This window comes from Bradyrhizobium sp. RDM12, assembly GCF_051917485.1.
Classification (GTDB): domain Bacteria; phylum Pseudomonadota; class Alphaproteobacteria; order Rhizobiales; family Xanthobacteraceae; genus Bradyrhizobium.
The window spans coordinates 7,675,689-8,137,061 of sequence record NZ_CM133064.1; the positions used below are offsets into that span (position 1 = coordinate 7,675,689).

The following is a 461,373-nucleotide window of genomic DNA, read 5'->3' on the forward strand; positions in this document are numbered from 1 at the left end:
CGATGCCCGCGTTGATGAGCGGCGGCCAGATCGTGCCGGCCACATAATTGCCGCTCGCGACGATGGTCACGGCCAGGCCGCGATAGCGCTCGAACCAGTGCGAAGCCTCCGCCATCAGCGGCGCGAAGGTCGCCGACGTGCCGAGCCCGATCAGGAAATAGGCGGCGACGAACTGCCAGAGCTGGGTCGACAGCCCCGCCAGCGTATTGGCGACGCCCAGGAACGCGATGCTGATCGCCATCGCCGGTACGATGCCGAACTTGTCGGTGATCTTGCCCGCGATGACGCCGCCGAGCCCGAAGCCGAACATCATCAGCGTGAAGGCCAGCGACACCGCGCCCCGCGTGGCGGCGAATTCGGCCTGCACGACCGGAATCACCACGACGACCGCCCACATGCCGACGCCGCCGATCGAGCCGATCAGCAGTGCGAGCAAAAGCCGCACCCAGGCCTGACGGGGTCAGGGGTGAATGAGGCTGGTTTTTGTCCCGGGTGATTTGGTGCGTGCACGACCGGAACCTCTCCGCTGCGAGGCCCGCGGTCAAGCAGCATGGCGCGATAATAGGCATGCGCGGTGCGCTGCAATAGAAGGCCCTTCCCCGTTTCTTCCGACGCCGGCTGTTAACCCTTTGCTAACCATACACCCGGCAAGAATTGCCCAGTGGAGTCGAGTGTCGTCAGCCGCGTAGAACGGGAGCTCCCGTGGACGCCAGTGCGGTGCCTCACTTTCGGAACGGCGGCCCATCGGCCGCCGCGCAGACGTTTGGGGCGCGCGGACGGCAGTCGCGCGGGGGAGCAGCTACCATGGTCGACGTCACCGCCGGACAGGGCGTAGGCAACGCAAAGCCCGGCATCCCCTCCCTTTCCGAAATCGTCACCATCCTCAAGCGCGGCGACATCGCGCTCGCGCTCGGCATCCTCACCATTCTTGTGGTGCTGATCCTGCCGCTGCCCGCGATCGTGCTGGATCTGTTCCTGGCGATCTCGATCACGCTGTCGATCCTGATCCTGATGACCTCGCTGTTCATCCAGGCGCCGCTGGAATTCTCGGCCTTCCCGACCATCCTGCTGATCTCGACCATGCTGCGGCTGTCGCTCAACATGGCCTCGACCCGCCTGATCCTGTCGCACGGGCACGAGGGCACGGATGCCGCCGGTCACGTCATCGAAGCCTTCGGCAGCTTCGTGATGGGCGGCAATTTCGTCATCGGCATCATCGTTTTCGCCATCCTGATTATCGTCAACTTCGTCGTCATCACCAAGGGTTCGGGCCGTATCGCCGAGGTCGCCGCCCGCTTCCACCTCGACGCCATGCCCGGCAAGCAGATGGCGATCGACGCCGACCTGTCCGCCGGACTGATCGACGAGAAGGTCGCCAAGGAGCGCCGCAAGGCGCTGGAGGATGAGAGCGGGTTCTTCGGCGCCATGGACGGTGCCTCGAAGTTCGTCCGCGGCGACGCCATCGCCGGCCTCCTGATCGTCTTCATCAATGTCGTCGGCGGCATGATCATCGGCGTGGCGCAGCAGGGCCTGTCCTTTGCGGACGCCGGCCGCAGCTACACGCTGCTGACCGTCGGTGACGGCCTCGTCACCCAGGTGCCGGCGCTGATCGTCTCGACCGCGGCGGGTCTGCTCGTCTCCAAGGCCGGCGTCTCGGGGGCTGCCGATAAGGCGCTGATGAAACAGTTCTCCGGCTATCCGCAGGCGCTGGCGATGTCCTCGGCGGTCATGCTGGTGCTGGCCGCCCTGCCGGGCATCCCGACCATCCCCTTCTTCCTGCTCGGCGCCGGCGCCGGCGCGCTGGCCTGGCAGGCGCGTAACCGCAACCGTGCGAGCGCCAACGCCGAGGCAGCCGCAAGGGCTGCGCCCGCGGCCGGGACGCCCGGTGCCCCCGGCGCCGCGGCGGCCGAGGAGCCGATCTCGGCTGCGCTCAAGATCGACGACCTCAAGATCGAGCTCGGCTATGCGCTCTTGCCGCTGGTCAACGGTCCCGACGGTACCGACCGCCTCACCGAGCAGATCAAGGCGCTGCGCCGCTCGCTCGCGATCGAGATGGGTTTTGTGATGCCGGCCGTGCAGATCCTCGACAACGTCCAGCTCGAAGCCAACACCTACATCATCAAGATCAAGGAGGTTGACGCCGGCACCGGCAAGATCTGGCCGAACCAGTTCATGGTCATGGATCCCGGTGGCAGCCAGGTACAGGTGCCCGGCATCCACACCACGGAGCCGACCTTCGGCCTGCCCGCGACCTGGGTCGATGCCAGCCTGAAGGAAGAGGCCTCGCTCAAGGGCTACACCGTTGTCGACGCCGCGACCGTGCTCTCGACCCATCTCACCGAGCTGCTCAAGGCCAACATGTCGGACCTGCTCTCCTACGGCGAGGTGCAGAAGCTGCTCAAGGAGCTGCCGAAGGAGCAGAGCGAGCTGGTCAAGGACATCGTGCCCGGACAGGTCACGGTCTCCGGCATCCAGCGCGTGCTCCAGCTGCTGCTCGCCGAGCGCATCTCGATCCGCGATCTCTCGACCATCCTCGAAGGCATCGCCGACTCGCTCGCCTTCTCGCGCAATCCCGCGACCATGGTCGAGCATGTCCGCGCCCGGCTCGCGCGGCAAATCTGCGCGCAGAATACGTCCTACAACGGCTATTTGCCGCTGATCGCGCTATCGGCACGGTGGGAGCAGGCCTTCGCCGAATCCATCGTCGGCCAGGGCGAAGAGCGCAGCCTCGCGATGCAGCCCTCGAAGCTGTCGGAGTTCATGACCGGCGTGCGCGAGGCTTTCGAGCGTGCCGCCCGCGAAGGCGAGGCGCCGGTGCTGGTGACCTCTGCGGCAATTCGTCCCTTCGTCCGCTCCCTGGTCGAGCGGTTCCGGGCCCAGACGACCGTGTTGTCGCAGGCCGAAATCCACCCGAGAGCGAGGCTGAAGACGGTCGGAAGCATCTGATTTGCCTTAAGAAGCCGTGTGTTTTTCAGTCACATGCAAATGGTTTTTGAGTTTCTGGCACCTTGTCGACCAACTGCTGATAAAGGGCCTTTCGAGCACATTACATCGTTGAAATAATTGCCAAATCGAGCGATCAAGGACCCGTTCTTGATCGCGCTCGTTCACGTCCTGTCACGCTCTTGTGATCGCCCCTTGGGAACGGATCCGCCCAATACTAGGTTGTTGGGCACCGGAAGCGTGAACCTGTCTAACAAGGGCGGCGACTACTTCGGGTAAAAGGCGGCAGGAGCCTTCCATGAACCACTCGATTTACAGCGCAGACCGTTCGACGCATCTGAAGATCGTGGTCGTGGCCCTCGTCGCAGGGATCGCGGTGGCAGGGTTTGGCATCACTGCGCGCACCGGTTCGGACGGCGGATTGACGCAGACTGCCCGTGTCATCAAGGCTGGCAAGCCGGTTGTGATCACCAGCTCGAACGAGTCGCTCGTTCGCTAAGGAGATTTGAGTTTCAGGAATTCACGCGGCTCCTTTACCAGCCCCCAAAGTCGCCACGTGGATATGTAGACGACCCCAACCCCAAGTCGACTACAGAAAGCGCCCGCCCCCCACGGGCGCTTTCTCATGTCTGGGGGTACCTCGTCATTGCGAATGCACTCGCTCCTCTCTTGTCCCGGACGCGCTGCAACGCTCTTGGCGTTGCTGCGCAGAGCCGGGACCCAGAAAGCCACGCGGTACGCTGATGCATGGGCCCCGGCTCTGCAGCGCACCGCTGAAGGAGCGCTGCGCTGGGTCCGGGGCACGCCGACCTTTGCGCAACGATAAACACACACTCGCATCCTCACGGCGCATTCGCCCGAGCTTTGCTCTCTCGCCTCACCCTCATTTGAAAGAGGGCGCAGGGAAGGCCGGGAGCCGGCTGGCGCCCATTGACCGCTATGCCATGAGTAGATTGCGCTACACTGCACAGCGGGTAACAGGGCAGCCGGAGGCATCCCGGCCTTCCTGCGCGGATGGTTGGAACGGCTTATGTCGTGCTCTCCCCGGGGAGCGATGCACTATTGCCCCCTCGCCTCGCGGATGATCGATGCGCGAACCCGGTCGGGCCACGCATCACTGCGAGACTTGACGCACAGACCCCGGGCGCCAGGACCACACGATTTGGCCGTACGCAGATCACAGCGGTCGTGTGCGCGACGCTTTTGCTCACGGTTGCCCGCCCTGCAAAACCCTTCGCGCCGATGTGGCCTGCGTCCACCGCCGCCCGGCCCGCGTTCGTGACGATCGCGATACGCCCCTCTTCCTTGGGCCGGAGGAACAACTTCTAACAAAATTCCGAATTCTAATAAAGAGAAATATTTTGTTGCTGCATTGTTGACCCAGGGCTTCGGTGTTTTGCCCGTCGGCAACGCAAGGACTTGTAGATGCGCCCAAGATGTCTTGACAGCGAATGGCTTTACTCGGCTAGCTCCACAACCTGATGAAGCGGAGTACTCCATGGAGCAGCGCTTTACATTCAATCAGATTGCGGAGGCATATAGGGCCTCACGCCCCGACTACCCCGAAGCTCTCGTGGATGACGTGGTTTCGTACGGCAACTTGAGGCGTGACGATTCCGTTCTCGAAGTTGGCTGCGGCACGGGGCAGGCAACGAGGAGCTTCGCGAAACGAGATTTTCGGATCGTTGCAATCGACCCTGGCCCCGAAATGGTCCGCGCTGCGCGTGAGAGCCTGGCCGGTTTTGATAAAGTCGAGTTGGTCGAGACGACACTCGAGGCGTGGCCACAAGACAAAGGGCCGTTCCGACTCATCATCGCTGCGCAGTCGTGGCACTGGGTTTCGCCGGACTTGCGGTTCGTGAAGGCCGCGAAGTTGCTTTCATCGGACGGATCATTGGCCGTCTTCGGGCATGTTCCGACGGGATGGCGCATCCCGTTGCTCGAACGGTTCAAGGACATATACCTGCGTCATACGGGCCGCTGGGGGCCCCCGCCGGAAGCCTGGTACCTGCCCAGCGGTCCATTCAAAGGCTGGTTTGACGAGTCGGGATTGTTTGGATCGGTGGAGCACCGCTGCTATCCGTGGAAGTGGCAGCACACAACATCAAGCTATGCCAATTTCCTGGGGACGCGCTCGGATATTCGGATGCTCTCGCAAGCGGTGCGCGAAGGGCTGCTCAATGACGTTTCCCGAGCGATCGATCGTCACGGAGGAGAATTCGAAGCGGACTACGAAACTCACCTCTACATGGCCCGCCGCATTGGTGGCGATAAGCAGCTCTGAGTTCGTTAAGTATCTGGAATTGTGAAGGTTTGCGGATGGCGGCCCCATGATGGTGGCGCGGCGCATGCCGGGGGCCGGCGTACGCAAACCTCAAGGGAAGAAACCGCGGGAGGTTTGGTGGGCCGCGCGTCAGACGCTATGGGGATTTGGCGCTGGTGGTCTTTCGCCGGGGAGCGTCGAGCAATTGTTTGGGGAGTGATCGCAGTGGCGACGAACCTGGCCGGCCGATAGGGATAGGCAGAACTGGTATCGCGCAGTGGCGATCGAAACGAGAAAACGGCATTGCCCTGGCACGTGGGCGAGACCGTTGATTACCGGTCGAGGGCCGGCGAACCTGACACGCAGGTTTTTGAGTTTGAGGCGCGCCGAGCATGATCATGAAGTGTCGATCCTGATCACGGCGGTGGATGCTGCCGGCCGGTAGCCCGGGGTGCCGCGTTGGAACGTCTCGATAATGATCATGCGACCGCCGCAGCACGGACACTGGTGCTCGGGCGGCTTGGGATCGTCGGCCTCGGCGCAACCGCTATCCGCGGCCTCGGGCTGTACCGCCGGCATATCGAGCAGGCGGCGCGCTCGGGCGATATTGTCGGCGCGCCTGCCGCTGGCGAGAAGGCCATAGTGGCGGATGCGGTGGAGGCCGTGCGGAAGGACGTGGATGAGGAAGCGGCGGATAAACTCGCCGGTTGAGAGCGTCATGAGCTTCTGGCGATCGCGACCATCGGCACGATAGTCTTTCCACCGGAAGGTGACACCGGTGCGGTCACAGGCGATCAGTCGGCTGTTGGCAATGGCGACGCGGTGGGTATAGCGCGACAGATAGGCCAGCACCGCCTCAGGTCCACCGAACGGACGCTTTGCGTAGACGACCCATTCGGCTCGCCGCAGCGGAGCCAGATAGGCCGCGAACGCCTGCGGGTCGACGAGTGCAGCGTAGTTGCCGAAGAACTTCAGCTGGCCGGTCTGATGTGCAGCGAGCAGCCTCTCCAGCAACAGCCGTCGGAACAGGCGCGAGAGGACGCGCACCGGCAGGAAGAAGCCGGGCCGGCACGCCACCCAGCGCTCGCCGTCGAGCGAGATGCCGCCGCCCGGCACGATCATATGCACGTGCGGGTGATGGGTCATAGCCGAGCCCCAGGTATGGAGAACCGAGGTGATGCCGACGCGGGCGCCGAGGTGCTGGATCGGCCGCGATGGTGATCAGGGTCTCGGCCGATGCCTTGAACAGCAGGTCGTAAATGACGGCCTTGTTCTGGTAGGCGATATCGGCGATGGCCGCCGGCAGCGTGAACACCACATGATAGTACGGCACCGGCAGCAGATCGGCTTCGCGGTCGGCGAGCCATTCCTTCGCCGCGGCGCCTTGGCACTTCGGGCAGTGCCGGTTGCGGCAGGAGTTGTAGGCGATGGTGGTATAGGCGCAGTCCGCACAGCGCGCGACATGGCCGCCAAGGGCCGCCGTGCGGCAGCGCTCGATCGCCGACATCACTTTCAACTGATCGAGGCTGACATGGCCGGCATGGGCCTGACGCCAGGCCGGGCCATGGCGGCGGAAGATATCCGCAACCTCCAGCGCCGGGCGCGACACGGGAGTCGCGCGTCAGGCAGGCGGCTCGGCCTTGGGCTCGTTCTTCTTTGGAAGCAGCGGCGCGAGACGGTCCAACGGGCTCATGACATCGCGGATCGTCTTGGTCGCAACCCGGGTGTAGAGCGCCGTGGTCTCGAGTTTGCCGTGGCCGAGCAGGACCTGGATCACCCGAATGTCGATGTTCTGTTCGAGCAGGTGAGTGGCAAAGCTGTGGCGCAAGGTGTGCGGCGTCACCCGCTTCGCAATCTCCGCGATCTCGGCCGCGGCATGGCAGGCGCGCGTGAGCTGGCGCGTCGTCATCGGGTTGGCCGGGTTCTGGCCCGGAAATAGCCAACCCTGCGGCCGTGCGATGCGATACCACTCGCGCAGAAGATCGAGCAGCACCGGAGAAAGCATGGCATGGCGATCTTTGCGGCCCTTGCCCTGCTCGACGCGCAACATCATGCGCTGGGAGTCGACATCGGACACCTTCAGCGAGATCACCTCCGAAACGCGCAGCCCGGCGCCGTAGGCGACGCTCAGCGCCGCCTTGTACTTGATGCTCGGCGCAGCCTCGAGAAAGCGCGCAACCTCCTCGGGGCTCAAAACAACCGGCACCTTGCGCGGCTCGTGCATGAACGCCAGCTGCTTGGCAAGGTCGGGACGATCAAGCGTCACATTGAACAAGAACCGCAGCGCCGAGACGGTGGCGTTGATCTTCGGCGTGCCCGCGTCACATGATGCCAGATGCAGCCGGAAGCCGCGCACGTCCTCTGCTCTGGCCGCATCGGGTGATCGCCCGAGAAACGCGGCGAACTCCTTGACCCTTGCACGTAGTCATGTTGGGTCTTTGGCGCGAACTTGCGGATCGACATGTCTTCGATCATGCGCCGGCGCAACGGGCTCATTGCCTCGTCGGTCATGGAGGTGCTCCTGCCTTGAGTGAGGTTTGCAGTTCCTCGATCTCAAGACAGGACGCTTCCGCACGCTACGCCCTCGATAGTCGCTAGATGCCCGCCCCAAGCGCCCTACCGCGCGAGCGGTTTAGTCCAATGGATCGGAGCCGACAGTCGGCAGGAGGCACGGCAAGGTCAGCTATGGGTCAACGGACTAAACCGCTCGCGCGGTAGGGCACGACGGCCGGCAGCACGGCTGAGGGATAGCGCAACGAGGCGTCCTGTCTTGAGATGAGGGGTTGCAACAACCTCACTCAAGACAGGAGCATCCCCATGACCGACGAGGCAATGAGCCCGTTGCGCCGGCGCATGATCGAAGACATGACGACCCGCAGGCTGGCCCCGAAGACCCAACATGACTACGTGCAAAGGGTCAAGAACTTCGCCGCATTTCTCGAGCGCTCGCCGGATACGGCGAGCTTCGAAGACGTGCGCCGCTATCAGCTGCACCTGGCCGCGAGCGGCGTTGGTGTGCCGACCATCAATCAGACGGTTTCGACACTGCGGTTCTTCTTCCGGGTCACGCTGAGGCGCCACGAGATCGTTGAGCATACGCATGTCATTCACGAGCCTCGCAAGCTGCCGGTGGTGCTGAGCCCCGAGGAAGTGGCGCGGCTGCTCGATGCCGCACCCGGGCTCAAATACAAGGCGGCGCTGAGCGTGGCCTACGGCGCCGGCCTGCGCGCCACCGAGGTCATCTCGCTCAAGGTCGCCGACATCGACAGCAAGCAAATGATCATTCGCGTCGAGCAGGGCAAAGGCGGCAAGGACCGTAACGTCATGCTCTCACCACTGCTGCTCGATCTGCTGCGCACCTGGTGGCGGGCGGCGCGGCCCCGGGGTTGGCTATTTCCAGGCCGCGATCCGGCCCAGCCGATGACGACACGGCAGCTCAATCGCGCCTGTCATGCCGCCGCCCAAATGGCCGAGATCCACAAGCGCGTGTCGCTGCATACCCTGAGGCACAGCTTCGCCACCCACCTCTTGGAGCAGAACATCGACGTCCGCGTGATCCAGGTGCTGCTCGGTCACGCCAAGCTCGACACCACGGCGCTCTATACCCGCGTCGCCACCAAGACGATCAGCGAGGTCATGAGCCCGCTGGAGCACATCGCGATCAAACTGAAGGAGGACCGGCCGCCCGGCTGACCTGGCGCGCATGTCGCGCCCGGCCTTGGAGGTTGCGGATATCTTCCGCGACCATGGCCCGGCATGGCGCAAAGCCCATGCCGGTCATGTCGGCCTCCAGCAATTGAAGGTGATGTCAGCAATCGAGCGCTGCCGCACGGCCGCTCTCGGCGGCCATGTCGCGCGCTGTGCGGACTGCGCCTATACCACCATCGCCTACAACTCCTGTCGCAACCGCCATTGCCCAAAGTGCCAGGGCGCCGCCGCGAAGGACTGGCTCACCGACCGCGAGGCGGAGCTGTTGCCGGTGCCGTACTATCACGTGGTGTTCACGCTCCCGGCGTCGATCGCCGACATCGCCTATCACAACAAGGCCGCCATCTACGACCTGCTGTTCAAAGCCTCGGCCGAGACCTTGACCACGATCGCGGCCGACCCAAAACACCTCGGCGCCCGCATCGGCGTCACCTCGGTTCTCCATACCTGGGGCTCGGCCATGACCCATCACCCGCACGTCCACATGATCGTGCCGGGCGGCGGCATCTCGCTCGACGGCGAGCGTTGGGTGGCGTGCCGGGTGGGCTTCTTCCTCCCCGTGCGCGTGCTCTCGCGCCTGTTCCGCCGGTTGTTGCTGGAGAAGCTGATCGCCGCCCACAACGCCGGCCGCCTCCAATTCTTCGGCAACCATGCTGCTCTCGCCGACCCGCAGGCGTTCGCAGCCTATCTGGCGCCGCTGCGCCGAGCCGAATGGGTGGTCTATGCCAAGCGCCCGTTCGGCGGGCCACAGGCTGTGCTGGCCTATCTATCGCGCTATACCCACCGCGTCGCCATCGCAAACAGCCGGCTGATCGCCTGCGACCGCACCGGCGTCACCTTCCGATGGAAGGACTATCGCGCCGAGGGTCGCGACCGCCAGAAGCTCATGACACTCTCAAGCAGCGAGTTCATCCGCCGCTTCCTCATCCACGTCCTGCCGCAAGGCTTCCACCGCATCCGTCACTACGGCCTGCTCGCCAGTGGCACCCGCGCCGATAACATCGCTCGCGCGCGTGAGCTGCTCGCCGCTGCAAATTCTGAAGGTCAGCCCATCACTGCCGCCGCCGATCAAACCAAGCCGAGCTGCCCTGCTGCGGCGGTCGCATGGTCGTCATCGAGGTCTTCGAGCGCGGTGCTACGCCACGACATCGGCCAACAGCTCCAACGAACCGCATCAGGATCGACACCTCATGACCGCGTCACAATCCCGCAAAACGGCTTATCGCGCGCGCTGCCTCTCGACCGGCCATGGCAGAGCGCGCCCAGATATCCGCCAGCCGCCGCAAATCGTCCGCCAATCCACCCCGTTCAACGCGGCAGGCCCCTCATTCATGAGCTGCTCCGCCCTCGGCCAGCTCGCCGAACCGGCTCAATTCCAATCAAACACATCATCCGCGGCACGCAAATCCCCATAGCCCACGCCGCGCCACCCACATGCCTCACCCGCGGTTTCCTCCCTTGGAGGCTTTCGGACGCCGGCCCTCGTGTGCGCGGCAACACCGTCATGGGGCCGGCATCCGAAAACCTTCACACAAGCAGACATCGGCACCTGATCGATCGCCTCGCTAGCACGCAGCAGGAACGACCCGAGCGCGTCGTTGACGACGTAAAGTGCATCCGCGCAACCGGCGGCGGTGAGACACCGCTCGGCCCGCGGGTGCGGCAACTCCTGCTAACCACTCAACGGAAATTTACTGGTGCGCCCGCTCGGCATCGGCGGTGGCGGTGGTCATGTATTTCGAATAGAAATGAGCTACTCGCTCGCGCCACATTCCGACGAACGCCTCCGACGTCAGCTTCTCCACCGATTTCCACGCCTCTTTGACGGCCGGAAGCGTATTGCCCCAGATCGCGCGCCTGCACCATTTTTCGCCCTTCTCCCTGCCTTCACTGGTGGCGCACATCGATTTCCAGGCGATGCGATTGGGTTGGCTGAGGTGCTCCGCGACGCCCTCCCAGCCCTGCTGATGGATTAGGTAGAGATCGTTCAAGTCCGGCCCCCTGTGCGTCACCCACTGAAACAGAATGCCTTCGGTGATGACCTTGTAGGCTGCCGCAACGGCATTATCGCGCGGATTGAGAATGTCTCCCGAGCCGAATTTGCCGAATTCGTATTTGCTCAGCTGGAACAGCCCGATATACGACCCGGTGCGTTGCTTGGGATTGAAACCGGACTCGACCTTAGCCACCGCCTTCATGAAAGCGAAATCCAGACCGAAAGCGTCGGACGCGCGCTTGATCTCATCCACCGGCGTTCCGACCGGGATGTGCTTGAACGAACGCAAGACGATCGCAGCCGGCTTCTCGGCAGGCGGCAGTTCGGACCAGACATAACAAATGAGATACCGGAAATCCTGCGGCCCCGAGTTGGAGAAACCGCCGGATGCACCGCACGTGGTCGGCGCCGGTTGGGCGGCATCGCGGTGGCCCAAGTCCACCGATTCCTGCACAGGCAGTAAATCGGCCGACAGCATTCGCGACGGATCGGGCAACGCGACGATCGATTCCGGCTTATCTGATGCCGCCGTCGTGTCGTTGGTCGTCCCTGCCGCGGGTTCGGCGCGCGTCGCCACTTCGGCGCTAGCGAAAGTGGCGTTCGCGACAACGGTGTTGGCCATTGCGAATGCCTGCGGTCCATCCGCGGGCCTAGCGGTGGCGGCGAGAGATGCTGCGCGGTCCTCGATTGGCCCTGCGCGGGCGTTCTCGGTGCCGGCTGAAGTGAAGCCAGCCAGCCAGCCAACCATCCCTCCCGCGAGAACGACCGTTCCGCAACACGTTAGCGCCACTATCGCAAATCGCCGCGGTTTCATGATGCCGTCGCCTCCACAGGCTCCGCCGGAGCCGTTCAGAAAAGCCAAGCATGCAAAGAGGCTCATTCTTGGGATCAATGAGGGTCGCGCAATGGCGCAAACGGCCGCTCGTCAATATTTCCAAAGCATGTTGCCCGATTGCAACGCGTCGATCGCATGCAATTGCGCCCGCCTCAACGGCAACTCGCACCGTAATTGCGAGTACGGTCCAATTTTCGACCCACTGCGACCAGATTTGGAGGAGAGGCTTGGTGCGCTGCCCGGATGACGCATCAGGCGTCGGCTTCGCGCATCGTCTCGCAACGAGGGAATCGCGCCTATGGGACCGGGCGATGTTCGTTAAGGAATTACCAGCAATGCAGCGCGCGATAACAACCGCTGTATTCGCCATTTTCATGCTCCCTGCGGGGATCGCGCACGCTCAATTTCTGTTTGGACCCCAACACGCGTTCTGGCGAAGCCAATACGCTCCGTACAAACACAAGCACGACCACCGGCAGACAAACTCTGAAACGGCGAAGAGCGCTCGGCCCGAGCCCGTTCCGAAGGGCCCGCTCCAGATCATCATCTCGATAGCAGACCAACGGGTCTCGCTTTTTGACAACGGGGCCCTGATTGCACGCTCTTCGGTGTCCACAGGAATGGAGGGGCATCCTACGCCCCTCGGCGTGTTCAGCGTCATCAGCAAACAACGATGGCACCGTTCAAATATTTATAGCGCCGCCCCCATGCCCTACATGCAACGCATCACCTGGTCAGGGATAGCGTTGCACGCCGGTGTCGTGCCTGGGCATCCGGCGTCACACGGCTGCATCCGTTTGCAAAATAATTTTGCCGTTCGACTCTGGCATCTCACGAAGCGCGGCACGCGCGTGATCATTGCGCATGGTGATGTCCAGCCGGTCGAGATAACCAATCCGCATCTTTTTCAACCGAAAGCCGCGTCCGGTTCGTCCGAATTCCAAAGTGCCACCGTCGCAACCGAGAGCATCGGTGCAGCCACGGCAACGCAGGGAACACTGGTGTCAAACGCCGAGACTTCAGAAGCCGCCAATCTCCAGGTGCCGGGCTCGGCTCCCGCCGCAAGAGCGCCTAAAAAGATTGTCCCGATCTCCATCTTCGTCAGTCGTAGGTTGAGCAAGCTGTTCGTGCGTCAGGGCTTCACGCCGTTGTTTGATGTCCCGGTCAAGATCGAAAATCCGGAGGAACCGCTGGGAACGCACGTGTTTACCGCAATGGAATTCCAGAACGAGGGAACGGCTATTCGCTGGAGCGTCGTGTCGATTCCAGAGGAATTGCCCCGCATGTCCAAGGCTGCCACGAAAGGGCGAGAAGCGCCCGCGAAGCAAACCGTGCCGGGACCGTTACCCGACAAAGCCAACGCGACGCTCAACCGTATCGAAATGCCCCAGGATGCGGTCGAGAAGATCTCTGAACTCCTGACGCCGGCGTCTTCGTTGATTGTTTCCGACAGCGGAATTAGCCAGGAGACGGGAAAAGACACGGATTTCATCGTGGTAACGCATTGATGCGGCGACGCACCCCGCCAACAAACGGCGCCGCTACGCAACCCGCTGGAATTGTTCGACCGCAATTCTTGTGCAACTTGATGTCCGCACCCAAGCCAAAGCGGCGCGAGGTCCGCTAAGGGTCGATTTTGTTGCAAAAGTCGGCTGTGAGCGAAGGGATCGTTCGGCGATTTCGCTAAGGACGACCGGCTTTGATCCGCCGGCCCTGACGCTCTCTACGCAACTGGAACGCTACGCAGTGCACAGAGCCCGAGCAGGTGGCGGACGAGCGCCCAGCGACGCGAGCCGTCGCAGGTTCTGGGCGATGGCAGCAAGAACAAACTCGTCCTGGGCGCCTTTTGGTCCCCGCAGCCGGAGCCGACCGAGCTTCAGGATGCGCTTCAAATGTGCGAACCGCATCTCGATCTTCTTGCGCTCACGCCGTGACTTCTCAAAGTCGTCGGTATCAGCAATCGACCGGGCAACGTCTCGGGCGTATTCATGAATGTCGCGCGGGATCTTGCGCGACGGTTCTTTGGACAGCACTGCGGTTTAAGCGGGCATACATCGCAGTCGAGCTTGCTTGCTCGATACAGCAGCGTCTTGCCTTCATGCACGGTGCCGCTTGTCCCAAGCCGCTTACCACCCGGGCAGTGATAGACGTCGCCGGTCGGATCATATCGAAAATCGCTACGCGAGAAGGTGCCGTCATCCCGCTTCGACTTGTCGAACACGGGGATATGTGGCGCGATGCCCTTCTCCTCGACCAGCCAGTTCAGCATTGGAGCGGCCCCGTAAGCGGTATCCCCGATAAGCCGCTCCGGCTTGAGACCAAAGCGCTCCTCCGTTCGCTCAATCATGGTCCTCGCTGCTCTGACCTCGGCCTGGCGAATGGAGCGGGAGGCCTCGACATCGACAATGACGCCGAACTTCACGTCGATGAGATAATTGTCGGAGTACGCGAAGAATGCCGGTCCCTTGTGAGCTCCGGTCCACTGCGCTGCCGGATCGGATGGGGAGACGAACTTCGGCACAACGTCGCTGGCGGCACCCCACGCTGTATCGTCAAGGGTCGCCAGATACTCCTTCACCGCGCGGCTGGACCTTTGCGGGTCGCGGTCCTTGCGCCAATCCTGACCTGCGATCGAGCGTCGCCTGTTGGCATCAGCCTGGATCAAGCTCGCATCGACTGCAAAGCCATCGCCGCCAACCAGACCTGCCGCAATGCACGCCTCCACGACCCGCTCGAACATGTGGCGAAATACATCTCCCTCGCGGAAGCGTTCGTTGCGGGCGCGCGAGAACGCCGAATGATCCGGGATAGCATCTTCGATCCCGAGCTTGCAGAACCAGCGATAAGCAAGGTTCACCTGCACTTCACGGCAGATCAGTCGCTCCGAACGGATCGCAAAGACATATCCCACGACCAGCATCCGGACCATCAGTTCCGGGTCGATCGACGGGCGACCCATGGACGAATAATGAGGTGCTAGTTCACTGCGAAGCCAGGACAGATCGAGAGCAGCATCGATCTTCCGTACGAGATGATCTTCAGGAACCGCGTCGCCAAGCTGAAACTCGTAGAACAATTGACCTTGGTCACTCTTCGCACGGCCCATCATGGATCGACCTCGCCGAGATTCGCGTCATCACAACGGAATCACGGTTCGCGGCTCGCCTCAACCGACTTTTGCAACAAAATCGGTCATTTGGCGACATCGCGGGAACGGCGCCCAAGTCGGCTCAGAGGCCCGGAGCGGATGCACGGCCCGCTCAACGACGCGGCGCCCCATAAGTCGGCGGCGGGCGCCTGCACCGTCGGCGCGGCGGCAGCAAAAAGATCTTCCTTCGTGCCGGTGAGCGGGGGATAGATGCGTTTGCGATTGATGGTCTGCTTGGTTGCCTTGGCAGCCTGGCCGGTCGTCCGCACCTCGCGGTCCCAGCCTTCCGTGTAGAGCGCGCCCCAGTTGCCCAGGTCGAGCACGGTGACGTACCAGTCGATCCGCAGCGGCAGCATCGGCTGGCCGACAAGATCGGCCACCACATTGTGACCCGCGAACCGGCCCATGGGGCGGGCGAACTGGCAGGACATCACGGTGGGATGCAAGCCATCGATCACGCTGGAGGCGACGTCGCCGGCGGCGAAGACGCCGGGCAGATCCGCGACCCGCATGAAGGGATCGACCAGAAGGCGCCCGAGGCGGTCGCGCGCCCGGAACGTTTTCGGCGAGCCGGCTCGCACGCAGGCCCGCGCACCAGATCACCGTCTGCGTTGCGATGAACTCGCCTGAGCTCAAGCGAACACCGGCCGCCTCGACCGAGGCGACGCGCACGCCGAGCCGCGTTTCGACGTCGAGCGACGATAGCGCCGCCTCGATGACGGGACGCGCCTGCGCGCCGATCGTGGCACCGACCGCGGGATTGGGATCGACCAGGATGATGCGGCGACTGCCGGTGATGCCCGCACGCGTCAGCCGGTCAGGCAATTCGGCGGCAACCTCGATGCCGGTGAAGCCGGCACCCACCACCACGATTGTCGATCGCGCCGGCGACGGCGCGCCGTGCCCGAGCGAGATGAGGTGCCCCTCGAGGCGAAGCGCCGCAGCATAGGTATCGACATCGAACGCATGCTCGGCCAGGCCCGGAATATCCGGTCGCATCACTTCGCTGCCGAGTGCAAGCACGAGGCGATCACAGCTCAGCTTGTCCTCGCCGCTGCTGGTGACCAGCGAGATCTGGCGCCGCGCCGGGTCGACCGCCTTGACCTCGCCGATGTCGTACGTGACGCCGATCGGATCGAGCAGTTGCGGAAGCGGCAGCGCGACCTCGCTGAGGTCGACCTCGTAATTGCGCACGCGGATGTTGTGGTAGGGATTGCGGTCGATGACGCGGATCTCGATGTCACGGCCGGCGGCACCAATCTCGTCGCGCATGCGCGCGGCACCGATGGCCGCCCACAGGCCCGCAAATCCGGCGCCGAGCACCACGATACGCGCCATGTCCCTTGACTTCGCTGTTCCAGGGGAATCCGACGATCTGCCCCACGCAGACAGGTATAGCTCATTCGTCCGGACCGACCAACTGCGGCCGCGGCGGGCCGCTGTGCCAAGCCAAGCCTCAGGCCTCGCGCAGTTCCGACGGCGTCGCGCCAAAACGCTTGCGGAAGGCGCGGTTGAAATAGGAGAGATCCGAGAAGCCCGACGAATGCGCGATGTCGCTGATCTTGCGCGCCCGCGCGCGGGGATCGCCGAGCAATTTGCGCGCGAGCAGCAAACGTTGCTCCAGCACGAATTCGGTGAAGGTGGTGCCGGCCTGCTCGAACAGCCGCTGCGCCTGGCGCGGGCTGAGCCCTGAGCGGGTGGCAACCTCGGACAGGCAGAGATCGTTACGGCCGAGTGCGGCCATCACGTCGGCGCGCATGAGATCGAGGCGCGCCGCCGCATGGCCCCGACCGCGCGCGAGCGCCGCGTGCTCGGCATCAGTGCCAAGCAGGAGGCCGACGAGATCGACCAAGTGCTGCGCGGTCAGGCGCTGGCCGATCGCGTCGAGATGCGGCGCGTGATGGGCGGCGAGCGCATGATAGCGGAAGATGGTCTCGGCGACCGCACCGTCCGAGAGCACCTGCGACAGCTTCTCCTCGGCGCGCGGATTGATGTCGAGAAGCGCGCGGCGCGGCATGCGGATGGTGGTGAAGCGGTTCTCGTCGGTGTGACCGACGCTGCCGGTGATGCCCATGTCGGCAAGCGTCATCTGCGCCGGCGCGAGCTCGACGGTATGGCCGTTCTGCCGGACGCTGACGAGGCCGGCATGCGCGGCGATCAGCACGAGATCGTCACTGCCGTCGGCGAGACCGCTCTGCGTGCGCGAATAGTGTGCGGAGGAACCTTCGGGAATGGCGAGCGCGACATTGTCGACCACGCTGATCTGCAGCCGGCAATCGATGCTGTCGCCCTGGCTCGGTCCGATCTCGAGGCCACAAGACCCCAGGGCCCTGTCGCGCCAATGTTCGAACGCCGGCCCCTGCGGCAGGCCAGCATATTGGTGAATAAAGACGCCCGGCGGCTTGGCTGCATCCATCTGATTTCTAGCCCCTCTCCGGCACCATGATCGGCGATGCCGACTGCAAATTCCGGGCATTTGACGCCGCGAAATGCGTGGAGGTTCAAATTACAGGCGGATTCAGCGAGACTTGTCGGATTGCGACGGCGAAATGGACCGCAGCGACAATTATACGTCCTTGCGGCGACTACTTCTTCGCCGGAACCTGCGGCTGGGACGGCGGCACGGTCTCGATCAGCTTGCCGGAGAACACCGGCGCCGAGGTCGGCTGGCCGTTGGGCGAGCCGCCCGGCTGCTCGACCGTGACGGCATAGGTTGCGCCATTGACGACATCGGCATCGTAGCCGGCGAGCACCGGACGTGCCGTGAAGTCGCCGCTGCCGATCACGCCCAGCGAGCGCGGACGCGCCAACCTGTCGGAGATCAGCCAGAGCTCAAAGCTCTTGCCCGGCTCCGGCGTCGCGCCGACCTTGCGCACCGTGAAGTTCTTGGTCGCCCCGTCAATGGTGAGGATGAAGGCGGGGCCGCCGCTCTGGCCTTGCAACAGCGCGACATATTGCGCGGGCGAAGACAGCGGCGCGGCCGGTGTCTTGAGCTCGACCGTCTGGATACGCGGTGCGGGCCGCAGCGCGCCCGGCAGCGCATCGGGCAGCAAGATCTGAAGCGACAGCGTCACCAGCAATGCGGCCGCAAGTGCACCCACGGCGGAGGCGATCGTACGCCAGCGCTTCACGCGGCCCTCGAGATGGATCACGTTGCTGTCGTCGACGACCGGCGCCTGCGTCACCGGTGCAACGCTCGGATCGGGCGCGTGGGTCTGCGGCACGAAGTGCGGCGGGAAAATCGGAACGGCATCGGAATTGGATTCGGGCGACGGCACGTCGAGCGACGGAGGCTCTGGCGACAACGGGCCTGTCGTTGAAGACTCGGTCGCTGAAGACTCTGTCGTAGAAGATTCGGGTGATGACGGCTCCGGTGAATAGAACTCCGGCAGGGGCGGCGCCGCGGGCGAATCCTGCGACGATATCGTCGCCGCGATCTCGCGCCGGATGTTCTCCCACACGATTGGCCGCGGCTGGATCGTGCCGACCATCTGGTTGAGGACGCCGAGCCGGAATTCCCACGACTGCACCACGGCGGCGAACTCCTGGTCCACAGCCATCATGCTCGCGACCTGCGCGCGCTCGTCGGCATCGAGTGTGCCGAGCGCATATTCCGCGGCAAGCGCGATATGGTCCTCGCTGTAGGCCATCACTTTCCTTCACCTCTGCCGAAGGGAGAGGTCGATTTGCACCTCGCGATGCGTAGCATCGTCGAGACTAAATCGGGTGAGGGGTTCAGGTCCCACGAGAGAGCGCAGCCCCTCACCCGGATTGCATCGTGCGATGCAATCCGACTTCTCCCTACGGGAGAGGTGAAGCAAGAACGCTGCGCCAGCATATGCACTCTCATCATCGACTAAAGCCCGAGGCACTCCCGGATATCCAACATACTGCGCCGGAGCCACGTCTTCACCGTGTTGACGGGCGCGGCGAATTTCTCGGCCAATTGCTCGCGGCTCCAGCCGTTATAATAGGCGAGAAGCACGAGCCGCTGACGGTCCGGCTCGAGGCGGCCAATGCATTCCAAGAGCCGCTTCAACTCCTCGGACATCTCCCGGCGCGCCAGGGGATCGGGACTGTCGGCGGCGACGTCCATCGCCTGCGGCTCCTCCTCGATGGAGGCCTCCGTCTTCTTGCGGACGACATCGATGGCGCGGTTGCGCGCGATCGAGGCCATCCACGTGATCGGCGATGACAGCGTCGGATTGAACCGGCCGGCGCTGTTCCAGATCTTGACGTAGGTCTCTTGAACGACCTCCTCTGCGAGATCCTGCCGGCGCAAGATACGGAGGACGACGCCATAGAGTTTCGCGCGCGTGGCGCCATAGAGGCGCTCGAACGCGGCCTGGTCGCGCGTCGCCACCGCCTCGATCAGCCCAACCAGCTCTGCTGGCGTCAGCATTCAGCCCCCCAACACTCAAGGCCCCGTCGCATCGGCGCGCACCCTGGCACTCCGCTACCATAGCGCGCGGCCAAGCCCGTCACCAAGAGCCGGCGCGCCACGCTGTGGACAGCACACGCAAAAACCCGGACCTTGCGGGTCCGGGTTCGCAAATTCTTTGGCGATTTTGACGGCTGCCGGCGTCTTCAGGCAACGGCGCCGATGCGGGAGCGCATCAGGCCGATGCTGTCGAGATCGGCCTGCTCGCGGGCGTTTTCTTCGGCGCGCTCGCGGGCCTGGTCGCGCTCGTCCAGGAGTTCGACCTTCTTCAGCTCCTCGAAAGCCTCGCCGAGCGCGGCCTTGGCCTCCTCGAGCTGGCCCTTCAACTCGTCGGCCGAGCGGGTCAGGTTCTCGCGGCGCTGGATGGCGGCCTTGGCATAGGTCGGATAGGCGAAATGCGCGGGATCGTTGATCCCGGCGCGGTCCTGCTCGGTCTGGATCTCGCGATCCAGATCGGTCGACATCCGCTGGAAGTCGGCGATCATGGACTCGATCTGGGCGACCCGGCGGCGCTTCTCGTCGACCTGAAACTTCTTCAGGCGGATGAGGGTATCACGTGACTTCATCGACTCGTACTCCCCAGAAGTCCCTTAGCTGCACGTGGAACGACACCAGTCTCCCCACAGGCCCGATTGGGGCCAAGACCGGCTCTGCTACTCTGTGGGATCGGATGATGACGGGACAAAGTTAGCGTTCCGTTTCCAAATTGCCGAGGATTTGCGCCAACTGGCGGTAGCCCTCGGCCAGCGAGGCATTTTCGTCCTTGCGCTGGCGCAGGAAGGCCTCCAGCGGCTCGTGCAGCTGGATCGCCTCGTCAACCTCGGGGCTGGAGCCGGCCCGGTAGGCGCCGAGCCGGATCAGTTCCTCCATGTCGGCATAGGTGGCCATCACCGCCCGCGCCTTCTGGATGGTCGGCCAGAACTGCGGATCGGCCGATTTCGGCATGGTGCGCGACACCGATTTGAGGATGTTGATGGCGGGGTAGCGGCCGCGCTCCGCGATCGAGCGCTGCATCACGATGTGGCCGTCGAGGATGCCGCGGACGGCGTCGGCGATCGGCTCGTTGTGATCGTCGCCGTCAACCAGCACCGTGAAGATCGCGGTGATCGCGCCCTCCCCGAGCCCCGGCCCGGCGCGCTCCAGAAGCTTCGGCAACTCGGTGAAGACGGTCGGTGTGTAGCCCTTGGCGGTCGGCGGCTCGCCGGCGGAGAGCCCGATCTCGCGCTGGGCCATGGCGAAACGCGTCACCGAGTCCATCAGGCAGAGAACGTCCTGGCCCTCGTCGCGAAAATATTCGGCGACGGCAAGCGTCAGATAAGCGGCCTGCCGCCGCATCAGCGCCGGTTCGTCGGAAGTCGCGACCACCACGACGGAGCGCGCCAGGCCGTCCTCGCCGAGGTCGTCCTGCAGGAATTCCTGCACCTCGCGGCCGCGTTCGCCGATCAGCCCGATGACGCTGACCGCGGCATCGACGTTGCGCGCGAGCATCGAGAGCAGCACGGATTTGCCGACGCCGGAACCCGCGAAGATGCCCATGCGCTGGCCGCGGCAGCAGGTGAGGAAGGTGTTCATCGCGCGCACGCCGAGATCGAGCGGCGCGCCGACGCGCTTGCGCGAATGCGCCGGCGGCGGCGAATTGCGATACGGCATCGGGGAAGCGCCTTGAGGCAATGGCCCCTTGCCGTCGATCGGTTCGCCCAGCGCATTGACGACGCGGCCGAGCCAGGCCGACGACGGGCGCACCTGATTGGCGGCATTGGCGATCACGGCCTTGCAGCCGCGACGCACGCCGTCGAGGCCGGCGAACGGCATCACGACAGCGTTGTTGCCGGAGAAGCCGATCACCTCGCAGGGGATGGAACGGTTGGCGCCGGTCTCGATCACGAGCCGCGCACCGACCGACATCGCGTGGATCGGGCCGGCGACCTCGACCATGAGACCGCGCACGCCGACCACACGGCCGTAGATATTGACGCCGTCGATGTCGCCGATCTGTTCGGCAAGAGCTTTCATGGAGAAGCTTTCATAAGAGGCTCTTCACAGGTGATGCACCTTCATGATTGCGGCCTTCGTGGTGAAACCCTTAAATTTCGCCATATTTCTGAACGGCGCTTAACTTCGTGTTTACCCGCATCGTTAATCATTGCGTCACTGTCTTTGTGACTGAGCGTGACTCCCCTTCAGAAGAAGGTTGAGTCGCGGGAGTCGGTTAGGCCCGGCTCTTAAAGTGGAACTTGAACGGAGCCGGATAACGAAAGCTGCTTCACGCGCAAGACCTTAGGGCGATTCGACAAAAATTGCACCGGGGGGACTTGCGTTCCAGAATCAGGATTTGTTAACCATCTGTTGTCAGGATCCGAATCAGTTGTTCAAAGGCGTTTTGTTGAGTGCCGCGAATGCGGCCGACCTGACGCCCAGGAGCGGCGACTATGGGGAACTGGCATGCGCGTTTTGCTGATTGAAGATGACAGCGCCGTCGCGCAGTCGATCGAGCTGATGCTGAAGTCTGAGAGCTTCAACGTCTACACGACCGATTTGGGGGAAGAAGGCGTCGATCTCGGTAAATTATACGATTATGACATTATCCTTCTCGACCTCAACCTGCCCGACATGTCCGGCTACGACGTGCTCAAGCAGCTTCGGGTCTCCAAGATCAAGACACCGATCCTGATCCTCTCCGGCCTTGCCGGCATCGAGGACAAGGTCAAGGGTCTCGGCGTCGGCGCCGACGACTACATGACCAAACCCTTCCATAAAGACGAGCTGGTGGCCCGCATCCACGCGATCGTGCGCCGCTCCAAGGGCCATGCCCAGTCGGTCATCCAGACCGGCGACCTCGTCGTCAACCTCGACACCAAGACGGTGGAAGTCGGCGGCCAGCGCGTGCATCTGACGGGTAAAGAATACCAGATGCTGGAGCTGCTCTCCTTGCGCAAGGGCACGACCCTCACCAAGGAAATGTTCCTGAACCACCTCTATGGCGGCATGGACGAGCCGGAGCTGAAGATCATCGACGTCTTCATCTGCAAGCTCCGCAAGAAGCTCGCAAATGCTTCGGAAGGCCGCAATTTCATCGAGACCGTGTGGGGCCGCGGCTACGTGCTGCGCGAGCCGCACGAGGTCGAAGAGCGCATTCCGGCCTGATCCTGGAGTTTACGTCGCGAGCCCTCGGGGCTTGCTCCTCCCAGCCTGGACCCCGCCGCAAATGGCGGGGTTTTGTTTTTTGGGGCCTCGCCAAAAAATCCAGTCAGGCGTTCATCAGCGCCGGGCTGGTCAGAACCGCGTTTCTGACCGGGCAGCGTGCGGCCGCCTCGCGAAGCCGGCCGATCATCCCGCAGCCGATAATAAACCCGAACGCGAAGGTCGGCAGCACGAAGAACAGCAAGAACATCGATCCGGACAGGTGGTCGACGATTCCCATCACCGGCATGGGGGCGAACTGGTGGATGGCCAGCAGGACCCATAACATCAGCGTCATACCGCCACCAAAGACGAGACCATCCCTCATCCGCCTCGTCTGTTGCGACCGTCTGTCCCAGGTTGAATCCTGCACCAGCAGGGCCGCCATCGCCCCGATGCCCCAGGGAAAGATCAGGAGCGGCAGCTCGTGGAGCACGACATCCGGATAGGGGTCTCGCGGAAACTGAGAATGATCGAACCACATCTGGACCGGCAGCGTGAGCAGCGCGCCCAAAACCCCGACCGAGAGAATAAACCCGACCGGAAGTCGACCGAAGATGTTCTCGTTCGCGAAAGCGAATTGCCGCTTGAAATAATACACCAATGAGAAGTTCACGATGAAGTAGAGCGGCGTCAGGATCAGCGTTCGCATTGCGCCGGCGGACTGGTCTCCCGGAATCTCGACGATCTTGCCCGATGCGAGCAGCCACAGCAGGCACCAGGCAAACGTGAAGGCCGTTACCTTCGCGACAAACTTCATGATGCCGGGTGATGCCGGTTCCAGCGTGAATCCGATCTCGCCCAGCCTTCGCTTGCTGCGGTCAAGACTCCACTCCCCGGCCAGGGCAGCGCGCACCGCGAACAACATGAGATTGTTGAGAAGGAGTCCATGTCCTTGCGCAAATCCTCCAGCATGGCCCCTGCGGCCGTTTGGGCCGCCAGCTGAAGCTGGCTGACCGCACTGTGCCGTGTCGAAAGAGAATCGAGAGCCTGCCAGTCGTCCGGCTCGACCTGGCTTTCCTCCATGATCGCGCCATAGATATCCCGACTGTGCTTGAGCACGCGCACGGTCCGGAAGCACAACACGTCGAACCCGGCCAGAAGCTCCGCGTACTGCTCGGCGTTGCGCTCCATGAAGCTTTCGCGGTCCGCAGCCCAGCGTTCGAGATGAAACATGATTGCCGAGATCTTCATGAAACGGGATTGGATGGCAGTCGACTGCACCGCGCGAAAATCGTCGATCCGGTAACCGATCCGTGCGAGCCTGCGCTGCAAGACGGGTTCGTCGCTCGGCGGCACCTGGAACGGGGATGCCGCCAGCTCATCGCGCAAGGCGAGCGCGCCTGCGGGAATGCCGGCGAGGCCCTGACACAAATTGCGCCATGCCGCGGGAAGGATTGGGACGAGCCAAGCAAGGATCAGGAGCCAGATCGATGCAAGGGGCGGCAGCGCGTACGAGAGCCCCTCATAGACGAGGACGAAGGGAATCATGAAGGCGACCACGCCAAACGCAAACAGAAGCTTCGTCGTGTATGATCGCGTACCCTTGAGGTGTGAAACCTGAACCAGTAGAACAAGGCAACGAGCGCCGGGCCGGCGAGCGTATCGAACGCGACTTTCAACAATTCAAAGAGCTTATCAAGCGACACGGCGAACTCCCATGGCTATGGTTCGCATGCCGGACATCGCGGCCCAGCCGTCTCCGTTCAGTCCAGCTCACGTGGCCAGGCTTTCGATCCTGGTCCTCTGCCCCGCAAAATCGGCGTTGTCCGGCGCCAGCGCAATTGCACTATCCATGTCGTTCAGCGCCTTCGCCACATCCTTTGACTGCGCGTACGCGTTGGCACGGGACGCCAGATATTTGGGCTCGTTCTCGTTCCTCGCGATGGCAACGCCGAATGCCTTGATCGCTTCCTCGAGATAACCGCCCTTGTCGTCGGTCCCTGCCGCCATCATGCTGATGATGCCTTTGATCCAGTAGAATTCGGGATTCTCCGGTTGGAGCTTGATGGCCTCGTTGATGTCGGTCAGCGCATTTTCGTAAAGACCCATGGTCGCGTTGAAATTGGCGCGACGCACGCGGTACTCCGCTTTGGCGGGGTCCAGCTCCAGCATATAGGCGAAGCTCGCGGCAGCTTCCTTGATCAGCTTTTGCCTGTGTTGCAGCGTCCCAAGATCAAAGTACACCTTGGCCAGGCGAGCCGAGAGTTCGCCATCGTCTTTCAGCAGCGTGTGCAGTTCGGTACCGCGCCGGGTCAATTCCTCCAGGGCGGCGACCGTGCGCGGCGAGGCAGCGAGCGCAATCATGAACTCATCGCGCCGCTTCTGAAGCTCCTCCCGCGAGAATCGCGCCTTGTCGGCGCGGCCGGCGGCGGTTGGGGACTTTCGACATCGAATATCCTGCCGTCGGACGATCGCATGTAGAGAACCGGAATTCCCCACTCGACCCGCGACTTCTGCTGGATGAACTTGCGCGCGAGCGTCACCGCATCGTCGATCGGCTGGTTCTTGGACAGCGCCTCATAAAATCCTTCCGACATCGAGATCGCGGCGCCGTCGGTAACGGGAAATTGCATCGCGATCACCGCGGGCAGCCATCCCGTCTTCATCAACCCGATCGCCGGATTTCCGAACCGGTCGCCGACATTGATCCTGGCGCTCTCGCAGCAATTGAGAACGATCAGCCGAAGGCTCTTGCGCGCGCCGGTCAGCATCGTCGCCAGATCCGAGGCGAACCGTTTGACCGGCTTGCCGTCCTCGTCGACCATGACGATGAAGCCGCGCTCATTGAAGCCGTCAGCGTCGCCGCCCGGAATCTCGTCCTCGACCCCGCCGTGCCCAATGAAATGGAAGACGTGCCAGGCTCCTTCCATGAGCTTCTTCATCAGGTCCTTTCCCGACCCACCGGGGACCCACTGGAAATCCACCCGACCTGCGTGCTGAAGGGCGTCGATGCCCCTGTTGATGCGTTCGCGTTCCTTGGCCACGTTGAGCTTGGGCCACTCACCGCTCGAAGGGTCGGAGATCATGCCGAGAATACGCAGCGGACCCTTGACGCCCATTCGTGCCACGGCGCCCACCGTGTCGAGATGTCGTACGATTGGCCGCGAGAGACTCACGAAGCCGGGCTGGTCATTTTCGTCGAAGAGATATTCCCATGGCAGCCCCGCAAGCTCCGCGGCCTCGATGCGCAGCTTGATCCGGAAGTCGTCGGACTTGCCCTTGCTCTGCTGGTAGATATTCAGAATCGAGGGAACTTCGGTGAAGACGCTCCGGAAAACGCCACGCCCGAAGTCCCGCAACACCTGCTCACCGCGCGTCGCGAGCCCCGAATGACCTTTGTCGTCGATTTCCAGAACCGCGTTTTCGAGCTCTCCGCGGAGTTTTGCCAGCACGCCGGGGTCGCTGAACCAGAACTTCAACCGGCTCTTCGGCGCTTCGCCGACCGGTGACTTGACCACCTTGCCGTAATACTGCTGCGGGCCGCCCCTACCGGAAGATCTGAGCCAATCTCGAGTTCCAGATATTCGGCACCGGGCATGACAGCCTCACTCGGCCAAGACTATTTGAGCAACACGTGTTTAAAATTCGGGGGCGACCCGCCTCGCAATCCAACGGGTATCTCCACGCGCATCGAAATCATCTAAACCAGTGCATGAGCCGGAGACCTGGTCTTGTCGAGGGCGCACCTCGTGCGCTCCTCCAGGACGACGGCAACATCAATGCAAGACTATCGCATGCAACCTTGAGACGCATTTGTGAACCATGTCTCATCCGGCCCGACATATTGTGCAGTGCCGGGACGCACCGCAGAGCAGGCTTGTTTCTGGGATCGAACCTGTTCGGCCGATACGGCGACTAAGCGATCGTGCCAGAATTCGCGGCGCCAACGTTGGACCTCCCCATGATCCTGCAATCGCTCGCCGGCCTGCCCGCCTTCCTGGTCTATTTCGGCACCGGGCTGATCGCGATAGTGGCATATCTCTTCGCCTACACGCGGATCACGCCGCATAACGAGTTTCAGCTGATCCGCGACAACGATCCAGCGGCTGCGATTGCGCTCGGCCTCAGCCTGCTCGGCTTCGTGGCGCCACTGTTCAGCGCGATCGCGCATTCGGCCAACGTGCTGGACTGCCTGATCTGGTCTGCGATCGCGCTGATCGTGCAGGTCGCCGTGTTTTACATCGTGAAAATCCCGGTGCCGAACCTGTCGGGGCGGATCGCCGCCGGCGAGCTGGCGCCTGCAATCTGGCTCGGCCTGTCCTCGCTCGCCGCGGGCCTCCTGAACGCCGCCTGCATGATCTATTGACATGGCAACGAAGCCCCCTATCAAGGATTTCGGCAAGCGCGGGCCCGTGCCGCCGGCGCCGCGCGAGCCGGTGAAACGCTCGGGCCACGTCGCGCTGCTGGTAATGGGGACGATCGCGGTCGGCACCACGGCTTACACGCTGATGCCGCACCGAAGCTGCAACCCCTCTCCTCCCGGGGCGACAGTCCCCGGGGCGGCCGCGGTGCAGACGACGAACTGCAGCAGCAGCTCGTCAGGCGGCACCTCCCATTGGTCCTCGCGTTCGGGTTTCTACAGCAGCGATTCCTCAAGCCATTCCTCGTCGGGGACGTCGTCCGATTCCGGCTCCGGTGGCGTCACGCGAGGCGGCTTCGGCTCGTTTGCGCATGGCTTCTCGGCGGCGGCTGACACATGCAACGCTCCTTTGTCCCGAGCGCGACGACTGGCAACAGACCGCCGAGCAATGCGGCTTCGCGCTCCACACCATCGACGGGCGAGCGCTATTGGGACGAGCGCGCCTATTATGCGTTTACGCTCGACGAGATCGAGCGTTGTATCGAAACGCCGACCGGCGAGATCGATGCGATGTGCCTGGAGCTCGCCGGTCGCGTGATCGGCGACGAACGGCATTTGCGGCGGCTCAAAATTCCGGAGGCGTTTTGGGATCTGATCGCGCAAAGCTGGGAGCGAGACAACCGCAGCCTCTACGGCCGGCTCGACCTGAAATTCGACGGCGACGGTCCGGCAAAGCTGCTCGAATACAATGCAGACACGCCGACCTCGATTTTCGAGGCTGCGGTGTTTCAGTGGACCTGGCTTGAGCAGGGGATCGAGCGCATCATCCCTGCGCGCGCCGACCAATTCAACTCCATTCACGAGCGGCTTATCGAGGCGTGGAAAGCGATCGGCGCGGGCGGTCATCTGCATCTCGCAGGCGCGAGTGGCAGCGAAGAAGACGCGGGCACGCTCGCTTATCTCGAAGATACCGCGCGCTAGGCGGGCCTCTCGACCACGCGGCTCGACATCGAGGAGATCGGCTGGCGCGACGAGGCCGGCGGCTTCGTCGATCTCGACGAGCGCGACATCGAGCTTGTCTTCAAGCTCTACCCCTGGGAATGGATGTTCCACGACGCCTTCGGTGCAAAGCTCGCCGGCGCTCCGACGCGCTGGATCGAGCCGCCATGGAAGGCGGTGCTCTCCAACAAGGGCATCCTGCCGCTACTCTGGGCGATGTTTCCGAACCATCCCAATCTGCTGCCGGCCTTCTTCGAGGACGATCCGTGCGCGGCCGGGCTCGGCAGCTCCTACATCCGCAAGCCGCTGCTGTCGCGCGAAGGCGCCAATGTCACGCTGGTAGCGGGCGGGATATCACGCGATGAGCACGCCGGCCCTACGGCGCCGAAGGCTTCGTGCGCCAGGCGCTCTCAGCTCTGCCGAACTTTTCAGGCGTCTATCCGGTGGTGGGAAGCTGGCTGGTCAACCACGAGCCCTGCGGGCTTTCGATCCGCGAAGACGAGAGCCCGATCACGGGCAACAGCTCGCGGTTTCTGCCGCATGCGATCTTGTGAAATGCGCTCGCGACCTCGTCGGAAAGGACGCGAGCGTGGAGGTTCGTGCGCTAGACTTAGGGTGTCTTGACGATGAACCTGCCGTCGTACAGGGCTGCGCCCTTGAACCCGCTTTGCACACTTTCGAAGCCGCCTGTGCCCGTCGCGTTGGCGTACGCCCCGGCGCCCGACAGGATGGTATATTCGCCCTTTGCCTTGCCGTCCTTGACCGCACCGACGTAGCGCGCCGTGATCGAGGACCCGTCGTCGAACGTGTAGGTACTGTAGCCGAAGATGGGTCCTGAACCCTTGAGCAAGTCGGAGGAATTGACGAAGTCCTTCACGGCAATGCGACCGTCCTTGAAAAAGGCAACGCCGAACATCTTGCCGGACATAACCGTCTGACCTTCGACGTTCGCGACCTCACTGACCTTGACGTCTACCGGTTTGGTGACGAGTTTGAATTCAAGCACCTGTTCGCCGGCGAGAGCCGTCGCGGGCAACGAAAGCGCCGCCACCAGGAAATAAGAGGCGTAAGACATTCGCATGGTATGTCCTCCTCAAAACAGTTCATGATGGAATGAAATCCCGTCTCAGTCCGGCGGGACCAGCGGCAGCATAGCACGCCGCTCCGGTGCTGGTGAGGCTCACGATCGCATTGCATCGCGGCGCGAGCTCACCTCGCGCGCGGTAGCTGAGTAGTCCGCAGTGGTGAAACGTCACGTCCATTGACGGAGAAGGAATGCCGTCAGGTGCTGCCCCTCATCCGCAACAACAATGCTCTCTCAGATCGAAGATCGCTCGGCTGTTCACCTTGCGGCGGCGACCTTCAGCGGCGGCGGCATCAGTCCGCCCATCCCCCGGCCGGAGCGCGCCGGATTGAGCTGGTAGAGGCCGCGACGGTCGGATATCGGACGGAACGCGTCGGTGATGCCGACGACGGATTCGGCGGCGCCGAGCAACAGCGTGCCGTCCGCTTCCAGGACCTTGGCCATCCGCTCGAAGATCACGGCCTTGGTGTCCTGGTCGAAATAGATCAGCACGTTGCGGCAGAAGATCACGTCGAAGGTGCCGAGATGGGAGAAGTCCTGCAACAGATTGAGCTGGCGGAACTGCACCATCGCGCGAACATCGGCATTGAGCTGCCAGACTTCATTGGACTGGGTGAAGTATTTCATCAGGAGCTGGATCGGCAGGCCGCGCTGCACCTCGAACTGGCTGTAGATGCCGGCCCTGGATTTCTCCAGCACCTCCTGTGACAGATCGGTGGCGACGATCTCGATGCGCCAGCCCGCGAGCGCACCGCCCATCTCCTTCAGGCACATCGCGATCGAATAGGGCTCCTGCCCCGTCGACGAAGCCGCCGACCAGATGCGCAGCGACTTGCGCGCGGCACGCCCCTGGATCAGCCCAGGCATGATGCCGTCGCGCAGATGATCGAACGGGATCTTGTCGCGGAAGAAGAACGTCTCGTTGGTGGTCATGGCCTCGACCACATCGGTCGCAAGCCGGCCATCGCCGCTCCTGATCTTGAGCACGAGATCGGGGATGCCTGACAGGCTCGCCTTGCGGGCCAGCGGCAGCAGCCGGCTCTCGACCAGATACTGCTTGTCGGGCGAGAGATCGAGACCGGAGCGCTCTTTCAGGAACTTGCGCAGATATTCATAGTCGGCAGGCGTCACGAGCGGTCTCCCGCGAACAGGCGGTTGACCTTGGCTCCGATCTGGTTGAGCGGCAGGATCGCCGCGCAGATACCGGCATGGGCAGCTGCACCGGGCATGCCCCACACCACGCTGGAGGCTTCATCCTGCGCGATCACGCTGCCGCCGGCGGCGATGATGTCCTTGCCGCCGCGCATGCCGTCCGAGCCCATGCCCGTCAGGATCACGGACAGGATGTTGCCGTGCCAGATGTCGATGGCGGAAGTGAAGAGCGGATCGACCGCGGGCTTGCAGAAATTGACCGCGGGACCGTCATCGAGCGCGATCGCAGCTTCAGCGCCGCTGCGCACCACGCGCATGTGCTTGCCGCCGGGCGCGAGATAGATGCGCCCCGGCTTCACCGGCTCGCCATCGACCGCCTCCGCTGCCGGCCGGCGGCTGGAGCGCGCGAGGTGCTCGGCGAGAATCGTGGTGAAGGTTGGCGGCATGTGCTGGGTGATCAGCACCGGAACGCGGTCGATCACCGGGCCGAGTTCGGTGACCAGCGCCATCAGCGCCTGCGGTCCGCCGGTCGAAGAGCCGATCAGCAGCACCTTCGGCGCCTGGGTCGAGAACGGACGCGTGGTGATCGAGCCTGACGGCGGCGCATGCACGGCCGGAGCCAGTGCGGCCGCCGCGGGTCGCGCGACAGCCGGTGCACGTGCAGCCGGGGCAGCAGGGCTCGCGGGAGCCAACGGCGGACTCGCGACCGCAGGTTTCCGGCGCAGCCGCGCGCCAAGGTGACGGATCTTCTGGATCAGATCGTGATGGAAGATGTCCGCGGCGGAGGTCTCGCGCGTTGATTCCGGCTTCGGAATGTAGTCGGCCGCGCCGAGCGACAGCGCCTTGAAGCTGATCTCCGCGTTGCGGCGGGTCAGCGTCGAGGCCATGATAATGACCAGATCGCGCTTCTTGGCCAGCAGTTGCGGCAGCGCCGAGATGCCGTCGAGCTCGGGCATTTCGATGTCGAGCACCGCGACGTCGGGATTGATGCGTTCGAGCTGGTTGACCGCCTCGAGTCCGGTGCGCAGCGAAGCCGCGACCTCCATGTCGTGCTCGGCGCCGATCCAGCGCGAGATCAGACCGCGAATGACAACGGAGTCGTCGACGATCATCACCCGCAGTGGTCCCGCTTCGCGCGACGTGCCCGTGGCCGAATTACCTGCGAACGCAACACTCATTACTCACCAACTCAGACTGAAACGGTTTAGTTGAAAACAAACGCCGAAGGAGCCGTTCAGCCTCCGATGTCCGCTCAGATCAAGCCGACTTCCTGGAACTTCGCCGTCACGATGTCCTTGTCGAATGGCTTCATGATGTACTCGTTGGCACCAGCGTGCAGCGCGCGCGCAATATGGGCCACGTCGTTCTCGGTGGTGCAGAACACCACCTTGGGCTGGTCGCCGCCCGGCATGCGGCGCAGATGGCCGAGGAATTCGTAGCCATCCATGACCGGCATGTTCCAGTCGAGCAGCACGGCGTCGGGCAGCCCGCGCTTGCAGGCCTCGAGCGCCTTCTCACCGTCCTCGGCTTCGAGAATCTGGAAGTCGAGGCCTTCAAGGATCCGGCGCGCAACCTTGCGGATGACGCTGGAATCATCAACGACGAGACAAGTTCGCATCTGAACCTCTGCTTCTGTTCCCCTTTGCGGGGATACTTCCAATTGCAGGTACGTCGGCGGTGATGCCGCCGTATCAGGCCGCCATCATCTCGGGCGCGAGCTCGAGGACGCGGTCGACGTCGAGGACGACCATGAGCTGGCCGTCGAGACGGTGGACGCCGCCGGCGAGCTTGGCCATGCGGGGGTCGAGGTTGACCGGGTTGTCTTCCTTGCCGTCCTCAGGCAGGCGCAGCACCTCGCCGATCTGGTCGATCAGCAGGCCGTAGGATTCACCGCGCAAATCGACCCCGACCGCCATCGCGGTCTTGCCGTCCTCGGGCTTGGGCAGGCCGAGGCGGGCGCGCATGTCGACCACGGTGACGATGCGGCCGCGCAGGTTCAGCACGCCCGCGATCTCGCGCGAGGACAACGGAACGCGGGTGACGCGCTCGGGCATGAACACGTCCTGGACGCGGGAGATCGGCAGCCCGAACAACTGGCCGCCGATCATCGCGGTGACGTATTCGACCATGGCGCCTTCGCCCGTTTGCGTCTTCTTGCTCATCTCGGTCTCTCCTGATCCCTGGTCCTTACGCCGCTGCCCGGCTCAGCTCGGAGGCGCCGGCGGCGCCCGCGGTCTGTTCCTTCAGCGCCGCGATCAGACCGGGACGGTCGAACTTGGCGACATAGTCGTGGAAGCCGGCCTGACGGCCGCGCTCGATCGCCGCCGGCGACACCAGGGCGGAGAGGCCGATGATCGGCATCGCGCCGAGATTGCTGTCGGAGCGGATGGTTTCGGCGAACTCGAACCCGTTCATGTCGGGCATCTCGATGTCGGTCAGCACCACGTCGAAGCTCTGCGCGCGGAGCGCCGCCAGGCCCTCCTGCGCGGTCGGCGCGGTGCGGACGCGGTAGCCGGCCGCCTTCAGCACCGGCGCCAGCATGTTGCGGAAGAACGCACTGTCGTCGACCAGCAGCACCGACTGCGAGTGCATCGACGGCTTCATCTCCTTGCGGGTGAACCAGTCGGCGAATGCCATCGGCAGGAAGTGACCGACGTCGATCACCTCGGTGGCCTGGCCCTTGATCACGGCCGAGCCCAGGATGCCGGAGGCGGAGCCGCCGACCTCGATGTTGAGCCGTTCCTCGACGATGTCGATGATCTCGTCGACGACGAGGCCCATGGAGCGGCCGTCGTCGGAGAACACCAGGATCGGCTGCGCGCCCTGGCTGGCAATAGTGACGCTCTCCATGGCGATGAGCGGCATCAGCTGCTCGCGGTACTGCACCATGTAGCGGCCGTTACTGAACTCGATCTTGTCGGCCGGGAGCTCCTCCAGGCGGGTGACGAGCCCGAGCGGGACCGCCTTGGGCTGGGACGAGCCGGCGCGGAACACCAAAAGCGAGGTGGTCTGCTCGCCGCTTCCGATGTGGTGCGCGCCATTGTCATCGGCCATGTCATGGGCCGAGGAGCCGGCGGCGCCGAGCGCCTTGGCAATGCCGTTGGGGTCGATGATCATGATGACGGCGCCATCGCCCAGGATCGTGTTGCCCGAGAACATGTCGATGTGACGCAGCTTGGTCGACATCGGCTTCACCACGATCTCTTCGGTGTGGAACACGCCGTCGACGACGATGCCGAAGGTCTGGCTGCCGACCTGCGTGACCACGATGAAGCCGTTCTCAGGATCGCTGGCGGCACCATCGTCGATCTTGAGCAGCTTCTTCAGATGGATCAGCGGCAACAGCTTGTTGCGCAGGCGCAGGACCGCGGTGTCCTTGATGCGCTCGATGCGGTGCTCCGAGTTGGCGCGGGCGCGGACCAGCTCGACCACCGAGAGCTGCGGGATCGCAAAGCGGTCGCCGGCGGCCTCCACGATCAGCGCCGAGACGATCGCAAGCGTCAGCGGGATCTTGATGGTGACGGAGGAGCCTTCGCCCGCGACCGACTTGATGTCGATGGTGCCGCCGATCTGGTCGATATTGGTGCGGACCACGTCCATGCCGACGCCGCGGCCGGAGACCGAGGTGATGGCGGCCGCGGTCGAGAAGCCCGGGGCGAAGATGAACTTGTGGATCTGGGCTTCCGACATCTTCTCCAGCTCGGCCTCGGTGACGAGACCTGAGGAGACGGCCTTGGCCTTGATCCTCTCGGTGTTGAGGCCGCGGCCGTTGTCGGCGATGCAGATGATGATGTGGCCGCCCTCGTGATAGGCGGAGAGCCGGATGGTGCCCTGCTCGCCCTTGCCGGAGGCGAGCCGCTCGGCGGGGGTCTCCAGGCCATGGTCGGCGGAGTTGCGCACCATGTGGGTGAGCGGGTCCTTGATCAGGTCGAGCACCTGGCGGTCGAGCTCGGTGTCGGCGCCGTGCATCTCCAGCTCGATCTGCTTGCCGAGTTCGCTCGAGAGGTCGCGGACGATGCGGGGCAGCTTCTGCCAGGCATTGCCGATCGGCTGCATGCGCGTCTTCATGACGCCTTCCTGCAGCTCGGCGGTGACGTTGGAGAGGCGCTGCAGCGGCACCTTGAACTCGGTGTCCTCGTTGCGCCTTGAGATCTCCAGCAGCTGGTTGCGGGTCAGCACCAGCTCGGAGACCATGGTCATCAGATGCTCCAGCGTATCCACGTTGACGCGGATCGACTGGTTGGCGATGCGGTCGCCTTCGCCAGCGCCCTCCTCGGCCATCGACTTCTTCGGCGCGGCCTTCTCCTTGGCGGGCTTCGCAGCTTCCTTGACGGCGTCCTTGACAGTTTCCTTGGCGGCAACAGGGGCGGGCGCTTCGGCCGGCGCGGGCGCGGCCTTGACCGCGATAACAGGCGCCGGCGCTTCGATCGCGGTCTCGCGGAAGGCGCGCTCGAGCTCGTCGAGCGAGACTTCACCCGGACGCAGCGGACGCTCCAGGGTCTGGTCGATCAGCGCGCCTGTGGTCATCTCTTTTACGGGAGCAGGCGCAGCGGCAGCCGGGACGTCCGGCACCAGCGGCGGCGCTTCAGCAACGGGAGCCGCAGCGCCGGCGGCCATGGCCGCCATGCCCTGCTCGACCATCGCTTCCAGCTTGTCGATGAGATCGCGGTCGGTGCCCTCGGGCTCGGCTTCGGTTGCCTCCAGGCCGGCCAGGATCTCCTTGATGCGGTCGATCGAGGACAGGATCAGCGTCACGGCCGGTCCCGTCACCGGCATGCCGTCGCGGAACTTGCCCATCAGCGTCTCGCCGGCATGCGCCAGCGCTTCGAGCCGCGGCAGTCCGAGGAAGCCGCACGTACCCTTGATGGTGTGGACCAGGCGGAAGATGTTATCCAGGATCTTGGCGTTGTTCGGCTCCTGCTCGAACTTCACCAGCTGATTGTCCACGGTGTCCAGGCTCTCGCCGGTCTCCGTCAGAAACTCCCGCAACAGATCATCCATGAAAACAGGCCTTCATACAGGGAGGGCACGCACGAATTGTGATGCGCCACTTCAGAATGGGGCCAGCTTCACCGCAAAGCGTTTAATATTGGTTGAGTATGTGCAAAAGAACGGAACCAACAAAGAGATAAGGCGCTCCGGACAAGCCAAAGCGCCTCGTAAAGATTCGATTAACGTCTGAGCGCGACGAGTGCGTTTACGAAGCAGCAATGATGATGGCTTCGCCCTCAAGCTTGAGCGTCACGGTGAGCCCGCAGGCCTGCGCCAACAGCCGCGTATAGTAAGGCTGGATCGCGTGCGCATCCGCAGACGGCTCGCGTTCTCCGCTCAGAAGCTCGGAGATGTTCTGCGGCAGGCGTGCATTGTGTCCGGCCGCGGTGATGCGGAAGCTCATGGTCTCGCCCTCGCCGATCGGATCGATTGTCAGCGTGCCACCGCGCGGGATCGTGTGCTGCGACACGACAAGCATATTGAGCAGGAGCTTGACGCGATTCTTCGGCAGCAGCAGCCGCGGCAGATTCCACGTGATCGTGCACTTGCCGTCCTCGATGTGACCGCGCGCCATGGTCTGGGCATCGCCGAGGTCGATCTGCGCGCCGGAGGAGCCTGCCGCACCGAAAGCGAGGCGGCAGAATTGCAGGCGGGCGGAGGCCGTCTTCGCACTCTTGCGAATCAGGTCGAGCGCGAATTCGCGGTCCTCGGGCTTGGGATCGTCGTCGAGCACCTCGAGCCCATTGACGATGGCGCCGACCGGGCTGATGAGATCATGACAGACCCGCGAGCACAGCAGGGCCGCGAGTTCGAGCATATCGGGAGCAGAAGCGGTACCGGATGACGGAGCGTCAGACATAAAGGGTTCCTGGAATTGCACGGCGCGGACGCGGCGAATCACGCATGCTTGACGGATCCTGCGGGTTCTAACATTCGCCAGCCCGTGGCAGCTAGCTTGCGATAGGTTCGAAGCGGCCATAAAGGACGCAGGCGAATCAAGTGAAGAGAGGCGAGACTAGCCAATGCGAGACTTGCCAATGCGAGATTTGCCAATGAATGAGGCATGCAGGTGAGGATCATCGACGGCGAGGCCGCATCCCGGCTGATGAAGTCCCTGACCGCGCTGGTGGTTCAGGCCGGCGAGGCGATCCTCGCGGTCAACCGCACGGCGATGCGGGTGGACGGCAAGCAGGACGGCTCGCCGGTGACCGAGGCCGACCTCGCCGCCGACCTGGTCATTGCGGAGGGGCTGGTCAGGCTTGCGAGCGATGTGCCGTCGCTCTCGGAGGAGCGATGCCAGCTCGCCTCGCCGCCGTTTCGCGGCAGCTTCTTCCTGATCGACCCGCTCGACGGCACCAAGGAGTTCGTCGCCGGGCGCGACGAGTTCACCGTCAACCTCGCCCTCGTGACCGAGGGCGTGCCGCTGCTCGGCATCGTAGCCGCGCCCGCGCTCGGGCTGCTCTGGCGCGGCATCGTCGGCCGAGGCGCCGAGCGCGTGACGTTCGACGGCACCAGGATCGGCACCGCCGAGCCGATCCGGACCCGCAAACTGCCCGGGCACGGCGAGCCCTGGGTCGCGGCGGTGAGTCGCTCGCACGGTGACCCTACAAGCGAAGCCTTCATCGACAGCCGGCCCAACGCCATCAGGAAGACGTGTGGCTCGGCGGTCAAATTCGGCCGGATCGCCGAGGGCAGTGCCGACATCTATCCCCGCTTCGGGCCGACCTCGGAATGGGACGTCGGGGCGGGCTGCGCCGTGGTTACCGCCGCCGGCGGCAAGGTGACCGACGGCAAAGGCGGCGAGATCCGGTTCGGCGAGCGTGGCGACAGCGGCTTTATCATCCCGGCGTTCGTCGCCTGGGGCGATGCCGGGGCGGTCATGCCTATTGACTGAGCTTGTCCTGGAGCTCCGGCCAGCGCTTGCCGACTTCGTACAGGAAGCGTTCCGGATCGGCGGCGAAGGCGTCGCGGTTGGCTTCGCGGCTGAACAGGTAGAGCCGTTGCGCCGAGATCACGAAGAAGCGGGGATTGCCGGCGATGGTCACGCCGCGCGCAATATCGGCCGGATCGTAGCCGCCGAACTGCGGGCCGTAGATTTCGGGATGAGCCAGGAAGGAGGCCCGGTTGCCCTCGTTCCGGAAGCGCCAGACCGCGCCCCATAGGTTGGCCTCGAATTCCACCGTGCCCCGCTCGGGGCGGCCATCGACGAAATAGGCCACGGGATCGAAGCCTTCGATGGCGACGCCCGAGAAACGATTGACGACGATCCGCTCGGTGGTGGCGGCCTGCACCGGCACACCGGAGCAGGCGAGCCATATGCCCGCCAGCAGGCAGACCAGACGGCCGATCAAGGCAATTCCGGGGCGCAAAGGGCTATCTTCCTGCCGTTGTGCCGTCATAGTTGCTGCCGATAACATCCGAGTCGAGGGGACATCCGCCGCAACCTAGAACAGTGCCTGTTGGCGTCAGGTTAAGGGAAGCGGACCGGAATCGATACCAGGGGTTCTTTTATGATTTTCGCATCACGCCTTGCCGCAGCGGCGCTCGTAGCGCTGGCTGGCTGGATCGTGCCGGCCTCCGCGCAGACGGCCGCGCCGCCGCCGGACATGCCGCCGCCGCAGCGGACCCCGACGCCCAACACCTATGGGCCGGACGAACTCGTCAACGCCGGCCACCGCTTCTTCGGCAACGTCTCGCGCGGCCTCGCCTCGATTATCGAGAAGGCGGTCAGCCAATGGGGCCTGCCGAACGGCTACATCCTGGGCGAGGAAGGCTCCGGCGCGTTCGTCGCCGGCCTGCGCTACGGCGAAGGCACGCTCTACACCAAGAACGCCGGCGACCTGCGCGTCTACTGGCAGGGTCCGTCGCTCGGCTTCGACTGGGGCGGCGACGGCGCGCGCACCATGACGCTGGTCTATAATCTGCCCGCCACCAACGCGATCTACCAGCGCTTCGGCGGCATCGATGGCTCGGCCTACATCATCGGCGGCTTCGGCATGACGGCGCTCACCGCCAACAACATCGTGCTGGTGCCGATCCGCTCCGGCCTCGGGCTACGCCTGGGCGCCAATATCGGCTACCTCAAATACACGCCGCGGGCGACCTGGAACCCATTCTAGGTCCCTCCTCGCCTCCGTTTCCGGATTCACGTTAACAACAGGGCGGGGCTGGCTTTTTGCCGGGCCGCCATGCATTGTCTTTGGTAAATTTTTCCTTGTTTCCGGGAGTTGTGCCCCATGGTCGAACCGATCATGTATCTGGCGATCGGTTTCCTGCTGTCGATGCTGTGCGGGCTTGCCATCGTGCCGCTGGTGCATAACCGCGCGGTGCGCCTGACCACGCGCCGGCTCGAGGCCGCCACGCCGCTGTCGATGGCGGAGATCCAGGCCGACAAGGACCAGCTCCGCGCCGAGTTCGCGATGTCGGCGCGCCGGCTGGAGATGAGCGTCGATCAGCTCAAGAGCAAGACCACGAGCCAGCTCGCCGAGCTCGGCAAGAAGAGCGACGCCATCAACCGTATGAAGATTGAGCTCGGCGAGAAGAACGCCACGATCTTCGCGCTGGAAGCGCGCGGAAAAGCGGTCAAGGAGCAGCTCCGCGCGACCGAGGAAGAGTTCAAGGCCAAGACCGAAGCGCTGCGCGAGGCCGAGATTGCGCTGAGCAACAAGCAGGGCGAGCTCGCCAGGATCAACTCGGAGCTCACCGACCGCTCGATGATGGCGGAGAGCCGCCAGGTCGAGCTGGTCGTGGTACGCGCCCAGATCGAGGAATTGAAGAACCGCGTCGGCGATGCCGAGAAGGAATTCACCGCCACGCAGGCGCGGCTGGCGCAGGAGCGCGCCGAGTCGGAGACCGCCTCGCACGAGCTCGGCGATGCGCGCGGCCGCGTCGAGAATCTGAGCCAGCGCGTCACCGAGCTCGATCGTCAGCTGATCGTGCAGGTGAAGGAGGCCGAGATGCTGTCCGCCCGCGTCGCCGATCTCGAAGCTCGCCTCGCTACGCAAGGCAAGCTCCTTGCCGAGCGCGACTACGAGAACAACCAGCTCCGCCAGAGCAATGAGGGCTCCGAGCGCACCATCAAGGAATTGCGCGCCGAGATCGCCGCGTTGAGCGGTGGCAAGTCGTCGGCTGCGTTCGAGGCGATGCGCGCGGAAAAAGCCACGCTGGAAGAGCAGCTCGGCACCGCCCGCGACGAGCGCGCCAAGCTTCAGCGCGACCTCAATACGATCCACCAGCAGGCGGAGAGCTCCTGGGCGACCGAGCGCATGGAGAACGCGCTGCTGCGCGAGCGCATCAACGACATCGCCGCCGAGGTGGCAAACCTCGCGATGCAGCTCGAGGGCCCGAACTCGCCGATCGAGGCGCTGCTGGCGGCCGAGGCCGGCCAGCCGCCGAAGCCGGCGCCGCGACCGGCCAATGGCGTCGCGACCAATGGCGCGGCCGCAGTCGCCCCCGAGGGTGGCGGAACGCTCGCCGAGCGCATCCGCGCGCTGCAGGCCCACGCCTCCCGCGCCCGCCAGCAGGGCGCCTGAGCGGCCCGAAATCCGGCCTCGCCGCCGAATTGCGACACGGCGGAAGGTTTTCAGGCCGCAAGCCGCCTGAAAACTTGACACTTCTAGCCCGCACTTCTAAATCGCGGGCTCCGATGCGCCGGCCGGCCGACAAGGTCCGGCCGTATGCATGATGGTCCCGGGCGCATAGCTCAGCGGGAGAGCGTTCCCTTCACACGGGAGAGGTCCAAGGTTCGATCCCTTGTGCGCCCACCATTCTCCCTTAAGATTCAATGACTTAGAATGCCAATTCCTTTACTGTGTGCCCCAGAAAAGTTGGGGCACAACTGGGGCACATCGTTTGGGCGCGGTCAGTTCCGATCGTTCGAATTTGACTGCTTCGACGCGGATTACGCCGATGGTGTCGATGGAGCGATTGAGGTCGCGTTCAACGAAGGTGGGACGAAGCCCTTCGCGATCATTCGCATCGTAACCACGCCCGATCGCTTCGAGAGGCTGCCGGCGCTCCGGGCTTCCGGGCAATTGGTTCGCGTTAGACATTGACAAGACAGGATCGGCCACATCGATACCGAGTTGGCACGCGCGGCTTCAACCGAATGGCTTTCCCGCCCATTCCCGCGGCGTCACGACTAACATCACCTATCTCGGATCGGATCGGGACGGAGGCCCCAGTGGGCCTATACAGCAAAGCTTGGTGCGGCCGTCACCAAGCAGGCTATGCGCGATCACATCTACGATCTCGAGGGCTCGCGCGCTACCTGCTTCGACGATTTCGCGTATCAAGCCCGCCTCCATCGCAGTATGGACCGAAATAGATTGAGCGGCTCGAAATCGTCATGCTCGCCCACTTGAGGGGACTGCGTCTCACGTAAGCTTGAGCGCGAATGTGTCCGTGGCACGATGACCACAGTCAGAGCTTGACTCTTGTCGTACTAACGCGTCGCGCTTCAGACAACGAGTCGGGAATCGGACGACGCCAGATCATCTAGCAAACCAAATGGCTGATTTTTTTGATTCCGTCGTTCTGACGGCGCGAGCCGGTTCATCTAAGGACTGGTATGGCGCTTGCTTAATGAGAGGCGGGACCACGTCTTCCCGTCCTGGCGGTTAAATACGTTCGCCTGGGATGGACCGGTGACATCGGTTCTTCGAACAAGAGGGGCTCATAGCATGTCCGGTGTTGCTGCTGCGTTTCTATGCTCTTCAAGCAATTCGCAGGCGACGGTTTATGATCGGCTGAAGCACATGCTTCCGAAACTTGCACTTCGTTGGCAGCGGGCGTTGCAGCTTTCATGAACAAGGAAGGTATTCAATATGCGAGAGCTTCAGCCATCATGCGATTCCGTGCGCATTGAGTAGGATGAGCACGATCCGAAGTTTAGGCCCCATGTTGCAACTGCCCACATTCCGTAGTGTCGTTTTGCCCGGCAGCCAAGACGGCGTCGATCGGTCACCGCTTACATTCGAGATGCCAACCCCTGCGGGGCAGAAGCGTGCGAATAGGAACTTGCGCGAATTAGTGGCAGATCTTTCCTATTCGGAATCAATCCATGCTTGAGGTCAGATCATGAAACCCGTTCTCGTCTTCGATTGGAATGGAACGCTGCTCGACGATGCGTACGCAGTGCTCGAAACGACCAATGCCATACTAGACCGCTTTGGTCGTGCAGCGATCGACATGAAGACCTTTCGGGAACACTGCGACATTCCGCTATCTCTTCTTTACCGCAGTCTGGGACTGTCGCAAGACGAGCTAGCGACGATGGATCGCGATGGGAGTGCAATCTTTCACGACGCATATGAGACTCTTGCGGACAAAGCCGATCTGCGCGAGGGAGCGCGCAGAGTCTTGGAGTTGGCGCGTCGAGAAGCGGCTTCGTCCATTATCGTGAGCAACCATATAGTCGACCCTCTGCGCTCCCAATTGAGAAGACTTGGAATCAGTGACTACATCGACGATGTGCTCGCCTTTGAAAGCCGCGACACGCAATACAAATCGATGAGCAAAGGAGAGCGGCTTCGTCTATACATGCAGAAGAACAACTTGGAGCCGGCGTCAACCTTCATTATCGGCGATATGCCGGTCGAAACGGATATTGCACGGAATCTCGGACTCATAAGTATATCTATTACCGGAGGATTTGTTTCTGAGTTGCGCTTGCGGGCGGCGCATCCCGATTACACAATTAACAACCATCATGAACTGCTGCCACTCCTACGAAGCCATGGTTTTTTCGGAACTCATAAATCATGATTGGCTAGGAATGATCACACAATGTCGCTCCTAAGACGGCGAGGCAGAGAATAGGCCTTATCGAGCTTGGAGACATGGGAACCGGTATGGGCATCAGCATGTTGCGTCAGCAACTCGAGTTGCATATCAAAGCCAACAAAATCGCTTCGGCGCCGATCGCTTGACTGGTGCGGGCGCCCATGATCATCCTTCAATCGCTGAGTTGGTGCGGCATGTAAGTGCCGTTCTGTTATCCTTGCCCTCCAGCCGCGAGGTTGAACGCTGGAAAAGGGAAGCGCGATGTCGCCGGATGACGCTTGAACGCAGCCGCGACAGGCCACTCCGCGCGGCTCAGGCAACTTGCTTTTCAACATGCCGCTAGACGAGTTCCAGGCTTGCCAGCGTCTCGAAAATCCTCTTTTCGGCGTCGGCCGACAACGGCAGGATCGGACGCGGAGGTTCTGCCGCGCAGAGCCCCTTGAGCTTGGCAATCGCGTAAATCACGCGCAGGCTTGAGAACGCCTTAAAGAGATGCCAAATGGGCTGCAGGCTGTCGTTCAACCGTCGCGCCTCTGCGGTGTCACCGCTTTGCACCGAACGAACGAGCGCCAGACAGGTGTTCGGAAAAATTCCTCCTAAAACGCTGTACCAGGTCTCCCCGCCCGCCAGCAGCGCGTCCAGGCAATTCCAATCTCCGCTGTAGCCCAGCGAAAATCCGCTCGGGACGACCTCCTGCAGAGCCTTCAGATGACAAGCGACGGCGGAAGCGTCCGGAGCGGGGCTCTTCAGCGCGACGATTCTTCCACTCGGCTCAACCGACCTATCAAATTGGGCGTAAAGCTGAAGTGCGTCGTGCCGGGATTATCGTAGATGCAAATCGAAAGCCCGCTCTCCCGAACCACCGTGACGAAATGCTCGAAAACTTCGTCGTCAGTCAGCGGAGTGTAGGAGACTGGAGCCAAAAGTCCCGCGGCCGCGCCGGCGGCTCTAGCATCCCGGGCGAGTGTCACGGCGTCGTCCGTGCGCAACGCCCAACACCGACCAAGATCGGTGTGCGCCCCGCAGCTTGGTCAACTACCGTTTCAACAGCGCGGCGCCGCTCTTCACGCGTGAAATAAGGGTACGAGCCGGTGCTGCCAAGGAGACCGACGGAGTCAACGCCGGCGGCAAGCAAAGGCGACACCAAAGCCCTTAATGCGCCAACGTCGACCCGACCGCTGCGATCCGATGGCGTGATGGGAAAAGCGGAAAGTCCCTTGAGATCAATCATCGACTTATCCTCTGGATTTGAGGTCGCTCGAATCAGTCCGAGCGACTCAAACGTTCCGTCCCGGGCTCAAACTAGCCCGAGATTGTGGCGCTATTCGATGGGGAGGACCGTTGGTAAATGCGGCCCTCGGACCGGCATCACTGTTGAAACTGTCACACGTGCATTGCCCGCCAGGGCATTCACCCCCTGCAGACCTGCCCCAGAGGTTCCGAACGTGACGGCCTATAGGCTACGGTAGGTCCGGCCGGCGAGCGATGGAGCGATCCTTGAAGGACGGGACCATGGGTGGAGGGGACGCCAGCAGCCAGCGCTGCGGCGCCCTCGCTCAGCCCGATTGTCTGTTAAGGTATTTTGTCCTGCCTCAGCCGGTTGGATCAATTGCTCGGCGATGTACTTCCGGCACTTATGATCGCCACCGTGCGGAAGCTCGGCACAGACTTGCTCTAGGACACACGTCCATCTCTGCCTTGCCTGCGGTGAGACCATGAGCTTCCGAAAATCGATCTACGAACCATTGCATCAACGGCTGTTGAGCGAGTGTGGACAAATCGTTCGACTGACCTTCTCCGAAATGGAAGAGATACTTAGGAGAAAGCTTCCGGCATCGGCACACAAATTCACGGCGTGGTGGAGCAACGAAAGCTCCATGAAGGCCGGGCACACCCAAGCAAGAGCGTGGACGAACGCGGGATTTCGTGCGCATGCTTCCATCAAGAACCGCGCCGTCGAATTCCGCCGAGCTTGATCGATCTGTTTTGCCTAGCGCTTGCCGAAGGTCTTCGCACGCTGGAACAACACGGATTGAAGCCCGGTGATGATCAGTCTGTTTAACGTCTGGCAATCGTTCGGCGAGAGGTAAGGAAACTGCCGCGCCGTTTTCCATTGCTCGATCGCGGCAGAGACCGCGACACGCTATTCGTCATCGGTCGACCTCAATGCAATCGCTTACAGCTTGGCGCCTTTTGAAACGGATGCAATTGAACCTTCGATGTTCGGGTGGAGGGCTGCTTCAGCGCCGGCGAACGGAGGATGCGATCTTGCTCGCCTACCTGCCGCGGATGTGATCTTGCGACTTTAGAGATCCATCGCCCTTCGCTCGATCACTCTGGCACCTGAGAAAAGAACTTCACGCTCATCCTACTCGCTCGCCCCGCTATTTTGAAAGCGCTGCAAGAGAGCGAAAAAACCACTTGGCGGTCGCGGCGTAGCCGTTCGCTGAGCCCTGCGGCTCAGGCGCGCGGCGGCGCAGGCCGCGGCGGTTTCAGGAATTCGGGCGGGCCGTTCGAACCGCGGCGGTGCCGGCAAGCAGCTGGACTCAGACGATCGATTATCGCGCACCATCCACGCCGGTAGAGAGCATAGCCTTCCATGAACCATTTAGAAAAGATTGCCGGCAGTTCCCGATCCGTAACCGATCGTAAACGGTGCGATGGCAACAAACGGCCATAGAAACCGAACGCCCGCTTGAAACGATACTTCAAGACATCCGTCGGCAGGAAAAGCGCAGGCCGATTTTTAATCAGTATCACCGGCAATTGCTCGATCCTCTTCGTCACCGCGTTGGGTATCTTCTTCGGAGCTTCCCGACCACCCCGGAACAACGCTCGCTCTTTTACGAAACGGATGGATGGAGCGACGCTCGACGGACGAAGGTGTCGAATATCGTATGACCGAGGCCGGTCTGACAGAACTTAGCCGACCCCGATAACCCGCAAACCGGTGGGAAACGACGAGCGTGTCAAAGGCCATGGAATTGATCGTCGCTGGCTACGTGAAGGTGCGGGACCGACGCGCTCTAGCCGACTTGCTGGCGCATCGGCGCAAGGTGCTCGCCCAGCTGGAAGCCGTGTCGGGCATCAACCCAGAAAACGCGGCCAAAGCAATCCCAAGAGGAATTGGCGGTGATCGAAGCCGGCCTTGAAGAACTTAAACCTCCGCCTGGTTCGCTGCCTGAGAACGAGTGGAGCTAGCGATGCGCGTTAACAAGATCAATTGGGACAAAATCGGCCGGGTAACGGAGCCGGGTCGATACAAGTGCTTCTTCGGATATCTAACCGTTACTTCAGAGGACATTGAGGTGTGGACGCGCTACCCCGACGCGACATTCACCTTGATCGCCCGGCCGACAACTGGCCAATCGTTGGGCGAAGATTACCGTCTAGGCGCGTTCGACATCGGCAATCCTCAACAGTAGGACGGTCGGCCGTCGTCGCCTGCGGCACAGCCTCGACGGGCGGTCTCCAAGAGGATCGCGATCGGCGCTATCTCGCGGGTCGTGAACGGAACCCGTAGCGGTCAAGAACCCGAAGCATTTGGCGAGGCTCGCACAGTCACAGCTCACGATGCATCTCGAAGTTTCGCAGCTGTTGCTTAGTCAGGAATTCCGACGCAGGCCTAGACGCTCCTTCTTGGGCATTCACTGGCAAGTACATTCGGGTGCGGCTTCCCGGTTCCCGAATTAACTTCCTGCGAGGAGATCAAGCTTAACTTGAAGATTTGATTGCAGCGGCGCATCGGAGGGTTAGCCTTGTGCACCGGACATTGCCCCCGTCCGGGTCCGCCCAAGCGAAGCCGTCACGCCATCATATTCGGCGTGGCGGCTTCGTTTGCTCGGCCACGCGCGCGAGTGTGATTTTGAAGAGGCCGTCAAAACACGAAACGCTCGACCTCGTCGAGATGCGTCGACAGATTATCGCTCTGCGAACCCTGCACTCTGACAACGCCCGCGTCACATATCTGTTGAACCGGTTGCTGATCAAGACTGCATATCCCACCGAGGCAGAGAGCGCGGCTCAGGCGAACCGGCTGTGGGACGCGTTCACTGAAACGATGGCAGATGTCGAGAAGATCATCACAAAAGGCGACCATACGCCATCGAGTAAGGCTATCAAGTAGATCCGATTGCGTAAAGCGAGCGCGGCGTTGATGCTACCCGTCGTCGCGGAGGTGGCTATGTCTCGCGTAACCGCCGCCTTCGCGGCAAGGGGCCGCCGCCGTCACAAGCGGCGGCCCCGCCCGTGAGCGGCCTAGTAAGCACGCCGCACTACTCGGGGCAAGGAGGGCAGTCTCGGAGAAAACCGGTGGGCAAGCGCGAGCACTGCGGCTTCGTCGGTTTCGAGCGCGATCTTCTGGGCGAGCATCACGTCGCCAGCTGCCAGAGCCCGTTCGGGAACGAAACACCACCCGATCTTAGGCTGTCTTTCTTCATCAAGCTCCAAAACATTGCTCATGGCGCCCTGATGAATTCGATATCGTCGACCGGTGTGAGAGCCCGTGACTTCGAAACAACCCTCGGCATCAAACTGCGCACGCTGATCTGGAGAAAGCCAATCGCGCAAAAGACGCCGCGCACGCGCTTCCGGCCCATTTTGCTCGATGAAGCTCCAATACAGCGAACGCAGCGCGCGCAAACGCGCACCACTGCCGACGCCGCTGCGTTTGAACAAAAACATTTGCTGTGCCGCGAGGGTGGCTAGCCGCCGACGAGGCGCGGGTAGAACAGCGTCTCGTCCGCAGTCAGATCAAATGTCCGTACCGCCTTGAGATCGCCGGCCGGCGTCCGAATAGCAGCGGTAAATCCTTGGTCTGTCAACTTCTTAAAGCGACGCTCAGCCTTGGCCAGCCCCTCGGGGTCGGTCGGGTCAAAAAAATGTCTGCTGTCGCCTGTGTAGTCGATCACGATCTGGGTAGCCATGGAGGAGAACTCCGTAAGTCCTGGCCCTAGCGTGGAACAACCTCGCGGCGCCGGCTGGTGTTCCTAGTCCGGGAAAATTTGCTGTGTTTCCCACTAGGCGCCCTGACCGGCATCGAGGAATACCTGATCCGCCGCGACCTGCCCCCAGCGCAGCGCACGCGCGAAGCGGAAGGCGGCATGTAAAGCCGTGCATCCGGATGACGAAGCACGGTGCGACCGGGCGAGCGTGGCGTCTTTTACTTCCGATACCGCCGCTAAGACAGGAAAACCCCAACGGACAATCCAGCGCGACGCGACCCGCGCCAGGCGCTAGGCCCGGATCTGGGCCGTGTTTCAAGACGTCGCGTACCAACCGACAGGAAAGTCGTCGTCGCCGCGATCCTGCTCTATTTGATCTTCAGCCCTGGCTAATCCGGCGCCCCTTAAATGGGGCGAGGCGCCTAACCGTCGTGATTGCGCAGCCGTGTCCACGGGACTGCCGGGCGGACCTTGACAAAAAGAGGACGTACAAGCGCTCCGGCGAATTGGAAAAGCCGGCGGAGGAGAAATCGTTGTCTGCCGGAGCCTTGAAAGGACACGCCTAACGTGAGGTGATGCCAGCCGCAGTGACTACGCGACGTGTTCTCACACCACCAAACCAGGATGAGTCCTGCCGGCGGCTACCCTGTGCGTTTCCTGATCGGAACGGTAGCGCCAACATTCGTACGAACCGCGGACCCAGGTCCAAGAGCCGCACGTCGTCGGGCGGGCCATCAAGCCGGCTGTCAATCTAGATCGACCAAATATACTGACAGACCAGCATCCGCAGATCGCGCGGAGGACTGCTCTCGGTAGCGGTTCTTTTCGTCTGGATTGGCTAATCGAACGCGCAAGGTTGCCAGTTCGTCGCAAAGAGGCTTGCCGCCCGATCGCGCCGAACTGAGTTTGTCGCGTATTCTTTCGTCAGCACAGATCGCCTCGGCTTCGGAATATTTCCTGGCGGCGAATGCAACGACCGGCTTTCGATCGACCTCAATCGTAAAGACAGAGAGGGAAAGCTCCTCCGCCATCATCGCATGCCCCTCGTCCTTTTGTCGGTGCGCGGTTGAACCTTCGCGTAGTCGATTCAGACTAATCCACACCGGGATCTTAGCCATTCCACCCGGGGCTGGAACGCCGCCGTCCGCGAAGGATTTAAGCGGCGGCGTTTTGCTTCTGCAATAGGCCCACTCCGCCGGCACGAGCTTTTCTTCCCCTTGTCCTTCAGCCCGATCTCGGCGGACGGCCTATGCGTCTCGGCTCATTCGCTGGCTTCTGGAGTTCGGACGGTCCCGCTTAGCGCCTGACCGCCCGGAGCGTAGCGTCCAACGGCCAGCCTGCGGGTCGCCCGATCTGCGGCCACAGGGCGACTGCTTCCGGCTGGGGTTGCCGAGCATCAGGACCTTCCGGCTGACAAGGGCAATCGTCGCACCTGAAGAGCCAGCATTCGGCCTGTTCACCCAAAAACCTCATGGGCTGTTAGCAAAATCGCAGCCCGGACCGGTCTGGTGCAGGTAGCGAAACTGAAAATTAGCTTCTGCCTACCCCTGCGCCTCAAATCATAGGAATCTGATCTGCGTCGGAGATAAAGAGGTCGGCTCCCTATAAGGCGCATTCATTCAGTCAGCGGCTTGTCAGTGCTTTTGACGATCCATCTCTCTAAGGAGCGCATGGAGAAAGTCGCTGGCGTGATCATAGCGTGCGCTGCCGTTGGTGACCTGCCGGGTGCGTGGGGCGAGGATCTCACCCACAATTTCCGGCCCGAGAACGTCGGTGCGATCCGACCAAAGCTCAAGCAGATTGTCCGGAATGTCTTGGCTCGATCCGAACAGCTTCAACAGAGAACGTTCTCCATCTGGCTTTTTGTCGTGGTGAGCCTTCGCGGCATAAAAAGCGAACAAGCCGCGGAACGCATCGCGAGTAACAGTTGCCATGCCAATTCCCCCGAAAAAATTGATTTCTTAATGCCACGAAGTTTGTAGCCGGGGTTCGGGAAAAGCCAGCAAAAAGTCGGTTGCTGTGCTCAAGAAAAGAGACAGCAAAACTAACCGAATTATGGCCGCGCTGACGCAGCCCCAGTCAGAAAGCATCGCAGGGCAGTTTGTTATCGCCTGAGAGAGTGAGCCGAAGTACGCGAAAAGGTCGCAAAACACCAAGGAGCCCGCTCTGCTCGCCCCGCTTGGTGATTTCCCTCTCTGCCTCCAGCCGAAACCCGAGTCCCTCCCGACCGGCATCTAGTCTCCTCCCACAGCACATACGCACAGTTATCCGGCGGCGCGGGGAAGCGGATAACATTTTTGCCGCAACTGTTCCGCGAACGGGGGCGGTTCGAGGTGCCATCGTCGGCCGTGTAGGCGGCTGCCCGCGTGCAGTGCGATGCAAAAGGCCCCTGGCGACAATTCGATCGCTGCCAGTTCCGGTCGCACCCGTGAGTTTATTTGGGGACAAAGCCGGCTCTTAACCTCGTGGCGAGCCTGCGCTGTACCCACCGCAAAGGCGGACTTAACCTAGTCGCGTTTTCCCTCGAAGGAGAGAAGTGGCGTGAGCGACTTTCCGGAACGACTTCAAGCGAACATGGACGTGGTCTTGGATCAGGTCTGCGCCGAATTGCCCCAATGGCGGTGATCACAAAAGCCGCCGGTATGTCGCCGAGCAATTGATCGAAGCCGCCCGGGCGGAAAAGACCACGCTGAGCGATCTGACGTCTGTCGGCCGGCGCGCTCGGCAAGGCGATCAGGCTTGCCGGGCTTTAGTGCTGCTCGCATGACGCAAGTCCCAAGCCTCGGGGGCAGCCGGGCGGGCTAGGAACCAAAAGCGGCGGGCGCCAATTGCCGATTTGAGCACTTAACCGTCCGCGACGCAGCGTAAATGTCGAAGCACGAAATAGTCCTGAAACAATGGGCCGGCAGAATTAGCGTTTTTCTGAAGGAATTTGTTACCATCCCGTTTCATTGCGATCTGTCTCTTTGCGAGGCGCAATCATGGATTTGAGAATAGAGAGGATTGTGGTCGGCGCGCGTTTCAAGCTCAGCGAAGTCGGAAAAATTCGTTGCCCTGAGCTGGCGAACAAGGTTGGCATCGTTGTCGCCATAAGTGCGCGCACGACCGGCATCACCGTTCTGTTCGATGGTGCCGAACGACCAACCGTTTTGCATCGGGATTACATCAGCCCCAAGCGCTTATGAGGATTAACGATCGTTCCGCCATTGCTGGGTTGCCTATGAGGTACCCAGATGAGGTAAGAAAAGGTCGTCAGGCGAGCTGGCGCGTCTTGATTTGCCCCGTGTACAGTCGCGAATTGGTCGCAACTTCGTACCCAGTTCTTCCATTTTCCCCACTTCAGTAGGTTTGTAAATCTCCACTAGGTCACCTCGGATGGGGCGAGACTCATGGAAATATTTCGCGCTGAGAAGATTTGCGTTGTCGAGGACAACTCAAGCAGAACCTGCCGTATCTGCGGTAAGAAAATGAAGCTTGTACGAACGGTGGTGGACGCTGAGAGCGGAGGCATCACTCACATGTTCGAATGCGCGTGCGGCAAGCGGCTCTGGGACGACTGAGGCGCACCTCCGGAACCGGCAGCCAGCAGCCGCACAGGGTCCCGCGCTTTCGTGCAGTTCGAGTCACCTTGCTCGATCGCGTATGGGATGCCGGCGCCGAACTCCGGCCCGCTTCCTTGCGCGTTCAGAGGAAGGGATAGTTGATCTTCTCAATCTGTATTCGGCCGTCCCTGTACCGGCTCGATGCGGGCGGCGAGCTGGACGATCTGGCGGCAGCCGTTTCCAGCTCGGCATAGGGCGTTCTTCGGTATGTCTCATTAAGGCGCCTCGGTCAGGATTCAGCCTGCCAGGCCCGGTCGGGCGCGCTCCACCGTCGAGGGCGGATATTGCACCGGACGGCACAAGGTTCGTCGCTGCCACCTTCACCAACGCGGCGGGAAGCCGGACCTACAGGCTGCTCATCCCGAGCCGCGCTGATCGAGGACCGCGTCTTTATCGTCATGCTTCACGGCTGCACCTAGTTTCCGAACGATTTCGCCGCCGGCACCCGTTGAACTTTTTGGCGGAAGAGCAGAATCGTTTCGACGTGTATCCCGAACAATCGAGCGGAGCCAATCAGGCGAAATGCTGGAACTGGTTTGGCACCGGCAACCCCCAGCGGGACGGCGGCCAGCCTTCGCTGATCGCCTATGATCATACCAGCGACTTTCGCCACGCGCTCTGGCAAAAAGTGAAATGACGAATCCCACGCTAGATGACGCTCACCAATGCCAAACTCGACTTACCACCCCCTCCATGAGAGGCTGCAAACGGAAAACCGTCAAAGCCTTCGGATAACCTTTTCAGAGGTCGAATCCCGCGGGCTTTCGTGACTGCGTATCACTGAAGCACCGCGTCGTCGAATTCTATCGTTGTAACTGGAATACCAATGACTGCTAAGGAGCACTTCGGCCTCACTCCACTGGCTGGGTTGTAGTTCGCACATTTGAATTCCAAATTACTTGATTGTAGCCATGGCAATTCATTTCGGCGCGTCCGCATACGAGGACCCGGCTCGGAAGCTACGGCGGATCTCTGCAAATCGGAATCCGAGAATGCTCCCGCCCGCGCGTTGACAGGCTCGCATATCAGTTGTGAAATGACCGCGGTTTCACCCAACATGCGTTAGGAGGGTGCAGATGAGCGAACATGAGAACCGACAGCTCGTTGAGCAGGCTTACGCCAACTTCAAAGCTGGTGACATCCCGACGCTGTTGCAAGCTATGTCAGAGGACGTCACGTGGCAGTTGCCAGAGATTGAGAACGTGCCCTTTGCCGGCAAGCGACAGGGGCGTGGTGCGGTCGGCGAGTTCTTTTCGACCCTCGTCACTGTACAGGATTCGCGTTCATTCGAGCCACGCGAATTCATCGCCCAGGGCGACAACGTCGTCGTGCTCGGTCACTTCGTCTGGCAGGTCAAAGCCAATGGGCGCACCTACGAGAGCGACTTCGCGCACGTCTTCACCGTCCGCGGCGGTCAAATCGTAGCCTTCCACGAGTACACGGATTCAGCTGCGGCCGCCAAAGCGTTTTGTTAAGGTTGAGCACCAAGTAAGGCGAGCCGCACTCGGCGAGCAACAGCAGCAGGGGGCACAATCATCGTGGGGCCTCCGAAAAGAGCGGTTCGCCGGTATTGTTGTCGATGACGAGGAGCTTCGTGTTCGGGAGCAACGCGCGCAACTATAAAATTGGTCGTCCACGTTGTATCTCCTCAGAACGCAATCGAGAATCGCCGTCCCGCGGTGTTTATGACGCACGGCGGCGGCTCGGCACACAGCCCCGCCGAAACAATGTGCCGAGCCTACCCGGTCTTGCTTGTCAAATTACTGACCGGATGAAGGCCATCATGAAGGCAGAAGGTGCTGTTTGATATTGCTAGGCTGCAACACACGCTAGATTTTCAACGGGCCACAGGCGCCATGCATCGGCCCCCATGAGGATCGAGATCGGTTTTCATGATCCCGCTTTTTGCTGAATTTTCTGACAGTCTTTTTCATCATTGCAGGCTTGGTGCGCTTTGGATGAACCTGCGAGCATCGCGGCGAAAGAGAATTAACCTCACCCCGCAGGAGCATCGTGAGCAGGCTAAACCTGACCAGTTCCAGAATTAACCCGCAGCGCGGACATCAATCTTAATTTGAGGCTTTGATTGCGGCGGCGCATTGGAGGGTTAGCTTTTGCGCGCCGGACATTGCCCCGTCCGGCCGCTACCCAGGCGAAGCCCTCGCGCCATCATACTCGGCGCGTCGGCTTCGTTTGCTGGCCACATGCGAGTTTCATTTTGAAGAGGCCTTCGAAACACGAAACGCTCGATCTCGCCGAGATGCGCCGGCAGATCACGGCCCTGCGATCCCAGCACTCGGAAAATTTACAGATCACACATTTGTTGAACAGGCTGCTGATTAAGATTGCATATCTCAGTGAACCGGAGAGTGCAGCTCACGCGCAGCAGCTGCGCGAGGCGTTCGCCAGAACGATGGCGGATATCGAGGAACGCGTCAAAAAAAACGTCCGTGGGCCGTCCGGCAGGGCTAACAAGTAGATCAAACCAGCCGACCAAAGCTCCCGCCGTTCTTACGTCGGCTGTTGGCGGTAGACCGGATGCGGCGTCGCACTCGCGTTGATCGCCGCTTCTGATCCGAAGCAGAGGAAGCCTTGGGAAGGTATACGACAGCCGAACCCGTTGAACTGGGCCAGGCACTGACGGGAGCGCAACGACGTTCGTGGTGAGTTCTTAGCCAGTATTTCTGACCGCCTCAGCCAGCATGGAGTAGAGCTGCTGCTTGCTAAATTCCTTGGGCTGGTGCCTCTCCGCTGTGTTCCGCGACACCTTCCGTGCGACTGGACGGACGCTGGCTGCCGGGGACGAGCGGGCTCAGCTTTCGGGGCGGCCTTATCTTGGGCGTTGCTGTCGGCTGCTTGTGGCCGCGCTTCAGGTCCAGACGGGTCAGCATACCGCAGACCGCGTTACGACTGCACCCGAGACGACGTGCTATCTGCGCCGCGCTCTGTCCTGCGGACCAGAGCCTATTGAGGAGCGCTATGTCTTTCGCATTCCAGCCCATGGGAGATATTATAGCGCCGACTGCCGAACACGCTAGCCTAGTCTTCGTCCGGCTCGCGCACGACCGGCGGTTCTTCAGTGTCATCTTCCTCTTCGTCGTCTTCGTCCTCCTCGTCTTCATCGGGATCTCTTGGCGGCATCGCAGTGCCCATCAGCACGAGCGGTGTCGAGTAGATCGCTGTGGTGGAAAAAGCTTCGGAGGTATGTTGCTTCATGTTGCTGCTAATCCTCGAAAACCACGAGCAAGGGGTAGCATCCGCCACGCAAATGGCAGCGTTTCGGCTACTTTATGCCCGAGGACTCATTCGGCTCTATGTTCACCAAAACCTCGCCGGTGGTGATTTCGGGAACCCCAAGATCGAGGTCAAGTAGACTTGCTTGAACAAACGCCAGTATCTTGGCGTTCGCGGCATTCGCGCTTTCGCGGTTGTCAAATATCATCACAGCGATACGAACACCGTCGCCCGCATCCAACACATAGTAAGATCTGAATCCGTGCGATTGCCTTAGGATCTGGCCGACGCCGCTCTTGGCGCGGCGAGCGGCGTCCGCTACCGAACGAACCTCGGTGTACTTGCGAATGACCATGTACATGAGGCCACCACGCGCCACACGCCCCGACGCATCAAAGCATATCGGTCCCAATCGCACTAGGGCCAACTTCCGAGATGGGCCACAGTGTCCGGTTGGGCGGATCGCGCAACGCGCCTTTTCCAATGAGTCCTCCTCGCCCTGCAAGCGGGGGCGAGGAGCTGAGGCTCAGGAGCCCTCGAACTTGAACGATACGTTGAGCTTGGCGCGATAGGCCTCGACTTTTCCCTTGTCATCCAGCTGCATATCCAGCTTGACGACCTCTGCAATGCGAAGATCTCGAAGAGATTTTGCAGCTTGCTCGACCGCATTCGCGGCCGCCTTCTCCCATGAGGCGTTGCCGGTACCGACCAGTTCAATGACCTTGTAGACGCTATCCGGCATGTCGTCCTCCTGTCCGGTATGACCCAGGAAATCTAGCATCAGGATCTCGACGCGATACGTCTCGGGGATGCCGCCCGGAGCCGGGAAGGGATAAAACTGCATTTGGCGGAGGGCGGCTTTTGGCTCGAGCTAACCTGCTGGACTAGCACCATCATGTCCGCTCATAGCGGCAGACGGAAAGGGCCGATTGGCTGTCACTTTCCTGTTTGACCCAACACGGACATTCTGAGTTGATGAACGCTTTCCCGGGTTTCCGCAATTGTCCCACAGACCGGCCGCGGGGTGCTAGGTTCTCTTTCCCACAAACGTGTTCCTTTGAGGGGCACATGCAACGGCGGGAATTCATCGAGAGCCTCGCGCTTCTAGCCGTTTCCCGCAGATCACGCACGCGCAACAGAGCGCCAAAAGGGTAAGAATAGGCGTGCTTTGGCATGCGGCTAACGCTAAAGAAGAGAAAGTTTATCTGGATATCCTGACCACGACCTTTCATGATCTTGGTTACATCGAAGAGAAGAACACGCGGTTCTTGCATCGCTTTCCTGCCGAACAGCCGAGCGGTTCAGGAGCTTTGCTAGAGAACTGGTCGAAAGCAATGTCGACGTTATCGTCGCCATAACGGTGCCAGGAGCCGCGGCCGATAGAGCTGAACCGCCTCCTTGACGGTTTCGACCAGTTGGTCCGGCTGCCAGGGCTTGGTGATGTATTGATAGATACCGGCCTCGTTCAGTCCTGCGATGATGTCCTCGGACTCCGAATAGCCGGAAATGATCATCCGCACCGGATCCGGCCAGAGCTCGCGGACGCGCTTCAGGAAGCTCACGCCGGATTCGTGCGGCATCCGCTTGCCGCAGAGGATCGCGTGGACGATCTCGCCCTCCAGCAGCTTCTCCGCATCGGTCGCATTGCCGACACAGAGCACCTCGAAATCCTCCCTGAGCGCGCGCCGCAGCGCTTCCTGCGAGCGGACCTCGTCGTCGACGACGAGAATGGTTTCCTGAAATGCTCGATGGCACCGTCATGCCGACAGGCCGATCTGGCGCACGCCGGGACCGGTGACCAGCGATGGTCAGCGGCGTGCGCGACTTCGGCACCTTGTGGATGAAATTGTACCGCGCGACGTGGTAGCTCGGATCGAAGCCGTAGAAATTCAGCTTCATCCGCCGCAGCTCCTCGTCGCGGTAGGATTGCAGGGGCTTCTCGGCCTCATCGGCGGCGCGCCGCTGCCGCTTGGCGACGAGGCGCATGGCAAAGCCGGCATCCGACGCCATGGCGGCGCCGCGCTGTACGAGGCTTATATCGGCAAGCTCCTCGCCCGATAGCACGCGATCGACGATGCCGAGGCGCCGCGCCTCCGCCACGCCCATCGGGAGCCGGCATTGCGTGATCCGGGTTGCGTTCGCGGCGCCCGCACGGCGCGGCAGCAGATAGGTCCAGTATTCCGAGCCGTAAAGATTGCCCATGTCCTTGTAATGCGGATTGAGGACGATCAGGTCGCTTGCCCAGACCTCGTCGGCGGCAAGACTCAGGAAGACGCCACCCGCACCCGCATTGCCGCGAATGACCGAGACGACCAGGCGGTCGGTGGTCTCGATGATCGCGCGGGCAAGATCGTCGATCGCATTGATGTTGCGCCAGGACTCATCCGCGGGGCTGTCGGCCGCCTCGATTTCTGCAAGATGAATGCCGTTCGACCAATAATCCCGGCCGCTGGTCAGGAGCAGCACCCTGGTCGGGCGCGCCAGCGCCGCGCGATAGGCCTCGAGCAGGGCCTCACAGTCGCCGGTCGCCATGGCGCCGTTGTAGAAGGAGAACGCGAGCTCGCCGACCTCGCCATGCTCGCGATACCGGATGGGGGCGTAGCCGCAGCCAAGCCGGTGCGGCAGATGCGCCGCCTCGGCGGCGAAGAGTTTCGCCGTCGGCAGCTTCAGGCTCTTCGGCGCGAGCTTTCTGACATGCCCGATCCAGACCGCACCATCGACCGTGGCGCGCGCCAGCGCGCCGTCGCATTGCGCGACGACGGTGCCGGGCACGCCGGAGATGCCGTGCGCCTGATGCGCATCGAACAGCCTGACCTCCTGGAAGGACAGGCTGTCGACCAGGCCCGGCATGCCGTCCGCGCTGTCGATCTTGCGCAGCACGGTCGCGGTGGTGTCGTGCTGCCAGTCGATCGCCCGGCCCGCCTGGCGGCAAGGTCCGCGCACGCGAATGCGCGGGTCGTCCGTATCCATCGGCTGCGGGGCAGGCCGTCCGGATTCGATCGCCGCGACGGCTTCGAGCACCGCCTCAACCGCGCAGGACGTCACCTCATTGCGGTAGATGCTGGACTTAGGCGCGCGCCGCATCGGGAAGCTGCGGAACGCCCAGACCGGACCGGCGTCGAACTCACCATCCGCCTGCAAGATCGTGACGCCCCACTCGCTTGCACCGTCCAGAATCGCCCGATCGAGCGCCGCCGGACCGCGATCGCCGGGCGGACCGGGATGGATGACCAAGCACCGCAGGCTGCGCCAGACGTCGTTGGGAATCGCCTGCTTCAGGAACGGCGCGATCACAAGGTCCGGCCGATGCAGCGCCACGCTCTCGCTCGTGACCTCGGCATGGATGTCGAGCTCGACCGCGACATCGTGGCCTCGATCCCTGAGCTCGACATGCAGCCGCTGCGTCAGGCTGTTGAAGGAATGCGACAGGAGCAGGATGCGCATGATTTGCCTCAACAGATTCTCGGCAATTGCGCGCCCGACAGCCAGTCGACGATCCGCCCGCCGCCGAAGCTCGTGGCCATCTGCACGAAATGATGATCGTCGGCCACGGCCTCGCCGATGTCGGCGGCGTCGCGGCCAAGCGGATGCGCCCGCATCGCGGCCAGCACTGCAGCAGCATATTCGGCCGCCATGATCGCGACCAGCTTGCCCTCATTGGCGACATGGAGCGGATCGAGCCCGAGCAGCTCGCACGCTGCCGCGACGCCCCGCTTGACCGGGATCGCCTCCTCGCGAAGATGGAAGCCGAGGTCGGACCGCTGGGCGATCTCGTTCAGCGTGGCGGCAAGCCCGCCGCGGGTGGGATCGCGCATCAGGCGGATGCCGCGGCCGCCGGCTTCGATCATCTTCGCGACGAGATCGTTCAGCGCCGCCGAATCCGAGACGATCTCGGTCTCGAAGGCGAGATTCTGCCGCCTCGACATGATCGCCACGCCGTGATCGCCGAGCGTGCCCGAGATCAGGACGCGATCGCCGACGCGGGCATTCTCCGCCGAGAGATCGAGCCCGTGGGGCACGACCCCGACGCCGGCGGTCGAGATGAACAGGCCGTCGGCCTTGCCGCGCTCGACCACCTTGGTGTCGCCGGTGACGATGTGAACGCCGGCCGTGCGCGCAGCCTCGCCCATCGATTCCGCGATCATCTTGAGGTCGGCGAAGCGGAAGCCTTCCTCGATGATAAAGCTTGCAGAGAGGTAGAGCGGGCGTGCACCGGCCATGGCGATATCGTTGACGGTGCCGTGCACTGCAAGCGAGCCGATATTGCCGCCGGGGAAAAACAGCGGCGAGACCACATAGCCGTCGGTCGTCATCACCATGCGCCCGGCACCAACGTCGAATGCCGACTGGTCGTTGCCGCGCGCCAGCCATTCATTGCCGAAGGCCTCGTGGAACAGACCCGAGATCAACTGCGCCATGGCCCGGCCGCCCGAGCCGTGGGACAGGTCGACGCAGCCGTTCCTGATGTCGAGCTTGCGCTGGTAGGCCTTCATGACACGCGCCTTTGCTGGTGGTAGCGAAAGCGGCCATAGGTCCAGTGTGCGGCGCAGGCGCCTTCGGAGGAGACCATGCAGGAGCCCATGGGCGTCTCCGGCGTGCAGACGGTGCCGAACAGCTTGCAGTCAACCGGCTTCTTCACGCCGCGCAGGATGGCGCCGCATTCGCAGGCGGGATTGTCGTCGACGCGCAGCTCGTGCATGTCGAAGCGCACCTCGGCGTCGTATATGGCGTAAGCGCGCTTCAGCTTCAGCCCGCTATAGGGAACCTGTCCGAGCCCCCGCCATTCGAACTGATCGCGCAGCTCGAAGATGTCTGAGACCTCCTCCTTGGCGCGCAGATTGCCGTCGCGGTTCACCGCGCGGCTGTATTGGTTCTCGACCTCGTGCCTATCCTCGTTGACCTGCCGCACCAGCATCAGGATCGCCTGCATCATGTCGAGCGGCTCGAAGCCCGCGATCACCACGGGCTTGCCGAACTCCTCGGCAAAGAACTCGTAAGGGGCCGTGCCGATGATCGTCGAGACATGGGCCGGCCCGACGAAACCGTCGATCTCGACCCGGCCGATGTTGCGGATGTCGGGACTTTCCAGGATGTTCTGCATTGCCGGCGGCGTCAGCACGTGGTTGCAGAACACGGTGAAGTTTTCGAGCTGCTTCTTCTCCGCCAGCCGGATCATGACTGCAGTTGGCGGAGTCGTGGTCTCGAAGCCGATGGCGAAGAACACGACCTCGCGTCCGGGATTGTCCTCGGCGATCCGGATCGCGTCGATGGTGGAATAGACCATGCGGATGTCGGCGCCGCGCGCCTTCGCCTTCAACAGCGATGCGCCCTGCGAGCCGGGAACGCGCATCAGGTCGCCATAGATGCACAGGATGACGTCCGGCCGCTCGGCGAGCCGGATCGCCATGTCGATGCGTCCGGCCGGCAGCACGCACACCGGACAGCCGGGGCCGTGGATCATCCGCGCGTTCTTCGGCAGCATGTCCTCGAGGCCGTAACGCGAGATCGCGTGGGTATGGCCGCCGCAAAATTCCATGAAGCGATAGAGCTTTTGCGGATCGGCTTCCGCGCGGATCGCTTTCGCAAGCCCGAGCGCGATCTCCTTGTCGCGAAACTCGTCGGCATATTTCATGACGCGGCTCCCTGCCCCTCGGCGCTAAGCTCGCGCAGCAGCTCGAGCGTCCGCATTGCCTCCTCCGGATCGATCTTCGTCAGGGCATAGCCGACATGGATGATCACATAGTCGCCGACGGCGAGATTCTCGATCAAGGCGACCGATATCTCCTTGCTGACGCCGTCGATAGAGACGATCGCCATCTCGTCGGGCAGGAGCTTCCTGACCTCAGCAGGTATCGCGAGACACATCAGGCGGTTCCTTCCAGGCCGTACTGTTCGAGTTGGAGCGCGGCGATCCAGGCCTGGCCGAGGCTGAGACCGCCGTCATTGGGCGGCACTTGCCGCGGCAGCAGCGGCAAGAGACCGGCGGCGATACAGCCGCGCTCGATCTCGCAACTGAGGATCGCGTTGAGAAAGCAGCCGCCGCTCAGGGCGACGGTCGTGACGCCGGTCTCGCGCGCCGCACGGGCGATCCAGTCGACACAGGCAGCGGCGAGCGTGCCATGGAACAGCCCGGCCCCCTCGACCGGATCGATGCCCTCGGTCGCAAGGCGCGCAAGCAGCGGAAATAGGGACAGCACCCCATCCTCGATCGTCCAGCCGTCTTTCATGGAGCGCGGCGCGCGAACCCGCGCCTCCAGTTTCATCGCGGCTTCGCCCTCATAGCTCTGCACCTGGCAAAGACCGAGCAGCCCCGCCGCCGCGTCGAACAGCCGGCCGGCGCTGGTCGTCACCGGCACGCCCGGCTGGTCGAGCAAGGCATGGAGACGCGCAGCCTGCGGCTGCGTCGCAAACCGGGTCGCGATCGCGTTGCCGCGGGCCAGGCCATGCAATGCACTTGCAGCGATGCGCCACGGCTCGCGCGCGGCGCGATCGCCGCCCGCCATCTTCATCGGCGCCAGATGGCCGAGCCGCCGGAACTGCGCGCGCTCGCACAGCAGGAGCTCGCCCCCCCAATTGCCGCCGTCGCTGCCCTGGCCGAAGCCGTCGAGCACCAGCGCCAACGCAGATCCCGCGAGGCCATGCTCCGCCATCACGGAGGCGGCATGGGCATGATGGTGCTGGACTGCGATCAGCCGCCGCCCGCTCGCTTCGGCGAAGCGGGTCGAGGCTATGTTCGGGTGCAGATCATGGGCGATAACCGCCGGCTCGACGTCCAGCGTCGACAGCAGGTGGCCGATGGTTTCCTCGAAGACACGGACGCCTTCGGCGGTGTCGAGGTCGCCGACGTGCTGGGAAACGAAGGCCTCGCTGCCGCGCGTGACCGTCACGGTCGACTTCAACGCGCCGCCGACGGCAAGGATCGGCGGCACGGGTCGCGCCAGCCGAACCGGCTCCGGCACGTAGCCGCGGGCACGGCGGATGAACTGCGTCCGGCCGGCGACGACGGCCGCCACGGAATCGTCGGCGTGGGTGACGATGTCGCGATCATGGCTGACGATGAGGTCGGCGATGCCGGCAAGCCGCAGCTCGGCCTCGCGATTGTCGATCAGAAGCGGCTCGCCGCCTGGATTGGCGCTGGTGGCGACGATCGCCCAGCTCTCGCCGGCGAGCGGATGCGCCGCATCCAGCGCCTCGAAGATCAAATGAAGGAGCGGAGTGACCGGCAGCGCGATGCCGATCCGCGCCAGCTCCGGCGCGATCGCCGGCGAGAGCCGATGGCGCGATGTCATCAGCACGATCGGCCGGGGCGACGTCTCGAGCAAGGCGAGCTCGGCAGCATCGGCGTCGGCGATGCCGGCGACCGCATCCACCGAGCCGACCATGACGGCAAACGGCTTCTGGTCGCGCTGCTTGCACTGGCGCAGGCGCTGCACGGCCGCCTCGTCCCGGGCGTCGCAGACGAGCTGATAACCGCCGAGCCCCTTGACTGCGACGATCTTGCCTGCGGCGATCGCGGCAGCGATGTCCTCGATACCGTGGCTGAGCCGCGGGCCGCATTGCGGGCAGGCGATCGCTTCGGCATGGAAGCGGCGGCTGTCGGGATCGGCATAGTCGCCCGCACAGGCCTTGCCCCTCGCTCGCCACCGCCCCGACCGGCTGCACCGAGATCTCGTCGATCCGGGCGAGCGGCGGCTTTTCCAGCGGCAGTGCCCTGACGAAGTCCGACGCGCGCTCGCCCTCGACCTCGATGACGACGCCATGGGAATCGTTGGCGACGAAGCCGCCGAGGCGGTAGCGCGTGGCGAGGCCGTAGACATAGGGGCGAAAGCCGACGCCCTGTACCGCGCCGCGCACGTGCAGGCGCAGCCGCCGTCCGTCCCGCGCCGTGGCCTCGCCGTCCATCGTCACTCCGCCGCCGTCATCGCGGCAGGCGTCGTCGCCGCCATCCGCTTGCGGATCCAGGCAAAGAACGCCGCAAAGCCTTCGCCGGTGCGCGCCGACACCGTCAGCACCTCGATCTTCGGATTGATCCGGCGCGCATAGTCGATGGTCTTCGCCAGATCGAAATCGAGCACGGGCGCGAGATCGATCTTGTTGATCAGCATCAGCGACGCGGCTGCGAACATGTCGGGGTATTTCAGCGGCTTGTCCTCGCCCTCGGTGGTCGACAACACCACGATCTTGCAGGCCTCGCCGAGATCGAACGCAGCCGGGCAAACCAGGTTGCCGACATTCTCGATGAAGAGCAGGCCGCCGTTCAGCCAGGGCAGCCGGTCATAGGCCTCGCCGACCATGGCGGCGTCGAGGTGACAGCCCTTGCCGGTATTGACCTGGATCGCCGGCACGCCGGTCGCGCGAATGCGCTCGGCATCGTTGGAGGTCTGCTGGTCGCCTTCGATCACGCCGATCGCAAAGCTTGCCTTCAGCTCGGACACGGCGCGGACAAGCAGCGAGGTCTTGCCGGCGCCGGGGCTGGAGACCAGGTTGAAGGCGAGCACGCCGTCGGCCGCGAAGCGGGCACGGTTGTCGGCCGCAAGCCGGTCGTTCTTGCCGAGGATGTCGCGCTCGACCTGGATGATGCGGTCGCTGCTCTTGCCGGCGATCTTCTGGCCCGCGGGATTGGCGCCGCAGTCGAGCAGCCCGGCCTCATCGGGGGCGTGGCCGTGGGCACCACCGTGGTGATGGTGGTGACCGTGGTCGTGGCCATCACCGCGGTGATGATGATGGTGCCCGCCGTGCTCATGGCCATCGCCGTGATCATGATGATGACCATGCGCATCTTCGATCGATGCCTTGCCGTCGCTGCAGCCGCAGACCGTACACATCAGTCGACCTCCAATTCCCTTACGCGCATCTCTTCGCCGCCCGTCACCTGCAATTTGTAGCCGCCGCAGGACGGGCACGGCTCGTAACGCTGCCCGATCTCAACGGTTTTGGAACAGGCCATGCACCAAGCCGTGCCGGGCGTCTCGACGATCTCGAGCCGCGCGCCTTGCGCGATGGTCCGCGCGGCCACGGCCTCGAAGCAGAATTTCAGCGCCTCCGGCGCGACATGGCTCAGCGCACCGATCTCCAGACAGACGACGTTCACCTTGGTGAAAGCGCGCTTGCGCGCTTCCTCCTCGACGATACCGACGATGCCTTCGCACAGCGCCATCTCATGCATGGCCGGCCTCGCGAAATTGCAGGCTGAAGCCGACGCAGGGATCGAAGGAGCCGACCAGCGCACGAACCGCGTCCTGTCCCTGCCGGCCGGTCGCGAGCGTCGCGCCCTTGAGGCTCCTGACCAGCGGTCCGCGGGCGTGAAAATTCCACTCGGTCGGTGCCAGGAACTCGAAGTTGACGACGCGATCCTCGTCGTCCAGTGCGACGGCGTGATGGAGACGCCCGCGTGCGCATTCGACCGCGGCTGCCCCCTTGCCCGCGCCGAGCCGGTAGCTCGCGACGACGCCTTCATCGAGATCCGCATCGCCACGATCGAGCCAGGCGCAGAGCCGCGCGACCTCGGCAATCCGCGCCTTCAGACGCGCGGCGGAGCCCGCTTCCGCCGCCGAGACCTCTTCACGGCGTGCCCTGCGCGCCCAGACGCCGGTTTCCGGGATCCGGCCGCAGAGGTCCGGCGCATCGGAATAGGCCGCACCGTCCGCCAGCAGACGCGTGACGATGTCTAAATCGTCCGCCACCGTCAGGAAGGATGGATCGGCCTCCGGCTCTGACACCAGCTTGCCGTGGCATCCCGCGACGGAGGCGGCGAGCGGGCTGCCCGGCGCGAGCGTCTCGTCTTCTTCGCCGGCGATCCCCATCGCGCCGAGCGCGGCCTTGATCTGCACCACCGCGTCGCGATGCAAGGCCGGCGGGACGGCCTCGTCCGCACCCCCAAGCAGCGCGCTTGCCTGCATTACGGCGCGCACCGCCGGAGCGTTTGTGCCGTCGAGCGCGAGCCGTCCGACGAACAGGCCGCGCAGCAGTTCGGTCAGCCGCTCGACGACGACTGCGGTGACGCGGCGCCGCACCGTTGCGGGAGCCGCCTCCCGCCCTTGCGCGGCTTCCACCGCCGACTGGAACGCCACGTGATGGGCGATCGAGCACAGCGAGAACAGACGCGGCAGCACCGGAAGCAGCGAAGCTGCGGGCTTTCCCGCAAACAGCCGCGTCAGCGGCGGCCGGTTGCGCGGCTTGATCGCGATGTCGGCGATCGTGGCGCCGGACAACAGCACCGTAATATCGATCTCGTTGCGGAACGAGAGACTCATCCATGCCGCTCCGTCAAGACACCCCGCAGGAAGTTACGCCGATCGATCGGGCTTGCCGCGGGCTCGCGGCGGCGAACCGCGTCCTCGCTGTTCGCCGGCAGCATCAATTCGGTAAGCGCGGCTTCGGCCGTCGCTCGCGCGGCATCCATGTCGGCAAATTGGAACATCGCCGAGAACAGCGAGCAGCTCGCGATCCGGCCGATCCGGGCGACCTCGCTGAGGGTGAATTCGATATCGCCCGCGGGAAAACGCATTCGCACGGTCGCGCCCGAGGTGGCTGGCGTCACCGCGCCCGCCGGCATCGCCACGTTCATGAACCACGGCGTGACCATGATGCCGACGATCGTGCCGTTGAAGGGACGGAAACCGACCGCCTCGACGCCGAGCGCATTGTTGTAGATGGGTAGATCGCGCATCGCGCGCTCGCCGATCTCCCGGTAGCTTGCGGCCAGAAGCTCGCCCCACGCCGCGGCGTCGGCGTCGCCGGCAGGACCTGACGCACTCGCTGGCGCGCTGCCTGTCATGTTTCGATCGCCATGAACTTGGATTTTGGCGCGTCGCAATTCGGGCAGTGCCACTCCTCCGACAGCGCCGCGAACGGCGTGCCCGGCGCGATCTGCGCTACCTCATCGCCATCCGCCGGATCGTAGACGGTCCAGCAGATGCCGCATTCCAGCCGCGTGACGTCGGCGACGTCCCGGCGCACGCCAAAATTCTCGAAGGCGCTCATTTGAAGTAGGCCTCGATGATTTCCTGCAGCCGCTCGGCGGAATCCTCGAAATCCTCGTCCGCTGCCGGCGCAACCGTCGGCACGCCGCCGACTTCGAGCGTATCGAGGTTGATAGTGTCCATGGCGTTGAAGAACTGCACCGACCAGACATTGCGGATGCCGGTGGAGAGCACCCGGCAGGTGCCGTAACCACGCGACACCAGCTGAATCGGTCCGTTCCGGATCGTGTCCTGCAGAAAGCTCATGTCGACCGGGCTCATCGGCAGCAGCGTGAAATTGATGATCTGCGAGCGAATGCCGGGCCGCTAGGCCTGTGCCCGCTCGCGGATTTCGGCGAGCACCGGCAGCACGTTCATGGCGCCCTCCGGCACCTGCCCGATCTCGAAATCGGCGGATGTCAGGTCGGCAGCCGCACGCTTGACGATCTCGGGAACCGCGCCGATCTCGAGATATTCGGAAGTGGCGTCGGTCTCGAGCCGCACACGCCAAATTCCCGCCAGCACCGATTCCTGGATCTGCGCCAGCGATCCGTCCGGCAGCGCGACGACGCCGGCGACCTCGCCTTCGCCGAGCACGTCGGCCACCAGGTTGCTCTCGAGATCGTTGAGATTGGCCAGCCGAAACAATCTTGTCGGCGCGTTCGCCTTTTGATCCGCGATGGCATCCGCGATCCTCGAGAGCAGCGCGACCGCGTTCGGGCAGCTCTTTGCAAGCTCCGCACTGTCGAGCGTTGCAAGCTTTGCGAGAGCGCCGGCCGCCGTCAGGCTGCCCTTCGCTGCATTGAGACTCTCGTCGCCGATCGGAAACACGTTGACTGGTTGCTCGGCGCCTTCGGGCGCATCCCAGAAGCCGGCCTTCATAGCCCGACCGCTTGTGCGCGATGCTGGGGAACGATGGTGACGGCGACTGCGGCGCCTTGCCCGCGCGGCCGGTCGATCAGCTTGGTGATGCGGTCGGCATAAACCGACCAGTCCTGGATCTTGGCGATCAACCCCAGCGTCTTGCCGTTGGCGACGAAGATCAGCGTCGGCTGCACCCGCACCTCGAAGCGCTCGCCAAGCACACGCTCAGCGTCGCGTGCGATAATCGCACCGCGCAGCCGATTGCCGAACGCTGCGATAAGCTCGGGCAGCACCACGGCGACATCCATTGCCTCCGGAAAGCGGTTGGGATCGCCCGCCGACAGCAGCACCGCGACCGCACCGGCCTCGTTCGCTCCGCCAAGAAAATGATCGACCGTCGCAGCATCGACCTCGGGCAGACCACTCCGCGCCAGGTCATGCTTTTCCACCTGGAATTCCATCGAACCTCTCCTGACAAGCTTGTGTTTTTGCCGAACTAGAGGTTAGCAAGCCACGTGCCAGGATCGGTTATCACATCTCCGGATTTATCCCATTGATCCAGATCACGTATTTCTTGGCGCCGACTGTAAGCCAAGCTTCAATGGAAAGATACTTGCCATATCTGGTGAGAGCTACCTTTGCAGGTAGAAATCGACCTTCCAGGCGCACAGCGGCCGCCGAGGCCGGCCGGTCACTGATGTCGTCAACGCATCAAACGGGAGAAGCAGCGGCGATCCTAGTCGGACCGCAGGTGCTCGGGTAGTTGCGGCTCGCGGTCGATGAGGTCGGCGAAGAAGCGGTCGCAATTCTCGCCGTCGAGCGCCGCGCTGAGACCTTCGATCGCATTCGCGATCAGGCGTGCCTCGTCCTCGTCCAGCAGCCGGATCGCGGTGTCGATATAGACCAGCACCTTGGCGCCGACCGGAGGATTCGAGAGCAGCAGCACAGAGACGGGGCGCTGCTCGCCGCGATACGCGCACAGCGCCGAGATCCCGTCGGTCTCGACAATCGTCATGGGCAGGCCGAGGCACATGGGCAAATCTCCGGCAGTGTGGCCGATCAGGCCGGCCGCGTCTCGTAATGGAGATGATCGATGTCATTGGCGAGCAGCCGCTCGATATCTGCCAATGGCTCGGCGCGTGGGCTCACCGTGAGGCCCCATTCGGCCAGGATGGCGCAAGCGAGATTGATCGCCGGCGCGATCTGGTCGCGCACCGGCGGCGTCAGCGGCCCGCCCCAGTCTTCGAGATCGAGCGGCTGGCAGCCGATCAGCACCAGATGTTTCGGGCAACGGCCGAGCAGGTCAGCCGCGCTGATGACTTCCTGGAAGCCGGTCTGGTGCAGGCTCATCTTCTTGGCGCCGGTGAAACGCGGCACCTCGTCGTCACGCACAAGCTTCAACTGGCCGGCCTCGAGGCCATAGTCGATCGCGTCGAACACGATCAGGCGGTCCGCCTCTTCCAGATAGTTGACGAGATAGAGTCCCTGCGTGCCGCCATCGAGGATGGTGACGTTGTCGGGCACGGCGTAGCGGCGGTGAAACTCCTCCACCGCGCGCACGCCAAACCCTTCGTCGGCCCACAGGATATTGCCGATGCCGAGCACCAGGATGCGATCGTCTTGCGAGAATGTCGGCTTCACTTGGCGTTCCCGTCTCAGTCGCGGAATTGCCGTTCGCCCGAGATCATCGAGGAGATGATGCTCTGGCGCGACATGATGTCTTCGCGGATCGCGGCGTAGATGTGCACCATCACGAACACGACCAGCGCCCACATCCCGAGATGATGCCAGGTGTGGACGTCCTGGCTGTTCGGCCAGATCGCAAACACCCAGCCGAACAGCTTGTGCTGCCAGCTGTCGATGCCCTGACCTTCCGAATATAGTGCAAAGCCGGTGACGATCATGAAGGCCGCGAACAGCGTGAAGCCCGTGAACATCGCGGTCTGCGCCAGCGGATTGTGGCCGACATGCATCTTCGGCTCGCGCTCCAGGAACGCGTACCCGCGGATTTCGTGCTGCACTTCCTTCCAGAACTGCTTGCGGTGAACCGGGATGTAGAAGATCTGCCGAGAGTGGTGGTTGCCTACGAAAGCCCACAGGATGCGCGTGAGGAAGAATACCGCAAGCACCTGCCCCGCGGCGAAATGGGCGAAGCGGATGTAGCCCATCACGAAATTGTCGGACGCCTCGCCCGCGACCGTCGGCAACGGCGTCCCGATCAGATAGCCGGTCACCATAAGCACGATAATCGAGAACGCGTTCATCCAGTGACAGATCCGTACCGGCGCTTCGTAGACATAGACACTGGGACGACCCACCGCACGTTCTCCGGAAGCATCGGCTGCGATCGCCGCGAGGTCGGGCTTGGCGTCCGAGGCGGGAGCAACTGCATCCATCATGATCCTCTCCTACCTGACCTTGACCTTGGCGAGCTCCTGGCCGTCCGGGCTCATGACGTGCGTCGAACAGGCTAGGCACGGATCGAAGGAATGGATGGTGCGCAGGATCTCCAGCGGCTGCTCGGGATTGACCATCGGCGTGTTCATCAGCGACGCCTCGAAGGCGCCAATATTTCCCTTCGGGTCGCGCGGCGAGCCGTTCCAGGTCGTCGGCACCACGCACTGGTAGTTGTCGATCTTGGTGTCCTTGATCTTGACCCAGTGCGCGAGCGCGCCGCGCGGCGCCTCGGTGAAGCCGACTCCCTTGGCCTCCTTCGGCCAGCTCTCCGGCTTCCACTTCTCGACATTGGCGGTCGAGCTGTCGCCGGCCTTGATGTTGGCGACGAGCTTGTCCTGGAAGTAGCGCATCTGGCGTCCGGCCCAGACGGATTCGAGCGCACGCGCCGCCGTGCGGCCGAGCGTCGAGAACAGCGCCGACATCGGCAGGTTCAGATCCCGAAGGAACTTGTCGACGGGATCCTTGAACTCCGCCTTGTTCTGCGCGTAGCCGACGACCCAGCGCGCCAGCGGGCCGACCTCCATGGCGTGACCGCGCCAGCGCGGCGCCTTGATCCAGGAGTACTTGCCGCCTTCGTCGATCTGCTCGATCGCCGTCTTGGTGCCCTTCGCGTTGGGTCCCAGCACGTAATTCGGCTCAGTGACGCCGTCCCAGGGATGAAGTCCCTTGGTCTCGTCGGGATATTTGTACCAGGAGTGCACCACGAACTCCTGGATCTCGTCGGGATTGGCGTGGTCGACCGGAAGCACCTCGGACAGGTTGCCGTTGATAATGGCGCCGCGCGGCAGCTTCAGGCTCTTGGCGGAATAGTCGTTGGCATGTTCTGGCACATCGCCATACGAGAGCACGCTCTGGCTCGAAAGGCCGCCGCCATAGAGCCAATCCTTGTAGAATGAGCCGATCGCCGCCACGTCGGGCAGATAGACCATCTCGTTGAACTCGATCAGACGGTCGATGATCGAGGAGATCAGGTTCAGCCGTTCCATGTTGATGGCGCCGACAGCGCCGGTGCCGTCGACATTGATCGGACAGGGCACGCCGCCGACGAGCCAGTTAGGATGCGGGTTCTTGCCGCCGAAAATGGTGTGAATCTTGACGATCTCCTTCTGGAAATCGAGCGCCTCCAGATAATGCGCCACCGCCATCAGATTGGCTTCGGGCGGCAGCCTGTAGGCCTTGCTGCCCCAATAGCCATTCTTGAACGGACCGAGCTGTCCGGACTCGACGAACTTCTTCAGCCGGGTCTGCAGATCCTTGAAGTAGCCGGGCGACGACAGCGGCCAGCTCGAGATCGACTGCGCTAGCGTCGAGGTCGCCCGCGGATCGGCCGAGAGCGCGGAAACAATGTCGACCCAGTCCAGCGCGTGAAGGTGATAGAAATGGACGACGTGGTCGTGCACCTGCAGGGCAAGCTGCATCAGGTTGCGGATCGAATTGGCGTTCTCCGGGATGGTGATCCCGAGCGCGTTCTCGACCGCGCGCACCGAGGTCAGCGCGTGCGTGCCGGTGCAGACGCCGCAGATCCGTTCGGTGAACGCCCAGGCGTCGCGCGGATCGCGGTTCTTCAGGATCACCTCGATGCCGCGCCACATCGTGCCAGTGGAGACCGCGTTGCGGATAACGTTGTCGGCGTCGACATTGACCTCGACCCGCATGTGACCTTCGATACGTGTCACGGGGTCCACGATGATGCGCTTGCCGGAATTGTCGAGATTGAAGCCGTTGGGAGTCTGGATACCCATGATTGTCCTGCCCTGCTGTGTCTTTTCGATCAGCTATTGTGGTCGGCGTCTTCGCGCTTGGTCGCGAGCCGCTTGACAGCGGTCACAGCCGCATGCGCAGCCACCGCGGCGCCGACGGCGCCGGCCGCCACCATGCCGATCTGATCGGCGTTCTTCTCGATGCCGAACTGCTTAATGTTGGTGAGACGGTCGTAGAACGAGCCCTTGTCCCAGAAGCCGTCCTCCGAGCAGCCGATGCAGCCGTGACCCGACTGGATCGGGAAGGACACGCCGCCGTTCCAGCGCACGGTCGAGCAGGCGTTGTAGGTAGTCGGCCCCTTGCAGCCCATCTTGTAGAGGCAATAGCCCTTGCGCGCGGCCTCGTCGTCCCACTCCTCGACGAACTGCCCCGCGTCGAAATGCGGGCGCCGGTAGCACTTGTCATGAATGCGCTGCGAGTAGAACATCTTCGGTCGGCCCTGGCGATCGAGCTCGGGCAGCTTGCCGAAGGTGGTGATGAAGGTGACGACGCCGGTCATCACCTCGGCGATCGGGGGGCATCCCGGCACCTTGATGATAGGCTTGTTGGTGATCACCTTGTCGATCGGAGTTCCCTGTGTCGGATTGGGCTTTGCCGCCTGCACGCAGCCCCAGGAGGCGCAGGCGCCCCAGGCGATGATTGCCATCGCGTCCTCGGCCATCATCTTCAGCTTCTCGACGAACGGCTTGCCGCCGTCAATGCAGAACATCCCGCCTTCGTTCAGCGGCGGATTGCCTTCCACCGCGAGGATATACTGGCCTTTGTGCTTGACGCGGGTCTCCTCGAGGATGGCTTCGGCCTGGTGGCCCGCAGCCGCCATGATGGTGTCGTCGTAGTCGAGCGAGATCATCGACAGCACCGCATCCTTGACCAGCGGATGCGCGGAGCGGATGAAGCTCTCCGAACAGCAGGTGCATTCGAGGCCGTGCATCCAGATCACGGGCACGCGCGGCTTAGTCTCGAGCGCGTTCGCGATGCGGCTCGCCGCCAGCGGTCCGAGGCCGAGGCTTGTCGCCGTCAGGCTGCAGAATTTATGAAAGCTCCGACGCGTGATGCCTTGCCGCCTGATCACGGCGTAAAACGTTTCCGTCGCCGCACCCATGAATCCTCCCGCCTTCGGCTTTCTTTTCGATGACGCAAAGGGTAGCAAGAAGCAGGCCAACAGCCTGGAGAGATTCAAAAGTGGAGAGATTCCATAACGTTGCGAATTTGAACCACTTTCATGAACGGTACGCGAGCCGGCAACGAAGTTTCCGGTCAATGCGCGGTGCACACCGTGCAGGGATCGAACGAGCGCACGATGTACTGGATCGCAACCGCACGCGGGCCGGCGTCGCCGGCATCAGTGCCGGCCAGCGCCTGCTCCAGCTGGCCGCCGACGTCGAAGGAATCGCGCGGCGAGAAATTCCAGGTGGTCGGCGCGATGATCTGGTAGCGCTCGATCTTGCCGTCGCGCACCGCCATCCAGTGCCCGAGACTGCCGCGGGCCGCCTCGACCAACCCGACATAGCTTCTGTCGGGGAGCTCGCGCGATTTGTCGCAGAACGGCTCCGACAGCCGCAGCGCGCGCGTCCACTGCTCCATGGCAAGCGCGATGGGCGCGGTCTCGATCAGCCGTGCGATCACGCGGCTGCGCACGTTGGTGCCGTCCCGCGACCAGATCCGCGATCGGTGCCTGGCCCGCCACCGTCTGGCGCGCGATCGCACCGACCTCGATCGGCCGGCCCGACAGCCGTGGCGCCTTACACGAGCTATAGGCCGCCGTCTTGTCGGGATCTGCGACTGTGCTGCTATGGGCGGGATCCGCAAAGGGATCCCGCGTCCAGGCATGCGAGACGTCCTCGGTGATCTGCGGCAGCGGCAGCGGTTCGACGATCGCGCGCTGGCTGAACAGGCCGCGCGGAAACAACTCGCCATCGACACCATGATAGGCGCCGTAGCTCATCATCAGCCCCGTGCCCCGACCGAGCCCAGTCAATGCCAGACTGTCCGCAAGCCGCAGGAAATGCGCGAAGTCGCCGCCACGGCCATCGCGCCAGCCGTCCAGCTCGTCGGCGGTTGCGATCGCCAGCACGTTCTCCAGCGAATCCGCGAAGACGATACGCGCGAGGAAACCTCGAAACGCCGTCGTCGTCGACAAGAGCCGGATCCGGTCGCCGAGATCGATGGCGCGCGTGGTGCCGCCGGGCCGGAACGCCAGGTTGTGGGGCCATTTTCCGGCAATGATCCCATGGTCTCGAGCAGCCGCGCCCGCGCCGGCAAGGCACCGCGCTGCCGCGGGTGGCGGCAAAGCGCTCGCGCGCCTCCTCGTGCCAGCCATGGGCGGCATAGGCCTCGCGGGCAAAGTCCGGCATAAAGAAGACGTAGAAATGGGTCAGATGGTCGGCTGCGTTCTCCGCGGCATGGACGATGTTGGTGGCGAGCAACCCGTTGGGCGCCGCCTCGATCGACATGACGGCGCGCAGGGCGGCCGCAGCCGCGACCGATTGCGAGACCGAACAGATGCCGCAGATCCGCGGTGCTAGCACCAGCGCATCGTGCGGCGGCCGACCTTCCAGGATCTGCTCGAAACCTCGGTAGAGCGGCGCCGTCACCTCGGCGCGCATGACGCGGCCACTCTCGACATCGAGGCGGACTTCGAGATCGCCCTCGACGCGGTTGACCGGGCTGATCGTGATCCGCGTCATGGCTTGCCCTTCGTCGTCGCGCGACCCGGCGGCACGACCACATGGTCGGCGGTCGGGTTAAGCCGCACGCGGCGCGGCATCGCGGACTTCGACAACGCGGCGAGCGCGACGAACCACGCCTTCGGTATGTCGGTCGGAAGCCCGACCGGAATGCCCGCGAGCTTGGCGGTCTCCAGAAAGTTCTGCGCCCCTTCGAAGCCCGGCGACGTGCAGGCGATGCAGGCATAGCTGCCCTTGGTGCATGAGCCGCCGCCGTTCCAGGAGCGCTGGTTGCAGTCGCCGACCGCCTGCGTCGCCTTGCAGCCCAGATGCTCCATCAGGCAGCCGCGCTCCGACATGGTCTCGGCGCTGGCCTTGAACTCGTAGAACTCGTTGCGCGAGCAGCCGTGATGGGCAAGGTGATTGGCGACGAATTTGGGCCGTCCGTAGGAATCGAGGTCGGTGGCGGCAAGGTCCTTGGTGGTCAGTGCCAGGATGGTTTCCATCATCCAGCCCGGATGCGGCACGCAACCCGCGACGTTGATGACGGGAAGACCGAGCCGCGAGCGGAAGTCCGCGCCCAGCGCACCGCCGCTGTCGGCCCCTTCGAATTGCAAGCCGACCGCATCGGTCGGGTTCGATCCGGCGGCCGGCACGCCGCCATAGGCCGCACAGCTTCCGACCGCGATCACATAGTCGGCGCGCGGTGCAGGATCGAGCATCCAGCGATAGACCGAACGGTTGGTGCCCGCGAGCATGTTGAAGCGGCCGGTGTCGTTCGGCCCCCACGCCACTGATCCTTCCAGCAGGAGCAGGTCGAGTCGCACCTTGCCGTCGAGCACGGACTGCAGCACTTCGACCACCTCCTCGCCGGTCGGCGTCGTCGATACGGTGGGTGATGAAGACGATCGTCTTGCCGGTCGCGCGCCAGATCCGCAGCAACTCACCCTGCAGCGTCTCGCGCGTCTGGGCGTCGAGCGCGGCGAAGGCTCGTCCATCAGTAGCACCTCGGGATGATAGGCGAGGCTTCGCGCGATCGCGACACGCTGCTTCATGCCGCCGGAGAGCTCATGCGGATATCGGTCGGTAAAGCCGGACAACCCGACCAGGTCGAGGAAATGCCGCGCGATGTCGCGCCGCTGCTTGGGCTTGAGCCCGGCGATATCGAGACCGAACTCGACATTCTGTTCGGCGGTGCGCCAAGGAAACAGCGCATACTGCTGGAACACGATGCCGCGGTCGCGACCGGTCCTGCAATCGGCCGGCCATCGAGCAGAATCCGGCCGCTGGTCGGCAGCGTGAGCCCGCCCAGCAGATCGAGCAAGGTGGATTTCCCGCAGCCGCTTGGGCGTGTCCGCGGGAATGCGGGGCGGATAGACAAGATGCAAGGCTGGTCGACCTCAAAAGGAAGATCTGCTTCCACGTGTCGTGCGGAGGTACCTAGAAGCGAAACGAGCCATCACGAATCGGAGATTGAAGGGGCGTTCGCCTGAAGAAATAGGCCTGCGCGCGATCCAGCGCTCGCTCGAGTGACGCTGCTGCTAGTCGGACCACCATCCAGCAGTTTGGATAGCGGCGCTGCCGTATGGCAAGCCGATAAATCTGCAATAATCGATGAAGAAGCCGGAGCCGAAGCCGATGCTGGGCCGGGGTGAAATATCGATGGCGATCCGGCTCAATCGATACGTGAATTACGTTTGGGCGGTACGTCAGCGTTCGATGACATTCGATGATGTTATCGAACGCTGACATTTGCGGATTGTCAACGAACGCCGACTTATGCTAAAGTAAGCGAACGCTGACATTTGGAAATCCCATGCTCGTACGCACCCCGGCCGAACTCGGCGCCATCCTTCGCGACCGGCGCAAGAAGCTCAAACTGGATCAATCGACGTTTGCCAAACGCATTGGCGTCAGCCGCCAATGGGTGATCGAGGTTGAGCACGGTCACGCGCGCGCCGAGCTCGGGCTGATCCTTCGCGCCCTTGACGCCTTGGACATCCGCCTGGATGCGGGCACTGAACAAGCGCCCGCCCGCGGGGGTGCCAGGCCAGCCGTCGATATCAATGCCATCGTGGCCAAGGCCAGGAAGAAAAAGGCATGACGAGCGAACTTGTTGCTCTGCTGGATGGTCGGGAAATCGGCCGCGTGCGCAATGACGCCCGCGGCCGGCTCACCCTTGTCTATGACAAGGACTGGCGCCAGGCCGAGGGAGCCTATCCGCTGTCGCTGTCCATGCCGCTCGCGGCCGAAGAGCACGGACCTTCCGCCGTGCAGGCTTTCCTCTGGGGACTCCTGCCCGACAACGAACGCGTGCTCGACCGGTGGGCTCGAAGATTTCAGGTGTCCGCGCGCAACGTGTTTGCCCTTATTTCCCATGTCGGCGAGGACTGCGCGGGTGCCGTTCAGTTCGTCACGCCCGATCGGCTCGAGGCCTTGCGCAGCGGTACTGAGGACAAGGTCGAATGGCTTGACGAAACGGCGATCGCCAAACGCCTGCAGACCTTACGCGAGGATCACGCCGCATGGCGGTTGCTGCGCGATACCGGACAATTCAGCCTTGCGGGTGCCCAACCCAAAACCGCCTTGCTTCTGCAAAAGGGCAAGTGGGGAATTCCCTCTGGGCGGATTCCGACGACGCATGTCCTCAAACCGCCGACCGGCCATTTCGATGGACACGCGGAAAATGAACATATCTGCCTCATACTTGCGCGCAATCTCGGTCTGCCCGTCGCCGACACCCAGGTAAGGCATTTCGGAAAGGAAATCGCCATCGTCATCGAGCGCTACGACCGGCAGTTCAGTGGGAACGAGATCGTCCGTGTCCACCAGGAGGATATCTGCCAGGCGCTCGGGATCCTGCCGACCAGAAAGTATCAAAACGATGGCGGACCAAGCTCTGCCGATGTGATCGAGCTTTTGCGCACCTACTCCACGGATCGCGTCGCGGACGTTGACACGTTTGTCGAGGCGCTAGGCTTCAATTGGCTGATTGCGGGTACGGATGCTCATGCCAAGAATTATTCGCTGCTGCTGGCCGGAGGCCCTCACGTACGACTCGCCCCGCTCTACGACATCGCCAGCATTCTTCCCTACGATGACATCGATCTGCAGAAGATCAAGCTCGCGATGAAAATCGGCGGTGATTACAAGCTCAGCCAGATTGGTTTACGCGATTGGCAGAAGTTCGCGCGCGAAACGCGCCTCGATCCTGACAAGGTGATCGCCGGACTGATTTCCATGGCCGAGCAGCTTCCGGACCTTGTAGCCGCCGTTCGGGAGCAAGCACAGAAAGACGGATTGGACAATGCCATCATCGGGCGTCTCGCGGAACACTTGATTGCCAGAGCCAAGCAATGCCGTCGACTGCTCGGAGGGATATAGTTCCGACTAGCCGCCAGCAGGATGATGATGGTCAGCAGCAAGGCGCCGATCATCGTGGTCGACCTGTCGTTGTCGACGCCAACGGCAGCACCAGCATCAACATCAACACCCCCGCGATAGGCATGTCGACGTCGATGTCTGTTGTGCGACTCATAAGAGTGTCACGTTTTTTGGCGGGCCTGAGCTCGAAAGATAGCGAAATATGCCAAATTTTGGCGTAATCACCGATGATTCGCACGATCGCAGCACGCGGCTTCCCGCGCAGGCTTCCCGGCGCCGCGGCGAACGCCGGCCCTATCCTTAATGCGCAGGCTTCGTTGCGTTCCATGACAATCGAGCGCACGACTGCCTGATGCACGCCCATCATTGACCGTTTGTCGAGACCCGGACGCCCTATCAAGGCTCCGCGTCTCGCCCTCCAGGACAGCCGCAGCGCTGCGCCTGCACTCCGCAGCTAACTCAACAATCAAGCGGATGCGAGTCGACGCAGGGCTGCCGCCACACCGGCCCCATATTCGGGATCGGCCTTGCCGCAATTGGCGATGTGGCGATCCTGAATGTGCGCCGCAGACGCGCCGATGCCGAGAGCGGTGTTGTCGAACAATGTCTGCCGCTGACTTGCATCCATTTTCCGAAATAGCTCACCCGGCTGCTGATAATGGTCATCGTCGCCCCGATGGTCCCAATGAGCCGCGGCACCGTCAATTTCAAGCGGAGGCTCGTTCAACTCCGGTCGATCCGCCCACGCCCCACGACTGTTCGGGAAGTAAGTCGGTGTGCGGCCCAGGTTGCCGTCCGTGCGCATTGCGCCATCACGGTGATAACTGTGGACCGAGCATTTCGGCGCGTTGACCGGGATATGGTTGAAATTGACGCCTAGACGGTATCGCTGGGCATCGCCGTAGGAGAATAGCCGCGCCTGCAACATTTTGTCCGGCGAGAAGCTGATGCCGGGCACCACGTTCGCCGGTGAGAACGCGGCTTGCTCGACCTCCGCAAAGACATTCTCGGGATTGCGATTCAGCTCGAAGAAGCCAACCTCGATGAGTGGAAAATCCGCCTTCGGCCAGACTTTGGTCAAGCGAACGGATTGAAGGGGAATGCCTTCGCTTGAGCGTCCGTCATGACCTGAACGAACAGCGTCCACTGTGGAAAGTCGCCGCGTTCAATGCTCTAAAAAAGATCGCGATGATGGTGCATTTCACGGTCCTTTCCAACCAAAGACTCAGCTTCCGGGTCGGTGAGGTTCGCAATGCCCTGCTGCGTCCGAAAGTGAAACTTGACCCAGGTCCGCTCGTTCGCGGCATTGATGAAGCTGTATGTGTGGCTGCCGAAACCGTGCATATGGCGATAGCTGCGCGGAATGCCCCGTTCGCTCATAGGTCACCCGGTTTTGCGCCCTTCAGGATTCTATCGACATACCCCGCCGTTTTGACCAGAGCTTCGGATACATCTTGCCCATACGACATCAACAGTCCGAAATGCACCTTTTCAGCCTAAATTCGACGGAAAGCCCGATACACGCCGTGATCGCCTCGGCAGGCGCGCCGCCGACTACGATATCTCGGTTCTGATCACCGGAGAATCCGGCACCGGCAAGGAGCTTCTGGCTCGCGCGATCCATTACGGCTCGGCGCGGGCCAACAAGGCGTTCGTGGTCGAGAACTGCGGCGCGCTGCCCGACGAGCTCTTGGAAAGCGAGCTGTTCGGTTGCAAGAAGGGCGCCTTCACCGGCGCCTACCAGGATCGCATCGGCCTGTTCGAGGTCGCCGATGGCGGCACGATCTTCCTCGACGAGATCGGCGAGACCTCCCCGGCGTTCCAGGTCAAGCTGCTGCGTGTGCTGCAGGAGAGCGAGATCCGGCCGCTCGGCGCGCAGCGCGTGCGCAAGGTCGACGTTCGCGTGGTGGCGGCGACCAACCGCGATCTGGAGGCTGAGGTCGAGGCCGGTCGCTTCCGGCGCGACCTGTACTACCGCCTCGCCGCATTCCCGGTGCACATGCCGGCGCTACGCGAGCGCCCGATGGACATCCCGCTGATTGCGGAGGGCGTGCTGTCGGCGATCAAGAGCTCCTTCAACCGGCCGAATCTGCGCTTTGCGCGTTCAGTGTCATCTCCACCTTCCCGAAGACAAGTCGTCTCCGGCCAAGGCGCATCATGTTTCATCATGGCCAAGGCGGCAATGCCGACAATGGCGCCGCGCCCTGCGACGAAATGACGAGATGGAGGGAGCCCCTGACGGGCTTTGATCCGGACCGCCGCCTGAGAGACCCAGGCGGCGATCCGGTGCGAACTAAGCGAACTTGGGGAAGTTCTAAGGCCGCGCGAAACGCTAACCCGGCCGGTGCGGGCACATCAAGTTTCGTAGTGTTGCTCCGGCCGGAGATTCATTGCAGCCACCAGGAAATTGCCACACATCGTCAACGGAGGTTCCAACGCATCACGGCCCATTCGCAAGCCTCAGCGCCGCCCGCCTCGACCGCGTCCGCCAGGATCTCCTCCGACAATTGCCGATTGCTCACCGCGCGCGACAAGCCCGCATTACAAACTTCGTCGCGGGTCAACCGGGCGCCGGCAAATCGACGCTCACGCAAATCTCGAAGACGAATCCGGAATACAGCGGCCTAACGCGCGTTGCCGCCGAGGATCTAACCGCGATCTCCCCGCAGCATTACCTTTCGCACGTTGACTAGCTAAGCCGTGTAACGGCAACTTGAGGCGTGGGCCGATCTCTGCAAAACCGGCCTTCAAGTACAATGCTGAGTTGGGACTACGGCTCCACATGGGTTGCCTCGGCGCCCCCACTTCAAGCTGGACCCAGTCCTTTAGCGTACCCAGGCCCACCGCAGCCTCAATGAGACGCATCGCGACCCCAGACGATCGGTGATCCGGCACCACGTAGAGTTCGGTGATAATACCGTAGGTTCCGCCCGCACAAAGGGCGGCGCTTTCCGACAACATAATGAGGCCGACCGGGCGTTCCTCCGTGAAAGCCAGAAACCCATAGACGCGCTCTTTCATGGCCAATAGGTCGACAGCAAGCTGGGTATCTAGTCCGCCCTGCTTTTGTCCGCCCTCAAGTTCGGCAAGTAGGGCAGCAACCATGTGGGTCACCGTTGTGGCGTCATCGATAGACACTTCACGCGTGGTCACCATGTCATATCCTCTTCTAAGGTTTAACCAACATACGACCTGATCCAGCGGCGGCCTAGGGGCAGGAGGCTGCCGCCGACCCCGATTAAAAACAGATACGCCGCGCGGTTGAAGGTCAGATGACGCCTTAGCTCACACTGAGGTGATAGTGTCTTCGTGTCGCTCCTAGCTAAAAACATCTCAGAAAATCGAACGATAACTTGTTGAACTCCGTAATGGTCGCACGGAGCGCTCTCTTGTTCTTTGGACCTGCGTGTCGCCCCACATCGTGTTCATGCTCGGACGTTACAGGAGGGCGGCTGACCGCTTGCGAACACGGATGGATCTACTTTCCTCCTTGTAGAGCAGCTCGAGCAGCAGGCCGACCAGCGATTTTCCGGATCCGATTCCGAGCAATGGCGTTCAGCAGCCCCATTACGATGACTGCGCGCGAGCATCATGGGCGTCCCTGACCAACAGCATTGCCTGAGATCAATGCTCTCAGAAACTTGTCGAACGCGCGAGTCCAAGACATACTGTTTTTCTTGTGTTTAGATAATCAGTCTTCTTTAATCTCTCATCGGACGCGCCATTTTTTGCCGCGCGAGGCAGAACACCGCGGACGTCCGACGACGGGTGCAATTTAGTCGTTGAGCTCGCGATTGAGGCCAGCTTCTCTCGTGTTCTTCGAATTGACAATGTCCCGTCCCGATGAGCCGGGTTCACGGCGAACCACCGCATTGCGGTTCAATGTTTTCTGAGAGTATCGTCAGGCCGTGTCGTGCGAGATCGTTTCTATCGTTCCCTTGGATCACTTTACGGATCTGCCTGTTGGAGACTGTTCTAATGCTTGCGGACACGCGCTACAGCGTAAGACGGTCGCGGCATTCAGCAGAAGAAAGCTGCGGTCACCGATAACGCGATGGCTACTGCCATTCCAGAATCAGGTGGTGCTGCACGATGGAGATACCGGGCTATGCGCGCCTAGCACTCCTGCCAGCGCGCAAACGGCAAGGATGAGGCAGACGTCCGAGGTAACCTACTAAGTCACTTTGCGGTTTGTAGCGCTCCCATGACCGAGCGGGCCCGAAACGGCTAAGGCACGATCTCGGCCTCCATCATTGCGCCGGCTAGCATGAACGAAGGCTTAGTTGATTTGGGGTTCTTCCATTCTACGCCCGCCGTGACATTTCGCCATCAATGTGTATCGGCATTCCTCTGCATCGGTGCCGTCGGAACGGTGTGAACGACGTGATAGCCGTTGTCGTGCAGGTACCGTAGGAAGGCGGGCATCATCGCGGCGGTATGTGCCTTGGCGTCGCGAAATAGAATGATGCCCTTCCCCTCAGCATTCAGTCGGCTGGTGATGAGCTTCAGCTCCTGGTCTGGTGTCATTTCCTCCCAGTCGCTGGCCCACAGGTCCGCTCCAAACACGACGATGCCCCGATCCTGAAGCAGATCGAGCGTCTTAGGCTTCGAGTCGAAATTGGGCAAACTCAGTCGTCGGAGCGAATTCGTCCGGATAGCTCACCAGGATCTTCAGGACTGAGACCTGGAAATGTCATTTGAGGGACTACCTCCACATGCTCGGTCTTTGGGAAAGGGCTTCGCGGCCGATTTGTTTGAGGCGGTCGGGCGTCGTCTCACCTCTGATAGCGGCCTCCAGGATCTTCGAGGCGACGTAGGTGCGGGCACCGGTATCGTACGGGGAAAGGCTCTCGCAGACCTCGTCGAGGATCGCGCGCAGAAGCGCGGTGGTAGCGGCATCCAACATTTGGAGATCTCCCCATCCCTAGTGAGGATGATAATGCATACTTCGCGTTTCGCGATTCAAGTGTGTTTGATCGGATGAGAACTCTGCGACTCCACCGCCTCGCGACAGAGCGCTCTCTAGCTTCTCCTGACGCCTAAATTCTGCGTTCGAGCGGCTTGTTTCGATGGAGTTCAGCGCATCGATGGCGCGCTTGTGCTGGCCGACAAATCGCCTTTGGTCGCGATCGCCAGGTCGCCAGATAATTAGTGTTGGCATACGCGACGTACCTTTGGGAGGCCGACTCGCCGACCCCAGCACCGGAATTCACAATTCCATCTGTACGATCTCAATCGGCTCGCCGCCGAGACCGTGGGAGAAGTCGCCTCTGCCCAGGCTCCTGAACCCGAGCTTTTGATAAAATCTTTCAGCGTTGCAATAATCGTCGCCTCGAGCCTTATTGGCCCACTATGGCCCAACCTTGCCTGCTCGTTTCCAATCTCCAACAGGCGGCGCCCGAGTCCGAGACCAGCGACGTCAGGCAAGGTGAATATCCGAGTTACTTCACCAGGCTGGGCGTCAACAAATCCAACCACAACACCGTCGCCCAGACACGCGGTCAATCGTGCCTTGGCGATCATTTCTTCATAAAAGGCCGGCCTGGGCTTACCATCCAATTCTCGATTTGATTCCGATAGGTCGCCCTGCAAGGCTGGCGATTGACGCCTTCATGATGCAGTAAGTCGCCTCCGCATCTTCGGAGCGCCCTTCTCGTAAAGAAAATTCGCCGTCGGCTGTCATAAGAAGGAATTCCGGATTGCCGCTCAAAGTCCAGCAGTCTCATTGTGACGAAGGGGTCTGCCTGGCGAATAATCCGAGCCCGGCTCCCTCAAAAACTGTTCGTCCACGAAAACACCCATTCCCTGAACACTTCAGTATCTCATTTCTGAGCTCATTTCGTCGTTTGGTTGCGAGCCGCACTAAGGGGTCAACAACGGCAGTATCACGTTGTCGATCAACCGTGTCGAACCGATGTAGGCTGCGGCGCATAGTGCAGCTGTACGCCGCAGAGGACTCTCGGCGCGCTTGAGCGTATCAGCGTCGACAAGCTCAAGGTACTGCAGTCGATCGACTGTATTCAAATGCTCCTTTGCGATCGCAATCAGCTGTTCCACGTCGCGCTCTCCTGAGCGAAACTTATCCGCCGCGGCGAACAGCCCACGGCTGATGGCAAGAGCGCGCCGGCGCTCTTCCTCGCTTAGATGGCGGTTGCGACTGCTCATCGCGAGTCCGTCCGGCTCCCGCACGGTTTGTACGGTGACGATCTCAATTGGAAGATTGAGGTCAATTGCCATGCGGCGCACCACCGCGCATTGCTGAAAATCCTTTTGCCCAAGAAAGGCGACATCCGGCTGCACCATGTTGAACAGCTTGCCGACGACAGTCGCCACCCCACGAAAATGATCAGGCCTGAAAGCTCCGCACATTGGTTTTGCGAGCTCGCCCGGTTCGACGAAGGTCTCAAATTGAGTCGGATAGATCTCCTGTACATCCGGCGCAAAGACGATCGCAACGCCCGCTTCGCGACACAGCTCTTGATCGCGCAAGAAGTCGCGCGGATACGTGCTGAGATCCTCTTTTGGTCCGAACTGAGCGGGGTTGACGAAGATGCTCACTACCGTGACGTCGGTTTGAGCCCTGCTCGCCTCGACCAGTGTCAGGTGGCCCTCGTGCAGGTAACCCATGGTCGGAACGAACCCGATGCGCTTGTCGGGCTTGCGAGCTCTCGCGAGAACGCGACGCAGCTCAGCTACGGTCGTTATTGTTTGCATGTTGTGCCTTCGATCACGTTGGATTAGAGGGGGTCCAGTTCGCGAATCTACCGCGAAAGCCTTCAGGAAGCCGATAGGACTCTTGTGGTGCCGGGAATGCACCGTTACGAACATCCGCAGCCTAGCGCAACAACGCCTCTTGCAACAACCGAAAGCCATCTACATAGGCCCGAACGAATTTGGGACGATGACCTTCGGTCAATCCCAGCACATCGTGAAGTACCGGCACCTGTCCCGAGCAATTGGGTCCGACGCCGATTCCGATCGTCGGTATCGTCATGGATTCGGTCACTCGCGCTGCGAGCTCAGCCGGAATACCCTCCAGGACGAGAGCGAAGCAGCCGCCCCCTGTAGACGGTGGCGTCATCGAGCAAACGTAACGTGTCATCGACCTTCCGACCCTGCACCTTGAACGCACCCATGACATTGACGCCTTGAGGCGTGAGGCCGAGGAGGCCCATCACAGAATTTTCGCAATCGACCAAGGCGCGCACCATTTCGACGCGCTTGACTAAGCGGTCCTGCATGAATGTATCCAGCTCTTGATTGGAGCATCGAATAAGAACCTTGCCGTTCTTTCCTCACGCGGAGCGGCTTTGGGTCACGCTGGCGCACACCGCACGACTCAGGTCAGCTTCAGCCGAGGGAGGTCCCTTAGCCCGGTTCGCCGGCACGGCTCCGCCGTGCTGATCTATTGACCTCGATCGAGGCCGCCCAAAGCACGAAGCCGCACTCAGCAAGGCTGCGAGCCCAAGAGAACGAGATCTTTCGTGTCGGACTTAGAATCGGCACGCGCTGTAAGGCACGGGAAGGCGATGTCCGTTAAGAGTCAGCATCGATAGCAACCGTAAGTCGCAATATCCTCTCCGCGTTAGCACATCTCGCATGTACCTGAACCTGCGGACCGAGAACATCGGCGCAGGTTTTGTCGCCGCGCGGGGTTCTTTGAATTCACGAGTATAAATTTCATAGCGGGGCATGTATCAAACCGCTCGCAACCAGCGAAACCATTGTTGGTCGGCCTCCCGCCGCGCCTTGAAGCGGTCGACGCATTTCTTGGAGCAAAGGGCCGTTCGCCAGCAGTAGTAACGGATCAGCCCGAACCTTCCACCGCATATCGCGCAGCACCTTACTGAACCGTGGTGCGAACTATGAGAGCTGTTGCGCATTCCTCGCCTCCTGTCGGCATTACGTGGATAGCCCCTTTCCTTCGCTGCAACACCATGGCCGCCCGGGAAGTGCGACGCTGGCGATGCCTAGTACGCGGTTCGCGGCATGTACGGACACTGGGCGCAAGCGTTTGAGCTCTGAATTGCGCCTCCTTGGCGAAGCGGCGCGATCCATCGGGGTGCTTCGCCGGACAAGTCTTAATTGTTAACTGTAGCGATATTTCAATCTTGATTAATGCAATGAGTCGCGCGTGGACGCTTAAATCCCGCGCGCGGACGACTTTCGTCGACGGAATTCAACTGCCGCCGACGGTGCGTACAGCAAGTCGTCTCGAGTTATCAGCGCCACCCTCTTTGCCCTTACGCGGTCAAAGGGCGGCAATCCGAAACCCGACGGTCGAACCTTGGGTTCCCCAGGTCGGCACAAGAACGGCTGCCCTGAAAATGGAATTGTCTGCTGCCTAATCAGAGCCCCGCAGTGCGCAATGACCGGCCGCCGCCCACCCATCGGACGGTTACTTTAGAAGACCACCGTCCCTCCATCAAGGATAGCCCCCGGTCAATAATTGAAAATGACCCTGAACCTGGCTTCCGAGGATTTTCTGCGCCGTGAAGCCATTTCGCGGTGAAATTCACCTCAAGGTTGGGGTGATTATGCGGTATGATCGGATAGATGCCCGCATCCTAGAGATCGTGCAAAGAAACAACCGCATAACTTCCGAAGCAGTCGGCGAACTCGCCGGGCTTTCTGCTACCGCGTGTCAGCGGCGACTGAAGAGGCTCCGTTCTGAAGGCTTCATCGAGGCCGACATCTCGATCGTTTCGCCGAAGGCGGTAGGCAGACCTATTCAAATGCTTGTGCTTGTGAGTCTGGAGCGGGAGCGTGCCGATATAATCGACAAATTCAAGAAGGCCGTTAGATCGTCAGGTGAAGTCGTTAACGGCTTCTACGTCACCGGCGATGCGGACTTTGTCCTATACGTTACCGCCCGCACCATGGAGGAGTATGAGGAGTTCACCCGGAAGTTTTTCTATGTGAACCCTGACATAAAGGGCTTTAAGACGATGGTCGTGTTGGATCGCATAAAAGCGGGCTTTGCCGTACCAGTCGAGGCTCCCCCGGAGGATTGACCGCTGATTCAGGCTGTTCACACCGCGGATCGCTGCGTTTACCTTGCTTCGCGAACGCTAACGACGCGCAAGACCATCAACCGAGCCACTGTCGAGGCCTTGCAAGGCCGAGCGAGACAACCTGAAAAGGCGGCCACGACAAAGCCATCGCTTGTATCAACGCTGGTCGGAGTCTGGCTCGAGGGTCAGCGGCGCGCCCCCGACCGAGACTGGCCCTTCTGGTTTAGAGGGCTGGATCATTCTCTTTGCTGGCCGCAAAACGGGATGGGGTGCCGGCGCAGAAGGAGCCGGGGGCAAGACCTAGCGACGGGTAGATTTCTGCAAAGACACAATATTGGCAGTCAGCGCCTCGATCTGATCCGCCATCCATTTCAAATCGGCTTGCTGCGCACCGATGTTGTGATTGAGCTCTGCAATTTCAACAATTGCCCGCCGCTGCCCCAATCGAATCTCCGAGAGAGCTTCCCCAACTTAAGGGGATAAGCCTAGCATAGGGACAGGTTCACGCGCCGATGGCGTCGCAAAGCCTGTCAGTCCAATAATTGGCTGCCCCGGCGCACAGACTGATGGAGACGGCCACGAGCGCGAGAATCCGATAAAAACGTCTTGGGGATTTGTGCAAGACGGGTACAGCTCCGAGGCGTTCGCTTCGTCAATCACATCCATCATCCCCAGCTTGCCATTCCTATTGGCTTTTCTTGTTGACCTGATAGCCGGCAAGGTCAAGAGCGCGGGCGCCGCTCAGCCTCACTTCAATGCGTCGAGAGCCAGCGCAGCGAGGCTGCTGGTCAGCCGTTCGGAAACTTTGGAGCAAGGACTTGGGACCACCCTGCGCTCGCTAACCTCGCCTATGCTCGAGAACAATGGCTTGATATTGAGCCTTGGTGGCAGGAGAGTCGAACCATGTTACTTCTCAACCGCTATCCCCATTACCGAGCTATCCTGGATGTCGCCGATACGGACACCGTGAGTGTCGAGGCCACTCGCGAAGTCGAGCGCTTTCTCAGATATCGCGAAGGTCACAAGGAAACGCCGCTCCTTTCATTAGCTGGCCTTGCTCGTGAGATCGGCGTGGGCTCGATTCATCTCAAGGATGAGGGTCATCGACTCGGTCTTGGCAGCTTCAAGGCTTTGGGCGGCTCCTATGCAGTAATCCGGCTGGTGCTGGAGGAAGCAACGCGGCGGCTCGGCCGAGACGTTGATGTGTCAGAGCTGCAAACTCCTGAAGTGAAAGCCGTAGCTGGGGAGATGACGGTATCGTGCGCCACAGACGGCAATCATGGCAGATCAGTGGCCCAAGGTGCTCAGCTCGTTGGAGCAAAGTGCGCCATCTTCGTTCATTCAGGCGTCAGCGACGAGCGCATCACCGCGATCGCTCGCTTTGGTGCCCAGATGATCCGAGTCAATGGCAACTACGACGACTCCGTCGACGACGCCTCGCGAGTTGCCGAGGAAAACGGCTGGATCACGGTGTCAGATACATCTTGGCCGGGCTACGAGCGCATCCCCAGCTTAGTGATGCAAGGATATACTGCCCTTGTAAGCGAAGCAATGCGCCAGTTGCCCCGAGCCCCGACCCATGTGTTCGTCCAAGCGGGGGTCGGGGGTATTGCTGCAGCCGTCGCTGGGCATTTTTCAGTTCTGCTCGGCAAGAGCCGCCCGTTTTTCACGGTTGTCGACCCCGCCCGCGCGGCGTGTCTCTTTGAAAGCGCTCGGGCTGGGCGCGCTGTGAAGGTCGATCATGGGCAGTCGACCGTAATGGCGATGCTCGAATGCTACGAACCCTCGCTCGTCGCCTGGCGCATGCTTTCGCGCACAGCGGATGCCTTTATGACTGTCGACGACGAGGACGCGATCAGCGTCATGAGGCGGCTTGCGAATCCCAGAGATGACGACCCTGCTGTCGTTTCAGGCGAAAGTGGTGGTGTTGGTCTCGCCGGCTTACTGAAGGTCGCCTCCGACCAGACCCTGCGGGACAAGGTCGGTCTTGGACGAGATGCTCGGGTCTTCCTGATCAACACCGAGGGCGCGACCGATGCTCGCCGCTACGAGGAACTCGTCGGTATGTCCCCAGCGCAGGTGTCGCTGACGAGCACTCCGCCGGACTTGGGGAAGCGTGCGCGATACACGGTCAATTCATCCGGCTCGCCAAGCAGCTTCGGTTCCGGACCACGTCGAGAAATGGATTAGCTCACGCAGTTGAAAGCTATCAGTGGCCCACTCTGTGGAAGAACGCGCTGGTCCCCTTGAACGTCTAGTCTAGTGTGAGAGATACATCGAGGGACCTCGTAGGGGCAGTGTGATCGCCTTTAAGGCAAACCGCATACTTTCGATATCGTGCGCCACTGAGACAGGCTCAGTCTTGTCGTCTCACCCATGACAGGATCAGATCGAGCGGCCTGCGATAGACTTCAGTGTTTTGAGCGCTGGTAACTCGAACCGAACAGCCTTAGTCTTCAGCTCCGGATGTACAATGGACAGTTTGGCCGCGAGCTGGTCCGCTCGATCGGCGGCAAGCTCAACATTCTCGAGGATAAGGCCGCAGCCCACGTGTCCGGCTGTCAGCCGAACGCTTTCCTGATCTCGCAGCGCCATGGAGTTGCTCGCCTCCAACGAGAAGGCGCGCAATTCCTGCACGCAAAACCGCAAAGATGAGCGAAAGGAACGCCATACAGGCTTTCGGCCTTTGCGCGCGCGATCACTGCGAACGGACTGGCTGTAGCCGCCCGCCTTCGCTCCCATTTGTACCCAACTTTCATGAGTCTCGCTTCTGCACCGGTTCCAGACCATAGATATTCGGAATAGTTATCGATACTTTCGGATCTGATTGATGCCGGTAGAGTCTTCGAGGAACAGCCTTTGGCGAATGTGCCGCCCAATGTCTTGGTTCGGCACGCCGTGAGCTAAGGCTCGCGCCACCCTAAAGGCTAGTGCGACGCGAAAAAGACCGCGAAAAGCCGGGCGACATTGCAGAAATCCTGCGCGACCCAGCGTTTCTCGTCCTTCCGGCGCGGCGCTGCCACATGATAGATAATCTCGGTGAACGGTGAGAATACGACAATCGCTGAGCGCATCGCCAACGCGATCGGAGAGCGGATCATAAGCGGGGCACTGCGGCCCGACGCACCGCTTCGACAGGATCATATTGCGCGGGAATTCAATTCAATCCTTACCGCGCGCGAGGCATTTCGACAACTCGAAGGCAAACATCTTGTTGTCACTATCCCACGCCGGGACGTGCGAGTGGCTCCACTGCATACCCAGTCCGTGAAGCGCCGAGATGCGGGCAGCGCTCGAGATGGTCGCCCTGCGCAACTCAGCCTCAAGGCTCACATCTTGCGGCTTTGGAGTGATCGAGCTGGCTCTGATGAATGGAGACAACGCTCGGACCATCGGGAGTGCGAGAGGGCCAACCCTGCATTTCACCACGCGCTGATCGCTCCTTGCGGGGTGCCGCGACGGCTTGCGAGTCTTGGATCTGCGATTGATGTTTGCGAGGGCCCGCAGTGGCGGCTGGCGACTACGATCAAATCAGGATCACCGCCTGATTTTACAAGCGCTGAGCACGTACAACGTCGATCGGGCCTGCGATCAGCTCGCCCGCCATATTCAGACGATCGAACGGCTTTCCCTTTTCGCGTCTGCGCGCGGACGGCGATGTGGCACGCCCATAGCAGACGCACAGGAACGATCTGTTGAGCAGCGAGTACTGCGACGGCCATAGCAGCCCTCTAAGATCGTCATCTGATCTTCTTGCGACATCAACCCAGGTCTCCATGATTCGTCACATCGTCCTGTTCAGCACCAAAGATGACGCCGCTATAGACCAACTCATCGCGGGCCTCTCTGTTCTCACTCTAATCCCCCATGCACGCCGGCTCGAGATTGCTCGCAATCGCAAGAGCGACCAACTCGGCAACGATATCGATGTCGTCGTCTATGGAGAGTTTGATAACGAGACGGAACTCGCAGCGTATAAAGCCCATGATCTATACAGGGAATCGATCAGGCGCGTACGGCCGCTGAGAGAGATGCGGTTTGCAGCCGACTATGACGAATCAACTGATGCCTATGTCGGTCCGATGGCGGCGGCCGGGCCGCTCGTGTCGCGCAGTGATCCATAAGGCTATGCTGGAGATCAGTGTGAGGAGCTTGATGAACCCCGGACACGCGGTCATCGCGTCTGCATGGGTATCACGATTGAGCTACACTGTGCGCCGGCGTCTGATTTGACTGACAAGCGATGCATATTCGCGAATTGCAGTGGATCGAGCCTATCCAAGCGATGCGACGGCTGGCAGATCGGGCTAATCTTACCTTTCTAGACAGCGCCGCTGGGCACGAGGCGCTTGGGCGCTACTCCTATCTGAGCTGCGACCCATTCAGCACATATATGGTTGCGGATGCACAGGCGAGCTGGAATGGCGATGTTGTTAAGGGCGATTCGTGGAACGTTCTGCGCGACCTGCTGGCCAGCTATCCGCAGGAGCATCGTCCCGAACTCCCGCCCTTCCAAGGCGGCGCGGCCGGGTTCTTTGGTTATGATTTGAGCAGAACTCTGGAGCGATTGGCGACGCCCGCGATTTCTGGGCAGCGCTTGCCGCAGGCGATCTTGCATTTTTATGACGTGGTCGTCAGCTTCGACCATCCATTTCAGAGATGTTTTATCGTGTCTACGGGCTGGCCTGAGCAAGATCCTGCAGCTCGCGCCAAGCGAGCGCGCTCCAGAGCCGATGAGGTTGCAGCGCTGCTTGCCGCCCGAACGCCGCTGCAGGCTCCCCTCCCCAGCGCAGCGGTCGCATGGGAGTCCAATTTTTCGCGCGGGGACTACATTGCGGCAGTGGAGCGCGTGATCGAATTGATCTTGGCAGGCGACCTCTTCCAAGCGAATATCGCGCAGCGGTTCACGGCGCGCCTAACGGCCTCCTTCGATCCGCTCGCCCTCTACCACCGCCTCCGGTCCCTGAACCCTGCTCCTTTTGCGGCGCTCTTGCGCTACGGCAAGCTCACCATTGCGTCGAGCTCACCGGAGCGTTTTCTGAAGCTTGACGGACGGAATGTCGAAACTCGGCCCATCAAAGGCACGATCGCGCGTTCCGTTGACGCCAAGGAAGACCAGCGCCGGGCCGAGCTCCTCTGTGCGTCCGAAAAGGAACGCGCCGAGAACATCATGATCGTCGACCTTTTGCGTAACGATCTGTCGCGCGTTTGCACCGCGCATTCGGTTGAAGTCCCGGTGCTATGTGGTCTTGAGTCCTACGCCTCGGTACACCATCTCACCTCGGTCATTACTGGTGAGCTTACACCGCGGGAAGACGCTGTGACGCTCCTTAAGGCCTGCTTTCCTGGGGGATCCATTACCGGGGCGCCAAAGATCCGATCGATGGAGATCATCAACGAAATCGAACGGGTGGCGCGAGAGGTCTATTGCGGCTCGATTGGCTTTATTGGCTTCAGCGGCTGCATGGACACGAACATTGCAATCCGCACCGTCACCGTCAGCGACGATCTGGCGACGTTTCACGCAGGGAGCGGCATAACGGCGATGTCAGACCCCAGGGCCGAATACGACGAGACGATCGCCAAGGCGCAACGCATCTTCGATGCATTCGACGACGACGGTCATGGTGCATCGTGATCCTCATCATCGATAACTACGACTCATTCGTGTTCAATATTGCCCGATACTTCCACAAGCTTGGCGAAGCAACCGAGGTGATCCGAAACGACGCCATCGGCGTCCGCGATCTTGTTCAACTCAAACCACGCGCCGTTGTCATATCGCCGGGCCCGTGCACACCAACGGAGGCCGGAATATCGAGTGCCGTCGTCCGGGAGCTTTCAGGTTTCGTCCCAATTCTTGGGATTTGCCTCGGACATCAGTGTATCGGGAGTGCTTTCGGCGGAAGTGTGAGACGTGCCCGCCATCCAATGCACGGCCGCTCCTCATCCATCGCGCACGACGGTCGAGAGTTGTTCGATGGACTCCCCTCTCCACTTCGCGTCGGCCGCTACCATTCCCTCATTGTCGAGCTGGAGGGTTCGTGTGCTCCCGATCTCACGGTGACGGCGCGCTCCGAAGAGGGCGAGATCATGGCTCTCGCCCATCGCGAGCAACAAACCTACGGCGTGCAGTTTCATCCCGAATCAATACTGACCCAACATGGCCATCTGCTGCTGGCGAACTTCTTGCGGGTCGGATCCAGGCCAAGACCTTCGAGAACGCGTCCTACCTGGTCCGCTCACGCTCCGGGTTCGCGAAGCGCGCCATGAGTGCTCGGCCTCGGCCGCCAACCCGTGACGTAGATGGCGATTAGCCAAAGCACCGAAGCATGGGAAAGAGCGTCTTGAGTTCTTCTCCACCGGCCGTGGCGCCGTCTCTGGTTGCAAATTCGCGCTTGAGTCGCCCGTCCACCTCAAGCGCGTAACCAGAGGCCGGCGATTCACGGGTGGCAGCAACCATTTCATCCCCATTGGACGCTAGGATGATTGGGAATGATAGGTACCGGTGAGTTGCCCAAAGCACGGTAGTGCCATCTGCCTAACTGCGAGCATCATCCATCGCACGTTGTGGATTTCGGTGAGACAGTCCGTCACCTGAACGTAGATGCGAAACACATGTCTTGCCCCTTTTCGACCGCCAGAAGCAGTTCGGCGCAGCCGCATTCAATATGAGTCCCCCTGAATGTTCCGCTCTTCGGAGAGCCCACGTGTCCTAGGTGAAAGGGCGGAAGATCCCTGGCCTCAAGTGGTGCCGCCGAGCGCGCAAGGAAGATTCAGCGAGCTTACCTCGTTTACGATTTCGTGATCGGCCTGATCCGACGCAGCAGGGAATTGGCATACTCTTCACGCTCGCGCATGAAGCGCTCTTGCTGCGCTTTGAAGCTCTCGACCCGTTTTCTGATCTCATCGCGTTCGCTGTCGCCATAGTCGGGAAAGCTGAGGCAACTCGGCTCGACGACTTTTTTCGGCACAGAGCGGGGCCGCTCGATCTTCACCTCCAGCGACCTGGCGAAGGCCATCGTTTCAGCGACGAGCGCGTCAAGTTCCTTCTTCCAATCATGCATTAGCGCCCCCGTGCGTCACAAGCAGAGCTGCGACCACCGATGCCGATCATGTATAGGGTTGGCCCAATCTTCATTCGCCTATCCCTAAAAAGGGCCGCCGAGAATATCGCCAGCGGCCTTCCGAGTTTAATTTAAAATGCGTATCGTGAATGAATGCAGTCCAGCCCCGGCAGCAAAGATCCTAGACCAAAACTGCATCGTTTTCTAGTTTTGCCGTTCAGGAAGCTTAACGCAGGTCGAAGGGTTTCCACTGGAAACAGAATGCGGGGTCCGGAACAGATTACGGCCGCCCTATTTCAAATCGTGCAATCGGCCCGGACATATATATTCGGATGGCTTGCGTCAAAGCGCGTAACGATGTCGGCGGCTACTGCTAGCTAATCTATTGGCTTCACCAATGATAGCAGGCAGCGAAATGAACGTTCAAAGAAAGACCTCGATCCGTAGTGTCGCGCGCCGGCGCGACACTACATCAAGTTGCACTCCGGTCCCCGGTCGCGATCTGATTCCAGAGATAGCATCTAAAGAAGATGCCCGCCGCAACGCGGCGAACTGTCGCTTGATCTTGCTGGAAAACTGCATCCCCATGGCGAGACCAGCAGGAATTGTGCGCGTCATTTGAATAATAATCTCAAGATTGGCTGGAAAGGGAACGAAGCGGCGACTGCCGATCTCTATTCCTCGCCCCAGAGGTCGTTCATGGGCAGTCATGATCTTGTCTCCAGCAGCTTTCTAGGGCTGACCGCAGCCGGAATTGCGCTACTCTGCTCGAGCCTGCTTGTCTTCGTCTTCACATGAAGTGAGCCGTCGCTCGTGCAGCCCCTCTCCGCTCATCCAGTTCGTCGGCTGGATAGACTGCTCCACTCCACTGGAATTGCACGCAGTCACCAGCGATCGCCGATCGAGCTGCGTGACCATGCAGCAGGTTGATCACGTTACCACCATGAAGCGTGTTGCCGAGGATCTTGGTGAAGATGAAGACTGGCTGCTAAGAGACGTCGCCAATGAAATGGAGATCGAAGATGGTGCCATCTGGGTCGATGGCGTCGGAGAACATGGCATCCAGGCCTTACTGACTCGGATGAAGAACCTGAATCGGACTCGTCCGGATGTACGAGGAAGCCCGTAGCCGCGTAAGCGGTGGCCGCCAGAACAATCCAATGAGCGCGCCGTCGAGCTGGAGGGTGTTACGCGAGCCGCACACCAAGCTCTCCAGTAGCAACGATGCGACAATCGGCGGCGTGATGAGTATCGCAACGGCCTGGCCAACATCTTCGGGATAACGACGTTGTGGCCCTGTCCGCAAACTTCGAAAGAACCACAAGCCCGTAACGCGACGCCGGTGAACTTACCCAGCCAACTGGTCTCCACAGGGCCGTGGTCCTAACCGCCGGTTCTGCACGACCAGCGTTGAATGTCGCTCGCAACCGAGACTAACCGGGAATCTGCACCGGCAGTGCCGAATAACCGTGCACAAAATTAGATTCAACTCGCTCCGGTTCGCCCACCACCTTTACCTCCAGAGATCGGTTCAACATCTCCTCCCACAGGATTTTCAGCTGCAGCTCTGCAAGATGCCTACCCACGCAACGATGAATTCCAAATCCAAAAGAGAGATGTTGCCGTACATTTTCTCGATCAATGATGAAGCTGTTGGGGCTCGCAATGACTTCGTCGTCTCGGTTGCCAGAGATATACCACATCACAACTTTATCGCCTCGCCTGATTTGCTTGTGGCCTATCGTGAAATCGTCCACAGCGGTCCGGCGCATGTGCGCGATAGGCGTTTGGTATCGTATAATCTCGGATACCGCCCCGGGCACTAGCGAAGCATCATCGCGGAGTTTTCGCAGTTCGGACGGATTTTGACTCATGAACAAGACGCCACCGGTAATTGAGTTGCGCGTAGTATCGTTACCTCCAACAATCAGCAGAATGAGGTTGCCCAGGAACTCGCGCGGCTCCATGTTTCGGGTAGCGGGCGAATGCGCCATCATCGAGATCAGGTCAGCGCGGGGCTCGGAATTCACCCGTTCGCTCCAAAGCCGTGTGAAATAGTCCAGGCACTCGGACAGCACTACCTTTCGCTTCTCCCAGCTGTCGATCTGGTGGCCCATTTGTGGAGTCAAGGCGGCTACGTCCGACCAGTAGGTCAGCAGCCGTCGATCCTGAAATGGAAAATCGAACAGCGTGGCCAGCATTTGGGTCGTCAACTCGATCGAGACTCTGTCGACCCAGTTGAAGGTATCATTGCGCGGCAGACCGTCCAAGATCTGCTGAACCCGCGAGCGGATCAAGCCTTCAAGCTTCGCCAGGTTCTCCGATGCCGTTATCGGACTGACAGTCTTACGCTGCTGAGCATGGACAGGAGGACTCATCTTAATAAAACTGGGTGTCCAAAACTTCTCCGGCGGGTCGACAATTGTGACGCTTCGCTCTGACGAGAATACTGTGTGATTTGAGTCCACGGCTATGATGTCGCGATATTTTGTTATCGACCAATATGGACCGTATGGGCTGTCCTCGCAATAATGGACGGGATCTTCCCTTCGCAGCCGTTCGAAACAAGGCCAAACGGTATCATCCTGAAAGCGCTTGGGCTCGCTTACATCAAGGCGGCTCAGCGGAACATCAGCTTCCTCGCAAGCGTGCTCTGTCGATAAGGCTGTCATGATTGTCTCGCGGACATTGGCGTGCAATTTTGCTTGCTCAGCTGGGTGCGCTGTTTGGGGTTCGCATGCAAGCTCGGTCGAAAAACAACGAGCTCGGGCCGTACAGTAAAGCTGTGTGACGCATGTCCATGGCTTGGGCTCGCGAGAGCTCGCACGATCGTCAGAAATGCGGAATCATCTTACGGGCGATGTGAGGGGGGACTTTGCCACGGCCCCTGTCCATGTAGAATAGCGGAAACACGAGCGAAGCTGCCCTATCAGGATTGGGAGGCGCGCGAACTCGCTTTTGTGGTAACAGACGCAAGTACTCGCGAAGGCACCCCAGTCGCTTATCCTCATTTTCTCGGGCCGGTACGCCCCATTGCCACCCGACCACTTACGTTGCGCGAGCAGATGGAACCCTTACCACAGTAGCGACTGAGAAGAGATCGCGGTCCGGCAAGGGCTCGTTTTTCGTCTGCCCGCGATGATGGGTTTTCGTAGAATGAATGAACAGGAGGAGGAGAAACAGGAGCACGAGACCAAACCGGCGGTGGTGCGCGACCCGGAGGAAGGGTAAACTAGCCTGAGGCGCATCTGGCATTAGAGTAGCTTCAATGCGCTGGATTAGAAGAGAATTGGCAGAGCTCGAAAAGCTCTGGGCCGCGGGACTGAGTGCCGCGCAGATCGCGGTCATCTCGAGTGGGGTCGCAACGCAGTTTGCGGCAGGCTAACACGGTTGGGCCTGACTCGAGGTCACAAGCCACCAACAGCAAAACCCAAGATTAGACCCGCGCCCAAGCGAGGGCCGACATTGATCGCGGCCGGTCGCCATTGCGTTGGAAAGAAGTTGTCGCAAAAGGCACTAGATAGGCAGCAGCCTCAGGAAATGAGCAAGCGGCAGCTTTACGCGATGCTAGCTGAGGCGATCAGGAATACCACGTAGAGCTATCAGGCACCGGATGTCCCGGGCCTAGGCGCCGCGCTTGGTCCACTCGGTTGCTTGTTGGTTTGCGCGCTTTGCGGCTATCCATGAACAGTGACGTCGAGAACTATCGCGGCAGGAAGTCTCATCGTAGGTCAAGTCATCTAATCTCAAGAGGCTGGATGCACCGAACCAGAAGAAGTCAAAGGCGTTCTGGTTATTGAGCCTCGTTTTTACTCTGCGTTTTCGGGGAAGCGCCCGGTATCCTGATTTGCGCCAGTGTTTGGAATATTCGGCACACGCCGGGCCGACGAACTACACGAGCTCAGACGAAGCCGCTTGACCGTCAGCCAGCTTCAATATTTGCTGGCGCCGTGTGGAGAGCTGGACTGGCACTGAGCACGTGGGAAATCATCGAGCTTCGTCCGTGCCCGGGGGTGAGACCAGTGGCGCACCTCCGACGGAGATCGGTCCTTGTGGCTTAGACGGAGGCGCGAGTTTCCTCGCCGGCTTCGGATCGGCTTGAGCTGACGGCGGGGAGGGAACGGAAGGAGGTGAACCGGTGAGTACCAAGTTTGGCAATGCGTCGATTCGTGAGGTCAGCGCTGCAATTTGATCGGAAATTCGTTTTAATTTAGCCTGCTGCGTGGTGATGCTGTAATTAAGCTCCGCTATTTCATCGCTCGCCTTCTGTTGTGCCGATAGAATCTCCGATAGGACCGTCCTGTCATCGGGCGACAAGCTCAGCGTTGGAGCGCCTTCACGGGCCGTCGAACTCTCGAGATATTGTATGACGTCGGTCAAAAAGTAGATTCTTGAGGTGCACAAACACACGAAAACGACCACCACCCACCCTAGGCGTCTTGACGATCTGTGCAAAACCGGCGGCAACTCTGAAGCGGCCGATCGTTCAATAGCATCCATCCCCTGTCGCTCGCCCACCCGGCTCATACCTTTTCAATTCCAACTCGAGAACACACTGACGCCAACAGCCGTGGTGCCGCCCGACGATCGACAATATGCTGTCCGCCACTCCTACAGATCGTATTGGTCTTACCTCCGATGCGGCTGAGCGAGCCACGCGACGCGAGACTCGTTGCACGCGGGCGCTCCTACATCATAGCGCGCGCACAAAGCAATAGTTGTCGTGTTGATCGGCGACCTTTTGGCGCCATTTACGACGAACATTTCCACAAGCATTTTATTCGCCTCCTGCCCGAATGCGAGCCAGCTGCAATTTCTTGGATCTCACCTTGATCCTGATGCGAAGAAGACCAACTGTTCGACGCCATTGGGTCAGGGGTGGGGATCATTTTGCAATACAAACACTTCGCCACTCGACATAATCTTGTGATTTCTATCTCAATTGTTGCGGCTTACGTCCTCCGCATCCTGATCAGGATCTGATAATTGTCACCCAAATCGCGAACTCGTTCACGGCTCCCTGAGCCTATCCTCAGACTGGTAGCGCTCGCGGGACCCCGTGAACGAGACCCTCCGACGATCCTCGCATTGGTAGAGTTCGACTACGTACCGGGGCGCCCCCGAGCCGGCGCAGGATACCGGGGTCGATGGGCAACACGCCACGCGGAAGTCAACTACCAACCTTATCAGTTGATGGAGATTGCGGGGTACGTATCAATCTTGGTCAATGAACCTCGCACGAGTCAGGTCGTGAGGAAGTTCGAGCTCCAGCAGCGTCAACGGCCCTGGTGGATGTCTCGGTGGCGAACATTGGAGATTACCGACCGGAGTTGAATCTGGGGTCTCGTCGTGACCGTGTTGATCTGAGTATCTCGCCTGCAGCAACTTCTCTGTCTTCGAGAGGAACGCCTTGCTATCCGACAGCGTGTTTCGTCAGCAGATCGGCCGTCACGCAAGCTCCCAATTGCCTAGCGACACTCCGGATTACTGTCGGCAAACAAAGGAATGCAAAAGAATTCGTTCGCGACCACAAACTTCGTAAACGTGGGATAACAATCGTTGCAGACCTCGATTCTAGAAAAGTATTGCGACACTCGCCTTCCTTGGTACACCATCTATCCAACGGTAGCCCAGTTCTCCACAGCGGTCGGCGCCGAAGCCTCTGAGAAATGGCTACAGCGCCTGCCGGTTAATGACTCGGTGTCGCTCTATTTCCACATTCCGTTCTGTCGATCGATTTGCTGGTATTGCGGCTTCGCTCGAAGCATCACTCACCGGGATTCACCCATCCTAGAATTTTTGGCGGTTCTTCGTAAGGAGATCGATTTGGTCGCGGCGCAGGTGCCGCAACCGCTGCCTGTGAGCGACGTGCACTTCGGCGGTGGAACGCCGACCCTTATCGAGGCAGCGGAGTTCCGGCGGCTGATGGAATTTTTGCGCCGCCGCTTTGCGCTTTCGAAAACGGCCGCCATCGCTGTTGAGATCGACCCGCGCACGTTCACGCTCGCCACATCCGAAGGGTTAGCAGCTGCCGGCGTGAACCGCGCAAGCATCGGCGTCCAGAGCTTCGATCCAATTGTTCAAAAGGCCATCAACCGCGTTCAGAGTGAGGCACAAACAAAGCGCGCTGTCGAAACGCTGCGACAGCATGGAATAATCCGCATCAACTTCGACCTCATCTACGGTCTGCCAAATCAGACGGTGCAGTCCTGCGTTCAGACCGCGACCACGGCGGTGGCCATGCGACCCGACCGGCTTGCGGTATTCGGCTACGCGCACGTTCCTTCCTTTAAGAAGAATCAGCGCCTGATCGACGAGGCAGCGCTGCCAGACAGCCCTGCCTGTGCAGAACAGGCCGCAGCAATGGCCAATACACTGATTGCAGCGGGCTACCGCCAAATCGGGCTCGACCATTTCGCCTTGCCGGACGATGAGCTCGCGCAGGCGCAGAAAGCCGGTCGCCTGCGGCGGAACTCACTGGGTTACTCGGCCGACACCTGCAATAAAGTGATCGGCTTCGGCCCGTCGGCCATCGGTCGGCTTGGCGACGGTTACGTCCAGAACGAAGTTACAGCAGGTTCCTACAGCGGCCAAATCAAAGCCAGCCGTCTGGCGACGTCAAAGGGCTACTGTCTTAGCCTCGAAGACCGCGTCCGGGCCGCGATCATTGAGCGGCTAATGTGCGATTTCGAGGTCGACGTGCCGGAAATTTGCGTTACTCATGGATTTGACTCGGTCCCTTTGCTCGGTTCAGGCGAACGCTTGGCAATGCTCGCTGAGGATGGGATCGTGGAAATGGAAAAGGGCTTCATCCGCGTGAGGCCGGAGCATCGTTTTCTAACCCGGGCTGTGGCAGCCGCATTCGATGCTTATCTTGGCACGCCGCTCTGTTAAGACCAGCCAAGGAGCGATGATCGGATGAAATGCATTACTTTCGCTGTAAGCGCCAGGAAGCCCGGGGAACGAGTTTCGCTCGCCTGGTGCAGTCACAAACGGGCCCAAATCGGTAAAAGACGTCGTGGGCAGCCGTGCGACGAGAACCGCCGGCCCTAGCCGCGAAGACAGCTGGACGCGTTGCTGCCGGGAATTTGACGCCTCCGACTGCAACGCGGCATGACCACGCACCTAGACAAGGTTCATCCCATCACCACCATTGCCCGTGTGACCGCGGATCTCGACCAGGAGGACGACTGGCTGCGGGACGTCCCCAACGAAATGGAGATTGAGGACGGCTCATCTCGGCCTATGGTCGGGGACGATGGCATCTCGGCGTTCAGCGACTTCGGTATCGAAAACCTGAACGAGCTCGTCCGGATGCACAAAGATCCCTGACCTGACTCAAGCGCTAGCAGCTGGAATACTCCATCAGCGCGCTGTCTACGCTGGATGCTACTCTCAGTAAACCGCAGCGATGCGTGGTGATGACCACGACGGCCCCCTATCGATGTGCATGATCGCCGCCCGAGCGGATCGCTACGGGATGCGGCGTGCAATCCAGAGCAGCAACTCGTCCACGCCATGAGCTAGACCACGGGTACAAAACGACCGGCGCCGGCGCGACACGGTGCGAACGATGGTCGAGCAGCAGTTAGGACCAGATCCGGCGGGATCACGGCCTGCGAAAAGATCGTTCCCCGTAAGAGCTTCGCGCAATCTGGATCGAAGCGACGATTTCCCGAATTGCACCCGTCGACATTGCCAACGCCGGGACGGCCTCGCGCCGAGCGGCACAATACCTGCGATTCGCGTAGCGACAGCGACCTCCCGCCCCGGTCAACTACCAAACCTAGCAATTGATGGAGATGCCGGACGCATGCCAGTCAGTGCCGGTGAAACTCGCTCGGGCGACATCAGGCAAGAAGTCGCGACGCGATATAGATCTCGTAGATCCAATGGAGCTGATGGATGTTCTGTCTCGTCGTCCGCAGGTATCAAAACGTCCCCAATCGCGCTCTCCATCTTCCGATGAGAGCCAATCAAGTGGCGGTGGCGGCGTCAGCGAGCTTGCGGGCCTCAAACGAGGTTAGCCCCTTCTGCCTGCCTGTGCTTCATCCCATCGACCGAGCTGCGCGCGGCGTTTCCGGGACCGGGCGTGTTGTTATGCGAGCTGCGCTCCTGGCGCCGCTCTCCGTCCAAGAACATTGCCGTTCCTTTTGGCAGCGGATTTGTCGCAAGGTCCCCTGGGCTCCGTGCGTCGGCCGCCAATCTCTTGCTAGCGAACGCTCACACCAAGCAGGCCACTCTCGATGTCGACGCGGTGGAGGACATGCCTGCATTCGATTAGCGATCGAGCGGCTGGGCTGGGTAGCGCTGGGCACCCTCCAGGTTGGCCAACCTGCGCCAGCAGTGGTGATAGCGCGGCAGGCTGAGCGGGTCTTGTTCGCATAAAGACGCCCGCCCGGTGTCCAGCGTCACCCAGACCGCCTTGAGAGCCAAGGATTCGAGATCCGCTCTACGCGTTTAGGTGGAAATGAACTTTATTCGAATCGACGGACGCGGAAACCACCCATGCATCGTTGCGTTATGGCGCCAGTATCCATGCGGGCATACCCGGGTGGCGTAGTCGCTTTCATCTCTGGACCTGCGAAGCCGAGAGGGCGTATTCTCTTGTCCCTGATAGCTAGCCTCGTCGGGAGTTCGGCGGCAGCAACTGGCGAGATCTCTGGCCCAAGAAGCCACAGCCCCGATGAGCTCGCCGAGGCAAAAAGCCGAACAGTTTCGGATCCGGCCATGACATTCCGAAGCGGCCGGCCCAAAGGAGCAGCGCGGCTTTCTCTGAGCTCGCCCTCAAAAACAGCTACGTCTACCACAAAGCGCGACACTGCCATGGAGACTGCCAAGAGCAGGATTCAAAGCCGGATCGACCCACTCGCAAAATTCGAGAACCTCCGCGAAAAAGGTGCCGCGTTCAGTGCTCCTGGTCCTGCGGACACGATAGATCGGGATCCAGCTTCCGTCAGATCCGAGCTTTCGGATCTTGGGATTGGATTTGCTGGCTGGACCCTAAACACGTTTATCGACAATGAACTCGGTCATGCCGCCAGAAGCACCATCGCCAATCAGCAATATGTCGGCCAGAATCCGACATTTAGTACGGTCAACTCTATGATCGTCACATATGACCTCACTCGGTTTGGAATTCCCGACGGTCAGATCGTGGTCGGAGCCGAGCATCAATACTGGACATGGAAGAGCGCCGGGCCAGACCGACTGGGACTCAATGCATTTTCTTACTATCAAACGTTCTTCGACAGGAAGATCGAACTCAAAGTGGGTTACCTCAGGAACCAACATGAGTTTGCGGGCGCCGGAGAAAAGGTTTTTGGACCCTCGTCGAAGATCCTGTTCCAAGCAGGCATGAGCAGCAACTGGGCGCCAACGCCGGCTCTTAATCTGAAGTACAATTTTGACGATCGCTTATATAACAAGCTCTCAATCCAGCGGTCTCTCAGTCCAGCCGGTCAATATACGCATGTAAGCGAAAATCCCGCTGGGTTGAACTGGAGCACGCGCGACGCAGGCATTCTTCTGCTTGATGAAATTTGCTATAAGAACAAGGCTGCTTCCGGGGTACCCGAGACTTGGCTGCGGGCTGGCGCGGGGTTTAATAACAGCAGCTACACGGACCTACAGCATCCGACGCAACCGACAGCCAAGGCGAACAGCGTCTACTATGTAGCTGCGGACAGGCAATTCTGGCAGTCTGCCGTCCACGGCTCGGCAACTCGCGGAATCTATGGCGGTTTCTCCGCAATGTACGCTCCGCCTGACCTAAATAGAGCCAGCCAGTACTACGAGATTCGGCTTTATGCGAAGGGGCTATTTGAGAGCCGGCCCACTGATCAGATGAGTCTTGTTGTCAACAACACCATCTGGAGCCATTTCGCGGTGGACGCTGCACTGGCGAAAGGGCAGCTGGCGCACCGCGACAGCACAGCAATTTCGGGACTGTATACGGCCCATCTGGCCCCCGGAATATATACTACTGTAGGACTGACGTACATCAATCACCCGACAAGCATTACCTACACTCCGCAAACGGGACACGCCCTGAATGTATTGGTATCTACGTCGGTATTTTTCTAAGGCTTCAAGACTGCGCGCGAATTCACCGCCATGTAAGTCAATATCACGGTCGTCATTTTCAACGACTTGGGCCCACTCATCACGGCGATTTTGGTATCGCTGTGCTCCTGACGCGAAGCTGGGTACCGCGTAAATAGCCGTGCTGTCCAAGGTAGTATGCTGCTGGGAATAGTAGGTTAGAGCCTTTGCTGCTTCGTCTACGAGCGATAGGCCGACGTCGTATTGCGCAAGATCTATATCCTCCGGCCGCGGAATGATCGAATGATCTCCGGTGCTCATTTGTTCAATCGAGTGCTGATCTTGCCGCAGCGACATTACTTTTCGATGCCTCAGACCCGCGTCCGAGCTCTAAACTCTGCCATGACAACACCCACAGTCGTGCCCTCAGAGCTTAGTTCACCTCGCGCAGAGGCGTGGTAAGCGGAACCGCGATACAGATGCCAAGCCTAACCAACTAAGGGAATCGCGCTATTTCTGTCGACGGCTGTGGCGCTGGCCGAAAGGCGATGCGCAAGGTCGGCGTACAAGTAACCCCCTTCCGCGGCAAATCAACCAGCCGCGGCCGGATGACTTGTGCCACTTGAATGCTGAATCATCTTCCGCTGGGTCGAAGATGAGCTTCGGCATCTCACTTCAGCAAGGAGGTCGCCTCCCGAGCCCGCGGCGCGCCTTAACCCCTCCCATCCAATTGCGTGTAGCGTTTTGCTCGGTGAACTTCCCTTCGCAAAGATCTATTCGCGCAAACATGCGATAAGAGCAGTGCATTATCGGTGAATTTGCCGAGCTGCTAGGCAACCTTCGTGGACGGGTGCTTCGTCGTCTTGAGGCGCGTTACACTGCATCGACCGTCAACGCTGACGGGCGCGTCACCATCGATTGTGGCACGATGAACGACGCGATGCTGGTCACCGTAATCGTTGACTGCATAATGCTGCGTTGCGCGGTTATCCCAAATCGCGACATCGCCTTCTTTCCAGCTCCAGCGCACGGTGTTTTCGGGCGCCGTGATATGGGACTGGAATAGATCGAACAGCCACTGACCGTCGCGCTTTGGGATATCAATAAACCTTAGCACCACATCGCCGAGCACGAGCGCGCGCTCGCCGGTCTCGGGATGTACACGGACCACCGGATGCTCGGTCTCATAAATTGTTTTGGTAAAGACCTCATCAAAGTGCTTCTGGTCGATTTCGCGAACACGGCAGGTCCCGGCGTAGTCGAAGGCGTTGCTGTGAACGGTCCAGAGTTCGTCGGCAAGCCGTTGGAGCGGCTGCGGCAGATCCAGATAGGCGGCCACAGCGTTCGACCAAATCGTATCGCCACCGGACGATGGAATCACAACGGCTCGCAGCACCGCAAGTTTGGGATAGGCCGCGAGAAACGTTCCATCGGCGTGCCATACATCAGCCCGACTACCTCCGCGCGCGGAATCAAGCTCGATGATAGAGGTCGTTCCATTGATGGTACCGAGCGTCGGATGCGGCACCAGCCTTCCCAAACAAGCAGCAAAGCGCTCCTGCTCCGCGTCATCAAGATGCCCCTGATCACGGAAGAAGATCACCTTGTGTTCGAGCAGCAAGCTGTTGATCGCAGCGATGGTTCGGCTCGGTAAATCACCCGAGAGCTTGATATTTCTGATTTCAACACCGATGCGCGCTGCGCGCTTGAAGACGTCGGTCGGTGGAATGACACTATCGGTCGAAGCCGTTTCTTTCATTGCGAACTCTTCCAAGCTTTGCGGATTCTTCAAGAATACGGGGGACGCATGGCAGTTAGGGTCACTCGGTTACGAAAGGCGGACATCGCGTTACGGATGCTCTCCCGAGCAAGCACCGTGCCAGTAGGAAACAGAGCCGGGAAGGGCCGTCAGGTAGCGGATCGGATGATAATTCGAACAGTTTTGCCAGGGAAGTCGATGCCGCCTCCCACCCTCTTGCAATCCCGAACCCACACAAAACAGAGATAAAACTCTGAGACGAGCGCCGGGTTGGCGGCGAAAGGCATAGGGCGCATAGACGACAGGAATTGTGCCGCTCGGCACCCGAACAGAAAGGCCATACGGTCCTCGTGCAACGTCGGGCAGCCAGCCGGCGTGCCGTTCTGGTCCGGTATGCGCCTTCCGCTCGCCTGTTTGCGGCAAACGGCCCGGTCTCGAGCCGCGTCTGCGAACGAGCCATCACTGGCTCTCGACGTGTCCGGGACCTGCCCTGGCCGTGATCACTGCCGGAACATCATCCGCTGGAAATGGAAGAGGAATAGATGGCTTTGGAAGAGCGCCAAACGATTGAACTACGGTTTCGTCCAGACGAAAGCCATTGATGCGCGGCACTGGGGTCGCGATGTTTTCGATGCAGCGGCGTCCGAGCACGGTGAGGCAGATGTTCTGCGCGGTCCGGTTGGCTTTGCCTAAGGAGCCAAATATATGTCCACTACCAGCCTTTATAGGTGTTCCAATGTTGTCAAAGTAATTGCCCTCGATCAGTGCTTGCACAGATGATCCAGCATCCACTGCATGGAAGACTCCACCGCTCTGTTGCGCATTCGTGTTGTGGAAGTAATTGTTAACGAGATGAATAATGGCCTGCGCACCGTCAATGTGCGGCGCCCGCCCCGAGATCTCATGGAAATAGTTATTTGCGATGGTGATCGTCTGTGGGACACCAAGAAACAGGAGATTCCAATAGTGCTCGCCGTTACAATAGGACGAAAAGGTATCGCTGCCATCGAAGTCGTTCCAGGAAATCATAATATTCGTCGTAGGACCAAAGCCGCCGGCAATCATCTGCCGCCCGATGTTATGAAATTGGTTGTGATCGATCCAAACCAGGTCGGCTCGCTCAATTGCAATAGCATCGCCGGCAAATATCACGCCTTCATTGATATCACTGATGGTCAGGTTCCGAATAACGACGTTGCTGACCCCATTCAGACGCAGCCCCTTTCCTTTGATTGTAGCGCCCGGGCCAATGCCGATCACTGTTTTGTTTGAGCCAATTTCCAGTGGACGCTTGCCGGCCCGGTCGAAGCCGACCATCGTCTTCTCCTTGCCATCGCAATGCGCGTCGTTGCCATCCATAAGAAGAAGGGATTCACGCTTGTAAGGCGCCGAACAAGCACGGCCATATTGGCAACCCTGCCCCTCACCGCGCCCTTCCGTACCGGTAAAGTCTATGGTTCCGATTACCTGGATCTCGCGCGGACTATTGTCATTGCAGTACCCAAAGCTGTACGAACGACACAACTCATAATTCAGAGCTTTGGTTGATCTGACCTGAACCACCTCGCCTCCAAGGCCGCCTGTCGTTGCAGAGCCAAAGCCCTTGAGGGCTTCCGATCGCACATTGTTCGATCCGAGCACGGAAGTGACGCCGAGGACGACAGCAAGCCCGCCGAGCACGCGCGACGAACGCTTGATGTGCTTCATCGTGTCCGTCATAGGCATATGCTCTCTCTTACCCGGACAATCCGCACGAGACTTGAACTCTCGAACTCAAATGCCGAACTGGAATAGGCCATCAGCATGCGGCGTTAACGCGATCAGATCGTCCTCAATAAGGCAGGATCGGAATCGGAACCATCCGACACGACAGCCGAAGTGTGCAGCCACAGGCTCCGTACCAGCTGTCATGGATCTGGGTCGCCATTGAGCCAATCACAGCCGATGAAAGCAGCGGTCGACGCTTCGAGAGCCCCGTCAGAATGAAAGCGGGATGTTATCCCACGGCTCACCGTAACGTGCAGTCAACATCACGGCAGGTGCACGACCGATCAAACGCTGGTACGGAGCGACAAACGTCCAAGCATCGCGCCTCAGCGAGAGATCTCCTATCGAACGTTGTCATAGTGCCGGCGAGATGGATCGTTGGCCGACACGGCGGCCATTCCGAAGCGATTTTCCCGCAGCTCGAAACAGATTCCGCCTGACATTGGGATTCGGAGTCCTGGACGAAAGAACGTATCAAATGCTGGAGGCCCTGACTTTCTCGAGAACGACCGTTCGATAGAGATAAGCTTGGCGATTCTGGAATACTGAAGGCGTGCAACACGTTGCGCTGGGTGAATGGGCCGTCGCTCGTTAAGTTCACTGAACCAGCGGGAAGCGCTTCAACTCTTCGGCATTTCCGACCAGCACCAGAAGGTGTTGTGCATGATAGTCGGATCGCGCGGGAAATAGATAGGCCGGGCAATTCTGGTCGTGCCACTCATGGCCCTGAGGTGAAGCTGCTCATGTGCTGCTGTCAGCGCCACGAAGAGCCGAATTCCTCTGCAAGCGGCGCGTGGAAGGCAACGATTGGCCCAGCTTGCAAACGCGCTCTCCGATCTGCACCTTTGACGCATCTAGATTTGCTGCCCGCAGAGGGTCCTAGCGCGCGCGGAGGAATGACACTACCCACCAAACCTGGGTGTTCCTGTGATCGAGCATGAGGCGTACCCGAGTTCAAATCATGAGTCGCCCGGCTTTCCGTCGGGCTGCTGGGGAGCTTCGCCGATGTACACGCCGCCCTCCTTCCAAGCTGTCGATATCGCCGACCTCCACCGGACGATGCACGAGGCACGCTCGGCGACACTGATCACCGCTACGCACGAAGGGCTTGTTGGAACGATGCTGCCCGTAGTGCTCGACGAGAGGGAGGGCTCCAAAGGCACGATTTACGCGCACGTGGCGCGTGCGAATCCGCAGTGGAAGCTGACACCGACTGGTGAGGCGATGGCCATTTTCGCTGGGGCGCAGGCCTATATCAGCCCGTCTTGGTACGTGACCAAGCACGAGAGAGGCGAGGCCGTACCGACGTGGAACTATGTCGCTGTGCATGCCTACGGGCCGGTTGAATTCTTCGATGATGCCGATCGGCTGCGGGAGGTGGTCACGCGGCTGACCGATGTGCATGAGCGCTCGGGCAAAGACCGCTGGGCGGTCTCGGACGCTCCTGCCGATTTCATCAAAGCGGAGCTTAAGGGGATCGTCGGTCTGCGATTGCAAATTAGACGGCTCGATGGCACGCGGAAGATGAGCCAGAACCGCAACGCGGCGGATCGCGCAGGCGTCATCGAGGGCTTATCGAAGAGCGACCGTGACGAAGACCGTCGTGTGGCTCACCTTATCCCGAAAGGATGACGATGGCGATTGCCGTCATTCTTGCGAACACTGCGTCTGCAGCTTTCGTCAGATTCCGCCTGACGCCCTGCAAGTCTCAAGAAATTTGCAAAGAGCCCTCAAAGCGTCCTGAATCTGACGTTGCGGTCAGATGCAGATTTTCTGACAATTCGCGACAACACTCCAGATGGGCAGCAAGAAACGCGAATGTCTCAAATTCCAAAGGTCACGCAGCTCGCTTCTATCACGATGATCGGGGTTCGCGGAGCTCTGCTCGACATCAAAATCGAGCCTAAGACGTTCGAGAGACCTATTCCGCCCGATCCACGCCCTCCGGCGCAATGGGTATGCTGAACTGAAAGACGGCGCCGCGAGGATCATTGGCGCCCGCCCACATCCGGCCCCCGTGCGCCTCAATAATAGAATGGCAAATGGCAAGCCCCATGCCCATGCCATCGGATTTGGTGGTGTAAAAAGCCTCGAACACGCGGTCTGCGCTGTTTGGATCGAGTCCCGGCCCCGTATCCCGAAAAGTGACCAATACGTTATTCGAGCTATCTGTCCGCGCAGTGATCAGTAGTTCGCGGTCGCCTTCCTTGAGATCGCTCATGGCCTCAATGGCGTTCGTGATCAAATTGAGAATCACCTGCCGGACCTGAACGCGGTCTGCTCGAACACGCGGCAACGCCTCAGACCGTCGGGTTCGCACCCAGACATCATTTGTTGCGAGCTCCGCGCGAACTAGGGCCAGCACCTCAAATATCAATTCGTCAAGTGCGAGAAGCTCCGTTTGCATCGGAGCCTTATTCATAAGAGCGCGGATCCGACGGATCACGTTCCCCGCGCGCATACTGTCACGGACAATCAAACCGAAGGTCTGCCGAACCTCTTCCAGATTTGGCGGTTGAGCACCGAGCCAATTTAGCCCTGCCCCCGCATTACTGCTAATCGCGGCAATCGGCTGGTTGACCTCATGAGCGATCGAGGCGGCCAGCTGTCCCATTGTCGTGATCCGATTGGCGTGTGCAAGGCTCATCAGAGTCTCGCGATACCGCCGTTCGCTTTCACGGGCTTCCGCTTCCGCTCTCTTTCGCTCTGTCAGGTCCAGGACGAAGCCAACACCTTGGTCGTGTTGCGCATCGAACACGGCGAGGCCAATTAGCACCGGCACCCTGCTACCATCCTTGCGGACATACTCTTTCTCGAACTGCTGAACAGCTCCGGTCCTTTTTGCTTTTGTCTGAGCATCCATCGTGCGCTCGTGCCATTCTGGAGGCGTCAGGTCGAGACCGTTCACTCGGCCTGCGCGGAGATCTTCTTGGTCGTATCCAACCATCGTGAGGAAGGCTTGATTTGCTTCGATGATCTCGCCCCCTTCGTGAATGATAAAGATTCCGATGATGTTAGCGTCGAGTAAGCGCCGGATTTTCGCCTCGCGTTGCTGAACCTCGCTGTACAACCGGCTGTTTTCCAGCGCTGTTGCACCTTGAGAGGCCAGCATTTTCTGCATTGATGTTCGGGCAGCCGAGAATATGCGCGGGGCGAGATTATTCTCCAGATAAAGTACGCCGATCAGCTTGCCCTGCGTGATCAGTGGCAGGCAAAGAATAGAACGCGCTTTGCGCTCGCGGATATACGGATCTTCGGCAAATGAAGGCTGGGCGACAGCATCTTCGAGAACCACGTTTTCGCGGACACGTAGGACGAAATGCAGCACGGATTCGGGAAGAGCCATCGGAGTTACGGGCTGTTCATCCACCTTTACAACGAGGGCATCTGCTACCGTTTTGCCTTCCGCTTCGATCCGTGGCTCGCCGCCATGCAGCAGAATCAACAAACCTCGTTCGGCGCCGGCCTGCTCAATGGTAGTCCGCATAAGCTTGTCGATTAGCTTCTGAAGCACAATCTCGCCGGAAATTGCCTGCGACACTTTGATCACCGTCGCCAGATCAAGATGCTCAACCGGAGCTCCGATCGTCATGCCATTCACGGCAAGAGGGGTCTCCTGATGCATGAGATGCGGATGCAGCTCCTCGAGTTGACGCACCTTACCATCCGCTCCCCAACGAAGGTAGCCGCGCCGCGCGTCCTGCAGGTAAACCCGGGAGATTCTGTCAAAACCGCGCGCAGCATAAAAGCGCGCTGCAAGTTCGCAGGCGATTGCCTCGTGGTGGACGAAGCCGTTACGTGCTGCGGTCTGGATTGAATGTTCGTACAGTCGCATTGCGTCTGTATCCCGGCATTCGCGCCTTGCAATTTCAGCGCCGACCAAGGCAGCTCGATTCTCAAAGTTTTCGGGGCAATTCGTCGCCAATATCTGCAGCTGTGTGTAATGGGCATCAATGATATCACGATGTTGCTGCTGTTGGCTTTCGCCTAGCTTGTCGCAATAACATGAGTGAGACAGCGCACCATAGAAGTGAAACTCCGCGATCAAGGGCTCTGTCGGCATGGTCCATAATTGGGGCTCCGCCTTCGAGCGAGCACCAACAGCCGCAGCGTAATCGCCAGCCAGAAACCGCGCCTGAAGCTTGCGGATCCAGTAGACAGTTTGGCTAGGCGACCGCTCCGGACTTCCGGCCAACGATCGTTCAACGTCCAGCTCGTTAAATTGTTGGTCATCGAAGCATCCGAATGAGCGCGTGAGGCCGCGCATCGTTCTAATGATTGCGAGCTGAGCATCTATGGTATCAGCAGCGAACTGCACCTTTCTGTTCCGTGTCGTGGCAATGCTCTTCTCTATCTCATTCTGCACCTCTCTCAGAGGATCTCCGGCCATGATCATGTTTGACGTTAGATGAACCAAACTGTACGCCTCATAGATGAGGTCGCCGCTAATGACCGCAGCTTCGTGCGCTCGCCGAATCAACACTCGGCCATCTCTTAAGGGCTTCGTCCACGGGATCACGTTGCATCCAACGGCCAAGTAGACCGGAGCCCGAAAACGAGAGAACTCGCTGCGATCAACCAGGTCGCAAGCAAGACGACCAAATTTATCAGCCGCTTGGTAGTCACCGAAGCGACCGGCCGAGATTCGGCCTAGCCATGCGTAATGGGTGCAAGAAGCATCAGTATTGCCGTATTCGAGGCTCATGGTCACGGCTCTGCAGATAACCAAAGCGGATAAATTGGCGTCCGTGAAACTTGCGGGCGGAAGAATCCGCGTCAAGACGGCAAGCGTCGCAAGCGTGGTCTGATCTGTCATTCCAGGCAAATCAGCAAGCTCCTCGATTGCGTCGGGCAGCTGTGACCACATCCGCTGATATTCGACTAGCGTTTCCTGGTCCGTCGGATGCTGCGACCACTCGATCCCGACGTCGTGAAGATATTCGAGACCTATGCGCACCGCCCGCCCGTGCTGACCGAGCGTCAAGTAAAGATCGACCCGCAAACATGCGACCGTTGCTCGCTGGGGCGCGTTCAAAGCTCGCTTCGACAGTGCGGACAGGAGGCTCTCTGCAATCTCCAGCTTGCCTATTAAGAATTCGCATTCGGCCCGACTTGTCTCCAGCGCGAACGCGAGCTCGTGGCGCCTTTGCCGAGAGTGCTCCGCGAGCAGCGCAGCACCGACGGTGAAGTATGTTAGTGCCGAGGCGTAGGCCGCCGATGCCCTGGCACGCTGCCCGGCGATTAAATTCAACTCCGCGAGCTGCTCTCGCTCCTGATCGGAAGCGATTAGCGCGACACCTCGATTGAGTTGACTGACAACATCGAAGATAGCCTCTTCACGTTTGTGCGCAGGGACATGTGCCGCAAGCATCCGACCGATCCGCAAATGGGCGGGAGCGCGCGAGGATTCCGGCATCAGCAAGTAAGCCGCCTCTTGAACGCGATCGTGGACAAAGCGGTAGAGCGTTCCCTGGCGCGCGATCAGTTCCTGCCGGATCGCCGGCCATAGCCTCGCATGCACCTGTTCCCGTGACGTTTCGAGCACGATCGCAAGCTCTGCCGTCTCGGCCATGTTGCCGAAACAGGCCAGCTGTTGCAGCGCGTCCTGGGTTTCCTCGGGCAGCCGGACGAGCTTGCCGAGCATCAGATCGACGACGTTCTCGGTGTACGCTTTTGCGTGAATGCGCTCGAGATCCCAACGCCAGCACGCCGGCTCGTGATCAAACGTCAACAGCTGCTCTTCGGCCAGTTCAGACAAGAATTGAATGGCGAAGAACGGATTGCCCATCGTCTTCTGATGCACCAACTTTGCAAGCGGGGCAGCGCGTTTTGATCCGCAGCGAAGGGTATCCGCGACCAACTGCGCGACATCGTCTGCAGTGAGCGGCGACAGCGTGATCTCCTCTAGATTTACGTCGGCTCTCCTGATGGACTCGAGCTTGCGTTTGAGTGGATGGCCTGCATCAACTTCGTTGCTGCGGTAAGCTCCAATGAGCAGCAGGTGCAGGTCCGACTGAGTCAGAAGATCCTCGATCAGGTCGAGTGTCGCGGCGTCATGCCACTGCAAATCGTCGAGGAAGAGCACCAGTGGATGGGTTCGCCGGGCGAACACACCAATAAAGCGGCGAAGCACCAGCTGGAAACGATTTTGCGCTTGCCGGGCTGGAAGCTCAGCAGGCGCGGGCTGCTCGCCAATGATCAGACTCAAATCGGGGATCAATTCGACCATCAGCCGCCCATTCGCGCCGAGCGCCTCCCGGAGCGCTTGCCGCCAGGTCGCAAGTTCACCCTCACTTTTGCTGAGAAGAGGACGGACAAGGCTCTGAAAGGTCTGCACTAATGTCGCATAGGGAACATCGCGCTTCAGTTGGTCGAATTTGCCTGATGCCAACAGTCCGTGCGAGGGCACGAGTACTTTGTGTAGCTCCTGGACAAGCGAGGACTTACCGATGCCGGAGTAGCCGGCAACCAGCACCAACCTCGGCACGCCGCTCTTCACCGCGCGATCGAAAGAGCCAAGCAAGGTCTCGATCTCGCGGGCTCTGCCATAGAGCCTCTCGGGGATGAGCAACCGATCAGGTGTGTCGTCTGCGCCGAGCTCAAATGTGTCGATGCGACCGTGGTTGGCACATGCTGCCAGACAGTGTTGCAGATCGTGCTCAAGGCCAGCGGCCGTCTGATAGCGTTCCTCGGCGGTTTTCGCGAGGAGTTTCATCACAATCTGGGAGATTGGCTCCGGGAGGTTTTGCGATTTCTCGACAGGCGGTGTTGCTTTTCTTGCAATATGACAATGGATCCACTCCAAGGGATCTGCACCCGTGAACGGCAGCGCACCGGTCAGCATCTGATAGAATGTCACGCCAAGTGAATAGAGGTCGCTGCGACAGTCGACTGAGCGATTCATTCGTCCGGTCTGTTCGGGCGCCATGTAGGGCAGCGAGCCGGCGATGAACTCGGCAGGCTCAGGCGGCACGCGCTCGCGGGAAAGACGGGAAGCCAGACCAAACCCAGTGAGTCGCACCTGTTCGTCAGGACAATTGACCAGAATGTGAGCGGGTTTCAGGTCCTTGTGGACCAAGCCGTGCCGGTGAAGCTTGCCCACGGCGCTCGTGATACCAACAGCGAGGAGCAGGAAGCGCTTGGGCTCCATACGCATCCCGAGTAAATTTAGCAGTGGCTCGCCGCCTGGATCCTCCAGAACCAGCATAGTCCGACCAGCTTCGCGGATGAGTTCCAACGGCCGCACCGCCCATGCCTCGTCTAGCTCCTCCCTCAGCTCACACTCATGGGCGAGGCGGTCGAGCGTCGGGGGGTGTTCCACGATGGGCCGCACCACAAGCACGACAGCCCTGCTGCCTTGGATTTGCCGGCGCCACGCGCGGCAGAACGCGCGATCGCCGTCCTCCCACAGGGGCTGGATGTCACTGTCGACATTTGAGCCGAACAGAGTTCGGCTGAGGGGGTCCCGCGGCATTTGCCCGCCCAGTCAATAAGGATTGAGCCAAAATCTGACACATATGGGGCGAGCTTGTGAAGGGACTTCGCAAACCGGCGCGAGTACCGATCAAGGCCGCCAAAGACTGGATCGCGGCAACCAAGATGCGACTTACACACCCAATACGTCACAGCCCGATCGTGTCAATCCAGCCCAATCCTGCGCGCAGGCCGGGCCTGCAGCATCGGCGCCCAGCGCTCCCGACTAGCGCAGTGGTGGCCGAAGGATTCTTTTTGATAGAGCGGCTCGTGGCCGTTACCCGACCACCAGCGGCCCGCTGCCCGACGTTCAGCAGGGCCTCAGATCGCTGCTACTGCTCATGCAGGCAATGACGTGTGAAAGCTGAACGGTTTGCCCATGATCGGCGCAACGCGCCAGGCCATTGGACGCCGGCTTCTGAGGGCTGCATCGGCCTGAGCGTCCGGGGCGCGATCAATGCCATCCCCATGAGCTATCGCGAGATCTCCTGGCGCAAACTGAAGTCCCGAGCGCCACAACTTGCTTCGCACAACGTCGTTCGAGTAAGTCTTCCGAGCAAGCGACCATACCGTCGACGCACACAGTCTTGAGCACCGAACTAACATGGCATTGGGCCGAGAAACGTGTCTTCACAACCTTTGAGCCGTCCCGGCGCGCGCTGTCACCGCCTTGGCGTGCGCCCGGTCCGTCCCGGCGTCACCTGTGAAATCTTGATCATGCTGTCCCCGTGAAGCAAGCGCGACGACACTGAGATCGCCGTACCGAGCTAAGGAAGCACAGAGCCTGAGCATGCATGCATGCATGCATGCAACACGATATTGAAGGAGTTCGCCGTACGCAAGGAAGATCGCCCCTTCGACAACGCCTCTCAGATACTTGGCACGAGCTTGATTCACAGATCGCAGGAGAGATTTAGCTCGAACGAGACGAATCCAATGATGCGACGGCGCGTATGGACATTGACGATCAACAAACCACAAGGCCTGATCGAGTGATTTGAGCCAAAGAGCTGAGCTAGATTCTTGGTAAGCTCGAGCCCTCGAAATCGGTTATCCCAAGCTCAGAGCGCTCGGTCTTTTGCGCCAAATCGGACAGCTGGACCTTTTCGCCACCTCGACGGCTATCTCGGGGACATAAGCGCGACCGATATTGCTTTTTCGAGCTGAAACCGCACTGGCGCAGTTCTCAGCTCAGCCTCTTCCCCTCGAGGGCTGCACCAAGCTGTCGATCTCCGGGCGGTCCCTAGCCCATCTTATTCGCCAGAGGGCGCCTGAGAGGCTGGCGAGCGTGGTGTAAAGAGCTGATGCGGCGTAGGATTCGGTTGCGAAGCCAACCCCATCACCTTCAACCGCGAACGCCACGCCCGCCATGACTGATGATACGATTCTGCCGTTCTCGTTTCCAGCCGTTCAGGCCAAGAAAGTCACAGCAGCCTTCGATGGCGGGCGCCTGACCTCGAATGGGGGCGTGATGCTTCTGGCGATCGCCGAGCGGCGTCTCGGCTTGGCCGAAAATTTGGCCCGGGCGGTCCCTGATCGGCGCGATCCGACGCGGGTCGTGCACAGCGTTGTCGACATGTTCCGCGCTCGCATGTTCGCGATCTGCTGCGGCTACGAGGACGCCGACGACCTCGATCATCTGCGGTCCGATCCGGCATTCAAGCTGGCCTGCGGACGGCTGCCGGACACGGGTCGGGATCTGTGTTCCCAACCGCCCCTGTCGCGCCTGGAGAATGCGCCGCGCCTGCGCGACGTGATCCGCCTGACCTACACTTTGGTCGACGCATGGATGGATAGCTACCCGCGCGAGCCGGCATCAGTCACGCTCGACATCGATGACACCTGCGATGTCGTCCACGGCCATCAGCAGCTCTCGCTGTTCAACGCCCATTATGACGAACGCTGCTTCCTGCCGATCCACGTCTATGACACGGAGAAGAGCCGGCCCGTGGCGGTCGTGCTGCGGCCCGGCAAGACGCCGGGCGGCATCGAGGTGCGTGCCCATCTTCGACGCCTGGTACGGCACATCCGCACGCGATGGCACAAGACGCGAATTACGTTCCGTGGCGACGGGCACTATGCTCGGCCGGAGGCGATGAATTGGTGCGAGAACAATGGCATCGACTACATCTTCGGTCTGTCCGGTACCAAGCCGCTCGCCAGAAAAGTCGACGAGGTCGCCGACGACATCCGCACCCGACGCGCCATCGAGAACCTGCCTGTTCTGCGCGGCTATACCGAGACGCGCCACAACGCAAAGTCCTGGGATCGCGAACGGCGCACCGTCGCCCGTATTGAGGCGACGATGCTCGGCCTCGACATCCGCTTCGTCGTCACCAGCCTCGATGTCGGCTCGGCCGAGTGGATCTACGACAGCCTGTATTGCGCGCGCGGCCAGGCCGAGAATATGATCAAGCTGCATAAGACGCAGCTTGCCTCCGATCGCACCAGTTGCCGTTCGGCGCTCGCCAACCAGGTCCGTCTCGTCCTCCATACCGCCGCTTATTGGCTGATGCTGACCGTGCGCGACGCCATTCCCAAAGTCCGGGAATTGGCCACTGCCGAGTTCGCGACGCTGCGTCTTCGTCTCCTGAAAATCGCCGCCCGGGTCGTCGAGACCGCGAGCCGCATTCGCCTCGCGTTCGCCGCGGCATGCCGGGAAGCCGACCTGATCCGCTGCTTGCCCAGCGCGCTGCTGCCGCTCGGTCCTTGACCGGCGGGGCCTCCGCCCCCGTTCGCCCAACCCATCCCTCAAGCGCGTTGCAAAGTACGGGTCGTCAGGCGGTGAAAAGCCGAAGGCAATCCTGTGCGCCTCGTCAAAGGAGGTGTGCAGCCGCATCAATCGGACCAAAAAACCGCACTCTCACGAATAGGACGGGCTAGATCTGAGGTCGATGCCGGCCGAGGAATACCGGACGGCAGGGCGCGGTGCCTCTTTACGCTGACCGGCGGAAATGTCGCTTCCCTGGTTGACTATGGTGCGAACCGCTCTGAATGCGATCAGACGATCCGTGAGCTCGGCGATCGCCTCGCTGATATCTGGCATGTCGAACTACCGTTTCTCACAGAAGCCGGTCCCGAGAATTCGCCCATGCTTAACAGCACTGCCGCCAAAGAAGTCTGCTCCACAATCGGCCACTAAGGTGCGCTTCTAAGGCCCGAGGAGAAGCAAGATGCTCGGTCGAGTCGCTGAATATAAACGCCGCAAGGACGCTCGGGCTAGAAATCCCGCAGGCACACGCGTTGATGTCTTCGAGATCGACGTTCACTCCTGGTCCGTTCTTGGAAGGCGCCACGCAGTCATCGACTCTGAACCACAGCACCAAGGGCAGATCTGAGAGCCATCGTGAGCGAAACCGCGCCCATGACTATTCTCTTCATTTCTGCTCCCATTGATGGGACAACTGACCCGCGACAAAGGCACTCCTGATGCTCACAAAGCGCCCGTACAGGCCCTCACTGATCGGAATGCCGCTCGCTGCGGTTCGCAGGAGGGCGATTGTCGGCCATACGAAGTCGATAGAGCCGAGAGAGTTCTCGCTGCTTAAATCGCTGTTCAAGCAAGACGCAAGCTACCCCATAACCGGTGAAGAGAATTGCAATTGAAATGAAGAACAGCGGAACGCCTTCTCGCCACGCGCACTGTGACAACATTTATCCAACCTTTGCCAACGAGAACTTTGCCGGATCGGACTTTGCCAATTCGAGATATCTACACCGGCATCGTACAACGTGACGCTACGAACGATTCAAGCCCTTCCTGACCGGTACGAAGTCGCAGGATGTCACGACCTACTCTGCCTTGCTGGGCGAGCCTCAGTTTTGCCACGCTGGTTGCTTCATTGGAGGCAGCATCACCACGGATGTACTGGCGATGTGGGGCGAACCCGACGCACGTTCTTCTTCACGGGGTGCCTCGGGCCGCCTTTGATGACCCTGCCTGGGCCTTAGGCCCTTTGCGGATCGAAGCTACTGGCAGGTCTAACAACGGCTTCAGGTTGAATGCTGGGGGCGCGTTTTGTTGTTCCTCTGCAAGTCAACGAGCGGAGCTTCAACTCCAAGCTGCCCGGCACGGACCCGTGATGTCCGCCAACTCTGGTAGGAGAATGGTTCTTTGGCTGGATCAGCGGTTGTTCGGCTGATGCAGCAGAGCAAGTGCAGCTGCTTCTTGCCGAACGGGTCCGCAGCCGGACACCGAATGCAGTGTATCCCGCCTCTCCATTCAGATTACGCCGCCCTGATCTTCGGGTGCGAGCCTGGTGAAGGAAGCAACGAGACGAACGAACGTGAGCGTCCCTGCAGCAGCTCGAGTTCGAGCATCTTTCCTACAAACATGACGGAAAGGGCTTGAATCGCACCTTGCGTCAGGTTGTACGAAGTCGATGCAAGGGTGCTTTCCCCAAGCTCGCAAAGACGCAACTCACAGGCGCTCTGACGACGGAAAAGAAGAGTTCATGTGTTGATGCCGCTGCTACTTGTTCTGATTTCTATTCTCCTTAGTACGGCTGCCATAGTCTACGCCGCTTGCCGATCGCAACGCCGGTGTGATCGGCGCATGCACAATCGCGCCAATTCGTTCAGCGCGCGCCCCCGCGTTCAACTACCAAGGCGGCGGGCATTCTGACCCTTCATCCGCAAAATGAGTCGTCCGCTGCAGCCCCACTCGCGAAGGCCTGGCGACACGCGCCGCCGTTCTAAAGCGAGCATCTCAAGTCCTAGATTCGGTGCTTCTCGACCGACGGTTGATCGATGCCGCCGGGCCGATCCAACGCGACGGCGGACAGACGCGAAAGGCAGTTCTCGACCACTCAGGCGGTTTTTGCTAGACTTTGCTGCAATGGGTCACGCTGGCGCGAATGGCTGACCAGTCACATACCTGGAAAATCTCAAAGATCTGCACTGCGTGAAAGCCTGCGTATCAATCAACGGTTGTCGTGACGCGACAATTCTACTGTAAATTGTACAAATGAGGCTCTTATCGTGACCAAGCGCTCTGAACCGCGGAGGGAAGCCGCAAATGTCGTAGGGCCGGAGGCGAGGCCGAGCGTCCTCGTCGTCGACGATGACATCTCGATGCGCGACTCGCTGGTCAACCTATTTCGTTCGATCGGTCTAGATGTCGTTGCTTACGGATCGGCCCAGGAACTGCTCCAAAGCGAGCTTCCTGATGTTCCTAGCTGCCTCGTGCTTGACATCAGGCTGCCAGGATCGAGCGGCCTGGAGCTCCAGAGCGAGTTAGCCAAACTGAAGATTCACATTCCCATCATTTTCATCACCGCTCATGGCGATATTCCAATGACCGTCAAAGCCATGAAGAGTGGAGCAATCGATTTTCTCAGCAAACCGTTTCGCGATCAGGAACTGCTCGACGGCGTAGTCGCAGCTATCGAACAGGATCGGAACAGGCGGGGTGTAGACAAGGTGGTCAGGAGACTGCAGTCCTTGTTTGAGGCCCTAAGTCCTCGCGAGCAGGATGTCTTGAAACTGGTCGCCGCCGGCCTATTAAACAAACAGGTAGCCGCTGAACTCGGGCTCGCCGAGATTACAGTTAAAATCTATCGCGGGCACATGATGAAGAAGATGGGCGCTCGATCGCTAGCCGATTTGATCAGGATGGCTGAGAGGCTGGGAATTGGGACCGACCGTTTCAGGGTACAAACCTAAGTATGATTTTACAATTTCATCGTACACGCGCACCCTTCAGCTGGCCGTCATGCTTCGGCCACCGCCTTCACCCAACTAGAATGGGTCGTCTTGTCCAGGTATTCAACTGTTTCCGTTGTCGACGACGATCCTTCGATTCGTGCCGCACTCAACAACCTTTTGAAATCGCAGGGGCACGTCGTTCATACGTTTGCATCGGCTGAGGACTTCTTGCGGTCGTCTCAATTGAACGACACGTCCTGTGTCATTGCAGACGTGCAGATGCCCACGATGAGCGGTTTTGAACTATTGGAACAGATGCGGGCCCAGGGTCACGCTGCGCCATTCATCCTGATTACTGCCTTCGCGGATGATCGCACGCGAGCCCGCGCGTTGAGCGCCGGCGTAACTGGCTTTTTCGCCAAACCATTTGTCAATCTGGAGTTGATAGCCTGCCTCGATGCTGCGCTGCGCGAGCATCGTGGCGGAACGGACGCGTGAAAGATGGGGATGCAGTCTGGACCAAACCGTGCCTGCGCGGCGCTTACGATATCGATCAATGCGCCGCTGCCAGTGCTTACCTCGTGCCGGTGGCGACCATCGCCTTTCCACCTTGCCGCATTCCTGTCGCTGTTGTTGTGCTTTCGGCATCTCATCGAAGCACTTGCACCGTGGGGCTCCTGACAAAAAACGCCTCTGGAATGACCGCGTCGCCCTAACGAAGGTGCACGCCTACGGCGATGCTGAGCTTAAACCGAAAGTACCGCCGCAGCGGCTTGCCAGGCAGGACCTCGCCAAAACCCGACACTTTGCGAGTGCTCCAGCGAAGTCCGGCGCCGGAGCGCGTGGGAGGATGACGCGCCGATCACAGCGAAATCACGCAACCTTTCAAGACGATCGCTGCATTCAAAAAAGGCTGCAAGCGATGTTGGAATTCCGAACGATCCACAGTTTGCACCGCGAGATTCGTGCGTTCGATCCGAGCATCCTTCGGGCCGAAGCACCCGAAACTTACGCATCCGTTGCAGCGGCAACACTAATGCGGCCGGTCGGATGCGATCTCAAGCCATGCCTTTGCTACCGACGGGATCCCATCGGACCCTTTTGGGTCACGATGAAAGTTATTCCATTCTTTCTCCTTTACAGAATTTATCCTAACCCAAGCTAACCGCACGGCATGCGCAAATTCTCCGCGCGGCTAAGCAAGCCTGTCCGCGAGAGACGACTTTAGCCAGTGGCGTTCGCTGGATGTGGGCGGCACTACTAGACATAGTAGCTATGTTCCGCGCGGTTCTCAGGTAAATCGCTGGAGCTGTTTTTCAGACGCGCTGCGCGCAACCCAAAGGACGTCGAGAGACGCGGAGCCGCGCGTTCACCGCTTGCCTCTCTTGTACGACGTTGGCCGCGCGCATGTTCGTCGGGCAGATTTTCATGTCGAGGAGACGACCACATGGTTGGAGTACACGGGCCGCGCCGAATGAAGGCAATCGAGACGCTAGAGTCCAATGTGCGCTCGTACTCACGCTCCTTTCCTGCTGTCTTCGGTAGGGCGCGCGGCTCGATTATGTTCGCAGAGGGTGACCGAAAGGTCATTGACTTTTTGTCCGGTGCCGGAGCGCTAAACTATGGCCACAACAATCGGGAGATCAAAGCGGCAATCAGCGAGTATCTGGAGTCAGACGGCGTCGTCCACGGCTTGGACATGGCCACTCCAGCAAAGGTCGAATTCATGGAGACCTTTAGCTCTGTCATCCTTCGTGAACGGAATCTTTCCTACCGCTTTCAATTTACGGGGCCTACGGGGGCTAACGCTGTTGAAGCAGCTCTAAAGCTCTCGCGTAAGATCACAGGGCGTCACAACGTCATTTCTTTCACGAATGGATATCACGGCCAAAGCCTGGGAGCCATAGCTGCGAGCGGTAACCGCTTTTACCGCAAAGCCAGCAGCATTCCCTTATCCGGCACAACTTTCATGCCGTATGATGGGTATCTTGGCTCCGCTGACAGTCCGGCGGATTACGTGCGAAAGGTATTAATGGACGAGAGCAGTGGTATTGACCTTCCCGCCGCCATTCTCGTCGAAACCGTGCAAGGAGAGGGAGGCATTAACGTCGCCGGTAAGGAATGGTTGCAGTCAATTCAGGCTTTGGCAAAAGAGGTCGGAGCTATTTTCATAGTTGACGATATCCAGATGGGCTGTGGTCGTACAGGCGAGTTCTTCAGTTTCGAGTTCGCTGCCTTGTCGCCAGACATTGTTGTAATGTCGAAATCGCTGAGTGGGTACGGCTTGCCGTTGTCGATGCTCTTGATCAAAGAAGCGATCGACGCATGGGAACCAGGCGAGCACACGGGAACGTTTCGGGGAAACAACCTTGCACTCGTTTCTGGCAAAGCGGCTTTGACCCTGTATTGGCGCAACCAGACGTTCTCGCAACAGGTCCAACGCTTGGGCGCATTTATGCGAGGTCGACTCGATGCTATCGCGCATCAGCACGGAAACAAGTTTGCTGTTCGTGGACGGGGCATGGTATGCGGCTTCGATTGCAAAACGACCGAGATCGCGGAGGTGACGGCACATAAGGCGTTTGAGAAGGGATTGATTATCGAGCGATGCGGACCGACGGATCAAGTTGTGAAGTTCTTGCCCGCACTTACGATCGACCAAGAGACGTTGGGACGAGGCCTGGACATATTCGAGGAGTCATTGACCGAAACGTTGAATTCAGCCCGAGGAAGCTAGTTTGTAGGCACACGAGAGAAATTGTAGCTGGCGACACCATCACCGCACAAGTCACTGGCGCGAGTCCTCGCTTGCCGCCGAAACGTTCGGGATTTTTGAAGCCATGATTATGGCGGTGACGCCTGAACGCCAATGCTGTCTGTGATCCGCCGAGTCGGCTGATGCGCGAAGAACGCCTGCTGCTCTTCTTGGTCCACAACACTGAGTGCGAGCAGCACCTTTGACCAAAGAACCTCGCAATCGCGAGCGACTCTGGTCGAGCTGGTTCGCTATCAGTCATCGTGCGAGTACGATCCAACTAAGGCCTTCGCGGATGCACACCAAGCCACGAGCTCCACTAAGAGATAGCTCGACGACAATCGTCAAGGCACGCGCGGTTGACGGCGTCAGTTGCACGAAACCGAATAAGCGTCTCAATCAGAAAGGTCAGTCCTCGGCTTTTGCTCCAGAACTGCAGAGCACCGCTATCGGCGTGCGCGCGTAGCACGCTGCCGTACCCCAATGTTGGCGTGCTCGAGTTCAGCTATCAGAAGCCCATATGGGCGTGAACACCTCGGCGTCAAGCGAAGGCGACGGACCAAATGTCGACTATGCTGGGCCAACCGGGGAAGCCCGACGCATCTGCCGGGTCTGAGATGCGTCGGGCCGAGTGGAAGACTGAGCGTGACAGTCTTCCTCCCACAAACGGGTCTGCAAGTAGTATGCCGTGCCCGCGCTGCTACAGCCGTGTCTCAAATTAGATATCTTGTCTTTGCCACAAAGTTCCCAGGCATTCAGAGACGCTCGGCGCACAGCTAGTTCTTGGAAGGCGCTGAGCCTATTCCCCTTCCAAAAACTCCCGCTATGACCTTTCGTTTGGATCAAAAATGAGGCAGAAGAAGCGGACAACAGGCCGCCGGCTCGTCAACAACAGATGTCTAGATGTTTGATACATTACTACCCGTGACTGGAACGATCGTCCCCAGTTCGCGCACGACAGAGGCAAACGATCGAGATCTAAGTTTAGATTTCGCGAAAGGTGCACTCATTGTTTTGGTGATTGTTGGGCACCTGATCCAGTATGTCATCTACCGAGACGACGGGTTTTGGTATTCGCCGTACTACAAATCGATCTATATGTTTCACATGCCACTCTTTATGGCGATAAGCGGATATCTTTCTTCTCGATCGCTGCTGCAAAAGTCGTTCACGCGAGCCGCCAGCGACCGTGCGAAGCAGCTCTTGCTGCCGATGCTGTTTTGGTGGACGTTCATGGAGACAGCGAAGTTAGCGGCATTGTGGCGCGCGACCAGCCTAACGAGCGGACTTTTGGAGTTTGTAGACGATCTCGCTGGCACATACTGGTTCATCTGGGCCACGTTTGTTTCCTACCTTCTCATCAAGATTTCTACCAGGCTCAACCACCGATCGTGGGTCATATCTTGCTCAGCCATACTGGTCGCACTCGCGCCTCTGACATTCTCCATATCACCCCTGATCAGATTCACTTACCCGTTCTTCTGCTTCGGCTTCTTGCTTGCTCAGTCGCGAGACCGATGGACGAGTACATTGCGACATCACAAGCCGCTCCTGATTTTAGTACTCTCGATAGTGACTTGCGTATGCTTTCTAGCTTGGGGCAAGAACACCTATGTCTACAATAATCTTGGGGTAATTCACGATTTTCGGTCGGCTAAAGACGTGCTTCTGATGTTTGCTGGCTCCGCAGCTGCTTCAGCAATCGCTATCGAACTCCTGCTGCAATGCTGGAGCTTTGGCCATTCAAATCGAATGGCCCGCTTTATCGCTGTGGAGTTGGGCCAGACCACGCTGCTGCTCTACCTGGTCCAGGGTACCGTGTTCCGTCTCATGGATTTCATGCAGTTCGGAGAACTTTGGGATCTCACGACCCGGTTAATCATCGCGGGTATGCTCGGCGCCGCGATTATTGCGATCGCGCTAACGATCCGCTCGATTGTTCGCGGCGTTCCATATCTGTCTCAGCTCGTCCTAGGAATGCCGCCACGCTCAGGTCTCTCGCAAGCCAAACCTGCAGTGAACTAGCTGTATGCATTTGATCGTTCGAGTATGGCAGCGTGCCGATAGCATCGACTTGTGACGCCGCTGGAATAGCGTTCGAACCCAGATCCGGCGGCGACGGCGGTGAGCCGGTGATCGGCATAGGAGCAACCCCATCGAAGGGTGTATTGCTCAGGGATTGTATGGCACCGGCGAACTCAGCCCACTGCCGTCCATCCAAATACGGTCGAGTGTGGTGAGATTCGCTTCGCTGTACCAGTCGTCTAGCTAGCCGCCAGTTTTCGACCCAGATCTCCAGATCTGGCGATCGAACCCAATCCAACCACACTCGGCGAGATGGTTCTTTGAGTGCCGTACTGAACCCGAGACGTCCCAGTCGTTCGAATCTCCGTCTCGACCCGCAGCTGCCCGAAGTAAAAGACCCTCGGCAACCAACAAGCCGTTCTTGTTCGATGAGACGGCGGTCCAATTGCTCATCGCGAGCCTGTCGGCTTCTCACCGTCTCGAAACGGTGCCGATCTCGATCGGAAGATTTAGATTCACGACCATGCGGCGCACGACCGCGCGTTGTTGAACCCTTTTGTCCAATGCACGCGACAATGGGCTGCACGATCATGAACAGCTTGCACACGTACTTCGCAACGCCGCGAAAATGCAAGCGTGCAGAGACCTGGCGAGTTCGCCGGTTCGACGAGGTCTCAATAAAGCCGGACAAGTCTCCCGGGATCTGGCGCAGAGACGATACCAACCGCTTCGCAGCGCGGCTTCTCACCCTTTGGGAAGTCACGAGGCTATCTGCCGATATCCTCATTTGGCCTCAACCGGGCGGGTGCGAGCAAGGCGCTCACGACCGGTGATATCGGAGGTCATCGAGCTTTCGTGCGGGCAACCTATTGTCGCAGCGGGCCCGCCTCGCTATCGGACTGGCGCTCCTCTGCAAGGACGCCGCGCAGTCCCCCGACCGTACTTGCTAGTTTGCATGTTGGACCTTGCACTAGCTTGACTTGGAAGGCGTCCAGTTTACGACCGCCTCGCGCAATCCGTCCGGAATCCGATATGACTCCTGCGGCGCAGGGAATGCTCCGCTACGGACATCAGCTGCCCAGCGCGAGAGGCCCTCCTGCAGCAACTGATGGCCCTCTACATAGACGCGCACGAATTTGGGATAATGGCTTCCTGCGAGCCCCAACACGTCGTGGAATACTAGAACTTGGCCGGAACAACTTGGACCCGCTCCGATCCCAATCGTTGGTATGGTCAGAGATTCGGTCGCTCGGGCAGCGAGCTCGGCCGGGATGCCTTCGAGAACAAGAGCAAAGCATCCGGCCTGCTGTAGCTGGTGCGCATCGTCAAGCAGACGTAGGGCATCGTCCGCGTTCCGACCTTGTACCTTGAAGCCACCCATCGCGTTGACGCTTTGTGGCGTGAGACCAAGATGGCCCATCACGGGAATTTCGCAATTCACCAAGGCTCGGATCATCTCGACACGCTTACTCCCTCCCTCAAGCTTGACGGCGTCGGCGCCACGCTGCAGGAAGCCTCCAGCGTTGCGTATCGTGTCGTCGGGACTGAGATGAAAGCTGAGAAACGGCATGTCAGCTACAAGCATGGCGCGAGGCCTTGTTCGCGCGACCGCCTCCAGGTGGTGATTCATCATCGCCATGCTGACCGGTAAAGTGTCGTCAAACCCAAGGCATACGTTGCCGACGCTATCGCCAACAAGAATGACGTCGACGACAGGATCGGCGATACGTGCCGTTACCGCATCATAAGCCGTGGTCATGACGATGGCGCGCCTTTCCTCCTTGCATCGTTGCAGAACTGGAATCGTGACGCGCTCAACTGACAGCTGCGAAATGTGGCTCATGTTCGATCTGACCCGGCTCCGCATGTCTCTGGACATGGGCTTTCCCTTGGAAGAGCAAAAGACATCTGTCAATAGGGAGGCCGAACAGGCGCGTCACTGAGAAGTTGGAAGGCACAAAGTTTCCAATGATTGCGCAATCAGCAAACAAGATCTTTCAAGATGTTCCTCCGCGCCGTGGTTCTGGGACTCACCATCCAAGCATTGTGCGAGTCAAAACGGCGGCCTGGGGACGACGCACGCGAGCGGCGACAGTGGATGTCCTTATGAGGCTTCGATCTACGTCTCAAAGCCCACGTCAAGGCGGCATGTCGATTTCGCATCGCGGCTGATTGGCTTATGGCGCTCAAAGGGCGGCTTCGGCGCATTCCGAAGCCCGGGCGAGGGAAATAGGAAGATGCACCAAGGCTCGCGCGGCTGCCGCAAACTCCAGAATGCGGATGACGTGTCCACCATCCTCGCGCCATAGCCGCTTTATAAAACCTGCCGTCCAGGCAATCTCCTCTAATCGAAATAACGGAAGAACTTCCGCAACAGGCCGCCACCAATGGGCGCATAACTTCATCACCTTGTGCCGCATTCGCGCGGGTCATCCACACAGATGAACGGGTACCCAATCGCGATGACGCGATCGGATTGAAACCGCACGCACAGTGACACTGTGGACCGGCCCGGCTAAGCCTGCGGTCGCCCGGCCGGCGGCACCCACATTGCAGGACGCGAGGCGACAATCGTCCATTTCGTAGGCAGTCTATGGCAAGGTTCTCTCAAGTCGTTCGAGAAGCGGACGACAGCTCAGAATCCTTGACCTTGCGCCCCCGCGCGCGTCTTCAGACCAGCGCATCGGCAGCGTCACAGATGCCGGCATATATTTCGCCCAGGTCTCCTGCTGTTACGCAATACGGCGGCATCACGTAAATCGTATTACCGAGTGGGCGCAGCAAGAGATTGCGGTCTTTAAAGAAGGCGTGAAGCTTCGGACCGACGCCTGCGAGATAGCCGGTATCTCTCGTCTTCAGATCGAGTGCTGTGATTGTGCCGCAACGGCGAACGTTTGCAAAGCGCGGATTGGCGCGGAATGCTTCAATTGCCTGCTCTTGCATGGTTGCGACCGCAGCGATGCGCCGGTGACATTCCTGATCTTTCCACAGATCCAGGTTAGCCTTGGCGGCGGCACAGGCGACCGGATTTGCCGTATACGAACTCGAGTGAAAGAATGTGCGCGTACGGTCTTTTGAATAATGAGCATCGAAAATCTCTGCCCGGCAGAGTGTCACGGCGAGCGGGAGCGCCCCTCCCGTGAGACCCTTCGAATAGCACGCTATATCTGGCACGACATTGGCCTGCTCACAGGCGAAGATCGTTCCGGTGCGGCCCCAGCCTGTCATGACCTCATCGGCAATGAACAGGACGTCCGACGCCTCGCAGATCCGCTTCATCTCTCTTAGCACCCAAGCTGGGTACATCAGCATTCCGCCTGCTCCTAACACCAGAGGCTCGACAATAAAGGCCGCGGGATTTTCGTTCCGACATGCTGACTCAAGCGCATCAAGCGTCGCCTGCTCACGACCGCTCGCAGGGAACGGGATTGAGGTCACGTCGAACAGGAGGGGTCCGTACGCCGCGTTGAAGACACCGCGGGCACCAACTGACATCGCGCCGAACGTGTCGCCGTGATAGGAGTTCTGCATGACAACGATGCGCGTTCGCTGTTCGCCTATATTGTGCCAATAGCCGAGCGCCATCTTCAAGGCGACTTCTACGCTGGCTGAGCCGCTATCCGAGTAAAACACATGGTCGACGCCTCGGGGTGCGAGTTTCAAAAGGAGCCGAGCGACCTCTTCAGCCGGATCGTGCGTGTAGCCGGCGAAAATGATTTGGTTTAGCTTGCCGGCCTGTTCCTGAATCGCGCTCACGATCTGCGGATGGCAATGACCGTGAGTGACGACCCACCAGGATGAGATTGCATCTATGATTCGATGATCATCCGCAGTATAGAGATAAGCACCGTCGCCACGCACAACCTTGGTCATTTCGTTGTCAAGAGCATGCTGCGTGAATGGATGCCAAATTGGCCACCTCTTGTTTGGCATCATCGCTTGAAATCGCCGGGGATAAACGAGCCCTTGAAGACAGCCTGTAGGCTGTCTGCCGTCAGAGGAGAAATCCAGGGCAGCCGTCCTAACCAACGCACCCGCGTTATGTCACAAATTGCGCTCTCAGTTTCAGCATTTCTTTCCCCGATGAATGCGATCCCAATAATGTCGATCTGGCGCTTTCTCAAGGCCTCTATCGATAGCAGGGAGTGATTGATGGTCCCGAGTAGCGTGCGGGCGCAAAGCACGACGGGAAGCCGCCACCGCTCGAAGACGTCGATGTAGAGTGCGCTAGAACTCAGCGGCACCATCAGCCCGCCGGCACCTTCGATGACGAGCGGTCGCTCCCCGGTATCCGGCACAACGAGCGAATCCGGATCGATGCGAATTGAGTTCATTTCGGCGGAATGATGCGGGGAAGCGGGCGTTCTAAGGCGGTAACGCTCCGGAACGATCCGATCGGCCGAGAGACCGCCCAGTCGAGCGACCAGCTGGCTATCGGTCTCATCTTCAAGACCGGCCTGAATTGGTTTCCAATAATTCGCGCCGAGAAGCTGGGCAAGGCCTGCCGAAAACACAGTCTTGCCGATCCCTGTATCTGTGCCGGTCACCACGATCCGCTGACTCATCGAGATCCACCCCTCGTCTCCTCAGCGAGCGCATCGAGCATCGCACGCACCTCATCCTCTCCGACGTTGAGCGTCAGTGAAATTCGTAAACGGGCCGTGCCGGCCGGCACCGTTGGCGGTCTGACTCCTCGGATGTCAAATCCGCGAGCCTGTAGGGCGGAGGCTAGCCTCATGGCGCAGGCATTCTCGCCAACGATGTAGGGCAGGATCTGCGAGTTCGAAGGACTTCTCTCGCCTCGCGCAACCATCTCCCGATGCGTGAACGCGACAAGCATCGCCAACCGCTGTTGGCGCTCCGGCTCCTCCTGCAGGATCAACAGAGCCTCCCGTACGGCCACCGCCATTAACGGCGAAGGGGCAGTCGCGAAAATAAACGGACGACAGCGATTGATTATGAAGTCGCGCAGCACGCCAGAGGCGGTGACAAGCGCGCCGGCAGCTCCCAGCGCCTTGCCGCAGGTATGAACAACAAGGAGATTTTCGCGTCCTTCATAGGGCGCAGTGAGCCCTCGTCCCTGCTCGCCGTAGACGCCGGTGGCATGAGCCTCGTCCACAACCAAGAACGCATCGTGCTGGTCCGCGATCGCGAGCAGGTCTTCAAGCGGTGCGAAATCGCCGTCCATGCTGTAGAGGCTCTCGACTACGATCCAGACCTGCCCCGCTCCGCCCGCGGTCCGCCAGTCGCAAATTGCGCTTTCGACAGCCTGGGGGTCGTTATGGGCACTGATTCGAAACCCGGCTCGGCCAGCTCGCGCGCCTTCGTGAATACTGGCGTGAACCAGGGAATCAAGGACGAGCAGGTCGTGCCGTTGCGGCAGCGTTGTCAGCACCGCAAAATTTGCGACATAGCCACCGCCGAAGAAGAGCGCGGTCTGCGCGCCGAAGAACCGCGCCGCTTCTGCTTCGAGGCATTCGTGCTCCTCGCAGTTGCCGCGCAGAAGCCGTGACCCGCCGGCTCCGATCGGAGTACCGGCTTCGAGCGCAGTCACGATGGCCTTTTTCATGCGCGGCGCGCTCGCCAGGGCCAGATAATCGTTTGATGAAAAGTCGGTCCCGGTGCGCGGCCTGAGACTGCGCAGGCGGTCGTCCTCTTTAAGCGCATCCAAGCCTGCCACATACCTGGCGAATTTCGCGGCAATGATGGAATTCATTCTTCACTCGCTGAGCAACGATGGAGGCCGCAAAACTCCAACTGGCGGCGAAGAACAGGGTCTTCCCGCGCTGGCTGTTTGGATTCAAACCGGCAGGATGCGATTTTCTCGATCAACCAGCACAATGCGCGGCCTGAAGATTCTTGCATCCTCCTCGTCAAATGACGCGTATGCGACGATACTTATCTTATCTCCGGGCATCGCCAGTCGCGCCGCCGCACCGTTCACGTCTACGGTGCCGGATCCTTGTGGCGCTTCTGTCACAAACGTTGCAAAGCGTGCCCCCGTCTCGAGATTGTAGAGTTCGACGCGTTCGTTGATCAGGATATCGGCCGCGTCCAGCAGTGCGCGATCAATCGAGATCGAGCCTTCATAGTGCAGGTCGGATTCAGTTACCGAGGCGCAATGAATCGTTCCCTTCATCAAGACAATCTGCATTTCTCACCTATGCTGATCGGTTGCGCGCAGCACCTCTATTGTTCTGACAATCTAAGCGAGTCCAGACGTAATGCCGAGCCGGGCGAGCAAACTTGCGTCACGGTCAAGTTGCGGGTTTTTGGTAGTCAGCAAGACATCGCCGACAAAGATGGAATTCGCCCCCGCCAAGAAGGATAGCCCGTGGAGTTCATCAGTCATGTACTGGCGCCCGGCAGCCAACCGTATGACGCTCTCGGGCATCATGATCCGCGCGGTCGCGACCAGGCGCACCAGGGCAATCGGATCGGGACGCTCCGCCGTGACCTTCACCGGCACGCCATTCACCTCGTTCCAGAGGTTGATCGGTATGCTTTCCGGATGGTTGGGAAGATTGGCGAGCAGCACCAGCATGCCGAGACGGTCCTCGACCTGCTCACCCATGCCAATAATGCCGCCGCAGCAGACTTTGATGCCCACCTCGCGCACGTGTGTAAGAGTGTCGATCCGATCCTGCAAGGTCCGGGTAGTGATGATGCTGCGGTAGAACTCCGGCGACGAGTCAACGTTGTGATTGTAGAAGTCGAGGCCGGCGTCGGCGAGCCGCGCGGCTTGCTTCGGCGTGAGCATGCCGAGCGTTACGCACGTCTCCATGCCAACACGTTTAATGGCGGCAATCGTGTCGCAGACCTGATCGAGATCGCGGTCCTTTGGACTGCGCCAGGCCGCGGCCATGCAGAAGCGAGTCGCCCCGGCCGCCTTGGCGCGCTGCGCCGCGGCGACCACATCAGCGCGATCCATCAAGCGAGTCGCCTTCAGGCCAGTGTCGTAATGCACGCTCTGGGCGCAGTAAGCGCAGTCTTCAGGACAACCGCCGGTCTTGATGCTGAGCAGGCTTGCGGTTTCGACGTGGTTTGGGTCGAAATTGCCACGATGAACGGTCTGGGCCCGAAATAGGAGGTCGGCAAATGGCAGCGCGTAAAGCCCTTCCGCCTCGGCACGTTCCCAGTCGCGGCGGACCGGCGCGCCGTTGCGGCCGCTATTGCCTTCGACTTCCACAGCATCCCCCAAGACTTTCGCTCGATCATACAGACGAAGCCGTCGTGCGCAGCTCCGCAAAGCAACATTCTTGCCCTGTATTAAAAGAGAATTATCGCCGAGTTGCGCCGGGATGGCGCTCATATCAGGCTAATTAGCCGCCTCTCATGCAGGATTTCCTCGCAACATCGAGGCACGCGCAACAACATTCCTCGACGCGCCTCACTCAGGCAACTGGCCAATGCGTACGGTGGTTGCGCTTTCTTGATACTAATGTGGTTTGGCCGCGCCACATGTATAACGGACCGCCGGATCCGCTCTAATTCGTCACCCAGCCGATTTCTCGCTGGCGTGGTTATGCACGTCACATTCCGCACAGTAAATGGTGGTCCGGACGAGCCGCCTCTGCGAGCATTGCCTCCCGCCGCCTTCAGCAGCGCAGCGGGTCGTGCTTTGGGGCCCAGAGTGGTGGCCCGCACGCCCTTGGCGGGTCTGTCCATCATTAGGTGAGCTGGGCTCCACCAACGGTGTGCTCGTCGCCCATGACTGTGGAGAGCAAATCCGTCTGGGGTCTCGAAGATGATCTGCGGGAACAGCACAGTACTTTGCCGCCACTCGACTTAACACCGACGCGGCGAGATCCACTATGACACCGAACTCATCTGCGCAAACAGAATTGCCGCTTCAGACGGCCCGAGCCCGACGATGCCCACGAAGGCTGCCGGAGGCATCGGAATGACCTGACGTGTCGGCCTCCAGAGATGCAGGCAATAGCGACTATTGTTCACATACTGCGAACGAGGAGGATGCAGCTGCATCACGCATTCCTCCTGATCCCAAAACAGATCTTTGACGAGGCACATTTCATCCCAGTTTGGAGAACGCCTTGGCGTCGACACAGAGACATGCTCCCATCCCGGACGGACGAAGCCGATGATCTTGAGTTGACAGCCGCAAGGCCCCTGCACGTAGAAGAGACCGGAAGGACCAGATCCCGGTGCGGTGGCGAATCGGCCATCGCGGACGCGCCCCGCCTCGAGTCTTTCTACAATTTGGTTCCTCACGCGTTCTCCTTCTTTTGGCCGACAGAGTAGACTCCGGCGCCACTCGTGTCGTCCGACTGATACATCGAGCGGCTGCCACCCCGGCATGGGCGGTCCCAACTACTCCGGATCATCTGCACCGAACTTATCTGGATGAAGAACATCGGTTCTGCCCGGAATCGTCCACCGGAGAGGTCTCTTGCGGTCGGTCTTTCGACTATGATTTCTACTCGTATTTTCTCGTCATGCGTGACTTCGTTGCGAACTTGCCTCATGCAGACGATCCGTGCAGACATCTACGATGGTTTGGCTACGCAAGTCGTGTCAGCAGGAGCTTCTGCTCGCCTCTTCGCCTAAACAGGTCCGCAACGTTATGGCGTTGAGCTAACCGTGTTTGGGCAAGATGCCATAATTCGACTAAAACGCCTCACAGCCAAAACGATGGCGGAAGCCAATTCGCCTGGCATGATCCGGCGAACCTACTTTGGCGCCCAAAGACACGTCGCCGGCTTCAGCAGATGATGCAAAGCAACGCCAATGCTTCGCCAATTCGTCGAACGAGAGACTTGCAATTTCGCTCTTGCGACGATCTGACGGTGGGCTTTCATCTTATTCCTTCTCATGCCTGACGGTTAGCCGGCTTGCCGCCTGAGACACCGTCAATGCGTCATCTATGTGGCCGGCGAGACTGATTTACAATTCATTCACGGCCAGAGGCTCGGAGGCGCGGACCGCACGCATTCAGCAGCCTCCTCATTGGCGTTACCGCATGAGGAGCGTTTCGCAGTTCAGCCCTGGAGCCGTCCAACGAAGAGGCTTTCGCGCCGCGATCACAACGCCTTGACCTTCGATGCAACCGTCCGCTCCGGCGGGATCAGAACTGGCCGTCAACCTCATTTCTTTGCCGCCCCTCGGCGAGGCGAGCCAGCTTATCATATTCCTCAGCGACCTTGAGGAGCCTGCATCTGGATGTGTCGTCCTTGAGCGACTCCGCTTTTATTCGCGTCGCTTCCGCACGGCCTCGCCAATGTTTGGCGTCGGAGAATGGCTTTTTCTGCTTCATGCGAAAGACGATGCAATTTTAAGATCAAGAAAATGCGACACACGCCCTACGTAGGATCCCGTAGGCTGGCTTTCGCAAAACCACCTCATTTGCCGTTATTTGCCGCCTGCTCTGTCAATGTCTGAGATGCGACAAGCCGCTCGCAACAAACGCAAGTGCGGGAGTAAGCTTCACTGCGGCCTTCTCCGTTAAGAACGCCCGATTGGAAACGCCACGCGAACCGAGCATGATAGGCGATGTTGGGCTTCACTGGTAGTTTGCGTCAAATTCCGCGCAACATGCGCGGCTCTCGACATAAGGGGCTTGAATCGTACGTGGCGTCAGATTGTAGAGTCTTCTTGTAGCTGGTGACGGTGCCTGGTCGCACAACAGATTCCGGGCGACAAAATTGGGAGTGTGCCATTTTTGGAGCTCAGATTGCAGAACGCCCGCGTTGCCCAAACGCCGCAGGCCGCCTCCACGGTGTGTGTCGCGATGAGACCAGGGCTGCAGCAGAACGGATGCTAAGATCGGAGCAGCATCGTCGCGTGGCGATTGCTCGATTTGAGGGATTGCGCGCGACGAGGTCGCCGTCCGGAGATCGGCGCCTCGCAGCCCAGAGTGGAATGGAAATGATCCCCGCCGCGAACCTGCAAATGGCTTTCCCACGCCGAAACGGCGCGGCTGTAGGCATACGCTACGCCTCCTCCTATCGCGACGTTTCGCCATGCCTTGCTGGAACGATTGGGCCATCCCACGAAAGCTCCTTGCTCACTCAAGCTGGCTGCAGCGATGGCGTCCTCACGCGGTCTGCGACAGAGGCGAAGCGCGTCCGGCGTGCAAGCCTGTCGCTCCCAAGCCATCGGCAGGCGATTTGTCGGGACGCGTAGTGAGAGCGCGGTCCTTGGGGCAGCCGGCTCTATGTCGAACGATCCATTGGACGGCCCCGCGGCATATCGATGTGCAGATGCTCGCCATGATCCGCTTAACGCCAGTTCGAGAAGCGCACTGAGGCGGTGCCATCGAAGGCGCATTGTCGCCAGAGATGCGTCAACTGGTCGCTCACGCCGGAACCCCGCTTGGGTGCCTGGATCGCCCCCGTGCCCGTCTCGATCGTGGCTTTCGTTTCCGGGACGGGCGACACGGCCTTCGGAGTATCAATGGCTTCTGCAGCTTTGGCTACCAAGTAGACGTTCAACTGATGACCACGTAGTGCGCGAGCTCAGACATCAAGGAACACTGAATCTATGCTCTGCCCGAAATGTCACACAGAAAGCTGGTGCGAGATCGCAATGCACGATCCTTGGACTGGCCGACCTGTGATCACCTGCAATACCTGCGGCGAGTATGCCGAGTACGATTACCTCCAGCGCAAAACGGCGCACGCGATCATCGCCGCTGCGTTGGCCTGTAACGTGAGCATAGAGAACCAGCGCGATCCGCGGGCGGTTGCTAATAGCATTTTGGATGCGCTGGAGAATGCCGGCCTAACGATCGCTCGCGCCCGAAGATGATGGGAGGAACGCGAACCGGCGCCGCTACGACGCCCTGGCGGCCCATCAGCGAGCAGGGCCAACTGCGCCGCTCGTTCCATCAGCCGTCCGATTGCCTCCAGAACCGCCGTCTTTCCCCTCGGCCGATCTGGAGTGCAGGCTCCAATAGCAACTCTTTGGTGCCAACCACGATTGTAGCAAACACGCCAATCTGGACCCAAGCCGCGATACTCAACGGGACCAGGGCTGAGCACCGCTTGGGCGGCCTTTCCAACGTATGACGGGCAGGCAAATCTTCGCACAAGTATCGAACCCGCATTGATCGTTGACCTGACCTGGCCTGGACCTGACGGCGCCTTTCGAGGTCGATAGTTCAAAGTTGTCGAGAACGGCGAAGTCACTGTTGGTGCCTCGGAATTGGGCTCATTACTGCCGTTTGATCTCGTTTCCTATTCTACCCGGCCGCCGCGGCCCGACAAATCCCGGGAAGCAGGCTCATTAAGATGGGGACAGCGGATAGCTCGGCTGGAGAGGCGAAGCCAATTCGCACAGACGCGAGAGAGCATTCTAGCTATGGACGATTGAATCCGGCGGCGAGGCAGCTCCTATCCCATAGACGTTCCAAAAACTTCATTGACTCGCGTGGTCACTCGTTGCCGGTGACGAGCAGCCTCACCCGGGGTGCGTCGCTAAGCGTGCACATCTGAGCGGACCTGAGCTGCGCGGTTCCGCAGACGACGAATACCGAAAGCCAACTGCTTTTGGTGAAGCGCCTCCCGCCCTCCTCGCTTTGCGATTGGCTCCTGGCGAACGAATACGAGTTTGACATATTCACGCGATAGGGCCGCAGGGGGATTGAACCGCACGTAGCGTCAGATTGTAGAGTGCGCAGCCAGGTAGTACCAATCTTCGGTCGCTTCGGAATTCCTGTGGACAAAAGCGGAGCAGGCCGATCGCGTGCGATGAGAGGTCTTCTGCCAAAGCGGCCGAGGATCGCGCTCTGTGCGAAGGACGCTGTCTCTGTTCTATCCACGCAGATCGCCGAGCCGTATGAAGACACGATCGCCCACATGTAAGAAGGACCAATCCAGCTTTGGAGGCTTCGAAATACGTTTGCGGGCGCCGAGTGCCCAACGAGCCGCCGCGCGATTGATGCGCTATCCCGGAGCGGTGATGTGAGAAGACCCGATGGATCCAACAAGGTCCTGCTCGTCGATCACTGTGAGGGCCAATGCCGGGCCATTGTTGGTTTCAAGAATGGCGATCCTGGAACCGCGTATATGTGCGGCGAGCCCGTTGTGACGGGACCGCGCCAGAAGCCGTCATCATGGTGCGATTATCACTATGCCCGAATGCACGTCGTGCCATGGTCGGACGGACGCCGCGTCCTTGAAGGAAAGCAGACTAGATAACCAACAGTAATCCGAGACGACAGGCGCAATTGCTGGGCGTGGGTAACGGTCATCGCGCAGCTAAGAGAGCTACCGATAGGTCCGCGAGCTGGATCTGCTCGACATCCCGGCCTGACGGTTGCCCCGGGCGGCACGCCCATCAGGCAATGAGGCACAATCAAAACCTGACGAACGCGTATCGAGAGGCTCATGTGAGTGTCTCGGAAAAGAAATGATGTGGAAGACTAGACCCGCGAGCGACTGAAGATTTGATCTCGGCACCTTGATTGAGCGCAACGCGACATTCGAACCCGATAAGCCGGCGATCCATTTCGAGGGCGCGCCTCTAAGCTTACGCTGCTTGTGACGCATTCAAGCAGGCGGGCGTGGTTAAAAGGCCCGGGTCGACTCCCTCCGCGAGTAGCTCATCCCAACTCTTTCTGCCGAGCGGCTGCAGATCAAGTGCGATAATTGAGGTAGAACGCAGTTGATCCGTCAGTTCAGGCTGGCGTCCCCCGAAAGCTTGCTCAAGAACCGGGAGTTTGCCGTCGGCATCAATAACAGAATGGGCGCTCGGGATCTGCAAGCCGCCAGTTTCAATGACACATGTGCTCAAGGCGGCTTGTTCACGCACATGCGGGCTTTGCCTGGTCATAGTACCGCCGGTCCAATGACATGCTTGCGAGCGTGGAAACGACCCCTGGCACATGATCGCCGAGCCGAGCACTGGCTTTCCGAGCCATATCGTCCGCTAGACGCACCATTATCGTTGATTCCCTGCCGCACGCGCGAGCAATGAACCGCCAGATTGTTTCCGCTACTGAATTCGTGGTTAGGGGCACCGAGCACACTGCTCGTCGCGGTAATCTCCTTTGATGTCTGGTGTAGCAGGTGGCTGGCCTCAATCATGCAGCGTGTTGGCTGTGAACTCAAACAGCACAGAGTCAATATGCGCGCCTTCACTTTTGCTTGCCCGATTACCGACATGTTTGTCCAGAAATGGATCGATGATGATAAGGACTGCGCGACAGAGAGCGAATTTCAAGGCTTTGTTTGCCCGGCTTGCTCGCAGTTGCATTGGATGGACAGCAAGAGTGGAAAACTCTTAAGCAAGGAGAAGAGATGAGACGAAACTCCCTGGCGCGAAGCGCGAGTTGAGCACGCAGAGACCGGGAAACGCTTCTCGGCCCGACGGGTCTGCTCATGTCCTATCCGCGCCGCATTTCCATTGGTCGCACCAAACCAATAGAGAAACGCCTTTGCCTAGGACGAAGGCCGAACGAAATTCGCCGGACTGCAAACGTTCGTATAGTCCTTCAAAACCCTTTCGATGTGGAAGGTTTACCAGTTGAGCGATAGATGCAATGCCTATACACGGTTCAGGATTCGGTGCCGCGAGAGCGTGACGCTGCCGTATTCGAAGAGTCCAGACGCGATTGAAGGTCATCGATCGTGGAACGACATTAGCCTGCGTAGAGAAACGATTTGTCAAACCAAGAGAGCAAACGGCGGGTCGCTCTGATCACCGGCGTGACCGGCCAGGACGGCGCCTATCTCGCCGAATATCTGCTGTCGCTCGGCTATGTTGTGCACGGCGTCAAGCGGCGCTCGTCCTCGTTCAACACCGCGCGGGTCGATCATCTCTACCAGGACCCGCATGTCGGCGACGTGCCGTTCCTGATGCATTACGGCGACATGACGGATTCGACCAATCTGATCCGCCTGGTGCAGCAGATCCGGCCGACCGAGATCTACAATCTCGCCGCCCAAAGCCACGTCGCCGTCAGCTTCGAAAGCCCCGAATACACCGCCAACGCCGACGCCATCGGCGTGCTGCGCCTCCTGGAAGCGATCCGCATCCTCGGCATGGAGAAGGAGACGCGGTTCTACCAGGCCTCGACCTCCGAGCTCTACGGCCTGGTGCAGGAGATCCCGCAGAAGGAGACCACGCCATTCTATCCGCGCTCGCCTTACGGCGTCGCAAAGCTCTATGGCTACTGGATCACGGTGAACTACCGCGAAGCCTACGGCATGTTTGCCTCCAACGGCATCCTGTTCAACCACGAGAGCCCGATCCGCGGCGAGACCTTCGTCACCCGCAAGATCACGCGCGGCGTGGCCCGCATCGAGGTCGGGCTCGAGGAGACGCTCTATCTCGGCAATCTCACGGCCAAGCGCGACTGGGGCCACGCCAGGGATTACATCGAGGGCATGCACATGATCCTGCAGGCCGACAAGCCCGACGATTTCGTGCTCGCCACCGGCGAGACCCGCTCGGTGCGCGAGCTGGTCGAGCTCGCTTTGCGCAAGTCGGCCGCCGCATCGAATGGCGCGGCGCAGGCGCCGACGAGACCGGCATCGACGCCAGGAGCGGCAAGACCGTGGTGAAGATCGACCCCACCTATTTCCGCCCCACCGAGGTCGATCTGCTCGTCGGCGACGCCAGCAAGGCGCGCGCAGTGCTCGGCTGGACGCCGAAGCGGACCTTTGCGGAACTCGTCGCGGAAATGATGGCGAGCGACCTGGCGGATGCAAAACGGGATGCGGTCGGTGGCAAGCGCACCATTTGAGCTGAAGGGCAGAAGCGTCTACGTCGCCGGCCACCGCGGCATGGTCGGAGCCGCGCTGGTGCGCCGGCTGGCGCGCGAGGATGTGAATCTCGTGACGGTGGACCGGCGCGAGGTCGATCTCTGCAACCAGGCCGCCGTGTTCGACTGGTTCGCGAAAGTGCGGCCGCAGGTGATCTTCCTCGCCGCAGCAAAAGTCGGCGGCATCGTCGCCAACGCCACGCTGCGCGCCGAGTTCATCTACCACAACATCGCGATCGCCGCCAACGTCATCCACGCCGCGCATCAAAACGGCGCCGAGAAGCTGATGTTCCTCGGCTCGTCCTGCATCTATCCAAAGCTCGCACCGCAGCCCTTGCGCGAGAATACCGTGCTGACCGGCCCGCTGGAGCCGACCAACGAGCCATACGCCATTGCCAAGATCGCCGGCATCAAGATGGTCGAGGCGTATCGCAGCCAGTATGGTAGCGACTTCATCAGCGTGATGCCGACCAATCTCTACGGTCCCGGCGACAATTATCATCCCGAATACAGCCACGTCGTCGCCGCCCTGATCCGGCGCTTCCATGAGGCAAAGGTTTCGGGCGCAAGAAGCGTCGTGGTCTGGGGCACCGGCACGCCGCGGCGCGAGTTCCTCTATGTCGACGATATGGCGGATGCCTGCGTGCACCTGATGAAGACCTATTCGGGTGCGGAGCTGATTAACATCGGCACCGGCGAGGATATCACCATTGCCGAGTTTGCCCGCATCGTCGCCGAGGTCGTCGGCTACATCGGCGAGATCACGTTCGACACTTCACGCCCCGATGGCACGCCGCGCAAGCTGCTCGACGTCAGCCGTCTCGCGAGCCTCGGCTGGCGCGCGAGGACATGGCTCGCACATGGAATGCGGCAGGCCTACCAGGCCTTCTTGGCGGCATCGGCTACATCGGACAAAAGGAGCGAATCATGCAGCTGCTGGCTGCTGACGGCGTTCATTATTCGGTTGCCAGAAAGTTGCTTGGCTCGCGCACCGCCGGGTGACGCGTGCCCGATGGAGCGGCACGGCCAGACTGGCCGATAGCTAGAGCGAGCGAATTGGCCAGGCGCGCCTTGCGGCAAGCTCTGTTTTGAACTTGAGGTAAACTGATTAGCATGTGCGGAATTGTCGGCATCTTGGGGCGCGGTCCGGTCGCGGATCGGCTCATCGATTCACTTAAGCGACTGGAATATCGCGGCTACGACTCAGCAGGCATCGGAACGCTCAAAGGAAATCATATCGAGCTTCGGCGCGCCGAGGGCAAGCTGCGGAACCTTGAGACACGAGTTCGCTGCCATCCGCTCTCAGGCCATGTCGGGATTGGGCATACGCGCTGGGCTACTCATGGCAAGCCGACCGAGCACAATGCTCATCCGCATGCAACGGACAATGTTGCAGTCGTCCATAACGGCATTATCGAGAATTTCCGCGAGCTGCGCGCGGAGCTGAAACAGCATGGCGCCTGTTTCGCCTCTGAAACAGACACCGAGGTGGTGGCGCATCTCATCGACTCTTATCTGAAAAATGGCTGCTCGCCGCAGGACGCAGTAAAAGCGTCGCTGCCGCGGCTAGCGGGCGCGTTTGCGCTTGCAATCCTGTTTAAGGGTCAACACGACCTCATGATCGGCGCGCGCAAGGGCTCACCGCTCGTGATCGGCCATGGCGAAGGCGAAATGTATCTCGGATCGGATGCTATTGCGCTCGCGCCCCTTACCGACTTGATCACCTACCTTGAGGACGGCGATTGGGCTGTGCTCAACCGCAACTTCAGCGTGGTCTACGACGCACAAGGCACAGTCGCCCGCCGCGAGGTGGTGAAATCTGGCGCGTCGTCGGTTCTCGTCGACAAAGCAAACTACCGCCACTTCATGGCAAAGGAAATCCACGAACAGCCAGAGGTGATCGGGCAGACACTGGCGCATTACGTTGATATCGCCACCGAGAGCGTGGCACTGCCGCAGGAGCTTCCGTTCAATTTCAACGATATCGGACAAATCTCGATCACGGCTTGCGGTACGGCAGGCTATGCCGGCCATATCGCCAAATACTGGTTCGAGCGGCTGGCCCGTATTCCGGTCGAACTCGATGTCGCCTCCGAATTTCGCTATCGTGAGGCACCGATACGCAAGGGAGATCTTGCTATCTTCATCTCGCAGTCCGGCGAGACGGCCGATACGCTGGCTGCGCTCCGCTATGCCAAATCGCAAGGCCTGCATACGCTCTCGATCGTGAATGTCCTAAGTTCGACCATTGCGCGCGAAAGCGCGACAGCGTTGCAGACATTCGCCGGACCGGAAATCGGCGTTGCCTCAACCAAGGCGTTCACATGCCAGTTGGTCGTCCTGGCGGCGCTTGCGGTCGCTGCTGGCAATGCGCGCCGTGAATTGTCGGAGGGCGACGGCATCGATCTGGTGCGAGCGCTGATTGAAATTCCTCGGCTAGTTGCAGCGGCGCTTGCCAGCGAGCCGCAGATCGAGAAGCTCGCACGCGACATCGCCAAATCGCGTGACGTGCTATATCTTGGTCGCGGCACGTCGTTTCCACTGGCCCTGGAAGGGGCGCTGAAGCTGAAGGAGATCTCCTATATTCACGCCGAGGGCTATGCGGCCGGAGAGCTCAAGCACGGCCCGATCGCCTTGGTCGACGAGAGCGTTCCCGTAATCGTCATTGCTCCTTCCGACCGGGTGTTCGAAAAGACCATCTCGAACATGCAGGAGGTCGCCGCACGCGGCGGCAAAATTATCTTGATAACGGACGCTCAGGGAGCCGCAGAGGTGTCCACGGATTCACTCGCGACGATTGTGCTGCCGGAGATGGGTGCGACATTTACATCGATTGTCTATGCGATTCCGGTGCAGCTTCTGGCCTATCACACGGCCATCCTGATGGGCACGGACGTCGACCAACCGCGAAATCTCGCGAAATCGGTAACCGTCGAATAAGGTGACGCCACCTGGACTTATCGTGGATCAGATACCGGATGCGCGCAAGCCCCGGTCAAGATCCCGTCACGATGTGGCGCCCAGCTCCAGGCCCGATGCCACCGCATGGTTGTGCCGGTTCATGGCCCTTGTTTACGGAGGCTGAGACTCATGTGCAAAATCTGCGGCGAATCAGGTTGCGAGGCTGGCGTGGCGTTGCCTCCGCCAAGCAAGGAGCCGCATATGACGTATCGCGGCATTCCGATTGCTTCGACCTGGCGAGCTGCTCTAGCGCGATCTATCTCACGAAGCTCTCCCTGCCGCGCAGCGTATTCCACGCATCTCGTGGCCCCCTTTCATTCCAGGTCGGTGCGACCGATGAGAAATTCCGCCACGCCGCAAGCAACAACACCGAGAATCGCCCGAGGTTTCAGTAGCTTGAGAATCAGTCCTGCTGCGCGAGCGGAATAAGGCCGGAAAATCCAACCGACATTGCGGCAATTGCCGAAAATAAGCCGGAAACGTCAGGCGCTTACGGGTTGGTCGATAGTGCCCTGATGGCAGATTCGCGGCCATGAAACTGCAATCGGCTGGCGTGAGATTTTCTCCGGAACCGGCCATTTCAAACCGAGAGGAACCTTGCCATGTCACCAGCGTCCATTGCGCACGGGTCAAATGCCAAATCCCGCATTGGCGCCATCTTACGTGCGACGAGCGGCAACTTCCTCGAGCAGTTCGACTTCTTCTTGTTCGGGTTCTACGCCAGTGCCATCGGAAATGCGTTCTTTCCATCAGGAAGTGAAACGGCTTCACTGCTTAACACGTTCGGTGTGTTTTGGCTCGGTGCCTTGATGCGACCTGTTGGCGCGATCGTGCTTGGAGCCTATATTGACCAGATTGGCCGTCGGCAAGGCTTGATCATCACGCTTTCGATCATGGCCATTGGCACCATCATCATCGCCTTTTGTCCCGGCTATGCGACGATCGGCATTGCCGCACCCGTGATCGTGCTGTTCGGACGGCTGTTGCAGGGCTTTTCTGCCGGCGTTGAGGTTGGTGGCGTTTCCGTCTACCTCTCCGAGATTGCCACTCCGGGCAACCGCGGTTTTTACACATCGTTTCAGTCCTCGAGCCAGCAGGTTGCGATCTTTGTCGCGGCTCTTATCGGATATTTTTTGAGCGAAGCACTTCCAGCCGAAATGGTTGCCGCCTGGGGCTGGCGGATCCCGTTCTTCCTTGGCTGCCTGATCGTTCCGCTTATCTTCTTCCTGCGCCGGACGCTGGAGGAAACTCCGGAGTTTCTGGTCATGAAGAACCACCCAACGGCCCGCGAGGTCTTCGCCTCCACAGTTGCAAACTGGCGCATTGTCATTCTCGGCATGATGATCGCGATGCTGACGACCACGACCTTCTATTTCGTCACGGTGTACACGCCTACGTTTGGCAAGCACGTATTGCAGCTGTCCTCGCAGAACACGCTCTTGGTGACGCTTTTGGTCGCCGTAACGAACTTCATCTGGAACCCAATTGGCGGCGCGATTTCAGACAAAATCGGCCGTAAGCCGGTCCTGCTGACGATTGCCGGGCTCGCCTTGGTGACCGTATATCCGGCGTTGTCTTGGCTTGTGACCGACCCAAGCTTTGGCAAGATGCTGGCAGTGGAGATGATGTTCTCGTTCTACTTTGGCACCTATAGCGGCGCCATGTTGGGCGCTCTGGTCGAAATCGTGCCGAAGCACGTTCGCACAACCTGCTTTTCTTTAGCCTTCGCACTCGCAGCAGCTCTCTTTGGCACGTTTACGCCGCTCGCATCAACTTGGCTGATCGAACGGACCAATGATAAGGCATCCCCCGGTTTCTGGTTGATGTTTGCAGCTTTGCTCGGCATCATCGCCGCACTCACGATCTATCCAGGAAACACCAAGAGAGCTGCGAAGCCGTCGCGACTCGAGCGGTCTAACAGGGCCCTAACCGCGCAATTTCTCAAGTATTAGCATGCGCGCCCACCGGGACGTTGACGACCCAAGACTGAATTGAACTTGGTGCGTGGGGGTCCTTCGGATGATCTCACGGTGGTGCGTGGGCCACTCTGCCGATCACGGTTCTTCCTATGCGATCCGGGGCAGTATCGGGACGAGCTGGCGATGATGTTGACCGGGTATGGCTGAGCATGACTAACCTCGATTCCGTCCTGTGGTTGAACGGCGCGATGATAATGCCCACACTTGCATGCACGTGAAACATGCACGTGAAATACGGCGGATCTCGTGCGAGGGGATAGATCCCTCGCGCGAGCTCCACGCGGTGAATTCAGCGGGCGCTCTGTGCGGCTGCCACACAAACTGAACGGGCACGTCTTCAGGCCCCATGAATTCTCCGGCGAACTGGTGTCTCGCAAGTCGCCAAACCTTGCGAGAGGTCTGGTATATTGATCCGAGACCTGCCTCTCGGCGCTCAGATACGCAAGTGGAATGCTCACCCTTCTCATCGTATTTGGAGAGGAGCGGCCGACACGATCGATGCGGCCTCGCGCAATCAAGCGACGGGCCAACACATGACCACGACTCGGGCCATCGCTGGCTCTGCTCGATCAGCCGCGACTTCACGCGCCAGTCGCGTGTGCGGATGAGGTACCGCGCGCGAGCTGTGCGAGCTCCGCCTCGAGCATAGGGTTGCGCTTGAACATGGCGTCGATCAATGCTTGCGCCGGCTGCTCGGCCGCGTCCACCCACGTCGCCTTCTCCGCTCGCGCGGAGGGCGCGAAAACACGTTTGACCACGGTCGGCGACCCCCTCAGACCGCATTTGGCCATGTCGTCCACGCCAGCATTTTGGGCGCTCCATCTTACGATTGTGGCACGGGCCGCGCGCAACGCCTCTATCATTGCGCCGCGGCGAATTTGATTTGTTGCCTCTAACATGCTGACGAGACACGGCAGCTTGGAACGCAACACCTGGACGCCGCCTTCGCAGCGCCGTTCCGCCTCGATTGTGCGTAGTTTGAAGTCCAACGCTTTGATTGTGGAAACATAAGTAAGCTGCTGGACCCCGAGCCTCTTTGCAATGCCAGGTCCCACCTGCGCCGTATCGCCGTCGATGGTCTGCTTGCCAGTGAATATGATGTCCGGTGGGCCATATTCCCTCCCGATATTGCGAATCGCGCACGCCAGCGCGTAACTCGTCGCCAGCGTATCGGAGCCCGCGAAGCTACGATCGGTGAGCAGGACAGCGCGATCGGCACCAAATGTCAGCGCCTTTCGGAGAGATTCTTCGGCCGACGACGGCCCCATTGTGAGGACAGTGATTTCGCCGCCGAACTTGTCTCGTAGCTCGAGCGCAGCTTCCAGCGCGAAGAGATCATATGGGTTGATGATTGTCGGCACGCCCTGGCGCATGATTGTATTCGTAACAGGGTGCACGCGAATTTGAGCGGAGTCGGGCACCTGTTTGATGCAGACGATGCTGTGCATATGCTTCTCCTAAGATGTTGAGCAGGCTCCCCACGAATAGCAAGTGTCATACCACCCAGGCATTTCGCCGATGAGGAACGCATGCAATGACTGACGGCAGACGCGAGCCGGTTGTCGCGACTGCGACGGGCTGCGGAGCGGGCGTGATCTCAAATTGGGAAGGCCAGCAACGTAGCCGCAGCGATCACGCGCCGGTTCGACGCCACGCCATTTTTCAGGCGAATACGTTGCAAGCAGATGATGACACGACCGGCCGACGCGAAGAGGCCCTTACGCTTCGCGGGCGAGTGAATCCCAACCAGGCATAAGGCTAGCATCCGTATCACGCGCCTGAGCTGGCAACCGCCTCTTGCCACGCTCCCCTATCTCATCAGCCGAGGCACGGGAGAGAAGCGAGCCCGACGCTTTGTTCAGAAGCGCTTGATCTCGATACCGTGTCTTCTCAAGGCATAGCCAATCTGGCGCGGGGTCAGTCCGAGCAGGCGCGCCGCCTTCGCCTGCACCCACCCGGATCTTTCCATGGCCGCGATGACGCGCTCGCGATCAGTGACTTTCGCAGCACCCACTACGAGTCGGCCGGGTGGCCCTAGCGGTGTCAGCTCGCTATTGACCGGTTGAACGGGTGTCACAGCTTCTGTTGGCGGCATGCTCAACCTCGCGGGCAGTGAGATTGTCGGGCTCGGCTGCCGCGCTATTTCCTCCGGTCCACACTTCCATAGCATGGCCGACAGGCATTGCCCGTGGCAGCACGCAAAATCATGTCTTGTGATCGACGATCCTTGCGCGAGCGTCGCGGTCCGCTGCACGCAGTTCTCGAGCTCGCGGACATTGCCGGGAAATCCGCAGCTCATGAGGACCTCAATCGCACTTGAATCGAACACCAGAGCACGGCCGTTCTCATTGTTGAAGTTCTTCAAGAACCGAGCGGCGAGAAGCGGAATATCAGTGCGTCTTTCGCGCAGGGGCGGTAGTAGCAGAGGAACCACGCTAATGCGATAATAGAGATCGGCACGAAACTCTTTCCTTGCCACCGCTTCTTCAAGATTCTTATTCGTGGCCGCGATCACGCGGACGTCGACTTTGACCGTCTGATTGCCGCCCACGCGTTCGAATTCCTGCTCCTGAAGTACGCGCAGGAGCTTCGCCTGGAACGACGCCGAGATCTCTCCAATCTCATCCAGAAACAACGTTCCCTTGTCGGCGAGCTCGAAGCGCCCCTTGCGCGCGTTGAATGCGCCCGTAAACGCCCCCTTCTCGTGACCGAACAATTCGGATTCCAGCACCGTCTCGGTGAGGGCCGCGCAATTCAGCTTGATAAAGGGGCGTTTGGCACGCGCTGAACGCTCGTGAATCGCCTTCGCGACCAGCTCTTTGCCGGTACCTGATTCGCCACGCAACAGAACCGTGCTGTTCGATTTTGCGATCACCTCGATCTTCTCAAGTAGCGCGCGCAGCGCCGGGCTGTCGCCTATGATTCCGTCGACTTGAACCTTCTTGCGCTCCCGCCCATGAGGCTTGAGCTCCGAGAGCTGCTTCTGCAGGCGGAACTCCTCGTCCATAAGGCGCCCGCGATCGCGGACAAAACGGCAATGCAGCTTCGCCGTCTGGCCCAGGAGGCTAGCGACCATCGTCAGCAGGCGGAGGTCGTCCTCGAGCTGCGCGCGCGTTCCGTTGTCCGCTATGCGGTCGATGCTCAGCGTACCCATAACTTTTTCGTCAATGTCTATGGGAACGCCGATGAACGCAACACGCGTATTACCCGCAGCATCTAGCATCTCGACGTCCGAAGGACTGAAGGCCGAATGCAGCGCTATGTCCTCGACGATGAGCGGCCGCCCCGTCGTCACAATTTGATCAACTGCTCCTTGCGGCAAGCGCACCCCGCAGCGCGCATCGCGACCTTCGCTCCCGCCGTCGTCTACGATGATCTCCGGCCCGCCGTCATGATCGAACAGACATACGATGCCACGCCGCATCTGCACGAGCGATGGCAGACGCTCGATGACGCTCGCCAGCTTGGCTTCAAGCCGGCATAGGCCGGAGAGCGTGTGTGCTATTTCAAAGATCGTGTTTAGCGATTTCTCGTGCGACGGCACAGTATAACCGGAAGGGACTACCTCGGAGGTTGAGTTTGGTTTTTCGCGCAGGGAAACGCTGTCCAGCATAACGACTTCTCCGTTCCTTTCTTGATTCTCCCCGTCACCTTGATCGGACTTGTTGGACGCGTGTTGCATGCCCCCCTCGATCTGACATCCAGTTCTCAAGGCGGAGCGAGAGATGACGCCTCTTCATGGCACGTCGGCAGCACCCATAGTGACTAGAAACGAATAGGTTTGCTGCTTTATTCTTTCCAACTCCCTGCGCGGATTTGCCCCGGCCAACATGAGTTCTTTCGATGAAGCTCAGATTAGCCGGGGTTCGCCAAGGGCGGATTCACTCGCAAGTGTTGTCCGCCATTGATCGGCACTTCCGCGCCAGTGACATAACTTGCCGCATCTGAACATAGGAAGAAAATGACCTTCGCGACCTTCTTGGGTGTACCACCCGCCAAAGTGGGATCTTTCGCACAAAATGCGCCTCCGTGTCAGGCGACATAATGTCCATCTTGATTTCGCCGGGCGCGATCGCATTCGTGCGCCCCTTTGGCGCGTAATACAAGCGAGCGCAGCTTTCGAACTCGCATATGCCGTGCCTGCAAATGGATGCACCCGCGGGCCGGTGATCGAGAACACATTGACGATCGAGCCTGAAGCCGCTTTTAGCTCTTCGAGCAGACCTTGAGCGAGCTGGATCGGCGCCACCAGATTGAGGTGGAACACGCTCATCCAGCTATCGACTGAGGTCGCCAGCGACATCAGCTGGGTACCGTTCGGCGTTTTTGGTGAGTTTCCGGCATTGTTTATCGGTCCGTGCAGCGGTGCGCCGGCTAGGCACCTTGATCTCACCAATCACGCGCGGCAGCGTCCGATGGTCGCTCAGGTCGACGCTGATATAGCTGTCGTCCTCTGAGTCCCAAGGGCAGCTCACCGCGTCGAATGGCCGGCGCACGTAAGAAATGACGCGCCAACCAGCTTCCAAAACACTTTTCCGGTGGCCCGACCGATACCGCGCGATGCCCCGGTCAAAACCAGCGTCTTCGGCGCACGCAGCGGGCGGCCCGTTCGATCAGCGTGAATTGGACCGCCAAGGTCCGTTTCCGACGATCGAGCTGCGGCCGCGTTGTCATCTGGTAGACCTAGACTCACACGCGGCTTCCTTCCGCTCCCCTCGCCTGCGCACCTGCTGCAGGATCCAGGCCAGAACGATGCAGGGCACAAGGGGCACACTTTGCGACCCAAATGGCAGGTTCCGAACATCTGGCCTGTTTGGTTTTCGACAGCAGCAACGCTGCAGCAATGGCGTCGAGCTCCTGGGAGCTGCCGAATGCGCGCGCTACGTTTTCGTAGCCGAGAGGCTGGTGATTCCAGGGCGAGCTGACTACCTCGCACTCCATGGGTGGTCTGTGGCTCATTCGGTTTGGCGGAGATAGATCAGATATCTTTGGCGGAGATCAGGATCGATGACCAGTCCGTGCAATTGTTCTTAGCCGTCGTACGCGCGGCCGCACATGCGACTCTTGAGCCATATCGATGGCCGCCAGCCCCGCGGTTCATCACACGTCCGTCCGAAAGGGCTCCGCGAGCGGCGCATGAACAAGGGGACATCAAGAAACGAGCTGACCGCAAGGCAAAAGGATTGCCCACCAAAGGCGATCCATCTACCGGACGCGCCTGCTTTCCGCTGTGACATTCTGACGTGACTGTCTGCTACGTCAGATTTCTCGGCGGCCCGGAGCACCATTGCCGTGCTCTTCACCGTCTGGCCAGACGATGACAAGGACACCATAACCTTGCCGCGCGAGTCGACTTACACTTGACGACACGAAGCATTGCGTCGGGCAAGGCCGCCGGCGCCCGCCAGCATTGGCCTACGCTTCGCAGGCGTTCGCCTTACCACCCGCACCGGATCCCTGGTCGTGCGCCGGTCAGGCCTCGCCTGCCGCCGAAGGTCGCCATCCAGCGTTTCTGCGATACGTTGCGAAACTCGATGGAGTCGAAGCCTGCATCAGGCTGATGATCTAGCCGACCATTGCTCAGGCTTGAGCAGATTCGTGACATTTCATGAAGCCGCGAAATGTTCGTACGGGTTATCGATCATGGTCAGATGCCCCGGATTGCTCAGATCGAATTCGATAATGCGTGGCACGAGCAGACGGGCATAGCGCGTGAAAGCGCTGGTGGGGGAAAACGGATCACGGTAGCGCATCGCGCAAGAAGATACATGTCAATGAGAGCGGAAGCTCCACCTTCAATTCCCATTTCCGCACTATGCAACGGCCCTGCCCGATCGGCCTGAAACGTTTTGGGACGGCGAAGACGTCCGGAAACAGACCCGATACCTGATCGAGCACCTGCGCACTATCCGTGCACAGGAAGACCTTTACAGGCTTCGGATAGGGCAAAGCCTTGGCTTTACGGATTGCCATGCACACCTGATGAAGGGCGAACTCCGAATCGGCCCAATACGGCGCATGCTCCATGATATCTTCGCCATTGCCGTGCCGAACATGAACGCCGATGATGCTATGGCCGCTAAAGTGTTCCTCATATAGTGCGTCGATCCGTGTTCGAATCTCAGACCTGAGCTTGATGTTGCGAAAGATCAGCCGTTCGGCTTCTTCGCTACAACGCCACATCAGGCAAGCGTCACAGACAATGGTGTTGGCTTCGCTATCTTCTCCTGCCTGGAACAGCTCGGTTAGTTCGTCACGTTCCCGGAAGATCTGCTCGTCCGGACGATTGATGCAGTCGATCGATGGCCTATTCCACCAGCGCGGAAAGAACGGTCCGGGAAACGAGAGCTGGTTGACCCGGTCATCGCAAATCACCGGCACGCCAGCGATGTCCTCAACGGGCTCGAAGAACGCCGGAAAGGCATTGCTGAACGGTTGGTCGACATAACAGGAACCGCGCCAGTCAATAACGAGCGTTCGCCCGGTCCGCTGCGCGTACGACCAGGCTGACGCCAACGACCAGAGGCAATCACCAAAGCCGGTGCGCCTCCGAGAAATAACAAAGCGTTCCTTCGTCAAGTTATCAAACCCTTCTCGTTGCGCGAGTTCAGCTTGTGTGGCGCACCACTTATCTGCGATACCGATCCACGCCGGACGGCTGGTCACCTGGTCGCAAGGCGCTCAACCCGCAAGCGCACCTTGCACGGCACCGCGATTGGCAGGTCATGCAGAGAGGTGTCACATTGTGCACCTTTTACGACCGCGCAGTCTGTGACGGATGCAGCCGAATACGGCGCTGATCCCAGAGCCCGCGCAGTTCGTTCACGAGAGCTTCGCGCCTCGTCCTGTCAGAGGTGACCCTGGCGAGAAGATCGGCAAGAACAGCTTCCTTCTCAATTTGCATCAGCATGTCGAACAGGTCATGCGAGACGCGCACGCTGTCATGGCTGGAGTGACCCATACGGATCTCGCAGACTGTCTCCTGGTGTTCTCGGTCCGCATGAGCGCGAACCCGGTACAGAGATACATGGGGCGGCAGTGATACAGTGAGTGCGGTCCAGCTCTCGAGCGTTGTTGCCCGCTTCTTGACGAGGAATGACCCGACCACAAGGCCATCCAGTTCGGTCGACAAAAATGCCGTAATCGCATCGGCAACGGAATCTACGATCGGTTCGGCATTGTTGTTGAATGACGTATTTAGCAGAATCGGGACGCCGGTTCGGCTCTTGAACGCATTGATGAGTTCCCAATAGGCGGCATTGTTCGTGCGGGAAACCGTTTGCAGCCGGGCCGTACCATCGATATGCGTGATCGCGCCCAGCAAAGCACGCTTGGATTCGCGCACGCGAACGACGAAATTCATGAAGGGATATTCTGCGCGACCATCCGGCAACTCAAAGAACGCGCCCGCATCCTCCTCCAGAACCGATGGCGCAAATGGTCGATAACTCTCGCGCTTCTTGACCATCGCGTTGATCCGCTCCTTGTTTACGGCCGGCCTTGGGTCCGCAAGAATACTGCGGTTGCCGAGCGCACGAGGGCCGAACTCGGACCGGCCCTGTACCCACCCGATCACGGCGCCATCAGTGATCCACTCGGCTGCTCTGGTTGCGACGTCAGTGGTCCGTTCAATCTCCAGGTGTCCGGCCCATCCCTTCAGTTCCTGTTCGATGCTGTCGTCGCTGCCGACATCTGGCCCCCAATAAACCGCCTGGAGTCGCTCGCGGGGCGCCGGCTGCCCGGCCTCGTTCGACACCATCAGTGCCGCGCCCAATGCGCAACCGGCATCATGCGCAGCGGGCTGCACGAAGATGTCTTCGAACAGGCCTGAATACAGAAGTTTACCGTTCAGAGTGCAGTTGTGGGCCACCCCGCCAGCCAGGCACAACCGTTTCATTCCGGTCGACTCACGGTAATGCCGAAGTACGTGAAACACGATCCGCTCCAGCGCCTCCTGCAACGATGCGCTCACATCTTGATGCTGTTGCGTGAACGGCATTCCCTTTCGCCGGACCTCGATATTGCGCAGCAATGCCGGGCCGATCCGGTCGAGGTGAACGCGGTAGCCACCGTTTGCGGAGAGCTCATAGAATTGGGCAAAGAGCTCGCGATAGCGTGCGGGATCTCCGTAAGGAGCCAGTCCCATAACCTTATACTCGTCGAACAGGCCGTAGCCGAGATATCGGATCGTCTCCAAATAGAACAGCCCGAGAGAGTTATTCTCTGGAAACGTCATAAGCTCGGTCATTTCGGTGCCCGATCCGACCCCCAAGAGACCCGAGAGGAAGTCGCCACAACCGTCGATCGCGAGAATCAGGCTTTCTTCAAAACCTGACATCGCCAGAGCGCTCACGGCATGGGCCTGATGGTGGCCTACGAATGACACCCTCGAGGGATCAATTTCGGTGCCGAACTCCGCCGCCAGAAGGTGCCGTAATAGCAGATTGGCATTTAGCGGAATTGAGATCTCAGGTTGTGAGATGAACAGCCGTTCGAGCATCGCGTTGCAATAGGGTTCGGTGGCGTAGAACGCAATACGATCGACGTCGCGAAGCTCAACACCCGCAGCTGCAAGACAGTATTCAATCGCACTGCTCGGGAGCTTGTTTGAGTGTTTGATCCGGTTGAGGCGCTCCTCTTCAACGGCAGCGATCACGCGCCCGTCCTTGACAAGTACTGCGGCGCCGTCGTGCAGAAACGTGTTCGGTAGTTCAAGCGGATTTTCATAGACCCTGTCGAGCCCGCCACTCAATCCTAGACACAGCATCTTGTTCTCCATTCATCCTGAGAGGCCTGTTGGCCTAGTTCGTATCGCTTGCCTTGCGAGTAGACCGCACGTCGCCACGGGCAGATCAGGCATCGCTAGCGTAACGAGGCTCACATAAGCGTCGCACGCGAATCGCGTTACGCCCGATATCTGATCTCGCACACGCGATGCTTCGCTTGAGGTCTTGTTCCTCTCACCGCATCAGCCGTTGCCGAAGCAGCGCGGCCGAGACGAGGAAGGGAAACGCTGCGTAAATGCAAAGTGCGCCCACATGCAAGCCGACGCTGTCGACCGGCCGGCCGAGCATTGCCGGACGAATGAGATCGACCGAATGAGCGAGCGGCAAGAAGGCGGCTATGCGTTGAAATGGCCCTGGCAACTGGCTCATTGGGAAGATCGTCCCGCTCAAATACATCATGGGCGTGAGAATGAGTGACTGGTAGAAGATGAAATAGTCGTGGCTCGGTGCGAGTGCTGAAACGACCATTGCGAGGCTCGCGAACGTAACGCCAGTGAGGGCGATGGCTGGCAACGCATAGGGAATGGATGACCACTCCGCATAACCCAGCGCGACTGCAACAATCGTGATAGCCGTCCCGGCGAGCAAGGCCTTGCTTGCTGCCCATGCCACTTCACCGAGAACGATGTCGCCGAGCGTAAGGGGCGTACACAGTACTGCCTCCCACGTGCAATTTGTCTGCATGCGGGCGTAGGCCGCATAGATCGTTTCGAAGGTTGCGGAGACCATCGCGCTTGTGGCGACCATGCCGGCGGCCAGAAATGAGATGTATGAGGTCCCCTCAACGCCACCTATGATCATTCCAAGGCCAAAACCGAGACCGAACAGAGAGCTCATCGGCTCGGCCAGGTTTCCAAGAATCGATGCCAGAGCGACTTTCCGCCAGACAAGGAAATTGCGGCGCCATACCGCGATCCAGTTCCATGGATTGGCAGGGAGCGCCGGCGCAAAACGGTGCCACATCGTTCAGTCCTTCATCTCTCGTCCGGTCAGCCGCAAGAAGACATCCTCCAGATTTGGAGGACGCTGCAGAAGGCGGAGATCCGTGCGGTTGGCAAGCCGGAGGCGCACCTGCTCTGGATCCGCGACATAGCAGAACAGCGTCTCCCCGCTCACCTCAGCGCGCTGTACGTCGGCTCTGACCAGCGGCAGCAGTTCATGCGGATTACCACCGTATATCTCCATTACTTGGCAGCCGATCTGCTGCTCGATCAGCGCGTGAGGCCGGCCTTCGGCGATCTTGCGGCCGTGCTCAAGCACGCACAGGCGATCGCACAATCGCTCCGCCTCTTCCATGAAATGGGTGGTGAGAAGAATCGTTTTGCCGCGCGCCAATAACGAGCGCAAGCGTTCCCAGATCAGGTGACGGCCGTGTGGATCGAGGCCGGTCGTCGGCTCATCAAGCACCAAGAGGTGCGGGTCGTTAATGAGAGCACGAGCCAGCGTCAGGCGCCGCTTCATGCCGCCGGACAGTTGGCCCACGCGGGCATCCGCCTTGTTCTCCAGACGGGCGAATTCGAGCAGTGCCGGCGTGACCGCTTTGACCTCGGCCGCGCTCATCGCGAAGTAGCGCCCAAAAACGAGCAAGTTTTCGCGCACCGTGAGCTGAAGATCAAGGTTGTCGAATTGTGGGACAACCCCGATGCCCCTGCGTGCCAAGCGCGCACGCGCCGGCACCGGCTCGCCAAGCACACGGATCTTACCCGCGTCGGGCGATGCAACGCCCAGGATCAAACGCGCAAGCGTACTTTTACCCGCGCCGTTTGGTCCCAGCAGACCGAAGCACTCTCCCGGCGAGACCGTAAACGAAAGAGCGTCCACGACGACCCTGTCGTTGTAGGACTTGCTTACCTCGAATAGGTCGACTGCCGCGGTTGACATTTGCTTACGCCATCGCGACGGAGTTTGTTCGCGCCGCTTCCCCGCTCGCGCGCTGTTTTGTCCAAAGCAGGCCGTCACACCAGACGTGGTCGACGCGTCCCCACTGGCACGCGGCGGCAGCATCCGGGAAGAAGCCGCGTCCATGCAGATTGGCGCTGGTATTGCAAAGCAGCGGAATGCCTGTGAGCTTCTCGTACTCGACGAGAAGTTCGGCCACTTTATGCTGAGAGGTTCTGGAAATCGTCTGTAGGCGAGCAGATCCATCGAGATGCACGACAGCGGGAATTTTGTCCCGCCATTCCGGTCGCGTCTGGTGATCGAACAGCATGTACGGATCGGGTATTCCAGGGCTAAAAATCTCCGCCGCGCGATCCTCCAGGCATATCGGCGCTACCGGCCTGAAATGCTCGCGCAGTTTGATGTCGTTGAGATGATCTTTCATTCCTTCCCAGCTCGCAGCCGCGAGAATGCTTCTGCCACCCAAGGCTCGTGGTCCGAGCTCGGCACGCCCGGCAAGGAAGACCACGGGCTTGTCGCTCGCGAGGATTGCCGCAAGTTCGCCCATAGTGCAGGGCGCGCACTCCCATTCGGGCGGGACTTCGCTCGGACGAACGGCCGGACCACTGTAGACCGACCATTCGAGAGCTTTAAAGCCTTGCTGTGCCGCCAGTGCAGAGCAAGCAGCACCGATGGCTGAGCCGCTGTCGTTCGGAAAGGGCGGCACCCACACGACATCGAACAGGCCGGTCGCACGAAATGCGCTATTCCACTTAATATTCAGACCACAACCGCCGGTTATGCAGAGGTTACGCGCCCCCGCAAGATCCGAATGCCGCCGCACAACATCAGCAATTGTGCGGACCAGCAGACGCTCTAGAAAGACGTGAAATGATGCAAGGACGTCTTCGGCTTGCTTGGCCTTCAATCGCGGTGCGCACGCATCGAAGAAGTCGTGTAGAGCTTCGAGTGGCGATTGTGAGCTGTTGCCCTCTGCAAGCTCAGGACAAGCGCCGTCAGCATCCGTGGCAAAGTGCGCCTCGTAAAGTTCCTGAAACGTCTTAATAATGTCCTCGTCGGGCGATCCCAGCGCGATATAGGCCATCAGCTTGCCGGCAATACCGAGATCCCAGCTGGTCCGGTCTGCCCGCCTGTAAGGTCCAAAGTGATGTCCTGCCGTCGCATAGGCGTGACCTATCATCGGAAACAGGCACTCGATGAACCGGATGCCGTCGGGCTCTACATAATAGAGGCGTGGAAACATGCAGCCGTCCCACACCAAGCAGAAAGCAGGTTGTGCGAGTTGGGCAAACGAGCTGGAGCAGTACGCGGATGCTATGTGCCCGGTGACGTGGGGATAGCTTTGATAGGGATATAGCTTGCCAGCAAGCATGAGGCCGATGCGATCACGGGACGTCAGGGGGCTGTCGCCTTGCCGTTCGACATACGGCGCGCCCTTGAGCTTGATGGTCGTCGTCCCACTAAGGACTTCAAACTGCGATTCGAACTCTCCATCCCAGCCATCAATGACGAACTGATCAACATCGCTCGGATCCAGCCCGTGCTCCGCCAAGGCGTTAACGACGGCATCCAGGTTGTCTATGGTTTGATAACGCGGATTGTTGTTCAGCTTCTCCTGTTCGACGCAAAACACCACCCGGCCGTCCTCGATCAGAGCGACTGCCCCGTCATGCGTCAGCTTGATACCGCAGATACGCATAGTCACTCCTTTCAAGCTCGTCCGTCGGGGCGGATCGAAGATCGCTCCGGATTGCGAAAACGGGCCAACAAGCAGTCTTCGTCAGCCGACTGCCCCTGGCACTGCACGCGCTCGACCTCAGTGAGCGCTTCAGTCAAAATCGTAATGACCGTCTCGGCGCCAGCGACATGCCCCCATCGCCTGCAGGTGGCATCACGTGCAGATCCGAAGACCAGATGCCCACCTGGTGCAAGCATCTTCACCATGTTGTCGATTGCGGTACGCATCTGTGTCATGTCTTCGAGATAGTAGAGGACTTCGGCGACTACGATCAGATCGAACAGCTCCGCGGTCGAGAACTGCAGAATGTCAGTCGCGGCCCAGCTGATATGCGACCACCTCTTGGTCCGCTGGCACGCGCGACCGATCGCTCGCGGCATAACATCGATGACCGTGAGCCGTTTGCAGTGAGGAGCAAGCTTCTCTGTGAATGCACCGGCCGCGCACCCGATCTCGAGGCCGTTTGACACAGCACCGCTCGACAGCGATAGCCGCAGCAATTGGGTGTGACGCTCACGTTCAAACGGATTGTCGTCAAGCCGCCACGGGTCGTCGTTAGCCAGCTCCCGTTCCAACGATTGATATGTGTTGTCTACGCTCACGAGTTGATTCCCCTACAAAACTGCTTAGTCAGTCTCGGCCGCAATGCCACCCGACGCGATCAGCCGCGACGAGGCGTGCGACAGGCCCGCCCTGCGAATTGAGCCAGGCGTTTCCGATGCCGGGTTAAGGCTTGGTCCAGTTGTCGCGTGTTCGACCGAGGGCTTCGATTCATCAACGTCTGATGGTTTGGCTATTGTGCGCGAGAGCCAGTCGCTGTTGCTCAAGGTACAGAGCGCATAGACTTTCATCGGGAGCAGGAGAAAAATGTTGATCGGGGTGTGCAGCGAGAAGCCGAGAAATCGAAGCTCGCCGGCACGAAGGGCCGCTACGCTGCATCGAATCATGGTCATCGCGACGATGGTCAGACCGGTCCACCACGGCACGCTGTCCGTGAGCGCGAGCTGTGCGAGCGCGGCAATCGATGAGATGGCGAGCAGCAGCGGCCCGAGGTTCTGTCCGAGCACATCGAGCGTGAGGTACCGATCGAGGCCGGGCAGCAGGTGCAAACCAAGCAGCGTGTCACGGTAGGTGCTCCGCGCCCAGCGGAGCTGTTGGCGCAGATAGGGCAAGAGCCTATCCGGGACCACCGTTGCGGCGATGGCGTCCGGAACGTACTCGGTTCGAAACCCTGCCTTGAGCATGAGGATCGTCAGATGACGGTCCTCACCGAAGTCGCTCGGCTTTCCCCGGAAGAACTGCGTCTCGTATTGGTCGAGCAGCAACATGAGCGCAGAACGGCGGTACATCGCACATGGGCCGCAGCAGCACATGACGGCACCAAAGCGCGTCTGGGCTGCGCGCTCCTCGTTGCAAGCCAACCAGTACTCCATGTCGATCAGGCGGGTCAGCCAGCTGTCGTTCCGGTTGCTGGCCGTCAATTGGCCCATGGCCGCGCCGACGGCTGGATCCTGCATCTTGCATACGAGCTTGCTGACCACGTCGGGGGCGATTTCCGTGTCGGAATCGACATTGAGCACGAGATCGCCGAAGGACCGGCGTATCGCGGCGATCTGTGCCTTGCGTTTTCCCACGTTGCTTGGCAGCAGAATGACACTGAACCTCGGGTCATATGCGTAGCTCGCGTGCACGGGTGCCACTGCACCGACATTTGCAGAGCCGTCATCGACCACATAGACCTGTAATCGCCCTGGATAGTCCTGGCTCGCGATCGACTTTAGGCAGGCCGCCAGCGTGCGCGGGTCTTCGTTGAAGCAGGGCACGATGACATCCACGCTGGGCAGAGCACCGGTGTCGACCGCGTCGTATCTCGGCAGTGAAGTGTCGCTTCGCAGCGCATAAAGCGCCTGCGCGCTCTTATGGACGCTGGAGAGCAACGCGTAGGAGGCAACAGCAGCGGTGCTGATGGTGGCAAGCAGGCTCATGGGAATTGATCTATTTCAGTGAGGTTGAGGAAGCGACCGGATGGCAAAGCCACGGTCATGCAGTGCTGGAATGAGCCGGGCGAGCGCCGTCACAGTCTGGTCGCGCTGACCAGCATGAGGGCAGCGTCCCAACTCGTCGGGAGGGCACCCGTCGTGCAGGAGCACGATTGCCCCCGGCCGGACCGAGGCCAGCACCGTGGCAACGATCGCCTCGACGCCGGGACGAGACCAGTCTTGCGGGTCGACTGACCAGTGCAGGGCTGCCAGTTCGGCCTTCGCCGACGCGGCGAGGGCCTCCTTGGTCCATATCCCATACGGCGCACGCATGTGCCGCACGGACGCTCCGGGGCAGGCCATACCGATGACCTTGTTCGTCGTGAGGATCTCGTATTCCACCTCATCCGGCATGCATTTGGACAAGTCCGGATGCGTCATTGTGTGGTTTGCGATCTCGTGCCCTTCTGCAACGATCCGCTGAATCAGCTGCGGCTGGGCCGCTGCGTACGCACCGATCACGCAGAAGGTGGCGGGCGTCCGATGCTGCGCCAGCACATCCAGGATAGCCGGCGTGCAAAGCGGGTTGGGACCATCATCAAAGCTCAGATAGATGCAGGGCTCTCCGCCGGCCTCGGCGTAGTCGCTCCGCGCTTCAGTCGCGTCGTTTGTGGATGTCACAGTTCTGGCCCGTTCCGTTCGATCATTTCACCGTCCGGCCATTCACTCATTGGCCTCGCAATCGGCAGAACGAGGACGACCACATCCTCCACGCGCGTCGGAGGCACAGTGAGATAGATATCCGGGCGAGCGGACCGCACGCGAAATCCTGGCAGAACGGTCGCCAATCCCTGTCGCCCGAGCAGCCTGGTAATATGTTTCTGCAGGGCGGATCGGACCGTGCCAAAGCCGAATGGTACGCCAAGATCTCGCAATACGGGGTACATCACGCGGATGGAGTGGGTGATGCCGAGCCCCTCCAGATCCGGGCGTACCCCGTACAATCCGAGTTCAGCCACGAGCAGATCGATCTCACCGACTTTTATGAATCGGCGCAGTGCCCCGATATGGATCGCGACGCCACGATCATCGTAGCCGATTGCCCGAATCTCAGGCCTTGCGCCGGCCCAGCTTCGATGACCTTCAAAGGGCTTCGCATTGAATTCCCCGGTCGGACCATAGGTTTTTCGGAAGAAGTCCGACAATTCAATATGGTCGGCAAGTTGAAGCTCATTCTCCCAGCACAGCCTCCAACGAACTGGAGGGCGCGCCGAAACACCTCGTGTGGATACGGGCGCGCTCATGTTCATAGAGAGTAATTCCTGTTCGTTATCTGGCTCCTGACGCAGGCCAGCAGTTCGCTACGTTCGAAAGGCTTGCTCAAGAACTGGAGTCCAGCTTGCAGGGCTCGCCTCACATCGCCTTCGGAGTGATTTGTGAGCAGAACGGTGGGAATCGCGCCTCCGGATGCGACCAGATGATGGAAAAGCTCAAGCCCACTCATCACGCTCGACTGCATGTCCGCGATCAAGCACGACGTGATCAAACGACGGCCTGATTTCAAGAACGCATCTGCGCTCTCGAATGGTTCGGGCACGTAACCCGCGGAAAACACCACATCGGTAAGAGCCTCACGCACTGACTGATCTCCATTCACAATCGCGACCACATCGAGGGTGTGCGCAACTCGCATCAGATTCGCCAAGGACGACTTCGCTTGCATGATCCGCACGATTTCACCCCAACAAGCACGCAATCCAATTGGATGCGGCCACGACACATTCGGCACCCGCAACCGGAGGGGGCCGACTGGCGGGAAATCTACGGCCAAGTTGAGCGCTCGCTCAATTCTACGGCGGTAGACGGCCGATATAGAATGGGTTGGCAAAGCCAAACGATGGTTTGCTCGTCGTATTCGCCCACGCAAGTTTGCAGACGCCCACCGTCCTAGATCGAGATATGGCTTGCGCAACATGCGCGAAACTGCGACCGCACACTCGATACGTCTTGATCGATCCCTTGCGCTGGGCTGAGACGCGCAACGATTTGTAACCATTCTGGTCGATCTGACTTCTCGCTAAACTATCGTTTGCTATCCTCATTCGGTACAAATGGTAAAATCGATTGTATCGATAGAACACATTCACAGCGTGGATCACTCAGGATTATGCGTTTCAAGGGCCTCGATCTGAATCTCCTCGTCGCGTTCGACGCCCTGGCGACGCAAGGCAATCTCACTGCGGCGGCGAGAAGTATCAACCTCAGTCAACCTGCCATGAGTGCCGCCGTCGCGCGGCTTCGCACTTACTTTCGCGATGAGCTATTCACGATGAAGGGCCGGAAGCTTGTCCCGACTCCGCGGGCTGAAGCGCTCGCAGCCCCGATTCGCGAGGCTCTCGCTCACATTCAGCTCTCCATTATTTCTCCAGACGGCTTCGATCCGTCTCAGTCGAATCGGCGATTCAGGATCATCCTGTCCGACTTCATGACTGTCGTGTTTCTTCGACGAATCGTGGACCGCGTCGCGCGGGAAGCGCCAACGATCAGTTTCGAGTTGCTGCCGCCCGCAGATGAACCCGATGAGCTTCTCCGGCGCGGTGAAGTCGATTTCCTCATGTATCCGCAGATGTTCATGTCGAGCGCGCATCCCAAGGCGGCTCTGTTCGAGGACACTTTCGTTTGCGTGGGCTGCCCCATGAACAAGCAGCTGGCATCGCGACTCACGTTCGAGAAATACATCTCGATCGGGCACGTGGAAGCCCAGTTCGGGCGCTCTCTGAGGCCCTCCTTCCACGAATGGCTCTTGCTCGAACACGGTTTCAGGGTACGCACCGAGGTCGCTGTGCAGGGTTTTGGTATGATTCCGCCTATGCTATTGGGCACCAACCGTATAGCGAGCATGCCCTCAAGACTCGTCAGCCATTTCGCAAAAACGATGCCGCTGCGAGTCATCGAACCGCCGCTGCGACTTCTCACATTCACCGAGGCCGTCCAATGGCCCGCCATTCATAATACTGATCCTGCAAGCATTTGGATGCGCAACATATTCTTGCAGCAGGCATCCACGATGGTCTCTCCGTCGGAGACCAGCTAGCGTCACGACCCGTCGCTGGATTGTTCGGGCCGGTTGCGACCTGCTCTCGGTTGACCAGATCTGCGCTAGGCTCGAAGCTCCGGTCCTCTGACTGACGTTGGGTATGGTCGACATTGGCGCGCTTGAGCGCAGTTTGATCGGGTCGCAGGCGCTATTGATCTCGCGCTGCCGTGACGATCTTGCACATCATACAGCTCGCTCGGCGGCGCTCCGCGATGATTTTGCGCTGATCCGGCGGGCTGCATCGCACCGGTCCATGAGCCGAGCTCAGAGTTCGCGAACTGATCCGGCGAGTCAGGTGAACAATATCCGGCCTCAGCACTAAAATTCCCTTGAATCGCACGCCGCGTCAGGTTGTAGACCAGCACCTGCGATCGAGGCTGCAAGGTGGACGCTGGTAGCGCACCCGCATCGCTCTTCGCCTGACTATGGGCAATCTCCTTACCGTCAACTGCCCCGCCGATCGAAGTAATGCCGAAGCGCCCAGTAGGTAGACGTCTTTGTGGCGGGCGACCTACAGGGGCGATGCCCGCTCGTTCGCGTCGAACCAACTTGTTCTGCCGAACGCCAATGCCGTCCACGGTCGCGCCCGCATTGCCCAACGCGAGCTGACGCCAACTCGGGAGAGCGGAACCTGCAGGTGAGAGGCATTGCGCAAGGCTGGAATGGAGGTTGGGACACGTCATCTCAACGGCGCTTATCTTGCTCTTATTGCACTCTATCCGGCATGATCGAGCGCAACCGCAAAGTCGCTCACCGCAGGCTCGACCCGGATCCACCGGCTATGAGCTCGCGGCATTGTCCCGCTGCGCGCGTGTTTCGGTGACGAGCGTTTATGATGAGAGTACGGCCACTGTGCCAATGTCCGCGCATGAAACGGAAGGGCTCGCCGCCCCATTCGCCAAGCCCTGCTCCACCTACAGCTTTTGATCATTTCGGCCGACATGTTCACCCAAACCAAATCGGATCATGCGTGCGGGGTCCTTTCAGATCTCGCGACGGTCGTGTTCTTTCGAAACTGTCGTGGCGTGACGCGCGCGACGCCGCCGCCGTCGGTCTCGAGTTGCTGCCCTCACCGCTGAGCCGAAGGGCTCCTTCGGCGCGGCAAACGATGATTTGCCTATGTCACCCGAAGCATCTATGTCCAGCACACGCACGCCAAACCGATACCGATCGAGGATGGAATTGAGTCAGCGAGCTGCCGGACGAGCAAGCCAATACCGCGACAGGAGAAGTTCGAGCCTTATGTTCGATATGATACTTGCGACGAATTCGCCAGACACTGGCCCCCCAGATTCGAGGGGTAGCTTTGGGTTGAGCATGGCCTTAAGATGCGCATTAAGATCCTCGTCCAAGCTATCGCGTTATCCTCCTTTGCTATTGCGGACCCGTATAGCGCGGCTGCCAGCAAGGGTGCCAAGCTTTGTGCAAAGACTGTGCCGCTACGGATCCTTGCACTTCTAGTGCATTGCATCTGGCGAGGCCGTCCGACTGTGCTCCGCGACTCTGATCCGGCATACGGCCGGATATGCGAGTTATTGCTGTAGGAGCCATGACACGTCGGCGCTTGCCGGGCGTGACCGCGCGGTGGCGGGGCACCCGTAGACCCGTTTTGAGGGCCTCCACGTCCAGCGGATGCCGGAGCGATCCTTCGAGACTCGGGCCTCAATCGCGAACAGCTTTTCGCCGGCCGCGAGAGGCGCTTGCGTCAACATGCATGCGAAGAATGATTTTGAGGCCCGCCTTCGCTCATTCTCCCGACGCCTCGCTTCCGCAGACTTGCCATTGAAGAGCAAGCATCATCTTGTGGCATTTCAAAACCCGATGCCGCCATGCGCGAGCAATGCCTTCGCGTCCACACTCACATCTCAACGGCACTAGCGGACCCTCGAAGAAGCTGCTAGGCGCCGAGCCGGTATCCCCGCCACGACGTGGTGGTAGAACTGAACTGCGATCATTGACCAAGCAACGCCCGGCTCGACGATAGACATCACAGCAAGGATTGCGATCGAAAGAGGCTAGTCTGATCAGGTCAGTACTGTGTCTGGGGCCGCCGTTTCGTGAAGCAGTATCTTAAGATTAAGCGGAGCTGCGTGCACCTGCTTTCGCTTCTCGTGGCGATCAGACAGCAGATGACCACCGCTGCGGCAGCATCCAGGAGACATTGCACAGTTTCAGTTAGCGCAGCTTTGGACAACAGGAAGCACACGCCGTGTTGCACAACGGCATCACGCGACCCCTCCCTGTCACATTCTTTCGCGCACGTCTTCGGTCCGTCTCGTTTTTGCCGCACCACAGCCAAACGGCTTCGTCACGTGCGGCGGGAGTGCGACAATGAAAGGAGCCTACTCTTGGATGAGTCGAGTGGAGTCTACGATCCGGAGGATCTCGCGAAGCTGGGACACCTTTTTGATCAAGCAATCACATGTTTACCGACATGCATGCGAACCAGCGAGAATCGCGTGGCGATCGCCAGACTTATTATGCAACGCGCGGCGAGGGATGAATTGGAGTCGCTGGCGAACTTGATGCTTGCACTTGTCTCGGCCGCTTGATCCACAGCACGCTCTCAATCCTTCTGCGGTTCGCAGCAAGAGACACATCATCTAGATCATTGAAATAACTTGATTCTCACGTGACGTCAGGTTGTAGGCTTGAAAATTGAGGACCATGACAAACGCCACACCACGACGGCGCCGATGGCGCATTGGAGAGCTTGCAGAGGCGACCGGCGTAACGGTACGCACTCTGCATCACTATGAACATACCGGATTGTTGACGGTCTCGGAGCGTACCGATGGCGGTCATCGCATGTACGATCGTGAAAGCCTGCAACGCGTCTCTCAGATTCGCGCGCTGCGTGAGCTCGGCTTCTCACTTCCTGAAATCCGCAAAGCGATCGAGGGGCGGACCTCACTCACGGATCTGTTGCGCAACCATCTGGAACGTATTGAACTTCAAGTCGCACGAACGACATTATTAAGGGACCGATTGCGCAATATGACGACGCAAGGTGAGACAAAAGTCAGTGTCGACGAACTGCCGGCCACGTTAGACGCAATGTCACGGATTGAGAAGCGTACCCCCTTGGCGATCTGCACATGCGCCTCTAACGCTACCCGCGAAGATCGGTGGCGCAAGATTCGCGACGAGCTACGAAGCTGCATGGATCAGGGCGAGCCTGCATGCAGTGAGCGGGCAAATGCAGTCGCGCGTCAGGCCCGCTCGCTCCTGACTGAGATCGCAGGAGTTGATTCGACTGTCTCAATGATACTCAAGGTGCTGACGCGATTGACCGAACCACACAATCTCGCCGGCTGGGATGCGAGCCTCATGCGATACCTCGATCTCGCCCTCGCCGCACTGGAGAACCAGCTCGGAAAGAGTTGACGCACCCGGTTGCGTACGCCCTCGGTTGCCGGAATGTCTCTAATCCAACCGGGTTAATGGTGATCCTTCAAGTCTGACTGAAGATCGTTAGCCCATAGCAGTTCGCCTCCGAATCTGCATTGTCGAGGACTCTTTGGGTCTTTCGCTCTGTGAATTTTGGCAATCAACCTCGACGAGCACGCTTCGAAGTACTTGATTCGTACGTAGCGTCAAATTGTACCCTCTAAAAGCATCAACACTGCGGGCGACGGACAGAGCGCCTGCTAGACCGAGGAGACTCCCAATGAGCTGCATCACTTTCGGAACGACCCGGTGAGAAGCCTCGGCGAGAGCAAATCGGTGGCTGATCGTTCGGGCCTTTCAAGCGCCTCGTTGGCACACATCTACCGAGCGCAGGAGATTGGCGAGTGTACCGGATGCCGGCAGGATGTTCGCGGGTCCTGTCAACGCCTAGAGGACGGATTCTCCTGACCTGTCACGGAACGTCCGTTCGTCCGTCCGCGCCCGATACTTATGGCTGAACCTGCCGACAACCTGCGCCTATTCGTACCAATCTGAGTTCGATTCAAACATCATTGCGCCGGACCGCTGGTCGCCGCGTCATACGAGGATGGCGAGTAGACCAAGACGTGGCGCGATTCGGGAGCTCCACATGTCGATTCTTCGCGTTCATAGGCTTGCAACCGCTGCGCTCCTTTCCTTGATCCTGAGTTCGAGTGCCTGGGCGAAAGATGTTTATATTGCGGTAGCGGGCCCAATGACGGGAAGCACTGCGGCGCTGGGCGCGCAGATACGCGACGGAGCGGCTGCGGCCGTGGATTCGATCAATGCATCGGGTCTGCTGCCTGACACAAAGCTCATATTGAGGATTGCCGACGACGCATGCGATCCCAAGCAGGCCGTCGCGGTTGCCAATCGCTTAACAACTGACGGGATCAAGCTTGTCGTTGGGCACTTCTGTTCATCCTCGTCGATCCCGGCTTCAGATATATACGCCGAAGCGGAGGTGATTCAGATTTCACCCGGCTCGACGAATCCCCGACTGACAGAGCGTGGCCTAACCACGCTGTTTCGGATTTGCGGCCGCGATGACCAACAAGGCGGGGTTGCGGCCGACTACATCGTGCGGCACCACCAAGGCGCAAAGCTCGCGGTCCTCGACGATAAGAGTACGGCAGGCAAAGGCATCGCCGATATCGTTGAATCGCGGCTTCGTGCAGCTGGCGAGCACACTGTTCGACAAAGCTATGTTGCCGGCGAGAAGGATTACACCGCTCTGGTTTCGCGACTGAAGAGAGAGGGAATCCAGATCGTCTATATCGGCGGCTATTACAACGAGATCGGCCTAATCGTGCGGCAAGCTGCGGAGGCGAGCGCACGTCTGACCGTCATCGCCAACGACCCGCTGATGACAAGCGACTTTTTGGCCATTGCCGGCGAAGCCGCGAACGGCACGCTGTTCACCTTTATGCCGGACCCGACGAAGAATGCTGCAGGGGCAGCCGCTGTCGCCAGGCTCATGGGTTCGAGCCTGTCTGCCGCGGGTTACACGCTCTACGCTTATGCCGCGGTTCAAGCATGGGCAGACTCCGTCAAACGGGCCGGCACCTTCGATGCCATCCGGGTCGCTGCGGCCCTACGCTCGGGCTCAATCGAAACGGCCATTGGCACGGTTCGATTCGACTCTAAGGGAGACAATGCCGCTCCTGGCTTCGTCGTTTACCGCTGGCGCGACAATACCGTCGAAGCGGTCGAGCAGAACTGATCGCCCGATGAACCATCCTCGATATAGCGATTACGCGCTGCTCACGTGCCTCGCGGTCGCCGCAGTCGCAGCATTTCTCGCCCTCGCGGCAGTGCTATCACAGCTGTCATGCGCGCCCGAACCGCCGCCCGAAGAGTACGTTCCCATTCGCCTGGTGCCACTGCAGTGAGCATCGCTTGCAGATTCATAAGGCCGACGAACATCGGCACCTTCTTCCCGCTAGTCAAACTGATGCGCGCCGAGCTCTCGGGAGTGAATTGTCACGGCTCTTTCAGACGGAACGTACCTGATGGGCAAGATGTCAGTCGCGCACAGTCGCTCTGCGATTTGCGCGAGTTCGAGCCAATCGTTAGCAGCGCTGTTCGGCGGAGTGGAAGTGGCGTCCCTTCCCTCCGTGAAAACAGGTATCCGCTTGGATGACGCTGTGCGGCGCCTCTTCCGTGCTGATCGCTGCCGGACTTCGAGGTGGCGCTCTGATGCGGGGCGCTTAGATCTAAGTCGGCCTATGCCTTCAGCACTCGCATTCGGTCATGCCTTGCGCTTTCCGGCCCCGAACATAGCGCCCGTATCGACTAGGCTCGATGAGCGCCCTCAACTGCTCTCGTCGACATAAAGGGAGAACACCAAGTTGGATACGAAATTGCGAACTCTGCTTTCCTCCCTCTCGCCGGTTGCTCGCGAATTGGGTGCTCTGCCGTCCGGCCGGCCTACCACGGACAACGGTTGCGTGAAACTGAACACAAATGAGAACCCATTTCCTTTGCCGGCCGTCGTGATGCGAAGCGCGGTTCAAGCTCTTGAGCTGCAATACCTTTATCCAGAGGACGACAATATCAGCTTGAGAGAAGCGGCCGCAGCTGCCTTTGGCATCGCAACCGATCGCGTGATCGCTGGCAATGGATCGTCTGAACTCCTCAGTCTGATCTACAGAGCCTTCCTTGCCCCCGGCGAGGGCATCGCAATGATGTCGCCCGGCTTCTCATTCAATCGCAAGCTTGCCATGTTGCAAGGGGCCCGCTTCATTGAAATTCCCTGGTCTGAACCTGACCGCTTGCCGATGGACGAGCTGCTTTTCGGTGCGGCTAAAGATGCCAAATTCATTCTGCTGGCCAATCCGAACAATCCGACCGGAACCTTTGTTCCGCTCGCTGAGATCGAGCGCCTCGCTATACGATCTGACCGACTGATCGTATTGGACGAAGCCTATGTCGATTTCGCACCTGAGGACGGCCTACGCCTTGTTGAGCGCCATTCGAATCTTCTGGTCCTGCGCACGTTTTCCAAGAGTTATTCCGCCGCTGGCATTCGCATCGGCTTCGGTTTCGGCCATCCCGAGCTGATTGGGCGGCTTCGCAACATCCAGAATGTTTTCAACATGAATGTGGTCGCTCAAGCGGTGGGCATAAGCGTCCTTGCGCATCGCGACGCCTACGAGGAGAACCATCGCCACGTCAGGCTTGAGCGGCAGCGCGTAGCGGCCGCCCTTTCAGACTTTGGGTTCTCTGTAACGCCTTCACAAGCGAATTTCCTCCTCGCCCGTGTGCCGGTAGGCCAGGGTGGCAGATGGTGGCAGGCGGCGTTGGAAGACCAGAAAGTCCTTGTTGCGTTCTTTCCGGATGCCGGCCTGGAAGAGTGCATTCGGGTTAGCATCGGTACAAAGCGTCAGATGGATGCTTTTCTGGCGGCCGTCGGCAGCATTCTTAGGAAAGTGGGATGCCGTGGCTAGTGGCGCCTTCCACGCATGTCACAGATCCCCGCACGTAATCGATCCGGACGAACACCTGATGCAGCTTCGCGACGCAGCCGGAGTCCGTTTTTATCCAGTCGGCGCATTGAGAGCTGTTGAGAACGGCTTTGCAGCCTATGCAGCGCATTGCCGGCGAGCACCTCTTGCACCCCCGAAACCCGGCGGACTCCGGTCCTCTCTATATAGGAGATAACTGAGTGAGAAACGTTCTTCCCTCAAACCTGACCTGCGGGATCTTTGATCATCTTGACGAGGACGGGCGCGATATCGCACGGCAATACGCGGACCGCCTCACCCTCGCGGAGGCCTACGACCGGCTCGGTTTCTATGCCTATCATCTGGCGGAGCATCATTGCACTCCCCATGGACGGGGTCCATCTCCGAACTTGTTTCTGTCGAGCGTCATACAACGCACACGGCGACTTCGCGTTGGTCCCTTGGTCATGCTGCTCAACCTCTATCACCCGCTGCGTGCATTCGAGGAGATCTGCATGTTGGATCACCTGAGCAGCGGCAGAGTTGAGGTCGGCCTTGGTCGCGGCTCCCTACCGATCGAACTGAGCTACTTTGGGGTTGGAGCCGATGTTGCCTCGAGCCGTTACGAGGAAGCTTCCCAAATCTTCGTTGGCGCGATGAATGGCGGTCCGCTCTCATACCAAGGGCAACATTTTGCGCTGAGCGACGTTCCCTTGACACTATCACCTCACCAGCATCCTTGTCCCCCGACATGGATTGCAACAAATCGGCCAGACTCAGCCCGGTGGGCGGCGGCAAATGGCGCCAATCTCGCGTGCATGGGCCCCTCTTCTGCCGTTCGCAAGATAACCGATGTCTATCGCGCTAATCGAAACGCCAAGCGTGACGCCAACGGTGCAGCACCATTTCTGGCATTGCTCCGCATGGTTGTAATTGCCAGCTCTGATGCAGCGGCTCGCTCCCTCGCGGCGCCAGCCTACGAAACATGGCTCAAGAGCTTTAAGTTCCTGTACGAGCTCAATGACATCCCGCCTCCATCCAACCTGCCCCTGACCTTGGATGCCGCAATTGAGAGTGAACTGTGCGTTGTCGGAACCCGCGCTTCGGTGCGCCAAACTCTTCTCGATCACTTGGAAGAGGCAGGGGCCAACTATCTCCTTTGCCAACTCGCCTTCGGATCCCTGTCACTGGATGCCTGCCTCAACACCGCAACTGCGATTCACTCCGAACTCATAGCGGCAGAGCGCTGACAGTGACCCAACAGCGACTCCAAACAGTTCGCCCTTGACCCGGCAAACAAATGGCAACACCGAGGCCAATGAGTACAGCAGCCAAATGCATCGATCAGGCCGCTCTCAGGGTTCAAATGGCTTTTACGCGCATGCGGCCTTCTCGACTACATCACCAAACAGGAGGCTTGCCGGCAATAAATGGCATGGCCCTCATTTTACGTGCGTTGAGATTGCCGGAGCAGTGGTTTGCTTGGACAGGTGAGCTGGCTCACGCTCATCCCGCTTTGGCGCGCCAGTTCCTCGATCTCATTCCACACGAATCCAACGTGTGGCTTATCGCCCGAGCGGCCCTGTCGTGACGCGGTCCCGGCAGCGCTCCGCCCAGACGGAGGAGATCGCGCGTAAGCTCGAGATCGTGCTGGCGGAGTTGGCTTCGCTGCGCATTCTGCTGGCCGCGCACGGCATTAGCACCCCGCGACCTCTCGATGAGGACTGCCTCACTGTTCAGCGGTTCGCAGTGATGAACCACATAAGCCCCGAAGCCGTGCTCTCTCGGATCCGCCGCGGGAAGTTGCGCGCGGAGAAACGCGGTGGCCGCTGGTGGGTGAAATGCACGGTTTGCACAGCATAGCCGTGCAGTGACGAGAACAGTAAGAGAGACGGGATGAATCAATCCGAGATACGGAATCCGGCACATGGAAATGATCTGTGCGTGTTAAGTTGGTATCTCTGCTGGGCTCGACCGGACGGCCGATGAAGACTCTAGAGATCGATCGAGGTCAACGTAGCGCACGACCAACACACCGTCGACAGATCGGGAGGCTCGATCTCGATGCACCCATGCAATCACAAACCGCGCCGGGCCCGCGCACCGGGATATCGAATGACCACCTTTGCGTGACCGGGATCACTCAGTGGATATCGACTGGTTAACAGAGCGATCCGAGTGAACAACCGGAAGAGCGCGGTCGCGCGGCAGTAGACGTCCAAGTCCGATTCGCTGGCAATGTTGTGGCAACATAAAACGGCGCACACCCTCGGTCTTGAAGGTGAGCCACCGCACGTGCCCAGCTTACGGCCTCGAGCACAGGAGAGATAGATGCTTTGCTCGCAATCGCACTCTTTGCGAGTTCCCCTGAGGCATATCTTGAAGGTCCGGCTCACGCCCTCTGTGGCGTCGGAGGAAATTAGCCCAGTCATTCGCCTGTACGCGGTCGCCTGGCGCGCCGGTGTCAAACAGGGACAGATCTGATTTCGCTGGGATCGTCGCCAGAATCTGGCTGGAGAAGGAGATGGCCAATGATGTCACCAAGACTGATGTCAGTCCTCGGGTCGATGGTAGCAGTCGAGCGTATGTTTTGGAAATTTCGAGAATTGATCGATGGCGACAGCTCGATCTCACCTGACATGCGAGATACGCTTCATGTAATATTGGACGCAAAGCTTCTTTCCGCAAAAGATAACATTGTGACCGACGCGCGCGCCGCGATCGACGCGACTCCTGATTTGCCGCAGGCAGTCCGCGACCGAGCATACAGGTCGCTCGATTTTGCGATGAAAATGTTTATGACCAGCGAACGGCGCCGCACTCAGGATCCGCTTAGCCGAGTCGGTATCTGCAGCGCTAATCCCAAGATGCATTGATCCATGCCCGCTCATCCCTCGCCCGCCGCAACACTTGGCTGTGCACTGTTGATGTTAGCCGAGGCGCTTCGATTGAGCTCCTGAGGAGCTTTGAAGCTGGTGGAATCGAGCGACCGCGACCTCGCTAGCTGATGAATCTAATGTCTCCCCGGGGCCGGCACGCTTGGTTGGAGCCTGCCGAAATGCTGCAGGCTCGGGTTTGTCTCAAGCATCCGGAAGCAGGCTCTCTCTGGCTATCTTTAACGTCCTCTGCTTCGAGACAATACGCGAGTCCCCTCAGCTCTGTAGCTTATTCATCGAAAGGTGCCGGCCACTCGTCGTTATCGGGCAGTGGCGCGGGCTCGACTCTGTTCGTGGGAAGCAGCGCTCGAGTTGATTTAACTCAAGCATCATGGTTCGAGTCTTCGTGCGATGGCTTCGATGTCTGGCGACGACCTTCACCGAACCGAAGGTCGCATGCTGAGCCATTCTTCGGTATGCGCCCGATCGATTAGATCAAGCCGATCTGGTCACGCACCCGACGTTGATGGATCCCTCTTGGCCCATCCGCAGCATGGATACCTCTCATCAAAACAATAGATTTTACCAATATTCTCCGAATCCACATAGCTAGCCGCCGGCTACAGCAAGGATGAATCAGGATAAGGCGCGTGACGACGTATTCGCGATTTTCAACGCAATGTGCGAATGACGAGCGAGCGCCAGCACATGATCACCCCTTGCGTCCAGATAGAGGCAAGTTTTGGTCTCGTTATCGTGGCACGCGCGAGCTGCTTGCATGCATTGATCTGGCTCCAATACCAGCCATGATGTCAATCGGCGTTCGAGTGGGACCCCTTATCGGCATCCAAAAGGCCATGCCGAAACACACCATGAGGCAGCATGGGCAGCTCGCCTTCAGATCTCTAGCCAGCCTTAGCAGGAGCGACGCAGCGCAAGCCGATCGCGACAAGGGCCGTCTAGCGCCGTTTGGTGCAGCGCTCTGGCAGCCTGATCCCGGATGGCTGCGCTTGACGCGCACCGGTCCAGCGTCGCGCCGATCGAAAGTGCTTTGCGAGGCAACAAGGAACTGGAGTGTCTTTGATGCGGGCTCGCGGCCGCGGCACATGCGTGGTCCGTATGGGATATGGACCAAGGAGGCCCTCGGCGCATCGGCGAAGGCCGAACTGGCAGCCCTGCACTGGTCAGTCGACCCGCAAGACTGGTCTCGTCCTGGCGGCGAGGCGATTGTTGCCGCGGTGCTGGCCTCGGTCCGGCCGGGGGCAATCGTCCTCCTACACGACGGATGCCCACCCAACGAGTTGGGACGCCGCCCTCATGCTGGTCAGCGCGACCAGACTGTGACGGCGCTCGCCCGGCTCATTCCAGCACTGCATGACCGTGGCTTTGCCATCCGGTCGCTTCCTCAACCTCACTGAAATAGATCAATTCCCATGAGCCTGCTTGCCACCATCAGCACCGCTGCTGTTGCCTCCTACGCGTTGCTCTCCAGCGTCCATAAGAGCGCGCAGGCGCTTTATGCGCTGCGAAGCGACACTTCACTGCCGAGATACGACGCGGTCGACACCGGTGCTCTGCCCAGCGTGGATGTCATCGTGCCCTGCTTCAACGAAGACCCGCGCACGCTGGCGGCCTGCCTAAAGTCGATCGCGAGCCAGGACTATCCAGGGCGATTACAGGTCTATGTGGTCGATGACGGCTCTGCAAATGTCGGTGCAGTGGCACCCGTGCACGCGAGCTACGCATATGACCCGAGGTTCAGTGTCATTCTGCTGCCAAGCAACGTGGGAAAACGCAAGGCACAGATCGCCGCGATACGCCGGTCCTTCGGCGATCTCGTGCTCAATGTCGATTCCGACACGGAAATCGCCCCCGACGTGGTCAGCAAGCTTGTATGCAAGATGCAGGATCCAGCCGTCGGCGCGGCCATGGGCCAATTGACGGCCAGCAACCGGAACGACAGCTGGCTGACCCGCCTGATCGATATGGAGTACTGGTTGGCTTGCAACGAGGAGCGCGCAGCCCAGACGCGCTTTGGTGCCGTCATGTGCTGCTGCGGCCCATGTGCGATGTACCGCCGTTCTGCGCTCATGTTGCTGCTCGACCAATACGAGACGCAGTTCTTCCGGGGAAAGCCGAGCGACTTCGGTGAGGACCGTCATCTGACGATCCTCATGCTCAAGGCAGGGTTTCGAACCGAGTACGTTCCGGACGCCATCGCCGCAACGGTGGTCCCGGATAGGCTCTTGCCCTATCTGCGCCAACAGCTCCGCTGGGCGCGGAGCACCTACCGTGACACGTTGCTTGGTTTGCACCTGCTGCCCGGCCTCGATCGGTACCTCACGCTCGATGTGCTCGGACAGAACCTCGGGCCGCTGCTGCTCGCCATCTCATCGATTGCCGCGCTCGCACAGCTCGCGCTCACGGACAGCGTGCCGTGGTGGACCGGTCTGACCATCGTCGCGATGACCATGATTCGATGCAGCGTAGCGGCCCTTCGTGCCGGCGAGCTTCGATTTCTCGGCTTCTCGCTGCACACCCCGATCAACATTTTCCACCTGCTCCCGATGAAAGCCTATGCGCTCTGTACTTTGAACAACAGAGACTGGCTCTCGCACAGACCGCCAGATTTGCCCGACGAAAATGGAAGGCATGTCAAGTTTTTGTACCCGGCCCCCAGAACCGATAAACCGAAGGAGATTGTTTGCATGTCGCGCATTCAGCACCTTGAGCACCGCATTGCTCTACAATTGGAGATCGTGGCTCAACTGATCTGCCAGGACAAATTCGCGCTCGGAGCGGTCAAGCTGCTCGACGAACTCACAAGCGAACTGGTCGCGGCAAAACTGGAACTTGGCGCCGTAGGCGAGGCGAGCGCCAGCAGGCGAACAGTCCCAGCGGAAAAATACGGTGACCTGTTCTATCCAGAAGACCTCCGCATCCTAGCTAAACTTTTCGACGAGGCAGTCGCGGCTTTACCGCCAGATTGCCGTACTATCGCCAATCGTACGCAAATCGCAAAACTTGTTCTAGCTAGGGGAACGACAAGTGAACTCAAATCCGACCCAAATCATGGCGCCTGCATCCTTGGCGATTTGATTGATCACACGTTCAACGCTTCCTCTTCTAATCAAATCGAGGTTCCACCTAGCACTTGGCGGAATTCTGCTTAAGGACCTACGTCAAAGCACTCGAACCGTAATAAACTCGAACCGTAATAAGACATCGCCTTCCTTTGAGAACCCGGGGGTTCTTTCGAGATCGCCAAGCGCTGTGTATACAGGCAGCCCCCTTTTCCTAACAGATTCGTCCCGTCAGCAAGCAGGCCGCGGGGGCGGTGGTAGGACCACTTCTTCGGCATCCTCAAGGCAGAATCCTGCAATTCAGACCGTCGGGCTCAGAGGATGAGTGCGGCCCGCCTTGCACTGCAGTGCGACCGCCTGCCGGCCGCCCCGACGCGCAAATAGTCCAGGCGTCCTAACAGCACGCCGACTGCGCAGTGAGATGGCTGGTCTCTCGTCCACGTTTCGGCTGCGACCGAAAGTCTTCTCTGTTGCTCCCCGGGCGCTGGGGCAATGCCGCCGAGAGAAACCCACCACTCTGACCAAACCACGGGTATCAGCCATAAGGAATGTCGTTTCGTGCAACGATCACGGCGTGGGCCGCTCCGCGGATCTGCAGACTATGCCTGCCACGCACAATTCTGCTGCTGGCCACCTCGAGTTAGAATACATTTTGGCTGGGAGTAGCCGAATGGACTTGAATCGTACGTGGCGTCACGTTGTAGGAAGCAGGCATCCGCCGCCTCGCGCCGACCAACTAGTTAACCACCGATGGCGAGAGTGTGACGTAACACATCAAAGCAATCCTCTGGTTTAGACATCGAGATGACGACAGCACTCCTTTTTCTCACCATGATCTTCTTCGGCGGCTTTGGATTGGGCTACGGTGTGCGCAGCTGGCGTTCCCGCAAGCGACGTGAGCGCGCCCGGCTCTATGGTGCTCTATTTCATTCCGGCACTTCTGCTCCGCCGCCGCTCCGAGGCCCCGCACGCCGTGGTTCCTAACGCTGCATTCGGCCCTGTTCAAAGAAGGAACTTGCCGATCCGCCACGCGATGGCGAACGCCCTTCACCGCCAGCTCGTCGAGCACAGATTCACAAGGCGGAGTGCAGGCCACGCGCGTGGTCGCGTTGAGTCGGTCCCAACAGCACGGTGTAACGTGTGACTGATCGCCGATCTGACCCGAGATACTGAGGGACGAAGACTGCGAGTCGACCGTTCACGAATCATCGGATCGGCGGGCGGTGGATTCGCAACCGGCCCGGCCTGACAAAGTACTTCTGTGTGATCTTGGCATGTGCGGAAGCGATTGCCGGACCGAATTCCAATCAGCGCTGGTGGGAAGCGCGGAGGAGACATGTCTGAGACGCGGGCGAGCGGTTGAAACTGAGTGCAACGGCGAGCACGATTGCGGCAGCGTCGACAAGGAGCCCCTTTTCCCCCTCCTTCGGCATCTACAGCGTTTCGATGCCCGTCGCGTGTTCTGCACTGGACGAGAAGAGAGATCCAGAGCCCTCGCACGACTTCGAATTTCATCTCGCGACAGAATCAACGCCGCGTTGACCGTGACCAATGCTTCCTGGCCGAGTTCGATTCGTGAACTAGCCTACCTAAACTGGGAGGTTTCGAAGGTGAGGCTTCCCTCGTAGAACTCGATCCGCGATAGTCAGTACAGCGGATGCATCATGAAGCCTGACGAGCGCCTCGCCGAAGTCCTTGAGAGTAGCGCCTGTTTTGATGATGAGGCATGGGAGGTGTGGGCACAGTGCCTCTCACCCACTGAGCGGCTGGAGTATATTCGTAAGCATCGCTCTCACTTCCGATTCGCAGATTATGATGAAGTGATAGCTGTCGTACGGGGCCGGCGCTTCACCGGTTGCTCATCGCAGCTCCTACGATGGCGCCGCAAGATAAGAGCAAGGACGTTGCAAAGCGCTCTGCTCTTCTCGGTTGCGGTGTGGCTAGGTATCATCTGGCTTGCGGTGCGCTTAATCCGCTGAGATCAGCAGCCCGCTTTTCGTCAACACCTAAGCTACCTTTGTTAACACGCGACTGAGCATTGCGACGCGATTGGAGATGATCTGCAATGCCGCAACCTGACGCAGCGTTCGGTTCGAATTCTGTGGGCGCGAATGTTGCGATGCAGTACAGCAATTCGCGCGGACGTTGTTAGGGCGCACGAGGCTCGGGGCACTCAAGACATGAGAGTAGAAATGAAGAACTTGTTGCTTGCGACTGTGAGCATTGTGGCGCTTGGCGCCGCGGCGCCCGCATTCGGCGCGGATCTGGCTGCGCAGCCCGTCCTGCCTCTCTACACCAAGGCTCCGTAGCCTGTCGCAGCTGCAATTTACGACTGGAGCGGCTACTATATCGGTATGAACGGTGGCTTGGGCTCAAGCTCCAGTTGCTGGGACTTCAATGGCGGAACGCCTGAGGGCTGCCATGATGCGACCGGTGGCACCGTGGGCGGCCAGATTGGCTTTCGATGGCAGGTGGGCCAGATCGTGCTTGGTATTGAAGGCCAGGGGAACTGGGCTGATTTGACCGGCTCGAATGTCAGCGTCGCGTTTGCGGATCTCAGCCAGACCAAGGTCAATGCGTTCGGCCTGGTAGCGGGGCAGATCGGCTATACCTTCGACAACGTACTACTTTATGCCAAAGGCGGCGCCGCAGTCACGAGCAACACCTATCAGATCAGCTCGACCCTCACGGGCGCGCAGCTTGGAAACAGCGAGCACGTTCTTTGGGGCGGCACGTTGGACGCCGGGATCGAGTACGGCTTCGCACCGAACTGGTCGGTTGGCTTCGAGTACGATCACCTATTCATGCAGCCCGCCACGGTGAACTTCGCCGCGCCCGCTGGTGGGGCCGATCGCATCCTCCAGGATTTCGATCTTCTGACTGCACGGCTAAACTATAAGTTCGGCGGTCCGATTCTTCTCAAATATTGATCTGTCGTTCAACGGCGGATCGAAAGCCCCGGCCCATCGGCCGGGGTTTTTTGACCCGTTGGTCTGCTGTACAGGAGCCATACACGATCTTATGCATCCCAGTAGGCCGCGCTTTCTGCATCCAGCAAGACCGTTCTCCGGGGCTAGACGACCGATTCCGTGAAGTTGGCAGTGATGGAACGGGACGTTTGTTTGTGGATTCCTCGTTTAGGATTGACTGAACGAGGAGTTTCATCATGGCAGGATGGCGGCAAGCGGTCGAGCTGGCGATGACCGATGAGGAGATCGAAACGTTGACGGCTCTTTCGCGGTCGAGGACCGAACCGGCGCGCCGGGTGTCGCGGGCCGCGATGCTGCTTGCCTACCGCGAGACCCCGTCGTTCTTTGCGGTGGGACGAAGACTTGGCGCCCATCATCAGACGGTCCAGCGCTGCGTCGAGCGGGCGGCGGCCAATGGCGCGCTGGCGGCGCTCGACGAGCGCCCGCGACCGGGCAAGGAGCCGGTGATCACGCCGGCGGCCAAGGCCTGGCTGGTGTCTCTGGCGTGCGACAAGGCCAGGGAGCATGGCTATCCGCACGAGTTGTGGACGACGCGGCTGTTGGCCCGCCATGCCCGCGAGCACGGACCAGAGGCCGGACATCAATGTCTCGCCCGTCTGGTTCAGGGCACGGTGTGCAAGCTTCTCGGTCAGGAGGACATCAAGCCGCACAAGGTGCGCTACTATCTTGAAAACCGCGACGCCGAGTTCGAGCAGAAGATGGCGGAGGTTCTGTATGTCTATCGCGAGGTCCAGATCCTGAAAAAGCCGCCGCTCGGTCGAAGAAATCGGACAAACCGGTCGCGATCGTTTCCTGCGACGAGAAGCCGGGGATCCAGGCCATCGCGACGACAGCGCCGGATCTGCCGCCAGTACCCGGCGTGCATGCGACCTTTGCGCGCGATCATGAGTACAAACGTCACGGCACGCTCAGCCTGTTGGCGGGGATTGACCTGCTCACCGGGAAGGTCCACGCGGTCGTCAAAGACCGCCACCGCAGCCGAGAGTTCATAGAATTCCTCAAACTCCTCGATGCCGCCTATCCGGCCAGGACCGCGATCAAGTTGATCCTCGACAATCATTCCGCACACATCTCGAGAGAAACCAGAGCCTGGCTCGACACACGACCGGCTGGACGCTTCGAGCTTACCTTCACTCCCAAGCACGGCTCGTGGCTCAACCTCATCGAGGGATTCTTCTCCAAGTTCGCCCGTTCAGTCCTGCGCCACATCCGGGTTACATCAAAGCACGAACTCAAAGAGCGCATCATGGCCGGAATCGACGACGTCAATCGCCATCCCGTCATCCATACTTGGTCCTACAAACTCGCCGACGTCGCCTGATATGATTCGAACCAAGAAAACGCTGACCTAGTATGTCGTCGCAATCCCAGCCCCAAAGAGCTCCCATGCGCGAGGATGTCACAAACTGAGACGAAGCGGCCAGATGAGGCCGTATTCTGTGAAGCCGCTGTTCGACTAGGCGCCGTGGCGCTGAACGGGCCTTTCACTCTCGGTGCCCAGTCGAACTCACATTCACAGGTAATATGCGGCAGCGGGGCCAAGAGTTTAGATAACACCAAGGCGGATCGCTTTGACAACGCAGTGGGTGCGGCTGTTCGTCCCTAGCTTTCGCATCGCGTTCTTGAGATGAAAGTTGACGGTGTTCTCGCTGACTTTCAGGATGACTCCGATTTCCCAAGATCATTTTCCCTCTTCGACCCACCGGAGGCAGTCCTTTTCTCGCTCGGCAAGGGCATCTTGCATACCGGATCTGCCGTTCCCTAAAGGCGCGATCTCTGCAAACGCATGATGACTGCCAGGTCAGTGCGTTGAGATGACTGAGACGATACTCAGGGTCGGCATCGTCAGATCTGGACGCAAACGATACGACAGACAGTCGTCCAAATGGTCCAAACAGAGGTACGCTTACGCCATGCTGCAGGCCGGCCTCTCTGGCCTCGTTCAACACACGTCTTTCGCCTGGTTGCAATTGATATTAGTCGGCGAGTTGATCCCATAGAACGGCCGATAGCATCGTCGTCCTCCGAACAACCGAATCGATGGCATTGTACCTCTGTTCAGAATAGCGCTGGCACCAATCGGGAAGGAAAGTTCACTGTCACCGCGGCTTGGAGGTACTCCGGGCAGGCGAGTCGGCCTTGCGTCGGTCAGTGCCTTGTAAGCGGCTTGACGGAATCCCTCTTCGCTCGAACAGCTCACAAGGATCTGGCTCGGATCGGATACTTGCTTACCGGAGGGAAACCTGTGCATCGCTTCTCCGGAGCGGACGGACCTGAACCGATCCAGCAGACGTTGTACCGTAAGCGTCGTTCTCAGGCCACGGCTTTGGTGTCGTGACGGCAATAGGCCCACGGAAGCAGCTGATCGATGTCGCTGTTTGGATGGCCGTTGACGATCCTGGTGAAGGCATCGGTCAGATAGGCGAGCGGATCGACGTCGTTCAGCTTACAGGTTTATGCCGCCCGCCGAACTATGCCGAGTCGGGTCGTTTTCCCCAGATTTCTAGCTGACCGGCGTTTGGTCGGTTCGGCATAGTTCGTTCTGTGCCTCCGCTGTCAACAGCGGAGAACAGGAAGATGGAAGTTGAAGAGTACTTGGGCAGAAGCCGGCTGTATCGGCGTCTCAGAAGCGGGCCGCACGGACGGCTCGTCGAGTGCTACGCCGTTCGTCTCGTCGAAGAGAGGCTCGTTCGGCACGGCGCGTGGCGTTGCCTCAACGTAGTTGGCGGGCTCCTGAGTTGGATCGCGGGCCGTCGCTATAAGCTGATTGATCTCGATGAGCAGGTCGTTGAGCGGTACCTCCGATATCGAGGCGGGAGGCAGTCTATCCAACCCGGTGACCGGGCAGCGCTCAAGCGATGGTTGTCGGTGCTGCGCGAGGAAGGCGCGATCGCGCCGTTGGTGCTACCGCCTCTCACCCCGCACGAACGGATCTTCAAGGAGTTCGATGCCTACCTGCGATCAGAGCGCGGCTTGGCCCCGAGGTCCATCGTACGCCATCTCCCGGTCATCCGCAGGTTTTTGCACGAGGTGAGCTCCGGCGGCGCCGCCGTCCTGTGCAAGATCAACCAAGAGGACGTGATCCGCTACATTGAGCGCCACGCCCAGGATTGGAGCCCGGGAACAGGCAAGGCGATGCGCTGGTCGTTGCGCGCCTTTCTCCGTTACCTCCACCATCGGGGGCTGAACGCGCGCCCATTGGCGGATTGCGTTCCATCGATGCGGCGATGGAAGCTCGCAACTCTGCCGACCTATCTGCCTGCCGCACAGGTGCGGAAGGGTCTCGACGGTTGCGACCGAAAGACGGTGATGGGACGGCGCGACTATGCCATTCTGTTGTTGCTGGCCAAGCTCGGCCTGCGGGCCGACGAGGTCGCGACGCTCACGCTCGATGATATCGACTGGCGCGCCAGCGAGATACTCGTTCGCGCCAAGGGCCGACAGCGTGCACGGATGCCGATACCGCCAGACGTTGGCGCGGCCATCGTTGCATATCTGCGCAGTGGCCGCCCAAAGTCGTCGTGCCGACGGTTGTTCGTCCGCACACTCGCGCCGCACATCGGGTTTGCTTCCGGATGTGCGATCACCATGATCGCCAAGGCCGCCCTCGATCGCGTTGGAATCGAAGGTTGCGCACACCGCGGCGCCCATATCTTCCGACACAGTCTCGCTACCGAGCTTCTCCGATCTGGCGCGACCTTGTCGGAGATCGGACAGTTGCTGCGGCACGAGAACCACGACACTACCCGGATTTACGCGAAGGTCGATATCGATGCGTTGAGAACATTGAGCCTGCCCTGGCCGGGAGGCGTGCAATGACCAATCTGCGCGCCGCACTCGATAAGTACCTGAGCATGCGCAAGGGGTTTGGATACAAGTACGAGCACCAGACCCGTCGGCTCGCCGACTTCGTCGCCTTCATGGAGAAGCGCAAAGCCAGGATCATCACGACGAAGCTGGCAATGGAATGGGCAACGCTGCCGCCCGATCGTCATGCATCCTGGGCGCTGCGATTGAGCGACGTGCGCGGGTTCGCGCGCCATGTCGCCAACTTCGATCTGAGAACGGAGGTACCGCCCGTCGGCATGCTGCCCGGATGGAAGCGCGCCAAGCCCTATGTCTACAGCGACGCGGAGATCGATGCGTTGCTGACGGCAGCGCTGGCTCTGCCGCCAGCGGGCGGGCTGCGCCGATGGACCTACCATACCCTGTTCGGGCTGATCGCGGTGACGGGCATGCGTATATCCGAGGCGATGGGCCTGGAGCGTGATGACGTCGACCTCGACGCCGGCGTGCTGACGGTCCGGCTGACCAAGTTCGGCAAGTCGCGGCTCGTGCCATTGCATCCGACGACGAGAACCGCGTTGCGCGACTACGCCCACCGGCGCGACGCGATGCTCGGATCACGCCGCGGCTCGACCTTCTTCGTTGCCGAACAGGGAGGCCGCTTGCTGCACCAGTACGTTCATCGCGTCTTCTGGCGATTGTCCCGAGAGATCGGGCTGCGGCGCCCAGGTGATCGCACCGGGCCACGCGTGCACGACTTCCGTCATCGCTTCGCCATCCGGACGCTGCTCGACTGGTATCGCGAAGGCAAGGACGTCGAGCAGCAACTCCCAGTGCTCTCCACCTACCTCGGCCACGCCTGCGTCCGTGATACCTACTGGTATCTCTCGGCCTGCCCCGAGTTGATGGAAGAAGCGGCGCGGCGTCTCGATCGGCGGTGGGAGGTGACGCCATGAAGCCCGCCTGCAATGTCGCCACGTTGATCGAGCGCTTCTTCACCGAGCGCCTCATGCGCCAGCGCAACGTTAGCGGCAACACGATCGCCTCCTACAGGGACACGTTCCGGCTGCTGTTCATGTTCGCACAGGTGCAGCTGCGGAAGCCCCCATCGGCCCTGACGCTCACCGATTTGGACGCAACGTTCATCGGCGCGTTCCTAACCGATCTCGAGGTAAAGCGCGGCGCGAGCGCGAAGACGCGTAACCTGCGTCTGACCGCTATCCGATCCTTCTTCAGGTTCGTGTCCTTCGAGGAGCCGGCACACAGTGCGCTGATCCTGCGCGTGCTCGCCATACCGAGCAAGCGCCACGATAAGCGACAGGTGCACTTCCTGACGCGCCCCGAGATCGAGGCGGTTCTCGCCGCGCCCGATCGAACGACGTGGCTTGGCCGCCGCGATCACACCTTGCTGCTGGTCGCGGCCCAGACGGGCTTACGCCTCTCCGAGCTGACTGGCCTTGACCGGGATGCCGTCCACCTTGGGTCTGGCGCACACGTACGATGCGTCGGTAAAGGGCGGAAGGAGCGGACCACTCCGCTGACCACACTTGCTCGGCGTGCACTCCAGGCATGGCTCAAGGAACCGTTACGGAAAGGAGCAACAGCGTTGTTCCCCAACGTGCACGGGGGCCGGCTCAGTGCCGACAGCGTCCAGTCGCTCCTGGGAAAGCATGTTCGCGTCGCTCACAAGAGTTGCTCGTCTTTGAAGGCCAAGAGCGTGTCACCGCACGTGCTGAGGCACAGCGCTGCGATGGAACTGCTGCAGGCCGGCGTCGACTGCTCCGTGATCGCGCTGTGGCTCGGTCATGAATCGGTCGAGACGACGCAGACGTACCTGCACGCCCACCTCGCCCTCAAAGAAGCTGCCCTGGCGAGGCTCAAGCCGTACGAGCGCGGCAAGCGAACCCGCTTCCAGCCGAACGACCGCCTGCTCGCCTTCCTAGAGGCACTCTGAACGACCAGACTATGCCGAATGGAATGGGGCTGCCGTGCACGCCATCGACGGTGCCAGCGTGACAACGGCGTGCCATACCAAACCCGTTCGGCATAGTTCGGCGGGCGGCATAAACCGCCAAGATGAACGGCATCGACCCGCAGGCGTGGCTCACCGATATCCTCGCCCGCATCGCGGCCCATCCGGCTCACCGGCTGGACGAACTTCTGCCCTGGAATTGGACGCCGGCATCAGCGATCTCCGCTCGAGCGGCATGACCACTCACGTCAACAAGGTCCACCACGTCACCACCATCACCAAGGTCGCCAAAGACCTCGGCGAAGACGACGATTGGCTACGAGACGTAGCCAACGAAATGGAGATCGAGGATGGCGCCATTTGGGTCTTTGGCGTTGGAAGACGGCGTTCAAGCGTTCACCGACTTCGGCATCGAGCGCCTCATCGAGCTCATCCAAATCTATAAAGAAAACCCGGGATTGCTTAAGCGCTGGCCGTTAGAATAATCCCATCAGGTTGCGGCCTACGCCGGATGGGTACCTTCAGAACAGCGGAGCGGTGCGATCAGATTCCGGTTCGATTGGGCAGCGCAATTACTGGCAGAGATGAACATTGGCACCGGCATCGGGCTAGTTGCAATGCGCGCGACGCATCAGCTTGCAGAACACCTGGCCGAGATTCGCATTCTCACACTAGTTACCCGAGGGGACATCTCAGCTGACAGCACGCGATCAGGAATTGCGGCTGATGATTAGGGTCCATGCCCAGCACCTCGCACTGACATAGTTCGTGCGAAGCTCTCCCGCTTCCGCCAGCAACAGCACCCAGAAGAGTGCGTCAGGCTGTCGCTCCTGGACGAGAGAATCGGGACGACGGACTTGCCAGCCTTTGCCATGGGAATTACCACGTTGACACATGAAGATGTCGGAGTGAACGCGCCGCGCGCAGCCATCTTCGGGCTGACATCGCTCTCCTCGCTGTGTCGGCGCAGCTTAACATTGCCAGGAGACGAGAATTCAAATGAAACGAAGGCGAATCGCCTTGACGACGCAGTGCGTACGGCTGTTCGTCCCTAGCTTTCGCATTGCGTTCTTCAGGTGAAAGTTAACGGTGTTCTCGCTCACTTTCAGGATGACTCCGATTTCCCAAGATGATTTTCCCTGTTCGACCCACCGCAGGCACTCCTTTTCTCGTTCGGATAGGGCCGTTTGCACATGGCACCTGCCCTCCGATGAAGGAGCGATCTCTGCAAACGCATGATGAAACTGCCATGCCAGTGCGTTGAGACGACTTAGGCGATACTCAGGGTCGGCATCGTCGATCTGGATGCAAACGATACGACAGATAGGCGTCCAAATGGTCCAAACAGTGGTACGGTCACGCCATGCTTCAGGCCGGCCTCTCTGGCCTCGTTCAACACACGCGTTTCGCCGGATTGCAATTGGTATTGATCTGCGAGTTGATCCCATAGAAACGGCGCCGATAGCATCGTCGTCCGCCGAACCACGGGATCAATCGCATAGTATCGGCGCTCAGAATAGCGCTCGCACCAATCGGACGGAAAGTTCACTGTCACGGCGGCTGAGAGATACTCTGGTAGGCGATTCGGCTCCGCGTCCGTCAGTGCCCCGTAAGCGACTTGGCTGAAGCCCTGTTCGCTCGAACAACCCACAAGCAGATCGAACAACGCTTTAAGAGATCGCGTTTGTTTTGCACATTCGATAAAGCTAAATATGTCCATTTGGCGCCTCGCGCCGCCGCCTTAGACCGTGGTTTGGCTGAGCCTATCCCGGAGGACTTCCTGCTCAACCTCCTCTTGCTTGCGAATTTCTCGACCGAACGTGACAGGCATACTCTCGTAAAAGCGCTGCGAAACGACTTGCCACAGATCGGATACAGTGAAGGTGCGAAACTATTACATGCGATTCTTCCGGAGCGGACGGCCCGAAGCGATCCAGCAAATGTCATACCACCTGAGGCGTTCGGAAGAATGTTCCAAAGGACCAGCACTTGAGAAACCGGAGGCCAAGGCCACCGCAACGATCACTGTTGCAATTGCGACATTCGTCGCAACTGCGACGACCTTATCGGGCGAGGATTCTTTCTGCATCAGCAACTGCGCGACGTAACATATTTCACTTTGACCAGCCCCTTTCGCCTCTCCCTGCGACATCGCTGCTCGAAGGTTGCAGGGCACGGGCCGAGCCCGCCCCGATCGGCGATCAGCAACAGGATTTAGCCTGCGTGCTCTTCTCGAAGTGTTGGCGGAGAGGCAGCGCGATCCCCAGCGCGCAGGCGTCGCAATCGGACTTGCGGCTGACATACCGGATCTCGGTTTCGATGACTGTTGCTGTTGCGCCCCTCCGTCGGGCGAAGCCGCCCGCAAGGCACCGATGGACGTCCGCCACTGCCTCGTAGCCAATCGCTTCATGGTTGATGCGACCTTGTGCTTCAGGGCGCGCGGTTCGCCTGGGCTGCCGAACATAGGCCACGAACCCGCCCCCTCGCAGGACTTGAGCGTGTTGCCGTTATACTGAGCGGTATCGGCGAGGGCCATCAGTGGCCGGTATCGTTGCCGTCGTTGACGACCTCGCTCGCCGCGATCGGCTTGTGCTCGTCATCGACGGCGACCTGAGAACTTTGTAGCCCGCCACCACCTGGCGGGTCTTCGAGGACAATCGGGCATCGGCGTGGGTCGCGACAATTGCGTCTGACCGCTCTCCTCCAGTTGCGCCAGATCCGGCCTATAAGCTTGCGCTTGGCCACCGCCAGCTTTTGCGCGATATCCCCGCACCGTCGCCCCCCGCTATCCTGCCCCGCGGCCGCACGTTCTGCCTCGACGCCATCGTTGGCCTCGAGCGCGGCACCAGCTTTCAATCTCCTGCTCGATCTCTGGCACTCGCTTGGCGAACCTGCGCTGCTTCTTAATGCTCACCTTCCTAGCGTTGCTACCAAAACGCGCCGTCGATCGCCGCAACCTCTGTGCTCACCAGATCGAGTTCGCGCAGCAGCGGCATAACTCCCAGGTTCACCGCGTTCAGCGTGTTCCGGTTCTCCTGGCGGATGTTGGCAATGGTGCGATACCCAGGCGTCAAGTGCTTCATCGGCCAGATCAGTTCCAGATTGCGACCGGCCTCACGCTCAGGCTGCGCGACGACCGGATCCGGTTGAGGTAGCCGTAAAGATCAAGCTTTAGCAGGTCGGCCGGATCGTAAGGCGGCTGGCCAGCATCGCCGCCCGCCCGAACCGACCGACATGAGGGAACCCAAGCTTCCCAAGATCAAGCGCTGCAACGAAAGCTTCGATCACTCGGAAAGGATTGTCGGCAGCCACACAATTTTCCAAGCGCGGCGGCAGAACTCTTGCTGATCCCTGGTGATGCCGGCCTTAAGGTGCAATTCGTAGATGCCGGATCGTACCTCGTTTCGCCGAAGCATTCTTGCCGAGCCTGAGTCACACACATTGAGCATGCCATGCGGTAGAGCGAAACCGCACACTGGCCGGCTGCCACCTTCGGAAAGTATCCGCGATCATTTCTAACATGGAACTCCAAACCTCGGGAGAAACCTGACTCGGAATATCATGCCTTCCAGACCAGTAGTTGAGATAGCGCTCCTCACTCATGGATATCCCCTCACTCGCAGTGAGAGAAATGCAGTTACCAAAGTCAGGATATTGGTTGAGGAGTGCCTCGTAAGTCCCCATTTGGCCGATGAGTAGAGTACGCGCCCGTCGCACAGCGGGCGCCATGTCGCGAATCCGATTTTCGATTTCCAGTTGAAAGGGATCCGTCTCGAGATCTGCAAGGACGTGTACTATCGTGAAGAACCCGCGAGGTCGCAATATTCGTATGCTTTCGAAAAGCGCTTCGCTTGCGTTCGTCAGATGGAACGACATGCTGTAGCAAACCCAATCTACGGAATTGTCAGCAAGGCCCGTGCGTTCGCCGGGCGCATTAATCAAGATACGGCTGCATTACTGGCGCCGAGCCTTTGCCCGACCGCAACCATCTGGCTGTCTGGTTCGACTGCATAGCCTGAGAGTCCCATCTCAGCCAGGGAATAGGCGATCGCGCCGGTACCCGCGCCGATATCCCCGAAGACCGGGCATTCGGTTTCATGCTTTACCTCATCAACAAGCAACCGAAGCAGCCGTTGTGAAAAGGGCGGGAACGCGGGATAGAACTCTGCTACTTCCGAAAAGCTTCCAAAGGACGGCTTTTTAGGAATTTTCATTCTCTTCTCCATCAGGTTAATGATTTAGGTGCATTCGCCGCCAACTCGCTTGTTTGAATTGACGCATGAACGTCACGCCTTCTCTGGGGATCGCGACTAGTTACTATTTCTCCTAGCCTTTTCAGACACCGACCTCGGTCGCCTCAGGCGAAACTGCCTCGCGGGGCAACTCGGTTGACTTGCGGAAGCTTCGCATGAAATGCGATCTGACGCTGGCATGACATGTCGCTTTCCTTCATCTTGTTCGATCCATCGCGGCCTTGGTCGCATACCCGTGTTGGCAATGTCCCATCGCGTCGGAAGAGGTTCAAAACTCGTGCCAAGTCGGCTCATCGGAATCGGACAAAAATCTGCGTAATTTTTTTTTCAGCTATTTGCTTTGTGAGGAGGGGGCGAGCCGGCCAAACAAGCTTGCGTCGCCGACCCCGCACAGCCAACAGAGTGTGTCGGCATTCAGTCAATACCGTTCATTGCCGGGATCAACCCCTGAGTCGATCGGCCCTGTCCCCTGAGCACGAAGGAGCGATGACCACAGCACCAGGCACACGACAATGTGGGGCATGCGAATAAGACGATGGCGCCGTTTCCGTGAGCAGGAAAGTCGGCGGCGCGCTTCTGCGACTGGAAATAACTTCACTGACCGCGTAATCATCGAGACGCTGATCGGGAGCCGTTATGTAGGCGAGTTCTCGGCAGCTGACCTCGCCTCCCGCGTCTTCTCCAAATCGGAACGGGCGATGAACGCAACATTCAACTCGCGCAACAGACTGGCGGCACTAACTCTGCAGCCGCGCGCGAGCTGGAACACCGGGCCTCTAGGCCAGCCACATCGGATCACCCAGTGAAGATGCCGATCTTCCAAGTTAGCGAGCTCCCGACCAAGGTTACGATTTTCGAAGCCATGCATTTGGAGCACAAGTAAGATTGCTCCCAAACGCGTCAGTGTAGTAAGTGTCGACTAAAAATCCTGATTGCTCGACCAACTGCAAGCCTTCAATAATGCCTTGATCTCCCCGCATAGGACCATCTTCGAACACATAGTAGTCTCCTGAGACCATAAAACGGTTTAAGCAGGAAAATATCGAGAATATTTGCTGATGTGCGTCATCTATGACAAGCCAAGGATGAGGTAGCTCCATCAGCAGATTCTCATCGAACGGAGCAAGCTTCGAAAGGTCAACCTTATGAAAGGTAAGAAGTGGATGCTTTGCGTTTTCATGGATGCACTTCGTGTGCAGATCGAAAGAGTGCACTTCACCTGGACGCTCACAAAGGACGGACATATGATCGGCAAACCACAGCCCGCTGCCACCTTGAAGAGAACCTAATTCTAAAATAGTTTTCGGCTGAAGTTCCCAGACGAGTCTAGTATACAGAGCCAGATCAAAGGGGGTCTTGAGACACATCAACCCTTTGTACGTCAGCGCCAAGGCTCCAATAACTGTGGAGCGGTTCGGAAAAATTTTTGAATTGAGGGATGACTTCCACCCTCGGGCCGATGGCTTTGCAAAGCGGTCGGAATAATCGGCATTCACAACACTGCTTATTGCGATTTGCATATCAAGGGGGCCCCACGGCCTTAGTTGATCGGGATAGTTTTTGTTGGCGGTTTCCCAAAACGCCTTGTATCCGGAATCGAGTTTCATGGGCTGTCTCCATACTGCGCGATTTGTTCTCTTGCGGCTTGATCGGCCCCAAAGAAGCTAAACGGGCTATCCGGCTTTTGCAGCTACCAAATGAAGTGGGCTGAACGTCCTACGCGTGCCATTCTGGACGCCATTGTCAGCAGCCGCGAGTCTTGAGCCTGGCGCTATCGTGGACACCCGGTTAAGCTGATCCCAGGTTACGCTCGAACTCAATCGCGCTGAAACAGCCAATTTCTATTGCGTGGCCAATCCTTCGGATTTGAGCTAGGAGAAAAAGCTCTCGGTGTCTCCCTCCGGTGACGGCCGCCTTGTCGGGTAAGCCGATTGCTATGTAACAGCCACTCATGGAGGGCAAGAACTGAGGTGCTCTGGTTGAGCGGGTAGAGGTTGTCGAGGCTGGCCGGCGCCGTCGGCTGGACCACGATTAGAAGCTCAAGATCGTTCTGGAAAGTTTGCGCACTTCGCGCGCTGTCTCATCGACGCGCGGCGGTATGGAATCATCGCGCTCCGTCCTATTGACGTGGCGTGATCGTTTCGGGCCCGGACGAGTGATAATGAGCAGCATCAGCCTGCCTTTGCGCCGGCCCTGGTGATGCCGGACGCAGCTCCAGTGCCATCGACCGTCTCCGCGATTGCAAGCGGTCGCACGGAGATTGTCGTCGGCAAGGCTGATCGTGAACGCCGGTGTCGATCGAACCGCGTTGTCTCCGAGTGATGGACCTTCTGGAGCAGCGATGATTCAATCGCAGCAGGCGCAGCCGCGAAAATCTGGATCGCGACCGGGCACTCTGACATGCGCAAAGGCATGCAGGACCCTGACGTTGCTGTGCAGGAAGCCGTCGGGCGAGATCGTTTTGCCGGCGACGTGTCTGTTCCGTGCTCGAGCGACTTCGCCATCACTGCCAGCGTCCGCTGGCCGGTGAACGACGCCACGGTAGTGGTGTTCGTGATCTTGGCGGCACTCATTTCAGTCGCCAGTCGTCCTTGATCCAACGGATCCAGTCGCTTGGCGTAAAGCGACAGTCCAACCCCGTCGTGCCAATGCGCTTTGATTGGCACGCCGGCCGCTTCAACTGGCTATGCATGGCGTGGTGTCGCGGGCCGCAGCTCAGCCGAATTATTTGCTGGAGGCGATCGACTGGGTACCATCAACACAACTGGGGCCCGAAAATACGTTGAGCTTGCAAGAATCCAGGGCCAAATCGCAGCTTTTTGTGATTCCTTGAGGGGCATTGGGCCGAAGTATGTCGCGATCGCGTTTTTGCGAAATTCTATCGCGATGCGCTCGGAGCTGAAATGTAGCGGGACTCTCTTGGCTTAGGTGGACGACAGATCGTGTTGCAGTGATGGAGTCCCAATTGGCAGCGCGATCGACTCAGACCGCAGCCACCAACAAGCAACTGCGCTTAAGGCGAAGCGCATCCTGGTGACGGAACGTAGAGGTGCCCTCAAGCAAGTTCGAGCTCCGTTCGCCACGCTCGGCATCATCTTGCCGCCGCCATGCCGATTCATGACTTTGATGTCACAATGCTGACAGGAGCTGAGCCCGCGCCATTCCATAATATCAATTTGCGTTGATTTTCTCGTCGACGAAAGCGCGGACCCGAGTGGCCCGCGAATTGCTACTCGAGAAACAATCCTTCCGTAAGAACTCCGGTGTTTTTTCTGGAATGGCAACCGAAGGACGGCAAATTGGCAGTAACGAGTGCACTGACGGACTTCGTGCGTGAACACGGAAGCGGCGAGCATCAATAGCGTTGCCGCGCATTGCATCAATGCCGGTGTTGGAGGAAACATGACCAGCGGGTTCATCGATCAACTTTGCGAACAACTCGGCAACGAATCGGTGCTCAGCGGTTGCCAGATCGATTCTCGCTATTATCGGGATTTGGAGGGTAATCTGGTTGCCCAGCCGCGAGCGGTTGTCCGTCCTAGGACCACGGAAGAGGTCTCGGCCCTGCTTCGGCTCTGTCACCGCCAAAAAGTGCCAGTAACGACGCAGGGCGGCATGACCGGGATGGTGCGCGGCGCACTGCCGAATGCGAATGAAGTCGTTCTATCGATGGAGCTCATGAACGAGGTTGAGGAGGTGGACATCTTGTCGGGCGTGGCCATTGCGCAGGCCGGCGCGACGCTGCAGAAGGTCCAGGAACGGCTCGACCGAGCAGGGTACATGTTCCCACTCGACCTCAGCGCGCGCGGTAGCTGCACTATTGGCGGCAACATCTCGACCAATGCTGGGGGAAATCGCGTGATTCGGTATGGCATGACGCGTGACTTGATCCTCGGACTCGAAGTCGTTACTGCCGATGGAACAGTGCTGCAGGGTTTGCGCAAATACATTAAGAATAACACCGGAATCGACCTTAAGCAGCTTTTCATCGGGAGCGAGGGGATTCTCGGAGTAGTGACGAGAGCCGCCTTGCGTATCTATCCCGCCCCGAAGGAGCGCCAAGTGGCGCTTTGCGCCCTTCCCTCTTTTGCACAAGTCATCTCTATCCTACAGATGGCGCGAAAACATCTTCGAGGAGAACTGACCGCATTTGAAGTGATGTGGAACGAGTACTATCGCCTCACCGTCGAGCGTGTGAAGGGAGTGACCGGACCGCTGCCGAGCCATCATCCCTTCTATGTGCTGATTGAAGCCTCCGGCGACGACGCGGAACATATTCACGCTTATCTCGTAACGCTACTCGAGACGGCCATGCGCGAGAACATAATCCTTGACGCAACGCTGTCGACCTCAATCGCATCCGCAGCGGCGATATGGCGTGTCCGTGATTCCAGCATGGAACTTGTTCGCTCGTTTCCCCATGCGGCACGTATTTCCCTTGACATCAGTCTCGCCGTGGATCGAATGGATGAATATGTGAAGGCAATCGGCGCGCGCATTGTGGCGATCGACCCCGGCGCATTCACGATCGTCTACGGTCACGCTGGCGATGGTAATTTGCATGTCAGCCTGCATCACGAGCACACGCCTGACAGGCGGGAGGATTTGAAGAAGCTTGCTTACGAGATCACGAGTGAATTCGGCGGCTCGATCTCAGCGGAACACGGCATCGGCATCGTCAATCGAAGGTATCTGAAGATGACGAGGACACGACAGGAAATCGAAACCATGCGTAAACTCAAGCGCGTGCTCGATCCAAACAACATCCTGAACCCTGGGCGGATTTTCAGTATGTGAGAGGGCGCGCGGGGATCCGGGATCCGGCGGCGTTCCAGGACCGCGTCACGCGACCTCAAATTGGATCGAGGCCCAATGATCACCCCGAGGCGACATACGGACCTTCGGAGCCTCAAGAGGTTGTCCCAGGTCAGCTGCCTCTGCTGATTGCCGCTTGGGAGTTTACAACCATGGGGGCTGTGCCAATTGTGTTGGTGCGCCAGAGGGCAGCTCTTCTGCACCGATCTGATCTAGAATAGGCTTGGGCGTAAGCCCATTCCCAAAGCGCGATCTAGATGAGGCGCTCGGCCTTGCCCTTTGTCTTGGGCGTGTAGGCTTGGTCGGGATGGGTTAATGCCGACCTCCGGTAAGCGCCGCGGAAGGCGTGAGCCTTCTAGCAACTCCCATTGTTGGTCATGGCGCGGATGACGGTAACGCCGAGGCTCTTGTAATAGGCCATCGCTGTCTCATAAAAGGGGAACTGCGCCGTTCGCGGTCTCGCCGGGCTTGCTCTTAGAACGCGACGCGGGAAGTGATCGTCGATGCCAGACGTGGACGAGCTCCCAACCGGCGCCACGGCTCTGGCCGGTCCGATCGCCGGCGAAAGACCGCCGCTAGCTTGCGCTCGAATGGAGTAAACGGAAGCAAAAGTGTCCAGCAAGCGCCGATTGCGGCTGTCTTAGAAACGAAGCCAAGTCGTCCTCGCCGTGATCCGCTCGATCAGGCGAGCCCTCAGCTGCAGGAGTGGTTCAAGGCCGAGCCGAGACGAACGAGCGGCAGCTCTGATAAGACCGCAAGTGAAATATCCGGGCGCGTATTCGGATAAGCTGCTGCGCTTGGCGCCAGCGAGCAGGCAAGCGCGCTCCTGTCTGGATCGTCAGATCGTGCGGAGCGATTCGACGAGACACCGGCTGCGCGGTAACAGCGCCCGCCTCCACGCCGGAGGCCGGTCGTTGCCGATCGTCGGACAGCTCCCCGTATCCGACCCTCCATCCTCTTGAGAACACAATATCTGAGGCAACGATCGCGCTTTCGGCAAAATTCCTCTAACAGACAACGCACTTCCGTCCTGATCCGAGCCGCGACCAACGCGGGTTCGCACAGTCTTGCTGCAGCAAGATATTGCTTTGATCACCTTGGCGCCTCCCTACGTTTTTCCTTGAGGTTAAACGCCAGCTGAAAGAAGTTGATCCGCAGCCGGGCGGCGCAAACAGGCGAACCGTGCGCGGAGCGGCGTCGATGGCTTCTTGCCGCCAGTATCCGCCAGGCGGCGAACAATCGGTGTGTCGTTCTGCTCCACGAACACATGCTCGTTGTCCTGTAAACCCTTGAATGTGTAAGTCGAGGGGCGAGAACAGCACCGTATCATTCGAAGACACTGCGCGCATTTGGAAGCCTTGAAACAACAGTTCCTCGCGCAGCACGAACGCAAGCCATTCGGTCCATCTAGTAGCGACGCCCATAGCCGGTCGCGTTTGATGCGATGGTGATCCCCAGTCCTCCAACGCGCGCCCCAGGGACTCGGCGCCGTACGGGTACGGAAACGCCCGTCCTGCGCCCGGCGGGTCGCGCAATAAGCATACTGCTTAACCCAGCACGAGAGCCGATGCCAACCTGAGGCTGGAAAGCGGACAACAGCGGCATAGCAATCTGTGAGCGCTTTGGCAGGCACACGCGTTTTTCTTATCAAATGCGAGCGGCACGGGGATTGCTGAGATGAGGGAGAGACGCAGCCGAAGCGCCCGGAGCTGCCGATCATTCTTGGCCGTTCGTTCTAGTATCGGCGAACCTGTTTGTTCCTGGCGGCAGTGATACACAGTTATGTCGCGAAGTTTGGCTGGACCTTATGAACATGAACGTCGTTGAACCTCTTTTGCGCAGACCGACAGCATCGACCGTCTTTATTGGGAAGAATGGTTGCGGCAACTGGGTTGTCCGCGAACAGAACGGCCTTTTTGGCGGTCTATTCATTAGTCGCGCCGAAGCGTTCAAATACGCGCTATCAAAGAATGGGCAGCATGCGGGAACGATCTTCGAGATCTGGAGCGAACTGGGCTTTTTATCTCTCGGATAATCCGTAGATCGGCGCCGCCTCGACTGACGAGGCGGCCAATTGGTAGTGGCGTCTCTGTGCTAGCTGATCGTCAAAATCATGATTGCATCGACGCTGTATGTGCGGACAAAGTGTGCGACGTGCAACATGCCCCCGATCTTGTCGTGAGAGGACCCGAGTTGCCAGAAGTGCCACCTTGCCACGGGCCGGCTATCACTGCAAAACTCCGAAGGGGATGAGTATTCAAGAGCGGCTGCCGAGGTCCTTCCAATCGAGATTCCATGGGGGTCGGACCAAGAGCGGCGGTACGGACCTCCGGCGTAGCCGTTGGAGGGAACAACCGAGCGGCCGGCCCGCTTTGTCGCAGGGACCCCGGAAGTTCAGCCTCTTACGGATGGACAATATGGTTCTGACGTTCCGCTCGATTCACATGCACTCTTTTCGAAGGCTCAGTTCGGACCGGGCGCCTTAGGAGGTCATCGCCGAACGCGCAGCGCGTGAACAGTCTCAGTTCCCAATATTCAGTGTCCGTGTAGGGCGGAACTCTCTGCGAGCGAAAGGAAAGATTCGGCGCATTAAGTGGGTTCCCCTCCGCCAGATGGGCCGATGCTTACACGTCGATGCGCAAACTGATTGAACGGTCGCTTGAGACCAAGGTTCTCTCTCAGTGTTTTCCAGAGTATCGGGACCGGAATTTGCCTCGTCGCCGCAATTCGGGAACGACGAGTTCAACAAAATCCTCTAGTCCCCCGGGCAGGGTGGGTGCCAAAACGTTGAATCCGTCAGCCGCATGTTGATCGAATGTATCCACCATGACATTGGCGATTTCGTCGGGTGTTCCAACGACCATCAAATGGCCGCGGCTGTCCGACACGAAGCGCATCAGCTGTCTCCACGTGAACCTCTGGCGTACGGCAAGATCGAGGAGCAGCTTCTGTCGACTCTGGATTAAGTTCGTCAGCGGTAACGCCTCCGGAACCAACGAGTCGAGGTTCATTGAGCGCACGTCGGTGACAAGCCCCAGCCAACGGTTCGCGAGTCCAAATAGAACGTCGTCGTGCATGTACGAGTGAAGTCTTTGAAGCTTCTCGGACGCCTCTTGCTTGGTTCTCCCAACGATCGGTACAATACCGGGCATGACTAAAACCTGGCCGTCGTTCCGGCCATGCGAGCGCGCCTTCTGTTTCAGAGTTGCGTAGTGTAGTTTACCGTGCTGAAGAGAAGGTGCGGCGGTGAACACAACCTCGCCGAATTCAGCGGCGAATGCCAGTCCGGCATCGGATGCTCCAGCTTGAACGAGCACGGGATACCCTTGCGGCGGCCTTGCGATGTTCAAGGGGCCTCTGACCGAAAGGTACTTCTCTCGGTGGTTAAGCACGTGCAGCTTTGTTGTGTCGGCGTAAATGCCGCCCCGCTTGTCACGAATGAAAGCGTCGTCTTCCCACGTGTCCCACAGGCCTTTCACAACTTCTACAAATTCTCTCGCTCGAGCATAGCGAGCGTCATGATTTGGAAGCTCCTCTTCCCCGAAATTGGCGGCTTCGAACTTGAATCCAGATGTCACAATGTTCCATGCCGCACGTCCCCGCGATAGGTGATCAAGTGAGGCAAACATGCGTGCAAGATGATAAGGCTGGTAGTAGGTCGTCGTCGCTGTCCCGACAAGGCCGATGTTTTGTGTTCTCATTGATAATGCTGACAAGAGCGTAATTGGCTCGAAGCCATCGTTTCGGCTACTACGCGCGATCGTCGCGTGATCTGGTTCTATTACGCTTGGGCTATCAGCGACAAATATGAAATGAAATGCCGCATTCTCGGCAAGTGCTGCCACATGAGCGTAGTGATCAATATCTAGGCCGCCGTCCGCCGGCACGTTCGGGTCGCGCCATGCACCCTCATGATATCCTGCCTGAAGGAGCATTAGTCCGAGCTTCATCTCTTCATTGCGCTGCATGGCTCACCTCGCTGTTCAATTACACTTCTTCTCCAGCCGCGCTTAGCTGGCCTCGATCCCCGGTCCCGGTCTTGTCAAAGCACACGGGCGGAGTTGGTTTGGCCTCAGATTGGACCACGGCTGCGAAACCACTCTCTTGTTTGATGCTGCCGCGAGGCCGTGAATTGCGGATAACGCGCAGCGGGTTTAAGCGAGATGCAGGATTTCCAACGCCGCGCGCCGGCAGCAACACCCGAAACACCAAACGTCTGAAATCCTGAATTATCCGAAGGCACGTCTGAAACTGTTGCGCAGTCTCCTTCGATTTAGACGCCCAGTCGAGGCTCCTCTGAAGAAGCACTGACGGTGGGGTTAAGGCGGATGGTACAGTTTCGCGCAAGCGAATAACTGGATCCCTGACGTGATCGTTTACGGAGAATGCGGCTGCAGCAAACCCGAACACGCGCGAGCTCCTAACCAGCGAGGGATTGTCCTGGCGCAGGGGCGCCAGGGAGAAGACATTTAGGTTGCACCCGCACTCCTCGGCGAACCGAACGGTTCACTAACGACAGGTGGCACGCTTCCCTTATCTGCACCAACTGCCAGCCCTGATAGTTGATCGGGCGTTAACGGTCTGATCCACTATAGGATCCTGCAGGGCTGCTGGTAACCGTTAGGGATGTTACGGCTATGCGCGGCAGATACTCAAAGCGCACTCCTTTGGAGGATGAAGAGCTTGAACCAATGAGCATGACGACAAATTTGCGCGACGTGCTCGCCGCCGTAGGCCATAGACAATTCTTTAGTTTCCCCGAGCACCAGGTTCTCCATCGAACTTAAGGGCTGAGCAATGGGTTTCGAGTCGGGTCTGATGGTGCACGAGCGTGCGCAGATTCGTCATATCCGTCGACCATCGCTGGCTCCTCGGTTGCGTTGGCGTGTCGCAACCAGATCGACTGGAGAACTGCCAGCGGCTATCGCAAAGCCGCCCGCCAGCTACGGATCCATTCGAGGCCGGGCACCATCCCATCACTGAGAGCATGAGCTCGAGTGTCGTTTCAGTCGCTGCGAGCAAAACAATTGACTTGCACAACCTGATCGACCGCACAAACCGAACTGGCATTGAAAAGAATTGTCGTCGCCGGTCAAAAACGCGTTTGCGGTGATGCAAATAACCCCGAGCGACTTCAAGGTCTACGTGTCGTAATTGCGTTTACGAGCCGCACCGCACCAGAAGCAAGGGAGAGCCATGCTACTACTTTCCGCGGTGCAGCTAGTGGCCGACCGGAAGAGATCACCCTTGATGGTTTCGATTTCTTGCTCGAACCAACAAGATTAGAGCTTCGGATGAGTGAGCCGACTTGGCAGCGTTGCAATTTACATCGGCCATGATTGACGCCCGAGTCACCTACCAACGCTGGTTATTGATCTAGAGCCAAGGCGCATGCCAGATAGCCGAATGATGAGCATGAGCGGCATCGCCATGCAACGAAAACCTAAGTTATGATCGTCTCTCGCTCCCGATACACGGCTGAATTGTCGGCTCCATGAGAGTTTGGCTACGCTGCAATTACGTCCTCTCGATCCTCACAAAAGCGCATGCCGCGCTGTTACGAAGGACGGCCAGGAGTGCAGCTTTTCAAAGTATCTGGGCGATAACCTATTCGCAAGCTTAGCTACGGTCGCGCATCATGCAAACGTGGGGGCGAGTTGGAAGGACCAAAACCTTATGAGCGCTACTTTCCGCGGAACGGTGGATGCCGGTCCGATACTGGGATCATGGAAGCAATTCGTAGCCATTGCGCTTCCGCTGTCTCATGGCCCGATTTCGTGTACAATCGCAATGGTAGTAAGTGAAGTAGAACAATGCCGTGAACGTCTCCGGCCTGTTCGTCTCTTTGTGAATCTCGGGGCTCACTTCACTTCCAGGACTCAGGCGGTAGTAACGATGACAGGCGACATTCTGGAGAGCTTTCATGTTGGCTGAACGGACAGCCTTGTTCAAATCGTCGGAGAACGCCACCGGTTGGAGCGCGGCGGAAGCAGCTGCCGCGAGCGGGGACCAAATCATCGATTTGAGCGCCGGAGAGATCTTCAGTGACGGAGCTCCACCGTTCCGCGAGGGCGCAATCCTCGCGATCAATCGTAACCTGTATCGAAGTAACGAACCGTACGGTCTGATGCAGTTGCGCCATGCGCTTGCTCGCAAGATTTCCTCCGAGACCGCTCAATGCTGGTCCGCAGACGAGGTCGCAATTGCAAGCGGCGCCAAACAGGCGCTCTTCAATGTGGCCATGGCGATCCTTGATCCCGGAGACGAAGTACTGATTCCTACCCCCTATTGGTCCACTTTCCCGATCCAAATCGGCATTGCTGGCGGCAGCGCCGTGTTTATAGAAACTCGACATAGCAAATATGTGCCGAGGCTGGCCGATCTAGCGGCGGCCGTTACATCAAAGACCAAGGCGGTTGTGGTGAACACACCCGCCAGTCCGACCGGGGCGGTCTATGACCGCAGCACGCTTGCCGGCATCGCTCAACTTGCTATCGATCGCGATCTTTGGGTCATCTTCGATGAATGCTACGGGGCCTTCGCTCATGCGCCGCATGTACATTATCCGATCCTTTCTGTTGCCCCCAGAGCACGGGATCGCACATTGATAATCAATTCATTTTCCAAGTCGCTGGCCCTGACCGGTTGGGACATCGGCTATCTCGCGGGCCCAAAGAACATCATCGGAGCAATTGACGCGTTACAACGCGATGCGGTCTGTTGTCCCGATGTCATTGCACAGCATGCCCTGCTTCATCAGCTAGAGAGCGGCGATACCGCGTTCGAGCTGAAGTTGCAGCTCGACCTTGCAAGCGCGCGAGCCCTGGGGTTGCAGATCCTTTCAGCGCTGAAATTTGTGCCTCAGCCTGCGGCGCAAGGTGGATTTCACTTCTACCTAGATTTCAGCCAATGGCAGCGGCAAGCCTATGCTCGCGGCTGCGAGTTCGATGCCGACGACGTCGTCCGCGTGTTGCTGTTTGACGCTGGAGTGGCAGCAGCTTCGGGCGCACCTTTTGGCGACCCCGCCGGGGTGCGTCTCTCCTATGGAGTCGATCTGGTGTTACTTGACAAAGCTTTGCGGCGCGCGACTACAACTCTGAACACCTGGAAATGAATCGTTGGCCGCGTCAGCTGCTTCCAACGAAATATCACTTCCCACGTTCTAGGCGATTCGCCATGCGTACACCGGTCACAGGTTGGTCTCTGACCGTCACGCGGCCGTCACTTCGAAGCAAAACCCAACAAAGGAAATCAGCAAACTTGCCGGACTTGGCGTTAGCGAAGAATTGGTAAGAAGCTGGATCAGCTCGGCTGGACAGCGAGCGTGGCGCCGCCATGCGCGCAGGCGGGTCTCACATCTGCTGAGGGCATCGTCGCCGGGCTTCCTGATACGTCGGCGCGTGCGGGCAGCAAGAGTCTTGCGGCAGAGAAAGACCTTGCATCCGTCATCGGCGAAAGAAACCATAGTGGCGGACGCTAGGGGAACCATCCTGCAGGTGTTCAGGAACGTGCGTCCAAAGCGGTATGACGTTCCTGGGATTCAGCACGCTGGCTGCGCAGAGGCCAGCGTGGATGGGCATTCTCTGGATCTTCGGAAACGTGTCGTGGCCGCGATCGAGTGCGGGATCTCGCGCAATCGGCAGCCACGCAAGTTGGGGTCGCAATCAGCACCCCATTTGGCTCGATGAAGAGGATCGATCAGACGGGCAGCGTTGCTGTGGGCCAAATGGGCGGCCGCAATCCGAAGGGGTTTCGGGAGACCACGTGGTCCGGCCATCGCAACGGATCAAGAAGGGCGATTTGACCAGACGGAGGCTCATCGCCGAGCTTACCGGACGCGGCCTAAAGGTCGACTACCACTCCGTGTGGGACTTCGTGCATGCCGAGAAGCTCAGCTTCAAGATAAGCCTAGTGGCTGGCGACGCGATGTATCCGTCCGGTGGAGCTTTCAATTACCCACATTAGTCGAACGGGCTGAGGGAGCGCACAAACCATTGCATCGCAGGAATCGACCGTGATTCCTTGTCTGGCACCGATTCGCAGGGGGCGGTGCCAATGGACGAAGAAGCCGACGCATGGTTTGATCGCGAGCTCGCTGGCTGCAGCCTTGCCGACGAGCGCCTGAACAAGCGGCTCCGCAAACTGGTAGCGCAGATCGGGAGCGCCATGGGCGAAAGTATTCCGCTGGTGTGCCAGGACTGGGCCAACACCAAGGCTGCGTATCGTTTTTCTCCAACGACCGGGTCAGCGAAGCGGACATTCTGGCTGGCCACTTTCAATCGACGCGTGAGCGCGAACTCAGACGCGATCGGAATCACGAAGAGCATAAACAGCGGCCGGGACAAGGCGGGCCGCCTGAGATCGCACACGGTTTGCGGCATCCTGATGCACTCGAGCCTGGCGGTGACGACGGAAGGGCTGCCGCTTGGACTGACGGCCGTCAAATTCTGGACCCGGAAGAAATTCAAGGGGACCGCCGCGCTCAAGAAGAAGATTAATCCGACGCGCGTTCCCATCGAGAAGAAGGAGAGCATTCGCTGGCTGGACAATGTCCGGCAATCCACGGAGCTGTTGGGCGATCCGGGACGATGCGTCCACGTCGGTGATCGCGAGAGCGATATCTATGAGCTGTTCTGCGCGGCTCGAGAAGCTGGAACGCATTTCGTGATCAGGACTTGCGTTGATCGTTTGGCTGGGGATGGAGATCACACGATCGCTGATGAAATGGACGAAGTCGCCGTCAAAGGGCGGCATCGCATCCACGTCAAAGACAACAACGGAGATCCTGATGAAGCCGTCCTCGAGATCAGATATCGCAAGATTCGCGTCCTGCCGCCGATCGGAAAACAGAAGCGCTATCCCACGTTGACCTTAACGGTAATCCACGCCGAAGAGCGCGTGACGCCGAAGAAGAGAAAGAAAATTGAGTGGAAGCTGATCACAGATCTACCTGTTAGCTCCCGCACCGACGCCATTGAGAAGCTCGAATGGTATGCTTTGAGATGGAAGATCGAGGTGTTTCACAAGATACTCAAATCAGGCTGCAAAGCCGAGGAGTCGAAGCTTAGGACCGCCCAGCGTCTGACCAATCTGATCTCGCTTTTTTGCATCCTGAGTTGGCGGGTCTTCTGGATGACGATGCTCAACCGTTCCGCCCCAGATGCACCGCCAACCCTCGTATTGACCGCGACTGAAATCGGCGTGCTCGATCGCCTCGTCAACGACAAACCAAAAGCGAGAAAGATGCTTTCGCACTATCTCATCAAGATCGCCCGGCTCGGCGGTTATCTCGCACGCGCCAGCGATCCGCCCCCTGGCAATACGGTCATGTGGCGCGGGCTGTCGCGCCTGACCGACATCGCGTTAGGCGCCTTGGTCGGAGGAGACTTTGTGGGTAATTGAAAGCCGGTGGAGGCCGCCTTCCCGGATCAGGTTCGAGCGTGAGATGGTTTGCTCATTAATTCGCAAGCAAATGAGCAAACGTGACGACGGTTACGGTTCTGTCCGGTCCAGAACGGCGACGGCGGTGGACGAGCGCCGAGAAGCTTCGGATCGTGGAGGAGAGTCTGGCGCCTGGGGCCAGTGTTGTCGAGGTTGCTCGGCGACATGATGTTCACCGCAATTTAGTCACGGCTTGGCGGCGGCAGGCGCGGACCGGTGTCTTCGCTCGCGGGCCTGAGCCGATGCAGCGGCAGGATGACGAGGTCCGTTTTGCGGCAGTCTCCATTGCGCCCGACCGGCAACCGTTGACGGCACCCTCCGGAACCTGCGGTGCGATCGAGATCGAGTTCGCGGCCGGGGCTCGGATGCGGATCACTGGCGCGGTTGACGCGGCGACGCTGAGCGCAGTCGTGGCGGCGCTGACAGATGGATGGCCACGATGATCCCGTTGCCGGCCGGCGTGCGGGTATGGCTCGCGACCGGCCATACCGACATGCGGAAGGGCTTTCCGTCGCTGGCGTTGCAGGTTCAGGAGATCTTGCATCGCGATCCGCTTGGCGGTCACCTGTTTTGCTTCCGCGGTCGCCGGGGCAATCTTTTGAAGATCATCTGGCATGACGGCCAGGGCGCCTGTCTGTTCACTAAGCGCTTGGAGCGGGGGCGCTTCATCTGGCCGAGCCCTGCCGAGGGTGTGGTGACGATCTCGTCGGCGCAGCTCGGCTATCTATTGTCCGGGATCGACTGGCGGCACCCACAAGAGACGTGGCGGCCGGCATCGGTCGGATGAGGCTTTGAGCTTGCGGATCGTGATGGATGTGATTCCATCATCGTCGTGACCACATCTGAATCGCTCCCCACCGATCTGACCGCCGCGCATGCGATGATCCTCGCGGAGCGAGCCGCTCGTCTTCAAGCGGAAGCGGTCGCGGCGAGCGCCAAAGCGGAAGCTGCCGACGCGAAGGCGGCCGAGGCCCTGATCAGTTACCTCAAGCTCGAGATCGAGAAGCTGCGTCGCCAGATTTATGGCAGCCGTTCGGAGCGCAAGGCGCGGCTGCTGGAGCAGATGGAGCTTCAGCTCGAAGAGTTGGAAGGTAAGCGTGGTGCTGAGGCCCTTCAGATTGTTTGTGCGCAGTCTTGTGAGCGCCGTTAGAAGAGTCATCTTCTGCAAGGGTGCTCACAATGGACGACCATTCGGACGACATAAGACGACCGATGTCTCCGCGTATCGAAGTGTATGCTGGAGTAGGACGAAAGCAGTGGCCGGATGATTTGAAGGCCCAGATAGTCGCGGAAAGCCTCGAGCCAGGCGCGATTGTAACAGATATCGCGCGTCGCCATGGCTGCCGGCCCCAGCAGGTGCATGACTGGCGGCGCCGGGCGCGTTCAGGTCAACTGGTGCTGCCGGCTTCGGCGGATACAGTAACATTCGTGCCTTTGGTATCGGAAACGTCGCCATCGGCGGCTGCCGCGCCGTCCGGATCGTCGGAAGCTGCCGTTGTTACGGTTGAGTTCCTTGGGGCCCGGGTGGAGGTGCGGGGAACGCCTGGGCTTGCCGTGCTGAGTGATGTGTTTGTGGCGTTGCGCCGGACACGTTCATGCTGACGGCTCCCGCTGGCCTCATGATTTACGTTGCAACCCGACCTGTAGACTTTAGGAAGGGCGCGGATGGCCTGGCGCTGTTGGCGAAGGAGACGCTGGGCCACGATCCGATGAAGGGCATGGCGGTGGTCTTCCGTGCAAAGCGCGCTGATCGGGTGAAGATCGTCGTCTGGGATGGCAGTGGCCTTGTGCTGTATTGGAAGCGGCTTGAGGGCAGCGCCTTCAAGTGGCCGCCGGTTGTTGACGGCGTCATGCGAATGAACGCCGCGCAGTTGTCGGCGCTTCTGGCCGGCATGGATTGGACACGCATGCATGCGCCTCGAATCCCGCAGCCGAAAGCGCTTGCGTAGGAGATAAAATCTTCGCTGCATCGAGGCGCGAAGCATGGCAGACTCGGGCCAATGAGTGATTTGCCTGATCAACTGCCGAGCGACCCAGCCGAGTTGCGTGCCTTTGCCGCGGCTCTGCTGGAGCGCTGCGCCAGACTCGAGCGGTTGCTCAAGCTTGCAAAAGATGCGCAGTTCGGTCGATCGTCGGAAAAGCTTAACGCTGATCAGCTCCAGCTTGTTCTGGAGGATATCGATCAGGCCGTTGCGGCTCTCGAAGCAGCCGAGGACCGCGCCAATCCCAAAACACGCGAGAAGAGAGCTGCCGAGCGCAGGGCAAATCGTGGCAAGCTGCCGAAGCATTTGCCACGCATCGTCGAAACGCTGATGCCGACTGCAACCTGCTGCCCGTCCTGCAAAGGCGATCTCGTTGAGATTGGCAGCGATGAGAGCCAAAGGCTCGACGTCGTTCCGGTGCAGTACCGGGTGATCGTAACCCGCCGGCCCAAGCTGGCCTGCCGCGCCTGTCATGGCGTGGTCCTCCAGCACGCCGCGCCCGAGCGATTGATCAAGGGTGGACTGCCCACCGAGCGGCTCGTCGCGCATGTAATTGACGCCAAGTATCATTGGCATTTGCCGCTCTATCGTCAGGCGCAGATGCTGGCGACCCACGGAATTGCCATCGATCGTTCCACGCTCGCCTTCTGGGTCGGCTATGCCGCCCAGGAACTGAAGCCGTTGTGGCATCGTCTGCGAGAGCTTCTGCTCGCCTCCTCGAAGCTCTGTGTCGATGAGACCCCAGCGCCGGTGTTGGATCCGGGGCGCGGCAGAACCAAAACTGGCTACTTCTGGGCGCTCTCGCGCGATGACAGGCCCTGGGCCGGTCCTGATCCGCCTGGGGTGATCTATGCCTATGCACCGGGCCGCGGCGCCGTTCATGGCTTGAGGCTGCTTGAGGGCTATCGTGGCATCATCCATTGCGATGGCTATGAGGCTTACAAGACCATGACCCGAGAGACGCGTTCGGACGCACTGTCCGGGACGCTTGCCTTCTGCTGGTCGCATCTGCGACGCCAGTTTGTGAAGATCGAGCGCGAGGCTTCTCCGGCACCGGCTCCGGTTGCCCACGAGGCACTCGAGCGCATCGCCCAACTCTACGCGGTCGAGAAAGTATTACGTGGCCGATCTGATGCTGAGCGCCGCGCAGGCCGACAGGCGAATGCCCGGCCTCTGGCTGCAGCCTTGAAGCAGTGGTTTGAGGCAAAACTTGATCACCTTGCACAGAAGAGCGACACGGCGAAAGCTTTGCGTTATGCGCTGCGTCATTGGGACGGCCTGACGCTCTACCTTGATGACGGGCGCATCGAGATGGATACGAATGCGGTCGAGCGTGCGATGCGGCCGATCAAGCTCAACGCCAAGAACTCCCTTTTTGCCGGTTGCGACGAGGGTGCCGAGAGTTGGGCAGTACTAGCTTCGTTGATCGAGACCTGTAAGCTCAACAGCGTCAGCGCCGAGCACTGGCTCTCCGACGTGCTCTCTAAGCTCGTCAATGGCTGGCCTGCGGCGCGACTGGACGAACTGCTTCCGTGGTCGTCGACCTACACGATGCATGCACACGACCCGAGGCTGGCGGCATGAGCCTCAACACGACCGCCGTCCGGATCAAGGTGACCCTCAAGGACGTGAAACCGGAGGTGATGCGATGCCTCGTCGTGCCGCTCACGCTGCGCCTTGATCGGCTGCATCTGACGCTTCAGGCGGCGTTTGGCTGGACGAATAGCCATCTCTTTGAGTTCCTGGCTGGCGAAGGACGTTGGGGTATCCCCGATCCCGATGGTGATTTTGGTCCCCAGCCCATCGATGCCCGCAAGGCGCGGCTCAGCGATATCGTTCACGAGACCGGCGCCAAGACGATCCATTATATCTACGACTTCGGCGACAGCTGGGATCATGTGATCAAGCTCGAAAAATGGTTCGACGACACGCCGACAGAGGGTCTGCCCTTCTTGCTCCAGGCCACCGGCCGTTGTCCTCCGGAAGACGTCGGCGGTGCGCCAGGCTATGCTGAATACCTCGATGCCCTCCGCGACCCCACCCATCCGGAGCACGAACACATGCGCCTCTGGGGGCCCGAACACTTCGATCCCAACGTCATCGACAGCAAGGCGCTCGAAGCCGCCGTCAACGCTTTGTCCGAAATTTGGAAGCCGCGGCGCCGCATCACGCGCTCAAAATAGGCGTCAAGCACCAATCAAAAAGGGCCGCAGAGCTACGCTTACGTTGGAAGCAACCGCAACCGAAGACGAACTGGCGGCTGAGAGGGCGGCGGCTCAGACACAGACCGTTAAGTTCTTCCAGCGCAAGCGCCCGTCGCGCAAACCGTTCCCAGATCATTTGCCGCGCGAGCGGGTCGTGGTCGCCGCACCGGAGAGCTGCCCTTGCTGCGGCTCATCGAATCTATAAAAGCTGGGCGAAGGTATTACCGAGACGCTGGACTCATTCCGCGGCAGTGGAAGGTGATCCAGACCGTGCGTGAGAGGTTCTCCTGCCGGGACTGCGAGACGATCACCCAGGCGCCGGCGCCCTTCCACGTGACGCCGCGCGGCTTTGCCGGCCCCAATCTGCTGGCCATGATCCTGTTCGAGAAGTTCGGCCAACATCAGCCGTTGAATCGGCAGAGCGAGCGCTATGCGCGGGAAGGCATCGATCTGAGCCTGTCGACACTGGCCGACCAGGTCGGTGCCTGTGCGGCGGCCCTGCAGCCGCTTTATCGGCTGATCGAGCGTCACGTCCTCTGCGCCGAGCGGCTGCACGGCGATGACACCACGGTACCGATCTTGGCCAAGGGCCAGACGGTCAAAGGACACATCTGGACCTATGTCCGTGACGACCGACCATTCGGCGGCCGGGCGCCGCCGGGTGCGCTCTATTACGCCTCGCGCGACCGACGGCGGGAGCATCCCACTCAGCATCTCCAAAGCTTCTCCGGCATCCTGCAGGCGACGCCTATAGCGACTACAACGAACTGTATGACGCCTCGCGCGCGCAGGGACCGGTCACGCCCGCACTCTGCCGAGTAGGCGGGGTGTTGCCATCCCCGCCCCTCACAGACCCGGACGAGCGGATTACCCGCATCCGGTTCTTCACGCGCAAGCTTCGCTCACGAGACGGCGCATATTGGTGGACGATCTTGGCTGTTGGCAGTGGGTATCGCGCGAGCATGGCCCGGAAGCGCGTCCACGGCAGATTGCTGTGGCGGCCACGCCGTGCGAGCCACTTCCTCCATATCCGCGTGACTTGGTGGTGGTACCATCTGATGCGTCGGCCGTTTCCGGAGATGCCGTAGTAGGCGCAGTGCCCCCGGATCACCCGTGACAAGTGCGCGTGCTGTTCCCGGAACGGACGATGCAGGTTGAGCCGACACCATTCCGTCACGGAGGCCAGTGCGCGGGCATAACGGTCTTTTGCCGTTATCTGTCGGACGACATTCTTACCCTTCCGCGATTGACCCCACACGTGGGTGAAGCCAAGGAAGTTGAACGTGGTCCCCGCCGTCGCAGGATGACGCCCGCCTGGGCGTTTGAACCGGAAGTCTACGAAGCGAGTCTTGGTCGGATGGAGTTGAAGCCCATACCGATCAAGCCGCTTGGCCAACACGTTCAGCAATCGCTTGCCGGACAGGTGGTCCTCAAAGGCAATCACCGCATCATCAGCGTATCGAACCAGTTGGCACCGCCCCTTGAGCCGCGGTCGCGCCACCTGCTCGAACCATTCGTCCAGCACATAATGCAGGTAGATGTTTGCAAGCAGTGGCGAGATCACGCCGCCTTGGGGCGTTCCACCAGTCGTGCGGCGCAGGATGCCCTTTTCGAGCACCCCCGCCTTCAGCCATTTATCAATCATCCTCCGGACGACACCGTCCGTGACTCGCTGGTCGAGGAATCGGCGCAAGTGTGCGTGGTCGATGGTGTCGAAGTATTTCGAGATATCGACGTCCACCACCCAGCGCAGCCCTTGTTCCATGAACCCGGTACGCAGAGCGTGCAGGGCGTCATGGGCCGATCGTCCCGATCGGAACCCGTACGAGCACGGCAAGAAGTCCGTCTCGTAGATCGGCTCCAGCAGCAGGAGAATCGCCCGCTGCGCCACCTTGTCTTCCAGTGTCGGGATGCCCAGCGGCCGTTCCGTGCCATCCGCCTTGGGGATGTAGCGCCGTCGCACCGGCGGCGCGATGTAACGGCCGGATTTGATGCGCGCCAGGAGATCATCAAGATTGGCCTCCAAGTTCGCCTCATAGTCCGTCGCCATCATGCCGTCGACGCCGGGCGCGCCATCCTTGCGCGTCAGACGATAAGCCTCGAGCATCCATTCACGGTCGATCAGGTGATGCAGCGCGGTCAGCACCCGCTCGGGATGTTGCCTCGCCAGATCGGCTATCCATTGTCGTTTCGTTGACAGGTTTGCGGGACTCAGGGTTCCCTCCCGTGTTTCTCGTCAATGGGTCTTAACGCGTGACGGCTCCCTTCCCTCCAGCGGGTCCCGGTGAGCCCAGTTCCCCGCCTTCCTCGGTACTACGAAGCCGCTACGACTTCCCGCCGCGCATGTCCGTCAGCTTATGTCTTCGCCTCGGGATTCCACATGCCTTGGTGTTTCGTGTTCGCGTCTGCGCTCCCGATGTTCGCCAAGTCGGTCATCAGGCCCGGAGCATTGTTCAGGCCGGTGCTCCTGTCCGGCCGATTCATGTGGACACAAACGGGATCTCTCAGGTTTCCTGGTGGCCCATCCTGTACCTTTGCCCTGCTCTGAGACCCCGGCCGGACCGGTAAGCCTGACCATAGCGGCTTTCCCAGTGCTGCCCCCGGATCCAACACGGCGAAGGCTTCAGCACGACCATGATTTCGAGGCTGCCACAGGGCTTCAGTACCCGCTGTCTACGCTTCACGAATGACGTTGCCGTCACCCATGCAAGACTCGCTTCCGGCTGGCGGGCTCCGCCTTTGCCGCGAGGGCGTCGAACCCTCTGGGTCACGTTGAAAGGTTTCAGGTCACATTCTTCCTCCTTTCCAGGACTTATCCTGACGCAAGTTGGGCTCACGCCAGGCGGCAGTTTTTTGAGCTGGCGGACATCGCCGCCAATGCGAGGCGAGACAAGAACGCCGCGGCGATCTCGCCGATCGCCCTGGAGGCGGTCAAGCGCATCGATGCACTGTTCGATATTGAGCGCGGCATCAACGGCCAAAGTGCCGAAGAGCGGTTGCGGGTGCGCAAGGAACAAAGCGCCCCGCTTGTGATTGCATTGGAAGCATGGCTGCGCGAGCAGCGCGCCCGGCTGTCGAACTCCTCCGCAGTCGCCAAGCCAATCGATTACATGCTGCGCCGGTGGGACCGGTTCGCTCGCTTCGTCAACAACGGACGGATCTGCCTGACAAACAATGCGGCGGAGCGCGCGTTGCGCGGCTTTGCCCTCGGCCGCAAGTCCTGGCTCTTCGCAGGCTCCGAACGCGGTGCCGACCGCGCCGCCGTCATGGCGACGCTGATCATGACGGCACTATGCCGCGCGCGGCATAGAGCGGTGGCAATGAGGGTGTAGATCGCCGCCGCACGTCGGCCGCCCTCATCGGAGCCGGCGAAGGTCCAATTTCTTCTGCCGACGGCGACAGCCCGTAGCTCGCGCTCGGCGGCATTGTTCGATATGCAAAGGCGGCCGTCTTCGATGAAGCGAGTGAACGCCTCCCAGCGGTTGAGGCTGTAATTGATCGCCTTGGTCGTATCGTTGTTCCTGGAGAGCTTGGCGCGCTGCTCGCGCAACCAAGCCTGCAGTTCGACGATCAGAGGGCGGCTGCGCTCCTGGCGCACGCGCAGGCGCTCCTGCGGCGCGAGACCGTTGATCTCGCGTTGGATGGCGAACAGGACATCGATGCGCTTGACCGCCTCGGCCGCGATCGGCGCCTTGCTGAGCCGCGCGAGATCGAAGAACTTGCGCCTGCCGTGTGCCCAGCATGCAGCTTCGACGATCGGACCTGGCTTGCGATTGGCCTCGTAGAGCCTGCCGAAGCCGGCATAGGCATCCGCCTGCATCAGCCCGGCATAACCTGCCAGGTGCTGCTCCGGATGCTCCCCGCCACGATCCGGCGAATAGAAGAACGCGGCCGCCGGCGGATCGGGACCGCCAAACGGGCGGTCGTCGCGCACATAGGTCCAGAGCCGGCCGGTCCGGGTCTTGCCCTTTGCCAGAACTGGCACTGTGGTGTCGTCGGCGTGGATAGGCTCGGCCGCAAAGACATGGCTCCGGATCGTATCGACCAGCGGCATCAGAGTTGCCGCGGAGGCGCCCACCCAGTCCGCCAGCGTCGATACGTCGAGGTCGATGCCTTCGCGCTGGTAGACGTCGGTCTGACGGTTGAGTGGCAGGTGCAGGCCATACTTGGCGAACAGGACATGGGCCAGCAGCCTGGGTCCCGCGCGCCTACGCGCAATCGGGTGCGAGGGGGCCGGCGGCTGGCTGATCGCTTCGCAGGCTCGGCAGACGAACTTCTCACGGACGTGCTGGATCACTTTCCACTGGCGCGGGATGAGCTCCAGCGTCTCGGTCACGTCCTCGCCAATTTTGCGCAATCGGCTGTCGCCGCAGCATGGGCAGGTGGCAGGCATTGGATACACAAGACGCTCCCGCGGCAGATGCTCCGGCAGCGGCCGGCGCGCCGGTTTGCGCCGCTCGAACGAGGGCACCGTAATCTTCTCGGTTGCGGCCATCTGCGCCGCGGTCTCGGCTTGCGCGGCGTTCTCCTCGAGATCGGCGAGCTGCAGCTCAAGCTGGTCCAGCAATGCGCCGCGCTCAGAGGATTGTCCGAACTGCTCGTGCCGCAGCTTCTTGATCGTGAGTTTGAGCTTCTCGATGAGCAAGGTCCCCGCGTGGGCCTCGGCTTCTGCGGCCAACCGGGCCGCGCGCTCGGCGCGCAGCATCGACTTCAGGGTGGTCACATCGTCGGGGAGAGAATCATCGGCGCCCATCCCCTTGAATTTCTTCCGGGTCCAGAATTTGACGGCCGTCAGTCCAAGCGGCAGCCCTTCCGTCGTCACCGCCAGGCTCGAGTGCATCAGGATGCCGCAAACCGTGTGCGATCTCAGGCGGCCCGCCTTGTCCCGGCCGCTGTTTATGCTCTTCGTGATTCCGATCGCGTCTGAGTTCGCGCTCACGCGTCGATTGAAAGTGGCCAGCCAGAATGTCCGCTTCGCTGACCCGGTCGTTGGAGAAAAAACGATACGCAGCCTTGGTGTTGGCCCAGTCCTGGCACACCAGCGGAATACTTTCGCCCATGGCGCTCCCGATCTGCGCTACCAGTTTGCGGAGCCGCTTGTTCAGGCGCTCGTCGGCAAGGCTGCAGCCAGCGAGCTCGCGATCAAACCATGCGTCGGCTTCTTCGTCCATTGGCACCGCCCCCTGCGAATCGGTGCCAGACAAGGAATCACGGTCGATTCCTGCGATGCAATGGTTTGTGCGCTCCCTCAGCCCGTTCGACTAAATGTGGGTAATTGAAAGCTCCACCGGAGGCTTACGGCGGAGTGCGCCGCCGAGATCGATGTGTGGAGCGGACCTGCGATGCGAGCCATTTGCGCCCGGTCGCCTGAGTGATGAGCGGATTTGCCGTGAGCTTGATGAAGTTGCCGGATCAATCCTTGGCTGGATTCCGCCGGTACACGCATGAACATTTGCCCGCGCATGCTCCAAGGTGAATTCAATCGACAGTGACGACAATCTTTCCCACTGCCGTTCGAGTGGCTAGTCGGGCAATTGCATCACCAGCCTCTGCCAACGGAAAGCGCGTTGATATGTAAGGGCGCAGCTTGCCACGGTTGTACCACTCAAACAACTCGGCCACACTGCTAGTAAGATGTACGACACTCTGATCAAGCCATGGGCCCCAGAACACTCCCATAATCTGGCAAGACTTAAGCAACGGGAGATTGAGCGGAATCCTGGGAACACCCGCGGCAAATCCTACAACGAGGAAGCGACCCTCCCAAGCTATTGCGCGTAAAGCCGCCTCCGAATAGTGCCCGCCTACGACATCACAGACAGCGTGCGCGCCGTCTGGCGCGCACGCCTCTTTAAGGAGACGCGCGACCTCTCCGCGGGAACGTGGATCCGACGGCGCCGCTGGATATATTACTGCAGCGTCGGCTCCGTGCTCTCGGACTAGCGTCGCTTTCTCAGTTGTAGAAACCGCGGCTACCACCCGAGCTCCGATAGCTTTTCCAATTTCAATTGCTGCAAGGCCGACGCCGCCAGCAGCTCCAAGCACGAGAAGAGTTTCACCGCTTCTGAGCCCCGCTTTCACTTTCAAGGCGTAGTAGGACGTGCCGTAGGTAAGGAGGAAGGCAGCAGCTTCGTCAAAGGGCATGGTGTCCGGTATCATGACGCAGCGGCTCGCCTCTACAGCAATCTTCTGAGCCATTGATCCCCATCTAGAAAACCCCATGGTGCGATCGCCGGGCCGAAATGAGCATACGTCAGTACCGACAGCTTCGACCACGCCAGAAAACTCGGCACCAGGCGAGAATGGCCGTTTCGGCTTGAATTGGTACCTGTCTTCTATGATAAGCGTGTCCGGAAAATTGACCCCGCTGGCTTTGACACGAACCAAGATCTGGCTTGCGGCAGCCACCGGGTCGTCGACCTCTTCGAGCACCAGCTTTTCGGGGCCGCCAATCGATCTACTCACAATTGCCTTCATATCTACTCCGTGCGAGACAATCTCGATACGGCTGGAGCCAAGGAGCGCCTGGAGGGCTACCGATCGTGTGCTCTCCTCGTTGCCCGGCATGTAACGCTATCCATGCTGGAGCGCCAGCTATACGGCACCAGACGCCCAGCAAACTTAGTGCACTGGCTTTTCCTGCGAAAACTCACGAGCCCACAGTTGCCTCCTTTACGTCGCCACGATGAACAAGGCTCCTCAACTCCTCGCCGCTTAGCCAAACAAGCCAATCGTCATCCACAATATCTTCTTCTATCAGCTGCAATATCGACCCGCCGCATTCAGAATGCGCATATCCGAAAACACTACGGTTGTCTAATATCCGGCGCGCTACAAGTGCACATAGGAAATCGGGAGCCCACATCGCCAAGGATACGCCTCGTGCAATTCCTGCCATGATTTTGGGGATACCCTGTCCTCTAAAGTCTCTGCGGACCCAACGATCTCCATGATACGCTACTTTCCCGGCCATCTTCTTTGCGCTTGGCGCAATGCAAGTACAACGATCGAGAGGATGTGCATGCAAACTCGGGTCTGCGTAAAACGCTTTTAGTGATTGAAGATGTTCTGCAAAGTTTGTCTGCTGAAGATTGTAAAGCCGAGCAGCCTCCAACAGAGCGACCTTGTTATTGCTATCGACGCCTATCATCCAATAGCCCTCGCCTCGTCTGATCGGCGAGCGATCCGGCCGAAAGATAGGATATGTCCGGCCCTTGGTTGGCGTGGCGCCTGCAATCGCGACGTACTCGTGAAAGTCGAAACCTATCGAAAGCCTAATACCTTTCTGGACAGCGGATGCATCATGTCGTTGAAGAAACCGTGAGACTTGCAACGGGTTGACTACGCCTATCATTGGAATCCATTTCCTCTTGACGAGCTGCATCACAGCCTGTGCGGCGCATTAGTAAGCTGATCTTAGAGCACTACGCACAGCCTGAAAAACTACCAGATCTGGGGAGGACTCCTCATCGGCCTGATCTCCTATCGGAGCAGATCAGACTTCAACGACGTCAGGTCGCCATCGCAGTGACAGGCCGGGATCAAACGCCCGCTTGAGTGATGCCGAATCGATGGCTTGCGGGCACCGCTTCAAGCTAATCTCGCCACAAAAAGTGGAGGCGTTTGGGCGGCCTTACCTCCACGTCGTAACGTGGCGGTATATCCGCCGGGGAATGAAATCCTGAGCGCTTGAGCAGGAGATGATGTTGCGGTGACACTCGGCGCGACGACCCGTCCGATGAAGTGCGGCGCGAGCCGTCGAGCGAGACCACTTGCTATCAACAATGCTGTGGCGAGGAGTTATTCCGGCGTCGGCTGGTGTCCGATCGTTCGTCGCTTCGTGCTGGCGCAGCCGGATGGCCGAGGAGAGGTGGCTGGAGAGATCCAGGAGCGCTTGTCGGTTGCCACCAGGGTCAAGGCGATCAGACCGTCCGAGCTGTCACGGTGATCCTCGACGCCACGATTCAAGCCAAGAACGTAAACGTTCCCCACCGATCCGAAGCTTCTGAATCCGGCGCTCAGATACTCGTGCGGCTACCGAAGCTTCACAGGTTGGCTCTCAACCACCATTGTAAAGCCGCTATCGCTGGCACGGAACGGCGCTAGCAGCAACAGCGCCAATGCGGCCCGAAGGTCTATTCCCCGCACACGCCCGAGGTCGAATGCATCGGCAAGGGCAAGCCCCATCGGAGTCACGAGTACGGCCTCAAGTCTCCACTGCAACCACGATCAGCCGCGCAAAGGGTGGCCAGTTCGTCGCGTTTCTTTAGGCGCTGCCCGGCGATCCGTATGACAGTCATCAGCGTGGCCACACTGATCCCGGACACCGGCGTCCCTCGGCGCTAGCCTCGCGCATTCTCGCCGCGATTGCGCGGCTACTACGCGTCGCCCCATCACATGTTCAGGTTCTACATCCCCGGCCAGAAGCGAAGGGTGACCCAAGATGAAGGGCGAACTCTGCCGCAGGTCTGCCGTCGAGCCCCTCATAGGTCATCTCAAGGCCGACCACCGCATGCGTTGCACCTGTCTCTGGTGGAGACACGGCAAGGCTACAAATCCCGTTCTCGCCGCCGGCTACACTTCTGTCGACTTTCTCGTTGGGGGCCCTGTTGATACCCTATCCCTCTCTGCTCTGAATGCCGCGGTTCAGGTGGTGCGGCCGTAACCAGAGCTCTTCACGGATCAATAACTTCTATGGCGGAAATAAGCACTTCACTCCTCATTCTGGGCCGCCGCCAAGTCCAGTGTGTTCGGCCTATGAGCCGCGCAGCAGGTTCCCGGTGCCGATCGCGATGCGGATCAAAGCATTCCCTTTGTGTCACGGTCCGGCAGCAGAGCGCAATTTCAGCGCAAGTACCTGAATTGAAGTCGCGCCCGCAGTGTTGCGGGCCACTATTACAAGAGTATATCGTTCTGTCCCCGTCGCTGTAAGAGCTGACCGATCTGGCAAGAATGATACGGACATCTTCCTTCAATCACCGCTACTGTCCCGCGTGACATCACTATGCAGGGTCATAGCCAAGCACTGCCTTCACCTCAAGATATTCCTCGAGTCCCCACCTGCCGTTTTCGCGCCCATTGCCGGATTGCTTGTACCCGCCAAACGGGGCGGCCCTGTCGAGTCCCGGGAAGTTAACATGGACAGATCCAACACGCAGGCGGCCTGCGACGCGACGTGCGCGCTCAAGATCTGACGACTGCACATAAGCCGCCAACCCGTAGACCGTATCGTTTGCGAGCTCTATGGCCTCTTCTTCATGCCTATATGGCAAGATTGATAGGACTGGCCCAAAGATCTCCTCGCGCGCGATGGACATGTCGTTTCGGACGTTCGCAAATACGGTAGGACGCACGAAATAACCGCAGCTAAGATGCTCGGGACGGCCAAGGCCGCCAGTGACAAGCTCCGCCCCTTCCTCGATCCCGGCTTGGATGAGCCGCTGCACTTTCTTGAACTGTGCCTCAGTGACTACCGGACCAAGATTCGTCCGGGGCTCCCAGGGATCGCCAACAACAAGCTTCTCTACCGTCGCTTTGACCCTTTCCTTCGCCTCATCATGCCTCGCAATCGGCACGAACATGCGGGTCGGCGCGCTGCATGACTGGCCGCTATTAAACATCGCTCTTAGTGCGGCTTTGGGGATGGCCGCCTCGAAATCGGCATCAGGCAACAGGATGTTCGCCGATTTTCCACCGAGCTCTTGCGTAACACGCTTAACAGTTTGAGAAGCTGACTTTGCGACGAGAATGCCGGCCCTGGTCGAGCCAGTAAATGAGATCAGTTCGATGCCCGGATGAGCCGACATAGCCTCGCCGACGACCGCACCTTCGCCCTGCACCATGTTGTAGACGCCTTTGGGAACGCCAGCCGCATGCATCACCTCTGACCAGATCACGGCGTTCAAGGGCGCCAGTTCGGAGGGCTTTAGCACCATCGTACAGCCCGCTGCTAATGCGGGGGCGACCTTCATGATGATCTGATTGACCGGCCAGTTCCAAGGAGTGATTAAGCCGGCGACACCGATTGGTTCTCGCACGATCTTGGTTCCTGCTTGCAACTCCTCGAACGGATAGCTTCGCAGCACGGTTACCATGCTGCTCAGATCTATCGGTGTCGTGGCCAACTCGCGCGCAAATTCCAGCGGCGCCCCCATTTCCTGGCAGAGTACCTCGGAGAGGTCATTGCGCCGTTTCTCGAATTCCGCAACAATATTCACCAACAGTTCGAGTCTTTCTTCCCGCGTAGTCCGAGAGAAGGCAGGAAAGGCAGCCCGAGCCGCGGCGACAGCCCGGTCAACGTCCTTTGCACCGCCCAGGGCAATACGAGTGAACGCTTCTTCGGTGGAGGGATCGATTAAGTCCAGGAATACGGGTTCCAATGGCTCTACCCAGGACCCGCCGACATAATGTTCGCGTTCGTGCAGCATTCGATATTTCTCCGTGACAAATGAGGTAGTCGGCAAGCTGAGCATTCGCCCCCTGAGCTCTTCCCAAGAAGGAGTACGATTGTCTGATGTTAGCTGCCCGAGTGCTATAGCTCAGGAGGGTGTGTTCGTCTGGAGGAATTGCGACGGTGCCATCCGGCAGACTGTCCTGACATACTCGACTAGCCCGACGCACCTGTTCGTCACAGTCAACCAGGCTTTTCATCTCGATTTGCGCACGGCGGGGTAGACGGCGCGGACTGACTCGTGAGAGAGCGCGAACTACGCTCAACGCAATCGAGATCTTCGTCACGCCTTGAAGAGCATCCTGTCTGTTCTTTCGATGACCCGATCGATAATCGTAGAGAGGGTGCATGATGGACAGCTCGCGTCCTCCTAGCCTTGGACGTACCTCGCGCAAGCACCTGTTGTTCTGGAATGGCTTCTGAATGGACCACTACGGACTACCTCCCACCACAATTGCAACCCAGCAACAGTCCTGCTGGTCGTGAGTTTGTTCGTTTCCATAGCTCACAATCCAGGTGCCGCGATGCCTCGGTCGTTGCCCCAAGCACAATTGCCGATCTGATGTTGACCACTGACTTGGTAGTGCCCGCGGGAGCTGAATGTTGTGGCAGGACTCTTGACGTGCATGTAGATCGGATGCTTACGCGTCACGATCTCATCGCGGTCGATGCTGAGGACGACTGACCGAAACCATTTCGCAGTTGAGGCTAGCATCATGAGCTTCTCAGAATTGATGCGGTCTCTGGCCGATATCCTTTCGTTTGCTGCTGGAAGTCCACGGCGGGTTCTTTTTAGCTTCGTGCCCACGCGTCCGGTCAGCAACCCCGGTCTATGCTCTTGCTCAATGCGCGGAAGTGGAGTGGCACCGCATCTCGAGCACGATGGCAGCGGCTTCGGCCTCTCCCACCTGGGCGAGCCTGATCTGCCTTCCTCAACTGGCAAAAACATTCCGGAGCCACCACGGGAATCAAGGCCGTGCAAGGCAGCCCGAACCGGTGCCTCGAGCCGCACCCGATCGCGCACGTCCGAGTTGCGCAGGGGCGCGCGCGAGGCGCAAGTCGCTGATCATAGAGAAGGACTTCCTCAAGCAGCGGATCGAAGAAGTCGCGGTCGAAGGTCCCCATTTGGTACGGCGCGGTCGCACAACATCCACGAAACTGCTGTTGTGTGATGCTAGACACGAGATCCTTACGCTCATCATTCTCTACTCCGACCACCGCGAAACTTGCAATCGCCCTAGACGACATTCGCGGACGGCTTGACACGCGCGACACTACACCGGCCGTCGACGCTGACGGGCACCTCGCCATCAATGGCTGCGCGACGAACAAGGCGAGGCTGGTCCCCGTAATCCTTAGCCGCGTAGTGCATCGTGGCCCGGTTGTCCCAGATAGCAACATCGCCCTGCTTCCAGCTCCAGCGCAGAGTGTTTTCCGGGGCGGTGATATGAGACTCGAACAGGTCGAACAGCCTTTGACCGTCATATTTCGGCACGTCAACAAAGTGCTTCGTATACATGCCAAGTACGAGCGTGCGCTCGCCGGTTTCGGGATGGACACGCACGAGAGGATGCTCAGTCTCGAACCTCGCTTTCAGGACCTCGCCATAATGCTTCTTATCTGCGTCCGTAGGGCGGGCAAACATAGAGAAGTCGAAGGCGTTGCTGTGAACAACCCAGAGTTCGTCGGCAAGCCGCTGCAGCGGCGGTGGCAAATCGAGATATGCGGCCGCGGTGTTTGACCACACCGTGTCGCCGCCGGTTGGTGGAATTACAACGCCCCGCAAAACCAAAATCTTGGGGTACGCATCCATATAGGCCAGATCGATGTGCCAACAGTCAGTCCGGAGACCTCCGCGCACCGTATCAATCTCGATCATCGAAATCGTCCCGTTGAGAGTACGCACCGTTGGAGGCGGCGGCAATGGACTCCCAAAACGCCGAGCAAAGCGCTCCTGCTCGGCGTCGTCCAGGTGCCCCTGCTCGCGGAAGAAGATGACCTTGTGCTTGAGGAGGAGCGCTTTAATCGCAGCTATGGTCTGGTCCGGCAGATCGCCGGACAGCTGGATATTCCGGATTTCAGCACCGATTCGCGCCGAGCGTGGGACGACGTCTGTGCATGGAATTACACTTGCAGTCAAAGCCGTTTCACTCACGTGGTACCCTCCAACTTGTGTTTGACAGGGCTACTGTTTCATGTCTCTGCCGCCAATACACCTACCCTTCTTGGTGGGCTGGTCTCAGCCCATCGTTACCGCCGATCTATGGCTCACGCGTGTGGAGTACGGCTTTCATCTCCACGGACGTGACGGCGGGCCGACTTCAGGGACCATGGTCGTAGACGTGTACCATCCCACATGCTGGATGGCGTTTCGTCGTCCGACTCTTCAGCATGTTTGTTCCAGGAGTTCACGGACCGAACTAGTCGTCCGAGAACAACGCTGTAAGGGCGAACGCGGCAGTCACCGCCGCGCTGGAGCCATCAACGCCCACATCAAGCGACGACAATTGTTCGGAACCATCAATGGCACCTTGGCGGATGCTACTAGACGACCGATTCCGTGAAGTTGGCAGTGATGGAACGGGACGTTTGTTTGTGGATTCCTCGTTTAGGATTGACTGAACGAGGAGTTTCATCATGGCAGGATGGCGGCAAGCGGTCGAGCTGGCGATGACCGATGAGGAGATCGAAACGTTGACGGCTCTTTCGCGGTCGAGGACCGAACCGGCGCGCCGGGTGTCGCGGGCCGCGATGCTGCTTGCCTACCGCGAGACCCCGTCGTTCTTTGCGGTGGGACGAAGACTTGGCGCCCATCATCAGACGGTCCAGCGCTGCGTCGAGCGGGCGGCGGCCAATGGCGCGCTGGCGGCGCTCGACGAGCGCCCGCGACCGGGCAAGGAGCCGGTGATCACGCCGGCGGCCAAGGCCTGGCTGGTGTCTCTGGCGTGCGACAAGGCCAGGGAGCATGGCTATCCGCACGAGTTGTGGACGACGCGGCTGTTGGCCCGCCATGCCCGCGAGCACGGACCAGAGGCCGGACATCAATGTCTCGCCCGTCTGGTTCAGGGCACGGTGTGCAAGCTTCTCGGTCAGGAGGACATCAAGCCGCACAAGGTGCGCTACTATCTTGAAAACCGCGACGCCGAGTTCGAGCAGAAGATGGCGGAGGTTCTGTATGTCTATCGCGAGGTCCAGATCCTGAAAAAGCCGCCGCTCGGTCGAAGAAATCGGACAAACCGGTCGCGATCGTTTCCTGCGACGAGAAGCCGGGGATCCAGGCCATCGCGACGACAGCGCCGGATCTGCCGCCAGTACCCGGCGTGCATGCGACCTTTGCGCGCGATCATGAGTACAAACGTCACGGCACGCTCAGCCTGTTGGCGGGGATTGACCTGCTCACCGGGAAGGTCCACGCGGTCGTCAAAGACCGCCACCGCAGCCGAGAGTTCATAGAATTCCTCAAACTCCTCGATGCCGCCTATCCGGCCAGGACCGCGATCAAGTTGATCCTCGACAATCATTCCGCACACATCTCGAGAGAAACCAGAGCCTGGCTCGACACACGACCGGCTGGACGCTTCGAGCTTACCTTCACTCCCAAGCACGGCTCGTGGCTCAACCTCATCGAGGGATTCTTCTCCAAGTTCGCCCGTTCAGTCCTGCGCCACATCCGGGTTACATCAAAGCACGAACTCAAAGAGCGCATCATGGCCGGAATCGACGACGTCAATCGCCATCCCGTCATCCATACTTGGTCCTACAAACTCGCCGACGTCGCCTGATATGATTCTGAACCAAGAAAACGCTGACCTAGTCTTCGCGGAATAGCTCCTGGCCGGCTCTCGCTCCACGATCACGATGGCTTCTTCTAATCAGCTCCACACCGCTTGATCCGGGAGCACGTCGACGTTCGCGCCACCACGCGGATCACCAAATTGTTTCATCGGGATTGGGTGTTGCGGTGCCGGCTGCCGCCAAAGGGACTGATCACATGCCCAGTGCGCATCAGCGGTAGGCCGAGTGGATTATCAATCAATTCCGGCGCCGCGGATGGTCCATCGTTCCTAATTGAGGGGCTCGTCCTCGCCATCCCGGCCAATCGGTCTCATCCTGAACAGGGACTCCGGACCTGTCTGGGCGTGCTTCGGGTGTTCAATATTGATCAAGAATGGTCCGAGCTGATTTCAGCCGCGCGGTGACCAACAAGAGCATCGCCTCCCCATCCTCTCCAACAAGGTCAAACGTAAGCGTAGCTCTGAGGCCCATTTGATTGGCGCTTAACGTCTATTTTGAGCGCGTGGTGCGCCGGCGCGGCTTCCATATGTCGGACAACGCATTGACAGCGGCCTCAAGCGCCTTCCGGTCGACGACGTTGGGATCGAACTGCTCCGGGCCCCAGAGGCGCATATGTTCGTGCTCCGGATGGGCGGGGTCGCTGATGGCGTCGAGGTATTCGGCATAGCCTGGCGCACCGCCGACATCTTCCGGAGGACAACGGCCGGCGGCCTCGAGCAAGAACGGAAGTCCCTCCGTTGTCGTGTTATCGAACCACTTTTCGAGCTTGATCACGTGATCCCAGCTGTCGCCGAAGTCGTAGAGATAATGGATCGTCTTGGCGCCACTCTCTTGAACGATATCGCAGAGCCGCGCCTTGCGGGCATCGATGGGCTGGGGGCCAAAATCACCTTCGGGATCAGGGATACCCCAACGTCCTTCGCCGGCCAGGAACTCGAAGAGATGGCTGTTCGTCCAGCCAAACGCCGCCTGAAGCGTCAGATGCAGCCGATCAAGACGCAGCGTGAGCGGCACGACAAGGCATCGCATCACCTCCGGTTTCACGTCCTTGAGGGTCACCTTGATCCGGACCGCGGTCGTGTTCAGGCTCATGCCGCCAGCCTCGGATCGTGTGCATGCATCGTGTAGATCGACGCCCAAGGGAGCAGTTCGTCCAGTCGCGCCGCAGGCCAACCATTGACGAGCTTCGCGAGAACATCAGCGAGCCAGTGCTCGGCACTGACGCCATTGAGCTTACAGGTCTCGATTAACGATGCCAGAACTGCCCAATTCTCGGCGCCCTCGTCGCAACCGGCAAAAAGGGAGTTCTTCGCGTTGAGCTTGATCGGCCGCATCGCACGCTCGACAGCATTCGTGTCCATCTCGATGCGCCCGTCATCAAGGTAGAGCGTCAGGCCGTCCCAATGACGCAACGCGTAACGCAAGGCCTTCGCCGTGTCGCTCTTTTGTGCAAGGTAATCAAGCTTGGCCTCAAACCACTGCTTCAAGGCTGTAGCCAGAGGTCGGGCATGCGCCTGCCTGCCAGCACGGCGCTCGGCCTCCGATCGGCCGCGGAGCGCCTTCTCGACCGCGTAAAGTTGGGCGATGCGCTCAAGAGCCTCGCGGGCAACCGGAGCTGGCGCCGGAGCAGCCTCGCGCTCGATCTTCACAAACTGGCGCCTCAGATGCGACCAGCAGAAGGCGAGCGTTCCGGACAAGGCGTCCGCACGCGTCTCTCGGGTCATGGTCTTGTAAGCCTGATAGCCGTCGCAGTGGATGATGCCGCGATAGCCCTCGAGCAGCCTCAAGCCATGAACGGCCCCACGGCCCGGTGCATAGGCGTAAACCACGCCAGGTGGGTCAGGTCCGGCCCAGGGCCTGTCATCGCGTGACAGCGCCCAGAAGTAGCCGGTTTTGGTCCTGCCGCGCCCCGGATCCAGCACCGGCGCCGGGGTCTCATCGACACAGAGCTTCGAAGAGGCGAGCAGAAGCTGGCGCAGACGATGCCACAAGGGCTTCAATTCCTGGGCGGCGTAGCCGACCCAGAAGGCGAGCGTGGAACGGTCGATGGCGATACCGTGGGTCGCCAGCATCTGCGCCTGACGATAGAGCGGCAAATGCCAATGATACTTGGCGTCAATTACATGCGCGACGAGACGCTCGGTGGGCAGTCCCCCCTTGATCAATCGCTCGGGCGCAGCGTGCTGGAGGACGACGCCATGACAGGCGCGGCAGGCCAGCTTGGGCCGGCGGGTGACGATCACCCTGTATTGCACCGGAACGACGTCCAGCCTCTGGCTCTCATCGTGACCAATCTCAACGAGATCGCCTTTGCAGCACGGGCAGCAGGTTGCAGCCGGCATCAGGGTTTCGACGATGCGCGGCAAATGCTCCGGAAGCTGACCACGGTTGGCTCTGCGCTTGGTAGTTCTCTTCTCGCGGGCTCTGGGATTGGCGCGATCCTCAGCTGCTTCGAGAGCCGCGACGGCCTCTTCGATGTCCTCCAGAACAAGCTGTAGCTGATCAGCGTCCAGCTTTTCCGAGGATCGACCGAACTGCGCATCTTTCGCAAGCTTGAGCAACCGCTCGAGCCTGGCGCAGCGATCCAGCAGAGCCGCGGCAAAGACACGCAGCTCGGTTGGATCGCTCGGCAGCTCATCAGGCAAATCACTCATTGGCCCAACTCTGCCATGCTTCGCGCCCCGATGCAGCGAAGTTTTTATCTCCTACGCAAGTGCTTTCGGCTGCGGGATTCGAGGCGCGTGCATCCGCGTCCAATCCATGCCGGCCAGAAGCGCGGACAGCTGGGCGGCATTCATCCGCATCACGCCGGCTACGATGGGTGGCCATTTGAAGCCGCTGCCATCGAGCCGCTTCCAATACATCACAAGGCCGCTGCCATCCCAGACGACAATCTTCACCCGATCGGCGCGCTTCGCACGGAACACCACCGCCACGCCCTTCATCGGGTCATGGCCCAGCGTCTCCTTCGCCAACAGCGCCAAGCCCTCCGCACCTTTTCTGAAGTCCACAGGTTGCGTCGCCACGTAAATCATGAGGCTCGCGGGCGGCATCAGCATGAACGTGTCCGTCGAAGCGCCAAGAACACATCACTCAACACAGCAAGGCCAGGCGTCCCTCGCACCTCCACGCGTGCCCCCTGGAGTTCAACCGTTACAACGGCTGCTTCCGGCGACCCGGTGGGCTCTGCGGCCGCCGGTCGCGCCGATTCCGATACCACCGGCACGAACGACAGCGTGTCCGCCGAAGCCGGCAGCACCAACTGGCCCAAACGCGCCCGGCGCCGCCAGTCGTGCACCTGCTGGGGCCGGCACCCATGGCGACGCGCGACATCTGTGACAATCGCCCCCGGCTCAAGGCTTTCCGCGGCAATCTGTGCCTTCAAATCGTCCGGCCAGCGCTTTCGACCTGCGCCTGCGTACACTTCGATACGCGGTGACAACGGTCGTCTTATGTCGTCCGAATGGTCGTCCATTATGAGCACCCTTGCAGAAGATGACTCTTCTAGCGGTGCTCTCAGGATTGAGTACAACAATTCTCAAGGGCCTCAACGCCACGCTTACGGTCAAACGCACTTCTCGCGAGACCGAACACGCGATTATCGAGCGGATCCCAATCTGCGCGCCTCCGGTTGAAAGTATCGTCCAGCATGCTCGCCTATCCTACCCTCGACCAGCTGCATCGCCTCGGTCTCGACGACATGGCCAAAGGCCTTCAGGACGTCGAGGCTCAGTCCGAGCGCGCAGCCCGCCCCCGAATGGATGGCGTTGCTCCTGGAACACGAGAAAGGGCTGCGCGGCAAAAGTGGGTTCGAAAGCAGAGCTCCAGCCGCCAAGCTGGGTCATGCTGCCTAGGTCGAGGATGTCGATCACTGCGCTATCCGCGGTCTCGACCGCGCGCTCTTTCTAAAACTCGCCATCGACGACTGGATCTCGGGAACGACACAATCTCTTCGTTACCCGCCGCGCGGCGTCGGCAAGAGCTGGCTCGCTTGCGTCCTTGGCAACAGGCCTGCTGGGACGAGTTGTCAATTGCCTACCATCGTGTGCCGCGTCTCTCACGCCCTCGCCGAGGGTGCCCTTCCAAGATGCTGCGGGCGATCGCACGACTTGATTTGCTGATCCTGGACGGCGGGGGACCAGAACCCCTCAACGCCGAACAGCGCCGTGATTTGCTCGAAGTCGTCGAAGGATCGACACGAATCCCGCTCGATTCTCTTCATCAGCCAGCTGCCCGTCCATGGCCGGTACGAAATCATCAGAAACTCATCATCGCGGTCGCGATCCTCGGTCGCCTCGTCCACAATGCCCACGAAATCGAACTCGAGGGAGAGAGACTGAGAAAGCAGAAGCAAGCCGCTCAAGATCAATCGGTCTCTTGACTCTAGCCCTCGACGACATCATGAAATTGACCTTTGCGAACGACGCCACGGATGGCCTGCTTGGGATCGGAGTACCCAGCGGCTTCGATTGGAATGCAAGGCCGACTTCGCCGGAAGTCCCCACTCGCTATTTTTGTAAGAGGAGAAGTCCAGCGAAAATACCTCGGGCGAGCCCGCGCGAGACCAGGTTGTCCAGCAGTGCCTGAACCGCTGCGGCGTTCTCGGGCGCCCCTTCCACCAGCACCAGCGGATACTTGTTGCCCTCACCGTCGACCCCGATGGCCGGCGACCAGCACGAGATCGCCGAGATGCAGCCCGTCGATTTGGATCACGAGAAGGTCGAGCGCGGACAGATCGGCCGCCATGAAGTCGGCCAGCCGCGCCGCCGACAGCGCGACGAACCTCCGCGAGACCGTCGACTTCGACCCCCCGATCCGAGCGGTGCCGCACGTCACGCTCGGGCAGCCGGACAGCGCGGCCGAACCGGCGCGTCGACACGTTGATCAGCATCAGGTTCATCGCCCAGCGACCGAGCCAATCCTCCTGCGCGCCCTTTCCCAGCTCGGAATCGTGACCTCGCGGCGGTCCACGCCACGAACCCGCGGGCGCTCGATCTCGATCTTCCCACCGTGGAAGCTGATCCGTCACCGCGTTGGGCCCCAACGGTGCGCCCGGCGCGCCGTGTTACGACCATGGCGTGTCCCGCAGGTCGCCGTGAAATCCGCCTCCAACATCGTGCCGAGCGCCTCGATTCCTGCCGTAAGGCAGAACCGATCGAAGTTCGCCCGCACTTCTGCATATGCTGCGTGCACAGCCCAGATCGCCGGCGAACCAGCCGGTGTGATATCTCTCGTGTTTGGCGTTGCTCTCCTTCGTGGAATCAGCACCCCGAGCCTACCGGCTCAAGGTGGGCAACGCTGACCCCTTCAGAATTCAACAGAGCCCAGGATATCGCCCTCGGACATTCAATATGTCTGTAGCCGGAATTGGAGTGGCAGCCGCTGGTCACCATTCGAATCGCATCACTCCGATCGCGCGGACTATCGCTAGCGCTGCTAGCATTACGGCCCCGGGGCGACGGTTGAAGCTTTGACTTAACCGACGTTTGATCTAAGCTTTGATGCGCAGGAACTCAGCCATCCGCCGCTTCACGTCGTCGTCGCGCATGTAGCGATCGACGAACTCCGCCGACGGCAGGCCCTCAAGATCCTCCGGCTTAGCGCCATCGCGCAGCGCCTTCAGCGTCCGGTAAATCGAAAGCGCAGCAGCCGCAAACGGCAGGTGCGCTTGGGCTGCGAGCCGTACGCGGTTGGAGGCGAGAAACGCCGGATCATCGAGCTCGCCCTCGGCGCTGCCGAGCATGATCGGTAGCCTGGTCTCGGCCGCAATAGCTGCAACCTCCGCCTTCGTCCTAATGCCGGTGAAGAACAGCGCATCCACGCCGGTGGTCTCGTAGGCCTTACCGCGCACAATGGCGTCATCGATGCTTGTGACCGACGTCGCGCTCGTGCGCGCAAACAGCGCCATGGTGCTGTCGCGTCGCGCGTCCACCGCAGCCTTCATCTTCCCAAGGCCCTCGTCGAGCGACAGCAGCTGCGTCTTTGCCTGACCATAAACGTGCGGCAGCAGCGTGTCCTCGATGGAGAGCCCAGCCGCGCCCGCGCTCTCCAATTCCTGCACGGTCCGGCGGACGCTCAGCGCATTGCCGAAGCCATGATCGGCATCCACCATCAACGGGATTTCGGCGGCGCGTGTGATACGGCGGACGGTCTCGGCAAGCTCCGTCAGCGAAATAATGAACACGTCAGGATCGCCGAGGACGGTCAGCGAGGCGGTCGAGCCGCCGAGCATGCCGACCTCGAAACCGAGATCCGTGGCGATCCGAGCCGAGACCGGGTCATACACCGAACCCGGGCGGATGCAGGCTTTGCCGGCCAGGATCGATTGAATGGTGTCGCGCTGCTTGCTCCAGGTCATGTTTCAGTTCTCACAAAAAATTCAAGGTTGGGGCAGTGCGAGCCTCGCACCCGGCGTTCTATCGATGGTCTTCACGCCGTCGCACTTGGCGCACAGCAACTTCTGCATTTCAGCGCGGTCTAGCGAGGTCGCACAAGGGCCCGCATAAATACAACAGCTCCTTCCAGAGATCGCTCTTAGCCCGTTCGACATAAGCGCGGCCGCCTCGGCTTCCCGGCTCGAGTACACGTAAGCGCGACTCGGCGCCTTGATTTCCGTGCATCAAAAGGGGCGGCTGTGTTGCGCGCGCCTGCACCGCGAGCGCGTGGACCTCGAAAGTGTCCTGTCAAGACCGACCGCCCCTCAGTTGCGCAGAACCCCTTGAATCGCCTTCTAGCCCTTCGGTGGTCGAGTGCTTCCCCGCTGCCCAATAGTTCTTCTTCGCTAAACGCTGCATGGTCGTCGAACGCGATTGACGCACTTACTTGTTCCACTAATTCGTCGCTACTGCAGAATACCGCAAAGCAACACAAGAACGAACACGACACAACATTCGGGCTCCGGATTCCTGCGAAAATAAGTCGATTCCGGAAATTTACGACTATGTCGCCCTGTCCACGGCGCCTCTTAAAATTGCCCCGCAGGGCGCCCCTTGTAATGCGAACGTGGCGCCAAGTGACCGCGGGGCTGGTCATCCAGGAAATGGCCATGATCCCGCACAGCCTCAAACGCCACTTCAGGGCAACCGCATATGGCCCGGTCAGGGTACTCCATTCCTCAAACAAGTTTATCCCAGCTGCACAATCAATCGCCGGGTGCGCTTCAGCTGTCATCGGTCTTCCTTCGAAGGGCATCGTCAGCAATCTCTTCACGCAGCATCTAACTCTTCACGCAGCATCTAAAAAGCTGGCTGCAAAACCTTCTTCAGCGGCTCTCAATTCCATATTCGCCGTCCATTTTGTAATGGCCATTCTCAACAGCGTTATAATAGCAAATATACGACCACAATTCTGTATTCGAGCGATTTGGGCCAGAGCCGTGTATCAGATTTCCATCGAAAATCATTGCATCGCCTGGATCTAACTCAACGTAAACAGTTTCAAACCGCTTCATCGCAGAATCGAGAGCCTTCTGTTCGACATGCGACTGATTAACCCGTTTAAACTCTATGCGGTTGGCAACTAAATCGTAGTTGTGGTTGAGACGTCCGAGCTTGTGCGAGCCCTTTAGCACCCTCATGCAGCCATTGTCAGCTGTCGCCATATCGATCGGGAGCCAGATGGTCGCCACCTGCGGGGCAAGCAAGCCGTTGGCGTGAAAAGCGGCGAAGTCCTGATGCCAATCCCAGCCTCCGTCTCCGCCGATGTTTGGCTGCTTCACCGAAATTTCGTCGACGTAAAGGTAGACTTGCTTGCCAATGACCCCCTGAGCAAGATTGACCAACCGCTCGTCTCGGCCCAAGAAGCCATATTTTTGTGCGTCTTCTGAGCTAATTAGCGGTTTGAGAAGGCCCGTTTTGCCCTCCCTGTCTTTCTTAGCTAACATAGTGCCGGCCTTGATCTCGGCTTCGATCGGTGAGCGTATGCTATCCCGAAAGGCTGCGACTTCATTGGTGCTCAGTAGTTTTTTGCGGACGACATAACCAGTCAGGGCGTAAGCCGCCATTTCCTCGCTGCTCATTGCGAGCATCGTGTTCTCCTATCTATGATAACTATCGGTTGCCGTTTGATTCAAGGACCTTCACCTCCTGCTAGAACCGTCGCCAGCTGAGCGCCGCGGCGAACGCACAATGCGTTCCGTGGCACCATACTGACCGGATCTGAGAAACATCCCTAGTTTCCTGACTCACCTACCATTGTATCATAGGTCGAAAGTATGGCAGAGAAGTGCGGTTTGACGACGCTTGCTCTCCGTTTTCCTGCGAAGATGGGGGCATTTCGCAGGTTTTCGACATTGCCTTTTGTGCTTGTCTCTCACTGAACTCTCAAACGCGTTTCCCGACCTTTTGCTTCTAGAGTTCAGTTCGGCCATTCGCGTCGACCTCACAGGTCAAGACTAGCGGCTTTCCGGCATCCGGCTGTTCCCGAGGGCGAATGCACTTGACGCGCTGCACAGTTTGCTAGAGCCGCGCCATCAACGCACGTACGTTCGGACTTCGTCTCAGGCGTCCGCCGCCCCCAGAGTAGCGAACGTGTCGGCAACAACCTTTATGGTGCACTCGCAAGACCGCCTGCTCTTACCGGTTGCTTCGAGCACCCCCTCATCACTAACAGGCAGCCTCTTGCCAGCTTCCTCCAGCGCAGCCCGCGGCGTGTTTATACGCCGCCACGGCGGGGCTGCCGTTCCCCCAAAATACCAGCTCCCGAAGCTTCAGTGGATTGCCGCGCCGTCGGCGACCCCGAGCGAAGCGTAGAGTCGGTCAGCTACTAAGCGCCTCGCGCCGGAGATGAAGCGGCGGAGCGAGGTCATAGGATCTTCCCCAAAGCGGACGCTATCATCAGTCTCATCGGGGCGATCCTGCTCGGGCAGAACGATGATCGCGCCCAACAAGACGCCGCAAGCCGTCACGCCGTTGAGCGATGATCCAAGGCCAGCCTTCCGCCGATCGCCAGCTGACTTGCCCGCCAGCGAGACACCCATTAAGTCAGTCTCCACTCTTGGAATCGATGATGCAGCGCTTCGTAATTCTCCGCCCAGTATGTGTCGTTGAGGTGGAGATTCTTTGGACTGTCCAAGTCTGGCTGCCACTTGCGTACCTCCGCCGACAACATACTGAAAGCTTTTTTCGACACCGGCGTGGTGCCCACGATTTCGAAGAATCTCGCCTGAACCTCTGGGCGGAGGTGATAACTGATCAGCTTTACCGCATTTTCTTTATTTGGCGCACCCTTTAGCACTGTGACAGCATCGTTAAGAGTGATGTTCTGCTCGAAGGAAAATGCCAAAGGCACTCCGCCGCCTGGCTCGGTCGTTGATTTAACGCGATTGGAACTGGCGTAGCCGAAATCGGCCTCGCCGATCTGCAACAAAGACGTATCTTGTGGAGTTGTAGCTGCCCATACGATCTGAGATCTCACGCGGTCGAGCACTTTGAACGCTCGATTCAGGTCCAGCGGATAAATATGCTTCGGCGCCACGCCATCCGCAAGCAGCGCTATTTCCAACGTCTGCTGAACAATAGCACGCAGTGCGCGCCGCCCAGGAAACTTCTCCAGGTCGAAAAGTTCGGCGAAGGCTGTCGGATGCTTTCCGGATGGGAATTTCTTCGGATCCCATGATATGCCCTTGCAAGCAATTTCGAAGGTGACATAGTCGCTAGCTGGCTTGATCTTCAGATCCTCGATGTCGAACAGGGAAGCATTCAGCTTTTCCCAAAAGCCACGCTTTGAACCAGCAGCGGCTTCCGCGCCAGTGCAGGCGTAAACGTCAATGTCGACATTGCCCGTGAGCTGCATGGCCTTAATCTTGTCGAGTCCGGGGTAGGGCACAATACGGACCTTAATCCCTGTTTCCTTCGTGAAAGGCTCGTATATGGCCTTGACCGAAGCATCCTGATAAGCGCCACCGTAGTTCACGATCGTAACCGAAGCAGACTCTGCCCCGGCGCGCGAGGCTCTAAGCAGCATCGGCGCGCCGAGGGTGCAGGAGGCGCCGATGAGGAAGGACCGGCGTGAGGGTCTGGAAATAACACTCTGCATGACGTTTCCCCTGGTTATTCGCTTATGACTGCAGCAAGCCTCCCGACGGAGGCACATCACGGCTAGCGCGCGGAACTTCTGGCGACCGACAATGATGTCGCATCGACATCCCAAGGAACTCAGCCCTTACTGACAATAACGCTGCCTCGCGGCCGCGCGACGCATGATCACGTGCGTGACAGCACCCCGCCGATAATGAGCAAGTTTTGACCAACGGCCTCCCACATGTGGAGAATGCGCGCCAGTACATCGGTCGATTTGTCCTAAACAGGCTTATGCTCGATATTGATCCCTATGCAAGCCGCGCATTACGCGCGAGCCTTACGGTCAAGCCCTCTAACTGCTCCGCTAAAATAGTGCGGCACGAGAGCCGAGAGTTCGGGCGGCGACCCTCGACGACATCCGACTCGCGTCCTCATTTTCACTGGCCAGCTCACGTTTCGCCAGCAGACAGTCATCGACGCACACATGAAAAGCGTCACGCACGAGCCGCACTGTCCGGTCAGCCAGGCTTGCTCACTAAGAGATTCTAGAACACAACGTGCAATGGAGCATAACAACGGTGCGACAAGGCACGGAATCGCGGCGCTTCCTTCGCTGGATCAAGGCGCAAAGCTGGAAGACGTGTGATAATGGCTTTCAGACATTCTCGTATTTTAAGCCGGGCCAAGTGCATACCGACGCAAATTCGCGGACCCACGCCAAATGCCATATGATCAGTGGGCGGCTTTCTCTTGAGATCGATCATATGCGCGCAGAGATAATGCTCTGGATCTCGATTGGTGGCCGCATGTACCAAGCAAAGTGTGTCATCCTTTTTGACCATCGCACCCGCGAGCGAAACGTCCCGATTGGCTCTTCTGAACCGAAATTGAATTGATCCCAACAGTCGCAACGTCTCTTCGACAAACGCGTTAAGAGCACCTTCCTGATCGTTCGTGACTGCTTCGCGCACCTTGGGGTCGGACAAGAACAAATAAATCGCGTTGGCAATGGCGTTTGTAGTGGTTTCTCCCGCACCGAGTTCGAGATCTCTCACGACCGCCATTACGTCATCTACTCCAAGTTCACCCAAATCTTCCGGTGATCGTGACCAGATTTGGCTAATGAGATCGGCTCCGCCCCCCTTCTGTCGATCAAGCACAAAGGGAAGGAAAAGAGCGTTGAGTTCGTCGGATGCCCGCTTTGCCTTCTGGGTCAGTTCCTCGCTGTTCCTGTCGTACAACCAACCCACTACCTCTTTATGCCACCGAGAAAGATCCGCGATCAGCGCATCGTCCCTCCAAGGAAGTCCAAAAAGAGATGCCATAATTCGCGGCGGCACCGGCTCTGACAATTGACTGACTAAATCGGCGCTTCCTTGCCCAGAAAAACGGTCGATAGCGTCATGGATGACGGGAAGAACATGCTCGTCACGGTATTGCGGCATGACCGCAGGACTGAGAAGTTTCAAATAGAGTCGGCGAACGCGCGCGTGCTCTTCACCGACAACGGACGAAACCGACCTCCTGTTTTTATCACCTTTGATCTCATACAACAAAGATGGACCGCCGAAGTTCGGGTTCCGATATGCGCCCTCGTCGGATTCAATTACCTTGCACAGATCGTAACTCAACACGAGCCAGCACCTCATGCCCGGATCCCAAATGACCGGGCCCCTCTTGCGCGCGATCTCATAACTTGGAAATGGATCCTCGTCGGCAAGGGAGAGCATCGACCACGCTGGCAAGTGAGGAGTATTCATGTCTTTTTCCTTCATCCTTTCGGCGCAAATATAGCCGGACGTGATGCATAAGGGCGGCGAAAATCGGCCTCAGTATGCAGGAAATCGGCGGACATGCCGCGCTGGGCGCCACGTTCCAACTCTCTTGGTAGGTACCCCGGAATGCGGCGCAGTGGTGGCGCAAGAGTCATGGCAGGCTCGCGCGGGATCGGCTCGACTTCATTGACGAGACTTAACGTGGCGCGAAGACATGGCGGTGCGCGATACAGCGCTGATGAGCGTGTTAGATGCTGGATTGGCGCTTGAGGCGCATATAGTTGGTTATCAGCAGTGGGAGCTTATGCTGGCGATAGGCGACGACTTTGGTTTCGTCCTGAAGCGAAAAAGCTGGTACTTCAGATTTGGCTCGTTCGCGCCGGTGAAGATCAGATCAGCGACCGAACCGCGCTGTTTCCATTTGCAAAGGTATTCGAATTAATCTCATAGCCCAGCGGGGCCTGAGGTTCGACATGGCGCCTTTGCGAGGATGGGCGCCGCGCGGGCACAGACTTCCCGCCGGGGTTCCTCATGGCCGCTGGAAGACCATGATCTTCCTGGCGGCCTTGCGCCACGACCGGATCGATGCACCATGGTTCATCGAGGGGCCGATCGGCAGCGTGAGCTTTCGCACCTACGTCGAGAAGGTTCTTCTGCCTGTCCTTCGGCCCGGCGCCTCGATCAAGCGTGAACTCCGCCGCAGGTCCGCCATCGAGCCCGTCATCAGCCCTCTCGAGGCCGAGTACCGCATGGCCGAAACTATCTCTCGTACCGCCGCGGCGATGCCGCCAACGCCGTCCTCGGCCGCCGCCGGCTACAACTTCCGCCGCCTCATCCGCTGGATCAGGCTCTTGCTACGCGAACTCCTCAGCGCTCCACCATCGCTTCAGGCTGTTCCAGGCTGAAGCCAGAGTTCTTCACGGACGACTAGCTACCGCTGCGCAGAAGGTCGTCGTCGCGGCAGGCTCCTGTTCCGGAACGCAGGGTCCACCTTATCATCGCAGCGCCGCCACCATTGATGTTGAAAGCCAGATCGGTCGCGGACCATCCGGCGTGCCCGAGGCCTTTGCTCGAGGTCAAAATTCGGTATAGGATTCCTTCTTCTTCCGCTAGTTTGACAAGAACTTAGAAGTTGCGCTGCACGCGGAGCAGAAGCGTGAGGGCGCTCTGGTCTTTCAGTTCGTACACAGCACCCGGCTTTGCAATACTCGATTGCGCCGGCAAACTCAATGTGCTTCTGCCCGCGTGCTTCTGGTCTAGGATATTATACGCGAGCTCCGCCCCAAGGGCCAGGTTCTTGACCGGCTTCCAAGAAATGTATGTACCGACAGTCGCATAGTTGTAGTCAGGGTTACAGCCGGCAAGACCGCTCGACAGCGCGAGGCCGGAGACGAACGCGCCGCAGATGTAGCCCTTGGCTGTGGTGTTATAGCGCACAGCGCCCCAACCACCGAAGAGGCTGGTAGACCAGTATGTATTCCAGTTGTGGTTGAACGAGCCGTTGAAGCCGTATGTTGTAGTCAACTCCTGGGCAGAGCCTGAAACGAACACAGAGTCAGAGAGACCTGCAATTCCGACGCTCTGGTAAGCGCCCGCCAGATTCGAACCGCCGTACCTCGCGAACGTGGTCGACATATAGTCGTTGAAGACGTAACGGCTTGCACCGTTTGCATACACGCCGGTCAAGTTGATCGAGTCACCCGGACCGGTCGGGAGCTTCTTGATCGATAAGGCGAGCTGACCAGCCCAACCCCACTTGTCGCTCGGATGGCCGGTGACCTCCGTGGCGCCATAGTAGGCAGCATGATTATCGTGGGCCGCGACCGATGCCTGAAACAGGCCCCAAGCCTGGTCAACACGAAGCGACGCGATGAGGTCTGGAGATCGCGCCCCCCAATGTCGTTCGCGCCGTATGTACCGGTGGCGAGACCCGCAACCGTGGCTGTGCTCACGTTCCAGAGGTTGGTCGTGTCATGTTGAACTTGGTCCTGCGCCGAGAACGAGGCCGTGATGCCTTGACCGAAGTCAGCGGTGTAGCTGAACTGGTTAACGGGGTCCCACGCACTACTGCCAGGCAGCTCGATGAAGTTCCCCGGATACTCGCCCCAGGGCGTAGAGAACTGAGAGGCCGCCTTACCCATCGTGAAACCAGCGAACTGGATAAATGCGTAGGTGAGGCTAAGCTGACCACCGTCTAGTGCGCCTGCGTTCGCGTTTTGCGGCGACTGGTAGACGGTCGAGCCGTTTCCTGCACCGCTGTAACTTCCCGAGGTCCAAGTGAAATACATTTCGGCGTAGGTGCGGACCATACCATACGCCGTTGCGGTGCGTGTGTCGATATTCAGGTCGGCGCGAGAACGCGCTGTATAATAGTTACTGAGACGATTCCGCGCACCGCCCACGCCGCCGTCGGGGGGATTACTATCAGAGTTTGCGTTGTTGGTAACGTGGGCCCGCAGATAACCACCCAGCTTGATGCAGGTGTCAGAACCTGGAATGTAGTAGAATCCGGCGCCATAGAGCGAGCAGACCTTGACGTATTCTACGGCCTTTGCGCTCATGGGAAGATCGGAGGCCCGCGCCCCGCCCAAGGCGATCAGACCCGCGGCCGAACCGAGCAAAAAGCTCTTCGCCACCCTCATAGTAACCTCCAACTGTTACACTCAAAAGCGGCCGCCTTTTTAAGACACTGCCACCATCGCCCTATTGGTTCTTGATTTAAAAGGGCCTTCCTCGAACGCCGACCGCAGTGAGCGTCGCGGTGCGGACCATTCCGCCTCTCGCAAGATCAGGTTGACAGATTGCTTTCACAATCGGGAAGTAAAGTTGGTACGAAACGGACGATTCCAGCTTGCGCCCCGATGCTTGTGTTCCGGGTGCATCACATCGGTCCTATGCGTACGGAACGAGCGCTGAGGCCCACGTTCTCGAATTTGGCCGACTGATGCTTCTGAACGTCAATCGAGTTGTGGCTGAATGATTTCGCATCCGTTCGTTTCTCCAATTGTGAGCGCGATGTCGGGAATGACGCCAACCTTGTGATCGAGGGGCATTCGCAGCCGTCGTTGCATCGTGATCGGTCGTGCAGGCCTTTTGTACTTTCCGGTCTGCGGCCTCTTCTTCTTTAGTTTGCTTCATTCTCACCTTGATTTTCGGTCAGCATATCCACGACATGCGCCTCGGGCGGCGTGTCCCAACTCACGTTGGCGCCGATGAGTTGCCAATGTGGGCCTCCGGTCGCGGATCTGGCCGTCGGACAGCCACTGTCAAGCGACGTCCGGATTTATCCCTCTGCTTCTGCAACTTGCGCTTGATGTAGCGCGGGTTTGGAATGCACCGTCCACCGACACGGGCGCTAAAGCGGGATGGGCTTAGGCTGAATCGATTTGGGATTCCCAAGTCAGTGCGTTTCTGATTCACCATGCTGGCTCGGCGGAGGCCAGCATGGATTGGCAAGCCTTACTCTCTCGATTTACGCAAGCGCATGGTGGCGGCAATTGAGGGCGGGATGTCCGCAATCGGGCCGCCAAGCAGGTTGGAGTGGCAATCAGCACGGCGATCGGCTGGATGAAGCGGATCGATGAGACCGGTAGCGTTGCTCCTGGCCAGATGGACGGCCACAAGCCGAAGGCGATTTCGGGAGATCACGCGGTCTGCTGTCGCAGCGGATCAAGGACGGCGACTTCACCATACGCGGGCTCGTTGCCGAGCTTGCCGGTCGCGGCCTGAAGGTCGACTACCACTCGGTGTGGGACTTCGTGCATGCCGAGAAGTTCAGCTTCAAAAAAACCATCTCGGACAGCGTCCGCCTGTGGGCGTAGAAACGGCCGAGGTCTATGCTCGTGACGGAAGGGAGCGGCCGATAGCTTTTTGCCGGCAAATTACCCCGCAAAAAAACGTGGTCCATGGACTGTTGCGCACGTGAGAATGGTGACGCCGGCAGGCGATCCCGTTTAGGAAATTGATCATCAGCGCGGCCCAGCCCTTCCGTTATCAGGGAGGATTGGCAATGGGTCGACACAAATCGAAGAGCAAGGTCCGCGACTCGATGTCGGTGGTTCATCCAAATGCGGCCGCGACCGACGTCGGGGCCACGATGCACATGGCCGCCGTGAATGCAGATCGCACGCCTGAGCCGGTACGCAGCTTCGGTACCTTCACAACCGATCTGCATCGGCTGGTTGACTGGTTTGCAGAGTGCGGCGTCGACACGGTCGTCATGGAGTCGACCAGTGTCTATTGGATCCCGATCTTTGAGCTCCTCGACGCTCGCGGCTTTGCAGTGTTCCTTGTCAATGCGCGCGACGCCAAGCACGTGCCAGGTCGCAAGACCGACGTCAGTGATGCGCAGTGGCTGCAGCGGCTTCACACCTTCGGTCTACTGCGTGCAAGCTTTCGGGCCAAAGGTCAAATCGCCGAATTGCCTGCCTACCTGCGTCAGCGTGAACGTCTTTTGGAGTATGGGGCATCTCATATCCAACACATGCAGAAGGCGTTGACTGAAATGAACGTGCAGCTCCATCACGTCGTCACCGATATTACTGGTGTGACCGGGCTGCGGATCATCCGCGCGATCCTTGCCGGCGAACGCAATCCGGCAGCCCTGGCGCGCATGCGGGATCGGCGGTGCCACGCCAGTGTTGAGACGATCGAGAAAGCCCTCGCCGGTAACTACCGCGTTGAGCACCTGTTCGCCCTCGAACAGGCACTCGCCCTCTACGACACATACCAACAGAAGGCATTTGCCTGCGACGCTCGGATCGAGGCCGTGTTGAAAGAGCTCAGCGGACTTCGTGGTCGCCAAGGAGATCAATTGCCAGCAGCACGTCAAAATAGACCCCATCAACAAAATGCGATGCTCTTTGATGTCCGCGCAGCGCTGTTCGCGCTACTCGGCAAGGACGTTACCCAGATCGACGGTCTCGGCCCCTACCTCGCACTTAAGCTTATCGCTGAGTGCGGCGACGACCTCTCCGCTTGGCCGAGCGCAAAACACTTTACGTCTTGGCTCTGCTTGGCGCCGAGCAACAAGATCTCCGGCGGCAAAGTGCTCTCGGCGCGCACACGCCGCTCGCGGAATCGAGCCGCGGCGCTTCTGCGGCTTGCTGAGGCAACCGTGGGACGAACCGATACAGCGCTAGGCGCCTTCTACAGACGGCTCTCAGCACGCATCGGCAAGGCCAAGGCAGTGACCGCCACGGCGCGCAGGATCGCAGTGCTGTTCTACAACGCGGTGCAACACGGGATGCACTATGTAGATCCGGGCGCGGCCTCCTACGAGACCCGATACCGTGCGCGAGTGATTGCCAATCTGCATCGGCGAGCCAAGGCCTTCGGCTTTGTACTCCAGCCCATGGACCCACCTCCCAGCATCGCCGTTTCTTAGGAAAGCGTGGTGGCCGGCGAACGCGATCGTCCCGACGTGGCACGGCGGCGAGCCCAATGGACAAAGTACCAAGATCGCGTCGAAGCTGTGGTCTTCATCGACGAGACCTGGACCAGGACCGACATGGCGCCTTTGCCAGGATGAGCGCCGCGCGGGCACAGACTTCCCGCCAGGGTTCCTCACGGCCGCTGGAAGACCATGACTTTCCTTGCGGCCCTGCGCCATGACCGCACGATGCGCCGTGGTTCATCGAGGAGCAATCGATGGCGCGAGCTTCCGGATCTATGTCGAGAAGGTTCTTCTGCCGACCCTTCGTCCCGGCGATATCGTCATCTTGGATAACCTCGGCAGCCATAGGAGCAAAGCAGTTCGCCAGCTCATCCGTTCGGCCGGAGCCAAGCTGTTCTTCCTGCCAAAATACTCACCCGACCTGAGCCCGATCGAACAGGTCTTTGCCAAGCTCAAGCACCTGCTCCGCAAAGCTGCCGCGCGAACCGTCGAGGCGGTCTGTGTCGCAATCGGCAATGGCCAACTACCTCAAAAATTCAGACTATCGAGCCTAATGCCATCACGCTTTAGGGACCGCGCTGCAACGTATCCTGCCGCGGTGAAGTAGTTCTGCATTCGGTTTGGGTGAAGCAGTCGACGATGCGGCAGATGGCGTTCCAAACGCCGTCAACGAGCGTTCGCGGCTTTGCGCAAGAGCGCCTTGAGCTTGCGGAAGGTATTCTCGATTGGGTTGAAGTCAGGGCTGTAGGGCGGCAGATAGCGCACGCTCGCGCCTGCGACATCGGTCATCTGAGACGCCCGTGGTCCCTTGTGTCTGGACAAGTTGTCTATGATCACGATATCGCCTGGACGGAGTTCGCGGATGATGATCTTCTCGACATACGTTTCGAAGGCGTCGCGGTTGATGCGGCCATCGAGCACCGTGTTCGGTCCGCCATCGAAATTCGTTTGGGGTCAGATCCCAGGATTGGGGAAGTCCAGCAGGAGCTCAGTTCTCCAAAACAACAAGATCCGACGGCGTCCAGCGAAGTCGTACACGCGCTCCGGGATTGAGCCTAGCTTCGGTCCGCTCCGACATCATTTTGACCGTAATGACCAGGCCATTCTCGGCGCGGACGATCACCCGGGTCAAGCCGCCGACGAACGACACGCTTACGATGTCGCCACTCAGGACATTGCCCCCCTCAGCGACACTGTCCTCGACCCTGGCAATGCGTATTCTCTCGGGCCGGACCATGACCAGCACATCCGCCCCTTCGGTCCATGCGCCAAGGGGAAGTGCAATGGACGTGTTTCCAGAGACAACGATTTGCGTCCCGCCAGTAACTCGCCCGCCGATGATATTCGACTCGCCAATGAACTCGGCCACGAAGCGGCTTCGAGGCTGGAAATACAGCTCGTCCGGCGTTCCAAGCTGAGCTATTCGTCCCGCGCTCATGAGGCAGATGCGGTCAGACATGTTGAGCGCTTCTTCCTGATCGTGGGTGACATAGATAAGGGTGGTCCCCAAATCCTTATGGAGACGCTTGATTTCGCCTTGCATCTGCTCGCGCAGGTTCTTGTCTAGGGCCCCGAGCGGCTCATCCATCATTATGATGGCCGGCGAATAGACAATGCAGCGTGCAATACCGACGCGCTGCTGCTGACCGCCGGAGAGCTGGCGCGGCTTACGATTTTCGAAACCGCGCAGGCCGACGCGCTCGAGCGCCTCCGTTACTTTGGCGCGGATTGCCTTGGCCGACTGGCGCCGCACACGAAGCGGATAAGCCACGTTGTCGAACACGTTCATGTGCGGCATTAGGGCGTAGTTCTGGAACACCATTCCGATCCCCCTCTCCCGTGGCGGCATTCGGGTAATGTCGCACCCGTCCAACGAGATCGTCCCTGTCGTCGGCCCTGTGGCGCCTGCGATCAGGTTGAGCAACGTGGTCTTGCCGGAGCCCGATGGACCAAGCAACGTAAGGAATTCACCCTTGTGTACGCTCAGATCGATCGGATGCAGCGCCATAACGGGGCCATATGCTTTCGATATGCCCCTGAGCGCGATGGCGAGGATCTCACCTGAAGGGTTTGGGCGGCGACCGATACCTCCTTCGAGTCGCTGAACGTGGTCAATGGTATCCACTTTCTCCATTCGAGAAATCCTATCAAATATATTCATGAACAGGGCTCCGTTCCGCTCGTCAGGCGATATCACTCAGATATCGACCGGCGTTCCTTTCCTCAATGCGATCGCGACGATGCTGACCACGAGAGAGATTGCCGTCAGGAAAGTGGACACGGCGGCGATCACCGGCGATACTTCCCATTGGAGAGCACTATACATCTTTACCGGCAGGGTGATCGTGTCGGGGCCGGCGAGAAACCAGGAAATGATGACTTCGTCGAAGGACAGGAGAAACCCAAAAAACGCTGCGCTCAAAACCGACGGAGCCGCTTGCGGTATAACAACCGTCACGAACATTCGGCCGGATCCAGCCCCCATCAGTTCGGCGCCGAATTCGAGGTTGCGGTCCAGCTTATTCACGCCTGCCGCGACCATAAGGACGACATAAGGCAAGGTGACCATAACGTGGCCGAGCACAATGGAAAGCGTTGTGCCGCTTATGCGAATGTAGGAGAAGTAGAGAAAAAGACCGATTCCTGCCACAATGTGGGGAATGATAAGTGGGCTCATGATGACGCCCGTAACGAGTCCCTTCCCGGCGAATTCGTGGCGCGCGAGCCAGTAACCGGCAGGCACGCCGGCAAGTATCGCCACGATCGTGGTCGCCAGCGCGACCTTAAGACTTTCGAACAGCGGATTTAGCCAGCCGGGCGAACTAAAGAAGATATCAAAGAGATCAAAAGAGTAGTCCGCCGGCGGAAAAGCAAGTGCATTCGTTGGGCCAAATGCCATCGGGATCGTCACCAGAATCGGGAAGAGGAGATAAAAATAGATCGTCACCGCCAGTCCGGTGCCCACACGCCGGTAGCGACGCGAAAGGGGATCGTGAATGATGTCGGACATGATTACCCCTAAACCTTCTGCCGCCGCCCAAGCGCAAGGGGAATGGCAAAGATCATAGCCATGCCGAACAAAATCACGCTGATGGCCGAAGCCTTTGGCCAGTCCAAGACTTCCCGGTTATAGAAATCGACAAGGTTGGACAGCATCAGATCGCGCGAGCCGCCGAGTACCGCCGGAATGATGAAGGCTCCGAGAGACATCACGAAAATGCTCAATAGAGCTGCGAATATGCCGGGCACAGCCATCGGAAGAGTAACCGTCCAGAAGATGCGCGCAGGCTTAGCGCCCATAACGGAGGCCGCGCGGTATATCGCGCCGTCGATCGCGAGCAGGCTCGCGAGAACGGGCAGGACAGCGAGCGGAACGAGATAATTGGTCATGCCGACAAGGAGACCGACCAGGTTCAAAACAAGCGGAAGCTGAACCTTTGTCGCAAAGATCCAGCTCAAGCATGAATTAACGATCCCGTCGCGCCCTAGAATGATCGTAAATGCGAAGCATTTGACCAACACGCTAGTCCAGAAGGGCAGCAGCACAAGCACCATTAGGAGTGTTCTACGCCCGGCCGGCTGACGAGCAAGATGCAGCGCGACAATGAATCCCAGTATCAAACTGACCAACGACGACAAGCCAGCAATGTAGAGCGTCGTGCCCAGTGCCTGCCTAAATAGCCTGCTGCTCAGAACCGCATAGAACGCGCCCAGCGAAAAGGCCGGTGCATCCATGCTGGTCAAAAGCACGTACAAAAGCGGTGGCAACACGACGCCGGCTCCCAACAAAGTGGCCGGCGACATGAATATGGCCTGCGCTCTTAGATTCCTTATTCGGGTCATGAACGTTCCGATCGGTGCCGTTGGAGGTTCAGATCGACTATGGCCGCGCTATCAGCCCGGGCGTAACGGGACCCTTCCGACAACGAACACCAATCAGGTCAATCTCCACTCCTGAAAACGTCGATTTACTACCTGGTAATTCTCCGCCCAATATGAATCGCTAAGCATCATCGCGTTGGATTTGCTCCAATCTGGCTGCCATTTGCGTGCGTCGGGCGACATCATGTTGAAGGCTTTCTTAGAGACCGGAATGTCGCCGACCAAATCAAACAATTTCGCCTGCACCTCTGGACGCAGGTGATACGCGATCAGCTTCATCGCTTTGTCCTTGTTCGGCGCGCCTTTTAGAACCGCGAGGCTCTGGCCGCCAATGATGGTTTGTTCAAACGAATAAGCTAGGGGTATTCCGCCGCCCCGCTCAGTTGTCGCTTTAACCCGATTGGCATTGGCGATGCCATAGTCAGCCTCGCCAACCTGCAACAAGGAGGTGTCTTGCGGAGACGTGCCTGCCCACACGATGTGAGACTTGATGCGCTCGAGCACCCTGAAGGCGCGATTCAAGTCCAATGGATAGATGTCCTTCGGTGCCAAGCCGTCGGCGAGCAGCGCTGCTTCGAGCGTATGCTGAGCAACAGCGCGCACGGCACGTCGCCCCGGGAACTTTTGGAGATCGAAGAATTCGGAAAAAGTCGCCGGATGCTTTCCCGGCAGAAATTTCTTCGGATCCCATGATATGCCCCGGCAAAAGACTTCAAACGTGACGTAATCGCTTGCGGGTTGGATTTTCAACTCTTGCGCGTCAAATAGGGACCCATTGAGCTTCTCCCAAAACCCCTGCTTGGATCCGGCAGCGGCTTCCGGCCCTGTGCTCATGTAGATGTCTATTTCGACATTGCCCGTAAGCTGCATTGCCTTGACTTTATCCAGTCCCGGGTAAGGGACAATCGTAACCTTGATCCCCGTTTCCTCGGTGAACGGATCGAGCACGGCCTTAACTGTCGCGCTCTGATAGGATCCGCCATAATTGACGATCGCAACCGAATCGGACTTGGCCGCGCCGCGCGACGCCGCGAGCACAGCCGGCGCCGCACAGATTCCGGCCGTGCCAATAACGAAGGAACGGCGCGATGTTGCTGACGTATTTTCTTGCATGAACTTTCCCCTAACTCCATTGCGTCCGATACCCGCGCGGCGCCGCCGGTCAACACCACAATCCTGTCCGCCTTCCTGGTGAAGTTGTATGACTACTCACCGTTCGACAGGTCGTCCGATTCAAGCATATCAAGTGCACCACCGCCACCGCTCTCTTGGACAACAAAGTCGCACCCGCACCTCGCACTCCCGTGCGCTGCCGAACGGGGTTGACCCCGATGATTGAGTAAGCGCGTCCTCCTCCGTCACCTCTGCACAAGCCAGTGCAACAATTCATTCGCGTTACCCAATGGACGAAGTGCCGCACGCTATGTGGCCAAATCTCGTCCCAAAAGCGCTGAAATCTCGAAGTCAACCTTCTGTAGGTGTCGCTTCGTTATTTTTCGCGAGCCAAAAGGCGCCGTGCCGACGCATGCTCACGAGGCTGGTTTACACTCTCCAAGCAGATACAAACATCGTTGCGGAAGTGAAATACGGAGAGCCCAGGCCCCGTACCGGGTCGCAGAACACGTTCGGTAGCACCAAACGGAAGTCCAGCGATTTGAAGTTTCAAATCATATTGATCCGACCAAAACCATGGCAAAGAATTATAGACCCTGTCCACGCCCGCAATAACGGCTCCGGCCACGCGTGACTGGTCAATCGCGTTCTGCACAGACTCCAGCCGAACTCCACCTGGATTGAACGGACCGCGAAACTGGGTACAGTCGCCGGCCGCAAATACATTTGCCCGGGCAGTGCGCGATTTCGAATCGACCACAATGCCGCGCTCAGTGTGAAGCCCAAGCGACTGGCCCAATTCCAAGTTAGGAACCGACCCGATTCCGACGACCACCATGTCTGCATCTATGGAACTGCCGTCGTCCAGCAAGACTTTACGGACGACCCCATTTTCTTCAACGAATGATTGCACCGCGCGAGAAACCAACAATTTAAGACCGTGATCGGCGTGTACCGAGGACAAGAACTCAGAAAGATCCGGTGAAGCCACACGGGCGAGCACCCGTTCTTCCGTCTCTAGAACAGTTACTCGCTTTTGCTGCTCTACCAGTACCGACGCTACTTCAAGCCCTATAAAGCCGGCGCCAATCACAACAACCTTCTCTGCATCAGCTGCGGCGGCGCTGAGCGAACGGGCATCTGCAATGGAGCGTAGATAATACACGTTTTCCGCATTCGCGCCAGAACACGAGAGTCTCCGCGCCCGTGCGCCGACCGCAAGAGCGAGGGTATCAAAAGCGATAAGCGCGCCGTTCGACAGCAATGCGGTATTGGTTCCGCTCTTGACGCTGACCACCTTCGTGCCTAGCTCGAGTTCAATGTTGTGTGCTGAATAGAAGGGCTCAGCCTTGAGACGCATAACCTGCTGCGAGGGATCTTTGAGGTAAGCCTTTGAGAGTGGCGGACGATGATAAGGCAGCTCCAACTCTTCGCTCACAATTACAATGTCTTCACCGTACCCGCTTTCGCGAGCATGCGATGCAATTTCACACGCGGCATAGGACCCACCAATAATCAGCAACTTTTGACGCATGACTTCCCACTTCTGGACCGATGTGCGCGGGTAGATCGAACGCATCGATTTGCCCCCAGACTTTCGGAAATCTGATTGCATATGGGTCGCTTATACAAACCCAGCATTAGGCGCGAGCGTTACCGTCAAGCCATCCAACTCATCCGTTAACTCAATCTGGCACGAAAGCCGGGAATTCTTGCGGCGCCCCTCGACCACATCTAGCATCGCATCTTCGTTTTCACTAGCTGGCTTGAGCTTTGTCGGCCAACTGTCGTCGATGTACACATGACAAGTTCCGCAAGAAAGACAGCCTCCGCATTGCCCTGTCAGATTCAATCCAGCATCCCGAATCGCCTCCATAAGCGTCCGCGCCGACACTTCGTTGAGTTCGACCAACCTACCCGCCTGGTCGTGGACCATCACTTTCATTTTGTACTTCCTAGAACAGCTCACACAGGTGAGCGAAGCAGCAATGCGAACATCAGGGAAACGCGCCGGCTCCTTCCCATCAGGGCGGAGCCCTGGACGGGGGTGCATGAAGGCCAACATGCACTCTCGCGTCTTGAGTTTTCGGGCTGCGTGCCAGGGCAATGGCGTGGACCGAGGTTAATAGCCAGCGAATGGACGTGCTTCTTTTAGCCATATGAGGATAGGCGTGATGTTCGGGGTGTCGATTTGCACCGGCGCGCAAAAGACACATGGACTCAACGTTTTGGATCACCGTACTCACAAGCGACACGCCCCAATTGGTAGTGGCCACTGAAGATCTCCCAAGCGTCGCAATGTCTGTTGACAAGCACCTTATTCCCACTATTCCGGGGCTTCATTTTACGTACGCCCGACTGACTCAGAACTTGATGGATGACGATGCCATTCGCGAGACCAGCATTTCATGCCGCGCCCCACGATCGCTCTTCGATCCCACAACCTGCCTAACCCGGAAAGAGATAGCTGCCAGCAAGCGAGTGCATGAATGATGCCGGGGAACGAGAACAGACGCCGCATTCATTTTCCATTTCCCTTGCAAAAGAGTTTAGACCAGCGAACACTAGACGAGCGACGCGCCTGATGTCTGCGGAAATGGCGAGAAGGAGCAGGAATCCTGCCAAACGCCTCGCTTTGCGTCTGCTTTTCAGCTCAATGAATAGGGATCGGCTCATTGTGCGGCATATTCTTCGGGCGCGAAGGCGACAGGAAGTTCGCCGCGCCCGGATCTACATAGTGCATCCCGTGTTGCACCGCGTTGTAGAACAGCACTGCGATCCTGCGCGCCGTGGCGGTCACTGCCTTGGCCTTGCCGATGCGTGCTGAGAGCCGTCTGTAGAAGGCGCCTAGCGCTGTATCGGTTCGTCCCACGGTTGCCTCAGCAAGCCGCAGAAGCGCCGCGGCTCGATTCCGGAGCGGCGTGTGCGCGAGAGCACTTTGCCGCCGGAGATCTTGTTGCTCGGCGCCAAGCAGAGCCAAGACGTAAAGTGTTTTGCGCTCGGCCAAGCGGAGAGGTCGTCGCCGCACTCAGCGATAAGCTTAAGTGCGAGGTAGGGGCCGAGACCGTCGATCTGGGTAACGTCCTTGCCGAGTAGCGCGAACAGCGCTGCGCGGACATCAAAGAGCATCGCATTTTGTTGATGGGGTCTATTTTGACGTGCTGCTGGCAATTGATCTCCTTGGCGACCACGAAGTCCGCTGAGCTCTTTCAACACGGCCTCGATCCGAGCGTCGCAGGCAAATGCCTTCTGTTGGTATGTGTCGTAGAGGGCGAGTGCCTGTTCGAGGGCGAACAGGTGCTCAACGCGGTAGTTACCGGCGAGGGCTTTCTCGATCGTCTCAACACTGGCGTGGCACCGCCGATCCCGCATGCGCGCCAGGGCTGCCGGATTGCGTTCGCCGGCAAGGATCGCGCGGATGATCCGCAGCCCGGTCACACCAGTAATATCGGTGACGACGTGATGGAGCTGCACGTTCATTTCAGTCAACGCCTTCTGCATGTGTTGGATATGAGATGCCCCATACTCCAAAAGACGTTCACGCTGACGCAGGTAGGCAGTTCGGCGATTTGACCTTTGGCCCGAAAGCTTGCACGCAGTAGACCGAAGGTGTGAAGCCGCTGCAGCCACTGCGCATCACTGACGTCGGTCTTGCGACCTGGCACGTGCTTGGCGTCGCGCGCATTGACAAGGAACACTGCAAAGCCGCGAGCGTCGAGAGCTCAAAGATCGGGATCCAATAGACACTGGTCGACTCCATGACGACCGTGTCGACGCCGCACTCTGCAAACCAGTCAACCAGCCGATGCAGATCGGTTGTGAAGGTACCGAAGCTGCGTACCGGCTCAGGCGTGCGATCTGCATTCACGGCGGCCATGTGCATCGTGGCCCCGACGTCGGTCGCGGCCGCATTTGGATGAACCACCGACATCGAGTCGCGGACCTTGCTCTTCGATTTGTGTCGACCCATTGCCAATCCTCCCTTGATAACGGAAGGGCTGGGCCGCGCTGATGATCAATTTCCTAAACGGGATCGCCTGCCGGCGTCACCATTCTCACGTGCGCAACAGTCCATGGACCACGTTTTTTGCGGGGTAATTTGCCGGCAAAAAGCTATCGGCCGCTCCCTTCCGTCACGAGCATAGACCTCGGCCGTTTCTACGCCCACAGGCGGACGCTGTCCGAGATGGTTTTTTTGAAGCTGAACTTCTCGGCATGCACGAAGTCCCACACCGAGTGGTAGTCGACCTTCAGGCCGCGACCGGCAAGCTCGGCAACGAGCCCGCGTATGGTGAAGTCGCCGTCCTTGATCCGCTGCGACAGCAGACCGCGTGATCTCCCGAAATCGCCTTCGGCTTGTGGCCGTCCATCTGGCCAGGAGCAACGCTACCGGTCTCATCGATCCGCTTCATCCAGCCGATCGCCGTGCTGATTGCCACTCCAACCTGCTTGGCGGCCCGATTGCGGACATCCCGCCCTCAATTGCCGCCACCATGCGCTTGCGTAAATCGAGAGAGTAAGGCTTGCCAATCCATGCTGGCCTCCGCCGAGCCAGCATGGTGAATCAGAAACGCACTGACTTGGGAATCTGGAGGGTTCTGTGAGGTCGCGTTCACGCGATGGTGCGGCAGGTGCAGTTGTGCGACCTCATTGAAGCCGGATTGAACGAAGGCGCGGGCGGTTATGCGCGGTTTTGCAGCTATGGGGATTGTTGGAGATCGCGAGGTCCGGTCTGCCGGCTCGGCGTGTGCGGCAGCGACACGAGATGTGCGCATCGGCAATGGATTGGGATCAGACGCGCTTTGCGAGCGGTGGCGATGGGCGGAGCGCTGCATCGGGCGGTTGTTGTCGCACAATGTGGCAGCACGGATTCGACAGCGTCCACGATGATCGAGCCGCTGGGAGTGGGATGACACATGATGATTGTCGTACATGGCATGAGCTGGCTCACGATGTGTCGCACTGGAACGGTGATGTTCGAGGGCTGGAGCAATTGAAGCTGTGTCGAAAGCGCTCGACGATGCGCATGACGCCGCCACAATCGGGACAGGGAGGAACCTCGGCCCGCGTCGGAGGGTCCGAACTCACGGGCGACGCCTCAATATTGTTTGGCGCTGTCCGCTCATGATCAAGAAGGGCACGGCAAAGCGCGAGCCTGGCGGCGCGATGGCGGTTAGCCATGAAGCCGAAATGGCGGATGCGGTGGAAGCCGTCGGGCAACGTGTGAAGAAGGAAGCGGCGGATGAACTCGTCGGCCTTGAGCTTCATGATCTTTGTCGCGCCGTTCTGGCGGTAGTCCTTCCAGGTAAAGGCGACGTGATCCTCGTCGAGGGCTACGAGCCGGCTGTTGGCTATTGCAACGCGATGGGTATAGCGGCCGAGATAGGCCAGCACCTGCGCAGGGCCGCCGAACGGCCGCTTGGCGTAGACAACCCAGCTGATGCGCCGCATAGCGACGAGATGAGCTGCGAAGGCAGCAGGCTCGGCCAGGGATGCGAGATCGCCGAAGAAGTTCAGGGTGCCGGCGTCGAAGGCGGCGGTCAGACGTTCGAGGAACAGGCGTCTGAACAGCCGGGCGAGCGGTTTGACGGCCAGGAAGAAGTTTGGTCGGCTGGCGATCCAGTGCGCGTTATCGGGCGAGAGGCCGCCGCCCGGCACGACGCAGTGGACGTGGGGATGGTGCGTCAGCGCCTGCCCCCAGGTGTGGAGGACGGCGACGACGCCGATCCCGGCGCCGAGCCGGCGTGGATTGGCGGCGAGCGTCGACATTGCCTCGGTGGCGGCTTTGAACAGGATCGCATAAACGATGGCCTTGTTCTGAAAGGCGATCGCGGCGATCGGAGTCGGCAGTGTGAAGACGACGTGGAAATAGGGAACCGGCAGCAGGTCGGCTTCTCGCGCGGTGAGCCACGCGGCTCGGTCTGGCCCCTGACACTTCGGACAGTGCCGGTTGCGGCAAGAATTGTAGGCGACGCGTGTCGTGCCGCAGTCGTCGCAAGCCTCCATGTGGCCGCCGAGCGCCTCGGTCCGGCACGCCACGATCGCGCTCATCACGCGCCGCTCGACCCGACCGAGATGACCGGCATGTACACGGCGATAGGTGTCGCCATGCCGGCGCAGAATATCGGCAATCTCGATGGCGGGCCTGTTGCAGCGGCTGTCGGGGCGGATCATCACCCGCATCCCGCGCTGTCATCCAGATGGCGTCACCTCCAGCGACAGGCGGTCGAGCGGGCTCTGCGTCGCCCCGGATGGTATGAGTGGCGACCTGCGTATAGCGCGCCGTCGACGACAAATTATTGTGCCCGAGCAAAACCTGGATGATCCGAATGTCGGTTCCGTTCTCGAGAAGATGCGTCGCGAAGCTGTGGCGCAGCGTGTGCAGCGTGACGCGCTTGGTCAGGCCCGCGGCCTTCACCGCCGAGCGGCAGGCGGCGTGCAACACGGTCGGATCAATCGGATGATCTTCGTCACGACCAGGGAACAGATAAAGCCGCGGCCGGGCGAGCCGCCAGTAGGTGCGCAGGATGCCCAGCAGCTGGGGCGACAGCATCACGTTGCGATCCTTCGCGCCCTTGCCGTGGCGCACCTGGATGACGCCGCGGGCGCTGTCGATGTCTTCGATCCGCAGTCCCGCGACCTCGGAGGCCCTGAGCCCGGCCGCATAGGCGGTGGTGAGCGCGGCGCGGCTCTTCAGGCTGGACACGGCCTCGAGGAACTGCACCACTTCGTCGGCGCTGAGAACGACCGGCAGCTTGCGCGGTTCTCGCGCATAGGGAATGCGCTCCGGGATGAGCGCCTCGCCGAGCGTGACGCCGTAGAAAAACCGTAGCGCACAGACAATCTGGTTCAGCGCCGGCCATGAGATGCCGGTCGAGACCAGATGCACCTGGAAGGCGCGGACGTCTTCCAGCTCTAACCGGTCAGGCGATCGGCCAAAATAGCGGCTGAACTTCGAAACCGCGCTGATGTAGGATCGTTGCGTCGCCGGCGACAGATTGCGGACGGTCATGTCTTCGATCATGCGGCGGCGAAGAGGGCTCAAATCGGCCATCTCGATACTCCTGTCTGAGGGGGGGATGGGCTCCAACACCCACATCCTCTCAGCCAGGAGGCGATCTACGCTACCTTGCCCCTCACGCCGCGGCAGCGGCTTCGTTCAATCCCAAATCGATTCAGCCTAAGCCCATCCCGCTCCAACTACCCGCTAGGGTTGCCGAGAGCGAGATAGACGAACGGCGGCGCTCTTGCGTGATCATCCTCAGTATAAAGATTGGTGTGGATGGAACCGGGTGGGCCAGCGATCAAGATCCCAAATAGGATTGCCTGCTTCAGCCCATGCCGGATGCCTCCACGTGGAGGCACCGGAGTTTTTCTTCCACCCGACCGACTTTGTTCGCCAGCTTGCTCTTCAAGTCCGAATTAACTAACTTAGACCGGCGTAAGCACCTGAAATGAGCTTATAACAACTGCAAGCCTTTTGCTCGAGGCACTTGCGTTCGCCGATGTGCAAAACCCCGCGCGTCTTTCGAATGAGCCTCTGTTCTTCGAATCGAATTAGCGTCTCAGTCACCCCAGCCCGTCGTAACCCCAAGACAGACGAAAGATAGTCATGGGTGACTGGAAGGACATTAGCATCGACAGCATCGGCCGCAAGACAGAGCCAGTTCGCAAGCCGCCTTTCGGGGGCATGTCTAGCGCCGCATAATCCCGCCAGATCGCAATGCAGTGCCAGCGCTTGAATGTATCGGGAGAGACGTTGATGGACTTCAACTCGGTCGCTCGTTGTCCGATGCAAATCCTCGACCCGGATTCTGTGTGCGGTTCCGGGAAAGAGCACCACAGCTTGATGCGTAGAAGCATGCCGTCCCATTAACCGCGAAGTGACGACCGCTCCGTGATGTCCTATGACGGCGGTCTCGAACATGGCTCCAACCGCAACAGTCCTGAGCGAGACAAGGCCCGACTCGATGAAGTACACGTATTCAGTATCTCTCTTCGGATCCTGCAGAAGCATCCGTTCTCTTAGGACGATCGGCTCTGACACTTTCCCCAGTGTCGATAGGTCTTCACGAGAAACTCCCGACAAAATTGAGTTCTTTATGGACCGAGTATGACGAGGGGCCGTACCGATCGGAAGAAGCATCGACCTTGTTGCGGATTCTTGCTTGAGAGCCGCATCTCCCCAGAGTTCGTCATCTTTAACTGCAGCGGATATATGGTGTGTCATTGGGGTTCATCTCCCACAGCGCCCCCTTGAACGAAGCACCGATGCTGATCGTAACGCTTCCAGCGTCTTCTTTTGTGCAATGAACCCACCCAGCACGACGGAAATCTGCTTCGTCTAGGTATTCCTCGACGCGTTTGGATCAGCGGCCACGCCGGTCGGTTTTGCCCTGCCCGCATCCTGCGCACGCGGCCGACTGGGAAGCTTGCAGGCAAGTTCGCGAGCTGAGCGAAGTTGAGTTCTATAACTAGGCGCCCGCAAATTTAATCTGCCCGTTAGAGGGAGGCGAAAAGGTCACATTCGCCGGCGACGCTTGCAGCGCCTGGGATCCGGTTGCCATACCGGGCTCTTGCCGCATACCGTGACCTCTCGCCCTGCGGCACTCCGTGTTGCCGACGAGAGCGCGAAGCGATTGCACAAACGAATCATTGAGATTCTCGATACGTTCGCAGCCGTCAATATCCGCGGCCTAGATCGACGACATTGTTCAGCGTCTGACCTCGTAAGAAGCGTTCGAGATTGTCGGCGAAAATGGAAAAAACCCGCTCGGTATAGTTCGTTGGGCTTCCCGCCACATGAGGCGTTGCGATCACGTTCGGCATATCCCACAGCAGACTGTCCTGCGGGAGCGGTTCCTGCTCGAAAACATCGAGCATCGCACCGGCGATCGCGCCGGTCTGCAATGCTTTGATTAGTTCGGCCTCCACAACGACGCTGCCGCGCGCAATATTGATCAGAAATGCATCCCGCCGCATGTGGGCTATCTCGGCTGCTCCGATGAGCCCCGCAGTATCTAGGGTCCCCGGCACGGCCAACACCACGAAGTCGCAAACTGCCAGCAAATCCAGAAGAGAGTTGGTAGCGAAGAGCTGGTCCACACCGTCCACAGGCGCGGAAATATCCCGCTTCGAGCCGACCACCGTCATGCCAGCACTCTTCGCCCGTCTCGCGATGGTAGCACCTATCGACCCCAGCCCAACAACTCCCAGCGTTTTTTCAGCTAGCGGCGCCACATAGCGAGGATTCCATTTCCGTTCGGCTTGCTCGCGCAAGAACCTACGGAAGTCCCAGTGCAGCATCGTGACGCCGGCCATTACGAAATCCGCGATGATGTCACCGTGAATACCACGCGCATTAGTGACGGTGATATGGCCCACCCTATCGCGGATCGGGAGCATGGAATCCACGCCGGCATGAGTAGTTTGAAACCAGCGCAGCTTCTTTGCGCGCTCGAACACCTCCACGGGGAAGCGAGCAGCAAGTAGCGCGTCGGCCTCTCCTATCGATTGTTGAAGCCGCTCGGCGTCTGGCGCAACGAGCACCCGAACTCTCGGAAACCGTTCCCCAATGAGCCGCGCATAAGAGTCCGCGGCTGCATGATTAATGACAATGGTAAGTGCAGAACGTTCCCCGGTCATAGTGGTATCTCCGCAAATTGATGAGTTTGGGTGAACGTGACGGGCGTTCGTCTCTGTTGCTGCGCATCCCGCATCGATTACGGGCGCATCGGGACATACCGCGTATGGTCAGGATCAGAGGAGTGTTTGCGTCGTGCAGTAAGGTACGAAGCGCCGCAGGGCGGCCACCCGAACCGCTGAATTCCACCACTCGTCACATGCTCAGCGTTGCCCCTCAGCTCCATGCCACGTCACTCGATTACAAATACGCAACATGCATCGAGAACTTCTGCCTGTTCGGGCGCATGACAGCAAGACTGGTTTCGATCAGCCATCATCCCAAGTAGAACGCGAGCCGACGGACACGACTTATGCGCCGAGTCGAATATCGTGCAAGTAGTATGAGGCGTTCGGCGCTCGATTTCCCCACAGTCCCCTCCTCTTGTAGCCCACCGAAGATAGGCGCGTAAACGAACCTACGTCACAGGCACGATTGTAGCGATCGTTCAGTACTGCTTTTTAGCAATGACCGCCCGTGCGGCGCTCAAATCCTGCACTCGACAGCGCTTGTTTGACGAATTTGGCGGTGTGGCCCAGGTTCTGGGATAATCAGAACCCGCGCTCGAAACCTAGATTGGTCGCTTCCCCGGCGTGCCCCACGCCAAAGAAAACGCCTCGAAAAGCAACACCGGCCGGAGTTATACCTCCGGCCGGTGTTTTTAACGCGTTTTACTTGCCGAGCTTGCCGAGTTCGGCCGTCAGCTCCGGAACCGCCTGGTAGAGGTCGGCGACCAGGCCGTAGTCGGCGACCTGGAAGATCGGCGCGTCCTCGTCCTTGTTGATCGCGACGATCACCTTGGAGTCCTTCATGCCGGCCAGATGCTGGATCGCGCCGGAAATGCCGACGGCGACGTAGAGCTCTGGCGCCACCACCTTGCCGGTCTGGCCGACCTGCCAGTCGTTCGGCGCATAGCCGGCGTCGACCGCCGCGCGCGACGCACCGACGCCGGCCCCTAACTTGTCCGCCAGCGGCTCGATGTACTTGGCAAAATTCTCGCGGCTCTGCATGGCGCGGCCACCGGAGACGATGATCTTGGCCGAGGTCAGCTCGGGACGGTCGCTCTTGGCCACTTCCTCGCCGACGAAGGACGACAGGCCCGGATCGGCCGCCGCAGCGACGCTCTCGACCGGCGCGCTGCCGCCGGCAGCTGCCGCCGCGAAGGTCGAGGTGCGGACCGTGATGACCTTCTTGGCGTCCTTCGACTTCACCGTCTGGATGGCGTTGCCAGCGTAGATCGGACGCTCATAGGTGTCGGGGGCGATCACCTTGGTGATCTCCGAGACCTGCATGACGTCGAGCAGCGCTGCAACGCGCGGCATCACGTTCTTGAAGCGCGAGGTCGCGGGCGCGACGATGGCGTCGTAGCCTGGAGCCAGCGATGCGATCAGCGCGGCCAGCGGCTCGGCGAGATCATGCGCGTAGAGCGCGCCGTCGGCCAGCAGCACCTTCTTCACCCCGGCGAGCCTGGCGGCGGCATCGGCCGCGCCCTTGGCGTTCTCGCCGGCGACCAGCACCTCGACCTCGGCGCCGAGCGCGGCGGCCGCGGTCAGGGCCTTGTTGGTCGCATCCTTCAGCGACGCATTGTCGTGCTCGGCAATCAGAAGCGTCGTCATCAGAGCACCCCGGCTTCGTTCTTGAGTTTCGAGACCAGCTCGGCGACGTCCTTGACCTTGACGCCGGCCTTGCGGCCCGCGGGCTCAGCCGTCTTCAGAACTTCGAGGCGCGCGGTGACGTCGACGCCGTAATCGGCGACGGTCTTGTCCGCGATCGGCTTCTTCTTGGCCTTCATGATGTTGGGTAGCGACGCATAGCGCGGCTCGTTGAGACGAAGATCGGTGGTGACGATCGCCGGCCCCTTGAGCTTGACGGTCTGCAGACCGCCGTCGACTTCGCGGGTGACCTTGAAGTCAGAACCTTCGACCTCGAGCTTCGAGGCAAAGGTCGCCTGCGACCAGCCGAGCAGCGCTGCCAGCATCTGGCCGGTCTGATTGCTATCGTCGTCGATCGCCTGCTTGCCGAGAATGATCAGGCCGGGCTGCTCTTCTTCCGCGACCTTCTTCAGGATCTTGGCGACGGCGAGCGGCTCGACGGTGCCCTCGGCCTTCACCAGGATGCCGCGGTCGGCGCCCATGGCGAGACCGGTGCGGATCGTCTCCGACGCCTGCGCCGGTCCAATGGAGACCACCACGACTTCGGTCGCCTTGCCGGCTTCCTTCAGGCGCAGCGCTTCCTCGACCGCGATCTCGTCGAACGGGTTCATGGACATTTTGACGTTGGCGAGTTCAACGCCCGATCCATCGCTCTTGACGCGGACCTTGACGTTGTAATCGACCACCCGCTTTACCGGCACCAAGACCTTCATCGATCCTCTTTCAGTCAATTTGGGAAGGGTTTATCAACTGGCGCGGAACCTAAAAGACCGGCCGACTCTTTATGTCAGGTTATCTGCTCACCGCCAAACTGCGAATTCGAAGTGCGCAGAAATCATAATGGCTTACAATGATCAGCACGGAATGAGGCAATGGAACGAGGCGTCCAGCTTGTTGCAGGAGAGGAGAAAGCCAAAGCAATCGTCCCAACCCGCGTACACGCCCGGTGTCGCGAATTGCACCGGCCTCACCATTTCCTTCCCGAAGAAGGCATCCGAACTGGAGGCCGGGGCTTCAGAGAGCCTCGATCCAAAATAGAAAATGATTCATGCACCCACCGCGGTACCTTGCACAAAGCGCGACTGGAGCTTGCTAACGCTCCACCAAGATCCTGAATCAGAGTCTCGAGGGTTGCATGCAAGTCGTCCTCCGCAGCATGTCTTGCCTGTGAACTCGCTATAACGAGTGGTACGGTGGTAGAGGTGAAACGCAGGATGGGTGAGCACGATCTGTGCTAGAACAACCTGACGCAGGACCGCCGTTGGTGCAAACGCAACTTTCATCAGCCAGCTCGCTTCCTGTCGTGATCCCAGTGAAAATAAACATCTCCTCATATGTTTTTGGCCGTCGTTCCGGGTTCGTGCGGCACTGACTAGCTCGCCGCAGGAACAAAACTAATATGCGACAGTACCATAAATCACTCATCCTACCGAGCCCCTACTCAACGGGCGAGCACACCAGTTGCCGTCTTTCGGCGTCAAGAATCGCGTTCGCTTGGCGCTCCGTAGACTATCATGGCCACGGCAAGTTGCCCGCTCCTGGGGTAGGTTGCGGAACCGAGTGACCTCAGTCGACGATCACCAGGCGCGCAGCGCGACGCGATTCGAGTGATATGAGACTTAATTGCGATACGACCAAAAAAATCGGAAGTGAAAGGCCGAGCTGCCTTTGACGGGCGTGATCTCCAACTCGGCTAGTTATCTCCCCAGCCTCACCGTGATCTCATCCCAATGACTGACACACGGTCGACTTGAGATCATACGGGTCGATGGCGCCAGGATGAGTCTTGCCACATCCTCGAACGTGCTTCCTGGAGCCATCTTTAGGCCGACGTCACGGCGGATTCTAATCTCCACACTTGTGATCCGCTTTCGATATCCGGAATACCTCCGACGCTTATCCACTTTCCGGCCATGTCTTCACAGCCCGAAGACCGATGCTATCTGCAAACATACCGCGCTCCCCGAAGACGCGGCCTCCTCCTGCTCGAGCGCTGCTGCCGCAGCCATAATTAAACAGCCAGAATGGTCTCGACCAAAGTTACCCAATAACCAATACCATATGGGATTGCGTCATCGTTAAAGTCATAAGCCGCGTTGTGTACGCCGGCGGTCGGTCCGTTTCCGATGAAAATGAACGCACCTGGTCGAGCCTCGAGCATGTAAGCAAAATCTTCTGCGCCCATCCGTACTGCAAGCTTGTCGTTTACGGCGTCCGCACCCACCAAGGCGCTTGCCGCTTTGATAGCCAACTTAGTCTCTTCCGTGTGATTGACCGTAACCGGAACGTACCGCCGATACTTGTACTCAACCTCTGCGCCAAACGCGCTGGCGATCCCCCGCGCAATCGATAGGATCTGTCCCTCCGCGAACTCGCGCAACTTAGGTACCAATGTCCTGACCGTACCAGCCATGGCAACCCGATCGGGAATTATGTTATTGGCCTGCGCCCCAGTTAGCTTGGTTATTGAGACTACCAGCGCTTCAACCGGATTCGCGTTACGCGAAACAAGCGCCTGAACGCCAAGAATAATTTGGGCCGCAATGACGACAGGATCAATGGTCTCGTGAGGTTTTGAGGCATGCCCGCCCTTACCATTGATGATCAAGTCGAAGTCATCTTGGGCGGCCATAATTGCCCCATCCCTTACTCCAAATCTTCCAACATCCATACCTGGATCATTATGCATCCCAAAAACTTGCGAGATGCCGAAGCGCTCCATTATGCCCGCCTCAATCATTTGCTGGCCGCCGAGGTTCGCTCCTCCACCATCCTCCTCAGCAGGTTGGAAAATCAGGGCGACGGAGCCCTTGAACTTGCGCGTACTCGCTAGATATTTCGCGGCGCCTAATAGCATCGCTGTGTGCCCATCATGGCCGCACGCGTGCATTTGACCCGGCGTCTTTGACGACCATGGCTTCCCCGACGCCTCAACGATTGGTAAAGCATCCATATCGGCTCTAAGCCCGATTGTCGGTCCGTCCCCCTTTCGCCCTGGACTAGGGCAACAATGCCGGTTTCAGCGATTCCCGTTTCGATACGGTTGATGCCGAAGGAAGCGAGCTTCTCCGTTACGAAATTGGCCGTGTTGTAAACTCGAAAATCGAGCTCTGGATTTTCATGGAGATAACGACGCCATTGCGTTACCTCCTTCTGCAAGCCTCGGAATTTCTCAACGTTTTGCATAGCAACTCTCAAGGTTTCAAGGAATGCAGTTAACGCGAGCGCCAAGGAATTTGGCGCATTCTCCGCGTGCGTTGGATCGGGATCAGTCAATTACCATCAGTTTTCGTGGGCAGCTGGCCAAGATTTCGGGTTCTTGCGTACCAACTAGAAAGCTTTCCGTTATCTCGATGCCCCAGTCACCGTACCAAAGACCCGACATAAAGTGGAAGGTCATGCCAGGTTTAAGTTCCGTACGGTCTCCCTTGCGGAAGCTCGCGGATGCCTCGCCCCAGCCCGGCGGGTAATTGAGTCCTATTGAATAGCCCGCGCGACCTTCCTTTTTCAAACCGCGTCGGGCTAGCCGGTCAAAGTACGCGAGCGCGATATCTTCACAGGTCTTTCCCGGAACCGCCTGCTCAAGTCCCGCTTGCATTCCTTCTAAGATTGCCTTCTCAGCATCGAGTATCGTCCCACTCGGTTTTCCTAAATAGAACGTTCGGGACAGCGGGCAATGGTATCGCTTATGTACGCCGGCCAACTCGAAGAATATGCTTTCGCCAGCTTTAATGGGACGATCGCTCCAAGTGAGATGGGGCGCCGAAGCATCAGCGCCCGCTCCAATCAAGGGAACTGTGGCCGGGTAGTCACCCCAAAATCCGTCAACACCGCGAGTAGCAGCATCGTAGATCTCCGCAACCAAGTCGGACTGCCTCATGCCCGGTCGAAGAACGCTTGCGATCCGATCGTACATGGATGTCACAATCCTCGCTGCGCCGCGCATGTACTCAAGTTCTCGCGGCGACTTCACAATACGCTGCCATCGTACCAGGCGTGTCGTATTCTTGAACTTCGCATTGGGCAGGCTTGCCGCGAGCGCTTCAAATCCGGCGTGAGTGAAGTAGACCACATCCTTCTCGATGCCTATCGTAGCTGAACCAAAACCCTCTGCTTGGATTAGCTCTCCGAGGACGGTCATCGGATGATGCAGGTCGGACTGCACGTAATGATCCTGATAATATCTGATACTTCCTTCATCCAAGTAGGTTGTTCGACGAGCGCCGTTGGCATCCATTTTTCGGCCGAACCAGATGGGCGGACCATCTGGGGCAACGACGACACACTGATGCACGTAAAACGACCACCCGTCATAACCGGTCAGCCAACCCATATTGGCAGGATCAGTTAGAATAAGTAGGTCCACCTCCGCCCGCTCCATCGCTTTTCGCGTCTTGCGGAGGCGTTCTTGATACTCCGAAACGTCAAATCGCAGCTCTACTGCAGTCATTACTCTTCCTCCGATGTTCGTCCGTGACTGAGCCACCCGCGAATTGTTTAGAGCCTGCAGTTCGCAGACAGCATGAAGGTGCTTATGAGCATTACTCCTTTGTAGAACAAACCAGCCCCCAAATCGTGCACAAAACCCGCTTAGATTTCGAATTTCTGCACAGGGGCCAGTTACGACGCAGCTTTAACGCTTCGGCCGAAACAAGTAGGTTTCAGCGGCTGTACCTCCATCTCAAGCAGAGCGATAGATCTGGGCAGGCCGCAGGGCCATAGCGTGACTCGGCAACATTCGTTGAGTGGAAAGTGATCGGGGGATGGACTCGCGCTTGTACATTCCTACAAGAATGCTGCCTTTTCGAGTTGCCGATCCGATCTCGCGATCTTCAGTCCGCCGAACTAGAGTGACTCAATCAGTTATCCGTCGGTGTGGTAAGAACAGCCTTTGTTAACCGCATCGGCTGGAACCGTGCCAAGTTGCTGGTTTCATGTTGCAGGCGTTGCCGGAGGACGACAATCCGGCTATTTCTTAGGAATTGGATCACGAACTAGAGCAAGCGCCGACCTGGATGGCTCGAAAGGGATTCCCAAATCAGCGTTGAGCTGATTCAAACTATCTGCCGGAGCGGAGGCCAGTAGGCATGTCGAATCCTCTCTCGCTGGATCGTCCCCATCATCGACTGCTTTCCCCAAAACGAATGCATAAACTACTTCTACTTCAGCGCGGCAGGATACGTTGCAACGTGATCGGCGATTGCTCAGCGCGCCAAAATGCGATTTCGGCTCATCAAAGCTCGCCGCCCGAGCTATCGATTGACAATCTATGCAACGCAGTCGGTGTTTCGCTGGCTGACTACTTGCCTGATGCAACGGGAGAGCTGCCAATGGTGCGCTCGTCGCCGACATCAAATGGGTTCACTGCGACGCCGGCCGGCTCCATCAGCTCGCGCGTTCATGCCGAGCTGAAAGTGCAAGGTCGAGGAGCCACCCGCGGCTGCATCAAGCGATTGGTGCGGGTCAGGTATTTGGCGCCACCACCTCAGCCGAAGCCGAAGCTCAAAGCGCCTCTGCTATGTCGCTTTTCACGTCGCTCGAGCCGCAACCTAAAGCGGCAGTGTAGAACGCATTTTTCCGAGTCCTGCGTAATGTGCCAACCTCGCCAAAGGCCTGTTTGATCGAAGCCTCAACCCCATTCTGGGCCGCAGTCAACAGATCAAGCTGTTTTCGCGCCTTTGGTCTAACTGAGACATGGACCGCTCGTTGGCCACTCGTGCAGTTTAGCGAGGGGCGCGTTCTAGCAATTCGTCTCTGGGAGGGGCACTTGAACAAATCCTTTCGGTCTCGTGAGGCGGGTCGACCACTCGCCCTCCTTCTCGTAGAGTTCACTAAACTGCCGCCAATGTCTACAGTTCGCAATTTTGTGCGACGACTGCTCTGGCATTGGATATCGCTTCTCGTCGACTTACGACGTATAGTGCTCGGCGTAGGAGGGCAACTAGATCGCATGCGAATACCGACCAGACCCACGCTTCAGGGCAGTGCCGATCTTTTGGCGAGTTCGTCCATTACTCGTTTGGTAGCTCGATAGGCCAAATCGACAATCTCGTCGATCTCACTTTCGGATACGACAAGAGGCGGAGCAAAGCCTATTATGTCGCCATGCGGCATTGCTCGCACGATGAGCCTCAGATCACGCGCAGCTTTCGAGATGCGAGCGCCCACCTTGAGCTGCGGATCAAACCGGCGCTTCTTCTGGCGATCCGCAACGAACTCGACAGCACCGAGCAGACCCACGCCGCGAACTTCTCCAACGATCTCGAGCTGAGCGAACCTTTCCCTGAGCCGTTTATGAAAGTGCGCGCCCACGGTCCGCGCGCGATCGCTCAGTCGCTCTTTCTCGAAAATATCGATCACCGCGTTTGCTGCAGCGGCTGCAATCGGATGACCGGAATAGGTGTATCCGTGGGAAAAGGCTCCTACTACATCAGCTGCTTCTTCCATCACAGCATATACCCTTTCACCAACGATGACTCCAGACAGAGGCACGTAGCCCGATGTCAGCCCCTTGGCGACTGTCACCAGATCCGGCTCCATCCCGTACAACGTACTGCCGAAATCGGCGCCGGTTCGACCAAATCCGCAAATCACCTCATCGGCGATCAGAAGAACGTCATAGCGCTTGAGCACAGCCTGAATTTCGTACCAATAGCCCGCAGGTGGGGGTATAATGCCCCCAGTCCCGAGTACTGGCTCAGCGATGAAGGCGCCGACACTCTCCGGCCCCTCGCGCACAATGAGCTGTTCAAGCTCGGCTGCGCGCCGTCGGGAAAAAGCCTCTTCCGTCTCGCCTAGCTCAGCACCCCAATAGTAGTGCGGCACGCCCGTGTGCAAGATGCCTGGAAAAGGTAGGTCCATGTGATCGTGGTAAAAGGACATCCCAGTCATGGAACCCGAAATGACCGAACAACCGTGGTAGCCGCGCTCGCGCGAAATGATCTTCTTCTTTTTAGGCTGACCACGTAGATTGCTGTAATACCAGACGAGCTTTGCCTGGGTCTCGTTCGCGTCCGATCCCGACATCCCATAAAAGACTTTGCTGGGTTTACCAGGGGCCATGCGCACTAGACGATCTGACAGGGTTGCCAGCTGTTCGGTCGTGTGAGCCGCGTAGGAATGGTAGTAGGCCAACTTGTATGCCTGCCGCGCGATAGCCTCCGCTACCTCCGTCCGGCCGTATCCAACATTTACGCAATAAAGACCAGCGAAACCGTCTATGTAACTACGTCCCTCTGCATCTTGGATTCGAATACCTTGCGCGCCTGTGATGATCGTCGGCTCACCGCTTTTGCCACTGGCGAATTCGCTGAGCTGGGTGAAAGGATGCAGAACAGTGGAGCGATCTAGTTCAGCAATAGTTTTTGTGTCAATCACATCGAACCTCCTAGGCGGCCAAATCACCGAAGCACACGTATTTTAGCTCCATATATTCCACCATGCCGTGGCGCGACCCTTCGCGACCCAGTCCGGACTGCTTCCATCCGCCGAACGGAACTGGAGGCCCCGTAAACGAAGCCGTATTGATGCCAACCATGCCGCACTCGATTTGCTCAGCGAGCCGAAGAGCTCGACGCAAATTGTTAGTATAAATGTATCCAGCCAGCCCCATTTCGTTAGCGTTTGCGCGCTCGATCACCTCTTCTTCAGAATCGAACGGAAGCACAGCAGCGACCGGCCCAAATGTTTCATCACGCGCGATGAGCATGTCTTCAGTAACGTCGCTCAGCAGCGTTGGAACAACAAAGTTTGGCCCGAAATCCGCGCTCGGATTAACCGAGAGCACTCGCGCTCCCTTTCTCGCAGCATCATCGATTTGTATCCTGCACTTCTCCGCTACTGACAACTTGGTCATTGGACCGACTGTTGTTTTGGCTTCCAGGCCATGGCCAAGTTTGAGCTGCGCCATTGCCCTAGCGAGAGCCTCGACGAAGGGGGCATAGATGCGCCTTTGTACGTAGATGCGGTTCGCCGCCAGACAGTCCTGACCTGAGGTAGCGAATTTTGCCGCCATTGCCCCTTCGACGGCCTTTTGGAGATCGACATCGTCAAAGATCACGAAGGGGGCGTGCCCCAAGCTCAAGCGAAACTTTCTTTAGTGTGTCCGCCGCCCCCTCAAGAAGCAGACGACCGACTTGGGTAGAACCTGTGAACGACAGAGCGCGCACCCTCGTGTCGCGCAACAGAGGCACCGACAATTCAACGGGATCGCCAACGAGCACCTGAAACACGCCAGGCGGTACGCCAGCCTCCTCGGCCAACCTAGCAATGGCAAGCCCAGAGAGCGGCGTCTCGGGAGCAGGCTTGACAATTATAGGACAACCCGCGGCGAGAGCAGCTCCCGCCTTCCGCGTAATCATCGCAACCGGAAAGTTCCACGGGGTAATCGCTGCCGCGATACCGATTGGCTGCATTCGTACGTGAAGCAAACTTCCGAGCTTGTGGCTCGGAATCGTTTCCCCGTATGCGCGCTCCCCTTCCGCAGCGAACCACTCGAGAAATCCGGCACCATAGACGATTTCCTGGCGCGCCTCAGCGAGCGGCTTGCCTTGCTCGCTCGTAATCACGATAGCGAGCTCTTCGGAATGCTCGATCATCAATGATGCCCAAGTCTTCAGAATCATCCCACGGCTTGCGGGCAGAAGTTCCCGCCAAGCACGAAACGCCCGTTCAGCTGCCGCGATTGCGAGGTCCATATCTGCGGCGCTGCAATGAGATACATCAGCAATCTCCTCGCCAGTCGCAGGATCAACCACAGCGTCCCTTTGCTTGCTTGCAACCCACTGACCATCGCGAAACGCAGCCCCCACCAGAAAATCGAGACGCCGCAGACTTTCGAGATGTTTAGCAGCAAGACCGACCGACCGTACTTTCTTGTTTTGGATACTATGAGAAATCATTGAAACGTCTCACCTCGGTCATCTCTTGATATTGCCTCTGCATCCAGCATACTTGTGCTGGCGAACTATTTGCGTCAGATTTTACTGTGACGGGAAGATTTCCTGCACCAAATAGTCACTTTCCGGCGAGATTCACCTGGAGCGTCAGCATGCAATACGACCGAACAGACGCGCGCATCCTCGAGATCGTGCAGAAAGACAACCGCCTAACTTCGGAGCGGATTGGCGAAGTGGCCGGCCTTTCTGCTACTGCGTGCCAACGACGGCTGAAGAGGCTTCGTTCGGAGGGCATCATTGAGGCCGATGTTTCGATCGTCTCGCCGAAGGCGGTCGGGAGAGCTCTTCAAATGCTTGTGTTAGTGACCCTTGAGCGTGAGCGTGCAGATATAATTGATCGCTTTAAGAAGGCGATCAAATCGTCGACGGAAGTCGTCAACGGATTTTATGTTACTGGGGACGCTGACTTTGTCCTTTACGTTACCGCGCGTGCCATGGATGACTATGAGCAGTTCACACGCCGATTTTTCTATGAGAACCCGGACATCAAAGGATTCAAGACGATGGTCATAATGGATCGCGTCAAGACGGGCTTCGCCGTTCCAGTCGAGGTTCCGTCCGAAGTGTGACGTCTGCGTATCTCACCTAAGCAGCTTCGTTCTTTGTGCGGTCGCTCACCTTATGGATGCAATCAATCGCGCTGTCGCCAGGCAGTCCATCCTATTGTTTACCAGCGAAGCTGGCATAGGCTTCTCCGATTAGATCAGAAAACGATCACGCTATGTGGTTGTGCCTCGAAAGCTCTGGCCCGACAAATGCACTACGTGGACACCATGCATAGGTTAATCGGGTTCCGGGCGGAGGTCACGTCCAAGGCATGAGCCCAAATGAATCTTTTTCGTTGGATTATCGGCTTGATATCGACCCAAGCGGTATTTGGACTGATCAGATAGCTCCTTGGAATGTGGGAACAGCGGGCAAGGTGCGGGATCTTGCTGCCAAAGACAACTCCGCCATCTAGTTTTGCGGCGATCGCGTATGCTTGGGATCCGCTGTTCGGCGAACGCTGGGGTATGGCCCATTCCTACGCGGCAAGGATTTGAGGTGCATGTACACGGATGAGCGGCCAGATGTTTGCCGTGAGCTGCCGAACTCGATGTTTGACGAAGGCTACTGCGCGGCCATGCCGCCCGGCTTTCTAACATCAGGAGGGGTTCAACCAGTTCGCGATTCTTGTGTCGCTCGGAAGGAACTGGAGGCGATGAGCACAATGCATTCCTTCCAATCAGAGGGAGAAGGTTTGTGCAGAGATGCCTTTGTCGCAGTCGAGCTCGAATCGTTCTGGACAAGCGCCAGCGGAGCAAGATCCGGGAGGACTGATCGATGCCTTGGCGGACGTCCTGCTGGAGCCCTGAGGCGGAGAATTGGCGATGAAGCGAGGCGATGATGAACATCAAGATCGATCCCGATTAATGTGGTACGCTGGATCGATGCGTTATTCGATATCGAGCGAGCGCTCCGTTGACGGCAAGAGCGACCCCGACCGTCTTGAGGTACGCCAGACGTTGAGCGGACCTCCGGTCGATGATTTTCGCGCTGTGCTATCGGGCGGCGAAGCGATTTGGCAAGCTTCACCACTTGCGCGAGGATGAGCGGGTATCTCTTCCAACAATCGCGGCGAAAGAGAGCGGCGAGGCGTTGCGCTTGGGTGAAAGCCTTGTACTTCTGTAGCTCCGATCGCGGCGAACGGCGTTCGGCGGGTATGTCCGGTTGACTGCATGGACCGATCCCAGGTGCCAAGGCTTTATCAAGCTCCGTTGATCCGATCGAACAGACCTTAAAAAAGGGCCACCCGCAAGGTGGCCCTTCAAGTCAGGGAGGAAACGCCCCCGGCGGAGGCCTCTTGGATCAGGCCGCAGCCTGATCAATTGGTGAAAAGGGCAGGCCCAGGCTCTCCGCCACCGCCTTGTAGGTGAGACGGCCGCGATAGACATTCAGGCCAGCGCGCAGATGTGGATTTTCGAGCACGGCCGCAAATCCCTTGTTGGCGAGTGCTAAGCCGAACGGGAGCGTAGCGTTATTCAGCGCGTGACTGGACGTCAGCGGGACGGCTCCCGGCATGTTTGCGACGCAGTAGTGGATAATGCCGTCCACCTCATATGTAGGGTCCGCGTGCGTTGTAGGACGCGAGGTCTCGAAGCAGCCCCCTGATCGATCGCTACGTCAACCATCACCGAGCCTTTGCGCATTGAGCTTAACATGGCGCCGGTCACAAGCCTTGGTGCGCTTGCGCCGGGAACGAGAACGGCGCCAATCACGACATCCGCCGCGAATACCTCTTCTTCAACGGACGCTATCGTCGAGAATTTGGTACGCACTCGCCCTTCGAACAGTTCATCCAGCTCGCGAAGCCGGGGAATCGAACGATCGAGGATTGTGACTTCGGCACCAAGGCCTGCCGCCATCCGTGCAGCGTGACTGCCGACAACGCCCCCTCCAATCACCACGATTCGAGCGGGTTGGACGCCGGGCACGCCGCCAATCAGCAATCCCCGCCCACCGGCGTATCGCTTCAGTGCCGCGCCTGCCGCTTCGATCGCAAGTCTTCCCGCGACCTCGCTCATTGGGGCGAGCAGCGGAAGCCCACCTTGCGCGTCGGTGACGGTTTCATAGGCAACTGCAATGCACCCAGCATTGATGATTGCCTTAGCCTGCTCCGGATCCGGAGCCAAATGCAAGTAAGTGAAAAGGATCTGGTTTTCCCGCAGTTGTGTCCATTCAGATGGCTGCGGTTCCTTGACCTTTACGATCATTTCACAAGAGGCAAATACCTCGCGAGCAGAGGGCGCAATCGTCGCGCCAGCGTCGCGATATTTGTCGTCTGTCGCGCCAATCCCGTCACCGGCACTGGTCTCGACCAACACGCTGTGGCCAGCTCCCACGTATTCGCGGACGGCACCAGGCGTTAGGCCCACGCGGTATTCGTGCGTCTTGATCTCCTTGGGAACACCGACCTTCATTTCCAATCTCCCTGGTGAGCGGCTCTTTGTAATCGAAAGAATGCTACAAACCTGCAAGTCGGAAGGCCAAACGGCGCAGCATTCCGGCGATCTTGACCCTCCGCCTGCAGGATTTCTGATGGACCTACCACACACAGCCAAATCTAGTGATGGTGATAACAGTAACCGCGAGAAATCGGCAGACCGATACGGCCTCGACACCACTGGCCTGCGCGTCACGAGCTCTTCTTTGTTTTGCCCCATTCACAGTGATGCTCGATCTGATAATACGAGAAGCGCGTACGGGGAGGCCCGCGGGTTCATCAAAGATGGATCGGGTTTTTCAAAGATTTGCTGAGCGGTTGACCGAAAGCACACATCCAGATGCAGCTCAGCAGAGCATGACCGATGTCACGACTGCGCTGAACTTTGGTTGCTTCGCATACCTTGCCTTACCCAGCAGGCCCGGCAGTGCTCCTAACCTAATCTCGACATATCCATCTTCCTGGACGGCTCTCTATTTGCAGCGCGGGTACGACTGCGTCGATCCGGTCGTGCGCCGGGCGATCCGTCAGGCTAAGCCCTTCCGATGGGGGCTTGGGATCGAACCGCAAAATCGATCTGAGTCCGAACGCGCGCTGTTCGAAGAAGCCGCCAAATTTGGGATTCGCTGCGGATTCACATTCCCAATCCACGACGACCAGGGCGTGATCGCCGCGTTGAGCTTTGCGACCGACGAGCATCGAGTGGGCTTCGATCGCTCGCTAGTCAAGCACGCCCAGAACCTGCGGCTCATCGCCACATTTTTCCATGCACATGCAAAGCGCTTTTGGACAATTGATCGCCTGGTAGGTGGCGCGCTGCTGTCTCCTCGCGAGCATGAATGTCTCGAATGGTCCGCGCGCGGCAAATCAGCCGGGGAGATCGGAACCATTCTCGGCATAGCAGAGCGAACCGCGGGATTCCATTTGGACAACGCCCGTGCGAAGCTCGGGGTCAGCTCGCTTCGTCAAGCCATCGTGCTGTTAACCGAATCGAAATCTCGAAAGTAAACACTCCGACCGCCGTGAACACCTGTGTAACTGCACAGGTGGCGCTTGCCTCGCCCTCTCTGCTTATTTCTCCAAGCAAAGCAGGGAGGCCAGTATGATTCAGCTTATCACCCCCGAGCACTACGGCGAGTTCGTTCACGAGCTCGCCGAGATACACCGGCTGCGCTATCGCGTTTTCAAACAGCGCCTTGACTGGAGCGTCGAGACCAGCGGCGACATGGAGATCGATGAGTTTGATGTGCTTCGACCGGTGTATCTAGTAAACCGCTCTCTTGCCGGACGTGTTCAGGGTTGCGTGCGACTTCTACCATCGACCGGCTCAACGATGCTGAGAGACACCTTCGCCATTCTTCTCGAGGGGAAACCGGCGCCACGAAGCCGTCAGGTCTGGGAGAGCAGCCGATTTGCACTGGATATTCGTCCCGACGTGCCGAAAGCGAGTGGCGGACTTGCTGCCGCCACTTACGAGCTGTTCGCGGGCATGATTGAGTTCGGCCTTTCCATCGAACTGACCGAAATCGTCACTGTCACCGACGCGAGAATGGAGCGCATTCTTCGGCGCGCGGGCTGGCCGCTCCGCCCGATCGGGAAAGCTCGTCCTCTCGGAAACACCGTAGCGATAGCAGGATACCTAGAGGTGTCGACCGCGGCCTTGGAGCGTATCCGCAAGATGGGGCGCATCGCAGGTCCGGTGCTCTGGGCTCCAGTGATCCGAGCGGCCGCTTAGGCCTTTCGAAGGAAGTCCAGTTGCGGCATTGATATCGGGATCTCCGCTTGAGCTCTAGAGATGCACAATATCTTTCGATCAGCACCTTCTACTCAGGCTGGTAAAGCGATCGAACTGAGACACCTGAGATCGGCCGTGGCCGCGGCCGATTGTGGCAGCTTTCGTGGAGCCGCGGAGTTACTGAGGTCGCAACAGTCGAGCCTCAGCCGGAGAATTGCCGAACTAGAACACCACTTGGGTATCGCTCTTTTTGAGCGGCATAGCGGAGGTGTCCGCCCAACGCGGGCCGGCTGCAACGTTCTTCGGCTGGCGAGAACTATTCTGGAAGAATTCGACGCACTCATCGCGACCGCGAGATCCGCTGAAAACAGCGAAAGTGGGCGGCTGAGTGTCGGCTTCTGCCCTTCGCTTTCGCCAAGCAGTCTGCAACGCTCGCTACTCGAGTTCAAACGGGCAGTCCCGCAGATCGAACTTGTCACGGTTGAGCGATCACGCACTCGCCTGGCAGCTGCACTTCGCAACGGCAGTCTCGATGTCGTGATCGTCACAGGGAAGCTGCCGTTACTCGACAACAAACCAATATCGTTATGGAGCGAGCGTGTTCTGGTCGCCTTACCCCATGATCATCCCCTCGCCCCGCGCGACACCATCTACTGGACGGACCTGCGTGGCGAGACGGTGCTGCTGAGTCATGACGATTTCGGAAACGAGTTGGAAGACCTCATAATTTCCAAACTCGTGTCACCTGAGGATCGCCCCAAAATCGAGCGCCATGACGTCAGCCGCGGCATGATCAAGGGCCTGATCAGCATGAACACAGGAGTCAGTCTTGTGCTACAATCCGACACGGGCATCAACTATGCAGACCTCGTCTACCGCGAGCTGTGCGACGACGCCGGTCCGAGCCGCTTTGAGTTTTTGGCATACCGGCGAGCCGACAATGAAAACCCTGCCGTGATCGCCTTCCTCAAGTTGCTCTGCGAGCGCTATCCCTCACCTCCGCTCGGACGCTGACGCGCCCGTCGAGCCTTCCGGAAGCTCCTGTCGGCTGCCATGAACCGCTCCAACATGGGTGCAATAAGCTTGGCAGGATCCCCGACCGATTGTCCTGTCTCCTTTGAGAGGATATCGGCATAGGCCACGAGATCCCGGTGGATGCTCGCCGGCAGTTCGTGCGTGAGCTTAACCGGCTTGTCGTCTTCGATTGCTCCGAGTTTTAATTTCGGCATGGCTCTTATCCTCTGTATGGCTCGAGCACCAGGTCGCGGTTTACAATCACGCGCACCGGAAATCCCGGACGGATCGTCAAGGTGGGCTGGATGTTGAGATTGCGACGGACCACCTGCTGGCCCGTCTGATTCATCGAATCGCCTGCCGCGCGACGGAGCGCGGCGACGAGGTCGCTGTTGGTGTTACCGGTCTCCGCGCCGGAATTCACCTCGGTGCCCACAGCAAGCAGGGTCGCGAGCGCAGCCGCTCCCAACAATTCCTTCCAATGGTTGTCGACCTGGTCCTCAAGGCCGGAGTAGCCCGCCGCATCGGCACCGGGCTGACGCTCCAGCACGATGGATCGGCCATTCGGCATGATGAGCCTCGTCCAGACCAGGAGCACGCGCGACTGTCCGAATGCGACCTGGCTGTCGTAAGTGCCGATGAGCCTTGCTCCCTGCGGGATAAGGCGAGCCCGCCCCGTGGGACTATCGTACACCGCTTCCGTCACCTGCGCCGTGATCTGGCCTGGCAGATCGGAGCGGATGTCCGTGATGAGGGCAGCTGGAATAACGGTGCCAGCTTGAACGACAAAAGGCGAGGCCGGCTTCACCAAACGGTCGGAGCTCGTTGTGCGCTTATCGACAGGTCCATTGACGAAAGCGAGTTTTCGATCCTGCGCGTTCTGGGCGAAGGCCTCATCGGAGGAGCTCGACGCCGTTGAAGGCGCCTCTCCCGGCGATGTCACGGCTGCCGGGGGCCGGACATTGGTACTGGCAAAGACCTTGCTGATGCGCGCCGCCTCCGATTCCTGATTGACCCGCTGCTGTTCCGCATCAAGGCCAAGGGTACTCGATGAGGACGAGCCTTGGGCCGCAACGATTGGCCGGCCAAGATCGCCCGGCAAAGGCGGTCCAAGCCGTGGCACGTCCTTAGGCAACGCGGCATAGTCTTTGGGTAATGTCGTAACCTCATCGGCGACGTTGTGGTGGTCGGTCGAGTAAAGCTCTTCCGGAGCAGGCGATTGCGATCTCCTGCCCTGCAGCGCCCAGAAGGCGGCGCCGCAGATGAAAACGAGGACCACAGCGCTGGCCCCTGCAAGCGCTTTGCGGGACAGGCGCGCAACTTGCGGGGGCGCGGCATGGAGCCTCAGGCGTTCACCCAGCTCTTCCGACGTCGCGGGCCGAGCAGCATTGTCACCTTGTCCATTCCCCCGATCAGTGTCGGTCACGAGGATCTCCCGTCAGTTCGCACAATTCGGACCTTCTGCTGGTGCTCCCCGCCCAGTTTCAGTTCGGCGGCTGCGAAGAGGCGGTCGACGATCAGCATGTTTCCAAAAGTGCGATAGTTCACGAGTTCGGTCTCGCCGTTAGTCCCGATGACAAAGAGTGGCGGCATTTCGCCTTGCGCAATACCGGCGGAGAATTCGATATAGACCTTGCGGCCGTCATCATAGGCATTGACGGGACGCCACGGCGGACTGTCTCCTTCGATGCTGTAACGGTACCGACGCTGTGTCAGATCCGGAATCATGGGGGTGGGCGGCAGAGTTTTGCTACGCGAAGCTCTGTCCTCGGGATAAAACCACGCGACCGATGGCATGTACGGCTTCTCGCGGGAGCGAAGCTCGATCAGGTAGGTGCGCCTATCGGTGTTGACCACGAGGTTGGTCTCGATCGTAGGGCGGGTCGGTTTCACCATGATATGCACACGGCGCGTATCGCCGCTGCCGCTCTCGGTGTCGCCAACGACCCAGCGCACGGTATCTCCGGCGGCGACCGGCCCCGAGCCGATCAGCCGCTCGCCCGGCTGCAGCGCAATATCAGTGATCTGCCCGGGCGCGGCATAGATCTGGTAAAGCGCGCCCGGACTGAAGGAAAACACCTGCACAGCATTGAAGTAGCCGGCCTTTCGGGGCTGCACCCTTGCGGCATCGTTTGCCGTTTCAATGCGCTCGACGGGCTCTTTAGCCTCCGCATTTTTTCCGCCTCGCGCTGGCCGCCACGGCGGGCGGAACATGCAGCGGGCGTGGACGATCCTCGGCAAGCGCCGGCAGGTCTGGCAGCGGCGGGACATCGCTATCATAGCTGATCTGCGGAGGCTTGAAGACGGTGCAGCCGCCGAGGGCAGACACAGAGATCAGAAGAGCGAGCCCCAGGCGTGGCCGGACTCTCATGAACAAATACAGGACCTGATAGCATGGCTAGCCGAGCTCCTTCGACCAATTGATTGCGTTGACATAGATGCCGAGGGGATTCTTCCGCAGGCGGTCGAGGTCGCGTGGCACTTCCACGACGACGGTGAGGATCGCGCTCCACCGCTCAGTTGTGGCAAGCTGACCGTTGTCATAGCGGCGTTCGATCCAGGCTAAGCGAAAACTCTCGGGCGAGGCTCTGATGACGCTTGAGACCTCGATGGCCACTTGTGTTTTTCCGAGCTTGTCGAACGGATTGTTGGTGCGGGCATAGTCATTGAGCGCGGCAGCACCGCGATCGGTGACAAAATCGTAGGCGCGCAGCCAGTCCTGTCGCAGCACAATGGCGTCCAGCGGCAGGGCGCGTACATGCTCGATGAACCGGGCCAGGTGAAACGCGATTTGCGGATCGCTCGGTTGATAGGTAGCAATCGCGGGCGCGACAGTTTTCGCCTCACCCAGCTGGTCAACTTCCACAACCCATGGCGTGACGGTCCCTTGGGCCGACTGCCAGACCAGGGCGCCGGCAAAGCCTGCGGAGAGAAACAGACAGGCAAAGGCCATTAGGCGCCAGTTCTTGGCCTGGACACGCGCTGAGCCAATGCGGTCATCCCAGACTTGCGCGGCGCGCTGATAGGGCGTGACCGGCGCGGGGCTGCGGCCATAGTGGACGGCCGATCGTTTGAACATGGTTTGAACCTCAAGATATGACTGAGAATGGATTTCAGAAAGAAGCGTCAGCGGTCCTCTTGCGAGAGATCGACCGACCCACCACTCCCACCGTGCTCGCCTGAGCGAACCGCCTGCGTCGCGGCTGATGCTCCATGACTGATCGTCTGGGCGCGCTTCATGCGGCGGACCCATGAAGGTGGGCTTTCAGAAGAAGCGGAAGAGCTATTGGCGGCACCACCGCTCGTACCACCAGCTCCGGCAAAACGAGCGGCGAGGGAGCGCAATGGACTTGCCGCAGTCGGGGCACCCGCGGCCGTCGCGCCGGACAGTCGACCTCCGCCAAACCCGCCGCTCGTAACAGCTCTCGCCCCGTTGGCGGCACCAGCCGCCGCAGGGCCGGCCAACGCAGCGCCGGCTGAGGCAAGACCGGCTCCGGCCGCCACCACACCACCGGCCGCAAGGCCCGCACCAATGGCTGAGCCCGCACCGAGTTGGGGCCCTCCGGAGACGATGCCGTTGGCGATACCGGGGCCGAAGATGCCGAGGGCCAACAAGGAAAGAGCGCCCAACACCAAAGCCATCGCATTCTCGATTGTGGGCTGGCTGCCGCCAAAGCCGGCCGTGAACTGCGAGAATAGGGTCGAGCCAATGCCGACGATCACGGCCAGAACCAAGACCTTAACGCCTGAAGAGATGACGTTTCCCAGGACCCGCTCCGCCGCAAAGGCTGTTTTTCCGAACAGGCCGAAGGGGATCAGCACAAACCCTGCAAGTGTCGTTAGCTTGAACTCGATCAGAGTGACGAAGAGCTGGATTGCCAGAATGAAGAAGGCAAGCAGCACGATAATCCAGGCGAACAGCAGAACCGCGATCTGGACAAAGTTTTCGAAGAAGCTGACGTAACCCATCAGGGAGGAGATCGAGTCCAGGATCGGCCGCCCGGCATCCAGCCCAACTTGCGCAATGCGACCTGGCCTTAAAAAATCTGCTGATGAAAGACTCGTGCCTGAGGCCTTAAGGCCTAAAGAGGCAAAGCTTTCGAAGACGATGCGCGCGAGGCTGTTCCAATTGCCGATCAAGTATGCAAACACACCGACAAACAGGGTTTTCTTGACCAGACGGGCAATAATGTCCTCTTCGGTCCCCAACGACCAGAACAGGCCCGCAAGCGTCAGGTCGATGGCGGCAAGCGTGGTCGCGAGATATCCGACTTCGCCGCCCAAGAGACCAAATCCGGAGTCGATATATCGGGTAAAAGTCTCCAGGAATTGGTCGATGACACCGGTGCTGCCCATCGGTTACTCACTTTGCGTAGGAACGGTGGGGTAGCCGGAAGGCAGGCGGCTATTGTCCTTTGGCGGCACGGATGATGACGGCCCAGCGCTTGGCGGCTCACTATCCGAACGTGGCGAAAACCTGTCCTTTTGATTGAGGAATTGCCGGCGCTGCCCGGCCCAGATCTTCTGGCATTCAAGAAGAGCGTCCCGCTGCTCGTACGTGACGGCGCGGCAACGCTCAAGCTTCGCCGCCACAGGATTTTCAACGTGATCTAGCGAGGCATTCGACTGAGCTGTTTCGGCTTCGTTGCCACGGAGCTGGATTGCGCAGGCGGCAACGACAAGGACAGCGAGCGTCAAGGCGATCGCGGTAGACATCCGTTCAAATCTACTGGCCATTAGTGGAACATCTGCACGGTTGTGGGTTGATAGGCTTGGCCTTGGTGAAGGAAGCGCCGGAGCTGCTCCCTGCCCTGATCCTGGGCCGCAGCGCGTTGGGCCGACTCAAGAGTTTGCGAGCGCCCTTGGGCTGCGACGGCGGCCGTCAGATCGGCAAGCTGCTGCGCCTGAAGTGCGATCAGCTGATTGCCGGCCTGGCTTGCCTGCAACGCGCCTGTCGCACCCTGGCTGGCGGTCACGAGTGCCGACAATTGCGTGCGGTTGGTGTCGAGATTGCCGACAACGGTGGCCTGAACCCGCATGGCGTCTTGGAAACCGGCCACCGAATTTTGCCAGCGCGCTTGGGCGTTACCGATCAGCATCTGGTCGGACATGCTCACTGACGTGGGCGCGTAGGTGGTTGAGAATGCGCTATCGATTTGTTGGACCTGGTAGCCAATTCTCTGCGCCTGAGCGAGAAGCTGCTGGGTGCGCTGAATCGATTGCTCCAGCTGCTGCAAGGACGAGTACGGCAGATTTGCGAGATTCTTGGCCTGATTGACCAGCATCTGCGCCTGGTTCTGGAGCGACGTGATCTGGTTGTTGATCTGCTGCAATTCGCGCGCAGCCGTCAGCAAGTTCTGTGCATAATTGTTCGGATCGAACACGATCCACTGGGCGCTGGCTTGCCGAGTCGCCCCGGAAACAGCAATGGCGATCAAGCTCGCCGCGAGGAGGAGACCGAACCGACTCATGAGCTTCCTCCATGCCTGGCTAGCTGCGGAATAAGGTCGCAGGCCCAACGAAGGTCGCGCGCCTGCAGCCAACCCCTGACGAATTCCTCCCTTCCCTTCTCGGCCATTGTCCGCTCGATGAGCGCCTGGTCGGCTTTGGAAGAAGCGGCCGTAAAGGCGAGCGCGATCTCGCCAAGACCGAGCTCGAACAATCGATTGCCGCAGCGCGACTGGCAGTAGTAGTCCCGCTTGGGGGTAGCGCGGGCGAGGATCTCAATCTGGCGGTCATTCAGTCCAAAGCGCCGATAGATGGCGGTGATTTGTGGCTCGATCGCGCGGTCGTTCGGCAGCAGAATTCGGGTTGGACAGCTCTCGATGACCGCGGGCGCGATTTCCGAGCCATCGATGTCCGCAAGCGACTGGGTTGCGAAAACGACGGAGGCATTCTTCTTCCGCAGGGTCTTGAGCCATTCGCGAAGCTTACCGGCAAAACCGGCATCATCGAGCGCGAGCCAGCCCTCATCGATGATAAGGAGCGTTGGACGGCCATCGAAACGATCCTCGATCCTGTGGAAGAGATAGGCGAGCACTGCCGAGGCGACGGGCGTCCCGATCAATCCATCGGTCTCGAAGACCTGGACGGATGAATCCCCAAGCCGCTCACCTTCGCCATCCAAGAGCCGCTCATACGCCCCACCTAGGCAATACGGGTGTAGCGCGCGCTTTAAGGCGTTGGATTGGAGAAGAACGGAAAGGCCAGTGAGGGTGCGCTCTTGGAACGGCGCCGAAGCCAGTGACGTGAGGGCCGACCACACGTGGTCCTTGGTTTCGGGAGTGAGATCGATCCGTTCACGGGCGAGAATCGAGGCAATCCATTCGGATGCCCAGGCGCGCTCCGCGATGTCATCAATGTGGGCAAGAGGCTGGAGAGCGATAAACTCACTACGTTCGCTGCCAATCGCGCCGCCGAGATCATGCCAGTCTCCTCCCATGGCGATGCAGGCCGCCCGGATCGACCCGCCGAAATCGAAGGCAAAGATCTGCGCATCCTCATAGCGGCGGAACTGCAGCGCCATGAGCGCGAGCAGAACCGATTTTCCGGCTCCTGTCGGCCCGACAACCAGCGTGTGCCCCACATCTCCAACATGCAGTGAGAACCGGAATGGGGTCGATCCCTCGGTCTTGCCGAAGAAGAGCGGCGGCGCCTTGAAGTGGTGGTCCCTCACCTCACCGGCCCATACAGCCGAAAGCGGGATCATATGGGCGAGGTTCAAGGTAGAAAGCGGCGGCTGGCGGACGTTGGCGTAAGTTTGTCCCGGCAGGCTGCCGAGCCAGGCTTCCACTGCATTGACTGTCTCCACCATGCAGGTGAAGTCCCGCCCCTGGATCGTTTTCTCGACGTGCCGCAGTTTTTCGTCGGCCGCGCCGCCATCCCTGTCCCAGACCGTGACCGTCGCTGTGACAAAGGCCTCACCGATCTGATCCGAGCCCAGTTCCTGAAGCGCGCTATCTGCATCAATCGCCTTGTTGTGAGCATCACTATCGAGAAGACTTGAAGCCTCATTCGTCATCACCTCCTTCAGGATAGCGGCGATCGACTTCCGCTTGGCGAACCATTGCCGTCGGATCCGGGTCAGGAGCCTTAAAGCATCCGTCTTGTCGAGCATGATGGCCCGGGTCGACCAGCGATATGGAAAGGGCAACCGATTGAGGTCGTCGAGAATCCCGGGGGTGGTCGCGGTCGGAAAGCCGACGACCGTCAGAACGCGCAAATGCGCCTCCCCCAAGATCGGCTCGAGCCCACCCGTGAGCGGCTGATCGGCAAGTAGCGCGTCGAGATACATGGGGATCTCAGGGACACGAACCCGATGCCGCCTACTCGATATCGTCGAGTGCAGGTAGGTGAGCGTTGCCTCATCATCGAGCCAGCTGCATTCCGGCATAAAGCCTTCCACAAGCTGCAAGACGCGGCTGGTCCGGTCGATGAAGCCGCCCAGCACCTCTCGTGCCTCGGCGGCCCCCGTGCGACGACTGCCCTCGTAGAGCAGCCGCTCAGCCATGGCGGCCGCCTCGGCCGGCGGTAAATAAAGAAAAGTCAGGTAATAGCTTGATTCAAAATGAGCACCTGCCTCTTCAAATTGCGCTTTCCGCTCCGCGTCGACCAGGCTTGACGCCGCATCCGGAAAAGTACCCACAGGATAGGCTCCGGCCGAATGACGCTGAGCCTCGACGAAAATCGCCCAGCCCGAGCCTAGTCGCCGGAGCGCATTGTTCAGCCGCCCAGCCACGGCGACGAGTTCAGCCGGAACGGCACTGTCGAGATCTGGTCCACGGAACCTTGCCGTTCGTTGAAATGAACCATCCTTGTTGAGGATAATGCCCTGATCGACCAGGGCCACCCAGGGCAGGAAGTCGGCAAGGCGCGTGTTTGAACGGCGATATTCGGCAAGATTCATCATAGGCAACTCTAGGAGCTGAGGTGGCTTGGAACGCGGACGTGCCGGCGCACGACTTCCACGAAATCGGGATCGCGTTTTGCGGCCCAGACGGCGGCCATGTGGCCGACGAACCAGAAAAGAAGGCCAGCAACCCACAGGCGCAGCCCAAGACCGAGTGCAGCCGCTAACGTCCCGTTGGCGATCGCCACGGCGCGCGGCGCACCGCCCATCAGGATCGGCTCGGTGAGCGCACGATGCACGGGCGCGATAAAGCCTGCGATGGGCTCCTCCATCAGATCACCACGCCGCCGCCGAAGGAGAAGAAAGACAGAAAGAAGCTTGATGCCGCAAAGGCGATGGACAGACCGAACACGATCTGAACCAGGCGACGAAAGCCACCAGACGTGTCGCCAAATGCGAGCGAGAGCCCGGTCACGATGATAATGATGACCGCGATAATCTTGGCAACGGGACCCTCGACCGATTGCAAAATCTGATTGAGCGGCTGCTCCCACGGCATGTTTGAGCCAGCGGCCCAAGTTGGGACACTGCCCAGCCAAAGGGTCACAATGGCCGTGGCCGGAGTGCTGGCGCGGCGGAGAGATGAAGGCATCGTCATGACCGGTCTCCAATTGCAGATAGGCTGTAATCACCTGATGCTCCTAAGCCGGTGACGCGCGCGAGCTCGCTCAAGCGGCGCTCAGTGCCGCGGCCGCTGAGCACCGCGATCAGGTTGATTGTTTCGGCGATAAGCGGACGCGGGACTGTGACAACAGCTTCCTGGACGAGCTGCTCGAGCCGACGTAACGCCCCGAGCGCCGTTCCGGCGTGGATTGTGCCGATTCCGCCCGGATGTCCTGTGCCCCAAGCCTTGAGCAAGTCGAGCGCTTCGGCTCCGCGCACCTCACCGATGGGAATTCGATCGGGGCGCAGACGGAGCGACGAGCGGACCAGGTCCGAGAGCGAGATCAACCCGTCCTTCGTGCGGAGCGCCACGAGGTTCGGCGCCAAGCACTGAAGCTCACGCGTATCTTCGATGAGAACGACCCGATCAGTCGTTTTAGCGACCTCCGCGAGAAGGGCATTGGTCAGTGTCGTCTTTCCGGTCGAGGTGCCGCCGGCGACCAGAATGTTCTTGCGCGCCTGAACTGCATCCCTCAATGCACTTGCCTGGTCCGGCGTCATGATGCCGACTGCGACGTAGTCCTCGAGGCCGAACACGGCAACCGCCGGCTTTCTGATCGCGAATGTTGGCGCGGCAACGACCGGCGGCAGCAGTCCCTCGAACCGCTCCCCCGTCTCGGGCAGCTCGGCAGAAATCCTTGGGCTCCCCGGATGAACCTCGGCACCCACATAGTGAGCCACCACGCGGATAATGCGCTCTCCGTCAGAGGGGGATATAGTCTTGCCACTATCCGTAAGGCCGCCCGACAGGCGGTCGATCCACAATCGGCCGTCAGGATTGAGCATCACCTCGACGATCGCCGGATCTTCCAAAAACCCTGCGATGGCGGGCCCCAGCGCGGTGCGCAGCATACGCGCTCCGCGCAAGTTCGCTTCTGAATCAAAAGAATGGATCGCCACGATTTGCCCCAAGCTGCTGAGGCCGCTTCGGCGCCCTCATCTGGAGGCAAATAAAAGGCAGGACCTGTATTACCGCAATAAAGGGAAAATGCCCTTCGTAGCCTAGCGTAGAAGAAGAAACATTTGAAAAGAGCTGGCTTGTCGCCACGACCCGTCGACGGCGAAGCGAGAGATCAGCAATGCCCAATGACCCGGCTTCGCTATTTTTACGCCTCTCGCGGTAGCGATGTTTGCTCAGGCTCCGTTGCTTCCCCTGAACCAGCGGCGCTCGCCCACGCGGGCGCGATTGAGATCCCGCTTCTTTTTGAGGAAGTCAGGCCGGGGAAAATGAACCACACCAGCCGGCGCGCTGCCGCAAACACCAATGCCGAAAGGCTGGTCAGTACACCACCGCGAGTGTCGCGCCCCCTGCAGGACCATTTCTTCCAAATTAGGCCGGCCGACTACTGCACGATAATTGCCAACGCAGAATGCAGGACTTCAAGGAATGATTTCTAATCCGCAATTGCAACAAACGCTGGAAATCTCAACGCCTTCGCTGGGCGCTCCCGGACAAGATTGAACTGCGACTTTGCTGGCCCGCGGCATTGTGTTGGCGATCGTATTGGCCGTCCCGGGGCCGAGCTGAGCTCGCACATCTACTTGAGCTGCGCGTGTAGCGAGACATGGTCGAGTTCGCCTTCCCACCAGGACACAAATACCGCGGCAACACCGTTCCCGATAATGTTCGTAAGCGCGCGCACCTCGCTCATGAACTTGTCGATCGAGAATACGATCGCAATGCCCGGGACAAGCTCAGGACTGACCACCGTCAACGTTGCGGCCAGGGTGACGAAGCCGGCACCGGTAACACCGCTTGCGCCCTTCGAGGTGAGCATCGCCACAACCAGTATCGTGAGCTGCTGGCCAAAGTTGAGATCGACCCCGAGCGCCTGCGCGATGAACAAGGTCGCCAACGTCATGTAAATGTTGGTCCCATCCAAATTGAAAGAGTATCCGGTCGGCACCACGAGGCCTACGACTGGCTTGGAACAGCCCAGCCGCTCCAGTTTTTCCATCAACTGCGGCAGTGCGCTCTCGGAGGACGAGGTTCCGAGCACGATCAGCAGCTCGTCCTTGATGTAGACGATGAACTTTAGAATAGAAAAGCCGACCAAGCGCGCGATCAGGCCAAGCACAATGATCACAAAGAGCCCGGCTGTCACATAGAACAGCGCAACTAATCCGATCAGTTTACCGAGCGCGGACGGTCCGAATTCGCCGATAGTGTAGGCCATGGCGCCGAACGCCCCGATCGGCGCCGCCTTCATCACGATCCTAATGACACCAAACACGGCGTGCGCAGCATCGTCGACCAGACCGCGCATCCGCTCACCCCGCTCGCCAAGCGCCATCAGCGAGAAGCCAAATAGGATGGCAAACAGCAGCACCTGTAGCACGTCGCCTCGGGCCAGGGCGCCAACTACGCTATCAGGAATGATATTGAGGAGGAAATCGACCGCCTTCTGCCCTTCCGCCCTTTGGACGTAGTTAGCTACCGCCGCGGCATCGGCCTTGGGAGCGAGCCCATGACCGGCCTGAACGAGATTGCCCATCACCAGACCCAGGACGAGCGCGAAGGTTGATACGATCTCGAAGTAAAGCAGCGCCTTGACGCCGACTCGGCCGACCTTTCGTGCATCCTGAACATGCGCAATTCCGGACACAACGGTGCAAAAGATGATCGGCGCGATCACCATTTTGATCAGCTTGATGAAACCGTCACCAAGCGCTTTGACCCAGCTGCTCGTCCCCACAGCAGGCCACAACCAGCCAACGAGAATGCCAATCAGGATCGCGATAAGTACCTGAACGTAAAGAACTTTGTACCAGGGGCCAGATGGGTGGAACAGGGCGGCGGCTTTGACAGAGCGGCGGTGGCGGTGATTGTACATCAGGTTCGACCCGGCGCCGTGGTACCAAAGAGGGGTCTCAATGAAGGTACAGCTTCGCTCAGTTTTCCTTCAGTGCGGGGCGCAGGGGAATCTGACGGCTCCGAACAGCACAGTCCAGAGCCACGGATTGGCACCTCTCCCGAATCGGCTTGCCGTCTAAGCGAAACAAAATTCTGAATCGCTTCTGAGAGCAGCGATAGAATCTTGAGAAAGCTTCCTTGAGAGCTGGAAACCATCAGCGTCACCACCCATTTCTATCTTTTTTGTTGTTCGAAGATGCCATCCATCAGCTTCTAAGACGCCCACCTTAGCAGCGGGCAACCACTCTCCACTTCGGCAGGCACTCTCGCCGCTATCTCGCCGGAGCGCGACGAACCTTCAGAAAACATGCGCCATAAAGATCTTGTGGTGGCGCGGTCTCGCCTGCATTCACCGGCTCGCGCCTCCTGCCCTCACTTCATTGAATGCCCCCGACATTCCCAATAGGCATCGATTTCGATCGCAAAACCACGAGGCCGAAAAGACATGCCAAACGGCATTGCTCACGCTGGCTACATTGGCGATCTCGGTTCCGGCTTTTCGGGAGCCGTGCTTTGTGGGGCTGAACAGCACTCCTCGTAAGAGAGCTTCTCACTCCTGTAGCTCGCCAAGGCCTGCAGAGAGCACTGCAAGACGTCCCGTTTCGCTACATCCGAGGCAGGCGCTGCATCCAGCCACTTCAGCGACACCTCGACCAATTCGATCGCGCGATCCCTCTTGCCGGTCTCGTAATAGTACTGAGCGACCGCCCCGTACGACAGGAACTTCGCGCCCTCGCTGCCTTGGGGCGGATTCGCCGCGAGGATGTGTTCGGAGAGGTCCTTGCCCATGGCAAAGCGCTCGGCATGTGGAAAATCGGAGTAGTCTTTCGCGGGGTCGAACAGTTGGCGGATCGCCACGCTCATCCAGACCACGGACTTCTTCTCGATCGCGTCGCGAACTAATTGGCGCAACACCGGCAGGCCAGCCCGTATGTCGCGTATCTTGTGAAGCAACAATTCCGCATGAAGCCCACGGAACGTGACCTCGTCCGGCATCGCAGCGAGACCCTCCTCGACAGCTGAAAGGGCCGTCGCCCAATCCTTCCTCTTCATGGCGGGCTCAAGTCTGGCAAAGATCGGTTCCGCCAGTGCTCGCTTCTGCGATAGTTCACGCTTTCTGCGTCGACCCGTGTTTATCCTTTCCGCATCCAGCGCTTTGGCTTCATCGCTCATTGCCCAGGATCCGTTCAGAACTTTGGGCAAGGCATTATCGAGCTGCGTCGGATGCCCAATAAAGGCGATACGGCCGTCACGGTCGACGACGAATGACGTGGGAATCCCCACAGAAAAGCTGGGATCCATCCAAAGCTTGTTCATTTCGCCGGCGTAGTCGAATGCGATCGCGAAGTTCAGATTTGGCAAGCTCTTCGTCAACCAGGCGTCCAGGCTGGCTCGCGCTTCATCTGCCGTCGAAGCTTGTTCGCGAGCCGCGATGCCCACCACCTCAACTCCAACGTTCCTGTATTTGTCTTGCAGGATCACCAAATTCGGCATCGAGGCGATACATGGTCCGCACCACGTCGCCCAAAATTCGAGGATGTATACTTTCCCAGGTTCGAACTTTCTGACGGGCTGGCCGCGTAGCCAGTGCTCCACTTTGATCGAGGGGGCCCGCGCACCGACGCTCAACACGTTCGCCGCACCGACTTGACTTGCGCTCTCAGTCAGACTGGTCATTGCTCAAATTCGCTTTAGCTAACTCTGCGGAGAGAAATAGCAAGTCGCATGCCAGCCAGCGCTCATTGATATGACGCATTTTTCGTATCATTCCTGTCGACCTTGCGACGCATGTCGCATATCCGACCAGCTGTTTGGAGCTTCTCAGGCAATCAGTCGGCCGGGCGTTCTTCCCGCACCTGTAGACCGACGAGGCGGGAGGTCAGGCAGCGCAAGGCCGAGTTCACCACTCCACATTCTGATCGGTTTCCAGGATGACCATTTCTGCGCTCGGGATCACGACGTGAACTGACCTGCTTTGGCCCGTCGATTTGCGCTTGAGGGCGACCTCAGATTTCCAATCCAGCTTCTTGAGCCCAGGGACGATGAACCAGACCAGGGCGGCCAGCTGCAGCACAACATTGATGCTGAACGCCGTCTGATACGCGATTGAGGGGTAGTGTCCGTCCTTGGCCGGCCATTGCTCGAGAATTAACCCCGTCCCGTACTGGACGAGGAAAGCCCACCCGAAATGCAGAACGTTGAGCACGCCGTTTGCGCGGGCGATCAATTCGGTCGGAAAGTAATCTCCGATGATCGCGTAGCTGAGGGCGATTGCTGATCCGACCACCGCCACAATGATCCATGACGGTAGCGACAGGAACGGAGGATCCACGATCAGCGCGAGTTCGGCTGCAATGAACACAGAAGCTATGATTGCGAGCAACGTTTCAATGTTCTTGCCGTGCCGACGCAGCGAATCGGCGACCACGCCGAGCAGCAATGCGCCAATGCTTAGGGCTATCGCCATGACGAGCAATTGTGTGACAAGGCTCCTTCGATCCAAGCCTTCCACATCACTCAGCCAAGACGCTGCCCACAAGGACTGCAAGGCCCACGCGGACCCGATACACGTTGAAGAAATCGGCGCAATTCTCCAGAACCGCCCATCGGTATAGACGGTCTTCAGACTGACTGTTCCTCGGCGACTCTTTCTCGTTGCGTCTTGCTCTGGTACCAAAAAATAGATCACAGCGGCTGCGGTGGCACTGGATGCCGCAAGCGCCTCAAACAGGCCGCGCCAGCCTATCCAGTTAAGCAATGCCTCGGCTGGTGCGGTTGCAGTTACCGCGCCCAGTGCACCCAGCATGATCATATAGCCGTTCATGAGCGCCACGCGCTCTCTCGGAAACCAGAGGACGACCGTTTTCAGGCCAGACATGAGGGAGGCTGCGGTGCCAAACGCTATCATCGCGCGACCAAGCAGAAGCGACGGGAATCCGCTCGATAATCCGAAAAGCGCAGCGCCTGCGGCGGCCAGCAGCAAGAGCGCACTTTGGACCCGGCGCGGACCAAAGCGATCCAAGAGCATGCCCAGCGGAATCTGGCTGCCGGTAACGACCAGAAAGTAGATCGAGGCCAACAGCCCCAAATCGGCCGTACCAAGCTCGAATTCAGAGGCGAGGCGGCCACAAATCAGCGTATTGATCATCCGAAACAGGTAGGACAGATAATATCCCGCGGCAAAGGGAAGGAACACGCAAGAGATGATCCGCCAGCTCTGAGGCCGGTTGACCGGCTTTTCGCGTGATATCTGCCCAGTGGCATCGCTGCGCGTGCTTCTCCGAGCGCGGCTATTGGCTTTAGCAAAAGGCGTTTGGCAGCTGTCGAAAGTTGATATTGCTGTCGCCCTCCTCGGCGACAGCACATGCTTCCGATTTTTCACCTACGGCGGCCACACAGTGGCGTCCTTCTTCAACTGGCGCTCGTGCAACGGCGCGTGACGCCCCGCCGCCCATTTCAGACCCGGATCGGCTGGAATTTCCAAGGCCAGCGCTTGTCTCCTGCAGCAAGGGCCGACCAAACCGTACGCGACGATCGACCTGCTCGGCAAAGGCCCTGAAGCGCTCAAGCCCGAGTACGCACGCCTCGTCCTGCTTGGATGGCGGCATCGGCGGCGTCAGAGTGAGGTGGTATCGCGCATGGAGAGCCACTATTTCCGCGATCATCGCGATGTCTGTACGCAGACTGAGCACCTGCTCATTCGATCGCTCGATCGCCTCGTAAACAAGACCCTCTAAGGGCGGCGCCGGCTCCAGGAAGCGTTCAAGAGCCGCCTCTACGACGACGCTCTTGCCCATCCCTGGGCGGTCAGTCGCGGCTTCAAGTCGCTGGAAAATGCTCTCCGAAACTTGAATCGTTATCTTTCTGGTCCGCCGAGCTTCGCTTGGGCTCGGCTGCGCGTCCACCTCAGCTTCATTCCGACTTGAGCTCGGTTCTTTCCGGCGCTCGCCGCTACTCTGCATACTCCAGCTTCCTTCTCTCTGCGACTGCACACCGGCCGCGCGCTTGCACGCGCGTGGTCTGGATGTTCGGTCGAAACGGATGAATCGCCCTGCGATGACGCACGACAAAAGGGCGGAGTCCGCATGCCTCTTCAACCGCAGGGGCATTCTGGTCGCAGTCTGGCGTACCGAAAGAAGGAAACGGCGGAGACCAGCGCCAGACATCTCGTAGCCTCTTGTCCCTCCAGACAGTCAGGTCGCCGACAGACAAGCGAGTTCGCGGACGGTACCTGCACCCTTGCCTGAAATCGAAAAACCTACCGATCCGAATAAGAGGTCCAGCGCGATCTAGACGGCGCGCTGGCGCCGCGACGTCGCGAACGAGCGGCCGGATGCGCCAGCATCATCCCATTCAGCCTAGTGCGCCTCATACCAAGCGTGCCAGCTCATGCGCGCGCGACGGAATACACCTGCCTTGTCGATTTCCGGTATGCACAACCGTTCGCGCGTCGAGCCCGCTCATGATCATCGAAACATATCTGCTGGCCCCGGTGCGACCACTCACTTGTCGGAAGGCTTCAGGGGAACTGTCGGCCCCATTTGCGGGCGGCTGGATCGCGCAGCGGGTCGCCCTCGGTGTGGCTGCAGACGTAGCGCTCGTTGTGCCCGTCCTCGCCAGCCAGGAGATTCATCGGTCCCCCGCACTCCGGGCATCGCTTCCGGATCTGATGGAGGACTGCCATGTGAATTGCCGCAGCCGACGGCAAGCTTCGTTGCGCCAGATCGGCTGGTACCGGCTCGTCGCACAACATTCTGCGACGGGCCCACCCTGCTCGCCCGCCTTGACGTCGGCTCCGTGGATGTACTTAAGTGCGACCCTGGTAGCGTTGCGTGGGGGCACATCATGGATGTCGATTTCTACAGGGGCTTTGCAGAGCGGGCCCGCGATCTGGCCGATAAGGCTGACCCGTTCACGCGAAAGCGGCTTCTGGTGCTGGCCGAGAGATACGATGCCAAGCTCGGCAAGCCGTCGCCGGCCAGCCGCAATCTTCAACGCACGCTGCCGCTTCCCCGCACCGGGCCAGCCGTCAGCTCCGTCTCCGATGCTGGCGAGGCTTGACGAAGAGCGCCGGCAGCGAGGTCGACTGCGGCGGCTGCAGCGGCAGCAAGCATCAGCCCTCGCATGGGGCTCCAAGGCGCTGGATTTTCCAGGGACGATACACGACTTGCACCGGCAAGGATGCGCACCCAAACTGGACCGAGCATACCGGATGTTACCGGTCGACCGCCCTCACCGCACTTCGGAAGCACTGCGCTCGCCGAGCAGTGATGCCGGTGCGCGGGCACCTGAAAAGTACTAATTGCTCCATCCGGCCAGCATAGGCCTGGATACTGCGCCCTGAAACTGCGGTTGCTTACTGAGGCGCACCTCCCGGAGCAGCGCGAGGCAACAGTAATGAATCTTGATGGCGTCTGGAGGCCGGCTCTGCGACAGGGTTTTGCTTATTCTTTGGCCCAGTGCTCAAGCCGCACGGGTGGCTCTGGATCGTTGATCGAGCGCGCGACCTAGCACCTTCTCGGCGGCAATGTGGTTTTATTGTCCTCCATGGAATTCCTAACCCGAAATGGGCGCTCGTGTTGCGCAGGATGCAGAATGCTCCTGCATGGAGAACACCGTACCTAGAGTGCGCGCTTCACTTTCAGCGGTCAGCTTCCCCGGCGAGGATCGCCCGGACCTGATCTCCCGCCGGTGGGCGCCGCTCGAAAAAACCTGCCAGGACGAGCCGTATCGAGCTGACGATGTGGCCTTCCGATATAAGCGGATCCTCACCTGAGGCAACATTCACATCTCGAGGCGGGGCGCTACAAGGATAGACAACACGGCGATCAGCGTAACAGTTCGGACACCTGAAGCGAACTTGCCGCTGCAGTGACGAGGTGCGCTGTAGGCTGACGGCGATTGGCGAGGCTCCGCAGCAGGGCATGTCGCCAACCGAGAATCGATCTCGATCATGCAAGTGCCCGCACAGCCCCGCTGCAAACTAGCTCTTCTCTTTTGGCTATCCGGCTCTCGGACGCTTGCCCGCATTCGGCCGTTCGGGTCAAAGCCGGATACGCCCTGTCGCCGGCCCCGGCGGGGAGGATCATTGACACCTAAGCGGCGTCCCCAGCACGGTCCTCACGGTGAAGGCCGCTTGTAGCCACGCACTTGGGAGGAACGATCCGTTCATGGACATGCGAATCAGGAGGCTGATCAGTTCAGGCCTGCTGTAGTGACCGCTTGCATCCATCACTCTCTTGCGCCCGTCGATTTCGATGAAGTCGAGATCGGCAATCACCTCTCCTTCACCTTCCTTCAGGGGCTCGCCGATCAATTGACCGTCGGGGGCAACGATAGCGGTGAAGCAACCGCCCGAAATCGGACCGATAGCACCGCCCGTGTCGTTGGCAATTTGGGCTTGTTGGTCGGCGTTGAGCCATGCGGTTGCGCTGACGACGAAGCAGGCCGACTCAAGGGCATGCTGCCGGGTGCTCACTTCCGTTTGCTGGGAGAAGAGGGGGCCGAAGATCGAACCGGGGTACATCGCCGAGTGGATCTGCTCGCCATCGGCAATCAAGGCGTATCTGGCCAGCGGGAGATAATGCTCCCAGCACGCAAGCTGGCCGATCCGGCCAACGGCGCTGTCTACGGCGCGAAGGCCGGCACCGTCGCCTTGGCCCCAGACCATCCGCTCATGATAGGTGGGGGTGATCTTGCGGCGACGCTGGATCAGCGTGCCGTCCGCATCGAACAGGAGCTGAGTGTTGTAGATCGATCCTCCGTCCCGCTCGTTGGCGCCGACGGAAACGACCATTTGGGCTTCCTTCGCGGCTTCGGCGATCGCATGCGTCTCCGCAGAGGGAACCGTAAGGGATTGCTCAAGCAGCCTCTGATGCTCCTTGGCAAGCGTGAAGGGCGGCTGGACGAACGAGAAATACGGGTAGTACGGAATGATGGTCTCCGGAAATGTGGCGAAACGCACCCCCTTCTTGCCTAATTCGCGAATCTTTTTGGTGATCTTCTCGAGCGTCCCCTCTCGGCTGTACAACACGGGGCTGATCTGTACGGCGGCTGCCTTGACGGTGGTTTGTCATTGTCTTCTCCTGCTCATTGTCGGGATCATTGGCACTGGTGTAGAGGACGACGGATGACTCTCACGGGGCCGGTGCGAGCACGCCGGCAGGGCTTGTTGGACGCAGGGCTGCGTGCTGCGTCCGCCATCGACAGCCACGTCGATGCCGGCGATGTAGGATGCGTCGTCGGAAGCGAGAAAACTCACCCGTTGCGATCTTCCGCGGCTTTCCGAAGTGTTTCGCGGATATCCGCTCCAGCAGGGCCTTTCGGTGTGCTTGCACGCTGACCGCGGAAATGCCGAACCTCCTAAACAGCGGGCCTTCGATGACGCCCGAGCTCTCGGTGTTTACCCGGACGCTCCGGCGGATCAGCTCGGCGCCAAGCCTTCGCGTAAAGTTGCGCCGTACAGTCCTCGATGCCGATACGATCGATGTGGCCGCGATTCCGGCCTGATCGAACAAAGAAGACGTGAAAACGATCGCGCTTGCGTTGTGCATCAGACGCAATCTCTTCTGAACGTTGAAACAGGATCTGCGGAGATTGACGGTCAAGACGTCAAAGCTCTGCTGCGTTGTCGAGCCGAGTTCGGCATTGGCGCCGAAATAGGCTATGATAGTTTCGCGCATTCCATCGAAGCGGGATAGCCGTCGCGAAAAGCGGCAAAAGCCAAGCCTCGCTGTCCGGATAGCTGCGCAATGCCCTGCAGGACTTTGGCTCATCACGCGTTTACGCATCGGTCGGCTTGTGCATTGAGGGATAAGGACTTCCTGCCCGCTCTGTGGGTAGTCGCGTCGGCTACTACCGTAGTCGAACCATGCGCCATCATGTAGTACGTGGTGAAGTGGCCGCTCTTGCTGGCGATCTTGCCATTCTTGCGAGTGACTTTGCCCTTCTCACGTTTGGTCATCAGCTGCATCTTGCGCCGCTTGGCGATCAGGGGCATCGGGACAAGCTTCCATCCCGTGGCCTTGCGCAACTCTGCCTGCGTAACGCCGTCTGGCCGCGAGGCGAGAGGGCTGATCAGATTGGTCTTTGTGTTGATGCTTGGCCATCGTCGCCGCCCGGGGGAATTGGACCTCATTGAACAGCTCCAGGCCAGTGTGCTTTTCTTGGCCCAGTTGTCCGTTTCATCGAAAGGGGACGATTTAGTTCCGCTCCTTTGGAATTGCCGAAACATATTGCAGGCGGTCTCAGGGACTGGCCGATTGCAATCTGACGTAAACGGGTAGCGTCGCACCAGTTCGCTGAAGTTTGGGGCAGTGCACGTTCTCGCATTTTTCGACACGGTGCTCGCGAAGTCAGGCCCGACAATGTGGAGTGCTAACACAGAGGACCTGCCGTGCAATCCGCAAAGACTGGTAGGGGCACTACTGGGAAGGCCTTGGCTGGAGAGGCTTGCGCGTATTCATGCAAGCAGCCTCACTCCATTTGAGCGGCAGCTCGGATGGAGGCCGGCCTTTTCTTAACTCGCCATGCAGTCTGTCCCCTCAGGTATCCGTCCTCGGTCCTGATCAAACGCGCTCGCACGATTCGATTTGGCCCTATTGTTGTTTGCGGCCGAATGCACTCGGCGCGAGGTACCTTCGAAAGTTCCCTTGTGGTCCTCGCGCGCAAATCGCAGCCTGTTCTCTAACAGCACGATCCGCCCGCTCCGACCGTCGATCGACTTACTCTGGAATTCCGGCGTTCAAATCGAAGCTCACCTCTTTCAGAACGGTTGATCCGCTGGAAAGCCTTCGGCCGAGCGCTTCAACGAATCGATCATAACGTTCGGCGCCTTTGGCGCGAGCGGCTGGACTGGATTGTTCTGGTAATGCTGGCACCGATGTCAACCAGAAGCGGATGAACAGGGCGAGCGTCTCGAGCGTGATGCTGTCATTGCGTTCGAGACGCTCGAGCAGCCGTGCGATCCGATCCAGCCGCTTGGCAACAGCCGCCTCGCGTCGGTCGGAATCGTCAGGCGAAAGAAATGACGCGATCGCAGCCTCTGCGACCAGCGACTTGGGCTGGCCACGACGCTCTGCGAAGAGATCAAGGGTTCTGAATGTCTGCGGATCAAGGTAGACACTGAGCTGAATCTTTTTCACCGATTTGGCCCGCTCACAGGTCCATGCCATCGTCAGGGTCGAGGCTGGTCGCGCGCGCTACTCCCTGCATTGCGCGGCTTAGGGCTTGTGCCTGGACCGCATCTGCGTCCGGCTCATCGGGGCCAGCATCGAACTCATGTTCCGGGAGCGGTGCCTTGATTTCGATCTCCTCGTGCTGCGGCAATTCTGGCTCGCGCCGCAGCCCCCATTCGGATCACTACGTTTTCGCTGCCGGGGCGCAAGCAGTTCAATTGAGGGCGCACCGGTTGGGTGTCCTGGCCAGTCCTCATCCGGGCGCGTGGACAAGAGAATCGTTCCTGTGTTAGCGGGCTTGAAGATTCGCTTCTGAAATTGCGGGTCCTCATAGTAGCGAACCTTCGTGACACGCAGAGGGTGGAGGCCCGACACCATCACAATCGCCTCTTTCGATGAGAGCTGCATGACTTCGCCGGGCGTCAGGAGCGGACGGGATGTCTCTTGGCGGCTCACCATCAAGTGTCCAAGCCAGGGGCTTAAGCGGTGCCCGGCATAGTTTTTCATGGCGCGCAGTTCGGTCGCGGTCCCCAGCGCATCCGAGACGCGCTTAGCGGTGCGCTCGTCATTGGTGGAGAAGGCGATCCGGATGTGGCAATTGTCGAGGATCGCGTGGTTCGGCCCATATGCGCGTTCTAATTGATTCAAGCTCTGAGTGATCAGGAAACTGCGAATGCCATAGCCCGCCATAAAGGCAAGCTGGCTCTCGAAGAAGTCGAGCCGGCCAAGGGCTGCAAACTCGTCGAGCATCAGGAGGAGCTTTTGGCGGCGATGATCGGGATCCAGGCTCTCGGTCAGGCGCCGTCCGATCTGATTAAGGATGAGCCGCATCAGGGGTTTTGTGCGGACGATGTCGGATGGCGGTACGACGAGATAAAGTGAAACGGGCTGCGGTCTGTCGACGAGATCGCGAATCCGCCAATCGCTCCGCGCGGTGACCTTAGCGACGACCGGATCGCGATAAAGGCCCAGGAAGCTCATTGTGGTCGACAGCACGCCCGACCGCTCGTTCTCGCTCTTGTTGAGCAGCTCTCGCGCAGCGGAGGCGACGACAGGATGAACGCGATCGCCAAGATGAAGAGTCGCAAGCATCGCATTCAGCGTGGTCTCGATCGCGCGGCACGGGTCCGAAAGGAATCTGGCGACGCCGGCAAGTGTCTTGTCAGCTTCAGCATAAAGGACATGCAGGATAGCGCCGACGAGCAGAGAATGGCTGGTTTTTTCCCAATGATTGCGGCGCTCGAGCGCTCCTTCGGGATCGACCAGGATATCCGCCACGTTTTGGGCGTCTCGTACTTCGCAATCACCAGGGCGAATCTCAAGAAGGGGATTGTAGGCCGCACTTGCCGCGTTTGTCGGGTCGAACAAGAGTACATCTCCAAGGCGCGCGCGCCATCCCGAGGTCAACTGGAAATTCTCGCCCTTGATATCGTGGACGATCACCGAGCGCGGCCAAGTCAAAAGAGTTGGAACGACCAGACCGACCCCCTTGCCCGAACGGGTAGGCGCAAAGCAGAGCACGTGCTCAGGCCCATCATGGCGAAGATATCGACCATCGAAACGCCCGAGCACGAGGCCATCGGCGCCTAGCAGCCCCGCCCGTTTGACCTCGCGCGTATCGGCCCAACGCGCGGATCCGTAAGTCGTGACATCGCGAGCCTCATGCGCGCGCAAGACCGAAAGCACCATTGCTGCGGCGACTGCCGCGATCCCACCGCTCCCGGCAATGGCGCCCCCCTGGAGGAATATCGTGGGCGCGTAAGCGTCGAATTCGAACCACCAGATGAAGAAGGCAAACGGCTCGTAGATGGGCCAGGCCCCTAGCCTGAACCAGGCCGGACCAAGCTGCGGCTGGAACGCAAGCTGATAGGCGGTCCATTCCGTCGCTCCCCACACGAAGGTGAACGCGATGAGGCAAACCAGGATCACCTGATGCCAGATGATTTTTGTCGCAGACATGGCTTGCAGATATCGACACCATGGACCTGTTGGCCACAATCAGGAGCTTACGTTTCCCGTAGTCGCGCGCGCCCTAGCGAAGGGATCGGCGGGTCAGATCGGGAAGCGGCGTTTGGGCCGAAAAAGTTCGCTCGGCCAAGAACAGGCGTCCTCAAGAAACCGTCCAACGAGCTTCGCGTGATCGGCGCTTGGATGATGACAGGCTCAACTCGTACCGTGCTGCCGCTCGAGGCGAACCGAGCGGCCTTCGCGAAGCGACGCTCCGGGTTATAGATTCCTGCGAAGGCTAGCTCGCGTCTTCCCCTAAGCCCTCCGCCAAGCGCGCGCGATCCAGAGAGCCTGCGGCGTGCCACAACTCCTTGTTGAGACGCGGACGTTCGCGGATTGTCGATCGGAGGCGGTGTTCGCGGAATTGGAGTATAAGGTTCACGCGGGGAGCGTCCCGGCAGGAGCGCTTATTCCCGACGGGATGACACTGCCGGGCCGACGATCATCGAGATACTCCCGCAGATCGGTATCGAGCGAGGTCCCTCTTCCAGCCGGTCGCCGATTGGCGCCCTATTGTTTTGGCCCGCTAGATGCTTGGAAGTTGCACATCAGCTGTTGCGGTCTCTCTGGAGATTGGGACAGGCGACTAGCGTTTGTCAAATCATCATTGCGCGAATCGGCTGCAGTTCGCCTATCCACTCCTCAAGCTGGATTGCCGGTCCGGAGTTGTCCGATTGCTCGCCGGCCTGCATACGCGGATAACCTCGCGCGAATGCCTCCACAGTCGAGCAGATTAAAATCGCTATTCGCCCGCTCGATGACACCCGCACGAACGGGGTCCAGCAAACTGGACTCTGGCGGACGGAAAAGCGGTGAGCGAAGCGGCGGGGTCTTCTGCAGAACATCTGAGCATCGGCATCCGAGACCAGCACGCACGGAGGTATCACCGCGATCAAGCCACAGCCAGACACCTTCCGATCACTTCAAGATCGAAGGTCCCTTGCCGTTTCCACGTATGGGATGGCCATCTCGATTCGAAGGGTCCTGCTGGCCGATTTTGCCGTGAGAGGCTGACGAGCCTCAGCAAGCTCACCGTGAACGGCGCATTTTTCCACACGGCTGCGTCCAGCCGACCATCGAGCGCCACCAAGGTCGAGGGAACCCAGAGGCGATAAAGAGATACGTCCAGAACGGTGGATCCTCCATTTGCCATTCGCTGCTCACTGTCGCTCCTCTCCCATTTTTCCGTCTTAACCAGTCTACGCGGGGGCAACCAAGTCTCTCCCGCCCTGCAATTGGGCGCCGTGCGGCGCCAGGACCTCAGGTCAGAGCGATAGGCCGCGCTTGCGCCCGAAGTCCCAGTCGACGCTGCCTGGACCGGCGATGCCGGTGACCTGTTTGCCCAATTCCCGCTCGAGCGAAGGCGACCAGGGCACAAGCTGAAAGCCGAGGCCGTTGTCGATCATCGCGAAGCGCCCCGACGCCAATGACAGGCGCCGACGATAAACCCCCGAAATCTGCTCACCTGCATCAGATGACAAGTGCGGAAGGCCCGTTTCCTCCATGAGACGTCGTGCGATGACGCCGAGTTCGCGGTCCCGGAGGGTGTCGATCAGATTGCGGCTTAGCCGGACCTTGTTGCCATGGCGCTGGGCGAGCCCTTGGCCGGCCAACACATCGATGCGCTGTTCGAGTGCCGCACGAACCTCGGCGCCAAACGCATTGCGGGAGAGCTCGGCAGGATCTCGCGCAACGAGCTGCCGGTCTAGCCACGTGGCTCCGTCCGCCGCGACCTGCTGATCCAGAACGAGTTCCGAGCGAACCGCGAGCGCAGTCCGTGTCCGACCACGGGCGTCCGCAAACCGGCGCAGTTCCACAATCCCACCGATCGGCCCATCACCCGCCGCCTCGAGGTCAGGGAGCTTCACGTGATGCACGCGCCCGTCAATCCCATCGACAATGGCAAAGGCTGTGCCCTTCAGTTCGTCATCAAGCCCGCGCGCGATGAGACGGCCAACGATCGGTTCGCCATGACTTTCGCCCTCCAGTGCCCAGGATGCAGAAGCGCGGCTGGCGCCGTCCCGCGTGAGACTTTTGTGCAGCCGCCTGATGATGTCACCGCGCTCGCCAAGCGCGCGCAACCGCGCTTCCGCATCGGCGGCCAGGACCCAGACCGCGGGCCCCGCAGGTTCCGCCAACCCGAGCCGCTCGAGCGTCCGCATCCGCCCGATCCGAATTTCTCGCAATGGATCGCGCCCGGCATCCCGCTCTAATCTCAAATCGATGACGCCGTCCGCCGTCCCCGCTTCCCGGGCAAGCGCCCGGTCGAGCCTGGTCCAGCGTTCGGCTGTCATATCCGCCTCAAGGCTTTGGCGGATCTCGAGCTCCGAGCGAGGGCCAAGTTCTCGCGTGACAAGGTCGCTGGCGCGGGCGCGTAGGCCCATAGCGATATAATCGCGACTGATGACGAGGTCGGCACCGTCATCCGTACGGCCCCGCACGAGGATATGGATGTGCGGATGCTCGGTATTCCAATGGTCGACAGCGACCCAATCAAGCCGTGTGCCAAGGTCGCGCGAGGCCTGGTCCATCAGCTCCCGGGTGAAGCTACGCAGGCTGGCAAGTTCTCCAGCATCATCAGGCGAGACGATGAACCTGAAATGATGGCGGTCACCCTCGCAACGCGTGACGAAAGCGCGACCGTCCGCATCGTCGCCCGCGGCGTCGAATAGTTTGTCCGGGGCGCCGTCGCGCGTGACTCCGTCGCGCTGCAGGTAACCGATATGGGCGCGCAACGCGCCCGGCGAACGCATCCGCCGCACCACCCGCGCCTTGATCATAGCGCCGCGGCCGCGGGCGTTCAGGAGCCGTGCCGCAGCGATGCTCGCGGCGCGGCCGCGTCCAAACCTACGGCCGTGGCCATGCTTGCCTCGCGAGAGGCCGCCAGCCTTCTGAGCCGCAGTGAGTGCCTGCGCCAGAAAGGGCTTTGCCCGGGGCGCACGCCTGGAACGGATACGGCCGGGGCGGATCCGAAGATCATCGTCGCGCGTCATTCCGGTCGCCGCAACGCACCGAAAACCGTGTAAGAACAGCGCCTTGGGGAAAGCTGAACTTTGCGCCGAGTTGCCGCAATGTTTAGTGGATCATTGAAATCGATACACTTTCTCGCACAACCGACCGGCTGCACCTTGCGGCTTTTATCCTGCCCTCCCCGGTCGCTCACTCCCGGCTCTCTGCCGACCGCTCTCAACCTTGCGACTAGCTTCGACATCGCGCGAGGAAATGCGATTGCGATCATCGGGACCGCACCTCGTCTGATCGCCGCACAAACAGCCCCGTCGCACGAGGTACGAGCGCAGTCGTACCCGCCTTAGGCGCTGCTTTCGACGAATTCATCGTGCGGACGCCAGATGCCGAGTTGCCCTTAGGGAATAAGCTCTTGGACCGCTCAACAAGGCCTGGCGCTTGCTGCCACGCGGCGAAGCGTCTGGCACCCGAACTACCGTTGTTGCGCTGCTCAATGCCGATCAATGATGCGAGTCTGGCGATGTAGATTTGTGTTTCATCCGGAAGCGGTCGACCGGTGGCCAGGTGCTCCTCGTACCGTTTTGGTCCCGCATTGTAGGCTGCGAGAAACCCTTCCGATCCGAAACGATCGAGCATCTCGCGAAGGTACGCTGCCCCAGCCATAATGTTGTCGTGGGGATCAGATGGATCGATACCGAGATCGTGACGAACGCTCAGCTCGACCCAGGTCGCCGGCATGATTTGCATCAACCCGAGCGCTCCCCGAGGTGATATGGCGTACGCATTTCCGCCGCTTTCGGCCTGCATCACGGCACGAATCCAACGCTCCGGGATCGCGAACCGATGCGAGGCTTCGGTCACGAACGCGGTGTATGCTAGGCCAGGAAGGAGGGTTGTGGATTGCGCAGCTGGTGCGCGCGATGCGACCTCCGCGCTAGCGGTCGAGGGCGGCCCGAACGTCAGCAGAATTCCCAACGAGCAGGCAGTGGCCCCACATCGCATTGTGCGGACAGCCGCCAAGTACAACGTTTCTCCCAGCCGGCCTTGAGGCCGCCCGATCCTGCGGCAATGCGCGCCGATGCTCGAGAAGTTGGCCGAGAACGAGGAGCGATGTTGCGACCAACCGTATGGAGGAATGAAAGGCCAATAGGGGAAATCCGGCATCGTTACTTCTCCCTGGTCCACACCGGGAGCGCTCGCCCAATGACGGCCGATCTCGGCAGGGGTCCGAAATATCGGCCGTCTAGCGAGTCCGCCGACTGCCAATTCATGAGAAAGACTTCGCCCTCAGCAATGACCCGGCAGCCCTGCCAGACCGGCAACCGCCGGCCGCGGCGATCGCGGTCGCTTGCCTCACCCATCTGTATGCTGTCGACGATGATTGTGAGGCCCGTTCTGCAGACGGTTTGGCCGGGCAGCGCCAGCACACGCTTGAGCATTGGAAGACCGCTTGGCAAATAGCCGTTGAGGTCGAGAAAGGTCGCGAGCGGGTCTGGCGCTCGAACCACTACGAGCTCAGTGACGTACAACCGTCCGGCCTCTTGCAAGCGATAGAGGCCGATCGGCACGCTGTCTGAAGCATTCCAGATGTACAATGGTGAGGTGTTGTTGATTGGCCAGAGCGCGAGCATTGTAGCCCCACACATCGCAAGAATGTTAGCCAGCCGTCTCATCAGAGTGCCATCCTGCGCCGACGGAGCCACGCCTGGTGGCGTGCACGGGTATAAGCTCGTGGCGTTTCGTTGACGGAAAGACGGTTGTGGGCGTGATGCCAATAGTCAGGGGCTGCATCGGCAGGATCGATGCTCAGTGACTCCACGGCGTCGATCAACTGGAGAACGCGCTCGACCTTTGGCCAACCAGCCAATCGCAGCAGGCTTTCGCCGCCGGGGCTGACCCAAGGCACGGTTGAGTATCGCTGTCCTGGCGCGACGGCACGCAAAATGTCGATCCGCGACAGGATGGTTCCGAAGTCGTTAGACGTCCAGCGCACGAACGCGAAGATGCTGCCGGGCAAAAACGAGAGAATGCGCCGGTGATGGTCAACGATCCTCTCTGATACGGGTTTGCCGAACCGGATTCGATTTTCGATCCGCTTCTCGCGCCACAAGAGCTCAACAGTTGTGACGTCGCTCACCTGACTGCTCCATATTGTTGAGAGGAATTTCTGACGTGCCAACGATGCGCTTCGCTGGCGCATCGCACGAAGAGCCTTGGCGTCGGCAGGACTGCTGTAATGACGCTTCGATGGAATCGTGGTCGCCGAACGCTTGCAGCAATCCTGCTGCAAAGAACCACATCGGCGAGGCTCCAATTCGTTGGACGAGCCGAAAGCATTGCAGGTTTCCGAGGTAGTGACTTGTGTCCCCTCGCCGGCCGGATTGTGGAGATGATGCTTCGCGACAGTCCGGGAACGGAACGGCCGGCGCGTTCCGGCGGAGAATGGTAGAGACGAATGACGGAATTTTATGCGGGGCTCGAGGTGTCGCTGCAGGCGATGAATGTTTGCGTGGTGGACGGCGACGGCAACGTCGTCGAGGAAGCGACACTCGAGACCGATCCGGACGCGACTAAGCTGTGTCTCGCGGAGTAGAGAGTCCAGCGGAAGCGCGGCGGGCTTGATGCGTTCTCCTACTCTGCCTGGTTGTTGACGGCTTCGAGCGAAAAGGACCTTCCCATGATCTGCATCGAGACCCGGCGCGCCAAGCCGGCGCTGAACGCGATGCTGAACAAGACCGACCGGAATGACGCGAAGGGCATTGCCCAGATGATGCGGACCGGCTGGTTCCGCGCGGTGCATGTCAAGTCGGAGGGCGCGCAGACGCTGCGGGCGCTGCTGGTCGGGCGCAAGGCGCTGCTCGGCAAGGTGCTGGACATGGAGAACATGATCCGCGGCCTGTTGCGGCCGTTTGGGCTGAAGGTCGGCGAGATCTCGGTCGGCCGTTTTGACGCGCGGGTGCGCGAGATCATGGCCGGGAAGAAGGAGCTGGAGGCGATCGTCGCGCCGTTGCTGGACGCGCGAGCTGCAATGCGGCTGCAGCTGGCAAAGCTGCAGCGCCTGGCGCTGGCGGCGGCGCGCAGCGACAGCGCGGTGCGAAGGATGATGACAGTGCCCGGTGTCGGCGCACTCGTGGCGCTGACATTCCGAGCCACCGTTGACGATCCGGCGCGATTCAAGAAGTCGACCAATGTCGGCGCCCATTTCGGGCTGACGCCGCGGCGCTATCAATCCGGCCAGACCGACCGGATCGGCAGCATCTCCAAATGCGGCGATGAGCTGACGCGGGCGATGCTGTACGAGGCGGCAATCGCGATCCTGACGCGCATTCCGAAAAATTTTAAGCTGCGGCTGTGGGGCCTGCGGCTGGCCAGGAAGAAGGGCCTGAAGCGCGCGGCGACCGCGGTGGCGCGCGCGCTCGCCGTGCTGCTGCACAAGATCTGGATCGATGGCACCACGTTCCGGTTCGGCGCCGGCGGTAAGCGCGGCCGGGTCGCTGCGGCGGCTTAAAGGCCTCCGCGACCCGGCCGCTTCCACGCGCGCCTTCTCCTTCCGCCACGGCGGAGCGGCGTCTCCCGAGGAGACGGGGATTTGGGTGAGATCGCAACTTTTGTTGTCGGCGGCCTCATGCTGAGCTGTGAGGCCATCATGCACGACGCGGGTTAGCCTGACCGCCCTTTCCTCAGATTCCGGCTTGTGGTGGCCATCGTGCCAACCACGGATGTTAGCGAGTTCTCCTCGACGAGCGAGTGGCCGCAAAAGGACGTGACGCGCACCAGGCGATGATGTCGACGCCAACGATCGCGAAGATTTGCGCGCGATCGCGTTCGCGCGCGCAGATTGGAGATAACAATCGTATTGCAGCGAAGCTTTGCGCGTGAGAGTGTGGATGCATGAGGCATCCTCGTTGCACGCGCGGCCGACTTGTTCACAACGTACTGATTCACAACAAGAAGTTAGTGTCAGTATGTTAGGAAAGTTAAGAGAGCTGGAAAGATTGGCGTCGCAGTGCTTTAGGTGTGATCTCGGTCCTCGATAGCACGTGGATGCGGTCCCCGAAGGCACGAGGCTTCCAGTCCCTGATAGCACGAGCGAATTCACAGCTTATCCCCCGCAGGGCTGATAACGCCGCGCTTTCGCAATCGCTGCGTAGGCGGGTCGATCGGGACGGGTGCGAAATTCAATCGTTGTTCGCCATTCAGGTCGTGTGTGATAGCCAGCCGATAGCCCGGCAACGTCTGATGATGCACGATCTGGCGCAGGTCGTAGGCGAAGTGCTTGAGCGGCGAGAGACTCCCAGACTTGGCATGCAAGTGCACAAGACCGAAGCTCCAACCGCCATGCTGACGACCCCCGTGCTTGCGGACGAGGCGATAGAGCCAACGTTCGAGTCCACCGGTCAGATCGAAATACGCGCGGTCAATGGTTAGCACGAGCGATTCGTCTAGGACGCCCGTGTAGAACCAATCGGGTAAGATCAACTCGATTCCACGAGCATGCCCGTGCACATCGCTTGTGTGCTTCCATTCGTTGATCCAGGAGAAGCGATGCCGCCGCCGTTCCGTCGGCTGCCGGATTGAGGTCATGACGCTGGTTGATTGCAATCGGTCGAGCGCAGCCTTTAGGCGGTCGTAGTCGCGCACACTGGTGCCACGGCCGACGAACGTCAGGATCTCATAGGGGGTGGCGGCCATCAGGCGCGAGGTTTTCAAACCGGCATCACGGGCCTGGACAATCTGTGAGGCAGCCCAGATCAGAACATCCGCGTCCCAGATCGTCGCCAGGCCATGTTCCGGCACCGCTTCGACACGGATAGTGATCTTACCTGCGCGAAAGTCGATAGGAACGATCCGCTTCGACTTTGCTAGCGAGAAGAACGGATAAGCCATCAAGTCTTGCGCGTCCCGTGGAGCGAGATCGCCAGGAAGCGCGCGAAACAGATCGAGTTGGTCGCGCTCTGACCGCCGCCTTCCGGCTGCAGTTGAGTTGCTGTCCGCCATAGGTCAGCGCCGCTCCTTGCCCGCATACGGAATCGGTGTGTGCCGTTTCGCGGGCAGGACTGTGCCTCCACCAGGATCGCTGGTGGACGTTTTGGCGCCGCGGTCAACCCACGCCGTCAGGTCTTCGAGCGCATACACAACGCGACCGCCCAGCTTGCGGTAGGTCGGGCCTGTGCCATAGGTGCGGTGCTTTTCTAGGGTTCGGCCAGAGAGTCCGAGAAAGCGCGCCGCTTCGGGTGTGCGCAGGTATCGCGGCGGCAGGCCGGCGTTCGGATCGGGCATTTGCGAGGCTCCGTGGTGCGTCTGGAGCGCGGCCAGCTTTGGCCGCGCGTCGACGGTCACGATGGCGCAGTAGGAGTGCTTAGGGGGATGCCGAAGATTGAGCGATGATTTTCGGCACCCTGCTCTACTCCTTGCGAGATGGGGGACGTAGCAACGCGCGATAGCCGCCGCGCATCAGAGCCAAGCCAGCCTGCACCAGGCGGATGGTCCGGCTGCGCAATTCGTGGGTTTTCCAGGCGCGTTCAGGGATGCGTTTTCGGCCGAACAGCACCTCGGCGATGACGCGATATGATGCACCATCCATGCGTCCATCGAGCGCTCGCAGCACCAAGACGAGTCGTTCGCGCCGCTGCGCCGAAAGTTGATAAAGGGGAGGTCCTGGCGGGTGGCCGTTGATTGCGCGCCACAGCCGATGTGAGGCGTGGGCGCGGATCTCAAAGTCCGCATCGAGCGGCAGTTCGGCCGCGTAAGAGACGCCAAACTGCGGCGCCTCTTTCAGCCAGAGATGGTGTTGTGCCCCTTGAATGCGCAATACGGCATGCCAGCCGTCAGATGCCTTTCTGATGGTGCCCGATGAAAGGTCTGCAAGCGGTAGCCGCGCGCCGACCGCTTTTGAGCCGGACGCGCTCTGAACGAGCGGCACCACCGTCGGCAGCGCCTCAGGTGCCCAGAAGATTGTCTGTTGGTAGAAGGACCCCTGCGGGTCATGAGCGAAAGCAGACGCCCCATCTCCTTCGGAACTCGGAAGTCATCTGCGACCGATTTTCTCGATAAGAAGCTCGATAGTTGGGACTGCGCCGCAGTGACTCCCAGGCGAAATCCGACATCTCGCCCGACTTGATAGCGTGCCGATACGCCTCGGGTGAGCGCCAGTTGAACTCGGACATTGCTGTGATCCCTGCCGTATGTCGATTGCGGCGCAATGTCTATGAAGCTTGGGATTGTTGGGGAAGTCGCCAATTGTGCATCGCGTGATGCATGCAGGCGATCACGCGTCAGCGGAGAAATCTGCTCTCGAGTGCGAATTCGTTATGACAGATTTTGCTATTTAGTGGGGCCGCCGCGAAGCAAGTCACGGTAGCCGTGGTCTGCCATCCATTTTGAGCGCGCCAGATGACTATCAAACGCATTGCGGGCGCGCACCGGTTCGCGATCCGGGTCGATATGCAACACGATCCGGGTCACCTCTTTCCAATCCGCGCCATCGGCTTCGGCGTCAAGAAGTCGCCAATACGTCACCAGATGCTGCTCGTCATAGGTCGTCAGCACCGGCTGATCCGGCGCGACATCCGCGACATCGGGATCTAACGGTGGCTTCGTCATGTAGGCTTATGCGCGCACTTCGCTGAACTGCATTGTCGGCGAAACTTAGCGGAATAGTTCGGTTATAGCCAGTGGTTTGATGGTCTGCCTAATGGCTGTTTGGGCGCATGAAAGCTCGTGCGCTCGTGGCTTGGAATGTGCGCCGCATCCGCGTGGATCGCGGTATTCCGCAAGAGCAACTGGCCTACGACGCCGGGATTGACCGCTCATATATGAGCGGCCTTGAGCGGCAGTGCGAGAATCCGACAATTGATCTTCTCGACCGACTCGCCGAGACGCTGGGTGTTCATTTATCTGAATTCTTTATTCAGCCACCGAAGGGAGCGGCGACACCCAAGACGTTGCCTAAAGGCCGCAGGTCAGCGCGTCTACATTCCAAGAAATAGTCGCATTGGGCGTGTTCAGCTCATGCGGACAAGCGCCACGTAAGGGCGCATCTTAAACAAGTGAAAATCAACTCGACCAAGCCGATGCAGCTGCAGCTTTGGTCAATCGGCTTTTCTCCAAGAGTGAACCCCGCCCGAGGCTGTCGGGCGGGGCGATGATGAGCCTCACTCGCCGTTCTTGCGGGGCCGCGACCAGAGCAGGGTGTAGCCTTCGCCGCCTTCGTCATCGTACAGGTTCGCGTAGATCGGCGCGTTGAAGGAGGGATCGTCGAGCTTGAGCGAGAGGTAGTCGCGCCGCTCCTCGGAGCGCTTCGCTGCGCCCATCTCAGCCTTATATTGTGCACCGCATAAGGAAGATTATGAGCAGTTCAACCGGCAACACTTCTATGAGGAGCCGGACACTAGGGGCTTCAAGACCCACGGTTTAATGGACCGCGTTAAGGCCGGATTTTGCCATTCCAATTGAGCCTCCGCCCGAAGATTGACCACCGGTGCTAAGCGAGCCAGTATTATAGTTCACAGGCGTCGACCTCCTCGTCCGGGAATTTCTCGGCGTCCAGCTCCAGCCTGTTCTTCGCCTCTTCCAGCTCCCCTGTGATCAACACGTAAGTCCTCGAAAGTACTCGAGGAGCTGATGTGTCTCGATCAGCTGCCGCAGCTCGTGCCTGAACTGATATTTGCGGACGGTCATTCGCCTTGCCTATCATTGCTGAATTCACATACGGGATCCAACCTGTCGAGTTGGCGCGCCGAGAAGCTGAAGAATTGCATGCGGCTGGTGCCAAGAACAGTCAGGGCAAGGGCAATAGTAGCAGAAATCTCGGCCGCGGTCAGGCCGTACTCAATTGAGGTCGCCCCAGCCTTGTCTCGCCACATAAGAAGAGATGACTTCATCACAATTCCATTTTCGCGGCTGGACCCGTAGCGGATGCCGTTTGATCGCTCCCGCCACCCATTCGCTTAGGCGCGTGCGATCTCCCAAACGGTACCCGATCCTCTCTCATCCGAGGTTAAGAGGCAGCTCAAGATTGGCCCCTGTTAGAAGTTGACCAATGCCGTACAACAGAGACAACGCGACAAGCACAGCGTAGAGATAGGCCGCGAGTTGAGGCCAAACGTCACCGTCACGATTAAACATTAATCCTCATATAGCACCGCGCTTCTGATTGAAAACCAAGAGCCCGGCCCCCATGAGTGCAAGGGCGGGGCCGCTCACCGACGCCCAAAGCCAGGGAGCCACGCTACTGGGAAACAGTGCGCTACTTCGGCGTCGCTCAGAGACTCACGTGCGTTCCGATTTTCCGTTCCCGGCGCTCTTTACGACGTTGCGTAAGACGATTTCAGAAAGCTGCACAACCTGCCTTTTGAGAAACGCAACCAGCTGTGAGAGACGACGAATCTCTTGCTTGCAGCGCTCAAGCTCGCGCTGTTCTTCTGTCATTGCAGATGCTTCATCGCAATTCCTCCTTGCCGTCATGGTTCATGTAGACCTCTTTTCCGAGAAGAGCTCAAACTATTGCGTTCGGCGAACTCCTTTTCGAACACGAATTGCGCCGGCTCGCCGTGATCGCCTTCGACAAAGCCCTTCGCTGCCAATAGCTCGCGGGCGTCGCGCACCAGGGCGGGGCTGCCACAGATCATGACGCGGTCATGCTGCGGCTCCAGTTCCGGCAGCTCGATTTCGGTAAACAGCTTGCCTGACTCGATCAGGTCGGTGATCCGGCCGCGGTTGCAGAAGCGATCGCGCGTCACCGTCGGATAATAGATCAGCTGGAAGCGCACGAAGTCGCCGACCAGCTCGTCGCTCGGCAGTTTTTCCGTGATCATCTCGCCATAGGCGAGCTCCGCGACGCGGCGGCAGCCATGCAGCAGCACGACATTCTCGAATCGTAGATAGGTTTCGGGATCCTTGATCACGCTCAGGAACGGCGCAAGCCCGGCGCCGGTGCCGATCAGATAGAGATTGCGCCCGTCCTCGAGGTTATCGATGACCAGCGTCCCAGTCGCCTTGCGGCTGACGATGATCTCGTCACCCTCCTTCAGATGCTGCAGACGCGAGGTTAAGGGAGCATCCGGCACTTTGATCGAGAAAAATTCCAGCCGGTCCTCGTAATGGGCGCTGGCGAGGCTGCGGGCACGCAGCAGCGGCTTCTCGTCGATCTTGAAGCCAATCCTGGTGAATTCGCCGCTGCGGAAGCAGAACGACGGATTCCGCGTCGTGGTGAAGCTGAAGAGATTGTCGGTCCAGTGATGGACGCTCAGTACGCTTTCCTGGGTGAAATTGCTCATCTCACCGCCCCGGCGAAATTAAAGCACGATCCGAATACGGGCCGCGTTCGCGCGAAGTTTACACCAGTTTTCCGAATGATCATACTACAAGCACCAGATGAGGCTCTCGATGAAGTACAGTCGCACCGATAGCTCCGCGCCCATAACCGCTTTGACTTCATTGGAAGATTGGCTTGTGCCCCGCCTGTAGCGATCAACCCGGGCCGCTGCCCATTCACGTAGATATCCAATCGCTTTACTCTTCGGCCCGCCGGCATCCCCAGGTGAACTTTTTCCCCAGTTCACGCCGGGCCGGTAGGCTGGCCTTGCCAGCTCACTCCCTGCCGAGTGGTCGTGCCCTCCTCGAGCAGACGCAATGGTGGATTTTGGGCCGCATTTGCTCCGACAAACACAGTACATAGCAACGAACAATCTCGTTTCGCACCTGAGTGTGGTGTCTCGGCTTCAGTGGAGCGTTTCGTACAAAAGACCTCTTCCATCTCGCCTAGACCTTGCGCTCGGTTGCAAAGCTACTGGAACGGGGACCCCAACGAGGATGGGCGCTCCGAGATTCGCCGAGATATCAATCGCCTGAACATGCTTCCTAAGACCGCCCGTAATTGCTCTGAGCTGACTGTAACAATTCTGTGATGTTGCTTAATGCAATGAGACGCGTGTTCACGGTTAAATCCTGCATCTTGGCCACCTTCTTCGATGGATTTCACGCCGCACCTGGTCCGAACTTTCCCGATCGCCTGTGGACAGCGGGCCTTGTCATGACGGCACATGCTCGGTCCTGTCCAGACACCCGCGTGCTTCAGCCTCCACTCAAGCAACGACGCGAAGCGGAAACAAAAGAGGCATGGGCACGGACTTCAACGTCTGCATCGAGCGGCAGTTCGACGGAATAGAAGGCACTGTCCTGAACCAGAAGTTCACAACATCACATCGTGTTTGTCGGGGCATTGTACCGGCAGAAGGGTTCGATGGAAGCAAGGATGTCATTGGCGGACTTGGTCCATGGGAACGGCTTGGGATCGGCGTTGTGTCGGTCGATGAACGAAGTGATGTCTGCCCGGAGGGCGGCGACGCTGCAATAGATGCCGCGCCTGATCTTCTTATCGGTGAGAAGCGCGAAGAAGTGCTCGACCCGGTTGAACCATGACGAACTGGTCGGGGTCAGGTTCATGTGCCCAGCGCGGCCTTTTAGCCATCCATCTTTGGATCATTGGGGTGTTGTGCGGGGCGTCATTGTCCGTGACGAGCTGGACGTCGAGTTCGCGCGGCACTGAGGCCCCGATCTCGTCGAGGAACTTGCAGAACTCGGGAGCACGGTGACGTCCCTCGCGCTTGCCGATGACTCGACCGGTCACAATGTCGGGAGCGGCGAACAGCGACTGGTGCCGTGTTTCGTCCAGTCATGGCTCCTTCGGGCCGGCTGGCCGCGACGCATCGGCAGCATCGGCTCGCTCCGGTCCACCGCCTGGATTTGGGACTGCTCATCCACACATAGAGCGACAGTGTGCTCGCCGGCGAGATGTAAAGGCTCACGACGTCGCGCACTTTGGTCACAAAGTTTGGATCGGTCGAGACCTTGAACATCTCCATCCGGTCCGGCTGGAGCCCCGAAGGCCCGCCAGATACGGTGCACGATCGACACCGACAGGCGACTGGCCTTCGCCGTGCCGCCGGAACTTCAATGGAAGCGTTCTCAGGGCAACTCTCCGATGTCCTCACGATCACGGCTTCGATGCGGGCATCCTCAACCGTACTTGGGCGCCCCCAAGGGCGGCTCGTCGTGAAGCCCGTCCACACGCCGCTCCACAAAACGCCGCCGCCTACCGTCGGCCGGTCAAGAGAACGCTTGGCCGCCACTTCCTTGTTCTGACCCCTTCCGCGCAGGTCTGCACGATCCGCGCTCGCAGCGCCAGCACCCGCACCCAGCACCGTTTCCGCGCGCCGTTAGCGAGTTCGGTTCGGCACGCTCTTCATCGCTCTCAATGTCAGTTAGGCAAGCTGGCGGACCGCCATCACATTCTCCATCCCTGCTGCATCCTCCATCTTGGCACAGCGACGCGAATTTAATGCGAATCTACTTGCGCACTTGTGACTCGGAACACTCGCTGCCGCGCCTCTTTGCCATCAAATACCTCTCTGTTGCTGGCCGATGCAAGGTCAGCGGACGGTAGCGGGGCGGCGGGGCAGAGGCGCTCCGCGCGACAGGCACCAGCCTCGGCAAGCCCACCGGTGCTCAAGATCAACTTGGCCAAAATGAACGCCGTGACCACTCATATATGGGTGGCCTCGAGGGGCAATCTGAGAACCCGACAATTGATCTTCTCGATCGGCTGGCCGAGACGCTGGGTCTTCACTTTTCTGAACTCTCTGTTCAGCCCCCGGAAGAGCGACGACACCGAAGAACTTCGCCTAGGGCGCAAGCCGGCGAGCCCACGTTCCAAGAAGAAATAGCACTGCTGCGTAAGAGCGACTTTATGGCCACCCAGATTGGTTGCGAGTTCTAGAACGCGAAATCACGAAAATCGACTGCGCCGATGCAGCGGCAGCGTTGATGTTTTCGACCTTAGGCTCCGAAAGGAACCCGCCCGATCAACTCGGGCGGGGCTTTAGAGCGAGTTTCACTCGCCGTTCTTGCGCGGCCGCGACCAGAGCAGGGTGTAGCCCTCGCCGCCTTCGTCATCGAACAGGTTCGCGTAGATCGGTGCGTTGAAGGAGGGATCGTCGAGCTTGAGCGAGAGGTAGTCGCGGCCCTCCTCGGAGCGCTTTGACCAGGCTGCCCCGATCTCCGCCCGTCCCACGTAGATGCGGTGGCTAGGCGCGTTGTCGCTGGAGCGGTTGGTTTCGGCGACGATGCGGACGCCCTTGGTCTGAAGGCTCAGGGTGACGATCTCGCCGTGAAACTCGTTACCGACCTTCTTGAAGGAACCGATGTTAGCCATGTCACTTCTCCTGTTTGTGTTTCGAGCCCGCGACCACCGCGGCCTCGATGGCGATCTGAAGCCGAAGACGATCGGCGACGCACCCGCTTCAAGGGCCGGAGCGCAGCGGAGGACGCCGTTGTGGCGACTTTCTTGTCTCGCGAGGAATGGGCGAAGCCCAGGGGAAGAAAGTCGCAGCAACGGCGTTGCGGCTCAGACGATCGAGGCGCAGCCGGTCTTCGGCCAGATCAAGCCATCAAAGAGGCCACGTGGTCCGCGTGCTGAACCGCAGTCCTGAGAAGATTGGCGAATCTCGGTTCTGCTGAACAAGAGGTTGGTACGGGTCGGCGCAGAAAGAGAAACAATCCGCTGCAAAGGGCGGTATCGTCTTCCAAGGAATGATCAAGGGCACACCGCACCGCTGCAGCTACGTGGGTCGGTCCGAAATGGCTGCGGATTGGTCAAGGCACTCCGAGAAGGACTGCCTCCCCGCTCGCGTCCCGATGATCCTTCATTCAACGCATCGATCTACGCGAACCTGTTCGATGATGAAGGCGCAAGGATCATCCCTTGCGGATAGTGGCCGTAAGAATTGGCTGGGACCTCTCCGCCACCCCGCCCGACTCCAACGGGCGGAGTTCCGCAAACACGGTCAAGCGCGTCCATGCCGTGCCGCCGATGCAAACCGCACCTACGCAACTGAAGGCCTCGTGCCAAGCCAGCGAAGACCCCCCGATCTGCGACGTGGCAAACACCACATGATAACCAGCGATTGCCGCAGGGACGGCGAATGCGGTTGCGATCGCGACGCGCAAGGTCCAGGACCGACTAACGGCGACGGCAACCTGACCAGCGGCAAGCGTCAGCGCGCCGGAAGCGATTCCGACAAGCAGTGCGCCGACGACACTAGCGCCGGCCTGTAACGCCGTCATCCCGATACTCAGCGCGACGAAAAACGGCAAAGCGTACACCGCGAGCGCAAAGATCGCCCAGCAAAACAAACCGATACCGAGTGTGTTGAGAACAAGCCCAATGGCGAGCATGGTGGTGGCTCCATGTGCATGGATTTATCAATCGCGCCTTCCACCACCACCACGGCGCAGTTTTAGATGTAAAAACGAAACGAGGCGGAGTTGCGGCGTGCAACTCCACCTTGGCGTCTTCGAGGCGACGGCGCTCATGCACCGCCGAACTTCCAGACGGGAATACCGAGCCGTTTCGCCTTGTCGGCGAGATTGTCCTGAATTCCTGTGCCCGGGAAATGCATGACGCCGATCGGCAGAAGCTCGAGCAGAGCATCGTTGCGCTTGAACGGCGCCGCCTTGGCGTGTTTCGTCCAATCGGGCTTGAAGGCGATCTGTGGCACCTTGCGATTGGTCGCCCATTTGGAGGCGATCAGTTCGGCGCCTTTCGGGGAGCCGCCATGGAGGAGGACCATGTCGGGGTGCTTGGCATGAACCTTGTCGAGGCGATCCCAGATCAGGTGGTGGTCGTTGAAATCGAGCCCTCCAGTGAGTGCAATCTTCGGTCCTGGTGGCAACATGACCTCGACCTCTGCACGACGCTTGGCGGCGATGAAGTCGCGGAGTCGATCATCGCTGCGGTGAGCGTTCGGTGATTGACCAATGATCCCGACCGAGGACGCCAGGCCCCGCCGGTGTGGACCTCAAATCGCTCGATGGCCTGGTCCCGGAATAGCTCCAGGCAATTGCGGCGCTCGATCAGCGAGATGCCTTCGGCCGTCAGGCGCTCGAGTTCGACCGATCGCACTTCCGAGCCGTTCTGCTCGCGCTGGCTCTTGTGCTGCGCCTGTTCGTTGTCGTCGAGCTGCCGTTCGATGCGGTCGAGGGCCCGATGGAACAGGTTGACGGTCGACCAGAGCAGATCGTCAAGGTCCGGCTCAAGCCGCGTGTCGTTCAGGGTCGCAACCAGGGCGTCGAAGATATCGGCCACGGCGCCAGCGATCATCTTGCCCTCCGGGAGCGGCCTTGGATCGGGCTGGTCGTCGAAGGGACGATAACCGAAGAGCTGCAATTCGGTGAGGACGTGGTCGGTTGAAGAAGAGGCGTGCGGCGACTCGATGTCGTCATGGTCGGTCATGGGAAGAGGTCCTTTGCCGGATCGGCCGCGCCCATCGCGGCCTTCGTGGCGATCCTCTGACGGCAGGCGGAACGGGCCAGAACCCGAATGGGCCGCAGCGACAGCGGAGGATGGCGAAGACCGGCTATTTTGCTTCGCGATGCAAAGCGCGCCTCTCGGATTGCTCATGTGGCTTCTCATCGCCGGCGCGCGGCGGAAAATAGCCGGACGCAGCCATTGCCGGCCCGAGCCGCATGCCGTCCGATCGCCCTCTAGAAGGCCGAGGTCGCGTCCTCTTCCGGTATTGGCATCGCCTATGACCCGCCCATCGACGTCGATGGGAGACGGTCAGCTATTCCACGGCTGCCGTCGACGGATGCAGAAAGCGAACGATATCCTCTGGCACAAGCTGAAACCGCAAGGCTGCTCGGAGGGTATCGCAACCGAAGACATGCAGATCTTCGTTGAAGTCACCCAATCGAGGCGACAGCGCGATTGCTTCTATGCCGGCATCTGCTGCGCGCTGGGTCAGAACGGCGTGCACCGTATCGCCAGCGACATCGGCATCGCGTGCGATGTAGAGGCGACGCAGGCCGGTCGGGAGCAACATGGCCGAGAGGTGATTGGCCGAAAGCGCAGCCGCCATCGGCATAGTCGGCAGCACGTAGCGTAGCGAAAGCATGGTTTCGACACCCTCCCCGGCAGCGAGTACGTCGTCTACCACGCCGAACCGAACGGCATTGCCGAGCAGGTCGCCCATCGCCCGTCGTGGCGTGTCGATCGGAGCTTTGCCCAGCCGAATGTGATCAAAGCCGTCCGGATCGAGCCAGGTGCGGTGCACGCCGGTGATCCTGCCTTCGAGGTCCGTGACGCAGGCGATCATCGCTGGCCAGGTTTCGGTCGGCAAATGGTCGTCGGGCCGATAATAGCAGCGCGGATGGTAACGCAGACTGCCACCATGGTGGATGCGCGTTATACCGCGACGCTGCAAATATGCCTCGGCAATGGTCGCCTCGATCGGACTGGAAATCTGAAAGAGCCGACGGGCAGCTTGCCGCGATCCGAGCGGCACTAGGGAACGAACAGGCTTCAGGGCCGGTTGCTGCTCAGAACGGGGAAGCTTGAGAAAGCGCCTCGCCTCCTCGGCGACCTCACGAAAGTCTCGCAAACCCAGACTTTCCCGGATGATGTCGAGGAGATCACCATGTTCGCCGGTTGCGGCATCGCTCCACTTGCCCGCCGGCCCCTTCGGCGATTCCTGGAGCCGCACAAATAGTGAGCGGCCGGGGGTGTTGTGGACGTCGCCGACCAACCAGTACCGCCCCGCCCGCTTGCCATTGGAGAGATAGTGTCGGCACACCGCCTCGGCCTCGCGCGCGAGGCGGCTTGCCAGTTCAGAAGCATCGCGGGACATCACGCGGCCTCCCGCTCGCCGATGCGCGCGACCGGGTAGCTGTCGAGCACCTTCGCCAGCATCTCGACGCCGCTTGCGTCCGTCGGCACGAACATGCGCAGCTTCCAGGTGATGATCTCTCCGAAGAGGCCGTAGGCCCGCAAGCGGTCGCGCATCGTGTCGTTGAAGCCCGACAATTCGATGCGGTGTGCGCCCATCACCCGGACACGGCGAAGCTGGAGTCCCTCCGCAAGCTCGAGGACGATCCGCCCTTCCATCAGCGCTGCAAAGGCAGCGTCCGGCGTCAATACCGGCGCGTCTGCCGCAAGGACGTTCGCGACCCAGGTCGCTGAAACCTTGCGGCCGATGATCCGCTCGCCCGAATCGGTCTGGAGCCGATAGACCCGGGTCGATCTGTTCGGCAGCCGCTTCCAGATGGGCAGCAGCAAGCCGGCCACGACGTGGATCGTGCCTTCCGTGAACTCGGGCACCTCGGCAAGCTCCGCCAGCCAGGCAGTGGCGAAGCGTTCACGATCAACTTCCACCCAATGGCTCTCTGCCATGGCGGTCAAGGCGACGCTGTGCTGCTCCATGGGCCGGATCAGCCGGAGGCGCCGTTCGATCTCGCCGTCGTCAAGCATGAAGCTCGGGGCTGGGACTTGCACGGCGGCTCGTCCCGAGCGCTCATTGATCAGCAGGACGGCGTTGCGATCGAAGACGCGAGCAAGCGCATCATCCAGACCCACAGGATGATTGCGCAGGCGCTGGGTGATCGTGAGCAGCCGGGTCTCGGCACTGGTGCCCGGATGGACATAGATCGTGCGCCTGCCGGTGACGACAAAGCTATCGGCGCGGAGCGTTTCCAACCCGACGTCATAGGTGCCCGAGGCAACTGCGCCTTCGATCCGGGCCGTCAATAGCTGCTCGAAGACGGTGAACAGGATGTTCTGAAGATCGATCGTGAGCGCCAGTAACCGGTTCAGGAATGTCGTGATCGGCGGCAGGTCATCCCTGAGCCCATTGGTGTCGGTCAGCTTCAGACCGGTCGCATCCTCGAACCTCTCGAGCGAGCAGCCGTCGACCTTGCCGCGCGCCAGCAGCGTGTAGAGTTGGCGCAACGCGTCGCGGCCGTACTGGCTTTCGAGATTGTCCTCGGGCCGGAACAGGCCCTGCCCGCCGGTCTGGCGCTGGCCGCGCGTGATGGCTCCCAACGTGTCGAGCCGGCGGGCGATGGTGCTGAGAAAGCGCTTTTCGGCCTTTACGTCGGTCGCAATCGGACGAAACAGCGGCGGCTGCGCCTGGTTGGTCCGGTTGGTGCGGCCGAGCCCCTGGATCGCGGCGTCCGCCTTCCAGCCGGGCTCGAGCAGATAGTGAACCCGCAGGCGGCGATTCCGCGCCGACAGCTCGGCATGGTAGCTCCTCCCTGTGCCGCCCGCGTCGGAGAACACGAGGATCCGCTTGACGTCGTCCATGAAGGCCGCCGTCTCGGCGAGGTTAGCCGAAGCTGCCCGGTTTTCGACCACCAGCCGGTCGCCCCTGCGAACGATGCGACGTGAGCGGCCGGTCACCTCCGCGACCAGATCAGTACCAAAGCGCTGAACGACCTGATCCAGCGCTCCCGGTACCGGCGGCAACGAGGCAAGCTTCTCGATGAGGCGATCGCGGCGAGCGACGGCCTCCCGGCTCTCGACCGGTTGGCCGTCACGGTAGACAGGCCGGGAGCAGAGATTGCCTTCCTGGTCGGTGAAGGGCTCGTAGAGCTGGACCGGAAAGGAATGGGCGAGATAGTCGAGGACGTACTCACGTGGGGTGATGTCGACCTGGACGTCGCCCCAGTCCTCCGTTGGGATCTCGGCAAGCCGGCGCTCCATCAGCGCTTCGCCGGTCGAGACGATCTGGATGACAGCGGCATGGCCGGCGTCAAGATCGCGTTCGATCGAGCGGATCAACGATGGCGTCTTCATCGAGGTCAGGAGGTGGCCAAAGAAGCGCTGCTTGGCACTTTCGAAGGCAGACCGCGCGGCCGATTTGGCCTGGCCGTTCAGCGTGCCGGTCGCGCCGGTGATGTTGGCGGCCCGCATTGCCGCGTCGAGATTGTTATGGATGACGCTGAACGCGCCGGCGTAGGCGTCATAGATCCGAACCTGCTCGGGCGTGAGCTGGTGCTCGACGAGCTCGTACGCGACGCCCTCGTAAGATAGAGACCTCGCCGCGTAGAGACCGAGCGCCTTGAGGTCACGAGCCAGCACCTCCATGGCCGCGACGCCGCCCTCCTCGATCGCCTCGACGAACTCGGCGCGGGTGGCGAACGGGAAATCGGCGCCTCCCCACAGGCCCAACCGCTGGGCATAGGCGAGATTGTGGACCGTCGTGGCGCCGGTCGCGGAGACATAGACGACACGGCCATTCGGCAACGCGTGCTGAAGCCTGAGCCCGGCGCGCCCCTGCTGGGAGGCCGCCTGATCGCTGCGCTCGCCCTTCTGGCCTGCCGCGTTCTGCATCGCGTGGCTCTCGTCGAAGACGATCACTCCGTCGAAGTCGGAGCCCAACCATTCGACGATCTGCCGCACGCGCGAAAGCTTCTCGCCACGCTCGTCGGTGCGCAGCGTAGCGTAGGTGGTGAAAAGGACGCCTTCCGCAAGCCGGATCGCTGTGCCCTGACGAAACCGGGAGAGCGGCGTAACCAGCAGCCGCTCCATGCCGAGCGCGGACCAGTCCCGCTGCGCGTCTTCGATCAGCTTGTCGGACTTGCTGATCCAGACCGCACGGCGGCGACCCTTGAGCCAGTTATCGAGCAGGATGCCCGCGACCTGCCGCCCCTTGCCCGCACCGGTGCCGTCGCCCAAAAACCAGCCGCGGCGAAAACGCACGGCATTGTCTGCATCGTCGCGTGCGGCAGCCACAACATCAAAGGTCGCATCCACCGTCCAGGAGCCCGCAAGAAACTCGGAATGCGCCTCGCCGACATAGATGACGCTTTCGAGCTGGGCGTCCGACAGGATGCCATCCGCCACGACACTGGCTGGCAGATGTGGCCGATAAGAGGGTTTCGGCGACGCGACCGAGGCCATCGCGGCGGACTGCACGAGTTTGGTCGGATGCGCATGCGCGTCCGGAATACGGATCGCCTGCAGTGTGTATTCCTCGTAAAGCGCATCGGTGAGCCGGGCGCCTTCCGGAGGCGTCCACTCGACCGTCTCGTAATTTAGTTCAGCGCCCTGTGGTGCGCCATCTCGCGAAGAGGACGATGAGCTGGGTGCAAAGGCGCCGGCCGGCCGAGACGTCGCGGGGCTTCTGATGACGTCAACCACGACAGGGGTGGCGACGGGCAGCCTCGGCGGCACATGCTGGATCACCCAGTCGAGCAATGTGGCGACATCGCCCGCCATGCCCAGCGAGGCCGGAAAGACTTTCGGATCTGCGGCGGACTGCTTGTCGATCACGAGCAGCCTGGTGTCGGTCTGCGTTCCGTGTTTCGCGTAGACCGCGCCATCGATGGCTGCAGAGAACACCACCCGCCCGCGCTCCTGGAGGCGAACGAAGGCATCTCGCCATGCCGGATTGTCCGGCGCAAGACTTGCGCCGGTAATGGCAACCAGACGTCCACCGTCGCAAAGACGCGCCAAGGCAGAGGCGATATGCCGGAGCGCCGCATCCGCCATCCGCCGATCGACGTTCGCCAATGCCGAGAATGGCGGGTTCATCAGGACGACGCTTGGTATGACACCCGCATCGAGGTGATCATCGATCTGGGCGGCGTCGAACCGCGTGACCTTAACGTTGGCGAACAGTTGATCGAGCAAGGCCGCGCGGGCCTCGGCCAGCTCGTTCAATACCAAGGCGCCGCCAGCGAGCTCAGCAAAGATGGCGAGCAAGCCGGTCCCCGCGGAGGGCTCCAGAACGCGATCGGCAGACGTAATGCCGGCTGCGGTGCATGCAGCCAGCCCCAGCGGGATCGGTGTTGAGAATTGTTGAAGGGCCTGGCTGTCCTCCGAGCGCCGCGTGTGGGTCGGCAGGCAGCGCGCGATTTTCGCGAGCATCGGCAGCATCGCGGCCGTCGAGCCGGCCTTGACACGGATGGCCGGGCCGAACTTGCGAAGGAACAGAACCGTTGCCGCCTCGCAGGCGTCATAGGCGGTCTTCCAGTTCCAGGCGCCAGTGGCGTCGGAAGCGCCGAAGGCAGCTTCCATGGCGCTACGCAGGACAGCGGCATCGATGCGCCGGCCGCGCTCGAGATCAATCACGAGCTGTCGCGCGGCCCGGACGGCGGCGGAGGTGAAAGTTGCAGCGGCACGCATCGAGAGCGGCGCGGCGGCCGCGCCGCCGGCGAGAGATTCAGTCATGACAGGGTTCTTTCAGAGAGCAGGAAGGGGTCGAACCATCAGGCGCTCTCCTCTAGACCCGACGGCTCAAACCCTTCCCGGCCCGACTCTCCTCTCAGCCCTCGCCCATAAGAATAGGGACCGGCGCGGCACGCCGGTCCCCAAGCAATCGCCGGACGGATGGAGCCATCCCTTCTGCGATGTCACTCAGCTGCGTCGAGCTGTTGCGGATCTTCGTCGCTCGCGTTCTCCCGATCTTCATCGTCGGCGAGGAATTCGGGCAACGGGCCAGCTTCACTCTCCTGCTCTCCTGACGCCGCATTGGGATCGACGAGACGCAGCGGCTCCGGCAACCAGCCCGAGCCATCGAGAAGGCGCTCGGCCTCCTTGGCCATATCGGCCTTCTTCAGGTGGTCGATCAATTGCGCGGAAGAGTCACCCTTGGCTTCCCGCACCGCCTCCAGGATGCGAGGCTTGGTGACCCGGCCGAGATAGTTGTCGACGGAGGGCTGCCACCCCGCTCGAACCATGTCGAGGCCGAGGGCACGTGCCAGCACATCAGCATGGTCGAGCCGGGTACGGACGCCGTGGGCGGAGACGCGGCCCTGATTGTAGCGGTTGGCCGGCTCGTAGAGAGCGTTGACCGCAGATGACGCGCAGTGAGCAAACAGGGATGCCTGTGCGGCGCCGTCGAGGGCCGTGAGCGCATCCCAGAGATCGTTCCCGCCCTTCGGCAGGCGTGCCTTCCAGGACTCATGCCGCGCCTCGACGGACTTCGCCGACGCGCTTTCCCTCAAGCCAGGGGCTTGAGCCGGAAAGGCCGGCGTGCGAAGTCCGATCTCAAGGCAGCTTCCGGACGATGCGAACCGGTAAAAGGCCGTCAGCACGAAGTTGTGCAGCACCGCCTGGAACACGATCGCAGGATTTTCTGCCAGCGCATCCCGCAATGCCAGCGTGCGATGCGCCGTCAGCTCGGTGATTAGCCGATCCGGCAGAGGTTTTGTCGCGTCCTCATCATCTTCTTGCGCGTCAGTCGCGCCGCTAGCCACGGCGATGACCGTGCGTTGGACGGAAGGACCAGCCGCCTTTCCTCGACCGATTGTGTGTCGGCGGCCTGCCCGACATCAGGATCGTCTGCCGGCACGTCATCCTCCGGCCGGACGTAACCCCGATCGACCGAGAGGCGCCCTTCGGAATCGATGCTGACGAAGACGCCGGCGCGGGCGATCTCGGCCGGATCGTAAATCATCGGCCGGTCCTCGAACGCGGCCAGTGCCGTCTCGATTTCGCCGAGACGCTGATCGACCTCGTCGGGCAACTCGTCGGCATCCTGATAGTCGGATTCAAGCTTGGCCTGCTCGGCGTTCAGTGCGTCGATGGTGGCCTGCTCCTCCGGGGAGAGATCGACGGATTTACCCTCGATTTCGCGCAGGCCCTCCGTGTGGCCGTAGGGGAATTCGACGGCGACCGAAATCCACTTCCAGCCCTGCGCAGCGATTGCCTCGGCCTCGGCCTTGAGCTTTTCTGTCACGAGACGATCGAGCAAAGACACGTCCTGGAGCCAGCCGCCATCATCGTGCTCGAACAGATCCCGCAAAACTCCGCCACCAGCCTGCTCGTAGGCCTCAAGCCCAATGAACTGAACGCGGCGATCGGACGCGCGCACGGTGTCTTCCGTCAGCATTCGTCGGATCTGGTATGGCTCATCATAGCCGGATCGGCTGACATTCTCCCAGACCTGCTCCTGCCTGGCGTGGTCGGCTGTAACCGAGAAGGCCATGAGTTGCTCGAGATTCATGCCGTCCTCGGCATAGACGTCGTGGAGCTTTGGCGACACGGACGCCAGCCGAAGTCGTTGCTTCACGACGGCCGGGGACACGAAGTGCCGGGCCGCGATATCCTCGTCGGACAGGCCGGCCCCACTCAAGGTCTGGAAGGATCGGAACTGATCGAGCGGGTGCAGCCCTATCCGTTCGTCATTCTCTGCAAGCGAGTCGTCTTCAGCGATGCCTCCCTCGCGCACGACACAAGGAACGACTTGCGTCTTCGCCATGCGCTTCTGCCTGACGAGAAGCTCCAGCGCGCGATAGCGCCGGCCGCCGGCCGGCACCTCGAACATGCCGGTCTCATTGCCTTCGGCGTCCACAACCGCGCGCACATTGAGACTCTGCAGGAGCGTACGCTGCGCGATGCTTTCGGCGAGTTGCTCGATCGAAATGCCCGCCTTCACATGCCGGACGTTGGACTGGCTCAGCACCAGCTTGTTGAACGGAATATCGCGCGAGGGCGACAGCGTGATCTTTTGGACAGCCTTCGTCATATCGATTCTCCACGACGGGCAGCCGGGAGCTCTCTCTCGGCCTCCAACCCGTCGCGGAAAGCGAACCCACCCTCTCACTCTCGTGCCCGCGGCGGCCGAGTAGAGCCTCACGCCGCTTCCTGCTCCGCTCTCTCCGCCATCATGTCGACAGCGGGTTCGGGTAAGAATCCAAGGAGATAGTCTGCGACCTTGCTGGCTTGGGAAGCGGCCCGGACAATTGCACGATGGTCCTCGCGCAACACGTCAAGCCACGAGCCAATATAATCGGCGTGCCGCACCGTCGGCACTATACCAAGCGAAGCGCAGCTGAACGCAGACGAGATTTCCGCAACCAACTCCTCAAAGGCATACTTCCTGGTACCTAAAGCTGCCCGACAAGTCGCGGTTGAGGCGTGACGGATGGCCGCTGGCATGCGCCAGCTCGTGCAAGGCCGTTCGATGCCAATTGATCGGTTCGAAATAGGCTTGCGGTGGGGGCACTTGGACGTAATCTTCCGTCGGCAAATAGAAGGCGCGGTTGCCGCCGATGCGGAAGTCGATGCCGGTCGCCTTGATCAGGTGTTCGACCTGCGGCTCGATCAGGCCTGGCGGCGGAGGCGGCGCCGTCGTCGCGATCTCTGGAGACAGGCCGTCGCATTGATCGCTGTTGAAGACCGTGAAGCGCTTCAGGAATGGGACAACTTGTGCCTCCTCTCCGGTCTCGTGCGCGCGGCGCTTTTCGCAGGCAGGCACGAAGCGGTCGGCATAGACGATGGTCGTTCCGCGCTCGCCCTTGCGGACGTGACCACCGAGCGACAGCGCCTGGCGGAAGGTAAGCCAGCTCTGGCCTGTAAATCCGTGTTCGGTCGCGGCACCCCATAGAATTAAGATGTTTATGCCGCTGTATTGGCGCCCGGACGCTGCGCTTTTCGGCATGGCCAGAGGCGCCTTCGCAGCCGCGGTGTCCCAAGGCTGCACCCACGGCACTCGACCAGCCTCCAGCTCGGCGATGATCTTGCTGGTGACGCCGTCATAAAGGCTCGTCCGGTCCTCACCGGTGCGCGCCCGAGGATAATGTCTGGACATCGCGGATCTCCGCGACGGGCGCCGCGAGCTCTCTCGCAGCCTGTAACCCGTCACGGCAAAACCGCGCGACACTCTGACTCTCGCCTCTACCTGAGAGAATGCGAAATCTGCGACGCAGCCCGCCTTCCATCGGGTATTCATGGGAATTGCGTTGAGCTACCTAGGGCCGCAGGCCGACCAGGCGTGCGCCAGGGGCGCATCGCTCACCGGGCAATGGCACCCGGAGAGCGTGAGCATAGCGACCCGAAGGGGCACGCGGGTCCGAGTGCAGCGACGAGACCGGTTCAATAACGGCACCCGGGAACGGGGCAGTGATAGCGATCGCCGCAGGCGAGCCCCTTTTCCGAGTGCCCCCGGCGAGGAGCTCCGCATCCCCTTGCGCGAGGGATCGACGCCGCACGGCCGAGACGCAAAGCGGCTCGGTTCACGAGAGCCCGATGCGGCGAGAGCCGCACGCGCGCAAACGGAAGAACTCCCACTAAGAATTGAGTCTAAGACCTAGATCTCCTCGCGCGCATTCGTCTGCGCGTCGTAGATCCTGATCTGAAGCATGGGAAAACGCCTCTTCAGTTCTTCGCCACCTGCCCTGGCGCCGTCCCTGGTTGTAAATTCGGCTTTGAGCCGGCCGTCCACTTCAAGCGCGTAACCAGAGGCCGGCAATTCACGGGTGGCTGCAACCATTTCATTCCCATTGTGCAGTGAGGTGATTGGAAATGATGGATAGCGCGAGTCGCCCAAACCGCGCCAGAGCCACCTGCCCAAGTGCGGTGATTGGCCAACGCACGTTGTGGATTGGCGCCTTGCTGGGATCGCATCAAGGGTGGGCATTTGCATCATCCGAACAGGCGGACGCCTTTCCACTTGCGCGGATGCATGCCCGATAGAGCCACGGCTCGACGTAGCTGCCCTTCCAGAGTCCCTGGCCGGTACGCTCAGCCTCACGCTGAGCTTCGCGATACCTGCCCTTCGAGTATTGGGGCCAATCCAACGCAAGGCCGCTGCGTACAAGCCATTCACCGAGATCCACACCTGCACCGAGCAGGTCGCAACCGTGCGGCCATACGGGTCGAGGCTGACTGGGACACAATTGACAGGAGGGCGGGCTATGAAGGCGTCAAGGTCGTTTGCGGCCTGCGCACCGCAACTATATTGTAGACTGTCGTCTGGTATCTCATGGTCATGCGACAGCACCCGATGGCTTATGCGACGTTTGATCGCGACACCCCAACAACTCTACATGTTCGATCCCCCTGCGATGGCCAGGCACCGCGATCGGTTGGGGCATCGTTACAGCGGCTAGGACAGCCGGATCCGATCTGCGCGCGAACTGCTCACATCGAGAGTTATCTTCCGCTTTACCACCTCACGTAAACCGCCGTGCCGCTTTCGGAACGCCGAATTCGCCATGATTGTCCGATGGTCCAACAGGGGTCCGCTGCCGCCCTCTCTGGCCCCGGCTCTACGTGCTACGCGATGGGCAGAACTGAACGTGCTCGGCAAGCTTCTCTCTCGAGAAAGTCATCGAGCGGACGGGCTGTCGAGAACCAAGCTGTACGAGGAGATCGAGATGAAGCACCTCGTCGTCAAAAAATGCGGCAATCGGACCCTTGTCCTTGAAAGCGATCTGAACCGGTTTCTTCAAGATTTGCCTAGCTTGTGAGCTCCACCGGTTACCAGCCAAAAACGAGGTTGGAACCGGCTTCGGCGCCTGGGCCCGTTCCACCTCGGAATATAGCTGAAAAACCTTGATGATTCCGGTTATTGTATTATATTGATAACCGAAATAACCGGAATGACGCCATGACGGCCGCAGAAAAAGCTCTTGAGCATTCGGGTGTGGGAACCGTCGCGGGGACCCCGAAGAAGTGCGAAGCAAACTTGCCCACCTATCGGCGGAGCAAGTCGTTGCTTTGACATTGAAGCATGGCAGCAAATCACTTGCCCACGTCCTGTTGGATACAGTTGCTATTCTGGCTCCGCTGATCCCCAGCATCATTGAGGATCGTCACAAGGCGAGGTTTCGGTCGATCATCGAGGCTCTCGTCCCTGACGTTCCCCCGCCTCGGCACAAGCTGATTGAGGCCCGGATGACGGCAGAAGCACGCAAGCGCGTGATCGAGACCGGCGAATGGATGACGGCGGCGCAGATCGCCGAGATGGCGGGATATAGCACCAGCAATCCCAGCGCTCAGCCGAACAAGTGGAAGCGGGATGGGCAGATCTTCGCCATACATCATCGCGGAACGGACTACTTCCCGGGCTACGCTTTCGACTCCTCGACCGATTATCGCCCGGCAAAGGGGCTGGCACCGGTGCTGGAGGTATTCCGCGGAAAGAAAGACGATTGGGGCCTCGCCTATTGGTTTGCGTCGGTCAACAGCTTCCTTGGTGGCAAGCGACCGCAGGACTTGCTGATTAGCGAGCCCGATCGCGTCGTTGCAGCGGCCGAGGATGAGGTAGCCGGCGTGCTCCATGGCTAAGAACGTGCTCCATGGCTAAGAAGAAGTCCGGTGCACGACGCCCCCCGACTGCCCGACCGAAGGCAGCGAGGCCATCGCCAGCTCCGCCTTCGCCGCCGTCGGCCGTACCGGCTCCGCCCGCCGACCTTGCCAATCTGGTGAACATGACGACCTGGCCGAAAGGCCAAGTCGTTCATCGTATCCACCCGAAAGTCTATGGCAACAATCAGTTCAATCCTGGCCCGAATGGCAACGCCCGGTTCAGTCCGATCAAAGCTTTAGGCGGCTCGAACATCCCTACCCTTTATGGCGGCACGACCTTCGATTGCGCGGCCATGGAAACCGTCTTTCATGACGTGCCGTTTGTCGCCGGATTAAAAACGTTCGACAAGCAAAAGCTGGCCGGCCACGCCTATTCGCAGGTGACGCCGAAACGAGATCTCAAGCTCGTCGATCTCAGCGTGCCGGCCCTCAAGAAGCTCGGGATTCAACGCGGTCAGTTGATCGATACTGAAAAGGACGGGTATCCGAGGACCCGGAACTGGGCCGAAGCCTTTCATACTGCTTGCCCCCACGCCGAGGGACTTTGCTGGGTATCGCGCCAGGACGATCGCGCCTTGGCGATCGTGATCTTCGGCGATCGCGTCGCCGCGGCGGATCTCTCCCCGGAGGCACTTCGGAAGATCTTCTGACTGTGGACTCCGTATACGCGGACCTCGTTATTCTCGCGGATAGGATCGGCGTCAACTTTATCGACGGCAAGTAGCGACGCAACCGTCCAGAGCCCTCAAGAGTAAGCCAGGTCACATTTCGATCTATACAATCTGTGATATAACCGTGGTATTGGCGCACTCTTGGGGGGCCGGTTAACAAGGCACCCGCGCGACGTGCAGGATAGCGAACGTCGCGAAACGACGAGCCCTTCGCGCGAGTGCCTCCGGCGAGCAACACGTAAATGAGCGCGAGGATTGAAGCCGAAAGGCCGAGACGCTCCGGGCTCGGTTCACGAAAGCGGGTCCGGTTCGCCGGACGCGCCGCTCTGGAGCCGTTGACCGAAACGATGGCAACTACGTCCGGGATTCATTCGCGGCGAGTTCATCGATGGCCGTATCGATGATCTTCCCGGCAAGGTCCTTAATGAGAACCTCGTTTCGCGGAAGATACGACAACCCCGGCGGCACCGTTGCCGCTCTTCGAATACACCTGGTACTACGCCGCTCATCGCCCCCCGCTAGCGATAATTCCTAGCAACCCGACGGGTTAGCGCTCACATTTAGTGCAAGCGAGCCACAGGTTGCCACCCCGGAGCTGATTGCGACGGTCATATTGCGGTCATGACGACATAGGCCGGTTCGGCGCAAAAACTGGTACCGTCGGATCGAGTTCTTCCTGTTCCAGCATGCTCGCCGATCTGCTCCGAAGCCAGCAGGCCAATTGTCCGATTTCACCTGAGCGCATAGCAAGTCTATCGAGACCTTTTTGCGATCGCAGCGGCGACCCGAAGGCCAATGCGAGTTTTGGCTCCATTTGATGCAGTCGAACATCGGTTCCGAACGCATCTTCGAGATGCGCGGTGATCCTCAAGCCGCCGGCATCGATATCGCCCCAATGGTACACCGGCGTTGTTGGCGCCAAGAGAAGAGCCTGCCGAACGAGATGGACCATGCTCGAGAGCACATCGCGCGCGGGAAACCCGTCGGTCAGAAGGGCAAGATAGTTTCCGTTTATCTCCGTGCTGTAACGCCAAAAGCTGGTCGGATTTTCGATCGTAATGACGTAGTCGACGGCGTGAGCCAACGCGGCCTGCTTAACGGCCGGCCAAGGCAAGCCGATAAATGCGTTCCCGGTACCGTTGATAATCAGGGAATCGCAGGAGAGCCGGAGCGGCCCCCTGACCTGCAGGAGGTGAGCCCGACGCACGATACCGCTCGCCTCCAAAACTTCCCGCGGCTCCTCGCCGATCAGATTCGGATCATGACGTCTGAGCAGCTGGGCGACGCGTCCTTCCATCCGTTCCAGGGCCTTGCTGTCCTTTACGGCTCGGCGTGAAAAGGTTCGATGGTCGATATCGCGGCCCGACAGATTTATGACGCCATAGGTGAGACGGAGAATGGTAATGAACGTGTCGATCTCGCCCACCGAGAGCCCGAGAAAGCTCTTGTTACCTCTCCAGGCAGTGATCGCCTCTTGTTCGATGTCCCGAAAGAAGGCATCGGCCAGGATCTCCGGGATGGCGGTCAGTATCGCTTGGTGCGCGGTCTCGGCGGTCGCTCTTGCGGGCGCTCTGACCATGAAGCTATAAAGCTTGTCAGGATCGACAAGACGCACCCGCGCGAACTCACCGGTGAAGCGACCAAGGCGATCCTGCTCGAGCGCGACACCACCAGCTCGTTCCGCATCCCGCAGCACACGATGAAACTCGTCCTGCGCGGCGGGACCGCCGACCAGGGTGTAGTCGATCGTCTGCGTGATGTCGCGCGTGCGAGCCAGCGGCACCTCAAAGCGGTCGAGCACCCGATTCAGCAGTGTCTCGGCGGTGTATTGGTTATTCCGCGGCATGCCTCCGCTCCTCGCGGACACGCTCTTCGAAGAAGCTTCGCGGCTGATGCATCGGATTCTCTTTGCGCAAGAGAATGTGCGCCTCTTGATGGAAATGTTGTGGGATCGCCTGGATCGCGCGGCCGACCCGGATGATCGAAATCAACGTATCGAACGTCTCCTGATAGAGAGCCTGATGCGTTTTTGGCGCAGCCATAATGAGCTGCAGGCCGAGCTGATGGTAGAACCGGATGACCTTGTAGATATTGTCCGGATCGAGCTTCTCGAACGCCTCGTCCATCAGCATAAGGGCCGATTGGGACGGCGCATCGCGACTGCCACCGAGGTGATTGAAGTACGCTGATGCGGCCGCAACGCCAAGGCAGATGTAGAACGGAACAAACTTCTGCCCTCCACTGGCCTTGCCGCGACGTTGCTCAAGATCCGAGATCCGGCGGTAGCCTTGCTCCGGGTCGCAGATATCGATGCTGAAACGAAAGTAGCTCCGGTAGTCCGCGAGCTCACGAATGCGACGGCGATTTTGGGCATCGTCACCATTTTCAATCGTCAGCATGTCGATCAACTCTTTGATTTTCACCTGGTCCGGATCGTTTGGATCCGGATTGCTCTGCATCAACGCGGTGGCCTTTGGCGCCACGATGTCAAGCCGATCGATCAGGTAGCGGATGGTCTCCTTGTCCTGATCACGCTCCTGGCGGATCTGATAGACTTCTCCCATGAAGACGCTGCCGCGCAACGCCCGGTTCAGATCATCCTTGATGCGGTCGACCGCGTCGATGTTGCCGCTAAGGCGGCTTAGGAAATCGTGCACCATCGTTTCCACGAGGGCGGCGACGGCCTTGTCAATCTGTTCCTTGAAGTTGCGCAAGATCGTCTGCGTGAGCTCTCGGTGTCGCAGATCAATCCAGTCGTAGACTGTAGTCGTCTGTTCAGTAGCGACAAACTGGGTCCATTCGAATCCCGGATGCTGGTCCGGATCTGCCTGTACATAGTCCTGGATCGCGGCGTTCAGTCTCGCGACTCGCTGGGCCGGCGCCCTGTCCCTGAGAAGACCCTCAAAATGATTGCGGATATGCGCGGGATGTCCGCGTGTGGCGCGTTCTTGCGTGTAGGCCGTCCGCGCGCGCCGGACGAACGCCTCGAGGCCGATGGCGGGATCGTGTCTCTTCCGGCGCCGGTCGAATGGCGGGAGCACTTCGCAGGCCCGGTCAGCGGCCTTCTTGCGTTCCTCAGCATTCGCGTTCATAGCGCCCTTTCGCTGCCCGATAGCGTCGATGAGCTTCTCCTCCTTAGCCTCCTCTTCCTCCCGCTCCTTCTTGTACTGGGCCAGCATTTTCTCGGTGTCGCGCTTTTCCTCTATAACCCCTTGCGGTAACTCTGCCTCGAGGTCGCGAATGAGGGCCGCCTGGCGCTCGCTTTCCCGATCCGCGGATTCGATTTTCTCGAGCAGCTGCGTTGCCGTACCCCGATTGGTCACGAGGGTAGCGTCTGCGCGCTTGACGGCCTCAAGAACGGCGAATGACCGGCGCTCATTGTCCCGCGCTGTTTGCAACTTCGTCTCCAGCTCACGCTGCTGTTCACTGAGCTGGGCGATCTGCTGCTCGCGGACCGATTGTCCCAGCCGGGGGATTTGCTTGAGCTGCCGATACTCGATGCCGCGGCCATGAGCGTATTTGCCGTCGGCCGATGCCGCCAGATCGCCCTTACGGATATCATTGGCTGAGCGCGCCCGAATGATCCGACCGAGCCGGACATTGAGAAACGCGCGGGCATATGAATTATCGGTGACGACCGCCTCGGCCAGCGTGCCGGGCCGGACACTGTGATCCTGGGGCAACACATTCTCCGACTGGATCAGCTTGGCCCTGGTCGCTTTATAGTGGCTGTCGAAATGCCGGTAGGCCTGGTCCATGAAGCGCGGCTCGATGATGAGGGCATCGGCCCAGTCGCCGAGGATTGATTCGATGATTGCGCGCCATTCGGCAAAGGCGGGCGCAATATCGGCGACCTCTGAAAGGCTTTGCGCCGGCACACGCATCTTCGCCATGTCGGCCAGGAAGTCCTGGGTGTCGTTGGACATGTAGGTACCACCCGATCGCAGCTTCTTCAGAACGCGATCCCCTTCGTCGAACTCCTTGGCGAGGCTTGCCTTGTCGGAAGCGGCGTTCTGATAGCGCTCGTCGAGCCGAACCCGCGCGTCGGACAGGCGCGGCACGGCCGTCACGAGGGCCGCGATTTGCTTGGGGGATTTGGGCCAGGTGACATCGTAATCGCCGAGCAGGCCCGGCGTCAGGCGCAAGGCAAAATCGGCGATACCGGCAAAATCAGCTGGAAATGCGGGGCTCGTTGCGGCTTCGCGCAAGGCGCTGAGGGCATCGAAAATCGGCTTCGCCTCGACGGTCCCTGCCCTGCGGATCGCATCCTGACTGTTCTTCTCAGCCTGCGCCTTCTCGATCTGCTTATACGCTGGCGTTCCGTCGATCTGGTCTTTGATAGCGTCCAGCCGGCGCCGGATCTGCTCGATCGCCTCGCCCAGCGTCTGCTGATAAGATTTTGTGCTGTCGAGCTGCTCCTGCATCTCGTCGATCTCTTGACGCTGTTTGGCGATGAAGGCGCCGTATCGATCGTACTCCGCGCGCTGAGCCGCGTAGTTCCACATCCGCGTGTTGAACTGATCTTCCATGACCCGCTCGCATGTCGACCGGATCGTCTCGACTGTCTTGATCTCCGTTTCGACGCGCTCGATGGTCTTTTGCATGTCGCGCCAGGTATTGTAGCGCGCCTGAAAGGTCTCGATCTCGATCGGGAGGTCGTCGAGCAGGAAGCGCTTGACGAAGTCGGTGACGCTCGTGATTTGTCCGATGTCAAACGACAGCGCCTGGCGCAACGCGGCGCGCGCACGATCGGGATCGAGCTGCGTGCCGCGGGCGTTGCCGTTGATGATCGCGTACAGTTCCCGCAAGAAGGCCTGGTTTTTCTGCCGCTGGAAGGTCTGAACGTTGCGGCCCTTGCGGCGCTGCTCATCCAGAAAGGTTGGCCACGCCTTCTCCTCGAAGCCCTTGGGTTTCGGATGCACGAAGTCGGCGAAGCCAAGGATCTCGCCCTCGACAATGAAGAGGCCGAGGACGTTCTCTTCACTGAGAGAGGCTTTCGCCTCGAGACAGACTCCCGCCGTACAGCGACGTGATCCGTCGACGGCCTCGAAACCGAGAGCGATGTACGTCAAGCAGGCATCGCGCTCATAGCCTGCTCCGTCGTCGAGGAGACCGAGACAGGCTTCGCGCACCGTTCGGGTACTGCGCCCTCCTTCGGAAACGCGGCTGTTGAGGTCGAGGTAACGCCGGTTCATGCCCGTCATGACGATCTGGATAGCGTCGAGCAGAACCGATTTGCCGGAGCCGTTCCCACCGAGAAAGACGGCATTGCCGCCCCCGGAGATAGGAAAATCCTGGGCGTATAGATAGAAGTTGACGGCGGCGATATTGCGCAGCACGAAAGCCGAAATCATGATGGCGAGTTCTCCGGCATAACCTCAGAGTCGTCATCTGCGGCATCATTTTCGCCATTCACGGTTGCAGCGGCGCGCACCGGTTGACCCGCCCAAACCTCGATACGGGCAAGGAACGAACCATCGACCACCTCGGTGATGGTTGGACGAATGAGTATGTCGGCTGACACCTGCAGCGAATGATTTTGGTCGAAGGTGACCAAGCCCTTGCGCTTGAATGTTGTCAGAATCGCTCGCAATTCCCCAGGCTTGAGGGTGCGGGATCCCATGGAGGAGAAGACCGTCTGGATCTCCTCTTCCTCGACGAGGATCTGCGCGCTCGAGTCGACGAAATAGCCCTTCTCGGCACCTTCGTTGTAGAGCATACGAAGGCAGAGAAGGACGATGGTTTCCTGGGTCGGCACCCGCGCATTGCTATAGGCAACGGGGCTGACAAATCCTGCATAGCCCCAGGTATCGTTGAAGACAAACCTGAAGCCGAAGCTCGCGAACAAATCTTTGAAGTAATCGAGGTTGCTCGCGATGCGGTCGAAATGAGCAGCTCCGCCGAAATCGCTGCGGGCGACGAACTGCCGATGCAAGAGGCGGTTTGCGGTCTCGGTCAGCTGCTCGGCGCTGAAATTAGGATCCTGGGCGGCTTGCCGTGTTGCCCAACGCGAGAAGTAGGTCATGCTTTGCCCTGTCTGCGGCGCACCAGCACGCCGGGTCCAGAAATAAACCGGTTGACAGTCCGAGACGCGCTCGTTCGCACTTCGAATTCGGGGTTCGAAGCGAGCGCGCCGGCCCGAGCCTCATAAAGGATCGCGATATCGCGCGCGGATTCGGGCTCGAACTGGTCGAGATCGTAGAAGCCGCCGTCATCCGGCACCAGCATCCGCATGCGTTCGGCGACCGCACGCGGAGTAACGTCCATGGCAGCGACATAAGCATCGATCATCTGCTCGCGCTTGACATCGGCCGGATCAACCATCTTTGGCTCACGCGTCTGCGGTTCGACCGGCTCGCGCGCTTTCTTCGCTAGAGCCAGGGTCGCTGTCGAATACGGGACCGGGATTTCAACGAGCGGCGTGACACATTCGGTATTGCCGGCACTCCAATGGGTGAACGCGAGGCGGATCGCATCCCGCAGCCGCTCCTCGCGGACGTTTCGAGCCGTCTCCTGGTATCGCACGGTCGTCGCAATCCGCCGCTCGAGCCGATGTGAAAAGCGGTCGATGACGTCGAGCTTTTCCCCGAGACCAGCAAACACAGCGCGGATGCGCATGAGATCCTGGATGATCTGGGACTCGGCCGTAGCAATGTCGGCGACCAATCCCTGATCCGCAAGCGCAACGGCGGCACGCGCCACCTGGCCCTCGTCGTTGATGAAACGGTCGGTATTCGTCTGGATGCTGCGCTGGAAGCGCATCGGGTTGTACGCAGACGCCTTGAGCGCGCGATAGTTCTCCAGCAGTATCTTCTCGACAAAACGCTCCATGAATCTGGCCAACAGGTCGGCAAGGCCTTCGGACCGCATCAGGTCTTCTTCGATCCGGTGGAGTGATGTCAGAACACCGTCGATCGAACGCCGCAGCTGTACCGCTTGGCGGCGCGCGCTCGCAATGTTCATGACCTTGCCGACGGGGTCCTGGTAGGCCGCGATGATGCCGCTGTCGATCAGGCTCGCCTCGGCCGAGATATCGACCTTCAGCTCCTCCTTGAGCGTGATCAGCGAGGAAAGCAGAGCGTGGGCCTCGCGGGGCATGTAGACCTCGGCGGCTTTTCGGTTTGCCACTTCCATGATCCAGCCATCGTCACGCAATCGCCCATAGATGACGTGATCGGCGGTTTCCGGAGTTGGACTTGTCTCGTCGTCATCGGAGACACTCCGGAAATCGGGATTCTCAAGCACCTGCCGAATGACCTGCAGGACTTCGGATTTCTTTGGTGCGAAAGCAAAATCATCGAAGAACTGATCAAAGATGGCTTCCAGGACCGCGACATTGCGAACGTGCGCCGGCGATGACAGCAGGCGAAACAAGGTGTGGGGAATGACATCAAGAAAGCTCATTCTCATCTTTCATCGGAACGGAACCGAATGTAAAATAAGTTAGCACAAATCAAACAAATCCCATGTCGCGCCCGCAGAAATATACCGATTCCGAAATCTTGGCTGCTGCGCAAGCATTGATTGCAGAGGGCGAAGAAATCAATCCTATGCGGGTCCGGGTCCGATTGGGAGGAGGAAACGTCAATCGGATCAAGGTTATCATTGCCGGCATGCCTCGACGGCGCCCCCCGAGCCCAGCCCTCGCGACCCACCTGCCCAGTGCATTGAAACGAGAGCTGCAGCACCTGTCGACCGAAACCTCCCAGGAAATCTTATCTGTTCTCGCCAAATATTGGGTAGCCACACCCAGGACATCAACCAGTACGATTGGGGAAGAGAATGTAAGGCTTCGGAACGGCATTGAGGATCTGGAGAACGACGCGCTGGCCGTGTCGGAGAGAATCGCCCTGGCCGAGAGCCTGCGGAAGGAGAAGGACGCCGCTGTGAAGCAACTGACGATCGAGAGGGACGATCTTGTCCGGAACCTTGGCGCCCTCCAATCGGCGCTGCGCAACGCGGAGGCCGATGTTCGCGCTGCACAACGCACGATCGACGGCTTCGAGCGCAATCGACGTGAGGACCGAGAGCAGATTCGAGACCTTCAGAAGCGGATAGAGCATATGATCCGCGAGATCGTGCAGCTGAAGGCGAAAGCGGCCGGCGCCCCGCAACAGAAACGACCGCGTGGGGCTGGATCCGCTTGATCCTGCGCCAACTGAGCCATCCGCCGGTGCCGCCTCACTCATCCGGGCCTGCAGCGCATCTGCTCGCGTTCCGGGCAACAGCCGAGTAGGTGGATCATGCGTCAGCGCCGCTCGCCCGCCTTTGCCAATACGCTTGTATTCACTTGCCCGATACTCGCCGCGGCTGAGCGCAGACCAGAACGCAGTGTACTCCGGACTCGCCGCGTAGCAAGGATCGACAAACATCCGATAATGCTTGCCCTTGATCTCATCGAGAGAATGGCCGTCTCGACCGGCAATTCGCTGGGCCTCGTTTTAATGCGACAACACCGATGCGAGAAATGTCCGCTAAGCTGCTTGAGCCGACACGGTCTCCAGTGAAACAAACAGAACACCGCGTTCTTTTTCGCCTGCCTGATAGGTTAACTCATCTCCTGGCGAGCCCTGCGACAGCGCCTGTCCAAGTGGCGAGGACAACATCAGATAGCCATTGATCGGATCATCCGCGATGTCGCTTATTGTGAGAAATTCCGGCCGCGACGGTTCCACGTCGAGATGCCGGATGACGACGCGGTCGCCCGGAGCTAATCGGTACTCCGGTTCAGCGTCATTCGATGTGGGACCGAGTTCATCTCGCAAGGCTGCGACCGAGATTGTCCCGTCTACCTGCGTCGCTGCAAAATCGCCTGACGTTTCTGCAGCAGGCGAAATGACACGATGCTCGGAATAACTTCGATTGACCGGTTCGAGTCCGATCGGCCTAATCTGCATACGATCGAGCGTCTGAACTAGATCGTCCATAACGCCTTGCTGATCGATCTGGTAATTGGAACCGAAGCAGCGCCAAAAGCTCCAACCTACGCGCTCCAGGATGCGCTGCCGCCGCATGTCGTCCGCCCAACGCTCCGGGCCATGATACCTGTCGCCGTCGCATTCGACGGCAAGGCGCCTTCCCCCTTCTCCCTCGACCACCATATCGATGGAAAACCCCACAGATCCCACTTGCGGAATAACGCGGTATCCCCGTTCGATAAGTGCCATAAACACAGCCCGCTCGAATTCAGACTGGCAGAGATCAATGAGGTCCAAGCTAGGATTAACGACGTTCGGCATCGGCTCGCGGAAGTGTCCGATCACCTTTGATTTCAGGTCTTTTGGATTTAGCTCTTCCTCTTTCACGGACCGCACGAGCACCATCCGATCCCTTGCCCGCGATAACGCCACATTGAACCGCTGTTGGTACTGAATGGATGTCTGCGACTGTTTGCGCGAGCGATCGGCAATCATCGAAATGAAGACGATGTCGCGCTCGTCTCCCTGGAGGGATGCGCTGTCGCCGCACACGACACGATGGCGCATCATGGCTGCTTCGCCGATGCGCTCCATCAGAAGCTTCTGAACATGCAGCGCCTGATCGGCGCCGACGAGGGATATCACCCCGATTGACCGCGCAGGAGCTTCAACACCCGACGCTTGCTCGACAATCGCGGCAATTTCCTCGACAATGACCTCTGCCTCGCGCGGGTTGACCTTGGACTTTCCTCGGCGCTGCCCATCCTCAACGTAGATATCGACCAAGGGCGGGTCCAACCGCTCGCTCGGCTTTGGAATACGAAGCGGCACCAAGTCTTGATTATAAAACTGCATCGAAAAACGGATGATGGGCTCCACGCATCGAAAATGCTCCTTGAGCATGACGAATTTCGCCGGGAACATAACACGCGCAAGATCGTAAATCGAAGCACCGGGCTCTACTTCCGCGCGGAATGGAAATTCGCTAAGGAAGTTCTGTCGCAGACGCGCGATGTTCGCGATCGACAGGAAAGCTGAGCTGGGACTGATCTGGCGGTCGTCACCGACAACGAGCACCTTTTTGCCACGTAAGAGCGCTGGCAATTCGCGCGCATCGGACTGCGACGCTTCATCCAGGATCACGAGATCAAAACTGGCAAGCGTGGCAGGCAACTGCTCGGAGACGCGCCATGTAGGCATAATCCAGCAGGGTACCGCCTCGTAGCAATTTTCCATCGCCAGACGTGCGTTCTGACGATGCAGTGCGGCCCTCTGCCCGGTCCCGGCACCCAAACGCCGGATGATATTGGCGAAACCTTGAAGGGCGGATTTGGCGGATCCCTTCATTGTGGCGGCAAGATTGAAGAAGGTTCTTTCCTTCACGAGCGTGGCGAACCCGTCGCGAAGAGCCTTTTCTATTTCCAACCGCTCCTGGTGCAACTGGGCCAGATGACTGCTAGCCCCGATCTTTTCGAGGTAGGTCAGCCGTGCCGCCCACTCCCACGCTTCCCGCCAGTCGCAGGAGGCCGCTGGATCTGTCGCTTCGCTGGCAGGCTCACTTGTTAGGCGTTCAGCCCATGCTGGCACTCCCGCTTTCGAAAGCTCGCCACAGGTGTAAGTTATGCGATCGAAGAAAGGCGCCAACGCGCGAACATGTCCCAACTTGGAGAGGATACCTTGCCATACGCGGGTCAGTCGCTCGATATCCGCGTTTGGCTTTCCAACCAGTTCGGTCAAGATTTGCCGTGCGAAGCCCGCAAGATCGGTATTGCTGCCGTCGAACTGTGCGACGGCTTCTGCCACGTTTTTTGCGACAGCCGCCAGCCTTACCGACGATACGTGACGTGATAATGCTTGAGAGAAGGCAGCAGTCGCGGCGGGATGGCGCAAAATCGCGCTGGCCTCGTCGCGATTTCCGAGGGCCGCCGATAATTGCTCCGACATTTCGGCTATTTGGCCGGGTACGTCAGTCAGGCAGGCATGGAGCGTGTCGGACAGTGTATCGAGCAGGAATAACGACTCTACTGCAAAGGAGAGATCGTTTGGCGCTGATAGCTCTACTTTGAGCGTCTCCCAACGCACCGAGAGGCTCGTCACCGCACCGCAGAACTCGATGAATTGTTGGACGTGCTGCCAATCGTCTGGCACGCTAGGCCGCAGACCCGCAACTCTCATCGCTTCAAAAACGGGTTGATGGCTCTTGGTACCGAAGGCCATCATTCCAAACGGGTTCTTACCGGCGCTGAGGGTTGCCAGAATTTGAAAGAGCTGCTTCGCAGGTGGCAATTCCTTTGGAAGCTGGACTGGCTTTGCAATAAACGGCACGCGCTGCGCGACCAGGTCGTGTGCGTCGGCTAAAAACGCGCGGGCGAGAGGCTCCAGTCGGCCGGCCATTGCCGTTTGACCGAGGATCGCCTCGGTCAACGCCCAGGCCCAGGACTGGTCCAGCAGGGCAGATATACTGGACGCGAGATGCCGCAGCCTCTCGCTCAGTACAGCGGCTTTGTCGAGGCCAAGCGTTGCAATTACGCGCCGGGTTAGCGGTTCGGAAGCGGTGCTTTCAGCCGTCAGGTCTTGTGCGGCAATCAAATCGAGATGCCAGGCGCGGACGGTCTCGGGATCCGGCATGTTGGCTGGGCTGGGAAATTGTTCTCCGAGATACTTAAGGTCGCCTTTGACCGTCCTGCGCGCCGTGAAAAGCGCGTCGATCTCGGCGGAGGTCATGCCCGTATCAGAAAACGGCCGCAGGGGCCGATCCGAGAACCACGCGTAACGCGCCTTGTCCTCAATCACCCTTTTGGCAGCCTCGAAAGGTAGTTCGGTAGAGCCAGGTATCGGCGAGAGATGTTGCGTCGCAATCTTTGCAAGTCGTACATCAATTTCGGCAAGGTGATTTCTGTCCGCAACAATCTTGGACTCAAGGTCTCGAATAATCTTCACCTGCCGAGATCGGTTCATGTCGATCGTGTTGACCACCCCCAGCATAAGGCCGATTGCCTTCTCGACTTGCTTCATCCCTTCCCGTTCGGAAGTTGTCACGCTGATCGCAAGGTCGCGTACACCTTCGGGCAATTGGTCCTGAATGACCCGCAGCGCCGTCTCCCCGTGCGAAACGACAAGGACACGCCGCCCCGTCGCCAGCATGTGGCTAATGATGTTCGCGATGGTATGGGTTTTTCCGGTGCCTGGCGGTCCCTGAACGACGAGCCCGTCCGACTTTTCCAGGCGGCGGATGATTTCGACCTGCTCGTCGTTGAACGGCTTTGGAAAGAATAGGTCGCCGTGATCCGGGTCAACCGGCCCCTCGTCGGCCTCCAGTTGAACCTCTCCGGCTGCGCCCAAGCGGTCTCCCAACGGCTTGAACGTGTCGTCAATACCGTCGGTCGGACCCAGGACCAGCGTTCGGGTCGCACCTTCAATCTTAATCGGCTTGTCGTCCTCCGAAGACACTTCCTTTTTAAGTCGTTCGATATCACGCAGTACCGAGTTGTTCGAGCGGCGGCGCGCGTACAGCACGTATCGGTCGCTGACCGTCAGATATTCTCCCTCGGCCTCTGGAACCGGCTCAGATGCAGGAAGCGAGTGGTGATCGGGAAGAAACCGGCCTTCGGGGTCAAGCTGGCCGCCGCATATTTTTAGAATGGGCTCAAACGTTTCAGCGCGAAACGGAGAGATACCTTCGTTATCCGGCCCTCCAAGGAGCGAAGACATCGCCGCGCCGCATCTTCCGCCAGCACAAATCGCGCGCCGGCGAGTTTTTCGAATGGTCGAAGCTCAACGCGCGTCACGCCGCTGCGCGGGCGAACGGTGATGTCGGCGTTGCCGGTCTCCGCGATCTCAATTTCGACGCCACATTCAATCATTGGAAGGTCGATGAGCTCGGCAAGGTGTTTCCACCGCGCAAGGCCAATCCCCCACACAAGCTCGATCGATTCGTTGCCACCAGACTGGAGCAATCGCTGTGCGATCTCGAACAGGCGCTGATAAACGGCGATGGATCGCCTTCGCGGCTTCTCCAGCTCGGACCAATGCGACCAGGGGCCGGCACAGTACTGTTCAAGAGCGTCGCGAAGCGCGGGCCGATCTTCCAGGCGCAACATAACATCGTAGAATTTCTGGTTGGGAGTGTCAGATTTCTCCGCTTTCAGTGATTGGACGCAATCTTGGGGGCGCGCTTCGCCCGCCGCTACGAGCCGCTGCTGTTCCGCCTCGGGCACACGGATATGAAGTGCATCCCGTATAACTGGAACGCGAAGCGGGTCGTTAGAGATGTCGATCCACTCCTTGCCGTCGCCGTCCAACGCCGGCGGCGTCGTGCGCTGCAGGCGTTGAACCCGCAACCAGATCGGGCCGTCAGCGTCACTGGAATCGCACTGGATTGCAGGAAGCCCTGCGAGTTCGTGCTGGTGAACGGCGAACTGGGAGCCGTCGGCGAGTTTGTGCTGCGACAGTCGCGTTGCAACGCGCTCATCCAGCTTGACGAGCGCTTCGACGTAATCAAGCAGGCCCGTCAACCGTCGTGCCGCCAGTTCGTCTTCTACATTTACTTGGGCGGGCACGTGGAGCGGGACCCCTAATAGTTAGCGACAGCGTCAAGGCGAATGGTTGCGGATTTTGGAGACCTCTTCAACTGGTATAATCATAGGACCACAACTCTCGCGAGGTTATCTTGTCCGTTAACCATCCACTTTCCGCATATCTCCCGCAAACAGCCGATGCCATTCAGTTAGCAGCCGGCACAGCCCAAACCTCACGCCGCGTCCCGAATTTCCAAGGGAGCAGCCCCAAGCCGAGTGAACAGTTTCTTCCGGCACGTCAGAACGATAATCTGCACTTTGTCGCCAGCCCGCATCAGGACATCAAACATGCTTTCAATGCGGTCGTCGTCTGAAAACGCAAGCGCGTCGTCGAGGATGACCGTGGCCGGCCGGCCCTGCCCTAGCAAAAGCTCGGCAAAAGCCAGTCGGGTGAGGACAGCAAGTTGCTCCTTCGTGCCGCCGCTCAGGACATCGAAATCCTCGCGTTGCCCGGCGCGTTGGATCGCAGCGATGCGCAAATCTTCATCAAGCACGATATCGGCTCCGGGCAGGAGCATTTTCAGGTAGGGTTCCACACGGCTGATGACCGGCGTGAGATACCGGGTCTTTGCCTCACCTTCGGCTGCTTCTAATGTCTCCGAAAGCAGTTTTAGGACAGCCGCTTCTTTCTCAAATTCGGCTACGGCGCTCGCGAGGCGATCACGTTCAGCCTCGGCGGCAAGAAGCATTTCTTCGACGCCGGCGCCTTCGTTAGCCTCGATCAGCGCGGTAAGGCGTGTCACCTCAATCCCGAGATTTGCGACCGACCGCTGGTGGTTGGCGGCGACGCCTTCGAGCCGCTTAATCCGGGCATCGATGGCCTCCACTGTTTCGCCCTGACCGCGCAGCTTCTCTGCCAACTGCTCATCCCTCGCGACGGCTTCACCTTCAAGGCTCTCCGCGCTTGCGGTGATCTGCTCGTCGCTGGCGCGGGCACGCCCAGCTGCTAGGTCCGCCTTCTTGGTCTCGATCGTGCCGTTTAACCCAGCAAGGCGTTCGCGCGCGCTCAGGAGTTTTTTGTCGGCCTGGGCGAGAGCGTCCTGAGGCCCTGCCAATTCAGCCTCAGCTGTCTCGATTTCGGCAGCAAACCGCGCGCCTTCTGCATGATTATTGGCAATGTCGTCTGTCAAATCATCTTCGCCAGGAATTTCCGCAAGTTCGCACTTTTCCATCTCAACCTTGAGCCGGCCGCGCAACTCGCCCAAATGGCCCTTGAGAGCTTCCAGCCCGGCCGCCAGCTTCTTGGTCCGATTTCCGGGAGCAAGATTTGCCAGCTCCTTGCCGACGTCTGCCGAACGGCGGAGATATTCGTTGCGCTGGGCCGCCGCCGTGCGCGCGGCGGCTAGATCCATGACGCCTGCAGTCTCCAAAGCGGCTTTCACTTCCTCACGGGCCGCGTCCCGGCGTGCGACCAAGGCGGCGCGATCTTTGATTTGAGGCTCTACCGTGATCGCGCCCACGTCTTGAATGGTGATTACTGTCTTGCCAAGGATTGGGAGCGATGTTGCGGATGTATCGAGCGCTTTGCCGTCTAAGGCAACACTCGGCAGCGCGCCCTCCTCCAGGGCGAATGAAACGGTGGTCGCAACCGCGTTCGCGGCTGCACCTGCGGCCGATAGCTCCGTAACGGCCTCCTCGATTTTCGTTACGGCGGCATCGGTCGTCGCAATGGCGCCGATCAATTCCGAAAGCTTCCCCGCCTCGCACTCAAGCGAAGCAGCCTTATCGAGGGTCAGCTGGTGCTCGATGATTTCTGCATTCAGCGAGACAATGGCACGGATACGCTCAAGATTCCGCGCTCGTTCGGCTTTCTGGCTTGCTTTACTGCGAAGATCGGACAGCTTGGCTTCGCCGGCCTCGACGGAGGCCCGGGCGCCGGCCTTCGCGGCAACAGCGCCGGCGCTTGCCGTATTCAGATCGCTGAGTTGCAATTCGAGCGATTCCAGTTCTACAACGGCTTTGGCGCGATCATTAACTGATCTCCGGGCTTGTGTTGCGCGTTCGCGCGCGAGCTTGGCCGCGTCCGTCGCACTTCGAAGTTCGGCAGCGTGCGTCGCGGCAACCGTGCGCTTGGTCCGCTCCGCATCGACCTCGCTGCGGTGCGCCGCGTCGTCCCAGCTATCCGTTTCCTGCTTAAGCTCGCGCTTATTTCGCGCAAGATCTTCCATCAATTGAAACACGGACTGCCGCTTCGCTTCAAAGTCGGCCGTCTCCTGCTTGCTCTCGGCAAGCCGATCAATTGCGTCCTTGAACTTCCCGCGCGGTCCTTTCGAACTCCTTAGCGTTTCAAGGGCGTCTTTGATGGCTTTCGGAATTTTCTGCCCTCGCGTTCCACCTGTCACAAGGCCTACCTGCGCTTCCAGGCAGCCCTGCATGGTGCGCTGGCCATGCTCATCAAGCGCCGCATCGCCGAAGGATTGCCCCTGCTGAACCCAAAGCGTTCCCCAGATACCAGGCTCGCCGCCGCTGCGGCTGCCAGCAAAGCCGAGAAGGCGCTGCAGTTCCGCCTCCGCTGCGTCGTCCTCGAACAGCCGGCCATCCGAACAGGTCAAGGTTGACTTACCAGCTTGTCCCGCGAAGCGCTTGTGAATGGTCCAGCTCTTGCCGTCGATGTCGAAGGTGAGCTTCACTTCGGGCACGGTGCCGTTGACGAAGTGGCGAAACGCCTTGACGTGCGCAGCCGTCGACTTGGCCTTTTCGAAGATGGCGCCGTTGATGGCTTTCAGCAGGGTCGATTTGCCCAGCTCGTTTCGCCCCACCAAGACATTGACGTTGTCGCCAATGTTGTCGACGCGGAAGGTTCCGACAAATTTGCAGAAGTTGGTAAGCTCAATCGATCGGATCTTCATGACCGTGTCCCCTGACGAAGGTGCTCGATGTAAAGACGCTTGAGAGCAAGGGCGGCAAGCGACGCCTGGCCTTGATCCGACAAGACCGCAGCCATGGCCTTGAGGCGGTCTGCTGCCACACGCACAAAGCCGGCGTGATCGATCTCATCGAGATCCCGGTCGGTCGGATTGAGAACAAGGCCGGCCTCGTCAAAGCGCAGGCCGCGAAGCGCAGCCCCGACGCTCTGGAGGATTTGTTCCTCAAATTTCTTACGGCCGGCGAGAGACACCGCGCCCGTAACCCGGAGATCGACGACAATTTTGCTGAGGTCTGAATCGAGCGCACGGAGCTCGCCTTCGAGCAAATCCACTTGTGCATCTTCGGTCAGCACCTTCTCGACCCTGTGCCATTGGTAACGGCCTGTCGGGATTGGCGAGACCACCGGCAATGCATTTGAACCGTTGACCTCGACAAGAAGCGCCGAACCGCCGTTGCAGTGCGAGGATACGGGATTTGGCGGAAGCTTGAACTGGTCGGCCTCAGGCGTGCCGCTATACCAGCAACGGTCGTTCACCCGCATCTGCCGATGCCAGTCACCCATCGCAAGGTAAGAGAGGCCCGCGCTGTCCGCGCGGCTTGGCGCCACGTAGTTGCTGGCTTCACCCTCTGATCCAAAGCCTTGAATGGAGCCGTGCGCCATGCCGATACGGATCGCACCATCCGGCGTGGCCTCCTTATCCATATAGGCTGTGAGATCGTCCGCGCTCGATGTGAAACGAAGGGGCGTAGGCAACACAAAGACAGGAGCGCCACCTTCGTCCGCGATCTGCACCGCACCCGCCTGCGTATGCACGATCACATTCGAGGGGAGCTGCATGCGGACAATCCGATCCCATAGTCCGTTTTCACGGAAGTGGTCGTGGTTTCCAGGCATGAGATGCCATTGAACGCTTTTGAACGCGCGCATGTTCTCGATGGCCCGTGCCAGGGTCTGTTGAGACATCTGTTGTTTTTCGTAAATGTCGCCAGAAATGAGGACCGCCGTCGCGCCGGATTTAACCGCAGCCTCCCCAAGGGTCCGAACGACGGCCTGACGCGCTTCCTGCAGGGCGCTCGCAACCTCCGGCTCGAAATAGCCAAAAACCTTGCCGATCTGGAGATCGGATGAATGGATGAATTTCATAGTAGACGCCCTCCCCCTTAATTCTCGCTACAGTAGAGAGCAATGCGCTCCTCGCCTAGCGGCAAGCCCAGTTATGCCCATTTCGTTTTGGTCTTCTGCGAACCGGCTCTTCTGAGTGAAAGGATGAACGCCCGCCGAAGCAGGCGTTCAGGCTTACGCGTATTGGCTGAGCACCCAGGTGACGGCTTTGCCGTCGTAGGGTCGCATCCGGTCGGGCGCCCGATCTGGTTGCTATGAACGAGCGCTCCAACAGCATTCGGTCGATGCAGACGCTGCGCGGTGTTGGTGTAGCAGGCGTCCAGCCTGTTAACAGCTAACTTCCGATTTGTGAACACACCCGTCTCCCGGTCGTCCTTCTCCGCCCGGCGGAACGATCGTTAGCACATCATCCGGCAACGGCCGCCGGAATGCCTTCGGCTCATCCCACGGCGCCCGCATCCAGACATCGCGCTCCTCATGGGTCGTCAGGGCCACGCGTAACCTACTTGAGTCTCACGAAGCTCTGTTGAACGATGGTCAAATCATAGGTGAACCTGCGCCACCCGGCACGTCGCGCAGACAAGGAAAGCGGTTTGCGCGCTTTGAACATTTCAGGGACTTGCAAATCTGCTGAGAGGTAGAAGATCGAATATTGTTTCCCCGCAACAGGTACAAGAAAAAGCGGAAAGTAGATCGCGGCGGCCAGACCTTTTGCGGGATATCACCGGAGCAGCGGCGAGGCGCGCTGGCGTGGCAAGGGAAGCCATCCTCCAAGCCTTGGAAATGGTTGAAGTCCGTTGAGAACTGATAACCCGCAACGTGCAAAGCTACTTGCCCCGCATCGGAAACGATGCGGGGCACTTTATTGAATGCGTTTTTCAACTGCACAGTCGTTTCGGTCATTCGGTGCGCCGGTAGGGCGACCGGACTCTACGCAAGAGCGTCGGCCAAGCGTCCTGGCCTCCGGTGACGGTCCCTCGCGCGATAGCGAAGCGGCGTCGCCCTGGGAGCCAGCGAGGAGCCATGTGAAGGATGCCTGACCGTGGTCGTTTCACTGCCCCCTCAGCCATTCTCTGACCGGTCGTCCCGGTGGTGCGGGTCTGCGCAACGCAGACCTCGCATGGCAAACAGCGTTCAGCGCGACCGAAAGCGCCGCGAACTGGCCGTTTGAGTGTTAACCGAGAGAATTAACCAAAAATTCACTATACGATTGACGGCCATCGACAACAACTCAATGTTGCACTCGCATCAAGGTTGTTTTTTGGGGTGGACAACGTGCGTATTCAATCACACCGCTCACGTATTGCGTTTGTCTTTTCGAGTGTCGCTCTTTTTTTGAGCGGATGTACCGACATTGATGCTGTCAACTCTCGTACAGATACGATGAATGAAGGCGTTGCGACCTACTACAGCGAAGCCATTCTCCTCAACGTTATCCGGGCGAGCCGGTCAGAGCCGCTTTCGTTTGTGTCACTTACGACTTTGCAAGGACACAACACGATCAATGGGAGCGTAGGACTCCCTCGATAACCTTCGGTCCTCACACGCCTGTTGTGCCGCCTGGTGTAGTGCCCGCGCGAAACTATACTTTCGCGCCAAATACGCTGAGCAGGTCTGCTGGCACCGACTTTAACGCAAGTGTTGTCGACGATGGTCCGTCATACCAGGGACTACTCGCTCCTATCAGTCCAGCAACCATTGGATTCTTCATCAATCAAGGCTATTCGCGCGAACTGCTCTTCTTCCTGTTCGTCGATCGTATGCGGCTCCTCAATCTCGATGGTTCTTTAATCGAAGAGTACACGAATGATCCTGTCGGCACCCAGGACTTCGAGGTGAAGACTGCCGATGGATCGGTAAAGCCCAGCTTTCAACAAATCAATTCGGAGTGCTTTCAAAACTATCTGGCGTGGATGATCCGCGAAGGCTTTACCGCGCAGGTAGACGTGGACGCCCTTCCGGCGGCGCGTAGCGCTCCGGCAAACAGATTTTGCGCTGATCCTGGCCTGACGGTTTGGTTTCGATCCAGCATTGAGTCCAAATTTTGCAAAGGCATTCTCGATGAGAGTGGCCGATTGGATCCCTTTCGTTACAAACCTACAGCAGGACGATTGAGACCACTCTGCAACGCATCAACGGCTTGGTCCGTTTCCAAGACAGATGCCGGGACTGCAAAGGACAGCGCAGCGGCGCCGACCAAGGACGGTTCAGGCGGTACCACTACTGCAACAGCGGCTGGAACGACGCCTCTAACTGTTTCCATCCTGAGCAAACCTCCTGGAAAAGACCAATCCAGCGAGGCGACGGCCACAACGTCAGGGTCGACGCCGGTCACGTTGGCAATCAGCACACCGAACGCGACGAAGCCGGAAAAGAAGGTTTCCCTCAAAGACCCATGCGGTATTGCCACGCAACAGAAGCCGACTGATCCCAGGCCTGCCTACGAAATGTGTCTGGATGGCCGGATCAAAGCCCAGCTTTATCTACGTTCCGCCTTCGGCGTCTATGAATTTCTTGGAAAGCTAGTCGCACGACGATCGTCCGTTGGGCTTTATACCGGACTGGACTCTGACCAACAGCTATTCACTATCACGAAGGATTCCAACTATTGCTTCGTCGGCATCTCTTATTCGGGCGAACGCTACTGTGTTCCCTCCACTGCAGACAACACGAAGCGAATTTTTGCGCTGCTTCGCCAACTTGTTGCGCTGAATTCACCTTACGCCAATCAAGCTCCGACCCTCACCGTACGCACCATTACGCCTTGATCCAATGACAGGAGAACCATCATGCTGAGGACGTACCTTGCCATGTGCTTGGTGATGTTGCCGCTAAGCCAATCCCTCGCGGCTGATCCGGCGCCAAAGCTAAGTCCCCAGGATCTCGAATCCTTGAAACAGAAAGTCGAGCCGACGTTGCAAGACCCGAAGCTCAAGGACATCATTATCCACCTCAAGCCGGGTGGCAATGAGACTAATGCTTGCATCATTCGCCCAGACGGATCTGTTTGCTGCGGTTCGAAGCAAGGCTGTGAGCAACAGAACTAAGGCGTAACTTGGTTAGAACGGGGGGCGCGGGGATGGTGACCAAGACACTCAGACTGGCGTTTGCGATCGGCGTTTTAGGGGGCCAGCGATGGCGGCTGATGCCACTATCCCCGCCTACAAGATCGATGATTTGATTCCGAAATACAAAACTGAAACCTTCCAGCCCGTCACGTATAAGACGGAGCTGACGACCGTCTACAACTGGACCGGTCCGTATGTCGGCCTCAACATAGGAGGAGAAATCGGAAAATCCGCGTGGAACAGCCCATCACCAACTATTCCCGCAAGCAATCTCTCGACTTCCGGCGGCGCCGTCGGCGGAACGTTTGGATACAATTATCAGTTTGGCTATTGGGTAGCCGGCGTCGATGCCGACCTCGATTGGATGAACGCACGGGGATCTGCGACCTGCCCCACCTTGGGTGTTTGCACCACCCGCAGTCCTTGGCTTGGCACTGTACGGGGGCGAGTCGGCTACGCCTTTGACCGACTGTTGCCTTATGCGACGGTCGGTCCCGCCTTCGGCCAGCTGACGGCCGATGCGACGACACCGATTTTCAGCTCTTCCTCGATGAAATTTGGTTTTACCCTCGGCGGAGGCATCGAATACGCCATATTCGGGCCGTGGACCGGCAAGGCCGAGTATCTGTACGCGAATTTGTCAAAGCTGAATTGTCCGCTGTGCAATCCCGCCGGCGCGTTTAGCGTGGACTACAATTTGCACCTGTTCCGGCTTGGACTAAACTACCGGTACTGAATTTGTCCATGTAGTTTGTATCCCGCCGATTTGGCCGTTTCCGCATTATCTGGTCAACAGCCAGCTCCTCCCCTTAGCTCGACCAATCAAAACTAATTTCGCGCGGTTCTATTGCGTCTCAGGCCTACTCCCGTGGGCTTTGCCCACGGCCCGACTGGAGATCGAGATCGGCAACGCGGATATTTTGGGGACACCGGATTATCCGTGAGATCTGGTCGCAGGAGGGAGATCTCGCATTCCGTCGTGCCCAGGCCGCTTCAAGGGTCGAGACGAGCGGCAGAGCCGCCCTTGACCCGACCCGGTCCCGGCGCAGTCGGCTCGGCATCACCAATGCCGGAGAGTCGGCATTGGTGCCGGAGGGGTCTACGAATCCTTTTCGTCGTTCAATGCCTTAAGACGAAAGTACCGTGGGAACTCGCTCATCCAAACTAGCCCAATAAGATCACGAACATTGCGTGATTCTGGAGCCAGCGTAGCGTCGTCCTGCTTCTCAAACGCCCTCTGCAAGGCTTCGATTGCCGAGAGCTGCTTAAATTCGCCGTCAGAACGTTTGCTAGCTGCGCATTCGGCGATGGTGGTGGCAAGATCTTCAGGTAGGTTCAAGTTACATTCCATAAGCGAAAGGGCAGCAAGGCGCGAGGCCACAAGCTGTGGACCGGGATCGGGCGCGTTGGCGAGGAACCGATAACGCTCCAGCGCGCGTAGTGTGGGCGCCAAACTCAGCAACCGTTCACCGGCGGAGCCAGCTTTGCTTTGTAATAGATCGCAAAGCTTCTGGAACCGTTCGTTGTTGGATACGAGCTTTTCCCGGAGATCCGCGCGTTCAGCTAAATCGATGCCCACAAGCACAGTGTCCACGCATAGTTGGAATATCTGGCGGCCGTACAGCATGAGGGAGCCGAATATGCCGGTAACTTGTCTTCTGTTGGTGCCACCTGGATAGAAGTATCGATCGCGTACCTCGCCCTCATGAGCCACGCGCGAGCGAGCATCGTAAAACTGTTGAGCCCACTCACTGAGACGCTCCGTTCGTCCAAGAAGCAACGAGATTGCGTCCACCAAGCGCTCGGTTTTTGAGGACTCCGGAAGGCGTAAGAGCGTTTCAAAGGCGACCGCCAAATTGAGGAGGGTCTGACTCTGATTGAGTCCGTTTTCGTTCGCAGCGTTAAACCAGCGCAAGGCCGAAAAGATGCGCCGCGAGGTCGATGTCTCCGGCTTCTCCAGTAGATCCAACAGCAGGTGATGATGGGGTCCCACCATTCGATGCTCTAGGTCGATCGAGAGGTCTTGCGAGATATTCAATGTCATATGCGGTTTTGGACCGTACAATCGTGATCCTGGTTCGACCCAGAAGGCATGCCTGAAATTGTAGAGGCCATTGTAGCCAGGAATGTAGTGATGCTGATCAGGCTCAGGTCCGGGCGCAGTCGCGATACTCTCGGTGTGGTGTTCAGGACGGGTCAGAAATACGCTTACGCGCGAGGCCGTAAAAAGTACGAGGCTCGTCTCCTCAGGCGACAGGAAGACGTTTTCGAATACATCGTGCGGAGCTGCATACAGATAAGATACGACGTCTCGTAGGTTAACGAGATGATTGAGGCGATGATCGCCCGAATGAACCTCTATTCCGGGTAGGACAGCGTAAGAGGCGGATTTTATGCGCAGATCATTCTGCGCAAATAGCATCGAGGCAAGTTCGCCGACTGCCTTAGCTTGATCTGGCGGCAGACCTTCAAGGTCTGTTGTTGAGCGGAAAGTGTAGCCGCCTATCCGTACGGGCGACCTCGTCTTGAGGAAAGGGAAAATCGCTATCGCGAACTGTGGCTCAATCATAAGGGCACTATAGCACGTGCCGGGGGCGACCCGGTCATATGATATGCATCCATGCGGACGCATCTGCCGATCCGTGCACGAATACGCTGTAGTGTCTGCTCCCAGGCCACGCTGAAGGAAATGCCGTAGTAGTCGGTATGTTTCCCTAGCAGTTTGTGAGTGTGGCTCTGAGCGGTGCGCAGCTAATCCAGGTCGACGAGACCCTCTCGAGCTATTGCAGGTTCTACGCTGGTCTCGCGACCTGTCGGGCCCGCTGAGTACGATGTTCTCCAACGATCCGTTAAGGGATTTTCGACAGGCTCCAGAATCAGGCAAACGCCGACACTGGGGCTCTAACAGGCCATCTTCGTGCTGCCCCGCTTCCGCAAAGGGCCCTGCAAGTGGCCCGCGCGCGCTCAGAATCCCGCTAAATAGCACGAATTTTAGCACAAGCTCGAAACAGGGTCGGAAAAAAGTAAGAAAAACAGGAGACTTAAGGCTTGACGAGAGGACTTGGTATCCCACCATGGATCGGCAGCTTTAAAAAGCGCGATTCAATTGCGGCAGGCGCGCTCTCCAGGAGCGTGGTCAACCTTGGATGTGAACCTCAATGCAATGCTAGTGAAACTCTATTGGATGGGCGGCAGCATGCGAACGCACTCGTCAATGACGTACTCGGGAATGCTCTCGAACTTATGCGGGTTGAGCTGCATTACGTACTCATTCTCGATGTGGTATGACTCGTTGATAAACTTGCGGAGCACGTCATCGTCGTGTTCGAGGTTGAAAATCCGGAACAACTGGATTTTTTCGTAGCCGACGTCCGTGGCCGCGAATTTGGCGCGGATGGCGTTAACGTCGTTCACCTCGGCGACCAGCGCATCGTAGTTGAACCCTGGTAAGTGTTCTTTTCGGATGCTTTCCTCTCCTGCCTGTTTCTCCTCCGGGGTCATGTTCCGGTTTTCAGTTGCCGTCTGCAGCGTGGGAACGGCGCGGCCTTTGAACAGGCTTGCCAGCAGATTGTATTCCCTGCCGACTTCATCACGTAGCTCATAGTCGCGCCGCAGATAAATGGCCTGCAGGATCGGGTCCTGCAGCGTGGCGATGTTCGCCCTGCAGACCCTGGCAAAGGTCTGAATGTCCTCCCTCGCGATCGGCACTTCTTTCACAATGCCCCCGCGCGAAGAAAGAAAAGATGCCGATGGTTTTGCCCCTTGAAACACGTCCTTGGTACTTTTGATAACATCGATGGCGGGCTCGATGTCATGGGTCAGCAAAAGGGTGGTCCGCCCTCTCAGGCTGGCTCTGCCCTGGAACAGCTCGTGCAGGATGGCGAACTTCTTGTTCTTGTCGAACGACGAAATTGGGTCGTCCAGCACCACCAGGTCCGGGTTTTCGCTCAGCACTTGGTGCATGAAAAGAACCAGGGCGAAGGCGTTCTTTTCGCCGTAGCTCAGGTGCTTGGACGCAGTTTCCAGGTGACCGGCCAGATCCCGGTGCACCAGCTTCATTTTGTAGGATTGCTCCTCAGGAACGATCTCGACGACGTACTTGTAGCCGGCGGACTTAAGGAACGTGTTGATGCTAACCTGGTTGGCCTCTATCGCCTTTTTGATCTTGGCCTTGTGCTTGTTGACCTTTCCCGTCAAGTCGCCAACCTTCGTAAGCAGGTCTTCAAGTTGCGCGTTGACAGGGTCTGTGATGCTCCGGGTCTCTGGGGAATCGAGCTTGTCCATGAGGGCCAGGTCGATCTTCAGCGGGGTGATCCTCTCACTGATCTGGTCCACGTCCCGCAAGGAGAAAAAGGAGATAGCCCGGAGACCTTCCAGCTGGTTGATCATGCCGTCGATCTCAGCCTTGAGGCCCGTAAGGAAACTCACCTCGGCGGCAGTCAGGTCAATCTTGGTTTTCGTTACCTTCTGCAGGTTTTCGCGGCACTTCTCGCTGAAATACTTGCCAAGCCTTTCGATGACAGCTTTGAGCGTGTTGAGGTGACCGACCGCCGTGGCGTCGAATTCCTTCTCGACTGCGAGCGCGGTGTCCTTCTGCCCCTCACCAACAAGCGGGGTGGCGCAATAGGGGCAATTGTCGCCCAGCTTCAGATACTCGTTGCCCTTGATCTGCCAGCCGATCCACTTGGACGGTTCTTGGCTCTTGATGAAGTTCTCAAAGGGCTTCAGCGCCTCGGGAATATTCTCGGTCTTATTGCCGGTGCCGAACGCCTTATGAATCTTGCTGTTCTTCGGAATGTTGCCGGGCTTCGATTTTCCGAACGCATCCCGCAATTCCTTGAAGTCCGAAATGGTCTGTTCGATTTCCGCATTGTTGGCGAGCGTCTGCTTCACACCAGCTAACACAATGTCGATGGCCTCCATCGCCGCAACATAATCCGGCGTTTTGATGAAAATGTCGAAGCTGTTCTTAAGGACTTCGTCTTTCTGGAAAACGAACTGCTGGACGTAGTCATCATCGAAGACAAGGGCTGAAGCCATACCGTCAATGCCCTGCACAGACGGCGGCGTTGCATCCGCCTTGCCTCGGCTTTTGAATGGCATGAGGTCACCGAGAGTGCCGTCTCCGCGAATTTGGCTGACAATGGCTTTTGCCAAAGTACTCTTGCCAAGGCCGTTGGGCCCATATTTGATATTCAGCGTGCCTTTCAGCACACTGATTTCGGCACGATCCACACTGTTACAGTTACTGACGACAACAGTTAATTGGGTCATACCAACGTCCTCCGCTTCCAAGAAGGAGGGACTATGAACCTAAAGGTCCGATTTGCGCGGAGCAGGTAAACTCAATCCCCAAGAAAATTCAAAATTATCAGCGGAGTCGGCGGGTCTGGGACGCGATCGGCGGTATGGCTGGCTGTTTCAGCAATTGATTGCTGGGATGTCCGCTTTCGGATGCAGCTAAGGCCGCTGCGTAAGGTCAAAAATGACCCATCGACCGTAAGCGATCCAACTTTTTTACCGCAAAACGCCGCGGTTTCTACGCTTTTTTACACAGGCCATCTCCGGTTCTTTGCACGGGCGTGGCGGCTATAGCGTGCGGTGGAGAGCAATCGGTATTTGGCGCGCCCGGAACGATTCGGACGTCCGACTCTCTGATCCGTGGTTGACGCTGAATTTGCGCGGTCAGCAATACTAACCGTCACATAGCCAAACGCGTTTGGTGGCCGCACCACGATAGGAAATCAGGCTCAATTCCAGACCGGACGCGCCCGTCACCACGCGATTGGTGGCGAAGTAGATGGGTACCATCCCCTTAATCACAGAGTTGTTGACCACCACCTCGACTCCGGCGCTGCTTTTTCGGGAGGCGCCTGCTCGCTCGCCTTACCGGTTGTCGGTCGCCACGGCCGATAGGCGAAGCGAACCTGCGCCCCACCGCCGTTTATCGCGCAACCGATATTGCTGGCGCCGTTGGCGGTCTCAACGTGCCACGTGCACCCTGTGCGGTAGCCGGGCTCAGCAGGGAAAGTCTCGGTATAGTCCGCCGACTGCTCCGCATATACGACCGGGTGATCGTCCTTGATTTTGTCCACTGTATACGATCGCTCGATCAGCTTCGCCTCGACGAGCTGCGACACCGGGACGTTCACGATGAGGCGCCGGTCTTCGGGCAGAAGGGTATGGATCGCTCCGGCGAGGATTTCGGGGATCTTCATGCCGGCGTTGGCTTGCGTCTGCACATGCGTGGAATTCAGCTTGCTCCAGTTCTCAAACGAGATCGTTGTCTCGACCCACTTCGTCCAGCAAGCAGATGGCTGGGGAATGGCCGTGATCATGCTGTACAGGGGGCTTGCGGTAATCACCGTGGCGGGAATGATGAAGTTGACGTCAGAAACCTGCGCCTCGTTTCACTTGACGATGCCGCCGACTGCGATCCTAGCGGTGCGCCGAACTCGTTGAATGCGGGGTCACCGCTGTTGCCGACGTTCATGGCCGTGTCGGTTTGCCAGCGACCGTTCGGGCTAGTCTGGTTGCTTATCAGATCGCTCGATATGCTCAGATCCAGATCGAGCGCATAACCGAGCAGATAGAGCTGAGTCTCCATCGGGGCTTGCTGGTTGCCATCGATCACGGGCATCGGACAACGAGAGGCGTCTCCGCTATTTCCGGCGGGCTGCGACAGCTCGAGAGAGCCAGGTCTCTGGCATCGTCGCGATAAACCACAGTGAATTTGATTGGGTTCGCATTGCGCGACCCGAGACGGGCATTGACTTCGAAGCTTGTAGTTCTCCTCGCGTCCGATCACATGGCAGTTGGTCGGCAGGAGGCTGTCGCCGATGAGCAGCCCGGAGCCGCCACCGACTTCCTGCTTGTCGTTGTACATGACGCCAAACTGGACGTGAACCGTCCTGACGTTGTACCGCGCAGCAATTTGCACCGCCGCGCGATCCGCCTGCGCGGGAGCGCTCATGGTTACCAAAAGACCGAGTGTCAGGAGCGATAGAATGTCATGACAGCGGCAATATCGAGGGGCTGAACCGCCTCGCCAAGGTGAATCAGTAGTCTATCTTTGGCGTAGGTATTTCAGCGGCCAGCTAGGCGCCCGCCGCCACGTGCGGGCGACGCCCGCATCAACCGGCGGGCAGATGCGCCGAGGGCAACAAGCGCGCCTGACGCAACGCCGCCAGATCAGCCGAGCCGGTGCAGAAGCAGGCGACGGCCAACTGGCGGATGACGATCTCGAAATGCGCGACGACCGCCTCGGTGGATACCGTCGCCGCGCGCAGCACGCTGGCCGCCTGCCCGGCGATGTCCGCGCCCAGGCGGATGGCTTTGGCCACGTCGACGCCATCGCGGATCCCGCCCGACGCGATCAGCTTCACCGCTGGCAGCGCCCGGCGTACCGCCTGCACGCTGGCCGGGGTCGGAATCCCCCAATCGGCGAACGCCATCGCCACTGCACGGTCGGCGGCATCGCGGGCGCGCTCGCCCTCCACGGCGGCCCAGCTGGTGCCGCCGGCGCCGGCGACATCGATCACCGCCACGCCGGCCTCGACGAGCGTACAGGCCACCGAGGCGGCCAGACCCGACCCCACTTCCTTGGCCACGATCGGCACGCCCACGCTGCGCGCGGCGCGAGCGATCTGCGCCAGGACGCAGCGCCAGTCGCGGTCGCCCTCCGGCTGTACCGCTTCCTGCAGCGGATTGAGATGGACGATGAGTCCATCGGCCTCCAGCGCATCCACCGCCCGGCGCGCCAGGTCCAGGCCGTCGGCCTCGCGCAATTGCGCGGCGCCGATATTGGCCAACAAGGGAATGTCTGGCGCCAGGCGGCGCAGCGCGCGCGTCAGCCCCTGGGAGTTGCGGGATTGCAGGCTCACGCGCTGCGAACCGACGCACATGGCGATCCCCAAGGCTTGCGCTGCCTCGCTCAGATGCCGGTTGATGGCCTCGGCGCGTGGCATGCCGCCGGTCATGGAGCTGATCAGCAGCGGCGCGCGCATGGTCTTGCCCAGCAGCGAGGCGCGCAGGTCGATCTGCGTCAGGTCCAACTCGGGCAATGCGCAGTGCTCGAACCGGATGTACTCCCAGCCGGTGGCGACCGTGGCCGGCGCCGTTCGCCGATCCAGCACGATGTCCAGATGGTCGTCCTTGCGCCGGCTCAGGGCGGTATCGCTCATGCTCGCTCCATCCGTCGCATCGGGCGACGGCGTTGCGTCGGATCGGACTGACGGCAGCGCGCGCACGCCGCCGCCTCCCGCGCGTTCAGGCCGGCGCACGCGGGCCTCCCCGCGCAGCGTCGCTGCGGTAGCGGCTGGTCGAGGTCTGGTAGTACTGCGCGCGGATGGCCGCCATGGCCTCGATCAACGGTCCCCACGGCGCGGGAAAGCGTTCTTCCGCCATCACCCGGTGCAGCATGCGCGTATGGCCGGCCAGTTCGTCGTTGAGGAACTCCACCACAGGCATAGCCGGATAGCGCTGCAGCAGCAGGATCGCCGCGTTCTCGGCCTCGCCGGCCGACTTGTCCTTGTCGCGTCCATGCAGATCGTTCTGCAGGCGCCCTATCACCGAGATGAGCCGCAGGACCTGGCGAAACGCCGGACGCGCGCACAAGGTCGCCATGTCCAGCCCCCACAGCAACGACAGGCAACAGAACACGTTCGCGTAGGCGATCGAATCGATGCCGTTGTGCAGATACTCGGCGTAGGACCAGCGTTCCGCCCCTGCCGCCTGGGCGTGTCCGGCGCGCAGCGCCGCGCAGTAGCACCGGGTATCCTCGAGAAGCTGAGCATAGTCGCGAGGATCGTAGGCGAGCGCGGCCATCGAAGTGCGCAGCACAGCGCAGCCCTCGAATCCGGGGAGCGCGCACGGCACGCCCTGCCCCAACGCCTGCTCCACCGCGGCGAGCTGCTCCGGCGCGATCAGGCCAAGGTCGTTGCAATCGTCGAGCCAGAACAGCAGCGCCAGTTCGCGGTAGAACGCCACGATCAGCGTTTCGTCCTGCGGATCGCGGCCGGTGCGGGCGCTGGTGTCGCGCAGGCTCGGGTGGATGCGCTGCAGGATGTACTGGCCGCCCCTGACCGCTTCCACGGCATGCTCGTCGGCGAACCCGGTCAGGGAACGCCCCCACTCCAGCACCTGCTGCAGCGCGCGTTCGGTCTGGATCATGGCGCCGCTCCTGCTCCCTCGGCCAGGACGCGCCGCCCCCAACGAAGCGCCAGCCACAACCCGGCGAGTTCGGCCACGCGCACGACCCGGGTGGGGCAATACAGTTCCTTGCCGATCCACAGCGGCGTCTGTGGCAATGCATGCGCTGCATGGCGGGCGAGCATCCACTCCAGCGCACGCGCCACCGCCTGCGCGATGCGCCGGCGCACTGTCGGCTCTTCGCTCCCGTCCATCACGTGCAACGCGAACAGCGCATAGGCGGTTTCCTCGAATGTGGACGCGCGACCGGCGCCCCAGCCGCCGTCGTTGCGCTGCGCCTGCAGCAGCGCCGCCAGCACGCGCTCGTCGCGCCACTGGGGCTTGCCTTGCGCCAGCGCAGCGACCGCGTGCGCGGTGGGATACAGCCACGAAACGTGCCATTTTTCGTTGTCCCATAGACCCTGCGGGTTGCGATTGGCCTCGACATAGGCGCTGGTGCCGGAGGCGGGCTTTCCCAACAGTCGCAACGCATGCAGGGCATGGATGTTGGTCGACACCGAGGCATTGCGCTCGCCGGGGAAGGTGACGAACAGCTCGCCGATTTCGAAATGGCGCAACGCATCGACAGCCGGATCGCGGCCTGCAAGGCGCAGGACGCACAACGCAATGGCGGTGTCGTCCGCATCGGCGGCGAAGTGCAAGGCCGGGCCCAGACCGCGCACGCCCAGGCGGGCGTCGAGCTGCGCGACGATCACGCGCACCGCCTCGGCGAGCGCGGGATGCGCGAACAGCCCGGCCAGATGCAATGTGTACAGCGACCAGCATGGCTCGAACACATTGATCGGCCAGACGTTGGGAACGACACCTTCGATGCCGCTGCGCGTCGCCCGCGATGCCGCCTGCAGATACGCCTCGGCGCGCCCGACGTGCGGCGTGCTCCCCTGTGTCACGGCGTGCGCACGCCACGCGGCGGTAGCCGCCGGACTGATGCCGATGCTGCCGTCGTCATCCGGGCATGCGGTGGTCGGCGACGTCCCCCAGGCTTCCCAAGAGTGCAGCAACGGATGGCCGCTCGGCAACGTCGCCACCGCCCCCAGCTTGACCAGGCACGCTTGCCGCAACGGCAACAGCGCCGGGTGGCGAGGAAACGCCACGCCGCCCAGCAAGGATGCGGCCTCGCCGCAAAACTGCGGCAGGATCAGCTCCGCGCCAATCGGCGCGTCTTCTGGCACCGCATGCGCGTAAGGGTCGGGCTGGCGCTCGAGGAACCGGACTGCAGCCTGGACTGCGTCGGCAGCGCCGGGAAGAGGATCGGCACGGTGCAATGCCAGCAACGCCGCCCACGTGGGCGCATGGCGGAACAGCGGGAAGTCCGCGCTTCCCCATCCGCCATCGGCCTGTTGCTGCGCAATCAGCCACGCGTATGCGTCCTGCCGATCCGTGACGTTGCCGTCGAACTGCAGAGCTCGCGCCGTGTCGTAGACGGACGGACCGACGCTGCCGCCGTCGCCCATCTCGCTCAGCAGGTGGCGCAATTCGGAAAGGATCTGTTCGGACAGCGCGTTCACGCGGGATGTTCCTTCTGCAGACGGTTGACGAGAACCAGGATCGGGCAGACGCCGCGCGCACCGCCGCAGGTCCATCGCGGCCTGGCGCATGGGCAACGCTGGACGGCCGCCCTGCTCCGGCGCGGCGACGCACCCCGATGCTGGCGCCGGTCCGCCGCATAGGCTTGCGCGCAGCGCGCCGCGTGCGCCGCGTGCGCCGCGTGCGCCGCGTGCGCCGCGGCCATGCTGGGCAACCGCTGCGATCGGGGGCCGCGGACTCGGACACAACGCAGCATCCACCGCTGCCGCCGGCCGATCGCAGCGGCACAGGGATGGGCGCGCTCATGCGCATGGCGCGTGCTTGAACAGATACGCGTTGGCCTGCTGCAGCATCTGCGCCAACCGTTCCGCACGCGGCCCCAGCGGGATGATGGCCTCCTCGGCGTCGCGCAACAGATCCAGCGCGAACTGGCGCGCTGCCTGCAGCCCCATGATCGACGCGCAGGTCGGCTTCTGCGCCGCCGCGTCCTTGCCGGGGGTCTTGCCGAGCGTCGCGGTATCCGCTGTCGCGTCGAGAATGTCGTCGACCACCTGCAAGGCCAGGCCGAAGCAGGCGCTGTAGCGATCGAGCGCACGGTACAGCGCTCCGTGCGCGGCATCCTCCGCGATGGCGCATAGCGCACCCATGCGAACGGACGCGCGCACTAGCGCTCCGCTCTTCATCCGGTGCATCGCCACGATCCTGTCCAGCTCGACGTGCTTTCCAACCAGCGACAGATCAATGGCCTGCCCGCCTGCGGCACCCTCGGCGGACACCGCCTGCGCCATTTCGCGCACGAGCGCGATACGGTTGTCTCCCGGCGCATCCAGGGTCGCCAGAGTCAGGAAGGCGTGCGCCTGCAGCGCATCGCCGACCAGGATCGCAGTGGCTTCGCCGAACTTCACGTGCACGGTCGGAAGGCCGCGGCGAAGCACGTCGTCGTCCATCGCGGGCAGGTCGTCGTGGACCAGGGTACAGGCGTGCATCATCTCGATGGCGGCACCGACGTCGCCGAGCATGTGCGCCGGCGTGTCGGCCAGTGCGCCGGCAGCCAGACAGAGCAAGGCGCGGGTGCGCTTGCCGCCACGCAAGGTGGCGTAGCGCATAGCCGCCATCAGCTCGGTCTCACCGTTGTCTTCGGCGCAGAGAAGACGCGCCAGCGCCTGTTCGACCTGCTTTGCGCCGTCCTGCATCCAGATCTCCGGCAGCAGCCTGCCGGATGCGCCGCGCGCCTGCGCGCCCAATCCGCCGAGCGCGCAAACGCCAGTTCGGTCGTCGTGTGGCGTGGAACCGGTCTGCATGCTGTTCATGTCCTTGTACCTGACAGGAGACGGCCACGGCGACGGGCGAGCCGCCGCGGTGTTGCCGGCGTCTCACTGAGCGCGGGCGCCGAGTGCAGCAATGCCGCGCGTCGCCGGTGCCGCTGCCTCGCCACACGGTGCATGCGATGCCAGCTCATGAGTATCCGATGCGGGTTGTCATGGACGCATGTGCGCTCGGGTAATAGCGCCGACCATGTTGACGATCGCACCGCCGCCGCGGGCGATCATCCGTGGGATGGCCTGCCGGCAGCAGAGCAGGCTGCCGCGCAGATTGGTCGCCATGGTCTGATCCCAGACCACCAGGTCCAGGTCGAGGATCGCGCCGGGTCAGATGCATGGCGCTCGCGTTGTTCACCGGCAGGTCGACCCCGCCGAAGTGCGGCTCCGCCCTCTCGAACAGCGCTGCCACCGCCTGCGCATCGGCGATGTCCATGGCCTGGGCCAGCGCGTGGCCCGCTTCGGCCGCGATCTGCGCGGTGCAGGCGATGGCCGCCGAGCCATCAATGTCGGCCACCACCACTCTGCCGCCCTCGCGCGCGATGGCGAGCGCGTATGCCTTTGCTGATGCCGGTCACCACGGCCACCTTGCCTTCAAAGCCTCGCATCGTGTCCTCCTGGAGTTAGTCTTTCGCGGCATGCCGCTCGTCCTCCGCCGGGGAAGGCGCAGCGTCGGCGCCGGCACGCTCGTCATCGCCAGCGTCGCTTTCGATCACCCGAATGGCGGCGACGGGGCACTGGCTGGCCGCGAGCCGCACGGCGGCTTGCAGCGCCTGCGGGACCGTCGCCACGCACACTTCGGCCACGCCGTCCGCTTCGCGCTGCCGAAAGGTGCCCGGCAGCGTCAGCACGCACTGCCCGGTGGTTCCGCACAGATCCTGGTCGACCACGACGCGCATCTCAGCACCCCGCACATGCAGCCGCACCGGCAGCGCTTGGAACGTCCTAAGGAACGCGGTGGGCTCCCGGGTGGGCTGCTCGGCCAATGCCAGCGTGGGGAAGCGCGCCTGGATCCTCGGCAAGCTCTCAGCCAACTGCGCCCGGGCCAGTTGTGCACCGGGGCAGAAGTGGACGCCGTGGCCGAAGCTCAGCATGATCTTCCCGTCAGTCGACATGCCAGGACTGGTGCCGTAGAATCGCGCGGGATCGAAGCGGTCGGGATCAGCGAAAACGTCCGGGTCGCGATTGCCGGCCGCGATCAGCACGCGGACGTCCGCGTTCTTCGGGATCACCACGCCGCTCAGTTCGATGTCGCGCTGGGCGATACGCGGAGTGGGGCTGAACAGGACGGGCGCGTCGCAGCGCAGGACTTCTTCGACGAATGCCTTCACCCCCACGGCGTCTCCCTGCAGCCAGTGCCGCTGTTCGGGATACGCCAGCATCGCCAGGACCGCATGGTCGATGGTCGCAGCAATCGTGGCGAAGCCGCCCAGCAGCATGCCCCACAGCATGCTGCTCAACTCAGCATCCGACAGCGTGTCGGCATCATCATCGTGTGCGCCGACCAGCATCGACATGACGTCGTGGCGGGGATCGGTGCGCTTGCGCTGCATGAGGTCGCTGAAGTAGGCCAGCACCCTGGCGCTGGCCACGTCCGCTGCTTCGAGCTGTAGATCGCTGGCGTGCGGGCCCAGGGCTTCCACAATCGGGCCGATGCCGGCGGCGAGGCCGAACATTTCGTCTTGGGGTATGCCGAACAGTTCGGCGAAGACCAGCATGGGCAAGGCCAGCGCGAATTCCCGATGCAGGTCCACCGCCTCCCCGCGCTCCAGCGCGGGCGCCATGCCGTCCAGACGCGCTGCGACAGTGCGCGCGATGCTCGGCCGCAGGTTGTCGATCTGGCGCATGGTAAACTCGGGCGAGATCAGCCGGCGTAGACGCGTATGCGTCGGTGGGTCCTTCGCCGCTAGCGTGGACGCCATAAGATCGAGCGACAGGCTGGTCGCCGCACGTGGGGAATAGCGCGCCAGTTCGCCCGGCGCCGGTCCCCGAAACACATCGCCCGTGGCCTTGAGCGTCCAGTGAATGTCGGCGTGGCGGCTCAACAGAATGAGGCCCGACGCCGCGCGATGCACCGGATCGTGCTCGCGCAGCCATCGCATGAACGGATACGGGTCGTGGATGCACGCTGGCAACGCCAGTTCGGCGAAGGCATCCCGGCATGCTGCCGTGGCTTCTTGCACGTCCATCTTGCTTACCTGTTGGCTGGCTGATCTGACCGGCGCGCGCCCGGCGCGCCGGCAACTTGCGGAGACGATCGGGATTCCTGGCGGCGTCCGCAGATCACCAGGGCACTAGGAACCCCTCGAACCCGCCAGCGATGATCTCCTTGCGCAACTTCGGTTCTTCGCGCGCCGCGGCCAGGCGCAGCGTGGGAAAGCGCTGGAAGATCGAACCGATCACCACCTTGAATTCCGGACTGGCCAGTGCCACGCCGATGCAGTGGTGCGGCCCGTAGGAGAACGCTAGGTGCGGCTTTTCGTCGGGTCCGACGTCGTGGATTTCCGGGTCGTCGAAATCGCGCGGATCCAACGACGTCGTCGGCAGGCCGGCCAGCACGTTGCTGTCCGCGGGAATATGCACGCTCGCGATAGTCACCCCGGTCCTCGGAAAGCGCAGGATGCCGTCCCAGCCCGCGCCCCGCGGGTACATGCGCAGGATTTCCAGGGATGGATCGCCGACCAGGCGTTCGCGCAGTTGCGGATGGCGGAACATGGCCAGCAGGCAGAATTCCATCTGCGCGACGGTGCTCTCGTGCCCCGCCACCAGCATGCCCGCCGTCACGCCGCTCGCCTCTTCCTCGGTCGCCTTGCCCTGGTCGAGCGCCGCGAGCACATGCGCCAGCAGGTTGTCGCCAGGATCCTGGCGCTTGTCCCGCATCTTGCGGCGAATGTAGGCGCGCAGTTCTTCCCAGGCCAAGCGCGACGGTCGGGCCGCTTTCATGCTGCTGCGTCATCACCTCGTCGGACAGCCCGGCGAAAAAGGCGTGATCCTCGTAGAGCACGCCCATCAACGCGCGGATGACCATGGCCGGAAGCGGAAAAAGAGGTGGCGCCGCAGGTCGGCGGGCTGGGGCTGGGCCGCCGGCGTCTCGAACAACTCCGCGGCGATCGCCTCGACCTGCTGCGCGAGCAGCTTCACCCTGCGGTCGCTGAAGGCCGGCGCCACGATCGTGAGTAACCGGGCGTGCTCGCCCCCTCGTGCGAGACCAGCCACCCCGGCGAACCGAGAATCACCAAGTCCGGGGTGAATGCCGCCGGCGGCATTCCGGCGGGCCGGAACGCCGCGTCCGACAGCGCCGCCTTGGCCTCGTCGTAGCCTGTCACCCACCAGCCTTCGTGCCCGGACGGGAAGCGCACGCGGTGGATCGGACCGTTGGCGCGTAGCCTCAACATCTCGGGCGAGGGCTCGATGTGATCGACGCGCGTTCGGACATGGTGGCACTTCACTCTCTAAGCGATAGAAGGGCGGAAGGTGACCGACGGGCGTTGCGGGCAGCGGCTTCACGTGGGCTTGGGTTCATTTCTGTTCGTCGATGATGATCGGCGGGGAAGGCGGCCGGACCCTAGGGCCTCAAGTTGGCTTTAGCCACCTACCGAATCTTGTAGTAGCGCCCTGAAGCTAAACGCCTGATGGCGCAAAAAATATGCGCAACACTCTGTCGCCACGCGCGAGCATACGGAAAGCTATTTCCGATGGGTATCCGCCTATGTTGGTTGGCTACATGCGCGTGTCGTCGGACTCCGACCGCCAGAGCACGGATTTGCCGCGCGATGCGCTGCTCGCCGCCGGGGTTGATCCGCCTCACCTGTTCGAGGATCACGCCTCAGGCGCGAAGGATGACCGCCCGGCTTGGCGCGGGATTGCGGGTCACCTCGGTGGCTTGGCCGCTCGTTGACCGTACGCTATGGCGCTCGCCATTCTTAAGCAGGCCCGCGCCTGACTTTGTGCCGCTTCGCGCGAGTTCCTGTCCCGCCGAACCGTGGCGAACTTCCCAGTTTGGCGCGGTAGCGCGATTGGACATCCGACAAGTACCGCGCTTTACCCAAGGCGACCGGATGCCGCCGAACTGGATGCGCCGACCAGCAATCAAAGTCCCGCATACCAATCTTCCGGAAACGGAATGAACGGCCACTTCACATCGTTGTCGTTCGCGGCCATAGGTTCAGTTCCTTGCGTTTGGAGATCGACCTGCCGGTCCTTCCACGCAAGATCACTTGGCGCGGCATCCGCCGCCAACCTGAAATCAATACGCATATTAAGCTCCCGTATCGGAAGCACGTCTTTCAATATGGTGGGATTCCCGAGGGGAGCCCCTGTGCCGCTGAGCCAAAATGCGGCCCATCCGGGTTCAAGTCAGTGCAATTGTAGACCCGATCAAGAATTAGCTTCGGTCTCTTCCGATCACAAACACGTGCTGAAGAAGACATTCTGAGGCGCGATCGTCCCCGGAGGACGGGGCTGCGTCTCCTCGCCGAAGCAGATAGTGAACCTTTACGCTGCTTGTCCAGACCAATGAATATCCGGGATTTTGCTTGTCCCTCTCGGGGCTGGAACGCCGCCGCCCGCGCTTCATTTAAGCGGGCGGCGTTTTAATAAGGACAGCCTACTCGCCTATTTCAAGGCCGGTGGCCTAAATCAATGACAGCGGCCTGTTTTGCATTGTCGAATTTGGTGTCTATTCTGACTGAACAGGCGCCTATTCATTCCATCACCGGCCCCATCACGGCATCTATCGGTGACTGAGAGCTACTCGTGCTCCCAACCTTACGCGGAGCCATCCTATGCTAACCAGAAAAAAACAAGCTATCCCCTTGACCCGTCGCCTTGCTCAGTTGGCAGACGAAGCCCGCCGCCGCGCGGAGGCGGCACCGCCCGGAGCGAAGCGCGAAACTCTCCTCAAAGCGGCGCGCATAAGCGAGACCGCCCTCCAGCTTCAGCAATGCATTAGCTCCCCAGGATTGAGAGCGCCGAGCTAACGACAAGGCCGTCCCAGTTGTCGGCCCTCTTTTCTTTGGGCCTCGCTGTGACGGCTTGGCTGGCCCCAAGCGGAGAAGGCGCGTAGCCGTCGGCCGGAACGATCCGACGGCCCGCAAACGCTCCTTTTTGAGTGAGTTGCGTGATGCGTCATGCGCCGTCGATCCTGCTGCTAGATCGGCTCGACCGGGATGGTGCGCGGCGCGGGAAGGAAGATAAACCGGCAGCTTGAACCCGACGGCTTCGGGAGGTTAGCTCGGCGCCGCGCCATCCAACCGCACCAGCGCCAAGCACCTACCTAGGCTAGCAGGTTCCAAATGGCACTGCGGTGCTAAGATTGGTCGAGCGAATGCAACTCGCAACATTTGGCAAAACAAGATCACCTCGCAATCTCAAATCGTCCTTTTCGCTGCTTTCGGAAGGCTGCCAGAGTTGGCGACGCCGACAAAACGAAGTCTTCCTTCGGAAAGGGCAGGATCCAGATGACGCTCTCATGGACCGACAGCACAAGTCCTCGCCGCGAAGATCCAGGTCCAAAAGCGTCAGGCGCTCCCAGCGAGGGACTTTCGTCCGAAGCGGCCGCCGAACGCCAGCTCAGGCAGAAGAGCCGGAGGCGGAAACTAAAGGCACTCGATGAACCTTTGGGGGTACATCCATTCCACTTACATCCAGCCGTATCGGTCCCGTGCTCTAACGCTACAACTCTGCGCTCAAAAAGCGGCATCATGACAGCGGAGCCGGGCGTCACCTCAGCGAACGCGAGCATTCGGGCAAGAACCGTCTGGACAATTGTCCTAGGCTTTGCCGCTGATCCGTTGATGCGCTGGAGTTGGCCGGACCCTGGGCAATATCTTGGCAGCATGACTCAGTTCATCGAGGCTTGTGGCGGACGAGCATTCGAGCATGGCACAGCATACGTGACGGCCGAAGTCGCGCCGCGGCCCTTTGGCTGCCTCCCGGCGAGCAGCAGGATGAGGACGCGCTGGACGCGATCATGGCGCTGTCCCTGCGCCCGGAAATCAGCGAACATATGGCACATCTGCGCCAGGGAATGGCCGAACATCATCCCTCCAAGCCACATTGGTATTTGCCCCTCATCGCTGTCGATCCGATCTGGGCGGGACAAGGGCTCGGCACATTGCTGATGAAGTACGCTCTTCAACGATGTGATGAGCAGGGCGTCGCTGCCTACCTCGAAAGTTCGAATCCTGAGAACATTCCCTTTTACCAACGCCACGGGTTCAAGATTATTGGAAAGATACAGCACGGTTGCTCGCCGCCACTCACGCCGATGTTGCGAAACGCGTATTGAGCGTAGTTCAGAGACGCTTCGCGGGCTCAAGAAGGCGGAGGTCGATAGCGGCCAGCGGCCGGCGTTCCTACCGACGGCCAATGAGCTGAAGCGCTCGAACGGGAGAACCGCGGGCTTCAGTACCCAACGAGATCCTGCGCAAGGCAAGCGCCTAATTTGCGGTGGCGGAGCTCGAGCGCCGGTCCAAGCCAAATTCGCCTACATCGAAGGGGCGCATAGAGGACGAGCCGACCTGTAGTCTTACCGTTCGCCCCCTCGACCTAACACGCTAGTGTCGCGAGGTGGAGCGATCCTGCCAAGCTGTCCAGCGCGCGACAGGCAGGACACCGCGCTGATCTGCGCTCGCACGCGAACGGGCAGCCAAGCAGTTGGAGATGATCTGCAACGCCCCAACCTGACGCAGCGTTTGGTTCACGCATTTCTTCCAGCACCAATGTTGCGATGCGGTTACAGCAATTTGCGTGCACGTTGTTAAGACGCACGAGGCTCGGGGCACTCAAGACATGAGAATAGAAATGAAGAACTTGTTGCTTACGACAGTGAGCACGGTGTTGCTGCTGCGGTGTCCCCTGCATTCAGTGCTGATCTGGCTACGCAACCCGTCATGCCTCTCTACACCACCGCTCCGGGACCTGTCGCAGCTGCAATCTACGATTGGAGCGCTTACTATATCGGCGTGAACGGTGGCCTGGGCTCAGGCGCGAGTTGTTGGGAGTACCTTGGCAGCACGCCCGAGGGCTGTCATCATCCGACAGGAGGTAGCGTGGGCCTCCAGATCGGCTATCGATGGCAGATGGGCCAGATCGTGCTGGGTGTTGAGGGCCAGGGCAACTGGGCTGATTTGACCGGGTCCAATCACAGCATCGCGTTTTCCGATACTACCAACCAGACTAAGATTGACGCGTTCGGTCTCATGACGGGGCAGATTGGTTATGCCTTCGGGAACAACCTACTTTACGGCAAAGGCGGCGCCGCAGTCACGAGCAACATCCATCAGATCAGCTCCACCGTGGCGGGAGCCAGTAGGAAAAGTGACGTTCTTTGGGGCGGCGTATTGGGGGGCGGATTCGAGCACGGCCTCGCACCGAACTGGACGGTAGGCTTCGAGTACGACCACCTGTTCTTCCAGCCGAGCACGGAGAAATTCAGCGGGAATATTGGTGGGGCCGATCGCATCCGCAAAGATGTTGATCTTATCACGGTACGGCTCAACTACAAGTTTGGCGGTCCGATTCTCCTCAAATATTGATCCGCAATTGGGTCGATGGCCCCGGCTTGGCCGGGGCCATTTGAAGGAAAGCATGGCCCGCTCAGAGGCCGGCCATTCAGGCAACTCCAACGTGATGTTCAAGCGCCGCCAGCGCGATCCCGGCCCGTCGCCTTTCGCTGGCCTGCGAGCCGTCCTTCTCCGGACGGGATGCTCCGCAGCACTTGGCCTAGGGGACCGGATCATCGCTGCCGGCTCGGCGCTGAGCACAATCGACACCGAAAGTCAGCCGAAATCGTGGACAGGGTCGTCGCAATGGCGACGAGCTTAGGACCTAAGTCGATGCCGCGGGAATTCATACCGCTTAGCTTGACGCTGCCGCCTTGCCAGGGCAAGCGGCGCATCGCGATCGCAATCGAGGCAGACGGGATCGTCGAACACAGCTGCCTCCGCTGCTGGCAGGCAGGGCAAGATCCGCCCCGCAAGCGTCGCAGGATACGATAGATCGGCTTGTCCGCCTCTGTCCGCAGATCCGGACGATCGGCAGCTCGGCTTACCAACATCTCACCGGCCGGTGCAATCTATCGGATCACTCGGCCTCGCCTGCTTTGGTTCGTGGGGCAACCGAGCAGGCGAGCACCCCGCCCTGCGACATCGCCGACATGGCGCGCCAAGCGCCCATGCGGCTCGATGAAGATCATCTGTGCCGCGGGCGGTGCGCAAGGGCTGCAGTGACAGCCACGGACACGGACGATCTCTTAGGCTTGGATGGCATGCAGCCTCGATTGTGCTGACCGAGAACCTTGCTTTGCTCAATGTTTCAATATCTTCTCGGGGCGGGAGGAGAGACCCAAGGTAGAACAGGAGAGTTCTTGTCTACCGAGACGCGGTCGTGACGACGGATGCTTCGGCTAGGGGCGAGATCGCCGCCGTCACTGCCTGTATTGCTCGTCCATTTCCAAAGCGTTTGGTATGGCCAATCGCATTGCGAGCAGTCCTCGCAGCAATCAATTGGCTCGTAAGCTGATCGCGCAGCGAGAAAGCGCTGGGGATGGTGTGGAGTTCATCGTCGTGCCTGCGCACCTCGTTGCGGTTTCTGCAGTTCGCAGCCGCAGCAGCCAGAACAGGATTCCTGCAATCTCCGCACAGCAAGACTTGCCAAGACAGTTGGATCCGAGTGACCTTTTGCGGCCAGAGCTAATACCTTTTCGGCAAGGCACGCCTTCAACGAAGACGTTCGGTTTGCTTCGGGCACCATCCCGATCGCATCGTCCAAAACACCTCGTAATAAAGCACATAGTGTGGCTTGCGGTGTCATGGCGCTAATCCACAAATGACGAACATCTGGCAGACCTCGGCTCCGGCCGCCGAGCCAGTGCTACCCAGAAAGCCAAGTGGAATGAGCCTGGTTCGCTCTAGGGAGCAGGGGAATAACGGAGACGGACAAGCCTACAAGTACAAGAAATACGCGTCGCTAATGTGACAGTTCGTGCTCTGCTCATCTTGGATGCATGACGCCGCATCTCCTTTCAAATCAACATTTGCCGACGCTATCAACAGAAGATCGTAAGCATTCCGTGAGGACCGCCGAACCGCTACCTAGTGGCTTGCTTGTTCTGATCGCCCAATTCCAGCTTCGGAGCTCGTCGCGCCTATAAGCTGGATGTGCGGCGAGGCTGCCGTAACGTCGGCTAGCTAGGCTTGCGGATCCACGCTGTTCAATTTGGCGGTGACGTTCACGGCCAGAGCTCCGGCTCGGCGGAACACGGATTGGTTCGCCAGCCCCAGAGTTGTCAAACCCCAGTTCGGGTAGTTGAAACGCGACGCAACATCGTCTCAACTCTTGTGCCAAGGCCCAAAGTGAGCTTACGAGTGCTAAGCGTTTCTCTTCGAGATCATTTCGGCGCGCTCCGGCCAGCCCAGCTGGTCGCGGTCCAGGATCGCTGGTTCGAGTGGCTGGACGTTCGCACCGAACGTCTCGCCCAGCTGCGCGATCCAGTGACGCTGGAACGAGCTTGGGTGCCGCTGAGCGCGATTACCGTTCCGCTACAACCGGAATGGGCGCCGGCACATCCCGCGGTCGCCCGGGCCCGCCGCCCCAGGTAACGCCGCCCCCCGTTTAGCCCGGCATTCCACCGAGCGGTTCAAGTTTTGACAATCCGTCATCGTGTTCTGGCGTAGTCAGCGTCCGCAGCATGAGCGCCACGACTATGATGGCTCGCGGAGCGGCGAAACAAGGCCGTTGAGGCGTCTCTCACTGTCGAACTTACGGCATGCTGGTACTTCTTTGTAGATGTACGCGGTACGGCCTTTAAGGATTCACGTTGCCTGCCGAGGTCGTCATCGCCGATACAGTCAGTCCCGCCGCTACACACGCGCGCTCGCCCTCATCCACAACAGTTCGTCACGGGCGTTCCGATATGCATTTGATAAGTCTCTTTATGCCGAGCGCCATCCTCTCGAGTGCCGCTTCTCAAAGCTGAAGCCAATTCAGCCGCGTCGCAACCGTTTGAAGCCGAACGGGAGGTCGTCCAGTGTCCGTCAACTCCTGTGCAGCTAGGGATCATGAGGCTTGCTTCCTTCATGTCTCGATCACCGGCAGTGGCTCACCGTGGATCTTTGCCTCGAAGCTCCGCAGCCGCTGATAGATCGAGATCAGTTCGACGATCGTGCTCCACGAGTTGACGAGATACTGAAACGAGGTCCGCACTTGCGTGAACGCGTTTAGGATCTGGTTCATCGCGCCGAGGGTGATCTTGCCCGCGATGATCGTCGGCGCAAGCAGGATGTAAGGAAAGATGACATCAGTCTGAATGTAGACGATCCGGCCGATATTGAAATACAAGAAGTTGAGATAGAGCCGGAAGTAATTCCTGCGGATGTCGCTAAACAGCGCGCTTAGTGTCGGCGGATTGGCGCGCGCCGGATCATCCTCGCCGAGCACGAGCTCCTTGCGAAAGGCCGCTTCGACGCGTTGGTTGAGAAATTCGATTCCGGGCAGACGGATGCCGATAAGCGCGAGAATGCCGGTGCCCAAAATCGACCAGATGACTGCTGCGAACACCAGCGGGTAGGGAATCGTGCCGAACAGAGGCAGCGCCATGAGGTTACTAGACAGTCTCACCAAAACCGGCAGGAAGGCTAAGAGGGTCAGTACCGCGCTGACAAGACTGACGCCTAAGCCTTCCATCGTGCTGGCAAATCGCATGGTGTCTTCCTGAACCCGCTGGGACGCGCCTTCAATCTTGCGCAGCCGTGGCCAGTTGGTGGCATAGAAATCGCTCATCGCCGTGCGCCAACGAAAGATGTAATGGCTGACGAAAAAGCGCGTCATCACGCCGACGACGACGGCCACGAGCGCGATGCCGGCAAAGCTCGATATTTCGCTGTAGAACTGCTCTACTGTTACCGGTCTCGACTTCGAAAGCGCGGCCTGGACCAGATCATAAAACGGTCCATACCAGCTGTTTATCGCGACTGACACCTGAACCTGGAAGTAAGAGGTGAACAGGATCAGAGCGGACCCAAGAATGGACCACGACGCCCAAGGATGCGGGGCAAGCAACATCCATGCGGCCGCGAAGACCGCAACAGTAATCACAAAATACAGATCGAACCACAGCGACGGAGCCGACCAGAAAGCCGCAAGCCCGACCGGCTGGTCGAGGCTTGAAAGAAGTTGCTGGCAACTCCATACCAGAATGCCATCGCCAACGCCGTCCAAAGAATTGACGACGCAAAGAACAACTTCGGTCGAGGGAAGAAAGAAACGAACATGCTCGCTGTCCTGATCGATTTGAAGCTTCAGCTCAGAAGATGAACTCGCCGCGGTCTGGCTAACTCTTCCTGACTTCTGGTCACTCGGGGGCAGTCGCGTTGCACGCGCGATGCCTCGTACCCAAAAAAGACCCCGGTCAAACCGGGGCCTCCGATTCACGAACCCAACTACAGATCAATATTTGAGAAGAGTTGTGCCATCGAACTTATAATTGAGCCGCGCAGTCATAAGGTCGAAGTCCTGACGGATGCGGTCGCCGCCAAGCGAACCAGCAGCCACGACAAAGTTCACGTCGGCATCCCGCATGAACAAGTGGTCGTACTCGACGCTTACCGACCAGTTCGGCGCGAAACCGACTTCGATCCCGGCGCCCACAGTAGCACCCCAGGGGCTGCTATCAGCGCTCGCGAACTGCGCGCCCGTGAGTGCGGAGTTGACTCGATACGTGTTGCTCGCCACTGCGACGCCACCCTTGGCGTAAAACAGTACGCTGTCGAGCGCATAACCGATCTGCCCAGTCATCGTACCGAACGCATTAATCTTACTCTGGTCGACATCGCCGAACGCGATGCTGACGTTGGATCCGCTCAGATCAGCCCAGTTCCCCTGACCTTCAACGCCCAGCACGATCTGGCCGATCTGCCACCGATAGCCGATCTGTCCGCCGACGGTAATGCCGGTCGCATCATGACAGCCCTCAGGGGTGCGGCCATTGTAGTCCCAGCAATTCGAGCTTGAGCCCAGGCCGCCGTTCATACCGACGTAGAGGCCGCTCCAGTCGTAAATTGCGGCCGCGACGCGCTGCGGAGCTTTGGTGTAGATAGCCTCGGCGGGCTGCGCGGTCAGGTCTGCACTGAATGAGGGCGTCACTACCGCAAGCGTCAGCATGCTCACAGTCGCAAGCAAAAAGTTCTTCATTTCTATTCCCATGTCTTGAGTGCCCCCGAGCCTCGCGCTTCTTAACAACGTGCGCGCGAATTGCTGTAGCTGCATCGCAACATTCGCGCCGAAAGAAATGCGTGAACCGAACGCTGCGTTAGGTTGCTGCTTTGCAGATCATTGTGTGGCAGTGCTAGTTGGCGTGAGCGTAGATTGCGCAAAAGTGCGCGAACAAAGGGCCGCTCATTCCGCGGAGTCGGCGTACGGCAAGGCTGATGAACCTGCTCCCAATGAGTGGACACCTGTAGTAGGCTGATTGAGCCCGGGGGTGTCGAATGGAATCGAATTGAAGTAACGGCACCCTTAGACAGTGCTCGGCGCTGTATTGAAGGCGATGCTCACAACCTGTTGCGTCTGAGTGAATGGCTCCCCCGCCAACACGCTTGGTGCCAAAGGATACGAGCAACATGCAGGCGGCGCCTCAACGACAGATGGGTAGACTATCCCGAGGCGCTGAAGATGAGCCCCTACGTGCACTGGACGGGTTCGCGTAGCCCGCGAGAGGACTGCTAGCTGAAGCGTCGAGATCGGCCGTCGGCATGTGAAACGACTGACTCCATACAAACGCAACCAAAACGAGGAGAGTTGCGCAGCTCAAAAGGCACAAGTTTGCAAGATGGCTTTTGTCAATCCGCAAGGGCTTCACGCATGAAATGTGCGCCCTTGGCCCGTCTGTACTCCGCCCTCGCTCATTCGGGGCAGTGCCAACAAGCCGAGGCTGCTGAGCTCGCGAGCAGATTAGACCCTAGATGGGTCGGACGCCCGCCCCACGCATCATCCGCTCGAACTATCTCTCGCTGACGCCAGGTCCCTATCTCCGCACAACAACATTGAGGTGGGGACTGCCGTAGCGTCCACCACTGACTAGATGGACTTCCGGCACTCTGCCAGGAGCCTGCGACTGGAATTTGTTCGTCTGCTCACCGGGCGATCATGCCAGCCGAAGCCGGCGCGGTGAGACTACGAGCACGCCACACATCAACCGCACCGGTTCCGCGCCTCCCACCTAGATTCGGTTGATTTGGACCGTTGACCGTCGGAGCGGCTGGGCTTGTGGCGCATGGGGAGCTATACCCGCTCCGGGGTCATTTCGCCTCGAAGATCGTTGCCAACGGTTGAATGCGTCGAGGCAATCGCAATCGCAACTGCCGCGGATCACAACAGCGGCGCAAACTTGCATGAACGCCGTCCTTCAAGTCATTTTCAAGAACGCATGAATCGTGACGTAGCCTCATCTTGTCCGCTACCGCCCCCCAGATTTGCGGCTACTCGCAAGGAGAAAGACATATCACTCGGACGTGTCGGCTTTCGGACAGTACCGCCTCTGGCATGAATGCTGCTTGTTAGACGGAACGAGAGGTCCCATCAATTCATCGACCCACGCCAACTCAGTAGCCGCCGCATCCTGCTGGATACTGGCTAAATGGGATTCGGCGGTTCGGCCTCAAGGTCTTTTTATTCCCACGCGGAGCGCAGAAGTGGATAATATCGAATCGATGACTCTACAGGAGCTGCGCTCTGCAATCACTGGCGGCAGGGTCTTGGAGATAACTACGACAACGGGCTGTGTCGTCGGATGTTCTTATTGCCGGCAGGACAAGTTTGCCGAACGGCAAAGAGCGATATCCGACGTGAAGCATCTTTCTCTCCAAGATTTCAAGCGATGCCTGGCGCGCGTACCAGCAGCTGTCGACATCAGCTTTTCCGGGTATTCGGAGCCTTGGCTCAATCCGGCTTGCACCGAAATGGTTGAGCATGCCTACGCGTGTGGCCATGGAATCCGGATTTTCACAACCCTGGTCGGAATGAACGGGCGGGATCTAAGACGCTTACGTGCGCTGCAGTTCCGCGTTTTCCTGGTGCACGTTTTTGATGACGGCACGTACATGGATAGTGGCCTCGTCAGGCGCAACTATGTGGATTTGATGCGCCAACTTGTCGATGCCGACATTTCATCGCTGCTCTTCATAGTCATGGGCGAGGTTCATCCCGAACTTGTCGACATAATTCCTGAGGAAGCGCTCGTCCGCTCGCGTCCGCCGCGCAGCAGGGCTGGTAGCGGCGAGGAGATGATTGAAGCACGACAGCCAATCATTGGAGCACTGACATGTCCTGACGAACGGCAATATCGTAATGTTCTTCTCCCAAACGGCGATGTTACTTTCTGCTGCATGGATTTTGAGCGACGACACGTTTTGGGCAACCTTCTCCACGACAGGTACAAGGATCTCTTTGACGGGGCGACTTTTTGCAAGATTGCCGATCGCATGAACGGAACGGACGGCTTTCTGCTTTGTCGATCGTGTGAATTCGCCGAACCAATAACGTCGGAAAGCTGATCGTTAAGAGCAGCTACCCCTGCCTGATCGAAGCGAATCGCTGCCTAGCGAAGACTGCCTTGCAGCTCATCATCACATCAGCCGCGGGGACGACCCTGCCGCGAACGGAGGGTCGCCATGGCCTGGAGCATTTTGTTGGTCGCCGGCCTGCTGGAAGTGGCCTGGGCAATCGGCCTCAAATACACCGAGGGCTTCACCAAGCTCGTCCCGTCCGCGCTCACGCTCGCGGCCATGGCCGGCAGCGTGATCCTGCTCGGCCTTGCTCTGAAGACGCTGCCCATTGGAACTGCCTATGCGGTCTGGACCGGCATCGGTGCGGTCGGCACCGCAGCGCTCGGCATCGTCCTGTTCGGGGAGCCGGCCGCCGCCTTTCGCCTTGCCAGCATCGGACTGATCGTCGCCGGCATTGTTGGGCTGAAGCTCGTGTCCTGACGAAGACATCGAAGCATTGACTCCCACCAGGTCAGCGCCCAACGATCGCCGACGACGGCACCATGATTGTCCAGACATAGACGATCGCTGCGTTCCAGCGCACCGCCGAGGGCCACGGCGCCGACGATGGCGGGGGTGATGTGGCCGGGGAACCTGCCGTGAACCACGATGCCGATGCAGGCCCTCTGGGCCAAGACCTGCTGGCCGCGACCCTCAGTGTCGCAATGCGAAAGCCATATTGCGGACGGTACGCCGGCCCCCATCAGCGTCCCCACCGCCATCGCGTTTGGCACGATGGCACCACCCAGAACGGCACGAACAATTCGCTGCCGAGATCACCGTGCGAATAGAACGGCAATGGACCCCAAGCTATCCGGCTGATTTCCGGGCGGCGCCCAAGAAAGATCGCTTCCCGGAGTCATGCGATCCGTGGTCTGCGGAGCAGTAGGGAGAAGATGCATCACAGAACGATATGATTGGCGGATCGTGTTCGTTTGCTCCGCACAGGTTCCGGCCACCCCGCGTCGGTGCGATCACGGATGCCGACCAGTTCATCGGATCAGTCCGGTGAGCTTGCGATCTCTGAATCAGCTCAGCTCCGAGCCTCGAACCGGGTACGACTTCATTGTGTCGGTCGTGAAGAAGCTGGAGCACCTAATCTCATTCGCAGGAGGGTTCCCAGAAATCATCGCCCTGAAGTCCGGCGCGCTTCATGCGATAGGTGTTCGACTTCAGATCGGGCGCTTGCTTGAACAATGACCGTTCTTGTCGCTAGACGACATCACGATTGAAAAACGCCGGGACCTTGCATCGCATCCGTCGGCACAGAGTCTGCACCACGACGGCGTGGGAGCGACGCTGCGAGTTCAGGGGCGAACGCTTCATTGTGGAAGGCGCGCACGAGCTGTTAAGCGATCTGACGTTCTTGTTCGGGCTGCCGCACCGGTTACGCTCGTGACATGCCAGCGGTGAGCGGACCATGCTGTTTGCAGTATGCGGCCTTCCCGCGGCAAAGACCCCAATTCGATCACCATCGTTTTCGATGGCACCTCGGAGCCGGGGTTGAGCAAGCGCTCGCACCTGCTTGGTCCGTCAGATTTGAGTGCGAGTATAAACTTTGGGGCACAGCATCTGGCGGCCTGTGGGAATCAAGCTGCGAGTTCTGGGAATGTCAAAGCCTGACAGTTAGAATCGAATGGAGTGGAGGTAGGCTGCATCCCAAGCCACATTGGTGTTGCACTACCTTGCCCAGTGGTGCCTCGAACACCACTGGGCTTCTTTCTTTGCGCTCAACCTCTACTTAGCTGGATCTGATTGTGTCCGTGCCACGCCTTTGTCTTTTTAGACCACAGAGAACCCCGTCCTTCTTGAGCGCAATGCGGCTCTCCCTCGAGCTCAAAAGGCGGTGCCCTGGCAGACCGCGAGTCCATGGTCCTTAATAATCGATACGGCCAATGTGGGGCGTTCCTGTGGAGCTCGCGACTTTGTTTCCTGCGCCGTTCGCGCTTACGAGAGTTTGAGACCATCTTACTCCTTTGAGCGTGGTCGAGAGGTAGTGGTGAGCTCGTCTCACTTCTGATCGACGCCAGCTCGCCCGTGGCTATCACCTCACAGCGGACCCGAAATCGCATATTTCGGTGTGGAAAATGCCCGTCAAGGATGTGCATTCGCGTCATCGGAACAACCGGCTGGCCCACCACCTAACCGAATGCATGCTCGATATAACCGAGGTACGGCAAAGCTGCCCGACCATAAGCCCAGTCCGGCACGATCGGCCTCGCTTTGCGCAGCCTGGTATCGTCCGCTCGAATATTGCGTCCAATCGAGCACGAGACCATTGCGCACCAACCATTCTCCGAGATCGGTGCCATCAGCTGAACAGGTCGCCACCGTCCGTCCACACTCATCCTCCAGGATTGACAGGCAACTGACTCCGCGATCTTCAATGAAGCCTTCAAGTGCGCTCGCGGTCCTGAGGCCACATAGATATAGATTCCCGTTGATATCTCGGCACATTTGAGTCTCGTGCGGCGCATCGATGCCCCAGAGCCGAACGCGTGTCCCTTGAATCTCAAGGGTGTCGGTGCTGATGACCTTTGCCGGCCCCGTCAACCCGCCGGCCAACACGATGCTGCACAGTGCTAGCATCGTCAACATCACGACCAATCCATACATGGCGATCTTCTTTGTCGAACTGCGAACATTCCGGCCGAGTGCAGCAGAGCATGAGAAACCGCGGAACAGCGCTCCATCGCAACTGTGCATAGAAGGGTACTAAGTTGCATGGGTATTGGACGAACGGATCCCAGTGTATCCGCAGCGTAAGACGCCCCTCGGGGGTCACCTCGACCCCATGTTCTGCGACCAAGCTGCTGCGGTGACCGCATCCCGCCATTCCTCCACGTAGTTGCGGCAGTTCGCCTTGACCGCATCACGCACCAGCAGGTCGAACTCGGTAGTGCGCGTCCGCTCATTGGCGAGCGGGCGGGCGCAGACGGCCGGCCGCAAGTCGGCGAGATATGCGGATAGCAGCGAGCGCGAGCCGCCCCGGATCGCTGCAGCCGGTTGCTATCAGGGAAAGCGTATGCATCGCTTGAGCAAAAGGGGCGACCCGACGGCCATCGTTGTTATCAGCGGCAACACCTCCTCTACAGGCGGTTGGCGAGAACCCCGCCCGCAACCACGCCGCCCAATTTGTTTCGCGAGCGCCAGGTACAGCCAGATCAGCCTCCACTTGGACCAAGGCCACAAGTGCATAGGAAACTGCGAACCACGCGATGTTATAGAGGTTGGCAGCGCCGAAGCCCGCGCCATAGAAGGCCCAAAACGCGACCCAGACAACGATACCAGACTGATATGCAGTCGAGAGCGCAAGAGCCTTACTGTACTGCAGATCGGGATAGGCGGTGTTGGATGGAATGAGCCGCTTGGCGAGCGCCTGGATCACAAACAGCGGCACTAGAAGCGTCGTGACATTCATACCATACTGCGGCAGGTCGGTCGGAACAAACAGGACACCTTGCAGCAAGAGGCCGACCGCAAGCCCAGAGGCAGCCGGTGCCGCGCCGAACAACAGGAACAGCGTCGAGCCGAGGATGAAGTGCACCTCGGAGACTCCAACGGCGAAGTGCGGCAGGATCTCGAAAAACGTGAACACAAGCCCCGAAGCGGCCATGGCTCGCACAGCAAATGACAGGGCGCCCTGCTCGCGCATAGTTTCGACCACAAGCTTGGCGGCGAAGCAGCCCGTCGCAAGGCCTGTCGCGTAGCTCAACACGAGCTTGGCGCCTGTTACTATTCCCGGTTCGATATGCATGGTCTTAGGTCCTTGCTGCCGTTATACTCACGGCCTTGGTTCAAGAATTTGTCGGGCCGTCTTTTGGCCGAGGTTGGAAACGGCACTTCACCTTCCCCAGCGTCGGTCAACCGGTCAACGTCCTGTCTTCGTCAATCCGATTGGGCGTGCACTCAGCCTTCGCTCGGCCTTCGACATTTCGATAGCAACAGCTATGCCAGCGCCGCCACCGCCGTTAAGGCTCTGATTTCGCCTTGAAAAGTTCCGCGGCGCGCAACATTCGACGTGTTCTGTAGCTGACATGCTCTGGATGAAATTGAACACACGTGGCGCCGCTGTGTTTGCTCAACCTGTGCCGTTTCGTACAATCATTCTCCCTCGCCAATTGAAGCGGAAATCCTCAGGCCGCTGGCGCGAAGGCACCGGTTCGGCATCAATCTTGCTCGACTTTGTTCGAGGACGGCGCCTCGAGCGCGGCCAAATGCTTGGCGGGCTCATCGAATCGGAAAACCTCTCATTGTCTCCAAGGGCTTGCTGGGTCGTCCGATGGATCTTGCGGCCAAGCACGCACGAACATGGAAATGGCGACGATCCGTTCAAACTGTGGAGCCGGCATTTGCTGGATCGCAGCATCATCTCTCAGCGACGCGCTCGGCAAATTCCGCTGCACCATCTGCCACGAAGTTTTGGACGTGTTTGACAGTCCCGGGGGAACGCCTATCGCGTCGCAGTGGCGGCAAACCGGATGCTAAAGTGAGCATGGATCAACGTACGCCCGGTAAGCCTGCCGCGTCCGGACAAACGGCGGCCGCCTCGATGCTGCGCATTCGCGCAGTCATGCTGGGCGACCGTATCAACGCGTCGGCTCTCGAAATCGGAACGCTGGTGTCCTCGACGCCGGTCGCTTGCCGCATACATGCAGGCCTTGTCGTGATCTTCCGCTATGGCGTTGTGGTGCTCATCGGGTTGTCGCCCTCGGAGGAAACCGCTCTGATCGATAGCTTGAGGTCGCGGGTCATCGGTGAACTCAGCTCCTATGAGGAGGAGAGCGCGCAGGTGCAGCTCTGCAACGACCAGGGCGCGGAGGTCATCCTGCCGAGCGGTCGGATTTGTCTCAGCGAGTTTACCGACGACCGGCTGCTGCTGATCGCCGATACGCTGGCCAAGAGCACGGCGCTGGAGCGAGATGAGCGCCGTGTCGCCGCGGTGTTCGACGTGATCGAACCCTTTGCACGTGAACTAGCCGAGCGCGGCCGGACGCCGCGGGGCCGCAAGGGCATTCTCCAACTGATCGGCAATGCGCTCCTGGTCCAGCAGCGCGTCGCGGGCCGCGTCGCCATTGCCGAAAAGCCCGACGCACTCTGGGACAAGCCGGAGCTCGACCGGCTCTATTCGCGTCTGAAAGACGAGTACGAATTGAAGGAGCGTCTTGAGATGCTCGAGCGCAAGCTGTCGGCCATCTCAGGAACAGCCAACGCACTGACGGACATCATCGACACCCGGCGCTCGCTGCGTCTGGAGTGGGTTATAGCCGTGCTGATCGTGATGGAAGTTGCGATCGGATGCTTTCAGATTATTACAGGAGCTCACTGAAGTGCGGCTACCCGCAGCACGCGAGGCGCCTTCGTGGGCTTTGAGCAGGCTGACTAACCGATCAGACCGGCATTGGCGGAAGATGCGCCGTTCGGACGCACTCAGCCGCGGACTTCGGCCTTGTCTTCGCCGGGTTCGTGCACGCGAGTAAATCCCAATGCGGCTCACGAACCCAGCAAATAAACGAGGCGACTTCCGGCGCATTTCCTGGGTGTCGAGCAAGGATATGGCGTGCATGGCATACACGCGCGGAGCGTTTATCTCGACCAGGAAAGAAGACTCTTTTGCCCACTGTGCAGGGGACCGGCACTGAGCTTGTCTGCTGTTCTCCATTGGATCGCAGAATACTTTGCCGGGCCTCTCCCGCCGTTCACCAGCGCGCACCCGCAGCTACCGGAACAAGGACGGCCGATTTCAACCAAAGCGCCTCGATGAGTTGGGCGACCGCCTTTCGCCGTTTGGGGCATCGCCTCGGCTCGGTCGACCTCTCCTGCCGTGATTTCCTTTCTTGGGAATTAGTGAACAGTTCCATGAACCGCACCATTTTCAGCGCAAGGAGCGTGCTGCAACTGAAGCTGAACCTCAGAAGAGCGGATCTCGTCCTCACCAACGGGGAAGTCGCCGAGCTTGGGACTGCGACCGGGCGTGCCTGCAATAGCGGCTCTGAGTCGACGATAAACGCCAAACGGATGAAAAGGACTGCGGCAGCCAATTTCGACGCGGTTTTCACCTCGCAAGCAGGCGCCGAGATTTCCTGATGTCCCCGGTTCCGATTGGACGTTCCATCTACAGGGACTTTCCCTCAAAGCGCTCTGGACACTCACGTGCCGCCGGCAGCTCCCCTCAAATCCGCTTCCGAACGGATCCCGGCATGGCGGTCCTTCGCTGGTTCGTTCAGCAGCCCGGCGAGCCGGAGGCCTTCAAGGACCCCTTCGAGCCGCTGTACGAGAACTATAGCGGCGAGCAGCGAAACGGCCTCCTCCCGATGGACGGTGAAGCGAATGTCAGGCGCTCGCTGAACCAAGACGTCCAGCAAGGTCGGAAGGTCAGCAACGTGGTGGCGTAAGGTCGAGACCACATCACTCGCAAGATAGGCCGCCAAATCAGCTTTCGGCGGCGGATCAAAGTCCAACGCGACCTCGGCGCGCTTCTCGATCGCTTGTCGTATCAACTCGCCCTGCCGTCTTGCATTGATCGAGAGCATGAACACTGCATCCGCGAGCTTCTCGCGCGGCAAGCTTCTCAGTTCGGCTATGCGGGCCTGGATGTCGTCGACCGAACTCTCACGGCGTGCCTGTGCTCGCCGCGCGTTGGCGGCTGCTTCGCTCTTTTGTACTCGAACCATCGTCATGCTCTCCGCCCGACGATATATCCTGCCGATTCGGTCGAATGAAAGTGCAAAATTGTGTGCTGCATGCGCGCAGCCCGGCTGACGAACGCGGAACCGGCGGTCCCGAAGGCAGAAGGCGCTAATTTCGTGATCTGCTCGTGCTTGGCGGCTGCGAGATCTTGGCCTGGATCACTGGAAAGCGCCGCTTCAGGTCCGTGGCACCGCTTTCGGCACCATGTCTCGTCTCGAACTCAGTGTTCACACAGCCACTTGGATCGCAGACACTCGTCGGGAGATCTCGCGCTGCATTCCGCAGGCCAAGGTCCATTTTCAAGAATTGGGTCCGGTATAGTTGCGGAGCCACTCGTCTTTGGCGAGATCGGTCGACCGGGCCTCGAACTCATCATTCAACGCGAGCTGAGCAGTAGATTGCAAAGTGCGTTCGAATATAGCCGGTCGGCATCAAGATTGCGCTTACCGCGCTCTGCCTCGTCGTCCGTGAAGAAGGGTGATTTCACGCTGAGTTCGTCAGAAGGCCGGGGAGAGTGATGTCAGGAACAGACGCGCCAAGAGCCTAAGCCAGCGCATGAGGCGGCCAAGTTGTAGCCGGCGTCGGCGAGGATGGCGTTGACGGCGTCGCCGCGCCCCGCCGCATCCTACCAAGGTCAGCCGTCCCCTGAACTTTCAACCAAACTTGAATAGCACACCGTAACCGCCGCGCGGGTAGCTCCACTCGATATCACCACTTTCTTCGCAGATCACCCTGCAGGTGCCGCACTCGATGCACCCGTCGACTGTAACTTCAACATGACCTTTATCGTTGAGCTCGTAGCACCGTGCCGGACAAGCCTTCAGCATCGACAAGAGCCGCGACGATGGCGTAGTGTGCGGCCGCACCTTGATATGGGCGCGGCCGGAATCAACAAGATAACGGTTGTAGAATAGTTTGTCCTCGACACGTTGGGATGGCTCGCTCGGCATTGTTTCTGGCTCCGTCATTCGTCGTTGTCTTTGCTTAGTGATCAGCGCCAGGCCCGGGCAATGCGGAGGGCATCGCTGAATAGTCCACTCCACGACCGCGCCTTGATGAACGAGTTCAGCGTCAGCTTCTCTTTCTCGAGCTTTGGTGTGCCGTCGACGCGCACGTAATCCTGCATCGCCTTCGAGAAGAGCTGTGGATACGTGAGAAAGAAGTTCTGCGAGTGGGTATGCATCAGAGCCGGCATATCCTTGTACTTCTTCAGGTCCTTGATCACGAAGGAATCATTCAGCATTTTCTTGTAAAGTGAAAGGTTTTTGGCCGTCATCGGATCTTTTCGCGATTTGATGAGACAGATCGCTTCCGCCGCGATACGGCCCGACGTCATCGCCAGATTGGACCCCTCGCGATGGATGGCGTTGTTGAGCTGGGCCGCGTCTCCGACGACGACCCAGCCCTCACCACAAAGCTGCGGGATCGCCTTGTACCCACCTTCGGGGATCAAGTGCGCGGAGTATTCCTTGACTTCCGAACCCTCGATCAGCGGCGCGACGGAGGGGTGACGCTTGAAACCCTCGAGCAGGCCGTAAGGCGTCTCGCCGGTACGCTGGAAGTCGGCAACAAGACAGCCAATACCGAGGGAGATGCATTCCTTGTTGGAATAGATGAAGCCCATACCGGTCATGCCGCGGGAGATAGTTCCGGCGGCTTCGATGGCGAGCCCCTCGTCGCCTTTGAGATTGAAGCGAGCATCGATTGTCTCGCGCGACAGGAAATGCATCTCCTTGACCGCGAGTGCGACCTTATCCGGTTTCGGGCGCCCTCTTAGGCCCGCACGCGTCCCGAGCACTCCGTTCACCCCCTCGGCCAGCACGACGACGTCTGCATGGATCTCACCCCCATTGCGGTCTGTGCGCACGCCGACGACTCTCCCATGGGAGTCCTGGAGGAGATCGATCACCGTGGTCTCGCACAGCACCGTTGCGCCGGCCTCGCGGACCTTGTGCGAGAACCATTTATCGAATTGGGCGCGGATGATGGTGTAGCGGTTCGGCTTCTCCTCGTTGAAATCATCGGAGCGATAGTGAAGCCCCGTGTGCGAACGCTCGTCCACGATCCAGAAGCGTTGCTCGACTAGATGCCGCTCAAGTGGTGCATCTTCTCGGAAATCAGGGATCAGCTTCTCCAGCATATCGGCATAAAGGATGGCGCCTTGCACGTTCTTCGACCCCGAATACTCGCCGCGCTCCAGCTGCAGCACTTTCAGGCCACGCTCGGCCATGGTAAGCGCCGCCGCATTCCCGCCCATGCCAGCACCGACGACGATCGCGTCGAATCTTTCTTCGATCATAACAAGCTCCCTAGCCGGCGATGCGGTCGTGCGAGTGCGGCGACAGCTGCGCGCGGAATGCAGAGGTCAATGCCGGCAACAGTCGAATGGCGTCGGTGACGATACCAATATGGGCGAAGTCGAAGATCGGGGCGTTCTTGTCGGTGTTGATGGCAACGATGAGGTCGCCCCCCTCCACGCCGACGCGATGCTGGATCGCCCCGGAAATACCGGCCGCGATATAGAGCTTCGGCCGAATGGTTTTTCCGGTCTGGCCGATTTGTCGGTCCGAGGTGACCCAGCCCTTCTGGACCAGCGGCCGCGAGCAGCCATATTCGGCGCCAAGCACGTCTGCGAGCTGCTGTACCAGTTGGAAGTTCTCAGGCGATCCCAGACCGAGCCCTCCAGCGACGACCACGTCGGCATAGGCAAGGTTCGACTTTGTAGAATCGCGGTCCGGCAGGAACGACAGGACCTTTGTGACGATATCTTCTTCTGCAAGCCCGAGCGGATGCGAGATGACGCGCCAGACGGCGCCCGTCACGCGCTCGGGCATCGGCATCACGCGCGGGCGGACGGTTGCCATCTGTGGACGATAGTTGAGCGTGTAGATCGTGCACAACAGTGAGCCGCCAAACGTCGGCCGGGTCGCTGCAAGCGAGCCGTCGGCGTCCACATCGAGCTCGGTGCAGTCGGCAGTTAGGCCGGTGAGCAGTGTGGTGGCCACTGAGCCGGCGAGATCGCGGCCGAGTGTGGTCGCCCCTAGGAGTAGGATTTCCGGCTTGTAAGTGTTGACCAGCTCGGAGAGCGCCTTGGTATAGGACTCGTTGCGATAATCGGCCAAGAGATTGTCCGCCACGATATAGGCGAGGTCGGCGCCGTAGCAGAAGGATTCGGCGACCGCCTGCTGCGTTGTCTCCCCGACCGGGCCGATGACAACCGCGGCGAGGTCAACGTTGAGCTTATCGGCGAGCCGGCGGCCGGCACCCATCAGCTCCCAGGAGACGGGGTGCACAACCCCGCGTTCCTGCTCGATGAAGACCCAGACGTGCCTATACGCCTTAAATCGTTCGGGCAGCTCCTCTTGGTCGCCGCGCGACCACCACCCGCGGCCGGAGCTGCGCTTTTGGGTGCGGTGCTCATCATCTGTACTCCCATTCGTGTTCAGTAGCGGCTCGCCAGCGGGCGTGCTCCGCCTCCAGCTTTGAATTCGCGCTTGAAGATAGCTTCAGTTAAAAGTTCGGCCGCGTGCCCGCCGCCATTCTGTCAGCACCGCTTGGCAGCAACGCGGGGCCGAGACAGACATTGCTCAATGTGTCGACGAGCCCGAAAGCACGCGTTTCGGGTTCTTTCATGGTTCGGCATTCTGGGGCCACCATTTGGCAACGAGCACTGGTAAGGCACCCAACCACGCGGGTCACGCGAGCCGATCGATTGATCCCCCTCGTCTTCGAGATGCGACCGAGCTGGAACAGATCGAGGACCTGCCACAGCCTCGGCTCGGCCGCGTGCTTGCCGGTGAAAGCGCGCTCCCCCGCTCCGAATGCCCTCGAGGGCTTGCCTATTGCAGCGACAAGCCCGCAACTCTTGGCGAGGGCACGAGCACCGGCGGTCAAGCCGCCCGTCAAGGGCGCCGCATGGTCGGCGCTGGAGAGCAAGGGCTGCCCCCGCGAAACCTCGGCCATGGATCGGACAACGGAGGTGATTTCGTCGACGAACCTTTGGCGCGGATCAAGCGCAGCTTTCAGCTCAGCCAGGCCGAAATATGCGACCATCGCTTTGGCGTCGCCACGCATCATGGTGCCGACAGGCAGCGCGCGCGAAGCTGCGCGGCGTCACCAACGAAATCGATACGGACCAAGAGGTGCATGCGCTTCTCCAGACTAGCTGAGCATATGTCAGCAATTGTCGTACCAATTGCGCGGGTGATGAAAATTGACCGCCAATACAGACTCTTACTGAAGGAAATCGGATTGGCAGCCTCTCGCGAGGATCGGAACATTCGATAACCGCGCTGACCGATGTCCGGAATGCGACAGAAGACAGTCATCCGAATCATGATGCGCTTTCCTCGCCAAATGTGCGCTCCCCCGCTGCCGGCGTACCGTCGCAGGAGATAGATGCACCATGAGCAACAGCTTGAAAGGATGGAAATACCAGGGCTGAGCCGTGATTGGCCCTTAACGAGCCGAGTGTTGAAGCTGCGGATCCGCGGGGCGGTAACTTCAACTTTCGCTTGAATTCGATACCCTGGGTGGCTGGCAGGTTCTCCGAACCTTCACGGTCCAGAGCACGAGATATAAACTCAATTCACTCCAAGGAACCGAGCTGGACCAATGCTGGATGCTTGTTCGGTTGTGGTGTGGCCGCATCCTTCAGGACCTTGAACACGCGCTGTTCGATTGGGGAGGACGTGACGAAGTCGGCATAGGCGCGCTCAAGCGTGGCCTTGCAACGCGAGGCGATGTCAGGATCGGATGCACCGGCAAGCTCCTCATCCGCGAGATATTGACCCATGCGACGCAGGATGTGAAGCCGCGCCACGTCAATGATTTTCGCATCGTACTCGACGCCGAGCAGTGCAAAAAACTCCTCTGCCGCCGACGCCTTGTTCAATTGCGCAAGGATCCCGTCCGTCGTCATTGTCAACCTCCATCTAGATCCGCGCCCGGAAACCATCCAGGCTTGAACGTTCCAACCCGATCACGCGACGCGCATGGCTGACCAACCGATCACCCGCCGTTGACCAGCGAGCTCTCGTGAATGTCGCGCCAGATCGCCACCACCGTTTCCTGGGCAACCGGGCCCTTGTGCTCGAACACGCGAGCAGTCTTCGCCACCCACCGCGACATCCAGTCGCTTGTCGCGAGCGTAGCTCACGACGCGCTTCACCCGCTCCAGCGCGGCTAAACGGCCGCCAACGAGTTTCGCCGCAATCTGCACGTCAGACGATGGAATCGATAGGTTGACCATCGAAACGCCGGCCTCGATCGCCGCATCGACGTCCGCGGGTTTCATCCGGCACCAGCCAATAGTCGTGGCCGCAAGGCCCGCTTCGGCGACCGCTGGGATCGCGGTCATCTCTTCGTGACCCGTCGCCGGTGTGCCGGCCTCGATCTCCGTGACCCCGGCCGCCGCCAGAGCACGCGCGATCGATACCTTTTCCGTTATCGTGAACGCCACGCCGGGCGCCTGTTCGCCGTTGCGCAACGTAGCGTCATTAAGGACTATGGACCTCGACCGATCTTTGTCGAGCCCGGTGATCGCGGCAGCTAACGCCATCAGCGGCTCCGTATGTTTATTCCGGAAACTCTTCAGCAACTGCCGTGCCAACCCGTTCGAATTCCCAAGAGCCTCTGAATGACGTCGAATTTTAGATGACTCGAGTGTGTCGCAAATCCGACAGGGTGGAAACGGCGGAGCGCGAGGTTCGGTGCGCTTGCGACTGAGTTGAAGGCAGGGTGCCGAGCTTGGAAGCTTCCTAGCCGGGCAACGGTTCGGGCCTCACCTCAAGCTGCAGCACTTCGGGGAAGGCGGCCGCATTCTGGGATGCGCGTCGAAGAAGAGTTTTGAGCCGTCGGGTTCGGTCCAACCACGTCATGATAGAATATCTCGGCCGGTGAATGTGACGGTCGCCTCCGCCAAACATCAACCCGCAATCATCAGGCGCAGCCGCATCGGCCTTAGGCCGGCTGCGCGCAATCGTTTATCCCAGTGTCTTTTCGTACCCTCAGTCTCCTCTTGTGACAGCTGGCCGAAAGCTCGTCCGATATACCGGGAATCGCGCCGAGGAGGGGCAATCCATGATGAGCTCAGTCTTGCGAACTTGGGATCGCTTGGACGGAGTCATCGAGACGACGCAGATGATCCCGCCGACGTCCGGCCATCCGGCTCTCGCCGCTCTCCTCGCCGAAGCAAAGATCAAAATCATTGCATTCCGTACAGACCGGCGCGGTACACATCACCAGGCCATCATCTTCGCATAGCATGCGATAGAAGAAGCGCTTCCAGCGCATGTTCTTGGTGTTGCGAGCCGCTAGCGGCGCGAAATGGCGCGTCAGGAGGCGGGACAATTCGTCCCGCTTCCGCAGACCGAGATCTTCCCACAAGTGATTAGGCTCCATGGCGCGCCGCGCGATCATCGTCGCCAACCAGCCGCCGACCTCGCCATGGGTGGAGCGTTGCGCAAGCAGGAGGTCGCGCACCATAATCGTCTCGTCAGGAGCCGGTAACGCGGACTGTTCGCGCCAGGTACAGCTCCTGATCGGGGTGGATGGAAAGTATTGCACCAAGAGCACATTGAGCTCCTGGTTGGTCAAGCCAGCCCGTTCGGGAAGTTGGCCGCCATCCATAGCGGATGTGGCAAGAATGCAAGCGAGTACATGGCGATCGAAATCGTCATTGTCGCTGATGTCGACATCTGTTGGATGGCGCCCGGTCAGAAGGCCGTAGAGCTCACTCGCATCGCGCTGCTCGGCGACGTGAGCCGCCGATACAGGAGGTGACATCGTATCGGCCGATTTTCTTTGTGTACCAATAATGAAGGTCCCCCAGCTTCTGAGTGGATGATGTCGGCCTTCCCCGGTCGAGAAGGCCGACAACATGAACTATGCCGAAACAGCGGCGAGCTCGGCGGCGGTCTTGCCGACCAGGCTCTCGTCGACAGGCTTGATGATGCCGTGCTCCATGAGCATATCCTCGAGCTCGTCCATGCTGATTGGCGTCGGGATAGCGCCTTGTCCAGCATTATTGTGGATCTTGGTCGCGAGATTGCGATAGTGATCCGCCTGCTTGGACTCTGGCGCGTATTCCAGCACAGTCATGCGGCGCAGCTCCGCGTGCTGCACGACATTGTCGCGCGGCACGAAGTAGATCAGGCGGCTGCCGAGCTTCTTGGCAAGAGCATCCGCAAGCTCCAGCTCCTTGTCGGTCTGCCGCTCGTTGCAGATCAGGCCGCCGAGGCGCACGCCGCCGGAATTCGCATACTTCAGAATACCCTTGGAGATGTTGTTAGCGGCATACATCGCCATCATCTCGCCGGACATCACGATGTAGATTTCCTGCGCCTTATTCTCGCGGATAGGCATCGCGAATCCGCCGCAGACGACGTCGCCGAGCACGTCGTAAGAGACGTAGTCGATGTCCTCGTAGGCGCCATTCTCCTCGAGAAAGTTGATCGAAGTAATCACGCCTCTTCCGGCGCAACCGACCCCCGGCTCCGGACCGCCGGACTCGACGCATCGAATGTCCTTGTAGCCGAGCTTGATGACGTCCTCGATTTCGAGGTCCTCGACGCTGCCGGCATTCGCCGCGAGGCTCAGAATGGTGTCCTGCGCTTTGGCGTGCAGGATGAGGCGAGTCAGATCCGCTTTGGGATCACAGCCGACGATCAGAATCCTTTGGCCCAGCTCAGCAAGGGCCGCCAACGTATTTTGCGACGTTGTCGATTTACCGATGCCACCCTTGCCATAAAACGCGATTTGTCTCAGCGAAGACATGTTGCTCTCCATCAACCGATTGCCAATTTTTTCGCGCCGAATGCGCGAAGCTGTTTCTCTCTCAGAATCGTGGGCACACGGGTTTCGGGAAGGAGGCCATCGCTCGCCATCGGCGTCGGCGTGCCCTCAGCCCTCACTCGTTGTTGCTGCATCCATTTAGCAACTGGCGTGCCATTTCGTTCGCACGCGCATTAAGCGTCTGAGCATGCTGGACTAATAGTGCGGCGTCCAAGACCGGATGCCGTGGCGGACCCGACAGCGGCAAGGGCTTTGACAGAAACCGGACAAACCCCCGGCGCGTGGATTCCACTACGAGCGCCGGGCGAAAGAGCGCGGAACGGGGAATGCCGGGCCTTAAGCCCGAGACGATTGAGGGGACCACACGGTGCAGATCGGGTTCGAGGACACCGCCATCATCAAAGGCGAATGTTTCACGACCGGCATGTCGGGTACTTCCCGTCGGATCGGGGTGGCATATCGCTTGCTTTGCTGGTCGCGAAACGCTGTTTCCGCGTGATGCGATATTGAGAGGACAATATGCTTGGAATTGGAAGTAAGCTGCCGCCGTTCGACATCACAGGCGTAAAGCCCGGCTTTCACCTGCAAGAGGAGGATGGGCAGAGCGCCTTCGAGACCCTGACTGAGAGGAGTTTCCCCGGCAAATGGAAAGTTATCTTCTTTTACCCGAAGGATTTCACATTCGTCTGCCCAACCGAAATCGCTGAGTTTTCCCGCCTGTCCAAGGATTTCGCCGATCGCGATGCAGTCGTGCTTGGTGGCTCGACCGATAACGAGTTCTGCAAGCTCGCCTGGCGGCGTGAGCACAAGGACCTGCACCGTCTAACGATCTGGCAGTTTGCCGACACCAAGGGCGCACTGGTCGATGGCCTTGGAGTGCGCTCGCGTGATGGCATCGCGCATCGCTACACCTTCATCGTCGATCCTGAGAACACCATCCAGCACGTCTATGCGACAAGCCTCAATGTCGGCCGGAGCCCAAAGGACACGCTACGCGTTCTGGATGCGATTCAGACTGATGAGCTCTGCCCTTGCAACCGCGAGATCGGCGGCGACACGCTTAAAATTGCCTGAGGCAACATGTCGATCGTGCAGTTGAAGGAGCAGCTCCTGCATTCGAAGGACGCCTGACCATCTAACGGGGAGGCTCGGCTGCGCCACACGCACAGTTTGTGTCTTTGACTAGCGGACAGGACCGCTTATGGAGATCAAAACACTGGACGAGCTTGGCCACCCGGGCCATCGCCGCACCACCACGCGTGGCGGCCGCCGCACCGTGGCCGCTGCCATCGCTCCCTTCCGGCGAGAGCGAGCGAAGCGCCGCTCGCTATCGCCGTGCCGGCGACGGCGAGGCTAGTTCCGACAGCAGCGCCCGCGCCAAGCTGCGGCGCGCCGGAGAACAGACCGGTGGCGATGCCGGGCGCCGGGGCCGAGCATGGCGAGTGCGACGAGCACGACAGAAAGCGCTTGCTCGATCATCGGCTGGCCGCCACCATAGGTGGTGGTGAACTGCGAGAGCAGTCCGGTGCCGATGCCGACGATGACAGCGGGCACCATCACCTTCACGCCGGAGGCGACGACATTGCCCAGCACCTTCTCGGCGAGGAAGGCAGTCTTGTTGAAGAGGGCGAAGGGAATGAGGATGAAGCCGGCGAGCGCTGTCAGCTTGAACTCGATCAGCGTGACGAACAGCTGCACCGCCAGAATGAAGAAGGCGATCAGGACCAGGAGCCAGGACAGCATCAGCACGGCAACCTGGATGAAGTTCGCAAAGAAGCTGGCGAAGCCAATCATCTGGCTTGCGGCGTCCAGCAGTAGGTGCGCCGCGTCGAGACCGACCTGCGCGAGCCGGCCGGCCCGCAGGAAATCGGCTGTCGAGAGGGAGGAGCCGCCGGCCTTCAGGCCACGGCCGGCGAAGCTATCGAAGGTGACGCCCGAGAGAGTGTTGAAGTTGGTGAAGGCGAAGAATCCGATGTAGAGCGTCTTCTTCACCAACCGCTGGAGGATGCCTTCGTCGGCGCCCTACGCCCAGAACAGGCCGGCCAAGGTGATGTCGATGACGATCAGCGTCGACGCGAGAGACGTGACCTCGCCTTTGATCAGGCCGAAGCCTCATTCGTGTAGGTGGTGAAGGTTTTGAGGAAGGTGTCGATGACGCCGACGTTGCTCATCGTTATCTCCTTCCACAGCGTTCGTCGTCGACGGTGTGGCCGGCGCGGCCTGTTGCGGCACGGGCCGCGCCGGCCTGCCGAAGAAGCGCGCGCGGTTCTCCTCCCAGACCGCCGGCACGCTCGCGGACCGCATTTCCGGGTGGTAGATCTATATTCACAGATGCGCCCTTATCAGTCGCTGATTGAAACCATGACAATCGATGAGGTCTAAGCCAAGTGGGCCAGTCCATCGGCAGACCGGTCAGCTCGCTCATTGCGCGAGCTGACCCTCGGACACAGGGACCTGAAACGATCAGCTGGCCCGGCGGTCGTAGTCCGCCTGGCCGGCTCGATCACGCCTGTCAATTTCCGAAAATTGAATCACATCTCAGCGCTGGTGACCCAAGCCAATCCCCAAGGTACGTGCTTTCTGTCGTAGAGACCCCTCGGATCGCTTCATCAGCTTTGAAACCCTAGCTACAGGAGTGCGGGCCTTTGAGTGCACTTTGAGCAGCTTGACGTCATCCTTACTGTACTCTTTCCGTTTGGCGGTTTTTGCCACGTGATGTTCTCCGATTTCGCTTTGCACATTTGCCTGTAGCGCCTTGTTTATGGCGAAGACGCAACTGCTTCCCATTACCATATCAATGGTCATCGACAACTATTCAAGCGGATTTTTCTCTTCGAGATAAGAACTGGAACTACACGCGAATTTGTCTTCCCTGCATTTTTATCTGCATGACTAAGCAAGCCATAGAGAAGGGACGCTCGATGCGTCTTCGAAAGGCAAGTCGAAAAGCGCTTCTTGCTTGAATGCTCCGACCTCAGCTCACCAAGACATCTCGTAGAATGATATTTCCAGGCGGCAATATTGATGGAATACCGCTGGATCGGCCGGGACGCTCGCACCGCCTCACTTGCGTGCGCATCATCAACGGGCCTCCACGGCGAGTGCACGGCGTTACCGCGCGAAGAACAAACGTCTTCTCCTATTTTCTGAAGTCCTGCGGACTTAAGGCGAGTACTCATAAAGGCAAATCTTGCGATGGCTGAGCGTTACTCCTCGTCAGCTGATCAAGCATGGCTCGCTCATCCTCATTGGTCTGCCGCAGTATCCTTGATTTAATAAGCCACGACGAGATACCCAGGCAATTCCGCCCTCAGCGAACACTTCTGTGAGACCGTCGCCTGCCCCCTTCTCATGGACCGGATGAACGGGCGAGCGACCTGATCGTGATATTCCCCGGGCCGGGCACGACCGCATGGCAAACAACCCGGTGGGCCTGGCCGTCGTGTGTGAGCTTGGCACGGGCAGGCGATTGCTTGATCATGACTTGGTAGAGCGCTTGGCCAGCACAATGCCGGTGGCGCGCTGCGGATCATTCGTGATCTGTGCACAGTGACCGCCACTGTCGAGCAGATGCAGGTCGAACTGTCCAACGCAGCTGAACGGACTCTGCGTTATGTCGGAGGCCTCGCAACAAATCCAGGCGAGATGTGGGAATTTCTGCCGGAGCATTGGGCAGGGCTCAGAGGCTGTATCAATAGAGGCGAGCGTTTGCTCGATGTTCGTCAGTTCGCCTTCGAGCACCATCTCCACAATCCTTATTGCCAGAACAAACGTTCACGGTCGGCGTTCAGAACCGCTGTCGCCGAGCCAAGCCGTTGATGCGTCGAATGCCACTCCCAGATGCCCTTGCCGTGATCTTTGCGGAACAGCTGCCATGCCGCCCCTGTTCTATCGTGGTGCAGCAGCGCGACGTCGACGAGGCCGCCCTTCGCATCGATATTGCCTGAGCAGCACGGGCTCTCGACCAGATAGCCACCAGCAACCCCTGTCACCTTTGGCGAGACGTATCGGTAGCGCTCGCGCCTCGTCAGCGCGCGCACAATCCGCCACCGGTCGAGCTCGTTGGGATGCGCAGGCAATCCGGAATGCTGCCGTCTGATGATTGCGGCGTTCATTGCGCGATGTCCTAGACTGCGGATATTTCTGCCTCGAGGCAGCCAACCACCAACTGCTTGCCGAAGTCGACCATATAAATGGGTAGGTTCGCTTCCGTATGGCGACCGACCTGAACGATCTCACCAATGTGCCCGACGCTGACCAGACACTCCTCCGCCGACGCGTTGGGAAAGGAACCGTCGTTGAGCAGATCGATTGCCGCCTTGACACGTTGGCCCGAGCGGTATTTTGGCAGTCTTGGTTCGATCATCAGGGTGCCGCTCCTGGCAAGAAAGGCTCCTCGCCTCCGCGGCTTCGCGTGACTAGATCGAGCTCCTTGCATTTCATGCCGACGCGATAGCCGGAATCGAGGAATTCTACCCCATAGATATAAAATTGTTGCAGGAACGTGCCGATCGAGACGACGTAGCCAAGCTCGCCTTTCTTGACCAGAACCTCACCGATCTCCTTGCCTACATAGGTGCCGTCGTTGCGGATGGTGCGGTTGGCCTGCACCTTATCGCCATAATCAAAGAAGGGGGCATCCGTCAGCTCGACGATGTCACTATCACCGGCGATGTTGCTCATGCTGCCGTCCCCGTTCCATGGTTTAACTGTACCGCGCCTCGCGGGCACCCGGCCTTACGGACCGCCTCATCATGATCCTCGATCAACCTCCTCGATTCCCGCGCGGCGGCGCGGCTTGCGATGACGGTTTGCATGAGCCTGTCGGGATCCCAGTGCGGCAACATCAACGCCCGCAACTTAAAATCGGGATGCTCGGGATAACCATCCGTGAGCCCATGGTTGATGTTGAAGAAGCCATCGACGCGGCACGCGCGTCTGTCATCGACGGAGGCGTGCTCGAGCCGGCCGCGAGCCGCGCGCTTCAGCGCGAGACGCGCCCAGCCGGCACAATCGACCTGATTGGTCCGGCAGCTGAGGGCATCGTGGATGACATCACTCATGCTCCCAGCCATACGCTCGAGCGCTCCCAACAGCACCTTGGCGCCAACCTTGTCTGCGGACCGAGCCCAAGCAGTCTCTCGATAGCCGCCGTCATTGCTCGAGCTGCCCGAGGCGCATCTGCAAGTAGGCAACAAGCGTTGAGCGAGAACAGGAAGACCCGCGCCAGGGTGCCTTCGTAGCGACCGAACTTGGGTTTGGTGGCGCGGACCGCGCCAGTCGGCAGCAAGGTGGATTTTCGACACCGTCATCGAGGTGATAGGATAGCCCTGCCGCCCTGGGATGATGCTCGGTCGCCTCAGCGCGCGACCAACACAGGACTCGGTGAGGACGCCCTCGTTTCTCTCGGATGGCGAACTGAAGAAGGCCTCGGGCATGCATGTCGCCTGTTCAATGAAGGCCGCAGGTGGGTGGTGATGTCGCGGAAGACGGGTCCGCTCTTCGTGGGCCCATCGGCGAAATCGATCCCCGACGCTCAAGACGGCGGTCTTCGGGCCGACAGGAATAGCTTAACGAGTTGCAGCCGACGTTCGCGTCCCCAGAATATGGCTTGGCAACTGGCGAAACAATCGGCAACCAGCGCGAGCCGTCCACCCGGTCTGAGAAGACGACAGCCGCGGCCGGCGCCTCGTCGAGGCGGAGCATTATCTGCCCGAGTTCCTGAGCCGTTAGTGCGGTCGGGACTTCCATCGTGGCCCTCAAGCGGGCACCTGATGGCGCGGCAGCGCCGTGTCGAGCACGCACGTATTGTCAACCGGGCAAACCGCCACGCATTGCGGCTCATCAAAGTAGGCGGCGCACTCGGTGCATTTCTCAGGATCGATCAGGAAAACGCCGGCTCGCTCGGAAATAGCGAGATTCGGGCATTGCGTTTCGCACGCCGAACAGCCCGTGCATTGCGAAGCGATGATCTTGAACGGCATTATCTAAATCTATCCTCAGGCGGCAGAAATCAGCGCATTATGGCGGGCCGCCCGATCAACCCGTTCAACGTGCTTGATCTTCCCCTCATTGACTTTAGCGAGATAGAGCTTGAACCAGGCGATCGCCGAGCCGTCGATGAACTCGCAGGCGTAGTGATCGACGGGCTCGATGCCGGACTTGATCAATTCGGCCTTCGGGCAGCCGCCGATCTTTGACACGAATACGGCGTGGCAGTCTTTGATGGCGTCGATGGCGATTTCGAGCTTGCTGTCCTCGCCATGGCCGCCCTGGCAATAGGGATGGATAGGACGATGGCCAACGAATTTTGCGCCTGAAGTCGAGAGCTCGTAGATCTGGAACTCCTTGGCATGACCGAAGTGCTGGTTGATCAATCCCGAGCCCTTGGTCGCAACCGCCACCAGCACCTTGATTTCGCTGGACGCGCTGCCGAGCCCCGCAAGCCCCTCCTGCTTGGCCGCAAGCTTTGTAGTGCGCGCCTTCTCGACCTTGGCCTGATACTCCTTTCGGGCCTGCTCGTCGTAGTTGATGTCCATCGCCATGATCTTTTCCATGGTGAACTCCGCGCCGCGGTCCTCCCCGAGCAGTCCGACGGCGTCGGCCCGGCACTGGCGACAATGACGCATCATGTTCATCTCGCTTTCGCAGCTATCCTGCAACGCTGTCACTTCCTGTGCGGTCGGGCCGCGTTGCCCGCTGAGACCGAACACGGTGCCGTGCTCGGGCGACGATATCAGCGGCATCACGTTATGCAGGAAGGCCCCGCGCGACTTCACAGCCTTGTTAACCTCAACCAGATGGCGATCGTTAATCCCGGGAATCATCACCGAGTTGACTTTGCATAGGATGCCGCGCGCGGTGAGCATCTCCAGGCCCTGGAGCTGCCGGCTGCTGAGGATGGTTGCAGCTTCAATGCCGGTGTAGCGCTTGTGGCGGTAAAAGATCCAGGGATAGATCTTTGCACCAATTTCGGGATCGATCATGTTGATCGTGATTGTCACGTGATCGACCTTGAGTCTCGCAATCGTGTCGACATGATCGGCTAGCGCAAGACCGTTCGTCGAGAGGCACAGCTTGATATCTGGCGCGAGCTTGTTGACGAGCTCGAATGTCTTGAATGTCTTGTTCGGGTTCGCCAGCGGGTCGCCAGGGCCGGCAACGCCGACCACGCTCATCTGAGGGATCGCGGAAGCGACCGCCAGCACCTTCTTGGCGGCCTGCTCCGGCGTCAACTTCTCGCTGACAATGCCGGGGCGCGATTCGTTGGCGCAATCGTATTTACGATTGCAGTAATTGCACTGGATATTGCAGGCGGGAGCGACCGCGACATGCATGCGGGCATAATGGTGGTGCGCCTCCTCGCTGTAGCAGGGATGGTTCTTCACTTTTTCCCAGATCTCATTTGGCAGATGGCCAATGCCGGCCTGAGATCCGCAGCTCGCCTTACCGCTCCCGCCGATCGTACCGCAGCCCTTGTGCTTAGCCATGACTTGCATGGAATCGCTGATCTTGCTGCCGCCGCAGGATACCTGGTGTTGCGCTGAAGTACTCATTTTTCCAATTCTCTTCTCAAGCCGAATCCTTCCGGCTGGCATCCCCAGAGTCGTTTCTGAAAAGCCAAGAGCAACTGGCGTGCCATGCCTGCCACAAATGACTTTTGTGGTTCACTTCAAGCAGTTAGCTAATGCCTGCTCGAATGTCAGTTTTATCAACTCGTGTGGGAAAGCTGACAGAGATTGCGATCACAAGAGCGCTGGCAGCGCTATTATGACGACGGGTACGCTGCTTCACCTATGCCCTTGGGCAAAGAGCAGGGCAGCTGGTGTCCTTGAAAGTTGATCTTGCCGCTTCCGACGCTTTGAAGGACAACTTGATGTGGCGATCCTTCCTAGATGCAGACAAGAAGCAGGTGCGTTACCGGCCTATGCGGTGGAAGATCACGCGGGCCCCCGGCCTGACATTCCGCAGGCCATTGTTAGGCAGGTGAAGAGAAACGCCTGATGGCCAGGGTCGCGGCGGCCACGAATTCGACCGTGCGTCCAAACGTTGGTTGGCATCTCGAATAGGACGTGCGGGTGTAGATGCCGATCAGATTCGCAAGGCTGCAGCCGCCTCGGTCGACATCGCACGAGCTGCCATCCAACAACTACGCTACCTCGCTGACATCCTCGGCATCCAGCCAGCCGATCCTGCTCTTCAGGAAACGCAGGCCCAGCACCAACAAGCCGGCGTGCTCCCTGTTGTCCTTGCCATAGCCGTGGCCGCCAGCGGCATGCTCGTAGAAATAAGCCTCATAGCCCATCGCCTGCAGCTTCGCTGACATTTTGCGCGCATGTCCGGGATGGACGCGATCGTCCCGCCGCCTCGTAGCCATCAGGATCGGTGGATAGGACTGCCCGGGTCTTGCGGCATGATAGGCAGAATAGGTCTTCAGCCACTCCCACTCCTCAACGTTGTCGGGATCGCCATATTCGGCGAGCCAGCTCGCCCCGGCGAGCAGTTTTGTGTAGCGGCGCATGTCGATCAGCGGGATCGTGCAGAATAGTGCGCCAAAGAGCTCGGGATATCGCGTTAGCATGTTGGTAATGAGGATGCCGCCGTTCGATCCACTTTCGGCCGCGATCCGCTTGGCCTGTGTCACGCCGCGCTTAACGAGATCGACGGCGACCGCTGCGAAATCATCATGCGACAATCTCTTGCCGGCCAGCCGGCCGGCGTCGTGCCAGCGCGTGCCGAACTCGCCGCCGCCGCGCAAATTTGCCAGAACCGTGGTGCCGCCGCAGTCGAGCCAAAGCTTACCGAGCGCGGAATTGTAATACGGTTTCACGGAGATCCCAAACCCGCCATATCCGCTCAGATGGACCGGCGCGTTGCCGGTCTGTCTGACCGGACCGGTCTGTAGATAGGGAATTCGCTCACCGTCGATCGAGATGGCCTCGTGCCGCGTGACCACGCAGTGCTCCGCAGCAAATGTCTTCGGCGCCTGCTTCAGCACGGCGGGACTGGCAACGCCCCGCTCCATCAGGATGAGCGACGGCGGGGTGAGCGGATCCTCGACGTGGGCCAGCAAGTCGCCATTGCTCTCGGACGGATCGCGATCGAGAGACCAGATGTCGACGACGCCAAGATCAGGAAGGCCGCCCAATTGCTCGCGGTTCCAGCCATGATCGGATGGCGTGCAGATCTCGAAGACTGGTCGGAGTTCGTCCGGAATACAAAGCACGAGCTTGCCCACACTCCAAAAGAAGCTCTGCAGCGCACGGTGCGGGCCCGGCTCGAAGAGAATCTCGAACTGGCCGCTGCCCGCCAGGAATGCCGGCAGCGGGATGACGAGCACCGTATCCGCGGCATAGGTCTGCCCTGCCACAGACCAGGATTCGCGCGGCTTCAGGGCAAGCCAGTTGCGATGCGACCGCATCCAGATGTTACTTGGCAGATCGAGCCTCGTCTTGGCGCCCGTTTCATCGCCGAGCCAGACCACGCAATTCAAGACGTCTGTCGCATCGAGGAACCAGATCCTGGGCGGCACGACAGTGTCGTCAACACTGCAACCGACTGACACATGAGCGGCCTTGGTCTCAAAGATCACTGCCGCTTGGTCAACATGCGTACCACGCCGCCACAGCCTCACCGTGCGCGCATAACCAGTGGTCGCAGCCATGCCGTCGCCATGGGAGCTTAACAACACCAGCGTATCAGAATCGAGCCATACGCCGCTGCCTTTGGCTTCGGGCAAGATAAAGCCATCGTGGATGAAGAGCTTCGTGTCAGTGTCGAATTCGCGCAAAGTCACGGCGTCGCTTCCACCGCGCGATAGACTCAAGATCCACCGCGAATGATTTCCAGGCGGTGCGGCCGTGGCGTTCAGAAGCCAGTCTTCGCCTTCGCTGACGGCGAGTTGATCGAGGTCGAGCAGGATGTCCCATGATGGGTTCGGCCTGCGATACTCTTCCAGAGTGGTTCGCCGCCAGAGGCCGCGTGGATTGTTGGCGTCCTTCCATAGATTGTAGAGATACCCGCCGCGCCGGGTGACATAGGGGATATTGTCGGGCCGGTCGTAAATCGCGGTCAGCGCATCTCTGTCTCGTTCCGCTGCCGGTCCGCCAAACACCTCCAGCGTTCTGCTATTCTGCCGCTTTACGAAGTTCAGCGCCCGCGCGCCTTCGATCTGTTCCAACCATAGATAGGGATCATCATCAGGAGCGGAGGGCGTTGGCCTTCCAGTTCGCGAGTTCGTCGAGGCTCTTTGTTTGACCATGCTTCATTACAACGTTGGTATTGGTATTGGCGCGCAGCTTCGAGATGGTTCAAGGATTTGCATGGCGGACGTCGCATCACGATTTTCAAGTTTACGACCTGGCCCGGCGCGAGATTCAATCCTCTTGAAACTGAATGTTGCGGAGTTACAGCCGTTGGCCTGACGCTGTGAAGACGCGCGAAAATACAACGAGCGGGCTGGATGTGGCCGCGAGGGGGCGTCGAAGGCTGCCCCCCATCAACGCCATCGCTGGCCCGACGCCTCAGTGCTGCGCCCAGGCCTAGATTGCCTTTGGCACCGCGCCGCGATCTTGGTTCTGAGGAACGCTGCGAGGGCTTCCCGAGCGATCAGCACGCTCGGTCACGCCAGGCCCAAGCCAGGGAATGTTGTCGCGTTCCCCGCAGGTGCCGGACCGCCCCGCGAAGAATCGGCTCAGCATCCGGCAGTTGGCGAGGTTCCGTGGAACCGCAGCATTCATCATTCGGTTGCTTCGCCGCCGCGCTTCTTGGCGTTGATGGTGATTGGTAGGGTGGTGTCACTCGCCATCGCCGGTAGGTCGAGCACCCAGCCGTTCGCGATTCTAATCCAACCACCCCACAGCGTCTCGTGCTCCCAGTCGACAATCGGCTCCTCAAGATCTTTCTTGGGTACATAAATCGAAAGGCCTGTCTCGGGCGAACGACGAATCATGACCTTCATAGGGGCTCTGCAGGTTGCGAACTCTCGCCCGCGCGCTCCTGACACGCACGCCACAAGGCTCTCTGTTTGGAAGTGATGTCCGCCAGGACTTGCAGCACCCGATCGATCTCATCCGGCGCCGTCTCGCGCGAGAGCGAGAAGCGAACCGCACCGCGCAAAAAGGCCGGTGCTACTCTCATCGCGCGCAGGACATGGGACGGCTCCATCGAGCCGCAAGCGCAGGCTGAACCGAGTGAGGTGGCAATTCCGTCACGATTCAGGTGGTGGACGATGGCGTCGGCGTCGAGATGCTCGAAGGCAATGTTAGAGGTATTTGCCAGGCGGTTTTTGATATCACCAAGCACGATGCAACCGCCGAGAGCGAGAATGCCCCGCTCCAGCCGGTCGCGAAGCGCGCAAATCTGGATCTGATCTTGTATGAGGTGTGCCGCCGCGAGCTCCGCCGCCTTGCCGAGCCCAACAATGCCTGGGACATTTTCGGTGCCAGCGCGGCGACGCCGCTCTTGCGCGCCGCCGAAGATCAGCGGCCGGAACCTAATGTCCTTGCGCACATACAGCGCGCCGATGCCCTTCGGGCCATGGAGCTTGTGGCCGGAGAGCGACAGCATATCGATGTCCGTCGTCTTCAGGTCAATCGGAATCCGCCCGACGGCCTGGACTGCATCGGTGTGAAAGAGCGCGCCGACTGAGCGCGCCATCTTGGCGAGGGACTTCACCGGGAAGATCGTACCGGTCTCATTATTGGCCCACATGATCGAGGCGACTGACGTACGCTCTGACAAGGCGTTGCCATAACTCTCGATGTCCAATCGACCGCTTGCATCGACCGGAATGACATGGATCTTGATTCCTCGTCGGCCCAGCTCCTCGGCAAGGGACCGCACGGCCGAATGCTCAACGGCCGTTGTGACGATCTCGTCGCGCGCTTCCTGCACGGCGAGCGCGGACAGGATCGCAGTGTTGTCAGATTCCGTCGCGCCGGAGGTGAAAACGATCTCGTGGTCGAATGCCGCGCCAACGAGAGCCTGCACATTTCGGCGCGCCTGCGTCAATGCGGGCGCAACCTCAATGCCGAATGCATGCCCGGACGACGCATTGCCGAATTGCCCAGAGAAGAACGGCAGCATCGCGGCAACCACCAAGGGATGTGCAGGGGTCGTGGCGTTATTGTCGAGGTAAATCGGCCGCACGGAGAGTTCGCTCTGCACTTAATGCCTCACTTTCGCAGCTCCGGGGAGCGGGATCAGGCGGACAAACTCGCCGAGCCGCTCGATCAAGCGCGCCTGAATGGTCGCGAGCGTCGTGCCCGCAAGCTTGCATACCATGCAAGCGCCGGCGAGCCTGACCATGATCTTATTGCCGTCTATTGCGACGAGCTCACAATCTCCCCCATCACGCCTGAGGCTTGGCCGAAGCTCATCGAGCACGGCGCGGACAATCCGCTCGCGATCGGCAGGCTCGATAGTCGAACACTGCTTCGTCCGTTCAGCCTTCAGGCCCATGTTCGATGCTCCTTCCATTGCCAATGGTCCCAAGGCGACTCAGCTGAATGATTTGCCGCAGGAACAGCTCGATTTGGCATTTGGGTTATCGAAGCGGAACCCTGATCCTTCGAGCGACACCACGAAATCGATCGTGGTGCCGTTGAGATGCGCCCGGCTCGCGTTATCGACGAAAATTTTAATCCCGCCTTGCTCGAACACGGTCTCATCGCAGCTCGGCTCATGAGCAAGACCCATTTTATATGCGAATCCCTGGCAGCCGCCGCCTTCGATCATGATCCGCAAACCGCTTGCCGGCTGCGCAGTCGAGGAGATTGCGGCCTTGAGTGCCTTGATGGCGCTTTCCGTCAGGTTGATCATCTCTGGTTCGCTCTCGCTTCTGTCGCAAGGCACAAATCGCAAATCCCATGCCAGTTGAGCTGCAGCTGGAATCAGCTTGTTCTGCAGGGGCCCAGCATTCGATTTGCGACTTGTCGGATCGCGACAGGCGGTTTTCCAGCGTCCCGACGTCATGCGGCCGAGACCGCGTGATGGTGCCAGCAGGGATCCATGCACATCGCGCCAACACACCGCTACGCTCTACGTCGCGGCAGACACAGGGGGACGGCAGACAACTTGCATGAAGGTAGCGGACACGCCGCATTGGGCGACGCGTGCACACCACACTTGATGAGGAGCCTTCCATGACCTCGATCGACAACACCGCTCTTGGCCCGCTGGACAAGGAGGGGCGGTTGCTGAATGCGGTGCTAAAGAGTGAAACGACGAAGTCGGGGCGATTTGGATTTCGAGGCGACATCGCGCTGAAGTTCCAAGCCCAGCTCGCCGACGAAAAACGACCGCCGGACTATTCCATCGAACAAGTTCTTGCAATCGCGCAGGAAGGCGAACCGACCATCCCAGTTCTTGCCGGATATCTGCATTCCTTCGCGTATCTACCCGAGGCCGCAAAGGTGCTGGATGGCAGGCTGAGCCCCAAAGGCAGCTATTTCATGTTCTGCAACAACATTGATCTGCTTGCGAAGTACCGCACCAAGATAGGTGACATCACCTTCCGCATTCTGCCTTGCGACGAATCCACTGTGTGGAAGGAGATGATGGACCTCGCCGGCGTCGACAAGAATGACATCAAGAAGCTCGGTACGGCCGGTAGGCTCGATTACTTGCTCGACGCGGCCAAGGACATCGATGGATCATACACCGAGATCTCATACGAGGACGGCTTGGCCAAAATGGAGCCGGTAAAGAGCAGAAGCGAAAACCGCCCCGTCTGAGGAAGCGCCTCGGACCGTCTCTCTCGCCAGCTCAGCGGCTGCTACCGCAGGCGCCGGGTTGGCGTTCCAGCACAATCGAGTTGCCGTCGGACATGATGGCGCGGGTCCAGACCAAGAGGATGCGGCTCTGGCCGAACGCGACAGACCTGTCGTGTTGGCCGATCAGTTTCGCACCCTGGGGAATCAGCAGATATTTGCCGGACGGACTATTATAGACCGCGGGTAATCCGCGGTGATCTGGGGCGGTCATTGTTGACGTTGCCGACGACCGTGGCCTGCGCCCGCTGCAACGCGCGAGCGGCGGTGAGCACGTTGTGTGCATAGCTATTCGGATCGAGGACAACCAACGGCGCCGACGCAGGTTTTGAAGCTGCGAGCTAAGTGATCGCAACAATGCTGCCGGCGGCAGTTCGGCGGAGGCGGTTCATTTCGGGGCCTCCAGTTCGGCGAGATGCGGGATCAGATCGGTCGCCCAGGCGAGGTCACGGGCCTTTAGCCAGCCGGAGACAAAGCGATCGCGACCGTATTCGGCAAGGATCTACTCGACCAGTGCCTGGTCAGTCTTGGAGGAGCGGCGGTAAAGGCGAGCGCGACCTCGCCAAGACCGAGCTCGAACAGGCGATTGCCACGGCGCGACTGCCAATGGTAGTCGCGCTTTGGCGTTGCCTGGGCCGGAATCTCGATCTGCCGGTCGTTGAGCCCAAAGCGCCGATAGATTGTCAAGATCTGTGGATCAATTGCGCGGTCATTTGGCAAAAGGTTCGGGTTGAACAGCTCTGATGATGGCGGGCGCAATCGCCGACCCATCGATATCCGGGAGGGATTGGGTGGCGGACATGACGAAGACCTCCTTCTTACGCAGCGTTTTCAATCATTCGCGCAGGCGTTCGTCATCGAGAGCCAACCAGCCCTCGTCGATGATAAAGAGCGTCGGCCGGCCGCCAAGGTGAGCCTCGATCCGGTGAAACGGAAAGGCAAGAACGGCGGGAGCGATGGCATATATAACGGCAGCGATGACGGAAGAGCTTTGATAGTCAAGCGATAGGCGCCGATTGCAACTCACGCAGGGTTGTCAGCCGCCCTTAAGCCGAGGTACGAGAATAACATTGACGCCCAGCGGATTGTTGGGGGTCACCTCCTTATCCCCGCAGTCTGCGCCATGTAAGGATGACCGTGGATGTAAAAATTTGTCGTCGGCTGGAACGGCCTCGGGAAGGCGTCTACTCTATTCAGCTCGCCGAGCAGGACGTCCGGGGCCGGCTGATGACCGTGGTTCCAGCCCAAGCCTACGATTTGTGTGAAATCATCTAATCTCCTAGCCCGCATATCGAACGCTGAACGCGACAACTGCCGCGCGCGGTCCGAATGGCTTGCCCCGCCAGCTAATTTCGCCTCGACCTTTCCTTTCGAACCGCTAGGCTCGCCCACATCCCGCGGGCTCTGTCCCGCGAGTTTCTCGGCGCGAATTTTGTCCAACTCGAGGATAAACTGCGCCGACCATTTCTGGATGGGGTACTCTCGAAGCCTCTTCATCATCTTTTTCCAGCGGAAAATGCGGTCGGGCTGCGCCATTGAAAGTGCAGTCGAAATGTTGTCTGCTATGTCCTTGATGTCGTTGGGATCGATGAGCAGCGCCCCATCGAGCTCCTTGGCCGCGCCCACAAATTTCGACAAGACCAGCACGCCGGGATCGCTGGGGTCTTGCGCGGCAACATATTCTTTCGCTACGAGATTCATCCCGTCACGCAACGATGTTACCACGCCGACACGTGCGGCGCGGTAGAGACCGGCGAGCACCATCTGACTCTGAGGCTTCGTTTCGTGACGGATCGGCTTCCAGCCGTCCGCGCCATGGCGAGCGTTGACATCGTCGACAAGAGCTGCGACCTCGTTCTGATAATCCCGGTAGCTCTTGATGTTGGATCGTGAGGAGGTTGCGATCTGTAAAAGCGAGATGCTGCGCGGCTTTTTGTTCAAAAGGTGATCGATCGCCCGAACGCGATTGTCGAGACCCTTGGTGTAGTCGAGCCGGTCGACGCCGACGACAAGCTTCTCACGCTCGAGACCTTCCAATAGCGACGAGACATCGGCATTCGAACCCGCGTCTGCAGCATATTGTGCAAATTTGTCGGTATCTATGCCGATCGGAAACACTTGGCATCTGGTTACGCGACCAATGTCTGAGATCACAACACCCTTTTCGCTTGGTAGGAGCCCGAGATCGGCACGGACACAGGCAAGGAAATTCTGCCGGTCCTCGTCCGTCTGAAAGCCTATCAAATCATACGCAAGGATCAATTTGGTCAATTCGAGATGATGCGGCACCCGCTGACATCGGGCGGCACCCGCTGCATATCGGGCGCCGGCCATGGCGTGTGAAGGAAGAAACCGATCGGCTGCTCGACGCCCCGATCACGCAGCGCTGCGCCGAGCGTGAGGAAATGATAATCATGCACCCAGAACGCGTCCCAGTCGCTGTACTTGAACAGCGCGTCCGCCATAAGGACGTTGATTTTGCGATAACTGTCATAGTCGCCGTCCGTGAGGGACATCCGGTCTTTCAGCGAATGCAATGCCGGCCATAGTTCCGAATTGGCAAAGCCCTCATAATAGCGGCGATAATCTTCGGCAGGCAAATTCACCCGCACGAGCTTACCTCCGCCGAGCGCCATGACATCGGGTTCAGCCTCCGACGGACGCCTTGGCCCTACCCAAATTGCTCCGGATTGTTGCACCACGGGAAGCAGCGCCGCCTCAAGCCCGCCTGTCTTGGGTTCATTCACGTCGCTGCCGGCAATCCGGTTCGACACGACGACGAGATTCACAAGTCATCCTTTCACGTATGATCTACCGTTTACGACGGCGTTCGATCAATTTGTCACACTTGATAGCCGAAGATTTGCGAGCAGACGCCCGATCGTGCCTCGACGATTTCGTGTTGCGCTTCGGCTGTTACTAAACACAGCGACTCGGCTCGAATAAGGGGCGTGCCGCGCCTGCCCTCGCTGGCCCGCAAAACAAAGGTGGTCATTGCGGGCCCGGTTCACCGACAGCTTCGTCTCGCGAGCGCTTCATGGCGAGCAGAGATTTTTCTGCAGACATAAGGGTTTGTAATTTTCGGCGATAGCCGCAAGTTGCTATGCGGTCTTCTATGTTGCCCGCTCGAGCGGCCACCAAGCCCGATGAAGGTGCCGCAGAAGCAAATCGCGGCTTCTCGACGATCAAGCTTGCGGTGCGCAGCGGCCATTTACGCAAAGCTGAGCTGAATTGCTGCCTACCCAACTTGGTATGTGACACAAAGACGCGTTCGCATAGTCGGACCGAACGTCCGTCACGATTGAGAAATATTGGTAAAGGACAAAAATCGTCTTGGCAGGGTTCATGCCCGTTCTTGTAAAGCCACGCACATTGGGGCTGTTGACCAAATGCGAGCGTCGTCCTCCAGGGGCCAGCCTCATCATTTCGGTGTTCGCGATGTTCGACCTCGCCAACCCGGGCGCCGATCGTCTACAGGGGGACCAGGAGCTTTGGGCTATGACCGGGAAGGAGCTTGCGCCCGGCAACCCTCTCGACATCGGCATGCCCAAGCCGCAAGCCGAGGTGCTCATCGGCGGACATGCGGCGGCCCCTGACGGGCGGCCGACCGAGCGCATGATGTTGGGCTGGACGCTCGGACCGATCCAGAAGCACCTTCTGGTGACTGGCGACCGCTATTGGCAGATGAACGCCTCCGGCTGGGGACCGACAGCCGCGCGACCGTTCCGGCAAATGCCACTAACGCGCCAACGCGCGTTCGGCGGATCTGGCTGCGCGGCGAACCGGGTCGGCGCCGGCCACGAGGCTCTCCGCCGCAGCATGGCCGGCGAACTGGTGGCGCTGCCCAACCTGGAACGCCCCGAGCAAGCGATTCAGTTCATTGACACAATCGTACCGCCCGCAACCTTCGGACCAATGGCGATTGATGATAAGGAGCGCCTACAATACGCGGGAACCTATGACGCCGCGTGGCTGACATCAGTTGCCCCCGCTTTGGCGATCGATGCCGATCCGCGGCTTTTTCTGTTCGCTCCGCCGGACCAACGCATGAACGGCTTCATCTGCGGCGGAGAACCCTACGCGCTGCAGAACTTCTCCGCCGAACATCCGATTATCGAAGGCCGCCTGCCGACCTTTCGCGTGCGCTGCTTCATCGGCTGGAGCGACGCGACGCGCGGCGTCACCGAACTACAGACGCGCATCGATACTCTGTGGCTGTTCGCGGGAGCCCGCCGCGGCGTCATGATCTACCGCGCCGCGATCGCCGTGCACGAATTGGACGGTAGCGACGTTGGCGATATTATGGTCGCGTACGAGCAACAGGGCGAACCCGCGCGGCCGTCCGATCATTATCTGAATGTCCGTAAGCTGCGGCTCGACCCGGCGAGCGCCGCACGCTATGCCTTTTCGGAACGTCAACTTGTCCCTGAGATTTCAGCTGCCGAACGCGAACGCCGCGTAGCGCGGCGTCGCCATTTGGCCGAACAGCGCGCAGCACGGCAGTTGGCATCGATGCGCTTGGCGCTCGATCAGGAGTTCGCCCGCATTGAGCTTCCGCCTTTGCTGCGCCCGACGATCGAGATACCGCCGATCGAACCATCAACCATTCCGGAATTGTTACCGGAGGAACTCGATAGCGGCGAGATCGAATTGGCCGAAATCCTCGACGCGTTGGAGACGGTCCAAGCCAAGGCAGAATCCGATATCGACAAGCTTGACGCCAAATATCAACCCATACGTGCTGCCTATGAAAAGATTGCCGGTGGAAATGCCGCATCGAGCGATATCGACGCCTTGCTTGCCGCGATCTCTTCCTCGGACGCTGCGCAGTCGATGGACGCAAGCTTTGAGCAAGCTGCGCCACTCCATGCGCTGCCGGACGCTGATCCGGCCCTCACCGGCGATATCGAACACAAGCTCGCGCGGGCGAAAAACTGGCGTGGCGAAATCCTTGGTGCGGCACCGCAGCCGCTCGACGAGCAAAAGCAATTTGAACTCGCACATGCTCGCTTCCTTAACCTGGCGGCGGGACGACTGCTCGAACCGATACGCAATGCCATATCGGATAAGGCCTTTTCACTTCCCGATATTCCTGCGCTGGTCCTGCCGGAAGAAGCGCGGAGCGTCGCACCCGAGACGCCGCTGCGCCTGACCATTGACGAGATACTGGCGCAGATCGGGGCCGCCGAGACACCGCCTGACGCCGCCCAACGAGCGCGTACGGCGCTCGCCGATGCTGAAGCGGCGCTCAGAAGGGCCATTCCTGCGTTACCGTCCGATGACCGCCCGCCGTTCGAGGCCTTAAGTGCGACGCATCCAACGGCAAGTGCTGATGAGCCCGCAGCAGGGATCGCCGTGGCGAAGACCGCATCTACGACAGCCTTGACTGCGCTGCGGACAGACGTCGACAAAGCGGAAGGACAGTTGGCAGCCGGCGTAGCCTCGGCAAGGCTCGCCTCACCGAAACCGCTCAGGCCTGAAACGACGCTGGCGCCAGCTGTCGCACGCGCGCTGGGCGATCTCGTGGAAGAGGAGCTCCGGCGCGGCGGCAGGGTTGCCGGTCGGGATCTCGCCGGCGCCGACCTTTCTTGGCGGCAATTCGCGAATGTGGACTTCTCCGGCGCGTTCCTTGAACGTGCGAAGCTGAATGGGACCAACCTGGCCGGTGCAAAACTGATGAAGGCCGCGCTGACCGGCGCGACGCTCATCAACGCTGATTTAAGCGCGACTGATCTCACCGAAGCCAATCTCAACGAAGCCGATTGCCGCGGAACGCGTTTCGCTGGCACCCGACTTGTGCGCACCAATCTTCTCGGCGCGCGCATGGTGGGCGCATGCTTCGACCAAGCGCGCCTTGGCGAGCTCCAGGTATTGCGGATACCGATGATCGGGGCAACCTTCCGCTTTGCCCAAATACGTCAATGCTCCTTCATCAAGGCCGCCCTCGATAACAGCATTTGGCGGAACGCCACGATTGAGCGCGGACAATTCATGGATTTATCGCTATCTGGTGCGAGCTTCGCTGGCGCGCGACTTGAGCAAACCTGCTTTCTCAAGGTGGCAGCGCCCCAACTTGATCTCTCGAGCTCGCAATTTGACCAAGTCAGCTTCATCGGCGACATCGATCTGCGCGACGCGCATTTCGGCCGCAGCAGCGCCGAGGCGCTCTCTTTTCAGGCGGCCAACCTCAGTGGCACCGACTTCACCATGGCCCGACTGAACGGCGTTTACTTCGGCAAGTCGACGCTGGCGCGCGCGACCTTCCGAAGGACATCGCTGAAGCGCGCGGTCCTCACCGGCAACGATCTGCGCGGCACCGATTTCTATGCCGCCAACCTGCTCGAGGCACACCTCAATCAGACCGACCTGACCGGCGCCAGCCTGCGCCATGCAAACCTCTATGGCGCGGACCTGATGGATGCCTCCTTGGTCGCGGCTGACTTGAGCAACGCAAATATCGACCGCACCATCCTGGTCACGCGCCATGTCACTTGATTCCTTATTGCAGTCGATCGCCCATAAGTTCCCCGTACGCGAAGTCGACCTCGATGGCCAGACTTTATCTGGACGCAGCCTTCACGATGGCATTGTGCTGAGTTCATCTTTTCGCAGCAGCTACTTCAGGGGTGCCCGCCTGACTGGCATGACGTTTCAGGACTGCGACTTCAGCGGCGCGTCCTTCGCCGACGCTTGCCTTGATAAATGCACCTTCGTAAGTTGCCGCGCTGCCGGATCCGACTGGCGGCGGGCCCGCTTCACCCAATCGACATTCATGTCATCGGATTTGAGCCGTAGCGATTTCAGCAGATCGCGGCTCAGCCAGACGACAGCGATGCGCTGCGTGTTGGCCCACACCGCTCTACGCGGGGCCACGCTATCTCAAAGCGCTCTCATGGATTGCGGGTTGGCCAATGTCGTGCTCGATAACGCTACGCTGATGAACGCCGCCATAACGCGGGCCGATTTGCGCAGTGCACAGCTCACGGGTCTGCGTTGCGACACGATCCATTTCTCGGAATGCAACCTGTCGGGCGGAATCTCTCCGGGATGATGCTCGCGCGAGCCAACCTGAGCGGCGCCAAGCTGAATCGCGCAAACCTATCCGGAGCGGATCTCTCCGGTTCGGTTTTGACGGGCGCGAGCCTCATGGGCGCCGACCTCTCCAGCGCGATTGCCCCAAACACGCTGTTTGTCAGGGCTAACCTGCGATCCGCAAAGCTGCGTAATGCTGATTTGTCGCAAGGCATCTTCCTGGAGGCGTGCCTCGACGGCAGCGATCTTTCTGGCGCAAAATTGCGGACATCCGTTTTCACACGTGCATCGGCAAAGTTCGCCTCGTTTGCCGGCGCCGACATGTCGTACGCGCTGATGCACCACGCCAAGGTTGACGGCAGCGACTTTTCCGGCTCGCACTTCCTGCGGACTGACTTTCATTGCGCGTCGACCGACGGCAGTCTGTTCGCGACCCAGCATGGGAGTACACTACAGACTGTGCCGGAACGCGCCATCGCCGAACTGTACGATGCAAGCCGAGTTATTTTTTTCAACGGAGTGTGCTAGACAGATGACTTATGTCAATTCAAATGGCCCGATCCCGGCGGAGGATCATGCCTTTCCCGACGTCTGCAACACGCCGTTCGGTCCCGCCGTCTTGCCCACCCCCTATCCCAACATCAGTGTCAGCACGACCGCTATTCCCACGCAGGCACGGTGCCTGATCATGTGTATGCCTGCGCACAACATGACGACCGAGCGCGTGATATCGATGGGTGACAACGCCGGTGTGGGTCTCGGCGTCATTTCCGGCGTTGTCATGGGTCCGGGCCGCGCCAGAGCCGGATCGGACAATTTGTCAATCGGTGGGTCACCGGCCAGCAAAATGGGGATGCCGACCAAGCAGAACGGCGCCAACCCGAACGGATTCGGACTTTCGATATCCCCATCTCAAACCCGCTTGATGGCCCAGCGCTAAGCTGCCGACCGCCACACGCCTGGAGACCTCCACAATGCCGAATGCCTATATGCGACTGGTCGTTCCAGAAATACCGTCTTCTCCCCCGACGAAGTCGAGTTACCTGCGCCTCGGCTCTTATTCGGACGAAGAAGAACGGCTTGTGACGGGTCTCAGTACGGTGATCGGCGACAATCCGGCCGTGACCAGCAAACATCAAAGCGACAATGCCGGCATACTTGCCTTCACCGATAAGGACTTTCAGACAAACGTCGTAGGCGCCGTGCTTCTGAAAGTCGGTCGCGGGCAGACCACGGAGGTCACGAACGGGAACTCCCAACATAAGGTCCCGAAAGGCACCTATGAGATCTCCGCCGAGAATGGCGTGTCAATCAGTGCGGGCGCTGATGGGACGCCCGCAGACATCATCCTGACAGCCTCAAACGACGTGAAGCTGATCAACAGGGGCCACAAGCTGGAAACGACCGGCGGCAACTCGGAAAAGCAGACGATGGGCGACACCAAGGAATTCTTTCAAGGCACCAAATTCACCTGCATGCGAGGTGCAGCTACCAGGCTAACGATGGGAAACAACGTGAGCATGTTCTTTGGGGAAGCTTTCACCTTCAAGATTTCGCGAGAATGTTCATTCAATCTCAGTGATAAGAACTCTGTAACGATCGGCAACAAACTCGACATTGTCGAAGGAAACGACATCAAGCAAGTGATTGGCAATTCGGTCAAGTGTGTTTTTGGACCGAATTTCAACTCGGCTGACAGTGATACCAAGATTCTCAGGACAAGCGATTTCAAGCTGGCGCCGGTTGACGACTTGAAGGTGGTCGGCCGCGATGGACGGGTATGCAAGACGAGCGTGTCCGTGACGGAAGACGAATTTCGGCAGGGAAGGTTAAGCACAGAACAGCACGAGCTTGTGACTCGAGCAGCTGAGATCATGTCCAGCACTGGCAATGAGGAAGTCGTACAAAAGAAATCTATAAACTTCATGTAGCCGGCTGGAGAACAAGAATGACGATGACGATCCGTGCCAGAAGCACCGACATATTGGCAACGGCCGAGTGCTTGCTTGAACCTGGACACCACGCAGCCCGTGTCGCGGAAGTCAGCGGCGATGGCACGGCAGTGGAGCTCGAAGTGGCTGGCGCTCGTCACACGGCGATGGTGGCTGCTGGCTGCCTGGTCCGGCCTATGCCAGGGGACATGGTACTCCTCTTCACTAATGTGGAGCAAGCCTTCGTCGTGACCGTGCTCGATCGGACGGTTTCCAATGGTGGCATGGTCGGCCTGCCCGGCGGGCGCAACATGTCGATCGAAGGCGAGACCATCACTATCGCAGCGCGCCAGCGCCTCTCCTTGCGCGCCGATAGTATGGATCTGCAGGCTAAGCTGTTTGCCGTGCTCGCGAACAAAGGCACCTGGATCGGCAAGCTCTACACGTTGATCGCGGATCGTGTCCGATGCTCGGCACGAATCCAGGAAACGAGCGCCGAGTCGCTTACGGTAAAGGCAGTCGAGCGTGTCGCGGTGATCGAGCGTATCGACTCGTTGCAGACCGAAACCCAGGCCACTAGGGTCACCGGCATAGCCTCCGAGATGGCCCACAGCAAAGTCATCGCGGTGAGCGAGGATCTCCGCCTCGACGGCAAACGTGTCACGGTAGCATAAGGCAGATGCTGTCGACAGATATGCCGGCTCCGAGCCAGCAAGAGCGGGTTAGAACGGTCCAGGAGTTTATTGCGGCCGGCCGTCTCGAGGAGGCGGAGGCGGTATTGGATGAGGTCGCCACCACAAGCGATCCCGATATGCTCAATGCGAGGGCCGCATTGGCGCTTGCGCGGCGGCGGACCGAGTTTGCGTTCGAGATGCTGTCGGAAGCGGCGACTATCTACCCCGAACACGCTGGCCTCGCCACCAATCTCGGCATCGCCCACGAATTGCTCGGCCGCGCTGAGGAGGCGATGATCTGCCTCGAACGCGCGGCTGCTCTCGCCCCGCGCAACGAGGAGATCAAGCTAGCGCTCGCTCATGCCATGCTGAGCCGCGGCAACGTCGCGGAAGCCCGCACGATGACGGAGAGCGTTGTCCAACAGGAGCCGGCGAATGTGCGCGCCCTCATTCAACTCGGCGCCCTCGAGTTCGCCCTGGGCCACAGCGCGTCGGCTGAGGCCGTCCTGCTTCGTGCGCTTGAGATTGCTCCGGAGGATCCTGATGCGCTGGGGCATTTATCGGTGCTCATGCTCGAACGCAGCTGCTTCGACGAGGCGCTCAACTTTGCCGAACGCGCGCATCTGCGCGCCCCGCTCGATACGGCCGGGCTGTTGCATCTGGCTTATTGCCGCGCCGCAACTGGACTTTGGCCGCAAGCGGAGGCCACCTGCAAGAAGTTGCTCGCCTATGCGCCGGCTCACGTTGGTGCCCGCGAAATCATGGCCCGCGTTACGATTGCCAAGGGTGAGATGGACCGAGGCATTGCCCAACTGGCGGAATTCGTTCGCGCGCGCAAATCGGATCCCTCCGCCGCGCTTGCTCTGGCCCGTGTCCTGCAGCTCGTTGGCCGGTTCGATGAAGCTCTCACGCTTGTCGGCCACGTCGTGCACACACGACCAGGGGATGAAGCAGCGAAGTCTCTGCAGATAACGCTTGAATTGACAGTCGGTCGCTTCCCGAGATCCGATCCGGTCGTCTTGGCGCCTGGGACGCGAATAGCCGTACCGCCGGCGACGGGCGCCCTAGAATTCGTAGCGCTCGTTCGCCTCTTGGGGCGGCTGACGAGCCAGCAAGATGTGTATGTAGTCGCGGAGCCACGCTATCAAGCTCTTCTTACGAACCTAACCGAGCAGGTCATTCCCGACGAGCCGCGGCCCGGTCTCTCAGCTGCGCCGCTGCAATCGCTATTGCGCGTCCCGTCGACCGACTCTGGGACCATCGCCGACGGCATTCCCTATCTGCGTCCCGGGGCCGAGCTGTTCGCCAAATGGCGCGATGCCCTGTCCGCCTTCCCAAGACCTTTAGTGGGCATCGTGTGGGAGGGCGGCGCTCTCGGTCTATCGATGGAGCAGATCTCCGCCGTGCCTCCTCACCCGGTGACGCTTGTTAGTTTGATGACCGACGCGCGACGGCATGACATGAAGCGATGGAGCCGCCCGATCGATGCTGGTGTGCACATCGAGTCACCGGCGGAATTGATCGCAGCAATCGCCAATCTCGATGCGGTGGTGGGGCCCGACAGCTTCGCCATCCATGTCGCCGGAGCGCTTGGCGTTCCTGGCGTGGTCTTCGTGCCGCGCGGTTATCCCTGGTATTGGGCCCACGCCGAAGGCAAGCCACTGTGGTATCCTTCATTCGCGGTTGTCGTGCAGGAACGGTTCGGCCAATGGTCCGGCGCGATTGACGAAGGTCGGCGACGGCTCGAGACCCTGCTGCGCCGAAACGATTGAGTGAGCGGCGCGCTCGCGCAGCATCGCGGCAAGCCCAAGTCGCTGGTTGCTGAAGCTGCGGTTGGCGCTCCCTTCTCCAGACGAGTCCGATCGGCGGGAGGCCTGGATAGCCAAACGGTTCGACCGCATCGTGCACGTGCTCGAGCACCTGGAACGCAAAGAAAGTGTCACGTTCGAGACGATCACCTTGGGATGATAGTAAAATCGGAATCACCGCAAACGTTGAGTATTGAACCAGGCGGAAGCTCATCATCCGACAAGAGACAGTGCCGGCCATCGCTGATTCATTTGGTGCATGCGCGCCACCTCGCAGCGAAACCCGAACGGCGATGCACGAAACTGGTCGTCCATGAGAGAACGTCTCAACCTAGGGGTCACCGTCTGACCTGTCAGATTCGGAGGAGAATCTGATGAATCCCGTTTAACAAAATCAACCGTTCCCGCTCGGATTACCTTCTCAAGGAACGACTTCAGCTGGTCTCGAGCTAAAATAGGCGTCGGACAGTCGATGACTCCCGTCGTCGTTCAAATCGATTCATGCAGGTGACAGAGAGAAACACGCCCTGTCAGGTACCATGATCGACCAAGCGATGACAGGCCAGTTCTATTGCCATCTGTTGGGAAGCATGCGCGCGACGAGATCGGACCTGTCTCGTGCTCCAGCAAACCGCCTCAGGAGCGTCGCTCGTTGATGCGCGATTCCCCCGGCGTCGCCCCGCGAGAGGAACGCGGTCATCGGGCTAAGCTGTCTAGGCACTCCAAATACGCTGTTTAAATCCCCAACGCCGTCAGGCTGGTTATTCCCAATTCGCATCTCATGTTCATGACGCGGGATCCACACTACTATGCCGGCACCCTGTTCGGGGACACAAGCGCAAATTTACGCTGCGAACGCGATCGACGTGATGCACAGCGACGCCTAGACGACAAATGAACCAGCTGCGTATGCCGCGTCTCTGCGTTGTGCATCGAACAACTCGTCCGATCAGCGGGCATGTGAGCCCGCTTGATCAATCCGTCCCGCCTCGATGCACCAATCAGCAATGGCAGTTAAAACTCCCAGACGATTCAACATTCTGTCGAGCAAAGCTGGACTGTACTCAATTCTTTGCACTATCCACACACTGCCGTCGAACGGACTCAGCATGGCCCATCCGATTCTTGCGACGCGTCGAATGTGCTCGTCCACCATTTTCTGGATGATGCCTACAACCAGGTCACCGTCCTCGGCTTGGCGAGCCGGAAAACGGCGACAGCGCAATACGTCGAAGGGTTCTCACCACTTATCCTCGCCTGTGGTGCTCCCGGGAGCGTGCTCCCATTTCACCTCCTTGTAGCTAAACGACCACTCTTCCATGTTCTGATAGAAGTTGTTCTTCGGATCGATCGTCAGTGGCATATAAGCCATGCCCTCGACTAACGTCGCATTCTTCCAGCTTATTTTGAAAAATTTCTGCGGTTGCGGCATGCCACCTGGATCGGTGCGGTAGAACTCGCAGACCACTTCTTCGAGCACCTCGTTCGTGGCCAGCGCCTGCCATAGCAGCGGCGAGGCACGATCAAAGAATTTGGTGAAGAGCACCGGCTGGTGGTTACGAGCGCCCGTGGCGACACCACTCGTCATGTCGCGCGGAACGACAATGCGGCTGGTGAAGGCGACTACAGTGATCTTCCCTTGCTTATCAGCATCACCCTTGGCCACCTGCCCGATGCTATCCGGCTTGGAGGCATCCTTGGAGATGTCGCCCTGCTTCTTCCCTTTGACTGTCATGTAGGCTTCAAGTGACATGTTTTGCCTCCGAGGCTCTCGGCATGCGCCGACACAATGGCCATCGCAACATTTGTGCCAAAAGCCGTGCGCACCCGGCACCCTACTTTGCAGTCCTCCCTGACTTGACGATTAAAGAGAGAACAGGTCCAGATAACGACACGATCAAGCGACGATGTCGTTGCAATCGTGACAGCGAGCTGTCACGGCGCAACGGGACCGCCCCGTTCCAGCTGACACTCGAGATCGAGAAACGCACGTGTGGCAACGTCAAGGACGGCCTGCCCCGTCACCCGGTAACCCATGCGATTATCGACAACAGCATGGCCCTGCACTGCGTAGACAAGCACCGCGCGAGCACCGCGTTTTTCCTGCTTGAGGCAATGCGTGGACACCTTGAGGCGCAATTCTCGTCCGTCACGAAGCCGCAGCGAACGAATGCCATCGGCCGACGGCGATGGAATGTTGATCCATGCCGTCGGCAGGATCGTCGCGCGTGCCGTATTGGCGACCGCTTCCAATAGCTGGTCTACCTCGTGAGTCGCTGGGCGCCAGACAGTCATAAAGCGCCCTGAAGTGACGAAATCACGCGGGTCCGTCGTAAATCTCGATCGAGGCGCCAGATTGAGACTTGAGGCGATTGAACAAGTGCGTGTCCGAGGTCACTCCTCCCTTCATATCCAGGTTGTAGACTGCGCCAATCACGACCGGCCGGTCAATGTCGCCGTTCAGGTAGCCGACCAGCACTTCCGTTCCGGGGACCAACGGACAATGCAAGCCGGTTTGATTCGGACCTACGTAAGGTTCGAGCTTGCGCACGTGGTCGCTGCCACGCCCTTCTGCCAATTCGCAGGCGAATGTAAACTGCAGCTTGTAGCGGCCCTGGTCGTCGATTTCGGCACGCCCATTCCAGGCTTCTCCATCGACCGTGGCGATGTGGAGCCCGACGCCCAAAGGCACAGGCGTCATCGCAACCGGTCGATAGGGCACGTCCGAGCGGATGCAATGGACCATGTTCTGGTAGGCTCGCCCATTCCGAACGGACGCCCGGAATCCAGTCGGCGCCGGGCGATAGGCCGAGTGATCCGCGGCAATAACGAGGTACTCACCATCGAAAGTTGGATGGCCCTGCAATTCGAAGATGACGCCAGCGCGCAGCTGCGGTGCGTCGCTGTGGGCGATATACATTGTCTGCGCGGCGTAGATTTGCTCGGCTCGACGTCGGGCGAGCGTGGTCGCTTCCGCTTCGTCAGTAAAATGCCCACCGAAGAGCGAGGCCTTGCCCAGGAAACCACTGCCTTGTCCAACTGTCTCCTCGACGGACACGATGGAAGGGGCCGTTTCGTTGTAGTCGCGGAGTGCGATCGTCTTTGTCGAGAGAACCCGGCGCTGGCGAAATGACCGAACGGCGCTTTCATTGGCGCCTCGTGATGTCATGCGCCCGTACTGGTGCGCATATAGAATCGCCGACTTGGTTCCGAACTCGATCCTGGCGAATGCCAGATTGTTGTCGCCGAAGACGACGGCTTCACCGCCGTCTTCCTGCTTAAAGAAATAGAAAATTCCGTTCCGCTCGCAAAGGCGAGAAATAAACGCCAAATCACTCTCGTTGTATTGCACAACATAATTTCGCTTCGGATAGCGATCAAGATTGTATTCGGCCGGAATGCTGATGCTCGCTTTGTTGAGCCTCTGCTTAATGATGTCATCGACGCCCATGGATTGACCAGTGCCATAAATGCGGCTCGCTTTGGAGAGCTCGGCGACTGCAAAGCGCGGCCGCAGGACAACCTGGAGCACCCGTAGATCAGTCACCGTTGGATCGAGCTCCTCGACTTGGGCGCACAGGCCCGAGGTAATCCATCGCCCGCATGCAGTTTTGACAGACAGCTTGGCGCACGCGCCTATCAAGGCGCCGGTGTCGACATCGCTCGATGTCGTGGCGTGAATCACGTAGCTGAACGGCAATGAAATGCACTCTGTTCCCTCAAACCCTTGGACATCGAACTCGATGTTAGGGTTACTGCGAATCTCCAGGTCAATACTGAGATTGGGTTCGTTAGTCATGGGTGTACCAAGTCAACGTAGTGGCGCTAAGAACACTTTACAGTTGTTGCTGCCAGAGTCGATCGAGCGCCCGAAGAAGATAAGATACCCCACCTGCCCTACTCGCTTCGGGACAGCAGCATGCGCTGACCGCAGAACCAGCAACGCCAGATGAGACGGCCGAGACGCTCTGGCGCCATTGGCTCTGAAGAGTTCATCGCTCTCCAACTGCTCGCACCGGAGAGCCTAGCGCACCAGCAAGGGTTCGACGGCGGGCCGTCGCGGTGGGATTGCCTACGGTGCTAGCATTTGCTGCCTCGTTCGCACTATCGTCGTGAATCCGGTAACTGGCGCACGCGCCTGCTGCGTGCGCTCTGGGTTTCCTTTCTCAAAACGATGCACACGATGGAAAGAGAGCATCCTTCGTCTTGCGCATCTACGTGAGCCAATTGCGTAGCTGCATCTCAATAGCAACAGCCGTGCCAAAGCCATCTTCATGTTCGCTACTGATTGGGTTTTTGAAAAGCTGAGGTTTGCCAACAACAAGCTGGCAGAAGCGGCGTGACTGTCAGACACCGGACAAGATTCAAGCTGATCGAATCCTAAGATAAGGCCTTTCGCCGTCCCCTGATTTGTCGCTCGCCAAAGCTTACCATTTTTGAGGCCGACCTCCAGAAGAAGCGGTTCGCTATGATCAGAGAGTGGCGAGCCTCGCGAGACTGCCAAAAGGACCCCTTCGGCTGAAGGCAAGCCTATTTGGTGAGCCACAACATTGAAGACGGCACGTCGATTCTAAGACCGCAAACAAACAGACATGTCGATCATTGAACAAAGAATGTTTGTGACCGAACGGACGGAGCAGATTGGTCTGTTTCATTTCTGGCATCGTGATCTCTTCTCGTGGCCCTGAGCACCTCAGGAAGAGCGCGACGCGCCTTGCGCTCCTAAGAGGGGGCACGTTATGAAGACACTGACGATTGTGAACGCCTTGGATGCCAGGCCGACATAACCCCAGAGCTATCGAGGAGGAGACATTACGAGCAACAGGACAGCCATTGACACTGGCGCGCAGGAACGGGATCGGAGGAGCAGAGCGCGAGAGGCAAATGAGCCGGCGGATTGAGCTTCTCGTCGATCGAGATATAGGGTAGCCGATTGGCTCGTTGTTGCTCCGGCAGAATTGCTCTAAAAGGGCGAAAGCGAGAACGGATCTCGAGAAGTTCAGATGCTCGATGTCGTCGGATTCCTCATGGTCATCGCAGCACATATGGCGGTGCCGAATGACGGCTTGTGGGCTGCTGGAAGATTGATCGCGAGCAAGCTTGAGCGGCGGCGCATCAAGCTGCTTTTCAATTCGAAAACATCAGCCAAGACGCCCCCAACCGAGCTCAGGCGACTTGCGCTTCGGATCGAGGGCGCATGCATTGCCGCTGCACCTTTTACCGGAGATTCGGGTGAGTGAAAGCAGCAGTGGCTCCACTCAGGGACCTGGCCCCCATCCGGTGGATAGGACGCTTTATGAGGACTTCTGGAATTGGCTTGCCGCGAACCTCCCGAGCCACCGCTGCCGCGGCGCCGATATTGCCGCAGGCGATATGTACGATTTCCTCGAGTGGATCCGCGAGACCAACAGACCAGCACTGGTCGACCGGATTGCGCTGCCGTCGTTGAATACCGACGTACAACACTATGCAGCCGCCTATATAGAGCGCGATATACCGGCGATTGGCGGGTTTCGTAACCGCCTTCTGAACTTGCGAGATATGCTTCGGGACCTGCATTTCGACAACTGGGCCCGTCAGCGGCATTTGATGTTTCAGGGCTTTGATGGAGACAGGCCGTCTTCGGGCAGCGACACTCGCAGCGATACAACAGGCAGCAGCGGCAGCGACGGCGGTAACAGCGCTAACAGCGGTAACAGCGGTAACAGCAGCGGCTCCGATCAGGGTCCGGTCCCCGTACCGAGGATTGGCCGCTCCATGAGGACTTTTGGAATTGGCTTACTGAGAAGCTCCCGAACCACCGCTCCCGCGGCGCCGACCTTGCCGCAGGCGATATGTACGATTTCCTCGAGTGGATCCACGAGACCAACAGACCAGCACTGGTCGACCGGATTGCGCTGCCGTCTTTAGACACCGACGTGCAGGACTATGCAGTCGACTATATGGGGCGCGATGCGCCCGCGATTGGCGGGTTTCGTAACCGTCTGCTGAATTTGCGCGACATGCTTCGGGATTTCCACCAAGCCCAACTCGAGAACTGGGATCGTGCGAGAGGTATGATGTTTCAGGGTTTCGCAGACGCCGGACCATCGTCAGCACCACAGGCGCGCGCAATGCCGTCGGATCGCCCGACCCTTGCGGCCGAATCAGGGGCTGGGCAGGCAGAGCGCGATTTCGGAGCTTATGTCCTCCCCAATTGGGGGGCGGCCTTGCCCCGGACCCGCTGATCGCGGAATTGCGAGAAAGCAGCCTCCTGCCGACGCTATTGCGGCCGCAAAGTGTGCTTATCAACGGTATGCGCTATGCTGCTGTATTGTGGCCAGGGCGGGCGCCCGCGACCCCAAACAATCCGGAAGGCGAGAACTTTATGCTCACCCCCGGGCAGCACCCCCATCCTCGAGTTGAGCACATGAATGAAATCGGGCCGCCCGATATCAGCGAGAGAGTCGGGCTTGGTTGGATCCACGCTCCCCGAGTGGCGGACGACTTCCTAGTCGGCGTCCTGCGAGAGTTCAGACTTCTGCCCACCATGGCGGTTCCGATGACACGTTTTTACATCTGGGGTGAGCAGTACACGGCCGAATTGGGATCAGGCGGCCGCATCCTTGTCATCCATCGACCTCAAGCTCCTTAAAGACGCGTTTGGGCTGCAAGCCTTCTCAAGTACAGAAGATGAATGGAGCTGAGCCACCATTGCCTGGTAAAGCGTAATGAGACCAAATTGGATGGTCTGCATTTGCGGGTGGTTGGCGATACCCCGGATCAGCTCGCACGGCTTTGCGGATGATCGTGTCCCTTGGCGTGGTGTAGCTGGCGGTGGATCACCGCGTTCGCCGGCGAGCGCCGGGCTGGTCAGCTGGTGATAGCCGTGAGGCTGACACTCGGATCATCGCTCAACGGCGCGATTGTTTCCAGTGTCATGTAACGGGCGCGCTGGACGGCCCATTCATCGTTCTGTTCGAGCAGGATCGCGCCGATGAGGCGAACGATGGCGTCCTCATTGGGGAAGATGCCGACCACCTCGGTCCGCCGCTTGATCTCGCCGTTGAGGCGCTCGATCGGGTTGGTGGAGTGCAGCTTGGTCCGGTGCTGCGGCGGGAACGTCATGTAGGCCAGCACGTCGGTCTCGGCCTCGTCGAGGAAGCCGGCAAGCTTCGGCAGCTTTGGCCGGAGCTGGTCGGCGACCTTGCGCCACTGGGTTCGCGCGGCCTCGGCATCGTCCTGTGCGAATGCTGTGGCAATGAAGGCCGAGACGACGCGGCGGCCGCTCTTGCCGGCATGCGCCAGCGCGTTGCGCATGAAGTGGACGCGGCAGCGCTGCCAGCTGGCGTTGAGCACCTTGGCGACGGTGGCCTTGATGCCTTCGTGGGCGTCGGAGACGACCAGCTTGACGCCACGCAGGCCGCGGCGAGCGAGCTTGCGTAGGAACGCCGTCCAGAACGTCTCGGCTTCGGAGGGACCAATATCCATGCCGAGAACTTCACGCCGGCCGTCACTGTTGACGCCGACCGCAACAATCACCGCGACCGACACGATGCGGCCATTCTGGCGCACCTTCACGTAGGTGGCGTCGATCCACAGATACGGCCAGTCGCCCTCGATCGGGCGGGCGAGGAAGGCCTTCACCTTGTCGTCGATCTCCGCGCAGAGCCGGCTGACCTGGCTCTTGGAGATGCCGGTCATGCCCATGGCCTGCACCAGATCGTCGACCGAGCGGGTCGAAACGCCCTGCACATAGGCCTCCTGCACCACGGCGGTGAGCGCCTTCTCGGCCATGCGGCGCGGCTCCAGAAAGCCCGGGAAGTAGGAGCCCTTGCGCAGCTTGGGAATGCGCAGCTCGACCGCGCCGGCACGGGTCTCCCAGATCCGGTCGCGGTAGCCGTTGCGCTGGGCCAGACGCTCGGGGCTCTTCTCGCCATAGGCGGCCCCGGTCTGGCTTTCGACTTCCAGCTCCATCAGGCGCTGGGCGGCAAAGCCGATCATCTCGCGCAACAGATCGGCATCAGGGGTCTTCTCCACGAGCGTGCGCACGTTCATCGTGTCGTCGGTCATCGGTGGTTCCTCGGTTGCGTTGGCGTGTCGCAACCCGATCCTACCGGAGAACTGCCGGTGACCACCGCAAAGCCGCCCGCCCGCTACGGCGCTATTTGAGGGCGCGCGTCCGGGCGGCTTTGCTCTACCGAGCTACACCACCACCGGGGACACGACCTTGCGGATTGTGGCGAAGTGCCGCATCGGTCGGTTCGCGACGACAGCTCATGGCGCGAGGTCACCTTCTCCAGCCGCCAACGGCGCCTCATCTATTTCAAAACTAGAAAAACCGTTGCGTCCATGTTGCATTCCAGCGCAAGCCACAGGATAGCCTCCTCTAAGGCCACCATGAATCGAGCGACATTGATCGCGCTCGCATGATTTCCGATAGCACCGGATGCCAACTCAGTGCGTCGATGATCGCTGGCGTCGTGAAAGGCACAGTGAGCAGTGTAGGCCTCGAGTTCTTTGAATTGCTCCGCTTTGAGCATGCTCCGGATGACCCCGTCTCCCGAAACTAGCAGACCTTCCGCCGATCTATCGAAGCAATCTAAATTGCGGCGCTTCGGACAACGCAGAGGAAGGATCGTCTCTCGCGTTGCCGATGAGCATCTAAACAAGCCTGTCCGTTCCCAATGATCTATGCATTCGAGCCGATGCTGCTTCCTACAAAGGAATGTCGTTTCGAGTGCGCCTCGTCTCGCTTCGCGACAGGGGCATGCGTCGACCGTACCATCGGTAGAACCAATGTGGCCGGGCAAGGCTCTGGACGAACTCACTGACGGTTTTGATACGGTCGCGGCGATTGAGGGCAAGGGCCGACGCGAGCACGCGCCATTGCGCCGGCGAAATTGTCGGCGGCGCCGCGGGTGCGAGTTTTGCCTCGAGTGCCTCGTCGGCTGGCCGTTGCGCATACGGATGCCTGCCGGTCAGGACCAGATACGCGACCACGGCGAGAGAATAGACGTCATCGGCTTCCGCCCGTGGTTCACCCATCAGCATCTCTGGCGACGCATAGGCTGGTGTGAATAGTCCAATCTGATCGAGCAGAGCCGTGGCCCCGTCGCGTTGCGGCGAAGCGTCCAGCATGAGGGCTGTCCCAAAGTCCACAATTTTGACATCGCCCGCCGAAGTGATGAAGATGTTTCCCGGTTTGAGGTCTCCATGGACAATGCCCTGGCTGTGCATGTGGGCAAGGCCCTGCCCGGCGGCGCGCACGATATGAAAGGATACGGAGGGTGACAGCGGCGATCCTGACGATCGGCCAGGATCTGCGCTAGCGAGCGGCCCTTTAAGAGCTCCATGACCAGGTAATGGTACTTGCCGTCGTAATCGGAATCGTAGATCCGCACCAAGTTCCGATGTGTGAAGCCACGCAAAAGACGCGCCTCACGGTGCAGCACCTGCGCTAGCTTCTGGCGCATCTTCGCATGTGGCTGGATGACCTTCACTGCGACTTCTGGACTCAGTTCACGCGCCCACAGGCCGATCCGATCAATCGCACGATAGACGGTGCTGGTGCCGCCCTCGCTAATAATCTCTGCGAGATCGAAACGACCGCCGAGTACGTATCCCGGCTTGGCCGCACTCACAATGCAGCCTCGACCAGGCGTTCGACGATTACATTCGTATCGCTGCGAGCCCGTTGCGCCAGAGCGCAAGGCAAAACCCTGCCCGTCGGAACGTCGACGGCCAGCCATCCGTTGGGCTCATCATAGGGGATTGCGGTTTCGATCTGGTTGCGCGGCTGGAACGCGTCGCGCAGATCACTCGCCGCCACGAGGCGACCAGCTGCCGGCATTTCGGCTGAACCGACCGCTCGCGCCAGGGTGCCGCCTGCGACATTTGCCCGCCTCTTTCCGCAAAAACAAACAAGAACTCTCACGGCGCTCCTCTCATAGGTGATCCGGACATCGGTACGAACGAAGGACACTCAAACTGAATGGATTGCGTACACTTTCGGCCCGCAGTTCATAGGTCACGTCGGGCCGGTCAGGTCCGCCGATGGTGATCGTAAAGCGGTCGGGAGCGCCACGCGAGGAGGGGCGCGAGGCATCGACGAGACGGAACAGAGCCCAAGGGCCTGACCGCTCAATCTTCTCCTCAGTTCCATGCACGGAAGCAAGGGTGACAGAGGCCGTGCTTGCATCGGTTCGAGACGGCCATTCGAGGTCGTAGGCACGGGGCGCCTCGTGACGATAGACGATCTCCTTGCCATCTATGGCAAAAGTCGCGCGCAGCAGTTTGGAGGCGAGATAGACCGGCTTGATGCTGAACTTCACGGCCGGTACGGACCCCGAGCCGCTGAAAAAGGACCTGCGAATCTCGCGCGCGCTGAAATTGAGTCAGGGCATCCGCATGGATCGGCGCCGTCGCTCCGTCGATGGTTGCCAGCGCAAGGCCAGTTCTGCGCTCGACGACGAACGGCGCCAGGTACTTCTGAAAAAACTCATCAAGGATCCCGCCGGGGCGAAAGAGATCGCTGAAGTCCTTTAATGTCACGTCTTCGGTCGCGGCCGCAAACAATGGATAACGCTGGTAGACGCCCGCTTGGCAGACCGGCGCCAGTTCCCGCGTCCACACAGCATTGACATAACTGTGAGCCTGTTGAATCAAGATGCTCCATGTTGAGAGCGCGATGTCGTTCATGATGGTACGGACCAACTCGGGTCGTAGCGCCGAGTCGGCGCGCAAGGTGCCGAAAGCATCGCTGCTCGGATCCTTGACGCGCCGCTCAAAGAGCTGAAATGCGGCTTGGCCAGGATCCGGTGCGGTCGCGATATTGGCCATCGTTGCATACAGCCCACCGAAAAGATCGCGGATGCGATCCATGCTCGCCCCCTGTCCCGAGGCTCCGCCTAGGCCCAATTGGACCAGAGGCTGGAAGGCTTCGGTGATCCGTGTTCCCGGCCAGGGGGCGTCGCCGAATGACGCCGAGAACACGGCGGCCGTTGTCTCCCCGTCTTGGCCGGGATCTGCTCTCCGGGCGCCGGCAGGTTCGTGTTGTCCCGTACGAGGGAAATGATCTGCTGCAGTGCGCTTTCCGGGCTGGCCAGCCCGCGCAGGATTGCCGAGGCGCGCTGCATACCGTCGAACTTGACGACGTGGACGCTGCTCAGCGCGCTTGTCCAAATGCGAATGTAATCGGCAACATAGCGATCGATGACCTTGCGCACGACCTGCTGTGTATCCGCCGCGTCGAACGAGCTGCCGCCAAGGATCCAGTCGCCGCTTTGCTCGTCTTGAACGATCAGCGGAAGGCGCGGCAGCATGAAATCGATCAAACCAGCCCGTGTGAAGATGCCCGGAATGATCGCGGTGCCGCCCGAAGAAGGGAGCTCCGGATGGCCTATGGTGGGGACAGCAGCCTGTAGCTTTATCTCCAGCTGGCCAGGCCCCAGCAGACTGACCAGGTCGATCGGCCGGAGCCGCGTGTTCTGAGCGCCTTCGCGCAAAAGCCGGGCGTAGATCTGCTCGACGAAAGGACGCTCCCTCAGCCGCAAGCCTACCGCAAGCACAAATTTCTGGTCACTCGCGATGGGCTTCGGCAGCAATTCGACAAGGCGTGAAAAGTGCTCCCGCAGCTCAGCCGCTGATGTCGTCTTCAGCGCGAATGCAAGCGCCACTTCACTGCGCGCAGCCCGTTCGACTTTGCCGCGATCGAAATGCCTTGGATCGCTCAGCATCAAATACGTGCGGAACATCTCCTTGGCTTCGTCTAGCTGAGTGTCATTGCCAGTACGCAATAGCCCCTCGATGCGAACGGCAAGCCTTCCAGCAAAGGCCGGCAGCAGGCGGTCGAGCAAAATCTGTTCATAAGCTTGTTGCGCGGCTGGCGCGAGCACCGGAGTCGCCGAAATCCCGAGACCACCGAGCCACGCAACCCAAGTGTTCTCTCCGGCTGCCAAGCTCAGCCGGCGCGCGGCATTGAGGGTCGGCAGGAGCTTTATCAGGTCCAGCGGCTCGTGTACTTCCCTGAGGCGCACTTGCATTGTTTGTGCGGCCATTTTGGTTTCAGCGATGCGCGCTCGGCTGCGAGCGAAGGCGTCGTACCACTGAGTCAATGCGGCCAGCCCCAGTATGACCGCCGCGAGATAGCCACCACAGTGCACCATCGCGAGCTTGCGTTCGAGGTTGAGATTGCGGCCGACAAGTCCCTGCTCAGCGAAGATCACATCGGTCAGCAGCCGTTTGATGAAGAATGCCTTTCCCGGCCCAATTGACAACGCGGGCGGCCCCGCGTGCAGACCGAAATTCCTTCTGATTGCACCGTTCATCCTCTCAAGCGGCATTCCCTCCTGTGCGGCGCTTGTCAGGTAGATCCCACGCAGCATTGGACGCACTTCGAAGCGGCTCGGCCGGAAAGCCTCGCTAACGAAGCCGGCGACCGCCGTCCGGATGCTCCACAATTCTTTCGGGAACAGATACATCATTGCACGACGGTTTGGATTGCGTTCGCGATGCATGCGAAACGCCAATTTGCTCTCGAGCCGCTCGGCAAGTTCCTGGATCTCAACCGTTACGACGTCGTCGATTTGATCGCCCGGCCCGTCGAGAGGAAAGGTCTTGCCCCAGACCTGGGCGCGCCCCTCATCGTCGAGATCGTCGAAATATTCAGCAAAGCCGGGCACGAGATCACACTTGGTCACCAGAACGTAGACCGGAATGCGCATGCCAAACGTCTTCAGTAGCTCATGTATCCGCGAACGAATGGACCGGGCGAACGTGCGCCCGTTACCCGTTAACAGATCGGACAGGCTGATCGCAACCAAGACGCCGTTGATCGGCCGCCGGCGGCGATGCATCGTGAGAAGATTAAGAAAGCCGTGCCAGGCCGCGCGATCGACCTCTGCATCCGTGTCCTGTGTCGTGTAACGGCTTGCCGTGTCAATAAAGACTGCTTCCTCGGTAAACCACCAGTCGCAGTTCCGCGTGCCGCCGAGGCCCGCCACCGGATCGACACCGAGCCGTTCGGCCAGCGGAAACTCGAGGCCCGAGTTGCGCAGGATCGTTGTCTTCCCGGCGCCCGATGGCCCAATTATGATATACCAAGGCAATTCGAACAGATAGCTCGGCCCGCGCTTACCAGCGAAGACCGTATTGCGGAGGACCTTCAGCGCGTCCTCGAAGCGTCTACGGATCAGCTCGACCTCGTCCTGGCCACTATTTTTGGAGGCCATGCCGAGCGCCTCGCTCTCCATCAGCGATTTGATAACACGCCGGTTAGCACGGCGGGCCAGCCAGTAACGGACAAGGATGATGAGGACGACCGCCAGCAAGAGGCAGCCGATTATAGCTGCGCGAACAATCACCGACCCGAACGGATGCTGACCGAACAGGTCAAGGTGAGGGGCGCCGAACCAGATCAACGCGTCGGCCAGCAACAAGGCGGTCAGCGTGATGACGCCTCGAACCGAGAAGAGTGCGGCGAATTGAGCGCCAGACACCTGCACCTCCTTTAGCGTGGCCCAGACCGGGCGATCACGACGAGCAGCTGCTCGACGGCTGCGAGTTCGCCCGAGAGGCGCCAATGGAAGACGCTGTAGCTGGTCAGCATAGTGAGGGCGGCGCCGACGAAGATGAACCATAACGGCACGTAACGACGCACGCCCGTACGTACTTTGGCGCCGCTCCATCGGATCGATAGTTCGGCCGGTGGTTCGCTCGTATGGTCCCGCAAGAGACGCTGAACGTCAGAACGCAGGTCTTCAAGCCGCTCGCGGCCCCCTTCAACGACGCGATATTTGCCTTCAAACCCCATCAACAAGCAGATGTTGATAAGTTTAAGTAAGGCGAGGTATTTGGCCGGCTGTGCCCGCACGCATTCGAGTATCTGGAAGACCTTCTCGCCACCCCACGTCTCGTTATGGAACTGGTTGAGCAGGCTGTTGTCACTCCAGGCGCCTTCACTGCCCCAATGCGTGGTCATCACCGCTTCGTCCAGCAACGCGCATATTACGTAGCGGGCGGCTGTTACATCGCTGCCAAGCGGTTGATCTTTGGCCGCACGCTTCTCGAAGCGACGGATTTGCTCGACAATCCCACGACGTAGCGCGGCGATATCGGCATTGTTGACGACGCGAAGTTGCGCGACGAGCAAAAGGAGCGGCGTCGCGGCCGCGGCGAACGCGTCCTCAACTGCCTTTGGCTCGAAGAGACTTTGCAGAACGATCTCGGTATGGTTGGGGCCCCATACGTCGTCAGATTCAGGTACAGGTGACCGCGTGTGGGGGCCGGTGCCGCAAGCGGAGGATTGCCCGCCTTGAGTGTTACGGGTCGGACCGACTGGCCTGCGTCCAATGAGTGTTGGTTCATCCATGTGTTTCGGGCCCGTCACGTACGCTTTCTGCGGATGGCCCAGAACTCGAGATGGAGATCCGAGTAGTCACCGCTGACGTGGAACGCAAACGCCGCCGAGCGCGGCAGGATACGCCACAGCTCCGCCGACTGGTCCAGCTCGAAATAGACGGCATTCTGGATGTAGGGCAATTCGCGCGGCGCCACAGCGAGCGCGCGAAACGGAACACCGGGGAGCTGAAGATTGACAAGGTCCCGAATCTGCTCGACCGAGCCTACTTTCATCTGCGCCGGAAGCTGGTTGCGCAACGTCTCGGCCGGTACGCTTGCAACAGCCAAGAGAACGAACCGAGAGTCCTGGAACAATGTGCGGTCGGTGATCAGGCCGATCCGGATGCCGTAGCCTCGATCCTGCAATGGGAGCGATATTGCGGCGCTCTCGATCACGACAGACAACAGCTTGCGCAGTATATCAGCCAAAGGCGTGAAGCAGCTCTCGAGATCCTCATGCCGATAGGGAGGCATCTCGTACGGTTTGCGGCGGTCGCCGACGAAACTCGACAGCTGCCCTGCAAGGTCGAGCAGTGCGCGGAAGAGAGTTTCAGGATGATGCCCAGGTGTTGCCGCGAAATGGTCGAACACGGCTTCTGCGCCGTTCACGATCGATAACATGAGAAGATCAATCAATCCCCCTCCGTCTGCCGTCGCGCGCGAGGGATCCGCGCGCGCAGCAAGCGCCTCTGCGCGTGCCCGCAACACCGATCTGACTTCGTTCAACAGCGCGACGAGCGGCTGGACTGCGTGAACGTCGATCGCAGGCGGAATGTAGGTGTCGGACAACGTGATCGGGCCGGCCGGATCGATATCATGGATGCGGCCGATGGGCAGCATGATCAGGTCACCCTGCTCCTCGCCGTCGAACATGAGACGTGTTGCTAGCGATGCAACCTTGATATCGACCGGAGCCCTTTCAGGCGCGCTCGCATTCCGGACCTGCAAGACCTCCTTATCGTGGCGGCGCGCGAGTACATCCGCGCAATAGGCGCTGTTGCCGGATTGCCGGCGTGTACCGACGGCGATTTTGACGAGCAGGTCTTTCGCAGCCGGCGGAGGGATTCGCCCGATCGGAAGGCAGACATGCTCCGGCGCATGAAGGGCCGTGCCGTCGGGCAGAATGGCTTCAAGTTCGGTAAGGGCGATTTGGCCAAGCCTCAGAAGATTACGATCAAAGGCAATTTTCCGAATGCCCCAGGCGTAGGCGACCAGACCAGCAACGCGGCTCTCGACCAGTTGCTCGATCCAGCGGTCGTATTGCTGAAAATGATGTGGCCGCACCAACATGCCTTCGGACCAGATCGGTTTGCTTGTCGACATTATTTGAGGCGCCTCTTCGCTGAATTTTCCAAACGGCGCATCGGCCAGGGGTCGTTGCGATCACAATGGACTGGTCAGAACATTTCCCACCACTTTCGGCTAGCCTCCCCCTATGCTGACGGCCTCGGCAATCAATTTGACCGAGATTCTGTTGTCACGATCAGGCTTGATTTCGGCAGTTGAGCGCCATTGGGCATCGTTGCCCGAGTGGAAGCCCGCGATCACGCCGACGTTGCGGGTCTCGATCGGTGTGTTGCGCTCGAAATCGACCTTGTCGCCGGGCGCCAGTTCGACCTCGCGCTTGGCCACCAGATCCGGCCCGAGGCGTTTCACGTCATCGTCGAACAGCTCGAAGAACTGCGCTTGCGTGAAGATGGCCGTCGACTTCAGTTCATAAATGCGCACGACAACCGGCGACGGTTTGCCGTGCGCGTTTGGATTGACGAAGTCATCGGCCTCGATCACGAAGTTGATCGCCGTCGTCTTAGAGACTTTGTCAGTTGAACAACTAATGGCTGCAGCGGCCATCAGCAACGCACCGCTAACGACGGACAGCCAACGGGTTCTGTTCGGCGTCGCCATTATGCCGTCTTCCCTCTATTCCGGTCAGGTGCAGGGACTTGCGAGTCGTAGCTTCGGGCAAACTCTTCTGCGATATAGGAGCGGGCCGTTCGATCAACGTCATCGACCATTGATGCATGCAGTTCCACAAATCGGTCCCACAGCTTGGCCTTATTGATGCGAGCGCCGAAAAGGCCGCTATTTGCACCGTCGCTCTCGATGCGCTGGGGGCTCATCTGCGTTAGTACATTGCTGACCGCCCCTTTCATTGCCGCGACCGCCGCGACCTCATGCGCCTTGATGTCGTCGAAACCTGCCCGCACCGACCGCGAGAGCAATAGGACTCCGCGATCCTTTGCAAGCGCCTCGCGCAGGGCATGACTGCTGTTGGTGAACTGTACTGCGTTGTCGTTCCCAGCGCGTGTCTGCGTCGGCCCGATCTGGCACTCATTCTTGACCATAGCCCACGCGGCGAGTATCGAATGTAGGCCGTCCGTCATCTCGGCGATCGCACGGCCGAGTTCCGCAAAGAACTCTCGACCCTGTGCTGGTGGCACAAGGTTCGGATTGAACCCGAGCGAATTCCAGAACGCCAGCAGTTCGTCTGCTTCGGATGGGCGGTCCGCAGGTAACGGCGGAGTACCGCTCGTTGTTGCGGTTCGCACCTGGGTAGCGCCGACCGCCCGATGCGCAGCAGTTTCCTTCAGGCTCAGCAGCTCTCGCTCATCGGGCGGCGGCGACCTTGAATCAGACCCCCGCAATTTCCCGAGGTGATTCGTCGAAGGAGAGGCGATCGGCTTAGGCGCGATCCGGACCGGCTCGTTCTGCTCATTGAGGGACGCTTCTGTTCGCTGCGATGACACCAATGGCAAGCGGCGCGAGGCCGGTTTCGGCAACAGATCGGCGAGATCGAGATCCTCAGGGACGATTGGCGCAGGATGGCCATTCGACAGTACACTCCTGCCATTGGGGGGCAGAGGGCAGCGGTCGGGATGGCTCGAGAAATCGCGTGTCGACCGACGACAACGGAATTGATCCAACATTTCCCGACTGCGCGTGCGAGGACGGTCTTTCGGTCGTGGCAGCGCTTGACGGTCGCCCGGCAAGATCCTCCAGTGTCGGATCCACAGCCTCGATGTCGTTGCTAAGCGCGTTGTCTCCACCCAAGGATGGCGGACGAGCTGTCTGCGGCTCCCATTGTGCAGCTGAATAGAATATCTGCCGCGGGCCAGTCACCATTGAGGGACCGGGAGGAAGATGCGTATCGCTTCCCAACGGTCCGGCAGTCGGAACAACTGCAGTTGCGGACTCTTGGCTGAGTGAAGGCGAGGGCAAGGTCGGCTTTGTACGGCCGAGGCGCGTTGCATTCGACCCCGTCAAGCCGAGCCGTTCACGTTCCGCAACAGGATCGTCCTCGATCATCACCGAGATGATGTAATTCGCCAAAAATAGCGTATCGCCATCAGCCAACGGTGCGGTATTGCCGCGTCCCAGCGCTGCGTCCACCGTGTTGATGTAGACGCCATTGGTGCTCGTATCGGTGATCGTGAAACCGACGCCATTGAATGCGATCCGCGCGTGGTGTCCTGACAACGTATTGGTCGGATCTGAAAGCCGCCAGTTGCAGCCGTGCCCGCGACCGACGGAGCCCCCTTCGGGACCAAACGCCTGCGTTCCGTTGCGGCCCAAGGGCTCGGCGTTTTCTCCAAGGACTCTGAGTATGAGATGCATCCCACACCTTCAGGCCTGCTCGCCGCCACAAATGCTCATCCGAGCGTCCCATTGGAATTGCCGTTGCGCCAGCATTGCCGACCGTCGAGCTGCATAGTTGTGAAGCTGATCGATTGGCTCATGCGTCGGTTTCGCAGGAAGAAAACTCAGCTGCATCGGAGGCCGCGCGGGCCTCTCTCTCAGAAACGAGGCATGCCAACTCCGCCAAAGGAGCGCATCGGTCGTCTTGCGCATCTACGTGCACTCCGCCAATTGATGTTACCAGAGTTCAGTAGCAACGGTCGTGCCAATGGCATCTCCAAGCTAACCAGCTATTGAACATAACAATCTGTGGTTCGGCGAATGACGCAGGTGTTCTCAAACTGACAGAGGCCGTGCAGCCGTCAGACACCGGACAAGGTTAAGGCCTGCAGGGATGTCACGAGCTGCTGCCAGCTCAGTTCGTAACGCGGCCTCCTGAAAACCCCTCGCGCTGGCCGTGCGGATCAACCACTTAGCCCATACTGATGCTGAAGCTCGGTCTGGCAACCGCGCGAAACGCACGATGAGCCCCTCGAAGGAGCTTGTCGAATTTGTTTAGGAGAGTTGGCTCTTCTGTCTATCCGTAATTGATATAACAACACATTTTCTGCAGAAGTCCGGTATTGCCGGCAAGTTATCGCGGACACGATGCCGCACCGAATTTCGCCCGGAGCCCGCATACGCGCGCGCCGTTGGAGTTCGATATCGAAGGCATCGACATAGGAGACCTTCTTTGCCGTGGGCAGATCGAGTTTGTCGCTCCAGAAAGCAGATGCGGATGCTTTGCATGTTTAGAGCCCGGTCGGCTTCTGCCTCACAAGGTCCGCATTCTCGTCCTCTTTCTCGGCGCAAAGCCGCTTTAGGATGGCAAGGTCTAGCGGTGGCGGAGTGCACGGGGCGCCGATATAGGCGACGGCGCCGAAGCCAGACAAGTTGCGCGGGCGGCTGGAAAGACCGCCAGCGCAAGTGTTGAGCGAGGACTTGGCTGTCCCGCCGGGCATCATGAGCAAGCAACCAGCGGCCATGACACGCTTCACAGCAACCGGCTTGGCAGACAATCGTATGCGATGAAGAGAGGCAAAAGCAGCGCGTCTTCACGCCATGCCCGGCCAACCACTCGAGCTCTCGGCCGCGGCTTCCGGACTTACATGCCCCCAATCGGACACGAAGCAGGAGTGAGGTGTCTTCGCTCGGGCGTTCGCAGCGGATGGGTGTTCGCAGTCGATGGCGATCCTTGACAAAAGCTCGCCGAGTGATCTTCACCGTACGCGAATAACTCTAAAACGATCACAATAGAACAAAGCTTCCGGTTCCGTTGGGCGGATCGATCCATGTCGTCCAGCCGAATTCTCCTTCGCCCAGAGTCCATTGCGGCGTCTGCCCGAGCGCTAGTTCTAGCTGGAGATCACATGCCAAGGGCTCGCGCAGAATGGCGCTAATGAGACGGCAAGGATGGCATGGCTCTCGCAACCGGGCAGCAGCGACCGAAACTGCTGCTGGTTGAGCGGGCCGAGGCAAAGCCGGAACTTGCCTACGATGTCCGGCATGGTTTCGCCAGCAAGCGTATCAACACCGAGCTCAAGGCCAGGCCGGCCAAGGCGCCACTGCGCCTGTGGTGGAATGTCGATCTCGCGCCAGATGAATTCCTCGACCCGGGCTGAAATGTTGAGGTGGCAGGAAATCACGCCAGCCACAAGCTTGGCCGACCGGCTGCACAAGGCAAGTACGCCGGCATGCGGCAGCAGCCGCGCCCGCCACTCCCCTTCCTTGGCTGTGTCTTCAGTGGGCATGAGCCCAAAGAGCACACCAATCAGCACTGAGATCGCGTCGGTTGCGCCCTCCTCGAACCGCAAATGGTGGCGGTAGTACCGCCAGATCCGCAGCAGTAGGCTGATCAGACGGTGATTGAAGAAATCAAAGAAATCGTCGAGCGAGCCAACGCCGTGCCCGTGCATGACGCGTTCGGTGTAGAAGGGCGGCAGCGGGGAGGAGGGACCGTGTAGCCCGAGGAAATTGACCTCTACCTCCACGCGCTCGCTGGCGGCCTTGATCTGTCTCAGTTCGGCGATCTCTTCGGCAGGGAAGCCAAGCGTCGGCGCCGCGCGAAAGCGCACCGCCTCGCGCGCGGGATCATCGGTGGATCCGATCCGGGGAGCGTCGCTGAAGTGGCGCTCGAGATGCGCAACGAGCGAGAAGAACTCGAACTCCGAATACTCATCGCGTTCATCGGGCACGGTCAGAGCGGCGGGATACACCCAATTCTCGCTGGCCATATGTAATGTGCGGTGCTTTCCGTGCCGCGGACCGAAAACCGGTGCAGCATATTGATGCCGGCAAATGTCCCGAAGAAAGCGTCTAGAACCGATCCCAACAGGAACAATTCGCTCTCACCACCGATCTTGCTGTCGATCACGGCCAGTTCGATATTTCGCATTCGAATCGGGGCGCCGCGCACCACGTGATCGGTGTCCGTGCTCACGAACTGATCGAGACCTTCAAGCAACAATTCCAGGCGGCGACGCGCCTGAACGTCGTAGACTGCACGGAACTCGTAGCTGGCAAGAACGGTCCGCAACGTTCCTATGTTGGCCATAGCGCCGTAATTGCGCGCCAGATTGGCCGTCAACCGCCGCAACAAACCATCACCGACCGGTGGCGGCACTTCCGCAACGACCGCTGTGATATTGGAGAAGGTGACAGAGCGAGGCGTGTCAGAGGTCGGCAGATCCACGCTACCGATAGGCAACCGGTCCGCAATGCGTCCGTTGGAGCAGGTCAATTGCAGGGATACGACGTCTATCGGCGGATGCTGGGCGACGTCGAGCCGGTCAACGAAGCTCACATAGTGATCGACGCCCCGGCCGACCACCGCCGGCCGGATACGCTCGCGAAAGTAAGCGCGGTTGTGCTCGGCGCCGGGCAAATCGTGCCGCAACAGATCGAATGGCTCGAACTCGATGCGTTCGGGACGGCCTTGCACATGGCCGGTCACACCATCGACGGACCGGATTGAGAAGTTCGGCCCTCCCGAGGCAAGCACGCGGTATTCGGTCTTGGTCCGATTCAGCCGAATTGGCGAGGCCTCATGGTTGAAGACATTGATTGCTGGTGTGCAGTTCAAGCAAATCTGGCCCCTGCGGACCCGCAACTGGGCGGGGAACGGACGCCGAAACTCGAGGCTGAGCCTGCACTCGGTCTCCGTGTGGGCTGCGAGCCGCTCGAGACCAGACAATTCGACGTAGAGAAATTTCGACGGATAGCTCAGATACTCCTGAATGATCCGGAATCCTGAAAAGGCGTTGCGTGGCCAGGGCAAAACCGCCTCGTCGTCGCTGAAGCCAACAGGCGCGATCTGCGCTGGGCCGATGGCGGCGACCTGTCGATCCCCCACGGTGACAGTTCCCTGCGAGACGTGACGGGCCAGCCAAGCCAATAGGTAGCGCCCAACTTGCGGCTCGCGCTCAGTCGAGAAGAAGAGGCGGAGCCGACCATTCTTAAGACATGACAGGTTTTGCCGGCCGGTTGCTTTGATACCCAGAGTTAGGCGAGCAGAACTGGTTCGGTTCTCGAGCTGAACGTCATTGATCTCCAGCGGCAACACGTCAATTGAGTAGCAGGTGACGAACGTGCAATTGGTTCCTTCAATCGGCCGCGAGCGGACGCTCGTGCCGGCCGGCACCGTCAGGCTCGCGGCGCTCGCCGACAATTTCAAGGCAAAGGCCAGAGTTGTAATCGGCGGTAAAGGTTGAAGATATTGCGGCCATACCATCCGCAAGAGGCCATGGACGAATTCGGGAAATTCGTTGTCGAGCTTTTGTCGCAACCGTGCGACGAGAAAAGCGAAGCCTTCCAACAACCGCTCGACATCGGGATCAGTGGCATCCCGCCCGAGAAAGGGTGCAAGCTTCGGATTCGCCAAAGCAAAGTCAGCGCCGAGCTCGCGCAAATAGGCCAGTTCATCCTCGTAATACGGATTAAGGGCCACTGCCGCCTCAGCCCCTTACCCGAACGTGCTTCTCGCAAATCGCATCGAAGGAGATTGGCTCCGTTCGAGCGTTATGCTCAACGGTCGCGTTGACGTGGAAGCTCAGCTGCAGCGGATTTTCGCGATCGGCATGAAAGCGGATCGAAACATTCTTCAAGCGGGGCTCAAACGTCTCGATCTGCTGCTTGAGCGAACGGGCGAGCGCGCGCACCACGTCGGCTCCGTGCCCGACCGCCTCGTTGAGGTCGGGCATGCCGAAGTCCGGCCGTGTTTCGCAGCAGCCCTGGCGCGAGTTCAGAACCCGACGCAAGTTTTCCAGCACGCTTGCCCGGAAACGCTCGGACGGCGTCCCATGATTGGTCGCCGTGCCGTCCTCCAAGCGCTCCAGAAGACTGCGGTCGAACATCGCCTATCACCTCTATTGCTTGTCGAGTTTACCTTTAAGCGTCAACGCAAAATCCGCGCCCATGTACTTTAGGTGTGGAACGACGGCGATACCCACGCGATACCAACCCGGTTCACCCCCGACGTCCTCGACGATGATCTCCGCTTTTCGCAAAGGTCGCCGTGAGCGTACCTCCGCCGACGGATTCTCCTGATCGGCGACATACTGGCGAATCCAGTTGTTCAGCTCGCCTTGCAACTCTTCCTGCTCTTCCACGAGCCGATGTTCTCGCGCTGCAGCACCTTGATGTAGTGCGCGAACCGGTTGATAATGAACACGTAAGGCAGCTGGCTGCCGAGCTTGTAGTTGAGCTCGGCCGCCTTGCCTTCTTGCGTGTTACCGAAATACTTCGGCTTCTGCACAGAATTTGCCGAGAAGAAAGCGGCATTGTCAGAGCCCTTGCGCATCGTCAGCGCGATGAAGCCCTGCTCGGCAAGTTCGAACTCGCGCCGATCGGAGATAAGAACCTCCGTCGGCACTTTAGTCTGCAATTGCCCCATCGCCTCATATGTATGCAGGTTGAGGTCCTCAACCGCCCCGCCCGATTGGGGGCCGATGATGTTCGGGCACCAGCGATATTTGGCGAAGCTATCGGTTAAGCGCGTCGCGAAGGCGAAAGCCGAGTTGCCCCACAGGTAATTGTCGGGTTCACCATCTAAGGTCTCCTGGTAATTAAACGCCGTCACCGGAATCGTTTCCGGGCCATAGGGCAAGCGCAGCAGGAAGCGCGGTAACGTCAGGCCAAGATAGCGAGCGTCCTCGCTTTCGCGAAACGAGTTCCACTTAGCATATTGTGGTCCCTCGAACACCGATTGCAGGTCCTTCAGATCCGCGATCTCCTCATGATGCTTGACGCCGAACATTTCCGGGGCAGCAGCGGCAATGACTGGTGCATGGGACATCGCGGCCACCGCGCTCATATACCGCATGAGCTTAACGTCTTGGCTGCCACTGCTGAACTCGTAGGCCGATATCATGGCGGCGACAGGCTGGCCGCCGAACTGGCCGTACTCTGCAGTGTAGACGTGCTTGTACACCCCGGACTTGGCTATCTCGGGGCTGTCCTCGAAATCGGTGAGCAGTTCATCCTTGCTCACGCTAAGGATTTCCACCTTGATGTTCTGACGGAACTCGGTGCGGTCGACCATGAACTTAAGCCCGCGCCAGGCCGATTCGAACCGCTGGAACTCATCCGCGTGCAGCACCTGGTCGAGCTGAGCCGAGATTTTGCGATCGATCTCCGCAATCATTCGATCGACGAGCGCGTTGTTGACCTGCTCGTCGGCCCGGCTCGGTTTGATGAGCTCGGCAAGGAACGCTGCGACGCCCCGGCGGGCGAGGTCGTAACCGTCGTCGCCCGGGGTCATCCTGGTTTCGGCGAGGACTTGATCCACCAGCGAAAGGTCGGTGGCTGTACTGCCGACTTCGGCCGGCTGCTGCGCGCTTATGTCGTTCATAGCGCCGTTGCTCCTCAAACAGCTCGTCCATCCGCTCGCTCACTCGTGCTGGTGAGCTCGCTCAGGAGCCGCGGCCGTGCGCTGTGGTCTTCGAGCAGATTCTGGATGGTTTTGCGGAAACTCGGCACGTTGCCGAGGGGACTCTTCAGGGCGATCAGGGCCGCGCGCAATTCGGTCAATGCACGCAATTCGGGGATTTGCTGTACGACACGCTCGGGTTCGAAGTCCTTCAGGCTCTCAATCTTCAGCGACACCGATAGCTTGACGGCTTCAGGCCGGTCGTCGACTTTATTCTCAGCGGAGATATCGAGGGTCAGTTCCTGGCTTTTGACCACCTCGTCAAAATTGTCTTTGTCGATATTGACGAGCTCTCGCTGTTCAATTGGGCGGTCATCGGTCTTTCCGGTGAAGTCGCCCAAAACCAACAATTTGAGCGGCAGCTCGACATCCTCCTTCAGATTGCCGGTTGCCGGTTTGAAGCGGATATTGATGCGCTCCTTTGGAGCGACCGAACTTTCCTGTGCCATTTCAACTCCTGTTAACACTTTTGTCCCTGACCAGGTCAGCTAGCGAACAAGCGTGCGCGTGCGATGTCGATGGCCGCGACCCGCGTTCGGATCTGTTCGAGCGCGGCGCGACGGCGCGGCTCGTCAAGCATCTGCTGCGAGTCGGAATGAGTCATCGCGCGAAAGCGCAATTCGGCGACGTCGAGCGCAAGTGCGGGCTCCCAGCTTTCGAGGTTGCGCTGGGCGATCACCTCTTCCATGTGCTCGAGCAGCGGGACGGCGGTCGCAACGAGGCCGGTTTCGATGCAGAAACGTGCTTGCGCAAGCTGGCCCACGAACCGCGCTCGTTCTCCGCTCGCGCCATCCAGCGCACGTGACAGCTTCTCGAGTGCGGCCTGCGGCTGCCCGCCGCCAATCAGCTTATGCGCCTCAACAACGGCGTCGTCGACAGGATCACGGCCCGCCGACACGTCCGTACCACCGACGGCGGCCCACACGCGCGTCTCCTGATCTGCGAACGCCCGGCCGTCGTTGAACTGAAACGTCAATATCCGCGGATAGCGCGTGACGAGCAGGGCTACGCTTGCGCGCACGGCCGCGGCCGCGGGCTCAAAGAGCAGCCCCATTTGCTCCAGCGCTTTCGCGGCATGCCGGTGAACGTCGAGCCAGAACGGTGAGATCCAAACGATCTCTTCGGCTAAATTCAACAGATCGGCGTGCTGACCGGCCGCTATTTTGGCTTCTAACGCTGCGATATTGTCCGCGGGCGGAAATATCATCGTGCGGCCACCTGTATCGGGCGGCAGGGCGTCAAAGCGCATCCAGGAGCCGACGCGATTGAGCAGATAGACCTGCGGATCTGTGGGGAATGCGACGCGCCGGGCGGCCGCAGCTAGCCGGAGCATATCAGGCAAGTGGTCGACCAAGGCGGCACAGTCGCCATCGGCGCCAGCCGATCGTGCTGCCTCCGGTGCTGCCGGTTGAGCAACCTCAACCGGCGAAGTGGATTCCGCCGCGGCGCCGCCGGCCTGCTCGACAGCTCGGGCCGCCTCAGCCGCACGTTCCGTCGGCACGGCGATTGCGCGCTTGGCTTGTTCGCAGTGCGGTCGCAGCGTCCTCAACAACTCGCCCGTAGAGGCTTGCTCATTGACAAGCTTGTCGCGCAGCTGGCGATCGAGATCGTCAAGCGCCTCATAGGCGGCGAGCACCGCCGGATATTCAGCCTCGATCAGCACATTCGCGGCCACCTCTGGTCCAACGCGGCCAACGAGCCAATCGATGGCTCCGATCCGCGCCCGTTCCCGCTTGACCGGCGGAAAGAGACCTTCCCAATGCGCGTCTACCATGCCGCGCAAAACGCCTAGGCCGACGGCGAGGCCCTGGTATCCTCTGGTCCGAAAGAGACCATAGGTGGCCCAACAGGCGACCAGAATGTCCTTCGACTGGTTCGCCAGGATATGGAACGACAGCGTATTGACTTTGCTCCAATCAACCGCAGTTGGTCCGTCGGCATCCATGCGCCACAGTTCGGCTTCGAGCCGTTCGAATTCGGGCGCATCACGGGCATTCATGCCGGCCGGCGCGGGACCCGGCACAGGCGCAGCACCGCAGCAGGCACGTGCATCGATGTCGCCTCGAGCCGCCATCCAATCGTCAATCACCGTGACAAGACCATACGCGATCGCGCATTGCGCCGGATCGCGGCATTGGGACAGTCAACATCGTACCCGCTGTATGCAACAATCCAGGAGGTGATACTCTTATAAGCCACCACCGTCCCCTCCTTGCGTAGGTGCTGTCTGATGACGTTCCTGTTTCACCTCCTTCAAACCTTATGCCAGTTGCAATGACTTGATTTGCATAAGCGATATTTCCAATCGGAGGCGTCACGGCCCCGACAGCATGTTGCAAACCCGACATCCTGGCCGTAGGGAAGTCGGTCGCCACCTCGATCCACTTCCAACCTTCGGCGGCGATCGTCTCCGCCTCAGCCTTCAACTTCTCAGCCACCAGACGGTCCAGCAGAGCGACATCCTCCAGCCAGCCGCCGTCGCCGGACTGGAATAGGTCGCGCAGCACCGCACCGCCGGCCACGTCGTAGGCGTCGACGCCGACAAACACGGCGCGCCGGTCGGAGACGCGCACCGTCTTCTCCGCGAGCATGCGGCGGATCTGATAGGATTCCTTCTGCCGACAGTCAGAAATCGCCTGCCGGACCTGCTCCCGGCGGCCGTGATCCGCGGTGACGGTGAAGGCCATCAACTGCTCGAGCGACATGGGGTCGTCGCCATGGACGTCGAGCAGCGCGGGCGAAACCGAAGCGATAGACCCGTTTAAATCTGCCGTTCAGCGTCAGCTTGATGAGGCGGACTCTATTCTCGATCAACTAGACTCGGCGTCGGAACTCGAAGACCACCAAATGGCGCTGGTAAATTTAGCATCACGTTGGTGGTGAAGCAGACCCTGCCCTTCAGCATGCGAAGTCGAATTCATGCGTTAAATAGCGGGACGCCGGATGAGGTTCCGGAATCCGTTTCCGAGCCCAAGTTGCGGAAGCCAAGATAAATTTACAGACACGGAAACCCTCAGCCTGTTTTCAACGTTGCGGCCGGAATTGGTCGAGCAGGTCCGCCCGAGCCAGCGTCAGCTCTACGCACTTCTTCCAATAGGTCGCACGGTTATACTCGGCGCGTAGAAGCGGCGGTAGAAGGCCAGCGCGTCCTCGCGATTGAGCTTTTCGATCTCCTGGTGCCAGCCGATGACGGGTCGGCCGTAGGGATGGTTGAGATAAGTGCGGCCATGATCTGCTCGATCAACCGTGCATCCGGATTGTTGGCGACCCACATCTTGAATTCTTCCAGCACGACGTCGCGTTCAGGCCGCACGTTCTCGTCCTTCAGGATCAGGCCGGTCATGCGATCGGCTTCGAACTCCATCATCCGCGCGAGCTGCTCGCGCGGCACGCGCTGGAAATAGGCGGTGTAATCGAGGGAGGTGAAGGCGTTCTCGTTGCCGCCGATCCGCCGCACGGTCTGCGAGACTTCGCCGGCCGGATGTTTGGCCGTTCCCTTGAACATCAGGTATTCGAGGAAATGCGCCAGTCCCGATTTGCCCGACTTCTCGTCGGCGGAGCCGACCTTGTAGTGGACGCAGAGCGCCGAAACCTTCTTAGGTGCGTATGCCCGCGCGAATATAGCGAGTTCTCGCCTGAACACCTCATCGCTAAAGAGCACTGTCGTCGATTACACCGAGGGGTGGCTGGCCCGTAAGGTCCGGTTGACTGCGTCCATCGGCAGGCTGAGGAGCGATGCGGAGAGAAGCTTGACCTCATGGGATTTCCGTACCAGTCGGCGGGCGAAATGCCGCAAGAGCTGTCCTAGCTCATCAGCTGCTTTCGCCGGCGGGCGACTGCAGTCCGCGTGAGCGCGTCGAGCGCGCTCGTCTTGCGATATCTCCCCATACCCATGGAACGGACGATCGGCCAGTTGGCCCATGCAAGGTCACGCCCGACTCGGCAACTGCCGGCTTCACGCGAGTAGGATAGGTTGGATGTTGGCGTTCCCTACCAGCTTGTATCTGACCACTGACTCGTCCACATCGTGGAAGAAAGCTAAGTCAAGCAGGTGGTGTGTGGGTCTGACAGTTTGTTGGACACACCCGGGCGCAGGCGCTGCAGCCGATGCAAGCGCCTTCGTCATTCAGCACCATCACTCTTTTTTCGAGCTCATCGTCGTCCTCATCGAGATCGATGATTTCGCCACCCTCACTTAGCCCCTTCAGCGTCATGACCTCGCGGCCGCAAACCTTATAGCAGCGACCGCAGCCGATGCACTTCTTGGGATCGATAGAAACCAGGTAGTCCGGCCTCCAATTGCGACCGTCGCGGGTCCTGAATGACATTGGCTTAGGGTCCGTTATGCTTTTTCAAGCGCCTGGAGGCATTGGCGCTTGCTTTCGAGCTCGCTGAAGGCAGCGTGGGCCTTCTGGGCCACGCTGAGGATCGAGGACCAGTTGACCGGCAGCTCCTCGGAGAGGTCGTGGAGGTCCATCTTGGCTTGGGTCGCCTTGGCCGACAGCTTTTTTATTTCCGCTTTCAGGCCTTCAACATCGTTCATGCTCGCCTCAATAATTCGCCACTTCCGGGAACTTACGGATCATCTCAACACCACTGTTGACGAATTTGTCGCCCTCATCGGCGAGACCAGAGAGATGATCGAAACCAAAGCGATGCACGTCGCGCAGCTGCTTGCTCACCACAACGAGCCGGCCTCCGATCAGCACGATCCGACCGAACCCTTCCTGATGCATCTTCAGCATTGGCGAGATCATTACGCCGGTCGCCTTCTCGATCGAGAGCGCAACGGCGTCAAAAAACAGCTCTAGCCGCCATGTCGTGTCGGCGTCGGGATTGCCGACGATCGGCAGCGCACGGCGCTTGCGCTTATCGAGAACGTAGGGTTCGAGCAGCTCGAGATCCTTCTTGCCCTCCCAGGCGCCGTGGGTGCCCTGGGCTCGCCAGATCTTGATGAGCTCTTTCAGAAATGGCCGCTCCGCCGCCGCGGCGGCTGGAGTGATTTCGGACGGATCTGGCATCCTCGTTCCTTCAGGTTTCGAAATCCACTGTACGTTCCGGGTTTTTGGCGAGCAGCTTCCGCAGCCAGGGCGGCGGCGAGCCCTTCAGCACGGTTTCGAGTTTGACGCAAAGGTCGTCGATGGGCTCTGGTTGCAGCACCTTCATCGGATGGATCTTGCTCGCGACGACTCGCGCAGCACCCGAGCCGCCGATGGCCGCAACATAGAGGATTGCGCAGTCCCTGATCGCCTCGATCTTGGGCTCGAGCTTATCCTCATTGCCGTCTTCGGTGAGGTCGCCGCCGAACTGGATCGCCTCAATAAACCGATGCCCCTCCGGGCCGACCTCGTAGATCGCGATGTTCTTGGCCCAGCCGAAGTGCGCATCGACATGCTTCAAGTCCTGAGTGGCGAATGCTACTTTCATCCGTGTTGTTTTCTCTCCTGCTCAATGCAACCGAGGCGGATCGACCTGCAGGTCGGTGTTGGTGGATCGCCAGGTGTCAGGCGTCGGCCGATGGTTGATTTCGCGGTCGGTGATGATGAGATTGGCGATGTCAAAGATCAGGTCGCGCGTGCCGCGATAGCCGACCGTTGTGAGGTGCGCAGCGCCAAGGCGATCGAACATCGGAAAGCCCACCCGGAAGAACGGAACATTGAGCCGTGAAGCGGCCTGGCGACCATGTGAATGCGACATCAAGAGGTCGCAGTCACGCGACCTGGCAAGCTCTTCAAGATCCTCCAGATCGCCGATCAAAACGTCCTCTATCCTGACCCGTTGGAGCACCGGTGAGTTCGTCGTCGTCACCGCAGCAGTGACCTGCGCTCCCATGTCGTGGAGCAAGCTTGAAAGATCGAACAACAGGTCCGGTTCGGCGCCGATCGCGAGCTTGCGGCCACCGATATGGAAATGTGCATCCAACATAGCGTCTGCCAGCTGTCCACGCTGCCGGCGATATTTCGAGGGCACCGACCGGCCGCTGATCTGGCTCAGGAACGCGATGAATTCGTCGTTTGGGATAAGGCCACAGAGCCGCTCGAACAGACGGAATGGCGTGCCTGTCCGCGCCTGCATGGTCTCGGCCGCACGGCGCATTTGCGCGCCGATCGCGATCGTCCAAGCCGCCTGCCCCATGGTCGCGATCTCGTCCACTCCAATGCCCCCGATCGTGGTCGGCGTGAATTCTTCGGGGATGTGGCCGTCCAGCGAACCGGCAAGGTCCGGCAAGAAGGAGGGCTTGAGCCCAAAATCCTCACAGATCGTGCGAAGCTCGTCGAGATCGCCGGGCGTGAGGTGACAACCAGGTAGCACGTTAACGCGGGAGGCATCGCGCGGTCTCGCTGCGTCGACGGGAGCCACAATCACCTCGATCATCCGCGCCACTGTCTTGCCCCAGCCATCCTGAAAGGCATCCTTGAAATCCGGTGTCGAGACGTAGACAAGGGAAAGCTTTTCGAGCTGCGGATGCTTCTGTCGGATCAACCGGATGAAGGCCTCGACGTCATCGCCGTTGGTCTCGGTGACGCCAGTCGAATTGATACCAATGATCTCGGGCTCGACGCGATTGTAGATGTTGAGGATCGCCTGTTCGAGATTCTCGTGGCCGCCGAGCACGGTGGCAACCTCGCTCATGGCAGTTGTCTGCATCGGCACGGCTTCGTTGAAATGGCGCACGAACAGTGTCAGCCCGAAGGAGGCGCAACCTTGCGGGCCGTGCAAAAGCGGCATCGCGCCGCGCAAGCCCATGAAGGCAAATGATCCGCCGATCGGCTGGCTCATCTTGAGCGGATTGACCGAACAGGCTTTCTTCGAGACAGTAACGATCGCCATGTCGTTCCCCTACTCCGCCGCCTGCAGCGCCGAGGGCCTGAGATCGGAACGAATGTCCTTACAAGCAACGCACCGTGCGCTGGAATTGGTGCACGGCTTGGCGGGCTCGGCGAGGTTCTGGCCATGCGCCGCAATCGCGCTCTCACCATGGCCGACCTCACTTTGATTGGAGAAACTTATCGTCTTGACGCCGTTCGTGTTCGCGTCCGGAACTGGATCCGCCGCTTGCGCCTGCATCTGCGCAACCGTCTTTGCCTGAAGCTTCCGGTCGAACTCATCCCATGGCGCGGCTTCGCGGAGCTGATCCCATACCGGATTGTAGAGCGCTTTCTCGATCTCCTCCATAAGCTTGACAATCCCGACATAGCCCATATAGGCGTGGCAGCGCTCCTGGTTGATATCGAGCCATGGCATCGCCGCCTTTAGTGCGACGAATTGCGACTTGCCGCCGGAGAGCATGATGTCGGCTTTTGCGTCCTTGAGCATCTTGTAGATCTCGCGAGGCGACATGTCCTCGATCATATGGGCATGCTGGCCCATTAATTCCTTGATACGTTCCTTGTCCTTCGTGGTCGATTTCTTCACGGACGTGCCGACGATCTCGAGCCCGGCCTCCTGCAAGGCGGCCACCATCGACCAGGACTTCACGCCGCCGGTGATGAGAACAACCCTCTTGGCGGCAAAGCGCGGCTTGAAACGTTCAATCGCAGCCCAGGCTTTGGTCTCTTCGCGTGCGATCAGAGCTTGCGTGCGTTCCATCAGCTCAGCCGGCGCGCCACGTTCGATCAGCATGCGCGCGATCTGGCGCAGTGAATTGCTGGAATCCTCAATACCGTAGAACGAGCCTTCAAAAAACGGGATGCCGTAGCGCTGCCTCATCTTGCGTGCGACGTTGATCATTGCCTTTGAGCAGACCATCATCGCGGCTCTGGCTCGGTGCGAATAAGCGACCTCGCGGTACTTGCCATCCCCCGAGATGCACGACAGGATCCGAATTCCGAGCTCATCGAGCAGCGGCTTGACCTGCCAGAGCTCACCGGACAGGTTGTATTCGCCGATGATGTTGATGTCATACGGAGTGGTGCAATCGGGCTCTCCGGTACCGATGACGTGTTCCAGCAGCGCTTCGCCCGCGAGCTTGTTACCAAGGTTCTTCGACCCCACAAATCCCGGTGCATTGATGGGGATGACCGGTTTGCCGAATTTGGCGGAGGCCGCCTTGCAGACCATGTCGATGTCGTCACCGATCATTGCGGGCACGCATGTCTGGTAGACGAAGATGGCCTGCGGGTCGTATTTCTCTGTGATCTCCTTGACTGCCCTGTACAGCCGCTTCTCGCCGCCGAACACGACGTCGGTCTCGCTCATATCAGTGGTGAAGCTTCTGCGCCACAGATCGGAGCCGGAGGAGGCGGAACCGCGATTGTCCCAGGAATTGCCGTCACAGGCGATTGGACCATGCACAAGATGGGCGACATCGGTGAAGGGCTGCAATGCGATTTTGGCGCCATCGAAGGCACACCCGCCGGCGGCGCCGCCCGGCTTCAGCTGCTTGGTGCATCCATTCTTGCGCTCGACGTTCGACTTGCTCGCGTTCCTGGCGCAGCCCGGTTCGTTAAAGACGTCCTGTATGGTCGTGGGAAGCGAAGTCATGGCGTCTCTTTCGGGAATGTCAAGACACACAGACCAAAAGCATGGCCGGCGGATAACCTGTGATCCCCGCCACAGCGCCGCTGTTCCTGCGGACGATGAGGCGGGGCGCTCGCCTTAGCGTATGATGTCGAAGCTGTAGTCTGTCTTGCCAACCGAGCTGGTTTTTCGATCGATCTCATCAAAGATCTTGTCGAGAATCTTGACCAGCACATTCATGCTCCCCTGATAGCCCCACACTGGATAACGATGGTGATGATGGCGATCGAAGATGGGAAAGCCGATGCGGATTAGCGGCGTTCCGGTGTCACGCTCGAGATACTTGCCGTAGGTGTTACCGATCAGCAAATCGACCGGCTCTGTGAACAGGAGCGAACGCATGTGCCAGAGATCCTTGCCTGGGAAGGCGCGGCAATTTTTACCGAACGGCGAGCTCGCGAACAGCGCCTGCATTTTCTGCTCCCAGGCCTTACTCGCGTTCGTCGACAGCACGTGTGTCGGCTCCGCGCCGAGCTCCAGCAGGAATGCGGCCACGCCATAGCAGAGGTCTGGATCGCCGTAGATCGCGAACTTCTTGCCGTGGATATGCGCGCTAGAGTCAGCCATTGCGTCTACCAGACGCCCGCGCTCCTGCTCCAGCGCATTTGGAATTGCCTTGTTGGTGATACGCGACAGCGTCATCAGGAACTCGTCCGTGGCGCTGACGCCCAGCGGGTGATTGAAAGCGACGACCTCCTGATCGTGTCCCTTGATGAAGGACAACGTCTTTTCCGTGCAATATTGCTGCATGGAAATGGTTGCCTTCGCGTGGACTGCGTTCGCGGCATCCTTTAGCGTGGTGCCCCCATCATACATGCGGAACTCGCCGTCGGTGGGAGTATCGAACACGTCACTGTTATCCGCGAGGATCGTGTATCCGATCCCCATCAGCTCGAAGATGCGCTTTATCTCACGGATGTTTCCGACAGTGTAGCCGTCGAAGCCACCGATGAAGTTGATCGTGTTGTTCGCTTTGCGCTCGAGTTTTGGCGCCGTGCCGGCTTTGCCATCCCAGAAATGCTCGAGGATGCCCTTGAGCGTATTGTCGTAGCCAGTGACGTGGCTGCCTACGAATGCAGGAGTGTGAGCGAATGGTACGTCGTAGTCCGCGGGGACCGAACCTTTTTCCTTTGATGTTTTGATGAAGGCATTGAGGTCGTCGCCGATGACTTCCGCCATGCAGGTCGTGGCGACCGCGATCATCTTCGGCTTGTACATGTTATAGCTGTTGGCAAGCCCGTCGGTAAGATTGTTAAGCCCCCCGAACACCGCCGCGTCTTCCGTCATGGACGAGGAGACGCACGAGGTCGGCTCCTTGAAGTGCCGTGACAGATGGCTGCGATAATACGCGACGCAGCCCTGTGAGCCGTGGACAAACGGCAGTGTACGCTCGAACCCGAGCGCGGCGAACACCGCACCCAGCGGCTGGCAGGCCTTCGCCGGATTAACGGTTAGCGCCTCGCGAGCGAAGTTCTTCTCGCGGTACTCGGACGTCTTGGACCATTCTTTGATGCGATCGACATCGGCGGGATCATGCGGATTCTCAAATAGCGCCTTCTTATTGGCCAGCATCTGCTGGTATTCGTCTCCCTGGAAAAGCTCAGAGTGGTCGAGTATGTGTTCGGCATTCTGTGTCATCATGGCACTCGTTAGGTTCTTGTGTTCGTTCTCCTGCCCCTCCCCTCCTTTGCGGAAGAAACGGCCCGGGCGTCGGCTTTCCTATTCCGCTGCCATGAGGCTCGGCTGCGGAGCGTCCTTCCAAGGTGCCGTGGTCTTCCCCCAGATCGGGGAGTTGATCGCCATGTCCATGTCGCGGGCGAAGATCGCGAAGCCGTCATAGCCGTGGTAAGGACCCGAGTAGTCCCAGGAATGCATTTGGCGAAACGGCACGCCCATTTTTTGGAAGACGTATTTTTCCTTGATACCGGAGCCGACCAGGTCTGGCCGGATCTTTTCGACGAAGCGCTCGAATTCGTAGCCGGTGACATCGTCGTAGATCAGCGTGCCATCTTTGACGTAGTGCTGAGCGGTGCGCTGGTAGTCATCGTTATGCCCGAACTCATAGCCCGTGCCGACAACATCCATGCCGAGGTCCTCATAGGCGCCGATGACGTGGCGGGGCCGTAAGCCGCCGACGAACAGCATTACCGTCTTGCCTTCGAGCCGCGGCCGGTATTTCGCAGTCACCGCGTCGACAAGCGGCTGATATTTCGCGATGACGCGCTCGGCGCCTTCCTTGATCTTATCATCGAAGAAGCTTGCAATTTTGCGCAGCGACTCCCCGATTTTGGAAGGGCCGAAGAAGTTATACTCGCACCAGGGAATGCCGAATTTTTCCTCCATGTGCCGTGAGATGTAGTTCATCGAGCGATAGCAATGCAATATGTTGAGCTTCGCCTTCGGCGTCGCCTCCAATTCAGCGAGAGATCCATCCCCGGACCACTGGGCGATGACGCGCAGGCCCATTTCTTCGAGCAGGATTCGTGACGACCAGGCGTCGCCGCCGATGTTATAGTCGCCGATGATCGCAACATCATATGGCGTCGGCTCGAATTTGGAGCTGCTCTCTGGGGCGCTCTTGTCAAAGATCCAATCCCGAACGGCGTCGTTCGCGATGTGGTGGCCGAGCGATTGTGACACCCCGCGAAAACCCTCGCACCGCACAGGCACGATCGTTTTACCGCCATATTCCTTTGATTTTTCTCGGGAGACCGCCTCGATATCGTCGCCGATCAAACCGATCGGACATTCGGATTGAATGGTGATGCCCCTGTTGAGAGGAAATAGCTCCTGGAGCTCGTCGATGAGTTTGGTGACCTTTTTATCGCCGCCGAACACGATATCCTTTTCCTGGAAATCCGAGGTGAACTGCAGTGTCACGAACGTGTCGATGCCGGTCGTGCCAACGTAGTAATTGCGCCGCGAGCCCCATGAGTACTGACCACAGCCGACCGGTCCATGGCTGATGTGGATCATGTCCTTGATGGGTCCCCAGACCACGCCCTTGGAGCCCGCGTAGGCGCAGCCACGGATGGTCATCACGCCCGGAATGGACTTGATGTTCGATTTGACGCCACAATCCGACTTCCCCGCCTCGTGAACACTGAGATGCTTGGCGCGCCTTTTCGCGGTCTTCTCCGGGTAGACCTTCAACACCTCATCGATTAGCTGTTTGTTGTGCGCCTTGATCTCTGCAACGCCTTGGGTACTTGCTCGGCTCATACACATTTCCTTTTCGATTGTCGTCTCAATAAGAAGCGACGCTTTTGCGGTAGACCGACGGATTTCCGATCCGGCGCTCAGGTGTAAAGCGCGCAATCTGCGTGGGCTACCGATCGCAAGTTCGCGGCGTTTTGGATCATGCCGCAGCCGTCGTTCACGACCTTGTAGCTCATCTCGGCTGAGCGCTTAGAAGCGCCATGTTTGACGCTGTTGATCGATGACCAAGACGCGTATCGGTGAAGTCATACCTGCTCTCCAGCGGTTGGTCATATCGGCTTCTTTACTCACTCGCGTGCGATCACGAGGCATGTCCCTGTGCATGGCGATGCAAAGGAATTAACAGCCGCCTCTTGCGCAGGAGTCTGCAACGAGTGTGCCAGCGCCGATCGAATACAAAAAGCAACGTCTGTAGAGCTAGATAGCAGGCAGGTTGCGGATTGTTATAAACCTGACCCTGTCTGGCAGCGACAAGGGTAGCCTCTAACGCCCTGTCTGAAACAAAACAATCGGTTACGCTCTCCGCGAAATCGACGCTGCTAAAGATCGCTTACTCGCCGCATTGAAGGTCGAGTCAGGAGCGAAGAATGTATCGCCAAGGAGACAATCACTCACCTTGAACATCACCGAGCACCGGCATTTCGGGATCGGACTCATCGCTGGCATCGTCGCGCTTTCCGCTTTTATGAGCATGTCCGTCGGGATGCGTGGAATGATCCCACTCGCCGCGGCGTACCTTCTGCCAACCATCATCGCCTTCTGGTTCGGGATCACTACGCCTGGGTGTTGGCCATCCTGAACGTCGTCTTTGGCTTCACCGTGCTCGGCAGGTTTGAGTACTTCCTGTGGCGCTGATTGGTGCTCGAAAATCCGCATTGGACGTAACAGCATTCGGCACTCGGCCTGGCGACGACTCCAGCCGCGGATCCCGCTCTAACGATGTCCGATTGCGATCTCCGGCCCGGAAGGAAGATGCCCGCCTTGCGAGCCGAGATCTTCTCCTTCCAGAGAGAGAGAGAGAGAGAGAGAGAGAGAGAGAGAGAGAGAGAGAGAGAGAGAGAGAGAGAGAGAGAGAGAGAGAGAGAGAGAGAGAGAGAGAGAGAGAGGGAGGGAGGCCCGCTGGAATCAGCCGAATCGATCAAGCTGCCTCGTGCGCCTTCCTCGCTTCTGTAGCGACGAGTTGGCTGCACTCAGCCGCCAGTCGGTTCACGACCTCGCGTTCGACCTGCTCACCACCCCTTTGGAGCTCCGCGCGCTCCTGCTGGAGAGCGCTTCGGTGACCCGGACGACCTCCACGTCCTTGCTCGCCAGTTGTTCCTGGAAACAGTGGCGGATCTCTGCGCGAAGAGCGGCGGCGAGGGATTCAGTCAGCGAATCTCATGATTGCGGATCGGGCACTGCACGGTGGGTTCATGAGCGCTTTGGCCGCCATCGGGTTAGATGTCATGAACCCTCCATTTCGGTAGCTCTTAGGCCCGAATAAACGTGATCCGGCCCGCTTCGCCACGCTTCCGACGTGGCTTTACCTTTATTTCCACGTCCTGATCGAACGCCGTCAGCATGCGCAGCAGCTTTTCGACCGAAACCAACCTGAACTGCCCCCGAAGCAGCTTGGACAGGTTGGGCTGCTTCACGCCGACCAGCTTTGCGGCTTCGGTCTGAGTGATCTCCCGCTCCGCCATCAACCACTTCAGTTGTTCAATGAGGGCTGCCTTGAGTTGGTGCTCGTCGGCGTTCGGCAGCCCGTTTGCCGGCAGCTTCTTCTTCTTCGTGCTCATCATCGGGCTGCGCGTTTTATTCCGTGTTGATAGCTTCGGTGTCGCGCAGGCGCTGCCATGCGAGGCCAGTTCGTCCCTGAATGCGGATCGGCGGCCAAAAGAGCTGCTGATCGGACCGGGTGAAGGTCAATTTGAACGCTCTACCGCGCTCGAGTGCCTTCGGAGTTTTGGCTTAACCTGATGCCCGTCTTGGAGGACGGCATATATACGCCCGGGAGCACATATGTGTGTGCCTAAGAGTATGGACAGATTTTTCGTGTGCCCGCGCGCCTGCGGAATTCAGCGTAAGACACGCGTCACTTCCATAGAAGAGATTCTGGCCAATCTGTGAATTCCAACTCGAAGCTACGTAGGCCAGTGGGTTTTGTCGTGAATTTAAGGGTCTTCCCTGAAAGGTCGGCCAATGAACCAGATGCGAACTTGAAAACTGTCGTGCCCGAAGTTGCGACCGCAATGCCTTGCTCGCCTTCCATGCTAGAGAAGCCGGTCGCCTCGGAGAGTTGCCCAATTGCAACTCCCTCCAGCGCGTGGTGAAATTCCATTGAGGCCAAGTATGTCCTTTTGTCAGCAGCCCACTCGCTGACCGACACTGCTGTGATCCCCGCGTCGGTCAAGAGACCACCTGCGATCCGGCAGCCATATTGAACGGTGAGAATGACCCGCTCATCCCGAACTCCGGCCGGCTCTCGATCGGCGGCAGTGATCGTGCACGCGTACCGCCTTGTGTCCGCAACCGCCCCCATGCTTAGCCCGATCCACTCAAGAGCGGAACATAGTACAAAAGCGAGAGCGGGTCTTGTCATTCGGCTGCACCTGGTCTGGAATATCGTTCGCCTGCTCTGTACAATCTGACGCTACGGGCGATTCAAGCTTCTTCGATCGCTCTGCCGGCTCAACCTTACTCACCGTGACCGCGGTGTCGCAGAAGCGAGGCGAGCGGTATCCCCGGCGGTGGCCCTGGATGGGAGCCCGAACGATTTCATTATCGGCGCGAAGCGGGCCAGCACGTCGCGTGAACCAAGGCTATGGGCGGAGCTTTTCAGGTCGGCGGCGGGCCATGAGGGGCGCGACGGCCCGCGGCACCGGAGCGCTACGTTCCTGACCCAGGCGCAGGCGTTCTGTGAGCGGACGCTATTTACCGCGGGATGCTCCCGCGGCACAGGTCCCGAAATTTTGCTTCACAATCTCAATGTAAAGGAAACGTCGCCGATACGAGCCGTTCAAAGGCAGACTGCCGCTCAAGCAGACGCTCTTCGAGCATCTTACGCTCGAGATCATCTAGCTCGCTTTGAAGCCTTCTGCGACAACGCCAAATGTCATTCCGTACGTATCTGATCTCATTCAAGCGATCGTCAATCGAAGCCATCACGGATACCGTATCCCAACTTGAACCAGCCATGGACAAGTGCTCAATCACGTCCTTCCTCCCTAAGACGCCGATAGATCTCAGGACTTGGGCCATCTGCGGACATGATGTCACGATCTCCTCCCAGCATCTCCTCTTGTATCGGCGTCTTTCAACGCAAGAGCCCGAAGTAGCGGTTGCTCCTGCAGAAGTTCAGCTTTATTTGCCATCAACGCGCAGGATTTCAAAAGCTGCCACCAGCCCGTAAGTGGGCCTAATGGCTATCTAATTCCAACCAACACCCGGCCGGATCAGGAGTCAGGCCGGCCACTTAAGCTGGTGTTGAATGGGAGTACCAGCAATCGGACGGTCGTAGCGTCAAGCTCTGGGCAACCGCGTCTTTCAGATTTGAGATCGGCAATTGCCATGCCAGCGAACCTCAGGTGGGATTGAACACAAGCCATGTTCGGGCCCGGAGGCTTCTCTGTTACATACGAGCCGGGCTTCGCGGCGGCGGCGCGCCAGAGCGGCCCGGGTATGAGTCGGAGAGGCTTCAGCCGGCAGGGCTCGGCGAAATCGTGAACTATGCGCACCGCCGGGCGCCTCGGCTCAGCGTCTCGTCACAGCTGCGTAGATCTTGTTACCGCCGTTCCCGCGTGCGGCCGGCAAGCTGGCAAGCGACTCTCGTCACAAAAGTCTCTGTGCGAACATGTCTAGCCGGGACTGGCGCTTGTGGCATCTGTGACACTGAATGTAGTGATCAAACCAAGACATCCGACCTGGTTTGTTCGCCCGGAGTCGTTCCACAACTAAATCAGCCGCTTGCATGTCAGACACAACTGGCATCGCAGTTGCTATTGTCCAGTCACACCATGAGCGCCGAGCGCGGCCAGCGGTGTAAGATGGAAACATCACTTTGCGGGAGCGTATTGGCCACCCCAATCGCTCGATGGAGCATCGATGCCACCAGACAGCTTACTCCTTACGGCACAATTGTTGTTGTCGGATTGACCATCACGCCGAACGTTGAGGCGCTAGTCTGATCGACCAACAGGAAGGCCGTGATTTAAGCTCAAAGCGCACTCGCGATCACATAAGCTCCTCAAGCCCTCTGCGTGAACGCGGGCGGCGAGCACCTCGAAATCGCACATTTTGATGCAGCCTCGCTTGAGGATCCGGTGCATGCTGCGCCGGACCGTTGAGGAACGCGTGGCATCGCATTCGACTGTTTCCTTGTTTAACAATCAGAACTTATGAGGCGGTGTATGAACAAATCAATCCCGGAGCTTCGGCTTGTCACTGAAGCATCTATTTTGGTTATTGCGCTGCTGATGTCGTCAGGAGCTAACGCCGATGATGATCTGATGAGAAACGCCAAGCAGATCTTCCATCCAATCCCCTCCGTCATTCCTGCAGTAAAAGACAATCCAGTCACGCATGGAAAGGTCGAGCTTGGCAAGATGCTGTTCTTCGATCCGCGGCTATCGGCGAGCGGGATCATTAGCTGCAATACGTGCCACAATCTCGGCACCGGCGGAGTCGATGCCGGTCCGACCTCCGTTGGTCACGGCTGGAAGGTCGGCCTACGTCGGGCCCCAACCGTCTACAACGCAGTGTTCAATGCGGCGCAATTCTGGGACGGACGCGCCGCGGACCTCAAGGCGCAAGCCACCGGCCCTGTGCAGGCGAGTGCCGAAATGAATGCGACTCCGGATCATGTGCTCGGCATCTTGAACTCAATGCCCAACTATGTCGTCTTATCGTAAGGGCGGTAAAATAGATTGTTGTGATGGGACGCATCCACGCGATGGATAAATGCAAAGATAGGGCCGTGGTTCGCGTCGAGCGTTAGTGAGTTGGAACATCTCACCTGATCGGTATCGCCGGCATGCTGTCGTCCGCCGGATTCGAGCTTGTCGCCGACTGTATGCGATCGCCTCCGCCGAGGCAGACCGACATTCGAAGGCGCTGGAAACTTTGGAAGCTCGCAAGGACATCGCGAGCTCCCAAAGCGCGTGCATCTTATTCACAAATACGTTGGCGACACACTCCGTACGATCATGCCTCAGCCCGCAACTCGCGTGCGGCGGCCACCATATTGACGAGCGCGGGACGCACCTCCTCCCATCTTCGAGTTTTCAGTCCGCAGTCGGGATTGATCCAGAGCTGCCGATCGGAAACCCGCTGCCGCGCCAACACAATCAGCTGCTTGATCTCCGCTGCTGCGGGAATGCGCGGTGAATGAATGTCATAGACGCCCGGCCCGATCTCATTAGGATATTTGTAGCTCTTGAAAGAGTCGAGCAATTCCATTTTAGAACGCGACGCCTCGATTGAAATGACGTCGGCATCCATTGCTGCGATCGCATCGATGATTTCGTTGAACTCGGAATAACACATGTGGGTATGGATCTGAGTTCCGTCAGCGACAGCGGAGGAGCAAACGCGGAAACTGTCCACTGCCCAATCGAGATAGTCCTTCCACTGAGATTTGCGCAGCGGCAATCCCTCCCGCAACGCAGCCTCGTCGATCTGGATCATGGCCGCTCCAGCCGCCTCAAGGTCGATGACCTCGTCTCGGATCGCGAGAGCGATCTGTCGGCATGTCTCGCTCCGCGGGATGTCGTCACGGACAAACGACCAGTTCAGGATCGTCACCGGTCCGGTCAGCATGGCCTTGACGGGTTTTTTGGTCAGAGACTGCGCATAGCGCCACCACTCAACCGTCATGGGCTTCGGCCGGGAGACATCTCCAAATAGGATAGGAGGACGAACGCACCGCGAGCCATAAGACTGAACCCAGCCGTGCTTGGTGAAAGCGAAACCCAACAGCTGCTCGCCAAAATATTGAACCATGTCATTGCGCTCGAACTCACCGTGTACGAGCACGTCCAGGCCGATATCTTCCTGCCAATGCACCGTATGGGCTGTCTCCGCTTTGAGAAGCTGCTCGTACTGCGTGTCATTCAGCGCTCCCCGGGCATGGGCCGCACGCGCATTGCGGACGTCGGCCGTTTGCGGGAAGGATCCGATGGTTGTGGTTGGAAACATCGGCAATGCGAACGTGACGCGCTGGACGTCGGCACGCTGGGTGAACGCACTGCGACGGCGACGCATGCTATCGTCGATCGCGGCCATTCGTCCGGCGACGTTCGCACTGTGTATCTTGGGCGATGTTTCGCGGGTGACGGATGCATCCTCTGAGAGCGCGAGTTCATCGGCCACATCGGCAGCCTGGCCGGCCAGCGCTTTGCCCAATATCGAAAGTTCCTTGATCTTCTGCACTGAGAACGCCAGCCACGTCTTCAGATTGGGATCGAGATCGGTCTCTAGCTCAATGTCGGTCGGAACATGAAGCAACGAGCAGGAGGGAGCAATCTGAACACGGTCCCTGCCCAGTTTTTTGACCATAGGAGCAAGTTGGTCGAGTAGCGCCGGCAGATTGGAGCGCCACACGTTGCGACCATCAATGACGCCGAGCGAGACCACGAGATCTCTACGGGCTCTGGCGACAATCGCGTCCAACTGGCCGGGTGCCCGAACCAAGTCGACATGAAGCCCGGCTACGGGCAAGGCCAAGACTGTTTCAAGACAGTCTCCGACAGCCCCGAAATATGTGGCCAGCATGATTCTAAGGGCCGGCACGGCGTTAGCGAAATGAGCATAGGCCCGGCGGACAGCCGCCCGAGATGCTTCGTCGACGTCCATCACCAGGCATGGCTCGTCGAACTGGACCCATTCAGCACCGCGCGAGGCGAGTTCGCGGAGAACATCGACATAGACTGGGAGAAGCCGATCAAGCAGCGACAGCGGATTGAATGCGGGATTTACGCCTTTGCCGAGCTTCAGGAAGGTGACTGGGCCAACCAGGACGGGCCGCGTCTGGTAGCCGAGGCTTCTTGCCTCCTCATATTCCTCGACCGGCTTCCGAGAGGCATACTTAAAGATCTGATCCTGGTGAAATTCCGGCACCATGTAGTGGTAGTTGGTATCGAACCACTTCGTCATCTCCTGTGCGGCTACGCCAGGCCCAGGCTGAGCGTGACCACCGTCCTGAGTGCCACGCGCCATCGTGAAGTAGGTCTTGAGCGACACAGGACCTTCGGTCCAGCCGTAGACGTCGGGAATGGCGCCGACCATTATGCTGGTATCGAGCACATGGTCGTAGAGCGAGAAGTCATTCGAAGGAATGACGGTCGCACCGCGGGACTTCTGCCGTGCCCAATTGGCGGCACGAAGTCCGCTCCCCGCCTCGAGGAGGTCTGCTTCACTGGATTTTCCCGCCCAATAGCTCTCGAGCGCGAATTTGAGTTCGCGTCGTGGGCCGATGCGTGACGTCCCCAGTGTGGCAACGGGAAGCGAAAGAATAGACATAGCTTAGACCCCATAATTGGGGCAAAGGCCATGGCGGACGCATGCAGCGAATGTCGCGTGAGCGACAGCTGCTTGGCGCACACCGGGACACCCCGCCCGTGGACGATATCTTATCGAGGCAGGTCTCCTGGCTCGCGGGTCGTCGCAGCTGTCCGGCCTTCCCGAAGCCGCATGGCTTCAGTGACTTCGTTGGACAGCGGCTCGCCGCTTACAGTTGCGGGGGCAGCGCCGGCATTGCACCGGCTTCCCTCTTAGCTCCGGATCAAATGAAATCCGAAGACCACGACGGCTGGAATTATGCGCACGAGGATCGATGCGTCAACCTACCGATTATCGCTGCGATATTGCCCAAGCGATTGCGCCTTGTACTAGGCAGGCGCGACGGTCTTACTCGGGCCTGGTGAACACCTGGGCCTGGGGAGACTCAGCTTGTGAATGCGCTCGCGTTCAATGCCCTGTTCGCGTACCCGGATGAGCTCAGCGACCGGAACGAACCCAGGCCGCTTTCGATATCTGTGTGATCCCGGCGAGCCCGACCTTTTCCGTCAGCAGCTTCTCGAACCTGCGCGTCAGGAAGTTGCGATAATCCTGGGCCGGCATCCGTTTGATCACAGCGCATGAGGCTAAACCGGATTGCTTCAGGATCGCACGGATGATCAGGTCGGACCCTTGGTGTTCGGCCGGCCCCGCGACGAGACACGAGGTCGATCGCCTCCCTGATGTTGGTCAAGATGATCTCCTCGGTGCGCCAGGTATTCACGTGCTGAGCGACTTTGGCGCAGCCTTCGATCCGTCCGTCGCCGCTCGACGCCTGTCTACCGCGGCTCGGCTCGTCAGCCAGGGACGATAAGCCTCAACGCGGCCACTGGAGCATCGAGGTGGCCTTGCTCGTGACAAATTCGACGGTGTCCTCCGACAGAGCCCTTCGAGGCCTCCTCGGCGTCGATCAGCGTCTTAAGCTCATAACGATGTCATCGATCTCGAGGCGCCCCACGCGGTCGGTGGTCCCCTCAAGCTCGACATCTACTACTTCGCTCGCGAAATCGAGCGATGAGGCATTCTAGACACGCGCTGCTTATGCTGTCTTGGACGGGACACAGGTGTCAGGCACCGGACAGACGACCGCGCATTGCGGCGTGTCGCAATGGCCCTCGCACTCCGTACACTTTTTGGCATCGATAACGTAAATGTCGCGTTTGAGGCTGATCGCCGCGTTGGGACACTCGAACTCACATGCACCACAAACGGTGCATTGCGACGCGACGATCTTGTAAGCCATGCGTTCCGACTCTTAGGCGAGCGATGCCACTGGCGATCCCTTTCAAAGGCCGTGCCAAACGCAGACACAGTCAACGTTGGGCAATTTGCCAAATTTTTGCTGCCTCGGGTCTGAGACCATGTTGCATCTGCGACAGCAACAGGCCGCTTCAATTTGAGGCTACGAGCCCTTGGGCCCTCTTCCGAGAGCCAGTCGCGACTCGACGGCTGCGAGCTTCGGTCGGTTTGTCTGGCACGTCAGCCGGGGTCAAGCGACGCCCGATGATTCGAAACCGGGCGGCGCGACAAAAAGCCGCGAGTCGACGCACGCACGTCTACGTCGGACCTCGGCAAACCTCCGGTCACACACCGACTGGAGGTTTGTGCAGGTCTCGCTCATGGCCGCAAGGCTAGCGCGGCGGATTGACCCGCTGACGGCTTGCCAAAACGGGTTTGTGGTACAATAAGCTTCGGCGTCGCTTCGGAGGGAAATGAACTTGCGGCGGGCGGAGCGACACTGGTCTTGCAAAGTGACCGATTGAATTGCACTCAGCCTCATGCCTGGTGCCGAGTAGCCAAGGCGGTGTGGGTGAGCGCTGCTAGGCTTTGCCTGGCCCTGCTCAGCCACTCGTGATGCAACTATCTTGGACGAGCTGGAGCAGGGTTGGAAGATGACTGTGCAAATTGCTTCAGTGGCATGGCCTTTCCGAACAGATGGCCCTGCGCAAGGTCGAAGCCGAGTTCGGTCACAGCGATCAGGTCGGCCTGGCTTTCCACACCTTCGGCGACGGTGCGCACAGTGTACCGTTTGGCCAGATCGACGATATGGCGGCATACCGTTCGCTTCATTGGCCCATTTGCGCAGCCGGCGACGAACTGGCGATCCACTTTCAATTTCATGAACGGGAATTTTTCCACCCCCATTAGCTGCGGCCAATTGGCACCGACATTGTCGATTGCAAGGCCAATGTTGTGAAAGCGAACCTCACGCGCAACCTCGACCAGGAGATCCAGGTTCTGGATAGCTTCCTCGCTCTCGATTTCGATCGTCAAGCCGCCGAAAGCGGGGTGCGACGGCATGCGCTGACAGAGATCGCGTACCGCCTGCGGGTCAATCAGGAATGCTGCCGGCAGATTGATGGAGAGGTCGATTGAAGTTTGCTGCCCCAGAAGATATTGCCAATCCTTGATCGCGCGGTCGATCACGAACTGCGACAACTCCCTAAAATGCGGATCGTGAGGCTCCGGGATGAAATAGGCTGGTGGAACAACGCCCCAGGTCGGGTGCCGCATTCGCACAAGCGCCTCGGCGCCGCGTCGGCTGAGGGTACACGCGTCAAACTTCGGCTCATACCAGAGCTCAAGCCAGCCAGCGTGTAAGGCTTCTCCGACATGGACCGCAGGACGGGGCGCCGGATCTCTGGGCAAGAGCGTGGCGACCCGTTCGCGCAGCGTCTCGGCTGCAAACGGCGTCCTCAGCGGCGGCAGCATAGCAAGTCCATATTCCGCGCCGACCTGCTGCACTGCCGTCATGACGATTGATTCGCGGGCGCCGAACGCCAGCACTCGGCCTGCAAATTCTTCGCGTACGAGTATCTCGAGCAATCGTCCAGGCTCGATGCGATCCGAGCCAATGCCGAGCAGGATCAGATCAGGGAACTCCGTGCGGAGCACGTGCGGCAGCTCGTCAGCAGTGCCGCATTCGCTGATAACAAATCCCGTATCTTCCAGTACATCCCGTAGAAAGGCGCGCAGATGCCGCTTGCCGACGGCCACGCACGCTCGCGGTCGCACCTTACGTTGTCCGAAGATTACAGGTTTCCGTCCGACCAGTTCGGCCTGCCCATGTTCCATCGCAACCACTCCCGTTCCGTGACGGTGCCTTAAACGAGGAGCGAAGGTCCAAACAAGCTGTGCGTGCCGATATATTTCGATTCTTGGAGGTAAGCTTAAGATAGTGCATCAGTGTGCAAACCTTTCGCGATGTTGCTCAGACGATTTTGTCGGGCGCACGCGCATGATACCTGTCCCGCTTCGCGCAACTTTGTACGAGTGACGCGAGCCTGGGAATCTCACCTTCGGACCCACCGAGCTGATGCGCCCTGTGGCGTTGCGATCATTATCGTGCGAGATCTACTGTCGAGTAATTCGTGAGTGACGATCGGCAATGACTCTTACGAATGTTTGATCGGAATGGCCGGCCTGCCAACAGGCGAATGTGCCGTTTTGTGCGTTTTCCAATCGAAGTAAGTCCATGATGAGCTCGCAGCTGCTCAAGCCGCAGTCGATTCTGAGAATCGGCAGCAGCTGGCAATGACCTCAGCTCTGTTGCTTATAGCGAGTGCGGACGTCCTGCTCCCTACCGAGCTTGATAGTTGCTCTCAATTGCGTTTTCTGTATCCTCCTGAGCATGAATTTCCTCAAGAGGGACTAACGTGACAGGCGTTTGTGTTGGCGCTGAAGCGCAAGGCCCGCCCCGCGGGGGCAGGGCTTTGCGCATGAGCGTGCCAGGAGATAAGAACGCGGTCGCAGAAGCGGTCGAAAAGCTACTTTCCGAATTAGGTGGCCCCGGACCGGAGTTCAGTCTTGAAGGGGCGAAGCAGGCGGCTTTGCGCTTGATTCAGAATCCCGAGGGGGCTTCATTTTTGTCGTCGAGGAACAAGCCACCGAGCAGATTGTAGGGGTAGCTAGCATCTCGGCCGTACAGGCCGTGAGAGCAGCCGGAGCGTATGGCGTGCTTCAGGAGCTATGGATTTCTCGTGACTTCCGGAGCTCTGGCTGCGGTCGGCATCTACTCGAGGCGGTAGATTCGGAGGCGAAGCGCCGCGGCTGGCAGATGATTGAGGTTGCGTTGCCTCCGGATGGCTATCCGGCCCTAGAACGGGTACGCCACTTCTACGAGAAGAGGGGATATCAGGTTGGAGGATTGCGCGCGCGCAAGAGGCTCTGACGGTACTACGACCTCTGCTCCACCAGTTAAAGCGCTCCTGGGCTAGCGTGCTATCGGTAAAGTCCTTCAAGCAGTAAATCCAGCGGATTGTTGCTTCTCAAAACGGACGCTTCAACGCGTGCGTCGCGGCCGAGCATGATCGCTGATGCGGTGCTGACTCCCACCGCGAGCGGTTACCTCTTCGGCCTTCTGGCGAGAACGTTCGGAAATATCAGCGATCAAATCATTCTTCATTGCGCGAAGCGATACCGCGAGCCGTAACCCGCCCGGCCAAAAGGCCGCGGAGACAGGTCGGCGGCGGCCCGTTGCGGGCGAAGCCCGACCCAGCTTTACGAGTCGTTCTTTTGCGCTTCCCATGCGGTGCGACTTACTCAGTCTAGTTTCGGATCATCGCAGATAAACGTCATCCATTCGTCACCAACTACAATGTCTCGGCAACTGGCCAGCCATCATCTACCAGACTTATTCCAGGATCTTGGTTCGGCGGACCGTCGCATGAAAGGATTCGGCAGCACCTTGCCACTCCTGCTGGCGCACGTTCAAGGAAGGTGAGCGAGATCAGCCATCAACACTGATCCGGTAGAGGATTCCGTAATGAGCAATGCGCCGAGTGCCGCATCCAACACGACATTCGTGCAGCTCGCCCCTGCGCAGGACTTAATGCGGGCGACCGTTTCGCCGTTTGGCGCCAATACGAAGACGTGGCCGAGGGAAGCATGCGCGACAAAGAGCCGCCCTTTTTCATCGACCGTCAGTCCGTCAGGCCCGCTCGTCCCGAAGAACCAGCTGAACCGTCCGACCTTCGCGACGCCGCCGTCACGCACCAGCGGTACGCGCCAGATGCTGTTGTCGCGCGTCATTGCAACGAACAACACGGTCTCGTCCGGACTGAGCACCAGGCCATTCGGGCTCGGCCCATTAGAAATCAAGCAATCGATCCGGCCGTCAGGGCACAGTCGAAATACCCGGCCGGTCGGATCGTGCAATCCAGTCTGGCCCTGATCGGAGAAATAGAAGTTGCCTTTGTTCGCGATATGCAGGTCGTTGCAGCCTCTGAATGACTCGGAACTACGGTGGCCCAGCAACGGCCGGATCGTCCCCCTCTGTGGATCGAGCTCCATGAGACCGTTCATATAGTCGGCCACGAGCACCCGGCCATCCGGGGCGATCTTCAGTCCATTCGGCCAGCCTTCGTATTCGATGACCAGGGACCAAACGCCGTCGGGTGAAATCCGGAAAATGCGGCCGAAGGGTATATCGACGACGTAGAGATTCCCGAACTTGTCGAACGACGGCCCCTCGATAAAGCAGTCGACTGGATGGCCCCCGCGGTTGGCGTTCGCCCATTCCGAGGAAACACCCGGGCGACGAAACTCGGCCGGCATCGACGAGAACACGCGAGTCTCAACCAGCTGAGGCGGCTTCTCGAGATACATCATGACGCGCCTCCCAAGGTGCGGCGAGGCTCGCCCTCATATTGGTAGCCGAACTGCTTCGGCATCGGCCCCTTGTTGCGATCCTTGCGTCCAGTTTGCTCCCAGGCGTGAGCCAGGATTCCGACCGCGCGCGACAAGCAGAAGATGCCGCGCGCCAGCGGAGGCGCGAAGCCAAGTTCGCCGTAAATGACCGCGGTAGCGCCATCAATGTTCATCGGAATGAGCTTGCTCTTGCGCTGTTGCATCACCCGCTCGATCGCGCGAGCGGCCTGGGCATAGTCGCCACTGACGCTGCCTTCTGCGGCTGCAGCATCCACCAGCGCCAAGAGCGGTGCCGCGCGCGGGTCGACTGGATGAAACCGGTGGCCGAAGCCCGGCAGATATTTGCTGCGGGTTGCGGTGAAATGGTCGATTGCAGCGACAGCGGCCTGCTCGATCTCTCGCCCTTCGCGCCGTCGCAGCACATCTTCGTAGAGTTCGATAGCCTGCTCCCCTGCTCCGCCATGTACGTCATCGAGCGTGTTGATTGCCGAGGCCATCGCGCCGTTCAGGGGCAAGCCGCAGCTCACCGCCATCTGGGCAATTGCAATGGAGGGTGCGTGCGGACCATGGTCAACGGATGCAACCAGCGCAGCTTGCAGCAGCTGCTCCTGTGCTGGGGTCGGCAGATTGCCACGCAACATCAGCCAGATCATGGCGGGAAAGGAAACGCTGCCGATCAAATCTTCGATTGGATAACCGCGATAGGCGATGCGACCTGGCGCGATATCGCAGATCGAGGTTCGCCACCAACGGGCCGCTTGCTGTCGCAGTTCTTCTTCGCTCATTTTCGGTTCGGTCCTTTCAACCTACCGATTGCCGAGTACCGCAAGCCGTCGGATGTCATGATATCGGTCCGTCCGTGGCTACGCGGACCGGCAGGAAATCAGCCTCTCCTTGCCTTGGCGTCCCGACGGCCCGGCTTGAGACCAGTTGCTCGACCTCCGCATACGAATAGCCGAGCCGCTGCAGCCATCGCTCAGTGTCTGCTCCGAGCGTCGCGGGTGGTGAAGGCACCGAAAACTCCTCATCCAGCCGGAACCCCGGCCGCGTGATTCGTAACGGCTGCGCACCGTCTTGTTCTGGGGCCAAAGTCTCTACGAATCCGCGCTCAAGGAGCTGTGGCTGCTGCAACACTTGCGAGACCGTCAGCACACGGCCGGCAGGGACACCAGCCAGATTCATTTGGGCCTCCCATTCCTCAGCGGGCTTGCAGCTCAATGCCTTGTTCAGCTCCGCGCTGAGCGCAGCGCGGTTCACCTTGCGCATCTCGCGTCCAGCAAAGCGTGGATCCGTCTTCAGGTCCGGTCGGTCAATCAGGTCGCATAGGGCTTGGTACTGCTTCTGCTCGTTGGCGGAAATGTTCAGCGGGCCCGTTGCGGTGCGGAACGTGCCGGAGGGAGCCGCGGTAAAGTTCTCGTTGCCGATGGGCTGCGGCTCGACGCCGGCGTTCAGGTGGTTGGAGACGACCCATCCCATCGCTGCAACGGTGGCCTCGAGCAGGGACACGTCGATGAACCGACCGCGGCCGCTATGCCGCTGTTCGATCAGAGCCGCGGCGATGGCAAACGCTGCAGTCAGTCCCGCAATCGTGTCCGAGATCGGAAAGCCCGTGCGCAGGGGAGCCGAGGCTATATCGCCCGTGACACTCATGGCCCCGGACAGGCCCTGCACGATCTGGTCATATGCGGGACGGGCGGACCACGGTCCGCTCTGCCCAAAGCCGGAGATCGCGCAGTAGACCAGACGCGGGTTCTGCCTGATAAGCACATCAAAGCCGAGGCCAAGGCGTTCCATCACCTTCGGCCGGAAGTTTTCGAGCACCACGTCGGCTTCCTTGACCAGTCGCGAGAACACCTCGCGGCCCGCTTCCGATTTCAGGTCCAGCGCAACCGATTGCTTGCCGGCGTTCACGGCGACAAAGGAAAGGCCCTGCAGGCGCTCCGCTCTTTGCGGATCCGCGCCGAGGCGCCGCGCCAGGTCGCCGCCGTTCGGATTTTCCACCTTGATGACCTCCGCGCCAAGGCGCGCAAGATGGTAACCGCAGAACGGACCCGCCAAGACGTTTGACAGGTCGAGAACGCGGATACCGGTTAGCGGCAGAGACATATGAAGAGCCTTCTTGTAGGTGATCCGATAGCGAGCGCTGAGTGCGCAACTTATTTCAGTTGCTGCGCAGCGCGTTCCGCGAATCGATTGGTGAAGGTCTTGCTCAAGTCGATCTTTGCGGTTGCGATCTTCGGATCAAAGTCGCTTAGGACAGCCAGCGGGACCTTGGCCGCCTCGATGTCCATCTGGCCGGTTGGCGAGAACAGCGCTTTCGACGCGTTGATGATCTCGATGTTCACCTCGCGATTGTCGGTCTTGTATCCAGGAGGCATCGCGTCGACGAGCTGCTCCGCCGAAACCGTGTTGATCCAGCGATGAGTTTTGAGCAAGGCGTTGACGAGGCGCTGGACCGTTTCCGGATTTTTGTCGATGAAAGTCTGCTGGAGGTAAAGGCAGGCGGTCGGATAGATTCCGCCAAAGGCCTGCTTTGAGCCTTCGAGCGTGCGCGCGTCGAACAGCGGCCTCGCACTCTTTTTGCGCGCGAGAAGGGTCGCAATCGGGTCGAAATAGACGAGCGCGTCGATATTCTTGGCTTCGAGTGCCACCATACCGGGTACCCCGCTGCCGACCGCGATGATGTTCAAATCGCGCGGGCCCAACCCAGATTTCTTGATGTAGTACCGCGCCATGGTGTCGGTCGATGACCCCGGCGCCGTGATCCCGAGCTTGAGGCCCTTCAGGTCGGCACCAGACTTGACCTTATCTGCGAGATCGCTGCGGACACCGAGCAACACGCCGGGAATGTCATTGAGCAGGAACACGCAGGATATCTGCTTGCCCTGCGCCTGCATCTGAATGGTGTGATCGTAAAAGCCGACGGTCCCATCGACGGAGCCACCGATCAGCGCCTGCAGCGCTTTTGAGCCACCCGCCTGGAAGTTCTCCACGGTCAGCTCGAGACCTTCGTCCTTGAAGGCGCCCAGCTTCACCCCAAGTTCGAGCGGCATATAGTTGAGGATCTGTGAGCCAACAGCGATCTTCAACTGGCTCTTCTCCGGCTCGGCGGCATTCGCCGAAATGAGCGAGAATGCGGCTATCGCGATGACCAGCATCAGTCGTGGAAAAGCGTGCATGGGAACCTCCGTGAGAATGGGAGACCGGTACGATCAGGCTTCGTGTGCAGGTGCGGGCCGCCAGACCAGGAGCCGTTTTTCCGCGCGGTCGACAATGGCATCGAGAGCAACGACGAAGGCGGAGAGGACGATGATTCCTGCGAACACTCCGGTCGCGTCGAGGACGCCCTCGGCCTGCGCAATCAGGTGCCCCAATCCCGCGGACGAACCGAGATATTCGGCGACCACTGCTCCCATCACGGCCATGCCGACCGACACCCGCAGACTCGAGAGGATCCACGTGGTGGCGGACGGCAGGTAGACATGGCGCAGCAGAGAAGTCTTCGATGCACGCAGCAGGCGGGCGTTCGCGAGCACCACCGGATTGACCTCGCGGACGCCCTGAAACGTGTTGAAGAATGCGACGAACAGGACCAGCGTCACGCCGAGCGCGACCTTGGAGGTGAGCCCCAATCCGAACCAGATGACAAAAATGGGTCCCAGCAAGATGCGCGGGATCGCGTTGAACATCTTGATAAAGGGCTGAACGACCTCGGCCGCAAACGGGCTTAAGCCGAGCCAGATACCAAGCGCCGTGCCGATCCCGATACCAGCCAGGAAAGACAGGACCGTCTCCAGCAGTGTTATGCTGACATCGGTCCAGAAGTCGGCCGTTGACATCCACTCTCGGATCCTTGCGATAAGTGCCGACGGGGCCGGAAAGAAGAACGGGTCGATCAACCCGGTCCGCACGCCCAATTCCCAGATCAGAATCAGGCCGAGGACGATGGCGAGCTGCGTGAGAACGACCTTACCCCTGCGTGGCATAGCTTTTCTCCACTTCGGCGCCGAGCAGCGACCAGATTTCACGATAGAGCGCGACGAATTCATCGGTCGTTTGTAGTGCCGAGACGTCGCGTGGACGGGGCAGCGTGATCCTGACATCGCCAACCATGCGGCTGGCAGGACCGGCAGACATCACGACGACGCGGTCCGCCAGCGTGATCGCCTCATCGAGATCATGGGTGATGAAGACGAGGGAGCGCCGGTCCGCCTGCCAGAGGTCGAGCAGGATACGGTGCATGAGGCGGCGCGGTGAACGTCCAGGGCTGAAAACGGCTCATCCATCAGGACGATCTTCGGCTCCATGATGAGGGTCTGGGCCATGGCGACGCGCTTGCGCTGGCCGCCGGACAATTGATGAGGATAGCGCTCCTCGAACCCTTTCAAGCCGACCTTGGCGAGCCAGCGCCGCGCCTGCTCGCGCGCCTTTGCGATCGAGCTTCCCTGAAACACCAGCCCGAGGCCGACATTGTCCTGGGCTGTTTTCCAGGGCAGCAGCCCTTCCTGTTGCAGCATGTAGCCGGACTGACCGTTCAGGCCCGTCAGCGACTTGCCGAAAATGCGAACGTCGCCGGCAGCGGGCTTCAGCAGTCCTGTGACGGTGTTGAGAATCGTCGACTTACCGCAGCCGGTCGGCCCGACCACAGCAACGAATTCGGTCTCGCCGACCTGGAGGTTCATGCTTTTGACGGCGGTGAAGTCGCCAAAGCAAATCATCACGTCGCGCAAGTCGACGGCAAGTGCCGGCCGCCCTTCCATTGTTTCGCTCCGTAGAACTTGTTCTAATCTTCGAAAACAAGTAACCCGCGCTATAGCCTGAGTCAATTATATTCTGGCAAGCAGAACACAGATTCGCATGAATATCTGGACTTTCTATTGATTCTGGATATCTGTTCTGTACAACAGAACAAGAGGTTATCAATGGCAAAAACAGGGGTTGATGCGGTCGGGCGGGCGCTGGCGATCCTCAAGGCCTTCGGCCCTGAGCGCGCAGCCATGACGCTGACAGAGATTGCCGAGGCGACCGACCTCTACAAGAGCACGGTCCTTCGCCTTGCCGCATCTTTGGAAGCGGATGGATTCCTGGTGCGGGGGACCGACCGGCTATTTCGACCCGGACCGGAGCTATGGCGCTTAGGGGCGCTCTATCAGCGTGGGCTCGACTTCGGTGACCTGATCAGACCCTCGCTCCATCGTCTGGTTGAGGCAACCGGAGAGACCGCATCCTTCTACATCGCGGAGGGCGACGAGCGCATTTGCCTTTATCGCGTTAATTCTCCGCGTTCCGTCCGGCATCACCTCGAAGAAGGACAGCGATTGCCGATCGACCGCGGCGCTGCCGGCCGCGTTCTTACTGCGTACCGGGATCCCGCATTAGCTGATGGAAAGAAGATCAGAGATCGTGGCTTCTACGTCTCGATCGGCGAGCGTGATCCTGAGGTTGCGGCTGCAGCGGTGCCCGTGATCGACGTCCATGGCAAATTGCGGGGCGCGCTCTCGGTCTCCGCCATTCGCACTCGCTTTGATGCAGATGCTCGGAAATCTGCCGTTGAAGTGCTGAAGTCCGAGGCTAAAGCGCTAATTGGTCTGCTGCCTGCAAGTGAGCGCTGAGCTATAATGGGAGCGTTCTGTTTACAACGCACAGCTCAGCGGGTGCCGTAATGGCCTCCCTTTGCGCAGCATTTCTCGCATTGTTGAGGCCCGCAGATCATCCTCGATCTCGATGCAACCCACCTCTACACGAGCCTCAGGAGGGAGGCTTCTTCAAGGCTATTGCGCTGCTCGTTATATGTGCTGGTACGCTTGTTCTGCAGCCGGCATACCCTGACGGCCAAGCTGCGACGCGCCGACATCGATGCAAGCGCGGCCAGGACGTTTCGCGGATTGTGCGGCCTAGCTGCGAGCCTCCCAGGAGGCTAGCACCCAATGCTCTGTGCTTCGATGATATCCGTTCTCAGCTCAACCGGAGCGCTCGTCTGAGCTCGCCGAACTGGTTGAACATGACGATGAGAGCGATTATTCCGGCGCCAAGCTCTGCGAGCGCTTGACTGGCTAACAGTCCGTTAAAACCCGCTACCAGCGGGAATAACAGTACGGCCGGTATGAAGAGATACCCCTGCCTCGCCAAGGACACAATTGCGCTGAGGCGCGCTCTCCCAAACGACTGAAGCATTGCCGTCACGAAACTCTGCACCCCAAACAGTCCAAAGAAGAGATGGAACACGATGCAGGTCGAGACGGCAATTTCGGTGACGTTCTCGTTTTCGCTAAATAGACTCACCAAAGGCCTCGCAA

325 protein-coding genes, 1 tRNA gene, 75 pseudogenes and 1 riboswitch (2 of these 402 running past the window's edge) are annotated in these 461,373 nt (G+C 59.8%); of the genes and pseudogenes, 125 read left to right on the plus strand and 276 right to left on the minus strand.

Annotation, left to right across the window (positions count from 1 at the left end):
* Nucleotides 1–552: pseudogene (locus ACTGJ9_RS37345) on the minus strand (MFS transporter) (it extends 743 nt beyond the left edge of the window).
* 252 nt (nucleotides 553–804) lie between these two features.
* On the opposite strand from ACTGJ9_RS37345, the gene flhA reads away from it, so the two are divergent.
* From flhA to ACTGJ9_RS37360, 3 genes are all read left to right on the plus strand, one after another.
* Nucleotides 805–2,946, plus strand: coding sequence for a flagellar biosynthesis protein FlhA (gene flhA / locus ACTGJ9_RS37350; RefSeq protein ID WP_456675092.1), 2,142 nt, complete (start codon nucleotides 805–807; stop codon nucleotides 2,944–2,946).
* 295 nt (nucleotides 2,947–3,241) lie between these two features.
* Nucleotides 3,242–3,442, plus strand: a complete 201-nt coding sequence (locus tag ACTGJ9_RS37355) for a hypothetical protein (RefSeq protein ID WP_456675093.1) — start codon at nucleotides 3,242–3,244, stop codon at nucleotides 3,440–3,442.
* A 999-nt stretch (nucleotides 3,443–4,441) separates the two neighbouring features.
* On the plus strand, nucleotides 4,442–5,227 hold the full coding sequence (locus ACTGJ9_RS37360; RefSeq protein ID WP_456675094.1) for a class I SAM-dependent methyltransferase: 786 nt from the start codon (nucleotides 4,442–4,444) through the stop codon (nucleotides 5,225–5,227).
* 375 nt (nucleotides 5,228–5,602) lie between these two features.
* On the opposite strand, the pseudogene ACTGJ9_RS37365 reads toward ACTGJ9_RS37360, so the two are convergent.
* Both ACTGJ9_RS37365 and ACTGJ9_RS37370 read right to left on the minus strand, forming a co-directional pair.
* Nucleotides 5,603–6,815, minus strand: a pseudogene (locus ACTGJ9_RS37365) (IS91 family transposase).
* 12 nt (nucleotides 6,816–6,827) lie between these two features.
* Nucleotides 6,828–7,717, minus strand: a pseudogene (locus ACTGJ9_RS37370) (tyrosine-type recombinase/integrase).
* A gap of 306 nt (nucleotides 7,718–8,023) precedes the next feature.
* Here ACTGJ9_RS37370 and ACTGJ9_RS37375 point away from each other — a divergent pair.
* Nucleotides 8,024–8,899 (plus strand): tyrosine-type recombinase/integrase, encoded by an 876-nt coding sequence (locus tag ACTGJ9_RS37375; protein WP_456675095.1) that lies wholly within the window; start codon nucleotides 8,024–8,026, stop codon nucleotides 8,897–8,899.
* 10 nt (nucleotides 8,900–8,909) lie between these two features.
* A pseudogene (locus tag ACTGJ9_RS37380) lies at nucleotides 8,910–10,108 on the plus strand (IS91 family transposase).
* 497 nt (nucleotides 10,109–10,605) lie between these two features.
* On the opposite strand, the gene ACTGJ9_RS37385 reads toward ACTGJ9_RS37380, so the two are convergent.
* Nucleotides 10,606–11,532, minus strand: coding sequence for a transglycosylase SLT domain-containing protein (locus ACTGJ9_RS37385; protein WP_456675096.1), 927 nt, complete (start codon nucleotides 11,530–11,532; stop codon nucleotides 10,606–10,608).
* 524 nt (nucleotides 11,533–12,056) lie between these two features.
* Here ACTGJ9_RS37385 and ACTGJ9_RS37390 point away from each other — a divergent pair.
* The gene (locus ACTGJ9_RS37390; protein WP_456675097.1) at nucleotides 12,057–13,253 is read left to right on the plus strand and encodes a L,D-transpeptidase; all 1,197 of its coding nucleotides are present in this window, start codon (nucleotides 12,057–12,059) and stop codon (nucleotides 13,251–13,253) included.
* A 231-nt stretch (nucleotides 13,254–13,484) separates the two neighbouring features.
* Here the strand turns inward: ACTGJ9_RS37390 and ACTGJ9_RS37395 are convergent.
* From ACTGJ9_RS37395 to fliI, 7 genes and pseudogenes are all read right to left on the minus strand, one after another.
* Nucleotides 13,485–14,854: pseudogene (locus tag ACTGJ9_RS37395) on the minus strand (transposase).
* 151 nt (nucleotides 14,855–15,005) lie between these two features.
* Nucleotides 15,006–16,231: pseudogene (locus ACTGJ9_RS37400) on the minus strand (NAD(P)/FAD-dependent oxidoreductase).
* A 118-nt stretch (nucleotides 16,232–16,349) separates the two neighbouring features.
* Nucleotides 16,350–17,309, minus strand: coding sequence for an AraC family transcriptional regulator (locus tag ACTGJ9_RS37405; RefSeq protein WP_456675098.1), 960 nt, complete (start codon nucleotides 17,307–17,309; stop codon nucleotides 16,350–16,352).
* Nucleotides 17,310–17,478: 169 nt separating this feature from the next.
* A complete protein-coding gene (locus ACTGJ9_RS37410) occupies nucleotides 17,479–18,543 on the minus strand; it encodes an anti-sigma factor (protein WP_456675099.1) in 1,065 nt (354 codons plus the stop codon).
* Between the two features lie 206 nt (nucleotides 18,544–18,749).
* Nucleotides 18,750–19,295: a sigma-70 family RNA polymerase sigma factor gene (locus ACTGJ9_RS37415; RefSeq protein WP_456675100.1), complete on the minus strand. Its 546-nt coding sequence runs from the start codon at nucleotides 19,293–19,295 to the stop codon at nucleotides 18,750–18,752.
* A 185-nt stretch (nucleotides 19,296–19,480) separates the two neighbouring features.
* Entirely contained in the window at nucleotides 19,481–19,900 is a 420-nt protein-coding gene (fliJ, locus tag ACTGJ9_RS37420) for a flagellar export protein FliJ (RefSeq protein ID WP_128953708.1), read from the minus strand.
* Between the two features lie 121 nt (nucleotides 19,901–20,021).
* Entirely contained in the window at nucleotides 20,022–21,347 is a 1,326-nt protein-coding gene (gene fliI / locus ACTGJ9_RS37425) for a flagellar protein export ATPase FliI (RefSeq protein ID WP_456675101.1), read from the minus strand.
* 429 nt (nucleotides 21,348–21,776) lie between these two features.
* Here fliI and ctrA point away from each other — a divergent pair, with 429 nt between their 5' ends.
* Nucleotides 21,777–22,478: a response regulator transcription factor CtrA gene (ctrA, locus tag ACTGJ9_RS37430; protein WP_007600544.1), complete on the plus strand. Its 702-nt coding sequence runs from the start codon at nucleotides 21,777–21,779 to the stop codon at nucleotides 22,476–22,478.
* 103 nt (nucleotides 22,479–22,581) lie between these two features.
* Here ctrA and ACTGJ9_RS37435 read toward each other — a convergent pair whose 3' ends face one another.
* From ACTGJ9_RS37435 to ACTGJ9_RS37450, 4 genes are all read right to left on the minus strand, one after another.
* Nucleotides 22,582–23,382, minus strand: coding sequence for a hypothetical protein (locus ACTGJ9_RS37435; protein WP_456675102.1), 801 nt, complete (start codon nucleotides 23,380–23,382; stop codon nucleotides 22,582–22,584).
* Nucleotides 23,271–24,005 carry a hypothetical protein gene (locus ACTGJ9_RS37440; RefSeq protein WP_456675103.1) on the minus strand — a complete coding sequence of 245 codons (735 nt, stop codon included), beginning with the start codon at nucleotides 24,003–24,005 and terminating at the stop codon, nucleotides 23,271–23,273. Before ACTGJ9_RS37440 ends, ACTGJ9_RS37435 begins: the two co-directional genes overlap by 112 nt.
* 225 nt (nucleotides 24,006–24,230) lie before the next feature.
* Nucleotides 24,231–24,821 carry a tetratricopeptide repeat protein gene (locus tag ACTGJ9_RS37445; RefSeq protein ID WP_456675104.1) on the minus strand — a complete coding sequence of 197 codons (591 nt, stop codon included), beginning with the start codon at nucleotides 24,819–24,821 and terminating at the stop codon, nucleotides 24,231–24,233.
* Entirely contained in the window at nucleotides 24,818–25,975 is a 1,158-nt protein-coding gene (locus ACTGJ9_RS37450) for a CHAT domain-containing protein (RefSeq protein WP_456675105.1), read from the minus strand. The genes ACTGJ9_RS37445 and ACTGJ9_RS37450 overlap by 4 nt, the downstream gene beginning before the upstream one ends.
* Nucleotides 25,976–26,418: 443 nt before the next feature.
* Between ACTGJ9_RS37450 and ACTGJ9_RS37455 the strand changes: the two genes are divergently transcribed.
* Both ACTGJ9_RS37455 and ACTGJ9_RS37460 read left to right on the plus strand, forming a co-directional pair.
* Complete coding sequence (locus ACTGJ9_RS37455; protein WP_456675106.1) at nucleotides 26,419–26,823, plus strand: DUF350 domain-containing protein; 405 nt, start codon at nucleotides 26,419–26,421, stop codon at nucleotides 26,821–26,823.
* Nucleotides 26,824–27,188: 365 nt separating this feature from the next.
* Nucleotides 27,189–28,370 (plus strand): annotated as a pseudogene (locus ACTGJ9_RS37460) (glutathionylspermidine synthase family protein).
* Between the two features lie 56 nt (nucleotides 28,371–28,426).
* Here ACTGJ9_RS37460 and ACTGJ9_RS37465 read toward each other — a convergent pair.
* From ACTGJ9_RS37465 to chpT, 7 genes are all read right to left on the minus strand, one after another.
* Entirely contained in the window at nucleotides 28,427–28,897 is a 471-nt protein-coding gene (locus ACTGJ9_RS37465; RefSeq protein WP_456675107.1) for a hypothetical protein, read from the minus strand.
* A 261-nt stretch (nucleotides 28,898–29,158) separates the two neighbouring features.
* Nucleotides 29,159–30,031, minus strand: coding sequence for a CheR family methyltransferase (locus ACTGJ9_RS37470; RefSeq protein ID WP_456675108.1), 873 nt, complete (start codon nucleotides 30,029–30,031; stop codon nucleotides 29,159–29,161).
* Nucleotides 30,028–31,230: a protein-glutamate methylesterase/protein-glutamine glutaminase gene (locus ACTGJ9_RS37475; protein WP_456675109.1), complete on the minus strand. Its 1,203-nt coding sequence runs from the start codon at nucleotides 31,228–31,230 to the stop codon at nucleotides 30,028–30,030. The genes ACTGJ9_RS37470 and ACTGJ9_RS37475 overlap by 4 nt, the downstream gene beginning before the upstream one ends.
* A 74-nt stretch (nucleotides 31,231–31,304) precedes the next feature.
* The gene (locus tag ACTGJ9_RS37480) at nucleotides 31,305–31,670 is read right to left on the minus strand and encodes a response regulator (protein ID WP_007600538.1); all 366 of its coding nucleotides are present in this window, start codon (nucleotides 31,668–31,670) and stop codon (nucleotides 31,305–31,307) included.
* 73 nt (nucleotides 31,671–31,743) lie between these two features.
* Nucleotides 31,744–32,214, minus strand: a complete 471-nt coding sequence (locus ACTGJ9_RS37485) for a chemotaxis protein CheW (RefSeq protein ID WP_456675110.1) — start codon at nucleotides 32,212–32,214, stop codon at nucleotides 31,744–31,746.
* A gap of 25 nt (nucleotides 32,215–32,239) precedes the next feature.
* A complete protein-coding gene (locus ACTGJ9_RS37490; protein WP_456675111.1) occupies nucleotides 32,240–35,053 on the minus strand; it encodes a hybrid sensor histidine kinase/response regulator in 2,814 nt (937 codons plus the stop codon).
* A gap of 196 nt (nucleotides 35,054–35,249) precedes the next feature.
* Nucleotides 35,250–35,903: a histidine phosphotransferase ChpT gene (gene chpT / locus ACTGJ9_RS37495; RefSeq protein ID WP_456675112.1), complete on the minus strand. Its 654-nt coding sequence runs from the start codon at nucleotides 35,901–35,903 to the stop codon at nucleotides 35,250–35,252.
* A 204-nt stretch (nucleotides 35,904–36,107) separates the two neighbouring features.
* Between chpT and ACTGJ9_RS37500 the strand changes: the two genes are divergently transcribed.
* A complete protein-coding gene (locus ACTGJ9_RS37500; RefSeq protein WP_456675113.1) occupies nucleotides 36,108–36,938 on the plus strand; it encodes a 3'(2'),5'-bisphosphate nucleotidase CysQ family protein in 831 nt (276 codons plus the stop codon).
* On the opposite strand, the gene ACTGJ9_RS37505 is transcribed toward ACTGJ9_RS37500, so the two are convergent.
* Nucleotides 36,928–37,413: a YHS domain-containing (seleno)protein gene (locus ACTGJ9_RS37505; protein ID WP_456678751.1), complete on the minus strand. Its 486-nt coding sequence runs from the start codon at nucleotides 37,411–37,413 to the stop codon at nucleotides 36,928–36,930. The two genes, ACTGJ9_RS37500 and ACTGJ9_RS37505, sit on opposite strands and share 11 nt — an antisense overlap.
* Before the next feature lie 141 nt (nucleotides 37,414–37,554).
* Here ACTGJ9_RS37505 and ACTGJ9_RS37510 point away from each other — a divergent pair, with 141 nt between their 5' ends.
* From ACTGJ9_RS37510 to ACTGJ9_RS37525, 4 genes are all read left to right on the plus strand, one after another.
* A complete protein-coding gene (locus tag ACTGJ9_RS37510; RefSeq protein ID WP_456675114.1) occupies nucleotides 37,555–38,163 on the plus strand; it encodes a DUF1134 domain-containing protein in 609 nt (202 codons plus the stop codon).
* Nucleotides 38,164–38,280: 117 nt separating this feature from the next.
* The gene (locus ACTGJ9_RS37515; protein ID WP_456675115.1) at nucleotides 38,281–39,576 is read left to right on the plus strand and encodes a hypothetical protein; all 1,296 of its coding nucleotides are present in this window, start codon (nucleotides 38,281–38,283) and stop codon (nucleotides 39,574–39,576) included.
* 159 nt (nucleotides 39,577–39,735) lie between these two features.
* A tRNA-Val gene (locus ACTGJ9_RS37520) sits at nucleotides 39,736–39,810 on the plus strand.
* A 1,312-nt stretch (nucleotides 39,811–41,122) separates the two neighbouring features.
* On the plus strand, nucleotides 41,123–41,809 hold the full coding sequence (locus ACTGJ9_RS37525; RefSeq protein ID WP_456675116.1) for an HAD family hydrolase: 687 nt from the start codon (nucleotides 41,123–41,125) through the stop codon (nucleotides 41,807–41,809).
* A 357-nt stretch (nucleotides 41,810–42,166) separates the two neighbouring features.
* On the opposite strand, the pseudogene ACTGJ9_RS37530 reads toward ACTGJ9_RS37525, so the two are convergent.
* A pseudogene (locus ACTGJ9_RS37530) lies at nucleotides 42,167–43,058 on the minus strand (dihydrodipicolinate synthase family protein).
* Nucleotides 43,059–43,629: 571 nt separating this feature from the next.
* Between ACTGJ9_RS37530 and ACTGJ9_RS37535 the strand changes: the two are divergent.
* Nucleotides 43,630–43,803 (plus strand): DUF7662 domain-containing protein, encoded by a 174-nt coding sequence (locus tag ACTGJ9_RS37535; protein WP_456678752.1) that lies wholly within the window; start codon nucleotides 43,630–43,632, stop codon nucleotides 43,801–43,803.
* Between the two features lie 484 nt (nucleotides 43,804–44,287).
* Here ACTGJ9_RS37535 and ACTGJ9_RS37540 read toward each other — a convergent pair whose 3' ends face one another.
* Nucleotides 44,288–44,614 carry a hypothetical protein gene (locus tag ACTGJ9_RS37540; protein WP_456675117.1) on the minus strand — a complete coding sequence of 109 codons (327 nt, stop codon included), beginning with the start codon at nucleotides 44,612–44,614 and terminating at the stop codon, nucleotides 44,288–44,290.
* 191 nt (nucleotides 44,615–44,805) lie between these two features.
* On the opposite strand from ACTGJ9_RS37540, the gene ACTGJ9_RS37545 reads away from it, so the two are divergent.
* From ACTGJ9_RS37545 to ACTGJ9_RS37555, 3 genes are all read left to right on the plus strand, one after another.
* Nucleotides 44,806–44,979, plus strand: coding sequence for a hypothetical protein (locus tag ACTGJ9_RS37545; protein WP_456675118.1), 174 nt, complete (start codon nucleotides 44,806–44,808; stop codon nucleotides 44,977–44,979).
* 51 nt (nucleotides 44,980–45,030) lie between these two features.
* Nucleotides 45,031–45,252: a hypothetical protein gene (locus tag ACTGJ9_RS37550; RefSeq protein WP_456675119.1), complete on the plus strand. Its 222-nt coding sequence runs from the start codon at nucleotides 45,031–45,033 to the stop codon at nucleotides 45,250–45,252.
* A gap of 440 nt (nucleotides 45,253–45,692) precedes the next feature.
* Nucleotides 45,693–45,953 carry a hypothetical protein gene (locus ACTGJ9_RS37555; protein ID WP_456675120.1) on the plus strand — a complete coding sequence of 87 codons (261 nt, stop codon included), beginning with the start codon at nucleotides 45,693–45,695 and terminating at the stop codon, nucleotides 45,951–45,953.
* Between the two features lie 131 nt (nucleotides 45,954–46,084).
* Here the strand turns inward: ACTGJ9_RS37555 and ACTGJ9_RS37560 are convergent, their stop codons facing one another.
* From ACTGJ9_RS37560 to ACTGJ9_RS37575, 4 genes are all read right to left on the minus strand, one after another.
* A complete protein-coding gene (locus ACTGJ9_RS37560) occupies nucleotides 46,085–46,510 on the minus strand; it encodes a hypothetical protein (RefSeq protein ID WP_456675121.1) in 426 nt (141 codons plus the stop codon).
* A gap of 20 nt (nucleotides 46,511–46,530) precedes the next feature.
* Nucleotides 46,531–46,752: a hypothetical protein gene (locus ACTGJ9_RS37565; RefSeq protein ID WP_456675122.1), complete on the minus strand. Its 222-nt coding sequence runs from the start codon at nucleotides 46,750–46,752 to the stop codon at nucleotides 46,531–46,533.
* A 764-nt stretch (nucleotides 46,753–47,516) separates the two neighbouring features.
* The gene (locus ACTGJ9_RS37570) at nucleotides 47,517–47,972 is read right to left on the minus strand and encodes a hypothetical protein (RefSeq protein ID WP_456675123.1); all 456 of its coding nucleotides are present in this window, start codon (nucleotides 47,970–47,972) and stop codon (nucleotides 47,517–47,519) included.
* 432 nt (nucleotides 47,973–48,404) lie between these two features.
* Nucleotides 48,405–48,704 (minus strand): hypothetical protein, encoded by a 300-nt coding sequence (locus ACTGJ9_RS37575; RefSeq protein WP_456675124.1) that lies wholly within the window; start codon nucleotides 48,702–48,704, stop codon nucleotides 48,405–48,407.
* Between the two features lie 1,047 nt (nucleotides 48,705–49,751).
* Here ACTGJ9_RS37575 and ACTGJ9_RS37580 point away from each other — a divergent pair.
* From ACTGJ9_RS37580 to ACTGJ9_RS37595, 4 genes and pseudogenes are all read left to right on the plus strand, one after another.
* On the plus strand, nucleotides 49,752–49,955 hold the full coding sequence (locus tag ACTGJ9_RS37580; RefSeq protein WP_456675125.1) for a hypothetical protein: 204 nt from the start codon (nucleotides 49,752–49,754) through the stop codon (nucleotides 49,953–49,955).
* A 646-nt stretch (nucleotides 49,956–50,601) separates the two neighbouring features.
* Nucleotides 50,602–50,958: pseudogene (locus ACTGJ9_RS37585) on the plus strand (PHB depolymerase family esterase); the annotation flags it as partial.
* 490 nt (nucleotides 50,959–51,448) lie between these two features.
* Entirely contained in the window at nucleotides 51,449–51,847 is a 399-nt protein-coding gene (locus ACTGJ9_RS37590; RefSeq protein ID WP_456675126.1) for a nuclear transport factor 2 family protein, read from the plus strand.
* Between the two features lie 743 nt (nucleotides 51,848–52,590).
* Nucleotides 52,591–52,851: a hypothetical protein gene (locus tag ACTGJ9_RS37595; protein ID WP_456675127.1), complete on the plus strand. Its 261-nt coding sequence runs from the start codon at nucleotides 52,591–52,593 to the stop codon at nucleotides 52,849–52,851.
* 244 nt (nucleotides 52,852–53,095) lie between these two features.
* On the opposite strand, the gene ACTGJ9_RS37600 is transcribed toward ACTGJ9_RS37595, so the two are convergent.
* From ACTGJ9_RS37600 to ACTGJ9_RS37720, 25 genes and pseudogenes are all read right to left on the minus strand, one after another.
* Nucleotides 53,096–53,494: a GcrA family cell cycle regulator gene (locus tag ACTGJ9_RS37600; protein WP_456675128.1), complete on the minus strand. Its 399-nt coding sequence runs from the start codon at nucleotides 53,492–53,494 to the stop codon at nucleotides 53,096–53,098.
* Nucleotides 53,412–53,588, minus strand: a complete 177-nt coding sequence (locus tag ACTGJ9_RS37605; RefSeq protein ID WP_456675129.1) for a hypothetical protein — start codon at nucleotides 53,586–53,588, stop codon at nucleotides 53,412–53,414. Before ACTGJ9_RS37605 ends, ACTGJ9_RS37600 begins: the two co-directional genes overlap by 83 nt.
* Nucleotides 53,589–53,655: 67 nt before the next feature.
* Nucleotides 53,656–53,967, minus strand: a complete 312-nt coding sequence (locus ACTGJ9_RS37610) for a hypothetical protein (protein ID WP_456675130.1) — start codon at nucleotides 53,965–53,967, stop codon at nucleotides 53,656–53,658.
* Nucleotides 53,968–54,132: 165 nt separating this feature from the next.
* Complete coding sequence (locus tag ACTGJ9_RS37615; protein ID WP_456675131.1) at nucleotides 54,133–54,450, minus strand: dodecin family protein; 318 nt, start codon at nucleotides 54,448–54,450, stop codon at nucleotides 54,133–54,135.
* Between the two features lie 532 nt (nucleotides 54,451–54,982).
* Nucleotides 54,983–55,336: pseudogene (locus tag ACTGJ9_RS37620) on the minus strand (response regulator); the annotation flags it as partial.
* Between the two features lie 241 nt (nucleotides 55,337–55,577).
* Nucleotides 55,578–57,050, minus strand: a pseudogene (locus tag ACTGJ9_RS37625) (hydrogenase maturation protein); the annotation flags it as partial.
* An 8-nt stretch (nucleotides 57,051–57,058) separates the two neighbouring features.
* Nucleotides 57,059–58,099 (minus strand): hydrogenase expression/formation protein HypE, encoded by a 1,041-nt coding sequence (gene hypE, locus ACTGJ9_RS37630; protein ID WP_456675132.1) that lies wholly within the window; start codon nucleotides 58,097–58,099, stop codon nucleotides 57,059–57,061.
* A complete protein-coding gene (gene hypD / locus ACTGJ9_RS37635) occupies nucleotides 58,096–59,238 on the minus strand; it encodes a hydrogenase formation protein HypD (protein ID WP_456675133.1) in 1,143 nt (380 codons plus the stop codon). Before hypD ends, hypE begins: the two co-directional genes overlap by 4 nt.
* Nucleotides 59,235–59,471, minus strand: coding sequence for a HypC/HybG/HupF family hydrogenase formation chaperone (locus tag ACTGJ9_RS37640; protein WP_456675134.1), 237 nt, complete (start codon nucleotides 59,469–59,471; stop codon nucleotides 59,235–59,237). Before ACTGJ9_RS37640 ends, hypD begins: the two co-directional genes overlap by 4 nt.
* Nucleotides 59,471–61,514: pseudogene (gene hypF / locus ACTGJ9_RS37645) on the minus strand (carbamoyltransferase HypF). The gene ACTGJ9_RS37640 and the pseudogene hypF overlap by 1 nt, the downstream one beginning before the upstream one ends.
* The gene (gene hypB / locus ACTGJ9_RS37650; protein WP_456675135.1) at nucleotides 61,511–62,431 is read right to left on the minus strand and encodes a hydrogenase nickel incorporation protein HypB; all 921 of its coding nucleotides are present in this window, start codon (nucleotides 62,429–62,431) and stop codon (nucleotides 61,511–61,513) included. The pseudogene hypF and the gene hypB overlap by 4 nt, the downstream one beginning before the upstream one ends.
* On the minus strand, nucleotides 62,431–62,772 hold the full coding sequence (gene hypA / locus ACTGJ9_RS37655; protein WP_456675136.1) for a hydrogenase maturation nickel metallochaperone HypA: 342 nt from the start codon (nucleotides 62,770–62,772) through the stop codon (nucleotides 62,431–62,433). The genes hypB and hypA overlap by 1 nt, the downstream gene beginning before the upstream one ends.
* Nucleotides 62,765–63,859 carry a nickel-dependent hydrogenase large subunit gene (locus ACTGJ9_RS37660; protein ID WP_456675137.1) on the minus strand — a complete coding sequence of 365 codons (1,095 nt, stop codon included), beginning with the start codon at nucleotides 63,857–63,859 and terminating at the stop codon, nucleotides 62,765–62,767. The genes hypA and ACTGJ9_RS37660 overlap by 8 nt, the downstream gene beginning before the upstream one ends.
* A complete protein-coding gene (hybE, locus tag ACTGJ9_RS37665) occupies nucleotides 63,856–64,383 on the minus strand; it encodes a [NiFe]-hydrogenase assembly chaperone HybE (RefSeq protein WP_456675138.1) in 528 nt (175 codons plus the stop codon). The genes ACTGJ9_RS37660 and hybE overlap by 4 nt, the downstream gene beginning before the upstream one ends.
* The gene (locus tag ACTGJ9_RS37670) at nucleotides 64,380–64,589 is read right to left on the minus strand and encodes a rubredoxin (protein ID WP_456675139.1); all 210 of its coding nucleotides are present in this window, start codon (nucleotides 64,587–64,589) and stop codon (nucleotides 64,380–64,382) included. Before ACTGJ9_RS37670 ends, hybE begins: the two co-directional genes overlap by 4 nt.
* Nucleotides 64,586–65,449 (minus strand): annotated as a pseudogene (locus ACTGJ9_RS37675) (hydrogenase expression/formation protein). The gene ACTGJ9_RS37670 and the pseudogene ACTGJ9_RS37675 overlap by 4 nt, the downstream one beginning before the upstream one ends.
* Entirely contained in the window at nucleotides 65,446–65,892 is a 447-nt protein-coding gene (locus tag ACTGJ9_RS37680) for a hydrogenase accessory protein (RefSeq protein ID WP_456675140.1), read from the minus strand. Before ACTGJ9_RS37680 ends, ACTGJ9_RS37675 begins: the two are co-directional and overlap by 4 nt.
* Nucleotides 65,893–66,167: 275 nt before the next feature.
* Nucleotides 66,168–66,464, minus strand: coding sequence for a HypC/HybG/HupF family hydrogenase formation chaperone (locus ACTGJ9_RS37685; protein WP_456675141.1), 297 nt, complete (start codon nucleotides 66,462–66,464; stop codon nucleotides 66,168–66,170).
* Nucleotides 66,465–66,490: 26 nt separating this feature from the next.
* Nucleotides 66,491–67,072 carry a HyaD/HybD family hydrogenase maturation endopeptidase gene (locus tag ACTGJ9_RS37690; protein ID WP_456675142.1) on the minus strand — a complete coding sequence of 194 codons (582 nt, stop codon included), beginning with the start codon at nucleotides 67,070–67,072 and terminating at the stop codon, nucleotides 66,491–66,493.
* 14 nt (nucleotides 67,073–67,086) lie between these two features.
* Nucleotides 67,087–67,830, minus strand: coding sequence for a Ni/Fe-hydrogenase, b-type cytochrome subunit (gene cybH / locus ACTGJ9_RS37695; protein ID WP_456675143.1), 744 nt, complete (start codon nucleotides 67,828–67,830; stop codon nucleotides 67,087–67,089).
* Nucleotides 67,831–67,839: 9 nt separating this feature from the next.
* Nucleotides 67,840–69,630, minus strand: coding sequence for a nickel-dependent hydrogenase large subunit (locus ACTGJ9_RS37700; RefSeq protein WP_456675144.1), 1,791 nt, complete (start codon nucleotides 69,628–69,630; stop codon nucleotides 67,840–67,842).
* A gap of 29 nt (nucleotides 69,631–69,659) precedes the next feature.
* Nucleotides 69,660–70,751, minus strand: a complete 1,092-nt coding sequence (locus ACTGJ9_RS37705) for a hydrogenase small subunit (RefSeq protein ID WP_456675145.1) — start codon at nucleotides 70,749–70,751, stop codon at nucleotides 69,660–69,662.
* Between the two features lie 155 nt (nucleotides 70,752–70,906).
* Nucleotides 70,907–72,336, minus strand: a pseudogene (locus ACTGJ9_RS37710) (nickel-dependent hydrogenase large subunit).
* Nucleotides 72,333–73,211: pseudogene (locus ACTGJ9_RS37715) on the minus strand (NADH-quinone oxidoreductase subunit B family protein); the annotation flags it as partial. The pseudogenes ACTGJ9_RS37715 and ACTGJ9_RS37710, both read right to left, overlap by 4 nt.
* Nucleotides 73,192–73,663 (minus strand): annotated as a pseudogene (locus ACTGJ9_RS37720) (ABC transporter ATP-binding protein); the annotation flags it as partial. The pseudogenes ACTGJ9_RS37715 and ACTGJ9_RS37720, both read right to left, overlap by 20 nt.
* A gap of 266 nt (nucleotides 73,664–73,929) precedes the next feature.
* On the opposite strand from ACTGJ9_RS37720, the gene ACTGJ9_RS37725 reads away from it, so the two are divergent.
* The 3 genes from ACTGJ9_RS37725 to ACTGJ9_RS37735 all read left to right on the plus strand — a co-directional run bounded on the left by ACTGJ9_RS37725 (nucleotide 73,930) and on the right by ACTGJ9_RS37735 (nucleotide 75,699).
* Nucleotides 73,930–74,064 carry a hypothetical protein gene (locus ACTGJ9_RS37725; protein WP_456675146.1) on the plus strand — a complete coding sequence of 45 codons (135 nt, stop codon included), beginning with the start codon at nucleotides 73,930–73,932 and terminating at the stop codon, nucleotides 74,062–74,064.
* Between the two features lie 67 nt (nucleotides 74,065–74,131).
* Nucleotides 74,132–74,419 carry a helix-turn-helix domain-containing protein gene (locus ACTGJ9_RS37730; protein WP_456675147.1) on the plus strand — a complete coding sequence of 96 codons (288 nt, stop codon included), beginning with the start codon at nucleotides 74,132–74,134 and terminating at the stop codon, nucleotides 74,417–74,419.
* On the plus strand, nucleotides 74,416–75,699 hold the full coding sequence (locus ACTGJ9_RS37735) for a type II toxin-antitoxin system HipA family toxin (protein WP_456675148.1): 1,284 nt from the start codon (nucleotides 74,416–74,418) through the stop codon (nucleotides 75,697–75,699). The genes ACTGJ9_RS37730 and ACTGJ9_RS37735 overlap by 4 nt, the downstream gene beginning before the upstream one ends.
* A gap of 49 nt (nucleotides 75,700–75,748) precedes the next feature.
* Here the strand turns inward: ACTGJ9_RS37735 and ACTGJ9_RS37740 are convergent, their stop codons facing one another.
* Both ACTGJ9_RS37740 and ACTGJ9_RS37745 read right to left on the minus strand, forming a co-directional pair.
* Nucleotides 75,749–76,066 carry a hypothetical protein gene (locus ACTGJ9_RS37740; RefSeq protein WP_456675149.1) on the minus strand — a complete coding sequence of 106 codons (318 nt, stop codon included), beginning with the start codon at nucleotides 76,064–76,066 and terminating at the stop codon, nucleotides 75,749–75,751.
* A gap of 99 nt (nucleotides 76,067–76,165) precedes the next feature.
* A pseudogene (locus ACTGJ9_RS37745) lies at nucleotides 76,166–77,079 on the minus strand (catalase); the annotation flags it as partial.
* Between the two features lie 154 nt (nucleotides 77,080–77,233).
* Here ACTGJ9_RS37745 and ACTGJ9_RS37750 point away from each other — a divergent pair.
* Nucleotides 77,234–77,797, plus strand: a pseudogene (locus ACTGJ9_RS37750) (sigma 54-interacting transcriptional regulator); the annotation flags it as partial.
* Between the two features lie 488 nt (nucleotides 77,798–78,285).
* Here the strand turns inward: ACTGJ9_RS37750 and ACTGJ9_RS37755 are convergent.
* From ACTGJ9_RS37755 to ACTGJ9_RS37775, 5 genes and pseudogenes are all read right to left on the minus strand, one after another.
* On the minus strand, nucleotides 78,286–78,855 hold the full coding sequence (locus ACTGJ9_RS37755) for a GNAT family N-acetyltransferase (protein WP_456675150.1): 570 nt from the start codon (nucleotides 78,853–78,855) through the stop codon (nucleotides 78,286–78,288).
* Nucleotides 78,856–80,028: 1,173 nt separating this feature from the next.
* A pseudogene (locus ACTGJ9_RS37760) lies at nucleotides 80,029–80,322 on the minus strand (polysaccharide deacetylase family protein); the annotation flags it as partial.
* 82 nt (nucleotides 80,323–80,404) lie between these two features.
* Nucleotides 80,405–80,605: a hypothetical protein gene (locus ACTGJ9_RS37765; RefSeq protein ID WP_456675151.1), complete on the minus strand. Its 201-nt coding sequence runs from the start codon at nucleotides 80,603–80,605 to the stop codon at nucleotides 80,405–80,407.
* Between the two features lie 956 nt (nucleotides 80,606–81,561).
* Entirely contained in the window at nucleotides 81,562–82,413 is an 852-nt protein-coding gene (panC, locus tag ACTGJ9_RS37770) for a pantoate--beta-alanine ligase (RefSeq protein WP_456675152.1), read from the minus strand.
* A 13-nt stretch (nucleotides 82,414–82,426) separates the two neighbouring features.
* Nucleotides 82,427–82,919 (minus strand): annotated as a pseudogene (locus ACTGJ9_RS37775) (3-methyl-2-oxobutanoate hydroxymethyltransferase); the annotation flags it as partial.
* Between the two features lie 1,317 nt (nucleotides 82,920–84,236).
* On the opposite strand from ACTGJ9_RS37775, the gene ACTGJ9_RS37780 reads away from it, so the two are divergent.
* Nucleotides 84,237–84,713 carry an Lrp/AsnC family transcriptional regulator gene (locus tag ACTGJ9_RS37780; RefSeq protein WP_456678753.1) on the plus strand — a complete coding sequence of 159 codons (477 nt, stop codon included), beginning with the start codon at nucleotides 84,237–84,239 and terminating at the stop codon, nucleotides 84,711–84,713.
* 300 nt (nucleotides 84,714–85,013) lie between these two features.
* Here ACTGJ9_RS37780 and ACTGJ9_RS37785 read toward each other — a convergent pair whose 3' ends face one another.
* Complete coding sequence (locus ACTGJ9_RS37785; RefSeq protein WP_456675153.1) at nucleotides 85,014–85,157, minus strand: hypothetical protein; 144 nt, start codon at nucleotides 85,155–85,157, stop codon at nucleotides 85,014–85,016.
* 459 nt (nucleotides 85,158–85,616) lie between these two features.
* Between ACTGJ9_RS37785 and ACTGJ9_RS37790 the strand changes: the two genes are divergently transcribed.
* Complete coding sequence (locus ACTGJ9_RS37790) at nucleotides 85,617–86,903, plus strand: diaminopropionate ammonia-lyase (protein WP_456675154.1); 1,287 nt, start codon at nucleotides 85,617–85,619, stop codon at nucleotides 86,901–86,903.
* 195 nt (nucleotides 86,904–87,098) lie between these two features.
* Here ACTGJ9_RS37790 and ACTGJ9_RS37795 read toward each other — a convergent pair whose 3' ends face one another.
* Nucleotides 87,099–87,455 carry a hypothetical protein gene (locus tag ACTGJ9_RS37795; RefSeq protein ID WP_456675155.1) on the minus strand — a complete coding sequence of 119 codons (357 nt, stop codon included), beginning with the start codon at nucleotides 87,453–87,455 and terminating at the stop codon, nucleotides 87,099–87,101.
* 297 nt (nucleotides 87,456–87,752) lie between these two features.
* On the opposite strand from ACTGJ9_RS37795, the pseudogene ACTGJ9_RS37800 reads away from it, so the two are divergent.
* From ACTGJ9_RS37800 to ACTGJ9_RS37815, 4 genes and pseudogenes are all read left to right on the plus strand, one after another.
* Nucleotides 87,753–88,437: pseudogene (locus ACTGJ9_RS37800) on the plus strand (GntR family transcriptional regulator).
* A gap of 52 nt (nucleotides 88,438–88,489) precedes the next feature.
* The gene (locus ACTGJ9_RS37805; RefSeq protein WP_456675156.1) at nucleotides 88,490–88,837 is read left to right on the plus strand and encodes a Dabb family protein; all 348 of its coding nucleotides are present in this window, start codon (nucleotides 88,490–88,492) and stop codon (nucleotides 88,835–88,837) included.
* A 119-nt stretch (nucleotides 88,838–88,956) separates the two neighbouring features.
* Nucleotides 88,957–90,351, plus strand: a complete 1,395-nt coding sequence (gene pabB, locus ACTGJ9_RS37810) for an aminodeoxychorismate synthase component I (protein WP_456675157.1) — start codon at nucleotides 88,957–88,959, stop codon at nucleotides 90,349–90,351.
* Entirely contained in the window at nucleotides 90,348–90,986 is a 639-nt protein-coding gene (locus ACTGJ9_RS37815; protein WP_456675158.1) for an anthranilate synthase component II, read from the plus strand. The genes pabB and ACTGJ9_RS37815 overlap by 4 nt, the downstream gene beginning before the upstream one ends.
* A gap of 521 nt (nucleotides 90,987–91,507) precedes the next feature.
* Here ACTGJ9_RS37815 and ACTGJ9_RS37820 read toward each other — a convergent pair.
* Together ACTGJ9_RS37820 and ACTGJ9_RS37825 are read right to left on the minus strand one after the other, a co-directional pair.
* The gene (locus tag ACTGJ9_RS37820) at nucleotides 91,508–91,711 is read right to left on the minus strand and encodes a hypothetical protein (protein WP_456675159.1); all 204 of its coding nucleotides are present in this window, start codon (nucleotides 91,709–91,711) and stop codon (nucleotides 91,508–91,510) included.
* Between the two features lie 492 nt (nucleotides 91,712–92,203).
* Entirely contained in the window at nucleotides 92,204–92,491 is a 288-nt protein-coding gene (locus ACTGJ9_RS37825; protein WP_456675160.1) for a hypothetical protein, read from the minus strand.
* Nucleotides 92,492–92,696: 205 nt separating this feature from the next.
* On the opposite strand from ACTGJ9_RS37825, the gene ACTGJ9_RS37830 reads away from it, so the two are divergent.
* Nucleotides 92,697–92,909, plus strand: a complete 213-nt coding sequence (locus ACTGJ9_RS37830; RefSeq protein ID WP_456678754.1) for a hypothetical protein — start codon at nucleotides 92,697–92,699, stop codon at nucleotides 92,907–92,909.
* Nucleotides 92,910–93,213: 304 nt separating this feature from the next.
* On the opposite strand, the gene ACTGJ9_RS37835 is transcribed toward ACTGJ9_RS37830, so the two are convergent.
* On the minus strand, nucleotides 93,214–94,452 hold the full coding sequence (locus ACTGJ9_RS37835; RefSeq protein ID WP_456675161.1) for a cytochrome P450: 1,239 nt from the start codon (nucleotides 94,450–94,452) through the stop codon (nucleotides 93,214–93,216).
* A 2,887-nt stretch (nucleotides 94,453–97,339) separates the two neighbouring features.
* Between ACTGJ9_RS37835 and hemN the strand changes: the two genes are divergently transcribed.
* The 3 genes from hemN to ACTGJ9_RS37850 all read left to right on the plus strand — a co-directional run bounded on the left by hemN (nucleotide 97,340) and on the right by ACTGJ9_RS37850 (nucleotide 101,866).
* Nucleotides 97,340–98,674 (plus strand): oxygen-independent coproporphyrinogen III oxidase, encoded by a 1,335-nt coding sequence (gene hemN / locus ACTGJ9_RS37840; RefSeq protein WP_456675162.1) that lies wholly within the window; start codon nucleotides 97,340–97,342, stop codon nucleotides 98,672–98,674.
* Nucleotides 98,675–98,893: 219 nt separating this feature from the next.
* Nucleotides 98,894–99,112 carry a hypothetical protein gene (locus ACTGJ9_RS37845; protein WP_456675163.1) on the plus strand — a complete coding sequence of 73 codons (219 nt, stop codon included), beginning with the start codon at nucleotides 98,894–98,896 and terminating at the stop codon, nucleotides 99,110–99,112.
* A 1,494-nt stretch (nucleotides 99,113–100,606) separates the two neighbouring features.
* A complete protein-coding gene (locus tag ACTGJ9_RS37850) occupies nucleotides 100,607–101,866 on the plus strand; it encodes a carbohydrate porin (RefSeq protein ID WP_456675164.1) in 1,260 nt (419 codons plus the stop codon).
* Nucleotides 101,867–102,653: 787 nt separating this feature from the next.
* Here ACTGJ9_RS37850 and ACTGJ9_RS37855 read toward each other — a convergent pair.
* A complete protein-coding gene (locus ACTGJ9_RS37855; protein WP_456675165.1) occupies nucleotides 102,654–103,583 on the minus strand; it encodes a TauD/TfdA dioxygenase family protein in 930 nt (309 codons plus the stop codon).
* Nucleotides 103,584–104,042: 459 nt separating this feature from the next.
* Entirely contained in the window at nucleotides 104,043–105,302 is a 1,260-nt protein-coding gene (locus ACTGJ9_RS37860) for a pectate lyase family protein (RefSeq protein ID WP_456675166.1), read from the minus strand.
* Nucleotides 105,303–106,355: 1,053 nt separating this feature from the next.
* Here ACTGJ9_RS37860 and ACTGJ9_RS37865 point away from each other — a divergent pair.
* The gene (locus ACTGJ9_RS37865; RefSeq protein ID WP_456675167.1) at nucleotides 106,356–106,982 is read left to right on the plus strand and encodes an FMN-binding negative transcriptional regulator; all 627 of its coding nucleotides are present in this window, start codon (nucleotides 106,356–106,358) and stop codon (nucleotides 106,980–106,982) included.
* A gap of 289 nt (nucleotides 106,983–107,271) precedes the next feature.
* On the opposite strand, the gene ACTGJ9_RS37870 is transcribed toward ACTGJ9_RS37865, so the two are convergent.
* Nucleotides 107,272–112,824 (minus strand): trifunctional serine/threonine-protein kinase/ATP-binding protein/sensor histidine kinase, encoded by a 5,553-nt coding sequence (locus ACTGJ9_RS37870; protein WP_456675168.1) that lies wholly within the window; start codon nucleotides 112,822–112,824, stop codon nucleotides 107,272–107,274.
* 1,368 nt (nucleotides 112,825–114,192) lie between these two features.
* Here ACTGJ9_RS37870 and ACTGJ9_RS37875 point away from each other — a divergent pair.
* The 5 genes from ACTGJ9_RS37875 to nolL all read left to right on the plus strand — a co-directional run bounded on the left by ACTGJ9_RS37875 (nucleotide 114,193) and on the right by nolL (nucleotide 123,249).
* Nucleotides 114,193–115,536, plus strand: coding sequence for an IS1380 family transposase (locus ACTGJ9_RS37875; protein WP_456675169.1), 1,344 nt, complete (start codon nucleotides 114,193–114,195; stop codon nucleotides 115,534–115,536).
* Between the two features lie 2,267 nt (nucleotides 115,537–117,803).
* The gene (locus tag ACTGJ9_RS37880) at nucleotides 117,804–118,487 is read left to right on the plus strand and encodes a response regulator transcription factor (RefSeq protein WP_456675170.1); all 684 of its coding nucleotides are present in this window, start codon (nucleotides 117,804–117,806) and stop codon (nucleotides 118,485–118,487) included.
* Between the two features lie 90 nt (nucleotides 118,488–118,577).
* Nucleotides 118,578–118,967 (plus strand): response regulator transcription factor, encoded by a 390-nt coding sequence (locus ACTGJ9_RS37885; RefSeq protein ID WP_456675171.1) that lies wholly within the window; start codon nucleotides 118,578–118,580, stop codon nucleotides 118,965–118,967.
* A gap of 976 nt (nucleotides 118,968–119,943) precedes the next feature.
* The gene (gene ectB, locus ACTGJ9_RS37890) at nucleotides 119,944–121,206 is read left to right on the plus strand and encodes a diaminobutyrate--2-oxoglutarate transaminase (protein ID WP_456675172.1); all 1,263 of its coding nucleotides are present in this window, start codon (nucleotides 119,944–119,946) and stop codon (nucleotides 121,204–121,206) included.
* Between the two features lie 921 nt (nucleotides 121,207–122,127).
* A complete protein-coding gene (gene nolL / locus ACTGJ9_RS37895; RefSeq protein ID WP_456675173.1) occupies nucleotides 122,128–123,249 on the plus strand; it encodes a nodulation factor fucose acetyltransferase NolL in 1,122 nt (373 codons plus the stop codon).
* On the opposite strand, the gene ACTGJ9_RS37900 is transcribed toward nolL, so the two are convergent.
* The 9 genes from ACTGJ9_RS37900 to ACTGJ9_RS37940 form a co-directional block, all read right to left on the minus strand.
* Nucleotides 123,131–124,036 (minus strand): pantoate--beta-alanine ligase, encoded by a 906-nt coding sequence (locus ACTGJ9_RS37900; RefSeq protein ID WP_456675174.1) that lies wholly within the window; start codon nucleotides 124,034–124,036, stop codon nucleotides 123,131–123,133. The two genes, nolL and ACTGJ9_RS37900, sit on opposite strands and share 119 nt — an antisense overlap.
* 183 nt (nucleotides 124,037–124,219) lie before the next feature.
* Nucleotides 124,220–125,092, minus strand: coding sequence for a 3-methyl-2-oxobutanoate hydroxymethyltransferase (panB, locus tag ACTGJ9_RS37905; RefSeq protein ID WP_456675175.1), 873 nt, complete (start codon nucleotides 125,090–125,092; stop codon nucleotides 124,220–124,222).
* An 827-nt stretch (nucleotides 125,093–125,919) separates the two neighbouring features.
* Nucleotides 125,920–127,185: an adenosylmethionine--8-amino-7-oxononanoate transaminase gene (locus tag ACTGJ9_RS37910; RefSeq protein WP_456675176.1), complete on the minus strand. Its 1,266-nt coding sequence runs from the start codon at nucleotides 127,183–127,185 to the stop codon at nucleotides 125,920–125,922.
* Nucleotides 127,182–127,814 carry a dethiobiotin synthase gene (gene bioD / locus ACTGJ9_RS37915; protein ID WP_456675177.1) on the minus strand — a complete coding sequence of 211 codons (633 nt, stop codon included), beginning with the start codon at nucleotides 127,812–127,814 and terminating at the stop codon, nucleotides 127,182–127,184. Before bioD ends, ACTGJ9_RS37910 begins: the two co-directional genes overlap by 4 nt.
* Complete coding sequence (locus tag ACTGJ9_RS37920; protein WP_456675178.1) at nucleotides 127,811–128,965, minus strand: 8-amino-7-oxononanoate synthase; 1,155 nt, start codon at nucleotides 128,963–128,965, stop codon at nucleotides 127,811–127,813. Before ACTGJ9_RS37920 ends, bioD begins: the two co-directional genes overlap by 4 nt.
* 84 nt (nucleotides 128,966–129,049) lie before the next feature.
* Nucleotides 129,050–129,403 carry an aspartate 1-decarboxylase gene (gene panD, locus ACTGJ9_RS37925; protein ID WP_456675179.1) on the minus strand — a complete coding sequence of 118 codons (354 nt, stop codon included), beginning with the start codon at nucleotides 129,401–129,403 and terminating at the stop codon, nucleotides 129,050–129,052.
* 51 nt (nucleotides 129,404–129,454) lie between these two features.
* On the minus strand, nucleotides 129,455–130,450 hold the full coding sequence (bioB, locus tag ACTGJ9_RS37930; RefSeq protein WP_456678755.1) for a biotin synthase BioB: 996 nt from the start codon (nucleotides 130,448–130,450) through the stop codon (nucleotides 129,455–129,457).
* A gap of 611 nt (nucleotides 130,451–131,061) precedes the next feature.
* Nucleotides 131,062–131,481, minus strand: coding sequence for a DUF7694 domain-containing protein (locus tag ACTGJ9_RS37935; RefSeq protein WP_456675180.1), 420 nt, complete (start codon nucleotides 131,479–131,481; stop codon nucleotides 131,062–131,064).
* Between the two features lie 853 nt (nucleotides 131,482–132,334).
* Nucleotides 132,335–132,523 carry a hypothetical protein gene (locus tag ACTGJ9_RS37940; RefSeq protein ID WP_456675181.1) on the minus strand — a complete coding sequence of 63 codons (189 nt, stop codon included), beginning with the start codon at nucleotides 132,521–132,523 and terminating at the stop codon, nucleotides 132,335–132,337.
* A gap of 1,271 nt (nucleotides 132,524–133,794) precedes the next feature.
* Here ACTGJ9_RS37940 and ACTGJ9_RS37945 point away from each other — a divergent pair.
* Complete coding sequence (locus tag ACTGJ9_RS37945; RefSeq protein WP_456675182.1) at nucleotides 133,795–134,016, plus strand: hypothetical protein; 222 nt, start codon at nucleotides 133,795–133,797, stop codon at nucleotides 134,014–134,016.
* A gap of 1,722 nt (nucleotides 134,017–135,738) precedes the next feature.
* Here the strand turns inward: ACTGJ9_RS37945 and ACTGJ9_RS37950 are convergent.
* Nucleotides 135,739–136,041 (minus strand): hypothetical protein, encoded by a 303-nt coding sequence (locus ACTGJ9_RS37950; RefSeq protein ID WP_456675183.1) that lies wholly within the window; start codon nucleotides 136,039–136,041, stop codon nucleotides 135,739–135,741.
* A gap of 252 nt (nucleotides 136,042–136,293) precedes the next feature.
* Between ACTGJ9_RS37950 and ACTGJ9_RS37955 the strand changes: the two genes are divergently transcribed.
* The 5 genes and pseudogenes from ACTGJ9_RS37955 to tcuC all read left to right on the plus strand — a co-directional run bounded on the left by ACTGJ9_RS37955 (nucleotide 136,294) and on the right by tcuC (nucleotide 142,887).
* Nucleotides 136,294–136,512, plus strand: a complete 219-nt coding sequence (locus ACTGJ9_RS37955; RefSeq protein ID WP_456675184.1) for a hypothetical protein — start codon at nucleotides 136,294–136,296, stop codon at nucleotides 136,510–136,512.
* 359 nt (nucleotides 136,513–136,871) lie between these two features.
* Nucleotides 136,872–137,956 (plus strand): annotated as a pseudogene (gmd, locus tag ACTGJ9_RS37960) (GDP-mannose 4,6-dehydratase).
* Nucleotides 137,937–139,016, plus strand: a complete 1,080-nt coding sequence (gene fcl, locus ACTGJ9_RS37965) for a GDP-L-fucose synthase (protein ID WP_456675185.1) — start codon at nucleotides 137,937–137,939, stop codon at nucleotides 139,014–139,016. The pseudogene gmd and the gene fcl overlap by 20 nt, the downstream one beginning before the upstream one ends.
* 71 nt (nucleotides 139,017–139,087) lie before the next feature.
* Nucleotides 139,088–140,914, plus strand: a complete 1,827-nt coding sequence (gene glmS / locus ACTGJ9_RS37970) for a glutamine--fructose-6-phosphate transaminase (isomerizing) (protein ID WP_456675186.1) — start codon at nucleotides 139,088–139,090, stop codon at nucleotides 140,912–140,914.
* 623 nt (nucleotides 140,915–141,537) lie between these two features.
* On the plus strand, nucleotides 141,538–142,887 hold the full coding sequence (gene tcuC / locus ACTGJ9_RS37975; RefSeq protein ID WP_456675187.1) for a tricarballylate/proton symporter TcuC: 1,350 nt from the start codon (nucleotides 141,538–141,540) through the stop codon (nucleotides 142,885–142,887).
* Between the two features lie 608 nt (nucleotides 142,888–143,495).
* Here tcuC and ACTGJ9_RS37980 read toward each other — a convergent pair.
* From ACTGJ9_RS37980 to ACTGJ9_RS38040, 13 genes and pseudogenes are all read right to left on the minus strand, one after another.
* Complete coding sequence (locus ACTGJ9_RS37980) at nucleotides 143,496–144,362, minus strand: electron transfer flavoprotein subunit beta/FixA family protein (protein ID WP_456675188.1); 867 nt, start codon at nucleotides 144,360–144,362, stop codon at nucleotides 143,496–143,498.
* Between the two features lie 410 nt (nucleotides 144,363–144,772).
* Nucleotides 144,773–146,527 (minus strand): nif-specific transcriptional activator NifA, encoded by a 1,755-nt coding sequence (gene nifA / locus ACTGJ9_RS37985; RefSeq protein WP_456675189.1) that lies wholly within the window; start codon nucleotides 146,525–146,527, stop codon nucleotides 144,773–144,775.
* A gap of 242 nt (nucleotides 146,528–146,769) precedes the next feature.
* Nucleotides 146,770–147,607: pseudogene (locus ACTGJ9_RS37990) on the minus strand (SDR family NAD(P)-dependent oxidoreductase).
* A gap of 913 nt (nucleotides 147,608–148,520) precedes the next feature.
* Nucleotides 148,521–149,580, minus strand: a pseudogene (locus tag ACTGJ9_RS37995) (nodulation protein NodZ).
* A gap of 88 nt (nucleotides 149,581–149,668) precedes the next feature.
* Nucleotides 149,669–151,681 carry a carbamoyltransferase family protein gene (locus ACTGJ9_RS38000; protein ID WP_456678756.1) on the minus strand — a complete coding sequence of 671 codons (2,013 nt, stop codon included), beginning with the start codon at nucleotides 151,679–151,681 and terminating at the stop codon, nucleotides 149,669–149,671.
* A gap of 193 nt (nucleotides 151,682–151,874) precedes the next feature.
* Nucleotides 151,875–152,663, minus strand: coding sequence for an ABC transporter permease (locus ACTGJ9_RS38005; protein WP_456675190.1), 789 nt, complete (start codon nucleotides 152,661–152,663; stop codon nucleotides 151,875–151,877).
* A 3-nt stretch (nucleotides 152,664–152,666) separates the two neighbouring features.
* Nucleotides 152,667–153,581, minus strand: a complete 915-nt coding sequence (gene nodI, locus ACTGJ9_RS38010; protein WP_456675191.1) for a nodulation factor ABC transporter ATP-binding protein NodI — start codon at nucleotides 153,579–153,581, stop codon at nucleotides 152,667–152,669.
* A gap of 4 nt (nucleotides 153,582–153,585) precedes the next feature.
* Nucleotides 153,586–155,298 (minus strand): nodulation protein NodU, encoded by a 1,713-nt coding sequence (gene nodU, locus ACTGJ9_RS38015; RefSeq protein ID WP_456675192.1) that lies wholly within the window; start codon nucleotides 155,296–155,298, stop codon nucleotides 153,586–153,588.
* Nucleotides 155,299–155,309: 11 nt separating this feature from the next.
* Nucleotides 155,310–155,939 (minus strand): nodulation methyltransferase NodS, encoded by a 630-nt coding sequence (gene nodS / locus ACTGJ9_RS38020; protein WP_456675193.1) that lies wholly within the window; start codon nucleotides 155,937–155,939, stop codon nucleotides 155,310–155,312.
* 24 nt (nucleotides 155,940–155,963) lie between these two features.
* The gene (nodC, locus tag ACTGJ9_RS38025) at nucleotides 155,964–157,322 is read right to left on the minus strand and encodes a chitooligosaccharide synthase NodC (protein WP_456675194.1); all 1,359 of its coding nucleotides are present in this window, start codon (nucleotides 157,320–157,322) and stop codon (nucleotides 155,964–155,966) included.
* 15 nt (nucleotides 157,323–157,337) lie between these two features.
* Complete coding sequence (gene nodB, locus ACTGJ9_RS38030) at nucleotides 157,338–157,997, minus strand: chitooligosaccharide deacetylase NodB (RefSeq protein WP_456675195.1); 660 nt, start codon at nucleotides 157,995–157,997, stop codon at nucleotides 157,338–157,340.
* Nucleotides 157,994–158,626 (minus strand): NodA family N-acyltransferase, encoded by a 633-nt coding sequence (locus ACTGJ9_RS38035; RefSeq protein ID WP_456675196.1) that lies wholly within the window; start codon nucleotides 158,624–158,626, stop codon nucleotides 157,994–157,996. The genes nodB and ACTGJ9_RS38035 overlap by 4 nt, the downstream gene beginning before the upstream one ends.
* On the minus strand, nucleotides 158,623–159,021 hold the full coding sequence (locus ACTGJ9_RS38040) for a response regulator transcription factor (protein ID WP_456675197.1): 399 nt from the start codon (nucleotides 159,019–159,021) through the stop codon (nucleotides 158,623–158,625). Before ACTGJ9_RS38040 ends, ACTGJ9_RS38035 begins: the two co-directional genes overlap by 4 nt.
* Nucleotides 159,022–159,483: 462 nt before the next feature.
* On the opposite strand from ACTGJ9_RS38040, the gene ACTGJ9_RS38045 reads away from it, so the two are divergent.
* The 11 genes and pseudogenes from ACTGJ9_RS38045 to ACTGJ9_RS38095 all read left to right on the plus strand — a co-directional run bounded on the left by ACTGJ9_RS38045 (nucleotide 159,484) and on the right by ACTGJ9_RS38095 (nucleotide 177,558).
* Nucleotides 159,484–160,410 carry a LysR family transcriptional regulator gene (locus ACTGJ9_RS38045; protein ID WP_456675198.1) on the plus strand — a complete coding sequence of 309 codons (927 nt, stop codon included), beginning with the start codon at nucleotides 159,484–159,486 and terminating at the stop codon, nucleotides 160,408–160,410.
* A 2,670-nt stretch (nucleotides 160,411–163,080) separates the two neighbouring features.
* Nucleotides 163,081–163,800: a MerR family transcriptional regulator gene (locus tag ACTGJ9_RS38050; RefSeq protein WP_456675199.1), complete on the plus strand. Its 720-nt coding sequence runs from the start codon at nucleotides 163,081–163,083 to the stop codon at nucleotides 163,798–163,800.
* A gap of 652 nt (nucleotides 163,801–164,452) precedes the next feature.
* Entirely contained in the window at nucleotides 164,453–165,565 is a 1,113-nt protein-coding gene (locus ACTGJ9_RS38055) for a branched-chain amino acid ABC transporter substrate-binding protein (protein ID WP_456675200.1), read from the plus strand.
* Between the two features lie 628 nt (nucleotides 165,566–166,193).
* Nucleotides 166,194–167,291 (plus strand): histidinol-phosphate transaminase, encoded by a 1,098-nt coding sequence (gene hisC / locus ACTGJ9_RS38060; RefSeq protein WP_456675201.1) that lies wholly within the window; start codon nucleotides 166,194–166,196, stop codon nucleotides 167,289–167,291.
* A 218-nt stretch (nucleotides 167,292–167,509) separates the two neighbouring features.
* Nucleotides 167,510–168,538, plus strand: a complete 1,029-nt coding sequence (locus tag ACTGJ9_RS38065; RefSeq protein ID WP_456675202.1) for an LLM class flavin-dependent oxidoreductase — start codon at nucleotides 167,510–167,512, stop codon at nucleotides 168,536–168,538.
* 1,281 nt (nucleotides 168,539–169,819) lie between these two features.
* Complete coding sequence (locus tag ACTGJ9_RS38070) at nucleotides 169,820–170,164, plus strand: hypothetical protein (protein ID WP_456675203.1); 345 nt, start codon at nucleotides 169,820–169,822, stop codon at nucleotides 170,162–170,164.
* Between the two features lie 1,100 nt (nucleotides 170,165–171,264).
* A pseudogene (locus tag ACTGJ9_RS38075) lies at nucleotides 171,265–171,582 on the plus strand (chitooligosaccharide deacetylase NodB); the annotation flags it as partial.
* A 15-nt stretch (nucleotides 171,583–171,597) separates the two neighbouring features.
* A pseudogene (gene nodC, locus ACTGJ9_RS38080) lies at nucleotides 171,598–172,836 on the plus strand (chitooligosaccharide synthase NodC); the annotation flags it as partial.
* A gap of 2,603 nt (nucleotides 172,837–175,439) precedes the next feature.
* Nucleotides 175,440–176,177, plus strand: a pseudogene (locus ACTGJ9_RS38085) (outer membrane protein).
* Nucleotides 176,178–176,527: 350 nt separating this feature from the next.
* Nucleotides 176,528–176,773 (plus strand): annotated as a pseudogene (locus ACTGJ9_RS38090) (IS630 family transposase); the annotation flags it as partial.
* Nucleotides 176,774–177,048: 275 nt separating this feature from the next.
* Entirely contained in the window at nucleotides 177,049–177,558 is a 510-nt protein-coding gene (locus ACTGJ9_RS38095) for an IS630 family transposase (RefSeq protein ID WP_456678757.1), read from the plus strand.
* Between the two features lie 225 nt (nucleotides 177,559–177,783).
* Here the strand turns inward: ACTGJ9_RS38095 and ACTGJ9_RS38100 are convergent, their stop codons facing one another.
* The 3 genes and pseudogenes from ACTGJ9_RS38100 to ACTGJ9_RS38110 all read right to left on the minus strand — a co-directional run.
* Nucleotides 177,784–177,909 (minus strand): helix-turn-helix transcriptional regulator, encoded by a 126-nt coding sequence (locus ACTGJ9_RS38100; protein WP_456678758.1) that lies wholly within the window; start codon nucleotides 177,907–177,909, stop codon nucleotides 177,784–177,786.
* 181 nt (nucleotides 177,910–178,090) lie between these two features.
* Nucleotides 178,091–178,186: pseudogene (locus ACTGJ9_RS38105) on the minus strand (autoinducer binding domain-containing protein); the annotation flags it as partial.
* 364 nt (nucleotides 178,187–178,550) lie between these two features.
* A pseudogene (locus ACTGJ9_RS38110) lies at nucleotides 178,551–178,691 on the minus strand (transposase domain-containing protein); the annotation flags it as partial.
* A gap of 123 nt (nucleotides 178,692–178,814) precedes the next feature.
* Between ACTGJ9_RS38110 and ACTGJ9_RS38115 the strand changes: the two are divergent.
* The 5 genes and pseudogenes from ACTGJ9_RS38115 to ACTGJ9_RS38135 all read left to right on the plus strand — a co-directional run bounded on the left by ACTGJ9_RS38115 (nucleotide 178,815) and on the right by ACTGJ9_RS38135 (nucleotide 182,480).
* A complete protein-coding gene (locus ACTGJ9_RS38115; RefSeq protein WP_456675204.1) occupies nucleotides 178,815–180,056 on the plus strand; it encodes a tyrosine-type recombinase/integrase in 1,242 nt (413 codons plus the stop codon).
* The gene (locus ACTGJ9_RS38120; protein WP_456675205.1) at nucleotides 180,053–180,979 is read left to right on the plus strand and encodes a tyrosine-type recombinase/integrase; all 927 of its coding nucleotides are present in this window, start codon (nucleotides 180,053–180,055) and stop codon (nucleotides 180,977–180,979) included. The genes ACTGJ9_RS38115 and ACTGJ9_RS38120 overlap by 4 nt, the downstream gene beginning before the upstream one ends.
* Nucleotides 180,976–181,977 (plus strand): tyrosine-type recombinase/integrase, encoded by a 1,002-nt coding sequence (locus tag ACTGJ9_RS38125; RefSeq protein WP_456675206.1) that lies wholly within the window; start codon nucleotides 180,976–180,978, stop codon nucleotides 181,975–181,977. Before ACTGJ9_RS38120 ends, ACTGJ9_RS38125 begins: the two co-directional genes overlap by 4 nt.
* Nucleotides 181,978–182,090: 113 nt before the next feature.
* A pseudogene (locus ACTGJ9_RS38130) lies at nucleotides 182,091–182,234 on the plus strand (transposase domain-containing protein); the annotation flags it as partial.
* A pseudogene (locus ACTGJ9_RS38135) lies at nucleotides 182,231–182,480 on the plus strand (hypothetical protein). The pseudogenes ACTGJ9_RS38130 and ACTGJ9_RS38135, both read left to right, overlap by 4 nt.
* Nucleotides 182,481–182,990: 510 nt before the next feature.
* Here the strand turns inward: ACTGJ9_RS38135 and ACTGJ9_RS38140 are convergent.
* The 7 genes and pseudogenes from ACTGJ9_RS38140 to ACTGJ9_RS38170 form a co-directional block, all read right to left on the minus strand.
* Nucleotides 182,991–183,715: pseudogene (locus ACTGJ9_RS38140) on the minus strand (helix-turn-helix transcriptional regulator).
* A gap of 815 nt (nucleotides 183,716–184,530) precedes the next feature.
* A complete protein-coding gene (locus ACTGJ9_RS38145; RefSeq protein ID WP_456675207.1) occupies nucleotides 184,531–184,851 on the minus strand; it encodes a hypothetical protein in 321 nt (106 codons plus the stop codon).
* Nucleotides 184,852–184,922: 71 nt separating this feature from the next.
* Nucleotides 184,923–185,078: a hypothetical protein gene (locus ACTGJ9_RS38150; RefSeq protein WP_456675208.1), complete on the minus strand. Its 156-nt coding sequence runs from the start codon at nucleotides 185,076–185,078 to the stop codon at nucleotides 184,923–184,925.
* 8 nt (nucleotides 185,079–185,086) lie between these two features.
* A pseudogene (locus ACTGJ9_RS38155) lies at nucleotides 185,087–185,188 on the minus strand (hypothetical protein); the annotation flags it as partial.
* 239 nt (nucleotides 185,189–185,427) lie between these two features.
* Nucleotides 185,428–185,937 (minus strand): methyltransferase domain-containing protein, encoded by a 510-nt coding sequence (locus ACTGJ9_RS38160; RefSeq protein WP_456675209.1) that lies wholly within the window; start codon nucleotides 185,935–185,937, stop codon nucleotides 185,428–185,430.
* Complete coding sequence (locus ACTGJ9_RS38165) at nucleotides 185,934–186,209, minus strand: hypothetical protein (protein WP_456675210.1); 276 nt, start codon at nucleotides 186,207–186,209, stop codon at nucleotides 185,934–185,936. The genes ACTGJ9_RS38160 and ACTGJ9_RS38165 overlap by 4 nt, the downstream gene beginning before the upstream one ends.
* Before the next feature lie 884 nt (nucleotides 186,210–187,093).
* Complete coding sequence (locus ACTGJ9_RS38170) at nucleotides 187,094–187,855, minus strand: CmcI family methyltransferase (protein ID WP_456675211.1); 762 nt, start codon at nucleotides 187,853–187,855, stop codon at nucleotides 187,094–187,096.
* Between the two features lie 793 nt (nucleotides 187,856–188,648).
* Between ACTGJ9_RS38170 and ACTGJ9_RS38175 the strand changes: the two genes are divergently transcribed.
* The 3 genes from ACTGJ9_RS38175 (at nucleotide 188,649) to ACTGJ9_RS38185 (ending at nucleotide 193,098) form a co-directional block, all read left to right on the plus strand.
* The gene (locus tag ACTGJ9_RS38175; protein WP_456675212.1) at nucleotides 188,649–188,843 is read left to right on the plus strand and encodes a hypothetical protein; all 195 of its coding nucleotides are present in this window, start codon (nucleotides 188,649–188,651) and stop codon (nucleotides 188,841–188,843) included.
* Nucleotides 188,844–189,581: 738 nt separating this feature from the next.
* Entirely contained in the window at nucleotides 189,582–191,045 is a 1,464-nt protein-coding gene (locus tag ACTGJ9_RS38180) for an FAD-binding oxidoreductase (protein WP_456675213.1), read from the plus strand.
* 1,831 nt (nucleotides 191,046–192,876) lie between these two features.
* Nucleotides 192,877–193,098, plus strand: a complete 222-nt coding sequence (locus tag ACTGJ9_RS38185) for a hypothetical protein (protein ID WP_456675214.1) — start codon at nucleotides 192,877–192,879, stop codon at nucleotides 193,096–193,098.
* Nucleotides 193,099–193,741: 643 nt separating this feature from the next.
* On the opposite strand, the gene ACTGJ9_RS38190 is transcribed toward ACTGJ9_RS38185, so the two are convergent.
* The gene (locus tag ACTGJ9_RS38190) at nucleotides 193,742–195,031 is read right to left on the minus strand and encodes an LLM class flavin-dependent oxidoreductase (RefSeq protein WP_456675215.1); all 1,290 of its coding nucleotides are present in this window, start codon (nucleotides 195,029–195,031) and stop codon (nucleotides 193,742–193,744) included.
* Between the two features lie 1,955 nt (nucleotides 195,032–196,986).
* On the opposite strand from ACTGJ9_RS38190, the gene ACTGJ9_RS38195 reads away from it, so the two are divergent.
* From ACTGJ9_RS38195 to tnpC (ACTGJ9_RS38240), 10 genes and pseudogenes are all read left to right on the plus strand, one after another.
* The gene (locus ACTGJ9_RS38195) at nucleotides 196,987–198,177 is read left to right on the plus strand and encodes a pyridoxal phosphate-dependent aminotransferase (protein ID WP_456675216.1); all 1,191 of its coding nucleotides are present in this window, start codon (nucleotides 196,987–196,989) and stop codon (nucleotides 198,175–198,177) included.
* A 941-nt stretch (nucleotides 198,178–199,118) separates the two neighbouring features.
* On the plus strand, nucleotides 199,119–200,465 hold the full coding sequence (locus tag ACTGJ9_RS38200) for an IS4 family transposase (protein WP_456675217.1): 1,347 nt from the start codon (nucleotides 199,119–199,121) through the stop codon (nucleotides 200,463–200,465).
* Between the two features lie 152 nt (nucleotides 200,466–200,617).
* The gene (tnpA, locus tag ACTGJ9_RS38205) at nucleotides 200,618–200,947 is read left to right on the plus strand and encodes an IS66-like element accessory protein TnpA (protein ID WP_456678759.1); all 330 of its coding nucleotides are present in this window, start codon (nucleotides 200,618–200,620) and stop codon (nucleotides 200,945–200,947) included.
* Entirely contained in the window at nucleotides 200,944–201,291 is a 348-nt protein-coding gene (gene tnpB, locus ACTGJ9_RS38210) for an IS66 family insertion sequence element accessory protein TnpB (protein WP_456675218.1), read from the plus strand. The genes tnpA (ACTGJ9_RS38205) and tnpB (ACTGJ9_RS38210) overlap by 4 nt, the downstream gene beginning before the upstream one ends.
* Before the next feature lie 93 nt (nucleotides 201,292–201,384).
* Nucleotides 201,385–201,594: pseudogene (locus ACTGJ9_RS38215) on the plus strand (IS66 family transposase); the annotation flags it as partial.
* 89 nt (nucleotides 201,595–201,683) lie between these two features.
* Nucleotides 201,684–202,106 carry an IS66-like element accessory protein TnpA gene (gene tnpA, locus ACTGJ9_RS38220; protein WP_456675219.1) on the plus strand — a complete coding sequence of 141 codons (423 nt, stop codon included), beginning with the start codon at nucleotides 201,684–201,686 and terminating at the stop codon, nucleotides 202,104–202,106.
* On the plus strand, nucleotides 202,100–202,453 hold the full coding sequence (tnpB, locus tag ACTGJ9_RS38225; RefSeq protein ID WP_456675220.1) for an IS66 family insertion sequence element accessory protein TnpB: 354 nt from the start codon (nucleotides 202,100–202,102) through the stop codon (nucleotides 202,451–202,453). The genes tnpA (ACTGJ9_RS38220) and tnpB (ACTGJ9_RS38225) overlap by 7 nt, the downstream gene beginning before the upstream one ends.
* A 51-nt stretch (nucleotides 202,454–202,504) precedes the next feature.
* Entirely contained in the window at nucleotides 202,505–204,070 is a 1,566-nt protein-coding gene (gene tnpC / locus ACTGJ9_RS38230; RefSeq protein ID WP_456675221.1) for an IS66 family transposase, read from the plus strand.
* Nucleotides 204,067–204,669: a plasmid pRiA4b ORF-3 family protein gene (locus ACTGJ9_RS38235; protein WP_456675222.1), complete on the plus strand. Its 603-nt coding sequence runs from the start codon at nucleotides 204,067–204,069 to the stop codon at nucleotides 204,667–204,669. Before tnpC (ACTGJ9_RS38230) ends, ACTGJ9_RS38235 begins: the two co-directional genes overlap by 4 nt.
* Before the next feature lie 43 nt (nucleotides 204,670–204,712).
* Nucleotides 204,713–205,505, plus strand: a pseudogene (gene tnpC, locus ACTGJ9_RS38240) (IS66 family transposase); the annotation flags it as partial.
* Here tnpC (ACTGJ9_RS38240) and ltrA read toward each other — a convergent pair.
* On the minus strand, nucleotides 205,448–206,836 hold the full coding sequence (gene ltrA, locus ACTGJ9_RS38245; protein WP_456675223.1) for a group II intron reverse transcriptase/maturase: 1,389 nt from the start codon (nucleotides 206,834–206,836) through the stop codon (nucleotides 205,448–205,450). The pseudogene tnpC (ACTGJ9_RS38240) and the gene ltrA overlap by 58 nt on opposite strands.
* Nucleotides 206,837–207,518: 682 nt before the next feature.
* Between ltrA and ACTGJ9_RS38250 the strand changes: the two are divergent.
* Nucleotides 207,519–207,980: pseudogene (locus ACTGJ9_RS38250) on the plus strand (IS66 family transposase); the annotation flags it as partial.
* On the opposite strand, the pseudogene tnpC (ACTGJ9_RS38255) reads toward ACTGJ9_RS38250, so the two are convergent.
* The 5 genes and pseudogenes from tnpC (ACTGJ9_RS38255) to ACTGJ9_RS38275 all read right to left on the minus strand — a co-directional run.
* Nucleotides 207,869–209,443 (minus strand): annotated as a pseudogene (tnpC, locus tag ACTGJ9_RS38255) (IS66 family transposase); the annotation flags it as partial. The pseudogenes ACTGJ9_RS38250 and tnpC (ACTGJ9_RS38255) overlap by 112 nt on opposite strands.
* A complete protein-coding gene (locus ACTGJ9_RS38260) occupies nucleotides 209,430–209,861 on the minus strand; it encodes an IS4/Tn5 family transposase DNA-binding protein (protein WP_456675224.1) in 432 nt (143 codons plus the stop codon). The gene ACTGJ9_RS38260 and the pseudogene tnpC (ACTGJ9_RS38255), both read right to left, overlap by 14 nt.
* Before the next feature lie 307 nt (nucleotides 209,862–210,168).
* Entirely contained in the window at nucleotides 210,169–211,257 is a 1,089-nt protein-coding gene (locus tag ACTGJ9_RS38265) for an NADPH:quinone oxidoreductase family protein (RefSeq protein ID WP_456675225.1), read from the minus strand.
* 2,435 nt (nucleotides 211,258–213,692) lie between these two features.
* Nucleotides 213,693–215,117: an aldehyde dehydrogenase family protein gene (locus ACTGJ9_RS38270; RefSeq protein ID WP_456675226.1), complete on the minus strand. Its 1,425-nt coding sequence runs from the start codon at nucleotides 215,115–215,117 to the stop codon at nucleotides 213,693–213,695.
* A gap of 1,260 nt (nucleotides 215,118–216,377) precedes the next feature.
* On the minus strand, nucleotides 216,378–217,295 hold the full coding sequence (locus ACTGJ9_RS38275) for a TauD/TfdA dioxygenase family protein (protein ID WP_456675227.1): 918 nt from the start codon (nucleotides 217,293–217,295) through the stop codon (nucleotides 216,378–216,380).
* A gap of 596 nt (nucleotides 217,296–217,891) precedes the next feature.
* Between ACTGJ9_RS38275 and ACTGJ9_RS38280 the strand changes: the two are divergent.
* Both ACTGJ9_RS38280 and ACTGJ9_RS38285 read left to right on the plus strand, forming a co-directional pair.
* Nucleotides 217,892–218,137, plus strand: a pseudogene (locus ACTGJ9_RS38280) (IS630 family transposase); the annotation flags it as partial.
* A 275-nt stretch (nucleotides 218,138–218,412) separates the two neighbouring features.
* A complete protein-coding gene (locus ACTGJ9_RS38285) occupies nucleotides 218,413–218,922 on the plus strand; it encodes an IS630 family transposase (protein ID WP_456678757.1) in 510 nt (169 codons plus the stop codon).
* Nucleotides 218,923–219,424: 502 nt separating this feature from the next.
* Here the strand turns inward: ACTGJ9_RS38285 and ACTGJ9_RS38290 are convergent.
* From ACTGJ9_RS38290 to tnpA (ACTGJ9_RS38305), 4 genes are read right to left on the minus strand one after another with little or no spacing between them, the layout of a single operon-like run.
* Nucleotides 219,425–220,027 (minus strand): plasmid pRiA4b ORF-3 family protein, encoded by a 603-nt coding sequence (locus tag ACTGJ9_RS38290; RefSeq protein WP_456674906.1) that lies wholly within the window; start codon nucleotides 220,025–220,027, stop codon nucleotides 219,425–219,427.
* Nucleotides 220,024–221,589 (minus strand): IS66 family transposase, encoded by a 1,566-nt coding sequence (tnpC, locus tag ACTGJ9_RS38295; RefSeq protein ID WP_375866159.1) that lies wholly within the window; start codon nucleotides 221,587–221,589, stop codon nucleotides 220,024–220,026. Before tnpC (ACTGJ9_RS38295) ends, ACTGJ9_RS38290 begins: the two co-directional genes overlap by 4 nt.
* Nucleotides 221,590–221,640: 51 nt before the next feature.
* On the minus strand, nucleotides 221,641–221,994 hold the full coding sequence (gene tnpB / locus ACTGJ9_RS38300; RefSeq protein WP_456673959.1) for an IS66 family insertion sequence element accessory protein TnpB: 354 nt from the start codon (nucleotides 221,992–221,994) through the stop codon (nucleotides 221,641–221,643).
* A complete protein-coding gene (gene tnpA, locus ACTGJ9_RS38305; protein ID WP_456673958.1) occupies nucleotides 221,988–222,410 on the minus strand; it encodes an IS66-like element accessory protein TnpA in 423 nt (140 codons plus the stop codon). Before tnpA (ACTGJ9_RS38305) ends, tnpB (ACTGJ9_RS38300) begins: the two co-directional genes overlap by 7 nt.
* Before the next feature lie 612 nt (nucleotides 222,411–223,022).
* Between tnpA (ACTGJ9_RS38305) and ACTGJ9_RS38310 the strand changes: the two genes are divergently transcribed.
* Nucleotides 223,023–223,316 (plus strand): ATP-binding protein, encoded by a 294-nt coding sequence (locus ACTGJ9_RS38310; RefSeq protein WP_456675228.1) that lies wholly within the window; start codon nucleotides 223,023–223,025, stop codon nucleotides 223,314–223,316.
* 169 nt (nucleotides 223,317–223,485) lie between these two features.
* Here ACTGJ9_RS38310 and ACTGJ9_RS38315 read toward each other — a convergent pair.
* The 5 genes and pseudogenes from ACTGJ9_RS38315 to ACTGJ9_RS38335 form a co-directional block, all read right to left on the minus strand.
* Nucleotides 223,486–224,197 (minus strand): annotated as a pseudogene (locus ACTGJ9_RS38315) (IS256 family transposase); the annotation flags it as partial.
* A gap of 229 nt (nucleotides 224,198–224,426) precedes the next feature.
* Nucleotides 224,427–225,293 carry an isocitrate lyase/PEP mutase family protein gene (locus ACTGJ9_RS38320; protein ID WP_456675229.1) on the minus strand — a complete coding sequence of 289 codons (867 nt, stop codon included), beginning with the start codon at nucleotides 225,291–225,293 and terminating at the stop codon, nucleotides 224,427–224,429.
* Nucleotides 225,294–226,196: 903 nt separating this feature from the next.
* Complete coding sequence (locus ACTGJ9_RS38325) at nucleotides 226,197–226,961, minus strand: phytanoyl-CoA dioxygenase family protein (RefSeq protein ID WP_456675230.1); 765 nt, start codon at nucleotides 226,959–226,961, stop codon at nucleotides 226,197–226,199.
* 950 nt (nucleotides 226,962–227,911) lie between these two features.
* Complete coding sequence (locus ACTGJ9_RS38330) at nucleotides 227,912–228,970, minus strand: ABC transporter substrate-binding protein (RefSeq protein ID WP_456675231.1); 1,059 nt, start codon at nucleotides 228,968–228,970, stop codon at nucleotides 227,912–227,914.
* Nucleotides 228,971–229,499: 529 nt separating this feature from the next.
* The gene (locus ACTGJ9_RS38335; protein WP_456675232.1) at nucleotides 229,500–230,714 is read right to left on the minus strand and encodes a cytochrome P450; all 1,215 of its coding nucleotides are present in this window, start codon (nucleotides 230,712–230,714) and stop codon (nucleotides 229,500–229,502) included.
* Between the two features lie 229 nt (nucleotides 230,715–230,943).
* On the opposite strand from ACTGJ9_RS38335, the gene ACTGJ9_RS38340 reads away from it, so the two are divergent.
* On the plus strand, nucleotides 230,944–231,171 hold the full coding sequence (locus ACTGJ9_RS38340; RefSeq protein WP_456675233.1) for a hypothetical protein: 228 nt from the start codon (nucleotides 230,944–230,946) through the stop codon (nucleotides 231,169–231,171).
* 235 nt (nucleotides 231,172–231,406) lie between these two features.
* Nucleotides 231,407–231,634 (plus strand): annotated as a pseudogene (locus ACTGJ9_RS38345) (IS5/IS1182 family transposase); the annotation flags it as partial.
* A gap of 220 nt (nucleotides 231,635–231,854) precedes the next feature.
* Here the strand turns inward: ACTGJ9_RS38345 and ACTGJ9_RS38350 are convergent.
* Nucleotides 231,855–233,371: pseudogene (locus ACTGJ9_RS38350) on the minus strand (porin).
* A gap of 806 nt (nucleotides 233,372–234,177) precedes the next feature.
* On the opposite strand from ACTGJ9_RS38350, the pseudogene ACTGJ9_RS38355 reads away from it, so the two are divergent.
* The 3 genes and pseudogenes from ACTGJ9_RS38355 to ACTGJ9_RS38365 all read left to right on the plus strand — a co-directional run.
* Nucleotides 234,178–234,523 (plus strand): annotated as a pseudogene (locus ACTGJ9_RS38355) (IS630 transposase-related protein); the annotation flags it as partial.
* 215 nt (nucleotides 234,524–234,738) lie between these two features.
* Nucleotides 234,739–236,115, plus strand: coding sequence for an IS110 family RNA-guided transposase (locus tag ACTGJ9_RS38360; RefSeq protein WP_456675234.1), 1,377 nt, complete (start codon nucleotides 234,739–234,741; stop codon nucleotides 236,113–236,115).
* Nucleotides 236,116–236,638 (plus strand): annotated as a pseudogene (locus ACTGJ9_RS38365) (IS630 family transposase); the annotation flags it as partial.
* Between the two features lie 14 nt (nucleotides 236,639–236,652).
* Here ACTGJ9_RS38365 and ACTGJ9_RS38370 read toward each other — a convergent pair.
* The 19 genes and pseudogenes from ACTGJ9_RS38370 to ACTGJ9_RS38460 all read right to left on the minus strand — a co-directional run.
* A pseudogene (locus ACTGJ9_RS38370) lies at nucleotides 236,653–237,045 on the minus strand (transposase); the annotation flags it as partial.
* 67 nt (nucleotides 237,046–237,112) lie between these two features.
* Nucleotides 237,113–238,285, minus strand: a complete 1,173-nt coding sequence (locus ACTGJ9_RS38375) for an ABC transporter ATP-binding protein (protein ID WP_456675235.1) — start codon at nucleotides 238,283–238,285, stop codon at nucleotides 237,113–237,115.
* Between the two features lie 36 nt (nucleotides 238,286–238,321).
* Nucleotides 238,322–239,134, minus strand: coding sequence for an ABC transporter permease (locus ACTGJ9_RS38380; protein ID WP_456675236.1), 813 nt, complete (start codon nucleotides 239,132–239,134; stop codon nucleotides 238,322–238,324).
* A gap of 8 nt (nucleotides 239,135–239,142) precedes the next feature.
* Nucleotides 239,143–239,928: an ABC transporter permease gene (locus ACTGJ9_RS38385; protein WP_456675237.1), complete on the minus strand. Its 786-nt coding sequence runs from the start codon at nucleotides 239,926–239,928 to the stop codon at nucleotides 239,143–239,145.
* A 132-nt stretch (nucleotides 239,929–240,060) separates the two neighbouring features.
* Nucleotides 240,061–241,119 carry a polyamine ABC transporter substrate-binding protein gene (locus ACTGJ9_RS38390; RefSeq protein ID WP_456675238.1) on the minus strand — a complete coding sequence of 353 codons (1,059 nt, stop codon included), beginning with the start codon at nucleotides 241,117–241,119 and terminating at the stop codon, nucleotides 240,061–240,063.
* Between the two features lie 376 nt (nucleotides 241,120–241,495).
* Nucleotides 241,496–242,653 (minus strand): NAD(P)/FAD-dependent oxidoreductase, encoded by a 1,158-nt coding sequence (locus tag ACTGJ9_RS38395; RefSeq protein ID WP_456675239.1) that lies wholly within the window; start codon nucleotides 242,651–242,653, stop codon nucleotides 241,496–241,498.
* 90 nt (nucleotides 242,654–242,743) lie between these two features.
* Nucleotides 242,744–243,064 (minus strand): 2Fe-2S iron-sulfur cluster-binding protein, encoded by a 321-nt coding sequence (locus ACTGJ9_RS38400; RefSeq protein WP_456675240.1) that lies wholly within the window; start codon nucleotides 243,062–243,064, stop codon nucleotides 242,744–242,746.
* A 765-nt stretch (nucleotides 243,065–243,829) separates the two neighbouring features.
* Nucleotides 243,830–245,089 (minus strand): annotated as a pseudogene (locus ACTGJ9_RS38405) (IS110 family RNA-guided transposase); the annotation flags it as partial.
* Between the two features lie 215 nt (nucleotides 245,090–245,304).
* Nucleotides 245,305–245,650 (minus strand): annotated as a pseudogene (locus tag ACTGJ9_RS38410) (IS630 transposase-related protein); the annotation flags it as partial.
* Between the two features lie 416 nt (nucleotides 245,651–246,066).
* Nucleotides 246,067–247,293 (minus strand): IS91 family transposase, encoded by a 1,227-nt coding sequence (locus tag ACTGJ9_RS38415; RefSeq protein ID WP_456675241.1) that lies wholly within the window; start codon nucleotides 247,291–247,293, stop codon nucleotides 246,067–246,069.
* Nucleotides 247,294–247,311: 18 nt separating this feature from the next.
* A pseudogene (locus ACTGJ9_RS38420) lies at nucleotides 247,312–248,173 on the minus strand (tyrosine-type recombinase/integrase).
* A gap of 372 nt (nucleotides 248,174–248,545) precedes the next feature.
* Nucleotides 248,546–249,349: a Crp/Fnr family transcriptional regulator gene (locus ACTGJ9_RS38425; protein WP_456675242.1), complete on the minus strand. Its 804-nt coding sequence runs from the start codon at nucleotides 249,347–249,349 to the stop codon at nucleotides 248,546–248,548.
* Between the two features lie 452 nt (nucleotides 249,350–249,801).
* Entirely contained in the window at nucleotides 249,802–250,764 is a 963-nt protein-coding gene (locus ACTGJ9_RS38430; RefSeq protein WP_456675243.1) for a D-2-hydroxyacid dehydrogenase, read from the minus strand.
* A gap of 708 nt (nucleotides 250,765–251,472) precedes the next feature.
* Nucleotides 251,473–252,417, minus strand: coding sequence for an electron transfer flavoprotein subunit alpha/FixB family protein (locus ACTGJ9_RS38435; protein ID WP_456675244.1), 945 nt, complete (start codon nucleotides 252,415–252,417; stop codon nucleotides 251,473–251,475).
* Complete coding sequence (locus tag ACTGJ9_RS38440) at nucleotides 252,417–253,166, minus strand: electron transfer flavoprotein subunit beta/FixA family protein (protein WP_456675245.1); 750 nt, start codon at nucleotides 253,164–253,166, stop codon at nucleotides 252,417–252,419. Before ACTGJ9_RS38440 ends, ACTGJ9_RS38435 begins: the two co-directional genes overlap by 1 nt.
* A 1,298-nt stretch (nucleotides 253,167–254,464) precedes the next feature.
* Nucleotides 254,465–255,639: pseudogene (locus ACTGJ9_RS38445) on the minus strand (M20 aminoacylase family protein).
* Nucleotides 255,640–255,721: 82 nt separating this feature from the next.
* Nucleotides 255,722–256,903 carry a M24 family metallopeptidase gene (locus tag ACTGJ9_RS38450; protein WP_456675246.1) on the minus strand — a complete coding sequence of 394 codons (1,182 nt, stop codon included), beginning with the start codon at nucleotides 256,901–256,903 and terminating at the stop codon, nucleotides 255,722–255,724.
* 1,526 nt (nucleotides 256,904–258,429) lie between these two features.
* The gene (locus ACTGJ9_RS38455) at nucleotides 258,430–259,830 is read right to left on the minus strand and encodes an aminotransferase (protein ID WP_456675247.1); all 1,401 of its coding nucleotides are present in this window, start codon (nucleotides 259,828–259,830) and stop codon (nucleotides 258,430–258,432) included.
* Between the two features lie 10 nt (nucleotides 259,831–259,840).
* Nucleotides 259,841–261,353 (minus strand): annotated as a pseudogene (locus ACTGJ9_RS38460) (NAD-dependent succinate-semialdehyde dehydrogenase).
* Between the two features lie 149 nt (nucleotides 261,354–261,502).
* Here ACTGJ9_RS38460 and ACTGJ9_RS38465 point away from each other — a divergent pair.
* Together ACTGJ9_RS38465 and ACTGJ9_RS38470 are read left to right on the plus strand one after the other, a co-directional pair.
* The gene (locus tag ACTGJ9_RS38465) at nucleotides 261,503–261,979 is read left to right on the plus strand and encodes an Lrp/AsnC family transcriptional regulator (RefSeq protein WP_456675248.1); all 477 of its coding nucleotides are present in this window, start codon (nucleotides 261,503–261,505) and stop codon (nucleotides 261,977–261,979) included.
* A 955-nt stretch (nucleotides 261,980–262,934) separates the two neighbouring features.
* Complete coding sequence (locus tag ACTGJ9_RS38470) at nucleotides 262,935–263,081, plus strand: hypothetical protein (RefSeq protein ID WP_456675249.1); 147 nt, start codon at nucleotides 262,935–262,937, stop codon at nucleotides 263,079–263,081.
* Between the two features lie 177 nt (nucleotides 263,082–263,258).
* On the opposite strand, the pseudogene ald reads toward ACTGJ9_RS38470, so the two are convergent.
* Nucleotides 263,259–264,370 (minus strand): annotated as a pseudogene (ald, locus tag ACTGJ9_RS38475) (alanine dehydrogenase).
* Between the two features lie 308 nt (nucleotides 264,371–264,678).
* Between ald and ACTGJ9_RS38480 the strand changes: the two are divergent.
* The 3 genes from ACTGJ9_RS38480 to ACTGJ9_RS38490 all read left to right on the plus strand — a co-directional run bounded on the left by ACTGJ9_RS38480 (nucleotide 264,679) and on the right by ACTGJ9_RS38490 (nucleotide 267,142).
* Nucleotides 264,679–265,401, plus strand: coding sequence for a LuxR family transcriptional regulator (locus ACTGJ9_RS38480; RefSeq protein WP_456675250.1), 723 nt, complete (start codon nucleotides 264,679–264,681; stop codon nucleotides 265,399–265,401).
* 94 nt (nucleotides 265,402–265,495) lie between these two features.
* Nucleotides 265,496–266,128: an acyl-homoserine-lactone synthase gene (locus ACTGJ9_RS38485; RefSeq protein ID WP_456675251.1), complete on the plus strand. Its 633-nt coding sequence runs from the start codon at nucleotides 265,496–265,498 to the stop codon at nucleotides 266,126–266,128.
* 60 nt (nucleotides 266,129–266,188) lie between these two features.
* Nucleotides 266,189–267,142: a LysR family transcriptional regulator gene (locus ACTGJ9_RS38490; RefSeq protein WP_456675252.1), complete on the plus strand. Its 954-nt coding sequence runs from the start codon at nucleotides 266,189–266,191 to the stop codon at nucleotides 267,140–267,142.
* Here the strand turns inward: ACTGJ9_RS38490 and ACTGJ9_RS38495 are convergent.
* The 15 genes and pseudogenes from ACTGJ9_RS38495 to ACTGJ9_RS38565 form a co-directional block, all read right to left on the minus strand.
* A complete protein-coding gene (locus ACTGJ9_RS38495; protein ID WP_456675253.1) occupies nucleotides 267,115–267,357 on the minus strand; it encodes a DUF2274 domain-containing protein in 243 nt (80 codons plus the stop codon). The two genes, ACTGJ9_RS38490 and ACTGJ9_RS38495, sit on opposite strands and share 28 nt — an antisense overlap.
* 5 nt (nucleotides 267,358–267,362) lie before the next feature.
* Nucleotides 267,363–268,568 (minus strand): TrbI/VirB10 family protein, encoded by a 1,206-nt coding sequence (locus ACTGJ9_RS38500; RefSeq protein WP_456675254.1) that lies wholly within the window; start codon nucleotides 268,566–268,568, stop codon nucleotides 267,363–267,365.
* A pseudogene (gene trbG / locus ACTGJ9_RS38505) lies at nucleotides 268,565–269,513 on the minus strand (P-type conjugative transfer protein TrbG). The gene ACTGJ9_RS38500 and the pseudogene trbG overlap by 4 nt, the downstream one beginning before the upstream one ends.
* A gap of 27 nt (nucleotides 269,514–269,540) precedes the next feature.
* Nucleotides 269,541–270,221, minus strand: a complete 681-nt coding sequence (trbF, locus tag ACTGJ9_RS38510) for a conjugal transfer protein TrbF (RefSeq protein WP_456675255.1) — start codon at nucleotides 270,219–270,221, stop codon at nucleotides 269,541–269,543.
* A gap of 47 nt (nucleotides 270,222–270,268) precedes the next feature.
* On the minus strand, nucleotides 270,269–271,498 hold the full coding sequence (gene trbL / locus ACTGJ9_RS38515) for a P-type conjugative transfer protein TrbL (protein ID WP_456675256.1): 1,230 nt from the start codon (nucleotides 271,496–271,498) through the stop codon (nucleotides 270,269–270,271).
* 3 nt (nucleotides 271,499–271,501) lie between these two features.
* On the minus strand, nucleotides 271,502–271,858 hold the full coding sequence (gene trbK-alt, locus ACTGJ9_RS38520; RefSeq protein ID WP_456675257.1) for a putative entry exclusion protein TrbK-alt: 357 nt from the start codon (nucleotides 271,856–271,858) through the stop codon (nucleotides 271,502–271,504).
* A 20-nt stretch (nucleotides 271,859–271,878) separates the two neighbouring features.
* Nucleotides 271,879–272,613 carry a P-type conjugative transfer protein TrbJ gene (gene trbJ / locus ACTGJ9_RS38525; protein ID WP_456675258.1) on the minus strand — a complete coding sequence of 245 codons (735 nt, stop codon included), beginning with the start codon at nucleotides 272,611–272,613 and terminating at the stop codon, nucleotides 271,879–271,881.
* A complete protein-coding gene (trbE, locus tag ACTGJ9_RS38530) occupies nucleotides 272,610–275,051 on the minus strand; it encodes a conjugal transfer protein TrbE (protein ID WP_456675259.1) in 2,442 nt (813 codons plus the stop codon). Before trbE ends, trbJ begins: the two co-directional genes overlap by 4 nt.
* Before the next feature lie 8 nt (nucleotides 275,052–275,059).
* Nucleotides 275,060–275,323 carry a VirB3 family type IV secretion system protein gene (locus tag ACTGJ9_RS38535; RefSeq protein ID WP_456675260.1) on the minus strand — a complete coding sequence of 88 codons (264 nt, stop codon included), beginning with the start codon at nucleotides 275,321–275,323 and terminating at the stop codon, nucleotides 275,060–275,062.
* Nucleotides 275,323–275,649: a TrbC/VirB2 family protein gene (locus ACTGJ9_RS38540; RefSeq protein ID WP_456675261.1), complete on the minus strand. Its 327-nt coding sequence runs from the start codon at nucleotides 275,647–275,649 to the stop codon at nucleotides 275,323–275,325. The genes ACTGJ9_RS38535 and ACTGJ9_RS38540 overlap by 1 nt, the downstream gene beginning before the upstream one ends.
* Entirely contained in the window at nucleotides 275,646–276,566 is a 921-nt protein-coding gene (gene trbB / locus ACTGJ9_RS38545; RefSeq protein ID WP_456675262.1) for a P-type conjugative transfer ATPase TrbB, read from the minus strand. The genes ACTGJ9_RS38540 and trbB overlap by 4 nt, the downstream gene beginning before the upstream one ends.
* Nucleotides 276,567–277,252: 686 nt before the next feature.
* On the minus strand, nucleotides 277,253–278,548 hold the full coding sequence (gene dctA, locus ACTGJ9_RS38550; RefSeq protein ID WP_456675263.1) for a C4-dicarboxylate transporter DctA: 1,296 nt from the start codon (nucleotides 278,546–278,548) through the stop codon (nucleotides 277,253–277,255).
* 551 nt (nucleotides 278,549–279,099) lie between these two features.
* A complete protein-coding gene (locus tag ACTGJ9_RS38555) occupies nucleotides 279,100–280,305 on the minus strand; it encodes a TlpA disulfide reductase family protein (RefSeq protein WP_456675264.1) in 1,206 nt (401 codons plus the stop codon).
* Between the two features lie 223 nt (nucleotides 280,306–280,528).
* A complete protein-coding gene (locus ACTGJ9_RS38560; RefSeq protein ID WP_456675265.1) occupies nucleotides 280,529–281,824 on the minus strand; it encodes an MFS transporter in 1,296 nt (431 codons plus the stop codon).
* A gap of 103 nt (nucleotides 281,825–281,927) precedes the next feature.
* Nucleotides 281,928–282,590, minus strand: a complete 663-nt coding sequence (locus ACTGJ9_RS38565) for a hypothetical protein (RefSeq protein WP_456675266.1) — start codon at nucleotides 282,588–282,590, stop codon at nucleotides 281,928–281,930.
* 883 nt (nucleotides 282,591–283,473) lie between these two features.
* Here ACTGJ9_RS38565 and ACTGJ9_RS38570 point away from each other — a divergent pair.
* Together ACTGJ9_RS38570 and ACTGJ9_RS38575 are read left to right on the plus strand one after the other, a co-directional pair.
* Nucleotides 283,474–283,689, plus strand: a complete 216-nt coding sequence (locus tag ACTGJ9_RS38570; RefSeq protein ID WP_456675267.1) for a hypothetical protein — start codon at nucleotides 283,474–283,476, stop codon at nucleotides 283,687–283,689.
* A 544-nt stretch (nucleotides 283,690–284,233) separates the two neighbouring features.
* Entirely contained in the window at nucleotides 284,234–284,404 is a 171-nt protein-coding gene (locus ACTGJ9_RS38575; protein ID WP_456675268.1) for a hypothetical protein, read from the plus strand.
* Nucleotides 284,405–284,713: 309 nt separating this feature from the next.
* On the opposite strand, the gene ACTGJ9_RS38580 is transcribed toward ACTGJ9_RS38575, so the two are convergent.
* From ACTGJ9_RS38580 to ACTGJ9_RS38620, 9 genes and pseudogenes are all read right to left on the minus strand, one after another.
* Entirely contained in the window at nucleotides 284,714–285,661 is a 948-nt protein-coding gene (locus ACTGJ9_RS38580) for a nitrilase-related carbon-nitrogen hydrolase (protein WP_456675269.1), read from the minus strand.
* 103 nt (nucleotides 285,662–285,764) lie between these two features.
* On the minus strand, nucleotides 285,765–286,418 hold the full coding sequence (locus ACTGJ9_RS38585) for an SDR family oxidoreductase (RefSeq protein ID WP_456675270.1): 654 nt from the start codon (nucleotides 286,416–286,418) through the stop codon (nucleotides 285,765–285,767).
* The gene (locus ACTGJ9_RS38590) at nucleotides 286,403–286,627 is read right to left on the minus strand and encodes a hypothetical protein (RefSeq protein ID WP_456675271.1); all 225 of its coding nucleotides are present in this window, start codon (nucleotides 286,625–286,627) and stop codon (nucleotides 286,403–286,405) included. Before ACTGJ9_RS38590 ends, ACTGJ9_RS38585 begins: the two co-directional genes overlap by 16 nt.
* Before the next feature lie 724 nt (nucleotides 286,628–287,351).
* Complete coding sequence (locus ACTGJ9_RS38595) at nucleotides 287,352–287,771, minus strand: CopG family transcriptional regulator (protein ID WP_456675272.1); 420 nt, start codon at nucleotides 287,769–287,771, stop codon at nucleotides 287,352–287,354.
* A 13-nt stretch (nucleotides 287,772–287,784) separates the two neighbouring features.
* A pseudogene (locus ACTGJ9_RS38600) lies at nucleotides 287,785–289,763 on the minus strand (conjugal transfer protein TraG).
* 1,313 nt (nucleotides 289,764–291,076) lie between these two features.
* Nucleotides 291,077–292,804 carry a relaxase/mobilization nuclease domain-containing protein gene (locus tag ACTGJ9_RS38605; RefSeq protein WP_456675273.1) on the minus strand — a complete coding sequence of 576 codons (1,728 nt, stop codon included), beginning with the start codon at nucleotides 292,802–292,804 and terminating at the stop codon, nucleotides 291,077–291,079.
* Between the two features lie 241 nt (nucleotides 292,805–293,045).
* The gene (locus tag ACTGJ9_RS38610) at nucleotides 293,046–293,639 is read right to left on the minus strand and encodes a lytic transglycosylase domain-containing protein (protein WP_456675274.1); all 594 of its coding nucleotides are present in this window, start codon (nucleotides 293,637–293,639) and stop codon (nucleotides 293,046–293,048) included.
* 305 nt (nucleotides 293,640–293,944) lie between these two features.
* Nucleotides 293,945–294,424, minus strand: a complete 480-nt coding sequence (locus tag ACTGJ9_RS38615) for a S26 family signal peptidase (protein ID WP_456678760.1) — start codon at nucleotides 294,422–294,424, stop codon at nucleotides 293,945–293,947.
* A gap of 26 nt (nucleotides 294,425–294,450) precedes the next feature.
* Nucleotides 294,451–294,915, minus strand: a complete 465-nt coding sequence (locus ACTGJ9_RS38620) for a DUF2840 domain-containing protein (RefSeq protein ID WP_456675275.1) — start codon at nucleotides 294,913–294,915, stop codon at nucleotides 294,451–294,453.
* A gap of 318 nt (nucleotides 294,916–295,233) precedes the next feature.
* Here ACTGJ9_RS38620 and ACTGJ9_RS38625 point away from each other — a divergent pair.
* A pseudogene (locus ACTGJ9_RS38625) lies at nucleotides 295,234–296,286 on the plus strand (IS110 family RNA-guided transposase).
* 587 nt (nucleotides 296,287–296,873) lie between these two features.
* Here the strand turns inward: ACTGJ9_RS38625 and ACTGJ9_RS38630 are convergent.
* The 5 genes from ACTGJ9_RS38630 to ACTGJ9_RS38650 all read right to left on the minus strand — a co-directional run bounded on the left by ACTGJ9_RS38630 (nucleotide 296,874) and on the right by ACTGJ9_RS38650 (nucleotide 299,381).
* Complete coding sequence (locus tag ACTGJ9_RS38630) at nucleotides 296,874–297,776, minus strand: replication initiator protein A (RefSeq protein WP_456675276.1); 903 nt, start codon at nucleotides 297,774–297,776, stop codon at nucleotides 296,874–296,876.
* Between the two features lie 3 nt (nucleotides 297,777–297,779).
* Complete coding sequence (locus tag ACTGJ9_RS38635; RefSeq protein ID WP_456675277.1) at nucleotides 297,780–298,058, minus strand: helix-turn-helix transcriptional regulator; 279 nt, start codon at nucleotides 298,056–298,058, stop codon at nucleotides 297,780–297,782.
* 124 nt (nucleotides 298,059–298,182) lie between these two features.
* Entirely contained in the window at nucleotides 298,183–298,704 is a 522-nt protein-coding gene (locus ACTGJ9_RS38640; protein ID WP_456675278.1) for a DUF2285 domain-containing protein, read from the minus strand.
* Nucleotides 298,705–298,762: 58 nt separating this feature from the next.
* On the minus strand, nucleotides 298,763–298,945 hold the full coding sequence (locus ACTGJ9_RS38645) for a transcriptional regulator domain-containing protein (protein WP_456675279.1): 183 nt from the start codon (nucleotides 298,943–298,945) through the stop codon (nucleotides 298,763–298,765).
* Between the two features lie 157 nt (nucleotides 298,946–299,102).
* Complete coding sequence (locus ACTGJ9_RS38650) at nucleotides 299,103–299,381, minus strand: DNA -binding domain-containing protein (protein WP_456675280.1); 279 nt, start codon at nucleotides 299,379–299,381, stop codon at nucleotides 299,103–299,105.
* A gap of 107 nt (nucleotides 299,382–299,488) precedes the next feature.
* Here ACTGJ9_RS38650 and ACTGJ9_RS38655 point away from each other — a divergent pair, with 107 nt between their 5' ends.
* The gene (locus ACTGJ9_RS38655) at nucleotides 299,489–299,767 is read left to right on the plus strand and encodes a helix-turn-helix domain-containing protein (RefSeq protein ID WP_456675281.1); all 279 of its coding nucleotides are present in this window, start codon (nucleotides 299,489–299,491) and stop codon (nucleotides 299,765–299,767) included.
* A 165-nt stretch (nucleotides 299,768–299,932) separates the two neighbouring features.
* Here ACTGJ9_RS38655 and ACTGJ9_RS38660 read toward each other — a convergent pair.
* The 13 genes and pseudogenes from ACTGJ9_RS38660 to ACTGJ9_RS38720 all read right to left on the minus strand — a co-directional run.
* Nucleotides 299,933–300,100 (minus strand): annotated as a pseudogene (locus ACTGJ9_RS38660) (DUF736 domain-containing protein); the annotation flags it as partial.
* Between the two features lie 354 nt (nucleotides 300,101–300,454).
* Complete coding sequence (locus ACTGJ9_RS38665) at nucleotides 300,455–300,661, minus strand: Flp family type IVb pilin (RefSeq protein WP_456675282.1); 207 nt, start codon at nucleotides 300,659–300,661, stop codon at nucleotides 300,455–300,457.
* Nucleotides 300,662–301,049: 388 nt separating this feature from the next.
* A complete protein-coding gene (locus ACTGJ9_RS38670) occupies nucleotides 301,050–301,208 on the minus strand; it encodes a hypothetical protein (protein WP_456675283.1) in 159 nt (52 codons plus the stop codon).
* Nucleotides 301,209–301,240: 32 nt separating this feature from the next.
* Nucleotides 301,241–302,056 (minus strand): ferredoxin--NADP reductase, encoded by an 816-nt coding sequence (locus ACTGJ9_RS38675; RefSeq protein WP_456675284.1) that lies wholly within the window; start codon nucleotides 302,054–302,056, stop codon nucleotides 301,241–301,243.
* 922 nt (nucleotides 302,057–302,978) lie between these two features.
* A pseudogene (locus ACTGJ9_RS38680) lies at nucleotides 302,979–304,014 on the minus strand (IS630 family transposase); the annotation flags it as partial.
* Nucleotides 304,015–304,671: 657 nt separating this feature from the next.
* The gene (locus tag ACTGJ9_RS38685; protein ID WP_247278035.1) at nucleotides 304,672–304,992 is read right to left on the minus strand and encodes a DUF736 domain-containing protein; all 321 of its coding nucleotides are present in this window, start codon (nucleotides 304,990–304,992) and stop codon (nucleotides 304,672–304,674) included.
* 542 nt (nucleotides 304,993–305,534) lie between these two features.
* Nucleotides 305,535–306,014 (minus strand): hypothetical protein, encoded by a 480-nt coding sequence (locus ACTGJ9_RS38690; RefSeq protein WP_456675285.1) that lies wholly within the window; start codon nucleotides 306,012–306,014, stop codon nucleotides 305,535–305,537.
* A gap of 134 nt (nucleotides 306,015–306,148) precedes the next feature.
* Nucleotides 306,149–307,071, minus strand: a pseudogene (locus ACTGJ9_RS38695) (DUF2493 domain-containing protein).
* Between the two features lie 331 nt (nucleotides 307,072–307,402).
* On the minus strand, nucleotides 307,403–308,464 hold the full coding sequence (locus ACTGJ9_RS38700; protein WP_456675286.1) for a DUF7146 domain-containing protein: 1,062 nt from the start codon (nucleotides 308,462–308,464) through the stop codon (nucleotides 307,403–307,405).
* Nucleotides 308,464–312,786 (minus strand): strawberry notch-like NTP hydrolase domain-containing protein, encoded by a 4,323-nt coding sequence (locus tag ACTGJ9_RS38705; RefSeq protein ID WP_456675287.1) that lies wholly within the window; start codon nucleotides 312,784–312,786, stop codon nucleotides 308,464–308,466. Before ACTGJ9_RS38705 ends, ACTGJ9_RS38700 begins: the two co-directional genes overlap by 1 nt.
* A gap of 182 nt (nucleotides 312,787–312,968) precedes the next feature.
* Nucleotides 312,969–315,085: pseudogene (locus ACTGJ9_RS38710) on the minus strand (ParB/RepB/Spo0J family partition protein).
* A gap of 107 nt (nucleotides 315,086–315,192) precedes the next feature.
* Nucleotides 315,193–316,150 (minus strand): annotated as a pseudogene (locus ACTGJ9_RS38715) (ArdC family protein).
* A gap of 498 nt (nucleotides 316,151–316,648) precedes the next feature.
* Nucleotides 316,649–316,831, minus strand: a complete 183-nt coding sequence (locus tag ACTGJ9_RS38720) for a hypothetical protein (RefSeq protein ID WP_148778152.1) — start codon at nucleotides 316,829–316,831, stop codon at nucleotides 316,649–316,651.
* A 1,229-nt stretch (nucleotides 316,832–318,060) separates the two neighbouring features.
* Here ACTGJ9_RS38720 and ACTGJ9_RS38725 point away from each other — a divergent pair.
* Both ACTGJ9_RS38725 and ACTGJ9_RS38730 read left to right on the plus strand, forming a co-directional pair.
* Nucleotides 318,061–318,630 (plus strand): hypothetical protein, encoded by a 570-nt coding sequence (locus ACTGJ9_RS38725; protein ID WP_456675288.1) that lies wholly within the window; start codon nucleotides 318,061–318,063, stop codon nucleotides 318,628–318,630.
* A gap of 11 nt (nucleotides 318,631–318,641) precedes the next feature.
* A complete protein-coding gene (locus ACTGJ9_RS38730; protein ID WP_456675289.1) occupies nucleotides 318,642–319,301 on the plus strand; it encodes an RES family NAD+ phosphorylase in 660 nt (219 codons plus the stop codon).
* A gap of 640 nt (nucleotides 319,302–319,941) precedes the next feature.
* Here the strand turns inward: ACTGJ9_RS38730 and ACTGJ9_RS38735 are convergent.
* Genes ACTGJ9_RS38735 through ACTGJ9_RS38750 form a run of 4 tightly spaced genes read right to left on the minus strand, consistent with a single transcriptional unit; the run spans nucleotide 319,942 to nucleotide 326,732 of the window.
* A complete protein-coding gene (locus tag ACTGJ9_RS38735; protein ID WP_456675290.1) occupies nucleotides 319,942–321,168 on the minus strand; it encodes a Wadjet anti-phage system protein JetD domain-containing protein in 1,227 nt (408 codons plus the stop codon).
* Complete coding sequence (locus ACTGJ9_RS38740) at nucleotides 321,155–324,676, minus strand: SbcC/MukB-like Walker B domain-containing protein (RefSeq protein WP_456675291.1); 3,522 nt, start codon at nucleotides 324,674–324,676, stop codon at nucleotides 321,155–321,157. Before ACTGJ9_RS38740 ends, ACTGJ9_RS38735 begins: the two co-directional genes overlap by 14 nt.
* Nucleotides 324,673–325,347, minus strand: a complete 675-nt coding sequence (locus ACTGJ9_RS38745; RefSeq protein ID WP_456675292.1) for a DUF4194 domain-containing protein — start codon at nucleotides 325,345–325,347, stop codon at nucleotides 324,673–324,675. Before ACTGJ9_RS38745 ends, ACTGJ9_RS38740 begins: the two co-directional genes overlap by 4 nt.
* Nucleotides 325,344–326,732 carry a Wadjet anti-phage system protein JetA family protein gene (locus tag ACTGJ9_RS38750; protein ID WP_456675293.1) on the minus strand — a complete coding sequence of 463 codons (1,389 nt, stop codon included), beginning with the start codon at nucleotides 326,730–326,732 and terminating at the stop codon, nucleotides 325,344–325,346. Before ACTGJ9_RS38750 ends, ACTGJ9_RS38745 begins: the two co-directional genes overlap by 4 nt.
* Before the next feature lie 56 nt (nucleotides 326,733–326,788).
* Between ACTGJ9_RS38750 and ACTGJ9_RS38755 the strand changes: the two genes are divergently transcribed.
* Nucleotides 326,789–327,469 (plus strand): DNA-binding protein, encoded by a 681-nt coding sequence (locus tag ACTGJ9_RS38755; RefSeq protein WP_456675294.1) that lies wholly within the window; start codon nucleotides 326,789–326,791, stop codon nucleotides 327,467–327,469.
* Nucleotides 327,470–327,796: 327 nt separating this feature from the next.
* Here ACTGJ9_RS38755 and ACTGJ9_RS38760 read toward each other — a convergent pair whose 3' ends face one another.
* From ACTGJ9_RS38760 to ACTGJ9_RS38780, 5 genes are all read right to left on the minus strand, one after another.
* Nucleotides 327,797–331,951 (minus strand): AAA domain-containing protein, encoded by a 4,155-nt coding sequence (locus ACTGJ9_RS38760; protein WP_456675295.1) that lies wholly within the window; start codon nucleotides 331,949–331,951, stop codon nucleotides 327,797–327,799.
* A complete protein-coding gene (locus ACTGJ9_RS38765) occupies nucleotides 331,876–332,799 on the minus strand; it encodes a hypothetical protein (protein ID WP_456675296.1) in 924 nt (307 codons plus the stop codon). Before ACTGJ9_RS38765 ends, ACTGJ9_RS38760 begins: the two co-directional genes overlap by 76 nt.
* A 191-nt stretch (nucleotides 332,800–332,990) precedes the next feature.
* Nucleotides 332,991–335,666 (minus strand): AAA family ATPase, encoded by a 2,676-nt coding sequence (locus ACTGJ9_RS38770; protein WP_456675297.1) that lies wholly within the window; start codon nucleotides 335,664–335,666, stop codon nucleotides 332,991–332,993.
* Nucleotides 335,663–336,829 carry a metallophosphoesterase family protein gene (locus ACTGJ9_RS38775; protein ID WP_456675298.1) on the minus strand — a complete coding sequence of 389 codons (1,167 nt, stop codon included), beginning with the start codon at nucleotides 336,827–336,829 and terminating at the stop codon, nucleotides 335,663–335,665. The genes ACTGJ9_RS38770 and ACTGJ9_RS38775 overlap by 4 nt, the downstream gene beginning before the upstream one ends.
* A 516-nt stretch (nucleotides 336,830–337,345) precedes the next feature.
* On the minus strand, nucleotides 337,346–337,711 hold the full coding sequence (locus ACTGJ9_RS38780) for a hypothetical protein (RefSeq protein ID WP_456675299.1): 366 nt from the start codon (nucleotides 337,709–337,711) through the stop codon (nucleotides 337,346–337,348).
* Between the two features lie 665 nt (nucleotides 337,712–338,376).
* Here ACTGJ9_RS38780 and ACTGJ9_RS38785 point away from each other — a divergent pair.
* The 3 genes from ACTGJ9_RS38785 (at nucleotide 338,377) to ACTGJ9_RS38795 (ending at nucleotide 340,612) form a co-directional block, all read left to right on the plus strand.
* Entirely contained in the window at nucleotides 338,377–339,576 is a 1,200-nt protein-coding gene (locus ACTGJ9_RS38785) for a hypothetical protein (protein ID WP_456675300.1), read from the plus strand.
* 21 nt (nucleotides 339,577–339,597) lie between these two features.
* Nucleotides 339,598–339,855, plus strand: a complete 258-nt coding sequence (locus ACTGJ9_RS38790) for a hypothetical protein (RefSeq protein WP_456675301.1) — start codon at nucleotides 339,598–339,600, stop codon at nucleotides 339,853–339,855.
* Nucleotides 339,856–339,943: 88 nt separating this feature from the next.
* A complete protein-coding gene (locus ACTGJ9_RS38795; RefSeq protein WP_456675302.1) occupies nucleotides 339,944–340,612 on the plus strand; it encodes an outer membrane protein in 669 nt (222 codons plus the stop codon).
* A 363-nt stretch (nucleotides 340,613–340,975) separates the two neighbouring features.
* Here ACTGJ9_RS38795 and ACTGJ9_RS38800 read toward each other — a convergent pair whose 3' ends face one another.
* The 11 genes and pseudogenes from ACTGJ9_RS38800 to ACTGJ9_RS38850 all read right to left on the minus strand — a co-directional run bounded on the left by ACTGJ9_RS38800 (nucleotide 340,976) and on the right by ACTGJ9_RS38850 (nucleotide 355,327).
* Complete coding sequence (locus ACTGJ9_RS38800) at nucleotides 340,976–342,445, minus strand: hypothetical protein (RefSeq protein ID WP_456675303.1); 1,470 nt, start codon at nucleotides 342,443–342,445, stop codon at nucleotides 340,976–340,978.
* A gap of 608 nt (nucleotides 342,446–343,053) precedes the next feature.
* The gene (locus tag ACTGJ9_RS38805; protein WP_456675304.1) at nucleotides 343,054–345,150 is read right to left on the minus strand and encodes an AAA family ATPase; all 2,097 of its coding nucleotides are present in this window, start codon (nucleotides 345,148–345,150) and stop codon (nucleotides 343,054–343,056) included.
* A gap of 545 nt (nucleotides 345,151–345,695) precedes the next feature.
* A complete protein-coding gene (locus ACTGJ9_RS38810; RefSeq protein ID WP_456675305.1) occupies nucleotides 345,696–346,214 on the minus strand; it encodes a hypothetical protein in 519 nt (172 codons plus the stop codon).
* A gap of 23 nt (nucleotides 346,215–346,237) precedes the next feature.
* A complete protein-coding gene (locus ACTGJ9_RS38815) occupies nucleotides 346,238–346,849 on the minus strand; it encodes a S1 family peptidase (protein ID WP_456675306.1) in 612 nt (203 codons plus the stop codon).
* Between the two features lie 160 nt (nucleotides 346,850–347,009).
* Nucleotides 347,010–348,059 carry a type 2 isopentenyl-diphosphate Delta-isomerase gene (gene fni, locus ACTGJ9_RS38820; RefSeq protein ID WP_456675307.1) on the minus strand — a complete coding sequence of 350 codons (1,050 nt, stop codon included), beginning with the start codon at nucleotides 348,057–348,059 and terminating at the stop codon, nucleotides 347,010–347,012.
* A gap of 85 nt (nucleotides 348,060–348,144) precedes the next feature.
* Nucleotides 348,145–349,047: a terpene synthase family protein gene (locus ACTGJ9_RS38825; protein ID WP_456675308.1), complete on the minus strand. Its 903-nt coding sequence runs from the start codon at nucleotides 349,045–349,047 to the stop codon at nucleotides 348,145–348,147.
* Nucleotides 349,044–350,594, minus strand: a complete 1,551-nt coding sequence (locus ACTGJ9_RS38830; protein WP_456675309.1) for a hypothetical protein — start codon at nucleotides 350,592–350,594, stop codon at nucleotides 349,044–349,046. Before ACTGJ9_RS38830 ends, ACTGJ9_RS38825 begins: the two co-directional genes overlap by 4 nt.
* A gap of 321 nt (nucleotides 350,595–350,915) precedes the next feature.
* Nucleotides 350,916–351,914 (minus strand): polyprenyl synthetase family protein, encoded by a 999-nt coding sequence (locus ACTGJ9_RS38835; protein ID WP_456678761.1) that lies wholly within the window; start codon nucleotides 351,912–351,914, stop codon nucleotides 350,916–350,918.
* 213 nt (nucleotides 351,915–352,127) lie between these two features.
* Nucleotides 352,128–352,540: pseudogene (locus ACTGJ9_RS38840) on the minus strand (SDR family NAD(P)-dependent oxidoreductase); the annotation flags it as partial.
* 15 nt (nucleotides 352,541–352,555) lie between these two features.
* Entirely contained in the window at nucleotides 352,556–354,121 is a 1,566-nt protein-coding gene (locus ACTGJ9_RS38845) for a cytochrome P450 (RefSeq protein WP_456675310.1), read from the minus strand.
* A 94-nt stretch (nucleotides 354,122–354,215) separates the two neighbouring features.
* A pseudogene (locus tag ACTGJ9_RS38850) lies at nucleotides 354,216–355,327 on the minus strand (cytochrome P450).
* A 329-nt stretch (nucleotides 355,328–355,656) separates the two neighbouring features.
* Here ACTGJ9_RS38850 and ACTGJ9_RS38855 point away from each other — a divergent pair.
* Nucleotides 355,657–355,830, plus strand: a complete 174-nt coding sequence (locus ACTGJ9_RS38855; RefSeq protein ID WP_456678762.1) for a recombinase family protein — start codon at nucleotides 355,657–355,659, stop codon at nucleotides 355,828–355,830.
* A 191-nt stretch (nucleotides 355,831–356,021) separates the two neighbouring features.
* Here the strand turns inward: ACTGJ9_RS38855 and ACTGJ9_RS38860 are convergent, their stop codons facing one another.
* Nucleotides 356,022–356,189 carry a hypothetical protein gene (locus ACTGJ9_RS38860; protein WP_456675311.1) on the minus strand — a complete coding sequence of 56 codons (168 nt, stop codon included), beginning with the start codon at nucleotides 356,187–356,189 and terminating at the stop codon, nucleotides 356,022–356,024.
* Nucleotides 356,190–357,903: 1,714 nt separating this feature from the next.
* On the opposite strand from ACTGJ9_RS38860, the gene ACTGJ9_RS38865 reads away from it, so the two are divergent.
* Together ACTGJ9_RS38865 and ACTGJ9_RS38870 are read left to right on the plus strand one after the other, a co-directional pair.
* Nucleotides 357,904–358,221 (plus strand): GNAT family N-acetyltransferase, encoded by a 318-nt coding sequence (locus ACTGJ9_RS38865; protein WP_456675312.1) that lies wholly within the window; start codon nucleotides 357,904–357,906, stop codon nucleotides 358,219–358,221.
* Between the two features lie 515 nt (nucleotides 358,222–358,736).
* Nucleotides 358,737–359,470 (plus strand): annotated as a pseudogene (locus tag ACTGJ9_RS38870) (outer membrane protein).
* 2,539 nt (nucleotides 359,471–362,009) lie between these two features.
* Here the strand turns inward: ACTGJ9_RS38870 and sbmA are convergent.
* Together sbmA and ACTGJ9_RS38880 are read right to left on the minus strand one after the other, a co-directional pair.
* Nucleotides 362,010–363,205, minus strand: a pseudogene (gene sbmA, locus ACTGJ9_RS38875) (peptide antibiotic transporter SbmA).
* 175 nt (nucleotides 363,206–363,380) lie between these two features.
* Nucleotides 363,381–364,124 carry an outer membrane protein gene (locus tag ACTGJ9_RS38880; RefSeq protein ID WP_456675313.1) on the minus strand — a complete coding sequence of 248 codons (744 nt, stop codon included), beginning with the start codon at nucleotides 364,122–364,124 and terminating at the stop codon, nucleotides 363,381–363,383.
* 1,499 nt (nucleotides 364,125–365,623) lie between these two features.
* Here ACTGJ9_RS38880 and ACTGJ9_RS38885 point away from each other — a divergent pair.
* Nucleotides 365,624–366,484, plus strand: a complete 861-nt coding sequence (locus ACTGJ9_RS38885; RefSeq protein ID WP_456675314.1) for an SPASM domain-containing protein — start codon at nucleotides 365,624–365,626, stop codon at nucleotides 366,482–366,484.
* Nucleotides 366,485–366,601: 117 nt separating this feature from the next.
* Entirely contained in the window at nucleotides 366,602–366,916 is a 315-nt protein-coding gene (sugE, locus tag ACTGJ9_RS38890; protein ID WP_369726359.1) for a quaternary ammonium compound efflux SMR transporter SugE, read from the plus strand.
* A 1,653-nt stretch (nucleotides 366,917–368,569) separates the two neighbouring features.
* Here the strand turns inward: sugE and ACTGJ9_RS38895 are convergent.
* Together ACTGJ9_RS38895 and ACTGJ9_RS38900 are read right to left on the minus strand one after the other, a co-directional pair.
* The gene (locus ACTGJ9_RS38895) at nucleotides 368,570–369,091 is read right to left on the minus strand and encodes a thermonuclease family protein (RefSeq protein WP_456675315.1); all 522 of its coding nucleotides are present in this window, start codon (nucleotides 369,089–369,091) and stop codon (nucleotides 368,570–368,572) included.
* A gap of 295 nt (nucleotides 369,092–369,386) precedes the next feature.
* Nucleotides 369,387–370,232: an energy-coupling factor ABC transporter permease gene (locus tag ACTGJ9_RS38900; RefSeq protein WP_456675316.1), complete on the minus strand. Its 846-nt coding sequence runs from the start codon at nucleotides 370,230–370,232 to the stop codon at nucleotides 369,387–369,389.
* 738 nt (nucleotides 370,233–370,970) lie between these two features.
* Between ACTGJ9_RS38900 and ACTGJ9_RS38905 the strand changes: the two genes are divergently transcribed.
* Together ACTGJ9_RS38905 and ACTGJ9_RS38910 are read left to right on the plus strand one after the other, a co-directional pair.
* Nucleotides 370,971–371,804 (plus strand): RMD1 family protein, encoded by an 834-nt coding sequence (locus ACTGJ9_RS38905; protein ID WP_456678763.1) that lies wholly within the window; start codon nucleotides 370,971–370,973, stop codon nucleotides 371,802–371,804.
* Nucleotides 371,805–372,235: 431 nt separating this feature from the next.
* Nucleotides 372,236–372,562, plus strand: coding sequence for a hypothetical protein (locus ACTGJ9_RS38910; RefSeq protein ID WP_456675317.1), 327 nt, complete (start codon nucleotides 372,236–372,238; stop codon nucleotides 372,560–372,562).
* A gap of 62 nt (nucleotides 372,563–372,624) precedes the next feature.
* Here the strand turns inward: ACTGJ9_RS38910 and ACTGJ9_RS38915 are convergent, their stop codons facing one another.
* From ACTGJ9_RS38915 to nifH, 9 genes and pseudogenes are all read right to left on the minus strand, one after another.
* A complete protein-coding gene (locus ACTGJ9_RS38915) occupies nucleotides 372,625–373,041 on the minus strand; it encodes a hypothetical protein (protein ID WP_456675318.1) in 417 nt (138 codons plus the stop codon).
* 777 nt (nucleotides 373,042–373,818) lie between these two features.
* Entirely contained in the window at nucleotides 373,819–374,115 is a 297-nt protein-coding gene (locus ACTGJ9_RS38920) for a ferredoxin family protein (RefSeq protein ID WP_085383486.1), read from the minus strand.
* Nucleotides 374,116–374,156: 41 nt separating this feature from the next.
* Nucleotides 374,157–375,464, minus strand: a complete 1,308-nt coding sequence (locus ACTGJ9_RS38925; protein ID WP_456675319.1) for an FAD-binding protein — start codon at nucleotides 375,462–375,464, stop codon at nucleotides 374,157–374,159.
* Nucleotides 375,465–375,474: 10 nt separating this feature from the next.
* A pseudogene (locus ACTGJ9_RS38930) lies at nucleotides 375,475–376,589 on the minus strand (electron transfer flavoprotein subunit alpha/FixB family protein).
* Between the two features lie 86 nt (nucleotides 376,590–376,675).
* Complete coding sequence (locus ACTGJ9_RS38935) at nucleotides 376,676–377,242, minus strand: hypothetical protein (RefSeq protein WP_456675320.1); 567 nt, start codon at nucleotides 377,240–377,242, stop codon at nucleotides 376,676–376,678.
* A gap of 511 nt (nucleotides 377,243–377,753) precedes the next feature.
* Complete coding sequence (nifW, locus tag ACTGJ9_RS38940) at nucleotides 377,754–378,086, minus strand: nitrogenase stabilizing/protective protein NifW (protein ID WP_456675321.1); 333 nt, start codon at nucleotides 378,084–378,086, stop codon at nucleotides 377,754–377,756.
* 177 nt (nucleotides 378,087–378,263) lie between these two features.
* A pseudogene (locus ACTGJ9_RS38945) lies at nucleotides 378,264–378,725 on the minus strand (beta/alpha barrel domain-containing protein); the annotation flags it as partial.
* A 530-nt stretch (nucleotides 378,726–379,255) separates the two neighbouring features.
* Nucleotides 379,256–379,951, minus strand: coding sequence for a nitrogen fixation protein NifQ (locus ACTGJ9_RS38950; protein ID WP_456678764.1), 696 nt, complete (start codon nucleotides 379,949–379,951; stop codon nucleotides 379,256–379,258).
* A gap of 99 nt (nucleotides 379,952–380,050) precedes the next feature.
* On the minus strand, nucleotides 380,051–380,941 hold the full coding sequence (gene nifH / locus ACTGJ9_RS38955) for a nitrogenase iron protein (protein WP_456675322.1): 891 nt from the start codon (nucleotides 380,939–380,941) through the stop codon (nucleotides 380,051–380,053).
* Nucleotides 380,942–381,478: 537 nt separating this feature from the next.
* Between nifH and ACTGJ9_RS38960 the strand changes: the two genes are divergently transcribed.
* Nucleotides 381,479–382,033 carry a peroxiredoxin gene (locus tag ACTGJ9_RS38960; protein ID WP_456675323.1) on the plus strand — a complete coding sequence of 185 codons (555 nt, stop codon included), beginning with the start codon at nucleotides 381,479–381,481 and terminating at the stop codon, nucleotides 382,031–382,033.
* A 163-nt stretch (nucleotides 382,034–382,196) separates the two neighbouring features.
* Here the strand turns inward: ACTGJ9_RS38960 and trbL (ACTGJ9_RS38965) are convergent.
* The 14 genes and pseudogenes from trbL (ACTGJ9_RS38965) to ACTGJ9_RS39030 all read right to left on the minus strand — a co-directional run.
* Nucleotides 382,197–383,130 (minus strand): annotated as a pseudogene (trbL, locus tag ACTGJ9_RS38965) (P-type conjugative transfer protein TrbL); the annotation flags it as partial.
* Between the two features lie 367 nt (nucleotides 383,131–383,497).
* A complete protein-coding gene (locus ACTGJ9_RS38970; protein WP_456678783.1) occupies nucleotides 383,498–383,764 on the minus strand; it encodes a hypothetical protein in 267 nt (88 codons plus the stop codon).
* 672 nt (nucleotides 383,765–384,436) lie between these two features.
* Complete coding sequence (locus ACTGJ9_RS38975) at nucleotides 384,437–384,703, minus strand: DUF6129 family protein (protein ID WP_456675324.1); 267 nt, start codon at nucleotides 384,701–384,703, stop codon at nucleotides 384,437–384,439.
* A gap of 11 nt (nucleotides 384,704–384,714) precedes the next feature.
* The gene (locus ACTGJ9_RS38980) at nucleotides 384,715–385,074 is read right to left on the minus strand and encodes a DUF3024 domain-containing protein (RefSeq protein ID WP_456675325.1); all 360 of its coding nucleotides are present in this window, start codon (nucleotides 385,072–385,074) and stop codon (nucleotides 384,715–384,717) included.
* Between the two features lie 11 nt (nucleotides 385,075–385,085).
* A complete protein-coding gene (locus tag ACTGJ9_RS38985; protein ID WP_456675326.1) occupies nucleotides 385,086–385,325 on the minus strand; it encodes a nitrogen fixation protein NifZ in 240 nt (79 codons plus the stop codon).
* On the minus strand, nucleotides 385,325–385,642 hold the full coding sequence (locus tag ACTGJ9_RS38990; RefSeq protein ID WP_456675327.1) for a nitrogen fixation protein NifZ: 318 nt from the start codon (nucleotides 385,640–385,642) through the stop codon (nucleotides 385,325–385,327). The genes ACTGJ9_RS38985 and ACTGJ9_RS38990 overlap by 1 nt, the downstream gene beginning before the upstream one ends.
* Entirely contained in the window at nucleotides 385,639–386,022 is a 384-nt protein-coding gene (locus ACTGJ9_RS38995) for a 4Fe4S-binding leucine-rich repeat protein (RefSeq protein ID WP_456675328.1), read from the minus strand. The genes ACTGJ9_RS38990 and ACTGJ9_RS38995 overlap by 4 nt, the downstream gene beginning before the upstream one ends.
* Nucleotides 386,023–386,718: 696 nt before the next feature.
* Nucleotides 386,719–386,943 (minus strand): 4Fe-4S binding protein, encoded by a 225-nt coding sequence (locus ACTGJ9_RS39000; protein ID WP_456675329.1) that lies wholly within the window; start codon nucleotides 386,941–386,943, stop codon nucleotides 386,719–386,721.
* Nucleotides 386,944–386,958: 15 nt separating this feature from the next.
* Nucleotides 386,959–388,515 (minus strand): nitrogenase cofactor biosynthesis protein NifB, encoded by a 1,557-nt coding sequence (nifB, locus tag ACTGJ9_RS39005; RefSeq protein ID WP_456675330.1) that lies wholly within the window; start codon nucleotides 388,513–388,515, stop codon nucleotides 386,959–386,961.
* Between the two features lie 593 nt (nucleotides 388,516–389,108).
* Nucleotides 389,109–391,220: a prolyl oligopeptidase family serine peptidase gene (locus tag ACTGJ9_RS39010; protein WP_456675331.1), complete on the minus strand. Its 2,112-nt coding sequence runs from the start codon at nucleotides 391,218–391,220 to the stop codon at nucleotides 389,109–389,111.
* A gap of 477 nt (nucleotides 391,221–391,697) precedes the next feature.
* Entirely contained in the window at nucleotides 391,698–391,919 is a 222-nt protein-coding gene (gene nifT, locus ACTGJ9_RS39015) for a putative nitrogen fixation protein NifT (RefSeq protein ID WP_456675332.1), read from the minus strand.
* The gene (gene nifS, locus ACTGJ9_RS39020) at nucleotides 391,916–393,109 is read right to left on the minus strand and encodes a cysteine desulfurase NifS (RefSeq protein ID WP_456678765.1); all 1,194 of its coding nucleotides are present in this window, start codon (nucleotides 393,107–393,109) and stop codon (nucleotides 391,916–391,918) included. The genes nifT and nifS overlap by 4 nt, the downstream gene beginning before the upstream one ends.
* A gap of 18 nt (nucleotides 393,110–393,127) precedes the next feature.
* A complete protein-coding gene (locus tag ACTGJ9_RS39025) occupies nucleotides 393,128–393,421 on the minus strand; it encodes a NifU family protein (RefSeq protein WP_456675333.1) in 294 nt (97 codons plus the stop codon).
* Nucleotides 393,422–393,460: 39 nt separating this feature from the next.
* Nucleotides 393,461–393,781 (minus strand): iron-sulfur cluster assembly accessory protein, encoded by a 321-nt coding sequence (locus ACTGJ9_RS39030; RefSeq protein ID WP_456675334.1) that lies wholly within the window; start codon nucleotides 393,779–393,781, stop codon nucleotides 393,461–393,463.
* Nucleotides 393,782–394,104: 323 nt separating this feature from the next.
* Between ACTGJ9_RS39030 and ACTGJ9_RS39035 the strand changes: the two genes are divergently transcribed.
* Nucleotides 394,105–394,695, plus strand: coding sequence for a hypothetical protein (locus ACTGJ9_RS39035; RefSeq protein ID WP_456675335.1), 591 nt, complete (start codon nucleotides 394,105–394,107; stop codon nucleotides 394,693–394,695).
* A 49-nt stretch (nucleotides 394,696–394,744) separates the two neighbouring features.
* On the opposite strand, the pseudogene ACTGJ9_RS39040 reads toward ACTGJ9_RS39035, so the two are convergent.
* The 3 pseudogenes from ACTGJ9_RS39040 to ACTGJ9_RS39050 form a co-directional block, all read right to left on the minus strand.
* Nucleotides 394,745–394,915: pseudogene (locus ACTGJ9_RS39040) on the minus strand (TrbI/VirB10 family protein); the annotation flags it as partial.
* A 204-nt stretch (nucleotides 394,916–395,119) separates the two neighbouring features.
* A pseudogene (locus tag ACTGJ9_RS39045) lies at nucleotides 395,120–395,686 on the minus strand (conjugal transfer protein TrbE); the annotation flags it as partial.
* Nucleotides 395,687–396,126: 440 nt separating this feature from the next.
* Nucleotides 396,127–397,520 (minus strand): annotated as a pseudogene (locus ACTGJ9_RS39050) (alpha,alpha-trehalose-phosphate synthase (UDP-forming)); the annotation flags it as partial.
* Between the two features lie 649 nt (nucleotides 397,521–398,169).
* Between ACTGJ9_RS39050 and ACTGJ9_RS39055 the strand changes: the two are divergent.
* The 8 genes from ACTGJ9_RS39055 to ACTGJ9_RS39090 are packed head-to-tail and all read left to right on the plus strand — an operon-like array spanning nucleotide 398,170 to nucleotide 406,336.
* Nucleotides 398,170–401,226, plus strand: coding sequence for a DUF2169 family type VI secretion system accessory protein (locus ACTGJ9_RS39055; RefSeq protein WP_456675336.1), 3,057 nt, complete (start codon nucleotides 398,170–398,172; stop codon nucleotides 401,224–401,226).
* A complete protein-coding gene (locus ACTGJ9_RS39060) occupies nucleotides 401,216–401,782 on the plus strand; it encodes a pentapeptide repeat-containing protein (RefSeq protein ID WP_456675337.1) in 567 nt (188 codons plus the stop codon). The genes ACTGJ9_RS39055 and ACTGJ9_RS39060 overlap by 11 nt, the downstream gene beginning before the upstream one ends.
* Nucleotides 401,779–402,291 carry a pentapeptide repeat-containing protein gene (locus ACTGJ9_RS39065; protein WP_456675338.1) on the plus strand — a complete coding sequence of 171 codons (513 nt, stop codon included), beginning with the start codon at nucleotides 401,779–401,781 and terminating at the stop codon, nucleotides 402,289–402,291. The genes ACTGJ9_RS39060 and ACTGJ9_RS39065 overlap by 4 nt, the downstream gene beginning before the upstream one ends.
* 4 nt (nucleotides 402,292–402,295) lie before the next feature.
* Nucleotides 402,296–402,703: a DUF4150 domain-containing protein gene (locus ACTGJ9_RS39070; protein WP_456675339.1), complete on the plus strand. Its 408-nt coding sequence runs from the start codon at nucleotides 402,296–402,298 to the stop codon at nucleotides 402,701–402,703.
* A gap of 34 nt (nucleotides 402,704–402,737) precedes the next feature.
* Entirely contained in the window at nucleotides 402,738–403,694 is a 957-nt protein-coding gene (locus tag ACTGJ9_RS39075; protein WP_456675340.1) for a hypothetical protein, read from the plus strand.
* Nucleotides 403,695–403,711: 17 nt separating this feature from the next.
* Nucleotides 403,712–404,368: a DUF3540 domain-containing protein gene (locus tag ACTGJ9_RS39080; RefSeq protein ID WP_456675341.1), complete on the plus strand. Its 657-nt coding sequence runs from the start codon at nucleotides 403,712–403,714 to the stop codon at nucleotides 404,366–404,368.
* A 5-nt stretch (nucleotides 404,369–404,373) separates the two neighbouring features.
* On the plus strand, nucleotides 404,374–406,140 hold the full coding sequence (locus ACTGJ9_RS39085) for a tetratricopeptide repeat protein (RefSeq protein ID WP_456675342.1): 1,767 nt from the start codon (nucleotides 404,374–404,376) through the stop codon (nucleotides 406,138–406,140).
* A 46-nt stretch (nucleotides 406,141–406,186) separates the two neighbouring features.
* A complete protein-coding gene (locus ACTGJ9_RS39090; protein WP_456675343.1) occupies nucleotides 406,187–406,336 on the plus strand; it encodes a hypothetical protein in 150 nt (49 codons plus the stop codon).
* A 1,080-nt stretch (nucleotides 406,337–407,416) separates the two neighbouring features.
* Here ACTGJ9_RS39090 and ACTGJ9_RS39095 read toward each other — a convergent pair.
* The 3 genes from ACTGJ9_RS39095 to ACTGJ9_RS39105 form a co-directional block, all read right to left on the minus strand.
* Nucleotides 407,417–407,929 (minus strand): Hcp family type VI secretion system effector, encoded by a 513-nt coding sequence (locus tag ACTGJ9_RS39095; RefSeq protein WP_456675344.1) that lies wholly within the window; start codon nucleotides 407,927–407,929, stop codon nucleotides 407,417–407,419.
* Nucleotides 407,930–408,111: 182 nt separating this feature from the next.
* Nucleotides 408,112–408,429, minus strand: a complete 318-nt coding sequence (locus ACTGJ9_RS39100; RefSeq protein WP_456675345.1) for a hypothetical protein — start codon at nucleotides 408,427–408,429, stop codon at nucleotides 408,112–408,114.
* A 64-nt stretch (nucleotides 408,430–408,493) separates the two neighbouring features.
* Nucleotides 408,494–409,975, minus strand: a complete 1,482-nt coding sequence (locus tag ACTGJ9_RS39105) for a type VI secretion system Vgr family protein (RefSeq protein ID WP_456675346.1) — start codon at nucleotides 409,973–409,975, stop codon at nucleotides 408,494–408,496.
* Between the two features lie 1,204 nt (nucleotides 409,976–411,179).
* On the opposite strand from ACTGJ9_RS39105, the gene ACTGJ9_RS39110 reads away from it, so the two are divergent.
* Nucleotides 411,180–411,416: a hypothetical protein gene (locus ACTGJ9_RS39110; protein ID WP_456675347.1), complete on the plus strand. Its 237-nt coding sequence runs from the start codon at nucleotides 411,180–411,182 to the stop codon at nucleotides 411,414–411,416.
* A 594-nt stretch (nucleotides 411,417–412,010) separates the two neighbouring features.
* A complete protein-coding gene (locus ACTGJ9_RS39115) occupies nucleotides 412,011–412,403 on the plus strand; it encodes a hypothetical protein (RefSeq protein ID WP_456675348.1) in 393 nt (130 codons plus the stop codon).
* A gap of 625 nt (nucleotides 412,404–413,028) precedes the next feature.
* On the opposite strand, the gene ACTGJ9_RS39120 is transcribed toward ACTGJ9_RS39115, so the two are convergent.
* From ACTGJ9_RS39120 to ACTGJ9_RS39140, 5 genes and pseudogenes are all read right to left on the minus strand, one after another.
* Nucleotides 413,029–414,228: an IS256 family transposase gene (locus tag ACTGJ9_RS39120; RefSeq protein ID WP_456675349.1), complete on the minus strand. Its 1,200-nt coding sequence runs from the start codon at nucleotides 414,226–414,228 to the stop codon at nucleotides 413,029–413,031.
* A gap of 248 nt (nucleotides 414,229–414,476) precedes the next feature.
* On the minus strand, nucleotides 414,477–414,698 hold the full coding sequence (locus tag ACTGJ9_RS39125; protein ID WP_456675350.1) for a hypothetical protein: 222 nt from the start codon (nucleotides 414,696–414,698) through the stop codon (nucleotides 414,477–414,479).
* 175 nt (nucleotides 414,699–414,873) lie between these two features.
* Nucleotides 414,874–415,799: pseudogene (locus ACTGJ9_RS39130) on the minus strand (serine/threonine-protein kinase).
* The gene (locus ACTGJ9_RS39135) at nucleotides 415,796–416,008 is read right to left on the minus strand and encodes a hypothetical protein (protein ID WP_456675351.1); all 213 of its coding nucleotides are present in this window, start codon (nucleotides 416,006–416,008) and stop codon (nucleotides 415,796–415,798) included. Before ACTGJ9_RS39135 ends, ACTGJ9_RS39130 begins: the two are co-directional and overlap by 4 nt.
* A gap of 94 nt (nucleotides 416,009–416,102) precedes the next feature.
* Nucleotides 416,103–416,489: a type VI secretion IcmF C-terminal domain-containing protein gene (locus tag ACTGJ9_RS39140; protein WP_456675352.1), complete on the minus strand. Its 387-nt coding sequence runs from the start codon at nucleotides 416,487–416,489 to the stop codon at nucleotides 416,103–416,105.
* On the opposite strand from ACTGJ9_RS39140, the gene ACTGJ9_RS39145 reads away from it, so the two are divergent.
* On the plus strand, nucleotides 416,476–416,703 hold the full coding sequence (locus tag ACTGJ9_RS39145; RefSeq protein ID WP_456675353.1) for a hypothetical protein: 228 nt from the start codon (nucleotides 416,476–416,478) through the stop codon (nucleotides 416,701–416,703). The two genes, ACTGJ9_RS39140 and ACTGJ9_RS39145, sit on opposite strands and share 14 nt — an antisense overlap.
* 362 nt (nucleotides 416,704–417,065) lie before the next feature.
* On the opposite strand, the gene tssM is transcribed toward ACTGJ9_RS39145, so the two are convergent.
* The 23 genes and pseudogenes from tssM to ACTGJ9_RS39260 all read right to left on the minus strand — a co-directional run bounded on the left by tssM (nucleotide 417,066) and on the right by ACTGJ9_RS39260 (nucleotide 442,786).
* The gene (tssM, locus tag ACTGJ9_RS39150; protein WP_456675354.1) at nucleotides 417,066–419,654 is read right to left on the minus strand and encodes a type VI secretion system membrane subunit TssM; all 2,589 of its coding nucleotides are present in this window, start codon (nucleotides 419,652–419,654) and stop codon (nucleotides 417,066–417,068) included.
* An 11-nt stretch (nucleotides 419,655–419,665) separates the two neighbouring features.
* A complete protein-coding gene (icmH, locus tag ACTGJ9_RS39155; RefSeq protein WP_456675355.1) occupies nucleotides 419,666–420,544 on the minus strand; it encodes a type IVB secretion system protein IcmH/DotU in 879 nt (292 codons plus the stop codon).
* Nucleotides 420,541–421,878, minus strand: a complete 1,338-nt coding sequence (tssK, locus tag ACTGJ9_RS39160) for a type VI secretion system baseplate subunit TssK (protein WP_456675356.1) — start codon at nucleotides 421,876–421,878, stop codon at nucleotides 420,541–420,543. The genes icmH and tssK overlap by 4 nt, the downstream gene beginning before the upstream one ends.
* A gap of 99 nt (nucleotides 421,879–421,977) precedes the next feature.
* Nucleotides 421,978–422,460: a type VI secretion system lipoprotein TssJ gene (gene tssJ / locus ACTGJ9_RS39165; protein ID WP_456675357.1), complete on the minus strand. Its 483-nt coding sequence runs from the start codon at nucleotides 422,458–422,460 to the stop codon at nucleotides 421,978–421,980.
* A complete protein-coding gene (gene tagH, locus ACTGJ9_RS39170) occupies nucleotides 422,460–423,335 on the minus strand; it encodes a type VI secretion system-associated FHA domain protein TagH (protein WP_456675358.1) in 876 nt (291 codons plus the stop codon). The genes tssJ and tagH overlap by 1 nt, the downstream gene beginning before the upstream one ends.
* A 22-nt stretch (nucleotides 423,336–423,357) precedes the next feature.
* Nucleotides 423,358–424,170 carry an FHA domain-containing protein gene (locus tag ACTGJ9_RS39175; protein ID WP_456675359.1) on the minus strand — a complete coding sequence of 271 codons (813 nt, stop codon included), beginning with the start codon at nucleotides 424,168–424,170 and terminating at the stop codon, nucleotides 423,358–423,360.
* A gap of 1,415 nt (nucleotides 424,171–425,585) precedes the next feature.
* Entirely contained in the window at nucleotides 425,586–426,464 is an 879-nt protein-coding gene (gene tssG / locus ACTGJ9_RS39180) for a type VI secretion system baseplate subunit TssG (protein WP_456675360.1), read from the minus strand.
* Nucleotides 426,428–428,176, minus strand: coding sequence for a type VI secretion system baseplate subunit TssF (gene tssF / locus ACTGJ9_RS39185; protein WP_456675361.1), 1,749 nt, complete (start codon nucleotides 428,174–428,176; stop codon nucleotides 426,428–426,430). Before tssF ends, tssG begins: the two co-directional genes overlap by 37 nt.
* Nucleotides 428,177–428,183: 7 nt before the next feature.
* Nucleotides 428,184–428,582, minus strand: coding sequence for a type VI secretion system baseplate subunit TssE (tssE, locus tag ACTGJ9_RS39190; RefSeq protein ID WP_456675362.1), 399 nt, complete (start codon nucleotides 428,580–428,582; stop codon nucleotides 428,184–428,186).
* A gap of 12 nt (nucleotides 428,583–428,594) precedes the next feature.
* Nucleotides 428,595–430,078, minus strand: a pseudogene (gene tssC, locus ACTGJ9_RS39195) (type VI secretion system contractile sheath large subunit).
* A 14-nt stretch (nucleotides 430,079–430,092) separates the two neighbouring features.
* The gene (tssB, locus tag ACTGJ9_RS39200; RefSeq protein ID WP_456675363.1) at nucleotides 430,093–430,605 is read right to left on the minus strand and encodes a type VI secretion system contractile sheath small subunit; all 513 of its coding nucleotides are present in this window, start codon (nucleotides 430,603–430,605) and stop codon (nucleotides 430,093–430,095) included.
* Between the two features lie 35 nt (nucleotides 430,606–430,640).
* Nucleotides 430,641–432,230 (minus strand): type VI secretion system protein TssA, encoded by a 1,590-nt coding sequence (gene tssA, locus ACTGJ9_RS39205; protein WP_456675364.1) that lies wholly within the window; start codon nucleotides 432,228–432,230, stop codon nucleotides 430,641–430,643.
* A 247-nt stretch (nucleotides 432,231–432,477) separates the two neighbouring features.
* Nucleotides 432,478–432,909 (minus strand): annotated as a pseudogene (locus ACTGJ9_RS39210) (DNA-binding protein); the annotation flags it as partial.
* Between the two features lie 357 nt (nucleotides 432,910–433,266).
* Nucleotides 433,267–433,733: pseudogene (locus ACTGJ9_RS39215) on the minus strand (M16 family metallopeptidase); the annotation flags it as partial.
* 466 nt (nucleotides 433,734–434,199) lie between these two features.
* Nucleotides 434,200–434,484 carry a ferredoxin III, nif-specific gene (gene fdxB / locus ACTGJ9_RS39220; protein WP_456675365.1) on the minus strand — a complete coding sequence of 95 codons (285 nt, stop codon included), beginning with the start codon at nucleotides 434,482–434,484 and terminating at the stop codon, nucleotides 434,200–434,202.
* A gap of 14 nt (nucleotides 434,485–434,498) precedes the next feature.
* Nucleotides 434,499–434,699, minus strand: a complete 201-nt coding sequence (locus ACTGJ9_RS39225) for a CCE_0567 family metalloprotein (RefSeq protein ID WP_456675366.1) — start codon at nucleotides 434,697–434,699, stop codon at nucleotides 434,499–434,501.
* 7 nt (nucleotides 434,700–434,706) lie between these two features.
* Nucleotides 434,707–435,177, minus strand: a complete 471-nt coding sequence (locus ACTGJ9_RS39230; protein WP_456675367.1) for a NifX-associated nitrogen fixation protein — start codon at nucleotides 435,175–435,177, stop codon at nucleotides 434,707–434,709.
* A 10-nt stretch (nucleotides 435,178–435,187) separates the two neighbouring features.
* Entirely contained in the window at nucleotides 435,188–435,583 is a 396-nt protein-coding gene (gene nifX, locus ACTGJ9_RS39235; RefSeq protein WP_456675368.1) for a nitrogen fixation protein NifX, read from the minus strand.
* Nucleotides 435,584–435,604: 21 nt separating this feature from the next.
* On the minus strand, nucleotides 435,605–436,987 hold the full coding sequence (gene nifN, locus ACTGJ9_RS39240; protein WP_456675369.1) for a nitrogenase iron-molybdenum cofactor biosynthesis protein NifN: 1,383 nt from the start codon (nucleotides 436,985–436,987) through the stop codon (nucleotides 435,605–435,607).
* A 9-nt stretch (nucleotides 436,988–436,996) separates the two neighbouring features.
* The gene (nifE, locus tag ACTGJ9_RS39245) at nucleotides 436,997–438,640 is read right to left on the minus strand and encodes a nitrogenase iron-molybdenum cofactor biosynthesis protein NifE (RefSeq protein ID WP_456675370.1); all 1,644 of its coding nucleotides are present in this window, start codon (nucleotides 438,638–438,640) and stop codon (nucleotides 436,997–436,999) included.
* A gap of 114 nt (nucleotides 438,641–438,754) precedes the next feature.
* Nucleotides 438,755–440,314, minus strand: a complete 1,560-nt coding sequence (gene nifK / locus ACTGJ9_RS39250) for a nitrogenase molybdenum-iron protein subunit beta (RefSeq protein ID WP_456678766.1) — start codon at nucleotides 440,312–440,314, stop codon at nucleotides 438,755–438,757.
* A gap of 81 nt (nucleotides 440,315–440,395) precedes the next feature.
* On the minus strand, nucleotides 440,396–441,898 hold the full coding sequence (gene nifD / locus ACTGJ9_RS39255) for a nitrogenase molybdenum-iron protein alpha chain (RefSeq protein WP_456678767.1): 1,503 nt from the start codon (nucleotides 441,896–441,898) through the stop codon (nucleotides 440,396–440,398).
* 510 nt (nucleotides 441,899–442,408) lie between these two features.
* Nucleotides 442,409–442,786, minus strand: a complete 378-nt coding sequence (locus tag ACTGJ9_RS39260; protein ID WP_456675371.1) for a hypothetical protein — start codon at nucleotides 442,784–442,786, stop codon at nucleotides 442,409–442,411.
* 90 nt (nucleotides 442,787–442,876) lie between these two features.
* Between ACTGJ9_RS39260 and ACTGJ9_RS39265 the strand changes: the two genes are divergently transcribed.
* Complete coding sequence (locus tag ACTGJ9_RS39265) at nucleotides 442,877–443,068, plus strand: hypothetical protein (protein WP_456675372.1); 192 nt, start codon at nucleotides 442,877–442,879, stop codon at nucleotides 443,066–443,068.
* Between the two features lie 296 nt (nucleotides 443,069–443,364).
* On the opposite strand, the gene ACTGJ9_RS39270 is transcribed toward ACTGJ9_RS39265, so the two are convergent.
* Both ACTGJ9_RS39270 and ACTGJ9_RS39275 read right to left on the minus strand, forming a co-directional pair.
* Nucleotides 443,365–443,676: a helix-turn-helix domain-containing protein gene (locus ACTGJ9_RS39270; RefSeq protein WP_456675373.1), complete on the minus strand. Its 312-nt coding sequence runs from the start codon at nucleotides 443,674–443,676 to the stop codon at nucleotides 443,365–443,367.
* A 293-nt stretch (nucleotides 443,677–443,969) separates the two neighbouring features.
* Entirely contained in the window at nucleotides 443,970–444,263 is a 294-nt protein-coding gene (locus ACTGJ9_RS39275) for a hypothetical protein (protein WP_456675374.1), read from the minus strand.
* A 2,020-nt stretch (nucleotides 444,264–446,283) separates the two neighbouring features.
* On the opposite strand from ACTGJ9_RS39275, the pseudogene ACTGJ9_RS39280 reads away from it, so the two are divergent.
* Nucleotides 446,284–446,778 (plus strand): annotated as a pseudogene (locus tag ACTGJ9_RS39280) (cytochrome-c peroxidase); the annotation flags it as partial.
* Nucleotides 446,779–447,076: 298 nt separating this feature from the next.
* Here the strand turns inward: ACTGJ9_RS39280 and metE are convergent.
* From metE to ACTGJ9_RS39300, 4 genes are all read right to left on the minus strand, one after another.
* On the minus strand, nucleotides 447,077–449,392 hold the full coding sequence (metE, locus tag ACTGJ9_RS39285; protein WP_456675375.1) for a 5-methyltetrahydropteroyltriglutamate--homocysteine S-methyltransferase: 2,316 nt from the start codon (nucleotides 449,390–449,392) through the stop codon (nucleotides 447,077–447,079).
* A 100-nt stretch (nucleotides 449,393–449,492) separates the two neighbouring features.
* Nucleotides 449,493–449,692, minus strand: a riboswitch (cobalamin riboswitch).
* A gap of 177 nt (nucleotides 449,693–449,869) precedes the next feature.
* A complete protein-coding gene (locus tag ACTGJ9_RS39290) occupies nucleotides 449,870–449,992 on the minus strand; it encodes a hypothetical protein (protein WP_456675376.1) in 123 nt (40 codons plus the stop codon).
* Nucleotides 449,993–450,467: 475 nt separating this feature from the next.
* Complete coding sequence (locus ACTGJ9_RS39295) at nucleotides 450,468–450,671, minus strand: 4Fe-4S binding protein (protein WP_247804211.1); 204 nt, start codon at nucleotides 450,669–450,671, stop codon at nucleotides 450,468–450,470.
* 617 nt (nucleotides 450,672–451,288) lie between these two features.
* Entirely contained in the window at nucleotides 451,289–452,503 is a 1,215-nt protein-coding gene (locus tag ACTGJ9_RS39300; protein ID WP_456675377.1) for an EAL domain-containing response regulator, read from the minus strand.
* A gap of 820 nt (nucleotides 452,504–453,323) precedes the next feature.
* Here ACTGJ9_RS39300 and ACTGJ9_RS39305 point away from each other — a divergent pair.
* A complete protein-coding gene (locus ACTGJ9_RS39305) occupies nucleotides 453,324–453,599 on the plus strand; it encodes a GNAT family N-acetyltransferase (protein WP_456678768.1) in 276 nt (91 codons plus the stop codon).
* 539 nt (nucleotides 453,600–454,138) lie between these two features.
* Here the strand turns inward: ACTGJ9_RS39305 and ACTGJ9_RS39310 are convergent.
* The 6 genes and pseudogenes from ACTGJ9_RS39310 to ACTGJ9_RS39335 form a co-directional block, all read right to left on the minus strand.
* Nucleotides 454,139–455,038 carry an SMP-30/gluconolactonase/LRE family protein gene (locus tag ACTGJ9_RS39310; RefSeq protein WP_456675378.1) on the minus strand — a complete coding sequence of 300 codons (900 nt, stop codon included), beginning with the start codon at nucleotides 455,036–455,038 and terminating at the stop codon, nucleotides 454,139–454,141.
* Complete coding sequence (locus tag ACTGJ9_RS39315; protein ID WP_456675379.1) at nucleotides 455,035–455,862, minus strand: citryl-CoA lyase; 828 nt, start codon at nucleotides 455,860–455,862, stop codon at nucleotides 455,035–455,037. Before ACTGJ9_RS39315 ends, ACTGJ9_RS39310 begins: the two co-directional genes overlap by 4 nt.
* Before the next feature lie 55 nt (nucleotides 455,863–455,917).
* The gene (locus ACTGJ9_RS39320; protein WP_456675380.1) at nucleotides 455,918–457,183 is read right to left on the minus strand and encodes a CaiB/BaiF CoA transferase family protein; all 1,266 of its coding nucleotides are present in this window, start codon (nucleotides 457,181–457,183) and stop codon (nucleotides 455,918–455,920) included.
* A 50-nt stretch (nucleotides 457,184–457,233) separates the two neighbouring features.
* Nucleotides 457,234–458,256, minus strand: coding sequence for an ABC transporter substrate-binding protein (locus tag ACTGJ9_RS39325; RefSeq protein ID WP_456675381.1), 1,023 nt, complete (start codon nucleotides 458,254–458,256; stop codon nucleotides 457,234–457,236).
* A gap of 33 nt (nucleotides 458,257–458,289) precedes the next feature.
* Nucleotides 458,290–459,063: an ABC transporter permease gene (locus tag ACTGJ9_RS39330; protein ID WP_456675382.1), complete on the minus strand. Its 774-nt coding sequence runs from the start codon at nucleotides 459,061–459,063 to the stop codon at nucleotides 458,290–458,292.
* A pseudogene (locus ACTGJ9_RS39335) lies at nucleotides 459,047–459,837 on the minus strand (ABC transporter ATP-binding protein). The gene ACTGJ9_RS39330 and the pseudogene ACTGJ9_RS39335 overlap by 17 nt, the downstream one beginning before the upstream one ends.
* Nucleotides 459,838–459,954: 117 nt before the next feature.
* Between ACTGJ9_RS39335 and ACTGJ9_RS39340 the strand changes: the two are divergent.
* Nucleotides 459,955–460,689 carry an IclR family transcriptional regulator gene (locus ACTGJ9_RS39340; protein WP_456675383.1) on the plus strand — a complete coding sequence of 245 codons (735 nt, stop codon included), beginning with the start codon at nucleotides 459,955–459,957 and terminating at the stop codon, nucleotides 460,687–460,689.
* A gap of 343 nt (nucleotides 460,690–461,032) precedes the next feature.
* Here ACTGJ9_RS39340 and ACTGJ9_RS39345 read toward each other — a convergent pair whose 3' ends face one another.
* Nucleotides 461,033–461,373, minus strand: the end of a protein-coding gene (locus ACTGJ9_RS39345; protein WP_456675384.1) for an MATE family efflux transporter. 1,060 nt of this gene lie beyond the right edge of the window; 341 of the gene's 1,401 nt are visible here — the last part of the coding sequence; its start codon lies beyond the right edge, outside the window; its stop codon occupies nucleotides 461,033–461,035.

Excerpts from the sequence above, each read along its gene's own strand:
- flhA (WP_456675092.1), top strand. The coding sequence starts at position 805 with ATGGTCGACGTCACCGCCGGACAGGGCGTAGGCAACGCAAAGCCCGGC.
- ACTGJ9_RS37355 (WP_456675093.1), top strand. The coding sequence starts at position 3,242 with ATGAACCACTCGATTTACAGCGCAGACCGTTCGACGCATCTGAAGATC.
- ACTGJ9_RS37360 (WP_456675094.1), top strand. The coding sequence starts at position 4,442 with ATGGAGCAGCGCTTTACATTCAATCAGATTGCGGAGGCATATAGGGCC.
- ACTGJ9_RS37375 (WP_456675095.1), top strand. The coding sequence starts at position 8,024 with ATGACCGACGAGGCAATGAGCCCGTTGCGCCGGCGCATGATCGAAGAC.
- ACTGJ9_RS37385 (WP_456675096.1), bottom strand. The coding sequence starts at position 11,532 with ATGGCCAACACCGTTGTCGCGAACGCCACTTTCGCTAGCGCCGAAGTG.
- ACTGJ9_RS37390 (WP_456675097.1), top strand. The coding sequence starts at position 12,057 with ATGTTCGTTAAGGAATTACCAGCAATGCAGCGCGCGATAACAACCGCT.
- ACTGJ9_RS37405 (WP_456675098.1), bottom strand. The coding sequence starts at position 17,309 with ATGGATGCAGCCAAGCCGCCGGGCGTCTTTATTCACCAATATGCTGGC.
- ACTGJ9_RS37410 (WP_456675099.1), bottom strand. The coding sequence starts at position 18,543 with ATGGCCTACAGCGAGGACCATATCGCGCTTGCCGCGGAATATGCGCTC.
- ACTGJ9_RS37415 (WP_456675100.1), bottom strand. The coding sequence starts at position 19,295 with ATGCTGACGCCAGCAGAGCTGGTTGGGCTGATCGAGGCGGTGGCGACG.
- fliJ (WP_128953708.1), bottom strand. The coding sequence starts at position 19,900 with ATGAAGTCACGTGATACCCTCATCCGCCTGAAGAAGTTTCAGGTCGAC.
- fliI (WP_456675101.1), bottom strand. The coding sequence starts at position 21,347 with ATGAAAGCTCTTGCCGAACAGATCGGCGACATCGACGGCGTCAATATC.
- ctrA (WP_007600544.1), top strand. The coding sequence starts at position 21,777 with ATGCGCGTTTTGCTGATTGAAGATGACAGCGCCGTCGCGCAGTCGATC.
- ACTGJ9_RS37435 (WP_456675102.1), bottom strand. The coding sequence starts at position 23,382 with ATGTTGTTCGCGGTGCGCGCTGCCCTGGCCGGGGAGTGGAGTCTTGAC.
- ACTGJ9_RS37440 (WP_456675103.1), bottom strand. The coding sequence starts at position 24,005 with ATGATTCCCTTCGTCCTCGTCTATGAGGGGCTCTCGTACGCGCTGCCG.
- ACTGJ9_RS37445 (WP_456675104.1), bottom strand. The coding sequence starts at position 24,821 with ATGATTGCGCTCGCTGCCTCGCCGCGCACGGTCGCCGCCCTGGAGGAA.
- ACTGJ9_RS37455 (WP_456675106.1), top strand. The coding sequence starts at position 26,419 with ATGATCCTGCAATCGCTCGCCGGCCTGCCCGCCTTCCTGGTCTATTTC.
- ACTGJ9_RS37465 (WP_456675107.1), bottom strand. The coding sequence starts at position 28,897 with ATGCGAATGTCTTACGCCTCTTATTTCCTGGTGGCGGCGCTTTCGTTG.
- ACTGJ9_RS37475 (WP_456675109.1), bottom strand. The coding sequence starts at position 31,230 with ATGAGTGTTGCGTTCGCAGGTAATTCGGCCACGGGCACGTCGCGCGAA.
- ACTGJ9_RS37480 (WP_007600538.1), bottom strand. The coding sequence starts at position 31,670 with ATGCGAACTTGTCTCGTCGTTGATGATTCCAGCGTCATCCGCAAGGTT.
- ACTGJ9_RS37485 (WP_456675110.1), bottom strand. The coding sequence starts at position 32,214 with ATGAGCAAGAAGACGCAAACGGGCGAAGGCGCCATGGTCGAATACGTC.
- ACTGJ9_RS37490 (WP_456675111.1), bottom strand. The coding sequence starts at position 35,053 with ATGGATGATCTGTTGCGGGAGTTTCTGACGGAGACCGGCGAGAGCCTG.
- chpT (WP_456675112.1), bottom strand. The coding sequence starts at position 35,903 with ATGTCTGACGCTCCGTCATCCGGTACCGCTTCTGCTCCCGATATGCTC.
- ACTGJ9_RS37500 (WP_456675113.1), top strand. The coding sequence starts at position 36,108 with ATGCAGGTGAGGATCATCGACGGCGAGGCCGCATCCCGGCTGATGAAG.
- ACTGJ9_RS37510 (WP_456675114.1), top strand. The coding sequence starts at position 37,555 with ATGATTTTCGCATCACGCCTTGCCGCAGCGGCGCTCGTAGCGCTGGCT.
- ACTGJ9_RS37515 (WP_456675115.1), top strand. The coding sequence starts at position 38,281 with ATGGTCGAACCGATCATGTATCTGGCGATCGGTTTCCTGCTGTCGATG.
- ACTGJ9_RS37525 (WP_456675116.1), top strand. The coding sequence starts at position 41,123 with ATGAAACCCGTTCTCGTCTTCGATTGGAATGGAACGCTGCTCGACGAT.
- ACTGJ9_RS37535 (WP_456678752.1), top strand. The coding sequence starts at position 43,630 with ATGGAAGAGATACTTAGGAGAAAGCTTCCGGCATCGGCACACAAATTC.
- ACTGJ9_RS37545 (WP_456675118.1), top strand. The coding sequence starts at position 44,806 with ATGGAATTGATCGTCGCTGGCTACGTGAAGGTGCGGGACCGACGCGCT.
- ACTGJ9_RS37550 (WP_456675119.1), top strand. The coding sequence starts at position 45,031 with ATGCGCGTTAACAAGATCAATTGGGACAAAATCGGCCGGGTAACGGAG.
- ACTGJ9_RS37560 (WP_456675121.1), bottom strand. The coding sequence starts at position 46,510 with ATGTTTTTGTTCAAACGCAGCGGCGTCGGCAGTGGTGCGCGTTTGCGC.
- ACTGJ9_RS37565 (WP_456675122.1), bottom strand. The coding sequence starts at position 46,752 with ATGGCTACCCAGATCGTGATCGACTACACAGGCGACAGCAGACATTTT.
- ACTGJ9_RS37575 (WP_456675124.1), bottom strand. The coding sequence starts at position 48,704 with ATGGCAACTGTTACTCGCGATGCGTTCCGCGGCTTGTTCGCTTTTTAT.
- ACTGJ9_RS37580 (WP_456675125.1), top strand. The coding sequence starts at position 49,752 with ATGGATTTGAGAATAGAGAGGATTGTGGTCGGCGCGCGTTTCAAGCTC.
- ACTGJ9_RS37590 (WP_456675126.1), top strand. The coding sequence starts at position 51,449 with ATGAGCGAACATGAGAACCGACAGCTCGTTGAGCAGGCTTACGCCAAC.
- ACTGJ9_RS37600 (WP_456675128.1), bottom strand. The coding sequence starts at position 53,494 with ATGAAGACGAGGAGGACGAAGACGACGAAGAGGAAGATGACACTGAAG.
- ACTGJ9_RS37605 (WP_456675129.1), bottom strand. The coding sequence starts at position 53,588 with ATGAAGCAACATACCTCCGAAGCTTTTTCCACCACAGCGATCTACTCG.
- ACTGJ9_RS37610 (WP_456675130.1), bottom strand. The coding sequence starts at position 53,967 with ATGTACATGGTCATTCGCAAGTACACCGAGGTTCGTTCGGTAGCGGAC.
- ACTGJ9_RS37615 (WP_456675131.1), bottom strand. The coding sequence starts at position 54,450 with ATGCAGTTTTATCCCTTCCCGGCTCCGGGCGGCATCCCCGAGACGTAT.
- hypE (WP_456675132.1), bottom strand. The coding sequence starts at position 58,099 with ATGAAGGCCTACCAGCGCAAGCTCGACATCAGGAACGGCTGCGTCGAC.
- hypD (WP_456675133.1), bottom strand. The coding sequence starts at position 59,238 with ATGAAATATGCCGACGAGTTTCGCGACAAGGAGATCGCGCTCGGGCTT.
- ACTGJ9_RS37640 (WP_456675134.1), bottom strand. The coding sequence starts at position 59,471 with ATGTGTCTCGCGATACCTGCTGAGGTCAGGAAGCTCCTGCCCGACGAG.
- hypB (WP_456675135.1), bottom strand. The coding sequence starts at position 62,431 with ATGTGTACGGTCTGCGGCTGCAGCGACGGCAAGGCATCGATCGAAGAT.
- hypA (WP_456675136.1), bottom strand. The coding sequence starts at position 62,772 with ATGCATGAGATGGCGCTGTGCGAAGGCATCGTCGGTATCGTCGAGGAG.
- ACTGJ9_RS37660 (WP_456675137.1), bottom strand. The coding sequence starts at position 63,859 with ATGAGTCTCTCGTTCCGCAACGAGATCGATATTACGGTGCTGTTGTCC.
- hybE (WP_456675138.1), bottom strand. The coding sequence starts at position 64,383 with ATGACAGGCAGCGCGCCAGCGAGTGCGTCAGGTCCTGCCGGCGACGCC.
- ACTGJ9_RS37670 (WP_456675139.1), bottom strand. The coding sequence starts at position 64,589 with ATGAGCGCCTTCGAGAATTTTGGCGTGCGCCGGGACGTCGCCGACGTC.
- ACTGJ9_RS37680 (WP_456675140.1), bottom strand. The coding sequence starts at position 65,892 with ATGGAATTCCAGGTGGAAAAGCATGACCTGGCGCGGAGTGGTCTGCCC.
- ACTGJ9_RS37685 (WP_456675141.1), bottom strand. The coding sequence starts at position 66,464 with ATGTGCCTCGGCCTGCCCATGACGATTGTCGAGACCGACGGGATCTCG.
- cybH (WP_456675143.1), bottom strand. The coding sequence starts at position 67,830 with ATGATGGATGCAGTTGCTCCCGCCTCGGACGCCAAGCCCGACCTCGCG.
- ACTGJ9_RS37700 (WP_456675144.1), bottom strand. The coding sequence starts at position 69,630 with ATGGGTATCCAGACTCCCAACGGCTTCAATCTCGACAATTCCGGCAAG.
- ACTGJ9_RS37705 (WP_456675145.1), bottom strand. The coding sequence starts at position 70,751 with ATGGGTGCGGCGACGGAAACGTTTTACGCCGTGATCAGGCGGCAAGGC.
- ACTGJ9_RS37725 (WP_456675146.1), top strand. The coding sequence starts at position 73,930 with ATGAAGAAGCCGGAGCCGAAGCCGATGCTGGGCCGGGGTGAAATATCG.
- ACTGJ9_RS37730 (WP_456675147.1), top strand. The coding sequence starts at position 74,132 with ATGCTCGTACGCACCCCGGCCGAACTCGGCGCCATCCTTCGCGACCGG.
- ACTGJ9_RS37735 (WP_456675148.1), top strand. The coding sequence starts at position 74,416 with ATGACGAGCGAACTTGTTGCTCTGCTGGATGGTCGGGAAATCGGCCGC.
- ACTGJ9_RS37740 (WP_456675149.1), bottom strand. The coding sequence starts at position 76,066 with ATGATGGGCGTGCATCAGGCAGTCGTGCGCTCGATTGTCATGGAACGC.
- ACTGJ9_RS37755 (WP_456675150.1), bottom strand. The coding sequence starts at position 78,855 with ATGGTGACCACGCGTGAAGTGTCTATCGATGACGCCACAACGGTGACC.
- ACTGJ9_RS37765 (WP_456675151.1), bottom strand. The coding sequence starts at position 80,605 with ATGTTGGATGCCGCTACCACCGCGCTTCTGCGCGCGATCCTCGACGAG.
- panC (WP_456675152.1), bottom strand. The coding sequence starts at position 82,413 with ATGCAAACAATAACGACCGTAGCTGAGCTGCGTCGCGTTCTCGCGAGA.
- ACTGJ9_RS37780 (WP_456678753.1), top strand. The coding sequence starts at position 84,237 with ATGCGGTATGATCGGATAGATGCCCGCATCCTAGAGATCGTGCAAAGA.
- ACTGJ9_RS37790 (WP_456675154.1), top strand. The coding sequence starts at position 85,617 with ATGTTACTTCTCAACCGCTATCCCCATTACCGAGCTATCCTGGATGTC.
- ACTGJ9_RS37795 (WP_456675155.1), bottom strand. The coding sequence starts at position 87,455 with ATGGGAGCGAAGGCGGGCGGCTACAGCCAGTCCGTTCGCAGTGATCGC.
- ACTGJ9_RS37805 (WP_456675156.1), top strand. The coding sequence starts at position 88,490 with ATGATTCGTCACATCGTCCTGTTCAGCACCAAAGATGACGCCGCTATA.
- pabB (WP_456675157.1), top strand. The coding sequence starts at position 88,957 with ATGCATATTCGCGAATTGCAGTGGATCGAGCCTATCCAAGCGATGCGA.
- ACTGJ9_RS37825 (WP_456675160.1), bottom strand. The coding sequence starts at position 92,491 with ATGACTGCCCATGAACGACCTCTGGGGCGAGGAATAGAGATCGGCAGT.
- ACTGJ9_RS37830 (WP_456678754.1), top strand. The coding sequence starts at position 92,697 with ATGCAGCAGGTTGATCACGTTACCACCATGAAGCGTGTTGCCGAGGAT.
- ACTGJ9_RS37835 (WP_456675161.1), bottom strand. The coding sequence starts at position 94,452 with ATGACAGCCTTATCGACAGAGCACGCTTGCGAGGAAGCTGATGTTCCG.
- ACTGJ9_RS37845 (WP_456675163.1), top strand. The coding sequence starts at position 98,894 with ATGACCACGCACCTAGACAAGGTTCATCCCATCACCACCATTGCCCGT.
- ACTGJ9_RS37850 (WP_456675164.1), top strand. The coding sequence starts at position 100,607 with ATGGAGACTGCCAAGAGCAGGATTCAAAGCCGGATCGACCCACTCGCA.
- ACTGJ9_RS37855 (WP_456675165.1), bottom strand. The coding sequence starts at position 103,583 with ATGAAAGAAACGGCTTCGACCGATAGTGTCATTCCACCGACCGACGTC.
- ACTGJ9_RS37860 (WP_456675166.1), bottom strand. The coding sequence starts at position 105,302 with ATGACGGACACGATGAAGCACATCAAGCGTTCGTCGCGCGTGCTCGGC.
- ACTGJ9_RS37865 (WP_456675167.1), top strand. The coding sequence starts at position 106,356 with ATGTACACGCCGCCCTCCTTCCAAGCTGTCGATATCGCCGACCTCCAC.
- ACTGJ9_RS37870 (WP_456675168.1), bottom strand. The coding sequence starts at position 112,824 with ATGCCGCGGGACCCCCTCAGCCGAACTCTGTTCGGCTCAAATGTCGAC.
- ACTGJ9_RS37875 (WP_456675169.1), top strand. The coding sequence starts at position 114,193 with ATGACTGATGATACGATTCTGCCGTTCTCGTTTCCAGCCGTTCAGGCC.
- ectB (WP_456675172.1), top strand. The coding sequence starts at position 119,944 with ATGAAGGCAATCGAGACGCTAGAGTCCAATGTGCGCTCGTACTCACGC.
- nolL (WP_456675173.1), top strand. The coding sequence starts at position 122,128 with ATGTTTGATACATTACTACCCGTGACTGGAACGATCGTCCCCAGTTCG.
- ACTGJ9_RS37900 (WP_456675174.1), bottom strand. The coding sequence starts at position 124,036 with ATGAGGATATCGGCAGATAGCCTCGTGACTTCCCAAAGGGTGAGAAGC.
- panB (WP_456675175.1), bottom strand. The coding sequence starts at position 125,092 with ATGAGCCACATTTCGCAGCTGTCAGTTGAGCGCGTCACGATTCCAGTT.
- ACTGJ9_RS37910 (WP_456675176.1), bottom strand. The coding sequence starts at position 127,185 with ATGATGCCAAACAAGAGGTGGCCAATTTGGCATCCATTCACGCAGCAT.
- bioD (WP_456675177.1), bottom strand. The coding sequence starts at position 127,814 with ATGAGTCAGCGGATCGTGGTGACCGGCACAGATACAGGGATCGGCAAG.
- ACTGJ9_RS37920 (WP_456675178.1), bottom strand. The coding sequence starts at position 128,965 with ATGAATTCCATCATTGCCGCGAAATTCGCCAGGTATGTGGCAGGCTTG.
- panD (WP_456675179.1), bottom strand. The coding sequence starts at position 129,403 with ATGCAGATTGTCTTGATGAAGGGAACGATTCATTGCGCCTCGGTAACT.
- ACTGJ9_RS37940 (WP_456675181.1), bottom strand. The coding sequence starts at position 132,523 with ATGAAGCAGAAAAAGCCATTCTCCGACGCCAAACATTGGCGAGGCCGT.
- ACTGJ9_RS37945 (WP_456675182.1), top strand. The coding sequence starts at position 133,795 with ATGCACGATCCTTGGACTGGCCGACCTGTGATCACCTGCAATACCTGC.
- ACTGJ9_RS37950 (WP_456675183.1), bottom strand. The coding sequence starts at position 136,041 with ATGACCAGGCAAAGCCCGCATGTGCGTGAACAAGCCGCCTTGAGCACA.
- ACTGJ9_RS37955 (WP_456675184.1), top strand. The coding sequence starts at position 136,294 with ATGCAGCGTGTTGGCTGTGAACTCAAACAGCACAGAGTCAATATGCGC.
- glmS (WP_456675186.1), top strand. The coding sequence starts at position 139,088 with ATGTGCGGAATTGTCGGCATCTTGGGGCGCGGTCCGGTCGCGGATCGG.
- tcuC (WP_456675187.1), top strand. The coding sequence starts at position 141,538 with ATGTCACCAGCGTCCATTGCGCACGGGTCAAATGCCAAATCCCGCATT.
- ACTGJ9_RS37980 (WP_456675188.1), bottom strand. The coding sequence starts at position 144,362 with ATGCACAGCATCGTCTGCATCAAACAGGTGCCCGACTCCGCTCAAATT.
- nifA (WP_456675189.1), bottom strand. The coding sequence starts at position 146,527 with ATGCTGGACAGCGTTTCCCTGCGCGAAAAACCAAACTCAACCTCCGAG.
- ACTGJ9_RS38000 (WP_456678756.1), bottom strand. The coding sequence starts at position 151,681 with ATGCTGTGTCTAGGATTGAGTGGCGGGCTCGACAGGGTCTATGAAAAT.
- ACTGJ9_RS38005 (WP_456675190.1), bottom strand. The coding sequence starts at position 152,663 with ATGTGGCACCGTTTTGCGCCGGCGCTCCCTGCCAATCCATGGAACTGG.
- nodI (WP_456675191.1), bottom strand. The coding sequence starts at position 153,581 with ATGTCAACCGCGGCAGTCGACCTATTCGAGGTAAGCAAGTCCTACAAC.
- nodU (WP_456675192.1), bottom strand. The coding sequence starts at position 155,298 with ATGCGTATCTGCGGTATCAAGCTGACGCATGACGGGGCAGTCGCTCTG.
- nodC (WP_456675194.1), bottom strand. The coding sequence starts at position 157,322 with ATGAGCCTGCTTGCCACCATCAGCACCGCTGCTGTTGCCTCCTACGCG.
- ACTGJ9_RS38035 (WP_456675196.1), bottom strand. The coding sequence starts at position 158,626 with ATGAACATGAGCGCGCCCGTATCCACACGAGGTGTTTCGGCGCGCCCT.
- ACTGJ9_RS38045 (WP_456675198.1), top strand. The coding sequence starts at position 159,484 with ATGCGTTTCAAGGGCCTCGATCTGAATCTCCTCGTCGCGTTCGACGCC.
- ACTGJ9_RS38050 (WP_456675199.1), top strand. The coding sequence starts at position 163,081 with ATGACAAACGCCACACCACGACGGCGCCGATGGCGCATTGGAGAGCTT.
- ACTGJ9_RS38055 (WP_456675200.1), top strand. The coding sequence starts at position 164,453 with ATGTCGATTCTTCGCGTTCATAGGCTTGCAACCGCTGCGCTCCTTTCC.
- ACTGJ9_RS38070 (WP_456675203.1), top strand. The coding sequence starts at position 169,820 with ATGATGTCACCAAGACTGATGTCAGTCCTCGGGTCGATGGTAGCAGTC.
- ACTGJ9_RS38115 (WP_456675204.1), top strand. The coding sequence starts at position 178,815 with ATGGAAGTTGAAGAGTACTTGGGCAGAAGCCGGCTGTATCGGCGTCTC.
- ACTGJ9_RS38120 (WP_456675205.1), top strand. The coding sequence starts at position 180,053 with ATGACCAATCTGCGCGCCGCACTCGATAAGTACCTGAGCATGCGCAAG.
- ACTGJ9_RS38125 (WP_456675206.1), top strand. The coding sequence starts at position 180,976 with ATGAAGCCCGCCTGCAATGTCGCCACGTTGATCGAGCGCTTCTTCACC.
- ACTGJ9_RS38150 (WP_456675208.1), bottom strand. The coding sequence starts at position 185,078 with ATGAAGCACTTGACGCCTGGGTATCGCACCATTGCCAACATCCGCCAG.
- ACTGJ9_RS38165 (WP_456675210.1), bottom strand. The coding sequence starts at position 186,209 with ATGAAAATTCCTAAAAAGCCGTCCTTTGGAAGCTTTTCGGAAGTAGCA.
- ACTGJ9_RS38170 (WP_456675211.1), bottom strand. The coding sequence starts at position 187,855 with ATGAAACTCGATTCCGGATACAAGGCGTTTTGGGAAACCGCCAACAAA.
- ACTGJ9_RS38175 (WP_456675212.1), top strand. The coding sequence starts at position 188,649 with ATGCGCAAAGGCATGCAGGACCCTGACGTTGCTGTGCAGGAAGCCGTC.
- ACTGJ9_RS38185 (WP_456675214.1), top strand. The coding sequence starts at position 192,877 with ATGAACGTCGTTGAACCTCTTTTGCGCAGACCGACAGCATCGACCGTC.
- ACTGJ9_RS38190 (WP_456675215.1), bottom strand. The coding sequence starts at position 195,031 with ATGCAGCGCAATGAAGAGATGAAGCTCGGACTAATGCTCCTTCAGGCA.
- ACTGJ9_RS38195 (WP_456675216.1), top strand. The coding sequence starts at position 196,987 with ATGTTGGCTGAACGGACAGCCTTGTTCAAATCGTCGGAGAACGCCACC.
- ACTGJ9_RS38200 (WP_456675217.1), top strand. The coding sequence starts at position 199,119 with ATGGACGAAGAAGCCGACGCATGGTTTGATCGCGAGCTCGCTGGCTGC.
- tnpB (WP_456675218.1), top strand. The coding sequence starts at position 200,944 with ATGATCCCGTTGCCGGCCGGCGTGCGGGTATGGCTCGCGACCGGCCAT.
- tnpA (WP_456675219.1), top strand. The coding sequence starts at position 201,684 with ATGGACGACCATTCGGACGACATAAGACGACCGATGTCTCCGCGTATC.
- tnpB (WP_456675220.1), top strand. The coding sequence starts at position 202,100 with ATGCTGACGGCTCCCGCTGGCCTCATGATTTACGTTGCAACCCGACCT.
- tnpC (WP_456675221.1), top strand. The coding sequence starts at position 202,505 with ATGAGTGATTTGCCTGATCAACTGCCGAGCGACCCAGCCGAGTTGCGT.
- ACTGJ9_RS38235 (WP_456675222.1), top strand. The coding sequence starts at position 204,067 with ATGAGCCTCAACACGACCGCCGTCCGGATCAAGGTGACCCTCAAGGAC.
- ACTGJ9_RS38260 (WP_456675224.1), bottom strand. The coding sequence starts at position 209,861 with ATGGACGAAGAAGCCGACGCATGGTTTGATCGCGAGCTCGCTGGCTGC.
- ACTGJ9_RS38265 (WP_456675225.1), bottom strand. The coding sequence starts at position 211,257 with ATGCCGGGCAACGAGGAGAGCACACGATCGGTAGCCCTCCAGGCGCTC.
- ACTGJ9_RS38270 (WP_456675226.1), bottom strand. The coding sequence starts at position 215,117 with ATGCTGCACGAACGCGAACATTATGTCGGCGGGTCCTGGGTAGAGCCA.
- ACTGJ9_RS38290 (WP_456674906.1), bottom strand. The coding sequence starts at position 220,027 with ATGAGCCTGAACACGACCGCGGTCCGGATCAAGGTGACCCTCAAGGAC.
- tnpC (WP_375866159.1), bottom strand. The coding sequence starts at position 221,589 with ATGAGTGATTTGCCTGATGAGCTGCCGAGCGATCCAACCGAGCTGCGT.
- tnpB (WP_456673959.1), bottom strand. The coding sequence starts at position 221,994 with ATGCTGATGCCGCCCGCGAGCCTCATGATTTACGTGGCGACGCAACCT.
- tnpA (WP_456673958.1), bottom strand. The coding sequence starts at position 222,410 with ATGGACGACCATTCGGACGACATAAGACGACCGTTGTCACCGCGTATC.
- ACTGJ9_RS38310 (WP_456675228.1), top strand. The coding sequence starts at position 223,023 with ATGCTGCGGGCGATCGCACGACTTGATTTGCTGATCCTGGACGGCGGG.
- ACTGJ9_RS38320 (WP_456675229.1), bottom strand. The coding sequence starts at position 225,293 with ATGACCTGGAGCAAGCAGCGCGACACCATTCAATCGATCCTGGCCGGC.
- ACTGJ9_RS38325 (WP_456675230.1), bottom strand. The coding sequence starts at position 226,961 with ATGCTCGCAATGAGCAGCGAGGAAATGGCGGCTTACGCCCTGACTGGT.
- ACTGJ9_RS38330 (WP_456675231.1), bottom strand. The coding sequence starts at position 228,970 with ATGCAGAGTGTTATTTCCAGACCCTCACGCCGGTCCTTCCTCATCGGC.
- ACTGJ9_RS38335 (WP_456675232.1), bottom strand. The coding sequence starts at position 230,714 with ATGAATACTCCTCACTTGCCAGCGTGGTCGATGCTCTCCCTTGCCGAC.
- ACTGJ9_RS38340 (WP_456675233.1), top strand. The coding sequence starts at position 230,944 with ATGGCGGTGCGCGATACAGCGCTGATGAGCGTGTTAGATGCTGGATTG.
- ACTGJ9_RS38360 (WP_456675234.1), top strand. The coding sequence starts at position 234,739 with ATGGGTCGACACAAATCGAAGAGCAAGGTCCGCGACTCGATGTCGGTG.
- ACTGJ9_RS38375 (WP_456675235.1), bottom strand. The coding sequence starts at position 238,285 with ATGAATATATTTGATAGGATTTCTCGAATGGAGAAAGTGGATACCATT.
- ACTGJ9_RS38380 (WP_456675236.1), bottom strand. The coding sequence starts at position 239,134 with ATGTCCGACATCATTCACGATCCCCTTTCGCGTCGCTACCGGCGTGTG.
- ACTGJ9_RS38385 (WP_456675237.1), bottom strand. The coding sequence starts at position 239,928 with ATGTCGCCGGCCACTTTGTTGGGAGCCGGCGTCGTGTTGCCACCGCTT.
- ACTGJ9_RS38390 (WP_456675238.1), bottom strand. The coding sequence starts at position 241,119 with ATGCAAGAAAATACGTCAGCAACATCGCGCCGTTCCTTCGTTATTGGC.
- ACTGJ9_RS38395 (WP_456675239.1), bottom strand. The coding sequence starts at position 242,653 with ATGCGTCAAAAGTTGCTGATTATTGGTGGGTCCTATGCCGCGTGTGAA.
- ACTGJ9_RS38400 (WP_456675240.1), bottom strand. The coding sequence starts at position 243,064 with ATGAAAGTGATGGTCCACGACCAGGCGGGTAGGTTGGTCGAACTCAAC.
- ACTGJ9_RS38415 (WP_456675241.1), bottom strand. The coding sequence starts at position 247,293 with ATGATCCGCCCCGACAGCCGCTGCAACAGGCCCGCCATCGAGATTGCC.
- ACTGJ9_RS38425 (WP_456675242.1), bottom strand. The coding sequence starts at position 249,349 with ATGACACACCATATATCCGCTGCAGTTAAAGATGACGAACTCTGGGGA.
- ACTGJ9_RS38430 (WP_456675243.1), bottom strand. The coding sequence starts at position 250,764 with ATGACCGGGGAACGTTCTGCACTTACCATTGTCATTAATCATGCAGCC.
- ACTGJ9_RS38435 (WP_456675244.1), bottom strand. The coding sequence starts at position 252,417 with ATGACGACGCTTCTGATTGCCGAGCACGACAATGCGTCGCTGAAGGAT.
- ACTGJ9_RS38440 (WP_456675245.1), bottom strand. The coding sequence starts at position 253,166 with ATGAAGGTCTTGGTGCCGGTAAAGCGGGTGGTCGATTACAACGTCAAG.
- ACTGJ9_RS38450 (WP_456675246.1), bottom strand. The coding sequence starts at position 256,903 with ATGACTGCAGTAGAGCTGCGATTTGACGTTTCGGAGTATCAAGAACGC.
- ACTGJ9_RS38465 (WP_456675248.1), top strand. The coding sequence starts at position 261,503 with ATGCAATACGACCGAACAGACGCGCGCATCCTCGAGATCGTGCAGAAA.
- ACTGJ9_RS38470 (WP_456675249.1), top strand. The coding sequence starts at position 262,935 with ATGATTTTCGCGCTGTGCTATCGGGCGGCGAAGCGATTTGGCAAGCTT.
- ACTGJ9_RS38480 (WP_456675250.1), top strand. The coding sequence starts at position 264,679 with ATGGATCGGGTTTTTCAAAGATTTGCTGAGCGGTTGACCGAAAGCACA.
- ACTGJ9_RS38485 (WP_456675251.1), top strand. The coding sequence starts at position 265,496 with ATGATTCAGCTTATCACCCCCGAGCACTACGGCGAGTTCGTTCACGAG.
- ACTGJ9_RS38490 (WP_456675252.1), top strand. The coding sequence starts at position 266,189 with ATGCACAATATCTTTCGATCAGCACCTTCTACTCAGGCTGGTAAAGCG.
- ACTGJ9_RS38495 (WP_456675253.1), bottom strand. The coding sequence starts at position 267,357 with ATGCCGAAATTAAAACTCGGAGCAATCGAAGACGACAAGCCGGTTAAG.
- trbF (WP_456675255.1), bottom strand. The coding sequence starts at position 270,221 with ATGTTCAAACGATCGGCCGTCCACTATGGCCGCAGCCCCGCGCCGGTC.
- trbL (WP_456675256.1), bottom strand. The coding sequence starts at position 271,498 with ATGGGCAGCACCGGTGTCATCGACCAATTCCTGGAGACTTTTACCCGA.
- trbK-alt (WP_456675257.1), bottom strand. The coding sequence starts at position 271,858 with ATGTCTACCGCGATCGCCTTGACGCTCGCTGTCCTTGTCGTTGCCGCC.
- trbJ (WP_456675258.1), bottom strand. The coding sequence starts at position 272,613 with ATGAGTCGGTTCGGTCTCCTCCTCGCGGCGAGCTTGATCGCCATTGCT.
- trbE (WP_456675259.1), bottom strand. The coding sequence starts at position 275,051 with ATGATGAATCTTGCCGAATATCGCCGTTCAAACACGCGCCTTGCCGAC.
- ACTGJ9_RS38535 (WP_456675260.1), bottom strand. The coding sequence starts at position 275,323 with ATGGAGGAGCCCATCGCAGGCTTTATCGCGCCCGTGCATCGTGCGCTC.
- ACTGJ9_RS38540 (WP_456675261.1), bottom strand. The coding sequence starts at position 275,649 with ATGACGATGCCTTCATCTCTCCGCCGCGCCAGCACTCCGGCCACGGCC.
- trbB (WP_456675262.1), bottom strand. The coding sequence starts at position 276,566 with ATGCTGCGCACCGCGCTGGGGCCCGCCATCGCAGGGTTTTTGGAAGAT.
- dctA (WP_456675263.1), bottom strand. The coding sequence starts at position 278,548 with ATGTACAATCACCGCCACCGCCGCTCTGTCAAAGCCGCCGCCCTGTTC.
- ACTGJ9_RS38555 (WP_456675264.1), bottom strand. The coding sequence starts at position 280,305 with ATGACCAGTCTGACTGAGAGCGCAAGTCAAGTCGGTGCGGCGAACGTG.
- ACTGJ9_RS38565 (WP_456675266.1), bottom strand. The coding sequence starts at position 282,590 with ATGCAGAGTAGCGGCGAGCGCCGGAAAGAACCGAGCTCAAGTCGGAAT.
- ACTGJ9_RS38570 (WP_456675267.1), top strand. The coding sequence starts at position 283,474 with ATGGATGTCGATTTCTACAGGGGCTTTGCAGAGCGGGCCCGCGATCTG.
- ACTGJ9_RS38575 (WP_456675268.1), top strand. The coding sequence starts at position 284,234 with ATGGAGAACACCGTACCTAGAGTGCGCGCTTCACTTTCAGCGGTCAGC.
- ACTGJ9_RS38585 (WP_456675270.1), bottom strand. The coding sequence starts at position 286,418 with ATGCGTAAACGCGTGATGAGCCAAAGTCCTGCAGGGCATTGCGCAGCT.
- ACTGJ9_RS38590 (WP_456675271.1), bottom strand. The coding sequence starts at position 286,627 with ATGCCCCTGATCGCCAAGCGGCGCAAGATGCAGCTGATGACCAAACGT.
- ACTGJ9_RS38605 (WP_456675273.1), bottom strand. The coding sequence starts at position 292,804 with ATGACGCGCGACGATGATCTTCGGATCCGCCCCGGCCGTATCCGTTCC.
- ACTGJ9_RS38615 (WP_456678760.1), bottom strand. The coding sequence starts at position 294,424 with ATGTGTGGGGCTACAATGCTCGCGCTCTGGCCAATCAACAACACCTCA.
- ACTGJ9_RS38630 (WP_456675276.1), bottom strand. The coding sequence starts at position 297,776 with ATGGCGGACAGCAACTCAACTGCAGCCGGAAGGCGGCGGTCAGAGCGC.
- ACTGJ9_RS38635 (WP_456675277.1), bottom strand. The coding sequence starts at position 298,058 with ATGCCCGATCCGAACGCCGGCCTGCCGCCGCGATACCTGCGCACACCC.
- ACTGJ9_RS38645 (WP_456675279.1), bottom strand. The coding sequence starts at position 298,945 with ATGTCCGAGTTCAACTGGCGCTCACCCGAGGCGTATCGGCACGCTATC.
- ACTGJ9_RS38650 (WP_456675280.1), bottom strand. The coding sequence starts at position 299,381 with ATGACGAAGCCACCGTTAGATCCCGATGTCGCGGATGTCGCGCCGGAT.
- ACTGJ9_RS38655 (WP_456675281.1), top strand. The coding sequence starts at position 299,489 with ATGAAAGCTCGTGCGCTCGTGGCTTGGAATGTGCGCCGCATCCGCGTG.
- ACTGJ9_RS38665 (WP_456675282.1), bottom strand. The coding sequence starts at position 300,661 with ATGAAGTCATCTCTTCTTATGTGGCGAGACAAGGCTGGGGCGACCTCA.
- ACTGJ9_RS38670 (WP_456675283.1), bottom strand. The coding sequence starts at position 301,208 with ATGACAGAAGAACAGCGCGAGCTTGAGCGCTGCAAGCAAGAGATTCGT.
- ACTGJ9_RS38675 (WP_456675284.1), bottom strand. The coding sequence starts at position 302,056 with ATGAGCAATTTCACCCAGGAAAGCGTACTGAGCGTCCATCACTGGACC.
- ACTGJ9_RS38685 (WP_247278035.1), bottom strand. The coding sequence starts at position 304,992 with ATGGCTAACATCGGTTCCTTCAAGAAGGTCGGTAACGAGTTTCACGGC.
- ACTGJ9_RS38690 (WP_456675285.1), bottom strand. The coding sequence starts at position 306,014 with ATGCTCGCCATTGGGCTTGTTCTCAACACACTCGGTATCGGTTTGTTT.
- ACTGJ9_RS38700 (WP_456675286.1), bottom strand. The coding sequence starts at position 308,464 with ATGTCCCGCGATGCTTCTGAACTGGCAAGCCGCCTCGCGCGCGAGGCC.
- ACTGJ9_RS38705 (WP_456675287.1), bottom strand. The coding sequence starts at position 312,786 with ATGACTGAATCTCTCGCCGGCGGCGCGGCCGCCGCGCCGCTCTCGATG.
- ACTGJ9_RS38720 (WP_148778152.1), bottom strand. The coding sequence starts at position 316,831 with ATGGTTGCAGCCACCCGTGAATTGCCGGCCTCTGGTTACGCGCTTGAA.
- ACTGJ9_RS38730 (WP_456675289.1), top strand. The coding sequence starts at position 318,642 with ATGGCTAAGAAGAAGTCCGGTGCACGACGCCCCCCGACTGCCCGACCG.
- ACTGJ9_RS38735 (WP_456675290.1), bottom strand. The coding sequence starts at position 321,168 with ATGCCGCGGAATAACCAATACACCGCCGAGACACTGCTGAATCGGGTG.
- ACTGJ9_RS38740 (WP_456675291.1), bottom strand. The coding sequence starts at position 324,676 with ATGATTTCGGCTTTCGTGCTGCGCAATATCGCCGCCGTCAACTTCTAT.
- ACTGJ9_RS38745 (WP_456675292.1), bottom strand. The coding sequence starts at position 325,347 with ATGACCTACTTCTCGCGTTGGGCAACACGGCAAGCCGCCCAGGATCCT.
- ACTGJ9_RS38750 (WP_456675293.1), bottom strand. The coding sequence starts at position 326,732 with ATGAGAATGAGCTTTCTTGATGTCATTCCCCACACCTTGTTTCGCCTG.
- ACTGJ9_RS38755 (WP_456675294.1), top strand. The coding sequence starts at position 326,789 with ATGTCGCGCCCGCAGAAATATACCGATTCCGAAATCTTGGCTGCTGCG.
- ACTGJ9_RS38760 (WP_456675295.1), bottom strand. The coding sequence starts at position 331,951 with ATGTCTTCGCTCCTTGGAGGGCCGGATAACGAAGGTATCTCTCCGTTT.
- ACTGJ9_RS38770 (WP_456675297.1), bottom strand. The coding sequence starts at position 335,666 with ATGAAGATCCGATCGATTGAGCTTACCAACTTCTGCAAATTTGTCGGA.
- ACTGJ9_RS38775 (WP_456675298.1), bottom strand. The coding sequence starts at position 336,829 with ATGAAATTCATCCATTCATCCGATCTCCAGATCGGCAAGGTTTTTGGC.
- ACTGJ9_RS38780 (WP_456675299.1), bottom strand. The coding sequence starts at position 337,711 with ATGACCGAAACGACTGTGCAGTTGAAAAACGCATTCAATAAAGTGCCC.
- ACTGJ9_RS38790 (WP_456675301.1), top strand. The coding sequence starts at position 339,598 with ATGCTGAGGACGTACCTTGCCATGTGCTTGGTGATGTTGCCGCTAAGC.
- ACTGJ9_RS38795 (WP_456675302.1), top strand. The coding sequence starts at position 339,944 with ATGGCGGCTGATGCCACTATCCCCGCCTACAAGATCGATGATTTGATT.
- ACTGJ9_RS38800 (WP_456675303.1), bottom strand. The coding sequence starts at position 342,445 with ATGATTGAGCCACAGTTCGCGATAGCGATTTTCCCTTTCCTCAAGACG.
- ACTGJ9_RS38805 (WP_456675304.1), bottom strand. The coding sequence starts at position 345,150 with ATGACCCAATTAACTGTTGTCGTCAGTAACTGTAACAGTGTGGATCGT.
- ACTGJ9_RS38810 (WP_456675305.1), bottom strand. The coding sequence starts at position 346,214 with ATGATCACGGCCATTCCCCAGCCATCTGCTTGCTGGACGAAGTGGGTC.
- ACTGJ9_RS38815 (WP_456675306.1), bottom strand. The coding sequence starts at position 346,849 with ATGAGCGCTCCCGCGCAGGCGGATCGCGCGGCGGTGCAAATTGCTGCG.
- fni (WP_456675307.1), bottom strand. The coding sequence starts at position 348,059 with ATGAGCGATACCGCCCTGAGCCGGCGCAAGGACGACCATCTGGACATC.
- ACTGJ9_RS38825 (WP_456675308.1), bottom strand. The coding sequence starts at position 349,047 with ATGATCCAGACCGAACGCGCGCTGCAGCAGGTGCTGGAGTGGGGGCGT.
- ACTGJ9_RS38835 (WP_456678761.1), bottom strand. The coding sequence starts at position 351,914 with ATGCAGACCGGTTCCACGCCACACGACGACCGAACTGGCGTTTGCGCG.
- ACTGJ9_RS38845 (WP_456675310.1), bottom strand. The coding sequence starts at position 354,121 with ATGGACGTGCAAGAAGCCACGGCAGCATGCCGGGATGCCTTCGCCGAA.
- ACTGJ9_RS38855 (WP_456678762.1), top strand. The coding sequence starts at position 355,657 with ATGCGCGTGTCGTCGGACTCCGACCGCCAGAGCACGGATTTGCCGCGC.
- ACTGJ9_RS38860 (WP_456675311.1), bottom strand. The coding sequence starts at position 356,189 with ATGCGTATTGATTTCAGGTTGGCGGCGGATGCCGCGCCAAGTGATCTT.
- ACTGJ9_RS38865 (WP_456675312.1), top strand. The coding sequence starts at position 357,904 with ATGGCGCTGTCCCTGCGCCCGGAAATCAGCGAACATATGGCACATCTG.
- ACTGJ9_RS38880 (WP_456675313.1), bottom strand. The coding sequence starts at position 364,124 with ATGAAGAACTTTTTGCTTGCGACTGTGAGCATGCTGACGCTTGCGGTA.
- sugE (WP_369726359.1), top strand. The coding sequence starts at position 366,602 with ATGGCCTGGAGCATTTTGTTGGTCGCCGGCCTGCTGGAAGTGGCCTGG.
- ACTGJ9_RS38895 (WP_456675315.1), bottom strand. The coding sequence starts at position 369,091 with ATGTATGGATTGGTCGTGATGTTGACGATGCTAGCACTGTGCAGCATC.
- ACTGJ9_RS38900 (WP_456675316.1), bottom strand. The coding sequence starts at position 370,232 with ATGCATATCGAACCGGGAATAGTAACAGGCGCCAAGCTCGTGTTGAGC.
- ACTGJ9_RS38905 (WP_456678763.1), top strand. The coding sequence starts at position 370,971 with ATGGATCAACGTACGCCCGGTAAGCCTGCCGCGTCCGGACAAACGGCG.
- ACTGJ9_RS38910 (WP_456675317.1), top strand. The coding sequence starts at position 372,236 with ATGAGTTGGGCGACCGCCTTTCGCCGTTTGGGGCATCGCCTCGGCTCG.
- ACTGJ9_RS38920 (WP_085383486.1), bottom strand. The coding sequence starts at position 374,115 with ATGCCGAGCGAGCCATCCCAACGTGTCGAGGACAAACTATTCTACAAC.
- ACTGJ9_RS38925 (WP_456675319.1), bottom strand. The coding sequence starts at position 375,464 with ATGATCGAAGAAAGATTCGACGCGATCGTCGTCGGTGCTGGCATGGGC.
- ACTGJ9_RS38935 (WP_456675320.1), bottom strand. The coding sequence starts at position 377,242 with ATGATGCGTGGCGACGCCAAAGCGATGGTCGCATATTTCGGCCTGGCT.
- nifW (WP_456675321.1), bottom strand. The coding sequence starts at position 378,086 with ATGACGACGGACGGGATCCTTGCGCAATTGAACAAGGCGTCGGCGGCA.
- ACTGJ9_RS38950 (WP_456678764.1), bottom strand. The coding sequence starts at position 379,951 with ATGTCACCTCCTGTATCGGCGGCTCACGTCGCCGAGCAGCGCGATGCG.
- nifH (WP_456675322.1), bottom strand. The coding sequence starts at position 380,941 with ATGTCTTCGCTGAGACAAATCGCGTTTTATGGCAAGGGTGGCATCGGT.
- ACTGJ9_RS38960 (WP_456675323.1), top strand. The coding sequence starts at position 381,479 with ATGCTTGGAATTGGAAGTAAGCTGCCGCCGTTCGACATCACAGGCGTA.
- ACTGJ9_RS38970 (WP_456678783.1), bottom strand. The coding sequence starts at position 383,764 with ATGACCATTGATATGGTAATGGGAAGCAGTTGCGTCTTCGCCATAAAC.
- ACTGJ9_RS38975 (WP_456675324.1), bottom strand. The coding sequence starts at position 384,703 with ATGGTGCTCGAAGGCGAACTGACGAACATCGAGCAAACGCTCGCCTCT.
- ACTGJ9_RS38980 (WP_456675325.1), bottom strand. The coding sequence starts at position 385,074 with ATGAACGCCGCAATCATCAGACGGCAGCATTCCGGATTGCCTGCGCAT.
- ACTGJ9_RS38985 (WP_456675326.1), bottom strand. The coding sequence starts at position 385,325 with ATGATCGAACCAAGACTGCCAAAATACCGCTCGGGCCAACGTGTCAAG.
- ACTGJ9_RS38990 (WP_456675327.1), bottom strand. The coding sequence starts at position 385,642 with ATGAGCAACATCGCCGGTGATAGTGACATCGTCGAGCTGACGGATGCC.
- ACTGJ9_RS38995 (WP_456675328.1), bottom strand. The coding sequence starts at position 386,022 with ATGAGTGATGTCATCCACGATGCCCTCAGCTGCCGGACCAATCAGGTC.
- ACTGJ9_RS39000 (WP_456675329.1), bottom strand. The coding sequence starts at position 386,943 with ATGCCGTTCAAGATCATCGCTTCGCAATGCACGGGCTGTTCGGCGTGC.
- nifB (WP_456675330.1), bottom strand. The coding sequence starts at position 388,515 with ATGAGTACTTCAGCGCAACACCAGGTATCCTGCGGCGGCAGCAAGATC.
- ACTGJ9_RS39010 (WP_456675331.1), bottom strand. The coding sequence starts at position 391,220 with ATGGTCAAACAAAGAGCCTCGACGAACTCGCGAACTGGAAGGCCAACG.
- nifT (WP_456675332.1), bottom strand. The coding sequence starts at position 391,919 with ATGAAGGTCATGATTCGTCGTTCGCCCGAGACAGGCCTTTCGATTTAT.
- ACTGJ9_RS39025 (WP_456675333.1), bottom strand. The coding sequence starts at position 393,421 with ATGGGCCTGAAGGCTGAACGGACGAAGCAGTGTTCGACTATCGAGCCT.
- ACTGJ9_RS39030 (WP_456675334.1), bottom strand. The coding sequence starts at position 393,781 with ATGATCAACCTGACGGAAAGCGCCATCAAGGCACTCAAGGCCGCAATC.
- ACTGJ9_RS39035 (WP_456675335.1), top strand. The coding sequence starts at position 394,105 with ATGACCTCGATCGACAACACCGCTCTTGGCCCGCTGGACAAGGAGGGG.
- ACTGJ9_RS39055 (WP_456675336.1), top strand. The coding sequence starts at position 398,170 with ATGTTCGACCTCGCCAACCCGGGCGCCGATCGTCTACAGGGGGACCAG.
- ACTGJ9_RS39060 (WP_456675337.1), top strand. The coding sequence starts at position 401,216 with ATGTCACTTGATTCCTTATTGCAGTCGATCGCCCATAAGTTCCCCGTA.
- ACTGJ9_RS39065 (WP_456675338.1), top strand. The coding sequence starts at position 401,779 with ATGATGCTCGCGCGAGCCAACCTGAGCGGCGCCAAGCTGAATCGCGCA.
- ACTGJ9_RS39070 (WP_456675339.1), top strand. The coding sequence starts at position 402,296 with ATGACTTATGTCAATTCAAATGGCCCGATCCCGGCGGAGGATCATGCC.
- ACTGJ9_RS39075 (WP_456675340.1), top strand. The coding sequence starts at position 402,738 with ATGCCGAATGCCTATATGCGACTGGTCGTTCCAGAAATACCGTCTTCT.
- ACTGJ9_RS39080 (WP_456675341.1), top strand. The coding sequence starts at position 403,712 with ATGACGATGACGATCCGTGCCAGAAGCACCGACATATTGGCAACGGCC.
- ACTGJ9_RS39085 (WP_456675342.1), top strand. The coding sequence starts at position 404,374 with ATGCTGTCGACAGATATGCCGGCTCCGAGCCAGCAAGAGCGGGTTAGA.
- ACTGJ9_RS39095 (WP_456675344.1), bottom strand. The coding sequence starts at position 407,929 with ATGTCACTTGAAGCCTACATGACAGTCAAAGGGAAGAAGCAGGGCGAC.
- ACTGJ9_RS39105 (WP_456675346.1), bottom strand. The coding sequence starts at position 409,975 with ATGACTAACGAACCCAATCTCAGTATTGACCTGGAGATTCGCAGTAAC.
- ACTGJ9_RS39110 (WP_456675347.1), top strand. The coding sequence starts at position 411,180 with ATGCTCGATGTCGTCGGATTCCTCATGGTCATCGCAGCACATATGGCG.
- ACTGJ9_RS39115 (WP_456675348.1), top strand. The coding sequence starts at position 412,011 with ATGTACGATTTCCTCGAGTGGATCCACGAGACCAACAGACCAGCACTG.
- ACTGJ9_RS39120 (WP_456675349.1), bottom strand. The coding sequence starts at position 414,228 with ATGACCGACGACACGATGAACGTGCGCACGCTCGTGGAGAAGACCCCT.
- ACTGJ9_RS39125 (WP_456675350.1), bottom strand. The coding sequence starts at position 414,698 with ATGCTCAAAGCGGAGCAATTCAAAGAACTCGAGGCCTACACTGCTCAC.
- ACTGJ9_RS39135 (WP_456675351.1), bottom strand. The coding sequence starts at position 416,008 with ATGCCGGCAGCTGGTCGCCTCGTGGCGGCGAGTGATCTGCGCGACGCG.
- ACTGJ9_RS39145 (WP_456675353.1), top strand. The coding sequence starts at position 416,476 with ATGCTGAACTTCACGGCCGGTACGGACCCCGAGCCGCTGAAAAAGGAC.
- tssK (WP_456675356.1), bottom strand. The coding sequence starts at position 421,878 with ATGTCGACAAGCAAACCGATCTGGTCCGAAGGCATGTTGGTGCGGCCA.
- tssJ (WP_456675357.1), bottom strand. The coding sequence starts at position 422,460 with ATGGCGACGCCGAACAGAACCCGTTGGCTGTCCGTCGTTAGCGGTGCG.
- ACTGJ9_RS39175 (WP_456675359.1), bottom strand. The coding sequence starts at position 424,170 with ATGCATCTCATACTCAGAGTCCTTGGAGAAAACGCCGAGCCCTTGGGC.
- tssG (WP_456675360.1), bottom strand. The coding sequence starts at position 426,464 with ATGGCCAGCGAGAATTGGGTGTATCCCGCCGCTCTGACCGTGCCCGAT.
- tssE (WP_456675362.1), bottom strand. The coding sequence starts at position 428,582 with ATGTTCGACCGCAGTCTTCTGGAGCGCTTGGAGGACGGCACGGCGACC.
- tssB (WP_456675363.1), bottom strand. The coding sequence starts at position 430,605 with ATGGCACAGGAAAGTTCGGTCGCTCCAAAGGAGCGCATCAATATCCGC.
- tssA (WP_456675364.1), bottom strand. The coding sequence starts at position 432,230 with ATGGCGGCTCGAGGCGACATCGATGCACGTGCCTGCTGCGGTGCTGCG.
- fdxB (WP_456675365.1), bottom strand. The coding sequence starts at position 434,484 with ATGTCATTCAGGACCCGCGACGGTCGCAATTGGAGGCCGGACTACCTG.
- ACTGJ9_RS39225 (WP_456675366.1), bottom strand. The coding sequence starts at position 434,699 with ATGAACGATGTTGAAGGCCTGAAAGCGGAAATAAAAAAGCTGTCGGCC.
- ACTGJ9_RS39230 (WP_456675367.1), bottom strand. The coding sequence starts at position 435,177 with ATGCCAGATCCGTCCGAAATCACTCCAGCCGCCGCGGCGGCGGAGCGG.
- nifX (WP_456675368.1), bottom strand. The coding sequence starts at position 435,583 with ATGAAAGTAGCATTCGCCACTCAGGACTTGAAGCATGTCGATGCGCAC.
- nifN (WP_456675369.1), bottom strand. The coding sequence starts at position 436,987 with ATGGCGATCGTTACTGTCTCGAAGAAAGCCTGTTCGGTCAATCCGCTC.
- nifE (WP_456675370.1), bottom strand. The coding sequence starts at position 438,640 with ATGACTTCGCTTCCCACGACCATACAGGACGTCTTTAACGAACCGGGC.
- nifK (WP_456678766.1), bottom strand. The coding sequence starts at position 440,314 with ATGACACAGAATGCCGAACACATACTCGACCACTCTGAGCTTTTCCAG.
- nifD (WP_456678767.1), bottom strand. The coding sequence starts at position 441,898 with ATGAGCCGAGCAAGTACCCAAGGCGTTGCAGAGATCAAGGCGCACAAC.
- ACTGJ9_RS39260 (WP_456675371.1), bottom strand. The coding sequence starts at position 442,786 with ATGCTGTTACGTCCAATGCGGATTTTCGAGCACCAATCAGCGCCACAG.
- ACTGJ9_RS39270 (WP_456675373.1), bottom strand. The coding sequence starts at position 443,676 with ATGATGAGCACGAAGAAGAAGAAGCTGCCGGCAAACGGGCTGCCGAAC.
- metE (WP_456675375.1), bottom strand. The coding sequence starts at position 449,392 with ATGTCTATTCTTTCGCTTCCCGTTGCCACACTGGGGACGTCACGCATC.
- ACTGJ9_RS39290 (WP_456675376.1), bottom strand. The coding sequence starts at position 449,992 with ATGCCGGCCCAGGATTATCGCAACTTCCTGACGCGCAGGTTCGAGAAG.
- ACTGJ9_RS39295 (WP_247804211.1), bottom strand. The coding sequence starts at position 450,671 with ATGGCTTACAAGATCGTCGCGTCGCAATGCACCGTTTGTGGTGCATGT.
- ACTGJ9_RS39300 (WP_456675377.1), bottom strand. The coding sequence starts at position 452,503 with ATGGAACATGGGCAGGCCGAACTGGTCGGACGGAAACCTGTAATCTTC.
- ACTGJ9_RS39310 (WP_456675378.1), bottom strand. The coding sequence starts at position 455,038 with ATGATGTATCTCGAGAAGCCGCCTCAGCTGGTTGAGACTCGCGTGTTC.
- ACTGJ9_RS39315 (WP_456675379.1), bottom strand. The coding sequence starts at position 455,862 with ATGAGCGAAGAAGAACTGCGACAGCAAGCGGCCCGTTGGTGGCGAACC.
- ACTGJ9_RS39320 (WP_456675380.1), bottom strand. The coding sequence starts at position 457,183 with ATGTCTCTGCCGCTAACCGGTATCCGCGTTCTCGACCTGTCAAACGTC.
- ACTGJ9_RS39325 (WP_456675381.1), bottom strand. The coding sequence starts at position 458,256 with ATGCACGCTTTTCCACGACTGATGCTGGTCATCGCGATAGCCGCATTC.
- ACTGJ9_RS39330 (WP_456675382.1), bottom strand. The coding sequence starts at position 459,063 with ATGCCACGCAGGGGTAAGGTCGTTCTCACGCAGCTCGCCATCGTCCTC.